The organism is Nocardioides pini (assembly GCF_026712185.1).
GTDB classification, from domain to species: domain Bacteria; phylum Actinomycetota; class Actinomycetes; order Propionibacteriales; family Nocardioidaceae; genus Nocardioides; species Nocardioides pini.
Genome location: NZ_JAPPUX010000002.1, coordinates 115,344 through 575,545, shown reverse-complemented (window position 1 = coordinate 575,545; position 460,202 = coordinate 115,344). Strand labels below are relative to the sequence as shown.

The following is a 460,202-nucleotide window of genomic DNA, read 5'->3' as shown; positions in this document are numbered from 1 at the left end:
GCCGCTCACGACGACACCCGTCGCGCCACGTGGTACGTGGTGACCACGCTGACCGCGTTGAGGGTGCGGACGACGTACTCGCCCAGCATAGACAGCAGCATGATGACGAACCCGTTCATCACCGCCAGCAGCACCGCGATCGTCGTCCAGCCGGGCACGGTCGAGTCCACGAACAGCGACCGGACGAGGTAGAAGAGGCCGAGCAGGAAGCTGCCTCCGGCGACCGCGAACCCCACGCCCGCGGCCAGCCGCAGCGGGAACACCGAGTAGCTGAACAAGATGGCGAGCACGAGGGAGGCGATGCGGCGCAGGCCGTAGTTGCTGGTGCCGACCGGCCGCGGGTCGTGGCGCACCAGGACGTCGGCGGGGTTGCTCGAGAACATCAGCGCCTGGCCCGTGATGTAGGGGTGGGCGGTGCGGGAGCCGCAGATCCGCTCCACCACGTCGCGGCGCAGGATGCGGAAGTTGGACACCGCCAACCCGGGCGGCTGGTCGAAGACCCGCCGGTTGACCAGGCTGATCGCCTTGCTGCCGAGCCGCCGGTAGCCCCGCGCCTGCTTGCGCTCGAAGCGGCCGAACACGACGTCGTGGCCCTCCATCGCCTTGTCGATCAGCAGCAGCGCCTGGTCGGGCGGGTTCTGCAGGTCGTCGTCGAGGGTGATGACGTAGTCACCGGTCGTCTCCCGCATGCCGGCGACGTTGGCGTGGTGCTGGCCGTAGTTGCGCAGGAGGTCGAGGGCGACGACGTGGGGTGAGGTGCGCGCGCGCTCGGCGATGACGTCCCAGCTGCCGTCGCGGCTGCCGTCGTTGACCAGGACCACCTGGTAGCGCAGCCCGGCGGACTCGAAGACCTCGACGACGCGGTCGATCGTCGCCCCCACCACGTCCTGGCTGTTGTAGACGGGGATCACCACGGAGTAGGAGCTGGCTGACCGGTCGGGGGCGGACGGCACGGGAGCGCTTCGGTCGTCGCCCACCATGCCTCCCATCGTCGTCCGGTCGTCGCCGCTGGGCGGCTCGTGTCGAGCATATGGCCCATCGACCTACCGGGGGGAAGGCCCGTCCTGTCGTCCCACCCGCACGGGCGACCGGCCCGGGTGCGCCCGCTCACCGGAAGTCGCGGGACGAGGCCCGCGCCTGCAGCACGGCGCCGGCTCCCGGCACCACGACGTCGATGCCCTCGACGCGGTCGGCCACGAGGTTGGTGACGCCCTCGTTGCGCTCGAGACGTCCGCGCACGACGACCGCCACCTTGTTGCGGGCTGCCTGCCGGTGGGCCTTCATCACTCCGATGGAGCACACGACGTTGAGCATCCCGGTCTCGTCCTCGAGGTTGAGGAAGGTGACGCCCATGGCCGTGCCCGGTCGCTGGCGGTGCGTGACGAGCCCGCCGACGTGGACGCGCCGGCCTGGCTCGGCGTCGGCCAGCTCCGCGACGGAGCGGACGCCGGCCCGGCGCAGCTCGTCGCGCAGGTGCTCGACCGGGTGGCGCTCGGGCGAGACCCCCGTGGCCCACAGGTCGGCGAGGGTGAGCTCCGGCTCGCTCATCCCGGGCAGGGTCGGCGCGGCGGGCGCCGGGGTGATGCCCGGCAGGTGCTCGGACCCCTCGGCGAAGCCGGCCGCCCACAGCGCGGACCGCCGGTCGAGCCCCCACGCGTCGAACGCCCCGGCGGTGGCCAGCGCCTCCAGCTGGGCGGACGTCAGGTCGGCGCGCCGCGACAGGTCGGTGATGCCGGTGAACGGGGCCTCGTCGCGGGCGGCGACGATCCGGCGCGCGACCTCGAGGCCGATGCCACGCACCGAGTCCAGCCCGAGGCGTACGGCGAGCGCTCCGTCGCGGCGGTGGGCGGGCACCGGGTCGGGGGTGCCCGGCACCCACTCGACGCGCTCGAACCGGGGACGGCAGCACTCGTCGAGCCCGGTGGCGGTGACGGCACCGGTCCCGACCGGCTCGAGGTCGGCCTGGGCCGCGGACAGCGTCACGTCGGGACGGCGTACGTCGACGTCGTGGCGGCGGGCGTCGTGGACCAGCGACTGCGGGGAGTAGAACCCCATCGGCTGGTTGCGCAGCAGCCCGGCGAGGAAGGCCGCCGGGTAGTGCAGCTTGAACCACGAGGACGCGTAGACGAGGAGCGCGAAGGACAGGGCGTGCGACTCGGCGAAGCCGAAGTTGGCGAACGACAGGATCTTGACGTAGATCGAGTCGGCGAGGTCGCCGGTGATGCCGCGGCGTTGCATGCCGGCGTAGAGCTTCTGCTTGACCGACTCGATGCGCTCGACGCCCCGCTTGGATCCCATCGCGCGGCGCAGCAGGTCGGCGTCGTCGCGGCTGCAGTCACCGAGGGTGACCGCCATGGCCATGAGCTGCTCCTGGAACAGTGGCACCCCCTTGGTGCGCTCGAGCACCGGCACCAGCTCCGGGTGGTCGTAGGTCACCGGCTCCTGGCCCGTCGCGCGCCGGACGTAGGGGTGCACGGCGCCACCCTGGATCGGACCGGGCCGGATCAGGGCGATCTCGATGGCCAGGTCGTAGAACTCGCGGGGGCGCAGGCGGGGCAGCGTGCCGATCTGGGCGCGGCTCTCCACCTGGAAGACCCCGATCGAGTCGGCGCGACACAGCATGTCGTAGACCGCCGGCTCCTCCTTGGGCAACGTCGCGAGGTCCCACTCCTCGCCGAGGTGCTCGGCGACGAGCCGCATCATGTGGTCGAGCGCGCCCAGCATCCCCAGGCCGAGCAGGTCGAACTTGACCAGCCCCATCGACTCGCAGCCGTCCTTGTCCCACTGCAGGACGGTGCGCCGGTCCATCCGCGCCCGCTCGATCGGGCAGACCTCCCCGATGGGTCGCTCGGTCAGCACCATCCCGCCCGAGTGGATGCCGAGGTGGCGCGGGGCTCCCATCAGCTCCTCGGCCAGCGCGACCACCGACGGCGGAACGTCGTGGGCGGCGGGGTCGCCCATGTCGCCGGCCACCACCGACTTCCAGCCGTCGATCTGCTTGGACCAGGCGTCCTGCTGGCCGGGGGAGAAGCCGAGCGCCTTGGCGGCGTCGCGCACCGCCATCCGCGGCCGGTAGGCGATGACGTTGGCAACCTGTGCGGCGTTGCGGCGTCCGTAGGTGTCGTAGACCCACTGGATGACCTCCTCGCGCCGGTCGGAGTCGAAGTCGACGTCGATGTCGGGCTCCTCGTCGCGGTGGGCCGAGATGAACCGCTCGAACGGCAGCTTGTAGAAGACCGCGTCGACGGCGGTGATGCCGAGGGCGTAGCAGACCGCCGAGCTGGCGGCGGAGCCCCGTCCCTGGCACAGGATCCGGCGCTCGCGGGCGAAGGCGACGATGTCGTGGACGATGACGAAGTAGCCCGCGAAGTCCTTCTCGGCGATGACCCGCAGCTCGTGCTCGAGCCGCTCGCGAGCCTCGCGCTCGTGGGGGACGCCGGCGTAGCGCTCCTCGAACCCGCGCTCCACGAGCACCCGCAGCCACGAGTCGGCGGTGTGGCCGTCGGGGATCTGGCGCTTGGGCAGCGCGGGGGAGGCCTTGCGCAGGTCGAAGGCCAGGTCGTCGGCGAGGGTGACGCTGCGCGCCACGGCGTGCGGGTAGGACGACAGGGCTGCCGCCGTCTCCGCGCCGCTGCGCAGGTGGGCCGACCCCGACAGGTCGAGCCAGCCGTCGAGCTCGCCCAGGCTGCGGCGCGCGCGCACGGCCGCCATGGCCGAGGCGAGCCGGTGGCGCTGCGGGGTGGCGTGGTGGACGTTGCCGGCGGCGACCACGTCGAGCCCGTGGACCGCGGCGAGCCCGGCGAGCGCGGCGTTGGTGACGTCGGCGCCCGGACGCGGGGAGAGCTCGACGATCACGTGCTCCAGCCCGAACAGCGACGTCAGCCGGTCGAGCGCCTCGGCCGCCGCCGACTCGCCGCCCGTCGCGAGCGCCTGGCGCACCGCGCCCTTGCGGCAGCCGGTGAGCACGGCCCAGTGGCCGCGTCCGTGCTCGGCCAGCTCGTCGAGGTCGTAGACGGGTCGGCCCTTCTCGTCACCGCGCAGGTGGGCATCGGTCATCGCGGCCGCCAGCCGGTGGTAGCCCTCGACGCCCCGCGCCAGCACGAGCAGGTGGCTGCCCTCCGGGTCGGGGACACCGTTCTGCGGCCCGGAGAGGCCGAGCGAGAGCTCGGCGCCGAAGACGGTGGGCAGCCCGTAGGCGGCCGCCGCCTCGGCGAGCATCGGTGCGCCGTAGAAGCCGTCGTGGTCGGTCACCGCGAGGGCGTGCAGCCCCAGCCGGACGGCCTCCTCGACGAGCTCCGCCGGGGACGACGCGCCGTCGAGGAAGCTGAAGTGGCTGTGGCAGTGCAGCTCGGCGTAGGGCGTGACCGCGGCGGGGCGCTCGATCTCCCGGGCCTCGGTCGAGGCGCGCTTGCGCCGCGACACGGGAGCGTCGTCGGCGCCGGGCAGGCCGCTCAGCCGGCGCTCGAGCTCCTTCCACCGCATGGCGGGGTTGTTCCAGCCCATCAGTCGTAGCCCGCTTCCAGGGACCAGCCTTCGGCCGCCCGCAGGAGCAGCCAGGCGCGGCCGTCGGCGCCGACGACCTGGAACCGCGCGGAGGGTCCCGAGCCGCCCGACCACCAGCCCTCGTCGGTCGGCCACGGCCCCGCCCACGCGGTCACCGGCTGCCAGGGCGTGCCCTCGGCCCGGCCGGCGACCCGGAAGTGCCGCGGCTCGCCGCTCACCACGCCGCGGTCGGTGACGCGCACCTCCCGACCGGCGCCGTCGACCACCTCGGCGGCGCGGGGAGGGGCGAAGACCCGCACCGGCGCCGGCCCGGGCACACGACCCGGCCACGGCCGGTCCACCGGGCGCAGGTCGACCGCGCGCTCCCCCCACGGCACCAGCGCCTGCCGGGCCGCCGGGCTGCGGCCGCCCTGCAGGACCGGTCGGCGCACGGCGTCGAAGCCGACCATGCCCTGGACCCGGGCGACGCCGCGCTCGACGAGGTCGTCGGAGGCCGAGCCCCAGAGCGCCTCCCCGTGCGCCGCCGCGGGCTCCACCAGCTCGGGCACGAAGCGGACCCGGTCGATGGGCGCCTCCACGACGCCCACCTGCTTGCGGGCGCGCAGCGAGCCGCCGGCACCGCTCGTGGACCCGGCAGACTGGAGCTGCCAGTGGACGCGGTCGACGAGGTCACGGGCGGTGAAGTGCCGCGGGTGCAGCCAGGTGCGCGAGGAGCACACCACCCCGTCGGACTCGGCCTCGACCCGCACGCCGGTGGCGACGAGCTGGTGGTGGGCGAGCTGCGTGACGAACCGCTCGGCGGTGGTGCGGACGCTGAAGGTGATCGCTTCGACGGAGTCGAGAGGCGGCTCGAAGGGAACCGCGGCGTCGAGCTCGGGCGGCGGGGTGCGGGCGGCGAACAGCGTGGGGTCCTCGCCCCGGGCCCGCCTGCGCACCGTGGCGCCGTAGGCCCCCAGCCGGTGCTCGACGGCGTCGCCCGGCAGGTCGGCCAGGTCACCCAGGGTGCGGAGGCCGAGCCGCTGCAGGAGCCCCACGAGCTCGCGTCCGCGGGCGCCGTCGTCCTGCAGCACGTGGACGGGCAGGCCGCGCAGGAACGACGGGGACCCACCGGGAGGGACCACGGTCCACGACTGCACGTCCGCGACCCGTGCGGCCTGCTCGGCGGTGAACAGGTCGTCGGCGATGCCGACCCGCACGTCCCACACGCCGGTCTCGACCAGCGCCTGGCAGGCGGTCGCCGCCGCCGCGGTCTCGCTGCCGTACCAGCTGCCGGGCGCCCGCACGGCGAGCAGCCCGGGACGCAGGGCGGCGACGCCCGGGCGCAGGTCCTCGACCACCGCGAGGACCGGCTCGAAGGCGCGCACGTCGCGATCGGGGTTGGCCGGCAGGAGCAGCAGCTCGGGGCACCGGGCCTGCGCGTCGCGGCGACGCTGCCCGCGGCGCACGCCCTCCGCGCGGGCGGGGCCGTTGCAGACCTCCACGACGTTGGCGGCGAGCACGGCGGCGGGGGCGCGGAGCGACCGGTCGGCCTCCTCGAGGGCGGCGACCACCGACCAGTCGGGGCACCACACGACCATCACCCTCATCGACGGACCCCCCTCATGCCCGACGGATTTCGCGGACCTGTCGGTCGGTGAGGGGATCGACCAGGGGGGCGACGGGGCGCACGCCGGGCCACGACAGGTCGGCGCGCTGCGGCGGCCGAGCACCCCGATGCACCGCGACCCGCGCCCGTCGCTCCTCGAGCTGCCCGGCACCCGACGTGGGGCCGGTCCACCCGGACTCCTCGACGCTCAGCCGGGCGGACACGCGCGGCCACCGGCCGTGGACGACGAGCACGGCGGAGCGGGTGCGCAGCCGCGAGTCGAGGATCCCCGCGGTGCGCTCGTCGACCGTGGCCGGCGGGCGCAGCACCACCACGCGCAGCACGTCGACGAGCGCCGCGGTCACCTCGAGCCAGTGCTCGCCCGGGTCGGGCACCAGCACGGTGCGCGACAGCTCGATGCCGACCTCCGCCGCGGCCTCGGCGCCGAAGTCGGTGCACCCCGCGAAGCCGACCCACTCCCCGGCCTGCGAGGCGCCGGCGGCGAGGGCCAGCGCCAGCGACGCCGAGTCGACGGCGTACGTCGAGCCCGCGTGCAGCGGGACCAGGTCGGCCAGGCCGGGCAGGGTCGCGACCGGCTCCCCGGCGGGCCTGCGCTCCATGGCCGCGACCCGCTCGCGCAGCTGCTCGACCACGGACCGGCCGGGGTCGAGCGTGGCGACGGAGCGAGCGGAGGACATGGTTCCATGATCGAACACGTGTTCGAACCAGTCAAGCGGAAGCCGACTCCGCTCCGCCCTGCGGGTGGGCCATCAGACCACGTCCGCGACGTGGTGGCGAGACGCGGTCCGATGCGCGGCCCGGAACGGCCCATGTCTGCTTATGCTGGCCGGACGTGTTCGACGGAAGGGTGGGGTTCGTGTCGAAGCTCTCGAGGCTCGTGGGGGGCCTGTGCCTGGTCCTGGTGGTGTCGCTGGGGCTGGTGACTCCCGGGCAGGCCAGCGGTGTCGCGTCGTCCGGCGCGCCGGCCGCTGCCAAGCCCAAGCCCAGCACGTGGGAGGCGTTCAGCGGTCCCTACTTCAACGACCCCCACCTCGCCAAGGGGCACTTCCAGATCGAGCGGCGGGTGATCAAGACGATCGACAACGCCCCCAAGGGCTCGTCGATCCGGATCGCGATCTACTCCTTCGACCGCCTGCCGGTCGCGCACGCCCTGGTGGCGGCCCACCGGCGCGGCGTGCAGGTGCAGATGCTCCTCAACGACCACTGGGAGACGCCCGCCATGAAGGTGGTGCGCGCGGAGATCGGCAAGAACCGCAACAAGGGCAGCTTCATCTACAAGTGCAAGCAGAGCTGCCGGGGCGCGGCCAACGAGTTCAACAACCTGCACTCGAAGTTCTACCTGTTCAGCCAGGCCGGCAAGTCCGAGGACGTCATCGCGGTGGGGTCGGCCAACATGACCCGCAACGCGGCGATCCACCAGTGGAACGACCTCTACTTCACCGACGGTGACCACGAGCTCTTCCGGCAGTTCGTGTCGCTCTTCAAGGACATGAGCAAGGACTACGACACACGACAGGAGCCCCTGGTCTTCTGCGGCATCCCGACCAACGGCTCCACGTGCGACGACTCGGTCGACAAGCACACGGCCGTCGCCTTCCCCCGCGTCGCGCGGCCGAAGGACGACCTGGTGGTCCAGATGCTCAACCGCATCCAGTGCCTGACGCCCGACCCCGTCACGGGCAAGGTCAAGCGCACCCGCCTGGCGCTGTCGATGCACACGATGCGCGGCAACCGGGGCAACTACCTCGCAGAGGCGATCCGCCAGAAGTGGGTCCAGGGGTGCGACGTGAGGGTCACCTTCGGCCTCATCGGCTACCACACCAAGGGCATCATCGCCGCCCCGACCAAGCGCGGCCGGATCCCGCTCCGCTCGACGGGGATGGACTACAACCTCGACGACAACTTCGACCTCAACAACGACGGCATCGACGACCTGATCCTCGACTACTACAGCCACCAGAAGTACTTCATCATCCAGGGCACCTACAACGGGGTACCCGACACCAACATGGTGATCACGGGCTCGGTGAACTGGTCGAGCCTCAGCACCGCCAACGACGAGGTCTGGTTCACCGTCCGTGGTGCCGTGGTCGCCAAGAAGTACCTCCGGAACTTCGACTACCAGTGGAACAACACCCGCAACACCCGCAACGCGTACACGACGACCTACGCCAACTTCCGGGTCCGCCGCACGGTGCGGCAGCCAGACGGCACCATGCGCACCGTGTGGCGGACGGTGCGCCGGCCGGTCACCACCGTGGAGCGGGACCACTACCTGAAGGGTCCCTACTGGGAGGCCGACTGACCGGCGACCGGCGACGGCGACGGGGGTCGGGTGCATCCTGATCCCATGGCTGACCACGCGGCGGCTCGGACCACACGCAGCATGACGGTCCCGCTCGTGGCGTTCGTGGCGGGCGCCGTGGTGGCGGTCCTGCTCGGCGTGCTCGGGCGGGTGCACGACCCGACCCTCAGCGGGACGACCGACCTCGGCTTCCGCACCGTGATCGAGATGAAGGTCGTGCTCGCGACGGTCATCGGCGCGCTGGTCGTGCTGCAGCTGCTGAGCGCGCTCTGGCTCTACGGCCACCTCGGCCGACGGCCGCCGTCCTGGCTCGGCACGGCGCACCGCGTGTCGGGCGGCCTCGCGCTGCTGCTGACGGTGTTCGTCGGCTACAGCTGCCTGTGGGCGCTCGGCCTGGAGGTGGGGACCCTGCCGCACGGCGAGCCGGTGCCGCTGCGGGCCGTCGTCCACGGCGTGCTGGGGTGCGCGGTGTTCGGTGCCGTGGTGGTGAAGATCGTGGCCGTGCGTGCCCGCCGCGCCCCCGGCTGGTTCCTGCCGGTGGCGGGCGGGCTCCTCTTCACCCTGCTGCTCGTCGTGGTGCTGACGTCGGCGGCCTGGTACGTCGCCGCGCGCGGTTGGCCGGGCCCAGCCGGCTACTGACCCCTGCGGGCGGGGAACACGAGTCGTGCGACCACGCCGGCGTGGTCGGAGGGCCACAGGCCGGAGGCCGTCATGTCGGCCGGGTCGTCGCCCACGATCTGCGCGCGCGCCGCCTTCACGTCCGGGCTGTGCAGGACGAGGTCGATGCGAGAGGTCAGCGGGTTGTCGGGGTCGGTCAGCGTGGCGCCGAGGCAGCACGTGAAGCCGGGGTCGCCCGGGTGGTTGCGCGGCCAGGCGTCGGCGCCCACGCCGGCGAGGAGCCGCGTGTACGCCGGGGCGTCGGGGGCGCGCGAGTTGTAGTCGCCGACGTAGACCATCGGCAGGCTGCCGAGCTGCGCCGCGAGGGCAGCCTGGTCGGCGAGGAGCTCACCGACCTGCGCGACGCGCACCTGCTCGCCGTCGATGCCGGGGATCCCGAAGGCCTCCAGGTGGGAGTTCACGAAGCGGAACGTCGCCTTGCCCACCGTCAGGTCGGCCGAGCCCCAGCCCCGGGCGACCGGCAGCTGGACCCCGCCGATCGGGAAGCTGATGACGGTGTCGTACGTGCCGGTGCGCGCGTTGGTCGCGGCCACGTCGTCGCGCACGATGATCACGTCGCGGTCGGCGAGGCTCACGGCGCGCGTCGGGAAGGTGGCGGTCGGGCTGGCGAGGTAGGGGATCGGTGGCGAGGCGAAGTTGTGCGACGTCGCGCCCGCGACCTCGCGGTAGTCGGCTCCCCGCTCGGCGAGCGCGTCGAGCAGCAGGTCGAGGAAGTCGTAGGCGACGGTGGGGTTGCTGGTCGTGCCGTTGACCGGGTTGTACGCGTACGTCGTCCAGGTCGTGACCTCCTGCAGGCCGACGGCGTCCGGGTCGGCCGCGACGATCTCGTCGGCGATCGCCCCCATCCGCTCCTCCGGCCGGGTCGCCTGCACGGCGGCCCACGTCTGGGTGGCCGCGCCGACGATCGCGGTGCTGTTGCCGCTGGCGAGGGCAACCAGGATCGGCGTGAGCTCGGCGCCGAGGTAGAGGTTGCGCGTCATCACCGTGGCGGTGCGGGCAGGCGTGCCGGGGCCGGCGCCCGGTGGGCTCGCCTGCGCGCTCGCGCCGGGCACGAGTGCGGTGCCCAGTGCGAGGACCGAGGCGAGGAGGCCGACGAGGACGCGGTGGCGCGGGGCTCTGGTCATCCTCGGACCGTCGCACCCCGCCTGCGGTGCGGCAACCCCCAAATCGGGGCAAACGCAGCCGGCGCCTGGCTCACGGGTCGACGCGCTCGAACACGGCCGCGAGCCCCTGCCCGCCGCCGATGCACATCGTCTCGAGGCCGTAGCGCGACCCACGGCGCTGCATCTCGTGGGCGAGGGTGGCCAGGATGCGGGCGCCCGTGGCGCCGACCGGGTGGCCGAGGGAGATGCCGGAGCCGTTGGGGTTGAGGCGCTCGTCGCCCGGGTCGACCTTCCACTCGCGCAGGCACGCGAGCACCTGGGCGGCGAAGGCCTCGTTGAGCTCGATCAGGTCCATCTCGTCGAGGGTCAGCCCCGCGCGGTCCAGTGCGGCCGCGGTCGCGGGGACGGGGCCGATGCCCATCACCTCGGGGCCGACACCGGCCACGGCCCACGACCTGAGCGCGAGCAGCGGACGCAGGCCGCGACGCTCCGCCTCGTCGCGGGTGGTGACGACGCACATCGCCGCACCGTCGTTCTGGCCGCTGGCGTTGCCCGCGGTGACGGTGGAGGCGGGGTCGAGCCCCTCGCGCACGGGGCGCAGCGCGGCGAGCTGCTCGAGGGTGGTGTCGGGCCGCGGGTGCTCGTCGCGGTCCACGACCACGTCGGGCCTGCCGCGGCGACCGGGGACGGTGACGGGCACGAGCTCGTCGGCGAAGCGACCCGCCTCGTGGGCGGCGCCGGCCCGCTGCTGGGAGCGGAGGGCGAGCTCGTCCTGCTCCTCGCGCGAGATGTCGTACTGCCGGCGCAGGTTCTCCGCGGTCTCGAGCATGCCACCGGGGACGGGGTGGTCCTTGCCGCCGGCGGTCTCCCGCGCCCGGACCAGTCGGTCCATCAGCTCGACGCTGCCGCTGCGCACCCCCGTGCGCAGGCCGAGGGCGTAGTGCTCGACGTTGGACATCGACTCGGCCCCGCCGGCGACGATGAGCGTCCCCCCGCCACTGGCGACCTGCGATGCGGCGTAGAGCACCGCCTGGAGACCGGAGCCGCACCGGCGGTCGAGCTGGAGCCCGGGCACGCCGGTGCCGAGGCCGGCGTCGAGGGCCGCGATCCGACCGATGGCCGGGTTCTCGCCGCTCGGGTAGCAGTTGCCCAGGACGACGTCGTCCACGTCGCCCTCCTGCAGGCCCGTCCGTCGGACGAGCTCGGCCAGGGTGGTCGAGGCCAGGTCGACCGCCGACAGGGACGCGAACACGCCCCCCTGGCGACCCACCGGGGTGCGCACCGGCTCACAGATGACGATCTCGGGCATGGATCGAACCTAGTCGTGACGCTGGCCTCCGCGTGAGGGGGCCCGCGGCCCAGAGCGACGCTCCGCTGCGGATCACGCCACGGGCGAGGTTGGCAGATATCGCTACGATAGTCGTATCGTAACTCGAAGGGCCGGGATCCGGCCCGGGAAGAGGTGGCACATGGGTGTCGAAGTGGTCGTGTTCCTCGTCGCGGCGTCGGTCGCCGGCGGCCTGTCGATGGGGGCCGTCACCTGGATCTACTTCCTCGACAAGTGGCGCACGGACCCGGAGAAGCCGGCCGTCACCCCGTCACGCTCGGTCTTCGCGGAGCCCGGGGAGCGTCGGGTCGACGAGGCGGCGTGATGGGCATGCACCCGATGCTCGTCCTGCTCGCGTTCGTCCTCGCGGCACTGCTGACGTACGTCCTCGTGCTCGGGCTGCTCACCGCGCTGTCGATCCCGGTGCGCGAGGAGGAGGCGGAGCCGGTGACTGACCCGGTGTCGGACCCGGCCGCGCGGGGGGATCATGTCCGCGGCTGAGACGGGGACGCCCCGGCCGGGGCGACCCCGCGCGACATCGGTGGACGAGCGCCTGCACGCCACCGTCCTGGCGCTGCTGCGCGAGGGCGGCCCCGGCGCGGTCACCATGGACCGGGTCGCGGCCACCTCTGGTGTCGCGAAGACCTCGATCTACCGCCGGCACCGCGACCGCGGACAGCTGCTGACGGCCGTCCTGTCGACGGCCATCGGCCTGCCGGACGTGCCGGAGGAGGGCGACGTCCGCGACAAGATCCGCTTCGCGCTCGAGCAGGCGTGGCACCAGATGGGTGACGTCCTGGGGCCGGGCGGGCTCGCCGCGATCGTGGGCAACGGCGACCCGGAGTTCACCGGGCTGTTCCGGGCGGCACTGCAGCCCTACGTCGACCTGCTCGTCGAGCGGATCCGTGCCGACGTCGAGGCCGGGCTCCTGCGAGAAGGCCTCGACGCCGACGGCGTGGTGAGCCTCATGGTCGGCGCCTACCTCGGCGAGCTGGTCCGCCACGGGGAGGTCGCGCCGGAGTGGATGGACCGGGCGCTCGAGCTCCTGTGGGTGCTGATGGCGCCCGGCTGAGCGGAGCCCCGCCGACTGTCGGGGCCGTGCGCGAGACTGCGGAGCATGGCCGACCTCGGGTACGACCCCCGCTTCCTTGACACCGACCTCGCACCGCCGCAGGCGCCCGGGTCCGCACCGGGCGAGGACCCCGCGCTCGCGGCGCCGCTCGACTACGTGCACTTCACGCTGCGGATGCACCCCGAGCGACGGCTGGCGTGGTGGGTGGCGTGGAACGTCGACGGTCTGCGCCTGTTCCCCAGCGACAGCATCAGCCGCTCCGGGGAGCGCTTCCGGCTCGACCCCCGCCTCCCGGACGACGCTCAGACCGGTGAGGAGGTCTACGCCGACAACGACCTCGACCGCGGCCACGTCGCGCGCCGCTCCGACCTGCTCTGGGGCACCATCGACGAGGCGAGGCGGGCCAGCTCGGCGTCGTTCTTCTTCACCAACATCACCCCGCAGCACCAGGACTTCAACCAGTCCGGCCGGGGCGGGGTGTGGGGGCTGCTGGAGAACGCCGTGCTCGCGCTCGAGGGCCTCGACGACCGGCGCCTGAGCCTGTTCGCCGGCCCCGTCCTCTCCGCGGACGACCCGCCCTACCGGGGCGTGCAGCTCCCGGTCGAGCACTGGAAGGTCGTCGTCTACCGGCTCGACGGCCGGCTGCGGGCCAAGGCGTTCGTGCTGACGCAGGACCTCGACGGCCTGGAGGGAGCGGTGCCCGACTTCCTGGACGACTTCGACACCTGGCTCGTGCCGCTCGACCTCCTCGAGGAGCGCACCGGCCTGACGTTCCCGAGCCTGCGCGACGCCGTCGAGCCCGAGGAGCTGCGGCCCGCCGGTCCCGTCCTCGTCACCGACGCCGAGCAGGTCGACTGGTAGCGCCGCCCGCGCGCCGTACGTCCCGGTCTCGCCCTTGCCTCCCGGGGCGCGTCGGGCCACAGTGGGCTGACAGTTCTCGGAGCGTCGCACGAGTGGGCGGGAGCCGTCACGGTGAGCAGAGAGTCCGGCGGTGGTGCCGGCCAGGCAGGCGCCCCGGTCGCGACCCGGCCGGAGGAGATCCGCAACGTGGTGGTCGTGGGCGCGGCGGGTGCGGGGAAGACCACGCTCGTCGAGCGGCTCCTGGTCGCCGCCGGCGTGCTGAACAGGGCCGGCAGCACCGAGGACGGCACGACGGTGTGCGACTTCGAGGAGGTCGAGCACCGTCATCGACGCTCCGTCGGGCTCGCCCTCGCGCCCCTGGTGCACGACGGCGTGAAGGTCAACCTGCTGGACGCCCCCGGGTACGTCGACTTCGTGGGCGAGGTGCGAGCGGGCCTGCGTGCGGCGGACTGCGCGCTGTTCGTCGTCGCCGCCAACGAGGGCGTCGACGACGCGACCCGGGCGCTCTGGCGCGAGTGCGCCGACGTGGCGATGCCGCGCGCGGTGGTCGTCACGAAGCTCGACCACGCGCGTGCCGACGTCGACGGCGTGGTGGCCCAGGCGCGGGAGGCCTTCGGTGAGCGGGTGCTGCCGGTCCACCTGCACGAGGGGGGGCGTCTCGTCGGCCTCATCACCGGCGACCACGGGCACGACGCGCAGCGAGCGGCGCTCGTCGAGGGCATCATCGAGGAGTCCGAGGACGAGACGTTGATGGAGCGCTACGTCGGCGGCGAGCAGATCGACACCGGCCTCCTGCTGCGCGACCTCGAGCTCGCGGTCGCGCGGGGCTCGTTGCACCCCGTCGTCCCGGTCGACTCCACCACCGGCGTCGGTGCCACCGAGCTCCTCGACCTGGTGGTGGCGGCGTTCCCCTCACCGCTCGAGCACCCGATGCCGCGCACGTGGACGCCGTCGGGCGGACCGGGCCCGGAGATCGCGTGCGACCCGTCCGGGCCCCTGGTCGCGGAGGTCGTCAAGACGACCACCGACCCGTACCTCGGGCGGGTGAGCATGGTCCGCGTCTTCTCGGGGACGGTGCTGCCGGACGCGACCGTGCACGTGTCGGGCCACCGCTCGGCCTGGTCATCGGATCCCGGCGGGGCCACCAGCCACCCGGACCACGACGAGGACGAACGCATCGGCTCCCTCTCCGTGCCGCTCGGCAAGGCGCAGCGCACCGCCCATGCCGTGGTCGCGGGTGACATCTGCGCCATCGGCCGGCTCAGCCGGGCCGAGACCAGTGACACCTTGGCCGATGTCGACACGCCGCTCGTGCTGGAGCCCTGGCGGGTGCCGGAGCCGCAGCTGCCGGTGGCGATCGAGGTCCGGACGAAGAGCGACGAGGACAAGCTCGGCACGAGCCTGCAGCGGCTCGCCGCCGAGGACCCCACCCTGCGCGTCGAGCAGAACGACGAGACCCACCAGGTCGTGCTGTGGACGATGGGGGAGGCCCACGCTGAGGTCCTGCTCGACCGCCTCGCCAGCCGCTACGGCGTGGACGTCGACGAGGTCGAGCTCCGGGTGCCGCTGCGGGAGACGTTCGTCGGTCCGGCCACCGGCCTCGGCCGGCACGTCAAGCAGAGCGGTGGTCACGGGCAGTACGCCGTGTGCAGCATCGAGGTCGAGCCGCTCCCGCAGGGCGGCGGGTTCGAGTTCGTCGACCGCGTCGTGGGAGGCGCGGTGCCCCGGCAGTTCATCCCCTCGGTCGAGAAGGGAGTCCGGTCGCAGATGGCGCGCGGGGTCGTGAACGGCTGTCCGATGGTCGACATCAGGGTGACCCTCACCGACGGCAAGGCCCACAGCGTCGACTCCTCCGACATGGCGTTCCAGACCGCCGGCGGGATCGCGCTGCGCGATGCGGCCACGCGCGCGGGGACGTGCCTCCTCGAGCCGGTCGACGAGATCGAGGTGCTCGTCGGCGACGCCCTCGTCGGCACCATCATGGGTGACCTCTCCGCGCGCCGCGGCAAGGTGCTGGGCAGCGAGCCGGCCAGTGAGCCGGGCCTGGTCGTCATCCGCGCGCACGTCCCGCAGCTCGAGCTGCGCCGGTACGCCACCGAGCTGCGCTCCCTCGCCCACGGGTCGGCGTCGTTCACCCGGGCGTTCGCCCACTACGACCGCGCGCCGGAGCAGGTGAGCGCCCAGCTGGCGCTGCGGTGAGTCACGGCGACCTCGACGTCGTCGGGGCCTGACGCACGGGCCCGCTCCACGGGCCGTCGGTGCCCTTTGCGATGCTTGCGCACCGACACAGGTGGGGACGAAGCGGGGAGGCCGGGCGGTGAGCGAGATCGCAGGCGAGCTCGCGCGCGTGAAGAGCGCGTTCGCGCAGCCGACGTTGACCCTGCTCCACCAGCGGCAGGCCCCGGTGGTGATCACGATCTTCCGCACGGCGTTCGGTCGCACCAACAACCCCATCCCGACGGCCCGGCTGCACACCCAGGTCGAGGAGCACCTCGCGCAGATGAGGCTGGCTGGGGAGCAGGACGTCCCCACCGGCACCGGCCGGGAGGTGTGCCAGCGCTGGATGCGGGGCCAGTGGCTCGTGCGGTCGCTCGACGAGGCGGGGCACGAGGTCTACGCCCTGACGTCGCACGCGCAGCAGGCGCTCGAGCTGGTGAAGAACCTCGCCCGTGACCGTGCCACGCTCAGCGAGCACCGCGTCGCCACCATCCTGGGCACGGTCCGCCGCTTCAACTCCGAGGCCAACCCCGACCGCACGGCCCGCGTGACCATCCTCAACGAGGAGATCGCCCGGCTGCGGGCCGAGCGGGACCGCCTCGTCGACGGCGGCGAGCTGGAGGGCGCGACCGAGGACTACATGCTCGAGGGGTTCACCGAGCTGCTGTCGCTGATCTCGGCGCTCCCGAGCGACTTCGCCCGGGTCGAGGAGCGGTTCGCGACCATCCGGACCGAGATCCTCTCCGCGTTCCGGGCGGAGGACCGCCCGGCCGGTGAGGTGATCGACGACTACCTGGCCCGCGCCGACGCGCTGATGACGGCGACCCATGAGGGGCGGGCCTTCGAGGGTGCGTTCGCGCTGCTGCGCGACGACGCCCTCGTGACCCAGCTGCGCGAGGACCTGACCGACCTGCTCGAGCACCCGCTCTCCGACCGGATCCTCAGCGACGCCGACCGTGCGGAGCTGCGCGGCACGGTGCGGCTGGTGCGCGACGGCCTCGACCGGGTGCTCGCCCAGCGGTCGCGCGTGACCGCGACGCTCAAGGAGTACATCGTCTCCCACGACGGCGCCCGCGACCGTGAGCTCGAGCAGACGCTGCGGCAGGTGGAGGCGGAGCTGATGACGTGGATGGCCACCACCGGCCCGCGCGCGACCCACGACGTCGCGCTGCTCCCGGCCCGCACGAGCATCGACCACCTGCGCGAGCGCTTCCACGACCCGGCCGACGACGTGCTGCCCGACCGCATCAGCGCCCCCGACCCCGACCTCGCGCCGCCGGTCTCGCTCGCCGACCTCGTGATGCAGGGCGGGCCCAAGCTGGCGACCCTGCGCGAGCGCCTCGACGCCGTGACGACCTCCCTGCTCCCGGTCGCGTCCCTCGGGGCCCTCTTCGACGGGCTGGAGCCGTCACTGCGGCGGCCGGTCGAGATCTTCGGGCTGCTGCACCTCGCCGCCGACCGCGAGTGGCGCGCCGAGGAGTCGGTCGAGCACTACGACGCCGTCCGCCCCGACGGCAGCCGGCGGACCTTCACCGTCCCCCGCACGCCCCTGCCCGACCCGGACCTCACCGACAACCACCCGACGGAGACCCGCGCATGAGCGTCGACACGCACCCCGACACCGACGCGAGGGCCGGGGTCGACGACCTCGACCTCCAGCTCGCCGACGACGAGCTGCTCGACGAGGGATCCGTCTCGCTGTTCGAGGGCGACGAGGGCGGTCTCGAGTACGCCCAGCGCCGCGCCCTCGTGACGCTGCTCAAGCAGCGCTTCATCAGCGCGCGCACGCACCCGCGCGACTGGAGCGTGCTCGTCGAGCACGAGCGGCTCATCCGGTCCCGGCTCAACGACCTGTTCCTCGACCTCCAGGTCGACCGCGCCCGCGAGGTCGCGTGGAAGCGCCAGGCGACCTCCGAGACGGGGAGCCGCTTCCCGACGATGCTCTACGACGCCGCGTGGTCGCGCGAGGAGACGCTCGTGCTGGTCCACCTGCGCGACCGGCTGCGCGCCGGCCTCGCGAGCGGCGACGCACGCGTCTTCGTCGACCGCGAGGACGTCGTCGGCTACGTCGCGAGCTTCCGGCCCGCGCACGCCACCGACGTCGCGGGAGACGAGAAGCGGGCGCGCAACGCGATCACGAGCATCGTCAAGGCCGGGCTGCTGATCGGCACCGGGTCGGAGGAGCGCTTCGAGATCAGCGAGGCCGTCGAGCCGTTGATCCCGCTGGAGCTGCTGCAGGAGCTGCTCGAGGCGCTGGTGGCCGCCAACGACAGCGAGGGCACGCCCGACGCCGACGAGCCGGCCGACCTGTTCGATGACACCGACGACGCCGACGCCGAAGTCGACGCCGACGCCGACTCGGCCGCGGTCACCCGCGGCCCCGCAGAGGAGCAGTGAGCATGTCGATCGACGAGATCGAGCAGACGCCGGCCGACGGGCTCTTCGAGCGCAGCGACGTCGCCACTCCCGCCGACGACACGATGCAGTGGCGGGCGGCGCTGCTCCAGCTGGTCAACTGGGGCGGCTTCGGCGGCCACACCGTCGTGCCCCTGCGTGGCGACGCGACGATGATCTCCGGCGCCTCGGGCGTCGGCAAGAGCACCGTCCTCGACGCCTACACGGCGCTGATGATGCCGTCGGACACCAAGTTCAACGGGGCCTCGAACGACGCCGTCGCGGGCCGCGCCCGGGGCGCCGGGCAGCGCAACCTGCTGTCCTACCTGCGCGGCGCGGTCGACGTGGTCGACGACCCTCGCACCGGCCGGCCGGTCGAGAAGCTGCTCCGCGGCAAGGGCTCCGACACCTGGGGCGCGATCGCGATGACGTTCGTCAACGACCAGGGTGGCCGGTTCACGGTGCTGCGCACCTACTACGTCCCGCGGCGCGCGACCCGGTCGGGCGACGTGCAGATGCAGCTGGCGACCCAGGACGGCGCACTGCCGCTCGACGCGCTCGAGGTCGCGGTGCCCGAGCGGTTCCACGCCACCACGCTGAAGAAGCTCTTCCCGGGCATCCGGGTGCACCGGACGTACGCCGAGCTCGCCGCCGTCCTGCACGCGCGGCTCGGCATCGGCGCCAACGGCGACGGCGCGAAGGCGCTGCGGCTGCTCGCCCGCATCCAGGCGGGCAACCAGGTGCGCAGCGTCGACGAGCTCTACAAGGACATGGTCCTCGAGCGGCCCTCGACCTTCGCCGCCGCCGACCGCGCGATCGACCACTTCGACGACCTCGACACCGCCCACTCGGCCATGCGCACGGAGGAGCAGAAGCTCGAGCTCCTGTCACCGATCACCGACCTCCACGACCGCAAGGTGGCGGCCACCCGACGGCTCGCGGAGCTCGACTCCTACGGCGTGACGCTCGACGGCGACACCCCGCTGCGGATGTGGCTGCTGCGCACGCACCTCGGGCTCATCGAGTCCGCCGTCGTCCGCAACCGCGCCGACCGTGCCGCGGCCGCCGACGAGCTCGGCACGACGACGTCCGCCGAGCGGACCTACCTCGCCGACCTCGAGGCCGCCAAGGAGTCCCACCGCGCGGCCGGCGGGTCGACGCTCCAGTCGCTCGCGCTGTCGCTGGAGCAGGAGCAGGTCGTCCGCGACGACCGGCTCCGACGCCGGGAGGTCCTGCAGGAGCGGCTGCTCCCGCTCATCGACGTCACCGACGCCCAGGCGCCCGACGTCGAGGCCGCGCTGCTGTCGAGCGAGTCGTTCGCCGTGCTCCAGATGCACGCCCAGCAGTGGCTGTCCGGCTTCCAGCGCGAGCAGGAGCGGATCAGGCGCGAGCGTGACGCGGTGCTGCGTGAGCAGTTCCCGCTCAGCCAGCGCCAGGCCGAGCTGCGCCGCGAGCGGGCGTCCCTGGAGAGCCGGGCCGGCCGGGTGCCGGCCCGGATGGACGAGCTGCGGGCGGAGGTCGCGCGGGCGAGCGGCCTCGCCGTCGACGAGCTGCCCTTCGTGGCCGAGCTGGTCGACGTCGCGCCCGACGAGGCACGGTGGCGCACGGCGATCGAGACGGTGCTCGGCGCCAGCGCCCGGATGATGCTCGTGCCGCTCGACCGCCTGGAGCGCTTCTCCTCCGCCATCGACGGGCTGCGCCTGCGCGGCCGCCTGACGTTCGAGGGGGTCGAGCTCGACCTGCCCGACCTCGGCCCGGCCGACCCCGAGCGGGTCGCCGGCAAGCTCGTGTTCAAGGACTCGCCGTTCTCGGGCTGGGTGCAGGCCCACGTCGGGGAGACGGCCCGCAACGCGTGGTGCGTCGAGTCCGCCGACGACCTCACGGGCGCCGGCTTCCGGGTCACCCTCGCCGGCCAGACGCGCAACGGCCGGCGCGGTGCCCACGGGCGCAGCGACACCCGCAACATCATCGGCTTCTCCAACGCCGACGCGATTGCGGAGGTCGACGCCGAGCTCGCCGAGCTCGAGGAGCGGCTCGACGACGTGGGCGCCGAGGTGGCCCGGCTCGACCAGCGGTCACGGGTGCTGGAGCAGCAGCGCACGTCCTACGACGTCGTGGCCGCCGCGCGGTTCGACGACGTCGACGTCGACGGCAGCGACGCACGCATCGCCGACCTGGAGCGCCGGCGGACGGACATCCTCGCCGCCGACGACGGCCTCCAGGCGCTGGAGCTGCAGATCCGCGACCTCACCGCGCGGCTGGAGGAGACGCGACGGGCCCGCTACGCCGTCGAGCAGCGGCAGCGCGAGCTCAACGCCGCCCACGGCGAGCTCGTGGACGCCGAGGACGTCGTCAAGGACCGGCTCCAGGCGATGGAGGATGCCGGCGAGGTCGTGCTCAGCCCCGAGCAGGAGGCTGCCCTCACGGTCGACTTCGCGGCGGCGGCGTCGCCCGCCGATCCCGGCGACCTCGACCGCTTCGCCGAGTCGTCCCAGCGGCTGGCCGAGCGTCTCCGCACCGCGGTCGGGGACGCCGAGGTCGAGCTCCGCAGGGTCGACGACGACCTCGCCCAGGTGTTCCGGGTCTACAAGCTCCAGTGGGACTCGCCCAACCTCGGCGCGACGGCTGACTCCTACCCCGACTACGCCCGCATCCTCGACGACATCCGCGGGGAGGGGCTCGCCGCTCGGCGGGCGGAGTGGCGACGCCGGCTCACCGAGTGGAGCGGCCAGGACCTGGTGCCCCTCGTCGGCGCGATGGCCGCGTCCGTGGAGGAGATCGAGGACCGGCTCGAGCCGATCAACGCGATCCTGCGGCGCCTCGAGTTCGGGGCGTCGGGCGACCGTCTCCGGATCCGCCTGCGCCGGCTGGCGCCCGCCCACGTGCAGGCGTTCATGAAGGACCTGCGCCTGCTGTCCTCGGGCTCGGCGACCGAGCTCGACGAGGAGGCCCTCGAGAAGCGCTTCGCCGAGCTCAGCAGGTTCATGCAGCAGCTGCGCCGGCCGAGCCAGGTCGGCGACGCGACGACCTCGCTCACCGACCGCGAGCGCCTGCTCGACGTACGCCGCCACGTGGAGATCAGCGCGGAGCGCTACGACCACACCACCGGCGAGCTGCGCGCGACCTACCGGACGCTGGGGGAGAAGAGTGGCGGCGAGAGCCAGGAGCTGGTGGCCTTCATCGTCGGCTCCGCCCTCCGCTTCCGGCTGGGCGACGAGATGCGGTCACGGCCGCGGTTCGCCCCGGTCTTCCTCGACGAGGGCTTCGTGAAGGCCGACTCCGAGTTCGCCGGCCGTGCCGTCCAGGCCTGGCGCGGCCTGGGCTTCCAGCTGATCGTCGGGGTGCCGCTCGACAAGGTCACCGGTCTCGAGCCCCACATGGACGAGCTGCTGGCCATCACCAAGAACAGCGCCACCCACGAGTCGTGGATCACGCCCATCACCGGTGCCGGGGGCCGACCGGCTGCTGGGTGAGGTTCGCGGGCCCGCGGGCGGGACGCAGCGCGTCCGCCGTCAGGCCGCCGACAGGGGCTCGGAGAGGTCGCTGCGCAGCCGGCCGAGGATGCGGGTGAGGGTCCGCGAGACCTGCGCCTGGGTCAGGCCGACGAGCTGGGCGATCTCCTGCTGGGTGCGCTCGTCCTCGAAGCGCCACCGGAGGATCAGCTGCTCGCGCTCGGTGAGGCGTCCGAGCGCCTTGTCGAGCACGAGCCTGGCCTCGAGGGAGGCGAGCTCGCGGTCCTCATGGCCCAGCACGTCGGCGATCGTGCCGCGCTCCTGCTCCTCGCCCTTGCTGTCCAGCGACGCCGGCCGGAAGCAGCCGTCGGCCGCGAGCGCCTCGACGACCTCGTCGAGGTCGACGCCGAGGTGCGCGGCGATCTGGGACGGGCGCGGCGAGGCCCCCAGCCGCGCCTCGAGCTCGTGCTGGACGTCCCTGATCCGCACCTGCATCTGCTGCACCCGGCGCGGGACCCGGATCATCCAGCCGGAGTCGCGGAAGTGGCGGCGCAGCTCGCCCCGCACGGTGGGCACGGCGTACGACATGAAGTCGTGGCCGGCGGAGGCGTCGAAGCGGCGGGCCGCCTTGACGAGTCCGATGAGCGCGACCTGCTCGAGGTCGTCGGTGTCGATGCCGCGGTTGCGGTAGCGCGCGGCCATCGATCGTGCCGCAGCGACGTTGACCTCGATCAGCTCGTCCACCAGCTCCTGGCGCCGCGACTCCGTCACCCCGTCGCGCAGCTCCTCGACGATGGCGCTCGTGCGGCGGGCGCGCTCCTCGCGCTCACGATGGGTCCGTGCGGTGCTCAGGTGCGGGAGCTGAGGGGACTGCGGGTGCGTCGCGAGGCTGGTCACGAGCCTCTCCTTCCGGCCATGGGGGGTCACTGGTCGCGGCCCGTGTCCGAGCCTGACCAGATCCTCGCCGTGCGGGAGGCGCGGCCGACAGCCGAAATGCGAAAGGTTGGACAAACCGTGGACAGAAGGCTGGACAGGCCGGGTCCGGAGGTCGGGGACCGGCCGCTAGGGTCGGGCCATGGCACGCAGCGTGTACGTGGCCGGCGTCGAGGGGTTCACCGGCAAGTCCGCTGTCGCGCTCGGGGTGCTCGAGCAGCTGTCGCGGCGGGTGGCGCGGGTCGCGGTGTTCCGCCCGGTCGTCCGCGCGGAGGCGTCGACCGGCGAGGTCCACGACTACGTCCTCGACCTGCTCGTCTCGCACGACGCCGTCACGTTGTCGTACGACGAGTGCGCCGGCGTCAGCTATGACGACGTGCATGCCGACCCGGACGGGGCGATGGACCGCATCGTCGCGCGCTACCACCAGGTCGCCGAGCACAGTGACGCCGTGGTGATCGTCGGCAGCGACTACACCGACGTCGGGGCGCCGGCGGAGTTCGCGTTCAACGCCCGGGTGGCGGCCAACCTCGGCGCCCCGGTGCTGCTGGTGCTCAACGGCCGGGAGAGGGGCGTCGACCAGCTCGGTGCGGCCGCGGCCATGGCGCAGGCCGAGCTCGCGGCCAACCACGCCACGCTCTTCGCCGTCATCGCCAACCGCGTCGACCCCGAGGCCCTCGACCGGACGGCGACCGCGCTGCGCCGCGACGGCGTGCCCGCCTTCGCCCTGCCGGAGCAGCCGCTGCTGAGCGCGCCGTCGGTGGGCGACCTGATGGCGGCCTGCGACGGCCGCCTCGTGCGGGGCGACGAGACCCAGCTCGCGCGCGAGGTCCCCGGGCTGGTGGTCGCCGCGATGACGCTGCCCAACGTGCTCGACCGGCTCTTCGACGGTGCGCTCGTCGTCACGCCGGGCGACCGCCCCGAGGTGGTCCTCGGGGTCCTGACCGCCCACCAGTCGGCCAGCTTCCCGCAGATCTCCGGCATCGTGCTGAACGGCGGGCTCGAGCTGCCCGAGCAGGTGGACCGGCTGCTCGACGGGCTCGAGGTGGCCCTGCCGATCATCGCCACCGACCTCGGCACCCACGCCACCTCGACGGCGCTCACCAACCGCCGCGGCCGCCTCGACAAGGACTCGCCCCGCAAGATCGCGACGGCCCTCACGCTCTTCGCCGAGCACGTCGACGGCGACGAGCTGATGAGCGGCCTCGAGGTGGCACGCACCTCGGTCGTGACTCCCTTGATGTTCGAGCACCGGGTCCTCGACGACGCGATCGCCGACCGCCGGCACATCGTGCTGCCGGAGGGGGAGGAGGAGCGCATCCTGCGCGCCGCCGACGTCCTGCTCCGGCGCAACGTCGCGGACCTGACGCTGCTCGGCGACCCGATGATCGTGCGCGCGAAGGCGGCGCACCTCGGCATCGATGTGTCCGCTGCCCGCGTGCTCAGCCCCTACGACGAGGAGCTCCGCGAGCGGTTCGCGCAGGAGTACCACCGACGGCGCGCGCACAAGGGCGTCGACCTCGAGTCGGCCCGCGACATCGTGGTCGACGTGTCCTACTTCGGCACGATGATGGTCGAGCTCGGCCTCGCCGACGGGATGGTGTCGGGGTCGGTGCACACCACCGCCCACACCATCCGCCCGGCGCTCGAGGTCATCCGCACGGTGGCGGAGGTGTCCGTGGTGTCGTCGGTCTTCTTCATGTGCCTCAAGGACCAGGTCCTGGTCTACGGCGACTGCGCGGTCAACCCCGACCCCACCGCCACCCAGCTCGCCGACATCGCGATCGCGTCCGCCCGCACGGCCGCGGCGTTCGGGGTCGAGCCGCGCGTGGCGATGCTGTCGTACTCCACCGGCACCTCCGGCAGCGGCACCGACGTCGAGAAGGTGACCCAGGCGACCGCGATGGTCCGCGAGCGCGCGCCGGACCTGCTCGTCGAGGGACCGATCCAGTACGACGCCGCGATCGACGTGGCGGTGGCGCGGACCAAGCTCCCCGACTCCGTCGTCGCCGGGCGGGCGACGGTCTTCGTCTTCCCCGACCTGAACACGGGCAACAACACCTACAAGGCCGTCCAGCGGTCCGCCGGCGCGCTCGCCGTCGGTCCTGTCCTGCAGGGTCTCCGCAAGCCGGTCAACGACCTCTCCCGCGGCGCGCTGGTCCGCGACATCGTCAACACGGTGGCGATCACCGCGATCCAGGCGCAGGAGCAGTCGTGACGGAGCGGGTGCTGGTCCTCAACGCCGGCTCGTCGTCGCTGAAGTACCGCCTGCTCGACGGCAGCACCGGGGCCGCCGAGGCCTCCGGCACCGTCGAGCGGATCGGCGAGGAGAGCGGCACGCTGACGCACTCGGTCGGCGGCGAGGACCACACCGAGGAACGGCACGTCGCGGACTTCGAGGACGCGCTGCGCTCCGCGCTCGACGCCTTCGACCGGCACGGACCGGCGATCGACCAGGGCGGGCTGGCGGCCGTGGGGCACCGCGTCGTGCACGGCGGCGACCTGTTCGCGGCGCCGGTGGTCGTCGACGACCGGCTGCTGACCACCGTCGAGGACCTCGTCCCCCTCGCCCCGCTGCACAACCCGGCCAACCTTGAGGGCCTCCGGGTCGCACGACGGCTGTTCCCCGACGTGCCGCAGGTCGCGGTCTTCGACACCGCTTTCCACCAGACGATGCCCGAGCACGCCTACACCTACGCGGTGCCCCTGGCGTGGCGCGAGGAGCACCGGATCCGCCGCTACGGCTTCCACGGCACGTCGTACGCCTTCGTGTCCCGCCGCGCCGCCGAGCTCCTCGGCCGCCCGCTCGACGACACGAACATGGTCGTGCTGCACCTCGGCAACGGGGCGTCCGCCGCCGCGGTCCTGGGCGGGCGCTCGGTCGACACCTCGATGGGGCTCACCCCGCTCGAAGGACTCGTGATGGGCACCCGCTCCGGTGACCTCGACCCGGCCATCCACGGCCACCTGCACCGCGAGCTCGGCTGGTCGCTGGACGACATCGACCGGGCGCTCTACCGCGAGTCCGGGCTGCTCGGCCTCGCCGGCGCCAACGACTTCCGCGAGGTGTCGCAGCGACGCGCGGCCGGCGACGCGGCGGCGACGCTCGCCTTCGACGTCTACGCCTACCGCGTCCGCAAGTACGTCGGCGCCTACTACGCCGCGCTCGGCGAGCTGCACGCCGTCGTCCTCACCGGCGGCGTCGGACAGCACAGCGCCGAGCTCCGCGCGGCCGCGCTCGGTGGCCTGTTCCGGCTCGGGATCGAGCTGGACGCCTCCCGCAACGAGGCGCCCTCCCACGACGCGCGGGTGGTCTCGGCCGACGGGTCGGAGGTCGCGGTCCTCGTCGTCCCCACCGACGAGGAGTGGGAGATCGCACGCCAGGCGCTCGAGGTCGTGCGGGGTGCTCGCTAGATCGACATGCCCATCGCGGCAGGGGCCCGGATGCTCGGTGAGAATGGCACGACGGCGTCCGACGGATTCGGTCACGATCGAGTGGATCAACCGCTTGAGTTCGCCCTCTCCTCACTGTCGGTGGTCCCGGGTACAATCGAACACATGATCGAGACGCTGACGGGACCGGAAGCAGGTGGGGTCGAGGACCTCACCGCCTCCGACCTGCTGCGTGCGATCGGCTCCCGTCGCGTGGAGGAGCAGCGGGCGGCGGCCGACCAGCTGGTGCTCGCTGCCCGGTGGGCGGACTTGCACCCGCCGGAGTCGATCCACTCCGCGGCGGCCTTCAGCGTGCCCGGCTGCGAGCACGAGGAGCCCATCGCGGGTGAGGGTGCGCCGTTGGTGGCGGAGTTCTGCCTGGCCGAGCTCGGCGGGGTCCTCGGGACCTCGACGACGGCGGCGAAGAAGCTCGTCGGCCATGCCCTGGAGCTGCGCCACCGCCTCCCGCGGTTGTGGGCGCTGGTCCTGGCCGGGCGGGTGCCGGCGTGGCGGGCCCGCCTGGTGGCCGAGAGGACCATCCACGCGACGCCCGCCCTGACCCGGGATGCGGCGGGGTTCGTGGACGCGCAGGTCGCCGCCGTGGCCGGGAGGGTCGGGGCGGCGCAGCTGGACCGGCTCGTGGCCGAGGCGATCAAGCGGTTCGACCTCGCCGAGGCGGATCCGGCCGCGGATCCGGAGGACGGCTACCTGTCGGTCGACCCGCGGCACGTGACGATCCATGACGAGGACGTGCACTTCGCCGGGACGATGCGGCTGGAGGCCGAGCTCGACATCGCCGACGCCGTCGACCTCGACCGGGCTCTGGCCCGCGGCGCTGCCATGTTGAAGGCGCTCGGCTCCGATGCGCCGTTGGGGGCTCGCCGCTCTGCGGCGTTGGGTGATCTGGCTAGGACGCAGACCGCCCTCGACCTCCACGCGAGCGGTCAGGGCAGCGCCCGCGCCGCTGACGGGCTTCCCGTCGCCCGCGAGGTCGTCCTCCATGCCCACTTCGACGCCGGCTTCGCCGGCGAGGCGGCGGTGTTCGGGCCGACGGGGCGGATGGAGGAGCGTCAGCGGCTGGTCCTGCTGGAGCAGGTCAGGGACTGGTGTGCCGACTCCCGCACGAAGGTCACCATCAAGCCGGTCGTCGACCTCAATGCCCAGCTGCACACCGACGCCTACGAGGTCCCCGACCGGATCCGCGAGCAGGTCGTTCTCCGGGACCGCACCTGTGTCTTCCCGTGGTGCACCCGCCCCGCCCGTGGCTGCGACGTCGACCACGTGATCGAGCACGACCACGACGCGCAATCAGAGGGACGGCCACAACCCGGACCCACCGCGACGTGGAACCTCGCCTGCCTGTGCCGGTTCCACCACCGGCTGAAGACCCACACCTCTTGGACCTACCGGATGACCGAGCCAGGCTGCTTCGAGTGGACCAGCCCCTACGGCCACCGCTACCGACGCGACCGGACCGGCAGCTGCTCGATCGATCCTGCCGAGCCGCCCGACCCGACTGCGATCCCGCGACCTCGCCGACCGTGACCCCGCCCCACGCCCCGCCACCTACCAGGTAGCGGGGCCACAGGCACGTCCGTCGACGTCCGGAGCCCTAGCCCAACTGGGTGTGTCCCTCTTGTCTGGGATCGACCGCATCGTCACCGTGCGGGGCGTGTCATACCCACGTGGCCGGGCAGATGCCCAGTGGGAGTTCCTGAAGCCAGTGTTCGACGCGCCCGGCAGCGAGCATGCCGATGACCTGCGGACGGTGGTGGACGGGATGTTGTACATCGCGCGGGCCGGCTGTCAGTGGCGCTACGTGGTTCCCCAGACGTGACACGCGGCCCGCCGCACCCGAAGACTGGTCGGTCTTCTCCTGGGTGCCGCGAGCCGCGTGGCTCGTCGAGACGCAACGGTCAGCCGTTGACGGCGTTCTTGAACGCTGCGGCCGGCTTGAAGGCGGGCGCCTTGCTGGCCGCGATCTCCATCGTCTCGCCGGTCTGCGGGTTGCGACCGGTGCGAGCCGAACGCTCCCGGGACTCGAACGTGCCGAAGCCCGGGACGGTGACCTTGTCACCGCCGGCGACGGCGTTCGTGATGGAGGTGATGACGGCCTCGAGGGCCTTGTCGGCCTGGGCGTTGCTCAGCTCGGCGTGCGAGGCGATGGCGTCGCGCAGTTCAGTCTTGTTCACGTAGAGCTCCTGCTCATCGGGTTACGGACAGCCGCCATTCAACATCCCCCCTCCGCCTCGGTGCGCAGTGCCCCAGCCCCAAGGGGTGAGGGGAGATCGCGCGCCCTGGCTCTCGCACCAGCACCGAGGGCGACAGATACCGTGGGACGAAGGAGACGGGATGAGTTCCAAGCTGTCACGTGCGCTGGGCCTGGACCAGGTCCGACCGACCGCTGCGGAGGTCGACTCACCGATGCCTGGGGACGCGCTCATCAGCCGCCCCGACGCCGTCATGGACCGCGCGTTCACCCTCCGCGCGTCGCCGGAGGACGTGTGGCCGTGGTTGGTGCAGCTGGGCAAGGGTCGCGCCGGCTGGTACATGACGCACCGCGTCGAGCGCGTGGTGCCCAGGTCACGACGTGCGTCGCGAATCGTCGACCAGCGGTGGCAGCACCTCGTCGTGGGCTCGGTGATCCCCGACTACGGCGGCAGGGACGAGACCTTCACCGTGGCTGAGATCGATCCGCCACACACCCTCGTCCACACCTCCCGTCGAGGCCGGACCGACGTGACGTGGGCGATCGCGGTCGCGCCGCTGGACCCGGGGTCCGCGCGCGTCCGCCTGCGACTCCGGATGGGACCCGTCAGGAGGAAGTGGCTGGTCGCGGTCGCTGGTGAGGCGATCGACCTCGTCACGATCTCGTGGCTGGCCGGAGGCCTCCGCGAGAGGGTGGGGCCCGGGTGATCCGGGGTCATTCGTCAGTCGCCTCGGTCCAGCGTGGCCGGATCCGTGTTGGCGCCGCAGACGACGACCGCGACGCGCTCGTCCTCCTCTGGCACGTACCGGCCCGAGAGCAACGCGGCGTACGCCGTGGCCGCCCCCGTCTCGGACGGCACGCGGTACTCGCTCCACAGGCTCGACCTGGCACGAACGATCTCGTCGTCCGTGACGAGACGGCGACGATGATGGTGTCGATGGACGGTTCGTCCTCCAGGATCTCCTCGGCGAGGGTGCCCGCTCCAGCCGCGACCTCGAGTGGTCGTAGGCATGGGCGAAGGCTGCGCCGGTCTCCTCCCCGAAAGTGACCGCTGCTCGGTGGGCCTCGGCGTACTCGCTGCCGGCGTACCTCACCTCCGCGCCATAGGCCCGGATGCGTTGGACCTTGACCTCGGGAGCCGTCTGCGGCACGAAGACGGTGGCCCGGATGCCCAGCTCCCGTGCCGCGAACGCCTGAGCGAGACCCGCGTTGCCGCCTGAGGCCACGACGATGCCGGCGTCACCGATCTCGCGGGACTCCAGTCCCGCCAGCTGGCGGTTGAACGCACCTCGGGTCTTGAACACCCCACAGTGCTGGAGGAACTCGCACTTGAGCCACACGGCGCCGCGACCGGAGGGGCGCAACAGGGGCGTCCGTCGCACTCGCCCGCTGATCCGCGCCTCTGCGGCCTGGACGTCTTCTCGGCTGAGCATCACACCCCGATCATCGCGGGTACCCGGGGTGTCGGACGTCCGTGGTGTGATCCGCGGATGGTGAGGGTCGTGGTCGGTGCGCTGGTCCGCGAGGACCGGGTGCTCCTCGGTCACCGGAGTGCGCGCAAGCGAGCCTTCCCGGGCGTGTGGGACCTCCCCGGCGGAGTCGTCGAGGACGGTGAGTCGGAGAGGCAGGCGCTGGCCCGGGAGCTGCGCGAGGAGCTCGGGGTGCGGATCGCGAGCGGGGCGACGTCGCATCTCTGCCGAGTCGTCGTCCGGCCCGCCGGCGAGCCGGTGGAGCTGAGCGCGTGGCTCGTGACCGGCTGGCAAGGGACGCCGGCCAACCTCGCTCCCGACGAGCACGACGAGATCGAGTGGTTCGACCTCGTGGCCCTGCCTCCGCTCGCGAACGGGCTCGTCCGCCGGAGCCTCCTCCGCGCGGTCAGGGACGACCGGGCCGACGACTAGGGTCGCAGCCGGCGCGGGATGCCGGTGTCGAGCTCGGGCGGCTCGGCGATGCGCACCTTGACGTCGACGCAGAAGAGGCCGTGTGCGTTGACGACCACCGGCTCGAGGGTGAGGTCGGAGACGTGGGGCACGTCGACGGCGAGCCGGCCCACCGACGCCACCAGCGCCTCGAGCGGGGCGAGATCGACCTCCTCGAGGCCGTGGTCGCCCACCAGCTGGGGCCACAGGCGCAGGGCCCGCACGGCGCGGGCGGCGTCGGCAGCGCCGACGGGCGGGAGCAGCAGCACCTCGTCGGCCCAGCTGTCGACGGGACCGGCGGCGCCGCCCGCGACGCGGACGAGCGGGCCGAGCTGCGGGTCGCGCACGAGGCCGACGGATGCGAGGTGGCCGAGGACCAGCGGCTGCACGAGGACGTCGACACGGTCGCGGCCGAGCTCGTCGGCGAAGCGTCGGACGGCGTCGGCGACGTCGCCGACGGTGCGCAGGTCGATCCTCACCAGGCCGCGGTCGGACTTGTGCAGGACCGTCGGGTCGGCGACCTTCACGGCCACGGGGTAGCCGATGTCCGCCGCGACCGCCTGTGCCTCGTCCGGTCCGGGCGCGATCCGGCCGACGAGGTGGATGCCGTAGGGGGCCAGCAGCTCGGCCTGCGCGGAGGGTGCCAGCCACTCCGGCTCGCCGCGCCTGGCGGCGAGGCGCGACCGCGCCCAGGTGCGGGCGTGCACGCCGCGGGTGCCGAGCTCGACCTCGGGCTGGTCCGCCGGGACGCGTCGCCACGCGGCGTAGCGCATCGCCCTGCCCAGCGCCCCGATCGCCGCGTCCGTGGTGCGGTAGACCGTGACACCCGGGAGCCCGCGGGCCGCGTCGAAGGCGGCGCCGGGGGTGACCAGGAGCAGGGGCACGCCGGCCCCTGCCGGCCGCGCCCGGGCGACGGCGTCGAAGAGCGCATCGCGGTCCGCCAGCCGGTTGGCGACGAGCACGACCAGGACGGCGTCGGCCTCGCCGGCGTCGAGCACGGCGCGCAGGGCCGCGGTGAGCGCCTCGGGCGTCACGTCGGCTCCGAGGTCGACCGGGTTGCGGACGTCGACCGCGCCCGGGACGGCCGCGCGCAGGGCGGCGTCCAGGTCGTACGACGTCGGCGCGACGACCATGCCCTGGCCGTCGGCCCGATCGGTCGTGAGGGCGCCCACGCCACCGGTGTTGGAGACGATGCACACCCGGAGACCGGAGGGCAGCGGCTGCTGCACCAGCAGCAGCGCGGTCTCGGTCAGCTCCGCACCGGTCCGGCAGGCGATCACGCCCGACTGGTCGAGCAGCGCGTCGACACCGACCCCGACGGTCGAGGAGGCCGACGGGTCCTGTCGCGCCCGCGCGCGGCCGCCCACCACCGCGAGCAGCGGCTTCTGCTCGGCGAAGCGTCGCGCGGTGCGGGCGAACTTGAGCGCGTTGCCGAACGACTCGAGGTAGAGCGCGCCGGCCGCGACCGACTCGTCGTCCATCCACGCCGCGAGGAGGTCGTTGCTCGACACGTCGACCTTGTCGCCGAGCGACACGAACGCCTGCACGCCGAGCCCGACGTCGCGGGCGAGGTCGAGCAGCGCGAATCCCATGCCGCCGGACTGGGACGCGACGGCGAGGCCGCCCACCTCGGGCACGTCATGGAGGAGCGTCGCGTTGAGACCGATGCCGTTCGCCAGCACGCCCTGTGAGTTCGGGCCGACCAGGCGGAGGCTGTGGGCGCGCGCCAGGCCGAGCAGCTCCTGGCGACGCTCGTCGCTGCCGTTGCCCGAGAAGCCCGACGAGATGACCACCGCCGCGCCCGCTCCGTTCTCGGCGGCGTCCCGCAGCACGTCGGCGACGCCGTCGGCCGGGACCGCGACCACGACCAGGTCGACCGGCCCGTCGAGGTCGGTCAGGCGGCGCACCGTCGGCAGGTCGTCGATGACGTCCGCCTCGGGGTGCACCACGTGCAGGTCGCCGGCGTAGGTGGAGCTCCGGATCGCCTCGAGCACCCCGTGCCCGAAGCCCCCCGCGGATCGTCGTACGCCGACCACGGCGACGCTCGTCGGGTGCAGCAACGGCCGGAGGGAACGGGCGGCGGCGCGCCAGTCGCGGCGGTCGGCCGCCTCGACCGCCTCGCGCGAGGCGTCGGTGCGCAGCTCGACCTCCACCTCCCCGGCGACGGTCCGGCGGGTGGCACCGAACCCCGCCGCGCGGAACACGCCGAGCATCCCGTAGTTGTCGCCGAGGACCTCCGCCTCGAAGCGGCTGACCCCGTGGCGCCGGCCGAGGGCGGCGAGGTGCTCCAGCAGCAGGCTGCCCAGGCCCCGTCCCCGGTCCTCGTCGGCGACGAGGAAAGCGACCTCCGCGGCGTCGGGGGAGAGCAGCTCGGCGGTCGCCAGGCCGGCGACACGCCCCTGGACCAGGGCCACCAGAGCCGCCGACGCGGTGTTGCCGGGAGCGAAGAGGTGGTCGACGTAGCGCCGACCGGCCTCACGGCTGGGGGAGAAGAAGCGCAGTCGGAGCGTGTCCGTCGACACCGACTCGTGCAGCTGGAGCACGGCGTCGTGGTCGTCCTCGCGCAGCGACCTGATGACCGCGATGGTCCCGTCGGCGAGCAGCACGTCGGCAGGCTCCGCGCTCCACTCCCGGGGGACGAGGGTCGGAGCCGCCTGGTCGGTCACGCCCCCAACGTGCCAGAGCGGGCCGCGACCTGCCAGCGCCCCGCGACGCGACGTGTGGTCTGCACCGGTCCCCGCGATCGGCCTCGTCGAGGTGATACTCGAAGGACACGACCGACCGTTCGGTGTCGCAGGCAGTGGAGGAGATCGTCATGGCAGTCGAGCCCAGCATGAGCAAGCGCCTCGCGGCCGAGTTCCTCGGCACCTTCGTCCTCGTCTTCGGCGGGTGCGGGACGGCCGTGCTGGCGACGACCAACAAGGAGGTCGGCGTCGGTTGGCTCGGTGTCTCCCTGGCCTTCGGCCTGACCGTCCTGACGATGGCCTACGCGGTCGGCCACATCTCGGGAGGCCACTTCAACCCCGCCGTCACCCTCGGCGCAGCGGCCGGCGGTCGGATCGCGTGGAGGGAGACGCCTGCCTACCTCGCCACCCAGGTGGTCGCCGGGATCGCGGCCGGCGCGGTCCTGCTCGTCGTGGCCAACGGGCTGGACGGCTTCTCCGCGCAGGAGAGCGGCTTCGCGTCGAACGGCTACGGGGATCGCTCACCCATGGGCTACAACCTCCTCGCGTGCCTGGTCATCGAGGTCCTGCTGACCGCGGTCTTCCTGTGGGTGATCCTCGGAGCCACCGACAGCCGGGCGCCCAAGGGCCTGGCGCCGCTGGCCATCGGCCTGGCGTTGACCCTGATCCACCTGATCAGCATCCCCGTGACCAACACGTCGGTGAACCCGGCGCGGTCCATCGGTGTCGGCCTCTTCGCCGGCGGTGACGCGATCGCCCAGCTCTGGCTGTTCATCCTCGCCCCCGTCGTCGGTGGCCTCATCGCCGGCTTCTCCTACGCGACGCTCCTCGGCGACGAGGCGGCCGTCAGCCTCCCCGAGGCCATGGAGGCCTGACCGGCCCCCTCGCCCGCTCGGTACGCCGAGCGAGATCGTCGGACCACCCAATGGCTGGCGCGCCGCGCTCACCACAGGGCCGTAGAACGGGCCGACGAAGTAGAACCACGTGAAGCCGATGCTGTTGGCGAAGCCGTGGGCCAGGATCGGCGCGGGGCCTGCGGCAGGGGCGAAGGTCCTCCGGGTGATCGGTCTTCGCTGCCTCACCCAAAGGAGGCACGACCACGCAGGAACCCCTGACGTCCCGTGAGCCTGCGACTAGCGTGGAGGTACCGGCCGCGCGAGGGGCGCGTGGGCGGGTCCGAGCGCGGGAGGATCCAGTGCTGACGCTGCTCGCGACCCTGATGGCCGGCGCCGGGCTGGTGCTGGCCGCGCTGGCGGCGTACGTCGCCTGGCGTCGCGGCACGGCGATGGGCTGGAGCCTGGCGGTGCTGCTGGTCGCCGTGGCGTGGTGGGGGACGGCGTACGCCGTGGAGCTCTCCGTCGACGACGTGGCGACCAAGAGGCTGTGGGGTGACCTCAAGTACGTCGGCATCGTCACGCTCGCGCCCGCCTGGCTGGTCTTCGCGCTCCAGTACACCGGCCGCGGCCGGCTGGTCACCCGGCGGCTGGTGGCCCTGCTGGCCGTCCCGGCCGTGGCTGCGTTGCTGGTGCTGGCGGTGCCGGCCACGCACGACCTGGTGCGCTCCTACTCGGACCCGGCCGGCACCCACGACCTGCCGGTCGTCGAGTCGGGCCCCGCGTTCTGGGCGATCTTCGCCTACAACAACGTGCTGCTCGTCGGCGCGACGGTGCTGTTCGTCGCCAGCATGGTGCGGCTGGCGCGGACCTACCGGCGGATGGCCCTGGTATTGCTCGCCTCGGCGTTGCTGCCCTGGGCGGCCAACATCCTGCACAACCTCGAGGTCGGCTGGTTCGCGCTCATCGACCTGACGCCGTTCGCGTTCATCGTGACCGGAGGGCTGCTGGTGTGGGGCCTGTTCGAGGAGCGCCTGGTGGACCTCGCCCCGCTGGCCCGCAGCGCGGTCGTCGAGAGCATGGCCGACGCCGTCTTCGTCCTCGACGCGTTCGAGCGGGTGGTCGACGTCAACCCGGCGGCCGTGGCGCTCGCGGGCAGGACCCGCGGCGAGCTCGTCGGGAGGCGGGTGAGCGACCTGATGGCCACCTCGGAGATCGTGGAGGTCGGTCCGGGCGGGCTCGTGCTGGCCGACGAGGCGGGTGGCAACCCCAGGACCTTCGACGTCAGCCAGCAGCCCCTCACCGACGTCGCGGGTCGCCCGGCGGGGGAGCTCGTCGTGCTGCGCGAGGTGACCGAGCGGGTCCGCGACCAGCAGCGCCTCCAACAGGTCCTCGACGACCGATCCCGCGTCGCCGCGACCCTGCAGGCCAGCATGGTGCCGACGCGGTTGCCGGACGTGCCGGGGTGCGACCTGGCCAGCCGCTACGTCCCCGCCGGTGACGGACGCGAGATCGGTGGCGACTTCATCGACGTGTTCGCCCTGGACGGGGACACGTGGGCGTTCGTGCTCGGCGACGTCAGCGGCAAGGGCGCGGAGGCGGCTGCCGTCAGCGTCGCCACCCGCTACACGTTGCGCGCGCTCGCCGACCCGGCGCTGTCGCCCGCGGCGACGTTGCACGAGGTCAACACGGTCCTGCAGGCGCAGACCGAGTCCGAGCGGCACTGCACGCTCGTGCACGGGCACCTGCGACCGCCTCGCGCGACCGACGCCTCGCCGGCCCCGCTGCGCATCACGCTGACGCTCGCCGGCCACCACTGGCCGCTGGTCCTCCGGACCGACGGCGAGGTGGAGGAGGTCGGCACGCTCGGCACCGCGCTCGCGCTCTTCGACGACCCGGAGCTGCACGACGCCGCGGTCGAGCTGGCGCCCGGCGAGGTGCTGTGCGTGTTCACCGACGGGCTGGTCGAGGCGCGCCTGGGCCGGGACCAGTTCGGTTCCGAGGGGGTCGCCGAGGTGATGCGCAAGCACCGCGACCTGTCCGCCGACGAGCTGGCGGGGGAGGTGCTCGCCGCCGTCCGCGCCTTCCACGGCGGCGAGGAGCTGGCCGACGACCTGGCGATGCTCGTCGTGAAGTTCGACGGCGAGCGCCTACCCGCTGGGCGGGAGCAGGACTGACACGACGCTGCCACCGTCGTCCCCGTCGTCGACCCAGATCCGGCCGCCGTGCCGCTCGACGATGCGTCGGCAGGTCGCCAGGCCGATCCCGCTGCCCGGGTGGTCCGTGGCCTCGCGGTGGAAGATCTCGAAGACCCGCTCCCGAGACGCCGAGGGGATGCCGATGCCGTTGTCGCGGAAGCGCAGCGTCCAGGCCTGGGTGGAGTCGTCCTGCTCCGCGCTGACGTGCACGTGCGGTGTCACGTCCGGCGCGACGTACTTGAGGCCGTTCCCGATCACGTTGGCGACGACCTGTCGGAGCAGGACGGCCTCGACGTGCAGCGACGGCAGCCGGTCGCGGGTGACGCGTGGACGTCCGCCGGCAGCGACGGCGAGCTCCTCCGCGACCTCGTCGACCAGGGTGTCGAGGTCCACCCACTGGCGCCGCAGCGCCGCATGCTCGGCGCGGGAGTAGCCGAGGAGGCCCTCGATGAGGGCGTTCAACCGCCTCGCCGAGCGGGAGATGGCAGCCGCGCCGCGGAGGGCACCCCCGTGGCCGTGCGACTCCACCATCAGGTCGGCGTGCATCAGGATCGCCATCAGCGGTGACTTCAGGTCGTGTGCCACGGCGGCGGTGAAACGGTCGAGCTCGGCGTTCGCCGCGGCGAGCTCCTCGTTGGTCCGTCGCAGCTCGTCGTTGAGCCGGACCAGCTGCTGCGCGGCCGCGAGGCGCTCGGTGATGTCGACCAGCTGGTGGATGGCGTGCATCGGCGTGCCGTCGATGTCGCGCACGACACTGGCGCTGAACGACACCCACACCGGCCGACCGTCGGGCCTGACGAAGCGCTTCTCGTACTGCAGCTTGTCGACGTCGCCCCGCAGGAGCCCGGGCACCCGATCGGCGTCCAGCGGCGCATCGTCGCGGTGGGTGATCGCGCCGAGCGACAGGGACCGCAGCTCGTCGTACGACCGGCCGAGCATCTCCACGGCGGCGGGATTCACCGACATCACCTGACCGAACCCGTCCCCGTCCACCTCGGTCAGGAGCATGCCGACGGGCGCGTTCTCGAACGCGGTGCGTGACCGGTTCTCGCTCAGCTCGAGCGCCCCGCGGGCGGCTTCCCGGTCCGTCACGTCCCGGATGAACGCATGGAAGCGCCGCCCTCCCTGCCACTCGAGCTCACCCACGCTGAGCTCCACCAGGATGCGGCGGCCGTCCCGGCACAGGGCCTCGACCTGCACGGGGTCTGCTCCCAGGCGTGGACGCGCACCGGCCGCGCGGCGCCGGAGTCCTGCGTGGTGCGCGGCGCGGTACTGCTCAGGTACGACGAGGTCGGTGAGCAGCTGCCCCGCTGCCTCCTCCACGGGCCACCCGAAGAGCCGCTCCGCAGCCCGGTTCCACCACTCCACCCGGTCCTCGTGGTCGAGGACGACGAACGCGTCGGGGGACGTCTGCATGGCCCCGACCAGCAGCCGGTCGTGAGGGGCGGCGGGGTCGCCGGTCATCGGCTCAGTATGTGAGTCCGAGGCCGATCGTGCGGGTGTTCACACCCCTGGGGGTGGTGTGCGGTTCACCCTCGCCGGGGGAATCGCCCCACCCTCCGGCGGACGACGATCGTCGTACTCTGCCCACACCGAAGGGACCACCCATGGCAACGCTCACCGTCTGGAAGTTCGACACCCCTGATGGCGCCGACAAGGCGACGGACATCCTCAAGGACATGGCGGCCCAGCGGCTGCTCACGATCCACGATGCCGCCACCGTCCGGTGGGAGGAGGGGAAGAAGAAGCCGCAGACGCGGCAGCTCAACAACCTCGCCGGTGCCGGGGCGCTCGGCGGCGCGTTCTGGGGGATGCTGTTCGGACTGATCTTCTTCGTCCCCCTCCTCGGTGCTGCGATCGGCGCGGCGTCCGGCGCGCTGGCAGGTTCGCTCTCCGACGTCGGCATCGATGACAAGTTCATCAACCGGCTCCGCGACGAGGTCACCCCCGGCACGTCCGCCTTGTTCATCATGACCTCGGACGTCGTGGTGGACCGGGTGCACCAGGGGTTCGCCGACGCGAAGCCGGAGCTGATCTACACCAACCTGAGCGACGAGCAGGAGCGCGCCATCCGTGAGGTCTTCGAGGAGGCCTGAGCACCACCACCTGGTGCCACGCCGTCGGGTCCGGTGCTCGTGCCGGCCCTGACGGTGTGGTGCTACGGTACCCCGCTCGGGGCCACGGCCGGGTCGGTGCGGCTGCGCCGCCTCGAGGACGCTCGTGCCCTCGAGGTGATCGACGCCATCGTGGTCTCCTGGGCGCCCGGCGCCCACCGCCCTCGCGTCACCCGGCTGTGGCCGCCCGCGGAGGTGAGCCCGCGGGAGCCGTCGGTCCTCGTTGCGCTGCTCCGTACGGCGCTGCGCGCCTCGCACGACGGTAAGGCCCTTCCCCCGGACGTCGCCGACCGGCTCTCTGCGACCGGTCTGGACCCGGTCATCCTCGAAGAGGTCACCGCACACCTCGCCCCGCGCACGTCCGCGCTGATGGTGCTGTCCGGGGCCGCAGACCTGTCCGTCGTCGTCCCGGCCGTCAGGCAGCGGATCGTCAGTGGCGAGGTCACGCTCCTGCGGGCAGACCTTCCCGCCGACGGGCCGGAGCGGCTCCGCACGGCGGTCGGCCTCGAACCACGCCGGCCGATCGACTAGCCGCGGAACGCCTCAGACCGAGCTGCGGCGCTTGTCGTACCAACCCCACGCGAGGGTGAGCAGCAGGGCCCCGACGAACGAGCCGATCAGCCCGCTGGGTCGCAGCTCCAGCCCGTCGCCCGCGAGCAGGCTCACCAGCAGGCCACCCACGAACGAGCCGATCAGACCGGTCACGATGGCGAGGGTCCAGTTCACGTCGCGCATCGAGTGACCGAGCACCATCTGCGCCAGGGCACCGGCGATCATGCCGAACAGGATGATGGCAAGGATCAACATGCAGGAAGCGTAGTGCCTCGCGAGGGCCTACGGCGCGATCTCGGTCGTGTAGTGCACCGTCCGGTCCCGGCCGGTCGTCTTCGCGCGGTAGAGCGCCGTGTCGGCGCGCTGGACCATCTCGTCCAGGCTCAGGGCCGGGTCGAGCTCGGCGACACCGAAGCTGACGGTCGGCAGGGGCAGGTCCGGCTCGGAGCGGCGGGCCAGCCCCGTGCTGATCGCGCGCGCGACCTCGTCGGCGCGGGCCGCGTCGGCGCCGGGCAGCAGGATGACGAACTCCTCCCCGCCGTAGCGGGCAACCAGGTCGGCCGAGCGCACAGCCGATCGGCAGCAGTCCGCGAACGCCACGAGGGCACGGTCGCCGGCCTGGTGCCCGTACTGGTCGTTCAGCTGCTTGAAGTGGTCGAGGTCCGCCATGACGAGCGACCCGCCGGCGGCGTCCCCGAGGGCCCGCTCCCGGGCTGCCTCCGCCAGCTGGAAGAAGGCCGTCCTGTTGAGCAGGCCGGTGAGGCCGTCGCGGGCGGCGGTGTCGCGAAGCGCCTCCTTCTGCTGCTCCTCGCTCAGCGTCGACATGCTGAACGACACCGTGGCGAGCAGCACCGTCGTGGCGAGTGTCGTGACCTGCTCGCCGAAGAAGGTCGTGAACAGCGGCCGGTCGGGCCCGACGGCCAGGAACGCGACCCACCGGCCGAGGTAGAAGGCGGCCACCGTGCAGCACGCCAGCAGCAGCGCCCACACGGTCCTGCGGTAGGCGTACGCGTCGGGGTGGGCGTCGGCGTTCGCGCCGCGCACCAGGACCCCCAGCTCCATGCCCGCCAGGCCCAGCTGGATCCACATCGCGGCGAGGAAGAACTCGCCGCCCGACCAGGCGTCGTCCGCCGGGTCGCCCAGCAACGACATGACCCCGACGACGAGCGGGGCGAACGCCAGCAGCCAGCGCGGCAGGGCGTGTCGGTCCCGTCGCAGCGAGCGGCTACCGGCCCACACGCAGCCGGCGCCGAGCGTGATCAGGGCGTTGCCGAGGGGGTTGGCCCAGGCCTGGTGGGTGGTGCCGGCCAGCAGGTAGGCGGAGGCCCCGACGAGGAACAGCGCGAGGGACGCGCACCACCACGCGGCGTACGCGGACCGCCCCGTGCGGTAGGTGATCACGTAGAACAGGACCACCAACGTGAGCGCGACCAGCGCGAAGGACACGCGGAGGCTGGCGGTGTCGAGCGTCATGGCCGTCCCTCCGAGTCGGGTACGACGAAATAGTGGCAGGTCCGGCCGCGATCGGCACCCCGAGCCCGTCAGACCGGAGCCGGCTGGTCCTCCCGGGGTCGCAGCGCCACCACGGCACCCAGGATCAGCAGGCCTCCGACGATCGCGGGCCACGGCAGCCGCTCACCGAGCAGGAGCGTCGCGAGCACGGCCGCAGTCAGCGGCTCGACGAGGGTGGCGACGGTCGCGGCCGATCCCGACGTGGTCCGCAGGCCCGCGTAGAGCAGGCCGTACGACAGCGCCATCGTCGCCAGCCCGAGGTAGACGAGGAGCACCAGCGAGGACGGCGCGGTCGACACGACCGGGTGTCCGGCGGCGGCCGCTGCCGCGAGGAAGGGCGCCAGCGCGACCGCTCCGACGACGGTCGCGCAGGTGGTGAGCGCGATGGGGTCGACGCGCTGGGCCAGGGTGTGGCCGAGGACGGTGGTGGCGGCGTAGGTCACCCCGGAGGCGACGGCCAGCACGAGCCCCAGCGTCGGGTCGCTCCCGGGCGCCTCCGAGCCGTGGCCGGCCGTGGCGCTGATCAGCACCAGTCCCGTGAGCGCGGCCACCAGCACGGCGACCTCCCGTCGCGCCGGACGGGTGCGGGCGCGCACGTGCTCCCACGCGGCAGCCAGGACCGGGGCCAGTCCCAGCGAGACCACCGTCGCGACGCTCACCCCGACCAGCAGGACCGCGAGGAAGTAGAGCGCCTGGTAGGCCGCCGTGCCGCACCCCACCGCGACGACCAGGGCCGGGTGGGCGCGAGCCGTGCCGGTGGCCGCGCGCCAGCGTCCGGTCACCGCCGCGAACGCGATCAGCGCCGCTGCGGCCAGGGCCATGCGCCATGCGCTCACGGTGAGGGCGCCGAGTCCGTCGCGCTCATGGAGGACGGACACGACCAGGCCGCCCGTGCCCCACAGCACGCCGGCCGCGCAGACCTGCAGCAACCCGATGCCGGCGCCGCTTCGCGTCCGGCGTGCGCCTCCCGTCACGGCGGCAACCTACCTGCCGGGAGCCCCCCGGTCCCGGGACCGGGACACTCTCACCGGGTGGGTGGCGTGCCCGACTCGGAGCAGTGGTCAGTCAGCAGGATCCGGTGCTCGATCGCTGGCGTCGGCGCCGGAGGACGAGACCGAGGTGGTGGGCTGGAGCCGGACGAGGTCCTTGCCGCCCGCCAGGAAGCGGCCGATCCTGCCGTCGTCGGTGACGAGGACCTGCCCGAGCACGGCGGTGGCCAGGAGGATCCACGCGATGACGTAGAGCCACGCCAGATAGGTGAACGCCACGCCGATCGACCCGTAGCGGGTCGCGCTCGACTCGAGCGCGCGGGCCAGCCAGATCTCGGTGACCGGGCGCACCAGGAGCATGACGACGCCGAAGAGAGCGGCACCGGTCGCCAGCGCTCGCGCGCTGACCACGCCCTTCAGCAGCACCCACGGCGTGAAGCCTGCGACGAGGACGAGCAGCGCGAGCGCGACGACCTCGGCCCAGAGGTGGGGCGGCGGGATCCCGTCGGCGATCGTCTGCGAGCGCCGGAGAGCCACCAGCGACAGAGCGATGCCCAGCACGACCGCGACCCAGCGCCACGCCTCCTTCGGGGAGCTCGTCGGTTTCGGTAGCGACCACACCTTGGCGAAGGCGCGGGCGAGGGCGCGCGACAGGCTCGTCGCCGAGACCAGGACGATGACCGCGCCGACGACGCCGAACGCCGTCGAGCTGGACTCCTTCAACGCGAGGTCGACCTGCGACTCGGCCTCGGGCGGCATCGCGAGCGTGTCGGTGAACAGGCGCCCGGTGTTCCCCGACCACGAGGCGAGGAGGATCAGGATGGGGAAGATCGACGTGAAGAGCTGGGCCGCGACGGTCATCGCCCGGTCGAAGATCTCGATGCGTTGCAGGTTCCACGCCGTGCGGGTGACGACACGTCCGGGCCAGGACTCGAGGAGGTGCACCGCGGTCTGCTGCAGGGGCATCGGCAGCGCGTCGAGGGCACGTTGCAGGCGGATCTCCTGCTCCGGGCTGGGGGACGGATGCACGAGGGATTCTCTCACGTCGGGCGGCCGAGGTGCGGCCGCCGCACGGCGTCGTACGCCGCCGGCGCGGAGCCCCGTCGACGCCGGAGCCGGACCCGGTGCGGACGGCTCGCTGGGCATCTGGCATCGGCAGCGTCGTCCACCGCCGCTCCCTGGGTGGGTCCGGCCACTCCAGCGCACCTGCACGGGGCACAAGGTCCCGCCTCACGAGGTGCGAGCGACCCCGGGGGACCCGGTCGCACGCCTCTGTGGCACGGCCACCGGACGCGCCACGGTGGAGCTACGAGCCGGTGGCAGGCACCCCGCCCCGGCGCCCGGACCGGACAGGGCAGCACCGATGAGGACCTATCGCTTCGCATGGGCCGCGACCACAGGGATCGTGGTGGCGTCCTGCCTGGTCTACGACGTCGCCGCCGGTGGGTCGACGCGCATCGCGGCGCTCGTGCTGGTGTCGGCCTTCTTCGGGGGCGCCCTCGGGTTCGTGCTCACCGATGACCGTCCCGATCGCTGGCTGTGGGTGCGGCGAGCCCTCATCTGGGCCAGTCTCGGGGCGGTGGCTGCGGACGCACTCGTCGCGACCCTGCGCGGTGTCGGGGTGCTCGTGGGATCCCTGCTGCTGGTGACCTCGCCCGTCGTCGTGCAGCTGGCCAAGACCCAGTTCCTCGCCTGGTCGACCAGGCGGACCACCGGCCCCCCGGAGGCGCACGCCACCCGTGACCTGCTCCGCTTCTGGGACTGGACCACCGCGGAGGTGCAGCGCAGCACCACCTCGGTCGGGCGACGGCTGGTGCTGGTCGAGCAGCGCAGCGCCCTGCTGGACGAGCTCGAGCGCAGGGATCCCGGCCACTTCCGCCACTGGGTGGCCACGGCCGTGCCGGACCGCCCCGGGGACGCACGCACACGGAGGCGGTGAGCGGCAGTGGAGGCATGGGTGGTGGGTGGGCGGCCGGGCACCCTCGGCCGACTGGAGCACGTCGACCTGCCGGAGCCAGAGCCCGGAGCCGACGAGCTGCTGGTGCGGGTCCGGTCGTGCGGGGTGTGCCGCACGGACCTCCACCTGGCCGACCGGGAGCTCGAGCCACGCGCCCCACGACGGGTGCCGGGACACGAGATCGTCGGGGAGGTCGTCGACATGGGGCCACGCGTGCACGGGTGGCGGGCGGGCGACCGGGCCGGGGTTGCCTGGCTGCGGTCCACCTGCGGGACGTGTCGCTGGTGCCGCTCCGACCGGGAGAACCTGTGCCGGTCCTCGCTCTACACGGGCTGGGACGCCGACGGCGGCTTCGCGGAGTACGCCGTCGTGCCGGCCGCCTTCGCCTACGCGCTGCCCGACGACCTCGCCGACGAGGTCGCCGGGCCCCTGTTGTGCTCCGGCATCATCGGGTATCGCGCGCTGCGCAGGTCCGGCGTGCGGGCCGGCGACCACCTCGGCCTGTACGGCTTCGGTGCCAGCGCGCACCTGACCGCCCAGGTGGCGCTCGCGTGGGGCGTGCACGTCCACGCGGTCAGCCGTGAGAGCGAGGCCCGAGCACTGGCGCTCGAGCTCGGCGCGGACTGGGCGGGGGACGTCGGTGACGAGCCACCCGTCCCGCTCGACGGTGCCATCCTCTTCGCACCGGTGGGCGAGATGGTGCCTCCTGCGCTGCGCGCCCTCGACCAGGGAGCGACCCTGGCGATCGCGTGCATCCACCTGACCGACATCCCGTCCCTGGACTACCAGGCCGACCTCTTCCGCGAGCGGAGCCTGACGAGCGTCACCGCGAACACCCGGCAGGACGGGCGCGAGCTGCTGGCCTTGGCCGGCACGCTCGGCATCAGGCCGCGCGTGACGACGTACGGACTGGATCGGACGGACCAGGCCCTGGACGACCTGGCGTCGGGGCGGGTCACCGGTGCCGCGGTGGTGCGCGTGTCCTGAGGCCGACGGCCGGTCCCGGGCCGGACGGCGGACACGTCGGGCAGTCCGCGCGCACGCTGTCAGAGGTCCTGGTCGGGTGCCGACGTTCGTCCCTACCCACGCCGGTCGGGGTTCGCGAGGATCTAGGTGTGGCCATTACGTGCCGCGCACACCCCCTGGGAGGTGAGTCGTGGTGACAGGCTCTCGCCGCAGCCGCAGCGACCCGGTCGCGACCCATGAGTGGGTGGTCGTGCTCGACGTGTGCGCCAAGCTGGTGCTCCTCCTGGCTGTGTCGCGGGTGGCTCTGGACCCCGGGTGGGGAAACCTCGAGGGGAAGGCTCCCGGGACCCGTGCCATCACCTACCCGATGCTGGCGTTCCTGGTGCCACTGGTCTACGCGGTGCGACGACCCGCGGCCCCCTACCCCTGGTTGGCGGACCTGTTCATCACATTGCCGGCGTTCTCCGACCTGCTCGGCAACCGGATCGACCTGTACGACCGGGTCACCTGGTTCGACGACGCCATGCACGTCGTCAGCACCTGCCTGCTCGGCGCAGCCACGGTCATCCTCGCCGGATCAGCACACGCGACGTTCCCGCGGAGGTTGACCATCTCAGTCGCGGCCGGCATGACCTTCGCGCTCGCGTGGGAGGTCTGGGAGTACTGCGCCTTCGTGACCCGGTCCGGAGAGGTCGGGACGGCGTACGCCGACACCGTCGGCGACCTCGCCCTGGGCTGGCTCGGGGCTGCGACCGCGGCCGTGTTGTTCGAGCTTGCGAACGCCCCTCGATCGAGGAAGGTGCCGCCTTCGCCGCCGCGGCCGGCCAGCGCGCACCGGTCAGGTGCCCCCATCGGGTCGGACGGCTGATGGGTACGGCACACGACGTCGCAGGCCACGTCGTGGTGGGTGTCGACGGGTCCGAGACCAGTGTGCGCGCGGTGGACTGGGCGGCCGACCAGGCCCGACTCGAGAAGCGACCGTTGACGCTGCTGCATGCGGCCACCCTGGGCACGCTGGCCGGACTCGACGTCGACACGAGGACGATCTCGGCCGCCATGCAGGCGGACGGGCGAGCCGTGCTGCACCGTGCCCACGAGCGTGCCGCGGAGCACGGGGTGGGATCGGTCCACTCCGACCTGGTGCTCGACGATCCCCGGACCGTGCTCCTCGACGCCTCCCGGCATGCCCACCTGCTGGTGGTGGGATCCCGAGGCCGTGGCCCCGTGTCGAGCCTGTTGCTGGGATCGGTCAGCGTCGCACTCACCCAGCACGCCCGCTGCCCGGTCGTGGTGTGTCGTCCCGGCGCCCCTCCGGAGTCGGGGCGCGGAGTCCTCGTCGCGACCGACGGGTTGCGGCACTCCGAGCCGGCAGTGGAATGGGGCGCCCGGCTGGCCGAGTCGCGCGGGTGGCCGCTCGTCCTGGTCCGGACCGTCTTCGACGGACGTCCGCCCAGCCGCGTCCCTCCTGACAGCGGCGAGCACGACGAGGCGTGGACACACCTGCGGGCGGTCGAACGGCAGGTGTGCCACCTGCACCCGTCCCTCGACCTGTCGCTCCGCGTGGAGCGGGGTCTGTCGGACGAAGCCATCATCCGCGCCGCCACGGGGATGGACGTCGTCGTCCTCGGCCCCCACGCCAGACGGTCCATCGCCGGCATCCTCGACCTGGACGTGACCAAGAGCCTCGTCGAGCGTGCGCCCTGCCTCGTCGCGGTCGTCCCGCCCCGGGACTGACGGGAGCGCCCCGGCGCGGTCCTGGAGGACCGTGCGCCTGGCGGCGCTGCGGGCGGGTCGTGCGCGCAGGCGAAGGGCCCTCGCAAGTATGAGTCGCAAGGGCCCTTCTGTGATCGGTGGAGGTGGCGCTCCCGATCGGCGGCTCCTGCTCTCTGGTCCCGGCGTCCTCGTCACCCAGACGCCGCGAAGGGCGCACCCTTCGTGTGGACCATCTCCTCCGAGCCGTCACGATCCCCCTCGCGGGGTCTCGTGACATCAGTTCTACGCCTGACCCGGGCGGGCGGACAGAGACCTTCGGCCCTGATCCCTCGGGACCCGCGCCCAGGGGTTCCTGGGGCTGGGCCGCGGCGGTGGCGCGCCCCGCCGCAGACGTGAGTCCGTCGAGAGGACGGAGATCAGGCGGGTGACGCTTCAGTGATGACCGGCGTCCCGCCCCTCGGGTCGTTCACGGCGACATCGGCGATGGCCGCGTCCAGGAGGTCATGCGCCAGACCGGCAAGGGCGCGACACGCCGCCAGCTCGTCGCCGATCTCCGGCACGTCCCGATCAGCCGGGTGGCGTCGGGCAACGGCGGAGTGGCGCACGTCGGGACCGGCGTCCGTGTGGAGCACCGCGTCCGCGCGTGTGAGCGCCTCCTCCTCGAACAGGTTGATCGTCACGTGCCACGTCCTGGTGTGCATGGTGTTCCCTCCTGGTGACGTGAGGACTCCGACACCGGTCCTCTCCTCACATGGTGGGCGACCCGACCGCGCTCCGACGCGGTCGGACGACCCGGGGCAACAGGGCCTTTGGGCCCAAGGTCCTGCAGGTGCGAGCACCTTCGGCCCTGCTCGTCACGCTCGAGGCAGGCGAGGCTGGACTGAACACCTCGCGAAGGGACATGACATGGACACGCAGCGAGACAGCGCCGTCGTGGTCGGCGTGGCGGACTCGGTCTTCAAGGGACCGGCCCTGCGATGGGCCGCCGAGCAGGCGCGGCTGGAGGGACGCACGCTCATCCTCGCCAACGCCTCCGGGCCGGTGTCCGGGGCGCGGCGTGAGTACGGCGTCGGCTCTGCCTCGAGCTCGGCAGTCCAGCTGCGCGAACACGGCGACCAGCTGCTCTCGCGGGCTCGTGCGGAGGTCGAGAAGGTCGCCCCGGACGTACCCGTCACCACGGTGTTCGACATCGTCGATCCCGGCACGCTCCTCAACCAGCTCTCGTCCACCGCCCACCTGCTCGTCCTCGGCTCGCGAGGGCGCGGTCCTGTCCGCTCCCACCTCCTGGGCTCGGTGGGGCTCTCCGTCGTGCGCCATGCACGATGCCCGGTGGTCGTCCTTCGTCCGGGCGATCATCCCGGCCGCGTCCATTCCGGCGTTGTCGTGGCGACGGAAGCCACCGAGGACTCGAGACCGGTCCTGGCCTTCGCCTTCCACCTGGCCAGCCTGCGCGGACTGCCGCTGAAGGTCGTCCACTTCGCCTACGACGTGCGGTCCGCGCTGGTCGGCGCGCCGATGACACGAGGTGCGGGGGTCGACATGGAGGAGCGCGCCCGCAGCCTCTCCGAGTCCCTCGCCGGCTACCGCGAGGACCATCCCGACGTGAACCTCGTCGTCGAGGTCCACCAGGGACAGCTGCCCGAGCGCGACCTGCTGCGGGTCGCCGGCCTGGCGGACATCATCGTCGTGGGGACGCACCAGCGCGGCGTCGTGAAGCGCATCCTCGGCGGATCGGTCTCGGAGTCGGTGCTCGACCACGCCTGCGGGGCGGTCGCGGTCGTGCCCACGGTCGTCGACGGCACGAACAGGTGACACGGAGTCGGTGTAGGTGTCGCTGGCCCGCGGACCCAAATGCAGGGGGGGTCGCGGTCGAACCTCCGCCCGTGCTCGCGGCGCGTCGAACGACCAGAAGTCCAGCCAGCGCCCGGCTGCAGTGCTCGCAGTGAGCCGGGCTGGGGACTTGTGGTCGTCCGACACGCCGGAGGCCCCGGCCCCCACGAAGGGGACCGGGGCCTCGGCGCACGACGTCGAGCTCAGATGTCGTAGTACACCCAGAGCCATCGTGCGTCGCCTACTCGGTTCTCAGTGGTGCTGACCAACCGGGGGAGTGGTCCCACCCCGGTCGGTGGCGACGGCTGCGGGCTCGCGGCCGGGTCAAGGGACGCGACCTAGGATGAACCTGTCCGCCCGGACCGAGGAGACGAGGACAGCGCGTGTTGGACCGCACGGTACTTCGGGACCGGATCAAGGACCTGATCATCGAGCGCATCCTCGACGGAACCTATGGTCCTGGTGACCGGATCCGCGAGATGGCCCTGGCGACCGAGCTGGGGACCAGTCAGGCTCCGATCCGGGAAGCCATGCGAGACCTCGAGGCCATGCGGTTCATCGAATCGGTCCCGTACAAGGGCGCCCGGGTTCGCATGGTCACCACCGCCGAGCTCGCCGAGACCTACCCGGTGCGGGCGACGCTGGAGGAACTGGCCGGCACCATGGCCGCCACGCATGTCGACCCAGACCTTCTCGCCGGCCTGCAGGCCGAGCTCGACGCGATGCGGCGATGCGCCCAGGCCGGGGAGCTGCACGAGCAGCTGGCGCACGACGCCCGCTTCCACGAGCTGATCGTCGAGGCTGCCCACAACAGCGTGCTGCTCGACGCCTGGCGGGGGCTCCGCATCGAGGCGCGCACCTTGGTAACGGTCATCAAGTCTGACGCCGACCTGGTGTCCATCGCCGAGACCCACCAGGTCATCCTGGACGCCGTGCGCGCCGGGGACCCCGCGGCCCTCGGGCGGGAACTGCGCGGGCACATCGAGATGTTCGCCGCGCGCCTGTTCGCCCACGCGGAGACCGGCGCGGGCTCCGAGTCGTGACGCGCCCAGCCGGCGCGAGGTGCCGGCTAGACGGGGGTTGAGCTGACCGCGGTGTCGGAGGGCGCGTCGACCGCTGAGGCGTTGCTTGGCAGGTCGAGCGCGGTGCGCATCCGACCCGCGACCTGCTCGAGCGTCCCGACCCCGTCGACGCTCCGCAGGATGCCGCGCGCTCGGTAGAGGGCAAGCAGGGGAGCGGTCTGTGCGTCGAACACGTCCAGCCGCCGCTCCACCACGGCCGGGTCGTCGTCACTGCGCCCCGAGGCCGCCGCACGCGAGGTCAGGCGCGTCACCAGCTCAGTGCGCGCGACGTCGAGCCACAGCACGTGGTCGACCTGCTGGCCTCGATGGGAAAGCATCGCGTCCAGCCAGGCGACCTGGTCGGGGGTGCGCGGGTAGCCGTCCAGGATGAATCCGGGCTGTGCGTCGGCTCGAGCGAGGCGCTCGGCAACGAGGGCGTTGGTCAGCTCGTCCGGAACGTACTCGCCGCGGTCCATGTAGGCCTGGGCCTGCTTCCCCAGCGGGGTCTGGCCCGCAACGTTCTCCCGGAAGATGTCGCCGGTCGAGATGTGCGGCGCGCGGAGATCGGCGGCGAACCGGCTTGCCTGCGTGCCCTTCCCGGCTCCGGGTGGGCCCATCAACAGCAGCTTCATCGGGTGCTCCTTCGTGGATGCGGCTTGCGCCTCGTGCGCCGACCTGGACGTGTTCGGCTCTTCTGCATCACCCCTTGACGGGTGACGGCCATCGCTCTAGATTATCGATAATCGCTTAGGAAGTGGCCGCGGTCACACCAACAGGAGGAACCGAGATGACCGAGACAGTGGCGACGTTCTTCGGGGACGACGAGTTCCCGGTGTCGTGGGAAGACGGGCAGAAGGAGCTGCTGTGGGTCCACGACGACCTGCACATCCCCAATCCGGTCTCGCCCATGTACGCCGACATCGGCGGCTGGTGGCTCAAGTGCGACTACATGTTCCGCCGCTTCGGCACGCCCTTCGCCTCGGACTGGATCTCGAAGATCGTCAACGGCTACGTGTACACCGCCGCCATCCCGGCCCAGCCGGGGCTGTCGGCCGAGACGACCGAGTACGGCGCCCGCTACGTCCCCCGGGTTCCCGACAACGAGGAGTACGCGTCCGAGATCGGCGGCTACCTGGGCTGGACCCTGCCGTACTACGCCGAGAACTTCCTGCACTGGTGGCGTGACCGCCTCGTCCCGGAGATGACCCGCAACTTCGAGCGGTTCGACACCTACGACTACGACGCCGCGAGCCTCGTCGAGCTCGCCATCCTCCTCGAGGACGCGATCGACATGCACGACCGGCACTGGCAGATCCACTGGGTGCTCAACTTCGCCCAGTTCTCCTCGACCACGAACCTCAACACGATCATCGCCGAGGTCAAGGGCGAGGGCGATCACAGCGACCTCACCGGCCGGCTCCAGAGCTCACTGCAGAACCGCAACTGGGACTCCATCGAGGAGCTGTGGAAGATCAAGGAGCACGTGAAGAGCGACAGCGGCCCGGTGGCCCAGGCCTTCCAGAAGGCCACCGCCCCCGAGATCCGTCAGGCGCTGGAGTCCAGCGCCGAGGGCCAGGCGTTCCTCGCCAAGGAGATCGAGTCCTACCAGGCCGTGTTCGGGTTCAAGTCGATGTACGCCCACGAGTTCTCCTTCAAGACCTGGCGTGAGGACCCCGCGCCCGTCCTGGAGGCCATCCGCGGCTACCTCGAGGCCGACTACGACTACCCGGCCGAGATCGCGAACGTCGAGAAGGACCTCGAGGCTGCGAAGGCCGAGGCGCTCGAGGGCGTCGAGGGCGAGGACCTCGAGCGGCTGAAGGGGGCCCTCGACCTGAGCCTGCGGATGAACCCGCTCACCCCCGACCACCACTTCTACATCGACCAGGGCACCAACGCCCGGGTCCGTCTCGTCCTCATCGCGATCGGCAAGAAGCTCGTCGCGGACGGCAGGCTCGAGGACCCCGAGGACGTCATGTACCTGCGGTACAACGAGCTGCGCACGCTCATGGCGGGGAGCAACGGCTTCGACGCCGAGGAGCTCGTCGGCGACCGGCGTGACCAGCGCGAGGATGCCTACGAGCTGCGGCCGCGTGACTGGGTCGGCACCGCCACTGAGGAGAACCTCGCGTTCCCGTACCTGGCGCTGTGGGCCTTCCCGGACAAGGTGTACCGCAAGCCGTCGGAGGTCGAGGGCGAGATCCAGGGCCTGGGTGCGTCCAAGGGCGTCATCGAGGGCACCGCTCGCGTGGTCCTCAACCCCGAGCAGTTCAGCGAGGTCGAGCGTGACGAGATCATCATCTGCCGCATGACCAGCCCCTCGTGGGTGGTGCTGTTCACCAAGATCGGCGGTCTCGTCACCGACGCCGGCGGCATGGCCTCCCACCCCGCCGTGGTCTCCCGCGAGTTCGGCATCCCGGCCGTGGTCGGCACGTCGGACGCGACCCGCAATATCAAGACCGGTGACAGGATCCGAGTCAACGGCACCACAGGTCTGGTGCAGGTGCTCTCGTGACCTTGCAGCGCAGCGTCATGCGTGAGCAGATCAAGGAGCTCGTCATCCAACGCATCCTCGAGGGCACCTACAAGCCCGGCGACCGTGTCGTCGAGCTCCAGCTGGTGCAGGAGCTCGGAGTCAGCCAGGCGCCCGTGCGCGAGGCGCTGCGTGACCTCGAGGCCATGCGGCTCATCGAGACCGAGCCCTACCGAGGCGCCCGTGTCCGCGAGGTCACCCCCGAGGAGCTGACCGAGAGCTACCCGGTCCGCGCCGCCCTGGAGGAGCTGGCCGGCCAGCTCGCCTCGACTCTCGCGACCGAGGAGACGTTCACCCTCCTGGAGGCCGAGATGCAGAACATGCACGACGCCGCGGAAGCCAACGACCAGCACGGCCTGCTCGTCCACGACGCCCGCTTCCACGAGGTCATCGTGGAGGCGGCCGGCAACTCGGTCCTGCTGGATTCCTGGGGCGGGCTGCGCATCGAGGCGTTCACCCTGGTGAGCGTCATCAAGTCCCAGCTCGACCTCGGCGCCATCGCTCAGACACACCAACCCATCGTCGACGCGCTCCGACAGCGCGACGCAGACCTGACCGGCAAGGTCATGCGCGACCACATCGAGCACTTCGGCAGCACCCTGTTTGGAGGAACCACCCATGTCTGACACCCCCCTCGTCCTCGACTTCACCGACGAGCGCTGCACCGACGTCGAGCTCGCCGGCGGCAAGGGCGCCAGCCTCGCCTCCATGACCCAGAATGGGCTCCCGGTACCTCCCGGATTCGTGGTGACGTCCCCGGCCTTCGCCGAGGCGGTCGACGGCGCCAAGCTGCTGTCGTACCTCAAGGCGCAGGACCTCGAGGGCGCCCGCCAGGTCGTCCGCGACACCGAGCCTCCGGCAGACCTCATCAAGGCTGCCTACGACAAGCTCCCGCAAGGCGTGTCCGTGGCGGTTCGATCGTCGGCCTGTGCCGAGGACAGCAGCGACGCCTCCTACGCCGGGCAGCAGGAGACCTACCTGTTCGTCGAGACCTTCGACGACGTCATGGACAAGGTCGTGGAGTGCTGGCTGTCGTTCTTCTCCGAGCGCGCCCTGTTCTACCGCGAGCACAAGGGCGACCTCGACGACATCCAGATGGCTGTGGTCGTGCAGCAGATGGTCGACGCCGACAAGGCCGGCGTCATGTTCACCGTCGACCCGGTCAACAACCGCAAGGACCGCATCGTCGTCGAGGCCGCCCGCGGCGTCGGGGAGCACGTCGTCTCAGGCGAGGTGACCCCCGACTACTACACCCTGGACCGCAAGGGCACGCTCAAGAAGTCCCGCGTCGTCGACGAGCAGGTGCTCTCGGAGTCCGAGCTGGCCGACCTCGTGAAGATGGGACTGCACCTGGCGGACCTCAACGGCTGCCCCCAGGACATCGAGTGGGCCTACGACTCGACCGGGCTGTACATGCTCCAGTCGCGGCCCGTCACCACGATGTGACTGAGCACGGGCCGGACACACCCATGGTCCGACGCCCGCGCCCGACCGCAGTTGAACCATCCACCTCGACACCGGAACGGAGACGAGACCTCCATGACGTGGCACCTGCCCACCAGCGTCGACGACGTCGTGCGAACACGCGCGGAACGTCCCGAGGCCCCGATCGTGGCCGGCGGCACGTTCCTGGGAATCCTGGTGCGCCAAGGGCTCGTCGAGGCGGACGAGTGGATCTCGCTCCAGCGTGTCACCGAGCTCACCCGGATGCACTCCGCCGGTGATCTCTCCGTCGGAGCGATGGTCACGCACCGACGCCTCGAGCTGGACGACACCGTCCGCACCATCTGGCCCGGTGTCGCCGCCGCCTTCAAGGCAGTGGCCAGCCCGCGGGTGCGCAACCGGGCCACCATGGGTGGCGTCCTCGCTGACGCCGACTACGCCTCCGACCCGCCGTCGATGCTCGTGGCGTCCAACGCCGTCGCGGAGATCGCCTCGGTCCGCGGCACCCGCCGCGTCCCCGTGGAGGACCTGATCATCGGCCACTACTCCACCAGCATGGAGGAGGACGAGCTCATCACGCGTGTCGTCGTGCCGCGCCCCACCGGTGCCGCGGTCTACCGCAAGCTCCGCACGCGTTCGCAGGAAGACCGTCCGGCCTCGTCGGTGGCGGCGGTCGTGCACGGCGAGACGGTCCGTGTCGTCGTCGGCGCCGTCAGCGACCGCCCGTACCACTTCGCCGACGTCTGCTCGCAATGGCGCCCGGGCGACCTGGACTCCGCCCGAGAGATCGGCGAGGAGTACGCCTCGCGGATCGACTACATCGACGACAACCGCGGATCCGCGGCCTACCGGCGCCACGTCGTCGGCGTCGAGGTCCGTCGCGCCCTGATGGCGGTGGCCCGATGACCCAGCGCGCTGACCAGACCCGACCCGGCGACGGGCCCGCGCGGGCCTACGACGGCCCGGGCGCGAGCTCCGCGGTGCGCGGCATCAACCCGCGGATCACCGCCCAGATCTCCTACTCCATCGACTCCACCATCCCGGGGGAGTGGCACCTGCGCATCATCCGCTCGGCCATCCCCGCGGGACGGGTGACCGGTTTCCAGACCGCGCTCCTCGATGACGACGTCATCTTCCTGACCGCCGACGACGTCAGCGACCTGAACACCTTCGGCTGCCAGATCGCCGATCAGGTCGTCCTGACCCGCGAGCCGAAGTTCGTCGGCGACGCGATCGCCGCGGTGGTCGCCCCCACCGCTCGCGACGCCCGGGTGGCGGCCTCGCTCGTCGAGGTCGACTACGAGGCGGTCCCGTCCGTGTTCGGCGAGATGGACGCCATCGCCCCGGGCGCCCAGCTCGTGCACGCCAAGCACTACACCTCCGAGTCGGACTCGGCCTACTTCGACATGCGGCCCCAGGACGGCACGAACGTCTGCCACCGGTTCCGCATCCGTACGCCAGCCCTGCAGGGCCGCGACGAGCCGGAGGTCGTCCCACACCTGGACGACCCCGACGACGCCTTGGCAGACGCCTTCGCCGACGCGGACGTCATCGTCGACGAGGTCTTCCACACCCCGGCCGCGGCACACGTGCCCATGGAGCCGCACGCCACGAACGCCCAGTGGGTCGACGGACGCCTCGAGGTCACCACCGGCACGCAGACGCCGTTCAACATGCGCCAGGACCTGGCCCACATCTTCGGCCTGGCTGCCGAGGACGTCCGCGTCGTCGTGCCGTTCATGGGCGGTGCGTTCGGCGCCAAGACCTTCATCCGGACCGAGGCCATCACCGCACTGGCTGCCCGGAAGGCAGGGCGGCCGGTCCGGTGCGTCCTCGACCGCGACGAGGTCTTCAACGAGGTCACCCGGCATCCCTCCACCGTCCGCATCAAGCTGGGCGCCAAGCGGGACGGGACCTTCGTCGCCAAGCGCATCTGGGCCTACGTCAACACGGGTGCGTACGCCGACTGCGGGCCCGGCGTCGCGCAGAAGATGGGCTATGCCGGCGTCGGCCCCTACCGCTTCGACCACGTCGCGGTCGACTCCTACTGCATCTACACCAACCTGCCGCCCGGTGGCGCGTTCCGCGGCTACGGAGCCATGCAGTCCATCTGGGCCGCCGAGCGTGTCGTGGACATGATGGCCGACAAGCTCGGCATCGACGCGGTCGAGCTCCGTCGCCAGAACCTTCTCCACGAGGGCGACACGTTCTGCACCGGCGAGGTCATGCACGACGCCCGCTTCGAGGAGCTCCTCGACGATGCCGCCGCCGCTGTCGGCTGGGAGAAGGACGGCGACCGCCGCGGCAAGGGAGTCGTGGTGATCCTCAAGGGAATGCAGACCCCCAGCAAGGCCGAGGCACGCATCGAGCTCCTGCCCGACGGGCGGTACGAGGTCCAGGCCGCGACCGCGGACATCGGCCAAGGGGCGGGGGAGATGCTCACCCGACTCGCGGCCGAGTACCTCAAGGTCGAGGTGGACCAGGTCGTCGTGTGCGCGCCCGACACCGACCGGGTGCCCTACGACACCCGGACCACTTCCAGCCGGTCGACCCACATGATGAGCCGAGCCCTCGCGGACGCGGCCCGCGACCTCCAGGTCCACGGCACGATCGGTCACGGGTACGTCTCCAACGACGGGGGCCTCGACCCGGACACCGGGCAGGGCATCGCGTCCTCGCACTGGCACCAGGGGTCGGCTTCGGCTGAGCTCGAGGTGGACGACGAGACGGGCATCATCAGCCTCTCCACGCTGTACGCCTGCTCGTACGCCGGCAAGGTCATCAACAAGCACGGCGCCGAGCTGCAGAACGAGGGCTCGATGATCCTCGGCCTGGGCACCGCGCTTTTCGAGGAGCTGCAGTACACCGAGGGTCAGATGACGAACCCGAACCTGTCGGACTACAACATCGCCTCCGCCCTCGACGTCGCCTCCATCCGGCACCGCGTCATGGAAGTACCCGGCGGCGAGGTCCACGGACTGGGGGAGACCGCCGTTCCGCCGGTCCCACCCGCCATCGGCAACGCCGTCGCGACCTTCGGCTACGACGTCCGGGACCTGCCGATGACACCCGAGCGTGTCCTTGCCGCACGCCTCGGCGACACATTCCAGAGCCCGACAGGGGAGGACCCGCAGTGAACCTCACACTCAACGTGAACGGCCGGGCCGTGGACGTCGACGCCGAACCCCACGACATGCTCGTCGACGTCCTGCGCGACCAGGTCGGCCTCACCGGCCCCCGCGTCACGTGCGGTGTCGGCCTGTGCGGCACGTGCACCGTCCTCCTGGATGGCGAGCCCGTCTCCGGCTGCATCCTGATGGCGCCTCTCGCGCAGGGCAAGGAGATCACGACCATCGAGGGCCTTCCCGAGGACGACGAGGTCGTCGCCAGCTTCGACCGCAACCACGCCTTCCAGTGCGGCTACTGCATCCCCGGCATGGTCCTCACCGCCCGCGACATGATCGACAAGGGCCACGCCTGCTCGCGCGAGGAGATCCGCGAGGGCCTCGGCGGCAACCTGTGCCGCTGCGGCTGCTACCTGAAGATCATCGAGGCCGTCGAGGAGGCAGCCCAGTGAAGTTCGTGACCTACGAGTCCCCCGACCACTCCGCGCCCCGTGTGGGTTACCTCGACGATGGCGACGTCGTCGACGCCGACTTCGACGGCGACATGGTCGCGTTCATCGAGGCCGGCGGCCGGATCGGCTCTGCCACCCGGCACGTCCCCGACGCACGCCTGCTCGCACCGCTGCGGCCACGCACCATCCGAGACTTCCTCGCCTTCGAGGGCCACCTCCTCAACGCCTTCGCCGGCCTCGGCAAGGACATCCCCGACGAGTGGTACCAGGTCCCCGCGCACTACAAGGGCCTGCCCGACACCGTCATCGGCCCCGAGGTCGAGATCCCGTGGCCGGCCTACACCCAGAAGCTGGACCACGAGCTCGAGCTCGCCGCCGTCATCGGGACCGCTGGCAAGGACATCGCGGAAGTCGACGCGCTGGACCACGTGTTCGGCTACACCATCTGGAACGACATGTCCGCCCGCGACGTGCAGGTGCGCGAGCTCCCCGTCGGCATGGGCCCGAGCAAGGCAAAGGACTGGGACGGCTCCAACATCCTCGGCCCCTGCCTGGTCACCGCAGACGAGATCGACCCCCACGACGTCGACCTCGAGGTCCGCATCAACGGCGAACGCTGGGGCGGCACCAACACCAAGGACATGCACCACACCTTCGAGTCGATGATCGCCTACACCTCCCAGGGCCTGACCCTGCGGCCCGGTGAGGTCCTCGGCTCCGGCACCGCCACCGGCGGCTCCGGCCTCGAGCTCGATCGCTGGCTGCAGCCCGGCGACCGCATCGAGATGGAGGCCTCCGGCATCGGCGTCCTCCGCAACACCGTCGGCACCCCGGCGGCCTGACCGCCCGCCGCACCCGATGTCACCGCACGTCCAACCACACAACCCACGGAAGAGAGACACACCATGGCATTCGTTGTCGCCGCCACCTGGCTGGCCAAGGAAGGCGAGGAGAAGCGCGTCGAGGAGACCATCGTCAAGATGACCCCGCTCTCGCGTGCGGAGGAGGGGAACCTCTTCTACCAGGCGCAGGTCAACCCCGAGGACCCGCGCACGTTCTTCCTCTACGAGCAGTACGTCGACGAGGCCGCCTACGAGGCACACAAGGCCACACCGCACTTCCAGGAGAACGTCTTCGGCTACATCATCGAGTACCTCGAGGAGCGCTCGGTCAAGACGTACACCACGATCGACGTCTGACATGCAGATCCTGTTCCTGCGTCACGGGGAGGTCGCCTCGCACCGAGGTGACGTCCCCGTGACGGAGGCCGGGCTCCTCCACGCCGAGCAGTCCGGCAAAGCCATCGCCGCGTCGTTCGCCGACCCGGTGACCGTGTTGTACGGCGGCACCCGCCGCACCCGCGAGACAGCCGAGGCCATCATCCGCGGGATGGACGCACCCGAACGCGTGGACGGACCGATCGACTCGTTCGCCCTGCGCAACCCCGACATGTACGCAGCCGGCACCCGCGTCAACATGGTCAGCTCACCGGAGTCGCTCGCCGAGCAGGTGCCCGGCATGACGGCCACGCAGGCCGCAGCCAACGCGTGGTGGGACACCTTCTTCCACGCCCCTGACCGCATCGGCTGGTGGTTGGGACAGGACGATCCACCCGGCGAGACTCGCGACGACGTGTCAGCGCGGCTCCAACGATTCGCCCGCACGTTTGCTGATCCCGGCCCGTACAGCGGCCGGCTGATCGTCTGCATCACCCACTCGCCGCTCCTGCGCTCCCTCGCCATCGGTGCCGGCCTGCCCGACCCGGGCGAGCTCGCCTACGTGACCGGCTCGCGGGTGATCGTCGACGGCGGGCGCGTCGACGTCGAGACCTTCGCACCACTGACCTGACCACCCGATAGCCGAGAAGAGCCACCCACATGGAACTCGTCCACGACTTCTCCGTCCCGGTCCCGGCCGACCGCGCCTTCGACCTGCTGGTCGACGTCGAGAAGATCGCGCCCTGCCTCCCGGGCGCAGCCGTCACGTCGGTCGACGGGGACACCTTCGAAGGCGGCATGAAGATCAAGCTCGGTCCGATCTCCATGACCTTCAAGGGCGATGGCGAGCTCGTCGAGAAGGATGCCACCGCCCGACGCGCGGTCATCCAGGCGCAGGGTCGCGACGCGAAGGGGAACGGCGGGGCCCAGGCCACCGTCACCGCGACCCTCGCCGAGCGCGACGGCGCCACCGACGTCCATGTCGTCACCGACCTCAACGTCACCGGGAAGGCCGCGCAGTTCGGCGGCGGCGTCATGAAGGACGTCAGCAACCGCATGCTGGCCCAGTTCGCCGACAACCTCTCGCAGCTCATCCAGTCCGGCGCCGCCAGCTCCACCACGCCCACGGCTGCATCGTCGACGTCGAGTTCGACGGCCCCGGCGTTCACTCCGTCCGGCGGCGACGGGCTCGACGCCATGGGCCTCCTCTTCGGGTCCGAAGCCGTCAAGTCGATCGCCAGACCACTCGTCATCGGCGCCACCGGACTGGTCGTCGGCTACCTCTACGGCAAGAGCCAAACCCTGGAAAGGATCGTGCGCAGTGTTCTCTGAGCAGACCCGCGAGCAGATCGTCACCATCAACCCTGCGACCGACACCGAGCTGGCACGCTACGACGCGATGTCCGCAACGGACATCGAAGCCGTCCTCGTCCAGGTCACCGCAGCCCAGAAGACCTGGGCGGACACCCCCATCGAGGAGCGCGCCGCCATCATGCGCCGCACCGCCGAGGTGCTGCGTGAACGCTCAGCCGAGCTGGGTGCACTCGCGACCGCCGAGATGGGCAAGCCCATCACCGAGGCGATCGCCGAGGTCGAGAAGTGCGCCTGGGTGTGCGAGTACTACGCCGAGGAGTCCCCGAAGGCCCTCGCCGACCAGGACGTCCAGGCCACCGGCTCCCGCAGCTGGGTGCGCTACGAGCCCCTCGGGACGATCCTGGCGGTGATGCCCTGGAACTACCCTTACTGGCAAGTGTTCCGCTTCGTCGCCCCGACCCTCATGGCGGGCAACGCCGGCATCCTCAAGCACTCCCCGAACGTCACGGGCGTCGCCCTGGCCATCGAGGACATCCTCCGCGACGCGGGACTGCCGGACGGGGTCTTCCGCACCCTGGTCGTCGCCGAGTCCGATGTGCCCGAAACGGTCGACCGGCTCATCGGTGACGACCGCATCGCCGCCGTCACGCTCACCGGGAGCAACAAGGCCGGCGCCCACGTGGCCGCCAGCGCCGGACGGGCGGCGAAGAAGAGCGTGCTGGAGCTCGGCGGGTCCGACCCCTTCGTCGTCCTCGCCGACGCCGACCTCGACGTCGTGATCCCCAAGGCAGTCGCCGGACGGTTCCTCAACACCGGCCAGTCGTGTCTCTGCGCCAAGCGCTTCATCGTCCACGAGTCGATCGCGGACGAGTTCGGCCGACGTTTCGCCGACGCCGTCGACGAGCTCGTCATCGGCGCACCGCGCGACGACGCCACGAAGATCGGACCGCTCGCCCGCGCCGACCTCGCCGCCAACCTCGACGACCAGGTGGCCAGATCGGTCGAGGCCGGCGCCAAGGTCCTCACCGGCGGGCACCAGCTCATCGAGCGCGGCCCCGCCTGGTACGCCCCCACCGTCCTGGTCGACGTCACCCCGGACATGGCAGTCATGGCCGAGGAGACCTTCGGACCCGCCGCCGCGGTCATCGCGTTCAGCACCGACGACGAAGCCGTGGAGCTGGCCAACGCCACCCCGTACGGCCTGGGCGCCAGCGTCTGGTCCGCCGACACCGAGCACGCCCTGGCCGTCGGGTCCCGCATCGACTCCGGCGCGCTGTTCATCAACGCCGTCACCGCATCCGACCCCCGCCTGCCGTTCGGCGGGGTCAAGCAGAGCGGCTACGGCCGCGAGCTCGGCGAGGCCGGTGCCCGCGAGTTCACCAACATCCGCACAGTCCTCATCGGCTGAGCCACCTGGATCTGAAGGAGCTGACAAGCATGCAGAAGGTCACCAGCAACGTCTGGACCGACACCACCCTCCGCGGCTGCAACCCGAGCATGGTGCTCACCGACGACGGGGTCGTCGTCGTCGACACCCCGCAGCTGCCCACCAAGGCCGTCGCGATGCGCGACGAGGCCGAGGGCCACGGGCCGATCAGGTACGTCATCAACACCGAGCACCACGTCGACCACATCTTCGGCAACTACTACTTCCGCGGGGCTGGCGACATCGTCCACCACCAGGGAGTGGCCGACAACTTCATGGAGGTCACCCCCTCCCTGGACTCGTTCGACTACGCGTACGAGGCCGTCCCCACCGACGACCCGGACGGGAAGGCGATCTTCCCTGACCGCGACACCTACTTCGCCGACCCCGGACGCGCCACCATCACCTTCACCGGTGACCTCACGCTCACGGTCGGCGACCACACCTTCGAGCTGCTGCACACCCCCGGGCACACCCCTGGCCAGATCGCCGTGCACGTCCCGCAGGAGCGTGTCGTGTTCACCGGCGACACCATCTTCTCCGAGTGCCAGACCTGGCTCATGGGGTCCAACGTCACCGAGTGGCTCGCCGCTCTGGACCGCATCGGCAAGCTCGACGTCGACTGGGTCGTCCCCGGCCACGGCGAGGTCGTCACGCCGCAGTACCTCGCCCGCCAGCGCACCAACCTGCTCGATTGGGTCACCGCAGTCACCGACGCCGTGGCCAAGGGCTGGACGCGCGAGGAGACGGTGGAGCGGGTGAACTTCGCCGAGCGCTACCCCGTCGACGTCGGGCAGGGCTACATGATGAAGCACATCCAAACCCTCAACGCCGGCTCCCTGTGGGACAAGATCACCCAAGCGCGACCAGCCTGACCCGGCACACGATCCGCCTACCTGCCTGAACCACCTGCCGGAACGACCTGCTCGCGGTCGCGTCGTCGGGCATGGTCCCGGGGCCCGCCGTCCGGGGACATGCGCCCTGACGTCGCGCTCGTCCGATGCAGAGCAGTCCACCGCCGTCGACACGCGGTCCAGCAGCCCCGGATCAGCCGCAGACAGCGCAGCACGAAGCAGCACGTACTCCTGCGCTCGCGGTGAGCTGCGCTGGGGTCGCGGACGAACGAAGAAAGGCCCCTGACGCTGGAAGACGTTGGAAGGTGTCTTCGCAGGTCAGGGGCCGTTTCCAGGCACCTAGCCGGTGGGCATCGCCCATGCGTGACTAGATGTCGTAGTAGAGCTCGAACTCATGCGGGTGCGGGCGCAGCTGGACCGGGGCGATCTCCTGGGTGCGCTTGAAGTGGATCCACGTCTCGATCAGGTCGTCGGTGAAGACACCGCCGGCCGTGAGGTAGTCGTGGTCCGCCTCGAGGGCGTCGAGCACGGCGCCGAGGCTGGTGGGCACCTGCGCGATGTCGGCCATCTCGTCCGGCGGCAGCTCGTAGATGTCCTTGTCGATCGGAGCAGCGGGCTCCGTCTTGTTCTGGACGCCGTCGAGGCCGGCGAGCATGAGGGCGGAGAAGGCGAGGTACGGGTTCGCCGACGGGTCGGGGAAGCGGGTCTCGACGCGCTTGGCCTTGGGGTTGGCGCCCGTGATCGGGATGCGGACCGAGGCCGAGCGGTTGCGCGAGGAGTAGACCAGCGAGATCGGCGCCTCGAAGCCGGGCACGAGGCGGTGGAAGGAGTTCACCGTCGGGTTGGTGAACGCCAGCAGCGACGGGGCGTGCTCGAGGATGCCGCCGATGTACCAGCGGGCGACGTCGGACAGGCCGGCGTAGCCGGTCTCGTCGAAGAACAGCGGCTCGCCGTCCTTCCACAGCGACTGGTGCACGTGCATGCCCGAGCCGTTGTCGCCGAAGATGGGCTTCGGCATGAAGGTGACCGACTTGCCGGCCTCCCACGCGGTGTTCTTGATGAGGTACTTGAACTTCATCACGTCGTCCGCGGCCTTGAGCAGCGTGTCGAACTTGTAGTTGATCTCCGCCTGGCCGGCGGTGCCGACCTCGTGGTGGGCCCGCTCGACCTCGAGGCCGCACGCCTCGAGGTTCTTGACCATGTCGGCGCGCAGGTCGCTGTAGTGGTCGTACGGCTCGACGGGGAAGTAGCCGCCCTTGAGGCGGGTCTTGTAGCCCTTGTTCTGGCCGTCGTCCTTGCCCGAGTTCCACCAGCCCTCGACGGAGTCGATGTGGTAGTAGCCCTCGTTGACGCCCGTGCTGTAGCGGACGTTGTCGAAGATGTAGAACTCCGCCTCGGGCGCGAAGAACGCGGTGTCCGCGATGCCGGTCGAATCGAGGTACGCCAGCGCCTTGCGGGCGATGTTGCGCGGGTCGCGGCTGTAGGCCTCGCCGGTGATCGGGTCGTGGATGAAGAAGTTGACGTTGAGGGTCTTGCTGCGGCGGAACGGGTCGACGTACGCGGTGGTCGGGTCCGGGAAGAGCGACATGTCCGACTCGTTGATCGCCTGGAAGCCGCGGATCGACGAGCCGTCGAAGCCGAGGCCGTCGTCGAAGACGCTCTGGTCGAACGCCCCCGCCGGGACGGTGAAGTGCTGCATCACACCGGGCAGGTCGCAGAAGCGGACGTCGACCATCTCGATGCCCTCGTCCTTGATGAACTTGAGCAGCTCATCCGAGTTGTTGAACATTCGGTTCCTCCTTGACGGCGGTGTGTGCGCACGTCGAGTTTGCAGCGTTCGGGAGCGGAGCCTCGTTGCACCGTGCCGCCACGCTAGGTGGGAGCAGTTTCCAGACCGTATCCCGTTTGTTTCGCCCGTGTTACGGGTGACCGGTCGGTGGGCCGCTCCCGCACGCCTCCTAGGGTGGCCGCGTGACCAGCGCTGTAACACCGGAGCTCGCGTCGGCCTCGTGGGGACGGCGCATCCTCGCGCTCTTCGTCGACTGGGTGGCCTGCCTCGCGGTCGTCGAGGGCCTGGTGGCGGTCGGCGTGCTCGGCGGGAACCCCAACGGCCTCGGCACGATGGCGCTCTTCGTCCTCGAGTCGGCCCTGTTCACCGCCGTGGCCGGCGGGTCGTTCGGCAAGCTCGCCACCCGGCTGCGGGTCGTCCGCAACGACGGGTCCGGCCGCCCGGTCTCGCTGCTGCGTGCGCTCGGTCGCTCCGTGCTCGTCGCGCTGCTCGTGCCGCCGCTGCTGACCTTCGACGGTCGCGGCCTCCACGACGTCGCGGCCGGCACGCGGACCGTCGCGGTCTAGGGAGACTCCAGGCTCAGCGGCCGCGCTGCTGCGAGCGCATGCCCTTCATGGAGGTCGGCATCGGCCCCTTGGGCAGCGGCAGCTTGCCGCGCTGGGCGTCGAGGGCCTTGAGCCGCTGGAGGATGTCGGTCATCTCCGCGGGCTTCACGTTGCGGCCGAGCTTCTGGACGTGCTTCACCAGCTTGGGAAGCGGGACCTCGCCCTCGCCGCGACCGCAGACGACCTCGTGGATCGGGACGCCGTAGGCCACGCGCTCGTGCTTCTTGTGCTCCGTCGCGAGCAGCTGCTTGACCCGGCTCGGGCTCGAGCCCTCGCCGACCAGGACGATGCCGGGAGGGCCGACCACGCGGTGGACGACGTCCTGCTGCTTGGTGAAGCCGACGACGGGGTCCACCTTCCAGCCGCGGCGCAGCATCTGCAGGGCACCTGCTCCGGCGGCCGGCTGGCCCTCCATCTGGGTGTACGCCGCCCGCTGGGCGCGGCGACCGAAGACGAGGAGCGCGCACAGCGCGCCGATCAGCAGCGCACCGACCACCGAGATGATCCAGCCGAGCAGGCCGTCACCGGGGAGCACCCACATGAGCGCGAAGCCCAGGGCGGCGCCCAGCACGAAGACGCCCGTCACGATCAGGCCGATGCGCGGGTCGCTCCGCTTGGCCATCTGGTAGGTCTGCATGATCTGCCCGCGGCGCGAGCTGGGCGTGGTGGCGGGGGTCGACATCGATGTGGCCTTGTCCGGTCAGGTGGTCAACAGGTGGTGCGGGGTCAGGTGGGGTGGTGCGGGGTCACGCGGTCGCGGCGGCCCGAGCGTCCATCGCCTGACCGTACAGCCGGCCGGCGCGGTAGGACGAGCGGACCAGCGGGCCGGAGAGCGCTCCGGCGAAGCCGATCTCGTCGGCCTCGGCCTTGAGCTCGACGAACTCCTCCGGCTTGACCCACCGCTCCACGGGGTGGTGGCGCGGGGAGGGGCGGAGGTACTGGGTGATGGTGATCAGCTCGCAGCCGGCCTCGTGGAGGTCGCGCAGCGCCTGGCTGACCTCGTCACGGGTCTCGCCCATGCCGAGGATCAGGTTCGACTTGGTCACCAGGCCGAAGTCGCGGGCCTGGGTGATGACGTCGAGCGAGCGGTCGTAGCGGAACGCGGGGCGGATCCGCTTGAAGATCCGGGGGACCGTCTCCACGTTGTGGGCGAGCACCTCGGGCCGGGACTCGAAGACCTCCTGGAGGAGGTCGGGCTTGCCGTTGAAGTCGGGGATGAGGTTCTCCACGCCGGTGTTCGGGTTGAGCTCGTGGATCGCGCGGACCGTCTCGGCGTAGAGCCACGCGCCGCCGTCGGGCAGGTCGTCGCGGGCAACGCCCGTGATGGTGGCGTACTTGAGCTGCATCTTCTGCACCGACTCGGCGACGCGGCGCGGCTCGTCGCGGTCGAGCGGCTTCGGCTTGCCGGTGTCGATCTGGCAGAAGTCGCACCGGCGCGTGCACTGGTCGCCGCCGATGAGGAAGGTCGCCTCGCGGTCCTCCCAGCACTCGAAGATGTTGGGGCAGCCCGCCTCCTGGCAGACCGTGTGGAGCCCCTCGGACTTCACCAGGTTCTGCAGGGAGGTGTACTCCGGGCCCATCTTGGCCCGGGTCTTGATCCACTCCGGCTTGCGTTCGATCGGGGTCTCCGCGTTGCGGATCTCCAGTCGGAGGAGCTTGCGTCCTTCGGGTGCGGGAGCAGTCGTCACGCCCGCCACTCTACGACGGTGCGCCGAGCGTCCCCAATCAGCCTCCGCCCTGCTCAGGCCGGGGCGTCGACGTAGTCCGGCTGCGTGCTGTCGAGGCGCTCGTGGGCGCTCGTGAGGCGTCCGGATCCTCGCTCGACGGAGCCGACCGCCTGTGCGAGGCCGAAGGCGGGCATGTTGCCGTAGAGGGACTCGATGCGGTCCTTGGGCACGACGTAGGTCTCGTGGAAGATGCCCACGTCCCCGGTCGCGGCCGCGTCCTTGTTGAAGGCGCGCCATGCCGGCGCATGCGACATCGAGGCGTCGCGCGCGAAGGCACCGAGCTCCGCGGCGCTGCGCCAGTACTGGACGGTGAGGAAGACCCGGCCGGCCCAGAAGCTGTGCACCCCGAGGAGGCCGCGGTCGGACTGAGCGAGCTCGCGGAGCATCCGGGGCATGGCGACGAACGCCGGCCACCAGCTGCGGACCTTGCGCAGCCGGTTGATGCGCATGCCGATGATGAAGACGACGACGTCGTCGGCCTGCGGGTCGGCGACGTACTGCCCGTCGCGCACGCCGGACGGCGTACGACCGCGGGCGGAGGCGTAGGCGCGGGGGACACGCCGGGTGGTCGGGTCGGCCATGGTTCCCTCCTTGGATAGTTATACTGTCGTCTACGACAGTGACACTATCTACGCGACGACGTCAAGGGGTGGCCGTGCGGATCTCCGAGCTCTCGGAGCAGACCGGGGTACCGGTGCCGACGATCAAGTACTACCTGCGCGAGGGGCTGCTCCCCGAGGGGGACAAGCGCACGCCGCGCCTGACGGACTACGACGAGCAGCACGTACGTCGCCTCGGGTTGCTGCGGATCCTGCGCGACGTGGGTGGCGTACCGGTCGAGGGCCTCAAGCGCCTCGTCGCGGCGACGGAGACTCGGGGCACCGTGCACGACCTCTTCGCCGTCGCCGCCGACGCGCTCGCCCCGACGCCGCCACCGTCCGGGCCGGGACGGGAGCAGGCGCGGGCGGTCGCCGACGCGATCATCGCCCAGGCCGGCTGGGACCGCGTGCGCGGCGACTCGGTCGACCGCGACAACCTGGCGGCGACGCTGGAGCTGAGGGCCGGCTTCGACACCCACCCGCGCGGCCCGGCCGAGATCGCGCCCTACGTCGCGCTGGCCGACCAGCTGGCGCGGCACGAGATCGCCAACCTCGACGACCGCAAGGACCGCGTCGGGCTGCTCGAGGAGATGATCGTGGGACAGGTCGTCTTCGCGACCGTGCTCACCACCCTGCGACGGCTCGCCGAGGAGCACCACTCGCACGAGCGGTTCGGGGAGGACCGGCGGGACTGACCGGCTGACCGGCAGCCGGTCCCCGTGCGTTGACCGCGGCCGTCGGCGGGTGGACCCTGAGGACGTGGGCACGTCACGGCGTCGCCTGGCGGCGACGGGCAACAGGATCGGTGTCTTCCTGCACCGGGCGGCAGGCGGCCGTCTCGACGCCGTCGGCGACACGACGGTGCTGATGATCACCTCTCCCGGACGCCGCACCGGCCTGCCCCGGTCGACGATGGTGCGCTACCTCGAGCACGACGGCGGCTACCTCGTGTGGGGCACCGGCAGCGGCTCGCCCCGGGATCCCGACTGGTTCCGCAACCTGCGCCACACTCCGCGTGCGCAGGTCGAGATCGGGCGGGAGGCGCAGGACGTCGAGGCGGTCGAGCTCCACGGCGCCGAGCGCGACCGGGTGTGGCGTGACGTGGTGCTGGCGCGCGCGCCGGGCGTGGCGCGCTACGAGGCCGAGGCCGGACGCGTGATCCCGGTCGCCGTGCTCACGCCGGTGCGCCCGGCCTGACCAGCTCGATGCGGGGGCCGCGGCCCGGCTCGGGACGCGCGTCGTAGTCGGGGGTGGCGTCGTAGGGCCGCCAGGAGAGGTACGTCGCGAGGTGCCGGCGCACGCTCGGCAGCACGTCGTCGACCGTGACGTCCCGGCCGAGCTCCTCCGACAGCGAGGTGACCCCGGCGTCGGCGATGCCGCACGGGACGAAGCGGTCGTACCAGCCAAGGTCCACGTCGCAGTTGAGCGCGAAGCCGTGCATCGTGACGCCGCGGCTCACCCGGATCCCGATCGCCGCGATCTTGCGCTCGGGGCCGCGCTCGTCCTCGCGCAGCCACACGCCGCTGCGGCCCGGGATGCGGGCGGTGGTGACGCCGAGGTCCGTGCAGACCGCGATCAGCGCCTCCTCGACCCGGCGCACGTAGTCGACGACCTTGACGTGGTCGGGCAGCCCGACGATGGGGTAGCCGACCAGCTGACCGGGACCGTGGAAGGTGATCTTGCCGCCGCGGTCGACGTCGATCACTGCCGCGCCGCCCGGGTCGAGCGGCCGCTCGTGCGGGTCGGTGCGCTTGCCGGCGGTGAAGACCGGCGGGTGCTCGAGCAGCAGGACGGTGTCGGGGCGCGAGCCGGCGACGACCTCCTCGTGCACCTGTCGCTGGAGGTCCCAGGCGGCCAGGTAGTCGACGGCGTCGTCGCCGAGGCCGGCGACCTCGAAGTCGAGGGGGTGCGTGACGATCTGGTCCGACGACATGCCCCGAGCGTACGCCGCCGGGGTGGTCTCCCCGCTTGGTGGCCGGGGTTGCGTCATACGGATCGGCACCCATGGGTGCGGGTTCGCATGACGCAGGGGTGGGGGCGGGGCGAGTGCCTGTGGATGACGCCTGCAGCCGGCCGGGAGATCGGCGAGGGTGGCCAGGTGGACCCGCGCCGACTCCTCCCCGTGCTGACCGCGGCCGCCTGCGCGCTGGTGGTCGCGGTGCTCGTGGTCGTCGTGGCGCGGCCCGACCCGCCGCCGCGCCCGGCGAGCCCGTCGGAGCCCGTCCCCGCGGGGCAGCCCGCCCGGCCGGGACCGGCTGCCGTGCTGGCGGCCTGGGACGAGCGCCGGTCCGCCGCGTGGGCCGACGGTGACGCGGGAGCGCTCGAGCGGCTGTACGTCGACGGGTCCGGGGCCGGCGCGGCCGACGTCCGCCTGCTGCGCGACTACCGCCGACGCGGGCTCCGGGTCGAGGGGATGACCACGCAGGTGCTGGCGCTGCGCGTCACGCACCGGTCGACCGACCGGCTGGAGGTGGTGCTCACCGACCGCGTCGTCGGCGCGCAGGCCGTCGGGTCCGGCGCTCCGGTCGCGCTGCCGGTCGGGCGGCCGTCCACGCGACGCGTGGTGCTGGTGCGCGAGGGCGGGACGTGGGTGGTGGCCGAGGTGCGCGGTCAGGACAGCGCGGCGGCCAGCACCTCGCGCACGTCCTCGTCCTCGAAGTCGTAGCCCGCGCGCTCGAGCGCGGCGGGCCGGGCGTTGACCGAGCCCAGCACCTCGGGTGCCAGGTCGCCGGCAGCCACCCTCATCAGCGGGGCGGGGACGGCGAGGAAGGCCTTGCGGTGCAGCGCGGCCGCCAGGGTCCTGGTGAACTCGGCGTTGGTCGGCGTCTGGGGGCAGCAGAGGTTGAAGGCGCCGAAGACGTCGCGCGACTCGATCAGGTAGCTCACCGCGCCGACCCAGTCGCGCAGCGAGATCATCGGCATGAACTGCTCGCCCGACCCGAGCCGGGCGCCGCCGCCCACCTGGAACAGCAGGCGCAGCTGCTTCAGCGGCGGCGAGGTGCGGTCCATGACGGGGGCGGTGCGCAGCTCGCACACGCGCGCGCCGGCCTTGCGAGCCGGATCGGCCGCCGCGGACCACTCGTGGGAGACCCTCGTGAGGAACGCGCTGCCCGTGCTGGGGGTGTCCTCGGTGACCGGCGACGCGCCGTGGTCGCCGTACCAGGCGATGCCGTTGCCCGCGACGAAGGCCGCGGGCCGGTCGGACGCGGCGACGGTCTCGGCGAGCAGCCGGGTGGTCGACACCCGCGACTCCAGCACCTCCTCGGCCCACTTCCTCGAGTGCGGGTTGCCGGCGATGGGGGCCCCCGCGAGGTTGACCACCGCGTCGGCCGACTCGATCACCCCGGCGTCGATGCGGCCGGCGGCCGGATCCCACCGGGACTCGTGCGCCGAGCCGGGCTCGCGCCTGACGAGGGCCGTCACGTCGTGGCCGTGCGTCCTCAGGTGGTCGGACAGGTGGGTCCCGAGGAAGCCCGAGGCACCAGCGATGACGACGCGCATGTCTCCACCCAACCATGCGCCCCAAGTCGCCGCGGGTGGTTCAGCCGGCCAGGTGGGCCCACCGCGACGAGAGCTCGTGCCACGGTCCGTCGTCGACCACGCGTCCGGAGTCGAGCACCACGACGCGGTCGGCCTGCGCGAGCGCGGCCGCCTTGCTGGTGGCGCCGATGACGGCGGTCCCGCGGGCGCGCAGCGCCTGCCACAGCTCGATCTCGGTGGCGGCGTCGAGGGCCGACGACACGTCGTCGGCCAGCAGCACGTCGGCGTCGGTCGCCAGCGCCCGGGCCAGCGCGAGGCGCTGCACCTGCCCGCCGGAGAGGCGTACGCCGCGGTGGCCGACGAGGGCGTCGGGGCCGCCTGCCTCCGAGACGTCCCGCCCCATGCGGGCCGCCTCGAGCGCCGGCACCACCGACCGGTCGGCGTGGTCGAGCGCGACGTTGCCGGTGAACGTGCCGGACAGCACCCGCGGCACCTGCGCGACGTGGGCGACCCGGCCGGGACGCAGCGTGGTCTGCGGGTCGTCGACGACCTGGTCGTTCCAGCGGATCTCGCCGGTGCTGCCGACCAGGCCCGCGAGCGCGCTGAGCAGGCTCGACTTCCCCGAGCCGACCTGGCCGAGCAGCAGGACGAGCTCACCGGCCCGCACGTCGAGGTCGACGTCCTCGACGCCGACGGTGCCGTCGTCGTGCACCGCCGCGAGGTCACGGACCGTGAGGGTGCGCAGCGGGTCGCGGTGGGGCGCGGGCGGCTCGGGCCCGGTGCCGCGGACGAGGTCGACGCCCGGGGGCAGGTCCATCAGGTCACCGCCGCCGGCGAGCTCGCTGGTGGCCTGCATCCAGGCGCGCGTGCCGGGCGCCTCGGTCACGACCGTGCCGGCGACCCGGCCGAACCAGTCGAACCCGCTGACGGCGTTGGCGACGAGGAGCGCGGTCGCGAGCTCCCACTGGCCGGTGAGCAGCCCGCCCCACGCTGCGACGACGCCGCACTGGACCATGACGACCGGCACACCCTCGAGCAGGGCCTGCACGCGGTGCTCCCGCACGGCCGCGTCCACCCGACCGCCGTCGACGTCGCGCAGGTGCTGGTGGACCTGCGGCGTCGCCGCGGCCAGCTTGACCGTGCGGACCGACTCCAGCGCCGAGACGAGCGACTGCCCGAACCTCGCGCGCGCGGTCGACGCGGCCGCCGCCGACCGACCCGCGACGCGGCGGCCCAGGGTCGAGGCGAGGGCGGAGGCGACCATGACGGCCAGCAGGACCGCGCCGGCCACCCACGTGCGGGCGATGAGCGCCGTCACCACCGCGATGACCAGGCCGTTGACGAAGTCGACCCAGCGGTCGGTGTAGCGCGCGAGACGGTCGGCGTCCATCGTGCGGGCGACGACCTCGCCGGGTGGGGTGCGCAGCAGCCGGCGCTGGGACGTCTGCCCGTGGAGCACCGCTGCGCGCACGCGGAGGCGTACCTCCACCCACCAGTGGGGATAGGTGCGGAACGCCTGGGCCAGGAGGAGCGGACCGGCGAGCAGGGACGCGACCAGGGCGACGACGAGGAGCCCGGGGCGCTCACCGGCCTGCAGGTCGGTGACGATGTGGCCCCACACCCAGCCGGTGACCGCGCCGAAGGCCCCGGTCAGCGAGGCGACGAGGAACAGGAACGCGCCGAGCAGGCCCCACTGCGGCTGCATGCTGATGGTGTGGAGCACCTGCCGGGCCAGGGTCGGCGTCGGTGCGAGCTCGGGCGGCGCCGGGGGAGTGGTGCTGCGGCGCACGGACCCGATGGTCGCGTCGTCGTGGTGGTGCTCCTCGACGACCGCCTCGTGGGCGGCCGCGTCGAGGAGGTCGCGGAACCGGCCCTCCTCCGAGGCGAGGCGGGCGCGCGGGCCCTGCTGGACGACCCGCCCGGACTCGAGGACGGCGACCTGCTCGGCGCGCTCGGTCGTGGAGAGGCGGTGGGCGACCAGGATGCCGGTGCGACCCGAGATGAGCCGGTCGGCGGCGCGCACGACGCGCGCCTCGGTGACGGGGTCCATGCGGGCCGTGGCCTCGTCGAGGACCACGACGCTGACGTCGCGCACGAGGAGGCGGGCGAAGGCGACGAGCTGCTCCTCGCCGGCCGACAGGCTCGTGCCGCCGGGGCCGAGGACGGTGTCGAGGCCGCCGGGCAGCCCGGCGACCCACTCGGTCAGGCCGAGCTCGGCCACCGCCGCCTCGACGACCGCGCGCGGGACGTCGTCGAAGAGCGTGATGTTGTCGGCGAGGGTGCCGGCCAGGACCTCGGTGCGCTGGGTGACCACGCCGACTGCGGAGCGCAGCTGCTGCAGGTCGAGGTCGAGCACGTCGACCCCGCCGAGGAACACCATGCCGCGCGGTGGCTCGACGGCCCGCGAGAGCAGCGAGGCGAGGGTCGACTTGCCCGACCCGGTGCGACCGACGAGCGCGCACGTGTGCCCCGCGCTGAGCAGCAGGTCGACGTCGCGGAGCGCGAAGGTGCCGGTGCCGTAGCTGAACTCGAGGTGGCGGAACTCCACGTCGAGCGGACCGTCGGGCACGGGCAGGCCACCGGTCGGCTCGGCCGGCGAGGCCAGCATGCCGCGCAGGCGCAGCACCGCGCCGAAGCCCTCCTGGAGGTCGGGCAGGTGGCGCGCGAGCATGTCGACGCCCCCGACGAACATCGTCGTGACGAGGAACAGCGTGACCAGGCGTGCCGTCGACAGGCCCCCGGAGAGGGTCAGCGCGACGCCGACCACGCCGACGGCGGCCAGCGCGCCGTGCAGCAGCCCGCCGCTGCGGCGGGTGACGCGCACCTCGACCGCCAGGACCGCGTCGAGGGTGCGGTGGACGACCGACGCGAGGTGGGCGTTGCGGCCCAGCACGTGGGCCTGGCCCAGGGAGGTGCGCAGGTCGTCACGCGCGGCGACCCCCTCCTCGGTGGAGGCGGCGTGATCGGTCCAGGCTGCCTCCTCGACGACCTTGCGCTCCGCGATCTGGGGGAGCAGGTGGCGGATCGACAGGTAGGTGACGACCGCGGTCAGCGGGAAGAGGAAGGCCGCCGGCCACCAGGTGAGGGACGCGACGACCCACAGCGGACCGGACGCCAGGAACGTGCGCGCGGCCTGCCACACGCCCCAGCGCATCAGCTGGCCGACCTCCCACGTGTCGTCGTCGATGCGGTCGAGGACCTCGCCGACGGCCTGCTCGGACAGCTCGGACAGCGGCTGCGCCATCGCCGCGTCGAGCAGGTCGGAGCGCAGCTGCCCCTCGGCGCGGTCGCAGATGGTCGCCCAGATCGTCTTGGCGACCGTGTCGATCACCGCACCGCCGACGACGCACAGCGCCAGGAGGGTCAGCAGCGTGGTGGTCGGGCCGTCGGCGAGGCGTCCGGCGACCATCGAGCCCAGGGACGCCGCGACGGCGCCGAACAGCGACATCGAGAAGCAGACGTAGGTCAGCGGACGACGGACGCGGTGCCAGTCGACAGGCACCCGACCCGGCGGCAGCCCGGCCGTCGCGGACGTGGTCGCCGGTGCCGGATGGGTCTGCGTCTCGGTCACCGTCACAAGCACCGGACGTTACGTGGCGGCACCGACATCCCGCCCCCGATTTTCGTGTGACCCGCGCCGCTGTAACGCCGGGTTGCTGCGACTACCCACCCCCGAGCACCACAGTGGGTACCCGCGGTAACCCGGCGTTACCGCCCAAGGAGCGGAGCGGGACGCACGGGGTGGTGGACGTACGACGCCCCGCTCAGCCGGCGGCCTACGACGCGCCTGGCCGGTGAGCCGGCCACATTCCGTCGCCCGCGGATGTGGCTGACGCACCGCTCAGCAGGCCGCGTACGCGGCGGGGCACCCGGGCCGACGATCGTGGAACATCCGAGTCACTGGGTGACTCGGATCCTCCACGTTGTCGGCGGAGGTCACCGAATACCCGGTGACCACTGCGCGAGGTACGACGACCACCGCGCGCGGTACGACGACGCCCCGCCCACCGAGGTGGACGGGGCGTCGATCAGCCCACGCTGCCTTCTGCCCAGCTCCGGGCGAGGGGGATCAGACCTCGAACTGACCGGCCTCGAGGCGCTTCTTGACCTCCTGGAGGAAGCGGCCCGCGTCGGCGCCGTCGACCAGGCGGTGGTCGTAGGTCAGGGAGAGGTGGACCATGTGGCGCACCGCGATCGTCTCGCCCAGGTTCGGGTCGTCGATCACGACGGGACGCTTCACCACGGCACCGGGGCCGAGGATGGCGACCTGCGGCTTGTTGATGATCGGGGTGTCGAAGAGCGCCCCGAAGCTGCCGAGGTTGGTGATGGTGAACGTGCCACCGGACAGCTCGTCCGGGGTGATCTTGTTGGTGCGGGTGCGCTCGGCCACGTCGGCGATCTTCTTCGCCAGCCCGGCGATCGAGAGGTCACCGGCCTCCTTGACGACCGGCGTGAGCAGACCCTTCTCGGTGTCCACCGCGAACGCGATGTTCTCGCGGTCGAAGTAGGTCACCTCGCCCTTGTCGGTGTCGATCGCCGCGTTGAGCTTGGGGTGCAGCTTGAGCGCGTCGATCGCCGCCTTGGCGAAGAAGGGCAGGTAGGTCAGCTTCACGCCCTCGCGGGCCAGGAAGTCGGCCTTCGACGCCTCGCGGAGGCGGGCGATGGCGGTGACGTCGACCTCCATGACCTGCGTCAGCTGGGCGGCCTCCTGCAGCGACTCGACCATGCGCGAGGCGATGACCTTGCGCAGGCGCGAGAGCGGCTCGGTGGTGCCGCGCAGCGGCGACGGCGACGCGGACGACGGCGCGGCAGCGGCCGGGGGAGCACCGGCGGCCGCAGGAGCGGCGGCGGGGGCAGCCGGGGCAGCAGCGGCCTGCTGGGCAGCGGCCGCGGCGTCGAGCACGTCCTGCTTGCGGATGCGGCCACCGACGCCGGTGCCCTGCACCGACCCCAGGTCGACGCCGTGCTGGTCGGCCATCTTGCGCACGAGCGGAGTGACGTACGCCGACTGGTCGCGGCCACCCTCGGAGGAGGCGGCCTGACCACCGGACGGCGCCTGGGCGGCGGCGTCGGTGCGCTGCGGCTCCGGCTCGCCCTGGGGCGCGGGGGCGTAGGGCGCCTCGCCCTTGGCCTCGGGCTCGGCCTGCTGCGGCTGCTCGGACTGCTGAGCGGCGGGGGAGTCCTGCTTCTCGGCCTCGGGGGTCTCGTCGCCGGCCGGCAGCTCGCCCTTCTCCTCGGCGATCTGCTGCTCCTGCTCGGCCTTCTTCTCGGCGTTCGCCTCGTCCTTGGGCTGGGCCTCGGACGACTGGGGCTCCGACGAGCCGCCGGAGCCGGCGTCACCGGACCCGATGATCGCGAGCTCGGCGCCGACCTCGACCGTCTCGTCCTCCTCGGCCTTGATCTCGAGCAGGGTGCCGGCGACGGGCGAGGGGATCTCGGTGTCGACCTTGTCGGTGGAGACCTCGAGCAGCGGCTCGTCGACGGCGACCTCGTCACCGACCTGCTTGAGCCAGCGGGTGACGGTGCCCTCGGTGACGGACTCGCCCAGTGCGGGCAGCGTGACCGGCGTACCGCCGCCGCCACCACCGGAGGACGAGCCTCCGGACGAGTCGCCGGACGCCGCCTGCTCGGCGGCGGGCTCGGACTGGGCCGGGGCGTCGTCCTTCTCGGACTCCGGGGTCTCGTCGCCTGCGGGGAGCTCGCCGGTCTCCTCGGCGACCTGCTCCTCCTGCTCGGCCTTCTTCTCCGACTCGCCCTCGTCCTGGGGCTGCGCCTCGGGCTCGGCGGTGTCGGAGGCGTCGCCCGCGGACTCGCCCTCCTCGCCGACCACCGCGAGGACCGCGCCCACCTCGACGGTGTCGTCCTCGTTGGCCTTGATCTCGAGCAGGGTGCCGGCGACCGGCGAGGGGATCTCGGTGTCGACCTTGTCGGTGGAGACCTCCAGCAACGGCTCGTCGACGGCGACCGTGTCACCGACCTGCTTCAGCCAGCGGGTGACGGTGCCCTCGGTGACGGACTCGCCGAGTGCGGGGAGGGTGACTTCGGAGGCCATGTGGTTCCTTCGCTCGCGTGGGTTGGGGAGATGGTGTGGATGATCAGGAGTGGGCGTGGAGCGGCTTGCCGGCCAGCGCGAGGTGCGCCTCGCCGAGGGCCTCGTTCTGGGTCGGGTGGGCGTGCACGAGCGGCGCGACGTCGTCGGCGTGTGCCTCCCAGTTGTAGATGAGCTGGGCCTCGCCGATGAGCTCGCCGACGCGATCGCCCACCATGTGGACGCCGAGGACCGGGCCGTCGACCAGGCCGACCAGCTTGACGAACCCCTGCGTCTGCAGGATCTGGCTCTTGCCGTTGCCGCCGAGGTCGTACGTCACCGTGGTGACCGCGTCGCCGTGGAGCTCGCGGGCCTTCGCCTCGTCGAGCCCGACCGACGCGATCTCCGGGTGGGAGTAGGTCACGCGGGGGATGCCGGACTCGTCGACGGGACGCGGGTCGAGCCCGGCGATGTCCTCGGCGACGAAGATGCCCTGCTGGAATCCGCGGTGCGCGAGCTGCAGGCCCGGCACGATGTCGCCGACGGCGTAGACGCCCTCGACGTTGGTGCGGCAGCGCTCGTCGGCGAGCACGAAGCCGCGCTCCATCGCGATGCCCTGCTCCTCGTAGCCGAGGCCGTCGGTCGACGGACCGCGCCCGACCGCGACGAGCAGCACCTCGGCCTCGATGACGTCGCCGCCCTCGACAGTGACGGCGACGCCGGTGTCGGTCGCCTTCACGCTCTGGAACGGGGTGCCGGTGAGGAAGCTGATCTTGCGCTTGCGGAAGGCGCGCTCGAGCGCCTTGGACGAGGCCTCGTCCTCGGCCGCCACGAGCCGCGGGAGGGCCTCGACGATGGTCACGTCGGCGCCGAAGGACTTCCAGACGCTGGCGAACTCGCAGCCGATCACGCCGCCGCCGAGCACGATGGCGGACGCCGGGACCCGGTCGAGGCGCAGCGCGTGCTCGGAGGTGATGACCTTCTCGCCGTCGACCTCGAGCCCGGGCAGCGACCTGCTGTAGGAGCCGGACGCCAGCACGACGGCCTTGCCGGTGTAGGCGGTGCCGTCGACGGTCACCTCGCGCGGACCGGTCAGCGTGCCGGATCCCTGAATCACCGTGATGCCGCGCGACTTGATGAGGCCGGTGAGGCCCTTGAACAGCCGGTCGACGACCTTGTCCTTGTAGGCGTTGACGCCGGCCATGTCGATGCCGTCGAGGGTCGCGGTCACGCCGAACTGCGCGGCCTCGCGGGCCGAGTCGGCGACCTCCGCGGCGTGGAGGAGGGCCTTGGTCGGGATGCAGCCCACGTGCAGGCAGGTGCCGCCGAGGTTGCCCTTCTCGACCAGCCCGACGCTCAGCCCCAGCTGGGCCGCTCGCAGGGCACAGGCGTAGCCGCCAGAACCAGCCCCGAGGACGAGGACGTCGAACTCACCGTCCGCCACTGATTTTCCTCCACACGCTCGACTCGCACCGACCATCTCGGGCGCGTCCATCTTTGCACTCTTCGCGAGGCTGTCCACACCGGGTCTGCCGCGCCGAACCGGCGATCCGCGCGCACGATGAGGAACGTCTGGGCAGAATGTGCGCCATGGGCATGTTCGACCGAATCCGCCGCAAGGGGCGCACCCGGGCTCCGGCGCGGGACGCCACCCGCACCGGCTCGACGCGCGTGCGCGCCTCCGACGGGGAGGACGTCCGGCACCTCGAGAGCTTCGTCGCCACCCGGCAGGGGGTGGAGGGGTTCGTCGAGCCGCGCACGGCCGTCAGCGACGTGACCCTGCTGCTCGTCGCGCACGACGGCGAGTGGACCCGACGTCGTGTGCCGAGCGTGAAGTGGGCGCACGACTTCGCCAACCGCCACCGCGTGCCGTCGTACGACGCCGCGGTGGTCGGCGTGCCGCAGCGGATGCGCGACTACAACCGGCGCAAGAAGGCCGGGGGCCTCTAGCCGAGGCGCCCCGGGGTCCGACCCGGGTCAGTCCCCGGTGGGGCCCTCGGCGAGCGAGCGCGCGATCTCGACCAGCGTGGTGACGCCGAAGCCGGTCGCACCTGCCGGCACGTGGCCGTAGGCGCCGCCGGTGTTGATCTCCTTGCCGGCGATGTCGAGGTGCGCCCAGGGCAGGCCGCCGGTGAACTCGCGCAGGAACGCCGAGGCGTACAGGCCGCCGCCCCAGCGCACCCAGTCGTGCTGCAGCAGGTCGGCGACCTTGGAGGCGCTGATGCGCTCCTTCATCTCCTCCGGGATCGGCATCGGCCAGTGCTGCTCGCCGGCGGCCCGGCCCGCGGCCAGGACGACCTCGACCTCGGCGTCCGTGCCCATGACGGCGCCGACCTTGTCGCCGAGCGCGAGCTGCATGTGCCCGGTGAGGGTGGCGATGTCGACCAGCAGGTCGGGCGCCTCCTCCACCGCGAGGGACAGCGCGTCGCCCAGCAGCATGCGGCCCTCGGCGTCGGTGTTCGCGATCTCGACCGTCGACCCGTTGCGCATGGTGATGACGTCACCCGGGCGGGTGGCGGTCCCCGACACCATGTTCTCGGCCATCGGGGCGAACGCGGTGACCTTCACCGGCAGGCCCAGCCGTGCGATCGCCAGGGTGGCGGCGACGACGCTGGCCGCACCGGCCATGTCGCCCTTCATGTGGACCATGCTCGAGGACGGCTTGATCGTGAGGCCGCCGGAGTCGAAGGTGACGCCCTTGCCGACCAGCGCGAGGTGCGCGACCGCGTCGCGCGGCGCCCAGGTGAGCCTCACCAGGCGGGACGGCGCGTCGGAGGAGTCGCCGACGCTGAGGATGCCCCCGCAGCCCATCTCGGCCAGCTGCTCGTGGTCGAACACCTCGAGCCCCACCTCGGGCGCCCCGCGGCCCTTGGTGACCTCCTTGTGCGCGGCGGTGACGAGCTCGGCCAGCAGCGGGGGAGTGCAGTCGCGGGGCGGGGTGTTGACCCAGTCGCGGGTCAGCGCGACGGCGTCGGCGAGGACCTCCGCGCGCTCGAGCGCGGCGACGGCGTCGGCACGGCGGGCGATGCCGGTGAGAACGACGACGTCGTTGGGCTCGGTGGTCTCGGACTTCGCGGACTTGTAGGTCGTGAACGTGTAGCCGCCGAGGCGGTGTCCCTCCACCACCGCGGCCACCAGCTCGGGGGTCTCGCTCGGCAGGGCCAGGGCGACCGAGGCCGCGTTGGGCACGTTGCGGGCGGCGACGCCGGCAGCACGGCGTACGGCGATCGGGTCGGCCGGGTCCTCGCCGAGACCGACGAACACCAGGAGCGGGGCGTTGACCTCGTCGCGCGACGGCGTCCGGACCGCCTCGCCGGCCCTGCCGGTCACGCCCATGGTGGAGAGGAACGGGCGCAGCCGGCGGCCGTACGCCGTGCTGACGTCCGCGGCGGCGTCGCACAGGCGTGGCCCCTTGGGGCCGGCGACCACTCCCACGACGACGGCGTCGGCTCGGGTCTTGGCGGGGCTGGCGTTGCGCAGCGCGTAGGTGGTCACCCGCGGCATGTTAGGCGAGGTCGGGCGCGCTTCCCGCTGCGGTAGGTTCGCGCCATGGCAGGATCGCTCAAGCAGTCGCCCCTCCACGACCGTCACGAGGCCCTCGGCGCGAAGTTCGCCGAGTTCGGCGGGTGGTCGATGCCGCTGGAGTACCCGACCGGCGTCGTGAAGGAGCACACGGCGGTCCGCGAGTCGGTCGGCATCTTCGACGTGAGCCACCTCGGCAAGGCGATGGTCTCCGGTCCGGGGGCTGCCGACTTCGTCAACGCGACCCTGTCCAACGACCTCGCGAAGATCGAGCCCGGCAAGGCCCAGTACACCCTCTGCCTCGACGAGTCCGGCGGCATCGTCGACGACCTCATCGCCTACTGGCACGACCTCGAGCACGTGCTGCTGATCCCCAACGCCGCCAACACCGCCGAGGTCGTCGCACGGCTCGCCGCCGCCGCGCCGCCGGAGGTGAAGGTCCGCAGCCACCACGAGGACTACGCGGTCCTGGCCGTGCAGGGCACCCGCTCCGACGAGGTGCTCGAGAGGATCGGGATGCCGACCGGCCACGACTACATGTCCTTCGTCGAGGCCGAGCTGGGCGACACCGGCGTCGGGGTGGTGGTCTGCCGCACCGGCTACACCGGTGAGCGCGGCTACGAGCTGGTCGTCGCCAACTCCGTCGCCGGCCGCCTCTGGGACGAGCTGATGGCCGCCGGCGAGGAGTGGGGCATCACCGCGTGCGGCCTCGGCGCGCGCGACACGCTGCGCACCGAGATGGGCTACCCCCTCCACGGCCAGGACATCAGCCTCGCCACCAACCCGGTCGAGGCCGGGCTGTCCTGGGCGGTCGGGTGGAGGAAGAACACCTTCTGGGGCCGGGACGCGGTGGTGAAGGTCAAGGAGGACGGGCCCAAGCGGCGCCTGCGCGGCCTCGTCGCCGTCGGTCGCGGCATCCCGCGCCCCGGCATGGGCGTCACCCTGACGCAGGACCTGCCGCTGGCCGACATCACGTCCGGCACGTTCTCCCCGACGCTGAAGAAGGGCATCGGGCTCGCCCTGATCCCGACGACGGTCGCCGAGGACGCCCAGGTCGGCGTCGACATCCGCGGCCGCCGCGAGATCTTCCAGCTCGTCAAGCCGCCCTTCGTCGACCCGTCCGTGAGGGAGTCCTGATGCTGCCCGGCCAGCCGCCGACGTTCCGCCAGCCCTCGGCCGCCGAGCGGCCGTGGTGGTGGCGCCTCGAGGACGCGTCCGGTGACGCCGTCGAGGTCGCCGGCCACTCCGACCAGCGCTTCGCCACCCAGGGCGACGCGGAGTCGTGGGTGGGCGAGATCTGGGCCGACCTGGCCGAGCAGGGCGTCGCCGCCGTGACGCTGTTCGAGCACGACCGCCAGGTCTACGGACCGATGTCGCTCAGCGCCTGACCCCATCCGCGCGCGCCGCTGGTCCGAATCCTCGCCATGACCGACGGGTCCGACTTCGCGACGTACGTCGACGCGCGCTGGCCCGACCTCGTCGGCGGGCTGGAGGACGAGGGAGTCCCGGGCGACCGCGCGCGGCTCGCCGTCGCCGAGGCCCTGCTGGCCGCACGCCGGTCGTGGCAGCGCCGGGTGCGTGACGAGCAGGTCGACGTGACGCTCTGGGCGGAGGTGCGCGAGGCGGCGGGGCTGCCCGTGCGCCCGGGCGAGCCGGTGCCCCACGCCCTCCGACCCCGCGACCCGCGCGACGGCCCGGAGGAGTGGCTCGAGCGCGCGGGCCGCGTGCGCGCCGCGCGTCGACGTCGTACCGCGCGCCGCGCCGTCGCCGGGCTCGCCGTCGTGGCCCTGCTCGGGGTGGCGTGGGCGTGGTGGGCGGCGCAGCCGGAGGCGCCGGCGGTGCGTGAGGAGGCCAACCGCGTCCCGGTCGCGTGGTACGCCGAGGACGAGCTGCACCTCCAGGACGTGGTGGTCGAGCTCCCTGACGTCGAGGTCTTCGTCGCCGACCTCGCCGACCGAGCGTCGCGCGGCGCAGTGGTCGCCCGGCTCCGCTCGGGCGAGGTGGTGCGGGTGGACGCGGAGGGCGGGGTCGAGCCGGTCGACGAGGCGCCCGACGCCCTCGACGCCGCCCCCGTGCCGCCGCCGGTCCGCGGCCTGGGTCCCTACGACGTGCTGGTGGAGAGCGTGCCCCTCGCGGGCGGGGGATGGGCCCACCTCGTGGACTCCGCGCGCCGCGCCGGCGCGGACGACGGGCTGCGGCAGTCGGAGACCGGGCGCCGCGCCGTCGTGGTGTGCCCGACCGAGTGGACCTGCGAGGCCCCGGTGACGGTCCTCGCCGGCGGCACGGTGCGGCTGCGCTGAGGCGTGGGCGGCGGCTCCGGCCGCTAGCGTCGCGCCCGTGGCTGAGGCACTCTGGAGAGGCGTGGCACAGGCCTACGCGCGCAGCTTCGCCGGCCTGTGCGCCGGCGCGGTCCCGATCCTGCTGGCGGACCTGCCGCGGGGCGCGCGCCTGCTCGACGTCGGGTGCGGCACCGGCGAGCTCGTGCGGGCGGCCCGCACGGCCGGCCACGACGCCGTCGGTGTCGAGCCGGACCCCGAGATGGCCGCGCTTGCCTCCAGCGCCCTGGGCACAGACGTGGTCGTGGGCGGCCTGCCCGACCTGCCCCTCGCCGACGACGGCTTCGAGGCTGTCGTCGCGGCCTTCGTCCTCAACCACGTGGACGACCCCCGCGCGGGCGCCCGCGAGCTCGGGCGGGTGGCCGCGCCCGGCGCCACGGTGCGCGCGACCATCTGGGGCGCCACCCCGCCCCCGCAGGCGGTGATGTGGAGCGAGCTCCTCGACGCCGCCGGCGCCACCCGCCCGCCGTCACCGCGGCTGCCGGCCGAGCGCGACTTCGCGCGCTCGCCGCACGGGCTCGCCGGCATCCTCGGCGAGGCCGGGCTGGCGGTCACCCACGCGGGCACGCAGGCCTGGCAGTGGCGCATCGCCCCCGACGACCTGTGGGCGGGACTGACCTCGGTCGGCAACTTCGGCGCCCTGTGGCGCGAGCAGCCCGACGACGTGCGGGCCCGCCTGCGGGCGGCGTACGACGCCGTGGACGCGCCCTGGCGCGACGGCCCCGACCTGGTCTTCGACGTCGAGTGCGTCGTGGCCGAGGCGCGGGTCCCGAGGTCGTAGAGTCGTCCCGTGCGCGCCTACCTCGACCTCCTCCAGCGGATCCTCGACGAGGGGGTGGAGAAGACCGACCGCACCGGCACCGGGACGCTGAGCGTCTTCGGCCACCAGATGCGCTTCGACCTCTCCGAGGGGTTCCCCCTCGTGACCACCAAGAAGGTGCACACCCGCTCGGTGTTCGGCGAGCTGCTGTGGTTCCTGCGCGGCGACACCAACGTGAAGTGGCTGCAGGACCGCGGCATCACGATCTGGGACGAGTGGGCCGACGACAACGGCGACCTCGGCCCGGTCTACGGCTACCAGTGGCGGTCGTGGCCCACCCCCGACGGCCGGCACGTCGACCAGATCAGCCGCCTGGTCGAGGGGATCCGCACGAACCCCGACTCGCGACGCCACATCGTCTCGGCGTGGAACGTCGCCGACGTCGACGACATGGCGCTGCCGCCGTGCCACACGCTGTTCCAGTTCTACGTCGCTCCCCAGGACGACGGACCTGGCCGGCTCTCCTGCCAGCTCTACCAGCGCTCGGCCGACACCTTCCTCGGCGTCCCGTTCAACATCGCGTCCTACGCGCTGCTGACGCACATGGTCGCCCAGGTGACCGGCCTCGAGGTGGGCGACTTCGTGCACACGATGGGAGACGCCCACCTCTACCTCAACCACGTCGAGCAGGCTCGGATCCAGCTCGCGCGCGAGCCGCGCCCGCTGCCGCGCCTGGTGCTCGACCCCGGCGTCACCGAGATCGACGGCTTCGACCTCGAGCACATCACCGTCGAGGGCTACGACCCCCACCCGGGCATCAAGGCACCGATCGCGGTCTAGCCGGCTAGCGGCGCTCGATCGCCTGGCTGACAGCCTTCGCGACGTCGGCCACCAGGCGTGTGTGCCACCGCTCGTGGGCGGCGAGGTCGGCCACCACGGCGTGGCAGTCGGGGCAGGTCGTGCTGTCGTCGGCACTCATGTGAGCCTCCAGGGTCTCCGGGGTCCGGTTCCTCTCCTCCACCGTGACAGGCGTCGGGCGAGGACAACAGGGCCCATGGACCGTCCCTCAGTAGGGTCGGTCCCGTGCTCCGTCCCGACCAGCGCGTCGTCCTCGTCGCCGCCCATGCCCGCAACCGCGTGATCGGCAACGGGCCCGACATCCCGTGGCGCCTCCCGGGCGAGCAGGCCCAGTTCAAGGAGCTGACGTGGGGCCACACGCTCCTCATGGGGCGCACGACCTTCGAGTCGATCGGCCGCCCGCTGCCCGGGCGCACGACGATCGTCCTGACCCGTCACGCCGGCTGGAGCCACGACGGCGTGCTCGTCGCGCACACGGTCGAGGAGGCGCTCGAGCTGGCCGGCTCGCAGCCCGGCGACCTCATGGTCGCGGGAGGTGGCGAGGTGTACGCCGCCCTGCTGCCGCACGCCACGCACCAGGTGCTGACCGAGGTCGACCTCGAGCCCGAGGGCGACGTGCACTACCCGCAGTTCCCCGCGGGGGAGTGGGTCGAGACCCGGCGTGAGGCCTTCGACGGCTACGAGCGGGTGTGGCTCGAGCGGATGGACCCGGCCGCGTGAACCTCGCCGTCGACCCGTCCTCGGGCGTGCCCCCCTTCGAGCAGGTGCGCGACGGCATCCGGGCGCAGGTCGACGCCGGCGACCTCGACGCCGGCTTCCGGCTGCCGCCCGTGCGTGCCCTCGCCGACGAGCTCGGTCTCGCGCCCGGCACCGTGGCCCGTGCCTACAAGGAGCTCGAGGCCCTCGGCGTCGTCGAGACCCGCGGCCGGGCCGGCACCTTCGTCGCCGGGTCGGGCGTCCAGCGGTCGCTGCGCGCGGCCGCGTCGTCGTACGTCGCCTCGGTGCGCCCCCTCGGCGTGTCCGACAGCGAGGTCCTCGACGCCGTCCGCCGCGCGCTGGGGTCGTGACGCGGGCGCAGCGTGACAGCCCTTGACCCGTGACGCGGGTCATCCCGGACCGGCGGGAATGAACCCGCCCCGGTCGCCGTTGGGGAGGACAGCTGGCTCCGCATTCATGCCCCCGGGCCTCACCCTTCGCCGCTACGAGCGGCCCTTCGCCGAGAGGCGGCTGACGGACCAGCGAGCAGCACCACGCAGCCACCCGCCGGGTAAGCCCCGGTCAGGGTGGCTGCGTGCTGTCCGCGGCCACCTGAGATCCTCGGCCCATGGAGGTCGACCGTGACAGGCACATCGTCGTCGCGGCCGTCGCGCTCGTGCGCGACGGGCACGTGCTGACCGTGCGCAAGCGGGGCACCGAGCGGTTCATGCTGGTCGGCGGCAAGCTCGAGCCGGGTGAGTCGGCGCGGGACGCGGCGCTCCGGGAGACCTACGAGGAGGTCGGCCTCGAGATCGAGTCGGCGACCCTGCTCGGGGAGTTCCTCTCCGAGGCCGCCAACGAGCCCGGGCACTCGCTGCACTCGACCGTGTTCTGGGTGGAGTCCGACGCCGACCCGGTCGCGTCCGCCGAGATCGCGGAGGTCCGGTGGACGCCGCTGCACGACCACCCCGACGACCTCGCGCCGATGCTCGAGCACCACGTGCTGCCCGTCATCCGGGCGACGGCCCGCGGGGCCTGAGGTCAGCGGGGCTCGAACAGCCGGAGCTCCTCGCCCCACCCCTCGACCATGTCGGTCGTGCGGGTGTGGCCGCGGGACGTGTCGTACGACGAGCAGGCCGCGCGCACCCGGGCGAAGGTCTCGCGGATCGCGCTGACATCACCCTCGAGCGTGCGCCGGACGAGCCCCAGGAGGTCGTCGGCCGGCCAGCCGTCGAGCGGGTGGTTGCGGAGCTCCCAGGCGAGGTACTTGTTGTAGGGGCGCACCCGGCCCGCCATCGTGAAGACCACGTCGAGCAGCCACGGGACCGACTCGGCCGCGTCGAGCCGCGTCTCCAGCCCACGGCCGTCGCGGTCGTTCTTGAGCGTGCGGTAGGCGAAGTTGAGCCACCCGTCGAGCCGGTCGTGCTCGATCAGGATGCCGTCGGCCTCGTCGGGCCCCACCGTGGCCTGGCGGCGGACGGCACCGGCGAGCTCTCCGCCCGTGCGGTCGAGCAGCACCGGGGCCCACGCGTAGGTCCAGCGGTACCACCAGTGCTCGGTCCCGAACGGCGGGACCGTGAGCAGCTCGCTCCAGGAGTCGACCGCCTCGTCGACGTCGGGGGAGTGGGTCGACTCCCGCCCTGCCGCGGCCTCGTCCGACAGCACGACGACCACGTCGAGGTCGGAGCGCTCGGTGGCGAACCCTCGACCCGCGGACCCGCTCAGCACGAGCCCGAGGAGGTCGTCACCGTGGTCGGCGACGTTGCGCTCGGCCAGCCGCACCAGCCTCGCCCGCTGGTCGCTCGTGAGCCAGTCGGGCAGGTCCAGGTCGGGCACTACGTCTCCTTGGGAGGCAGGCTGCGGGCGTGTCCCACGCCGCGGTCGACCCAGAGCTGGAGCTGCTCGTCGTCGACGAGCGCCTCCGGGGCGACGAGCAGCCACCCTGTCATGGGCCGGCCGCGCATCTCCATCGGATTCACGCTCTCGCCGTCGACCCACGCCTCGGCGTCGGCCGGGTCGGCCCGCACCATCAGCGAGCCCTGGCTGCCCGCCGCGACCGCCATGTGGCCGTCGACCATGAAGCCGAGCCCGCCGAACATCTTCCTCGACGTCACGCCCGGCTCCCGCTCGAGCAGGTCGTGGATCCGCTGCGCCAGCTCCTCGTCGTACGCCATGCGGCGACCGTAGACCAGCCCTCCGACACCGGCCCGCGGCTCGGCGACGACGGTGCGAGGGACGAGGGGCGATAACCTTCGACCATGAGCGAGCGGAGCGAAGCGAGTACGAGCATCGACGTCCCGTTCGGCCGCCTCCTCACCGCGATGGCCACCGCGTTCCACGAGGACGGCAGCGTCGACCTCGAGAGCACCGCGCGGATCGCGGTGCACCTCGTCGAGCACGGCAACGACGGGGTCGTCGTCAGCGGGACGACAGGGGAGAGCCCCACCACCTCGGTGGCCGAGGACGGCGAGATCCTCCGCGCCGTGCAGGACGCGGTCGGCGACCGCGCGAGCGTCATCGCGGGAGTCGGCACCAACGCCACCGCCCACTCGGTCGAGCTGGCCCGCCAGGCGGAGAAGATCGGCGTCGACGGCGTGCTGCTCGTCAGTCCCTACTACAACAAGCCCGGCCAGGTCGGCCTGCGCCACCACTTCGCCTCGGTGGCCGAGGCGACCGACCTCCCCGTCATGCTCTACGACGTCCCCGGCCGCACGGCGAGCCTCATCGAGCTCGAGACCTACGAGGCGATGCGTGGCTACGACCACGTCACGTCGGTCAAGGATGCCTCCGGCCTGCTGCCGCGCACGGCCCAGCTCGTCGACATGGGCTACGCCGTCTACTCCGGCGACGACGTCGCCACCCTGGGCTACCTCGCCTACGGCGGCGTCGGGCTCGTCTCGGTCGCGGCGCACGCCGCGGGCGACCAGCTGGCGTCGATGATCGACGCCTGGGTCCGCGGCGACCACGCCGAGGCCCTGCGCATCCACACGACGCTCCTCCCGGCCTTCGACGCCGTGATGGGCGTCCCCAACTACGGAGCCACCACCGCCAAGGCAGCCCTCGAGCTGCTCGGGGTGCTCGACAACCGCCGCGTGCGCGGACCGCTCGTCGCGCTCGACGACCACGAGGTCGCCGCGCTCCGCACGGGCCTGGCTGCCGCCGGCCTCATCTGAACCACTGACACCGAACCCGAGGAATACCTTGAGCCATCCCCACCCCGACCTGAGCGTGCCCGCCCCCCTCCCGGCCGGAGGCCTCCGGGTCATCCCGCTCGGTGGGCTGGGCGAGGTGGGTCGCAACATGACCGCGTTCGAGTACGACGGCCGGCTGCTGCTCGTCGACTGCGGCGTGCTGTTCCCCGAGGACCACCACCCCGGCGTGGACCTGATCCTCCCCGACTTCGAGCCCATCCGGGACCGCCTCGACGCCGTCGAGGCGCTGGTGCTGACCCACGGCCACGAGGACCACATCGGCGCCACGCCCTACCTCCTGCGCGAGCGCGGCGACATCCCGCTCGTCGGGTCCAAGCTGACCCTGGCGCTGCTGGGCTCCAAGCTCCGCGAGCACCGCCTCAAGGAGACGGTCCACTACGAGGTGGCCGAGGGCCAGACGATCACCTTCGGGCCGTTCGTGCTCGAGTTCGTCGCGGTCAACCACTCGATCCCCGACGCGCTCGCGGTCGTGATCCGCACCGGTGCGGGCGTCGTGCTGCACACCGGCGACTTCAAGATGGACCAGCTCCCGCTCGACGGTCGGATCACCGACCTCAACGAGTTCGCCCGCCTCGGCGACGAGGGCGTCGACCTGTTCCTCACCGACTCCACCAACGCCGAGGTCCCCGGCTTCACCACCTCGGAGAAGGACATCTCGCCCGTCCTCGAGGGGGTCTTCGCCAAGAGCGACCAGCGCATCATCGTGGCCTGCTTCGCCTCCCACGTGCACCGCGTCCAGCAGGTGCTCGACGTCGCGGTGGCCCACGGCCGCAAGGTCGGCTACGTCGGCCGCTCGATGGTGCGCAACATGGCCATCGCGCAGGAGCTGGGCTACCTCACCGTCCCCCCCGGCGTGATGGTCGAGGCCAAGGAGCTCGCCGACCTGCCGCCCCACAAGCAGGTGCTGATCTCGACCGGCTCGCAGGGCGAGCCGATGTCGGCGCTGAGCCGGATCGCCCAGCGCAGCCACAACTTCGTGCACCTCGAGGAGGGCGACACCGTCGTCCTCGCCAGCTCGCTGATCCCGGGCAACGAGAACGCCGTCTACCGGGTGATCAACGGCCTGGCCCGCCTCGGCGCCAATGTCGTCCACAAGGGCAACGCGCTCGTCCACGTGTCCGGCCACGCCAGCGCCGGCGAGCTGCTCTACTGCTACAACATCGTCAAGCCCCGCAACGTGATGCCGGTGCACGGCGAGGTCCGCCACATGCGGGCCAACGCCGACCTCGCCCGCGCGACCGGTGTGCAGAACGTCGTGCTCGCCGAGGACGGCGTGGTGGTCGACCTGGTCGACGGCGTCGCCAAGGTGACCGGCAAGGTCGAGGTCGGCTACGTCTTCGTCGACGGCACCACCATCGGCGACGTGTCGGAGGCGTCGATGAAGGACCGCCGGATCCTCGGCGAGGAGGGCTTCCTCTCGGTCATCGTGGTCGTCGACTCCGTGACCGGCAAGGTCGTCTCCGGGCCGGAGATCCACGCGCGTGGCTTCGCCGAGGACGAGTCGACGTTCGCCGAGATCCGCCAGCCGATCATCGACGCGATCGACGCCGCCGTCGCCGACGGCACCAACGACAGCTACCAGCTGCAGCAGACGGTCCGCCGGGTGGTGGGCCGCTGGGTCAACCGCGCCCACCGCCGCCGTCCGATGATCATTCCTGTGGTGATCGAGGCCTGACGGCCCTAGCATCGACGCGGGACGGCGGGACCAGCAGGAGTGGGGCCGTCGGGCCTGGGTGGGGAGGTGGACATGCCGCGCAGCCAGGGCGCGCTGAGCCGGTTGGCGGAGCTGATGCGACGCGTCAACTCCTCCACCGACACCGAGGTGATCCTGGAGGAGATCGCCCACGGCGTCGTGGACGTGCTGGGCTACGGCGTCGCCGCGATCGCCCGGCTCGAGGGCGACGTCCTGGTCATGACCAACGTCGCCGGCCCGCCCGAGGTGGTCGCGCAGATCCTCCACCGCCGCACCCCGGCCGAGCAGATCCTCGACGAGTTCCGCGAGGCCGACAAGTGGGGCATCCTCCGCTTCGTCCCCGCCGGGCGGATGTCGGCGGCACGGCTGCAGGCCGCCTGGGTCCCCGAGTTCCAGCCCACGGGTGACCCGGACGCCTGGCACCCCGAGCACGCCCTCTACGCGCCGCTCTACTCAGCCGCCGGCGAGCTCCTCGGCAACATGGCGGTCGACCTGCCCGCCGACGGCAGGGTGCCCGACGAGGCCGACCGCGAGCTGCTCGAGATGTTCGCGGTGCAGGCGGGCGTGGCGCTGTCGAACGCCCGCGAGCGCGAGCGGCTCACTGACCGCGTGCGCCTCGACCGGATGCTCACCACGGTCGCCGGCGCCGCGACCGCGCAGAACCTCTCCCAGACGCTCGGTGCGGCCGTGGTGGCCGTCGCCGAGTCGCTCGGCACCGTGCAGACGGTGGTGCGGACCTTCCCGACCGACGCGCAGGGCAGCCAGCTCGGCGTCGGGACGCCGTACGCGTTCACCTCCGAGCACGAGGTGCCCGAGATCCGTGAGGACCTCACCCGCCTCGAGGAGCTCCCCGTGCTGATCGAGCTGGGTGTCGACGACCCGTCCTCGCCGCAGCTGCCCCGCAGCGCCGCCCGGATGCAGGAGCTGATGCGCGGGATGCGTGTGGACCGCGCGCTGGTCTCGCCGCTGGTCTCCCAGGACGACCTGGTGGGCTACCTCGTGCTGGGGTTCGCCCGCCACGCCAGGTCCGTGACGGCCAACGAGGCCGATGCGGTCCTCGAGGTGAGCCGGCTGCTCGCCCAGACCGTGCGGGCTTCGCGCGTCCTGGAGACCGAGCAGCGCCTCGTGCAGGAGCTGCGCGAGCTCGCCCGCTACCGCAGCGAGCTGATCGCGACCATCTCCCACGAGCTCAAGACCCCGCTCACCGCGATCCTCGGCCACGCCGAGCTCATCGCCGACCGCTATCCCGACCTCTCCTCGATCGACGCGATCATCCGCAACGCCGGCCGGCTCAACAACCTCGTCGCCAACCTGTTGCACTACTCGCGGATCCAGGGCAGGCGCGAGACCGTGCGGCGGGCCGTGGACATGGTCGAGCTGTGCGAGGCCAGCGTCGACCTGCTCAGCATCCGGGCGAAGCAGGCAGGTGTCCGGCTCCACTTCGACCGGCCGGAGGTCACGCCCGTGGTGGTCTTCGGCGACCCCGAGGAGCTGGCCCGCGTGATCGACAACATGGTCGACAACGCCGTGAAGTACACCCCCGAGGACGGGTCGGTCTCCGTGGCGATGACCGTCGGTGGCGACGAGGTGAGCGTCGAGGTCAGCGACACCGGCATCGGGATCTCGACGGCCGACCAGCAGCACGTGTTCTCCGCGTTCCACCGCTCCACCAACCCGAACGCCCTCTCCGTGCCCGGCACCGGACTCGGGCTGCCGATCGCGCAGCGGATCGCCGAGTCCCACGGCGGGACGCTGTCGGTGTCGTCCGAGCTGGGTCAGGGGAGCACGTTCAGGTTCACGCTTCCGCTGCGCTCGCCGCGAGAGCAGGCCGACTGACCGAGGGGTCGGTCCCCGCCTCGAGGTGCACGACCCGGTCCATCGCGTCGAGCCCGACCGTCCCGTGGGTGATCCACAGGATCGACCGGCCGACCCGGGCCGCCGAGTCGAGCATCTCGTCGGCGACGGCCCTCGCGGTGGGCCCGTCGAGATGGGCCGTGGGCTCGTCGAGCACCAGCACGGGCGGGTCGGCCAGCAGCGATCGGGCCAGCGCCAGGCGGGCACGCTCGCCGCCGGACACCTCGCGGCGGCCGGCCCCGACGTGGGTGTGGATGCCGGCGGGCAGGGCGTCCACCCACGGGCCCAGGCACGCGCGGTCCAGCGCCGCGCGGACCGCGTCGTCGTCAGCATCCGGCCGGGCGAGCCGGACGTTCTCGGCGACCGTCGAGGCGAACACGTGCGGGTCGTCGTCGACGAGCCCGACCGTGCGGCGTACGTCGTCGAGCGCGAGCCGCCGCAGGTCCGTCCCGCCGAGCAGGACCTCCCCGCTGACCGGGTCGACGAAGCGCACGAGGGTGGCGGCGAGGGTGGACTTCCCGGACCCGGACGGACCGGTGACGCCGAGGTGCTCGCCCGGGCGCAGGACGAGGTGGTCGATCGCCAGCACCGGCCGGTCGGTCCAGCCCAGCTCGGCGTCGTGCACGACCACGCCGTGCCCGTCCGGCAGCGGCAGGGGAGAGGCGGGGTCGCTCACCGCCGGGGGCGTGACGACGAGCCGGTCGAGGCGCTCACGGGCGGCACGGGCGCGCACCGACAGGGCGCCGGCGTCGGCCAGCCCGCCGATGGCGTCGACCAGGGCGAGCGGCACCAGCAGCAGCAGGGCCAGCAGGGCGGGGGAGGTGGCGGCAGGGTCGACCAGCGCGGCCATGGCGACGACGCCCAGTCCCGCCGCGACACTGGTCAGGGCGGCACCCGCCGCGACGGCGCGGGCGGATCGTCGTACGGCCCGCGCGAGCGCTGCCGACTCCTCGTCGACGGCGTCGAGCGCCCGGTCCGTCGCGCCCCACTGCTCGAGCTCGCGCAGGCCGTGCGCGAGCTCCTCGACCCGGGTCCCGAGCCGCGCGCGGTGGGTGACGACGAGCGGCTCGGCGGCGGCGGTGCCCCGACGGGCGAGCAGGAAGGAGAGTGCCCCGGCACCGGCGACCACGAGCACGACGGCGCCTGCGACCGGGACGACGAGGGCGGTGAGCAGCGCGGCGCCGAGGCCGACGAGCGCCGCGGTGACGAGTGGCTGGCGCACGCGCAGGCGGTCGTCGAGGAGGGCGTCGACGTCGTCGACGACACCGGTGAGCAGGTCGCCGCGACGCGGGCCGAGACGGCCGGGGACCAGCGGGACGAGGTCGGCGAACACCCTCGCCCGGCGCTCGGCCAGCTCGCGGAGGACGACGTCGTGGCTCAGCACCCGCTCGGCGTGCCGCAGCACCGGCCGGGCGAGACCGAAGAGGCGGACCCCGACGATGGCCACCATGAGGTAGAGCACGGGCGGCTGCTCGCTGGCCCGGGTGATGAGCCATCCCGCGGTCGCGGTGAGCGCGACGCCGGACGCCGTGGACAGGGCGCCGAGGAGGGTCGCGGTCCGCATGCCCCACCGGGGGTCCGGCCCGTCGTCCTCGGCCGGGACGACCGCGGCGGCGGCCGGACGGTCGGGGCGTACGACGGCCGCGACGGCCGGCGTGGTGTCCTCCGCCGTCGCACGGGCGGCGGGCACCAGCTCCACCACGCGGTCGGCGGCCGCCAGGACGGCCGGCCGGTGGGCCACGACGACCACCAGGCTGCGCCGCGCGAGCAGGGCCAGGGTGTCGAGGAGGACCTGCTCGGTCTCCTCGTCGAGGTGGGCGCTCGGCTCGTCGAGCAGGACCACCGGACGGCCGGCGAGCACGACGCGCGCCAGCGCGACGCGGGCCCGCTGGCCCGCGGACAACCCGGCACCGTCCTCCCGGAGCGGCGTGTCGGCGCCGTGGGGGAGGGCCCGTACGACGTCGTCCAGACCCACGCTGCGCAGGGCCTCCCAGACCTCGTCGTCGCCGGCCGAGGGACGTCCGAGCCGGACGTTGGCGGCGACGGTGTCGGCCAGCAGCCACGGCCGCTGGGGTGCCCACCCGACCAGGCTGCGCCACCAGGCGGGGTCGAGGTCGCCCAGCGGGGTGCCGCCGAGCAGCACGTCGCCGCCCACGGGCGGCAGCTCCCCGCGCAGCGTGGCCAGCAGCGTCGACTTGCCGCAGCCGGAGGGCCCCGCGACGGCCACCAGGCCGCGGTCGGGCAGCTCGAGGTCGACGGGGCGGGTCAGGGCGGCGCAGGGGGCGTGGCCGATCTCCAGCCCGCGCAGCGTGAGGCCGCTCGCCGTGGGTAGCGCGGTGCCGTGCTCGACGGACCCCGCCCGGGCCAGGAGGTCGTCGGCGTCGGCCAGGGCGGCGGTGCCCTCGGCTGCGGCGTGGAACTCCGCGCCCACGCGGCGCAGCGGCCAGTACGCCTCGGGAGCCAGCAGCAGCACCGTCAGCGCGACCTCGAAGCCGATGCTGCCCGACGCGAGGCGCAGGCCGACCGTCACTGCCACGAGCGCGACGGACAGCGTCGCGACGAGCTCCAGCACCGACGAGGAGGCGAAGGCCACCTTGAGGGTCTCGACGGTCGCACGGCGGTAGCGGTGCGTGACGGACCGGATGGTGTCGACCTGTGCCTCGGCGCGTCGGTGCGCGACCAGGGTGGGCAGCCCGCGCACGACGTCGAGGAAGTGTCCCGACAGGGCCTCGAGCGCGCGCCACTGCGTGCGGGCACGGTCGCGGGTGGTGAGCCCGACGAGGACGGCGAAGACGGGCACGAGCGGCAGCGTCAGGGCGACGACGAGCCCGGAGAGCGGGTCCAGCCACGTGATCGCGGCGAGCGCGACGAGAGGCAGCACGGCGGCCGGGACGAGCGCGGGGACGTAGCGGGTGACGTAGGGCTCGACCCCGGCGACGCCGCGGGTCGCCAGCACGACCAGCCGGGCGGGCGACACGTCGTCGCTGCGGCGTGCGGCCTCGAGGAGCCGCTGCCGCAGCGCGCCGGAGACCTGACCGGCCGCACGTGCCGCCGCCCGCTGGCCGACGTGGGCCGCCGCGGTCCGCAGCAGCACCAGTCCGGCGAACGCCCACGCGGGGCCCGCCCAGCCGCCGTCCGGCGGGGTGACCGCCGCCACCACGAGCGCCCCCAGGGCGAAGGCCTGCGCCACCGTCGCCAGGCCACCGACGACCCCGCCGGTGACGACGAGGGCCAGGGCGCCGCGCGCGGGACGGAGGTGCGGCCAGACCGCCGGGTCGAGCGGCCTCACCTGGCGTCCGCGAGGACCGGCGTCGGGATGTGGTGCACCGCGATCCGCTTGCGGAAGACCCAGTAGGTCCACGCCTGGTAGCCGAGGACGATCGGGGTGAAGACGACCGCGACCCACGTCATCACCTTCAGGGTGTACGCCGTCGCTGCCGCGTTGGTGGTGGTCAGTGAGAAGGCCGGGTCGGTCGTCGACGGCATCACGTCGGGGAACAGCGCCACGAACAGGCCGATGACGGCGAGGCCGATCGTCACGAACGTGCCGACGAACGCCCAGCCCTCCCGGCCGCGCGTCGCCGCGAGCAGGCCGCCGACCAGCGACAGCGCAGCGACGACGAAGACGAGCGCCGACGCGGCGGTGCCGGTCTTCGCCTGCGTCCACGCCAGGAACACCACGGCCAGCAGGGCGGCCACGGCGCCGATCCGCACCGCGAGGTCGCGGGCGCGGTGGCGGATGTCGCCGTCGGTCTTGAGCGCGACGAACATCGCGCCGTGGGTGGCGAAGAGGGTCAGCGTGACCAGGCCGCCGAGGAGGCCGTAGGGGTTGAGCAGCGTGAGGAGGGTGCCGGTGAACTCCTTGTCGGCGTCGATCGGCACGCCGGCGACGATGTTGGCGAAGGCGACGCCCCACAGCAGCGCCGGCACGAACGAGCCCCAGATGATCGCGAGGTCCCACCGTCCCTTCCAGGTGTCGTCCTCGCGCTTGTGGCGGTACTCGAACGAGAGCCCGCGCACGATGAGGGCCACGAGGATCAGCAGCAGCGGCAGGTAGAACCCGCTGAAGAGGGTGGCGTACCACTCGGGGAAGGCGGCGAACGTGGCACCGCCCGCCACGAGCACCCACACCTCGTTGCCGTCCCACACCGGGCCGATGGTGTTGATCATGACGCGCCGCTCGGTCTCGTTGCGGCTCAGCACCGGCAGCAGCATGCCGACGCCGAAGTCGAAGCCCTCGAGGCAGAAGTAGCCGACCCACAGCACGGCGATCAGGGCGAACCAGACGGTGGTCAGTTCCATGGTGTCTCTCTGGTCTCTCTCGTGGTCAGGGAAGCGCGGGTCAGTAGGCGAAGGTGAGCGGGGCGTCCTCGTCGTCGGAGCCGCCGACCTTGACGCGGGGCGGTTCCTGGTAGGGCTCGGCGCCCTTGTTGATGTAGGTGACGAGGAGCTTGACCTCGATCACCGCGAGCAGGGCGTAGAGCGAGGTCAGCACGACCAGCGACGTCGCGGCCTCGAAGACCGAGACGCCGGGCGAGACCCCGGACTCGGTGGTCATCAGGCCGAACACGACCCACGGCTGCCGGCCCATCTCGGTGAAGATCCAGCCCCACGACGACGCCAGGGTCGTGGCGATCGGCAGGCTGAGGCCGAGGACGCCGAGCCAGCGCACCCCGGGCGTGCGTCCCTTGCGCGTCAGCCACAGGATGAGGGCCGCACCGGCCGCGGCGAAGAAGCCGAGTCCCATCATGAAGCGGAACGACCAGTAGGTCACCGGGATCACCGGGGTGTAGTCGCCCGCGGTGTAGGCCTTCGACGTCGGGTCGGAGCCGTACGTCTCGGCGTACTCCTCCCGCAGGGGGTTGATGCCCTCGACGGTTCCGTCGAAGGAGCCGGTGCCGAGGAACGACAGCAGGCAGGGGACGGTGACGGCGAACTTCTCCTCCTTCCCGTCGGGTGTGCCGATGGTGAAGACGGAGAACGGCGCGCAGCCGTCGCTGGACTCGTAGAGGCCCTCGGCCGCCGCCATCTTCATCGGCTGGACCTCGGTCATCACCTTGCCCTGCAGGTCGCCGGTGACGGCGACGCCGATCCCGGCGAGCAGCGTGATGACCGCGCCGATGCGGATGGCTCGGTGGTACATCGGCCGGTCGGCCTCGTGCTTCTTGCGCATGTAGAGGTAGGCCGCGACCCCGAGCACGAACGTGCCCGCCGTCATGTAGGCCGCGAAGATCACGTGCGGGAACGTCACGACCTGGACCTTGTTGAACATCACCGCCCAGAAGTCGGTCAGCTCGGCGCGACCGGACTCCGGGTTGTAGCGGTAGCCGACCGGGTGCTGCATCCACGAGTTGGCGGCCAGGATGAACCACGACGACGCGAGCGTGCCGAGGTGGACGAGCCACATGCAGGCGGCGTGCACCCCGCGGGGCAGCTTGTCCCAGCCGAAGATCCAGAGGCCGAGGAAGGTGGACTCGAGGAAGAAGGCCAGGAGTCCTTCCACGGCCAGCGGGGCGCCGAAGACGTCACCGACGAAGCGCGAGTAGTCGGACCAGTTCATCCCGAACTGGAACTCCTGCACGATCCCGGTGACGACGCCGATGGCGAAGTTGATGAGGAAGAGCTTGCCGAAGAACTTCGTCAGCCGGAGGTAGTCCTCCTTGCCGGTGCGCACCCACGCCGTCTCGAGGCCGGCGATGACCGCCGTCAACCCGATCGTCAGCGGCACGAACAGGAAGTGGTAGACGGTGATGATCCCGAACTGCCACCGGGCGATGTCGAGGACGTCCATGGGACCCTTTCGGCGAAGGAATTACTACACAGCGTAGTAGATACTACTCCGTGTCGTAGTTCCGTGGTCAGGGCCTCTAGACTCCAGTTCCATGAGTCCAAGGTCCCGGATGGGAGAGCTCGAGCAGGCCGTCCTCGAGGCGCTGTGGGACCTCGAGGGCAGCGACCCCGAGCGTCCGGGCGCCAGTGGGCGCGCCGTGCACGAGAGGCTCCACGGGCACGATGGCCGCGACCTGGCCTACACGACCGTGATGACCGTGCTCGACCGCCTGGCCCGCAAGGACGTCGTCGTCCGCGAGCGCGACGGGCGCGCGTTCCGCTACGCGCCACGGCTCACCCGGGCCGCGATGACCGCCGAGCTCATGCACGAGGCGCTCGAGGGCACCCGGGACGATCGCGAGCAGGCCCTGGTGTCGTTCGTGGGGGAGGCCAGCGAGGAGGACCTCGCGGCCCTGCGACGCGCCCTCGCCGACCTGTCCTGACCGACGGCACCGCCGCGATGCCGACCCCCGCAGTGCTCGGCGTGCTCGCCGTGCTGCTGGCCGGTCCGCTGCCATGGGTGCTCTCGCGCTGGACCGGCCTGCGTCGCACGCCGGCCGCCGCGATGGTGCTGTGGCAGAGCACGGCGCTGGCCTCCGTGCTCGCCGCCCTCGGCGCCGGGCTGTCGCTGGTGACCGCCCGCCTCTGGGAGGACCCGGCCGGCACTGGCGACGTCGTCGTGGCCGGCCTCGCGGCCGCGGTCACCGTGGTGGTGCTGGCCCGCCTCCTGGTGAGCGGGCACCGCACCGGCACCTCGCTGCGTCGGATGCGGCGCCTGCACCGCGAGCGGGTCGACCTCGTCGCCGAGGTGGACGGAGGCGTCTCGGTCCTCGATCACGACGTGCCGGTGGCCTACTGCGTGCCCGGCATGAGCGGCTCCCGCATCGTCGTCTCCCGCTCGACGCTGACCCGCCTGGCGCCGGCGGAGCTGAGCGCCGTGCTGGAGCACGAGCGCTCCCACCTGCGCGCCCGCCACGACCTGGTCCTGGAGGCGTTCGCGGTCCTGCACCTGGCGTTCCCGCGCTGGGTCGCCAGCGCCTCCGCGCGCCGCGAGGTCGAGGTGCTCGTCGAGGTGCTCGCCGACCGGGCGGCGAGCCGGACGAGCGGTCGCCGCGCGCTCCTGGCCGCCCTGGTCGCCCTGGCCGGGTCGCCGGCCCCCGCGGGGTCGCTGGGGTCGGCCGGGTCGTCCCTCGCGGCCCGGGTCGAGGTGCTGCGCGACACCCGTCCCCACCCCTGGCAGTCGGCCGCCGTGTCCGTGCTCGCGGCGGCCATCCTCGCGCTGCCCACCCTCCTCGTGGTGCGGCCCTGGCTCGCGGGTCTCGTCTGACGCGTGCACGGGCGAGCGGAGGGCCCCGGCGGATCGCTCCGCCGGGGCCCTCGCCCGTTGCTGGTGGTGCTCGTCAGCAGGTGGTCAGGTCAGCGACGCACGACCTTGAACGTCACCTTGTCCCTGCTTCCCTCGACCGTGTCCGAACCCCGGTAGCGGGCGACGAGCTTGTGCTTGCCCACCTTCAGGTTCTTGGTGACCTTGAGGACCACCCGGCCGTCGTCGAGGCGCTTGGACCCCATCGACGTGCCGTCGATGCGGACCACGACCCGGCCGGTCGGCGTCGTACCTGCGGCCGCGACCTTCACCACGACCTTGAAGTCCTGCTTGAAGCGGGGCTTGGCGGGCTTGACCTTCGCCGTCGTCGTCGAGGTGGCGACGCCCTTGCCGACCACCGTCGCGGTGAACGCCGCGGTGGAGGTCGCCAGTGAGTCGCTGCCGGTGTAGGTGGCGGTCAGCTTGTTGGCGCCCACGGGGAGGTCGGCGGGCAGCGGGACCGAGGCCCTGCCGCCGGTGAGGGCGGCCGAGCCCAGCTGCTTGCCGGAGGCGTCGGTCACCGTGACGGTGCCCTCGGGGGAGCCGCCGACCGATCCGACACGCTCCACCGCCACCTCGGCGGTCGAGGCGGTGCCGAACGTGGACGGCTCGGGTCGGTGCACCGCCGTGGTCCGGGTGACCAGCTTGCAGTCGACGATCTGCACGTTGTCGACGTACCAGCCCTCGTTGCCGCCGCAGCCGTCGCGACCGATGTCGAAGCGGAGCTGCACCGTGTCACCCGGCTTCGCACCCGCCGCGGCGATGTCGACCTGCGACTCGCCCCAGCTGCCCTTGGTCTGCCCACCGTCGGTGCCCGTGAAGCCGGGCTGGCCGGCGAGTGGGTTGGTGTTGGTGGCCGGGCCGGCGAGGGTGGTCGGCTTGTTGTAGAGGTAGGCCGCCGCCGGGATGGCGGTGAACGCGCCCCCGTTGACGCTCATCTTCACGTTGCCGCCGTCGTAGCCGACCTCGGTGGCCACGTAGTGCTCGAAGGTGAGCTTCGCGGAGCGCAGGCTGTCGGGCAGCTGCACGACCGGACCCGTGATGGAGTCGCGGCTCGAGAAGTCACCCTGCGGCGCCGTGTTGCCGACGCACCTGCCCTCGTCCGGAGCCGGGCCGAACGCCACCTTGCTCGGGTGGGCCGCACCGGTCCCGGCCGGAGCCGATTCCACCGGGCGCCACGCCTCGTGGATGCCGCCTGCGTAGACGACCTCGCTGCTCGCGCTCCAGCCGGTCAGGCCGTCCTCGAAGTCCTCGCTCCACAGGACGTCCTCGGTGAAGCCCTCGCCACACGTGGCGGGGGCGTCCTTGGCGAGCAGCGCCTTGAAGTTGCACTTCACCGGCTCGGTGCGCATCTCCGTCGCGGCCGTCGCGGCCGCGACCGAGGCACAGTCGCCCGCAACGATCGGCGTCGCCGGCTGCGGCGTGGCGCCGGGTGCGGTCGTCAGCTTGTTGATCGGCTGGCCGACCAGGTCGGCGCAGGACTGCTCGAACGCGTTGGCCGCGTCGGTGAAGTTGGACTGCGGCGTCAGGTAGGCCGTCTGGGCGCGCCACCAGATGGCGGCGGCCTTGTCGAGACCGAGGCCGGTCACGGTCTGGCCGTTGACGGTGCCGCCGTCGACGACGAGTGCGTAGGCGTGGTTGGGCACGCCCGAGTTGCTGTGCACGCCGCCTGCGTCGGCGCCGGTCGGGTCGCACTTGTACTCGGCGTCGGTCACCTTGCCCGGGTCTCCGTAGCAGGTGGGGTTCCACATGTCGCGGATGGCGCCCCCGAAGGCGGTCGACTTCTCACCCATCAGCCAGCGGGTGGTGTCGGGGCGTGCCGCGACGTCGTCGGCGGTGACCGACACCTTGACCGGCACGGTGGCGCTCTTGAACTTCGCGCCGTCGGCCTGCGAGACCATCACGCCGTAGAGCGCGGGGTCGCCGGTGAACCCGGCCGGGATGTCGGAGTTGTTGTTGCCGATCACGATGCCGGTCGCGCCGGCGGTCTTGGCGTTGGCCACCTTGTCGGCGAAGCCGCAGGTGCCGCGGTCGACGTAGGCCCACTTGCCCGAGACCGCTGCGGCGTTGGTGAACGCCGAGCACCCGTCGGTGGTCGTCGGGCCGGCGGTGTTGGCGGCGTCGAGCGCGACGACCACGTCGGCCGTCACCGGAGTCGTCGTGAAGGGCTTGGCCCCGGTCGCGGCCACGGCGAGGCACGGCCCCGCGATGCTGGCCGGCGCCGTGATCCGCATGTCGACGGCCGGGGGAGCGGTCTTGTCGCAGTCGCCGACCGCGCGCTTGGTGGTGAAGTTCTCGCTCTCGTCCTCGCGCCCGTTGATCAGGTCGAGCGTCTCGCCCCACACGTCGGAGTAGGACTCGTTGAGGGCGCCGGACTGGTACTGGTAGATCAGGCCGGAGGTGTACTCGGTGTAGGCGTGGCCCCACTCGTGCGAGACGACGTCGTCGGACGTGACGCCGTTGCAGTAGTTGGTCGTGGTGCCGTTCCAGTTGGCGTTGGGGCAGCTGATGCGCGGGTCGTTGTTGACCGTCTTCATCGTGGCGCCGGCGCCGTCGTAGGAGTCGCGACCGAACGTGTTCTTGTAGAGCCAGTAGGACTCGCCGGCCGAGTTGACCAGGTTGCGCTGGTCGGCGTTGAGCGCGCCGGGGAACGCGTCACCCTCCTTCCACACGCGCGTCAGCACCGGTGCGGTGCGCGTGCCGGTGGCCTCGTAGAGCTCGCGGTCGAGGGCGTCGTGCACCATCGACCAGCGGTTGAGCGCCTTGCCGGTCCGCGCGTCGATGAACACGGCGTCGCGGATGTTGTCGTCGTTGGTGACCTCGACCTGATAGGCGAGCACCGCCGTGCCGGCCTCGCCGCGGGTCGCGCCCATGCGGTAGACGACCAGCTCGCTGGTCCTCGGCTCGATGCCGGTCAGGTCGGCGGCCTCCCCGTCGTGGGCGGGCGGGTCCTCGCGGACCAGGCCGACCGCGCGCTCGCCCGCGTCGCTCGCGCTGATGCGCGGCTCGACGGACAACGACAGGTCGGGGGCGGCGTAGCCGTTGACCGAGGTCAGGTCGCCCTCGCGGTCGACTTGCACGCGCAGCATGGAGCCGAAGACGTCGACGCCCTTGTAGGTCTGCGTGTAGGTGGCGGTCCAGCCGGCCGCGGACTCCGCGACGTCGCTTCGCACGAGCTCGGCCGGGCGCGCGCCGAAGTTGGCGGCGTACTGGTCGAGGTAGGCGTCGGCCTTGTCCTCGGCCGCGCCGAGGGAGTCGCCCTCGACGGACGGGAGCAGGTCTCCGTCGCCCTGGACGCGGATGAAGCCGACCTTCGCGGTCGCCTCCTCCCGTGAGACGGCGACGTCGCCGCTGGCCCGGTCGGCCATGGCTGCGACGCCGTTGGGGTCGGCCTGTGCGGCCGGTGCTGCCTGCACGCCGATCGTCGGGAGCGCGGCAAGGCCAGCCCCCACGACGGCGAGTGCAAGTCCTCTGTTGAGGAGCTTCACTCTGATTCCTCCGATTTCCGAGATCGCACCCGGAACCAGACGTCGCCCGAGTGACCCGACTCACCTTAAGTAGGACGTCCGACAATGGGAAGGGAGGGTGGGCGGATGACCCCCTCGGGGGTGCGACGGCACGACACGCACTCGTGTGGTCCGTGTGACGGGTGTGACGTGGCCGTAGGGTCGGACCATGGCGACCCGTACGTCTTCCCCGCCGGGGTCGCGGAGCTCGAGCACGTCTGGATCCAAGCGCACCACCAAGGGTTCGAGCACCCGATCACGGAGTACCAGCAAGCGTCCCGCCCCTCGCTCCTCGGCGAAGGGCCGGAGCGGCTCGAGCGCGCGCCCGGCACCTCGTGCCGTCAGGAGCGGGCCGGGTCCGGTCTCGCGGGCCTTCGGCCTGCTCGGGCGCGGCGTCGCAGCCGTGTGGCTCGGCATCGCCCACGCGGTGGGCGCCGTGGCGCGGTCGATCGGGCAGTCCGCCCGCGACCTCGACCCCGAGCACCGCCGCGACGGCGTCGGGCTGTTCCTCTTCGGCCTGGCGATGGTCGTCGCCGCCGCCGTGTGGTGGCAGCTGCCCGGTGGCGTCATGGACTTCGCGCGCTCGGTGACCTCCGGCGCGGTCGGCAAGGTCGGCTGGTTCGTCCCGCTGTTCCTGGTCTACGCCGGCTGGCGCACGCTGCGGGACCCGGAGCGCAACGGGCCCGCCGGCCGGCAGGTCATCGGCTGGGCGGCCTTCACGCTCGGCCTGCTGGGGATCGTGCACATCGCCAACGGCAACCCGCAGCCGGTGCTGGGCGACGCCACCAACCTGCAGGAGGCCGGCGGCGCGGTCGGCTACGTCACCTCGAGCCTGCTGCTCGACCTCATGCAGACGACGTACGTCGTGGTGCCGCTGCTCGTCCTGCTCGCGGTCTTCGGCATCCTCATCATCACCGCCACGCCCGTCTACCAGATCCCGGTCAGGCTTGCCGCGCTCCGCGACAAGGCGCTGGGCCGCACCCCGGTCGACGAGGCCGAGGCGGACGAGCCGACCAAGCCGGTGCGGCCACGCCGCCGCTCGATGCTCGACGACGACATCGACCCCGAGATGGGCGACCCGGCCTACGACAGCCCGGTCCTCTCCGACCGTGAGCTCAAGAAGCGTCGGCGCAAGAAGGAGGTCGAGCCCCAGGAGGACTACGGGATCGACCTGTTCGCCGACCCGCTCGCCCCGGGCGAGGCCTCGGCCGACGCCCCCACCGAGGTCACGCCGGCCGTGGCCGGCGCGGCGGTCAAGGACGACACCGGTCCGGTCGAGCCGCCGCCGCACACCCCGCTGCCCGCCCGGGTGGAGCAGCTGGCGCTGTCGGGCGACATCACCTACTCCCTCCCCGACAACTCCGCGCTGAAGCCCGGGTCGCCGCACAAGGCGCGCTCGAAGGCCAGCGACGCGGTCGTCGAGCGGCTGATGCAGGTGATGGACGAGTTCGGCATCGACGCGACCGTCACCGGCTACACCCGCGGCCCGACCGTCACCCGCTACGAGGTCGAGCTCGGCCCCGCGGTCAAGGTCGAGAAGGTCACCGCGCTGTCGAAGAACATCGCCTACGCGGTCGCGTCCGCCGACGTCCGGATCCTCAGCCCGATCCCGGGCAAGTCGGCGATCGGCATCGAGATCCCGAACACCGACAAGGAGATCGTCTCCCTCGGTGACGTGCTCCGGTCCGGCACGGCCCGCTCCGACCACCACCCGATGGTCGCCGGGCTCGGCAAGGACGTCGAGGGCGGCTTCGTCGTGGCCAACATGGCGAAGATGCCGCACCTCCTCGTCGCCGGTGCGACCGGCTCCGGAAAGTCGAGCTTCATCAACTCGCTGATCACCTCGATCCTCATGCGGGCCACGCCCGACGAGGTGCGGATGATCATGGTCGACCCCAAGCGGGTGGAGCTCAACGCCTACGAGGGCGTGCCGCACCTGATCACCCCGATCATCACCAACCCCAAGAAGGCCGCCGAGGCGCTGGCGTGGGTCGTGCGCGAGATGGACATGCGCTACGACGACCTCGCCAACTTCGGCTTCCGTCACATCGACGACTTCAACAAGGCGGTGCGGGCCGGCAAGGTCGAGGTGCCCCCGGGCAGCGAGCGCACGCTGACGCCGTACCCCTACCTCCTCGTCATCGTCGACGAGCTGGCCGACCTGATGATGGTCTCGCCGCGCGACGTCGAGGACTCCGTCGTCCGCATCACCCAGCTCGCCCGCGCGGCCGGCATCCACCTGGTGCTCGCCACGCAGCGGCCCTCCGTCGACGTCGTGACCGGGCTGATCAAGGCCAACGTGCCGTCCCGGCTCGCCTTCGCGACGAGCTCGCTGGGCGACAGCCGCGTGATCCTCGACCAGCCGGGTGCCGAGAAGCTGGTCGGCCAGGGTGACGGCCTCTTCCTGCCGATGGGGGCGTCCAAGCCGGTGCGCGTCCAGGGCTCGTGGGTCACGGAGGCGGAGATCCACCAGGTCGTCAAGCACTGCAAGGACCAGCTGGAGCCGACCTACGTCGAGGACGTGACGGCGCCGAAGGAGTCCAAGCGGGAGCTCGACGACGACATCGGGGACGACATGGAGCTCGTGGTGCAGGCCATCGAGCTGATCGTCTCCACGCAGTTCGGCTCGACCTCGATGCTCCAGCGCAAGCTGCGCGTCGGCTTCGCCAAGGCGGGCCGGCTGATGGACATCCTCGAGAGCCGCGGGGTCGTCGGCCCCAGCGAGGGCTCGAAGGCCCGCGACGTCCTGGTCAAGCCGGACGAGCTCGATTCCGTGATCGCCACGTTGGAGGGGGGAGCCTGATGGGCGCCAGGTCGATGCAAGCAGCAGTCCACGACGACGACACCAGCTGGACCGAGACGGGGGAGCACGAGTCGCTCACCGTGGCTCCCGACGCGGTGGAGGTACGCCGCAGCGCGGCCGTCGCCGCCGGTGTCGGTCTGACCGCCTCCGCGGTCGCCATCGCCTATCTGGCTCGCGCCACCCGGACCGGGTCCGTGCTCGACTGGGCGTTCGTGGTCGCGATGGGCCTGCTGGGTGCCTACTGGCTCGTCGGGCTCGTCGACGCCCGCACGCCGCTCCTCGTGGCCGACGCCCAGGGCATCCGGATCCGGCTCGGCCGCACCTGGCGCGGTCTGCCGTGGACGGCGGTGCACCACGTCGAGCACACGCCGCGGAAGGGGCTGCTGCGCGACGGCCGCCTGGTCGTCGTGCCGCACAACCTCGAGCTGATCGAGGCCGAGCTCACCGGCACCGGCAAGCGCCACACCAGCATCTCCCGGCTGCTGCACGGCGCACCGTTCGCCGTGCCGCTCGGGCTGTCCACCCGCGTCATCGGCGCGGACGGCGACCTGACCGAGGCCCTCGGTCGCGTCGCCCGCGACGCCAGCCAGATCGTCGTCCTCGAGCCGGCGGGCGCCGAGTTCGAGGACGACGCACCGGTCGAGGCTCCCGGCTCCGTGGACGCGGCGGCCACGGAGCCCGAGCCCGAGCCGGAGGTCGAGGTCGAGGCCGCCGAGCCGGTCGTCGTCGCCAGCCCGACGCCGGCCGCGCTGCGCGAGACCGGCGCTGCCCGGCGGTCGGAGGTGCGGCGCGAGGTCGTCGTCGACGAGGACGAGCCGGAGGGTCGCGAGCTGCGCCGCCCGGGTCGCGTCAGCCTCGTGGAGGAGACCCAGTCGTGGGGCGACCGCGTCCGTGCGATCGCGCGGCCGGGGGAGCCGGTCGAGCCCCTGGTGCTCGACGACTTCGAGGTCGAGCCCGCCGAGGACCCGGTCATCGGCCCGGAGCTGGCCGCGGCCCGCACCCGGCTGGGCCTGAGCGTCGACCAGCTCGCCGACCGAACCCGCATCCGCCCGCACGTCATCGAGGCCGTCGAGGTCGACGACTTCGAGCCCTGCGGCGGTGACTTCTACGCCCGCGGCCACCTGCGCACGCTCGCCCGCGTGCTCGGCATCGACGTCGCGCCGCTGCTCGCGTCGTACGACGAGCGCTACGCCCGCGCGCCCATCAACCCGCGTCGCGTCTTCGAGGCCGAGCTGGCCACCGGCGCCCACGGCTCGATCCGCGGCACCCGCGGCGGTCCCAACTGGTCGGTGCTCGTCGCGGTCGTGATGGCGCTCGTGCTCGCGTGGTCGATCGCCCGGCTGGTCATGGACACCCCGCCCGAGCTGCGCGGGGCCACGCCGGTCCTCAACGGCTCCGGCGGACCGCAGGGTGCGGGCAACGCGCCGCCGGCCGAGCCCGTCGCGGTCGTCGTCAGTGCCGCGTCGGGTGGCGCCCAGGTCGTGGTCCGCGACGGCGCGGGGGAGCAGGTCTTCAAGGGCAACCTGGCCGTGGGCCAGACGCGCGAGCTGAAGGCATCACCGCCGGTGCGCGTGATGTCCTCCGACGGCGCCGTCACCGTCTCGCTCGCCGGCGGCAAGGCCCGCCCGGTCGGCGAGCCCGGCGTGGCCGGTCAGGGCACCTTCGTCGCCGACTGAGCAAGCCAAGTGACGTGGTGACGTGGTGGCGTCCGTGACGGCAGGTCCGGCGGCGGTGGTCGACGAGCTCGTCGGATCCGGGCGCGACCCCGGCTGCGCGGTCGCGGTCGTGCGCGACGGCCTCGTCGAGGTCGACCACGCGGCGGGGACGCTCGACGGCCGTCGCGCCTGGACGTCCGACACCCTCGTGTTGACCTACTCGGTCGCGAAGCCGTTCGCGGCGTTGGCGGTGCTCGACGCGGTGTCCGAGGGTGCGGTGGCGCTGGACGACGCGGTCGCGTCGGTGTGGCCGGAGTACGGGGCCGCGGGCAAGGCCGGCACGACAGTACGGCACCTGCTCTCGCACCGGGCGGGCCTGCCGTCCTTCGGTGACGAGGCGGCCACGGTCGCGTACGACGACCGCGACGCCCTGGTCGAGCTGCTGGCGGCGGCCACGCCCGTGCACGAGCCCGGGGCCGCCGTCGCGGAGCATGCCCTGACCTACGGCCACCTCCTCGACGAGGTGGTGCGCCGCGCCACCGGCGAGGACCTCGCCGGACGCTTCGCCCGGATCGCCTCGGCGGGCGGCTGGGACCTCCACCTGCGGGTCCCGGAGCACGACCTCGACCGGGTGGCAACCGTCGAGGAGGTCGTCCCGACGTGGCGCGCCGACTACGAGCGCGACCCGCGGTGGGGACCCGCCATGGGACGTCCTCCGGGGCTGCTCGACCCCGCGGTGCTCAACTCCGCACGCTTCCGGCGGACCTCGTTCCCCGCCGTCGCGCTCCACGCCTCCGCGGTCGCCCTCGCCCGCTTCTACGACGACGTCCGTCGCCCGGACGGGCTCGTCGCCCAGCGACTCGGCCAGGAGACGTGGCGTGCCTTCCTCGAGCCCGCGGCCTCGGGTCACGACCTCGTGCTGGACCGCGACGTGGTGTGGACCCTGGGCTTCCAGCGCGAGGAGGAGGACTCGCGCCTCGAGATCGGCATGGGCGGGGCGGGCGGCTGCTCGGCCTGGACCGAGCCGGCCGCCGGCTACGGCGCGGCGTTCGTCAGCCGCGGCCTGGGCCGGCACGACCGGGGCTCCGAGGTGTGGCAGGCCGTGCGCGACGCGTACGGCCCGCCGGCACGACCGGGACCCGCGTGAGAGCCTCCTCACCGCCCCGGCGGTGCGGGTCGAGGCGCCTCGACCCGGCATACTCACGGGTGCGATGACCACAACCGAGTCCGAGACCCCTGCCGCCGCCACCGCAGCCCCCCTCCAGGTCGCTGTCGTGACCCTCGGCTGCGCCCGCAACGAGGTCGACTCCGAGGAGCTGGCCGGACGGCTCGAGGCCGGTGGCTTCGTGCTGGTCGACGACGCGGAGGACGCCGACACCGTCGTGGTCAACACCTGCGGCTTCGTCGAGGCTGCCAAGAAGGACTCGGTCGACACGCTGCTCGACGCCGCCGACCTCAAGGCGTCCGCCGGCCACGGCGGCCGCGCCCAGGCCGTCGTCGCGGTCGGCTGCCTGGCCGAGAGGTACGGCAAGGACCTCGCCGAGTCGCTGCCGGAGGCCGACGCGGTCCTCGGCTTCGACGACTACCCCGACATCGCCGCCCGGCTGCGCGCGATCGTGGCGGGGGAGACGCACCACCCGCACACGCCCTCCGACCGCCGGCGCCTGCTGCCGATCTCGCCGGTCGAGCGCGACGCCTCCGCCATCTCGGTGCCCGGGCACCAGGACCAGCCGGACGGCGGGGACGTCACGGAGATCGGTGCCGGTGCCCCCGCGACGGGCCCGCGCGCCGTACGCCGTCGCCTCGACGCGGGCCCGATGGCTCCGCTCAAGCTGGCCAGCGGCTGTGACCGGCGCTGCTCGTTCTGCGCCATCCCGAGCTTCCGCGGCTCGTTCGTGAGCCGTCGTCCCAGCGACGTCCTGCAGGAGGGCCAGTGGCTGGCCACGCAGGGCGTCAAGGAGCTCTTCCTCGTCAGCGAGAACTCGACGTCCTACGGCAAGGACCTCGGGGACCTCCGGCTGCTGGAGACGCTGCTGCCCGAGCTCAGCGGCATCGACGGCATCGAGCGGGTGCGCGTGTCCTACCTGCAGCCCGCCGAGACCCGGCCGGGCCTGATCGAGGCGATCGCCTCGACCCCCGGGGTCGTGCCCTACTTCGACCTGTCCTTCCAGCACGCCAGCGCCTCGGTGCTGCGGCGGATGCGGCGGTTCGGCGACCCCGACAGCTTCCTCGGCCTGCTCGAGCAGGTCCGTTCGCTCGCCCCGCTGGCCGGCGTACGGTCCAACGTCATCGTCGGCTTCCCCGGCGAGACCGAGGACGACCTCCAGACCCTGTGCGACTTCCTGGTCGCGGCTCGCATGGACGTCACCGGCGTCTTCGGATACTCCGATGAGGACGGCACCGAGGCCGCGGGCTTCGCCGACGACGTCAAGCTCGACGACGACGAGATCCGCGCCCGCACCGAGCACGTCAGCACCCTGGTCGAGGAGCTCAACGCGCAGCGCGCGGAGGAGCGCATCGGCGAACGTGTGGTCGTGCTGGTCGAGTCCGTCGACGACGACGTGGTCGAGGGCCGCGCGGCCCACCAGGGGCCGGAGGTCGACGGCACGACGACGCTGACCGGTGCCGGTCGCGCGACGGTCGGCGACCTGGTGGAGGCGACCGTCCTCGGAACTGACGGGGTGGACCTGATCGCACGCACGGACGGAGCCCCGGCATGACCAACGACCCCGCGGGCACCGAGCAGCAGGCGGTGTCCAACTTCAACATCGCCAACGTGCTCACCACGCTGCGCATCGTCATGGTGCCGTTCTTCGGCTGGGCGCTGCTCTACGACGGGGGCAACGACCCGACCTGGCGCTGGGTCGCCTTCGCGATCTTCGCCGTCGCGATGATCACCGACAAGATCGACGGCGACCTCGCACGCAAGCACAACCTGATCACCGACTTCGGCAAGATCGCCGACCCCATCGCCGACAAGGCGATCACCGGCATGGCCTTCATCGGGCTCTCGATCGTCGGCGACATCTGGTGGTGGGTCACGATCATCGTGCTCCTGCGCGAGTGGAGCGTGACCCTCCTGCGGCTGTCGATCCTCAAGGACGTCGTCGTCGCCGCCGCGCAGAGCGGCAAGATCAAGACCGTCCTGCAGGCCGTGGCCCTGGGCCTCCTGATCTGGCCGCTTCCCCACGGCGACGCGCACGGTGGCGCCTTCGACTTCTGGCCGGGGATGCTCGGTGAGGCGCTGTTCTACCTCGCGCAGGTGACGCTCGCCGCTGCCGTCGCGATGACGATGTGGTCGGGCTACGAGTTCTTCCGCGACGTCCGGCGGCAAAGGGCAAAGCGCGTCTGACTCGGTGACGTGCGGGCAGCAGCGGACCGACATCAAGTCGTTACCGAGCATTCGCAAAATCCATACTTTCCTGGGGTCCCGCTGTCGGAGGTGTGAGGTTAGGGTGAGCCGGCTCACCCACCCTCTCGAAAGGTCCTCCTTTGTCAGCATCACGATTGGGGCGCCGGTTCTCGCTGGCGACCGCCGTGACGGGACTTCTTGCTGCGCCGCTCGCCGTGGTCACCACGGCTGTTCCCGCGCAGGCAGCTCCCGTCGACATCCAGATCCTCGCCACCAACGACTTCCACGGTCGTCTCCTCCCCAACACCTCCAACGGTGCTCAGGAGGCGGGCGCGGCCCAGTTCGCAGGCGCGGTCAAGCAGCTGGAGTCGGACTACCCGAACAGCACTGTGTTCACCGCGGCTGGCGACCTGATCGGGGCCTCCACGTTCGAGTCCTTCATCCAGCGTGACAAGCCGACTCTCGACGCCCTGAACATCGCCGGCCTCGACGTCTCGGCAGCTGGCAACCACGAGTTCGACGCGGGCTACGACGACCTCGTCAACCGGGTGATGAAGTCCTACGATGCGACCACCAACCCCGAGGGTGGCGCGAAGTGGCAGTACATCGCGGCCAACGTGAAGGAGGCGGGTGATCACAGCGCCTATGCGCTTCCGGACGTCACTCCCAACACCCCGGACCCGTCGGACGTCTCCGATGGCGGCACGTGGATGACGACGATGAACGGCGTCAACGTCGGCTTCGTGGGCGCGGTGACCGAGGACCTCCCCGCGCTCGTGAGCCCGTCGGGCATTGCCGACATCTACGTCGATGACATCGTCGACACGGTCAACCAGGGCGCCGCGGACCTCAAGGCCGACGGCGCCGACATCGTGGTCATGCTGATCCACGAGGGCGCGAGCTCGGAGAACATCGCCGCGTTGAGCGACGGTTCCGCCTTCGCCCAGATCGTGGCCGGGGTGGACCCCACCGTCAGCGCGATCATCTCAGGGCACACCCACCTGGCCTACAACCACGCCGACCCCAACGCCGACACCGCCGGCCGTCCGGTCGTCTCGGCCGGCCAGTACGGCACGAACCTCAACAAGCTGGTCTTCACGGTCGACCCGGACACCGACAGCGTCGCCCTGAAGAGCAAGGACATCGTCCGGGCGAACACCGTCTCCATCACGGCACCAGCCGCCACTGCTGCGCGCGACGCCGCTGCCGCTGTGGTCCAGGACGCCGTGACCAAGGCCGACGTGCTTGGTGCACGCGAGCTGGGGCAAGTGGCCATGCCCTTCAACCGCGCGAAGCTGTCCAACGGCAACGAGAACCGTGGCGGCGAGTCGACGCTCGGCAACCTGGTCGCTGAGGTCCAGCGCTGGGCTACCGGCCCCGAGTCCTCGGGGACCGCGCAGATCGCCTTCATGAACCCCGGCGGCCTGCGCACCGACATGCTCGGCAACAACGCCGCCGGCTACCCGGCCGTGCTGACCTACAAGCAGGCGGCCGTTGTCCAGCCGTTCGCCAACACCCTCGTCACGATGGACATGACCGGCGCCCAGATCAAGACGCTGCTCGAGCAGCAGTGGCAGCGTGACGGCTCCGGCAACGTTCCCTCTCGCCCGTTCCTGCGTCTCGGCACCTCGGAAGGCTTCGAGTTCACCTACGACGCCACGCGCGCCGAGGGGAGCCGGATCACCGGCATGTGGCTCAACGGCACGGCGATCGCTCCGGCGACCGTCTACTCCGTCACCGCGAACTCGTTCCTCGCATCCGGTGGAGACAACTTCCGCGCCTTCAACCTCGCGACCAACAAGCGCGACTCCGGTCGTGTGGACCTCCAGGCCATGGTCGACTACATGGCCGCGAAGACCCCGGTCGAAGGAGACACCACCCAGCACGCCGTCGGCCTGAGCTTCCCCCCGGAGGCCCCGTCGGTCTACCACCCGGGTGAGCACGTCCGTTTCTCCGTGAGCTCGTGGGCCTTCACCGGTGCCGGCGACCCGCAGGACAAGACGGTCACGGTCGAGGTCGACGGCACCGACATCGGGAGCCTCCCGGTGGACAACACGCTGGGCACCGCGGTGTTCGACGACTACGGCAAGATCACGGGCGACGTCGAGATCCCGGTCGGCACGCCGCCGGGAGCCCACGTCATCACTCTGGTCGGCGACACCACTGGCACCAGCCTCGAAGTCCCGGTGCAGACCGACCGGGCGCCGATCAAGTCCGACGCGACCGTGACCGCCCTCGCCACGCCTTCGACCGTCAAGGCGCCGACGGGCACCTCGGTCCTCGACGTCACCGTTGCGACTCCGGGCCACAAGGCCACCGGACTCGTCGCGGCCCTGCTGGGCGGCGAGGTGATCGGCGGGGCGGAGCTGGTCGACGGCAAGGCTGCGCTCAAGATCGGGCCGTTCGCGACGGCCGGCGAGAAGCTGATCGAGGTCAAGTACTACGGCGACCAGGCGACGAAGGCGGCGTCCGGCCAGGTGAGCGTCACCGTGGAGCCCGCGCCGGTCGTCGAGAAGGCCACGCCGACGTTGACGGCAACGGTCACGCCCAGCACGGTGCAGGTCAAGAAGGACGGTGCCACCGTGTCGCTGACGGTCACGAAGCCGTCTGGCACGGCGACCGGAGCGGTCATCGCCCTGGTCGGCGGCAAGGTCGTGGGCGCCGGGGAGCTCGCGGGCGGCAAGGCGGACATCGCCCTGCAGCCCTTCGAGGAGGCCGGCGCAGCCGCCGTGACGCTGAAGTACTTCGGTGACGAGACCACCAAGGCCGCGGAGGCCACGGTGACCGTCGAGGTCACCAAGGCGAGCCCCCGAGCAGCGGTGCGAGCACCGAAGCGCGTCGAGCGCGGTGAGCGTGCCGTGTTCCGCCTCACGCTGAAGTCGGCCGATAACACGCCCTCCGGCAAGGTCACGGTCAAGGTCGCGGGCAAGAAGGTGACGAAGAAGCTGAAGGCTGGCAAGGCCACCTTCCGCATCAAGATGACCAAGCTCGGCAAGAACAAGGTCGTCATCTCCTACAGCGGGGACGACACCACTGCCGCAACCAAGAAGGTCGTGCGCGTCCGCGTGACGCGCTGACCGCACGACACCCGACGGGAGGGGATCCGGACTCGACCGGATCCCCTCTCCGTTCCTTCGCACTCCTCAGGAGAATCCATGCAGACCTCCGCGTTCGTACGACGCGCAGCCGGCGGCATCAGCCTCGGCCTCCTCACGGCAGGGCTCTCCGTCCTGTCGTCATCCCCGGCGTCGGCCGCCCTCGCGAACCACCTCGTCGTCAACGAGGCCTACGGTGGCGGAGGCAACTCCGGGGCTACCTGGACCAACGACTTCATCGAGCTGTACAACCCGACCGACGCGCCGATCAGCCTCACGGGCCTGTCGGTCCAGTACCGCTCGTCGGGCGGCACGGGTACCGGCTTCACGAACCTGAGCGGCACGGTCGCGGCGAAGAGCCACTTCCTCGTGCAGCAGGCGGCAGGCTCGGGTGGTACGACTGCCCTGCCGACGCCGGACGCCATCGGCACGCTCGCGATGAGTGGCACCGCGGGGACGGTCGCCCTTGTGACCGGCACCGAAACCGTCACCCCGACCGCGGGCAACACGATCGACCTGGTCGGCTGGGGCGGCGCTACCCTCCGCGAGGGCACAGCGGCGCCGGCCACCACCAACTCGACGTCTGTGGCGCGCAAGGTCGAAGGCGACGACACCAATGACAACTCCGTCGACTTCGCCGCGGGAGTGCCGAGCCCGACCAACTCCGCCGGGCAGACGCAGCCTCCCGCAACCGGGGGCAACGACCCGGTCGAGGTGACGATCGCCGAGGTCCAGGGCACGGGCGCGGAGAGCCCGCTCATCGGTGACGCGGTCGTCACCGAGGGCGTCGTCACCGCCGCGTTCCCGACCGGCGGGTACAACGGCTTCTACATCCAGACCGGTGGCGAGGACACGACGCCCGGTGCTTCGGACGGCGTCTTCGTCTACGAGCCGAACTTCGCCAGCACCATCGCGGTGGGCGACTCGGTCGAGGTCGAGGGCGTGGTGGAGGAGTTCAGCACTCTCACGGAGATCGACGCGACCAAGGTCACCGAGCTCGCCCAGCCCCTGCCCGCCGTCGTGCCGAACACAGTCCTGCCCGGCACCGACTGCGCGCTCCCGGGCGGCGAGTGCCTCACCGGTGCTGCTCTCGACGCGGCCCGCGAGGAGTTCGAGGGCGAGGCTTTCCAGCCGACCGCGCCGATGACGGTCACCGACTCCTACGATTTCGGTGTCACCTCGTCGAGCTACTTCGGCGAGATCGGGATCGCGGCAGCGTCGATCATCCCGCTGGTCACGCCCACCGAGGTGATCGACGCGCAGGACACGGCCGCGATCGCTGCCCGCACGGCCTACAACGCCGCTCATCTGGTGATCCTCGATGACGGGTCGTCGGCCACCTACTGGAACACCAGCAACACCGCGGGTGCGCAGGACCAGCCGGTGCCTTGGCTGACGGCCGACCACACGGTCCGCGTCGGTGCCGGCGTCACGTTCCACCAGCCGGTCGTCCTCGACTATCGCTTTGGGTGGAAGCTGCAGCCGCAGCGCCAGGTCGTGGGCAAGCCGACCGGTCTGGTCACCTTCGAGCAGGACCGTCCCGCAGCGCCGGCAGAGGTGGGAGGCGACCTCGAGCTCGCCACGTTCAACGTCCTGAACTACTTCACCACCTTCGGGGGCGACGTCGTCGGCTGCACCGCGTTCGTCGATCGTGACGACAACCCGATCGCCACCCGCAGCTGCAGCTCGCCCAACGGGCCGCGCGGTGCGTGGAACCAGGTCAACTTCGAGCGCCAGGAGGCCAAGATCGTGAACGCGATCAACACGATGGACGCCGACATCGTGTCCCTCGAGGAGCTCGAGAACTCCAGGTCGGTCGACGGTGCCAGCCGCGACGAGGCACTCGCGGCCCTGGTGGCGGCGCTCAACGCGGACGCGGGCACCCAGCGCTGGGCGTTCGTGCCGTCCCCCTCCGTCGTCCCGGCGAGTGAGGACGTGATCCGTACCGGATTCATCTACGACCCGCGCACGGTCAGCCCTGTCGGCGAGAGCGAGATCCACGACGTGAGCGCGTTCGACAACGCCCGCGACCCGCTGGGCCAGGTGTTCAAGCCCAAGGGTGCGAACCCGGACCAGGCCTTCGCCGTCATCGTCAACCACTTCAAGTCCAAGGGCTCGGGCGTCGACGACGGCACCGGGCAGGGCAACGCCAACCCCGACCGCGTCGCGCAGGCCACCGCCCTGACTCAGTTCGCGAGCACCTTCGCGACGGCACGCGGCACCGACAAGGTCTTCCTCACGGGCGACTTCAACGCCTATTCGATGGAGGACCCGGTCCAGGTGATCGAGGCTGCGGGCTTCACGTCGCTGGAGTCCACGGACGACCCCGCCGAGGAGAGCTACAGCTTCTCCGGCACCTCCGGCTCTCTCGACCACGTGTTCGCCAACGCCGCAGCCAAGGCAATGGTGACCGGGGTCGACCTGTGGGAGATCAACGCCAACGAGTCGGTCTTCTACCAGTACAGCCGCTACAACTACGTCGGCACGAACCTCTACACACCCGAGGTGTATGCCAGCTCCGACCACAACCCCGAGGTCGTTGGCATCAAGGTGCCGGTGAAGCCTGAGCCGCCGGCGACGGTCGAGGTCGCGGCGAAGGTCACTCCCCAGGTCGTCGTCGTGGACCGCACCGAGGCCACTGTGCACGCCACGGTGACCCGCGGGTCGGCGGCGCCGGCCTCCGGGACGGTCGAGGTGCGCGAGGGCGGCACTGTACTGGCGTCCGGTCCCGTCTCCGGCGGCGTGGCCAACGTCAAGCTGCCGGTCTTCGCGACCATCGGCGACCACGTGCTGACCGTCCGCTACCTCGACGGCACTGCCGCGCTCGCGGAGCAGACGGTGACCGTGACGGTCCTGCGTGCGGCCTCCGACATCCGTGTCTTGCGGGCCACGGCTGTCCAGGGCAAGAAGGCTGTGCTGAAGGTCGCTGTCGAGGACTCCGACCTCGGCGCGGCCACCGGGAAGGTGCGCGTGAAGGTGCACGGCACCTGGCGCAGCGTCCGGCTCGAGGATGGCCGGGCCAAGGTGAGGTTGCCGGCATTCGCGAAGCCCGGCACGAAGCGTGTCGTGGTCTCCTACACGGGCTCCTCGAGCGTCGAGGGCGACCGCCAGGTCGTGAAGGTGCGCGTCAAGCGCCGCTGACGCGCAGACAGTTCGACGGCCCGGACTCCACGTGGAGTCCGGGCCCTCGTCCTGCTCAGCGCAGGGCTAGGGCCGCTTGCACGAGCGCGAGGTGGCTGAACGCCTGCGGGAAGTTGCCCGCCATCCGCTCGTGCGTGACGTCGTACTCCTCGGACAGCAGGCCGACGTCGTTGGCCAGGCCGCACAGCCGGTCCATCAGCTCGGTGGCCTGCTCACGGCGACCGGCCGTCGCGAGGGCGGACACCAGCCAGAACGAGCAGGCCAGGAACGGGTGCTCGTCGCCGGCGATCCCGTCGACGCCCGTCTCGGTGCGGTAGCGCAGCAGCAGCCCGCCGACGTCGAGGTCGGCGATCACGGCGTCGATCGTCCCGAGCACGCGCGGGTCGTCGCCCGGCAGGAAGCCGACCAGCGGGATGGTGAGCAGCGAGGCGTCGACGGCGGTCGTGTCGTAGTGCTGCGTGAAGGTGCCCCGCTCGTGGTCGAAGCCCTTGTCCAGGATCTCCTCGCGCACCTGGTCACGGAGCTCGCGCCAGCGGTCGACCGTCCCGTCGAGCCCGTGGCGCTCGACGGCCTTCACCGCGCGGTCGAAGGCCACCCAGACCATCACGCGCGAGTGGGTGAAGTGCCGCTGGGGTCCACGGATCTCCCACAGCCCGTTGTCCGGCTCGTCCCAGTGGTCGGCGAGCTCGTCGACGAGGGCCCGCTGCAGGGCCCAGGAGTTGGGCGTGTCCGCCAGACCGGACTCGCGGGCGAGCTCGAGCGCGATCATCACCTCGCCCAGCACGTCGTTCTGGCGCTGGCACACCGCGCCGTTGCCGATCCGCACCGGCCTGCTGTCCGCGTAGCCGGGCAGGTGGGGCACCTCTCGCTCGGGCAGCTGGCGGCCGCCGTCGACGGCGTACATGATCTGCAGGTCGGCCGGGTCGCCGGCCACGGCCCGCAACAGCCAGCTGCGCCAGTGCAGCGCCTCCTGCGCGTAGCCGGCGCTGAGCAGCGACTCGAGGGTCAGGGCCGCATCCCGCAACCAGCAGAAGCGGTAGTCCCAGTTGCGCTCGCCGCCGAAGTCCTCCGGCAGCGACGTGGTGGGCGCGGCGACGATGCCGCCGGTCTCGGCGTGCGTCATCAGCAGGAGCGTGAGCAGGCTGCGGCGCACCAGGTCGGCGTGCGGCACGTCGTCGGGACATCGTGCGGACCACTCGCGCTGACGCATGGTCGTGGCGTCGATCCGCTCGTCGAAACCCAGCGGGCGGGGGATGTCGCGCCACGAACGCACCCAGGTCGTGGAGAAGGTGGCCTCGTCACCGGCGCTCATCTCGAACTCGTCGCTGTGGTGGCCGTGGTGGCCGTGGGGCAGGTGCGGCCCGCGCAGCACGAGCTTGTCCGGGCCGGCCACCGCCACCACGACCTCGTCGCCGTGGGCCTGCTCCCGGCTCACCCACGGCCGCACGTGGCCGTAGTCGGTGCGGACCACCCAGTCGTGCCGGATCCGCACGGTGCCCCGCGTGCAGGTCAGGCGGCGTACGACGTCCGCGCGGTCGTCCCCGACCGGCATCACGTCCAGGAGCACCACCTCGCCGTCGGCGAGGGTGAAGGTGGTCTCGAGGCAGGCGGTCCCGTCGAGGTACTGCCGCGACGTCGCGACCACCTCGTCGGCCGGGGCCAGCAGCCAGCGGCCGTTCTCCTCCGTGCCGAGCAGCGCGGCGAAGCAGGCGGGGGAGTCGAAGCGTGGCAGGCACAACCAGTCGATCGACCCGTCCTTGCCGACCAGGGCGGCGGTGCCGCGGTCGCCGATCAGTGCGTAGTCCTCGATGGGGAGAGCCATGCGGCTAGTGTCGCCGACATGTGGTCAGCCGAGCCGGACGCCTCGGTGGCGGCGCGCGTCCTCGAGCTCCTGGCCGGTCGCGGCGAGACACTCGCGACGGCCGAGTCGCTGACGGGAGGCCTGTTGTCGGCCCGGCTCACCGACGTGCCCGGTGCTTCGCGCAGCTTCGTCGGCGGCGTGGTGTCGTACGCCACCCGCGTGAAGGGGTCGGCGCTCGGCGTGCCGCCCGCGGTGGTGCAGGAGCACGGCGTGGTCTCCGAGGAGTGCGCGCTTGCCATGGCGAGCGGTGTTCGCGACCGCCTCGAGGCGTCCTGGGGCGTGGCGACGACCGGGGTCGCCGGACCGGACCTGCAGGACGGCCTGCCGGTGGGGACGGTGTGGGTGGCGGTCGCCCTCCCGCACGGTGGCGCCGAGGCACGACGGCTGTCGCTGAGCGGGGGCCGCGCCGCGATCCGGGCGGCGGCGTGCGAGGCGGCGTTGGCCCTGCTGGCCGATCTGGTGCCGGATTCCCGACGGGAAGAATGAGCACTCAGGTAGCGTTGGGCCACACGACCCCACCTCTCGATCCATCCTCGACCAAGGAGTCGCGCATGATCCTCTTCCGACGACTGCTCGGTGACGTCCTGCGCGGTGCGCGGATGCAGCGGGGAATGACCCTGCGGGAGCTGTCGGCGGAGGCTCGGGTCAGCCTGGGCTACATCTCCGAGATCGAGCGCGGGCAGAAGGAGGCCTCGTCCGAGCTCCTGGCGTCGTTGTGCCAGGCGATGGACCTCCCGCTCTCCGACGTGCTGCGTGACGTGGCCGACGCCGTGTCGATCGAGGAGGCCGCCGTGGGCCTGGTCGTGAGCACCCCGATCGGCGCTGCCCGACCGGCCGGCGACGTCGTCGCCTCGGCCGCCTGAGCCGCCTGACCCTCCCGACGGTCGTGCGGTCGGTGCTCAGCGCTGGGGCTGGCAGCTGGGACACCAGTAGGCCGCGCGCTCGCGCCCGGGCTCACCGAGCATGGTGACCGCGATCGGCGTGCGGCACCGACGGCACGGCGACTTGTCGCGGCGGTAGACCCACATCCGCTCTCGCTCGCGGAGGTCACCGGTGGTGGTCTGGATCGCGCGCTCCTTGTTGACCTCGAGCATCTGCCTGCCGCGCCGCACGAGCCGGGGGAGCTGGTCGACGGTGGCGACGGCGCTGGCCGGGTGGACGCCCATGGTGAAGCACAGCTCGGTCATGTACATGTTGCCGATGCCGGCGAGGTTGCGCTGGTCGAGCAGCGCCTGCCCGATGGGCCGGTCGGGCTCGCTGCGCAGGTTGGCGAGCGCCCTCTCCTCGTCCCAGTCGGGCCCGAGGAGGTCGGGCCCGAGGTGGGCGACGAGGTCGGCCTCCTGCTCCCGCGGCACGAGCTCGACGATGCCGAGCTGGAAGCCGACGGCCTTGCGCCCCGCGATGCCGAGCACGAGCCGTACCTGGGTGTCGGGACGACGCCACCGCTCGCCGTCGGGGTAGACGTGCCAGGACCCCTCCATCTTGAGGTGCGTGTGGATGGTCCAGGCGCGCTCGTGGTCGACCCGGGTGAGGAGGTGCTTGCCGCGGGACAGCGTGCGGATGACGGTGCCCTCGCGGAGGTCGACGGTGGCGAAGGCGGGCACGCGGAAGTCGGTGAGGGTGAGGCGGTGGCCCGTGAGGGCGCGGTCCAGCTTGGCGGCCGCGCGGTAGACGGTGTCTCCCTCAGGCACGCAGCCTCAACCCCTTGGGCGTCGCCAGGAAGCCGGCCGCCGTGAGGGCGAGGCGGATGGGCGTGTCGCCGCCGCTGCCGATCAGCGCCTGGCCGTCGGCCTTCTCGACGGTGAGCCGCCCGAGCGCCCCGCGGCGGGCCGCGTCGGCGAGCGCCGCCATCGCCGGCGTCAGCACGTCGAGGTCGTCGCTCCAGGTGAGGAGCGTGCGTCCACCGCGCTCGACGTAGACGGTGAGTGCGCCGTCGACCAGGACCACCAGTGCGCCCGCCTTGCGGCCCGGCCGGTGGCCGGTGCGCTCGGGATCGCCGGCGTCGGGCCAGGGGAGCGCGGCGCCGAAGACGTTGGCGGGGTCGGTGGCGGCGAGCGCGACGACCGAGGGCTTCGTGCCGGGCTTGGCGCTGTCGGGCTCGGCGAAGGTGCGCAGCCGGTCGATCGCCCCGGCGCTGCCGAACTGGGCGGCCCCGACGCCCTCGATGAAGTAGCCGCGCCGGCAGCGGCCGGTGTCCTCGAAGGCGCTGAGCACCTTGTAGACCCCGGCGAAACCGCCCGCGACCCGCTCGCTCACCACGGCGCCGCGGGTGACGACGCCGTGGCGCTCGAGCAGGTGCTCGGCGCGGGCGTGGGCCCGGCGCGTGGGGTCGTCGTCGCGGTCGGGCAGGAGTGCCCACCGGCCGGCCGTCTCCGGCGGGCCGGTGCGCACGGGCATGCGCCCGCCGGTCGTGCGCCCGAGCCGCGGCGGCGTGCGGCGGGTGCGGTGGGAGGGGGTGCCGCTGCGGACCAGGGCTCGCAACGGCGCGAGGGTGTCGTTGGTGACCAGGCCCTTCCAGACCAGCTCCCACAGCGCGCTGCTGAGCTCGGCGTCGGACGTCGGCCCCACGCGGTCCGCGAGCTGGCGGAAGAACCACGCACCGCCGGGGTCGAGCGCGTCGAGCACGGCGCGCTGGAGGCCGTCGGGCTCGTCGCCCTCGACCTCGGGCAGGGTCAGGTGGGCCTGGTCGGCGAGGTGCAGGCTGACCCACCCGTCGCTGCCGGGGAGCGGCGCGTGGCCGGTCCAGATGACCTCGCCGGAGGCCGTGAGCTCGTCGAGCATCGACGGCTCGTAGTCGCGGACGCGAGCGGCGAGCACCAGCGGCTCGAGGGCGCTCGCGGGCACGGGGCACCCGGCGAGCTGGTCGATGGCGGCGACCACGCCGTCGACGCCGCGCAGGGAGCCACCGACGCGCTGCCAGGCGGGGAGGAACCGGGCGACCGCATCGTGGCTGACGGGCTCGATCTCCTGCCGCAGGCGGGCGAGCGAGCGCCGTCGCAGCTTGCGCAGCACCTCGGCGTCGCACCACTCGGTGCCGGAGCCGGACGGGCGGAACTCCCCGTCGAGCACCCGGCCGCGGTGCGCGAGCCGCTGCAGGGTCTGTCGGGCGACGGCCTCGCCGAGGCCCAGCCGGGACGCCACCTCGGCGGTCGTGAACGGGCCGTGGCTGCGCGCGTAGCGGGAGACGAGGTCACCGAGGGGGTCCTCGGGCAGCTGGAGGAACGCGTCGGGGGTGCCGACGGGGACGGGTACGCCGAGGCCGTCGCGCAACCGGCCGATGTCCTCGATCGCCGCCCACCGGTCGTCGCCGGCCATCCGCACCGGGGCGACCCGGCGGTCGAGGGTGGCCAGCCACGCCTCGACGTCGGCGCCCTCGACCGAGCGATCCCGGATCTCCTGCACGGTGAGCGGGCCCACCAGGCGGAGCAGGTCGGCGACGGCCTCGGCGTCACGAGCGCGACGGTCCGGCGCGAGCCACTGCAGCTCGGCCTCGACCTCGGTGAGCACCTCGGGGTCGAGCAGCTCGCGCAGCTCGGCCCGGCCGAGCAGCTCGGCCAACAGGCCCTGGTCGAGAGACAGCGCCGCGGCGCGCCGCTCGGCGATCGGGGAGTCGCCCTCGTAGACGAACTGGGCGACGTAGCCGAACAGCAGGCTGCGGGCGAACGGGCTGGGCTGCGTGGTGGCGACGTCGACGACGGTGACCTCGCGGCGCTGCACACGACCGAGCAGCGTGACCAGCGCCGGCAGGTCGTACACGTCCTGCAGGCACTCGCGGACGGCCTCGAGCACGATGGGGAAGGCGGGGTACTGGGACGCGACCTCGAGGAGCTGCGCGCTGCGCTGGCGCTGCTGCCACAGCGGGCTGCGACGTCCCGGGTCGCGGCGGGGGAGCAGCAGGGCGCGCGCCGCGCACTCGCGGAAGCGGCTGGCGAACAGCGCGGACCCGCCCACCTCCTGGGTGACGAGCTGTTCGATCTCGTCAGCCTCGAAGACGATGACCTCGCCCGTCGGTGGCTCGGCGTCGGTGTCGGGGATGCGGATGACGATGCCGTCGTCGGACGCGACGGCCTGCCCGTCGACGTCGAAGCGCTCCCGCAGGCGGGCGTTGATCGCCAGTGCCCACGGCGCGTGCACGGGGGTGCCGTAGGGGGAGTGGACCACCAGGCGCCAGTCGCCCAGCTCGTCGCGGAACCGCTCGACCACGATCTGGGTGTCGTTGGGGACGACCTGGGTGGCCTCGCGCTGCTCGCCGAGGTAGGTGACCAGGTTGGTCGCGGCGTTGATGTCGAGGCCGCGCTCGCGGACGCTGTCGATGGCCTTGGCGGCGGGCTTGGCGGCGAGCTCGCGGGTGAACGCACCGACGGCCGCCCCGAGCTCGGCGGGGCGCCCGAGGGCGTCGCCCTTCCAGAACGGCAGGCGACCGGGGATGCCCGGCGCGGGGGTCACCAACACCCGATCGTGGGTGATGTCCTCGATCCGCCAGCTGGTGGCGCCGAGGGCGAAGATGTCGCCGACGCGGGACTCGTAGACCATCTCCTCGTCGAGCTCGCCCACGCGGCTCGCCTTCTCGCCGACGAGGAAGACCCCGAAGAGGCCGCGGTCGGGGATGGTGCCGCCGCTGGTGACGGCGAGCCGCTGGGCGCCGGGCCGGCCGCTGAGTCGGCCGGTGACGCGGTCCCAGACGATGCGGGGGCGCAGCTCGGCGAACTCGTCGCTCGGGTAGCGGCCACTGAGCAGGTCGAGGGTCGCGTCGAAGGCGGAACGGGGCAGCTGGGTGTAGGAGGCGGCCCGGGTGACGAGTGAGAACAGCTCGTCGACCTGCCACTCCTCCATGGCGAGCGCTGCCACGACCTGCTGGGCCAGGACGTCGAGGGGGTTGGCCGGGACCGCCATCTTCTCGATGGCACCCGAGCGCATCCGCTCGACCGACACGGCCGTCTGCGCGAGGTCGCCGCGGTGCTTGGGGAACAGCACCCCGCGGCTCACCTCTCCCACCTGGTGGCCGGCCCGGCCGACGCGCTGGAGCGCGCTCGCGACGCTGGGCGGGGACTCGATCTGGATGACCAGGTCGACCGAGCCCATGTCGATGCCGAGCTCGAGGCTGCTGGTCGCCACGACGCAGGGGAGGCGACCCCGCTTGAGGTCGTCCTCGATGACGGCCCGCTGCTCCTTGGAGACCGACCCGTGGTGCGCCTTGGCGATGACTGCCTCGGCCCCGCTGCTCTGTCCCGACTGGGCCATCACCTGGGCGGGCGGACCGCCGGGCGTCTCCGCGTCGCCGGCCTGGGCGGCCGCCCGCTCGGTCGCGATCTCGTTGAGCCGGGCGGTGAGCCGCTCGGCGAGGCGCCGGGAGTTGGCGAAGACGATGGTCGAGCGGTGCTGCTCGACGAGGTCGACGACGTGCTCCTCGACGTGGGGCCAGATGCTCGTCGCGCGGCCGGGGTCGCCGGAGTCCTCGTCGTACTGCTCCGGCATGGTCATGTCCTCGACGGGCACGACCACGCGCAGGTCCCACTCCTTGGTGCTGGGCGGGGCGACGACCTCGACGGGCTGGGTGCCACCGAGGAAGCGGGCGACCTCCTCGAGGGGGCGGACGGTCGCGCTGAGCCCGATGCGCTGGGCCGGTCGATCGAGCAGGTGGTCGAGGCGCTCGAGGCTGATGCCGAGGTGGGCGCCGCGCTTCGTGCCGGCGACCGCGTGGACCTCGTCGATGATGACGGTGTCGACGCCCCGGAGGGTCTCGCGCGCCTGGCTGGTCAGCATGAGGAACAGCGACTCGGGCGTCGTGATGAGGATGTCGGGAGGTGTGGTGCCGAGCCTGCGTCGCTCGGCGGGGCTCGTGTCTCCCGAGCGCAGCCCGACGGTGACGTCGGGGACCGTCGTCTCGAGCCGCTCGGCGGTGTTGCGGATGCCGGTGAGCGGGGCCCGCAGGTTGCGCTCCACGTCGACGCCGAGTGCCTTGAGCGGGGAGATGTAGAGCACGCGCGTGCGCGTCGACTTGTCGTCGGGCCTCTCGGTGCTCAGGAGCCGGTCGATGGCGTGGAGGAAGGCGCTGAGCGTCTTGCCGCTGCCGGTGGGGGCGACGACGAGGGCGTTGCGGCCGGCGGCGATGGCGTCCCAAGCGCCCTCCTGAGCCGGGGTGGGATGGGCGAAGGACGCCTCGAACCACGCGCGCGTGGGCGCGCTGAAGCGGTCGAGGGCGGTCATGCCCCGCAGTCTTGCACCGAGGTCCGACAACGGCCCCGCCCCGAGGGCTGGGTGCTTCGTCCGTCGCGACACGTGGTTGCCACGAGATCTTCCCGTGGGGTCGGTCGCTGCCACCAAATCGGGCATGTTCGAGCGGGATGCACGAAATCGGCCACCCGCGCGTGCATCCTGATGAGATGACAGCGGTGATGCTCGACGAGACGGCCACGGTGATCCGTGAGCTGAGTCGCGCCGCCGAGGCCTTCGCGGAGCGCGCGCAGGAGCAGGAGGCCTGCCGGGACCGCGCCCGTCCCGGCACTGCCGTGCAGCACCGACACGCCCACTCCGCCACGCTCTGGCGGGCGGCCGAGTCGAGCCTGCGTGTGCGCATCAGCGAGCTCGCGGCCGCCTCGGGCGCGTGAGCGGCCGCTGACGCGGCGGCTCCCCCGCCGGCGACACTTCCTCAACTTGGGAGACGCCCCGCGCGACGTCGCGCGCGTACCGTCACGGACAGGGTGCCGCGCCCGGGACACGGAGGGTCGAGCCATGGGTTCTCGCGCCAGGATCAGCCGGATGATCGCCGCGGCGGGTCTCGTCGCCACCGTCCTGGCTCCGTCGGGCGCAGGCGCTGCTCCCGCGGAGCACGGCGAGCGCGCGCCGGGCGGCCCACGGTTCACCGCGGGCGCGGACGGCGTCGGCGACCCCTACTTCCCCCACGCGGGCAACGGTGGCTACGACGTCTCCCACTACGACCTCGACATCGACTACGAGCCGCCGGCAGCGACGGTCCCGCCGACGCCCCTCGCCCAGGTCCGCGGCCACCTCGACGGTGTGGCGACGATCGACCTCGTCGCGCGCCAGGACCTCGACCGGTTCAATCTCGACCTCCGCGGCATGTCGGTGTCGTCCCTCACGGTCAACGGCAAGCGCGCCACGGGCATCGAGCCGCCCGCGGACGGGGCGGAGGTCGAGGGGGCGGCGTACTGGCAGGTGCAGAACGATGCGGACCGACGCTGGGAGCTCACGGTGCAGCCGCGGCCCAAGCTCAAGGCCGGTCAGTCCGCCCGGGTGGTCGTCACCTACGGCGGCGACACCACGCGCCCGACCGACGTCGAGGGTGCCCTCTACGGCTGGGTCACCACGCGCGACGGGGCCATGGTCGTCAGCGAGCCCGAGGGGTCCATGACCTGGTACCCCGTCAACGACCACCCGACGGACAAGGCGACCTACAGCTTCGAGATCACGGTGCCGGCGGGCAAGACCGCCGTGGCCAACGGCCTGCCGGCCGGGGACCCGGTGACGGCTGGTGGGCGGACCACCTGGTCGTGGGAGGCCCCCGACGAGCAGGCCAGCTACCTCACCACCGCCTCGGTCGGCGACTTCGTCCAGCGTCCGGTCGCGACGTCCACGAGCGGGGTGCCGATCCTCGACTTCGTCGACAGCAAGATCGCCGGCAACGCGCTGGCCACGACGAACGCCAGCCTGGCGCTGCAGCCGCGCATGATCGACTTCTTCGAGTCCCGGTTCGGCGCCTACCCGTTCACCTCCTTCGGCTCCATCGTCGACAACGACAGCGTGGGCTACGCGCTGGAGACGCAGACCCGACCGGTGTACTCCGGCTCCGCCGGGCAGGGCACGGTCGCGCACGAGCTGGCGCACCAGTGGCTCGGCAACGCGGTGAGCCCCCACGCGTGGCGTCACATCTGGCTCAACGAGGGCTGGGCGACCTACGCGGCGTGGTTGTGGGCCGAGGAGAACGGCGGCACCACGGCCCAGCGGGCCTTCGACAACTGGTACGCGCCGGCCCGCACGCCGGCGTACTGGGCCCTGCCGATCGACGACCCGGGGCCGCTCGGGCTCTTCGCGTCCCAGGTCTACAACCGGGGGGCCGCGACGCTCCACGCGCTGCGCGCCAAGGTGGGTGACGAGGTGTTCTTCGCTGCGACGCGCGAGTGGCTGCGGAGGTACGACGACTCGACCGGGACCACCGACGACTTCATCGCCGTCTTCGAGGAGGCGTCGGGCCAGGACCTCACCGCGTTCTTCGACATCTGGCTGTCCGCCCCGGAGAAGCCCACCGGCTGGTAGCGAGCTCGCTCAGTCGGCCTCGACCGGACGGATCTCCACCACCGGGTGGGCGCGGGTCAGCACCTGCGCCGCCTCGACGAGGGCGTCGTGGTCGTCGCACGTGACGAGGTAGAAGCCCGACATCTGCTCGGCGGTCTCGGCGTACGGGCCGTCGGTGATCAGAGGCCCCTCCGGGCCGCTGCGCAGCGTCCGCGTCTCGCTGCTGGGGCGCAGCGCCGCACCCCCGGTGATGGCACCTCCGTGCGTGCGCAGCAGCCGGGCGAACTCGGCGTCGGCGTCGTAGGTGGCCTGGTGGTCGGCGTCGGTGCCGCGCTGCCACGCGGCCTCATCGTCGGCGGGGAACAGGAGGACGTACTCGCTCATGGGTTCTTCCTCTCGGGTGTCGTCACCACCATGACGGACGCCACGAGCACGGATCGACAGCCCCCGATCTCGGCAACGGCCGCCGTCCGGCAGGTCTCACCCGTTCGGGTCCGGCGCCGGCTCGCCGGCCCCGTGCGCCAGCGCGATGCGCGCGACCTCGGCGTACGTCGTCGCGCCAGCGGCGAACGAGGTGCGGACCAGGGTGACGTGGGCGGGCGACCAGTGCGCGCCGTCGTGGGGGACCTCCGTCCCGGCGATGCCCGTGAGGCCGACGAGCCCGCCGTCGACGTCGGAGCCCTCCGGTGCCCCGATCGAGCCGAGGGCGAGCTCGCTGCGGAAGCCGCGCCGGTCGAGGAAGAACCGCTGCTGGCGCGCGACCTCGTTGACGTTGCGGTGGATGTCGCGCAGCGCGTCGACGTCGCCGTCGAGGTCGGCCGTGACCACGTGGGGCTCGGCCTCGGTCACCCGGAGCCGGCCGACGTGGAGCACGGGCGCAGGCCAGGTGCCGGCCGCCGAGCCCAGGGCGTCGGCGAGCGTGCCGGCGTCGCTGCCCGTGACGTTGCCGAACGTGGCCAGCCGCACGAACACGGCCTCGGGTGTGGTGGGGCGCAGGGTCGGTGCCGCGACGGGGGGCGCGGCGTCCCGCCGCCCCCGGAGGCGGCCCAGGAGCCCGCGACGCGGCTCGTCGGTGGCGGCCTCCGGGGTCGAGCACAACCGGTGCGCCGCCTCCAGGACGTCGCGGACGACCTCCGGTGGCGGGACGACCACGGCGAGCAGCTGCATCGTTGGCCTCCTTCGGCGGCGAGGACGGGCTCACCCTAGTCAGCCGGGCGCGACCGCGGTCGGGGAGGAGACGCCCGGACAGCCGGTTTGCATGCGCGCCGGGTACGAGCAATGGTGAGGGGGACACATTCTCCCCACGGAAGGAGAGCCAGTGCTTGCTCTCACCGAGAACGTGACCGACATCGTCAAGCAGCTCGCCGACGAGGTGCCTGAGATCTCCGCGCTCCGCATCGCCACGGAGGCCGACGGACAGTCCCTGTCCGTGAGCCCCGCCGGCCACGCCGAGGCCGATGACCAGGTCATCGAGCAGGACGGCGCGACCGTCTACGTCGACGGACCCGCCTCGGAGCTCCTCGCCGACAAGGTGCTGGACGGCGGCGTGGACGAGGACGGCAACATCCAGTTCGCGCTGGGCCAGCAGGCCTGAGCCGACACCGACTGGCGGAGTCCTGGGCCCATGGGGGTCCAGGACTCCGCTGCGTCTCGAGGGCGTCTCGCGGCCGCGGTCGCGGTCCGCTCTCGAGACCCGTTCCTTGGGCCGGGTGACAGCATCGGGGAGGTGACCGACCGCGACCTGCAGCTCCCCGACCAGACCCTGACGCTGACGAACGGGACGAGCATCCCGCTGCTCGGCTTCGGCACGTGGCAGATCACCGGCGACGACGCCGTGCGGGCGACCGCCGCCGCGTTGGAGGCCGGCTACCGGCATCTCGACACCGCGACGGTGTACGGCAACGAGGCCGAGGTGGGTCGAGCGCTCGCCGAGAGCGGCGTCGCGCGCGAGGACGTCTTCGTGACGACCAAGTGCCCGCCCGGCCGCGCCGGCCGCGAGCTCGACACGCTGCGCGAGAGCCTCGACCTGCTGGGCACGGACCACGTCGACCTCTGGCTGATCCACTGGTCGGGAAGGGGGTCGACGAACGTCGACATGTGGCGCGCGTTCGTGGAGGCCCGCGAGCAGGGGCTCGCCCGCGAGATCGGCGTGAGCAACTTCGACGCCGCGCTCATCGACGAGGTCACCGACGCGACCGGCGTACGGCCGGCGATCGACCAGGTCGAGTGGAGCCCGCTCCTCTTCGACGCGGCCACGCTGCGGGAGCACCGCGAGCGTGGCGTCGCGGTCGAGGGATACAGCGCCCTGCGCGGCGGCACGCTCGACCACCCCGAGATCGTCGCGATCGCCGGGCGGCTCGACCGCACGCCCGCGCAGGTCATCATCCGCTGGCACCTCCAGCACGAGGTCGTCGTGATCCCGAAGTCGGTGCATCCCGAGCGCATCCGGTCCAACGCCGACGTCGGAGGCTTCGTCCTGGGGGACGAGGACATGGCCGCGCTCGACGCCCTGGGTGGCCGCTGAGCCAGTTCGGTCATCACGCGACCGATCAGGACGTCAGGGGCACCCTTCTGGAGGACTTGCAGCGGGCCCAGCCCAGGCTGGGTCCGCGTCTGCTCCTCAGCCGCCGACCCGCTGCCAGTGGTCGAAGTGGACCTTGGCCATCAGCGCCCAGTCGCCGCCTTCGTGGCTGTTCACGCCAGTGAACTCGAGAGAGCCGTCTGGCAGGACGTCAAAGGTCGTCTCGACGTTCTGTCCCGGCTCGTGGCCCCAGTACCAGACCATGTTGTCCCCCCTGACCGTGAAGTCTCCCAAGCTCCTGTCCTGGGTCCCCTTGTTCGGGCCCTTTGTGTAGACCTGGTCGAGGGTCCACGTGCCGTCCTCGAGGTGTGCGGTGTACTTCCCGACCCCGTTCTCGAGCACCTCAGGGTCGTCGACCCCAGCGTTTCGGGCAGCCGCCGCGGTGACGATGAACGTGTAGTCGCCATTGAGGGCGGCTGCAGCCTCGGCGTCGGTCGAGTTGCCGCAGGTGGTCAGCGACTCCTCGGGCTTGATGTCGGCCACCGCGCGGGTGATCTGCTCGACGATCGGTCCCTGCACCTCGTCGGCCGCCATGGCGTCGCGCACAGGTTGTGTCGCCTTGTACATGGCCCGGTACTGCGTCGAGCTGGCCGCCTGGATCTTGCCGCCTTCGTCGCAGAAGGTGCGGGCCGCCTCGTCATCGGTCGGCATGGTGTCCAGCACCCAGTCGCGGGTGTCGTCGGCAGCCTGCCCCAGCGCCCTGCGTTGCCCCTCGGTGAGACGTTCCTCGGCTTCTGCGTTGGCGACCAGCACGTTGATCTTCGGGAAGAAGACCACGTTGGCGGTCGCTGTCCCGGCGGGCGCAGCGCTGTACTGCGACTCCGCCCCACGCTGGGTGGCGGGGTCCGGTGAGCCGGCGGTGGTCATGGCGTCCAGCGCGCGGAACATGTCCCTGGTGGCCCGGGAGTACGGCGCGCGGATCAGCCCGCCCGCGTAGTCGCGCGGCTCGTTGAGCGGCGAGGCGAAGCCGAACGGGTGACGCAACCCCTCCGGCCACATGTCCAGACCCACGACACCTACCTCGGGAAGGCCGGCTAGCAGGTCATCCTGCATCGGATCGGTGACCACCTCTGCCACGGCTTCGTCGCTGGTGATCAGGAGGGGAGCTTGAAGGGGAGAGAGTGTGCGAACGCCGACGCTGTCCCAGGCCCGGGAAGCCACTACAGCAAGGTCCAAGTCACCGGCAATGACCTTCCGAGCCATCGCGGTCTCGAACCTTGTTGTGGAGCCTGCGGCCTGGTAGAGCGGCGTGATGGTGATCGTGCCGTCGGTCAGCTCCTCCACCCGCTTGGCGAACCAGCGGATCTGGTCCGCGGACGGCGCATCCTCGGCGTCCCCGGTGCCGAGCTGGAGCTCGACCGGCTGAGGTGCTGCCTTCACGGCCGGGGTCGCTCGGCCCTCGGAGGAGGGGTTGCTCTGCGGGTCCGTCGACGAGCCGTCGGGATCCGTCGAGCAAGCGGTCAGGGTGGCGGCCACCGCTACGAGGAGGCCGAGCTTGCGGTGCCAGGTTGCGTCCATGTGGCGAAAGTAGGAGTCGGGCAGCGGATGTCGAATCGGAACGACGACCCGTCATCACGTGCGAAATTTCCCTAGTCGGAAAGGTCGCCGATCTTGCGCCAGGGTTGACCGAAGAACGCCTCGGTCGGCTCCTGCAGCTCGGGGATGTTGTCGCGCAGGTCCCGGAAGCGCAGCGATCCGTCCTCACCGATCTCGACCTTGCCGGTGATGACCTCGTCAGGACCCCAGAAGAAGGTGACCGACCGGTCTTCGTAGGTGTAGAGACCCTCCTGCTCGCTGTCGGACAGGTAGTGGTCGGCCTCGACGACGTGGTGCCACGAGCCGTTTTCCAGGGTCCAGGTGATGCGACCGGTGCTCTCCCGGATGACGTCAGGGTCGGTCGCTCCGGCCTCGGCCATGTCCTGGCGGGTCACCCGGGTGACGTAGATCCCGTCGAGCGCCTTGGTGTCGTCATCGGCGGGAGCAGCGGAGCCGGACTCGTCGACGGGGCAGCCGCTGAGCGACTCCGGCTCGGGGACCGCAGCCACGACCGCCTCGACCTCGTCGATGAGGCGCGCGGTCTCGGGGTCCTGCTCCAGATCGCCCCGGATCTGCTGACCCACCCCCTTGAAGGCCGCAAGGTCAGCCGGACTCGCGGCGACGATCTCGCCGCCTCGCGCACAGAAGTCGCGCGCCCACTCCTCGTCATCGGGGAAGCTTTGCAACTGCTCTCTCCGGGTTGCCGAAGCCGCATCCAGGAGGATCTGCCACTGAGCGGGTTGCAGACGCGAGCGCAGGTCGCCGTTGGCGACGAGGCTCTCTACCTTCGGAAACATCACCGCGTTCCCGGTCGCGAGGATCACGGTTCCCGCACCGTCGAATCCTGACTCAAGTCCTCGCTGGTTGAGCGGCGATCGCTCGGTCTGCACCACGTGTGCGCCCATCGCTTCCAGGTATGCGGTGACCGTCCTCGAGGTCGGGCTGCGGATCTTCTGGTCCGCCAGGTCCGCGGGGCGGAGCAGCGGTTCCTCGTAACCGAAGAGCCTCCGCATGTCGCCCGGCCAGAGGTCGAGGCCTACCACTCCCGCGGCCGGGAGGTCCGCCATGAGCTCGTCCCGCAGGTCGGACCGAAGGACGGCGCGCATGGCGGCGTCGCTCGAGATCAGGAACGGCGTGTTCAACGCCCGCAGACTGTTGACGCCCAGTACGTCCCATGCCCGGCTGGGGACCAATCCGAGGTCGTAGGTGCCGTCCGCGACCGACTCGCCGACCACTTGGTCCCAATCCTCGACGCCCTCGGGCGTCAGGTCCCAGACCGGGTCGATGCGGATGGTCCCGGACGAAAGACGATGCACCTCGTTGATGAAGTACTGAACAGCCGGGCCACTAGGGTCCTCGGGCTCGTCGGGGGTGACGACGGTCAGTACCAGGCTCGGGCCATCGACAGACTCCGCGCAGCCGACCAGCAACGGCGTCGCGGTCAGCAGGCAGCCGAGCAGGGTCATGGTCGTCCGGCGCCACTCTGGCATGACCTCGACCGTAGGTTGTTCCGCCGACCTTGTCGTCCGAAATGCACGCAGGTTGCCTTCAGAGTCTTCCCGAGGCGGCATCGGTGTCGCTGCGCCATGATGGGGAGGTGACCATCACGGACACGCGCCTGCGCGTGGTGGGTCCGCTGACCCTCGCGGCCGCCGCGCTGGTCGCCAACCTGCTCGCGATGAGCCTGCTACGGGCCGCGGCTCCGTACCTCGAGCTGCGCGACCTGCTGTCGATGCCGGTCACGGGACTCGCGTACGGTGCCGCCGCCGGATTCCTGGCCTCGGGTGTCCGGCCCACCAAGGTCTGGGCATTGCTGACGGTGTCTCTCGGCCTGGCTGCCCCCGCGCTGTCGCTGGGCCTGGCCCAGGACTCCTGGTCCTGGGTGGCTCTGGGTTCTCTCGGGTCGTTCGTGGTGCCCGCCGTCGGCTGGATCTGCCTGTCGACCCTGCGCGGCGCCGAGCCAGGAGCCGAGGAGCGCCGGCTGATTCTGGCCGCGGCTACCGTCACGTCGTTGATTGCGGTCATCCGCACGGCCACGCTCGATCCGGCCGCGTTCGGTTGGTGTCAGTGCGTGGACAATCCTCTCGCGGTCACCGGAGACGCGGACATCTATCTCGCGATCGAGCCCTGGCTCACGGTCGGACACCTGGCGGCTGTCGCCATGGTGCTCCTCGCGGTCGCGGTCGGTGCGTGGCATCGACCGGGTCGTCGCGCGGTCCACGAGTACGTCCTCGTGACAGGATCGGCGGTGGCGATCGGGGGTTGGGTGTTCGCCGACGGAGCGCTTCTCGCCGGGGCGCCGACGCTCACCGCGGACCCGGTCGTTGCGGCGGGGCTGGTCGCCGTGCTCGGTGTGCACGTGACTGGCTCGGTGCGCCGCCGGCCGAGCCGGGCGCACGTGGCGGACCTCCTTCTCGCGGCACGGGAGCGCAGCACCCCCGGTCGGCTGCGGGAACTGGTGGCCCGCGCGGTTGGGGACCCGTCGGCGACGGTCTACTGGTGGGACCCGAGCACCCAGACGTATGTCGACCACCTCGGTCGCGAGTCCGACGCGGACGTGGCGAACGCTCTCGAGTCGCACGTCCTCGAGGTCGAGTCGGAGCAGCGACCCATCGCGCGAGTAGTGACCGAACGCGTCTTGGTGCGCGACGCCGGCATCCTCCAACCGGTCGCCGAGGCCCTGCGTTTGTCGCGCGAGAACGAACGGCTTCAAGCCGAGCTCGCAGAGAGCCTGCTGCAGGTGCGCGAGTCGCGGTCGCGGATCGTGCGGGCCTCGGACGATGCTCGACGCCGAATAGAGCGCGATCTCCACGACGGCGCCCAGCAGCTCCTGATCTCTACGGGCGCCAAGCTCAACCTTGCGACCACCCGGGTCGATGCCACACGGGATCCAGAGCTGGCGGAGACGCTCGCGGACGCGTCCGACGAGCTGGGCCGCGCCCTGGAGGAGCTGAGAGCGCTCGCCCGCGGCATCACGCCGACGGCGCTCGTTCATGGTTCGCTGCCAGATGCGCTCGAGGACCTGGCCCTGCGCTGCCCTGTGCCGTCCCGACTCCATGTCGAGGGTGGAGGGAAGGTGAACCCTGAGGTGGCTGCGACCGCCTACTTCGTCGTGGCTGAGTGTCTTGTCAACGTCGCGAAGCACGCGCAGGCGTCGTCGGCGTGGGTGCGCGTGGTGCTGGGAGACCCCCTACGCGTTGCCGTGCGCGACGACGGGGCAGGTGGCGCTGACTTCAAGCGCGGCTCGGGGCTCCGGGGGCTGATCGACCGGGTCGCCGCGCAGGGCGGCAGCCTTGACGTCGTCACTTCGACGGGTGGCACGACGGTGAGCGCCACTTTTCCGAACGGGTCGACGTGACTGCCGACCACCCCCGCGTTCTCCTCGCCGATGACGCCGTGCTGGTGCGCGAGGGCGTCGCCCAGCTGCTCCGGGTCGGCGGCTGCGAGGTCCTCGCGACCTTCGATGACTCTGATGGTGTGTCCGCAGCCCTGGCGTCCTACGACCCGGTCGACGTGCTCGTGCTCGACATTCGGATGCCACCGACGCACACCGACGAAGGGCTCGCCCTCCTGGAGGGGCTGCGGGCCGCCGGCGTGACCGCAGGTGTGCTTCTGCTGTCCATGTATGCCAGTCCGACCCTCGCGCTTCGGGCGCTGTCTGCCGGCGGCGCGACCGGGTACCTGTTGAAGGACCGGATCCGCGACGGAGGAACGCTGGTGGACGCCGTCCGCACGATTGCACGTGGCGGCACCGTCGTTGACCCGGAGGTTGTGGCTTTGCTGCTCCAGGCGTCCGCGAGCACGTCGCGCCTCGATGAGTTGAGTACGCGCGAGAAGGAGGTGCTCAGCCTCATGGCCGAGGGACGTTCGAACACGGGCATCGCCAAGCACCTGCACCTGGCAGTGAAAACCGTCGACAGTCACGTTGACCACCTGATGACGAAGATGGGTCTGGAGTCCAGCGCGGACGAGCATCGACGGGTGCTTGCCGTGCTTGAGCTACTCCGAGCCCGCGAAACCTAGGGGAGAGAGGGTTCCACCGAAAGGTGGTGGAAGCGCTGGCAGGTAGATCCGTCTCCCAGCCGACCACGACCTGCAGTTCGCCATCGCGGCATCGGCGCACGTCCGCAAGCGCCTATGCGGGGTCGTCCGCACACCCGGGCCGCCGCCGGAGCTCAGCGCGAAGGCTCCGCGTCAGCTGCCACGACCCGATGACCAGGAAGGCAGCGGCCACGATCTTTGCAGCGGGGTCGAAAGTCCCACGAGACGGCGCCGAGCACGTATGCCAGGAAGAGCAGCGCCAGCCCGGTCACGATGGAGTACCAGCCATCGCTCAGCAGCCCCGCGTCATGAGACACGAGGCGGCGGCACCCAGGGACGGGTCGGGTCCGGCGCTGCTCCATGAGCCCGAGTCCCGACGGCCTCACCGTCCGAGCGCCTTGTTCTCCTCCGCCCGCCGGCGCAGCACGCGCCGCTCGCCCTCGTTGCGGGTGAGGGCGGCCGCCTCGTCGAACGACGACGCGGCGGCGGCGTGACGTCCGGCCCGCTCGAGGAGGTCGCCCCGCACGCTGGGCAGCAACGGGGAGGCGCCGAGCCCGGACGGGAACACGGCGTCGAGCACCGCGAGCCCCGCTGCCGCACCGTGCGCGCGACCGTGGGCCACCGCCCGGTTCACCTCGACGACGGGGCCGGGCGCGGCCTGCGCCAGGACGTCGTACAACGAGGCGATGCGACCCCAGTCCGTGTCCTCGGCGCGGGACGCGGCAGCGTGCTCGGCGGCGATGGAGGCCTGGAGGAAGTAGCGCCCGACGGGCCTGCCGCCTGCGGCGAGACGGGAGGCGGCGCCGAGGGCCGCGAGGCCGCGCCGGATCGACAGCTCGTCCCACAGGGTGCGGTCCTGGGCCTCGAGCAGCACGGGGGTGCCGTCGGGGGAGAGGCGGGCCGCGGTCCGCGATCCCTGCAGCTCCAGCAGCGCCTGCAGGCCGAGCACCTCGGGTTCGTCGGGGGCCAGGTCGGCGAGCATGCGGGCCAGCCGGGTCGCCTCGGCCGCCAGGTCGGGACGCATCCAGTCATCGCCCGCGGTGGCGGCGTAGCCCTCGTTGAAGATCAGGTAGACGACGGCCATCACGTCGTCGAGCCGCGCGGTCCGCTCCTCACCCGTCGGCAGCTCGAGCTCGGCCCGCGCGGTGGCGAGCGTCCTCTTCGCCCGCGAGATGCGTTGGGCCATCGTGGACTCGCTGGTGAGGAACCCGCGGGCGATCTCGGCCGTGGTGAGGCCGCCGACCAGCCGGAGCGTGAGCGCGGCACGCGACTCCGGGCTCAGGGCGGGGTGGCAGGAGAGGAAGACCAGCCGCAGGACGTCGTCCTCGATGTGGTCGACCTGGTCGTCGAGGTCGGGCACCCGTGCCTCCTCCCCGCCCTCGGCGTGCTCGAGCTCGGCGACCTTGCGTCGCAGCGTGTCGGCGCGCCGGAAGTGGTCGACGCCGCGGCGCTTGGCGGTCGTCATCAGCCAGGCCGCCGGGTTGTCGGGGACGCCCGACACCGGCCACTGCTCCAGCGCGGCGACGAGCGCGTCCTGCGCGAGGTCCTCGGCCAGGTCGACGTCGCGCGTCATCCGGGCCAGGGCGCCGACGAGGCGGGCCGACTCGGCCCGCCACGTGGCGATCACGACCCCTGACGGGTCGTCGTACGTCCCTGCCGGCACGCCGCCAGCGTAGTGAGGCGGCGTGCGGTCGGCGTCAGTCGCCGGGAGCCTCGGGTCCGTCGGACACCTGGCGCAGCGTCGCGACGACGGTGACGTCGGGCCAGTGCTTGGCGTGCAGCTCGGCGAAGAGCTGCTGGTCGGCCACGGCCTCCTCGAGGCTGTCGTACTGCATCAGCGACCAGCCGCCGACCACCTCCTTGCCCTCGGCGTAGGGCCCGTCGACGCGGGTGACCTGGCCCGTGCGGACGACGAAGTTGACGGCGTCCTCGGTGCCGTAGAGGCCGCCCCCGTCGAGGAACGAGCCGTTGGCGGCACGCTCGCCGATGAAGACGTCCATCGCGTCGAACAGCGACTGCGGCGGCATCCCGATGCCCTCTTCCATCCTGACGAATCCCATGAAACGCGGCATTGTGATCGCTCCTCCTGTGGTGCGGTGGGTGTGTTCTCGCACGTACGTCGAACGGGTGCGGCGCGGCTCGACATCGGTGTCGCACATTTCTGGCGTCATGTCCGAGGTCATCCAACTCCTGGCCACGCCGCGCTTGCCACCCCCGCGCACCATGGACCCATGAAGTCCCTCGCCCCGGCGCTCGCCGGCCTGCTGGCCGTGCTGGCCACCGCCTGCTCCGGGGACACCGCGGCCTCGGGGTCCCTCGGTCCCGCGACGAAGGAGGGGGACGACGGCTGGCCGTTCGCCGTCGAGGAGCTCGACCGCCTCGACGAGCCGTGGGCCATGGCGTTCCTCCCCGGCACCGGCGACCTGCTGATCACCGAGCGCAGCGGCACGCTCCACCTGCGCGACGCGGGGACCGGCGACCGGGTGGAGGTCGCGGGCGTGCCCGAGGTGGTGGACGCCGGGCAGGGTGGACTCGGTGACGTCCTGCCGGCGCCGTCGTACGAGCAGGACGGGCTGGTCTACCTGAGCTGGGTCGAGGCGGGCGAGGGCGGCACGGGAGCCGTCGTGGGTCGCGCGGTGCTCGAGACCGGCGGGGAGGAACCGCGGCTCGACGACCTCGAGGTGATCTGGCGCCAGACGCCGAAGGTCGCCGGTGACGGCCACTTCAGCCACCGCCTCGCCTTCTCGCCCGACGGCGAGCATCTCTTCGTCACCTCGGGCGACCGCCAGCTCGGCGACCCCGCCCAGGACACCACCAACACGCTCGGCACGATCGTGCGGCTCACCCCCGACGGCGCGCCCGCTCCCGGCAACCCGCTCGCCGACCGCGGCGGGGTCAGCGCCGAGATCTGGAGCTGGGGCCACCGCAACCCGCTCGGCCTCGAGCACGCGCCCGACGGCACGTTGTGGTCCTCGGAGATGGGCCCCCAGGGCGGCGACGAGCTCAACGTGATCGAGGCCGGGTCGAACTACGGCTGGCCCGAGGTCTCCGACGGGAGCGACTACGACGACAGCGACATCCCCGACCACGCCGACGGTGACGGTTTCGCCGCCCCCGCGATGTCGTGGAACCCGAGCATCTCGCCGGGCAGCCTGATGGTCTACGGCGGCGACCTCTTCGGCGACTGGCAGGGCGACGCGTTCCTCGGGGCGCTGTCGGGGGAGGCGCTGGTCCGCGTGGACCTCGAGGGCCGGACCGCGGGCGAGGCGGAGGTCTTTGACATGGGTGCGCGGATCCGCGCCGTCGAGGAGGGCCCCGACGGCGCGATCTGGGTGCTCGAGGACGAGGGTGCCGGACGGCTGCTGCGGCTGACGCCGGCCGGGTGAGCGCGTTGCGGGGTGGGACCGACGCTAGGGTCGGTGCCACCAGATCTTCGGGGGGAGACGGGCATGGACGCCGTGCAGGTTCTGCTGCTGGCCATCATGATGCCGATCGCGGCGGCATCGCTCCTGCAGTACGTCATGACGCGGCTGGGTGGGACGGACGGGGTGGGTCCGAACGGGCTCGTCGGGATCAGGACGAGGGCGACGCTCGCCTCAGACGGGGCGTGGCGCGCAGGGCACGAGGCGGCGCAGCCCTGGCTGCTCGCTGCTGCTGTCCTCGGCGCCGCGCTCGGGGTGCCGCTCGTGGTCTGGCGCATCGTGGCGGGCCCTGACCTCCCGCTCGGCTCCACCGTCGCGTGTGCCGTCGCGACCGCGGCCGTCCTGACGTGCTTCGCCACCGGCATCGCTCGTGCCCAGCACGCGGCGCGCCGGTGGTCCTGAACCCCGGGTGCGGGGTCAGGACCTCCGTGGTCGTCGGGCGTCGCCCGGGAGGCCGAACTCCGTACGCACGCCGGGGCTCCAGGCGATGTGGTCGGGTGGTCGCGAGGCGAGGTCGCTTAACCCGACCGACCTCATCAGCTCGTCCTCGAGGTCGATGACCTCCGCGTCGTGCACAGGCCACGGCTCGTGCCGGTTGGGCACGTGGAGGGTGCGGCCCCACCAGTGGGTGTGCAGCCCCCACCGCGCGCTGACGAAGTGGTCGAGCTCCGTGGGCTCGCGCGCCGCGCCCACGCGTACGACGACGTGGCTCGACGCACGCGGTCCGGGAGCACGCAGGCGCGCGTCGTAGGTGTGGACGTCTCCGTCGCGGCGGTGACGCATCCGTGCCCACCGGTAGGGCAGGCCCAGGGCGGCGCGCGCTCCCGCCACCACGGCCGCCCGGTCGGTGTCCAGGCTCAGGAAGACGATGCCGCGCCGGCCGGTCGCGTCGACGGAGTAGAGGCGCACGTTGGTCTCGAGGAACGTCCCGAGCCACGGCACCGCGGGTCCGCGCCCGAAGCCGGCACCGACCATGCGGAACGGGATCAGGCCGACGTAGGTCCGGCCGTCGAGCACGTCGGGCCGCACCCCGGGCGGCATGAGGCCCGCCACCTCGTCCGGGTCGACCGCCCAGTGCAGGAACGTCAGGTCGCACCAGCGCTGGCTCACCACGACGGTGCGCGTCATCGCCGGCGCGTCCGGCGACACGGGCTCCACGGCGGGGGCGTCCACGGCGCCAGCCTAGGCATCCGGGCCATGCGTGCCGGCTGTCCACAGATCGCCGCACCGCGGTTTCCGTGCGTTGCGGCCCGGGCACCCGAACGCCAGGCGCACCACGGCGCCGAGGCGGCAGGAGACGCACCATGTATGGAGACACCGCGGCCATCCGGCGGCTGGCCCGTAAGATGAGCGAGCAGGGTGACGACATCCGGCTCGACGCCGACCGGCTGGTCAGCGCGTCGCGGCTGGTGCTGTGGGACGGCAGGGCCGCACAGGCGATGCGCGAGCGGATGGCGGAGCGAGCCCTTGCCCTGCGCCGGACCGCCGATCGGCACGACGACGCCGCGCGGGCGCTGCGACGCCACGCCGACGAGGTCGACCGGCTCACGGACCTGATCCGGGAGGTCGCGCACCGGGTGCGCGGTCTGGTCGAGGGCGCGCGGGCGCGTCTGGCCGACCTCGCCGGCCGGGTGGCGGACCTCGCCGGGGCGGCCGCTCCCGACCCCCTCGACCAGGCGCTGGCGGAGTTCCGGCCGCCACCCGACGGGCACCGGGACTGGCTCGACGTGCGGGTCCCGGGCGGTGTGCGGTGAGCACGGTCGTGCTCGGAGCCGGCGGCAGCGAGGCCCGGCGGCACACCGCGCCCCCGCGCCGCGACGTGCTCTCCCGGGCGGCGCTGGACCGGCTGGCCGCGCTCACCGGCACGCCGTCCCTGGCCACGCGGCTGCTCGACGGCTGTGCTGCGGACGACGGACTGGGGGAGCGGCTCGGCGCCGCGTCGGACGGTGGACCGGGCGCGGCCGGGAGCGACGCCGCCGACGAGGCCGCCAAGGAGGCACTCGCGTCGGCGGGCCTGCTCGGTTCCGGCATCCTCACCGAGCAGGGACGGGCCGTGCTCGACGTGTGGCACGCCCCGACCCTCGCGGTGGAGCTCGAGATGCTCGTCGCCCTGCCCAGCGGCACGGTCCGGGTGCGCAGCAGGCACCACAGCCGGGGTCGCTGGGTGGTCTGCCTGTCCACCGCGGACGGTGAGGTCTTCGAGCTCAGCCGGCTCGCGGTCGACTCCTGGTGGCTCGAGCTCGCCCGTGCCGCCCACGTCGACACCCGCACGTGGCGTCCCGCTCGCGACACCGCGGGGGCGGTCCCGGACGTCGTCCCGGGCATCATCGAGACGCCGTGGGAGCTCCTGCTTGCGACCGGCGAGACGGTCCGGCGCCGCCGCCACGACCTGCTCGACCAGCTGGTGTCCGACCACGCGGGGACGACCCTCGCCGGCGGTGCCCCCGACGCGGTCCGGGTCGCCGACGACCGCGACGTACGCCGCTGGCTCGAGCGGCTCGAGACCACGTCGCGCGGGCGCCTGCACGCCGCCGTCATGGGGCGCAGCGGGCGCGGACGCCCCGGCGCGGGCGTCGTGGAGTGGGTGCTGCTCCCTGACGGGTGGCGGTCGCTGCGGCCGTTCACCCGCGACGGCTGGACGATGGTGCGCATCGAGCGGAGGGAGGCGGCCGACCTGCCCCGAGAGCTGTCGCTGCTCGCCGCGGAGGTGACCTCGTGAGCGGCGAGGTCCTGCCGCCGATCGAGTCGGTGTCGGGCGGCTCCTACGGCGTCCGGGCCGGCTACGCGCAGATGCTCGCCCTCGCCTCGCGCTACGAGCGGCAGGCCGGCGACCTGGCCGAGATGGCGACGACGGGTGGGCGCGTCATGGCGGACGGCGACCTGCTCGCGTCGTCCGTCCTCTCCCCGCTGTCCTTCGCCGAGGCCGAGGTGCAGGTCCTCGACGCCACCACCGGCGCCGACGGGCTGACCGTGCGGGCGGTCGGGATCGAGGCCGACGCGGTCGGCGTCCGTGCCGTGGTCGCCGCGTTCGTCGCGAGCGACGCGTTCGCACAGCACCTCGGAGAGGCGATCGACACGACCCTGGGGCGGCTGGCGGGGCAGGCGCTGCCGCGCGCCCTCCCGGTGCTGCTCGCGGCCGGAGGGATCACCTACGTCTGGTGGTCGACGCTGTCGCCGCGCGAGCAGGCTGAGGTCGGCGCGCAGCTCACCGACGACCTCGGTCGGCTCGTGCACGACCACCCGGACCTGGCGCAGCACCTCGTCAACAGCGGCGGCGGCCTGCTCGACGGCCTGACAGGCGGGCTGGTCACCGGCAGCGCCGTGCTCACCGGGGCCGGCGACGGGCCCGTCCACGGCGCCACCACCAACGACGCCGCCCGGCTGATGGCCGTGCTGCTCGGCGACGACACGGACGTGACCGTCACCGAGGTTCCGGGGGTCGAGGGTGGGGCGGGCGTGGCGCAGCCCGACAGCCTGCGCAGCCTGGTCGAGCAGCTGTCAATGACCAACGACCTCGACGAGGGTCGCGGCCGGGCCGACCTGCACGGCGCGATCCAGGTGCAGCGCGTCGGCGAGGAGCCGGACGACCGCTACATCGTCTACCTCCCGGGCACCGACGACATGGGTCCGCTGCCGGGCCCGGGAGGCCTGGTCCGCGACATGGAGACCAACCTCCAGCTCATCGGCGGGATGGACAACGCCTACGGTCGCGGCGTGCAGCAGGCGATGCTCGACGCCGGTCTCGAGGGCAAGCAGGTCATGCTCGTCGGTCACTCGCAGGGCGGCATGGTCTCGGCGGCGCTCGCCGCCGACGCCGAGTTCGCCCGCCACTTCACCGTCCAGCACGTCGTGACCGCCGGGGCGCCGACCGCTCAGGTCGAGGCGCTCCCCGCGGGGACGTCCGCCCTCCACCTCGAGAACCGCGGGGACGCCGTGCCGCTGCTCGACGGGGAGGACAACCCCGACCAGCCGCGGCGCACGACCGTCCTCTTCGACGAGGGCACGCACGACGTCGTGGACAACCACTCCCTCGACCACTACGTCAGCGGGGCGGCCGCTGCGGACGCCTCGACCGACGGGTCGATCCGCGACCAGGTCGAGCAGATGCGGGCGGACGGCTTCCTGGGCAGCGGGTCGGGACCGGTGCAGACCTTCGTCCTCGCCCGAAGTGCGAGCAGATGATCTAGGGTCGACGCCTGTGACAGAAGCCATGATCTCGGCACGGGGACTGCGCAAGGCGTTCGGGGACTTCGAGGCCGTCAAGGGCATCGACGTCGAGGTGCGCCGCGGCGAGGCCTTCGGCTTCCTCGGGCCCAACGGCGCCGGCAAGTCGAGCACGATGCGGATGATCGCGTCGGTCAGCCCGGTGAGCTCGGGTGAGCTGCGGATCCTCGGCATGGACCCCGCCACCGACGGTCCCGCGATCCGGGGCCGGCTCGGCGTGTGCCCGCAGGAGGACACGCTCGACAACGAGCTCAACGTGTTCGACAACCTCTACATCTACGGCCGCTACTTCGGCATCGACCGCGCCACCTGCCGCGAGCGCGCCCAGGAGCTGCTCGAATTCGCGCAGATCACGGACAAGGCGAAGGCCAAGGTCGAGGACCTCTCCGGCGGCATGAAGCGCCGCCTGACGATCGCCCGCAGCCTGATCAACAACCCCGACCTGCTGCTCCTCGACGAGCCGACGACCGGCCTGGACCCGCAGGCCCGACACGTCCTGTGGGACCAGCTGTTCCGGCTCAAGCAGGCCGGGGTGACGCTCGTGATCACGACCCACTACATGGACGAGGCCGAGCAGCTCTGCGACCGCCTCGTGGTGATGGACAAGGGCCTCATCGCGGCCGAGGGGTCGCCGCGGCAGCTGATCGACGCCCACTCCACCCGTGAGGTCGCCGAGCTCCGCTTCGGTGTCGGCGAGCACGAGGCGCTGGCGGAGAAGATCGAGGACCTCGGCGAGCGGATCGAGGTCCTGCCCGACCGGCTCCTCGTCTACAGCGACCACGGCGAGGACGTCGTCACGGCCGTGCTCGACCGCGGCCTGCACCCCATCGCCACCCTCGTGCGGCGGTCCACGCTCGAGGACGTCTTCCTGCGTCTCACCGGCCGGAGCCTGGCGGACTGATGGCATCAGACATGGCATCCGACACGGGATCCGACACGGCATCCGGCACGAAGCCCCCGACGACCTCGGCCCGCCCGGTGCGCCCCACCGGCTCGCTCTCGGCGTGGGAGGGCATGGCCCGGCAGTACGACTACTGGCTCACGGTCCTCAAGCGCACGTGGCGCGGGGGAGTGGTGAGCAGCTTCCTGACCCCGCTGCTCTACGTCGTGGCGATGGGCGTCCTGCTCGGCGGGTTCATCGAGGGCGACCCCGACCGGCTCGAGGGCGCGTCGTCCTACCTCGCCTTCGTGGTCCCCGGCCTCGTCGCCTCGCACGCCATGACGATCGCGGTCAGCGAGTCGACGTACCCCGTCATGGGGTCCATCAAGTGGCACAAGACGTTCTTCGCGCAGCTGGCGACGCCGCTGGCCGTGCGCGACCTGGTCAACGCCTACGTCGCGTTCGTGATGTTCCGGGTGGCCTCGGCGTGCGCGGTGTTCATGCTGGTGATCGCGCCGTTCGGCGTCTTCGCGACGTGGTGGGGGCCGATCCTGGCGTGGCTCTCGCAGGTGCTCGTCGGCTTCGCGTTCACCACGCTGGTCTTCTCCTACAGCGCGCGGCTGAAGTCGGAGGAGGGGTTCGGCCTGCTGTTCCGGCTCGGCGTCATCCCGCTGACGCTCTTCTCCGGTGCCTTCTTCCCGATCAGCAACCTGGGGCCGGTGCTGGAGTGGGTCGCCCGGCTGACCCCGTTGTGGCACGGCGTCTCGCTGTCCCGGATGTTCTGCGTCGACCGGATCGACTGGGCGCTCGCCGCGCTGAACGTGACCGTGCTCGTCACCCTCACCGTCGTCGGCTGGTTCCTCGCCGTGCGCAACCTCGACCGCCGGCTGGAGGTCTGACATGGCGCTCGTCGAGGGGATCCCGGCCCCGCTGACGCCGGCCGCGGCCACCAAGGTGCTGGTGCTGCGCAACTACGTCGTCTACAAGGACGCCTGGAAGCTCTTCATCACCGGCTTCCTGGAGCCGGTCTTCTACCTGTTCTCGATCGGCATCGGGGTGGGCCAGCTGATCGACACCTTCGAGTTCCACGGCGAGGCGATCCCGTACGCCGAGTTCGTCGCCCCGGCCATGCTCGCGACGTCCGCGTTCAACGGGGCGCTGCTCGACTCGACCTACAACGTCTTCTTCAAGATGAAGTACGAGAAGCTCTACGACCAGATGCTCGCCACGCCCCTGTCGACCGGTGACATCGCGCGCGGCGAGATCACCTGGGGCCTCATGCGGGGCTCGGTCTACTCCGCGGCCTTCCTCGTCGTGATGGCGCTGATGGGCCTGACGCACTCGTGGTGGGCCGTGCTGGCCCTGCCGGCCGCGATCCTCATCGCCTTCGCCTTCTCCGCGGTCTGCATGGCCGTGACGACGTGGATGACGAGCTGGCAGGACTTCGACAAGATCACGCTCGCGCAGATGCCGCTGTTCCTCTTCTCGGCCACCTTCTTCCCGGTCGAGGCGTTCGGCGACGGCGTGCTGCGCTGGGTCGTCGAGGCCACCCCGCTCTACCGCGGCGTCGTGCTGTGCCGCGAGCTCACCACCGGCGTGATCACGTGGGAGTCTGCGATCTCCGTGGTCTACCTCGTCGTGATGGGCATCCTCGGCCTGCTCGTCGTACGCCGCCGGCTCGACAAGCTGCTGCTGACCTGAGCGGGCTCGCGGGCTAGGTTCGGGAGCATGGCGAGCAGCACGGACTCCTGGACCAAGGGCGAGTCGACCCCGGCACTGCTGGAGGAGACCATCGGCGACAACCTCGCGCGCACCGCCGCGTCGTACGCCGACCGCGAGGCGCTCATCGAGTGTGCGAGCGGCAGGCGCTGGACCTGGGCGGAGCTGCAGGCCGACGTCGACGCCGTGGCGCGCGGGCTGGTCGGTGCCGGCATCGGGAAGGGCGACCGCGTCGGCATCTGGGGGCCCAACAGCGCCGAGTGGACGCTGGTCCAGTTCGCCACGGCGAAGGTCGGCGCGATCCTGGTCAACGTCAACCCGGCCTACCGCACGCACGAGTTCTCCTACGTCGCGAACCAGTCGGGAATGCGGCTGCTGGTCGCGGCGACGTCGTTCCGCACGAGCGACTACCGCTCGATGGTCGACGAGACGGCCGCGGAGAACCGGGCGCTGGAGCGCGTGGTCTACCTCGACGACCAGGAGAGCTGGGGCGGCCTGCTGGCCGACGGCGAGGGCGTGTCCGCCGACGACCTGGCCGCCCGGGCCGCGACCCTCGCGCCGGGCGACCCGATCAACATCCAGTACACGTCCGGCACCACCGGCTTCCCCAAGGGCGCGACCCTGAGCCACCGCAACATCCTCAACAACGGCTACCTCGTCGGCGAGGTGTGCCGCTACACCGAGGCGGACCGCGTCTGCATCCCCGTGCCCTTCTACCACTGCTTCGGCATGGTCATGGGCAACCTCGCCTGCTCCACCCACGGGGCCGCGATGGTGATCCCGGCGCCCGGCTTCGACCCGGCGCTGACGTTGAAGGCGGTCTCGGACGAGAGGTGCACCTCGCTCTACGGCGTCCCGACGATGTTCATCGCCGAGTGGGCGTTGCCCGACCTCGACGGCTACGACCTGTCCTCGGTGCGCACCGGGATCATGGCGGGCTCGCCGTGCCCGGAGGAGATGATGAAGAAGCTCATCGCGGCCGGCATCGACGAGATGACGATCTGCTACGGCATGACCGAGACGTCGCCGGTGTCGACGCAGACCCGCACCGACGACTCGCTCGAGCGCAAGGTGGGCACCGTCGGCCGGGTCTGCCCCCACCTGGAGGTCAGGATCGTCGACCCGGTCACCGGCGAGACGGTCCCGCGCGGCGAGGCGGGGGAGTTCTGCACCCGCGGCTACTCGGTGATGCTCGGCTACTGGGACGACGAGGAGAAGACCCGCGAGGCGATCGACGGCGAGGGGTGGATGCACACCGGCGACCTCGGCGTGATGGACGACGACGGCTACGTCAGGATCACCGGGCGGATCAAGGACATGGTCATCCGCGGCGGCGAGAACATCTACCCGCGTGAGATCGAGGAGTTCCTCTACACCCACCCCGACATCGAGGACGTCCAGGTGGTCGGCGTCCCGGACGAGAAGTACGGCGAGGAGCTCTGCGCGTGGCTGCGGATGCGCCCGGGCAGCGAGCCGCTCGACGCCGACGCGGTGCGCGCCTTCGCGACCGGCAGGCTCGCCCACTACAAGATCCCGCGCTACGTGATGGTCGTCGAGGAGTTCCCGATGACCGTCACGGGCAAGGTCCGCAAGGTCGAGATGCGCGAGGTGTCGACGGCCCGTCTCGGACTGGCCTGAGCTGGCCCGCTCACCCGAAGACGTCGCGGTAGACCTCGTCGAGGGCCGCCGCGTCGAGGCGGGTCACGACGCGGACCGGCCCGTCGCCCGTACGCCGGAGCCGGCCGCGGTCGCCGGTCGTGTCGACAGCCCAGGTGCCCGACTCGGTGGTCGCGGCCGAGCCGTCCACGAAGGTGCCCGCGGTGGCGAGGTCCCAGTACTTCGGGGACTCGAACCCGGGGACGCGCCCGAGCCCGCCGACGACCGGGCCGGCGAGGCCGTCCGGGGCACCGACCGGCACCGGGTCGTCGGGGACCACGGTCACCGGCACGGGGCCGGCCAGCACCTCCGCGAACGGCACCGGGTCGGCCCCGGCGTTCCACTCGCCCACGCCGTCGGCGTGCGACTCGCTGTCGACGGTGCCGGCCATGGTGGTGACGCCGCCCAGCCGGGCGTACGCCGCCGGGTGCTCCCGCAGGACGGCGGCCACCTCGGTCAGGGGTGCCAGGGCGACGACCTGCAGCCCGGGGTGGCGCCGCGCCAGCCGGGCGATGAGCTCGGCCGAGGGCGTGCGCACCGGGGTGAGGTCACCACCGTCACCGCCGCCACCGGCACCATCGTCGCGCCGGAGCCCGCTGTTCATCAGGGCGCCGGCGCCCCACTCGGGCGGGAACATCACGCCGTCCTCGCCGCGGGGCGTGGCTCCGCACGCGACGGGCGGCGGCGCCGTCTCGAGCGCTCGGAAGAAGTCGCCGAGCAGGTCGGTGCCCCGACAGTCCAGCTCGCCGGTCTGCGGCACGGTCACGGCGAGCACGCGCACGTCGGGGTGGCGCAGCAGCAGGGCGAGTGCCGCGAGGTCGTCGGGCGCGAGGTCGGTGTCGACGACGACCGGGACGGCGTCGGGGCTCTTGTCGGCGGCCGGCGCCATCGGGCCGCGGGCGAACACCTCGCCGTCGACGTCGGAGGCCGCGGGGCTGCAGGCGGCCAGGACCGCCACGGCCAGGGGCACGAGGAGCAGGCGCCGCCTCACGGGATCACCACCTGCTGGCCGACGACTCCGGCCACGGCGAGGACCACGCCGGCGGCGAGCAGGACCCGTCGGCCCGGCCGTGGCCAGGCCACGGCGAGCAGCAGCGCCGCGATCCCGAGCAGCCACACGTCGTGCCACCACGCGAGGGCCGCGGACACCCACTGCCGCTCCCACCCGCCGCCGGTGGTGTGGGGCGACCCGACGAGCAGCCAGTCGGACGGGAGGCTGAGAGGGTCGGTCGCGGGTGTGCCGGCCGGGAGGTGGACGGGCTGCACCTGGATCACCGAGAACGGCGTCACGGACGGCATGCCGAAGAGCCAGTAGACGCTGACGACGAACCACAGCACGAAGAGCGCGGGCACCAGCGCCACGAGCCGCGACGTCCGCCGTCCGAGGGCGGCCCCGAGCGCGACGGCCACGAGGGCGAGGACGACGAGCTGGGAGAGCTCGGCGGTGGTGTGGAACGCCTCGGTCGTGCGACCGGGCTCCATGCCGAGCCACAGCCCGCCGAGGTCCCGCTCGCGCCACGCGACCAGGACGGCGTACGCCACCGTCATCGCGACGAGGGGCAGGGCTGCCAGCAGCCGGGCGAGCGTCCGGCGCACCTCGGGGACGGGTGCGGCCGGGGCGACGTCGTGGCGAGCCCGGTGGAAGGGCACGGCCACGGCGACCGAGATGCCGAACAGCAGGGGCGTGACGGCGGGCACGATGCTCTCGTAGGACGAGCCCGGCCACTCGCCCGGCTCGGGCCGGACGGTCCACAGCGCCCAGACGGAGAGGGCCAGGCAGGCCCAGGGCACCGGGTTGCGCAGCATCCGGCGCGCCTCGGTGACGACCAGCGCGCGGGTCACCGTCGCGGGCGCCGACCCGGCGGACACGGGCCTGGCGGTCGTCGTGCTCATCGCCGCCGCCCCGCGATGCAGAGAAGGGTCGCGGCCGCGAGCACCCACCACGGCTCCGTCAGCCACCACCCGAGGACGTCCGAGACGGTTCCACCCGGCAGGAACTGGTGGAGGGCGAACAGCACCACCGGGGTGGATGCCCCCAGCACCACGGCCCGTCGCTGCGGCGCCCACACGGCGACGGCCACGCCGCACGCCATCACGGCGAGCAGCGGACCGGGCCCGGACAGCCGCGCGGTCGTCAGCGAGTCGAGCAGGAACCACACCGCGAGGACCGGCAGCCCGAGCAGGGCGAGGCGCAGGCCCCGACGCTGCATGAGCGACACCGGCACAGCCGAGAGCAGTCCGGCGGCCGGGTCGTGGAGGCCGGAGACGACGGTCGCCGCGAGGCCGGCTGCGGCGATGGCGAGGACGACGTCCGCAGGCCGGCCGGCGGACCGGGCGAGCACGGTCGCAGCGACGAGCACACCCGCGAGGCAGACCGCGGGCGCCCAGCGGATGGCTCGCGCGGTGGGCAGGGCGGCCTGGACCAGCGCGGTGTTCATCGCGTCAGCCTCGTCACGAGCAGGTAGCCGTCGTCGACGGTGGGGACGGCCGGCGAGGCGCCGTCCGGCAGGGTGCCCACGTGGCGGCGCGTGCCGGGGCCGGTCAGCCACGATCGGAGCGCCGTGGGCTCCTCGACGTCGGACTCCCAGACCCGGCCCTCGGCCTCGCCCGCCAGCTCGGTGGGTGTCCCCGACCAGCAGATCCGGCCGCGGTCCATGACGAGGACCTGCTGGCACAGGGCCGCGACCTCGGCGGTGTTGTGCGTCGACAGCACGACGCAGCCGCGGTGCGAGGTCTCGGCGAGGACGGAGCGCAGCGCGATGCGCTGCTCCGGGTCGAGTCCGGTGGCAGGCTCGTCGAGGACGAGGAGCTCCGGGGCGCCGATGAGCGCGGACGCCAGCGCGACGCGCTGCTGCATGCCGCCCGACAGCGCGCGGATCCGCTTGTGCATGACGTCGGTGAGGCCGACGGCCTCGAGCACCGCCACCGCCTCGTGCCGACGCCGGGCCGCGTCGGTCTGCTCCTTGAGGATGGCGACGTAGTCGACCATCTCGAGCGGGGTGAACCCGCCGTAGAGCCGGGGCGACTGCGGGAGGTAGCCGAGCCTGCGTCGCACCTCGGTGCGGGCGCCCGGGTGGGCCGGGTCGAGGCCGAGCAGCGAGAGGGTCCCGCGGTCGGGGGCGAGCACGGTCGCCAGGATGCGCAGCAGCGTCGTCTTGCCGGCGCCGTTGGGCCCGAGGACCCCCACGATGCCTCGTCCGAGGGTCAGGCCCACGTGGTCGACGGCGCGCTGGGAGCCGAACGCCTTGGTGATGCCGGCCGCGCTGATCAGCGTGCCGGTGGGCGCCTGGGTGGCGGCGTCGGTGCGGGTGGTGCTCATGCGGTCCTCCGGTAGGCGACGGTGTCGCGGCGAGCGACGGTGAGGGCGATCGCGGCGAGCGCGACCACCAGGGCGGTGAGCTGGGCGGGAGCCGAGGCGACCAGGTGGCTCACGACGTCGGCGGGCACCCTGCGCGAGGCGGCGGGCCAGGACACGGCCACCGCCCACAGCGAGCCCAGGGTCGCGGCGACGACCGAGGGGTCCAGCCGGGTCGTGCCGGACAGGGCCACCAGCGCGGCCAGCGCGGCACCGGGCAGCAGCCAGCCGAGGGCGATCGCGGTGGGCAGCCCGAGCAGCAGGGCCACTCCGACGCCGACGGGCACGGCAGGCAGGGCCACCAGGACGGCCCGGGCGGCCACGACGCGGAGGCCGGCGGTCGGGGTGGCGAGCGCGAGCTCTCCGGCCGGCTCGGCGTGACGACCGTAGGCGAGCGCCACCGCGGCGAGCGGGGCGACCGGCGCCAGCGCCATGAACACGGGCAGCCGGACGTCGAGCACGGACACGACGACCGGCAGGGTGAGCAGCAGCAGGATCGAGGTGAGCCAGGCGGCACGCAGCCCGGGCGTGGCGAGGCCGAGGCGCAGCAGCGGGTTGGAGCGCGGCCGGTCGATCCGGTCGGCCAGCGCGTCCCAGCGGCGTACGACGTCGCTGCCGGGGGTGGCCGGCGCGAGCGCGGCCATCCGGCGCCGGCACTCGTCGCAGCGGAGCAGGTGTGCCTCGAGCGAGGCGGCGGGGACGGGCGCAGCGGAGCCGTCGGCCCACGCGCGCAGCGCCTCCTCGTCGGCGTGCCAGGTCTGCGTCACAGCAGGGCCTCCCTCAGCTCGGTGCGAGCGCGGCTCATCCGGCTCTTGACGGTGCCGCTCGGGATGCCGAGCAGCGCGGCGGCCTCGCGCGTGGTGAGGCCGTCGAGGACGGTCGCCTGGACGACCGCCTGGAGGTCGGGGGAGAGGCGCGCGAACGCGACGCCCACGTCGCTGTGCTCGACGCGCGCCAGCACCTCCTCCTCCGCGGACGTCGCCGGGCTGCTGCGCAGGTTGCGCAGGCGCTCGAGGACGTTGGCGCGGGGGCGGAGCTGGTGCAGCAGCGACCGGACGGCGATGCCCCACAGCCACGCCGCCACGTCCCCCTCGCCGCGCCACCCCTGCGGCTTGCGCCAGACGGCGAGGAACGTGTCCTGCACGGCCGTGTCGACCAGCGCGCGGTCGGCGCACCGCCGGGACAGGCGGGTGGCCAGCCACGGCTCGTGGCGCGCGAAGAGCTCGTGCAGCGCGCCGCGGTCGGACGCCCCCACGGCGTCGACCAGCTGCGCGTCGCTCCAGGCGGCGTACCCCTGCTCGGGGCTCCAGCCGTCGTGCACCTCTCCCATCACGTCTCCTTGTGGCAGCGACGCCCATGATCGGTTCGCAGGAGTCGTCACGTCTCGCACTGGTCCAGACCGGGCGTGAACCGAACACCCGGTCCGGAGCCACTCCTTCGTGGCGGGCCGTCCCGGTCCGCCGCCGTGCACCTCTCGTGCACGCCGACCCGAGGAGGACCCAGATGTACCGGAAGAGAGCAGGACTGGCGGCGGCGAGCGTGCTGGTCGCGGTGCCGGCAGCAGCCATGGCGGGGGGCGTCGCGGTGGACCACGGCCACGGGCCGACGGTCGTGCACGACACGGCGTACGACCAGATCAGGACGCAGGTGCACGCCTGGTCGTCCGAGGGGACGACCCGCGTCCGCCTCATGGTCACGGGGCTGCCGCCCGGCCGGACGTTCGGCGCCCACGTGCACACCGGGACCTGTGGGTCCGACCCGCTGGCCTCCGGCGGCCACTACCAGCACTCCACCGACCCGAGCGTGCCGCTCGCGCAGCGCGAGGTCTGGCTCGACGTCACCGCGGACGACGAGGGTCGGGGAGTGGCCACGACGACGGTGCCGTGGGCCTTCGCGCCCGGCAGTGCGGGATCGGTCGTCATCCACGCCCTGCCGACCAACGCAGTCACGGGCGCGGCGGGCGCACGCCTGGCCTGCACCACCGTGGAGCTCGGGGGCTGACCTCCTGACCGGGCGGCGTCAGCCCAGCACCTTCTGCCACCAGGCGACGTCGATCCACCGGCCCTGCTTGCGGCCCACCTCACGCATCACGCCGACCTCCTCGAAGCCGCAGGAGCGGTGCAGGGCCAGGCTGCCGGGGTTGGGCAGGGCCACGGCAGCGACGACCAGGTGGACCCCGTCGTCGGCGAGGCGTGCCAGCAGGTCGTCGTACAGGGCGCGGCCGGCGCCGCGTCCCTGCTGCCCGGGAGCGACGTAGACGGTCGTCTCGCGGGTGTGGGCGTAGGCCGGCTTCGGCCGGAACGGCGACGACATGGCGTAGCCGCAGACCACGCCGCCGTCGTCGGCGACGAGGAAGTGGTCGCCGACGTCGCGCAGCTTGGCCTCCCACACGTCCATCGGGCGCGGGTCGAGGTCGAAGGTGGCGTGACCCTCGCGGGCCTCCCGACCGTAGATCTCGGCGACGGCGGGCAGGTCGGCGGGAAGTGCGCGACGGATGTCCATTCCAGACATTGTCACCGCCGGCGGGACTGGTTGGATGACGGCCATGAGCATCACGCCCGACACGAAGGACTGGACCTGGGTGCTCGAGCGGCCGTGCCCGGAGTGCGGCTTCGACGCCTCCGCCCACGACGTGTCGGACCTGCCCGACCTCCTCGTCACGACGGCGTCCGCGTGGGCGCGGGTGCTGGGCGGGGGTGACGTCGCCGTCCGCCCGCGCCCCGGGGTCTGGTCGGCGCTCGAGTACGGCTGCCACGTCCGCGACGTGCACCTGCTGTTCGCCGAGCGCGTGCGCCTGATGCTCGCCGAGGACGACCCCACCTTCGCCAACTGGGACCAGGACGCCACCGCCGTCGAGGGCGCCTACGGCAGCCAGGACCCCGCGACGGTGGCGGCCGAGCTGGTCGAGGCCGCCCGCGCGGTGGCCGCGCTCTACGCCTCCGTGACCGGCGCCGGCCGTGACCGCCGGGGCCGGAGGTCCAACGGTGACGAGTTCACCGTGGAGAGCCTCGGCCGCTACCACCTGCACGACGTCGTCCACCACCTCCACGACGTGGCGGCGCCGAGGTGACCAGCGAGACGGTCCGGTCCTACGACCGCGACGCAGCGGCGTACGCCGCCCGCACCGCGACCGTGCCCGACCCGGTGCGCGCCGACCTGGAGGACCTCGCCGCCCGGATCGGACCGGGCGCTCGCGTGATCGAGATCGGATCCGGGGGCGGCCGTGACGCGCTGCTGATGGAGCAGCTCGGGCTCGCCGTGCGACGCACCGACGTCACGCCCGCCTTCGTCGAGCTGCTGCGCGAGCAGGGCCACGCGTGCGACCGGCTCGACCCCCTGGTGGACGACCTGACCTCACCCGACGGGCCGTACGACGCCGTGTGGGCCAACGCGTCGCTGCTGCACGTCGCACGCGCCGACCTGCGAACGGTGCTGGGCCGCCTGGCCGAGGTGACCCGGCCCGGTGGGCTCCTCCGCATGTCCCTCAAGGAGGGGGACGGCGAGGGCTGGTCCACCCACGGGACGATCAGCGGACCGCGGCACTTCACCTACTGGCGGGCGCCGGCCGTCGAGGTGGTCGTGCGCGCCTCGGGCTGGGGCGACGTCGTGGTCCGGCAGGGCCTCGGGGGCGACCGGGGGGAGACCTGGCTCGAGCTGTCGGCGGTCCGTGATGGGGTGTCGCCATGAGGCACACCGAGTTCTGGGCACGGCTCGACGAGGTCCTGGGACGGGCCTACTCCCGCACCTGGGCTGAGCTCACCGTCGTGCGCGACCTCGACGGCCGCACCACCCGGGAGGCGCTCGACGCAGGCATGCCCCCCAAGCAGGTGTGGGCCGCCGTGCGCCGCCAGCTCGAGCTGCCGGACACCGAGCGGTGACCACCCGGCTCGCCGCCGGCCTGACCGTCGCGGACGTCCAGCGTCGTACGGTCCGCACCCTCGTCGTGTCCCAAGCCGTCGGCGCCGTCGGCGTCACCATCGGCGTCGCGACGGCCTCCCTGCTCGCGCGCGACATCTCCGGCAGCGAGACGATGGCCGGTCTCGCGCAGACCTTCCAGGTCCTCGGCACCGCCGCGGCCGCCTACGGGCTCGCGCGCGTCATGCGCCGCCGCGGGCGACGCGTCGGCCTCGTCGCGGGCTACCTGATCGGCGCGACGGGTGCGGTCCTGGCGGTCGTCTCCGGCGTCGTCGACTCGATGGCGGTCCTGCTGCTCGGGGCGCTCATGCTGGGCGCCACGACGGCCGTCAACAACGGGTCGCGCTACGCCGCCACCGACCTCGCGACCCAGGAGCACCGCGCCCGGGCCCTGTCGCTCGTCGTGTGGGCCACCACGATCGGCGCCGTCGCCGGCCCCAACCTCACCGGGGTGGGCGCGGACGTCGCCCGCTCGTTGGGCGTGCCCGAGCTGACCGGCGGCTTCGCCATCGGCGCGGTCGTCCTCCTCGTCGCCGCCGGGTGGGTGTGGTGGCGGCTGCGCCCGGACCCGCTGCTGCTCGCCCAGGAGACGGCCGGCGCCGTGCCGAGCGCCGGGCCCGAGCCCCGCGGACGGTCGTGGGGCCGGTTCGTCGCCGTGGTGCGCGACGTGCCGGCCATCGGGGCCGCGGTCGTGGCGATGGCCTGCGCCCACGCCGCGATGGTGACCGTCATGATCATGACCCCGCTCCACATGGAGCACGGCGGCGCGCACCTGGAGATCATCGGGTTCGTCATCTCGATCCACGTGCTCGGCATGTTCGCCTTCTCCCCGCTCGTCGGCTGGGCCGCCGACCGGGTCGGCCGGTCTGCTGTCCTGGTCACCGGGGGAGTGGTCCTGCTGGTGTCCCTGGCGCTGTGCGGCCTCTCGCCCCAGGGCACCTCGTGGCAGATCTTCGCGGGGCTCTTCCTCCTCGGCCTGGGCTGGTCGTGCGCCACGGTGGCCGCGTCCACCGTCATCGCCGACCGCACGCCCATCGACGCCCGCACCGACGTCCAGGGCACCTCCGACATGGCCATGTCGCTCACCGCGGCCGGCGGTGGAGCCCTCGCCGGGGTCATCGTCGGCGCGTTCGGGTACCCCGCACTCGCGACGTTCGCAGCACTGCTGGCCGCTGCCGTCGTGGTCGCCGGCACCGTGACCCGCCGGCACTCCTGAGGCGCCCGCGTCGTGCCGTCCGACGGCGGAGAAGCTCGTGTCCGACACGCCGCGCCGGAGCGCGCGTCGAACACCTGTTCGGGCTACTGTTCATGCACAGGTACGACGAGGGGCGAGGTTGTCCACAGCGTTCGACCGTCCTGATCAGGGACTGTCGGTGGCTCGCCCTAGCGTCGCAGACGTACCTCACACGACACGACGACTAGACGGGACACAGCAATGGCTGGAGCAGACCGCGAGAAGGCCCTCGACGCCGCGCTCGCACAGGTGGAGAAGCAGTTCGGCAAGGGCTCGGTCATGCGACTGGGCGACGAGACGCGGGCGCCGCTCGAGGTGATCCCGACGGGGTCGATCGCCCTCGACGTGGCCCTGGGCCTGGGTGGCCTGCCGCGCGGTCGTGTCGTGGAGATCTACGGCCCGGAGTCCTCCGGAAAGACGACGGTCGCCCTCCACGCGGTGGCCAACGCCCAGGCGGCCGGCGGCATCGTCGCCTTCATCGACGCCGAGCACGCGCTCGACCCCGACTACGCCAAGGCCCTCGGTGTCGACACCGACGCGCTGCTGGTCTCCCAGCCCGACTCGGGCGAGCAGGCGCTCGAGATCGCCGACATGCTGATCCGCTCCGGCGCCCTGTCGCTGATCGTCATCGACTCGGTGGCCGCGCTCGTGCCCCGCGCCGAGATCGAGGGCGAGATGGGCGACAGCCACGTCGGCCTGCAGGCCCGCCTGATGAGCCAGGCGCTGCGCAAGATGACCGGTGCCCTCAACAACTCCGGCACGACCGCGATCTTCATCAACCAGCTGCGCGAGAAGATCGGCGTGATGTTCGGCTCGCCGGAGACCACGACCGGTGGTCGCGCCCTGAAGTTCTACTCCTCGGTGCGCCTCGACGTGCGTCGCATCGAGACGCTCAAGGACGGCACCGACATGGTCGGCAACCGCACCCGCGTCAAGGTCGTGAAGAACAAGGTGGCTCCGCCGTTCAAGCAGGCCGAGTTCGACATCATGTACGGCAAGGGCATCAGCCGCGAGGGCGGTCTCATCGACGTGGGCGTCGAGGCGGGCCTGATCCGCAAGGCCGGCGCCTGGTACACCTACGAGGGCGACCAGCTCGGCCAGGGCAAGGAGAACTCGCGCAACTTCCTGCGCGACAACCCCGACCTCGCCAACGAGATCGAGAAGCTCATCCTCGAGAAGCTCGGTGTGACTCCTGCCGTCGACAAGCCCGGCGACGACCTGAGCGACGAGCCCATCGGGGTCAACGACTTCTGAGCGAGCAACCCGCGATGAGCGACGAGACCCGTCCCGCGCCCGACTGGGTCGGCGACGTCGCGCTCGGAGTCGAGGCGTGGGTGGGGAGCACCCCACCCACGCCCACCGAGCAGCGTCCGCCCCGTCCGGGCGGTGGAGGTGACGCTGGTCGTCGCGACGGGCGCGCGGGTGGGAGGAAGGGCAAGGCCGGCAAGGGCGGCCGGAGCCGGACCCGCACCTGGGAGGAGCGCGAGGCGGCCAGGCTCGCGCGGGAGGAGGCTGCGGCCGCCGAGCTCGAGGCCGATCCCGAGGCCGTCGCCCGCAAGATCCTGCTCGACACGCTCACCGGGCAGGCACGCTCGCGCAAGGAGCTCGCCGACAAGCTGGCGAAGCGGGGCGTGCCCGACGACCTCGCCGGCCAGCTCCTGGACCGGTTCACCGAGGTCGGCCTGATCGACGACGCCGCCTACGCCCGCCAGTGGGTCGAGAGCCGCCACCGCAGCCGCGGGCTGGCGCCGCGCGCGCTGGCCCAGGAGCTGCGCCGCAAGGGCATCGACGACGAGGTCTCGAAGACCGCGCTGGAGCAGATCGACGACGCCGACCAGCGGGCCGCGGCCCGGGCGCTCGTCGACAAGAAGCTGCGCTCGATGCGCGGTCTCGACCACCAGGTCGCCACCCGCCGACTGGCCGGGCTCCTCGCCCGCAAGGGCTACGCCGCCGGGCTCGCGTTCTCGGTGGTCCGCGAGGCGCTCGGTGAGGCGGACGACGACGAGGGGCACCCCGACTTCTGAGGCCAGGCCGGCCCCGCCGCGGTGCCGTCCGCTGGCCCTTTCCCTCGGTCGGGTCGGCCGGCGTGCTGCGTCATACGAATCCGCACCTATGGGGTCGGGTTCGCATGACGCTCGGGTCGGTCCGCGGGGTCCGGGGGGTGAGGTCGGGTCGCCCTTCCGACGCGCGTCGACCTCTGGTGGGATGGTCCCCGTGAGCAGCGAGCGCGAGGTCCTCACGTACGACCTCTTCGGCACGGCCACCCGCGAGCTGGCGCAGGAGGTGGCCGACTCGGGCTTCCGTCCCGACATGATCCTGGCGATCGCGCGCGGCGGACTGGCCCTCGGCATGGGGCTGGGCTACGCTCTGGCGGTCAAGAACATCTCGGTGGTCAACGTCGAGTTCTACACCGGCGTCGACCAGCGCCTCGACGTCCCGATCATGCTGCCGCCCACGCCCGCGGCGATCGACCTGTCCGGCCTCAAGGTGCTCGTCGCCGACGACGTCGCCGACACCGGTCGCACCCTCGAGCTCGTGCACGCCTTCTGCGAGGGTCACGTCGCCGAGGCCCGCACAGTCGTGATCTACGACAAGCCCCAGTCGGTCATCCGGCCCGACTACTCCTGGCGCACGACCGAGCGCTGGATCGACTTCCCGTGGTCGGTGCTGCCGCCGGTGGTCGACCCGAACGCCCTCGGGCACTGATCAGAGCCGGCCTGCGCGTCGACCCGACGGCGTACGTCCCGCGCCGGCGGCGGTGGGCCATGATGACCCCATGAGCCCAGCCATCCGCGACGCGCTCCGCCTTCCCACGGGCCCCGTCGACCTCACGGCCATCGAGACCGACGCGGCGCCCGGCTTCGACGGCGGCAAGTCCGACGGCCAAGCGGCCCTCGCCGAGATGGGTGCCGAGCTCGCCGACCTGCAGGAGCGGCTCTGGGCCGAGCGGACCGTCGGGTCCGAGCGCCGCGTGCTGCTCGTGCTGCAGGGCATGGACACCAGCGGCAAGGGCGGCGTGCTCCGCCACACGATCGGCCTCGTCGACCCGCAGGGCGTCCGCATCACCAGCTTCAAGGCGCCCACCGAGGAGGAGAAGCAGCACGACTTCCTCTGGCGCATCGAGAAGGCCCTTCCCGGCGCCGGCTACATCGGGGTCTTCGACCGCTCGCACTACGAGGACGTCCTGATCGCCCGGGTCCGCAACTTCGCCGACGCCGACGAGCTCCAGCGTCGCTACGGCGCGATCAACGACTTCGAGGCCCGGCTCGCCGACGAGGGGTTCTCCGTCGTCAAGTGCATGCTCCACATCAGCGCCGACGAGCAGAAGGCGCGACTCGCCGAGCGGCTGGCCAACCCCGAGAAGCACTGGAAGTACAACCCCGGCGACCTCGACGAGCGTGCGCTGTGGCCGGCCTACCGCGATGCGTACGAGATCGCGCTCGAGCACACCAACACCGAGGTGGCGCCGTGGCACGTGGTCCCGTCCGACAAGAAGTGGTTCCGAAACCTCGCCGTCGGCGACCTCCTGCTCGAGACGCTGCGCGGCCTTGACCTGGAGTGGCCGCCCGCCGACTTCGACGTGGCCGCCGAGACCGAGCGCCTGGCCGAGGAGACGCCGGTCCAGTGACCTCCTCCGGCCTCCCCAGCGTCACTGTCACCCGCTACGTCACGCCCCTCCGCGAGGGCGGGAGCCTGCCCGGGGTGGTGGAGGGCGACGACCTCGGCACCTACGTCTGCAAGTTCCGCGGCGCCGGTCAGGGCGCCAAGGTCCTCGTCGCAGAGGTGATCGTGAGTGCCCTCGCCACCCGTCTCGGCCTCCGCACCCCGCGCCTCGTCGTCCTCGACCTCGACCCGGAGCTCGCCCGCTACGAGGCCGACGAGGAGGTGCAGGACCTGCTCAACGCCAGCGTGGGCCCCAACCTCGGCATCGACTTCCTCCCCGGCTCGTTCGGCGTCGACGGTCAGGTCACCGCGGCCGACGACGAGGGCGCCCGCGTGCTGTGGCTCGACGCCTTCACCGCCAACGTCGACCGCTCGTGGCGCAACCCCAACCTGCTGCTCTGGCACGGCGACCTGTGGGTCATCGACCACGGCGCGTCGCTCTACTTCCACCACGGCTGGCGATCCGGCGTCACCGACCCGGCGAAGTTCGCTGCGCAACCGTGGGACGTGGCCGGCCACGTCTTCGAGGAGTGCGCCGGGCGGGCGCGCGAGCTCGACGAGGAGATCGCGGCACCTCTCGACCGTGACGTGTTCGTCGAGGTGCTGGCCGAGGTCCCCGACGTCTGGCTCGAGCCGGTGCCCGGGGCGGAGTCGCCGGACGAGCTGCGCACGGCGTACGTCGACTTCCTCGTCGCGCGCCTCGGCACCCGCCAGTGGCTCCCGGGGGCGATGCGATGACCGTCACCAGGCTGGCCTACCAGTACGTCGTCCTCCGGTGCGTGCCGCGCCCGGAGCGTGAGGAGTTCGTCAACGTCGGTGTCGTGCTGCACTGCCAGGCCACCGACTTCCTCGACGTCTCGTGGTCGGTCGACGCCGACCGCCTCCGCGCGCTCCACCCCAGCATCGACGTCGACCAGGTGTGCGACGCCCTCACGTTCACCGACTGGGTGTGCCGCGGCGACGAGCGCGGCGGCGAGGCGGCACGGCAGTCGCTCGGCCAGCGGTTCGGCTTCCTCAAGGCGCCCCGCAGCACCGTGCTCCAGCCCGGACCCGTGCACGGCGGGCTCACCGGCGACCCGGCGCGCCAGCTCGAGCACCTGCGCGAGCGACTGGTGGGCTGACGCCGGTGACCTACGTCGGTGCCGTCCGTGCCGCCCTCGCGGGGGCCGGCGACCCCCGACGAGCCGCGCAGCAGCAGGCCTACATGAAGTCCGCGCTGCCCTACGTGGGACTCGGCTCGCCGGCGCTCAAGGCGTTGCTGCGCCCCCTGCTGGTCGAGCACCGCTTCGTCGACCGGGCCCAGTGGGAGGCAGCGGTGCTCGAGCTGTGGGAGGACGCCGAGCACCGCGAGGAGTGGTACGCCGCGATCGCGCTCCTGCGGCACCAGGCCCACCGGGCCTGGCTCGACCCCGACCTGCTCCCGCTCCTCGAGCAGCTCGTCCGCACCGGCGCCTGGTGGGACGTCGTCGACGAGATCGCCGCCCACCCCGTCGGCCAGGTCCTCCTCGACCACCGCGCGGACGCGACACCGGTCATCGAGCGGTGGTCGGTGGACGACGACACCCTGTGGGTCCGACGTACGGCGATGCTCGCGCAGCTGCGCCACGGCGAGCACACCGACACCGACCTGCTGGCGCGGGTGCTGGTCGCCAACCTGGACGACACGGCGTACGGCCGCGAGTTCTTCGTGCGCAAGGCGCTCGGCTGGGCGCTGCGGCAGCACGCACGCACCGACCCGGACTGGGTCCGCTCCTTCGTCGCGACGTACGACGACCGGCTCAGCGGGCTCTCCCGACGCGAGGCGCTCAAGCACCTCGCGTCGTGAGGAGTCAGACCGGGACGAGCTCGACGGCGCCCACCGCGTAGCGGGCGAGGATCGCGCGGGCGACTGCAGGGTGGGCTCCGAGCGGGTCGGAGACCGCCACGGCACCGGCCTCGACGGCCAGCTCGGTCGCGCGGTCGGGCAGCCGGCCGGGCGCGAGGAAGAACGACGCGACGGCGATGTGGCGCTTGCCCTCCGCGCGGAAGGCGCGCACCGCCTCGCCGGCGGCCGGGGGAGCGGCCGAGGCGAAGGCCGCGGTGACCGGCAACCGGTGCCGCGCGCCCCACGTGCGGGCGATGCGCGCGACGGCCTGGTTGGCGAGCGGATCGGAGGAACCGGCAGCGGCGAGCACCAGCGCGTCGAGCTCGCGGACCCGGGCGGCCTTGAGCGCCTCGCGGAGGCGGACGTCGAGCACCTCGAGGAAGGCGGCCTCCATGCCGAGGATCCGGCTGGCCTGGATGCGGACGCCCTCGTGGCGGGCCATGGCCGCCGCGATGGCCTCCGGCACGTCGACCTTCGCGTGGTAGGCCTCGGTGAGCAGGAGCGGGACGACGACGATCTCGTCGTGGCCGGCCTTGACCAGACGGTCCACGACCGTGTCGAAGCTCGGCTTGGAGAGGTCGAGGAAGGCCGTCTCGACCTTGAGGTCGGGGCGCATCGCCTTGACCTCGGCGACGAGCGCCTTGATCGTCGCGGCCGAACGCGGGTCCCGGCTTCCGTGGGCCAGGGCAACCAGAGCAGGAGCAGCCATCAGGGGTGCCTCCGATCGTGTGTGGTGCGGTGGTGCTGCAGGTGGGCGTGCTGCGGGACGACGGCGTTGTCGCCCCGGTGGAGAACGTCGTGGGGTGACCTCATGCGTGGATCCCGCACTCGGTCTTGGAGGTGCCGGCCCAGCGCCCGCTGCGCGGGTCGTCACCGGGGGCGACGCGGCGCGTGCAGGGCCAGCAGCCGATGCTGGGGTAGCCGTCGTGGACGAGCGGGTTCACGAGCACGCCGTTGTCGAGGACGTACTGCTCGACCTGCTCGTCGCTCCACCGGGCCAGCGGCGAGACCTTGACCTTGCCCTTGCGGGCGTCCCAGCCGACGACCGGGGCGATCACGCGGTTGTGGGTCTCGGCGCGGCGCAGGCCGGTGGCCCAGGCGTCGTAGTCCGCGAGGGTGTCGGCGAGCGGCTTGACCTTGCGCAGCGCGCAGCAGAGGTCGGGGTCGGTCTTGTAGAGGTCCTTGCCGTACTGCGCGTCCTGCTCGGCGACGGTGAGCGAGGTGCTGACCGTGCGCAGGTTGACCGGCAGGGTGGCCTCGACCGCGTCGCGGGTGCCGATGGTCTCGACGAAGTGGTAGCCGGTGTCGAGGAACACCACGTCGATGCCCGGGGCGACCGTGGAGGCGAGGTGCGCGAGCACCGCGTCGCCCATCGAGGAGGTGATCGCGAACCGGTCGCCGAACGTGGCGACGGCCCACTCGATGATCACCTCGGCCGGGGCGAGCTCGAGCTCGGCACCCACGTGGGAGACGAGCTCGCGGAGCTCCTCCGGCGTCCGTCCCTCGGTGTGGGTGCCCTTGAAGTCGCGGGCGGCCCGCGTGGAGAGGCTCATGAGGTGCTCCCGTCCGTGCCGGGGTGGGGGATCATCCCGGTCATCTGCACGGTGAAGCTGCGCAGGCACGAGCGGCACTCCCAGGCACCCGCACCCTCACGGGGGAACAGGTTCTCGTCCCCGCAGTAGGGGCAGTGGAAGGGCTGTGCTCGTTCAGACATGGGATCGCTCGCTCATCAGGCCGACACCGGCTCCCCGCGCAGCAGGACCTCGTCGGCACGGGCCACCCAGGCGGCAAACCGCTCGCCGTCGGTCCGGTCCTGGAGGTACGCGCTGACGACGGCCGTGACGTAGTCGTCGAGGCCGGCGCTGGTGACCTTGTGGGCGCGGAGCTTGCGACCCATCGCGGGGTTCAGCCCGAGCGCGCCACCGAGGTGCACCTGGAAGCCCTCGACCTGCCGGCCGTCGGCGTCCATGACGAGCTGGCCCTTGAGGCCGATGTCGGCGACCTGGGTGCGGGCGCAGGCGTTGGGGCAGCCGTTGACGTTGACCGAGATGTCGGTGTCGAGGTCGGGGAAGCGCTTCTCGAGCTCGGTCACGAGCCGGCGCGCACGCTCCTTGGTGTCGACGATCGCGAGCTTGCAGAACTCGATGCCGGTGCAGGCCATCGTCGAGCGGCGCCAGTTGCTGGGTCGGGCGGTGAGGCCGATCTTCTCGAGGTCGTCGGCGAACGCCTCGGTGTCCTCGGCGGCGACGCCGATCACGACGAGCTTCTGGTACGCCGTCAGCCGGGCGCCGCGGGCGCCGTAGCGCTCGACGAGGTCGCCGAGCGCGCTGAGCGTGGTGCCGTCGATGCGTCCCACGACGGGGGCGGCGCCGACGTAGAACCGGCCGTCCTTCTGCTCGTGGATGCCGATGTGGTCGCCCTGGGCGATCGGCGCCTCGGGGGAGGGGTTGTCGACGAGGGAGCGGTGGAGGTACTCGTTCTCCAGGACCTCGCGGAACTTGTCCTTGCCCCAGTCTGCGAGCAGGAACTTCAGGCGGGCCTTGGAGCGGAGGCGCCGGTAGCCGTAGTCGCGGAAGATCCCGGCGACGCCCTCCCAGGCGTCGGCGACCTCGTCGAGCGGGATCCAGACCCCGAGCTTGTGGGCGAGCATCGGGTTCGTGGACAGGCCGCCACCGACCCAGAGGTCGAAGCCCGGGCCGTGCTCGGGGTGGACGGTGCCGACGAAGGCCACGTCGTTGACCTCGGGCGCGACGTCGTGGCTCGGGTGGCCGGTCAGCGCGGTCTTGAACTTGCGCGGCAGGTTGGAGAAGGCCGGGTTGTCCAGCGCCCGGCGCTTGATCTCGGCGAGCGCCTCGGAGCCGTCGATGATCTCGTCCTTGGCGATGCCCGCGACGGGGGAGCCGAGGAAGGGGCGCGGGCTGTCGCCGCACGCCTCGAGCGTGCTGAGGCCGACCGACTCGAGCCGCTCCCAGATCGCGGGGACGCTCTCGATCTCGATCCAGTGGTACTGGATGTTGTTGCGGTCGGTGATGTCGGCGGTGTTGCGGCCATAGGTCGTCGACACCTCGCCCAGCGCCCGCAGGGCTGCTGCGTCCAGGATCGCGCCGTCGGTGCGCACGCGCATCATGAAGAAGCGGTCGTCGAGCTCCTCCTCCTCGAGCTGGGCGGTCTTGCCGCCGTCGAAGCCGGGAGCGCGCTGCGTGTAGAGGCCCATCCACCGGAAGCGGCCGCGCAGGTCGGCCGGGTCGATCGAGTCGAACCCGCGGCGCGAGTAGGTGTAGAGGATGCGGTCCCGCACGTTGAGCGGGTCGTCGTCCTTCTTGGACTGCTCGTTCTTGTTGAGCGGCTCGGTGTAGCCGAGCGCCCACTGACCCTCGGCGCGCTTCGGGCGCGGGATCTCGGTGTGCTGGGCGGCCTGGGGCGTGAACCGGAGGTCAGGCATGGTCAGGAAAGTCCTGTTCGCTGAGGAGTGCCGCGCGCGACGGTGAGCGCGGAAGGGGATGCAGGGGCGGCGTCAGCGATGCCAACAGGTCGCGCTGCCCACGCGCATGAGGTCGACGTGACGTCGGACCACAAGGTGTGCGTGGGTGGAAGCGGTGACCATGTCAAGAAGTCTCAGGGGTTGGACACGTGTTCCACAAGGCGAAATCTCGTCATGTGGGATGGCCTGCCACGATGTGAGACGCCTGGAATCCGGCTCCGCTGGGAGACCCCGGAGAGTGCGGCCCAGGTCACACCGTGGTTACGCGCGAGTACGCCGTTCGCAGGACCCGATCCCCAGCCACGTGTGGCGGTTGCCCCACCAGCACCAGCCCAGCTTGGGCGCGTTCCTGCGCTCGCGGCCGTCCCGTCCGGTGCCGTTGCTGATCCACAGCGCCGGCGTGCGGGCGTCGTACGTCCCGTCGGCCCGCCGCAGCCGTGAGCCGGGCGTCATGAAGCAGGCGTTGCGCTCCAGGACGCCGGGGTGCTGCAGCACCCAGTGCAGTCCCTCGGCCAGGGTCAGCGGTGAGCGGCCGGCGGCCAGGACCTCGGGCACCGACTCCTGGGGCGTCCGGTTGGCGAAGTCGTCGCCGCGGTCCGGCCCCACGACGACGTACGGCGCCGCCGGCACGTCCACGGTGGGGGCGAAGTGGTCCACGTCGGTCATGTCCTCGACGACGAAGCCGGGCTTGTCGCCCAGGGTGAGCAGCGGAGCGAGCGCCGAGGCGGGCGCGGAGGTCACCAGCAGGGAGTGCGCGGCGGGGGCGGAGGCGGCGGCGTCGTGCAGGAGATCGGCGGGGATCCCGGCGAGGTCGTGGACGCCGAGACGGACGAGCCGCTCGGCCTGGTCGGCGAGGGAAGGGAGGGCCACGAGTCATCAACGGACCGGGTCGCGCGGGCGTTCCCGCCGGGTGGTGTCCAGCGGCTACGGCCCCGACGGCGTCGGCGCCCGGCGGCCTCTAGGCTGTGGCCCATGACGGACTCCCTGATCAGCAGTGCGTACTCGCAGGCCCTCGAGGTCATCGCCTCGGTCGAACCCCGCATCGCGGAGGCCACCCGCCAGGAGCTCGCGGACCAGCGGGCCTCGCTCAAGCTGATCGCGTCGGAGAACTACGCGTCGCCGGCCGTCCTGATGACCATGGGCACGTGGTTCAGCGACAAGTACGCCGAGGGCACCGTCGGGCACCGCTTCTACGCCGGTTGCCAGAACGTCGACACCGTCGAGTCGCTCGCCGCCGAGCACGCGCGCGAGCTCTTCGGGGCGCCTTACGCCTACGTCCAGCCGCATTCCGGCATCGACGCCAATCTCGTGGCGTTCTGGTCGATCCTCGCCAACAAGGTCGAGTCGCCCTATCTCGAGAAGATGCAGGCGAGGAACGTCAACGAGCTCTCCGAGGCCGACTGGGAGGAGCTGCGCCACGAGTTCGGCAACCAGCGCCTGCTCGGCATGTCGCTCGACGCCGGCGGCCACCTCACCCACGGCTTCCGCCCCAACATCAGCGGCAAGATGTTCCACCAGCAGCAGTACGGCACCGACCCCGGGACCGGGCTGCTCGACTACGACGCCGTCGCCGCCAAGGCGCGGGAGTTCAAGCCGCTCGTCCTCGTCGCCGGCTACTCCGCCTACCCGCGCCGGGTGAACTTCGCCAAGATGCGCGAGATCGCCGACGAGGTCGGTGCCGTGCTGATGGTCGACATGGCCCACTTCGCCGGTCTCGTCGCGGGCAAGGTCTTCACCGGCGAGGAGAACCCCGTTCCCTACGCCCACATCACCACGACCACCACCCACAAGTCGCTGCGCGGCCCGCGCGGCGGCATGGTGCTGGCGCAGGAGGAGTTCGCGGCCGACGTCGACCGCGGCTGCCCGATGGTGCTGGGCGGCCCGCTGTCGCACGTGATGGCGGCCAAGGCCGTCGCGTTCGCCGAGGCACGGACCACCGAGTTCCAGGACTACGCCCAGCGGATCGCCGACAACGCGAAGTCGCTGGCCGAGGGCTTCCTGACCCGCGGTGCAACCCTGGTCACCGGCGGCACCGACAACCACCTAGTCCTGCTCGACGTGTCGTCCTTCGGCCTCACCGGCCGCCAGGCCGAGTCGGCGCTGCTCGACGCCGGCGTCGTCACCAACCGCAACTCCGTCCCGGCCGACCCCAACGGCGCCTGGTACACCTCCGGCATCCGGCTCGGCACGCCCGCGCTCACCACCCGCGGCTTCGGCCACGACGAGTTCGACACCGTGGCCGAGCTGATCGTCGACGTGCTGGCCAACACCGAGGCCGGCACCACCAAGGCCGGCGCCCCCAGCAAGGCGTCGTACGTCCTGGGCGACGGAGTCGCCGACCGGGTCACCAAGCGCTCGTCCGAGATGCTCGACCGGCACCCGCTCTACCCCGGACTCGTCCTCAGCTGACCGGCTCGCTCCCCGGCCGGGTCGCCGGGAAGCGCACGTGGACGGGGTCGAGGTCGACCTGCCAGGCGCGCCACCCGAGGTAGACCCCTCCTGGTCGATCCACGGTAGACCCGGCGCCGCCCGCCGGGCATCCCCGATCCGTCGTAGGCGCGCGGACCTCGGGCCGTCGATCGGACCGACCGTTCGCGCTCGTCGGCCGTCACGCGGGGAGGACGCGCGCCGACGCCCGTTGGGTCCGTTCGACGGTCGCCCGCAGCACCGCGCGGACGAAGTCCGGGTCGTGCATCACGTCCTCCCACGAGAAGCGCAGCACGGTCCAGCCGTTGGCGACCAGGAGGTCGTAGCGCCGTGCATCCCGGCGCAGCGCCGTCCGGTCTCCGTGCCACTCGAAGGAGTCCGCCTCGATCACGATCCGCAGGTGCCGATCGACCAGGTCTGCCCGGACGCGCAGGCCGAGCTCGCCGGTGATGCGCACCTGCGGAACGACCTCGAGCCCCGGGACGTCGATCGCGATGGCACGGAGCACCGACTCGAAGGGGTTGTCCGACCGGCCGTCGGCGTGCGCGGCGACACGTCTCAGGCGGGCGGAGCCGGGCCCTCGCGCAGCCTCGGCCGTCGCCCGGAGGTGGGCGACGGGGAAGCCGTCCCGCAGCGCCGAGTCGGCGATGGCCAGCGCCTCGTCGAACGGCAGCCGTCGACCGCACATCGCGAGCGTGGTCAGCGCGTTGGTGGCCAGCCCCTCGACCTGGGTGTCGTGCAGGTCCGTCCAGGTCACCGCAATGCGGGTCCGCACGGCGGCGTCGATGCGCCGGTCCTTGGGCACGGCGATCTGGGGCACGGCGGGCACCACCTTGACCTTCCAGCCGTGGGCGAGAGCCGCCGAGACGAGGCACACGTGGCCCGTGACCGTCAGGGCGAGCTCTGTGCCCTCGTGGACACCGGGGACGGCGTACCGGCCCCGATTGACCCTGACGAGCTCTCCCGCGGTCAGTGCCGACTCCAGCGCGCGTCGCGACGTCAGGCGCACGAGCATGTCGCGCGTCGCCACACCGCCGAGCACCGGCATCAGGTCCGCGATCTCCATCGGTCCAGCGTGGCGCAGCCCCGGGGCGGCAGGGCGGTCCTCCACAGGGCCGTCGTACGGACCGAACGCGTGGGCACGGACGCACCCACGCGGGCCGGACGGGACCGGACGGTGGTTCGGTCCGATCGACCGTCAGACGAGCGAGCGGTAGAGGTCGAGGGTGCGGGTGGCGATCGAGCCCCAGCTGAAGGACGCCTCGGCGCGGCGGCGCCCGGCGACGCCGTAGGCGCGGGCGCGGTCGGGGTCGGAGACGGCGTCGGTCAGGGCGGCGGCGAGGTCGGCGACGTAGCGCTCGGGGTCGAGCGGGGTGCCGGTGCCGTCGGTGGCCTGCTCGATCGGGACCAGCCAGCCCGTCTCGCCGTCGACGACGACCTCGGGGATGCCACCGGTGGCGGTCGCGACGACGGCGGTCTCGCAGGCCATCGCCTCGAGATTGACGATGCCGAGCGGCTCGTAGATCGACGGGCAGGCGAAGACGGTGGCGGCGGTCAGCAGCGCGACGACGTCGCGTCGGGGGAGCATCTCGGCGATCCACACGACACCGGAGCGCGTCGCGGCGAGGTCCTCCACCAGGCCGCGGACCTCGGCCTCGATCTCGGGGGTGTCCGGGGCGCCCGCGCACAGCACGAGCTGGACGTCGCGCGGCAGCGCGGCAGCGGCCCGGAGGAACAGCGGCAGGCCCTTCTGCCGGGTGATCCGGCCGACGAAGATGACGCTCGGCCGGTCGGGGTCGACGCCGAGCTCGCGCACCCGGTCGGGGTCGGCCACCGGCGCCCACTCGGTCGTGTCGATGCCGTTGTGCACCACGTGGACGCGCGCGGGGTCGACCGAGGGATAGCTGCGGAGCACGTCGTCGCGCATCGCGGCGCTGACGGCGACGATGCCGGCGGCGCCCTCGTACGCCGTCCGCTCCGCCCAGCTCGACAGGGCGTAGCCGCCGCCGAGCTGCTCGGCCTTCCACGGCCGCATCGGCTCGAGCGAGTGGGCGCTGACGACGTGGGGGATGCCGTGCATCAGCCCGGCGAGGTGGCCGGCCATGTTGGCGTACCAGGTGTGCGAGTGGACCAGGTCCGCACCGTCGCAGTCGTCGACCATCGCGAGGTCGACGCCCAGCGTGCGGATCGCGGGGTTGGCCCCGACCAGCGACTCCGGCTCGGCGTACGCCGTCGTGCCGGGCTCGGAGCGCGGCGCCCCGAAGCAGCGCACCCGCGCGTCGACGTCGGGCAGCACCCGGAGCGCGCGCACCAGCTCGGCGACGTGCACGCCCGCGCCGCCGTAGACCTCCGGTGGGTACTCCTTGCTGAGGACGTCGATGCGCATGAGCCGAACCTAGCCGCAAACACTGGCCCCGAGGGAGGTCGACCGCGCCCCCGCGGACGGCTAGTTTCATGGCATGTCAGTCACGCCGAGTCGCAAGAAGGTCCTCGCCGTCGTCCTGGCAGGGGGTGAGGGAAAACGCCTGATGCCCCTCACGGCAGACCGGGCCAAGCCCGCGGTGCCCTTCGGCGGGATCTACCGCCTGATCGACTTCGCCCTGTCCAACGTCGTCAATTCCGGCTACCTCAAGGTCGTCGTGCTGACCCAGTACAAGTCGCACAGCCTGGACCGCCACGTCACCACGACCTGGCGCATGTCCCAGCTGCTCGGCAACTACGTCACCCCGGTGCCCGCCCAGCAGCGCGTCGGCAAGCGGTGGTACCTCGGCAGCGCCGACGCGATCTACCAGTCGCTCAACCTGCTCACGGACGAGCAGCCCGACATCGTCGTGGTCGTGGGCGCCGACCACGTCTACCGGATGGACTTCGCGCAGATGGTCGCCGACCACGTCGAGTCCGGAGCGGGCTGCACGGTCGCCGCCATCCGCCAGCCGATCGACCTCGCCGACCAGTTCGGGGTGATCGACGTCGACCCCGGCAGTCCCCAGCGGATCCGGGCGTTCCTGGAGAAGCCCACCGACCCGGTGGGCCTGCCCGACTCGCCCGAGGAGGTCCTGGCGAGCATGGGCAACTACGTGTTCGACGCCGACGCCCTGCGCGACGCGGTGACCCGCGACGCGCAGCGCGAGCAGTCGAAGCACGACATGGGCGGCGACATCGTGCCGTGGTTCGTCGACAAGTCGGAGTCCGCGGTATACGACTACAAGGACAACGAGGTGCCCGGCGCGACGGACCGTGACCGCGGCTACTGGCGCGACGTCGGGACGATGCGCTCCTACTACGCCTCGCAGATGGACCTCGTCTCGCCGCTGCCGGTCTTCAACCTCTACAACACCGCGTGGCCGATCTACACCAGCTACGGCCCGCACCCGCCCGCCAAGCTGGTCGAGGGCGCCAGCGGCGCGACCGGGTCGACGTTCAACTCGATCCTCTCCCCGGGCGTGGTCGTGAGCGGCGGCACGGTCAACCAGTCGGTGCTCTCGCCGGCGGTCTGGGTCAAGGACGGTGCCGAGGTGTCCGACTCGGTGCTGATGGACGGCGTCCGGATCGGCGAGGGTGCGGTCGTGCGCAACGCGATCCTCGACAAGGGCGTCGTCGTGCCGCCCGGCGTGCAGATCGGGGTCGACCAGGACGCCGACCGGGCGCGCGGCTTCGTCGTCGACGAGGGCCTGACCGTCCTCGCCAAGCAGCAGCCGGTGCCGGAGGGCTAGGCGCTCGGGAGAGCGTCGCGCTGGGCGAGGAGGAACGCCGTCTCCACCTCGTTGCGGCACGCCGCGATGGCCTGGTCGTACGCCGCGCGCGCGGCGTCGACGTCCCCCGCGCGGGACAGCAGCTCGGCCCGCACCGCCGCGGGCCGGTGGCTCTCGGGGACCTCGAGCCCCTCGAGCGCGTCGAGGCCGGCGGCCGGACCGTGCTGCTCGGCGACCGCGACGGCCCGCGCCAGGCGGGCCGACGGGGTGGGCGCCACCTGCAGCAGCACGTCGTAGAGCCCCACGACCCGGTCCCAGCGCGTCTCCTCGGCCGAGGGCGCGGTGGCGTGCTCGGCGGCGATCCGCGCCTGCAGGACGTACGACGCCGCCAGCGGGGTCAGCGGTCCGGCGAGCCGGGGCCGGGCGAGCAGCCGCGTCGCCTCGGCGACCTCGTCGTGGTGCCACCGGGTGCGGTCCTGGTCCGCGAGGAGCACCAGCCGGCCGTCGCAGATGCGGGCGTCGCGCCGGGAGTGCTGCAGCAGCATCAGTGCGAGGAGGGCCACGAGCGCCGGCTCGTCCGGGCACAGGCCCAGCACGACGCGCACGAGCCGGATGGCCTCGCCGGACTGGTCGGCGCGCAGCAGGTCCGGGCCGGTGCCGGGGGAGTAGCCGGCGGTGAAGGTGAGGTAGGCGGTCTGCGCGACGGTCTCGAGGCGATCGGGCAGCGCGCCGGCGTCGGGCACGGCGAACGGGATGCCGGCCCCGACGATGCGCTTCTTGGCGCGCGTGATCCGCGCCGCCATCGTGGGCTCGGGCACGAGGAACAGCCGGGCGATGTCGGCCGTCGGGACGCCGAGGACCAGCCGCAGGCTGAGCGCGCTCGCCGCCTCGGGGGCCAGCGCCGGGTGGGCGCACATGAGCACGAGGCGCAGCACGTCGTCCTCGACCAGGTGGCCGGCGTCGGCCATGGTGCGTGCTCCTTCCTGGTGGTGCTCGGCGTCGACGAGCAGGAGCGGCTGCTTGCGGCGGGCCACGTCCTCCGTGCGGAGCCGGTCGAGCACCCGGCGGCGGGCCGCGGTCATCAGCCAGGCGGCCGGGTTGGTGGGGACGCCGTCGGTGGGCCAGGTGCGGCTGGCCGCCTCGACGGCGTCGCCCAGCGCGTCCTCGACGAGGTCGAGGCGGCGGAACTGCTTGAGGAGCAGGGCCACCAGGCGGCCCCACTCCGCGCGCACGACGTCGGTCAGCGCGTCCTCGGCGTCGGTCATGCGCGCCGTCAGCCCATGTCCACCGCTGGCGAGACCTGGATGTCGTACGCGGGCAGCACCCGCAGCAGCTCCAGGAGCCCGTCGAGGTCCGGGGCCTGGACCAGGTAGAACCCGCCCATCCCCTCCACCGCCTCGGCGTAGGGCCCGTCGGTGACCTGCACCCGGCCGTCACGCGTGCGGACGGTGGTCGCGGCCTCGGGGCCGGCGAGTGCCTCGCCCGCGAGGATCTCGACGCCGTCGCGGGCGGCACAGGCCGCGTCGAACTCGCCGAACTTCGCCATGGTGGCGGCCTGCTCCTCGGGCGTCTGCTCGGTCCAGACCTTCTCGGCACCGTCGTCCATCAGCAGCACGAGGTACCTCATGACGGCCGGTCCGCGGGGTCGACGTTGGGCCGCACCTCGATGCCGTCGCCGGTCGCGGCGATGATCTGGCAGCACTCCAGGAGGCCGTCGTAGTCGTCGGTCGCGATCTGGTAGTAGCCGCCGACGCTCTCCACCGACTCGGCGTAGGGGCCGTCGACGACGGCCCCGCCGCCCTTCGGGATGGATCGCGCGTCGGCCGTGCTCGTCAGCTCGCCCCCGCCCACGATCGTGTGCCCGCCCTCGGCCAGGGCCTGGTTGAAGCGGGCGTACTGGGCGTAGCCCTCCTTGCGCTCCGACAGGGACATGGACGTCCACCACCGGTCGGTGTCGCCGATGATCAGCACGGTGTACTCAGCCATCTCGTTCCTCCTTCACTCCGCCAGCTTGCGCAGCTCGATGTGCTCCCCGCGCGAGGCGAACCGCTCGCAGGCGGCCCGCAGGTCCGCCTCGTCCTGCGAGTCCACGAGGTAGAAGCCGACCACCTGCTCGGCGGTCTCGCTGAACGGTCCGTCGGTCACCAGCGCGCCGCCCGCACCGTCCGGGCGCATCGACGTCGCCTGCGCCGAGGGCTCGAGCGGGCTCACGGTGACCAGGGTGTGCCCCTCGGTCGCCAGGTCGTGCTGGAATTGCTGGTGGGAGCGGTGTCCCTTCTCGTGCTCCTCGGGCGGCAGGTCGGCCCACTCGGCCTCGGGGGCGGGCAGCAGGATCAGGTAGCGGCTCATCGCCGGTGGCTCCTTCAGGTCGCGGGCCGCTGGGGTGCGGCCTCACCACTGTGACGGACCGGCACACCCCGGATCGACACCCGACACGGCACTTTCTCCGGCCGTCCGGCGTCGTCCACGGAACGGCGTCGTGCCGGGGGTCTTGCCCAACCCACCGCGCGACCCGACAAGATGGGCCCATGGCCACCCACGAGAGAGCCGGACAGCCCGCCCGCACCGAGGACCTGGTGGACGTCTCCCACCTGGTGACGGCCTACTTCGACCTCGAGCCGGATCCCGACGACGTCTCCCAGCAGGTGGCCTTCGGCACGAGCGGGCACCGAGGCACGTCGCTCACCACGTCCTTCAACGAGGTGCACATCGCCGCCACCACGCAGGCGATCTGCGACTACCGCCGCGAGCAAGGCTACGACGGCCCGCTCTTCGTCGGCCGCGACACCCATGCGCTGTCCGAGCCCGCCTGGGCCACGGCGCTCGAGGTGCTGGTGGCCAACGACGTCACGGTGCTGGTCGACGACCGCGACGGCTTCACCCCGACCCCCGCGGTCAGCCACGCGATCCTCCGCGCCAACCAGGGGCGGACGACCGGCGCCGGGCTCGCCGACGGCATTGTGGTCACCCCCTCGCACAACCCGCCCCAGGACGGCGGCTTCAAGTACAACCCGCCGCACGGCGGTCCGGCCGACTCCGACGCCACCAGCGTGATCGCGGCCCGCGCCAACGAGCTGATCCGCGGCAACATCGCGGGCGTGCGGCGGGTCTCCTTCGCCAAGGCCCGCGCCGCGGTCGGGTCCTACGACTTCCTCGGCACCTACGTCGACGACCTGCCGTCGGTGCTCGACCTCGACGCGGTCCGCGATGCTGGGGTGCGCATCGGCGCCGACCCCCTGGGCGGCGCCAGCGTCGCCTACTGGGGCGAGATCGCCGAGCGGCACCGGCTCGACCTGTCGGTCGTCAACCCGCTCGTCGACCCGACGTGGCGGTTCATGACGCTCGACTGGGACGGCAAGATCCGCATGGACTGCTCCTCGCCCTACGCCATGGCGTCGCTGGTGGGACGCAAGGACGAGTACGCCATCGCGACCGGCAACGACGCCGACGCCGACCGCCACGGCATCGTCACCCCGGACGCCGGGCTGATGAATCCCAACCACTTCCTCGCCGTCGCGATCGCCCACCTGTTCGGCGGCGCGCGGCCGGGATGGTCCGCGGACACGCGCATCGGCAAGACGCTGGTCTCGAGCTCGATGATCGACCGCGTCGCCGCGTCGATCGGCAAGCCGCTGGTCGAGGTGCCGGTCGGCTTCAAGTGGTTCGTGCCCGGCCTGATGGACGGGTCCTTCGGCTTCGGCGGCGAGGAGTCGGCCGGGGCGTCCTTCCTGCGGCACGACGGCTCCACCTGGACGACCGACAAGGACGGCATCCTGCTCGCGCTGCTCGCCAGCGAGATCCTCGGCGCGACCGGGCGCACGCCGAGCCAGCACTACGCCGCGCTGGTCGAGCAGCACGGCGACCCGGCGTACGCCCGCATCGACGCCCCGGCCGACCGCGAGCAGAAGGCGAAGCTCGCCGCGCTGTCGCCCGACGACGTGTCGGCGACGACGCTGGCGGGGGAGGAGATCACCGGCAAGCTCACCGAGGCGCCCGGCAACGGTGCCAGGATCGGCGGGCTCAAGGTGACGACGGAGTCGGCGTGGTTCGCCGCGCGCCCCAGCGGCACCGAGGACGTCTACAAGATCTACGCGGAGTCGTTCCGCGGGCCCGACCACCTGGCCCAGGTGCAGGACGAGGCGCGGGAGGTCGTCAGCGCGGCGCTGCGCTGAGGCCGGGCAACACCTCGTGGGGCTGCTCGCCCCGGGAGGGCCGCGGCACCGTCACCGGGCCCGCCTCGATCGGCCCGCGCTCGGTCCCCCCGTGCGATCGGACGGTGCCGTCGGGGTGCTCCATCTGGGCGCGGCGGAACCTCACGGCCGTGACCGCGTCGAGCCGGACCAGGGCCTGCCCGTCGCCGTCGTCGAGCACCGCACCCATGCCGTCGCAGCCGATCACCCGTCCCTGCAGCCAGCTCCCCGTCACCAGGACGCTGACCTCGGCACCGGAGTCCTCCGCGCGCCGCAGCAGCGTCCCCACGCTGAGCATGGTGCTGGAGATCTTCGTCATCCTCCACCTCCCCCCAGGCATCACCCACACGGTGTGGGTGCGGCGAACCTAGGGGCGTCCGCGGTCGTCGTACGACGACTGGGACGAGGGTGGGACGAGGGTGGGACAGGACTTCGACGAACCTACGAGGAGCCTGCGGGACAGAGCACCGACTGGTGTGGACCAGTCAGCCGCCGACCGGACCGGCCTCGATCGGGTCGCGCCGGCGGCGTCCGTGGGGTCGCGCCGCCTCCTCGCCGCCCACCTCGGAGCCGGGGTCGTCGATGTCGGAGCGCGAGAAGCTCACCGCGACGATCGCGTCGAGGCGGACGAGCACCTGCTGGGTGTTGCCGTCGTCGAGCACCACCCCGAGACCGTCGGCGCCGACGATGCGGCCGTCGAGCCACGTCCCCTGCACCAGCAGGCGCACCGGGGCGCCGGCGTCCTGCGCGTGCCGCAGGAGCGTGCCGACCGTGAACAACGTGCTGCCCTTGCCCGACATCCGGGACTCCTCTCGACCGCGCCCACGCTACGGCGTCGGAGCCGCGGAGGGGACGCAGGGGTCAGGACTGCCCTGACAGGGCGCTCGGAGCGCCCTCAGAGGTGGGGCGTCGCCCGGTCCACGACCTCGCGCAGCGACCCGCTGTCCAGCATCCCGAACGTGCCGCCGTACGTCGTCCCGAACCGGCTGCCACAGAACGCGTCGGCGACCTCGGCGGGGGCGAACCGCACGAGCAGCGACCCCTGGAGGCAGGCCGCCATCGGGCCGGCCAACCGGCGGGCTCCCGCCTCCAGCCCGGCACCCTCGCCGAGGAGGGCGAGCGTGTCGTCGACGGCCCGGTCGAGCCGGCTGTCGGCCCCGCGGGCCGCGCCGACCTCGGTGATCCACGCCTGCAGCACCTCCGGCTCGCGGCCGAGCGCCCGCAGCACGTCGAGGGCGTTGACGTTGCCCGACCCCTCCCAGATCGAGTTGAGGGGCGACTCCCGGAACATCAGCGGGAGGCCCGAGTCCTCGACGTAGCCGTTGCCGCCGAGGCACTCCAGCGCCTCGGCGACCATCGCCGGGGTGCGCTTGCACACCCAGAATTTCGCCAGCGGGAGCGCGATGCGGCGCAGCGCCACCTCGTGGGCGTCGCCGGGCCGGTCGACGGCGGCCGCCAGCCGCATCGCCAGGGCCGTGGCGGCCTCTGACTCCACCGCCAGGTCGGCGACGACGTTCTGCATCAGCGGCTTGTCGACGAGGAGCCCGCCGAACGCCGAGCGGTGGGCGACGTGCCACGACGCCTCCGCCAGCGCGTGGCGCATCAGCGCCGCCGACCCGAGCACGCAGTCGAGGCGGGTGGCCGCGACCATCTCGATGATCGTCCGGACGCCGCGGCCCTCGTCGCCGAGCCGCTGGGCGAGCGTGCCGGTGAGCTCGAGCTCGCTGGACGCGTTGGACCGATTGCCGAGCTTGTCCTTGAGCCGCACGACGTCGATGCGGTTGCGCGTGCCGTCCTCGAGCACGCGGGGGACGACGAAGCAGGTCATCCCGCCGTCCGCCTGCGCGAGCACGAGGAAGACGTCGTTCATCGGAGCGGACGTGAACCACTTGTGGCCGTCGAGGCGGTACCAGCCGCCGTCCGTCGTCGGTGTCGCGCGCGTCTGGTTGGCGCGCACGTCGGAGCCGCCCTGCTTCTCCGTCATGCCCATCCCGGCCAGCGCCCCGGTCTTGGTCGAGCGGCTGCGGACGCCAGGGTCGTAGGACCGCGCCGCCAGCAGCGGCACCCACTCCTCGGCGATCGCCTCGTCGGCCCGCAGCGCCGGCACCGCGGCGTACGTCATCGAGATGGGGCACCCGTGCCCGGGCTCGGTCTGCGACCACGCGAAGAAGCCGGCAGCGCGGCGCAGGTGGGCGTGCGGGTCGCCCGCCGCCTGCTGCTCCCACGGCGCGGCCTGCAGCCCGTGACCGACCGCGCGCTCCATGAGCCAGTGCCACGACGGGTGGAACTCGACCTCGTCGACGCGGTTGCCCCAGCGGTCGTACGACGCCAGCTCGGGGTGGTGGCGGTTGGCGAGCATCCCGTGCTCGCGCGCCTCCGCGGTGCCGGCGTCGGCGCCCAGCGGGGTGAGCTCCTCGACGAGCGCCGCCGACCCGTGGCGGGCCAGCGCCTCGGCGAGGGCGAGGTCGGAGGTGACGACGTTGTGCCCGACGAGGGCGGGCGCCTGGTTGGTCGCGGTGCGGACGTCGGAGCCGGGGGTGCTCATGCCGCCACCGTAGAGGCCCCCGGGCCAGCGGGTGACGAGGACCACGTCACCGGCCGAACCGCCGCGCGGGTCCGGTCCTTCCGGGCACCCGGTCGATAGCGTGGTCGGCATGGTCGAGGCGCGCGAGGACACCCCCGCCCCGCGCCGGGCAGAGGTCCTGCTGCGGCGGTGGCGCGAGCACCTCTGGCGCATCGTCGTCACGACCGTCGGCTCGTGCCTGCGGCACCGGGTGACCGGGCTCGCCGCCGAGGCGGCGTTCTTCGCGGTGCTGTCCGTCCCGCCGCTGATCTTCGCCCTGGCCGGTGCGGTGGGCTTCGTGAGCGAGCGGTTCACCGCGACCCAGGTGGAGGACGTGAGCAACGCCGTCCTCGAGGTCTCCCGCCAGGCGCTGACCGACCGCGCGGTCGACCGGATCATCGCGCCGACGCTGCAGGAGGTGCTGGACGGCGGGCGCTACGACGTCATCTCCATCGGCTTCGTCCTCGCCCTGTGGTCGGGCTCCCGGGCGCTCAACGTCTTCGTCGACACCATCACGATCATGCACGGCCTGGGCGGCCACCGGGGGATCGTGGCGACCCGGGCCCTGTCGTTCGTGCTCTACGTGCTGGCGATGGTGACCGGCGCGGTGAGCATCCCGCTGGTGGTCGCCGGGCCGACGCTCGTCGACCGGGTACTGCCGGAGCGGCTGGACTTCGTCAACAGCCTCTACTGGCCGGTCGTGCTCGTGCTGTGCATCTGCTTCCTGGCCACGCTCTACCACGTGTCGGTGCCGGTGCGGACCGCCTGGAGCTTCAACCTGCCCGGCGCGGTGTTCGCCCTCTTCTGCTGGATCGCCGGGTCCTACACGCTGCGCTGGGTGCTCACCGTGACCGCGGCGGAGTCGCGCTCGATCTACGGACCGCTCGCCGCGCCGATCGCCGTGCTGCTGTGGCTCTACCTGCTCGCGCTGGCCGTGCTCATCGGAGCCGCGGTCAACGCCGCCTTCGACACGGTGTTCCCGCAGAAGAGCACGACGCGGGCCCGGCTGGAGCTGGTGCAGCGGCTGCGGGAGCGGATCAGCGTGCGAGACTCCGACCGTGCGTGACGACAACGTCCACCCCAGCGTGGGGCGGGTCTCCCTGCCCGACCAGACCCGGTCGCCGTGGTGGGAGCTCAGCAGGCGCCTGCTCGCCGCCCTGGCGATCCTGGTCGGCACGGTGCTCCTGGTCTACTTCGACAGGTTCGGCTACATCGACGGCAACGACCCCACCGGTGAGGTCAGCTTCACCGACTCGATCTACTACACGACCGTCACGCTCAGCACGACCGGCTACGGCGACATCGCCCCCGTCACCGACCAGGCCCGCCTGGTCAACGCGTTCGTCATCACGCCGGCCCGTATCGCCTTCCTCGTCCTGCTGATCGGCACCACCCTCGAGGTGCTCGCCTCGCAGGGACGAGAGATGTTCCGGGTCTCCCGGTGGAGGAAGAGGAAGATGGACCAGCACGTCGTCGTGGTCGGCTACGGCACCAAGGGCCGCAGCGCGATCGAGACCCTGCTCAACAACGGCTACGAGCGCAGCTCCATCGTCGTGGTCGACCCCGACGCCATGGCGATGGAGGAGGCCAACCGCGACCAGCTCGTGGGCATCGCCGGCGACGCCACCCGCCGCGGGGTGCTGCGCCAGGCGGGAGTCGAGAAGGCGACCCACGTCATCATCACGACGGACCGCGACGACTCCAACGTCCTCGTGACCCTGACCGTGCGCCAGGTCAACCCCGACGCGTGGATCGTCGCCTCCGTCCGCGAGCACGAGAACGTGCCGCTGATGCGCCAGTCCGGCGCGAACTCGGTGATCACGTCCTCCGACGCGGTCGGCCGGCTGCTCGGGCTGTCGTCGATGTCGCCCATGCTCGGGTCGGTGATGGAGGACCTGATGACCTACGGCGAGGGGCTCGAGGTCGCCGAGCGCGAGCTCCTGGTCGCCGAGGTCGGCAAGCAGCCCCAGCGGCTGCCCGACCAGGTCATCGCCGTGGTGCGCGACGAGAAGGTCTACCGCTACTTCGACCCCGTGGTCTCCCTGCTCGCCCGCGGCGACAAGCTCATCGTCATCAGGCCGGCGAAGGAGCTGCCGTGGGCGCCGCGACCCGGCACCCACGGCGAGGAGCTGGCCGACGAGGACGACCAGGCGTGACCCTGTGATCGCCTCGCACCGCCACCGCTTCGTCTTCGTCAAGACCCGCAAGACCGCCGGCACCAGCCTGGAGATCGCGCTGTCGCGCCACTGCGGGCCGGCCGACATCGTCACCCGGATCAGTCCCGAGGACGAGGAGCTGCGCGCCGCCGCCGGGGGAGTGGGTCCCCAGAACGACGACACCGAGCCCAGCTCGTACGCCCACATGGGTGCCCGCCGCGTCATCGAGGTCATCGGGCGCGAGACCTGGGACGACTACTTCACGTTCGCGGTCGAGCGGAACCCCTTCGACGTGGTCGCCTCGTCCTACCGCTACAGCGCCCGCAAGCCCACCTTCACCAAGACCTTCGCCGAGTTCGTGCGCACCCCGAAGCGGATGGAGCGCCTCGCCCTCAACGAGCGCCTCTACCGGCTCGACGGCCGCGTCGTCGTCGACCGGGTGTACCGCTACGAGGAGCTGCCGAAGGCGGTCGCGGACGTCTCCGCGCGGCTCGGCATCGCGCTCGACCTGCCCCACGCGAAGCAGGGGAGCGGTCCGCACTACCGCGAGCTCTACGGCCCCGGCGACGCCGAGATCGTGGCGGAGCGCTTCCAGAAGACCATCCAGGAGTTCGGCTACGAGTTCTAGCCCCTTTGCTGTCCCGGTCAGGACGGCCGGTGGCCGAGGCGCCCGGAGATCCGGGCCGCCGCGTCCCGGAGCAGCGGCAGCAGCTCGTCCATCCGGTCGGCGGGCAGCCGCTCGGACGGGGCGGTGATCGAGAGCACCGCGGCCAGCGCCCCGTCGGCACCGTGCACCGCCGCCGACATGGTGTGCACGCCCTCGATGGTCTCCTCGAACGCCCGCGCGTGGCCCGTCCGCCGCACCTCCTCGACCTGGCGGCGCAGCTCGTCCGGCGCGGGAGGGTTCACCGGCGCGATGTCGGTGTGCTCGCGGTCGTCGAGGACGCGCACGATCTCCTCGTCGGGGCGCGCGGCGAGCAGCAGGCGGGCCGGGGCGCCGAACCACAGCGGCAGGGGGCGGCCCACGTGGAAGCGTGCGCTGAGGCGGCGCTCGGGCTCGACCTGCTCGACGTGGACCAGCCGGTCGCCGTGCCCCACGGACAGGCCCACGGTCTCGCCCACCTCTGCGGCGAGGTCGGTCATCGGGCCGATCGCCGCGGCGTGCAGGCTGAGCCCGCGCTGGTACGCCGATCCCAGCGCGAGGGTGCGCGGACCGAGGCCGAAGCGCCGGGTCGCCGGGTCCCGCACCGCGAGGTCGACGGCCTCCAGCTCCACCAGGATCCGCTGGACGGCCGACTTGGACAGCCCGGTGCGCTCGGCGATCGTGCGCACGCTCGGCGGGGCGGTCTCGGCGGCGAGCAGGTCGAGGACGGCGACCGCGCGACGCAGCGACCCGCGCTCCTCCCCACGACTCGCCGGGACGGGTGACAGGTCCACGCAGGCACTCCTCGGTCGGTGACAGGGGATGGCAGGCACTCCTTGACACCTGCCCTCAGGCGCGCAAACACTGTCCGCGGTGTCCCACTGAGGGGAGCACTGTCCCACGGATCGGGACACAACGCAAGGAGATGACATGTCGCAGCCGGACACGACGGCCCCTGCCGGACCGGACTCCGCACGGGACGAGGCCGAGATCCGCCGGGTGGCCGGCGCGAGCCTGCTGGGCTCGGTGGTCGAGTGGTACGACTTCTTCCTCTACGGGACGATGGCCGCGCTGGTCTTCAACAGCCAGTTCTTCCCGACCTTCGACCCGCTGGTCGGCACCATGATCTCCTTCGCGACCTTCGCCGCCGGCTTCGTCACGCGCCCGCTCGGCGGCTTCATCTTCGGCCACTTCGGCGACCGCATCGGGCGCAAGCGGATGCTCGTGCTGACCATGCTCATCATGGGCCTGTCGACCTTCGCGATGGGCCTGCTGCCCACCTACGCCTCGATCGGCGTCGCGGCGCCCATGCTGCTGCTCGCCCTGCGGATGCTGCAGGGCATCGGGCTCGGTGGCGAGTGGGGCGGCGCCGTCCTGCTGTGCGTCGAGCACGCGCCGGACGACCGTCGCGGCTGGTTCTCGTCCTGGCCCCAGCTCGGCGTGCCGATCGGCCTGCTGAGCTCGACCCTCGCGGTGACCGCGGTGACGCGGCTGCCCGAGGAGGCGTTCGAGTCGTGGGGCTGGCGCGTGCCGTTCCTCGTCTCGATCGTGCTGGTCGTCGTCGGGCTGGTGGTCCGGCTCAGGATCGACGAGCCGCCGGCGTTCAAGGAGATCGAGGAGGCCGACGCCACGGCCTCGCTCCCGCTCGTCGAGGTGTTCCGCAACCACCCCAAGGTCACCCTGCTGGCGATGGGGGCGCGGGTCAGCGAGAGCGTCACGTTCAACATCTACAACGCCTTCCTCGTCACCTACACCGTGACCGTGCTCGGCCTCGCCGCCTCGGTGGTGCTCGATGCCCTGCTGGTCGCCTCCGTCGTGGGCTTCGTCGCGATCCTGGTCTCGGGCCGTCTCTCCGACCGCTTCGGCCGCCGTCCCGTCTTCGCCAGCGGCGCGGGGCTGGCCCTGGTGAGCGCCGTGCCGATCTTCGCGCTGGTCAACACCGAGAACGCCGTGCTGATCACCCTCGGCGTCGTCGTCGGGTGGGGCCTGGCCGCCTGCATCATGTTCGGACCCGAGGGCGCGATGTTCGCCGAGGTGTTCCCCACCCGCGTGCGCTACTCCGGGATGAGCGCGGTCTACCAGATCGGCGTCATCCCGACCGGCGCCGTCGCGCCGCTCATCGGCACCTCGCTGGTCAGCGCGTGGAGCGGCTCGGTGTGGCCGGTGGCGGTCTACGTGATGGCGATGGCCGCGATCTCGCTCGTGTCGGTGTTCTTCCTGCCCGAGACCCACCGCCGCGACCTGCGTGACGCGACGGCGTACGACACCACGCGCGAGCAGGCCCTCACCGGGTCGGGAGCGCGGCGATGAGCGCGCCCGACGGCCGCCCCGACGTCCTCCTGATCCTGGCCGACGACATGGGCTTCTCCGACATCGCCTCCTACGGCGGGGAGATCCGCACGCCGTCGCTCGACCGCCTGGCCGCGGGCGGCGTCCGGATGACGCAGTTCTACAACACCGCCCGCTGCAGCCCGTCGCGTGCGTCGCTCATGACCGGGCTGCACCCGCACCAGGTGGGGATCGGCATCCTCAACTTCGACGACGCCCCCGACGGCTACCCGGGCGACCTCAGCGAGGAGTGCGCCACGGTGGCCGAGGTGTGCCGCGAGGCCGGCTACGCCACCTACCTCTCGGGCAAGTGGCACCTCGCCGTCGACATGGACGAGCCCAACCCGGCGTGGCCCACGCGTCGCGGCTTCGACCGCTTCTTCGGCACGCTCGAGGGGGCGGGGTCGTTCTACCGCCCGCGCACCCTCGTGCGGCAGGAGACCAACATCGAGCACGAGGCGGAGCAGGCCGGCTGGTTCTACACCGACGCCATCTCCGACACCGCGGTGGAGTTCCTCGCCGAGCACGAGGAGGAGCGCGGCGACGACCCCTTCTTCCTCTTCCTCTCCTACACCGCGCCGCACTGGCCCCTCCACGCGCACGAGGAGGACATCGCGTCCTACGCCGGCCGCTTCGACGCGGGCTGGGACCAGCTCCGCGAGGAGCGGCTCGAGCGCCTCGTCAAGGAGGGGATCATCGACCCGACGTGGCCGCTCACGCCTCGCGACGACCGCGTCCCGGCGTGGGAGGAGGTCGTCGACCGCGAGTGGGAGGCCTCCCGCATGGCGACGTACGCCGCCCAGGTCGACCGGATGGACCAGGGCATCGGGCGGGTCCTCGACCAGCTCGAGGCCACCGGCCGCCTCGACAACACGCTCGTGGTGTTCCTCTCCGACAACGGCGGGTGCGCCGAGGAGATGCCGCCGGGGGAGGGGGCCCGCGAGTTCGTGACGGCCTTCGTGCCGTTGCAGGAGACGACGCGCGAGGGCGACCCGGTGGTGCCGGGCAACGACCCGTCGCTGCGCCCCGGCCCCGAGTCGACGTACATGTCCTACGGCCGGTCGTGGGCGAACCTCTCCAACACACCGTTCCGGGAGTACAAGCACTGGGTGCACGAGGGTGGGATCTCGACCCCGTTCATCGCGCACTGGCCGGCCGGGCTGCCGACCGACGGCTCGCTGTGCCGCGTCCCCAGCCAGCTCGTCGACGTGCTGCCCACCATCGCCGACGCGGCGCGCGCCGGCTACCCGACGCAGCGCAACGGCCGCGACGTGCCGCCGGTGGAGGGCGTGAGCCTGCTGTCCGCCCTGCGCGGCGCCCGGGAGGAGGGTGAGCGCGAGCTCTTCTGGGAGCACGAGGGGAACTGCGCCGTACGCCGTGGCCGCTGGAAGCTGGTCCGCACGCACCGTGGCCCGTGGGAGCTCTACGACATCGAGGCCGACCGCACGGAGCTCGACGACCTGGCGTCGGTGCACCCGGACCTCGTGGTGACCCTGGCTGACGCCTGGCAGGCCTGGGCGGACCGCTGCGGGGTCATCCCGCGCGAGACGGTCCTCGCGCTCTACGCGGCCCGCGGGCACGGCCTCCCGGAGGAGTAGCGCCGACGCCGTGAGGGCAGCGGGCGACCACCACGGGGGTGTGGTCGCCCGTTCGCGTCTGTCCGAGGACGGCCCTGCCGGCGCCGCGTCACAGCACGGGCCGGCAGGGCCTCGACCGAGGCCCCACGCACTCGATCTGTCCGGCAGGTGCGCGTCAGGGGATCCTTGATACATCGGCCCACCCCTACGGCGGTGACGGCACGCAGGCGGACGAGACCGCGGTCACACCCCGAGCCTGCCGGAGAGAATTACACGTTTGATCTTTGTCCATCGGCGTGGCGGCCTTGACTTTTGACTCATACGATCGCTTCTCGTGCACCAGCAGTCACATTCGCCACACTCGTCACAGGAGCGACTCGCGCCCCCGTCAGCCCTCCGACAGGTCGTACGACGTGCGACCCGCACGGCGACGCTGCTCACCGGGCTGCTCGCCCTCGTCCTGCTGGTGGTGCCCACCACGGCCGGTCGCATCAGTCTCGCGTCCTCGACCTACCTGTGCACCGGTTACCAGGGCTGCGCGGCCGCCGGCTACGGCGACGGCGGCTACCGGCAGGCCTCCTCGACGATGTACTGGCGGATGTACGCGGGGCACAACTGCACCAACTACGTGGCGTACCGGCTCATCCAGTCGGGCATGCCGGACGTCCGGCCGTGGGAGGGCAGCGGCAACGCCTCGAACTGGGGCGTGGCGATGGCCTCGATCACCGACCAGGTCCCCACTGTCGGCTCGATCGCCTGGTACAAGCCCCACGTGACGCCGGCGGGCTCGGCCGGCCACGTCGCCTACGTGGAGCAGGTCGTCTCCGAGACGGAGATCATCGTCTCCGAGGACTACTGGGGTGGCGACTTCTACTGGCGCCGCATCACCAAGACCGGCGGCGGCTGGCCGAGCGGGTTCATCCACTTCAACGACCGCGTGGTGCAGCCGACGTCGCCCCCCACCATCGCCGGTTCGCCCATGGTCGGCGCACCACTCGAGGTCGCGGCCGGCGCGTGGTCCCCGGCGCCCACCAGCATCACGTACCGCTGGCTCGCGGACGGCGCGGAGATCCCTGGCGCCACCGGCCCGAGCTACGTGCCCACGCCCGACGTGAAGGGCAAGGCCCTGACCGCCGAGGTGACGGCCCAGCTGAGCGGCTACACCCCGGGTGAGGCCGCGCTCGCCACCGCCCCCGTGGCGCCCGGCACCTTCCAGAAGACCCAGCTGCCGACGATCCAGGGCACCCCCGAGGTCGGCACCACGCTCTCGCTGACCCCGACGGGGTGGGCCCCGCAACCCGCGAAGGCCAAGACCCAGTGGTACGCCGACGGCGCCCCGCTGCCCGGCGCGACCGGCTCGACGCTGACCCTCACCCGGGACGAGATCGGGAAGAAGATCAGCGCACGCGTCACGGCGAGCTCGAAGGGCTACAAGAAGTCGAGGTCGACCGCGCCGGAGACCGCACCCGTCCTCGCCAAGCCGGTCACGCTCACCCGCGCGTCGCGGGTCAAGGGCGCCACGCAGGTCGGCAGCCGTCTCGTGGTGCGACCCGGCAGCGCCAAGCCGAGTGACGCCTCGCCCACCTACCGCTGGCTGCGCGACGGTCGACGCATCGCCAAGGCGACGCGCCCCACCTACACGGTCCGTCGCGGGGACATGGGCCACGCCCTGTCCGTCGAGGTCACGTGGAACCGGCGCAACTTCAGCGCCACGACGGAGACCCTTGCCGTCCCTGCGGTCACGACCGTCCCGACGGTGCGGGTCCGGCCCGAGGCCACGCGTCGACGGGTCGTCGTCGACGTCCGCGTCAAGGCCGTCGGAGCCCCGAAGCCGGCCGGGGCGATCTCCGTCAGCGTCGGAGGGCGCACGGTCGAGGGCCAGGTCGTCGACGGCCGGGCGCGCCTCGTGGTCCGGGACGTCCGGCCGGGCACGAAGCCCGTGGTCGTGCGCTATGCCGGCACCGACGTCGTCCAGGCCGCCGTGTCCCGCACGGAGGTGACGGTGCCGCGCGGGAAGTGACCGTGGCGGCTGACGCCAGGTCGCGGGCCCCGCGCGGGGCGCTGCGCGCGGGTCCTCCGGGGCTCGGCGCGGGCGCATCGCCGCGGGCGGTGCGGGTACGGGGGCCTCCCGCACCCCATCTCGAGGAGCCCGCATGAGCCCAAAGAAGTCCGCAGCCACGAAGCCCGCCGGCGCGGCGAAGAAGGCCGCTGGCAAGGCGGTGAGGGCCGCGGAGGCCGTCGCCGACGCCGTGTCGCTCACGGACAAGCCCGTCCCGGGCGCTCCCGGCAGCGAGCCGCCGACGCTGGAGGAGCCGACCGCCCCGCGTGAGGTGCCGCCGCCGAAGCCGGACCAGCAGCAGCCCACGCCCATGTCGCCCACCGGCGCGCCGAGCGCCGACCCGTCCGCCGCGAACGCCCAGCAGGGCGCCTACCTGACCACCGCGACCGGCGTCCGCATCGGCGACAGCGACCACTCGCTCAAGGCAGGACCGCGCGGTCCGACCCTGCTGTCGGACCACCACCTGCGCGAGAAGATCATGCACTTCGACCACGAGCGCATCCCCGAGCGCGTGGTCCACGCGCGCGGAGCCGGCGCCCACGGCGTGTTCGTCGCGAACGGCGCCGCGTCGGAGGTGAGCCGTGCGGCCGTCTTCGGCAAGGGCGTCGAGACCCCGGTCTTCGTGCGCTTCTCGACCGTGCTGGGCTCGCGCGGCTCCGCCGACACGGTCCGCGACACCCGCGGCTTCGCCACGAAGTTCTACACGACCGAGGGCAACTGGGACCTCGTCGGCAACAACATCCCGGTCTTCTTCATCCAGGACGGGATCAAGTTCCCCGACGTCGTCCACGCGGCCAAGCCGCACCCGGACCGCGAGATCCCGCAGGCCCAGAGCGCCCACGACACCTTCTGGGACTTCGTCTCCCTTCACACCGAAGCCCAGCACCACACCCTGTGGAACATGTCCGACCGGGGCATCCCGCGCAGCTACCGCACGATGGAGGGGTTCGGGGTCCACACGTTCCGGCTGGTCGACGCCGACGGCGGCACGACGCTGGTCAAGTTCCACTGGAAGCCCAGGCTGGGCGTCCACTCGCTCGTGTGGGAGGAGGCGCAGCTGCTCGGCGGCCTGGACCCGGACTTCCACCGCCGTGACCTCTACGACGCGATCGAGTCCGGTGCCTTTCCCGAGTGGGACCTGGGCATCCAGACCTTCCCGGACACGCCTGACCAGATGTTCGAGGGCATCGACCTGCTCGACTCGACCAAGCTGGTCCCCGAGGAGCTCGCGCCCGTCCAGGTGATCGGCACGCTCACGCTCAACGGGAACCCGACCAACTTCTTCGCCGAGAGCGAGCAGGTCGCCTTCCACACCGGGCACCTCGTCCCCGGCATCGACGGGACCGACGACCCCCTGCTGATGGCCCGCAACTTCTCCTACCTCGACACCCAGCTGACACGGCTGGCCGGGCCGAACTTCAACCAGATCCCGATCAACCGCCCGCACGCCCCGGTCAACGACAACCACCGCGACGGCTACCACCAGCAGGCCGTCCACGGGGGCGTCGCGCCGTACGGGCCGAGCTCGCTCGACGGCGGCTGCCCGTTCGTCGCGGGAGCCGACGAGGGCGCGTTCGTCGACGTGCCGGTCACCGTGCCGGAGGCGTCGAAGGTGCGCGAGAACCCCGCGACGTACGACGACCACTTCAGCCAGGCACGCCTGTTCTGGACGAGCATGACCCCGGTCGAGCAGGAGCACATCGTCGCGGCCTACGGCTTCGAGCTGGGCAAGTGCTACGAGCAGGCGATCAAGGAACGTCAGCTGCTGGCGCTCGCCAACATCGACGACGAGCTGTGCGCCCGGGTGGCACAGGGCCTCGGTCTCCCCGCCCCGGAGCGGACGGTGCACTACGACGAGCCCGACCCGAGCCCGGCCCTGTCGCAGGTGGGAGAGACCTGGCCCACAGACGGGCGGACGGTCGGCATCGTGGTCGATCCCGACGGCGACCTCGAGTCGGTCGCCCGGCTGCGGGAGACCCTGCTGGAGGCCGGCCTGCTGCCCCTCCTCGTCGGCCCGCACGGCGGCGACCTGGGCGACGGCCTGGTGGCGCAGCGGACCTTCGCCACCGCCCGCTCCGTGGAGTACGACGCCGTGGTCGTCGCCGGCGCCGCACCGCCCGCACCGGACGCCGTACCCGCGCGCGACACCGAGGCGGGCGCGGCCACCGACCCCCGGGTCGAGCTCCTGGTCGAGGAGTGCTTCCGCCACAGCAAGGCGGTGGCGGCCGTCGGGGACGGACGGGCGGTCCTCGACGCGCTCGGCGTCGGCGGGGCCGGGGTGACGACGGGGGACACGGGCGCGGACGTCGCGGACGACCTGCTGACCCTGCTGTCGGCGCACCGCGTCTGGGAGCGCTTCGGCACCACTGTGTGACCCGAGATGCACGAGAGGCCGGACCTGGTGGGAGCCGGCCTCTCGTCGTGCCGGAGCTGGTGGCACCGACGTGTATCTGTGACCTCGCCCGGCGGAGGTTGGGCACGGCGATGCGGTCCAGCTCGAGATCTTGACCTAGCATCGGCGGCACAAGATCGGGGGATCTGCGTGATGAAGTTCATGACGGCCGCCGTGGCCGCTCTCGTCGCGTCGCCGCTCCTGCCTGCTCTACCCGCGCACGCTACACCGGCGCCTTCTCGTGTCCTCATCGTCGGTGATTCGGTCACCCAGGGCCGCGACGGCGACTACTCGTGGCGCTACTTCGCTTGGCAGCGGCTCGCCGCCGGGAGCGTTGATTTCGTCGGACCGCGGCGCGGCACCTACCTCGACGCCGACGCGTGGGGCGGCTCCTACGCCGACCCGAACTTCGACCAGGATCACGCCGCACGCTGGGGGCAAGCGATGTGGCAACCACTCGACTTCCCCGATGACCGGTCGCCGGCCATCGGCGACCTTGTCGCGGCTCACGACCCTGACGTGATCGTCGAGGCGCTCGGCATCAATGACATCGCGTGGGCGCAGATGAGCGCTCAGCGGATGTCGGATCAATTGCGTCGATTCGTTGCCCAGGCCCGCGCGGTGAAGCCGGATGTCGACGTGGTGCTGGGTGGGGTGCCGCAGGAGTGGATCGGTGACGCGGGGGCCTACAACGATGTGCTCCCGGGGCTCGCCGCCGAGTTGTCGACGGACGAGTCTCGGGTCGTCGCGGCCTCGGTGCCGGTCTTCGTCGAGGGCGTCGACACGTGGGACTTCGCTCACCCGTCCCGGCCAGGCGAGGAGAAGCTGGGCGCGTCGTACGCCGACGCGATCGCTTCGCTGATTGCTGCTCCTGTTCCGACGCCAATTCCCACGCTTGGGCCGACCACTGGTCCCGCGCCCGTCCCTGCTCCGACACAACCTGCGCCCGCCCCAACTCCGCCGGACGCCACGCCGAGCACGCCAGCCGCGATGCCGGTTGCTGGCGCGCCTCGCAAGGTGCGAGCGGTTCGGACCGCACCGAGGCGGATCGTGGTGACCTGGCGGGCAGGCACGCAGGTCGAGCACTACGTCATCAGGTGTGGCCGGGTGGCGAAGACGTCGACGGGTCGGCGTGCCGTGCTGCGCGCGAGGGCGGCGACGTGCTCGGTGCGGTCGGTGAACGCTGCCGGGGTGTCTGTGTGGGTGAAAGTACGCGTCAGGAGCTGACCCCGCTGCGCGTTGGGTGAGACGCGCTGGCTGGCGGAGCAGCCGCGCTCGATCTCGGCAGCCCCATGCCGGGGGACGCTCGGCCTCACGAGGTCGTCGTGGGTGACCCGAGATGCACGAGAGGCCGGCTTCCGATGGAAGCCGGCCTCTCGTCGTGCTGGTGGGCGATACTGGGTTTGAACCAGTGACCTCTTCCGTGTCAAGGAAGCGCGCTACCGCTGCGCCAATCGCCCAAGTCTTGAGTTGTCACTGCGAGGTGGGTACGGGATTTGAACCCGTGTAGACGGATTTGCAGTCCGTTGCCTCGCCTCTCGGCCAACCCACCGTGGAGGTTCCGGAAATGAACGGGGGAGACCTTCCGAGCGGACAACGAGACTCGAACTCGCGACCTCAACCTTGGCAAGGTTGCGCTCTACCAACTGAGCTATGTCCGCCTGCATCCCTGGCCGTTTCACCGGCCCTGAGTGCGAGTGGAACAGTAGCCCATGGCCGACGCGGCGCCAAAATCGCCCCCCTGACCAGGGTGTCCCACCCGTCCCACTGGCCCCCGCCCGGCGCCCTGGAGGGCGCCCTAGAGTTGGCGCCATGCGCGCGTGGATCGACGGTGACCTCCTGGCCGACCCGACCCGGGGGGCCGTCGCGGTCACCGACCACGGCTTCACCGTGGGGGACGGGGTCTTCGAGGCGGTGAAGACGCTGGACGGCGTGCCCTTCGCGCTCACGCGGCACCTCGCCCGGCTCGAGCGGAGCGCCGCCGGCCTCGGGCTGCCGGCTCCCGACCTCGACGACGTACGACGTGGGGTCGCGGCCGTGCTCGACGGTGCGCACGACGACCCGATCGGGCGGCTGCGGGTCACCTGGACGGCCGGACCGCACCCGATGGGGTCCGGGCGCGGTGGGGGACCGGCGACGCTCGTCGTGGCATACAGCGCGATCGAGCACGCGGCCCCGGAGACGGCGGTCGTCACCGTCCCGTGGACGCGCAACGAGAACGGCGCCACCGCCGGGCTCAAGACCACGTCGTACGCCGAGAACGTGGTCGCGCTGGCGCACGCCAAGGAGCGCGGGGGGACGGAGGCGGTCTTCGCCAACACGGCCGGCAACCTCTGCGAGGGCACCGGCTCCAACGTGTTCTACGTCCTCGACGGCGAGCTGCGCACCCCGAGCCTGGCCTCGGGCTGCCTGGCCGGCATCACCCGCGAGCTGGTGCTCGAGTGGTGCGGCGCCGTCGAGGTCGACGAGCCGCTGGCGGACGTCCGGGACGGCGCGAGCGAGGCGTTCCTGGTCTCCACGACCCGCGACGTCCAGGCCGTCGCGCGGTGGGACGACCGCGTCCTGCCCGCACCCGGACCCGTCACCCGGCGCTGTGCCGAGACGTGGGCCGCCCGCGAGGCTGAGACGATGGACCCGTGAGTCTCACCCCACGACCTTCTTCTCCTCCGCTGCGCTCCCCCGAACAACGCCGCGGGGGCCCCGAGTGAATCCCACCCCCTCGCCGCTCGAACCCGACCTCGCGGCCCGGTTGCATCGCACGGCCGAGGGCCTCGTGCCCGTCGTCGTGCAGCAGCAAGGATCCGGCGAGGTCCTCATGCTCGCCTGGGTCGACGACGAGGCGCTGGCCCGCACCATCGACACCGGGCGGGCGACGTACTGGTCGCGCTCGCGCCGTGAGTACTGGGTCAAGGGCGACACGTCCGGCCACGTGCAGTGGGTCAAGGAGGTCCGCCTCGACTGCGACGGCGACACGCTCCTGTTCGTGGTCGACCAGGTGGGCGCCGCGTGCCACACCGGTGACCACACGTGCTTCGACGCCGACCTGGTGCACCGGGTCGATGGCTGAGCCCGCGACGGACGCCGAGGTGCGACCCGCGAGGGCGCGACGCACCTTCGGCCCCGTCGTCGCCCTGGGCCTCGCGTCCGCCGGGCTGGGGGCGTGGGCCGGCACCAAGCCGTGGGTCGACGGGGCGGGAGCCGACGCGGTCACCGACGGGCCCTCGGCCGCCGGCGCCGCCACGTCGTGGGCCGAGGTGGCCTCCTCGCCCCTGGCCACGGCCCTGGCCTTCGTCGTCATGGCCTGCTGGGGCGTCCTGCTGGTCACCCGCGGGCGGTTCCGCCGGGGCGTCGCGGCGCTCTCGGTGCTGGCCGGCCTCGGCTACGCCGCCACCGTGGCCTGGGCGCCGTTCACCCTCCCCGACCACCTCGTCGAGCAGGTGCGCCGGCGCACGGGCGCCACGCTCGACGACACGTCGCTGACCGGCTGGTTCTGGCTGGCGGCCGTCGCGGCGCTCCTGGTGGTCGCCTCGACCGTCCTGGCCCTCCGGCTGGTCCGCACGTGGCCCGAGATGGGCTCGAGGTACGACGCCCCGACCGGTGCACGTTCCAGCGGCGACGCCGACGCGGCGGCGGGCCCGGCCGGGCGCCCCACGGAGAACATCGACATCTGGAAGGCCCTCGACGAGGGCCACGACCCGACCGCCTAGACTCGTCGCGCACACCGCTCGACCCGAGTTCGACCGACGAAGGAGCTCCGACGATGGCTGCTGGCCACGGCAACACCCCCGCTGCTTGGACCGCTGTGGCGATCGCGATGCTCGGCTTCGTCGTGGGCAGCGTGGCCCTGCTGCAGGTCCCGACCCAGATGACGCTGCTCTGGATCGGCATCATCATCGCCGTCGTCGCGTTCCCGCTGTTCCTCGTGCTGTCCAAGCTCGGCTTCAACTCCTCCGAGCACTGAGCGGCGCGGCCCGCCGCGGGGCAGGTCCGTCCACTGGGCACCGCCCCCGGACGGACTGGGCCCGGGTGAGAGGCTGAGGGCATGCCAGCGACCGGTTCCGTCCTCGACGACATCGTCGCGGGGGCCCGCGAGGACCTCGCCCGCCGCGAGTCGTCCCTCCCGCTCGGCGAGCTCCGCGCGCGCCTCGCCGACGCCCCGCCGCCGCGTGACCCCATGCCGCACTTCCGTGCGAGCGGGTCGAGCGTGATCTCGGAGGTCAAGCGGCGCAGCCCCAGCAAGGGCGCCCTCGCCGACATCCCCGACCCGGCGTCCCTGGCGCGGGCCTACGCCCGCGGTGGCGCCGCGGCGATCTCCGTGCTGACCGAGGAGCGACGCTTCGGCGGCAGCCTCGACGACCTGCGCACCGTGCGGGCTGCCGTGGAGACGCCGATCCTGCGCAAGGACTTCATCGTCGAGGGCTACCAGCTCGTCGAGGCCCGCGCGGCGGGCGCCGACCTGGCGCTGCTGATCGTGGCCGCGCTCGACGACGACACCCTCCGTCGGCTCCACGACGAGGCGGTGGCCCTGGGCCTGACCGTCCTGGTCGAGGTGCACGACGAGGCGGAGGCCGAGCGTGCGCTGGCGCTCGACGCCGAGCTGATCGGCGTCAACAGCCGCAACCTCAAGACCCTCGAGGTGGATCCCGACGTGTTCGGGCGCCTCGCCCCCCAGATGCAGGGCCAGGCGGTCCTCGTCGCCGAGAGCGGCATCACCGGTGTCGCCGACGTCCAGCGCTTCGTCTCCGAGGGAGCAGGCGTGGTGCTGGTCGGCGAGGCACTGGTCAAGGATGGCGACCCGGAGGCCGCCGTACGAGCGATGACAGGAGTGACGGCACCGTGAGCGTGCAGTCGAGCGTGACGAGTGGGACCGGCAGGTACGACGCCGACGAGCGCGGCTACTTCGGTGACACGTGGGGCGGGCGCTTCATGCCCGAGGCCCTCGTGGCCGCGCTCGACGAGCTGACCGAGGCCTGGCAGGACGCGATGGCCGACGCTGCGTTCGTCGCCGACTTCGAGCGGGTGCTGCGCGAGTACGCCGGCACGCCGAGCCGGCTCTACCACGCCGAGCGGCTCTCCGAGCTCGTCGGTGCCCGTGTGCTGCTCAAGCGCGAGGACCTCAACCACACCGGCGCCCACAAGATCCGCAACGTGCTCGGCCAGGCCCTGCTCACCAAGCGGATGGGCAAGTCACGCGTCATCGCCGAGACCGGGGCGGGGCAGCACGGTGTCGCCAGCGCCACCGCGGCCGCGTGGTTCGACCTCGACTGCACCGTCTACATGGGCGCGGTCGACACCCGCCGCCAGGCGCTCAACGTCGCCCGCATGCAGCTCCTCGGCGCGAAGGTCGTCCCGGTCGAGTCCGGCAGCGCGACGCTGAAGGACGCGATCAACGAGGCGCTGCGCGACTGGGTTGCCAGCGTCGACCACACCGCCTACCTCTTCGGCACCGCCGCCGGGCCGCACCCGTTCCCGAGCATGGTGCGCGACTTCTGCCGCGGCATCGGCGACGAGGCCCGCGCCCAGTGCCTCGAGCAGTACGGCGTCCTCCCGGACGCCGTCGCGGCGTGCGTGGGCGGTGGCTCCAACGCCATCGGCCTGTTCACCGCGTTCCTCGAGGACGAGGGCGTGGAGATCCACGGCTTCGAGCCCGGCGGGGACGGCGTCGAGACGGGTCGCCACGCGGCGACCATCCACGCCGGCGAGGCCGGCGTGCTGCACGGTGCCCGCACCTACGTGCTCCAGGACGAGGACGGCCAGACCATCGAGTCGCACTCGATCTCCGCCGGCCTCGACTACCCCGGGGTCGGTCCGCAGCACTCGTGGCTGGCCGCGGCCGGTCGGGCGACGTACACCCCCGTCACGGACGCGCAGGCGATGGACGCGATGGCGCTGCTCAGCCGCACCGAGGGGATCATCCCCGCCATCGAGTCGGCCCACGCGGTCGCCGGCGCCCTCGACGTGGCCAAGCGGCTCGGCGAGGAGAAGGGTCCCGACGCGACGGTGATCATCAACCTCAGCGGTCGGGGCGACAAGGACATGGGCACGGCCATCGAGTGGTTCGGCCTCGGCGACGCCGACAGCGGCCCGGACGCCGACCTCGAGCAGGTGGAGGCCGACGTCGCGTCCGAGGTGGACACGGAGGCGCAGCAGTGACCTCGACCAGCACCGCGTTCGCACGGGCGAGGTCCGAGGGCCGTGCCGCCCTCATCGGCTACCTCCCCGCGGGCTACCCCTCCGTCGAGGGCTCCATCCGGGCCATGCGCACGATGGTCGAGGCCGGCTGCGACGCGATCGAGATCGGGCTTCCCTACAGCGACCCGGTCATGGACGGGCCGACGATCCAGGCGGCGGCACAGGCCGCGCTCGACGGCGGCGTCCGCACCGCCGACGTGATGCGCGTCGTCGAGGGGGTCGCCGAGACGGGCGTGCCCACCCTCGTGATGACCTACTGGAACCCCGTCGAGCGCTACGGGGTCGAGCGGTTCGCCACCGACCTCGCCGGAGCCGGCGGTGCCGGCCTGATCACCCCGGACATCACCCCCGACCACGGCTCGGCGTGGATCGCCGCGGCCGACGAGCACGACCTCGACAAGGTGTTCCTCGTCGCGCCGAGCTCGACCGACGCGCGCATCGCCATGACCGCCCGCGAGAGCCGCGGCTTCGTCTACGCCGCCGCCGTCATGGGCGTCACCGGCGCGCGTGAGGCGACGTCCGACCTCGCCGGTCCGCTGGTGGGACGGGTCCGCGCCGCGGGCGACGTGCCGGTGGCGGTGGGCATCGGGGTCAGCAACGGTGACCAGGCGGCCGAGGTGGCCGCGTTCGCCGACGGCGTGATCGTCGGATCGGCCTTCGTCCGCTGCCTGCTCGACCACGAGGGCGACGAGGCCGCGGGCCTCGAGGCGCTGCGCAGCCTGACCGCCGACCTCGCGGAGGGCGTACGACGTGCGGGCTAGGGCACTCGCCGCCGTCCCGCTGCTCGCACTCCTGGCGGCCTGCGGCGGGGGAGCGGAGTCCGCCGAGCCCACCGGCACCGTCCTCGACCCGCCGTTCGAGGTGTCGTCCACCCCGCTCGTGGACACCGACGGAGCCGCCTTCAGCCTGGCCGACGACACCGACAAGGACCTCACCCTCGTCTTCTTCGGCTACACCAGCTGCCCGGACATCTGCGGCCAGGTGATGGCGACCCTCGCCGGGACCCTCACGCGGTTCGACGAGGAGCAGAAGGAGCGGCTCGACGTCGTCTTCGTGACGACCGACCCGGCGCGCGACGACGAGGCGGTGACCGAGGACTACGTCAGCGCGTTCGACCCGAGCATCATCGGCCTCACCGGCGAGCTCGACGACATCGTGGAGGTCGGCGAGAGCCTCGCCGTCGGGATCGACAAGGGCGACAAGCTGCCCAGTGGGGGCTACGACGTCACCCACGGCACCCGCGTCTACGCGATCGACAGCGACGACCAGGCGCCGATGATGTGGGACCACGACGTGTCACAGGCCCAGCTGGCCCGCGACGTGACGATGTTGCTCGACGAAGGATGATGCTCCCCATGCTGACCGTGCCGGCCGTCGTCGGATCGCCCCTCGTGACCCTGATGTCCATCCCGAGCCCCGCCGACGGCGTGTGGAACCTCGGCCCCCTTCCCATCCGCGGCTACGCGCTGAGCATCATCCTCGGCATCGTGCTCGCCATCTGGATCGGCGAGCGGCGCTGGGTCGCCCGCGGCGGCACCGCCGGCGAGGTCAGCGACCTGGCGATCTGGGCGGTGCCCTTCGGGCTGGTCGGCGGTCGGCTCTACCACGTCATCACCGACTGGCAGCTCTACTTCGGCGAGGGCCGCAACCCGGTCACCGCGCTCTACGTCTGGCGCGGCGGCCTCGGGGTGTGGGGGGCGATCGCCCTCGGCGCCGTCGGGTTGTGCATCGGCGCCCGGCTGAAGGGGATCAAGCTGCTGCCCCTGGTCGACGCGCTCGCCCCCGGCGTCCTCGTGGCGCAGGCGGTCGGGCGCTGGGGCAACTGGTTCAACCAGGAGCTCTACGGCCGCCCGACCGACCTCCCGTGGGGCCTGGAGATCGACGTCGCCCACCGGCCGTCGCAGTACCTCGACCAGGCGACGTACCACCCGGCGTTCCTCTACGAGTGCCTGTGGAACCTCGCCGCCTTCGCGCTCATCATCTGGCTCGACCGCCGCTTCCGCCTCGGCCACGGCCAGGTGGCGGCGCTCTACGTGATGCTCTACACGCTCGGTCGCGGCTGGATCGAGAACCTCCGCATCGACGACGTGCAGATGGACGACGTCATGGGGCTGCGGCTCAACGTGTGGACCTCCATCGTGCTGTTCGTCCTCGCGGCCGCCTGGTTCATCTGGTCGGCCGTCCGACACCCCGGCCGTGAGGACGTGGTCCGCACCCGGGAGCCCGATGGCTCGCCCGCCGGGAGCGAGCACTCCACCGGTCCCACGGCCTGACACACGGGGCGCCGGCGGCTCCCGCCGGTGATAGGTTCCGTCTTGCTCGGGCCAACGTCGTCCCCAGCGGTAACTTCCACCCCCTCGCCCGTCGTGGACCCAGCGAGACCAGGTCCGCGACGCGCGGAGACGACGACGGGAGAATGCCTCCATGCACGCATTCCCGCCGAGCCAGGGTCTCTACGACCCTCGCCACGAGAAGGACGCCTGCGGTGTCGCCATGGTGGCGACCCTGACCGGTGAGGCCAGCCACGACATCGTGGCCAAGGCGCTCACCGCCCTGCGCAACCTCGACCACCGCGGCGCCGCGGGCGCCGAGGTGAACTCCGGCGACGGCGCCGGGATCCTCATGCAGGTGCCGGACGCCTTCCTCCGCGAGGTGGTGGACTTCGAGCTGCCGCCCGCGAGGGCGTACGCAGTCGGCACCGCGTTCCTGCCCGGTGACGCCGAGGCGGTGGCCAAGACCCGCCAGCGCATCGAGGAGATCGCCGACGAGGAGGGCCTCACGGTCCTGGGGTGGCGCGAGCTGCCGGTCGACGACAGCACGCTCGGCGCGACCGCGCGCAGCGTGATGCCGAGCTTCGCTCAGGTGTTCGTGGCGGGCCGGGGTGCCCGGGTGAGCGGCATGGCGCTGGAGCGGCTGGCCTTCTGCCTGCGCAAGCGTGCCGAGTCCGAGACCGACGTGTACTTCCCCTCGCTGTCCTCGCGCACGCTGGCCTACAAGGGCATGCTCACCACCGACCAGCTCGACCGGGTCTTCCCCGACCTGACCGACGAGCGCGTCGCCTCCGCGATGGCGGTCGTGCACTCCCGCTTCTCCACCAACACCTTCCCGAGCTGGCCGCTGGCCCACCCGTTCCGGTTCATCGCCCACAACGGCGAGATCAACACCGTGATGGGCAACCGCAACTGGATGCGCGCCCGCGAGGCGCTCCTCGAGAGCGACCTGATCCCCGGCGACCTCGAGCGGCTCTTCCCGATCTGCACGCCCGGCGCGTCCGACTCCGCGTCGTTCGACGAGGTCCTCGAGCTGCTGCACCTGGCCGGTCGCTCGCTGCCGCACGCGGTGCTGATGATGATCCCGGAGGCCTGGGAGAACCACCGCGAGATGGATGCCAAGCGTCGCGCGTTCTACGAGTTCCACTCGATGCTGATGGAGCCGTGGGACGGGCCGGCGTGCGTGGTCTTCACCGACGGCACCCAGATCGGCGCCGTGCTCGACCGGAACGGGCTTCGCCCCTCGCGCTACTGGGTCACCGACGACGGGCTCGTCGTGCTCGCCTCCGAGGTCGGCGTGCTCGACCTCGACCCCGCCACGGTCGTCCGCAAGGGCCGCCTGCAGCCGGGCCGGATGTTCCTCGTCGACACCGAGGAGCACCGGATCATCGAGGACGAGGAGGTCAAGAGCCAGCTCGCGGCGGAGCAGCCGTACGACGAGTGGCTGCACGCCGGGCTGGTCCACCTCGACGACATCGACGACCTCGAGCACATCGTGCACACGCACGCCTCGGTCACCCGCCGCCAGCAGGTCTTCGGCTACACCGAGGAGGAGCTGCGGGTCCTGCTGACCCCCATGGCGAACACCGGGGGAGAGGCGCTCGGCTCGATGGGCACGGACACGCCGATCGCCGCGCTGAGCGAGAAGCCGCGGATGCTGTTCGACTACTTCTCCCAGCTGTTCGCCCAGGTCACCAACCCGCCGCTCGACGCGATCCGCGAGGAGCTCGTCACCTCGCTCAGCGGGTCCATCGGTCCCGAGGCCAACCTGCTCGAGCCCACCCCCGCGTCGTGCCGCCAGGTCGTGCTGCCCTTCCCGGTGTTCTCCAACGACGACCTGGCCAAGATCCGCCACATCAACCGCAACGGCGACATGCCGGGCTTCCAGGTGCACATCGTCCGTGGCCTGTACGACGTCGAGGGCGGGGGAGCGGCCCTCGAGGCCCGCCTCGACGAGCTGTGCGCCGAGGTGTCGGCGGCCATCGCCGACGGGGCGCGCATCATCGTGCTCTCCGACCGGCACTCGACCGCCGAGCTCGCGCCCATCCCGTCGCTGCTGCTCACCGGCGCGGTCCACCACCACCTGGTCCGGGAGAAGACCCGCACCCGGGTCGGCCTGCTGGTCGAGGCCGGCGACGTCCGCGAGGTCCACCACGTGGCCCTGCTGGTCGGCTACGGCGCGGCGGCGGTCAACCCCTACCTCGCCATGGAGTCGGTGGAGGACCTCGCCCGCGAGGCCTACTACGTCAAGGTCGACCCCGAGAAGGCCGTCGCCAACCTGATCAAGGCGCTCGGCAAGGGCGTGCTCAAGGTGATGTCGAAGATGGGCGTCTCGACGGTCGCGTCCTACACCGGCGCGAAGATCTTCGAGTCGGTCGGCCTGTCGCAGGCCGTCATCGACCGCTACTTCACCGGCACGGCCTCCAAGCTCGGTGGCATCGAGCTCGACACGATCGCCGAGGAGGTGGCGCGCCGGCACGCGACGGCGTACCCCCGCAAGGGCATCGCCCCCGCGCACCGCGAGCTGACGATCGGTGGCGAGTACCAGTGGCGCCGCGAGGGCGAGCCGCACCTCTTCGACCCCGAGACGGTCTTCCGGCTCCAGCACTCCACCCGCACCGGCAGCTATGACATCTTCAAGCAGTACACCGACCGGGTGAACCAGCAGTCCGAGCGGCTGATGACGCTGCGCGGGCTCTTCACCTTCAAGGACGGCGTCCGCGAGCCCGTCGACATCGACGAGGTCGAGCCCGTCTCGGAGATCGTCAAGCGCTTCTCCACCGGCGCGATGTCCTACGGCTCGATCAGCCAGGAGGCGCACGAGACCCTCGCGATCGCGATGAACCGGCTGGGCGGCAAGTCCAACACCGGCGAGGGCGGCGAGGACCCGGACCGGCTCTACGACCCCGAGCGCCGCTCGTCGATCAAGCAGGTCGCGTCGGGCCGCTTCGGCGTCACGTCGGAGTACCTCACGAACGCCGACGACATCCAGATCAAGATGGCCCAGGGGGCCAAGCCCGGCGAGGGCGGGCAGCTGCCCGGCCACAAGGTGTACCCGTGGGTGGCCAAGACCCGGCACTCGACGCCAGGGGTGGGCCTCATCAGCCCGCCGCCGCACCACGACATCTACTCGATCGAGGACCTGGCCCAGCTGATCCACGACCTCAAGAACGCCAACCCGTCGGCGCGCATCCACGTGAAGCTCGTCTCCGAGGTCGGCATCGGCACCGTCGCGGCCGGCGTGTCCAAGGCGCACGCCGACGTCGTGCTGGTGTCCGGGCACGACGGTGGCACCGGCGCGTCGCCGCTCACGTCGCTCAAGCACGCCGGCGGTCCGTGGGAGCTCGGCCTCGCCGAGACCCAGCAGACGCTGCTGCTCAACGGGCTGCGCGACCGGATCGTGGTGCAGGCCGACGGCCAGCTCAAGACCGGGCGCGACGTCGTCATCGCCGCGCTGCTCGGCGCGGAGGAGTACGGCTTCGCGACCGCGCCCCTCGTGGTGAGCGGCTGCATCATGATGCGCGTCTGCCACCTCGACACCTGCCCGGTCGGCGTCGCCACCCAGAACCCGGTGCTGCGCGAGCGCTTCAGCGGCAAGGCCGACTACGTCGTGAACTTCTTCGAGTTCATCGCCCAGGAGGTCCGTGAGCTGCTCGCCGAGCTCGGCTTCCGCAGCCTCGCCGAGGCGGTCGGCCAGGTGGGCACGCTCGACGTGGCCGGTGCCGTCGACCATTGGAAGGCCTCGGGCCTGGACCTCACGCCGATCCTCCACCAGGCCTCGGCCCACGGTGAGTTCGGCCAGTTCGAGGACCAGGACCTGCGCAACACCAAGACGCAGGACCACGGCCTGGCCAAGGCGCTCGACAACGAGCTGATCGCGATCGCCGCCCCGGCGCTCGAGAGCGGCGAGCCCGTGCGCGCCCAGGTCGCGATCCGCAACGTCAACCGCACCGTCGGCACGATGCTCGGCCACGAGGTCACCAAGCGCTACCGCGGCGACGGCCTCCCGGACGGCACCATCGACATCACCCTCACCGGCTCGGCCGGCCAGTCCTTCGGTGCGTTCGTGCCGCGCGGCATCACGCTCCGTCTGGAGGGCGACGCCAACGACTACGTCGGCAAGGGCCTCTCCGGCGGCCGGCTGGTCGTCCGGCCCGACCGCGCCGCCACGTTCGACGCGGCCGAGCAGATCATCGCCGGCAACACGATCGGCTACGGCGCCACGGCCGGCCAGATCTTCCTGAGCGGTCGGGTGGGCGAGCGGTTCTGCGTGCGCAACTCGGGCGCCACGGCCGTCGTCGAGGGAGTCGGCGACCACGGGTGCGAGTACATGACCGGCGGCGTCGTCGTCGTCCTCGGCCCCACCGGGCGCAACTTCGCGGCCGGCATGTCGGGTGGCTACGCCTTCGTGCTGGACCTCGACGAGCAGCGGGTCAACCCCGAGCTGGTCGAGCTCGCCCCGGTGACCGGCAAGGCCGCCGACGAGCTCAAGGCCCTGGTCGAGCAGCACGCCGAGGAGACCGGCTCCGCGGTCGCCACCGCGCTGCTGGCCGACTGGGACGCCTCGCTCGCCCGCTTCACCGAGGTGATGCCGAGCGACTACAAGCGCGTGCTCGAGGCGCGCGAGGAGGCGCTGGAGGACGGCCTCAGCGAGGACGAGGCCGCCGCCCGGATCATGGAGGTGCTCCATGGCTGAGCGGACCGCACCCCGCACCCACCCGACGACCCCCCACCGTCCTGCGAAGAAGGTGAACCAGCATGGCTGACCCGAAGGGCTTCCTGAAGCACGGCCGCGAGGTCGCCTCCCGTCGCGAGGTCGCTGAGCGCGTCCAGGACTGGGACGAGGTCTACCCGGACGGCATCGGCCGCGCGCTGCTGCCGATCATCAACACCCAGGCCGGTCGCTGCATGGACTGCGGCATCCCGTTCTGCCACCAGGGGTGCCCGTTGGGCAACATCATCCCCGAGTGGAACGACCTGGTCTGGCGCGACGACTGGGACGGCGCGATGGACCGGCTCCACGCGACCAACAACTTCCCGGAGTTCACCGGTCGCCTGTGCCCGGCCCCCTGCGAGACCGCCTGCGTGCTGGGCATCAACCAGGACCCGGTGACCATCAAGAACGTCGAGGTCTCGATCATCGACCGCGCCTGGGGCTCGGGCTACGTCCGGCCGCAGCCGCCGGAGTGGCTCTCCGGCAAGACCGTGGCCGTCATCGGTTCCGGGCCCGCCGGCCTCGCCGCCGCCCAGCAGCTCACGCGCGCCGGCCACACCGTCGCGGTCTACGAGCGGGCCGACAAGATCGGCGGCCTCCTGCGCTATGGCATCCCCGAGTTCAAGATGGAGAAGAAGCACCTCGACCGCCGCCTCGACCAGATGCGGCGCGAAGGCACCGTCTTCCGTGCCGGGGTCGACGTCGGCGGCGACCTGACGGGCGACAAGCTGCTCGACCGGTACGACGCCGTGGTGCTCGCCATGGGCGCGACGGCCGCCCGCGACCTGCCCGTGCCCGGCCGCGAGCTCGGCGGGATCCACCAGGCCATGGAGTTCCTGCCGCAGGCCAACCGCGCCGCGCTCGGCGAGGCCCCGACCGCGGACGGGTCGGAGCAGGTCGTGGCGACCGGCAAGGACGTCGTCATCATCGGCGGCGGCGACACCGGCGCGGACTGCCTCGGTACGTCGATCCGGCAGGGTGCCCGCTCGATCACGCAGCTGGAGATCATGCCGCGGCCCGGCGAGGACCGTCCCGACGGCCAGCCGTGGCCGACGTATCCCATGACCTTCCGGGTGTCCTCGGCCCACGAGGAGGGCGGCGACCGGCTCTACGCCGTGTCGACGCAGGAGTTCGTGGGCGACGCCGACGGCCACGTGTCCGCCCTGCGGCTCGTGGAGGTCGATGCGTCGTTCCAGCCCGTCGAGGGCACCGAGCGCGAGATCCCGGCCCAGCTGGTGCTGCTCGCGATGGGCTTCACCGGTCCCGAGCGCACCCGGCCCGAGGGGCCCGGCCTCATCGACCAGCTCGGTGTCGACCTCGACGAGCGCGGCAACGTCAGGCGCGACGCGTCGTACGCCGCCTCCGTCCCCGGCGTCTACGTCGCCGGCGACGTGGGGCGCGGGCAGTCGCTGATCGTCTGGGCGATCGCCGAGGGCCGCAGCGCGGCCGCGGCCGTCGACGCCTACCTGACCGGCTCGACCACGCTCCCGGCGCCCATCAAGCCGCACGAGCGCCCGCTCGTCGTCTGACCCTCGCGTCGTCCGATCCGCTGTAACGCCGGGTTGAGGCGTGTACCCACCCGGATATATCCGGGTGGGTACACCCACCAACCCGGCGTTACAGCGAGTCCACCTGCCGGGGCGCCCTTGCTTGGAACGATCCAATCTCCGATAAGGTGAGGACCGTGCGTAGAGCAAAGATCGTCTGCACCCTCGGCCCCGCGGTGAACACCCCCGAGGGGATCCGGTCCCTCGTCGAGGCCGGCATGGACGTCGCGCGGCTCAACATGAGCCACGGCGCCTACGCCGACCACGAGGCGGTCTACCGCCTGGTGCGGCGGGCCTCCGACGACTCCGGCCACGCGATCGGCATCTTCGCCGACCTGCAGGGGCCGAAGATCCGCCTCGAGACGTTCGCCGACGGTCCGGTCAAGCTCAAGCGTGGTGCCACCTTCACCATCACCACCCGCGACGTCGAAGGCACCGCCGAGATCTGCGGCACCACCTACAAGGGCCTTCCCGGCGACGTGAAGGCGGGCGACCCGCTGCTCATCGACGACGGCAAGGTGCGGCTCAAGGTCATCTCGGTCGACGACACCGACGTGGTCACCGAGGTCGTCGTGCCCGGCAAGGTGTCCAACAACAAGGGCATCAACCTGCCCGGCGTCGCCGTCTCGGTGCCCGCCCTGTCCGACAAGGACACCGAGGACCTGCGCTGGGCGCTCCACCTCGGCGTCGACTTCATCGCCCTCAGCTTCGTGCGCAGCGCGGCCGATGCCGAGGACGTGCGCGTCGTCATGCGCGAGGAGGGGATCACCGTCCCCGTCATCGCCAAGATCGAGAAGCCGCAGGCCATCGACAACATCGACGAGATCGTCGACGCGTTCGACGGCATCATGGTCGCGCGCGGCGACCTGGGCGTGGAGTGCCCGCTCGAGGACGTGCCGATCCACCAGAAGCTGATCATCGACAAGGCCCGGCGCAACGCCAAGCCGGTGATCGTCGCCACCCAGATGCTGGAGTCGATGATCACCTCGCCCGCGCCGACGCGCGCCGAGGCCAGCGACGTCGCCAACGCGGTGCTCGACGGCGCCGACGCGGTCATGCTGTCCGGCGAGACGAGCGTGGGGGAGTACCCCACGGTCGCCGTGGAGACGATGGCCCGGATCGTCCAGTCCACCGAGGAGCACGGCCTCGGCCACATGGCAGAGGTGGCGTGGGAGCCGCACACCCGCGGCGGCATCATCGCCAAGGCGGCCGCCGAGGTCGCCGAGCGTGTCCAGGCGAAGTACGTCGTCGCCTTCACCACGAGCGGTGACTCGGCCAAGCGGCTCTCCCGCTACCGCGGCCCGATCCCCGTCCTCGCCTTCACCCCCGAGGCCCGCACCCGCTCGCAGCTCGCGCTGACCTGGGGGGTCGAGACGTTCCAGGCGGGACAGGTCGAGCACACCGACGAGATGGTGCGACAGGTCGACGAGGCGCTGCTCGCCATCGGGCGGGTCGAGGAGGGCGACCTCGTCGTCATCATCGCCGGCAGCCCGCCCGGCATCCCGGGCTCCACCAACGCCCTGCGCATCCACCGCATGGGCGACGCGATCAACGAGATCACCCCCGCCTACCGCCGCGACCGCTGACCACCGGGTCAGCTCTTCGGGCCGACCAGGGCGTCGAGCGACGCGACCGCGTCCCGTCTCGAGACCGACACGGTCCACGGACCGGATCGCCGCCACGGGACTCCGGCGAGGTCCAGGGCCCAGCAGCACAGGAGCAGGATGTCCTCGGACCGGTTGCTGAACTGCCAGCGCGCGTAGTCGTAGCGTCGCTTCTCGCCCGCGACGACCCGCGTGGCCCAGTTGTTGACGCGCGCCCCGTCGGAGTGGAACAGGCCGCGGAGGAAGGGGCCGGGGAAGGCCCGTGCGACCTCCTCCCGCCAGTCCGCGAGGACGATGTCCCGCTCGTGCTTCCGTCCCGGCCCGTGCTGGGGGAACAGGCAGGGCCAGTGCTTCCAGTTGCTCTGGACCACGGTGGTGCCCGGCGCGCTGATGGCGAACACGCCACCAGGGCTGAGCGACCTCATGAGCGCCGACACGTCGCGGACGACGCCGGGGAGCGCGGCGTCGCACGAGACCCGAAGGGTGGTGTGGGTGCCGTGACGGGAGACGCAGCCGTCGCCGAGGTAGAAGCCGAGCAGGGCCGAGTAGTCACCGCTCGGCCACGGCACCGCGGAGCAACACACCACGCAGCCCGGATCGATCCGAGGTGTGGTGGCGAGCCACGACCGGATCGTCGATCGGGCAATCCCCGTCTCCCGGCTCGCCTCGCTGAGTGTCGCACCACGAGCGAGCAGGTCCATCACGCGGGCGCGTTCCGGGAGTCCGTGCACGGTCGAGATCCTGGTGCCGTGCACCGACAGCGACGGCGCGACGCGGTGCCCCGGGTGAGATTCGAACTCACACTGAATGCTGTTTGAGAGCATCGCCTCTGCCGTTGGGCTACCGGGGCGGAATCGGCTTCGGAACCCTATCCGAACTAGCCTTGCCGTCGTGACGCAGCCCGTTGACAGCAGCACCCCCGCAGACGGCGTACGCCGGGTCGTGATCGCCGAGGACGAGGCGCTCATCCGCATGGACCTCGCCGAGATGCTCGGCGAGGAGGGGTACGACGTCGTGGGCCAGGCCGGCGACGGCCAGCGGGCCATCGAGCTCGCGCGCGAGCTGCGCCCCGACCTCGTCATCCTCGACGTCAAGATGCCCGTGCTCGACGGGATCGCAGCTGCCGAGACGATCGCGGGGGAGCGGATCGCGCCGGTCGTCATCCTCACCGCGTTCTCCCAGCGCGACCTGGTCGTGCGGGCGCGCGACGCCGGGGCGATGGCGTACCTCGTCAAGCCGTTCCAGCGCGGCGACCTGGTGCCCGCGATCGAGATGGCGGTCAGCCGCTACGCCGAGATCGCCGTCCTGGAGCGCGAGGTCTCCGACCTCCAGGAGTCCCTGGCGACGCGGAAGTCCGTCGACCGCGCCAAGAGCGTGCTGCAGGAGAAGCTGGGCCTCAGCGAGCCCGACGCCTTCCGCTGGATCCAGAAGACCGCGATGGACCTCCGCCTGTCGATGAGGCAGGTCGCCGACGGCGTCGTGGAGCACGGCGTGGCCGGGCTGGCCGGTGGCGACGCCGGCCCCGCAGCCCGGTCCTGAGCCAGCGCTCGTCAAGGTCTCCTCAAGGCGGGAACCGCATCCCGTGTTTCGGGTGCGTTTCCGGTACAGACCGGTTGGTCACGAAACGGCAACGGCAGGCAACTCACGAGGCTCAATCGTGTCCCGCGCCACATCCCGGGTGTTAGGTTCCCGCCACGAGGCTGCCGAGGTGGACAGCCCAGAGACGTACGGAGGATCCATGATCCGCTCATCCAAGACGTGGCAGGCTGTCGCGTTCACGGCCGTGGCCGGCCTGGCGCTCAGCGCCTGCGGCACGACCGACACCGGCGGTGGCAGCGACGGCGGCGGTGGCGACGACTGCACCTTCAAGATCGGTGCCATGGGCGCGCTGTCGGGTGCCAACGCCAGCATCGTCATCCCGTCCGTCGACGGCGCCGAGCTGGCGCTCGACCAGTGGGACAACGACGAGTGCGACGTGACCCTCGAGCGCTTCGACACCGAGGGCGACCCCGCCAAGGCCACGCCGGTCGCGACCCAGATCGCCGGTGACGAGTCCTTCATCGGTGTCATCGGTGGCGCGTTCTCGGGTGAGACCCGCGCGACCAAGAGCATCTACCAGGACGGCGGCGTCCCGATGATCAGCCAGTCGGCGACCGCCACCGACCTGACGCAGGAGGACCCGGTCGAGGTGTTCCACCGCCTCGTGCCGTACGACGACTACCAGGGCGCGGCGATCGCCAAGTACCTCACCGACGAGGTCGGCGCCAGCAAGGTGTTCGTCGTCGACAACTCCGAGGCCTACGGCGAGCCGCTGGCCGACCGTGTCGAGGAGACCCTCGGCGACGCGATGGTCCAGCGCGACAAGACGCAGGTCGGCCAGACCGACTTCGCCCCGACGATCTCCAAGATGGAGTCGGCCAAGCCGGACGCCATCTTCTACGGCGGCTACATCGCCGAGGCGGCGCCGCTGCTCAAGCAGATCCGTGACGCCGGCATCGACGTGCCGTTCGTCGGCGGTGACGGCCTCTACGGTGCCGACTTCGGCAAGGCCGTGGGCGACGCCGGCGAGGGCGCGGTCGTGATGTGCCCCTGCGCCCCGATCGAGGCGGACAGCACCTTCGCCGCCGACTTCGAGGAGGCCTACGGCGGCGCGCCCGGCGCCTACGCAGCCGAGGGCTACGACGCGATGAGCGTCTTCCTGGCCGCGCTGGACGACGGTGCCCGCACCCGCGAGGACGTCCTGGCGTTCGTCAACGACTACCAGGGTGAGGGCCTCAGCAAGGACATCGCCTTCGACGACAACGGTGACGTCCCGGCCGAGCAGGTCTCATACTGGGCCTACAAGAACGAGGGCGGCACGCTGACGCCCGAGGTCGAGGTCAAGCCCGAGAGCTGATCGAGGCACCAGCATGACACCGCGGGGGCGGCCGGGACTCGGCCGCCCCCGCTCCATGGCCCGGACCGGGCCGCACTACTGGGAAGGGCCCTGAGTGGACTTCGACGCCCTGATCAACGGGTTGGACCGTCACACGCTGGACGGCATCACCCGCGGATCCATCTACGCGCTCGTCGCGCTCGGCTACACCATGGTGTACGGCGTGATGAAGCTGATCAACTTCGCCCACTCCGAGGTGTTCATGGTGGGCACCTGGACCGTGCTCGGCACCTACACCGTCCTCGGCGCGACCGCCGGGATGGGGGTGGGGATGGTCATCGCGGCGACGCTGCTGGCGCTCCTCGCCGCGATGCTCGCCTCCGCCGGGACGGCGCTCGCCGTCGAACGCATCGCCTACCGGCCCCTGCGCAAGAAGGGCGCTCCGCCCCTCATCTTCCTCATCACCGGCATCGGCTGCTCGCTCGTCCTGGTCGAGACCTTCGGCCAGGTGCTCCGGGCGTTCTTCGGACCGCCGTTCGGCCGCGTGACGGTCAACATCCCGTCGGTGATCGAGACGAAGGTCGTCTTCACGATCCCGGGCATCGACCTGCCCGTCACCAACACCCGGCTGCTGATCATCATCGGCGCCATCGTCATGATGATCGCGCTGGACACGTTCGTGAACAAGAGCCGCCTCGGCCGCGGAGTCCGCGCCGTCGCGCAGGACCCCGACACCGCCTCCCTGATGGGCGTCAACCAGGAGCGCGTCATCATGCTCGTCTTCGTGCTCGGTGGCGCGATGGCCGGCGTCGCGGCCCTGCTGTTCACCATCCAGTACGACATCACGAAGTTCGACATCGGCTTCATCATCGGCATCAAGGCGTTCACCGCCGCGGTCCTGGGCGGCATCGGCAACCTGCGCGGTGCGCTGGTCGGCGGCCTGCTGCTCGGCGTGGTCGAGGTGTACGCATCGCAGATCTGGGACTCCAGCTGGACCGACGTCACCGCGTTCATCGTCCTCGTCCTGGTCCTGATGTTCCGGCCCACCGGACTGCTCGGTGAGTCCCTCGGAAAGGCACGCGCATGAGCCAGATCCTCGACTCCTACCGCGGGCTCCAGCTCGGCAACCGCTGGGACCGGGCTCCCAAGTGGTTCCGCACCGTCGCGCTGCTGCTGGTCGTCGCCTTTGCGTTCTACCTGCCCTTCCTCAACATCCTGCCGTTCGCCTACATCCGCACCGACCTGAACCCCACGGGCTCCGACTGGGCGAGCGTGCTGTTCCTCATCGTCGTCTACATGATCGCGGCCGTCGGGCTCAACGTCGTGATCGGGTTCGCCGGACTGCTCGACCTGGGCTACGTCGGCTTCTACGCCCTCGGCGCCTACTCGGTGGCCCTCTTCGGGTCGCCGTCCTCGCCCGTCGTGCAGGCACTGCAGTCGCGGTTCGACCTGTCCGAGGAGTGGGCCGTCCCCTTCGTGATGTGCATCCCCATCGCCATCGCGATGTCGCTGACCGCGGGCGTGATCCTCGGTGCCCCGACGCTGCGGCTGCGAGGGGACTACCTCGCGATCGTCACCCTCGGGTTCGGCGAGATCATCCGCATCACCGCGCGCAACCTCGACAACGTCACCGGCGGTGCCGCGGGCATCACGCAGGTCCCCGTGCCTCCCGGGCCGGAGATCGACGGACGCTCGTTCTTCAACACCATCGACGCCGAGCGCTGGTACTGGCTGGCCCTCGTCATCCTCATCCTCATCGTCTGGCTGGCCAGTCGCCTCGAGCACAGCCGCGTCGGTCGTGCCTGGCTCGCCATCCGGGAGGACGAGGACGCCGCCGCAGTGATGGGCGTCGCGGGCTTCAAGTTCAAGCTGTGGGCCTTCGCCATCGGCGCGTCCGTCGGCGGTCTGGCCGGGCTGCTGTTCGGCAGCAAGCAGCAGTACGTCGAGCCCAACGCGTTCATGCTCAACCTGTCGTTCCTCTTCGTGGCCATGGTGGTCATCGGTGGCTCGGGCAACATCGTCGGCGTCCTCGTCGGTGCGTTCCTGCTCACCTACCTCCCCGAGCGGTTCCGTGAGCTCCAGGAGTGGCGCCCGTTCGCCTTCGGCCTGGCGCTCGTGCTGGTGATGGTCCTCCGGCCCCAGGGCCTGGTGCCGAGCAGACGGCGAGCCGCAGAGATCGAAGACCGACGACACGAGGCCGAGGAGGCTGCCGCAGATGCCTGAGCACGAGATCGTGGGCGCCGAGGAGCTCAAGGACACCTCCGACCACGACAAGATCGCGATCGAGACCTCGGGTGCCGTGGGTGAGGTCCTCCTCGAGGTCGACCACGTCACCCTCCGCTTCGGCGGCGTGGTGGCGCTCAACGACGTCAACTTCGACATCCGCCGCGGCGAGATCCTCGGCCTGATCGGGCCCAACGGCGCCGGCAAGACCACCTGCTTCAACGCGATGACCGGTGTCTACACGCCGACCGAGGGCACGATCCGGTTCAAGGACCAGGAGATCGCGGGCACCAAGCCGCACAGGATCAACCACCTCGGCATCGCCCGTACGTTCCAGAACATCCGGCTCTTCCCGGAGATGTCGGCGCTGGAGAACGTCATGGTCGGGTGCGACGCCCGACACAAGACGAGCGTGCTCGGTGTGCTGTTCCGGGCCTACCGGGTCCGTCCCTCGGAGGGGGAGCTGCCGAAGAGCGGCATCCGTCGCTCGTTCGCCAAGGTGTTCGGCATCAGCCGGCACACCCTGGAGGAGCGGGCGGGTCGCCGCCGCTCCATGGAGCTGCTGCGCTTCGTGGGAATCGCCGACCGGGCGCACGAGGTGGCCCGCAACCTTCCCTACGGCTACCAGCGCCGCCTCGAGATCGCCCGAGCCCTGGCCACCGAGCCCGAGCTCATCTGCCTGGACGAGCCGGCCGCCGGCTTCAACCCTGCGGAGAAGGAGGACCTCATGGGCCTCATCCGCCGCATCCGCGACCTGGGTCACACGGTCCTGGTCATCGAGCACGACATGAAGCTGGTCCTCGGCGTGACCGACCGGATCGTCGTCCTCGAGTTCGGCCAGAAGATCGCCGAGGGCACCCCGGAAGAGGTCGCCCGCAACCCGAAGGTCATCGCCGCCTACCTGGGAGAGCCCGACGATGCTGCTTGAGATGAAGGACGCCGTTCTCAACTACGGCAAGATCCAGGCCCTCCACGGGATCACCGTGGAGGTCAACGAGGGTGAGGTCGTCTCCCTCATCGGGGCCAACGGCGCCGGCAAGACCTCGACCATGCGCGCGCTCTCGGGCGTGCGCGGGCTGTCGGCAGGCTCGGTCGTCTTCAACGGCGAGGACGTGACGAAGATGCGGGCCGACCAGCGGCTGCGCAAGGGGCTGGTGCTGTGCCCCGAGGGCCGGGGGATCTTCCCCGGGATGACGGTCACCGAGAACCTCAACATGGGCGCCTACACCCGCAAGGACAAGGCAGCCGTCGACGAGGACTACGACCGGGTCTTCGGCCTGTTCCCGCGGATGGAGGAGCGGAAGAAGCAGGTCGCCGGCACGCTCTCGGGCGGTGAGCAGCAGATGCTCGCGATCGGCCGCGCCCTGATGTCGCGCCCCAAGCTGCTGATGCTCGACGAGCCCTCGATGGGCCTCGCCCCCATGCTGATCCAGCAGATCTTCGACATCATCACCGAGATCTCGCAGCAGGGCACGACGATCCTGGTGGTGGAGCAGAACGCCAAGCAGGCGCTCTCGCGCAGCGACCGGGCCTACGTGCTGGAGACGGGCAACATCGTGAAGACCGGCACGGGTGCCGAGCTCCTCGACGACCCCTCGGTGCGCGAGGCCTACCTCGGCGTAGCCTGATCCCGGCAACGGGGATAGGGTTCGTCCCGGCGTGGTGCCGCGAGAGGGCGGCAGGGGGCCACGGTCGGAGCACGAGGAAGTGGTGTGTCGATGAGTCGGACGCCGGTGACCGTACGCGTGGCGGAGGCCACGGACGTCCCCGCCCTGCGCGAGCTGTGGAGCGACATCCTGCGCCGTGGCGCGCTCGACGAGCAGCTCGCCGACGTGGCCGGGATCGTGACCACGGCCGAGGCCCGCGAGGACCAGTGCGTGGTGGTGGCCGAGGTCGACGGGGAGGTCGCCGGTGCGGTCTACCTCGAGGCGACGACGTTCACGCCGATCAACCTCGAGCGGGCCGTCCTCGCGGTCTCGCCCCACGTGTTCACCCGGTTCCGGCGCAAGGGCGTGGGCAGCGCGCTGATGGAGGCGGCCTGCCGGTTCGCCGAGCAGCACGGCATCACCCACGTCCAGACGGCGGCGGCCGCAGAGGCGCGCGACGCCAACCGGTTCATGGCGCGGCTGTCGTTCACGCCTCAGGCGACGCTGCGCGCCGCCACCACGAGCGCCGTGCGCGCCCGGCTGCCGCAGTCGCGGCAGGCCACCCAGGCGGCCACCAGCCGCCAGCGGATCGACCGGGTCCTCGCGGCCCGCCGGATCCGCCGCGAACGCGTCCCCGGCTGAGCCCGGGGGACGTCGCCCACGGCCGGCGCGTCGTGCGTCAGGCCTTCGGTGCGTCCAGCAGCGCGCACGTGATGCGGGAGGTGCACACCCGCCGGTCCTGCTCGTCGGTGATCACGACGTCGTACGACGTCGAGGACCGGCCGAGGTGGATGGCGGTCGCGACGCCGGTGACCACGCCGGACGTCGCCGCGCGGTGGTGGGTGGCGTTGATGTCGACCCCGACCGCGATCTTCGCCGGGTAGGCGTGGATGGCGGAGCCAATGGATCCGAGGGTCTCGGCGAGCACGACCGACGCTCCGCCGTGGAGCAGCCCGAACGGCTGGGTGTTGCCCTCGACCGGCATCGTCGCGACCACGCGCTCCGCGGAGACCTCGACGAGCTGCACGCCCATCTTGTCGTTGAGGCGGCCGTTGCCGTCGGGCAGGAACGCCAGGAGGTCCTCCACGCTGAGGTCGGCCAGGGACGCAGGTGTCTCGCTCATGCGGTCATTCTGCTGTCGGTGGCGGCCGATAGAGTCGGCGGGTGCCTGAGACGAGCGAGTCGACCCGCCCCCGCCTCCTCCTGCTGGACGGCCACTCCCTGGCCTACCGTGCGTTCTTCGCGCTCCCGGTGGAGAACTTCGCGACCGCCTCCGGCCAGCACACGAACGCCGTCTACGGCTTCACCTCGATGCTGGTCAACGTGCTGCGCGACGAGCAGCCCACCCACGTCGCCGTCGCCTTCGACAAGTCGCGCCAGACGTTCCGCCTCGAGCAGTACAGCGACTACAAGGCCAAGCGCAACAAGACCCCCGACGAGTTCGGCAGCCAGCTGCCCCTGATCCGCCGGGTCATCGAGGCGCTGCACATCCAGCACCTCTCGATGGAGGGCTACGAGGCCGACGACATCATCGCCACGCTCGCCACCCAGGCGCTGGCCGAGGGCATGCAGGTCCTGATCATGACCGGTGACCGCGACTCGATCCAGCTCGTCACGGACGACTCGACCGTGCTCTACACGATGCGCGGCGTCAGCGAGCTGGCGCGGCTCACCCCCGCGGCGGTGGAGGAGAAGTACGGCGTCCCGCCCCACCGCTACCCCGAGCTCGCCGCGATCGTGGGGGAGACCTCCGACAACCTGCCGGGCGTCCCGGGGGTCGGTCAGGGCTACGCCGCGAAGTGGATCAACCAGTTTGACGGACTCGACAACGTCATCGCCCGCGCCGACGAGATCACCGGCAAGAAGGGGGAGGCGCTGCGCGCCCACCTCGGCGACGTCATCCGCAACCGTCAGCTCAACGCCCTGGTGCGCGACCTGACGCTGCCGGTGCGCCCGGACGGCCTCGCCCGGCAGCCGTGGGACCGCACCGCCGGCCTCGAGCTCCTCGACGAGCTCGAGTTCCGCGGCGAGCTGCGCACCCGGCTGCTCGACACGATCGACCCCGACCCCACCGACGTCGCGGAGGCGGAGGCCGGCTTCGAGCTCGACGGTCGTCGCCTGGGCGCGGGCGAGGCCGCCTCGTGGCTCGCGGAGCACGCGCCCGCGGGCACGCGGGTCGGGGTGGCGGTGCAGGGCAGCTGGCGCGCCGGCACCGGTGAGGTCCTCTCCGTCGCCGTGGCCACCCGCGAGGGGCAGGCGGCCTGGATCGACGTGGCGGAGATCGGCGCCGACGACGACGCGGCGGTGGCGGCGTGGCTCGCCGACCCGGACCGCCCGAAGGCGATCCACGACGCCAAGGGCCCCCGGTTGGCGCTGGCCGCCCGCGGCTGGGACCTCGCCGGCCTCGAGGTCGACACCGCCCTGGCGGCCTACCTCGTCCAGCCCGACCAGCGCTCCTACGACCTCGCCGACCTGACCCTGCGCTACCTCAAGCGCGAGCTCCGGCAGGACACCGTCGACGCCGACCAGCTCAGCTTCGACGCGATGGACGACACGACGGCCAGCGACACCGCGATGCTGACCGCCCGGGCCGTCCTCGACCTCGCCGACGCGCTCGACGACGCGGTCGAGGAGCACGGCGGGACCAGGCTGCTCCGTGAGGTCGAGCTCCCGCTCATCGGCACCCTCGCCCGCATGGAGCAGGTCGGCATCGCGGTCGACACCGACTACCTCGAGGGCCTCGAGTCGGAGTTCAGCGACCAGGTGCGCGCCGCGGCCACCGACGCCTACGACGTCATCGGCAAGGAGATCAACCTCGGCTCGCCGAAGCAGCTCCAGGTGGTGCTGTTCGACGAGCTCGACATGCCGAAGACCAAGCGCACCAAGACCGGCTACACCACCGACGCCGACGCGCTGCAGCAGCTCTTCGAGAAGACCGAGCACCCGTTCCTGCAGCACCTGCTGCGCCACCGCGACGTGATCCGGCTGCGCCAGACCGTCGAGGGCCTGCTCAAGACCGTCGCCTCCGACGGCCGCATCCACACGACCTACAACCAGATCATCGCGGCCACGGGCCGCCTCTCCAGCACCGACCCGAACCTGCAGAACATCCCGATCCGCACCGAGGCGGGTCGCCGCATCCGCGAGGGGTTCGTCGTCGGTGAGGCCGGCGAGTCCCTGATGACGGCCGACTACAGCCAGATCGAGATGCGGATCATGGCCCACCTGTCCGAGGACGCGCTTCTGATCGAGGCGTTCCGCTCCGGGCAGGACTTCCACTCCATCACCGCCGCCCGCGTCTTCGGCGTCGCTGCCGAGGACGTCAGCGTCGAGCAGCGCGCGAAGATCAAGGCGATGAACTACGGCCTCGCCTACGGCCTGTCCGCCTTCGGCCTCTCCCAGCAGCTGCGCATCTCGACCTCGGAGGCCAAGGGCCTCATGGACGAGTACTTCGAGACCTTCGGAGGCGTCCGCGACTACCTCGGCGGGATCGTCGACGAGGCGCGTCGCTCGGGCTTCACCGAGACCATCCTGGGGCGGCGCCGCTACCTCCCCGACCTGACGAGTGACAACCGCCAGCGTCGCGAGACGGCTGAGCGGATGGCCCTCAACGCGCCCATCCAGGGCTCGGCAGCCGACCTGATCAAGGTGGCGATGCTGGGCGTCGAGAGCGCCCTCGCCGAGCACGGCCTGCGCTCGCGGATGCTGCTGCAGGTGCACGACGAGCTGGTGCTCGAGGTGGCCTCGGGGGAGCACGACGCGCTCGCCGAGATTGTCCGCGCCGAGATGGGCGGGGCGGCCGACCTGACCGTCCCCCTCGACGTCTCCATCGGCACCGGACGCAGCTGGCACGACGCGGCTCACTGAGCGGTCGAGCGCTCCCTGAGCTTGACGAAGCTGATAGGCACCAGCGCCGCGAGGAGGACCATGTCGACGGTGAGCACGACGGCGAGGAGCTGGCCGACGGTGGAGACGATGGTCGCGGCCAGCACGACGACGACTCCGAGCGCCGCCCACAACAGCGCCATCGACACCCTGTCCTGGCGGGCCAGCACCGAGTAGACGAGCAGCTGCAGGAGCGCCATGCAGGTGCCCAGCAGCGCGAAGACCCACAGCAATCCGCTCACCTCGTCGTACTGCTGTCCGCCGGCGAACACCAGCACGAGGTCGGGGAACAGGGCCGTGGCGAGCACGCACGCCCCACCCAGCGCGCCGACGAGCAGCATGCTGGTGGCGAGGGCGCGCCCTGCGTTGCGGCTCGTCGACATCGACGGGAACGCGACGACGACCACGAACTGGGGGAGGAACATCACGGCGCGGGAGACGATCAGGCCGGCGGCGTAGAGGCCCGAGTCGTGCGAGTCGAGCACCGAGCGCCCGACGAGCATGTCGACGTTGGTGAGGGCGAAGTAGGCGAACAGTGCCTGCGAGTTGAGGACGGCCTCCTTCACCATTAGGAGCAGCCCGTGACGCTCGTGGGTGTCGCTGTACTCGCGGCCCTGCCTTAGCACGGCGAGGCCGTAGAGGAGCGGGACATAGAAGCCCAGGGCGACGCCGAGGAAGGCCATGAACTCCGTGGGCCGCCAGAGGATGAGCGCGAGACCGATGACGAGCCGCGGCACGCCCGAGAGCACGTACATCGTCGCGAGCTCGCGCCAGCGCCGCTCGCCCTGCAGGACCCCCATCTGCGCGCCCGTCATCGTCAACGGCACGGCCGCGACGGCGACCAGCATGGCCGTCGGCATGCTGTCGAGGTCGAGCAGGTGGTCGATCAGCGGGGACGCGAGAAGCAGCACACCGCCCAGCAGCAGCGACGCCCTGGCGGTCACCCGCAGGATCCCGCGCTCGATCTGGCCGGTGTGGGTGGGGTCGGCGCTGATACGGCGCGCAGCCGTCGCCTGCAATCCCAGCATGACCACGCCGACGATCATCAGGAGGTTCATCAGCGCGAAGTAGGCGCCGTAGGGGACGGGACCGATGATCCGTGCCGCGGCCATGGTGAACGCGTAGGTGGCGACGTTCATGAGCATCATCGCGACGGCGATCTGCCCGCTGCCGGTCAGCAGGCCACGGGACCCGCCGCGGGAGCCGGCGACCTCGTGCGACCGGCCGCGCGCTCGTGTGGACATGCGGCACACCCTAAGGTGTCGCACCGTGGAACCACGGGTCGAGGGGGCGATGCCTCGCGCGCGGGTGCTGCTGTGGCCAACGGCCTGGGCAGCCGTGCTCGCGGTGCTGCTGCTCGGCGGCGCGCTGGGGCCCGGCTACGTCCTCAGCTACGACATGGTGTGGGTCCCCGACCTGGCCCTCACGCGCGACGTCCTCGGCCTCGGGTCAGCGCTGCCGCGCGCCGTGCCCTCCGACGCGGTGGTCGCCGCCCTCGACGAGGTGCTCGGCGGCGCGGTGCTCCAGAAGGTCGTCCTGGCCGGCACGCTGATGGCAGCTGGCACAGGCTTCGCCGCGCTCGTACGTCACCGCACGACCACTGCCCAGCTGGTGGCGGTCAGCGTGGGCATGTGGAATCCGTTCGTCGTGGAGCGCCTGCTGCTCGGCCACTGGCCGCTGCTGATCGGGTACGCCGTCATGCCGTGGCTGGTCGTCGCCCTGCACGACATCGAGACCGGGCGCGCCCGCCTGCCTGCTCGCGTGCCCCTGCTCGTCGTGCTGGGCAGCCTGAGCGCCAGCGCGGGCCTGGCAACGGCGCTGGTCGCGTTCGCCGTCACGGGACGGCGGCTGGGGCGCAGGGGCTCGGCTCTGCTGGCGGCGTGTGTGGTCGGGGCCAACGCGCCGTGGATCGTGGCCGGGCTCGTCAGCCCCGCGACGTCGGCGTCCGACCCCCTCGGTGCCGTCGTCTTCGCCACGTCGGACGAAGGGCTGATGGCGGGACCGGTCGCGGCCCTGTCCGTCGGCGGGGTGTGGAACGCCGAGGTGGTGCCGGGATCGCGGTTGGGTCTCGCAGGTCTGGCGTTCACGCTCCTCCTCGTCTGCGCGGCCGTCACAGGTGCGGTCCTCGTCGCCCGCGGCGAGCGCGAGCCACGCCTGCGGGGGCTGTTCACGTGCTGGTGCGTCGGCTGGGGGCTGGCGGTGGTCAGCTGGGCGGCGCCGGGGGCCATCGGCTGGCTGGGTGACAACGTCCCGGCCGGGGGGCTCTTCCGCGACGGCTCTCGCCTGCTGGGGCTCACGGTCCCCCTGGTCGTCGTGCTGGTCGCTGTGGCGGTCGACGGACTCGTCCGGCTGCCCGAGCGGGGTGCGGTCGTCGTCGTCGGGGGAGTGCTGGCGCTGCTTCCCGTGTCACTGATGCCGGACGCGGCATGGGGTGCGGGGGGCAGACTGGACGCGGTCCACTATCCCGCGGCCTACGACGACGCGAGGTCCGCCGTGGCCGGGGCACCGCCGGGCGACGCCGTGTCCCTGCCGTTCGTGTCCTACCGTGCCCCGGCCTGGAACGGTGGCCGTCGGGTGCTCGATCCGCTGCCGCGCTACCTGGACCGCCCGACGGTCGTCAACGACGAGCTCGTCGTCTCGGGACGCGCCCTGGCCGGGGAGGACCCGGCGTCGGCCGCCGTCGCTCGCGCCCTGCGGGAGCCGACACCCGCGGAGCGCTCGGCCGCGCTCCGCCGAGTCGGGGTGTCCGTCGTCGTGGCGGAGCAGATCGAGGGCTATCAGGTGCCCGTCGTGGAGGGTCGGCGCGTGCTGGCCGGCGGCCTGTCGGTCACCACGCTCGGCGCCGCGCCGGCGCGCACGGTGTCCGGAGGCCGCTGGGCTGCGGTGCTCCTGGCGTGGGGGGCGTGGCTGTCCGTGCTCCTGGTCTCCTTGGCCTCGCGCGTCAGGCGCGGACGGGCGACGGTGACTCGCCAGTAGGTCTCACGTCGCAAATTGCTCCGTGACGCCGTGCGACTGGTACGGTGACCGTCACCACTTGGGAAGGACATCCGCATCATGGGTTCTGTCGTTGCACCGATCGTGAGCATCGTTGCCGGCGCCATTCTCGGCGTCTCGACGATCATGGGCGTCGTGTCGTCCCAGACCGCGCCGCCCGACAACTCACCGGGCAACGCCGAGCTTCCCACGCTGGAGTACGGCACCACCACCGAGTGACGTCGGGAGCGACCTCGACGTCGTCCAGGCCCTTGCCGGCCCTGCTGAGGGCGGTTCGCCCCAAGCAGTGGGTCAAGAACCTCCTCGTTCTCGCCGTCCCGCTCGCCTCGGGCAAGATCGGGGATCCCGGCGTCCTGGCGGGTACGTTGCTCGCCGGTGTCGCGTTCTGCCTCCTCTCGTCGGCCGTCTACCTCGTCAACGACAGCATCGACGTCGAGGCTGATCGGCTGCACCCCCGCAAACGCCTGAGGCCGATCGCTGCGGGCGAGGTCTCCATGTCGACGGCTCGCGTCGTGGCCGCGGTCCTGGCGCTGCTCGGCCTCGCGCTCGCTGCCCTCGGCGGAGTTCAGCTCTTCGCCGTGCTCGTCGGCTACATCGTCCTCCAGCTCGGCTACTCGCTGGGCCTCAAGCACGAGCCGGTCCTCGACATCCTGTTGGTGACGAGTGGCTTCGTCCTCCGGGCGGTCGCCGGGGGTGCGGCCTCGGACATCTACGTCTCCCAGTGGTTCCTGCTCGTCGCGGGCTTCGGGTCACTGTTCATCGTGTCCGGGAAGCGCTACTCCGAGCTGCACACGCTCGGGCCCGACTCCGGGACGCGACAGGCACTGGTGCGCTACTCGGCGACCTACCTGCGCTTCGTGTGGGGCGTCGCTGCGGGCGCGACGCTGCTGGCCTTCTCGCTCTGGGCCTTCGAGAACCCCTCCGAGGGGACCCTGCCGTGGGCGACCGTCTCGATCGCGCCCTTCGTCGCTGGCGTGCTTCGCTACGCCGTCGACATCGACGCAGGCACGGCTGCTGAGCCCGAGGACATCATCTGGGCCGACCGGGTCCTGCAGGCGATCGGCGCCGTGTGGTTGCTGGTCGTGCTGCTCGGCGTCCTCGACGTCTGAGCGGTGTCACGACCCGGTCCACTGGCTCAGAGCGGGTCCTGCCCGGCAAGGTGGTGGCGCTCCAGCACCTCGGAGACGACCGTGCCGAACGAGTGCTGCGCGCGGTCCCAGGTGAAGCGGTGGCTCATCTCGCGAGCGCCGACCGACAACGTCTCGCGCAGCTCGTCGTCGGCCAGGACGCGGCGCAGCGACGCCGTGAAGTCGGCCGTGTCGTGGGCCAGGAGCCCGGAGACGCCGTGGGTGATCGACTCTCGGGTGCCCCCGGCCGCGGCGTACGCCACGGTGGGCGTGCCGTGCATCCCGGCCTCGCCCACCACGAGCCCCCATCCCTCCTTGAGGGACGGCAGGGCCATGACCCAGGCGGATGCGTAGATCTCGTTCCTGCGGTCCTCGCTCACGTGCCCCTCGAAGACGATGGCGCCGCTGTCGCGGTCGAGCCCGCGGCGAGCCAGCGCCCGATCGGCGTGGTCCCTGAGCTCGTGCTCCCACCAGCCGGAGCCTGCGACCGTCAGGGTGAGGTCGGGCCACGTCTCCTGCAGCTCCGCCCACGAGTCGATCGCGTGCTCGACCTGCTTGTGGGGCACAAGGCGGCCGACGACGCACAGGGAGGGGTGGGCGGTCCTCGGCACGGCCAGGTCCGGCGCGACGTCGGTCCCGTTGTGGACGACCGCGAGGTAGTCGGGGACCACGCCCTGCTCGACCAGCTCGTCGCGCGTCGCGGTGGAGACGGCGACGTACTGGCAGCCGCGGTAGAGGCGCGGGGCGACGCGGCGCTCGATGAACCACCCGATCCTACCCACCATCCCCGGGTAGACGACCGGCCACTGCTCGCGGTGCACGTGGTGGACCAGCACGATCACCGGGGCGCGCGTCCCGAGCCTGGTGAAGAAGGGCAGGCCGTTCTGGACGTCGACCACCGCGTCGACCCTGCCGAAGCGCCGCGTCACCAGGAGGAGCAGGCCGCGGGCGTAGATACCCATCTTCGAGCCGCGCCGCACGAAACGGATCCCGTCGCGCACCTCGTCGCGCGGAGCGAGACCGTGCTCTGCGCAGTAGATCGTCACCCGAGCCCCCTGGGCGACCAGCCCGGCAGCGACGCGTTCGAGGTAGAGCTCCGCGCCGCCACCCTCCGGATTGGTGGTGTCGCGCCAGCTGAAGCACACGACGTGCCGGCCCGTCAGGTCGGGATCAGGAAGCATGCGGGCGACGTTATCGTCTGTCCGCCCGGCTATGTGACTGTCGGGTAAGGTCTGCGCGTGCCACCGTCGGGAGTCTCGTCCAGAGCCTGGGCGCCGACCCTTCGCCGGTCCGTGCGCCTGCTTCTGGAGTTCCGCCACGAGCAGACGGATCCGGGGCGCTTCTACGGTGTACTGGCCGACGACTCCGTCCGGATGCTGGCCAGCTACACGCCGCTGGACGGGACCACCCTGCTCGACGTCGGTGGGGGACCAGGGTACTTCGCCGACGCGTTCGCGAGGGCCGGCGCGACGTACTTCTCGATCGACGTGGACTCCGACCTCGCCGACGAGTCCGGCCGTAGCCGGCGGGTCGTCGGCACCGGTGCGCAGCTCCCGTTCCGGGACGAGGCGTTCGACGTCGTCTACTCGTCCAACGTCCTCGAGCACGTGTCGGAGCCCTGGACCGTTGCCGAGGAGATGTTGCGGGTGCTCCGCCCAGGAGGCATGGCGTTCATCAGCTACACGGTCTGGTTCGGACCGTGGGGAGGTCATGAGACCGCTCCCTGGCACTTTCTCGGCGGTCACCGCGCCCGCCGTCGATACCGGCGCAAGTTCGGCACCGAGCCGAAGAACCGGTTCGGCGAGACCTTGTTCGCCGTGACGGTCCGGGACGGCATGCGCTGGGCTGACGGTCAGCACCCGATGGAGGTGGTCGACCTGACTGCGCGGTACAACCCGCGGTGGGCGCACTTCCTGCTTCGGGTCCCGATCCTGAGGGAGGTGCTGACGTGGAACCTGGCGATCGTGATCAGGAAGCGCTGAGGTTCCGACTTCGGGTGTTCGCCGGCTCGATCGCGCTGCTCGCGCTGGCGTTCTCGCAGGCGCCGGGCTTCCTGTCCTTCGACACCAAGTTCGACCTGGTGGTGGACCCCTGGCACTACATGCAGCGAGGTCTGCACCTGTGGGACTCGAACGGGGCGATCGGGCAGCTGCAGAACCAGGCGTACGGCTACCTCTGGCCGATGGGGCCGTTCTTCGGGGTCGGGCAGGCCGCCGGGCTGCCGGAGTGGGCGGTGCAGCGGCTCTTCATGGCCTTGGTGCTGGTCGTGGGCTTCACGGGGGTGGCGTACGTTGCCCGGGCACTGGGAGTGCGCTCCCACCTAGGGTGCCTGCTGGCCGGCTTCGCCTACGCGATGTCGCCGCGCATGCTGACGACGGTCGGGACGATCTCGATCGAGTCGTGGCCGGGTGCGCTGGCGCCTTGGGTGCTCCTGCCGCTGGTGGTCGGTGCCACGCGGGGGTCGCCGAGACGGGCGGCTGCCCTGTCGGCACTCGCCGTGGCGATGATCGGTGGCGTCAACGCCACCGCGAGCTTCGCTGCCATCCCGGTCGCGGCCATCTGGCTGCTGACGAGGAGCCGAGGCGTACGCAAGCGCAGGCTCATGCTCTGGTGGCCCGTCTTCACGGCGCTGGGGACCCTCTGGTGGCTGGCCCCGCTGTTCCTGCTCGGCACCTACAGCCCCCCGTTCCTCGACTTCATCGAGTCCGCGAGCCTCACGACCACGCCCACCACCCTCTTCGACTCGCTGCGCGGCACGTCGCACTGGCTTCCCTACCTCGACACCCGCTGGCGCGCTGGCAACGACCTGGTGACGGACGGCTACCTCGTGCTGAACAGCGGCATGGTCCTCATGCTGGGCCTGCTCGGGCTGATGCACCGGCGCAACCCGCACCGCTTGTTCCTGGTGCTGACCCTCGCCGTCGGGCTGCTCATGGTGGGGATGGGTCACCTGGGCGAGGTGCAGGGCTGGTTCGCTCCCCAGCTCCACTCCGCGCTGGACGGGGTGCTGGCCGCGGCGCGCAACGTCCACAAGTTCGACCCGGTCATCCGGCTGCCCCTGGTGCTCGGGATCGCCCTGCTGCTCGACGCGCTGGCGTCGCAGCGCTCGACCAGCCCAGCCGTCGCCGTGCCGCCCGGCGGGCGCGCGGCAGGGGTGCCGGCCCGCGCAGCCGCGGGAGACTCACCCGCGGCCTACCGATCGGTGGCGGGGCTGACGGTCGTCGCGATCATCGGCGGGGCCCTGCCAGGCATCCTGGGGCGGATGGCTCCCTCGGACCTCGTCGCCGAGGTGCCGGGCTACTGGATCGAGGCGGGTGCCTGGCTCGACGCCCGGGACGAGGAAGGCGCCGCGCTGATGTCCCCCGGCATCGGCGTCGCCCAGTTCGTGTGGGGCTCCACCAACGACGAACCGCTCGAGTTCCTCGTCGAGGAGGGCCGCTTCGGTGTGCGGTCCAACATCCCCTTCGTGCCACCGGGCAACATCCGAGCCCTCGACGCGATCGAGGAACGGTTGACGCAGGGCCGCCCCTCCCGCGGACTCGCCCCGTTCCTCGCGCGGGCGGGCGTCGAGTACCTCGTCGTGCGCAACGACGTCATCAAGGCGCCCGACATCCCCGACACGGTCCTGCTCCACCAGGCGCTCGACGGCTCGCCGGGACTGCGTCGCACCAAGGGGTTCGGTCCCAACCTCGGCTCACCGGCCCACTTCGAGGAGGACGGCGACCGCAACGTCATCAACGGCGGCTGGCAGACCGACTACCAGGCGATCGAGATCTACGAGGTGGTGGACGGTGGTCCTGGCGCCGTGGCGGCCGACGAGCTGCCGCTCGTCGTCGGAGGACCCGAGTCGCTGCTGGACCTGGCCGACGCGGGGGTCCTCGACGAGCAACCGACGGTCCTCGCGTCCGACGCCGATCCCGAGGTCGCCCCCGACGGGCCGCTCGTCCTGACCGACGGCTACCGCGACCGCGAACGCTTCTTCGGCCAGCTGCACGACGGCTACTCGGCGACGACACTCCCGGACGAGCCGCGGCACAGCGACCACCCGACGAAGGACTTCTACCTCAACGCCGACGACGACCGGTGGCGCACCCGATCGGAGCTGGTGGGCGCCCGCTCGCTGGTCGCATCGAGCTCGATGGGCGATGCCAACGGTGCGGGAGGTGCGCGACCGGCGGAGTCCGCCTACGCCGCCATCGACGGTGACGAGTCGACCCAGTGGGCCTCGAACCCCACTGCAGCGGAGCGACCGACCTGGACCCTCACCCTCGAGGAGCCGCGGCCCGTGACGAGCGTACGGCTCGTCGGCGGCGTCAGCGCAGCCTCCTTCCAGACGGTGCGCGTGGTGACCGACAACGGCGCCACGGACCCCGTCGACCTGGGGCCCGCGGAGTCGGCGATCGTCGAGGTCCCCGAGGGGCCGACCTCGTGGATCCGGGTGGAGACGGTGGGTCAGGCCGATGACGTACCTGCTGCGATCGCGGAGGTCGAGGTGCCGGGCGTCTCCGTCGACAAGCTGTTGCGGATGCCGTCGACGCCCGCGGTCTGGGGCACGCCCGACGTGATCCTGATGACCGCCGCCCGGGACGGCCGCAGCGGCTGCGTCGAGGTCGACGGTGACGTGCGGTGCCTCCCGGGACGCGACGTCGGGGGAGAGGAGGACACCGGCTTCAGCCGGGCGCTCGAGCTGTCGGGGTCGGCGGTCTACGAGCCCGAGGTGTGGGTACGTCCCCGGCCTGGCTCAGCTGTGGAGGAAGCGCTCCTGGAGGACCTGCCGGTCAGCGTCACGTCGTCGAGCCAAGCAGTTCCCGACGTGCGCGCGTCGGCCCTCGCCGCACTGGACGGACGTCCCGGCACCGCGTGGATGGCGTCCACCGGCGACTTCCGTCCGACCCTGCGCACCCGCTGGGTCGGCCGCGCGCCGGTCAGCGGCGTGTCGGTGAGCCTGGACCCCGACACCGCGGGTCGGATGCCGACGAGGCTCCTGCTGACCTACCGCGGCGGATCCCGGGAGGTCGACCTCGACGAGCAAGGACGCGCGGAGTTCCCCCCGGTGCGGACCGACTTCCTCGACGTCGAGGTGCTGCAGACCGACTTCACCAGCAGCGTCGGCTTCGACCAGCTGGTGACGCCGCTCGCCGCTGCGATCGGCGAGCTGCGCATCGAGGGAGCGCCCTTCGAGACCCTGGCCCCGCCCCAGGCCTCGCGTGACCTCCCCTGTGGGAGCGGTCCGGACGTGACGATCAACGGACAGGTGTTCCGGACGGCCGTCACCACCTCCTCCTCCCGCATCTTCGACGGGGAAGAGGTGCAGGCGAGGTTGTGCGGCTCGGGCGTCGTCCGACTCGCTGCGGGTGACAACCGTGTCGACGTCGAGAGCAGCGACGTATTCAGCGCGACCCGCCTCGTCCTGCGCGACTCTGCCTTCGCGCCCGGCACCTCCACGCCCGTGCGCTGGTCCGACCACGACGCCGACTCCCGTACGGCGGTGGCCCCCGACGGCTCGGCCGTCCTCGCGTTCCGCGAGAACGGCAACCGCGGCTGGACCGCGGACCGCGACGGCGTCGGGCTGACTCCCGTGCGCGTCGACGGCTGGCAGCAGGGCTGGTTGCTCGACGAGGGTGGCACCGGAGCGGTGGTCGAGACGTACGCGCCCGAGACCGCTTACCGGTGGGGACTCGCGATCGGGCTGGGCACGGGCTTGCTCCTGCTGGCACTCGTGCTGTTCTGGTGGCGTCGCCCGCCCGGGGACGACCCGCCGGCGGTGGGCGCTGCGAGCATCCACCCGTGGACCTGGTCCGTGGGGGCGTTCGCCGTGACCGGTCTGCTCGCCGGCTGGGCGGGAGTCGCGGTGCTCGTGGCGACATGGGTGGCGTGGAGGCTGCTCTCCGCCCGTCGACTCGCAGACGTGCGTGACGTGGCCCTGGCGAGCATGGTGGTCATCGCGTCGTTCTTCTACCTCGTCCGGCCGTGGGGCCAGGACTGGGCGGGAGCGAGCGCGTGGCCTCAGCTCCTGAGCGTGGTCACGCTCGGGGGGCTCTTTCTCGCCGTGGGCGAGCCGACGTTGCGCAGGCGCATCACGGGGACCTCCACGAACCGGTAGAGCAGCTCGGCCAGCGGGAGCGTGATCACCAGCGTGAGCGCGAGGACCGGAAGCAGGTCGTTGCCCTCGAACATCGTGTAGGGGGTCGCCCAGTAGACGAAGTGCAGCACGATCAGGTGGAGACAGAAGACTCCGTAGGAGATGTGCCCCAGTCGACGTGGCAACCGCTTCGACATGACGCGCGCGTAGCCGGAGGCCGGGTCGGGGAAGACCCCGGTGAGGACCAGCAGCCCACCGATGACGGCGTAGAGGACCTGACGGGTCAGCGCCTCTGCCGGGGTCGGGGTGTCGAAGAGCATCGGGCCGCTGATCGGCGTGGCGGCGACGACGAGCAGGCTCAGCGCCAGCGCCCAGCACACGCCCGGCTGGCGGGCCAGCGCGACGAGCCAGCCGAGGCCTGGCGCGCCGCCGGGCCGGGTGGTCAGCACGTGGGCCCATGCCAGCGCGATGCCGGCGGTGAACCACATGAGGTAGCCGGGTAGCCACTGTGCGGCCAGCGCGGCACCCGCGTCCCGCACCGGCTCGAGCAGGAACAACGTCCAGACGACGTTGAGGACGACCAGGCCCGATGCCAGCAACGCGACCCGACGGGTCGTGGGGCGCCGTCCACGGCTCGTCCCGGCCAGCAGCAGGAGAAGGGGGAGCACCACGTAGAACGACACTTCCGTCGCCAAGCTCCACATCTGGGTCTGGCCGGGGCGCAAGGTGTCGCTGAAGTAGATGTCGGTCATGGTCAGGACCTTGAGCCAGTCGGCGGGGCCCGCTCCTGCGTTGGCGCCGACGAACAGCATGGCCGGCACCACGCCGATCACGTAGGGCGGGTAGATCCGCAGGAACCGCTTCCAGTAGTAGCGCCGGGTGCTGTCGTGGGGACGACCGCGCACCGCCCCCGCCAGCACCTGGTGGGTGAGCAGGAACCCGGACAGCACGAAGAAGATGGCAACGCCGACGTCGAGGCGGGGAAGCATCCTGCCGACCATGCCGTAGCGGAGGTAGTCGCCGGTCCAGAAGGTCACGTGTGTCAGCACGACCGCCAGGGCTCCCACGGCGCGGAGCGGGTCGAGCACCGGGAACACCGGGGTCGCGCCCCGGCTTGGGTCGTGGAGCAGGTGGTCGACCTGCTGTGCGGAGTCGGTGTCGTGGATGCTCATGTCAGGGGAGCTCCCGAGACGAGGCGGCCCACCTCGACCTTGTCGACGCAGACCGTGATCGACGGGTCGATACCCAGGAGGAGGACGGAGTCGAAGGCCGCACCGACCCGGACGTAGAGCTGGTTGAGCCCGGGACGGAGCGCCGTGTCGACCGACTCGCCCTCACTCCCGACGATCACCGTCATCGGGCTCGCCTCCTCCGCGAGGTAGTTGACGCGCAGCCACCAGTCCCCCTCGATCACCGGTCCGTCGAGGGGAAGCCGTGAGGACCCGTTGTCGATCTGCCATCCGCAGTCCGCGACGCCGCCGGGCAGGGTGGTGCGCTCGACGTGGAGGTCGGCCGCGTCCAGGCCACCGTCGCCGTCGACGACGGCCAGCTCGTGCCCGGCCTCGAGGAAGCGCGACTCCGGCGACAGCATCGAGACCAGGCGGGGCAGGCGGTCCTCCGACCAGATGATCGGGGCGACGACGTCGGGCGGGAGACCGGTGTCCGCCAGCGCGACTGGTCCGGTCTCGTCCAGGGCCGCGCTCAGGGTCCGGACGTAGTCGCGGGGTGCGACGAACTCGTGCCAGATGCGGGCGTACCCGATCGACGACCACACGCCGGACACCGAGACGACGAGTGCCAGTGCCAGGGGGATGACCACCGGCAGTCGGGGGGTGAACATCGGGGCCTCGCGCGGCTCGCTCGAGCCGGGCGCGCCGGCGAGGGGGAGGTACGCGAGTCCGAGGGCCAGTGCGGTCATCGCGGCGGCGTCGGTCAGGTAGCGGTACTCCGCGCCAGCGATCGGGCCCACGTAGGGGGCGCGGCTCGACCACAGGAGGACGAGCAGCAGGACCAGGTACCCCGCGAGCAGGGCCCAGGCCCGCAGCGTACGACGACGGACGAGGAAGGCGTGGCCCACGACGGCGGCCACCACCACCCAGGACAGGTGCGCCAGCCACACCGGAGGGTCGGCGAAGGCAGCGGGAGCCTGAGGGGACATCCAGGCCCACGGCCCGCCGAGGATCCCGGTGGTGAACGCGGTGCCGATCATGCTGCTGGCCAGCGGCCCGAGCAGGCCCCAGTCGCGGTCCATCGTCTCCAGCGGGACGTAGGCCGCGTAGTAGGCGATGGTGCCCACGCCGATCACCGCCGCCACTGCGCCGGCCCACCAGAGCCGACGGAGCATCGACCTCAGCCGGTGCACCGGACCGCCCGTCTCGAACCAGCCGTAGGAGATGGCCGCGAGGACGGGTGGGATGGCGAGTCCGCGGATGTCCGCCGCGAGCGCGAGGGCCACGCTCGCGAGGACCAGCGCAAGCCACGTGCGTCGTCCGGTGCGCTCGAACATCACCCAGCAGGTGATCGCGCACATCAGGCCGATCTGTTGGCCGAGCTGGTTGAGGGCCGCGGCCCACCACACGGTTGCGGGCATGGAGATGGGGGAGAAGAGGAACACCGCCAGCGGGGCGACGATGCCCCAACGCATGCCGAACAGCGTGCGCAGCATCCAGAGGCACGCGAGCGCGACCGCGGCCTGGAAGGCGATGGTGACGGCGGCCGTCGCCGGCCAGTTGAAGAGGCCGCCCGCGACGGACAGGTCGATGAGCAGTCGTCCCAACGGCATCAGGTGCCCGCTGTGCGGGGTCATCAGGTAGTCGAGGTCTAGGGGCCTCTCGAGGCTGACACGCAGGAGCTCGAAGTCGTCCTCCTGGAACCACGCCCCGAGCACCGCCCAGGCACGGAACGCCGTGTGGGCCAGCACGAGGGCGATGCACGTGCCGAGGAGCAGCGGGTCGGCTCGGCGCCCGCTGCCGGCGCCCAGCGGATCCTCCGCGCCACCGGCAGCAGGCGGACTCACCCGATCCGGCACGGCCCCCGCCGTGACCGCGCGACGGAGGGGCTCGCGCTGCGTCGTCACGGCTGCACTATCCCATAGGAGGGCGCTGCGAGCCGGGTCCCGGAATGCTCTGGAGGAGCTCTGCAACTGCGGTCGCGATATGACAGACACCTTGTCTACTTGCTGGTAGCCTTCGGCGACCCCGTCGTTCCTGGGAGGGATATCCGTCGTGCGCAAGATCATTGGCTGGGTGCTGCTGGCACTCGGGACCTTCTTGGTCGTCATCGGCCTCATGGCCGCCTTCTGGGCTCCCGGGCAGGTCAAGCGGACGCCGCTCGACACCGACAGCGTCACCAAGCTGTCGGGCAACGCCGACAAGCTGAACCCCGGCACGGGCGAGGTCGAGAACATCGACATCCAGGCGACCAGCATCACCAAGGCGGACACGGAGTACTCCGACGACGACGTGATCGTCTTCGAGAACACCCTCTGCCTGGTGATCGACGACGGCAGCGGGACCGTTCCCGACTGCGTGCCGGCGGACGACCCCCAGAAGCGACTGGTCACCGCGTCGACGGACGTGTTCGCCACCGACCGTCGCGATGCCACCGCAGTCAACGAGGCCGCCTACGTCCCGCCGAGCGCCGAGGAGAAGGAGGGCCTGGTCAACAAGTGGCCCTTCGACGCGGAGAAGAAGACCTACTTGTACTGGGACGGACTCCTGGGTGAGGCGGTGGACGCCGAGTACGACGGCACGGAGACCATCGACGGTCTCGAGACCTACCGCTACCACGTCGTGGTCGACGAGCAGCCGGCCGAGGTCATCACCGACGTGGACGGCATCTACTCACAGGACAAGTACATCTGGATCGACCCCGTCACCGGCTCGATCGTCAACCAGACCCAGCACGAGGTCCGCGAGCTCACCGACGGCTCGACGCTGCTCGACATGGAGCTGGCCTTCACCGACGACCAGGTCGCGAAGAACGTCGAGGACGCGAAGGACAACGGCAGCTCCCTGACCCTGCTGACCAAGACGGTGCCCCTCGTGGGCATCATCGGCGGCGTCATCTGCCTGTTGGTCGGCGCGTTCCTCCTGTTCGCGGGTCGTGGTCGCGACTCCCAGGCCGCCTGAGAGTCCTCCGACGAGCGACACAGGTCCGTACCGGGATGACTGACAACCCGACCGTTCACCCCAGCGACGTCCAGTGGTACGCCGACGCGTTCGACCGCGTGGCCGGCAACGTCGAGTCGGCGGTGCTCGGCAAGCGGCACGTGGTCCGTCTCGCCCTGACCTGCCTGGTGTCCGGCGGGCACCTCCTCCTCGAGGACCTGCCCGGCACCGGCAAGACGATGCTTGCGCGGGCGCTCGCGAAGTCGCTGGACTGCTCGTTCGCGCGCATCCAGTTCACGCCGGACCTGCTGCCGTCGGACGTCACCGGGGTCACCGTCTACGACCAGGCCCGCGCCGAGTTCTCGTTCCACCGTGGTCCGATCTTCCACAGCCTCGTGCTGGCCGACGAGATCAACCGCGCCTCGCCCAAGACGCAGTCGGCGCTCCTGGAGGTCATGGAGGAGGGCCACGTCACGGTCGACGGCGTGACCCACGACGTCGGACGACCCTTCATGGTGATCGCCACGCAGAACCCCATCGAGCAGGCAGGCACCTACCAGCTGCCGGAGGCGCAGCTCGACCGCTTCCTGATGCGTACGAGCCTCGGGCACCCCGACGCCGAGTCCACCGAGCTGCTGCTGGCGGAGTCCCGGGTGCGCGACCGTGCGGCCGGGTTGCTGCCGGTCGTCAAGGGTCCTGAGATCGAGCAGATGGGCCAGCTCGCCGACATGGTCCATGTCGACCGCGCGGTGATCGGCTACGTACGACGCCTCGCCGAGGCGTCGCGCGAGGTCCCCGACGTGCGCATCGGTCTGTCGACCCGTGGGTGCCTGGCCTGGATCCGCGCCGCGAAGGCCTGGGCGGTGGCGGAGGGTCGTGGCCACGTCGTGCCCGAGGACGTCGCGACGCTCGCCCACCCCGTGCTGGACCACCGGCTGCTGATGGCCTCGGGGGCGGCCTTCGGCGGCACGACGTCCGCCGAGGTCGTCGACAGCCTGCTCGAGCAGGTGCCGGTTCCTCGCGATCGCGCGTGAACGCCCGAGGAAGACGCTTGCTCGGCCCCTTGGGCATGCTCACCCCCCTGGGACGAGGACTCGTCGCCACCGGGTTGCTGGCAGCGGTGCTCGGGTCGTGGCTGCACTGGCAGGAGTTCACCCAGCTCGCCGTGCTGATGGTCGGGTTGCTGTCGGTCGGGCTGCTCTGGCAGCTGCTCCCGGGCGCACCGGCCTGTCGTCTCACGCTGCGCCGGCAGCGCATCGAGGTCGGCGCGCCGGCCCCTGTCGTGTCCCTCGAGGTGCAGGCCGGTGCGGCACCGATGTTGTTCCCGAAGGTGCTCGTGCCGGCTGGTCCGGAGACCGTGGTCCTCCGGCTGCCGTCACTCGGCCCCTTCGTCCGGCACGTCGATCGGGCCGTGTCCCTGCCCGACCTTCCGCGTGGCGTCCACGTCGTCGGGCCGGTGACGTACGAGAAGACGGATCCGGTCGGGGTGGTCTCACGCAGGTCGGAGTCGGGCGAGCCGGTCACCCTGTTCGTCTCGCCTGCCGTCATCGACCTCGCCGTGTTCGCAGGTGGGCTGACCAACGACCTGGACGGCGCCACCAGCCAGCAGCTGTCGATGAGCGACCTGGCGTTCCACGCACTGCGCGAGTACGTTCCCGGAGACGACCTGCGGCACGTGCACTGGCGGTCGTCGGCCAAGGCCGGCGAGCTGTTGGTGCGGCAGTTCCACGAGTCCCGGCGCGGACACGTCACCGTCCTCCTCGACGACGCACGCTCGTCCTACCCGCGACCTGCCGACTTCGAGCTCGCCGTGTCGACGGCGACCTCGATCGCGCTGCGCGCGGTGCGCGACGACTTCGACACCTACCTGCGCTGCGGCCCCCACCTCGCGCACAGCCGCGAGACCCTCGCGATGAGCGACGCCGCGTGCCGGTTCGGCCTCGCCGAGCGTGACGGTGACTACCTGGCCCACGCGGCCGACGCGGCGGACGTCGTGGGAGGCACGGGGTTGGTGGTCCAGGTGACCGGTGCGGGGCGCGAGCTGGTGCAGCTCGAGTCCGTCGCCGACCGGTTCGGCCGCGGCGGCGAGTGGCTCGTCGTCCGCGCCGACAGCGCACATGAGGCCCAGGTGCGCGACCACGGAACCTTGCGGGAGCTGTCCGTGCCCGATCTCACGGCGCTGCGCGACCTGATGGCGCGGGGCATGCGATGAGCCGAGCACGCGGGGCGACCGTCGACGTCGCCGTGATCCTCGTGGCGATGCTCGCCGTGCTGTCCATCCTGGACGACACCTTCGCCGACCGGCGCTACCTGGTCAGTGGCATGGTGCCTGTGGCAGTCCTCCTGGTCCTGGCACTCGTCGCGAGCCGGGTGCGCGAGGGCGGGTGGTGGTACACCTTGGCCGCCGTCGTGCTGTTCTCCCCCCTCGGCGCGCTGGTGGCGTTGCGCGAACCGGGCCCCTACCTGCTGCCGACGTTCGCCACCATGAGCAGGCTGCACGCCGACGCGGTGAACGCACCCACGACGCTGGTCAGCACGGTGCCGCCAGTGGACCCGACAGGCGTGGTGGCGCTCGTCCCGTTCCTCATCGGGTTCTTCGCCACGCTTCCCGCAGCGTGGCTGGCGCTGGGGACGACGCGGGCGCTGGCACCGGTCGTGCCCCTCGTGGTCGCGCTGGCCGCGACCATCCCACTCGGGGTCCTGGTGCCGACCCTCCTGGTGCCGCGAGGTGTCTTCATCGGGATCCTGCTGGTCGCCTGGAGCGCCGTCCGGGCTCGACGTCGGGAGGGCGCCGCCCCCGGCAGGGTCCATGCGTCGCTGGCGGCCCCGCTGACGACGGTCGTGACGGTGGCGCTCGTCTCCGGCATCGTGGCGCTGCTCGTCCCCGACACCGACCAGTCCGACCGCGTGCTGCTCCGCGGCCGCGAGGAGAGCCCCCTCGCCTCCGGAGCGGCGTCATCAGTGCTGCCACCCGAGCCCGAGGGCGCCGACGTCCTGTTCAGGGCGAGGGGCGTGCCCGACGGGCTGCGGCTGCGCTTCGCGACGCTCGACCTCTACACCCCCGAAGGCTGGGTGCCTGCCGAGGAGTCGCCCGGTTCGGAGGGGTACGGCACCTTCAAGCGCATCGGCAGCGACGTCGCGCCGCTGCACCCGGGCCGTACGGTCGTGGTGCGGGTCAGGATGAGGCCGGGCTACGACAGCGACTGGCTTCCGATGCTGGGAGAGCTCACGAGCATCGACCTCGACTGGAACCCCGGACGTACCGATGTCGCCGACGTCCGCTACAACCAGGCGACCGCCAGCGCCGTGGTCCTCGGTGGCGTGGACGCTCGCGACGCCTACAGCTTCGAGTCGGTGGTGCCGGTCGGCGGCTTCACGAGGAGGGACGCCACCCGCGAGCCCTCCGAGGACCAGACGCAGCCGGCCGGTGCCTTCCTGGACGACTACCTCCGACCCTTCGCCCGTGACGAGCTGCTGCCGCTCGAGAGGGTCCTGCTGCTCGCGCGCTACCTGAGGACCAACGGCCTGGTGCGCTATGAGGTCGACGTCGCCCAGACCCCCGACGACCTCGGCCGCCAGATGCTCGGGTCCCGCCGGGTCACCGGCACCCCGTTCCAGTACAGCGCCCTGATGGCGCTGGGCGCGTCCCGGCTGGGCGTTCCGGCGCGCGTGGTGACCGGAGCCGACGTGGGGCGCCGCGGGGTGGTCGACCACGGCGACGTCCTGACCTGGGTCGAGCTGCAGTTCGCCGACGGCACGTGGCGGCCGCTCGATCCCGAGCGCTTCCTGGGCTCGCCGGTCGACCAGGGTGCGTCGCCGACGTCGTCGGATCCGGGCGACTTCGTCAACGACCAGCTCGCCCAGGCGTCCAAGGGCGAGGACGACGAGATCCGCCCTCCGAGCGGTTCGACGAACGCGGACGGGTCCCCGGTCTCGGGGCGTCCCGCCTGGCAGCTGGCCCTCGCTTGCGTGGTCGTGCTGGTGGCGGCGGCCCTCGTGGCCTTGTTGCTCGTCCCCCTGGTCAAGCTGCTGCGCCGGGCGCGCCGGCGACGTACGTCCTCGTGGTCGCGGCTCTACGTGAACGGCTGGCAGGAGGTGCTCGACGCGGCCCGCGACCGCGGCACGCCCGTTGCCGAGGGTTGGAGCCGGGTGGCTCAGGCACGCGCCATCGGCAGCGGGCTCGACCTCGCCCGTCGGGCGGACGCTGCGGTCTTCGCGCCGGGTCCTCCCGACGACCGGTCGGATGACTTCTGGAACGCCTGCCAGGACCTCCGCCGGCGGCTCGTCGCAGCGGTGCCGGCCAGGCGGCGCTGGTGGGCACACCTCAACCCGGCATCGTTGGTCGCCGGCATGGCGCGGCGCCGTCGGGGCGACGGGTCAACGGGTCCCGAGGTGCGCCGCGAAGATCGCGGTGCCGGGCGTCAGCAGCCCGCGAGTGCGTGACCAGCCGCCCCAGACCCGGTCGTGCTGCTCGGGCCACTCGGGCTCGACGAGGTCCACGAGCCTGAAGTCCGCGGCCGCCAGGAGGCGGACCCAGTCGCCCACCGTGCGGTGGTGCTCGACGTAGGAGACCACGCCGCTCTCGTCGTCGACCTCCACGTAGGGGGTGCGGTCCCAGTAGGACTGAGTCGCGGTGAGGCCGGCCTCGCCCGGGTCGTCGGGGAACATCCAGCGCGTCGGGTGCGTGACGGAGAACGCGAAGCGACCCCCCGGGCGCAGCACGCGCGCGACCTCGCCCACCGCGACGTCGATGTCGCTCACGAACTGCAGGGCCCCGAAGGAGCAGAAGACGACGTCGAAGCTCCGGGCCCTGAAGGGGAGGGCGGTCGCGGTGCCCCGGACGGACGGCACGGCCACGCCCGTCTCCTCGTCGAGGCGCAACGAGTGCTGGAGCTGCCGGTGGGAGAGGTCCAGGCCGAACCCGCGCCCGCCGCGGGTGCGCACCCAGCGCGAGCACTGGCCGGCGCCGCTGCCCACCTCGAGGACGTCGAGACCGGCCACGTCGCCGAGGACGCCGAGCTCGTCCTCGGTGTGGCCCTCGGGCCCCCAGACGAAGCCGGCGTCACCGAGGAATGCTCCGTGGGTGGCCTGGTACTCGTCGGCGTAGCGGTCCCAGTCGGGACCGTTGGCACTGCGGGACTCGTGCTCGGAGACGGGGCGCCGCTCGACCCGCACGGACTGCGGCAGGTGATCCTCCACGCCGGGAGCGTAGTCCGCGGGGTGACATCGACGGCTCCCCGTGCCAGCATCACGCCCGATGAGCGACCTCGAACCGGTGCTGCGGCCGCTGGACGGCGGCCACTCGGGCCGCACGTTCGTCGGCGAGGTCGGCGGGGAGCGTGCCGTCGTCCGCCTCTACCCGCCCGACGACCCCCGCGGTGCCACGGCACCCGAGGTCGACCAGGCGGTGCTGCGGCTCGTGCGCGGGCTCCTGCCCGTCCCCGACGTCCTGGAGGTGCGGCGCTCCGACGCAGCGACCGGCCGGCCGGGCCTGTTGGTGACGTCGTGGCTGCCGGGGGAGCGCGGCGACCTCGTGGTGGCGCGGTTGTCCGCGACCGGGGACACCGACGGCCTCATCCGACTGGGGGCGAGCACCGGGGCGGTCGCCGCCGCCCTGGCGGGGATGCCGATGCTGCGCCCGGGACCCTTCGTGGACGCGGAGCTGACGGTGGGCGACTTCCCCGACGGCGGCCTCGACGTCTGGGTCGCCTCGCGCCTGGCGCGGTGGCCCGAGCCCGAGCTCACCGCGCTGGGGGAGGTCGCCCGGCGCGCGCAGGACCTGCTCGACACCGAGCGGCGGACCTGCCTGGTCCACAGCGACCTCAACCCGAAGAACCTGCTCGTCGACCCCATCACCCTCGAGGTCACGGGCGTCCTGGACTGGGAGTTCGCCCACGCGGGGCACCCGTGGACCGACCTGGGCAACCTGCTGAGGTTCGAGCGGGAGCCGGCCTACGTGGCGGGCGTCCTCGGGGCCTGGACGACGCGGCACGGGGGTGCGCTCGACACGTTGCTCGACGGGGCGCGAGCCGCTGACCTCTGGGCACTCGTCGACCTCGCCGCCCGGGCCGGTGACAACCCCGTCGCCGATCGCGCGGCGGGGCTGCTCCGGTCCGTCGCGCGGACCGGTGAGCTGCACGCCGGGCCGCCCGCGTCGTAGCGGCCCCTCGGGGTCGGTCCGAGCGTGGGCCGAGCGTGGGCCGAGCGTGGGCCGAGCGTGGCAGCCCGGTTGGACGCGAGGCGGCGCGCGCGCGTACGCTTGGGTGTTGCGCCAGTCGTCTGCCCGGCTTCCATACCGAGCGAACCCGGGCTCGCCGTGTCACCGCGTGTGATCAGTCACCGTCGGGGGCCAGTGAAACAGGCAGCTGCACGCGTCCGCACGACTCCATCCATCCAAGGAAATTCCTTCCATATGACGAGCACGCTCTCCACTCTTCCGGACTACGACGCCCCCCAGGTGGCCGTCAACGACATCGGGTCCGAAGAGGACTTCCTCGCCGCCATCGACGAGACCATCAAGTACTTCAACGACGGTGACATCGTCGACGGCACCATCGTCAAGGTGGACCGCGACGAGGTCCTGCTCGACATCGGCTACAAGACCGAGGGCGTCATCCCCTCGCGTGAGCTGTCGATCAAGCACGACGTCGACCCCAACGAGGTCGTCACCGTCGGCGACAAGGTCGAGGCCCTGGTCCTCCAGAAGGAGGACAAGGAAGGTCGCCTGATCCTGTCCAAGAAGCGTGCTCAGTACGAGCGTGCCTGGGGCACCATCGAGCAGGTCAAGGAGGAGGACGGCGTCGTCGAGGGCACCGTCATCGAGGTCGTCAAGGGCGGCCTCATCCTCGACATCGGCCTCCGCGGCTTCCTCCCCGCCTCGCTGGTGGAGATGCGCCGCGTGCGCGACCTGCAGCCCTACGTCGGCCAGACGCTCGAGGCGAAGATCATCGAGCTCGACAAGAACCGCAACAACGTGGTCCTGTCGCGCCGCGCCTGGCTCGAGCAGACCCAGTCCGAGGTCCGCCACGGCTTCCTGACCCAGCTCCAGAAGGGCCAGATCCGCAAGGGCGTCGTGTCCTCGATCGTCAACTTCGGTGCGTTCGTGGACCTCGGCGGCGTCGACGGCCTCGTCCACGTCTCCGAGCTGTCCTGGAAGCACATCGACCACCCGTCCGAGGTCGTCGCCGTCGGCGACGAGGTCACCGTCGAGGTCCTCGACGTGGACATGGACCGCGAGCGTGTCTCCCTGTCGCTGAAGGCGACGCAGGAGGACCCGTGGCAGCACTTCGCCCGCACCCACCAGATCGGCCAGATCGTGCCGGGCAAGGTCACCAAGCTGGTGCCCTTCGGCTCGTTCGTCCGCGTCGAGGAGGGCATCGAGGGCCTGGTGCACATCTCCGAGCTCGCCGAGCGTCACGTCGAGATCCCCGAGCAGGTCGTCCAGGTCAACGACGACGTCATGGTCAAGATCATCGACATCGACCTCGAGCGTCGCCGGATCTCGCTGTCGCTCAAGCAGGCCAACGAGACCGCGGCCGCCGCCGACGTGGAGGAGTTCGACCCGACGCTCTACGGCATGACCGCCACCTACGACGAGCAGGGCAACTACGTCTACCCCGAGGGCTTCGACCCCGAGACGGGCGAGTGGCTCGAGGGCTTCGACGAGCAGCGTGCGATCTGGGAGGACCAGTACGCCAAGGCGCACGCCCGCTGGGAGGCGCACGTCAAGCAGCAGGAGGAGGCCAAGCAGGCCGAGGTCGAGGCCGGCGAGGCCACGTCCTACTCCTCCGGTGGCGACGAGGCGGCCGAGACCGGTGGCGACACCGGCGGCTCGCTGGCTTCCGACGAGGCGCTGCAGGCGCTCCGCGAGAAGCTGACCGGCGGCTCGAACTGATCCGCTGATCGCCACGTAGCATCCAGCAGCACCACGATGGCCCGCCGGGGAGACCCGGCGGGCCGTCGTCGTCCTCCCGCGGCGCGCACCGTCAGGTCCGGTCCGCTACAAAGGGGCCCATGACCGGACACGGCACGTCGGCACTGGTCCTCGGCGGCGGGGGCATCACGGGCATCGCGTGGGAGCTCGGGGTCCTCACCGGCCTCGCACGGGCAGGCGTCGACCTGACCGGGGCCGACATCGTCGTCGGCACCTCGGCCGGGTCGGTCGTCGGCGCTCAGGTGACCAACGGCGTACCGCTCGAGGAGCTCTATGCCGCCCAGCTCGAGCCCGCCGACGCCGAGCTCGGCGGCCGGCTGTCACGCATCGCCGCGCTCAAGCTCGTGCCGCCGTACGTGCTGCCCGGGAGCGGTCGCGACAAGCTCGCCCGGGTCGGCCGGGTCGCGCATGCTGCGCACGCGCCCGGCAGCGTCGACCGCGAGGGCGTCATCCGCGCCCGGCTCCCGGTGCACCACTGGCCCGACCGTGACCTGCGCATCACCGCCGTCGACGCCACCAGCGGCGAGTTCACCGTCTTCGGGCCCGACTCCGGCGTCGACCTGGTCGCGGCGGTCGCGGCCAGCTGTGCGGTGCCCACGGTGTGGCCTCCCGTCGAGATCGACGGCCGCACCTTCATGGACGGCGGGATGCGGTCCACGGCCAACGTCGACGTGGCCGAGGGCGCCGAGCGGGTCGTCGTCCTCGCGCCGCTCCCGCGCTCGGTGAGCAAGAAGGTGTCCATCCGCGCGCAGCTCGAGCGGGTCGCCCCGCGCGCGTGGTCGGTCGTCACGCCGGACACCGACGCGCTGGCCGCGTTCGGTCGCAACCTCCTCGACCCGGCGAAGCGCGCGGTCGCGGCCGAGGCCGGCCTGCGCCAGTCCCGCGACCTGGTCGACCAGGTCGGGCCCGTCTGGGCTGCCTGAGGTCCGTCCTCGCCCGCGCCCGCCGGGGACACCGGCGGGCGCAGGCGCGGACGGACCGGCCATCAGCGGCGCACGGTGAGCCACCAGCGGACGACACGCTTGTTGCCTGCCTCGTCACGGACGACGAGCACCACGCGGTGCCGCCCGGGCGCGAGCGTCCTCGACGTCGCGACCAGCAGGCCCTTGCGGGTCACCCGCACCGAGGCCGCCTTCCGGCCGCCGAAAAGCACCTTCACGTCGCGCGCCCGGAGGTTGTCGTACCGGTCCTGGAGGCGGGCGCGCACCGTGGGCGTCCGGTCCTTGGTCGCCTGGCGACCCAGGACCTTGACCGTGGGCTTGCCCCGGTCGACCGTCCAGGTCCGGGCCGCCGGGCTGGCGTCGGTGCTGCCCGCCTTGTCGGTGGCCCGCACCCGCAGCTCGTGCTCGCCCTGCCCGAGCCTGGTGAACGTAGCCGGGGAGCCGCACGCGGCCCACGCCCCGCCGTCCAGGCTGCACTCGAAGGTGCTGCCGGGCTCGGAGGAGGTGAAGGTGAACGTCGCTGCCGGACCTCGTCCCTGGCCCTGGGGGCCGTCGGTGATGGTGGTCTCGGGGGCGGTGGTGTCACCCGGAGCCGGCTTGGCCTTGACCGTGACGGTCACCGTGCCCTCCCCGGCGGCGACCTCGTCGCTGCCGGCGTACGACGCGGTGAGCTCGACCGTCCCCGGCTCGGTGAACGGGCCGGCCGTGAAGGTGGCGGTGCCCCCCTCGAGCGCGGCGGGTCCGTAGGACTTCCCGCCACCGCTCAGGGTGACCTGCCCGCTCGGCGTGGTGCCGTCGGCCGTGACCTCGACCGCCACCTTGGTGGTGTCGCCCACGGTGACCTCGGCGGGCGTGGCCCTGGCGGTGACCGTCGACGCGACCGGGTCGGTCGGGTCGGTCGGGTCGTCGCCGCCGACCACGACCTGCACGGTGTCGGTGACCTCGTCGGTGCCGCCCTCCCTGCTCACCGTGACCGTGGCCTCGTAGGTGCCGGGCTCGGTGTAGGTGTGGGTCGGGTCGGCTCCCTCGGCCTGCTCGCCGTCACCGAAGTCCCAGGCGTAGGTGAGCCCGTCGGTGCTCGGGTCGAGGTCGACGCACCCGATCCGCTTGGCCGGGTTGTCCGGGTCGTGGATCACAAGGGCCACCGCCTTGGAGCCGGCGCGCTGGTCGCTGGTGACGACCACCTCGCCGCTGGCGCCGTCCGCCTTGCTGGTGAACGGCAGCCAGATCTCGTTGGCCTCGGAGAACGGCTGGTCGGTGTCGAAGCGGAAGTGCGCCCCGCCGTTGCCGTTGGCGCACGACTGCTCGTGGACGTGGACCATGTGCGCGGCGTTCGGCTTGAGGCCGGTGACGTCGAGCGTGGTCACGGTCGTGTCGCGCGAGCGGACCATCGACGCGGTGCCCGTGAGGTCCGGGTAGGTGGCCGTGCCGTCGGCGAAGGCGCTGAGCTCGCCCTCGGTCGTGACCACCGTGGAGAAGTCCACCTCCAGCGGAGCGTCACCGGTGTCCGGGGTGGCCGTCGCGTCGATCTCGGGCAGCGCGTCCACGCTGATCTCGACGCTGTCGCTGCCCTTGTTGCCGTCGGGATCGGTCACGGTCAGGGTCGCTGTGTAGCTGCCCGAGGCCGTGTAGACGTGGTTCAGCGGGGGCTTCGGACCCGTGTACGTCGTCCCGTCCCCGAAGTCCCACGCGTAGGTCAGCGGGCCTCCCTGGTCGTCGATCGCACTGATGTCGAACGCGACCGGCAGGGGAGCGGATCCACTGGTGGGCGTCGCCTCGATGGAGACCCGCGGCGCCTCGCCGGTGACGGCGATCTCGAACTCGTCCTCGTAGGTCCCGCCCTTGCCGTCGCTGACGGTCAGGGTCGCGGTGTACCGGCCGGGCTCGGCGTACGTCACGTGGGCGTGCGACGAGGTCGACACGTCCGAGGGCCCGTCGCCCTGGCCGAAGTCCCACAGGTAGGTGAGCGTGTCACCGTCGGGGTCGCTGGCGCGGGCCTCGAAGTGGACGTAGAGCGGCGCTGCGCCCACGCGCGGGTCGACGAGCGGGTTCGCGGTCGGCGGCTGGTTGTCCGCACCGGGCTCCTCCACCACCACGGTGCCGCGCATGGTGGCGCCGTGGATGCTGCACCAGTACTCGTAGGTGCCGGGCTCGGTGAAGGTGTAGCGCACCGGTGCGCCACCGGGGTCGCGGTACTCCTGCAGGGGCGGGTCCCAGGCGGTGCCGGTGCTGAGGGACGTCAGGTCGTGGCCCATGGTGGCCTCGTCGAACTGCCACTCGACGGTGTCACCGACCTCGATGGTGACGGTCGAGGTGCCGTTGTCCTCGGAGACCCACTGGTTGTCGGTCGCCGAGTCGACGGCGTCGACGACCCAGGTGCGTCCCTCGGCGGGCTCCTCCACCACGACCTCGACCGTGTCCTCGCCGGTCTGGCCCTCGGGGTCGGTGACCGTCACCGTCGCCGTGTAGGTGCCGGGCTCTGTGTAGGTCCAGCTCGCGTCGGCGGTGTCGGCGGTGTCGTCCTGGGTGCCGCCCACGCCGAAGTCCCAGGCGTAGGTGAGCGCGCCACCCTCGGGGTCCGTGCCCTCGGCGCTGAACTCGACGTCGAGCGGCGAGGTGCCGGTGGTGGGCTCGGCCGCGGCGGTCACCGTCGGGGCCTCGCCCTGCTCCACGCCCGACCAGCGGAAGAAGTCGAAGTCCGCGACCGGGTTGCCCCCGGCCCCGCCCTTCAGCGCCATCACGCCCACCCGCGGGTTGGTGATCCCGGCCAGGGTGCGCGGGTCACCGACCTCGGTGAACTGCTCGCCGTCGGTCGAGTACCACCCGCGCAGCTGGGAGCCGTCGGAGGTGAACCGCAGCCAGAAGGTGGTGGGGAAGTCGCCGGGCAGGAACGGCCCGTCGAAGCTGCCGCCGCCGGTGTTCCAGTCACCGCTGAACTCGAAGTCGTTGTTGCTCGGGCTCGACGACTTGAGGAACTCGATCCACTCGTTGTCGTTGCCCTTGTCGACGAAGGTGAGCTTCGCGAAGCCGGAGCCACCGCTGCCGGCGACCACGAGCCCGGCCTGCTGGCCGGCCTCGGTCGGGTCCCAGGTGACCTTGGTCGTCGCCGTCCAGGCGCCGTCGGGAGCGTCCTGGGTGATGATGTTGGCGGTGTCGTTGTACTCACCGGGCCGCGCCGTCAGGTGCAGGGCGCCGTCGGAGACGTCGTACGCCGTCTCGTCGGGGCGGCGCACCGTCCAGTGGCAGTTGTCGAGCAGCTCGGCGTCGTCGAACTCGTCGGAGCGCTCGGGCTGCTCGCACGGGGGTGCGGGCTCCTCGCCCCGGACCCCGGAGACCCCGAAGACGTGCAGCTTGGGGTCGGCCGGCAGCGTCAGGGTGTCGGGCTGCTTGCCGGCGTCCAGCGGGATCCGCTGGGTGAAGATCATGACCCGCGGCGACGTGTTGCCGCCGCCGTTGTGGCGGTAGGGCATGTCGATCGCGATCTCCTCGCCGAACTTCGGCGTCACGGCCCAGTCGGTGAACCGCAGGGGGACCTGGACGGTGGTGCCGTCGTTGTAGGCCAGCGTCGCCTCCTTCTGCACGTCGCCGTTGTGGGCCGTCGCGAGGATGCTCAGCTCGTCGTAGGTGCCGGTCGGCAGCGTGATGACCTGGCCGTCGGACTCGACGTTGTTGAGCTGGCCGTCGGCCGGGCTGCCGAAGTCGTAGTCCACGCCGTTTAGGCGCACCGGGCCACCGTTCTGCTGGACGGCCTGGGGGAGGAGCTCGGCGGCGAAGGTCCAGCCGCCACCGTCGAAGTTGCCGTCACCGGGGTTGGCGTCGGTGGAGATGCCGTCGTTGTTGAACAGCTCCGACAGGTCGGCCACCGGGCGGCACTCGCCGTCGGCGAGCACCTCGATGCGCACCGTGCTGGTGCCGGTGTTGCCGTCGGGGTCGGTCGCGGTGACCGTCGCGGTGTACTCGCCTGCCTCGGTGTAGGTCCAGGTCGGCGACCTCTCGGTGGAGGTGTCGTCGTCGGTGCCGTCGACGCCGAAGTCCCACGTCCAGGTCACGGACTGGTCCTGCGGGTCGGTCGCCGAGGCGTCGAAGTCGACGTCCAGCGGCAGCACGCCGCAGCGCGGGGTGGCGGTCGCGGTGGCGACCGGGTCGACGAGGACGGTGATCTCCTCGGTCGTGCGCGTCAGGCCGCGGTTGCCGTCGGCGTCGACGGGCGTGACCTCGGCGGTGAAGGTGCCCCCGTCGGCGTAGGTGTGCGAGACCTCCGCGCCACCGGTCACCGGGGCGGAGCCGTCGCCGAAGTCCCACTCGTAGGTGATCGCGTCGTCCTGGCGGTCGATGCCCTCGGCGGTGAAGTCCACCGTGAGCGGCGCGCCGCCACGGACCGGGTCGGCCGTGAGCTTGTTGACGAACGGCTCCTCGACCTCGAGCTCCTTGACCTGGATGTTGCGGAAGCTCACCTCGTCGGCGTCGCCGTGGTTCTGCAGCCCGATGTAGCCGCCGGTGCCGCGGGAGCCGTCCGAGGTGTACTCGTTCACGACCTTGCCGTTGAGCGTCATCGTGTAGGTCTGGCCGCTCACCCGGATCTCGTAGTCGTTCCACTCGCCGATCGGCTTGGCGTTGCGGTCGTCCTCACGGTCGAAGTTGTAGACCGATCCGGTCTTCTGCGGCTCGTCGTTGGGCTGGCCCTCCTTGATCTGGATCTCGTGGCCGTTGTCGACCGCGACCCACGGGTCGTTGCCCGGGTCCGGGAAGCGGGTGAACACCCCGGAGTTGTCGCCCTCGTCGGACAGCTTGAACTGCAGCCTGACCACGTAGTCGTCGAAGGTGCGCTCGGAGTACCAGAAGAGGCCGAGCCCGCCGGAGCTGGTGAGGGCACAGTTCTCGACCGTGAAGCCGCCCGGCCCGGCCTGCTTCCACGCGGACACGTCGGTGCCGTCGAAGAGCAGCTCGAAACCCTCGTCGGGGGTCGGCGCGGTAGCGCAGGGCTGCCGGACGGTCACCTCGACGGCCTGGCTGGTGGACTTGCCGGTCGAGTCCTCGACCGTGACGGTCGCGGTGTAGGTGCCGGGCTCGGGGTAGGTCCACGAGGCGGTCGCCGTGTCGGCGGTGTCGTCGTCGGTGCCCTCGACGCCGAAGTCCCACGCATAGGTGATGTCGTCACCGTCCGGGTCCTCGGCCTCCACGGCGAAGTCCACCTCGAGGGGCGCGAGCCCGTCGGCGGGGGTCGCGGTGGCCGAGGTGATCACCGGGGAGGTGTTGCCGGCGACGCCCTTGCCGTCGACGGAGAACTCGTCGAAGTTCATCTCCCCGTTGCCGGAGTAGACGAAGTAGAGCGGACGTCCCCCCGCGTCGGCGTCGCGGGCGGTGATCGCGGCGGTGACCGTCTTGTAGAAGTACTGGCCCTGCGTGCCACCGTCGAGCGCCACCGTCGCGACGACCGGACCGTCGGCGGCACCCGCGCGCACCTGGATCGTGGCGCCGGCCTGCGGACCGCCGGAGTAGCGGATCGAGACGTCCGTCATGTTGGCCAGGCTCATCGGGTCGAACATCACCCAGTCGCCGTTGCCCATGCCGGTGATCAGGCCGCCGCCACCGGGGCGCGTGCCGGACTTGTCGTCGTAGCCGGTGTAGCCCACGCCCTGGCGGTTGGTCGCGTGCTCGGCCTGGCGCAGCTTGGGCTGGAGGATGACGGTGTCGCTGCCCTGCAGGGGAGCGTTGGCGCCGTCGTTGGCCCCGCCGTCGCGGTAGGTGGCGATGAGGACGCCGTACGTGTTGGCGTCCGGGCCGTGGTCGGCCGAGGCCGCGGTGCGGATCGTGCCCTCGCAGCCGTTGACCGACAGGTTCGGGTGGACGTGGATGTCGTGGCCGAGGCCTTCCTGGACGACGACCTCGCTGCAGTCGACGGTCTCCTCGGCGTCCTGAACGTCGACGACGAACGGGATGTCGTCGCCGGAGGCGTAGAAGCCGCCGTCGACCGGGAGCTCGATCTGCACCGTCGGGGCGGTGTTGCCGACGTTGACCACGACCTGCGAGGTCGCGGACTTGCCGGTCGAGTCGGTCACGGTCAGCACCACCGTGTAGTCGCCGGCGGAGTCGTAGGTGTACGACGGGTCGGCGTCGGTGGAGTCGGTCTGGCCGTCCCCGTCGAGGTCCCACGCGTAGGTGACGTCGTCACCGTCCGGGTCGCTCGTGCCGTCGCTGCTGAACTGGACGGCCAGCGGGGCCGGGCCCTCGGTGACGTCGGCGCTTGCGCGGGCCACTGGCGCCGAGCCGTTGATCGCGTAGTCGATGCGGACGAGCTTGGTCTGCGGGGAGCCGGAGAAGAAGCCGGTGCCGTACTCGAGGACGTACATCGAGCCGTCGGGACCGAACTCGAGGTCGCCGGGCGCCACGAAGCCGCCCATGAAGTCGTTGACGGAGGCGACGTTGCCCTCGGCGTCCATCCGCACCTCCTTGATCCAGCCGCGGCTCATCTCCGACATGAAGTAGGAGCCCTCGTAGTGCGCCGGGAAGGCGGTGTCCTTGGCCGCGGTGTTCTGCGACTGCCGGTAGACCTGACCGCCGGTCGGGGTCGAGCCCTGGACGGCGGGGTACTTGTAGGGGGCGACGTCGGAGTAGGGGATCCACGCGTCGGTCATCGGCGGCAGGGTCTGCAGCCCGGAGCTGTTGGGGGAGTCGTTGACGTCCGCCATCTCCTGGGGGTCGTTGCAGGGGAAGCGCTTGGGGGAGCCATCGGGGTTGGTGCGGTAGCGGTTGGCCACGAAGTCCCAGTCGACGTAGGCGCCGCCGAAGTCCATCTTGGTGAGGTCGTCGCCGACCTCGCCGCCGCAGTAGGGCCAGCCGCCGTTCATCGCGACCTCGGTGCGGTTGAACTCCTCAAAGTGGCGCGGTCCGCGGTTGGGGCTGTTCACGCGCGAGTCGGGGCCGACCTCGCCCCAGTAGAGGGCGTCGGTGTCGGCGTCGACGCCGAGCCGGTACGGGTTGCGCAGGCCCATCACGTAGATCTCGGGGCGCGTCTTGTCGGCCGGCGCGTCGGGGTAGAGGGCAGACGGGTACGCGTCGCCCTCGCCGAAGAGGTTGCCCTCGGGGATGTCGTAGGAGATGCCGTCGCCGGCCTTCGGGTCGACGTCGCCCGCGTCGTCGTCGCGGGGGATGACGCGCAGGATCTTGCCGCGCAGGTCGTTGGTGTTGGCCGAGGACTTCTGCGCGTCGTAGTCGGAGCGGCCCGGTCGCTCGTCGTGCGGGGAGTAGCCGTCGTTGTCGGACGAGGAGGTGTTGTCACCCGTCGCGAGGTGCAGGACGCCGCCGTCGCCGAACTGCACGGAGCCGGCGGAGTGGCAGCAGACGTTGCGCTGGGTGCCGACCTCGAGGATGACCTTCTCCGAGGCCTTGTCGATGGACGTCTCCCCGTCGCCGTCGGTCTCGACGGTGAGGCGGGACAGCCGGTTGGCGTTGTGGGAGGCCGGGAGCGGCGCGTAGTAGACGTAGACCCAGCCGTTGTCGGCGAAGTCGGGGTCGAGCGTGATGCCGAGCCCGCCGTCCTCGAGGCCGCTCCAGACCCCGAGGCTGGGGTTGTTCATGATGATCTCGATGCTGCCGTCGGCGGGGTCGTACATCGAGATGTCACCGGCGCGGGTGATGAAGAAGACCCGGCCGTCAGGGGCGACCGTCAGCTCCATGACCTCGCCGAGGCCCGTGCCCTGGCCGAGGACGACCTTCTGGAACTTCGACAGGTCCGGCGGGTCGTCGGCCGCGGCCACGTTCGCCCCGGCGTCCGCGTCTCCCTTCGCGGCGGGCGCCTTCTCCGAACCGGGGCTCGGGCTGGCGCCGGGGGTGGCCCTGTCCGGCAAGGGATCGGGCGTGGCCGCAGCCACCGGGGCGGTCAGCCCCAGGGCGAGGGCCAGGCCGGTCACCAGGGCGAGCAGCGAGACGAGGAGCTGACGAGACCGCACAGGCATGATGCGCCTTCCACAACCGAGTTTGAGGAGAGCCACCGGCGCAGGACGGCCGTGTGACCCGCATCACGCTAGGCGGGACTTTTGTGTCAGGTCAAGCAAAAGTTGATTTGCGCTCGTCCGAACCGTCTTGCTGCGCCGTCAAGCGCCACATGACAGACTCGGCGTAGTGTGGAGCATCGCGGGACGTGGGCAGCGCACGGCACTGTCGATGGTCGTCGTGGTGATCGCCAGCATCCTGGCGTCGCCCCCTCACGCGTCGTCATCGAGTCCGATCGACCGCGCAGCGGGTCGTGTCGCGCTCGGCATCTCGCCCTCCCAACCGGTGCGTGGGCAGGACTTCGAGGTCAAGGCGCGGCTCGGGCAGCGCATCGCCCGCCCGGTGGAGCTGCAGGAGCGTGCGAGGGGCCAGTGGAGGACCGCGGCACGGGGGCGGACGAACCGGCGGGGCGTCGCGCGCATCGTGTGGTCGACCACCCGTCCCTCGGTACGAGTCCGGGTGCACGCCCGGCAGGTGCGTCGCGGCGGCACGCTCCATCGCGCTGTGGTGACCCGCTCGAGGACGGTGGTCACCGTCCCCGCGCCGACCACACCTCCACCTCCCGCACCGACACCGGTGCCGACGTCGACACCGGAGCCCACGTGGGCACCGGAACCTGCGCCGACCCAGGCGCCGTCGCCGTCGCCGTCGCCCACCGTCGGCGCGCAGACGGTGAGCTTCGAGGCTCGCAGGGATGCGACCGGCCGCGTCGATCTCGCGCTGTTCACGTCGGCCAGCACGCCGGGACGCAGGGGGCGTCTCGAGGCCGGTGGCGGTTCCAGCTGGCGTACGGTGGCCGAGCTGACGCTCGCCGCTGGCAGGACCCTGACGTTCGACGACGTGGTCGCGGCCGCCAGTGTGCGCGGGGTGGGTCTGCGGGTCCGGCTCGACGGTTACGACGGGCTCGCCGACTACGTCACCGCCGTGCAGGAGCCCCCCGCTGTCTCCATCGACGTCACCACCGACGCCGAGACCCACTCAGTGGTCGCAGAGACCACCGGACCGGTGGAGGAGGTGCGCTTCTTCGTCGACGGCGAGCGTGTCGCAGTCGACCGCACCGCACCGTGGCGGGCCGAGGTGCCCGTCACGAGCGGTCGTCACGACCTGGCTGCCCGTGCTTACGCCCCGGTCGAGAGCGTGCTGTCGCGCGCGGTCGACGTGGTGACTCCGGTCGCGTCGGTCGAGTCCGACACCGGCATGACCGCGGGCTTCCGTCTCGAGACCGTCCAGAGCGGGTTCGACCTCCCCACGTCGGCCGCGGTCGTCGGGGACGACCTGGTCCTGGTCGCGGAGAAGTCCGGTCTGGTCAAGGCGATGGCCCGCACGAGCGGCGACGCCGAGTGGGGCGTTCCGCGCGTCGTGCTGGACCTGCGCGACCTGGTCCACGACGAGGCCGACGCCGGGCTCGCCGGCATCGTCGCCGACCCCGACTTCGGCGTCAACGGACACCTGTACGTCTCCTATGTGCTCGACGAGGGTGAGGAGGGGGCGATCGGCCGGTCGCAACAGGTGGTCCGGTACACGTGGGACGGGGACCGGTTCGCTCCGGGAAGTCGTCATGTCGTGCTGGGATCGGTGACCGGCGCCGCGTGTCATGGACCCACCAGTGTCCGGACGCCCGACTGCATGCCGATCTGGGGCTCCGCGCACACCGTCGGCGACATGGCTTTCGACCACTCCGGCAACCTGCTCGTCGGCGTCGGCGACAGTGCCATGGTCTTCGCCGCGCTGAAGGACCGGCGGGAAGCAGCCCACGTGCAGGACCCGGAGGTCCTGACCGGGAAGGTGCTGCGCGTCGACCCGGTGACGGGCAAGGGGGTGCCGGGGAACCCGATGTACGCCGGCGACGGCTCGTCGAACGCGTCCCGCGTGCTCGCGATGGGGTTCCGCAACCCGTTCCGCTTCGTCGTCGACGGCGACCACCTCATCGTCGGCGACGTGGGGGAAGGGGCGTTCGAGGAGATCGACGTCGTGCACCTCGACCAGGCGACCGGCCGCCCGGCGAACTACGGCTGGCCATGCCTCGAGGGCGACCGTGCGACCGACCTCGGCGACGTCGACGACCCGGCGAGCCAGTGGCACCTGTGCGCCCGGGTGCGTGCCGACGGTGACGCGAAGGTGCCGGCCTACGCCTATCCGCACACGTCCGGCGGGGGCTCCGTCACCGCTGGTGTCCCGCTGCGCGGCTCGCGCTACCCGGCGTCGTTCGACGACGTCTTTCTGTACGGCGACTACGCGCAGAACCACCTGCGCACCCTGACGCTGCCCCACGGAGGCACGGCCCAGCCCGGTCCGCCGGTCGCCGACTCGACCGCCGCAGGCGGGCCGGTCGACATCTTCGAGGGCCCGGACGGCTGGGTGTGGCAGGTGTCGATCTACTCCGGCTCGCTCCAGCGACTGACGTGGTCGAGCGGCACCCCGGGCGCGGCCTGCGAGGTGGGTGAGTTCCGGAGGAGCTTCCACGACCTGGATGGACCCGGCTCGACGTTCGACGAGGAGCATCCACCCGGTCCATACGCGTGGCTGCAGCCGTACGCCGACACCCACCTGCCGTCCGAGGTCCTCGCGCCCGTCACGTGCACCCCCACGATCGACCTGCCGCCGACGTCGGGCGCACCCTGGGCGACGGCGGAGCAGCCGGACGATCGGTCCCATCCCGGGGACCGCTTCGGCGTGTCGTGGCGCGGGAGGGTGCGGCTCACGGGCGGGACCTACCGGTTCTCCGTCCGAGGCAGCGAGTGGATGCGACTGCGGGTCGACGACCGGGTGCTGCACGACTTCTACTCCAACGACTTCTGGGGCAGCGCTCGCCAGCACGACGTGGTGCTGCCGGAGGGTCTCCACGTGATCAGCGTCGAGTACATCCACGGCGACGAGGACCTCGCCTACGCGCGTGCCACCTGGGACCGCATCGGCGGTCCGCCGACGGTGAGGCTCGATGTCTCCGACACCTGGGTCGCCGCCGACGGCACGGTCCGATGGGACCTGGAGGTGAGCGACCCGGACGGCGACGACGTGTCGGACCTCCTGGGGCGCTCGCGCGTGGTGGCGGAGTTCCTCCACTACGAGGGGGAGGCGCACCACGTGCACCCCTACCGCCAGGTCGAGGGGCTGGCCTCCGGGACCTTGACGGTCGACGACGCGCATGCCAGCGGGCGCGGCGTCATCAGGCTGTGGGCAGAAGCAGCCGACGTCAGCGGCGCGACCGGTCGTTCGGCTCCCGTCTACGTCTGCTTCGAGAGCGGAGACGTTGGTCCGTGCGCCGACTGAGGCCGGGCCGGGCCCACGATCAGGTGCGCGGCGCGAGGTGCCGGCGCTCCTCGATGGGGCCGAGGTCATCGAGCGGGTGGGCGGACGAGGCGGGGCCGGCGAACCGGTCGTGGCGGGCGTAGCTGACCAGCAGTGCGACGACGGCGGCCAGGGCGATAAGGGCGATGATCGTGTTCATGGCAGCAATCATTCGCCCAGTTCGTTCCTGCCACCAGTGGCAGGAATGCCAGTAGTAGTTGATTTCCTGCCACGCTCGTGGCACGCTGCTGGGATGCAGAAGGTCGCCGTGGTCGTGCAGGAGCAGCCCGAGCCGTTCGGTCTCGGTGCGTTGTGCGAGGTGTGGGCCGAGCCCTACCACCCCGAGGACGACAACCCCGTCTTCGACTTCAAGGTCGTCACCCCCCGTCCGGGACGGCTGCGCACGCGCGCGGGCTTCGACCTGCACGTCGAGCACGGGCTGGACGAGGCGGCCGACGCCGACCTGATCTGCCTGGCGCCCAAGAGCGACCACCGGGGCAGCTCGCCGGAGGTCTCCGAGCTGCTGCGGTCCGCCCACGAGCGGGGCGCCATGCTCTTCGCCCACTGCTCGGCCACCTTCATGCTCGGCGAGGCCGGCCTGCTCGACGGGCGACGCTGCACGACCCACTGGAGGTACGCCGCCGAGCTGGCGTCGCGCTTCCCCGAGGCGGTGGTCGACCCCGACGTGCTCTACGTCCAGGACGGGTCGATCGTGACCGGTGCGGGGTCCGCCGCCGCGATCGACGCGGCCCTGCACGTGATGCGCCAGCAGTTCGGCGCCAAGGTCGCCGCGGCCACCGCGCGGCGGATGGTCGTGCCGCCGCACCGAGACGGTGGCCAGGCCCAGTACATCGCCCGCCCGGTGCCGGTCTGCGAGTCCGAGGCGCTGGCGCCGCTGCTGGCCTGGATCAGCTCCCACCTCGCCGAGGACCTCGACGTCGAGACGCTCGCCCGGCAGATGCACATGTCGGCGCGCACCTTCGCGCGCCGCTTCAAGGAGGAGACCGGCACGACGCCCTACAGCTGGATCCTCGGCGAGCGGGTGCGCGCGGCCCAGGAGCTCCTCGAGCAGACCGACCACTCGATCGACTGGGTCGCCTCCGAGGTCGGCTTCGGCAACGCCGCAACCCTGCGCAACCACTTCGGTCGCGCCCGAGGCGTCAGCCCCCAGGAGTACCGCCGGACCTTCCGGCTGACCGCCTGAGGTCGACGCGGGCCCCGCGCCGGCAGGCGTCGTACCACGGGCAGAACGGCGACCGCGGCGCGGTCGAGGCACCTCTAGGCTGGGACCGTGAACGCGACTGCGCTGGCCGACCTGTCCGCCGACGACCTCGCCGCGCTGCTCGACGAGCAGCGGGCTGCCTACGAGCAGCTGAAGTCCCAGGGACTCAGGCTCGACCTCACGCGGGGCAAGCCGTCGGCCCAGCAGCTCGACCTGGCCGACGACCTGCTGCGCCTCCCGACGTCGACCAAGGACGCCAGCGGTGTCGACGTCCGCAACTACGGAGGGCTCGAGGGCCTGCGCGAGCTGCGGGAGATGTTCGCCGAGCTGCTCTGGGTCGAGCCCGACCAGGTGGTCGCCGGCGGCAACTCCAGCCTGTCCATGATGCGCGACTGCCTCGTCTGGATGATGCTCTTCGGCGCCGTCGACTCCGAGCGGCCGTGGAGCCGCGAGGAGAAGGTCCGCTTCGTGTGCCCGGTCCCGGGCTACGACCGCCACTTCACCCTCCTCGAGAGCCTCGGCATCGAGATGGTCACGGTCTCGATGAACGACGACGGCCCCGACGTCGACGCGGTCGCGGCCCTGGTCGCCGACGACCCGAGCGTCAAGGGCATGTGGATCGTGCCGACGTACGCCAACCCGACGGGCGCGATCTGCAGCCAGGACGTCGCCGCCCGGCTGGCCGCGATGCCGACCGCGGCACCCGACTTCAAGATCTTCTGGGACAACGCCTACGCGCTGCACCACCTCACCGAGGAGGAGGCCAAGAGCGCCGACATCCTCACCCTGGCCTCGGCCGCCGGGCACCCGGACCGGCCGATCATGTTCGCCTCGACCTCGAAGATCAGCTACGCCGGCGCGGGTGTCGCCTTCCTCGCGGCCTCGAGCGGCAACGTCGGCTGGTACCTCGGGCACCTCGGCAACGGCTCGATCGGCCCCGACAAGGTCAACCACCTGCGCCACGCCGAGTTCTTCGGCTCGCCGCAGGGCGTGCGCGACCACATGGCCAAGCACCGCGAGATCATCGCGCCCAAGTTCGCCGAGGTCGACCGCGTGCTGACCGAGCGGCTCGGTGGTCGCGGCGTCGCGACGTGGAACACCCCGACCGGCGGCTACTTCGTGAACCTCGACGTCGTGCCCGGCACGGCCAGCCGGGTCGTGGCCCTCGCCAAGGAGGCGGGCATCGCGCTGACCCCGGCCGGGTCGTCGTTCCCCTACAAGCAGGACCCGGACGACACCAACATCCGCCTCGCGCCGACGATGCCGCCCCTCGCGGAGGTGACGGCGGCGATGGAGGGCGTGGCGACCTGCGTGCTCCTCGCCGCCGCCGAGAAGGCGGCCGCCGCCTGACGGCGGGTCACGCGGCCGCGCGCTCCACGCCGAGCCCGCCCCGCACCAGGTCGGCGTAGCGGCCCCCGAGGAGGAGCAGCTCCTCGTGGGTGCCCAGCTCGACGACGCGTCCGGCGTGGAGCACGGCGATCTGGTCGGCGTCGCGGACGGTGGACAGCCGGTGCGCGATCGTGATCGTCGTACGGCTGCGCGTCACCTCGTCGAGCGTGGCGAGGATGGCCCGCTCGGTCTCGTTGTCGAGCGCGCTGGTCGCCTCGTCCAGGACGAGCACGGCCGGGTCGCGCAGCAGGGTGCGGGCGATCGCCAGCCGCTGCTGCTCGCCCCCGGAGAACCGGTGTCCGCGCGAGCCCACGACGGTGTCGTAGCCCTCGGGCAGCGCGGCGACGACGTCGTGGATGCGTGCGGTGCGGCAGGCCTGCTCGATCTCCGCGTCGCTCGCCTCCGGTCGCGCGTGACGCAGGTTGTCGCGCACGCTCGCGTGCATCAGGTACGTCTCCTGGGTGACGACGCCGACGGCGTCGGCGAGGTCGGTGGCGGCCAGGTCGCGCACGTCCACCCCGTCGACGAGGACCCGTCCGGCGGTCACGTCGTGCAGCCGCGGCACGAGCGAGGCGAGCGTCGACTTGCCGCTGCCGGTCTCGCCGACCAGCGCGAGCGTGCTGCCGGCGGGGACCACGAGGTCGACGTCGGCCAGGACGGGCCGGTCGCTGTCGTACGAGAAGCCGACGCCCTCGAGCCGCACCTCGCCCCGCACGCGGTCACGGTCGAGCCGGACCGGTTCCGCGGGCTCGGTGAGGTCGACCGCGAGGTCGGCGTACTCGAAGATGCGGCTGAACAGGGCCAGCGACGCGGTGAGGTCCACGCCGACGTTGAGCAGCCCCATCAGCGGCCGGAACAGGGTCCCCTGCAGGGCGATGAAGGCGACCAGCGTGCCGATCGTCATCCCGCCCGACGTGGCCGGGAAGCCGGCGGCGAGGTAGATCGCGGCGGGGACGGCGGCGAAGACGACGTTCATCGTCGCCATCCGCCACCGCCCGGCGAGGCGGGAGCGGATCTCGAGACCGACGAGGTCGGAGGACGTCTCCTCGAACCTCGCGGTCAGGCGGGGCGACGCGCCGAGCGTCTTGCTGAGCAGCACACCGCTGACCGAGAGCCCCTCCTCGATCTGGACGTGCAGGTCGGCGAGCCGGCGCTGCCGCTCGCCCGTGATGCGGTGCCGCATGCGGGCGACCTGGCGGGTGAGCAGGACCGCCGGCGGCAGCACCACCAGCGAGATCAGCGCCAGGCGCCAGCTGAGGGCGACCATGGCCACGGCGGTGCCGACCACCACGGTGACGTTGGCGGCGATCGAGGTCGCGGTCTGGGTCACGACGCCCTGCATGCTGCCGATGTCGTTGACCAGGCGCGACTGCACCTCGCCGCCGCGGGTGCGCGTGAAGAAGTCGAGGGACTGGCGCTGCAGGTGGGCGAACAGGTCGCTGCGCAGGCGGTGCATGACGCGCTGGCCCACTGCGGTGGACAGCCAGGTCTGCACGACGCCGATGACGGCGGTGGCGACCGCGACGCCGAGCATGGCGCCGACCAGGAGCAGCAGCAGGCCGACGTCCTGGCGGGGGAGCGCCTCGTCGATGACGTGCCGGACGAGGAACGGCTGGGCGAGCCCGACGAGGGAGCTCAGCACGATGAGGGCCACGACCACGGCCAGCGTGGCGCGGTGCGGGGTGAAGAGCCGGGCGATGCGTCGCAGCGACACGGGGGAGTCGGCGAGCTGCCGAAGGTCGGCGGGGTCGGGCCGGCCGCCGCGACGGCGGCCGGCGGTGTCAGCGTGGGGGCGGGTGTCGGCGTGGTCAGCCATCCGACCAGCTCCTTCCGGGGTGTCGAGGTGGTGAGGTAACCTCACTATGAGGGCACAACCGAAGCTGGGACGGAGGTATTCCCGTGACGCGCGACGAGGAGCTCGACCCGGCGACGGGCGACCTGGTGATGGCGCTGGCCCGGCGGGTGCGGCGGGCGCACGTGGAGGCGCTCGCCGACTGGGACGTGACCCCGGGACAGGCGCGCGCGCTGCGGGTGCTGGCCGGGGCCGACGCGATGCGGCCCTCGGACCTCGCCGAGGCGCTGCGCATCGCACCCCGGTCGGCGACGGAGGTCGTCGACGCGCTCGAGGAGCGGGGCTGGGTCCGTCGCGAGCCCGACCCGACCGACCGCCGCGCTACCCGCCTGGTCCCCACCGAGGACGGCCGGCGCCTGGTGGTCCGGATCGACGACGTACGCCGCGAGGCGTCGCAACGGGTCCTCGACGTGCTCACGCCCACCCAGCGTCGTACGCTCCACGAGATCCTGGCCGTCGTCGTGGGGGAGGACCTGTGACCGTTCGTGTCGGCCTGACCGGCGGCATCGCCTCGGGCAAGAGCACGGTGTCGGCGATCCTCGCCGACCTCGGGGCCGTCGTGATCGACGCGGACCGGATCGCTCGTGAGGTCGTGGAACGGGGGACGCCCGGTCTCGCGGCGGTGGTCGAGGAGTTCGGGCCGGACCTCCTCACGCCCGACGGCGACCTCGACCGCGCCGCGATGGGCGCCCTCGTCTTCGCGGACCCGGACGCGCGCAGGCGGCTCGAGGCGATCGTCCACCCGCTCGTCCACCGGCGCAGCGCCGAGCTCGAGGCGGCGGCGCCCGAGCACGCCGTCGTCGTGCACGACATCCCGCTGCTGGCCGAGGTCGGGAGGGCCGGGTCGTTCGACGCGGTCGTGGTGGTCGACGCGCCCACCGAGCTCCAGGTGCAGCGGATGGTCGAGGACCGGGGCTGGACCCGGGCCGACGCCGAGTCCCGCATCGGTGCGCAGGCGAGCCGTGAGGAGCGGCTCGCGATCGCCACCCACGTCATCGACAACACCGGGTCCCTGGCCGACCTCCGCCGGCAGGTCGAGGCGATCCACGCCGAGCTCGCGCGGCGGGCCTGACGTTTCCGGGTCGCAGGGGTCGGGCGGGTAACCTCCCGGGCGTGCTCTCGATCCGACCCCGCCTGGCCGTGATCGCGACGGGCGTCCTGCTCGTCAGCGGGTGTGCCGGACTCGGGCAGACCCCCGACGACGCCGAGCCCGCCACGAGGGCGCCGTCATCCTCCGCGTCGCCGACGGGGACCACCGACCCCGCGTCGCCCGACGCCGAGGCGACCGAGGACCCGGATGCCCCGACCACGTGGGGACCGACGGCCGGCGAGCTCGCGCAGGCGCAGGAGCTGGTCGCCACCTGGAGCTCCGAGCAGCTCGCCGGGGGCGTCATCGTCGGGCGCTTCCACGGCACCGACCCGCAGGAGCCGGCCCGCATGGTGCGCGACCTGCACCTGGCCGGCGTCTCCGTCACCGGGGCCAACGTGCTCGACCACGACCAGGTGCTGGCCATGACGTCGGCGATCGCCCGCGCCGCCCGGGCGGACGGGCGCGACCACCCGCCGGTCATCGGGGTCGACCAGGAGGGCGGCTACGTCTCGCACCTGCGCGGCATCGCCACCGACTTCCCGCACTTCCAGTCGGCGGGGCTCGCGATCGCGGCGGACGCCCGCCTCGGCCGTCGGGTGACCCGCGCGGCGGCCCTCGCGACGGGCCTCGAGCTGCGCGACCTCGGCTTCACCTGGGTCTTCGCGCCGGTCGCCGACGTCACCATCGGCGCCGCCGACCCGACCATCGGCGCGCGGTCGCCGTCCCAGGACCCCCGGCTGGCGTCCCAGGCGGTGGGTGCCGCGATCAAGGGCTACGACGACGCGGGCGTCGTGTCGACCGTCAAGCACTTCCCGGGCCACGGCGGCGCGACCAGCGACAGCCACGACACGCTGCCCGTGCTCGACTCGACGCTCGCCGAGCTCGAGGCCCACGACCTGCCGCCCTTCGAGTCCGCCATCCGTCAGCACGCGCCCGCGGTGATGCTGAGCCACCTCGACCTGACCGAGGTCGCGCCGGGCGTTCCCGCCAGCATGGCGCCCGAGGTCTACGACCTGCTGCGCGACGACCTCGGGTTCGAGGGTGTGACCATCACCGACTCGCTCGGCATGGGCGCCGTCGGCGGTCGACCGACCCCGGCGCTGCAGGCCCTGCAGGCCGGCGCCGACCTGCTGCTCATGCCGGTCGACACCGCGACCACGCACCAGATCGTCACCGACGCGATCGACTCCGGCCTGGTCTCGCGGGCGCGGGTCGAGGAGGCCGCCGCCCGCGTGGTGGCCGTCCAGCTGTGGCAGGCGCGGGTGGCACGCGAACGGCCCGTCCCCGCCGACGTGGTCGAGCGGGCACGGGCCGCGAGCGCGGACCTGGAGTCCGCGGCGTACTAGTGCGTCAGGCAGCGAGGTCCGGGTCGCCCGCGCGGCGCAGCTTCTGCAGCGCCTCCCGCTCGAGCTGGCGGACCCGCTCGGCGGAGATGCCGTGGCGGGCACCGATGTCGGCGAGCTTGTGCTGGCGACCGTCCGCGAGGCCGTAGCGGGCGCGGACGATGTCGGCGGAGCGCTCGTCCAGGATCCCGACGAGGTCGTCGAGCCGCTGGCGGGCCTCGGCGTCGAGGAAGTTGAGGTCCGGCCCGGGGGCGGTCTCCTGCGCCATCAGGTCACCGAGCGAGGTGTCGCCGTCCTCGTCGACGGGCGTGTCGAGCGAGACGTGGTCGCGGCCCCAGCTCATCAGGTCGAGGACGCGGTCCACGTCCATGCCGAGCTCGGTGGCGATCTCCTGGGGCTCCGGGTCGCGGCCGAGCTGGCGCTCGAGCGTGCGCCGGGCGCTGCCGACCTGGTTGAGCTCCTCGACCACGTGCACGGGCAGCCGCACGACGCGGGCCTGCTGCGCGATGCCGCGCGTGATGGCCTGCCGCACCCACCAGGTGGCGTAGGTCGAGAACTTGTAGCCCTTGGTGTAGTCGAACTTCTCGACCGCGCGGATCAGGCCGGTGTTGCCCTCCTGGATCAGGTCGAGCATCGGCATCTGCGAGCGGCCGTACTTGCGGGCGATGGAGACGACCAGGCGCAGGTTCGCCTCGATGAACCGGTCGACCGCGAGCCGGCCCTGCTCGGCGAGCCACTCGAGCTCGGCCTCGTTGGCGCTCATCGGGGCACCGCCCTTGCGGCGGCCGACGCGACCGGTGTCGAGGAGGTGCTGGGCCAGCAGGCCGGCCTCGATGGTCTTGGACAGCTCCACCTCGGTCTCGGCGTCGAGGAGCGGGGTGCGAGCGATCTCGTCGAGGTAGAGCCCGACGCTGTCGCGGCCCTCGATCTCGCGAGTGGTGCTGGTGGTGCGCTTTGCCTGTGCGGTGCTCATCTCGTCCTCCTGCTCTCGTGCGATCACCCCGGTGTCGCACATCTGTTCCAACGCCTGTCTCCGCCGCGAGATTCCCGCCCCGGATGTGGTGCCTTCACCTGCCTTGACGAGCCAGTACCCACCGGAGTTGCAACATCGACCAACTCTCAGGGACTTCTCAGGGGGTTCCCCGGGGACACTGGCCCCATGCACACCGCCGACGGCCCCGCACGGGTCGACCTGAACGCCGACCTGGGCGAGGAGGTGACCGACGACGAGGGCCTGCTCGCCGTCGTCACGAGCGCCAACGTGGCCTGCGGCTTCCACGCCGGGACGCCGGCGACGATGCGGGCCGTCTGCGCCGGTGCCGTCCGCCGCGGGGTGACGCTCGGCGCGCAGGTGTCGTACGCCGACCGCGCCGGGTTCGGCCGGGTCGAGCTCGACGTCGCGGAGGACGCGCTGCGCGAGCAGGTGGCCGAGCAGGTCGGCGTCCTGTCGGCCATCGCCGCCGCCGAGGGGGCCGAGGTCGCCTACCTGAAGCCGCACGGTGCGCTCTACCACCGGGTGGCGCGCGACGAGGAGCAGGCGAGGGCCGTGCTCGACGGCTCGGGCTCGCTGCCGGTGATGGGGATGCCCGGCTCGGTGCTGCTGTCCCTGGCCGAGGACCGCGGTCGGGGCTCGCGGCTGGAGGGCTTCCCCGACCGTGGTTACGGCGCCGACGGGCGGCTGATTCCGCGCGACCAGCCGGGGGCCCTGGTGACGGACCCCGACCGGGTGGCGGCGCGGGCCGTCGAGCTGGCCGCCGTCGTCGACTCGGTGTGCGTCCACGGCGACTCCCCGGGCGCCGTGCGGACGGCTGCTGCCGTACGACGCGCGCTCGAGGCGGCCGGCCTGGTGGTGGCCACCTGCTGGTCGTCCACAGCCTGACCTCCCGGCTGTGGAGGGTGACCACTTCGCTGTGGAGCATCGGACGACTTCTGTGGGGAACCCTGTGGTACCACGGGTTTGTGCGCCAGAACCCTTGCACCCTGCGGTGCCGGCGACGTAGAACTCTCCTACCGACACCGCTCCGGCGGGGTCGGGGATCGGATCGGACGAACAGCTCCAGACGGCGACTTGCTCGCCGCGCAGGCCCGGTGGCGGGGACTGTGGGGGCCGGGAGACCGGTTCGATGGATCGGACGTCACCTTCCCGATCACATCGAGGGGCTCCTGATGCTCATACCATCGGGAGCCCCTCACCTGTGTGCGCCCACGAGGCTGTCAAACCTCCCGGCCGACGGCAACTCCGCGCCCGGACACGCCCGGTGGACAATGACCGACGTGGAGGTCGTCGACGTCGGGACCCGGGCCTGCCTCGTCGAGGTCGACGACGCGGTCGCGGCGGCCTCCCTCGCTGCCTGGGTCCGCGGGGCCGGTCTGGCGGTCGAGGAGGTCGTGCCGGCGGCCCGGACCGTCCTGCTCGACGGCGTGGACCCCGCCGCCGTGCGTGCGCTGCTCCCAGGCTGGAGTGCCGAGCGCGCGGCCGTGCCGGGACCGCTCGTGTCCGTCGCCGTCCGCTACTCCGGACCCGACCTCGAGCGGGTCGCCGGGCACTGGGGGTGCACGGTGGAGGAGGTCGTGGAGCTCCACACGTCGCTGGAGTTCACGTCCACGTTCTGCGGGTTCGCTCCCGGCTTCGCCTACCTCGCCGGCCTGCCCGCCGACCGGGCTGTGCCTCGCCTCGAGACGCCCCGGGCGCGGGTGGCGCCGGGGTCCGTCGCGCTCGCCGACACCTGGTGCGGCGTCTACCCGACCGCCTCGCCCGGAGGGTGGCTGCTGCTCGGCACCACCGACGCCGACCTGTGGGACGTCGGCCGCGCCGAGCCGGCGCTCCTGGCGCCGGGCACCCGGGTGCGGTTCGAGGCGCGCCGGTGAGCGGCGCCTGTCCTGCCTCCGCCTCCCGGGCGGTCGTCGAGGTCGTCGACCCGGGCCCGTTGTCCACGCTCCAGGACCGCGGCCGGCGCGGCTGGGCCCACCTGGGTGTGCCCCGGGCGGGGGCGCTGGATCGGGGCGCTGCCGCCCTGGCCAGGCGGCTCGTCGGCGGTGGGCCGGACGACGCCGTCGTGGAGACGACCGTGGGCGGGGTGGTGCTGCGGCCGCACCGCGCCGTGACGCTGGCGGTGACAGGCGCGGTGTGCGCCGTCCGGGTGGGCCGGCGCGCCGTCGCCCACGGCGCGCCGGTGACGGTGCCGGCGGGGGCGCTGGTGATGGTGGGCCCGGCCTCGACCGGAGTGCGGTCCTACGTCGCCTTCGCCGGCGGGATCGCTGCCACGCCGGTGCTGGGGTCGCGCTCGACCGACACGCTCGCGTGGGTCGGTCCGCCGCGGCTCGCACCGGGCGACCTGCTCCCGCTGGGTCCGTCCGGTCCGCTGCCGGAGCCGCCGCCGGCGGCCGTCGGACGACCCCGCGAACCGGTGCTGCGCCTGCGACGAGGGCCCCGCGCCGACTGGCTCGACCGGACGGGGTGGTCGCGGCTCGACGGGGCGTCGTACGCCGTCGCCGCCGACAGCGACCGCATCGGGCTGCGGCTCACCGGGCCGCGCCTGGAGCGGCGCAGCGGCGAGCTCGCGAGCGAGGGGATCGTGCTCGGGGCCGTCCAGCTGCCTCCGTCGGGGCAGCCCGTGGTGTTCCTGGCCGACCACCCGACCACGGGTGGTTACCCGGTCGTGGCGGTGGTCGAGGACGACGACCTCGACGCCTGCGCGCAGCTGCGGCCCGGCGACGAGGTGGTGCTGCGCGTGGTGTGACGGTGCGGCCTCAGTCCTCGGCCGGCGGCTCGAGCCGGTGCAGCGCAGGGTCGTCGGCGCGGAAGCTGCGCACCGGCCCCGGCGGCGTGTCGGCCGTCTCGAAGCGCACGGTCACCACTCCGGCGCCGGAGCCCCACACCCAGCCCGCGCCCATCTCGTCGTGCACCACGTCGGCCCCGGGCGGCCAGGTGCGCCGCGGCGGCTCGGGGATCACCACCTCGTCCTCCTCGTCCTCTCCTGACTCGCCGAAGAGGTCCTCCTGCACCCAGTCGGCGAGACCGGAGACGCCGACGCCCAGGAGACGCACGCCGCCGGTCGTGTCGAGGTCGGCGAGCAGGGCGCGCGCGATGCGGGCGATGGTCGCGCCGTCGTCCGTCGGGCTCGTGAGCGTGCTCGACCGGCTGAGGGTGGTGAAGTCGTGGAGGCGCACCTTGATGGTGACCGTCCGGCCGGAGGAGCCGTTCTTGCGCATGCGGGCGCCCACCTCGCGCGCCTGCCGGGTCAGGAGCCCCTCCATGAGCCGGCGGTCGGTGAGGTCGCTGTCGTAGGTGCCCTCGACGCTGATCGACTTGGCCTCGCGCTCGGCCACCACCGGGCGCGAGTCCTGCGCCCGGGCGAGCTGCCACAGCCCGTGGCCCTGTGCCTGTCCGAGCAGCCGGACGAGCTCGTCCTCGCTGACGGCCTCGAGCTCGGCGACGGTGTGGATGCCGGCGCGACGCAGCCGCTCGGCGGTGGCCGGGCCCACGCCCGGGATGACCTTGACCCTCATCGGCCGCAGCAGGTCGAGCTCGGTGCCGGGCGGGACGACGGTCATGCCGTCCGGCTTGTCGAGCTCGCTGGCGACCTTGGCGAGGAACTTCGAGGACGCGATGCCGACGGTCGCGGTCAGCCCTCCCGTGACCTCCTGGACGCGCCGGCGGAGCTCGGCGCCCGCCTCGGTCACGGTCGCCACCTCGAGGTCGGGGAGGCCGGCCGCTGCGAGGTCGACGAAGGCCTCGTCGAGCGAGAGCGGCTCGACGAGGGGCGACAGCTCCCGCAGGACCTGCATCACCCGGCGGCTGGTGTCGCGGTAGGCGTGGAAGCGCCCGCTGAGGAACGCCGCGTGCGGGCAGCGGGCCCGGGCCTCGCGGGTCGACATCGCCGACCCGACGCCGTACTTCCTCGCCTCGTAGGACGCGGTGGACACGACGCCACGGCCCCCGGTGCCCCCGACGATGACCGGCTTGCCACGCAGCGACGGCTTGTCGCGCTGCTCGACGGCGGCGAAGAAGGCGTCCAGGTCGAGGTGCAGGATCGACGCGGTGCTGCGCATCAGCCGGTGGGGCCGGAGGAGGCGGAGGAGGACGGCGTCGTCACGGCACCATCCTCCCGCACCATGCGCGAGCAGCGGTGCACCCCCGGGGGTCGGCTCGCGGGCCACGAAGCGTCCACAGCCACCTCGGATCGGTGCTCGTCCACAGGCCGCGCGGCCGGGGGGCGTCGAGGGTCGGTGCTGCCGGGAAGCGTCACCGACATGGAACCCCACGACCTCGTCCCCGTCCCTCCGTCCTCCCCGGGCCCGACCACGATGCGGGTCCGCACACCCGGCGACATCGCCGCCTTCGTGCCGCTCGCCATGGGCTTCGTGCCGCACCGGTCCGTCGTCGTCGTGAGCGTCGGCGCCTCCGGCGGCGGCATGCACGCCCGCGTCGACCTGCCCCACGACCCCGACGACGTCGACGACGTGGTCGAGGCGCTGCTCCGGCCTGCCCGGCGCAACGGCGTGCGTGACGTGGTCGTCGTGGTCTACGACGACGACACGACGGTCGCCGACGAGGCGGCCTGGTCGGTCCACGAGGAGTTCACGGCCGCGGGCATCGGGGTGCGCGAGGTGCTGCGCGTCCACGACGACCACTGGTACGCCGTGCTGCCGGGCGCGCCGCTCGCGGCCTACCGCGGCGTCCCCTTCACGCGCGCCGATCACCCGTTCACCGCCCAGGCGGTCTTCGAGGGCCGGGTCACCCACGCCAGCCGGGAGGCGCTCAGGGAGACCGTCGCGCCCGATGCGGACGCCGTGGCGCGCAGCCTGCCCCACCTCGTCGACGCGACGCCGCTCCCGGTCGGCGGGCTCACCACGTTGGCCCGTCGCCACGTCCGGGCCGGCACGACCTTCTCCGCCGGCGAGCTGGCGTCCGTCTCCGTCAGCGTCCGCGTGGCGGAGCGGCGCGACGAGGCGTGGGCGTGGCTCGACCGGGGCGACGCCCGGCGGGCCGTCGAGCTCTGGTCCGACGCCGTGCGCCGGCTGCCCGCCTCCCACGTCGCCGGCCCCGCCGCCGTCCTGGCGTTCGCGGCCTGGCTCGCCGGTGACGGCGCCCTGTCCTGGTGTGCCGTCGAGCGGTGCCGGGAGAGCGAGCCCGGCCACTCGCTGGCGGGCCTCGTCGCGCAGCTGCTCGAGTCGGCGACCCCGCCGGACACGTGGACGAGCCTGCGGCCGGTGGTGAGCGGCGACCCGGCCGCGTGAGACCGCCCCTGTGGACGGTTCCCGCCTCGGGGGCCCGTGACTAGGGTGCGGTCATGGGTGAAGAGGTCGACCAGCAGGAGTTCAGCCGAGCCGACCGCACGCGCCACCGCGAGAAGGTGCGCCGCAACCTCGACGTGTTCGCGCGGATGCTGCGCGAGGCGGCCTTCGACACCGACGACCCGATGACCGGTCTCGAGATGGAGCTCAACCTGATCGACGACGCCGGCGACCCGGCCCTGAAGAACGCCGAGGTCCTCGAGGCCATCGCCGACCCGGACTTCCAGACCGAGCTCGGCCAGTTCAACATCGAGATCAACGTGGCGCCCGCCAGGCTCCGCGAGGGGGGCCTCTCGACGTTCGAGGAGAGCCTGCGCCGCTCGCTCAACGACGCCGAGGAGAAGGGGTCGCAGGTCGGCGCCCACCAGGTGATGATCGGGATCCTGCCGACGCTGGCCGAGGGGCACATGACCGTCTCCTCCCTCAGTGCCAACCCGCGCTACAAGCTGCTGTCCGAGCAGATCCTCGCCGCGCGCGGGGAGGACATCACCATCAGCATCTCCGGCCGGGAGCGCCTCACCACGACGTCGGACTCGATCGTCCCGGAGGCCGCCTGCACCAGCACGCAGTTCCACGTGCAGACCTCGCCCGACCAGTTCGCCGCCCACTGGAACGCGGCCCAGGCCATCGCCGGCGTGCAGCTCGCGGTGTCGGCCAACTCGCCCTACCTGCTCGGCAAGGAGCTGTGGCGCGAGACCCGCATCCCGCTGTTCGAGCAGGCGACCGACACCCGCAGCGAGGAGCTCAAGGCCCAGGGCGTCCGGCCGCGCGTGTGGTTCGGCGAGCGGTGGATCACCTCGGTGTTCGACCTCTTCGAGGAGAACGTCCGCTACTTCCCGGCCCTGCTGCCCGTGACCGACGAGGAGGACCCGCTCGAGGTGCTCGAGTCGGGCGGCACCCCGGCGCTCCACGAGCTCAAGCTCCACAACGGCACGATCTACCGCTGGAACCGTCCGGTCTACGACATCTCGCAGGGCAGGCCGCACCTGCGCGTGGAGAACCGCCTGCTCGCCGCGGGCCCGACCATCGCCGACACCATCGCCAACGCCGCGCTCTGGTTCGGCCTCGTCCGCTACCTCGTCGAGAGCGAGCGGCCGCTGTGGTCGCAGATGTCGTTCTCCGCTGCCGAGGAGAACTTCCACGTCGCCGCCCAGATGGGCGTCGACGCCCAGGTCTACTGGCCCGGCCTCGGCCAGGTCCGCGCCACGGAGCTGGTGCTGAGGCGCCTCCTCCCCATGGCACGTGCCGGGCTCGACTCGTGGGGCGTCCCGTCGGAGGAGAGCGACCGCTACCTGGGCATCATCGAGCAGCGCTGCCAGACCGAGGCCAGCGGCGCCGGGTGGTTCGTCGACCGGGTGCACCAGCGCGGGGGAGTGGACCGCTACGACGCCCTCCGCGCGACCCTCCTCGACTACCGCGAGCGCATGCACAGCAACGAGCCCGTCCACACCTGGGACTGAGGCCGCCCAGTGGCCGTGGGGCCGGGCTGGGTCGGGCGGATCAGGGACGCTCACGGGCGGCGGCCGGACGGGGGCGCAACCGGCGCCACTCGCGTCGCACGTCGCTGACCGGGTCGAACCACCCGCGACGGGTCACCACGACCAGTCCGACCGGCATCCCGAGCGCCTGGGCGGCCCAGGCCGCGGGGCCGACCCAGCGCAGGTCGTCGTCGTGCGGCGTCAGCTCGCCCGGCCGGGTCAGCCACAGGGCCGGGCGCGGGTCGAGCGCCGCGGCGGCACGCAGGAGGGCGAGGACGACGTCGGCCCGCAGACCCGCGTCGGGGAGCGGCGGGTCCTCGACGTGACGGGCCGACCGACCGGGAACCCCCGCGTGCAGCGTCACGGGGAAGCGCCGGCGGGACTCCTCCTCGACCAGCGCGAGGGTGGCCGCGTGGAGGACGGTGTGCGTGTGCCGGTCGACGGGCGCCTGCAGCGCGGGCTGGGGCGCCGGACGGGGCGCGAGCGGTCGGACCACCCGTCCAGCGTGCCGCAGCCGCGGGCGTCCCGACCCACCCCTCCACAGGCTGCCGTAGCCCGGTCGTTTCCGTTACGGTGCCAGCAGGCCCGCGGCGAGGCGTCGTGGCCCCGAGAGGAGACACCATGGGCACCGTCGTCGTCGGATACGTCCCCAAGCCGGAGGGTGAGGCGGCCCTTGCGGCCGGCATCAACGAGGCCAAGCTGCGCGGCAGCAAGCTGGTCGTGGTGAACTCCCACCGGGGTGGGCAGGACTACGACGGACCGGCCGCCCGCGCCGCCGACGACGACATGGACGCCATCAGGAAGCGCCTCGACGACGCCGGCGTCGAGCACGACGTACGCCAGCTCGTCCGCGGCTTCGAGCCGGCCGAGGACCTGATCAGCATCGCGGAGGCCAACGGCGCCGAGCTGCTCGTCATCGGGCTGCGTCGTCGCTCGCCCGTCGGCAAGCTCATCCTCGGCAGCAACGCCCAGCGCGTGCTCCTCGACGCCCCCTGCCCGGTGCTGGCGGTCAAGGCGCAGTAGTCGGGCAGGATGGCCCCATGGGCTTCCAGATCACGGGCGACCCCGCCGCCGACAAGGTTCTCGACGACTCCGCGTTCGCGCTTCTCGTGGGGATGATGCTCGACCAGCAGTACCCCATGGAGCACGCCTTCCGCGGGCCGGCGAAGGTCCTGGACCGCTTCGGCACGGTCGAGCCCGACGCGATCGCGGCGGCGGACCCCGACGAGTTCGCGGCGATGGCCGCCACCCCGCCGGCCATCCACCGGTTCCCCGGCTCGATGGCGGCCCGCCTGCAGGAGCTGGCGCGCATCGTCGAGGAGACCTACGGCGGGGACGCCAGCCGTCTGTGGACGGAGGCGGCCGACGGCAAGGACCTGCTCAAGCGGGTGATGGCGCTGCCCGGCTTCGGCAAGCAGAAGGCGCAGATCTTCGTCGCGCTGCTCGCCAAGCAGCTCGACGTGCGCCCCGAGGGCTGGGAGGCCGTGGTGGGGGACTACGCCCTCGACGGCCACCGGTCGGTCGCCGACGTGGTCGACGCCGAGTCGCTGCAGAAGGTGCGCGACTTCAAGAAGGCGAAGAAGGCCAAGAAGGCTGCCTCGAGCGCCGCGGACTGACCGCCCGCGCCGAGCCCGCGCACGGCGGTGTGACACGCGCGGTCCGCGGGCGGATGTCGGACCGTCGGGAGGGCCGTGGCAGAATGACGATGCGGCTCTTGACGTCACCGGGCCTCGCCGCGCCCCGAAGTTGTTCGACGAGAGGTGTTCGTGTCTTCACACGCACGCAAGTTGCTTCCCGCAGAGGTGCTGACGCACCCCTCCATCGCTGCCCTGGTCGCCGGTGCTGCTCCCGCCGGCACCGTGTCCCCCGAGGACGTACGGCGCGCCAGTGACGAGGCCGGGGTCGAGCCCCGGCACCTGAAGGCCCTGCTGGTGCACCTCAGCGGCCTCGGCATCTCGGTCCAGATCGATGCCGCGGGCATGCGTGCGGTCGCCGCCACCAGCAAGCGGACCGCGACGTCGTCCGCCGCCAAGAAGGCCCCGGCGAAGAAGGCCCCCGCCACGAAGGCGAGTGCCGCCGGCGATGCGAAGCCCGCCGCCAAGGCCGCGGCGCCCGCGAAGAAGACGGCTGCCAAGAAGGCCGCGACGGCCGCTGCGCCCGCGGGTGACGAGGTCGTCGACCTCGGGACCGTCGAGGCGCCCGCCATCGGCCCCGACGGCAAGAAGGTCCTCCCGGACATCCCCGACGCCGAGTTCGAGAAGGACGTCGCCGCGGACCCGACGATCAAGGAGGACGAGAAGCAGGCCTTCACCGTCTCCGCGGCCGACGAGACCGACGAGCCCGAGCAGCAGGTCATGGTGGCCGGCGCCACCGCCGACCCGGTCAAGGACTACCTCAAGCAGATCGGCAAGGTCCCGCTCCTCAACGCCGAGATGGAGGTCGAGCTCGCCAAGCGGATCGAGGCCGGCCTGTTCTCGGAGGAGAAGCTCGCCAAGGGCGGGCGGATCAGCCCGAAGATGCTCGAGGAGTACGAGTGGATCGCCGAGGACGGCCGCCGGGCGAAGAACCACCTGCTCGAGGCCAACCTGCGACTCGTGGTCTCGCTGGCCAAGCGCTACACCGGTCGCGGCATGCTCTTCCTCGACCTCATCCAGGAGGGCAACCTCGGCCTCATCCGTGCGGTCGAGAAGTTCGACTACACCAAGGGCTACAAGTTCTCGACCTACGCGACGTGGTGGATCCGCCAGGCGATCACCCGCGCCATGGCCGACCAGGCGCGCACCATCCGCATCCCGGTCCACATGGTCGAGGTCATCAACAAGCTCGCGCGTGTCCAGCGCCAGATGCTCCAGGACCTGGGCCGCGAGCCCACGCCTGAGGAGCTGGCCAAGGAGCTCGACATGACCCCGGAGAAGGTCATCGAGGTCCAGAAGTACGGCCGCGAGCCGATCTCGCTGCACACGCCCCTCGGCGAGGACGGCGACTCCGAGTTCGGTGACCTCATCGAGGACTCCGAGGCGATCGTGCCGGCCGACGCGGTGTCGTTCACGCTGCTGCAGGAGCAGCTGCACGCGGTGCTCGACACCCTGTCCGAGCGTGAGGCCGGCGTGGTCTCGATGCGCTTCGGCCTCACCGACGGCCAGCCCAAGACCCTCGACGAGATCGGCAAGGTCTACGGCGTGACCCGCGAGCGGATCCGCCAGATCGAGTCGAAGACGATGTCGAAGCTGCGCCACCCGAGCCGGTCGCAGGTCCTGCGCGACTACCTCGACTGAGAGTCCCGCACACGCACACCACGAGCAGTGTCGCCCTCCGGGGCGGCGCTGCTCGTCATTTCGGGGGTGGGGAACCGTCGGCACCTGGCCGGCGACGTCCCGGGGGCGGATGGTTCCCCCGCCTCGCCCCGCGCCGTGGTCGCCCGTGGTCGCACGTGAGCCGGACTGGCAGGGTGGAGGCGTGACGACGGGGCGCGGGAGGCGACGGGGAGCGGCCGCGTCGGCCGCGGTGGCGCTGCTGGTCCTGGGCGGGTGCTCGACGGAGCGGCCGGAGCGCGACGCGTCGGTCGCACCACCTCGGGAGTCGGTCGAGGATCCGGCCGACGGGCGAGAGGAGCCCGCCGAGCCGTCCCCGACGGTGGAGACGTCGCCCGAGCGCGTCGAGCCGCTCTCCGCCGGCGACGTCGACCCCGCGACCGCGGCCCGCGCCGTCCGCCACCTGGCGGGCAGGATCGGCCCGCGTGAGGCGACCGGTGCGGCGTACGACCGTGCCGCCGGCTGGGTGGCCGGTGAGCTGACCCGGCTCGGGTACGACGTCACGCACCAGCGCGTCGACGTACCGGCCGGGGAGTCGTGGGGCGTGCCCGTGCCGGCCGGTCGCTCGGCGAACGTCGTCGCCACCCCGGCCGGGTTCGACCCGGCCGAGCCCCACCTCGTGGTGGGCGCGCACCTCGACACGGTCCCGCAGGCGCCGGGCGCGGAGGACAACGCCTCGGGGGTCGGCGTGATGCTCGCCGTGGCCGAGGCGGCCGCGGACCGCGCCACCCGGCTGCCGACGGTGTTCGTCGCCTTCGGGGCCGAGGAACCGCGCGGCCCCGGCGACGACGACCACCACTACGGGTCGCGGCGCTACGTCGCCGCGATGGGGCCCGCCGAGCGCCGGGCGGTGCGGGCCATGGTGTCGCTGGACCGGGTCGGCGTGGGCGCCCGGGTGCCGGTCGGCTCGGCCGGCGACTCCGACGCCGTGCAGCGGGCACTGCTGGCGGCGGCCCGGCGGGCCGGCGTCGCCACGGTCGCCGAGGGCGGTCAGCGCAGCAGCGACCACTGGTCCTTCGTCCGGGCCGGCCTGCCGGGTGCACGCCTCGGCTCGACGCCGTACGCCGGGTACCACTCCGCGGGCGACGTGCCCGCGGTCGTGTCCGCCGCCCAGCTCGAGCGGGTCGGGCGCACGGTCGCGGCCTGGCTGGCCCCGCGCTGAGGGGCCTTCAGCCCAGTCCGGCGCACCCGCGCAGGGCCCGGCGGCGCTCCCGCGAGGCGGCTGCCGCGACCCCGGAGTCGGGTGCGGCGAGCCCGTCCGCGCCGATGGTCGCGGGCCACCAGCGCGAGGCGGTGACGCGCGCCCGCCCCGCCGGCGCCCGCGGCGGCTGGACCGTGAGGGTGAGGACCCCGGTGGGACCGGGGGAGTACCACGCGAAGTTGCCCAGTCCGTAGGCGACGTAGCCCGGTCCGAGCCGACCGTCGCCCTGCAGCTCGTGGGCGTGGCTGCCGACCACGACGTCCGCGCCCGCCCCGACCAGGCGACGCGCGAGCGAGCGCTGCTCGGCGGACGGACAGCGCTCACCCTGCACACCCCAGTGCAGGTAGGCGACGACCACGTCCGCCGACTCGTCCGCGCGCCGCACCTCGCGCAGCAGGCGCCGCGGATCGATGGCGTCGGCGATGCCGGGGCGGTCCGGCCCCGCCGCCCACCCGCCGGTGGGGTCGGCCGTCGGGTCCTGGTCGGCGACCGACGCGGCGATCACCGCCACGCGCGTCCCGTCGACGTCGGTGACGGCCGGCGTGAAGGCCTCGTCCCGGTCGGCGCCGATGCCGACGACAGCCAGCGCGGGCCGGGCGCCGGCGGCGGCTCGGAGCGTGGAGGGGAGCCGCTCGCGGCCGAAGTCGAGGGCGTGGTTGTTGGCCATGCTCGCGACGTCGATGCCCGCGGAGGCCAGCGCGTCGAGGGCGGTGGCCGGGGCGGAGAACGTGTAGCGCTTGCCCGGCTCGGGGCGCCCGCCGGAGCCGACGGACGTCTCGAGGTTGACGATCGCCACGTCGGCGGCCGCCAGCGCCGGGGTGGCCGGCGCCAGCGCGGTGGCCGGGCGGCGGAGCCGCGACGCCAGCGGTCCCTCGAAGTGGACGTCTCCCGCGAGGGCGATGCTCACCGGGGCCGGACGCGGCTCACGGGCGGTGTGCCCGGGGGTGGTCGGGAGCGGCGTGGCGGCCGTCGCGGTCAGCGCGTCGCGGGGTGGTCCGTCCGAGGCCGGCCCGGCGGACGGGGTGCACCCCGCGACCGCGCCGCCTGCGACCAGGGCGAGGACCGCACCGCAGCGGCGTACGCCCCCGCCGACGGCCCCGGTCATGCCGACATCGTGCCACCGGGCACCCGACGCACCACCCGAAGTGGGTGACGCAGGGGCGGTGGACGGTGACAGACTCGCGACATGAGAACTCGGATCTCGCTCCTCGCCGTCCCCGCCGCCGCGCTCACCGCCCTCCTGGCGGCGCCCGCGCACGCGGAGTTCTACAGCATCGACGACCCGGCCGACGCCAAGGGGTCGCTCACCGACATCTACGCGCTCGACGCCAACCACGGCAAGGAGAACGTGCTCGTCAAGGTGCGGTTCGCCGAGCTGATGCGCTCGAGCGCGGCCGGGGTGTCGGTCTTCTTCGACACCGACCGCGGTGAGAAGGGGCCGGAGTACGTCCTGAGCAGCGGCCTCGGCGACGGGACCGACTACGTCCTGACCGTGGCCGACGGGTGGCGCGGCAGCGACGACCGGGTCCGCTGCGACTACTCGGCCCGGCCCAAGTGGGGCCAGGAGGTCTTCCGCGCCGTCGTCAGTCGCGACTGCCTCGACCGCGCGACGTCAGTCCGGGTCTCGGTGAAGATGGTCGACCAGGCCGACGGGTCGACCCCGGTCGTCGACTGGGCGCCCAAGCGGCACCGGTGGACCCTGCCCATCGCCTCGGGGCTCAGCGCCTGAGGCCCGCGCGTCGTCCTCAGGCCGCCGCGACCAGTCCCACCGCGAGCCCGCAGAGCGCCAGCCCCACCGCCTGGGGCGGATGGACGCGCTCGCGCAGGACGAGCGCCGCCAGGCCGATGGTGACGGCCGGGTAGAGCGACGTCACGACGGACGCGATCGTCAGCAGCCCCGTCTGGGTGGCGAGGAGGAAGGCCGCGGCCGCCGCGGTGGACAGCACCCCCGCGACGGCACCCCACGCCTGCGAGGGGTGGTCGGGGACCCAGCGCGCACCGAGCAGGGCTGCGGTGAGCGCGACAGCGACGGCGCCCACCCCCTGGGCGACCGCCAGCGGCGCGAACCCGGCCGCCTCGGGGACCTGGCCCATCGCGACGAACAGCAGCCCGAAGCCGACGCCGGCCAGGACGCCGTCGGGGATCCCTGCCGCGAGGTCTCCTGAGCCGCCGGGCTCGCGGCTCACCAGCCAGATGCCCGGGACCGCGGCTGCGATGCCCGCCCACACCACCAGCTCGGGACGTTCGCCCGCGGCGACGCCGACGCACACCGGCAGGAGCGCGGCACCCACGGCCGAGATCGGCGCGACGACGCCCATCCGTCCGGCCGCCAGGCCGCGGTAGAGGAAGGCGCCGCCCACCCCGCTGCCGACGCCGGCGAGCGCGCCCCACCAGAGGTCCGCGCGGGCGGGTGAGCCCTCGGTCAGCAGGGCGAGGCCGACCGCGCCCGCGAAGGCCACGGCGCTGCCGACGAAGGCGACGGGCCACGCCGACGTACGACGCGCGGCGAGGCCCCCGACGAAGTCCGAGAGCCCGTAGGCGACGGCTGCCGCGAGCGCGAGCAGGACGGCCACGCCGGCGTCCTCAGGTCGCCACGACGGCGGCGACCCACGCGCCCGCAGCGAGGAGGGCCGCCACCAGCTCGATGAGGATCGACGCGCCCACGGCGCGCAGCGCCCCCTTCGTGGACGGCCAGGCGAGCGCACCGCCCACCCGCGCCCGCTCGGCGACGTAGACGCCGAGGACGAACCCGATGAACATGCCGATGACCGGGACCACGAAGAACCCGATGAAGCCGAGCAGCGCCCCCACGAGCAACGTGCGGTTGGGCACCCCGGCCGTCTTGAGCTGCCGGCCCGGCAGGAGGTACTTGACCACCGAGCCGACGACGAGCAGCAGCGCGCAGACGGCGAACACGGCCCACCCGGTCGTCGTACCGACCTCCAGGGCCCACACCAGGATCGCGGCCAGGACCAGGATCGTCCCGGGCAGGACGGGGACGATGATCCCCGCGATGCCCACGGCGATGGCGACGGCGACGATCAGCTCGGTGGCGCTCACGGGCGACAGCCTTCCAGACGGGTAGCGGGACGGGCGGGGACGGCCAGGACGGGGCCGGGACGCAGAACGACCCCGGAGAGCGTGTCCGGGGCCGTTCTGGAAGTCGGTGGGTCGGTCGGTGTCGCTCAGGCCTCGCTGCCCGCGGCGGGGGTGTCCAGCTTGTGGGTCTCGTCGTGGACGGTCGCGGCGACCTCGCGGAGCTTCTCGCCGTGCTCGCGGGCGTGGTGAGCGCAGAACAGCAGCTCGCCGCCGGTCTGGAGCTCCACTCGGAGGTAGGCCTGGGCGCCGCAGCGGTCGCAGCGGTCACCGGCCGTGAGGACGGCTTGGGTGGGTGCGGTGGCAGTGGTCACGTCAGCCTCATTTCTGTTCATCGGTGTCTGGCCCAACGTAGCCAGTGGGGCAAAGATTCCCTGCGGTGCATCAGGTTCGAGAACTCGTCAAGTCAATCACGTCACACTCCCCGCCGCGGGCGTTGTCCTCAAGCGTGGACGGACCGTTGCCGAAGTGATACCTCTCCGGTTCCCCACGCTAGACCTGTCCATGCGCGGCCCGGGACAGGCGTGCCTCCGTCGGCGCCCGGCGTGTCGCAGGTAGGTTCTTCCCTTGTGGCAGCACCATCCGACAACACCTACAACGCCGCGCACCTCCTCGTCCTCGAGGGGCTCGACGCGGTCCGCAAGCGTCCGGGCATGTACATCGGATCGACCGACACGCGCGGCCTGATGCACTGCCTGTGGGAGATCATCGACAACGGCGTGGACGAGGCCCTCGCGGGCGTCGCGCACCGCGTCGAGGTGACGCTGCACGACGACGGCTCGGTCGAGGTGTACGACGACGGCCGCGGCATCCCGACCGACAAGGAGCCCAAGACCGGCCTGTCGGGCGTCGAGGTCGTCGCCACCAAGCTCCACGCCGGCGGCAAGTTCGGCGGCGGGTCCTACGTCGCCACCGGCGGCCTCCACGGCGTCGGCCTGTCCGTCGTCAACGCCCTGTCCGCCCGCATGGACATCGACGTCGACCGGTCGCCCTCGCAGCAGGGGCTGTCCTTCCAGCGCGGCTTGCCGGGCGTGTTCGACGGCGACGGCCCGGGTGCGGCGTTCACCCCGCAGTCCGGCCTGACCCGCAAGGGCAAGCGGGTGGCGAAGGGGAGGACCGGCACCCGGATCCGGTTCTGGCCCGACCGGCAGATCTTCACCAAGGACGCCCGCTTCGAGATGGACGGCCTCATCGGCCGCGCGCGGCAGACGTCGTACATCGTCCCGGGCCTCGAGCTCGTCATCCGCGACCGGCGCACCTCGGAGATGGTCGAGGAGAAGTTCCGCCACGACGGCGGCATCGCGGAGTTCGTGGAGTTCCTCTCCCACGGCGAGCCGGTGACCGACATCCTCCGCCTGCAGGGCACCGACACGTTCACCGAGACGGTGCCGCTGCTCGACGACAAGGGACACATGACGCCGCAGGAGGTCGAGCGCGAGCTCGCCGTCGACGTCGCGGTGCGGTGGGACACGGCGTACGACACCGAGGTGCGCTCGTTCGTCAACGTGATCGCGACGCCCAAGGGCGGCACCCACGTCAGTGGCTTCGAGGCCGCGCTGACCAAGACGTTCAACGACTCGATGCGCGCCGCCAAGGTGCTGAAGGCCGCCGACACCGACGTCATCAAGGACGACGTGCTCGAGGGCCTGACGGCCGTGGTGACGGTGCGGCTGGCGGAGCCGCAGTTCGAGGGCCAGACCAAGGAGATCCTCGGCACCCCGGCCGCCCGGAGCGTCGTGCGCAAGGTCGTGGCGGGCGAGCTCAAGTCGTTCCTCACCTCCACCAAGCGGGCCGAGAAGGCCCAGGCCAAGCTGCTGATGGAGAAGGTCGCGGGCGCGTCGAAGACCCGGCTCGCGGCGCGCCAGCACAAGGAGAACCAGCGGCGGAAGAACGCGCTGGAGTCCTCGGCGCTGCCGGCCAAGCTGTTCGACTGCCGCAGCACCGACACCGAGCGCACCGAGCTGTTCATCGTCGAGGGCGACTCGGCCATGGGCACCGCGAAGGCGGCGCGGAGCAGCGAGTTCCAGGCGCTGCTGCCGATCCGCGGCAAGATCCTGAACGTGCAGAAGGCCACCGTCGGCGACATGCTCAAGAACACCGAGTGCGCCTCGATCATCCAGGTCGTCGGCGCCGGCTCGGGGCGCACCTTCGACCTCGAGGCGGCGCGCTACGGCCGCATCATCCTCATGGCCGACGCCGACTCCGACGGCGCGCACATCCGCTGCCTGCTCGCGACCCTGTTCTTCAAGTACATGCCCGACCTCGTGCGCGACGGCCGCCTCTTCTCGGCCGTGCCGCCGCTGCACCGCATCGAGCTGTCCAACCCCAAGAAGGGGATGGACAAGTACATCTACACCTATTCCGACGACGAGCTGCAGCGCAAGCTCGCCGAGCTCAAGAAGAAGAACGTGCGCTGGAAGGACCCGGTCCAGCGCTACAAGGGCCTCGGCGAGATGGACGCCGACCAGCTGGCCGAGACCACGATGGACCCGCGCCACCGCACGCTCCGCAAGCTCACGATCGACGACGTCGACGAGGCGAGCAAGGTCTTCGACCTGCTCATGGGCTCCGACGTGGCCCCGCGCAAGGAGTTCATCGTGCAGGGGGCCTATGAGGTCGACGTCGAGACGCTGGACGCGTGAGCGGATAGCGTGCCGCGGATGGACATCGGGTTCGCCGAGCTGCTGCTCGTCATGGTCCCCGTCTGGGGATTCGCCGCCTTCGTCGGCTACTGGGTGATCAGGCTGGCCGTGCGGCACGGCACGCTCGACGCGTACCGGATCGACCGGACTGCGCAGCGCACCGCGTCGGTCGCGCCCGGTGGGGTGTCGGAGACGATCCGCCAGCAGAGGGCGAGGTACGGACTCCCGGAGTCCGAGTAGCGCCTCAGACGTGCTGGGTCAGCAGGCCGGAGTCGACGTCGTAGAGGAAGCCGCCGACCTGGGCGCGGTCCCCGATGAGGGGGTGGGTGCGCACCTTGGCGACGTCCTGCCGCAGCTGGTCGAGCTGGTCGGTGACGACGCCGAACGACGCCCAGCTGGCGTCGACGCCTGCGGACTCGCCGACCTTGGCCCGCAGCTCCTCCTCCGACGACGAGGCCATGGCGCAGCGGGTGTGGGGGACCACGAGGATGCGCTGGACGTTGAGCAGGTGCACGCCCAGCACGAGGGCCTCGAGCGCCTGGGGGGTCACCCGCGCGCCCGGGTTGCGGAAGATCTTGGCGTCGCCGTGCTTGAGCCCCAGCATCCTCAGGGGGTCGATGCGCGAGTCCATGCACGTGACCAGCGCGATGCCGGCATGGGCCTTGCCGTCGAACCCGCCGAGGTCGAAGGTGTCCGCGAACGCGCGGTTGGCCTGCAGGAGGTCGTCGAAGTCGCTCACGTCCCGCAGGTTAGCGCCCCTCAGGCGCCCCCGGTGAAGACGTCCCGCGCGGCCAGCCGGGTGGGGCGCACCTGGCGGAACAGCACGAGCGCGAGGACCGCCGCCACCACAGCGCACCCGGCGGCACCCCAGAACACCGCGTGCTCCTGGGCGATGCCCGCGACCCGCAGCAGGTCGGAGAACTCCTTGCACCGGCTCTTGCCGTCGCAGACCTCCTGCACGGGCGGCACGGCGAGCTGCTCGGAGTAGTAGCGGCGCAGCCCGATCGTGGTCAGCGCGGAGATGCCGACCAGCATCCCGACCATCCTCGCCACGACGATGAAGGCGCTCGCCACCCCGTGGACGTCGTCGTCGGTGGACGCGAGCAGCGCGGCGTTGACCGGCGCGAGCGCCAGCCCGAAGCCGAGGCCCCCGGTGACGAGCGCGAGGTTGGCGATGGGCTCCTCGATCGTCGTGAGCCCCCAGCGGGTCATCAGCACGAAGCCGGCCGCGGCGAGCACCATGCCGATCGCGGTGACGAGGCCGGGGGAGAGGAAGCGGATGAGGTAGCCGCCCACCACCGCGCCCACCGGCAGCGCCAGCAGGAACCGGACCAGCACGAGTGCCGCGGGCAGCTGGTCGTCCGGGTAGACGGTGGTGCGCGCGAAGAGCGGGATGTCGATGAGGGCGGCGATCAGCGCGGCGCCCACGAAGAAGCTGACCAGCAGCGCGCCCCACGCCGGCGTACGGCGGAGTGCGCCGCGGGGCACGAGCGGGTTCGCGGCGCGGCGTACGTGCCACGCGAAGGCCGCGGCAGCGACAAGGGCGCCGAGGAGGTACCACCGGCCCTGCGGCGAGAACACCTCGACCTTCGGGTCGGCGGTCGCGAACGCGAGGATCACTCCGCCGAGGGCGGCCGCGAGCAGCAGGGCGCCGACCAGGTCGGCGTCGACGAGCACGCGGGTCCATTCGCGCAGGTCGAGGAGGGGCCGGGGCGCGAACCAGCACCAGACCAGCAGCAGGACGAGCGCGACCACCGTCGCCGCCCCGATCGGGGTCAGCCAGCGGCCGTCGCCGGAGAACGGGACGAAGAGCCGGCCCCAGGTGAGGTCGCGCATCAGTGGGGCCGGGCGCAGGAAGACCACGGCCGCGCAGGCGAGGGTGAGGAGCAGCAGGAGGAGCCCGACGAGGTCGGGCAGGCGTCGGGCGCCCGGCGGGCCCTCGTGGGGCGCGATCGCCCGGATGGCGGCGGCGAGCACGAGGCCGACGGCGAGGTTGATGGCGAAGATCAGGCGCCAGTCGGCGACGGCGAGGACCGCCGCGCCGAAGAGCGGGCCGAGGACCGAGCCGATCTCCTGCACCGCCGAGACCACGCCCAGCGGGACGCCCCGGCGCTCGACGGGGTAGAGGTCGGCGACCAGCGCGAGCGTGGCGGGGACCAGGCCCCCGCCGCCGACGCCCTGGAGGAAGCGGCCGGCGACGATGCTCGGCATGTCGTAGGCCACCGTGGTGATGAGGGAGCCCAGCGCGAACAGCACGAGTGCCATCACCAGCACCGGCACCCGGCCGCGCAGGTCGGCGATCCGGCCGATCAGCGGGAGCATCGCGACGTAGCCGAGGAGGAAGCCGCTGACGATCGGTGCTGCTCGCTGCAGCTGGTCGATCGGCACGCCGACGCCGGTCATCATGTCGGGCAGCGCGAGCACGACGACGTAGGTGTCGGCCGCCGCGAACGCCACGGCGACGGCCGCCATGGCGAGGAGCGCCCGCGAGGTGCGCGGGACCACCGTGCCGCCCGCGGTGGTGCTCACGGTGCGGTGATGTCCTTCTCGGTGCCGTAGTCGGCAAACTCGACGGTGTAGGTCATCGGCTCCGCGCGGGGGTAGAAGACCCCGGTGAGCGTGGCCTTGCGCAGCTCGCCGTCGTCGGCCACCTGCCACTCGACGTCGAAGGAGTCGCCCGAGGACGACGGGATGATCGCCTTCATGGCGGTGCCCGGCACCGTGCCGGAGTAGGTGGTGAGGATCTCCGTGTTGTCGGCGCCGCCGCGCACGCTCTCACCCGCCTCCGGCGACTCGGTCTGCTCGAGCAGGCCGGCGAAGCCGTCTTGGCCGACGAGGTTCGAGGGGTCGGGAGCGCCGTACTCCTTCGGGTTGACCTTGTTCCAGCCCGGCGTGAAGGGCAGCTGTGCGTAGACGGTGTCGTCGACGGCGACGACGGGCACGTCGACGGTCTGGCCGGCGAACACCACGGTGATCGTGCCGTCGAAGGCGGGCGCCTGGGTGACCGTGCCGGCCGCCTTGGTGATGCCGGACACGCCGTCGGGCAGCGACGGGGTGGACAGGGTGAGGTCGACGCCGCTGGTCCCGCTCAGGGTCGTGGCCGCCTCGGCGAGGACCTCCTCGGGCGTCGGGCCCTCGTCGCCACCACCTCCGCTGCCGCCGTCGTCGCCGGAGCAGGCGGAGAGGACGGGGAGGGCGAGGACGAGGGCGGCGACCGTGACGGTGAGCCGTCCGGACGTGCGGGCGCGAGCGAGCATGCCGTCAGCCTTCCACAGGGGCGGCTGCGTCACCGGTGTCCCCGGCCGGCCGGGCGACTCGCGTCGCGACCTGGGCCGCGACGGGCGACGCCACCGCCGCGATGGGCTGCGCTGCGGGCACGCCCGAGCCGTCGCGCCGGCCGTTGGCCTCGGGGAGGTCGACGGGTGCGCCGCTCGAGGCGGCCGCGCGGGCCGGACCGGGGCCCGCCCAGGCGGCGACCAGGGTGTCCTCTCCCTTGAGGAAGCGGTGGCTGCGCACGCCTCCGGTGGCGCGGCCCTTGCCGGGGTACTCGGTGAACGGCGTCACCTTCACCGCGCCCGCCTCCGTGCCGGGCAGGGCCGTGGACGACCCGGACGCCGTGACGACGACCGCGTCGGCCGGGTCGAAGGCGCCGAAGAACGCGACCTGCTGGCCTGCGCCGAGCTTGATGCCCGCCATGCCGCCCCCGGAACGCCCCTGCGGGCGCACCCCGGACGCGGGGAAGTGGAGCAGCTGGGCGTCGGTGGAGATGAAGCAGAGCTCCTCCTCGCCGGTGACGAGCTCGACCGCGCCGACGACCTCGTCGCCGTCCTTCAGGCCGATGACCTCCCAGTCGTCGCGGTTCAGCACCTCCGGGTTGACCCGCTTCACCACGCCGTCGCGGGTGCCGAGCGCCAGGCCGGGACCGTCGGTGCGCAGCGAGGTGAGCGCGAGCGCCCGTTCGCCCGCCTCGAGCGCCACGAGCTCGCTGAGCGGGACGCCGCCGGCGACGTGGGGGTCGTTGGCGGTGGCGGGGAGCTCGGCGCCGATGTCGATGACCGGCACCCGGACCAGGCGGCCGCGGCTGGTCAGCAGGCCGACCTCACCGCGCTTGGAGGACAGGACCGCGGAGACCGTCACGTCGTGGTTGGCGCGGTCGCCGCCGCGTCCTGGCTCCTGGTCGTCGCGGGTGCGGGCGACGAGGCCGGTCGAGGACAGCAGGACGAAGCACGGGTCGTCGGTGACCTCGACCGCCGCTGCCGCCGTCACGGCCGGTGCGGCGCCGAGCAGGACCGTGCGACGCGGCGTGCCGTGCTCCTTGGCGACGTCGGTGAGCTCGTCGGAGACGACCTTCCGCAGCAGCTTCTCGTCGGCCAGGATCGCGTCGAGGTACTCGATCGTGCGCTCGAGCTCGCTCTTCTCCTTCTCGAGCTCGAGCTTGCTGAACTTGGTGAGGCGCCGCAGGGGCATGTCGAGGATGTAGTCGGCCTGCACCTCGGTGAGGTCGAAGACCGAGATCAGGCGCTCCTTGGCCGCCGCGGCGTTGTCGGAGCCGCGGATCACCTGGATGACCTCGTCGATGTCGAGGATCGCGACGAGCAGGCCGTCGACGAGGTGCAGCCGGTCCGCTGCCTTGGCACGGCGGAACGCGGAGCGCCGGCGTACGACGTCGAAGCGGTGGGCGAGGAAGACCTCGAGCATCTCCTTGAGGCCGAGCGTGCGCGGCTGGCCGTCGACGAGGGCGACGGCGTTGATGCCGAAGGAGTCCTCGAGCGCGGTCTGGCGGTAGAGCTGCTCGAGGATGCCCTCGGGGACGAATCCGTTCTTGATCTCGATGACCAGGCGCAGTCCGTGGTCGCGGTCGCTGAGGTCCTTGATGTCGGCGATGCCCTGCAGCTTCTTGCCGAGCACGAGCTTCTTGATCTGCTCCATGACCCGCTCGGTGCCGACGCCGTAGGGGAGCTCGGTGACCACGATGCCCTTGCGCCGGGCCGTCACCGACTCGACGCGGGCCGTCGCACGCATCTTGAACGTGCCGCGGCCGGTCTCGTAGGCGTCGCGGATGCCGTCGAGGCCCACGATCTTGCCGCCGGTGGGCAGGTCGGGACCCGGGACGAAGCGCATCAGGTCGTCGAGCGAGGCCTTGGGGTGGGTGATGAGGTGCTTGAGCGCCTGGACGACCTCGACGAGGTTGTGCGGGGCGATGTTGGTGGCCATGCCGACCGCGATGCCGGCCGAGCCGTTGACCAGCAGGTGGGGGATGGCCGCCGGCAGGACGACCGGTTCCATCTCGCGCGAGTCGTAGTTGGGCTTGAAGTCGACCGTGTCCTCGTCGATCGAGGCGGTCATCGCCACTGCGGCGGGCGCCATCCGGCACTCGGTGTAGCGCATCGCGGCGGGGGAGTCGTCGGGCGAGCCGAAGTTGCCGTGGCCGTCGACCGTGCGCAGCCGCATCGACCAGGGCTGCGCCATGCGGACCAGCGCGTCGTAGATCGCGCCGTCGCCGTGCGGGTGCAGCCGGCCCATCACCTCACCGACGACGCGCGCGCTCTTGACGTGCCCGCGGTCGGGCCGGAGGGACATGTCGTCCATCGTGTAGAGGATGCGTCGCTGCACCGGCTTCAGGCCGTCGCGGGCGTCCGGGAGCGCCCGCGAGTAGATGACGGAGTAGGCGTACTCGAGGAACGACGTCTGCATCTCGTCGCGGATGTCGGTGTCGAGGATGTGCTCCTCGAAGTCGTCCGGGAGGGGCTCCTGCTTCGTACGTCGTGCCATGGGCGCCATTCTCCCCGCTGGCGTGGTGCGGGAGGACGGGGGCACGCCGGGAACGCTCTCCTCGCTGGTCGAGTAGCCCGCGAGCGCCAGCGAGCGGGCGTATCGAGACCGACGTACAGGGAGCCGTCCGAGCACTCGAGCATGTACACGTAGCCGGTCATCGCCCGATCGTCGCGGGTTGCGGAGGCCGGTGACAGGCCCCCGACGGCATCTGTGGAAGGTCTCGATACGCCTCGCTCGTTCCTCGCTCGGCTACTCGACCACCTCGAGAGGGCAGCCGATAGATTGCTGTCGTGACCGAAGCGGACGCTGCAGCAGACGAGGTGCGCGCGACGCGCCCGCCCCGCCACTGGGAGGCCGACGTCCTGCTGCGCGACGGGCGCACGGCCCACATCCGGCCGATCCAGCCGGAGGACCGCGCGCTGCTCGTCGAGTTCTACAGCCGCGTGTCGGACCAGTCGAAGTACTACCGGTTCTTCTCGCCGATGCCCGAGCTCTCCGAGCGCGACCTCGACCGGTTCACCCAGGTCGACCACCGCGACCGGGTCGCGATGATCCTGCTCGTGGCCGGCCAGATGATCGCCGTCGGGCGCTACGACACCATCCGCCCCGGCTACGCCGAGGTCGCGTTCCTCGTCGAGGACGCCCACCAGGGGCGCGGGATCGGCCAGCTCCTGCTCGAGCACCTCGCCCAGGCGGGCCGTGAGCGGGGGATCGAGGAGTTCGTCGCCGAGGTGCTGCCCGACAACCAGGCGATGATCCACACCTTCAAGGACGCCGGCTATCAGGTGAGGAGCACCTTCGAGGACGGCGTCATGGAGCTGGTGTTCCGGATCGACCCGACCGACACCGCGCTCGGCGTGATGGAGCAGCGCGAGCACCGCGCGGAGTACGCCTCGATCGAGCGCTTCTTCTCCCCGAGGTCGGTCGCGATCATCGGCGCCAGCCGGCGGCAGGACACCATCGGGCGCGCGCTGGTGCGCCACCTCGTGCTGGGCAACTTCACCGGCCGGATCCACGTGGTCAACCCCAGCGCCGACTCGGTGTCCGGCATGCCCGCGTGGAAGTCGGTCGGCGACATCCCCGGCGACGTCGACGTCGCCATCGTCGCCGTACCGGCCGAGTCGGTGCAGGACGTCGTCCTCGACTGCGCCGCCAAGGGCGTCCACGGCCTCGTGGTGATCTCGTCGGGCTTCGCCGAGACCGGCGAGGAGGGCCGGATGCGGCAGCGGCGCCTGGTCGGGCTGTCCCGCTCCTACGGCCTGCGCCTCATCGGCCCCAACGCCCTCGGCATCATCAACACCGACCCCGACGTTCAGCTCAACGCCTCGCTCTCGTCGGTCATGCCGCCCCGCGGTCGCGCGGGCTTCTTCTGCCAGTCCGGCGCACTCGGATCCGCGATCCTCGAGAAGGTGCAGAACCGCGGGCTCGGCCTCACCACCTTCGTGAGCGCGGGCAACCGCGCCGACGTGTCGGGCAACGACCTCCTCCAGTACTGGGAGGAGGACGACGCCACCGAGGTCGTGCTGCTCTACCTCGAGTCCATCGGCAACCCGCGCAAGTTCTCCCGCATCGCGCGGCGGGTCAGCCGCCGCAAGCCCATCGTCGCCGTGCGCTCGGGCCGCAGCTCCCAGGGTGTTCCGATGGGCCACGCGGTGCGCAAGATCGGGGCGCCCGGCGAGGCCGTCGACGCGATGTTCCGGCAGGCCGGGATCATCCAGGTCGAGTCGCTGGAGGAGATGTTCGACGTCGCCCAGCTGCTCGCCCACCAGCCGCTCCCGCGCGGGCGCCGGGTCGCGATCGTCGGCAACTCCGACGCCCTCGGGCTGCTCGCCGCCGACGCGGCCAACTCCGTCGGCCTGGTCGTCAACCGGCAGGAGGCGCTCGGCTCCGACGCGACCGCGGAGGACTTCGAGGACGCCCTCGACGCCGCGATCGACGACCCCGAGGTCGACGCCGTCGTCGCGATCTTCATCCCGCCGCTCAACGTCGCCGGCGCCCGCGAGGACGTCGCCAACGTGCTCGCCGCCGTCGGCGAGCAGTCCGACAAGCCGATCGTGTCGACGTTCCTCGGCACCGAGGGCGTCCCCGAGCTGCTGCGCGTGCCCGACGTCGCCGGCTCCAGCGCCGGGCGCGGGTCCGTGCCGTCGTACCCCGAGGTCGAGGCCGCGGTCCGCGCCCTGGCACACGTCGTCGAGTACGCCGTGTGGCTGCGCGTGCCGCAGGCGGCCCCCGTCGAGCCGGGCGTCAACGACCTCGACGCGGCCCGCCACCTCGTCAACGAGGTGCTGATGCGCCACCCGGAGGGACGCGACCTCGACTTCGACGAGCAGTTCCGCCTGCTCACCGCCTACGGCATCGACCTGTGGGACACCTACGCCGTCGCCACGCTCGACGAGGCGACGACCGCCGGCGAGGCACTGGGCTGGGACGTGGTGCTCAAGGCGACGGCCGACCACCTGCGCGACCGCCCCGACCTCGCCCACGTGTGGCGCAACATCGACACGCCCGACGAGATGGCCCAGGCCTGGAAGTCGCTCACGCACCTCATCACCGACCCGGACAACGCCGGCTTCGTCGTCCAGCGCAACGCGCCCCCCGGCGTACCGGTCACCATCGCGACGATGGAGGACCCGCTCTTCGGCCCGGTCCTGTCGTTCGGCATCAGCGGCCCGCTCACCGAGCTGCTGGGCGACCGGTCGTTCCGGATCCCGCCGCTCGCCGACCACGACGCCCAGGACATGGTGCGCGAGATCAAGGCCTCGCCGCTGCTCTTCGGCTACCGCGGCAGCGAGATCGTCGACGTCGCGGAGATCGAGCGGCTCGTGCGCCAGGTGGCGCAGCTGCAGCACGACCTGCCGCAGGTGCGGACCCTCCAGCTGCCGCTCGTGCTGGCCGGTGCGGGGGGCGCGACCGTGCTCGGGGCCAACGTGCGGGTCGAGCCGGTCAAGGACCCGCGGTCCGACTGGTTCGTCCGCCGGCTCAGCACGATGCCCGGGGACACCCTGCCTGACTGAGGCCCGAACGACGCAGGCGTGACAGACTTGTGGCCATGCCCCGCTCCACCCGTGACGCGGACGTCTCCCACGACCTCCGCAAGGCGATCCACCGCACCGGCTACTACCCCGAGGTCGTCGCCGACGGCGTGTTCTCGGCCGCAGGCGGCGAGGAGGTCGTGTCCTACTTCGTCCACCACGAGACGACGTTCGACCACGAGGAGGTACGCCGACACCTGACCGCCCTGCTCCTGACGCCCACGCGGCTGGTGATCGCGCACACCGACGAGCACCCCGGCGACGACCTGCTGCCCGAGCCCTACACCTCGACGACGACCGAGGCCGTCACCCTGACGTCCATCCGGACCGTGGTCGTGACGCGCATGGTGGCCAACCCGACGAAGGGGGTGGCCCCGCCCGCCGAGGCGGTGCTCACGATCGGCTGGGGCGGCGTGGGACGGCTCGACCTCGAGCCGGCCGCGTGCTCGGACCCCAACTGCGACGCCGACCACGGCTACACCGGCACGCTGGCCGGCGACGACTACACGCTGCGGGTGTCGGCGGCCGCCGAGGGAGCGGACGCCGTGGCCGGGCTGCTGGCCTTCGCAGAGGCGCTATCGGCCCGCACCCGCGGATGACCACCGCGATGAGCACCCGGCGGTGACCATCGCCCCGGAGCCGCGCGGCTTCACGCCGCCGGCCTACGGCGACCGCTCGCTCGCCGACGTCGTGCCCTCGGTCGCACGTGCCCTCGGCGTCGAGCTGCACGGGCACCCCGCCGGGCTCGAGCTCCCGCCCGCACCGTCGTACGTCGTCTTCCTCGTCGACGGGATGGGGGCCGAGCTGCTGGCGCGATACGCGCACGCGGCGCCGTACCTCTCCTCCCTCCTCGACGGGGCCGCGACGGGCACGGCCGGCGTGCCGTCGACGACGGCCACCTCGCTCACCTCGCTCGGCACCGGGCTGGTGCCCGGCGCGCACGGGCTCGTCGGCTTCACCGCCCGGATCCCGGGCACCGACCGGCTGCTCAACCACCTCTGGTGGGACAAGGGCGTCGACCCGCTCGAGTGGCAGCCGCACCCGACCGCGTTCGGTCGGCTGGCGCACGCCGGCGTGCACGTCACCTCGGTCAACAAGCGGGACTTCGACGGGTCCGGCCTCACCGTCGCGTCCCAGCGCGGGGCGACCTACGTCGGCGCGGACCGCGTGGGCGAGCGCATCGCCGCCACCGTGGCCGCCTCGGCCGACCAGCCGTCGCTGACCTACGTCTACGACTCCGACCTCGACTGGACCGGGCACAAGTTCGGCGTCGCCTCCACCCAGTGGCTCCAGCAGCTCGCCATGGTCGACGCCGAGGCCGAGCAGCTGCGCGAGGCCCTGCCTGCGTCCACGCGGCTGCTCGTGGTCGCCGACCACGGCATGGTGGACGGCCCCCGCGACGCGCGGGTCGACGTCGACGAGGTGGACGGGATGCGCGACGGCGTCGCGCTCCTCGGTGGGGAGGCCAGGTTCCGCCACCTCTACTGCGCCGCCGGTGCCGTGCCCGACGTCGTCGCGACCTGGCGCGAGGTGCTGGGGGACCGGGCCACCGTGCTGACGCGCGAGGAGGCCGTCGGGCGCGAGTGGTTCGGCCCCGTCGCGCCGGGGGTGCTGCCGCGCCTCGGCGACGTGATGGTCGCCTGCCACGACGACACCGCGGTGGTGTCCACCCGCGACTTCGCCTACGAGGACACCCTCGTCGGGCTCCACGGCTCGCTCACGCCGGCCGAGATGCTGATCCCGATCCTGGTCGGCTGAGCCACCCCCGGGTCAGCCGAAGGGCAGCGGCTCGGGCGCCAGGCTGACGGCCTTGGCGCGCGCGGCGGTGAGCCGGCGACGGTGGTGCTGGCGGCACAGCACCTCGTAGGCGACGTCGGCGGGCGGCTCGTCGACCTGGTCGACGTCGCCGACCACGATGACCTCGCCCTCGACGACCATCGCGCCGTTCTCGGTGCGGGCGTTGTGGGTGGCGCGCTTGCCGCACCAGCACAGCGCCTCCACCTGCAGCACGTTCATCCGGTCGGCGAGCTCGACCAGCCGGGCGCTGCCGGGGAACAGGTGCGAGCGGAAGTCGGTGAGGATGCCGAACGCGAAGACGTCGATCTGCAGCTCGTCGACGACCTTGGCTAGCTGGTCGATCTGCTCGGCGGAGTAGAACTGGGCCTCGTCGCAGATGAGGTAGTCGATCCGGCCGCCGCGGGTCAGGGAGTCCACGACGTAGGCCCAGAAGTCGAAGCCGGCGTCGACCTCCAGCGCGTCGTGGGTGAGCCCCAGCCGGCTGGACAGCACCGCTTGCCCCGACCGGTCGTGCGTGGTGAAGATCCGGCCGACGCGTCCGCGGGCGGCGTGGTTGTGGTTGGTCTGGAGCGCCAGCGTCGACTTGCCGGAGTCCATCGTGCCCGTGAAGAAGTGCAGTTCAGCCATGTCCCGCGAATCCTGTCACAGCCCCCGGCCCGCACGGCGGCTACCGTGCCGCGCATGGACGAGGACTTTCGCCGCGAAGCTCCACGAGGGCCGCTGATCACCCCCGACGAGCTCGCGGCGGAGCTCGGCCGGGTCACGGTGCTGGACGTGCGCTACCTCATGGGCGGCCCGCCCGGCCGCGAGCAGCACGAGGCCGGCCACGTCCCCGGGGCGGCGTACGTCGACCTCGACGAGGACCTCGCGGACCCGCCGGGCACCGGCGGCAGGCACCCGCTCCCCGATCCGGCACGGTTCGAGGCGGCGATGCGGCGCGCCGGCGTCCACGGCGACCGGCCCGTGGTCGTGTACGACGACTGGCAGGGGCGGGCGGCCGCCCGCGCGTGGTGGCTGCTGCGGCACCACGGCCACCGCGACGTCCGGGTGCTCGACGGCGGGTGGACCGCGTGGCGGGAGGACGGGCACCCCGCCGAGGCCGGTCCGGTGGACGCCGTGCCGGGCGACTTCACCCTCTCCGACGGGCACGAGGTCGCCGTGGTCGGGCCGGACGACGTCCTGGGTGTCGACGTGCTCGTCGACGCCCGGGCACCCGAGCGGTTCCGCGGCGAGACCGAGCCGGTCGACCCGGTCGCCGGCCACATCCCGGGGGCCGTCAACGTGCCGACGACCGCCAACCTCGACGACCGCGGACGGTTCCTCCCGCCCGCGCGGCTCCGGGAGGTGTACGCCGGCGTCGGCGCCGACACGGCGGCGACGGTGGCTGCCTACTGCGGGTCGGGTGTGACGGCGGCCCACGACCTGCTGGCCATGGAGGTCGCCGGCATCCGGGCGGCGCTCTACCCGGGCAGCTGGAGCGGCTGGATCACCGACCCCGAGCGGCCCGTCGCGACCGGGTGATCACTCGGCGCGGACGGCGTCGCCGACGCCGATCCGGCCGCTGGTCTCCGGGACGAGGTGCACGGCGAAGAACAGCTTGCCGTCGACGCGCCGGTGCCGGGCCAGGGTGCGGGTGGGCTCCTCGGACGTGGTCAGCGTGACCGGGTCGAGGGTCGCCATCACGCACCGGCCGACGGGCTTGCCGACCCGGAAGGGCACGTCGCCCACGACGACCCGGGTCCAGCGGTCCTCGGCGAACGGCTCGTCGCCGTCGACGACGAGGTTGGCCCGGAAGCGCTCGACGGGGAGCGGGTCGGGTGGCTCCTCGCTGAGCTCCAGCGCCTGCTCGACCATCCAGTCGTCGAGCCGGCGCATCGACGCCAGCGACGCGATCGTCACGGGGAAGGAGTCGGGGAAGGCGGCGTGGTCGCCGGGCCGGGAGAAGCCCGGCTGGAGCGTGCGCTCCTCCGGGGCGTGGCACCAGACCAGGTGCAGGTCGTCGCGACCGAGGACCGCACGGAGCCACGCGTCGGCGTCGCGGCCGGCCGGGCGGGCACGCAGGTGCAGGGAGAACAGACGGACGTCGACCGGCGCGGTCTGGGGGACGTCGACGAGCAGGTCGGGGTGACCCGGGGCGCGGAGCCGCAGCGCGGCGGCGACGGACGGGTCGGTTGCCGGTGTGTCCGCGACGACGGTGAAGAGGCGGTGCACCTCACGGGCGGAGACAAGGCAGCGGTCGCCGTCGACGATCATCCACGTCCGGTCGTCGGCCAGCCCGCGCGGCAGCACGGTGGCGGAGGTGAGCGGGCGGATCGCGCCGGACTTCAGCGGATGGACGTTGAGCTGGACGAGGCGCAACCGTCAGTCGCCCTTGCCCCCGCCGAACATGATCTCGTCCCAGCTCGGCACCGACGCGCGTCCGCGCTTCTTGGCGGGCTTCGGCTTGGGCTCCGCGGGGGCCTCGGCGGCCGGCTCGGGCCGGGGCTCGGCCGGCTGCTCGGGCCGGTCGTCGCGCCGGTCCTGCCCGCCGCGGTCCTGCCCGCCGCGGTCCTGCCCGCCACGGTCCTCGTCGAGGTAGGCCTCCACCGGCTGCTCGGTGCCCAGGCCGGTGTCGGAGAGCTCCATCGTGGTCTCCTCCGGCGTCGCCGAGGACTCCTCGCCGGTGACCATCTCGATCGCGTCGTCGCCGAGCGGCACGTCCTCGCCGACCGCGCTCAGCCGGCGCTGCCGCGCGGCGGCCAGGTCGTCGGAGGCCGGCGTCGCGGCCGCCTCCGGGGTGGCGTCGCCGACCAGCCAGCGCGCGTCGTCGTCGTCCACGGTGACGAAGCTGCCCCGCGGGTCGTGGGAGAAGGTGGCGGTGCCGACGCGCCCGGCCACGTCGTAGAGCGCCGTCAGCGTCCACCGGCCGTCCTCGCGACGCCAGGCGTCCCACTCCACGCTGCTCGGGTCGACGTTGTGCGCCCGCAGGTGTGCGCCGACGGCCTCGCCGAGGGTGCGCGCCCCGCTCTCGGTCGCGCGGCGGCGTACGGACGCCAGCTGGGCCCGCTCGGCGACGTGCGCGCGCTCGGCCATCACGGGCGCGGCGAACGGCATGATCTTCTCCACCGACGTCCCGGCCGCGTGGGCCACCGCCTCGGGTGACTCACCGGCTCGGATGCGCATCTGGATGTCGCGGGGGCGGAGGGTTGATTCCATCGGGATCTCCAACTGGCCGTTGCTGTCGGGCGCGCCCGCGAGGGCGCGACGGAGCCGGGCGTCGACCGCCAGGGTGTGCTGCTGGCCCGACTCGTCCACCAGCAGCAGGCGCTTGCCGTCCTTGCTGCGTCCGGTGAACGTCAGCTTGGCCATGGACGGCGGACTCCTGACTGGCTGTGGTCGGGGGGTGGTCGGGCGGTGGACCCGTGTCGCTCGAGCCTACGCCAGCGGCATGCCCGAGGGCGGTTGCGCCCGCGGCGCGCCCTAGGCTTCCGGTGTGCCCGAGACGGAGTTCGCCACGACGCTGGTCGCGCTCGACCTCGTCGGCATCTTCGTGTTCGCGGTCACCGGGGCACTCGTCGCCGTCCGGAAGAACCTCGACATCTTCGCCGCGTTCGTCCTGGGTGGCGTGACCGGGCTGGGCGGCGGCTTCATCCGCGACGTGCTGATCGGCGCCACCCCGCCGGCGGCGCTGACCGACTGGCGCTACCTGCTGGTCCCCGTCGCGGCGGGCCTGCTGACCTTCGTCTTCCACCCTGCGGTGGGGCGGTTGGAGCGGGTGATCACGCTCTTCGACGCCGTCGGCCTCTCCCTGTTCTGCGTCACGGGGACGCTGAAGGCGCTGGACTACGGGCTCGACCCCGTGCCGGCGGCGCTCATGGGGATGGTCACCGCCATCGGCGGCGGGATGATGCGCGACGTCCTCGCGGGCAACGTGCCGGTCATCTTCGAGGGCAACCTCTACGCCACGCCCGCCATCGCCGGCGCGGCCGTCGCGGTGCTCCTCGACCGCACCGACCTGCCGGTCTTCGCGGTCGCCACGGCCGGGTTCTGCACGTGCCTGGTCTGGCGGCTGCTGGCGCTCGTGCGCGGCTGGAGCGCGCCCCTGCCGCGCGGTCCCGCGAACGTCTGAGCGCCGCGGGCTCGTCCTCAGTCGCCCAGGACGCGGCGGAGGTGGGCGTTCGCGAACACCCGGTCCGGGTCGAGGCGGTCGCGCAGCGCGAGGAAGTCGTCGAACCGGTCGTACGCCGGGGCGAGGTCCGCGGCGGTCCGGGTGTGCACCTTGCCCCAGTGGGGCCGGCCGCCCGCCTCGCGCAGGATCGGCTCCAGCCCACCGAAGTAGGCCGTGTGGTCGGTGTCGGCCGGCACGTGGAAGGCGAGGTAGAGGCTGTCGCGGCCGTGGGCGGTCGACAGGGCGACGTCGTCCGCGCGGGCGGTGCGCACCTCGACCGGGAACGCGATGCGCCAGTCGCTCGCCTCGATCGCCCTGCGGCACTCGCGCAGCACGTCGAGCCCGACCTCGCGCGGGACGGCGTACTCCATCTCGCGGAAGCGGACCCGTCGCGGCGTCACGAACACGCGGTGGGCGAGGTCGCTGTAGCGGCGCTCGGACTGCGCGCGCCCGGCGACCCGGTTGATCCGTGGGACCAGGGCCGGCACGCGTGAGCCGACGCGGCACAGGGCGCCGAAGGCCGCGTTGGACATGAGCTCGTCCTCCCACCACGCGGCGGCACGCGACGGAGGCTGCTGCTCGCCGGGGTCGAGGTCCGTGCGGACGTTCTGCTTGACCATGAGCCGGTCGGTGTGGGGGAACCAGTAGAGGTCGAGGTGGTGCGACTCGGCCGCCATCTCGTCGTACGACGCCAGCCCGCGGTCCCACGTCATCGGCTGCTCGTGGGCCTCGACGACGAAGAGCGGTTCGACGTGGAAGGTGAGGCTGGTGAGGATGCCCAGCGCGCCGAGGCCGACCCGGGCGAGGTCGAAGACGTCCGGGTTCTCGGTGCGGGAGGCGCGCAGCACCTCGCCGGTGCCGGTGACCAGCTCGAGGCCGGCGAGCTGCGCGGCAAGCCCGGCCGCGATGCCCCCGGTGCCGTGGGTGCCGGTCGAGGTGGCGCCCGCCAGGGTCTGCTCCGCGATGTCGCCCATGTTGTGCAGCGACAGGCCGAGCCGCTCGAGGGCGAGGTTCAGGTCCTTGAGCGGGGTGCCGGCACGGGCGGTCACCGTCATCGCGTCGCGGTCGACGGCGAGGATGCCGGAGAGCGCCTCGGGACGGAGCAGGGTGTGCTCGGGCGCGGCGATGGCGGTGAAGCTGTGCCCGGTGCCGGTCATCTTCACCGTCGTGCCGCTCTCGCGGGCACGGCGCACGACGTCCATGACCGAGTCGACCGACCCGGGGGTCTCGACGTGGCGGGGGACCGCCTCCTCGAGACCGGACCAGTTGCGCCAGAGGTGACCGTGGACCGCGGGGCTCATGTGCGCAGACTAGGACCCGGACGGGCAGCCTGCGCGGCAAGCGCTCCGAGCACGCCGCCGGCCAGCGCCACGGCGTACGCCGCCGACGCGCCGCTGTGGTCGACGACGAAGCCTGCGACGCTCGCGCCCGGCGCGACGCCCGCGACGATGCCGGTGTGCAGGATCGCCATCCCCTCGGTCAGGCGGCCGGCCGGGACGCCCTGCTCGACCATCGTCATCGCGGCGATCATCGTCGGGGCGATCGCGAGCCCACCGACGAGGAGGACCACGGCCATCACCGGGACGGACTGGACGAACATCAGCGGCGCCATCGCGAGGGCCATCGCCGCCGAGCCCCAGCGGAGCCGCACGTCGGGGCCCCTGCGCCAGGCGATCGCACCGGTCACCAGCCCGGCGACGAGGCTGCCGAGGGACCACACGGCCAGCAGCCAGCCGGCCACCCACCGCATGCCCTGCTCCTCGGCGAAGGCGACGGTGGTGACCTCGGCGGCGCCGAAGAGCGCGCCGAGGGTCAGGCAGACCAGGGCCAGGGTCAGGACGAGCCGCCACGGCATCGTCGGGCGGGCGCCGGCGGGCGCGCTGCGGCCGGCCGGCGGCTCGGTGCGCCGCTGGGCCGCGAACGCGAAGGTGCCGACGACACCGCTCACGAGGGCCGCGCTGAGGCCCGCGACGGGGTGCCAGCTGGTCGCCAGCAGGGTGACCAGCACCGGGCCGACCACGAAGACGACCTCGTCGAGGACGGCCTCGAGGGCGAAGGCGGTCTGCTTCTCACCCGGGTCGTCGAGGAGGTGGGACCAGCGGGTGCGGACGCTGGCGCCGACCTGGGGGAGCGCCGCGCCGGCGACGGCCGCGAAGACGTACGTCCACGCGCGGGGCCAGTCCTGCTCGACGGCGAGCATCATCAGCGCGAGGCCGCCGCCGAAGACCGAGATCGCCAGCGGGAGCACCCGGGCCTGCCCGTAGTGGTCGACCCAGCGGCCGTGGAGCACGGCGAAGGCCGCCTCGGCCAGCACGAACACCGCGGACACCGTCCCGGCCAGGCCGTAGGAGCCGGTGCGCTCCTCGACGAGGAGGACGATGCCCAGTCCGACCATGGAGATCGGCAGCCGGGCGACGAGGGCGGCGCTGCTGAAGGCCAACGCACCGGGCCGCGCCAAGACCCGGCGGTAGGAGTCGAGCACGAGCCGAATGGTAGGCGCCTCTACTCTGGCTGCATGAATCCTGCGGGGCACCCCGACGTGAAGCCGTACGACGCCCTCCTGGTCCTCTCCTTCGGGGGTCCCGAGAAGCCCGAGGACGTGGTGCCGTTCCTGGAGAACGTGACCCGCGGCCGCGGGATCCCGCGCGAGCGCCTCGAGCAGGTGGGGGAGCACTACTTCCTCTTCGGCGGGAAGAGTCCGATCAACGACCAGAACCGTGCCCTGATCGCGGCGCTCGAGAAGGACTTCGCCGACCACGGCATCGACCTGCCGGTCTACTTCGGCAACCGCAACTGGGACCCCTACCTCGCCGACACCCTCGCCCAGATGACCGCCGACGGGGTCCAGCGGGCCGCGGTCTTCGCCACGTCGGCGTACTCGTCGTGGTCGTCGTGCCGGCAGTACCGCGAGAACCTGTGGGACGCCGTCGAGCAGACCACGGGCGCGCCGCGCCTCGACAAGCTGCGCCAGTACTACAACCACCCCGGCTTCCTCGAGCCCGTCGTGGACGCCTGCCTCGAGGCCCTCGGCGAGCTGCCCACCAACGGTGACGCCGCCCACCTGGTGTTCGTGACCCACTCGATCCCGACCGCGATGGCCGAGACCAGCGGCGCGCCGCCGGAGGCGAAGGCACAGCCGCGTGGCGCCTACGTCAAGCAGCACCGCAGCGCCGTCGACGAGGTGGCGGACCGGGTCCGCGCGGCCACGGGGCGGGCCCACCGGCACGACCTCGTCTACTGCTCCCGCTCGGGCGCGCCCTCGACGCCGTGGCTCGAGCCCGACGTCAACGACCACCTCGAGGAGCTGGCGAGCGACGGGGTGAGCCAGGTGGTGCTGGTGCCGATCGGCTTCGTGTCCGACCACATGGAGGTCATCTACGACCTCGACACGGAGGCGACGGCCACCGCCGAGCGGCTCGGGATCCGCGCGGTGCGCGCCGCGACGTCGGGAACCGACCCCCGCTTCGTGGCGATGGTCCGCGACCTCGTGCTGGAGCGGGCCGCCGCCGAGCGGGGCGAGTCACCGGACCGCCCGGCGCTCGGCTCGCTGCCGGCCGGCCCCGACATCTGCGGGGCAGGCTGCTGCCCCAACCCGCGGGGTCCGCGTCCGGCCCTCTGCGGGGCCGACTCGTGACGCAGGACCCCTCGGTCGCGCCGGAGGTGCTGCGCGACCTGGCGCGCTCGCTCGCCCACGAGGGCGCGGGCCTGGCCCGCGAGATGCGGCGCGGCGGCATCGACGTGGCCGACACCAAGACCAGCGCCGTCGACGTCGTCACCGAGGCCGACCGGGCGGTCGAGGAGCTGCTCCGCTCGCGCATCGTCGCCCAGCGTCCCGACGACGCCATCCTGGGGGAGGAGGGCGACGACCGCCCCGGCACCTCGGGGGTGCGGTGGGTCCTCGACCCGATCGACGGGACCGTCAACTACCTCTACGGCCTGCCTGACTGCGCGGTGTCGGTCGCCGCTGAGGTCGCGGGGACTGTCGTCGCGGGCGCCGTGGTGACGATCCCGACCGGTGTCGAGTACGCCGCCGCGCTCGGCCACGGCGCGACCCGCGACGGTCTGCCCATCTCGGTCCGACCGTCTCCGCCCCTGGCCGAGCGGCTCGTGCTGACCGGCTTCGGCTACCAGCGAGAGGTCCGGGAGCACCAGGCCGGGTGTGTCGCCGCGCTGCTGCCGGAGGTCCGCGACATCCGCCGGATGGGCTCCTGTGCCCTGGACCTGTGCCACGTCGCGGACGGGAGCGGCGACGCCTACGTCGAGGCCGGCCCGCAGCCGTGGGACTGGTCTGCTGGCGGCCTGGTGCTGCGCGAGGCGGGTGGCCGCTTCGACCTGCTCGACGGCACCTTCACGGTCGGGTCGTACCCTCTGCGCAACGTGGTGGCGGGCGCCCCCGCCGACGGCTGGGACGACTTCGTCGCCGCGCTGGCCGTGGCGGGCTTCATCGCCTGACAGCTCCGGCGTCCGGGTGGGCCGGGGACGCCCGCCGAGGTGGGAATACCGAGACGTCGCCCACTGTTCAGGCGACACGTTGCGGACCGGCTCACCACGGAACCGGTTCATGGTGCACAATCTGGCGCCGACGACGCGCACAACTGGGACGTCCCGCCGCGATCCGGCGGAACGGGTCCACAGCATGGGAGAGGGAACCGATGGCCACCGACTACGACGCACCACGCAAGTCCGAGGAGGACCAGAGCGAGGAGAGCATCGAGGAGCTCAAGGCCCGACGTCACGACAAGAACTCCGGCAAGGTCGACGAGGACGAGACCGAGGCCGCCGAGTCCTTCGAGCTCCCGGGTGCCGACCTCTCGCACGAGGAGCTCGCCGTCGAGGTCATGCCTCGTCAGGACGACGAGTTCACCTGCATGAGCTGCTTCCTGGTGCATCACCGGTCGCAGCTGGCCGACGAGAAGAACCTCATCTGCCGCGACTGCATCTGAGCCCGGCACCCGACTCACCGCACACGACAGCGCCCGTCCCTCCCCGTGAGGGCGGGCGCTTCGTCGTGTGTGCCCCGCTGGGCCGGCTGGCCAGCTGTCCGGCTGGCTCTGGGTTCGGGGGATCTGCCGCCCGGTGGTCCTGGGTCAGGCCGCGTGCCGGGGAGGTCCACCGTGCCCCGGTCGACGTGCGTCGCGCAGCTCCTGGAGGTGCTCGGCCTCCGCCCTCAGCTGGCGGAGCGACGGGTGGTCGACGGGCGTCCCGTGGAGCATCCGCTCGATCCGCTTCACGTGCCGGGACGTCCGGTAGCGGACCGACGGGACGCCCAGCCGCCGGGAGCGGTTGCGGCTGGTGAAGTAGTCGATGCTCGTCATCCGCCGGAACGCCCGCGGAACCCACCACCCGGTCACTCTCAGGTCCACGTGGGCGGGGTAGCGGCTCCCGTTGCGCCGGCGGGCGCCGTCGGCGCGCATCGGCTCGACGCGCTCGCCCGACTCCTCGTCGTGGAGGGCGACCACGACCCCCGCAGCCGCAGCATCTGCTGCAGCACGCTGACCCTCGGACTGGTGCGCTCGGTCTCCCAGCGTGCCACGGCCGACTGGGACACCCCGAGCAGCTCGGCCAGCCCCCGCTGCGACACGTCGAGGATGCGTCGGACCCGCCGGACGAGTCCCCCCACGCCGCCGTCGAACGGTCCCATGTGGAGCCAGTCGAGCTCGTCGTCGGTCAGGCCCGACGTCCTGACCACCGTCGTCGTACCGCTCATGTGCCGTCCTCCTGGCCTCGCCCGTCGTCGTACGACGAGCAAACGCCCCGGGGCCGACAGCCACGACAGCCCGTCCACAGCTCGGCACTCGGGTGCGTACGGATCGGGGTTGTGGACGGTTGGTGGCCCGCGATCCCGCGGGCCGGCCGCCGCGCCCCTGCCCCCACCCGCACTGGCCAGTGAGTCGCTCAGCGACTCACGGGCCACTGGCGAGCACGGCTGGCGTCGCCACGGCCTGAGTCGGTGGGAGACTCACGGGCCAGCGGCGGGCCGGGCGTCGGCGGGGCGACAGGACGTTGAGTCGCGCCGAGACTCACTGGCCAGTGAGCGCCCACCCCCGCCGGGCGCGCTGCCGGGGTGGGCGAGTCGGGCGCGGTCCCGTGGCGGGGTGGCCGGACGCGCGGTCGAGCTCGGGACGGCAGACGTCAGGACTGGGCGGCGGGGGCCTTCGAGGCGTCCTGCCCGTCCTTCTGCAGCTGCGGGGGGAGGTGGCCCGTGGACTTCGCGTAGTAGTGCGCCGCACGGCGGCTGGCGAGCATGCGCGCCACGCCGATCATGGTGCCGCTGACGGCCGCCCAGAGGACGGCCTCGTTGATGCTGACGTCGGGGTCGGCGGGGTTCGCCGGCGGGTTCTTGCCGGTGGCCGCGCGCCACGAGGTGTTGAGGCCCTTCTTGACCAGGGCAGCCGCGCCGAGCGCCGCGACGAGGGAGAACGCCGAGTAGACCTTGCTGGAGTTGTCCGAGGAGGAAGAAGCCATGTCCGCACCCTACCCAGCCGTTCGGCTCGCCCGCCCCGCCTCCAGGGCTGAGACGAGCGCGTCCGGCCGGCGGGAGCTGACCAGCCAGTACGGCGTCGGGTCGGCGGGGTCGGCGATGTCCACCCGGACGCCGCGCTTGAGGTAGGGGCGCAGCAGGAGGTACGCCCGGGCGTCGGCGTCGACGCCTGCCTGGCGTCGTACGGCGTCCGCGTCGAGGACGGTCACCGCACCCACGAGGTCCAGCGGGATGTGCGCGCGGCCGGCCCGGAAGGTGGTGCCGTCCACCGACACCCGAGGGCGCCCGTAGCCGACGAACAGGGCGACCATCACCGCCATCGCGAGGGCCGTCAGGGACCACGCGACGGCCTCGGGGGTGGCGGCCAGGACGGCCAGCCACAGGGACGCCACGAACATCGTGCCCTGCACCCACCAGCGCAGCGGAACGGTGAGGCGTTCGGCGTAGTCCACGGCGCAGAGCCTATAGATTCACTCCTCGTGCCCGACCACGACCCGACCCCCGACGCGACCCCCGACGAGACCCGGCGTCCCGCACCCGACCTGGACGTCGCCGTCGTCCGCCTCGACCCGGACCTGCCGCTGCCGTCGTACGCGCACCCGGGCGACGCCGGGGCCGACCTCCACACCACCGTCGACGTGCACCTCGCGCCGGGTGAGCGGGCCCTCGTCCCCACCGGCATCGGCCTCGCGCTGCCGGACGGGTACGTCGCGCTCGTCCACCCGCGCTCGGGGCTCGCGGCCCGGCACGGCCTGTCGATCGTCAACACCCCGGGCACGATCGACGCGGGCTACCGCGGCGAGGTCAAGGTGCTGCTCATCAACCACGACCCGGTCGAGCCGGTCGCCCTCAGCCGCGGCGACCGGATCGCGCAGCTGGTGATCCAGCGCTTCGAGCGGGCGCGGTTCGTCGAGGTGGGGGTGCTGCCCGAGTCCGTCCGGGGCGACGGGGGCTACGGTTCTACAGGTACCGGTTCGCGTCCTTGAGCCGGACCGCGCTCGGACGAGCGCTGATCGAAGGAGTGCTGACGTGAAGTTCCGCCGCAAGGCAGACACGACCCCGGTGAACGCGGACACCCCCGCGGAGGACGCCGCGGACGCCACCGCCGGCCCGGCTGCGGGCACCGGCCCGTTCGACGTGACCGAGGTCGAGGGGGACGGCATCGACCGCGCCGACCTCGGCTCCGTGCTCGTGCCCCCCATCGCCGACCGCGAGCTGCGGCTGCAGGTCGACGAGCAGAGCGGGCAGGTCCGCGCGGTCATGCTGGCCGGCTCCGACGGCGCCTGCGAATTCCAGGCCTTCGCTGCCCCCCGCAACGGCGACCTGTGGTCCGAGGTCCGACCGCAGATCGCGGAGGACATGGCGCGGCGCGGCGGCCAGGCCACCGAGCGCGAGGGGCGCTGGGGCACCGAGCTGGTGTGCCAGATGCCGATCCGCCGCCCCGACGGCACGACCGCGACCCAGCCGTCGCGCATCATCGGCGTGAACGGCGACCGGTGGATGCTGCGCGCGTCCTTCCTCGGCCGCCCGGCCGTCGAGCCGGACTCCGCGCCCGACTGGGAGGACGCGCTCGCCCAGATCGTCGTCCGCCGCGGCGACCAGGCGATGCCGGTGGGCGAGCCGCTGCCCGTCACGCTGCCGGACGACGCCCGCCGGGTGAGGTGACCCGATGGCCGAGAAGAGCCGGCTGCGCCAGGCGCTCTCCCGCTGGGCCGACAGCTCCGAGGCCCACCAGCGCGAGCTGCGCCAGTCGCACACGAGCACCGAGGCGATCGCCATCGCCGACGCCCCCGAGCGCGAGCACGTCGTCGTGAACGGCGTCCTGCGCACCGTCACGCTCCGCCCGCGAGGCGGCGTGCCGGCCCTCGAGGCCGAGCTCGACGACGGCTCCGGGGTCATCACCGTGGTGTGGCTGGGCCGCCGTCGCATCACCGGGGTCGACCCCGGCCGGTCGGTGACCGTCGCCGGCTGCATCGGGCGCCAGGGCGGCGTACCGATCATGTTCAACCCGCGATACGAGCTGCGCCCGTGACCGACCCGACCCACCAGCCCGCGAGCCATCCGGCGAGCCAGCCCGCGAGCCCGCCCGCGGCGGCCACCCCCTCGACCGACACGGTCGAGGCCGTGGTCCGCGCCCAGCTCGCCAAGGCGCTCGGCGGCCGACGCGGGATGGCCGAGGCCGCCGTGCCCACCCTCCTGTTCACCATCACCTGGCTGACGGCCAGCGACCTCGACCTGGCGCTGACGGTGAGCATCGGCGCCGCGCTGGTGCTGCTGCTCGTGCGGCTGGTGCAGCGCTCGACCGTCCAGTTCGTCCTCAACGCGCTGTTCGGCATCGGCATCGGCTGGTACTTCGTCCACCGCTCCGCGCAGTCCGGCGGGTCGGAGCAGGAGCAGGCGCTGGCCTACTTCCTGCCGGGGCTGCTCTACAACGGCGGGTACGCCGTCGTGCTGGCGTTCACGTGCCTGATCGGATGGCCACTGGTCGGCTTCATGGTCGGCAGCATCACCGGCGACCCGACCGCGTGGCACAAGGACAAGCAGGTCGTGAGGCTCTGCAGCCGCCTCACCTGGCTGCTGGTCGCGCCGTGCGTGCTGCGTGTCGTCATCCAGGCGCCCATCTGGCTGGCTGGCAACTCCGGCTCCATGGACCCCGACGCGGCGGTCGCCGCCCTCGGGGTGCTCAAGATCGCGCTCGGCTGGCCGCTGCAGCTCGCGGCGCTCGGGTCGATGATCTGGCTGCTCTCGCGCAACCGCACGCCCGTCGAGCCCGACGCCGCGCCGGCCTGACTGGCGGCCGGGCTCAGCCCGGGTGGTGGCCGGGGGAGAGCAGGTGCTCGAGCTCGGACTCCACCTCGGCCGGCACGACGAACAGCAGCTCGTCGCCGGACTCGAGCGGCTGCTCGGCCTCGGGGGTGTAGACCTGCCCGTCGCGCAGGATCGTGACCAGGGCGCAGTTGTCCGGGAACGGCACCAGACCGGCGGGCGTGCCGACGTAGGGGGAGTCCGCCGACAGGGTCAGCTCGACCAGGTTGGCGTTGCCCTGGCGGAACGTGAACAGGCGCACGAGGTCGCCGATCGACACGGCCTCCTCCACGAGCGCGGACATGATGCGAGGGGTGGAGACGTTGACGTCGACACCCCAGGCCTCGGTGAAGAGCCACTCGTTGTTGGGGTGGTTGACCCGACCGACGGTGCGCGGGACGCCGAACTCGGTCTTCGCCAGCAGCGAGGTGACCAGGTTGGCCTTGTCGTCACCGGTCGCGGCGATGACCACGTCGCACTTGCCGAGCTGGGCCTCGGCCAGGGAGGACAGCTCGCAGGAGTCGGCGAGCAGCCACTCGGCGTTGGGCACCCGCTCGGGACGGATCGCCGACGGGCTCTTGTCGATGAGCAGGATCTGGTGACCGTTCTCGATCAGCTCGCGGGCGATGGATCGACCCACGGCTCCGGCTCCGGCGATGGCGACGCGCATGTGTCAGTTCCTTCAGTCGTCGTCCGGCCCGGACTCGAGCACGGCGTAGGCGTGGGCGGCGTTCTCCTCGCGGATGACGATGTGCAGCATGTCGCCCTCCTGCAGGACCGTCTCGCGCGTGGGCAGCATGCCCTCGCCGAGCCGGTCGATCCAGGCGATCCGGCTGCGCGACTGCATCTGGAACTCCACGGTCCGGTTGCCGATCCAGGACTCCGGGACGGGGATGTGGTCGACGCGGATCGTGCCTGACGGGTCGCGGAAGTCGGGCTCGGCGCCGGCCGGCAGGATGCGACGCAGGATCTGGTCGGCGGTCCACTTCACCGTCGCCACCGTGGTGATGCCGAGGCGCTGGTAGACCTCGGCGCGACCGGGGTCGTAGATGCGGGCCACGACCTGCTGGAGGCCGAAGGTCTCCCGGGCCACCCGCGCCGCGATGATGTTGGAGTTGTCACCGCTCGAGACCGCGGCGAAGGCATCGGCGCGGCGGATCCCGGCCTTCTCCAGCACCTGCTGGTCGAAGCCGTAGCCCGTGACCTTGTCGCCGTTGAACTCCGGGCCGAGGCGCCGGAACGCATCGGGCTCGCTGTCGATGACGGACACGGTGTGGTTGCGGTCCTCGAGGCTACGGGCAAGCGTCGAACCGACGCGGCCACAACCCATGATCACGACGTGCACGCCCGAACCGTATCCCAGCGGGGATCCCGGCCGCTGCGGGTCTAGGCTCGCGCCCGTGAGTGTCAGTGACGTGTCCAAGCGGATCCTGCTGGGCCGCAAGCTCCGCAGCAGCCAGCTGGGGGAGACACTCCTCCCGAAGCGGATCGCGCTGCCGGTGTTCGCCAGCGACGCGCTGTCCTCGGTGGCGTACGCCCCGGACGAGATCTTCATCATGCTGGCAGTGGCGGGCGCCTCGACCTACGTCTGGTCCTGGAAGATCGGCATCGCCGTCGCTGTCGTGATGCTCACCGTGGTGGCCAGCTACCGCCAGACCGTGCACGCCTACCCCTCGGGTGGCGGCGACTACGAGGTCGCGACCGTCAACCTCGGCCGCAACGCCGGCGTGACGGTGGCGAGCGCCCTGCTCGTCGACTACGTGCTCACCGTGGCGGTGTCGATCTCGTCGGCCGCGCAGTACGCCGCCGGGGCGATCAACGGGCTGATCGGCCACGAGGCGACCGTCGCGGTCGTCGCGGTCGTCCTGCTGACGGCGATGAACCTGCGCGGGGTGCGGGAGTCCGGCTCGTTCTTCGCCGTGCCGACCTACCTCTTCATGGTCGCGATCCTCGGCATGTGCGCCTACGGGCTGATGCGTCTGCTCGCGGGCGACCTGCCCGAGGCGGAGAGCGCCCACCTCACCATCGTTCCCCAGCCCGGGTGGGGGGAGCCGCTCACCCAGATCGGCCTGATGTTCCTGCTGGCGCGGGCGTTCTCCTCCGGGTGTGCGGCGCTCACCGGCGTCGAGGCGATCAGCAACGGCGTGCCCGCCTTCCGCAAGCCCAAGAGCCGCAACGCGGCGTCCACGCTGCTGCTGCTCGGCCTGATCGCGATCTCGATGATGATGAGCGTCATCGTGCTGGCGAACCAGATGGCCATCAAGTACGTCGACCCGCACGAGCTCGACCGGTTGCGGACGGCGACCGGCGATGCGCTTCCCGAGGGCTACGAGCAGCACCCGGTGATCGCGCAGATCGCGGCCGGGGTGTTCGACCAGTTCCCGCCCGGCTTCTACTTCGTGCTCACCGTCACGGGCATCATCCTCGTGCTGGCGGCCAACACGGCGTTCAACGGCTTCCCGGTCCTCGGCTCGATCCTCGCCCAGGACGGCCTGGCGCCCCGCTCGCTCGGCTCGCGCGGCGACCGGCTCGCCTACAGCAACGGCATCGTGTTCCTGGCGGCCATGTCGATCCTGCTGATCTGGATCTTCGACGCCGAGACGACCAAGCTCATCCAGCTCTACATCGTCGGCGTCTTCGTCTCCTTCAACCTCAGCCAGCTCGGCATGATCCGCCACTGGACCCGCCACCTGCGCACGGAGCAGGACCCGGCCGTACGCCGGCGGATGATGCGCTCGCGGGCCATCAACACCTTCGGCCTCGGGATGACCGCGGTCGTCCTGGCGATCGTGCTGATGACCAAGTTCCTCGCCGGCGCGTGGATCACGATCCTGGCGATGGGCTTCTTCTTCCTCCTCATGCAGGCCATCGGACGCCACTACGCGCGCGTCGAGCTCGAGCTCGCGGCGGACGAGCAGGACAAGGTGATGCCGACCCGGGTCCACGCGATCGTGCTGGCGTCCAAGCTCCACAAGCCGACCCTCCGGGCCCTGGCGTTCGCCCGGGCGACCCGACCCAACGTCCTCGAGGCGATCTACGTCAGCATCGACGCCGGGGCGACGAGCCGGCTGCTGGAGGAGTGGGACGAGCGGCACCTCGACATCCCGCTCAAGGTGCTCCACTCGCCCTACCGCGAGGTCGTGCGCCCGATCGTGGAGTACACCCAGGAGATCCGCCGCGCCAGCCCGCGCGGCGTCGTCGCGGTCTACATCCCCGAGTACGTCGTCGGGCGCTGGTGGGAGCAGCTGCTCCACAACCAGACGGCGCTCCGGCTCAAGGGACGCCTGCTCTTCACCCCCGGTGTCATGGTCATCTCGGTGCCCTACCAGCTGCGGTCCTCGCAGATGGCCGAGGAGCGCCGCCGCGACGAGGTGCGGGTGCACGCGGGCGACCTGCGCCGTGGCCGCGTCGCCTCGCGCACCGACCGGCAGGTCGACGACAGGTGAGCCGCCACAACCGTCCCCGCCGGGCCCGCGGCCGGTCGCGGGTCGGGGAGCGCCACGAGGTCGAGGTCGGGCCCGTCGCCCACGGTGGGCACTGCGTCGCACGGCTCCCGGAGCCCGACGCCCGCGTCGTGTTCGTGCGCCACGCCCTGCCGGGGGAGCGGGTGGTCGTCGAGATCACCGAGGGCACCGACGGCGACCGGTTCTGGCGTGGTGACGCCGTCCGGGTCGACGCACCGTCCACCGACCGCGTCGAGGCGCCGTGCCCCTACGCCGGGCCGGGGCGGTGCGGCGGCTGCGACTTCCAGCACGTCGCGCTGCCCGCGCAGCGCGACCTCAAGACCGCCGTCGTGCGCGAGCAGCTGGTCCGCCTCGGCCGCCTCGACGCCGGGTCCGACCTCGTCACCGGGCTGCAGGTCGAGGCCGTGCCCCTCGCGGGGCGCGACGACGACGGGCTGCGGTGGCGCACCCGCCAGCGGTACGCCGTCCTGCCGGACGGCCGGCCGGCCATGCGGGCGCACCGCTCCCACGAGCTCGTCGCGGTCGACGACTGCCTGATCGCCGCCGAGGGCGCGCGCCCCGACGACGCCGCCGGCCAGCCGCCGGTCGAGGAGGGCGCCCCGCGCCCGTCACGGGACCCGGTCACCCACGACGTCGTCGTCGGCGACACGTCGTTCCCCTTCTCCGTCGCCGCCGACGGCTTCTGGCAGGTGCACCCCGAGGCGCCGCGCGTCCTGGTCGGGACGGTGCTCGACCTGCTCGACCCCAGGCCCGGCGAGCGCGCGCTCGACCTCTACGCCGGCGTGGGCCTCTTCGCACGCTTCGTCGGCGAGCGGACCGGGGCGCGGGTCGTGGCCGTCGAGGCCGACCGCTCGGCCTGCCAGCACGCCCGCGGGAACCTGTCCGCCCTGAAGGGCGCGGTCGTCGAGTGCGGTCCGACCGACCGGGTGCTGCGCTCGGGCCTCGACGAGCCCTTCGACCTCGTCGTCCTCGACCCGCCCCGGGAGGGCGCCAGGCGCGCCGTCGTGGAGCAGGTGGTCGACCGCCGCCCCCGTGCGGTGGCGTACGTCGCCTGCGACCCCGCCGCGCTCGGCCGGGACGTCGCGATCTTCGCCGAGCACGACTACGAGCTCACCGCGGTCCGCGCCTTCGACCTGTTCCCGATGACGCACCACGTCGAGTGCGTCGCGCTGCTGGAGCCCCGCCGCCGCTGAGTGCTTGCCACGCCCCGGACGCGGCGGGAGGCTGGCCCCATGGCCACGTACGACGTCAACCCGGCCGCCGTCGCCCACGCGCGCCGGCTGATCGACGCGCGGCAGTACGTCCTCGACAGCGACTGGGGCGAGGTGCAGCCGCGGGCGGACGCGGAGAACGCCTACCTCGAGCGCCACTCGTGGGACGACTACGGCGAGTGGCACCTCGGCCTCACCCAGGGGGCGAACGACGGGACGAAGGCGCGCTACGCGTTCGTCTACGGCGACCTCAGGCGGGTGCACCGGTCCGGTCTCATCGCGTGCGTCTACCGGGCGTCGGAGTGGCGGCACAAGGCCGTGGAGCTGGCCGCCCACGACCTGCTCCAACGCCTCGACCAGATGGCCGGGATCGACTGACGGCCGTCAGCGTCGGGCCGCCACCAGGTCCGACAGCGCGACGAGGGCCGCGTCGCACCCGGTCGCGTCGACCACGTCCCAGCCGTGCCGGCGGGCGAGGTCGAGCAGCTGGAGCCGCCCCTCGAGCACCAGGTCGTCGCCGCCGCGCTCCTCGATGATCCGCGCGACCACGTCCGTGACCGGGGTGCGTGTGCGGCCGTGGAGCCGGGGGAGGAGCACGTCCGGCGCGACGTCGAGCACCACGCCGACGTACGTCGCCCCTGCCGCCGCCGCGGCGGCCTCGAAGCGCTCGACCTGGGCGGGCGTGACGATGAGCTGGGGCAGCACCACGTCGCGGCCGGTGCCGAGGTAGGCGGTGAGCATGGCGAGCGCCGTGGCCCGCACCGCCTCGCCGGTCCCGACGAAGTCCTCCTCCCAGCCCGAGACCCAGGAGCGCAGCTCGTCGATGTCGCACACCAGCGTGCCCGGGTGGCGGGCGGCGTGCGCGCGGGCGAGCGTCGACTTGCCGACGCCCGAGGGACCGTTGAGGTGCAGGAGCATGGGCACCGCCGGAGCCTAGGGCCCGCAGGGGTGGGGACGCACCGACACGCGGCGACGTACGGTTGGTCCACCCCCTCGACATCGTGTATCTTGACGTCGAGACAAGTTGACGCCGGAACTAGGGTCGCCTGACTTCCCGCGCCTCCGGGTGCGACGGCAAGATGGAAGCGAACCCGCGAACTCCCGAGGAGATGTGGCTGATGGCCAGTCAGGACAGCTTCGGTGCCAAGGGCACCCTGGACGTGGACGGACAGTCCTACGAGATCTACCGACTCGACGCGGTCGAGGGTGAGGGGCTCGACGTCCAGAGCCTTCCCTTCTCGCTGAAGGTGCTGCTGGAGAACCTGCTCCGCACCGAGGACGGCGCAGACATCACCGCCGACCACATCAAGGCGATCGCCGGCTGGGACGCCAGCGCCACGCCCGACCAGGAGATCCAGTTCACGCCCGCCCGCGTGATCATGCAGGACTTCACCGGCGTCCCCTGCGTCGTCGACCTCGCCACCATGCGCGAGGCGATGGCCGAGCTCGGCGGCGACGCCACCAAGATCAACCCGCTCGCGCCCGCCGAGATGGTCATCGACCACTCGGTCATCGCCGACGTCTTCGGCTCCGCCGACGCCTTCGAGCGCAACGTCGAGATCGAGTACGAGCGCAACCGCGAGCGCTACCAGTTCCTGCGCTGGGGCCAGGGTGCCTTCGACGACTTCAAGGTCGTCCCCCCGGGCACCGGCATCGTCCACCAGGTCAACATCGAGCACCTCGCCCGCGTGGTCATGGTCCGCGACGGCGTGGCCTACCCCGACACCTGCGTCGGCACCGACTCCCACACCACGATGGTCAACGGCATCGGCGTGGTCGGCTGGGGCGTCGGTGGCATCGAGGCCGAGGCCGCGATGCTCGGCCAGCCGGTCTCGATGCTGATCCCGCGCGTGGTGGGCTTCAAGCTGTCCGGCGAGCTGCCCGAGGGCTCCACCGCCACCGACCTCGTGCTGACGATCACCGAGATGCTGCGTGAGCACGGCGTGGTCGGCAAGTTCGTCGAGTTCTACGGCGAGGGCGTCTCCGCGCTGCCCCTGGCCAACCGCGCCACCATCGGCAACATGAGCCCCGAGTTCGGCTCGACCATCGCCGTCTTCCCGATCGACGACCAGACCGTCGACTACCTGCGCATGACCGGCCGCTCGGAGGAGCAGCTCGCCCTCGTCGAGGCGTACGCCAAGGAGCAGGGCCTCTGGCACGACCCGAGCGCCGAGCCCCGCTACAGCGAGCGGCTCGAGCTCGACGTCTCCACCGTCGTGCCGTCGCTGGCCGGCCCGAAGCGTCCGCAGGACCGTGTCGAGGTCTCCGTGGCGAAGGACTCGTTCCGCGCCGCGCTGGTCGACTACGTCGACGAGGGTGACACCGACCCCGACGACGCCGCCGAGGCGACCGGCTACGACGAGGCCGTCGAGGAGTCCTTCCCCGCCTCCGACTCGCCGAGCCACGAGGGCGGCAACGGCAAGCCCGTGCACGCCGACGCCCCGCACGGCGCCGGTCGCGCGAGCAAGCCGACGACCGTGTCGCTCGACGGCCAGGAGGTCGAGATCGACCACGGCGCCGTCGTGATCGCCGCGATCACCTCGTGCACCAACACCTCCAACCCGAGCGTCATGATCGGCGCCGCACTGCTGGCCAAGAACGCCGTCGAGAAGGGCCTGACCCGCAAGCCGTGGGTCAAGACCTCCCTCGCGCCGGGCTCCAAGGTCGTCTCCGACTACTACGACCGCGCCGGTCTCACGCCCTACCTCGACAAGCTCGGCTTCAACCTCGTCGGCTACGGGTGCACCACCTGCATCGGCAACTCCGGCCCGCTCATCCCCGAGGTGTCGGCCGCCGTCAACGAGGCCGACCTCGCGGTCGTCTCGGTGCTGTCGGGCAACCGCAACTTCGAGGGCCGGATCAACCCCGACGTGAAGATGAACTACCTCGCGTCCCCGCCGCTGGTCGTGGCCTACGCCCTCGCCGGGTCGATGGACGTCGACCTCTTCGGCGACCCGCTGGGGCAGGACACCGACGGCAACGACGTCTACCTCAAGGACATCTGGCCGAGCCCGCGGGAGGTCGAGGAGACGATCGCCCAGGCGATCACCTCCGACATGTTCGGCTCCTCCTACGCCGACGTCTTCAAGGGCGACGAGCGCTGGCAGTCGCTCCCCACCCCGGAGGGCAACACCTTCGCGTGGGACGCCGAGTCCACCTACGTCCGCCGTCCTCCGTACTTCGACGGCATGCCGCAGGAGCCGGAGCCGGTCTCCGACATCGTCGGCGCCCGCGTCCTGCTCAAGCTCGGCGACTCGGTCACGACCGACCACATCAGCCCGGCCGGCGCCATCAAGAAGGACAGCCCCGCCGGGACGTACCTCGCCGAGCACGGCGTCGAGCAGCGTGACTTCAACTCCTACGGCTCGCGCCGAGGCAACCACGAGGTCATGATCCGCGGCACCTTCGCCAACATCCGCCTGCGCAACCAGATCGCGCCCGGCACCGAGGGCGGCGTGACGAAGGACTTCACCAAGGACGGAGAGGTCACCAGCGTCTACGAGGCCAGCCAGAGCTACCAGGAGGCCGGCATCCCGCTCGTCGTCCTGGCCGGCAAGGAGTACGGCTCCGGCTCCTCGCGCGACTGGGCCGCCAAGGGCACCGCGCTGCTGGGCGTGAAGGCCGTCATCGCCGAGTCCTACGAGCGGATCCACCGCTCCAACCTGATCGGCATGGGCGTCATCCCGCTGCAGTTCCCCGAGGGCAAGACCGCGGACGACCTGGGCCTCACCGGTGCCGAGGTCATCTCGATCAGCGGCATCACCGAGCTCAACGACGGCACGACGCCGAAGACCGTCACGGTCAAGGTCGAGCCCGCGCCCGGCACCGACCAGGCGCACGGCGAGGCCAGCGAGTTCGAGGCCACCGTCCGCATCGACACCCCGGGCGAGGCCAACTACTACCGCAACGGCGGGATCATGCAGTACGTCCTGCGCAACCTGCTGCGCGGCTGACCTCGGCAGCCGGCACGAACCACGACGCGGCCGCGTCCAGGGCGACCTGGGCGCGGCCGCTGCCGTCCGTGCGCGCAGCGTTGTGCTGACTGGCTAGCCTGACGCGGTGAGCGACGCCGACACCCCGCCCGGTCCTGCGCGGCAGGGGGATCCCGGGCCCGTCGTCGACGGTCCGCCCGAGGCGTCGTACGACCTGCCGGAGGCGGCGTACGCACCCGTCGAGGAGCAGCGGCCTCGGCGCAGCCTGCCGCTGGTGCTGGCGGCCGTCGCGTCGGCCCTCGTGCTCGGCGCAGCGTTGGTCGCGCCGCTCGTCGACCGCGCCATCAGGGGCGACGAACGGGCCCAGCGGGCGCTCGACCTGACCCTCGTCGAGACCTGGGAGATCACCGACCGCGCGCACACCATGGACGACGTCACCTATCCCCAGGACCCGCCGGCCGGCGGTGCGCACGCGCCGGTCTGGCTGGCGTGCGGGGTCTACGACGAGCCGGTCCGCGACGAGAACGCCGTCCACGACCTCGAGCACGGCACCGTGTGGATCACCCACGACCCGGACCTGTCCGACGCCGACCGGGCTGTCCTCGCCGACCAGCTGCCCGACAACGGCATCATGTCGCCGCGCGAGGACCTGCCCTCGCCCGTCGTGGTCACCGTCTGGGGCGCGCAGCTGCGGCTCGACGGCGCCGACGACCGGCGGCTCGGTCTCTTCCTCGAGGAGTACGGCGACGGCCACACCGCCCCGGAGTTCGGGGTCAGCTGCCGGGGCGGCACGCCGTCACCGCACGGCTCGCTTCCGGAGCAGGGCACCGACGCCTGATCGGCCCCTTCTCGTGCGCCCGGTCCGTCCCGGAAACCCACAACGTGGAAGATCCGAGCCACCAGGTGACCCGGATCTTCCACGTTGTGCGCGCGATCCCCGGATATCCGGGGATCGCGCCGCCGAGGGCCGTCAGCGCGCCAGGAAGTCCAGGCCGGGACACGCCGGCCGCCGCGTGCCCTAGCGTGGCGGCATGATCGTCGCCTTCTCCCTGTCACCGATGTCCAGCGACCCGACCGGCTCGGTCACCGACGCGGTCGCGGCCGCCGTCCGGGTGGTCCGCGAGTCCGGGCTCCCGCACGAGACGAACGCGATGTTCACCAACATCGAGGGGGAGTGGGACGAGGTGATGGGCGTGGTCAAGCGGGCCGTCGACGCGGTCTCGGCGGTGTCGCCCCGGGTCGGGCTGGTGCTCAAGGCCGACATCCGCCCCGGCTACGACGGCCAGCTGACCGCGAAGGTCGAGCGCATCGAGGAGGCGCTGCGCGATGCACAGTGAGACCCGCACCTACCGCACCGGCAGCGAGGAGGTCGTCCTCGACCTCACGCAGGACGCCGTCGAGTTCGTGGCCGACCGGGGCGACGGGCTGCTCCAGGTGTTCGTGCCGCACGCGACCGCCGGCATCGCGGTCATCGAGACCGGCGCCGGGTCCGACGACGACCTGCTGGCGTCGCTGCGAGACCTGCTCCCGCTGGACGACCGGTGGCGCCACCGGCACGGCTCGCCGGGCCACGGGCGCTCGCACGTGATGCCCGCGATCGTGCCGCCGCACTGCACGGTGCCCGTGCTGGGCGGGCGTCTCGCGCTCGGCACCTGGCAGAGCATCTGCCTGGTCGACCTCAACGTCGACAACGACGAGCGCCAGGTGCGCTGGTCCTTCCTGGAGGGTTGACCGTGGACGTCGTGATCCGCGAGGCCGGTGACGTCGACACCCCGGCGGTGGAGGCGCTGGTCGAGGCCGCCTTCGGTGACCAGGGTGCGTCGGTCAACGACGTGATGGCGCGCCTGCGCGGCGTCGAGGACATGGCGGTCGAGCTCGTCGCTGAGTCGGACGGCGAGGTCGTCGGCTGCGTCGCCCTCTCGCGCGCCTGGCTCGACGCCCGGGAGCGTCTGGTCGACGTCCTGGTGCTGAGTCCGCTCGCGGTATCGCCCGGCCGTCAGCGGCAGGGGATCGGCGGTCGCCTGCTCGCGGAGGTGCCCCGGGTGGCCGAGGGGCTGGGGTCGCCCCTGGTCTTCCTCGAGGGCGCGCCCGACTACTACGGCCGCCACGGCTGGAGCGCCGCGTCGGACCACGGTCTCGAGCGCCCGTCCCTCCGCATCCCCGATCCCGCCTGCCAGGTGCTCCTGCTGGGTGGGCACGAGCAGTGGATGACCGGTCGCCTGGTCTACCCCGACGTCTGGTGGCGCCTCGACCTCGTCGGCCTGCGCGATCCCGATCTCGCCGAGATCGAGGAGGCACTGCGCTCGACGTGAGCGGATCGAACAGGCGTTCGATACACTCGAGGCGTGTTCCCCGCACCCCAGCCCCGCCGGCGGCCGACCCCGCCGCCGGGGCACGCCGGCGTCGCACCACCGGGCTGGCCGCGGCAGGTGCGACCCCCCGACGCACCCGACTGGGAGGTCACGGCGGCCAGCTGGCTCCTCGACCTCTGCCCGCCCGACTACCGCCGCTTCCCCGGGCTGCGGCGGCACGTGGTGGTCCTGGCCCGCTTCGCGGTGCTGCACGTCGAGGCCCAGCAGCTGGCCACGCGCCGCGGCCTGAGCGAGATCCGCGGCGACCTCAAGGACGTGGCCGACGAGGCGGTCGTCCTCGCGGCCGTCCAGACCTTCCAGCTCGAGGACGCCCGGCTGCTCGGCGTACGCCGCGAGGTGGGCCTGGTCGAGGACGCGCTGCGCGGGCGTCGCTACCGGGTGCGGATGTGAGGTCTGGCTAGGGTCGCCGGATGCATCGATCCGCGCCCGACGCCACCCACGGCGATCGCGACCCCGGCACCGACCCGCGGCGCTTCGCCGGCGTCATCCTCGTCGACCCTCGCGGGTGGATCCTGCTGCAGGAGCGCGACGAGTTCCCGCGCATCGACCCGGAGAAGTGGGGGCTCGCCGGCGGCCACGTCGATCCCGGCGAGGACTTCGAGCCCGCGGCGCACCGCGAGCTCGAGGAGGAGACCGGCGTGCGCCTGGCGTCCGGCGGCCTGCAGCTCTTCCGGGAGTTCGTGGTCGACCACCGCGAGGCCTACGGGTCCTGGGACGTCATGCAGGTCTTCGTGGCCGCCACCGACCTGACCGACGCCGACATCGACTGCCGCGAGGGGCGGCAGATCGTCTTCGTCGACCCGGCGCTCGCGCGTGGCCTCGACCTCAGCGCGGCGGCCGCCGAGATCGTGCCGGCCTTCCTCGACAGTGACCTCTACGCCAGCATGGCGCCATGAGCGACCGCGCGCTGACCGTGCACCCCGTCCCGTCGATGGGCGCGGAGGACGTGCTCGTCACCCCCGACGGCACCGTCTGGACCGGCACCGAGGACGGGGCGATCTGGGCGCTCGACCCGGCCAGCGGCAGCACGCGGCGCGTCGCCGACACCGGCGGTCGCCCGCTGGGCATCGAGCTGCTGCCGGACGGCGACCTGGTCGTCTGCGACGCGCGCCGTGGCCTGCTGCGGGTGTCTCCCGGCACGGGCGCCGTCGAGGTGCTCGTCGGCGAGGTCGGCGGCGAGCCGATGAGGTTCTGCAACAACGCCGCGGTCGCCGCCGACGGCACCGTGTGGTTCAGCGACTCCTCGCTGCACCACGGCGTCGACCGCTGGAAGGACGACTTCGTCCGGCACACCCGCACGGGCCGGCTCCTGCGCCGCGACCCCGACGGTTCCGTCGAGGTGGTGCTCTCCCGGCTGGCGTTCGCCAACGGGGTCGCCCTCGCGGCCGACGAGTCGTACGTCGCCGTGGCCGAGTGCCGCGGTCGCACCGTCGTACGCCTCTGGCTGACCGGCCCGCGCGCGGGGGAGCGCGACCACCTCGTGACGGACCTCCCGGGCTACCCCGACAACATCAGCCGGGGCAGCGACGGGCTGATCTGGGTGACGATCGCGAGCCCGGTGGACGGCCTCGTCGAGCGGCTCGGCACGGCGCCGATGCTCCTGCGCAAGGCGGTCACGCGGATCCCCGAGGCGCTGCAGCCCAAGCCCGCGCAGACGATCCGGGTGCAGGCCTACGACGACGACGGGCGGCTCGTGCACGACCTCGACCTGCCACGCCCCGACCGCGGTCCCGGCTACCACATGGTCACCGGTGTCCGTGAGCACGACGGCCGGGTCTGGCTGGGCAGCCTGCACGAGCCGGCGGTGGCGGTCGTCGACCGCCCATGAAATAGACTCTCGCCCCATGGCTCTCCTCGACTCGATCGCATCCCCGCGCGACCTCCGCGGGCTGTCCGCGGAGCAGCTCGACGAGCTCGCCGCCGAGATCCGCGACGTGATGATCCGCACCGTCGCGACGAACTCGGGACACCTCGGCCCCAACCTCGGCGTCGTGGAGCTGACGCTGGCCATCCACCGGGTCTTCGACTCCCCGCGCGACCGGGTCGTCTTCGACACCGGTCACCAGTCCTATGTCCACAAGCTCGTCACCGGCCGCCACGCCGACTTCGCCACCCTGCGCAAGGAGGGTGGCATCAGCGGCTACCCGAGCCAGGCCGAGTCCGAGCACGACATCGTCGAGAACTCGCACGCCTCCACCGCCCTGTCCTACGCCGACGGGCTGGCCAAGGCCTACGCCATCCGGGGCGAGGACCGGCACGTCGTCGCGGTGATCGGCGACGGCGCCCTCACCGGCGGCATGGCGTGGGAGGCCCTCAACAACATCGCGATCGCGAAGAGGAGCCGCCTGGTCATCGTCGTCAACGACAACGAGCGGTCCTACACCCCGACCATCGGTGGGCTCGCCACGGCGCTCACCTCGCTGCGCACCAACCCGCGCTACGAGCAGGTCCTCGACCTGGTCAAGAAGCGGCTCAACGCGGTGCCCGGTGTCGGGCACGCCGCCTATGACGCCCTCCACGCGGTCAAGAAGGGCATGAAGGACGCCCTCGCCCCGCAGGGGCTGTTCGAGGACCTCGGCCTCAAGTACGTCGGCCCGGTGGACGGCCACGACCGCGCCGCGATGGAGCAGGCGCTGGCCAACGCCAAGCGCTTCGACGGCCCCGTCATCGTCCACGCGCTCACGCGCAAGGGCCAGGGCTACGACCCCGCCCTGCGGCACGAGGCCGACCAGTTCCACGCGCCCGGGCCGTTCGACGTCCAGACCGGCGCGGAGAAGCCCAAGGGCAAGATCTGGACCGACCACTTCTCCGAGGCCATCGTGGGCCTCGGCGCCCGCCGCGAGGACGTCGTCGCCATCACGGCGGCGATGATGCACCCCGTCGGCCTCGACGTGTTCGCCGAGAAGTACCCCGAGCGCACCTTCGACGTCGGCATCGCCGAGCAGCACGCCGTCACCTCGGCCGCGGGGCTCGCGATGGGCGGCCTCCACCCCGTCTTCGCGGTCTACGCGACCTTCCTCAACCGCGCCTTCGACCAGGTCCTGATGGACGTCGCGCTGCACAAGTGTGGCGTCACCTTCGTGCTGGACCGCTCCGGCGTCACCGGTGACGACGGCGCGAGCCACAACGGCATGTGGGACATGTCGATCCTCCAGGTCGTCCCCGGCCTGCGGCTGGCCGCGCCCCGTGACGTCACGCGGCTGCACGAGCTGCTCGACGAGGCCGTCCAGGTCGACGACGCGCCGACCGTGGTCCGCTTCCCCAAGGGACCCCCGCCCGAGGACGTGCCGGCCATCGACCGCGTCGGCGGCGCCGACGTGCTCGTCCGCTCCGGTGACCGCGACGTGCTGGTCGTCGCGGTCGGGTCGATGGCGACCACGGCGGTCGAGGTCGCGTCGCGGCTGACGGACCAGGGCATCGGCGTCACCGTCGTGGACCCGCGCTGGGTCAAGCCGGTCGACCCCGCCCTGATCGACCTCGCCCGCGAGCACCGGCTCGTGGTCAGCGTCGAGGACAACGGGCGCGTCGGCGGCTGCGGGGCGACCCTCCTGCAGGCGCTCAACGACGCGGGCGTGCGGACGCCGTTCCGGCTGCACGGCATCCCGCAGGAGTTCCTCGACCACGCCAAGCGCGACGTGATCCTGGCGCGCATCGGTCTCGACGCGCAGACGCTCGCGCGGTCGATCGTCGAGGACGTCACCGCCCTCGACCGCGGGCTCACCGTGGTCGAGGTCGACCACACCGCCTGACCGTCGGTGGGACGCGTCGCGACATGACTCGACGGTAGGGACTCGGCGGTCCTAGGTTGCTGGGATGAGTCTCTTCCGGACCAAGTCAGTCGAGCAGTCGATCGCCGAGACCGAGGAGCCCGAGCACCGCCTCAAGAAGAACCTGGGTGCGCTCGACCTCACGATCTTCGGCGTCGGCGTCATCATCGGTGCCGGCATCTTCGTCTACACCGGCCTGGTCGCCGCGACCAACGCCGGGCCGGCGATCTCGGTGTCGTTCCTCATCGCCGGGCTGGCCTGCGCGCTCGCGGCCCTCTGCTACGCCGAGTTCGCCTCGACCGTGCCGGTCGCCGGCAGCGCCTACACGTTCTCGTACGCCACCTTCGGCGAGCTGATCGCCTGGATCATCGGCTGGGACCTGGTGCTGGAGTTCACGGTCGGCGCCTCGGCGCTGGCCGTCGGCTTCTCCGGCTACCTCCAGTCCCTGCTGGACGGAACACCGCTGGAGATCCCGGCGTCGTTGGCCTCCGCCAGCGACGGCGTGGTCAACCTCCCGGCGATCGTGATCACCCTGGTGTGCGCCGCGGTCCTGATCGGCGGCATCAAGCTCTCCAGCCGGGTCAACCAGATCGTCGTGGCGATCAAGCTGAGCGTCGTCGCCCTGGTGATCATCGTGGGTGTCGCGCACGTCAAGACGGCCAACTACACCCCCTTCATCCCGCCGAGCGAGCCCTCCTCCGGCGCGGACGCCTCCGTCTGGAAGACGCCGCTGATCACTTCCATCTTCGGTCTCGAGCCGGCGGTCTTCGGGATCGCCGGGGTGATCGCCGGCGCCGCGATCGTGTTCTTCGCGTTCATCGGCTTCGACGTCGTGGCGACCACCGCCGAGGAGACCAAGAACCCCCAGCGCAACGTCCCGATCGGGGTGCTGGGCTCGCTCGCCATCGTGACGGTCCTCTACGTCGCGGTCTCCCTCGTGATCACCGGCATGCAGTCCTACCGCGACATCGACCCCGACGACGCGGCACCCCTGGCGACGGCGTTCGAGAACATCGGGTTGCACTGGATCTCGGACCTGATCGCGATCGGGGCCACCATCGGGCTGACCGTCGTCGTGCTGATCCTGATGATGGGGCAGACGCGGGTCGCGTTCGCGATGGCCCGCGACGGGCTCCTGCCCGTCGGCCTGGCGAAGGTCCACCCGACGTTCGGGACGCCCTACCGCATCACCGCGTTCACCGCGATCATGGTCTCGCTGCTGTCCGGCTTCGTGCCGTTCGAGACCCTGGGCGACCTGGTCAGCATCGGCACGCTGTTCGCCTTCATGCTCGTCAGCGTGGGCGTGCTGGTCCTGCGCAGGACGCGCCCGGACCTGCACCGCGCCTTCCGCGTGCCGGGGATCTACGTCGTCGCCACCGCGTCGGTGCTGCTGTGCGGCTACCTGATGCTCAACCTCATCGCCGAGACCTGGTTCCGCTTCCTGGTCTGGATGGCCATCGGGCTGGTCGTATACTTCGCCTACGGCCGCTCCCACAGCCGGCTCGGCCGGGGCGAGATGGCGGGCACCCGGACGGCCGACGCCACCTCGGACCCCCACGCCTGAGCGCCGCGCCCGGCGTACGCCACCGAGCGGTGCGTGAGCCACGTCCTGGAGCCCGAGAACGTGGCTCACTCACCGCCCATCGGCGTGTCGGCGCGTGACACGCCGAGGGGCGGTGCCCCAGCCACGTCCCGGAGACCCGGAAGGTGGCTGGCGCACCGCCCCGTGGCGAGCGCAGACGATCAGTGGAACCGCTTGCCGGTCGCCTTCTCGGAGATGCCCGCGACGTCGAGCAGGAAGGTCAGCCCGCCGTTCCAGAACGAGAACCCGGCGCCGGTGATCATCGCCAGGTCGATGTCCTGCGGCGCGGCGACGACACCCTCGTCGAGCATCAGTCGCGCCTCCTCGGCCAGGCCGGACAGCGTCCGCTCCCGCACCTCCTCGGGCGTCAGCACGACCGGGTGCTCGGGCTTCTCGAGCAGCTCCTCGACCTCGGGGTCGAGGCGGCCGTCGGGGCCGTAGTAGGCACCCTTCTTCGCCGCGACGATCCGCTCGAGGGCGGGGGAGACGTAGAAGCGGTCGGGGAACGCACCCTTCAGCGTCTCGTTGTTGTGCAGCGCGATCGCCGGTCCGACGAGCGAGAGCAGCACGAACGGAGGCATCGGCGCGATGCCCGCGAAGGCGCTGTCGGCGACGCCGACGGAGGTGCCCTCGTCGACGATGCGGCCGACCTCGCTCATGAAGCGGCCGAGCAGCCGGTTGACGATGAACGACGGGCTGTCCTTGACCAGGATCGTCGTCTTCTTCAGCGACTTGCCGGTCGCGAACGCCGTGGCCAGCGTGGCGTCGTCGGTGGCCTCGCCCTTCACGATCTCCAGCAGCGGCATCACCGCGACCGGGTTGAAGAAGTGGAAGCCCACGACCCGCTCGGGGTGCTCGAGGTCGGCGGCCATCTCGGTGATCGACAGCGAGGAGGTGTTGGTCGCCAGGACGCACTCGGCGCTCACGACCTTCTCCACGTCGGCGAAGACGGTCTTCTTGACCGCCATCTCCTCGAAGACCGCCTCGATGACGAAGTCGGCGTCGCCGAAGGCGACCTGCTTGTCGGTCTCGCACGACACCAGGGCCTTGTGGCGGTTGGCCTTGTCCTGGTTGATCCGGCCCTTGGCGAGCAGCTTGTCGATCTCGGCGTGGACGTAGGCGACGCCCTTGTCGGCGCGCTCCTGGTCGAGGTCGGTCAGCACGACCGGCACCTCGAGGCGTCGGACGAACAGCAGCGCGAGCTGGCTGGCCATCAGGCCGGCACCCACGATGCCCACCTTGGTCACCGGACGGGCGAGGGACTTGTCGGGTGCGCCGGCGGGTCGCTTGGCCCGCTTCTGCACGAGGTCGAAGGAGTAGAGCGAGGCGAGCAGCTCGGCGGTCTGCGACATCGCCTCGAGGGCGTCGTCCTCCGCCGCGAAGCCGGTGTCGCGGTCGCTGTCGCGTGCAGCGGCGATGAGCTCGACGGCCTTCGCGGCAGCGGGGGAGCCGCCACCGGTCTTGGCTGCGACGATGCCCTTCGCCCGCTCGATCGCCGCGTCCCACGCCTCGCCGCGGTCGACCTCGGGGCGCTCGACGGTGGTCTCGCCGCGCAGCACCGAGGCGGCCCAGAGCAGCGACTGCTCGAGGAAGTCGGCGCCGTTGAACACCGCGTCGGCCAGCCCGAAGTCGTACGCCGCCTGCCCGCCGAGCGTCTTGCCCTGGTTGAGCGGGTTCTCGATGATCAGCGTCACCGCCTTGTCGGCACCGACGAGGTTGGGCACCAGCCAGGCGCCGCCCCAGCCGGGGACGAGACCGAGCATGACCTCGGGCAGGCCGAGGGCCGGCGCGGAGTCCATGACGGTGCGGTAGGTGCAGTGCAGCGCCACCTCGAGGCCGCCGCCGAGCGCGAGGCCGTTGATGAACCCGAACGACGGCTTGCCGCCGTCCTGCAGCTTGCGGAAGACCGCGTGCCCGAGCTCGGCCACGGTGCGTACGGCGTCGGGGCCGCCGCCCTGGATGGCGGTCAGGTCGGCGCCGGCGGCCAGGATGAACGGCTTGCCGGTGACCGCGACCGCGTCGATGGTGTCGTCGGCCAGGGCCGCGTCGATCGCGGTGTTCAGCGCCAGCAGCGAGGCGGGGCCGAAGGTGTTGGGCTTGGTGTGGTCCTCGCCGTTGTCGAGGGTGATCAGGCCGATGGTCGCGCCCGGGAGGGCGACGGTCCGCAGGTGCGCCTGGGTGACGCGCTCGGCGTCGGAGACGATCGCCTGTGCGCGCTCGAAGATGGTGCTCACTTGGTGTCTCCCGTCGAGTCGGTGCGGCCGGTCCAGTGCGGGTTCTCCCAGATGACGGTGCCGCCCATGCCGATGCCGATGCACATGGTGGTGAGGCCGTAGCGGACCTCGGGGCGCTCCTCGAACTGGCGCGCCAGCTGGTTCATCAGGCGCACGCCGGACGAGGCCAGCGGGTGGCCCATCGCGATCGCGCCGCCGTAGGGGTTGACCCGCGGGTCGTCGTCGGCGATGCCGTAGTGCTCGAGGAAGGCGAGCACCTGCACGGCGAAGGCCTCGTTGACCTCGAAGGCGTCGATGTCGTCGATGGTGAGGCCGGCGAGCCGGAGGGCCTTCTCGGTGGCCGGGATGGGGCCGGCGCCCATCACCTCGGGCTCGACCCCGACGAAGGCGTAGGTGACCAGGCGCATCTTGACCGGCAGGCCGAGCTCGCGTGCGGTCTCCTCGTCGGCGAGCAGCGCGGCGGTGGCGCCGTCGTTGATGCCTGCGGCGTTGCCGGCGGTCACGTTGCCGTGCGAGCGGAACGGCGTCTTGAGCCCGGCCAGCGACTCCAGCGTGGTCTCGGGGCGCATCGGCTCGTCGTGGGTGGCCAGGCCCCAGCCGGCCTCGGCCGAGCGGGTGGCGACCGGCACGAGGTCGGGCTGGATCTTGCCTGCGTCGTAGGCGGCCTTCGTCTTCTGCTGGCTGCGGACGGCGTACGCGTCGACGCGCTGCTTGGTGATCGTGGGGTAGCGGTCGTGGAGGTTCTCCGCGGTCTTGCCCATGACGAGCGCGTCGGGGTTGACGATGCGCTCGGACAGGATGCGCGGGTTCGGGTCGACGCCCTCGCCCATCGGGTGGCGGCCCATGTGCTCGACGCCACCGGCGATGGCGACGTCGTACGCCCCGAAGGCGATGCCGGACGCGGTGTTGGTCACCGCGGTCATCGCGCCGGCGCACATGCGGTCGATCGAGTAGCCGGGCACGCTCTGCGGGAGGCCCGCGAGCAGGGCGGCGGTGCGGCCGATCGTGAGGCCCTGGTCGCCGATCTGGGTGGTGGCGGCGATGGCCACCTCGTCGACCCGCTCGGGCGGGAGGGACGGGTTGCGGCGGAGCAGCTCGCGGATGCTCTTGATGACGAGGTCGTCGGCGCGCGTCTCGGCGTACTGGCCCTTGGCCTTGCCGAACGGGGTGCGCACGCCGTCGACGAAGACGACCTCACGCTGTGGTCGGGACACTGGCTACTCCCAGGCTACGAGGGGGACAGGGTGCGCCCACGTTACCCCTGAGTAACAATGCCTGCCCACCAGGGCGGGTGTGTGTCGGATCACGGACCGCGAGTCACTAGGCTGGCGGCATGGCCGACCGACTCGTGCACATCGTCGACGACGCCGAGGTGCTCGCCGACGCCGGTGACCTCACCCTCGTCGTCGTCCTGACCGGGTTCCTCGACGCGGGCAAGTCCGCGGAGCTGGCCGCGCGGCACCTCTCCGACCTCTCGGACGGCAAGGTGGTGGCCACCTTCGACGTCGACGCGCTCCACGACTACCGCGCCCGCAGGCCTCCGGTCACCTTCGTGCGGGACCACTACATCGACTACGAGGCACCCCGGCTGGTCGTCCGCGCGCTGCGCGACACCGGCGGTACGCCGTTCCTGCTGCTCGCCGGCCCCGAGCCCGACATCAAGTGGGAGGCCTTCGCCCGCGCCGTCCGCGAGGTCGTCGAGCGCTTCGGCGTGGACCGGGTCGTCAGCCTGGGCGCCGTGCCGATGGCCGTGCCCCACACCCGGCCGATCGCCATCACCCCCCACGCCAACCGCCCGGACCTCGTCCCCGGCGAGAGCCCCTGGCAGGGCGAGCTGCGCGTCCCGGCCAGCGCGCAGGCGCTGCTGGAGATCCGGCTGGGGGAGTGGGGCATCGACGCCCTGGGCTTCGTCGCCCACATCCCGCACTACCTGGCCCAGATGGAGTACCCCCAGGCCGCGCTCGTGCTGCTCGAGCACCTCGAGATCGGGGGTCACCTCACCATCGACCTCGGCGAGCTCCGGGAGGCCGCCGAGATCACCGAGAACGAGGTGGACCGCTACCTGTCGACCCACGACGAGGTCGGCGACGTCGTCCGCGGGCTCGAGCAGCAGTACGACTCCTTCCGCGAGGCCGAGGCGGCCGGCACGTCGTTGCTGGCCGGCGACGGTCCGCTCCCGACGGGCGAGGAGATCGGCCGCGACTTCGAGGCGTTCCTCGCCGACCTCGACGACCGGTCCAAGGACGACGGCGACGACGCCGGCGGCTGGGACGGCCGCTGATGGCGGGGAGCGCCGACGAGCTGGCGAACCTGCTGGACCTCGAGCGGCTGGAGGTCGACCTCTACCGCGGCGCCCAGGCGCGCACCGAGCGCCAGCGGGTCTTCGGCGGGCAGGTGGCCGCGCAGGCGGTCGTCGCCGCGACCCGCAGCGTCGAGAGCCAGTTCGTGCTGCACTCGCTGCACTCCTACTTCCTGCGCCCGGGTGACACGACCGTGCCCATCGTCTACGACGTCGAACGCATCCGCGACGGACGCTCGTTCGTGACCCGGCGCGTGTCGGCGCGCCAGCACGGCCGGCCGATCTACTACATGACCGCCAACTTCCAGATCCCCGAGCCCGGGCTCGAGCACCAGGACCGGATGCCGGAGGTGCCCGGCCCCGAGCAGGGGATGCCGCTGGTCGAGCTCGCCCGCTCGCGCGGCCCCGAGGCCGCCGAGCACTGGGAGCGGGAGTGGGCGGCGCTCGACATCCGGCACGTCGGGATCACCGGTCAGGGACTGCCGGAGGACCCCGAGCACTCTGCTCGAGCCCGGCTCTGGATCAAGGTCGACGGCGACCTCGCCGCCGACCCCACGGTCCAGCAGGCGGCGTTCACGTACGCCAGCGACCTGACCCTGCTGGGCGCCGCGCTGGTGCCGCACGGCATCCACATCGCCTCCCCGCGCCTCCAGCCCGCCTCGCTCGACCACACGATCTGGTTCCACCGGCCGTTCCGCGCCGACGAGTGGTGGCTCTACGACCAGTTCTCGCCGTTCGCCGGCGGCGCCCGCGGGCTCGCCCTGGCCCGGGTGTTCTCGCAGTCGGGCGAGCTCGTCGCGACCGTCGCCCAGGAGGGTCTGATCCGCCTCCGCGACGACCGCTCGTAGCCTCCGGTCCGCGCTGCCTCAGGCCGGTGTCGTACGACCGAGCAGGTGCGGCGAGCCGTCCTTCGGGTTGGTCATCGCGAAGCTCCAGCCGGCGTCACCCTGCTGCGCGGCGTAGCGGACGGTCCCCGGCAGCAGGACCGGCTTCTTGAAGGCCACCTCGACGGTGACGGCGTCCGGGAGCCGGTTCTCGATCGCGGCGACCGAGCGCGCGAGCGTCCACATGCCGTGGGCGATCTGGCGCGGGAAGCCCAGCGCCTTCGCGGTCAGCGGGTGGAGGTGGATCGGGTTCGCGTCGCCGGACACCGCGGCGTAGGTGCGCCCGAGGTCGGCGGGCAGGCGCCACTCGACGCCGCCCGTGGGCGGGTCCGGCACCTCCAGGCCGGGCGCCTGGTCGCCGGCGACCGAGCGACCGCGGCGCAGGTAGGTCGACGTGGACTCCCACGCCGTCTCGCCGGCGGCGGACACCGTGGTGGTGAAGTCGAGCAGGACGCCCCTGGCGTGCGGACGCGGCGGGGCGACCGAGGTGGTGACGTCGAGCGTCTCACCGATCCCGACGGCACGGTGCGCCGTGATCACGTTCTCGACGTGGACCATCCCGATCGCGGCGTAAGGGAACGCAGGATCGCTCATCACCGCCATGTGGAGCGGGAACGCCAGCAGGTGCGGGAACGGCACGGGCACGACGTCGCGCCGCGGGAAGCCGCACACGGCGGCGTACGCCTCGACGCGGGCGCGCTCGACGACCACGCCCTCGCGGGTGAAGGCCAGACCGCGGAAGTCGCCCGCCGAGCCCTTCCGGATCCCCGGCAGCCGGTTGACGCCCGGCACCGCCGGCAGCGCGGCCCGGAGCAGCGTCGTCAGTCCGCCGGGCTCGCCCCGGAGCGTCCTCGGTGCCGTCATCAGGCGCCCAGCATCATCTGGCCGCACACACGGACGACGTTGCCGTTGACTGCGCCCGACCCGGGGCTGGCGAACCACGCGACCGCCTCGGCGACGTCGACGGGCAGGCCGCCCTGCGCCATCGCGTTGAGTCGCTGGCCGACCTCGCGGGTCGCGAACGGCACGGCCGCGGTCATCTTCGTGATGATGAAACCGGGCGCGACGGCGTTGACGGTGATCCCGTCGGCGAGCTCGTCGCGCAGGCTGTCGACGAGGCCGATGACGCCGGCCTTGGAGGTCGCGTAGTTGGTCTGGCCGACGTTGCCGGCGATGCCGGACGTCGAGGAGACGCCGATGACCCGACCGCCGGAGTTGAGCACCCCGGCGTTGAGCAGCTCGCGGGTGATCAGCTCGGGCGCGGTGAGGTTGACGGCGATGACGCTGCTCCAGCGGTCGTCGGTCATGTTGGCGAGCCTCTTGTCGCGGGTGATGCCGGCGTTGTGGACCACGACGTCGACGCCGCCGTGGTGCTCGCGCAGGTGGTGGGCGATGCGCTGCGGGGCGTCCTTGGCGGTGATGTCGAGCACAAGGTGGTCGCCGTCGAGCTCGGCCATCAGCGTCTGCAGCTCGCTGGCCGCCTGCGGCACGTCGAGGCCGACCACGCTGGCGCCGTCGCGGTGCAGGACCCGGGCGATCTCCTCGCCGATCCCGCGGCTGGCGCCGGTCACGAGGGCGACCTTGCCGGCCAGGGGGCGGGTCCAGTCGGCGACCTCGTCGGTGGTCACGGCGCCGTGGGCTCCGATGCGGACGACCTGGCCCGAGACGTAGGCCGACTTGGGGGAGAGGAGGAAGGCGAGGGTGGAGGCGATGGCGCCGTCGGCGGCAGGTGCGACGTACACGAGCTGGACGGTGCCGCCGCGGCCGATCTCCTTGCCGAGGGATCGCGTGAAGCCCTCGAGCGCGCGCTGGGCGACCCGCTCGGACCCGGTGCGCTGCTCCGGCGGCGTGCCGATGACGACCACGCGCGGGCAGGACTCGAGCCGGCGCAGGAGCGGGGTGAAGAACTGCTGCAGGGCGACGAGTCCGGCCGTGTCGGTGATGCCGGTGGCGTCGAGGACAAGGGCCTTGGCGCGCGCACCCTCCTCCAGCGTGGTGGCCGAGGGGACGCCGAGCCCGTCCAGGGTCGTCGGGAGGGTCTCGGCCAGGCGGCCGTCACCACCGAGCACCACGAGCCCGTCCACCAGCGGCGAGCCGTCGGACCAGCGCTCGAGGCGCACGGGGCTGGGCAGGCCGAGGTTCTTGACCAGCAGCTTGCCGATCGGGGTGGACACGAAGCCCTGGTAGCGGTCGCTCATGGTCGCGGTGTTCCCTCTTCGTCGATGGGGACGGGACGGTCTGGTCGATGTGTAACGCGTGCTGTAACTCCGAGTCCACTTTTCGTGACGTGGCCCTCAGGCCGTTGGCCGGGGGCGACTCTCCCGCAAGGATAGGAACATGCAGCCCACCACCCGTCCCGTCGCCGTCGTCGGCGGCAACCGCATCCCCTTCGCCCGGTCCAACACCGTCTACGCCGGCGTCTCCAACCAGGAGATGCTGACCGCCGCGATCGACGGGCTCGTCGACCGTTTCGACCTCCGGGGTGAGCGGCTCGGCGAGGTCGTGGCCGGTGCGGTGCTCAAGCACTCGCGCGACTTCAACCTGACCCGCGAGTGCGTGCTGGGCTCGCGGCTCGCGCCCGAGACCCCGGCGACCGACATCCAGCAGGCCTGCGGCACCGGACTGCAGGCGGCGATCCAGGTGGCGAACAAGATCGCGCTCGGCGTCGTCGACGCCGGCGTCGCGGGTGGCACGGACACCACGTCCGACGCGCCCGTCGCGATCAGCGACAAGCTCCGCAGGAAGCTGATGAAGGTCAACTCCGCCAAGGACACCGCCTCCCGGCTCAAGGCGCTCGGCGCCATCCGTCCTGGCGACATCGGCCTCGACATCCCGCAGAACGGCGAGCCGCGCACCAGGCTCTCGATGGGCGAGCACGCGGCGCTGACCGCGCTGGAGTGGCGGATCACCCGCGAGGCGCAGGACGAGCTGGCCGCTCGCTCGCACCACAACCTCGGCCGCTCCTACGAGGAGGGCTTCCACGACGACCTGGTCACGCCGTTCCGCGGCGTCGAGCGGGACAACAACCTGCGCCCCGACTCGACGATCGAGAAGCTCGCCACCCTGAAGCCGGTCTTCGGCAAGGGCTCGGCCGCGACCATGACGGCCGGCAACAGCACGCCGCTGTCCGACGGCGCGTCCGCGGTGCTGCTGTCGAGCGACGAGTGGGCGCAGGAGCGGGGCCTGCCCGTGCTGGCACACCTCGTCGACGCCGAGACCGCGGCGGTCGACTACGTCAACGGCCACGAGGGCCTGCTGATGGCGCCGGCGTACGCCGTCCCGCGGATGCTGGAGCGCAACGGACTGACGCTGCAGGACTTCGACTACTACGAGATCCACGAGGCCTTCGCCTCGCAGGTGCTGTCCACGCTCGCGGCCTGGGAGGACCCGGTGTTCTGCAAGGAGCGCCTCGGCCTCGACGCCCCGCTCGGGTCGATCGACCGCGACAGGCTCAACGTCAACGGGTCGTCGCTCGCGGCCGCCCACCCGTTCGCCGCGACCGGTGGCCGGATCATCCCCGTCGCCGCCAAGCTGCTCGCCCAGAAGGGCTCGGGTCGCGCGTTGATCTCGATCTGCGCCGCCGGCGGCCAGGGCGTCGTCGCGATCCTGGAGCGCTGAGCGGGCACGTCCTCGCGCTGGCTCTGGTCAAAGGCTCTGGTCAGGTGCGGGTCAGCCGGAACCACTCGCCGGTCCGGCTGTCCGATGCCCGGGCCGGTGCGCCCGCGTCGGTCGAGCCCACACCCGAGACGGCGGTCACGGTCCAACCGCGGTAGGCCCGCTCGATGTCGTGGCGGACGACCTGCTTCGGTCGTACGGGAAAGGCCCGGGGCCCGCCCGTGCGCATCAGGATGGTGGCGTCCGGCGCCGCGAGCTCGGTGACCCCACCCGCCACGAGCGTGCGACCCGCGTCGTCGAGGCTCTGGAAGCAGCCGACGTCGAGGACGAGGTCGAAGTTGCTGCCGACACCGGAGTGCACGAGGTGCCGCACGTCGCCGATGACGAAGCGGGCGTCGTCCAGCCCGTTGCGGCGCACGGCGACGTCGACGGCCTGACGCACGTTGTCGACGCCCATGGCGTCCCAGCCGCGATCCACCAGCAGCTTGGTGTTCGCGCCGCGGCCGCAGCCCAGGTCGATCGCGTGCCACACGCGGTCGGGCCGGATCGCCTCCTCGTGGGCGAGGAGGTGCTCGAGGGTGGGCCGGTCCTGTCGGCTCGCCTTCTCCCACGGGATGATCCCGGCGCGGTATGCGGTGGCGTAGCCGATGCTCATGTGGAGTTCCTGACCTGCGTGAGCGGAAAGTACCGCTCGCTTCGAGCGTACTCCTGCTCCGGCTCCGGACCCGGCCGGCTGCTAGGGTCGCCTGCGATCGACATCCTTTAACGAGCCGTCCCGTGAGGCGGAGAAGGAGGTCCGGCGCGCAGATGCCTGCCCCCGACGACACCGTCCCTGACACCGAGAGGACGGAGCGCACCGTCCTCGACGCCCGTGACATCTCCCGGGCGCTGACCCGGATCTCCCACGAGCTGCTCGAGCGCAACAAGGGCGCCACCGACCTGGTGCTGCTCGGCCTCCACACCCGTGGGGTGCCCCTCGCGAGGCGCATCGCCGAGAGGATCGCCGCCGTCGAGGGCACGCCCGTCGCCGTCGGCGAGCTCGACGTCACGATGTACCGCGACGACCTGCGCTCGCAGCCGACCCGGCGCGCCCACAAGACCTCGCTGCCGCCCGGCGGGATCGACGAGAAGGTCGTCGTCCTCGTCGACGACGTGCTCTTCTCCGGGCGCACCATCCGCGCCGCCCTCGACGCGCTTGCCGACCTCGGCCGGCCGGGTGCCGTACGACTGGCGGTGCTCGTCGACCGTGGGCACCGCGAGCTGCCCATCCGCGCCGACCACGTCGGCAAGAACCTGCCCAGCGCCCTCGCCGAGCGCGTCAGCGTGAGGCTCGCCGAGGTCGACGGCACCGACGAGGTGACGATCTCGTGAAGCACCTGCTCTCCATCGACGACCTCTCGACCGACGAGATCCTCCAGCTCTTCGAGACCGCGGCCGACATGCACGACGTGCAGAGCCGCGAGGTCAAGAAGCTGCCGGCGCTGCGCGGCCGGACGGTGGTCAACATGTTCTTCGAGGACTCCACCCGCACCCGGTCGTCGTTCGAGATCGCCGGCAAGTGGCTCTCGGCCGACGTCATCAACGTCAGCGCGAAGGGGTCGAGCACGTCCAAGGGCGAGAGCCTGCGCGACACCGTACTCACCGTCTGCGCGATGGGCGTCGACGGCCTCGTCATCCGCCACCCGGCCAGCGGCGCCGCCGTCCAGGTCAGCGAGTGGGTCGACGCGGCGGTCGTCAACGCCGGCGACGGGATGCACGAGCACCCGACCCAGGCGCTGCTCGACGCCTACACCCTTCAGCGCCACCTCGGCTCGCTGGAGGGGCGCCACGTCGCGATCATCGGCGACCTGACCCACAGCCGGGTGTTCCGGTCCAACGTCCAGTGCCTGACCCGGCTCGGTGCCCGGGTGACCGTGGTCGCGCCGCCCACCCTGATGCCGAGCGGGATCGGCGCCTGGTCGGCGTCGGCCGGCTTCGAGACGTCGTACGACATCGACGCCGTCCTGCCGGATGCCGACGCCGTGATGATGCTGCGCGTGCAGCGCGAGCGGATGTCGGGAGCGTTCTTCCCGAGCCCGCGCGAGTACACCGTCGGCTACGGCCTGACCCGCAGCCGTCTCGGACTGCTCAAGCCGGACGTCCCGATCTGCCACCCGGGTCCGATGAACCGCGGCCTCGAGATCGCCGCCGACGCCGCCGACGCCGCCCAGTCGGTCGTGCTGGAGCAGGTCTCCAGCGGCCTGGCGATCCGGATGGCCGTGCTCTACCACCTGCTGGCCGGGGACACCCGGGGAGGAATTGCCTGATGTCGCTGGTGATCAAGGGAGCCTCGCTGCTCGGCGAGCAGACCCGGGACCTGTACGTCGACGACGCGGGCGTCCTCGTCGACGAGGCGCCGTCCGGTGCGGAGACGATCGACGCCGAGGGCCTCGTCGCCCTGCCCGGGCTCGTCGACCTGCACACCCACCTGCGCGAGCCCGGCCGCGAGGACGCCGAGACCATCCTCACCGGCTCCCAGGCCGCCGCGCTCGGCGGCTACACCGCAGTCCTGGCGATGGCCAACACCTCGCCCGTCACCGACACCGCCGAGGCCGCCACCCGTGTCTGGGAGCTCGGGCGCGAGGCGGGGCTGGTGCACGTGCAGCCGGTCGGCGCCGTGACGCGCGGGCTGGCCGGCGAGGAGCTCGCCGAGCTCGGGCTGATGCACCGGTCGCGCGCTGCCGTGAAGGTCTTCTCCGACGACGGGAAGTGCGTCCACGACGCGCGGGTGATGCGTCGCGCGCTGGAGTACGTCAAGGCGTTCGGGGGCGTCGTCTCCCAGCACTCGCAGGACCCGGCGCTCGCCGGCCCGGCCGCCTGCTGCCACGAGGGCGAGCTCTCCGGCCGGCTCGGGCTGCCCGGCTGGCCGGGCATCGCCGAGGAGGTCATCGTGGCCCGCGACGTGATGCTCGCCCGGCACACCGGCTCGCGGGTCCACGTCGCCCACGTCTCCACCGCCGGCTCCGTCGAGGTGCTGCGCTGGGCCAAGGCGCAGGGCATCGACGTGACCGCCGAGGTGACCCCGCACCACCTGCTGCTCACGACCGACCTGCTCACCGGCTACGACCCGACCTACAAGGTCAACCCGCCGCTGCGTCCGCAGGAGGACGTCGACGCGCTCCGCGAGGCGCTCGCCGACGGGACGATCGACGCGGTCGCGACCGACCACGCGCCGCACGCCCGTCACGACAAGGAGCACGCGTTCGTCGACGCGGCCTTCGGCATGCTCGGCATCGAGACCGCGCTCGGCGTGGTCCGCACGGCGCTGCCCGACCTGTCGTGGGCCGACGTCGCGCGCGTGATGTCGACGACGCCGGCCCGGATCGCGGGCCTGGCCGACCAGGGGCAGCCGCTCGAGCCGGGCTCGCCGGCCCACGTCGTGCTGGTCGACCCCGACGCCGCGGTCACCGTCGACCGCGACGCCTCGGCATCGCTCTCGCGCAACAACCCGTGGCACGGGCGGAGCCTGGCCTCGCGGGTCGTGCACACGGTGTACGGCGGCCGGGTGACGGTGCGCGACGGCGCGCTCGCCTGAGCCGGCGTACCCCCGCACTGGCCAGTGAGTCGGCCAGAGACTCACCGTGCATCCCGGGCGTGTCGCGTGCTCGTCGCCGCCGCGCCACTGGCCAGTGAGTCGCCCAGAGACTCACTGGCCAGGGCGGGCGTGGTGGCGGCAGGATCAGCGGTGACGCCGGGGGCGCAGGTCGAGGACGTTGCCCTCGCCACGGTCGCGCAGCGTCGTACGACCGCGCGCGACCGTGACGGCGTTGCGGTCCCCGGTGAGCACCAGCCGGTCGGCGCGCCGCAGGTCGACGTCGTTGTCCGAACCGGTGATCCGCGTGCGGTAGGCCTTGCGGGCCGTGAGGGCGTCGGCGCCGCGGAGCCGTGCGACGTTGACGACGTCGGCCGTGAGGGTCGAGGAGGTGCTCGACAGCTCGGCCGACTCGACGAGGCCGGAGACGGTCACCGTGGTGCCGGCACCCGTGACCGTCAGGGACCGCACGGACGGGGTGGTGAGGCTGTTGCCCGCCCCGGTCACCTCCACGTCGAGGAGCGGCTTCGCGCTCACCGCATTGCCCGTGCCCTCGAGGACGAGGCGGGTGGCGGCCGGCATCGTGACGGTCGCGTGGTCCGCGCTGACCCGGACCACGCCGCAGGTGCCGCGCAGGTCGTAGCTCACGTCGTCCCACGCCAGTACCGTCTCGGCGCCGGTCTCGCACTGGACGGGCAGCGCGAGACCAGCGGCCTGCGCCGGGACCACGACGGCGGCCGGTGCGAGCGAGGCGGCGAGGACGAGGCCGAGGACGGGCAGGGAACGGCGGCGAGAAGTCACCTACCGACAGTACGCAGAGCGGGACGGCCAAGGGCGGTGGGCTCGGTCACACCCCGGCAGCGCGCCCCGTGGCGGGGTCGCGGTCGGTCAGACAGTAGACCTGGCCGGCGGGAGCGGTGAGCACGGTCCAGAACGCGTTCACCGACACGACCTCCGCGCCGAGCCTCCGGTGACGCGCGGTGTCGGCTTCCCGGTCGGCGGTGGCGAGGTCGGGGTGCGCCCGGACCGGCCCGTCGGTCTCGTCGAGCCGCTGCAGCAGGATCCGCAGCCGTCCGTCCTCGACCATCCGGGCGAACTGGGGGAGGCTGCCCACCTCCGGGACGCGACCCGTCAGGTCGGACCAGAACTCCACCTCCGACTCCCAGTGCGCGGCCGGGATGTCGAGGCACACCTGGTCGAGGACGGTCGCCCCGTTGCGCACCAGGCTCGGCCCGCCGTCGAGCAGCGTGTGGCAGAACAGCAGGCCGCCGGGTGAGCGCATGACCTCGACGTCGTGGTACGTCCACGCGGGCGTCGCACCGAGGTCACGGGCGAGCGCGACCGCCGCGGGACGGTCCGCCGAGTCGAGGTCGAGGTGCACACCGGCCGGTCCGTCGACCGCCTGCATCTTCAGGTACGCCGACCCGGCCGGCGGCAGCAGCGTGAGGAACTGGCCGTCCTCGCCGCGTCGCTCGGACGGCGTCCATCCGGTCACCGCGGACCAGAACGTGACGGCGTCCTCGTAGGCGTCAGCGGGCGTGTCGAGGAACACCTGGATCCACTCGGGTCGAGCGCTCATGACGCGATCTTCACACGCCGTAGGGTCGGGTGATGGCCACCGACCCCGAGAGCGCCGCCAGCCCCGCCGGCCACCCTGCCGCGCACGCCCACCCGGCCGACTTCCCGCCGGCGGTCCCGCAGCTGCTGCACACCGTCCTCGACGCCCGCGACGTGCGCGCGGAGGCGGAGTTCTGGCGGATGCTGCTGGGGCTGACGTACCGCCCCGGCGACGAGGCCCCGGACGAGGGCGACGTCGACGACAAGGACTGGCTCGTCCTCACCCACCCGGACGGCCGGCGGGCCCTGGCGGTGCAGGAGGTCGAGGAGCTGACCACGAGCCGCTGGCCCGAGCCGGGCCACCCGTCCGTGTCGCACCTCGACACCACGGTCCCGTCGCGGTCCGCGCTGGACGCGGTGCACGACCTGGTCCTCGAGCTGGGCGGCGAGCTGCGCTTCGACCGGACCGACGACCCCGAGGAGCCGCTGCGGGCCTACGCGAGCCCGGAGGGGCACATCTTCTGCGTGTTCGTCGCCTAGCGGCGAGCGGCACCTAGGCCAGCCCGAGCCCGCGCGCCTCCTCCCAGAGGTCGTCGCGGACCTGGGGGTGGGCGGCGTGCTCGATCAGGTTGTGCGCCTGCTCACGCTCGTTGCGCCCCCACATCCAGGCGATGCCCTGCTCGGTGACGACCGCGCCGTGCTGGAATGACGTCACCGGCTCGTCGACCAGAGGCACGATCGTCGAGACGTCAGCGCGTGGGTGCCAGCTGCGCAGGGCCATGAAGGCCCGACCACCCGGTGAGTGGCTCGCCCCCACGGTGAAGTCGGTCTGGCCGCCGAAGCCGCTGTAGATCCGGGCGCCGATCCGCGACGCGTTGGCCTGGTCGAACAGGTCGACCTGCAACGCGGTGTTGATCGACGTCATCGCCGGCTGCTGCGCGATCGCGGCGGGGGAGTTGGTGGTCTCGGTGCGCAGCATCCGCACCCGCGGGTTGTCGTCGACCCACTCGTAGAGCTCCTGGCTGCCGAACACGAACGACGTGCGCACCGGGGTGCCGCGATCGAGGGCGCCGGCCCGCTCGAGCACCAGCACCCCGTCGCTGAACATCTCGGTCCACACCTTGAGCCCGCGACGCTCGAGCACACCGCCGATGGTGGCGTCGGGCACCTCCCCGATGCCGGCCTGGAGGGTCGCGCCGTCACCGATCTCGGCGGCCACGCGGGCGCCGATCAGCCGCGCGTCGTCGCTCGGCGGGCGGGCGACGTGGGTGGTCAGCGGGGCGTCCACCTCCACCCCGAAGTCGAGCGCGTCGAGCGGCAGCACCGCGTCGCCGAACGTCCACGGCATCCGCGGGTTGAGCTGGGCGACCACGAGCGCACCGCGCTCCCGGGCTGCCTCGATGGCGGCGGGCAGCACGTTGACCTCCAGCCCGAGCGACACCTCCCCGTCGCGCGGGGTCGTCGTGTGCACCACGACGACGTCCGGGGCCAGCGGCCCGTTGAAGAGCCGCGGCACCATCGAGAGCCGGCAGGGGACGTACGCCAGCCGGGGGTGGCGGCGGAAGCCGGGACCGACGAACGTCGTCTCCGGGACGACCCCGTCGTGCATGGGCAGGTCGTGCTGCGCGTTGAGCGCGTGGAGGCGCGCCGAGGGCAGCTCGGCCAGCAGCGGGCCGAGCAGCGTCACGGGGGAGGCGAAGTTGCCGCTGGTCACCACCCGCGGCCGGTCGAGGGAGCTGCAGTGCTCGCGCACCGCACGGACGGCTCGCTCGACCTCGACGACGCGCATGCGATCACCCATGCGCCCAGCGTGGCATCCGGCGGCCGTTAATCGGTGGGCCTTCCGGCCCGGACCACGTAGGCTGATGGTCATCATGTGGATCCAGGACTGACCCGACTCGCGTCCGCGGCGGCGCACCAGTGCGCCCGATGCCCGGCGAGTCCTCCTGAACCAGCCGAAGGGCTCCGCATGTCTGCCTCCTCCTCGTCCGCCGCGCTCCGGGGCACCACCACGCCGTCCGGCCTCGCGCCCCTCGTCGTCTCGGGGCTCTCCGTGTCCTACCCCGACCGCACCGTGCTGTCCGGCGTCGACCTGCTCGCCCAGCCGGGTCGCCGCATCGGCCTCGTGGGCGAGAACGGCGCCGGCAAGTCGACCCTGCTGCGGGCAGTGGCCGGACGGTTGCCGGCCCGGGCCCGGGTCGCGGGCTCCGTGACCGTCCCCGACGACCTGGTGCTGCTCGGCCAGGAGCCGCCGTTCCGCGACACCGCCACGGTCGCCGAGGTCCTCGCCATGACCCTCGCGCCGCTGCGCACGGCCGTCGCCGACGTCGAGCGGCTCGCCGCCCTGGTCGGCACCCCCGACGGTGACGCAGCGTACGAGCGGGCGCTCGAGGCGGCCGTCGCGCACGACGCCTGGGACGCCGACCGGCGCGCCGAGGTCGCAGCGGCGCGGCTCGGGCTCGCCGACATCGGGACCGAGCGGGTCGTCGGCACCCTCTCGGGCGGCCAGCGCACCCGGCTCGCCCTCGCGACGATCATGACCACGCGACCGTCCTGCCTGCTGCTCGACGAGCCCACCAACCACCTCGACGACGACGCGATCGACGTGCTGACCGGCTTCCTGCGGGAGCTGCCCGGCGTCGTCGTGCTGGCCAGCCACGACCGGGTCCTGCTCGACGACGTGTGCACCGACCTGGTCGACCTCGACGCCGGCGAGCTGGGCACGGACGGCAACGGTGGCCGCCGCTTCGGTGGCGGGTGGTCGGCGTACGAGGCCGCTCGCGCCGACGCCCGTCGGCGCTGGGAGGAGACCTTCGCCGCGCAGCAGGAGGAGATCGCCCGGCTGCGCGAGGCCACCCGCATCGGGACGTCGGCGATCGCGCACGACCGGGGCCCGACCGACGGCGACAAGTACATCTACTCCTTCAAGGGCGGCCGCGTGGACCAGACGCTCGCCCGCAGGAAGAAGGACGCCCAGCGCCGGCTCGAGGTCGCCGAGCGCGAGCAGGTGCGCAAGCCACCGGCCCCGCTCGCCTTCCGCGGCGACCTGACCGCACCGGCGACCGGGCGGCTCGTGCAGGTCCGCGACCTCGAGGTCGAGGGACGGCTGCGCCTCGAGCGCCTCGACCTCGCCGCGGGGGAGCACCTGCTGCTGACGGGCCCCAACGGGTCGGGCAAGTCCACGCTCCTCGGCACCCTGTCCGGCCGCCTGGCGCCCACCGGCGGCACGGTCGCCGTCTCGGCGCGCACGGTCCGCGAGCTCACCCAGGACCCGGAGGTGACCGATCCGGGTCGCTCCGCGCTGGCGACGTACGACGACGCCGTCCGGCACCTGCCCGGCGCCCCGGCGCTGCGGGAGCTGGGGCTGCTGCACCCGCGCGACCACCGCACGCCCGTCGGCAGCCTGTCGGTCGGGCAGCGCCGGCGGCTGGGCCTGGCGGTCGCGATCGCGGGCGCCCCCGACCTCCTGCTGCTCGACGAGCCCACCAACCACGTCTCGCTCGCGCTCGCGGGGGAGCTGGAGGAGGCGCTCGCGTCCGCGGCGGGAGGCGTCGTCCTCGCCTCCCACGACCGCTGGCTGCGGCGACGCTGGGACGGCCCGGAGCTGGCGCTGACGCCGTGGTGAGGCGGTGCCGCGGTCCTGTCTCGACAGGCCGACACGATGCCGTCCGGGAGCGGTGGCGCTGGTAGGGTCGGCGGCGGCTCGAACATCCTTTAACGATCCGTCCCGTGAGGCGGAGAAGGAGGTACGGCATGGCTCCGCCTGCCAGAAATCTGACCGCAGCGCTCTTGGTCCTCGAGGACGGGCGCACCTTTCGCGGTGAGTCGTTCGGAGCCGAGGGCGAGACCTTCGGCGAAGCGGTCTTCTCCACCGGCATGTCCGGCTACCAGGAGACCCTGACCGACCCCAGCTACCACCGCCAGGTCGTCGTGATGACGGCCCCGCACGTCGGCAACACCGGCATGAACGACGAGGACCCCGAGTCCTCCCGGATCTGGGTCGCCGGATACGTCGTGCGCGACCCCGCGCGCGTGCCATCGAACTGGCGCAGCGTGCGCAGCCTCGACGACGACCTGCGCGACCAGGGCGTCGTCGGCATCAGCGGTGTCGACACCCGCGCGCTGACCCGCCACCTGCGCGAGCGCGGTGCGATGCGGGTCGGGATCTCGACCACGGAGACCGACCCCCGGCGCCTGCTCGACCGGGTGCGGGAGTCGGGCGAGATGGCCGGCGCCAACCTCAGCGAGGCGGTCTCCACGCAGGAGGCCTACGTCGTTCCCGCACAGGGTGAGAAGCGCTTCACCGTCGCCGCCGTGGACCTCGGCATCAAGTCCAACACCCCGCGGATGATGAGCGAGCGCGGCATCGAGGTGCACGTGCTCCCGGCCACGTCGACCATCGAGGACGTGCAGGCCCTGAGCCCCGACGGGCTGTTCTTCTCCAACGGCCCGGGCGACCCCGCGGCCACCACCGGCCAGGTGCGGCTGCTGCAGGACGCCCTGCGCGCCGGCATCCCCTACTTCGGGATCTGCTTCGGCAACCAGCTCTTCGGCCGCGCGCTCGGCTTCGGCACCTACAAGCTGAAGTACGGCCACCGGGGCATCAACCAGCCGGTGATGGACCGCACCACCGGCAAGGTCGAGGTCACCGCCCACAACCACGGGTTCGCGGTCGACGCCCCGCTCGAGGGCTCGACCACCACCGAGTTCGGCGAGGCGTCGGTCAGCCACGTGTGCCTCAACGACGACGTCGTCGAGGGCCTCGAGCTCCGCGACGCCGACGGCCGGCTCACGAGCTTCTCCGTCCAGTACCACCCCGAGGCGGCCGCCGGCCCCCACGACGCGGCGTACCTCTTCGACCGCTTCACCGCGCTGATGGAAGGGAAGGCCTGAGATGCCGAAGCGCACCGACATCGAGAGCGTCCTGGTCATCGGCTCCGGGCCGATCATCATCGGCCAGGCCTGCGAGTTCGACTACTCCGGCACCCAGGCGTGCCGGGTGCTGCGACAGGAGGGCCTGCGGGTCGTCCTGGTCAACTCCAACCCGGCCACGATCATGACCGACCCGGAGTTCGCCGACGCGACCTACGTCGAGCCGATCACGCCCGAGTTCGTCGAGAAGGTCATCGCCAAGGAGCGTCCCGACGCGCTGCTCGCCACCCTGGGCGGGCAGACCGCGCTGAACTGCGCGATGGCCCTCGACAAGGCCGGCGTCCTCGAGAAGTACGGCGTCGAGCTGATCGGCGCGTCCATCGAGGCGATCGAGCGCGGCGAGAACCGCCAGCAGTTCAAGAAGATCGTCGAGCAGCTCGGCGGCGAGTCCGCCCGCAGCGTCATCTGCCACTCGGTGGACGACCTGCTCGCCGCGGCCGACGACCTCGGCTACCCGATGGTGGTCCGCCCGTCCTTCACGATGGGCGGCACCGGGTCCGGCATGGCCTACGACGAGACCGACCTGCGGCGCATCGGCGGGGCGGGCCTCGACGCCAGCCCGACCACCGAGGTGCTCCTCGAGGAGTCGATCCTCGGCTGGAAGGAGTACGAGCTCGAGGTGATGCGCGACCGCGCCGACAACAGCGTGATCGTCTGCTCCATCGAGAACCTCGACCCGATGGGCGTCCACACCGGCGACTCGATCACGGTCGCACCCGCGATGACGCTGACCGACCGCGAGTACCAGAAGATGCGCGACCTCGCGATCGGCATCATCCGCGCCGTCGGCGTCGACACCGGTGGCTGCAACATCCAGTACGCCGTCAACCCGGCCGACGGGCGTCTCATCGTCATCGAGATGAACCCGCGCGTCTCGCGGTCCTCCGCCCTGGCGTCGAAGGCGACCGGCTTCCCGATCGCCAAGATCGCGGCGAAGGTCGCGATCGGCTACACCCTCGACGAGATCCAGAACGACATCACCGAGGAGACGCCCGCCTCCTTCGAGCCGACCCTCGACTACGTCGTGGTCAAGGTGCCGCGGTTCGCCTTCGAGAAGTTCCCCGAGGCCGACCCGACGCTGACCACCCACATGAAGTCCGTCGGTGAGGCGATGGCCATCGGCCGCAACTTCACCGAGGCGCTGCAGAAGTCGCTGCGCTCGCTGGAGAGCAAGCACGCGCCGTTCGACTGGCACAAGGAGTACGTCGAGCTCGACAAGGCGTCGCTGCTCGAGGAGATCAAGGTCCCGCACGACGGCCGGCTCAAGAAGGTCATGGACGCCATCCGGGCCGGCGCGACGCCGGAGGAGATCTTCGACGCGACCGCCATCGACCCGTGGTTCGTCGACCAGCTCGCGCTGATCAACGAGGTCGCCGTGCAGCTCATCGAGGCCACCGAGCTGACGCCCGACCTGCTCCGCCTCGCCAAGCGGCACGGCTTCTCCGACGAGCAGGTCGGGAAGATCCGCGGCCTGTCCGCCGACGTGGTGCGCGGCGTGCGGCACGCGCTGGGCATCCGGCCGGTCTTCAAGACCGTCGACACCTGTGCGGCCGAGTTTGCCGCGCGCACGCCGTACCACTACTCGTCCTACGACGAGGAGACCGAGGTGCAGCCCCGCGCCGAGGGCAAGGAGGCCGTGATCATCCTCGGCTCCGGGCCCAACCGCATCGGCCAGGGCATCGAGTTCGACTACAGCTGCGTCCACGCCTCGCTCGCGCTGGCCGAGGCCGGCTACGAGACGATCATGGTGAACTGCAACCCGGAGACGGTGAGCACCGACTACGACACCTCCGACCGGCTGTACTTCGAGCCGCTGACGCTGGAGGACGTCCTCGAGATCGTCCACGCCGAGCAGCAGGCCGGCCCGGTGGCCGGAGTCGTGTGCCAGCTCGGCGGGCAGACGCCGCTCGGCCTCGCGCAGGGCCTCGCCGACGCGGGGGTGCCGATCGTGGGCACCACCCCGGAGGCGATCCACCTCGCCGAGGAGCGTGGCGCCTTCGGTCGCGTCCTCGCCGACGCGGGCCTGCCCGCTCCCAAGCACGGCACCGCGACGTCGTACCCCCAGGCGCAGCGGATCGCCCACGAGATCGGCTACCCGGTCCTCGTGCGGCCGTCCTACGTCCTCGGCGGGCGCGGGATGGAGATCGTCTACGACGACGCCGCCCTCGAGCAGTACCTCGAGCGCTACGTCGCCAACGGGCTGATCAACGAGCGGCAGCCCGTGCTGGTCGACCGCTTCCTCGACGACGCGGTCGAGATCGACGTCGACGCGATCTTCGACGGCGAGGAGCTCTTCCTCGGCGGTGTCATGGAGCACATCGAGGAGGCCGGCATCCACTCCGGCGACTCGTCGTGCGCGCTGCCGCCGATCACCCTGGGGCGGGAGGAGATCGACCGGATCCGCAGCTCGACCGAGGCCATCGCCCGCGGGCTCGGGGTGCGCGGGCTGCTGAACATCCAGTTCGCGCTCGCTTCCGATGTGCTCTACGTCCTCGAGGCCAACCCGCGCGCGTCGCGGACGGTGCCGTTCGTCTCCAAGGCCACCGCCACGCCGCTGGCGAAGGCCGCGGCCCGGGTGATGCTGGGGGAGACGATCGCCGACCTGCGCGCCGCCGGCGTCCTGCCCGCGGAGGGCGACGGCGGGCACCTGCCCGACGGCTCGCCGATCGCGGTCAAGGAGGCGGTCATGCCGTTCGACCGCTTCAAGACCTCCGACGGCCGAACCGTCGACGCGCTGCTCGGACCCGAGATGCGCTCGACCGGTGAGGTGATGGGCTTCGACGCCTTCTTCGGCACGGCCTTCGCCAAGGCGCAGGCAGCGGCCTACGGCTCGCTGCCGCTGTCGGGCAAGGTCTTCGTGTCGGTCGCGAACCGGGACAAGCGGCACATGATCTTCCCGGTCAAGCAGATCGCCGACATGGGCTTCGAGATCCTCGCGACCGCGGGCACGGCCGAGGTGCTGCGCCGCAACGGCGTGCAGGCCACGGTGGTGCGCAAGCAGTCCGAGGGCGAGGGCCCGGGCGGCGAGCGGACCATCGTCGGGCTGATCCGCGACCGCGAGGTCGACCTCGTGATCAACACGCCTCACGGCGCCACGAGCGGCGGCTCGCCGCGCGCGGACGGCTACGACATCCGCACGGCGGCGGTCCTCACCGACATCCCGTGCATCACCACCATCCAGGGCCTCGGGGCCGCGGTGCAGGGACTGGAGGCGATGCGCCGAGGCGACATCGGCGTCCGCTCGCTGCAGGACTGGGCCGCACTCGCGCGCTCCGGCGGGGACGCCTGACGGTGCGGCCCTACGACGTCCTCTTCGAGCAGGCACTGACCCGGGTCGACGCGGAGCGGATCCACCACGCGGCGTTCCGGGCGATCCGGACGGCGGCGCCGCTCACGTCGCGGGCCGTCCGGGTGCCGGCGGCGCCGGTGCGGGCGCTCGGCCTGACCTTCCCCCACCCGCTCGGCCTCGCCGCCGGCTTCGACAAGAACGCCGTCGGCATCGACGGGCTCGCCGCGCTCGGCTTCGGGCACGTCGAGGTCGGGACGGTCACCGGCGAGGCCCAGCCCGGCAACCCGCGGCCGCGGCTGTTCCGGCTCACCGACGACCGGGCGATCGTCAACCGGATGGGCTTCAACAACAACGGCGCCGAGGTCGTCGCCCGTCGGCTCGCGGCCTGGCGTGCCGGCGGCGGGTCGACCGTCCTCGGGGTGAACATCGGCAAGACCAAGGTCGTGCCCGAGGACGAGGCCGCCCGCGACTACGAGAAGTCGGCCGGGCTGCTCGCCCCCTACGCCGACTACCTCGTCGTCAACGTCTCCTCGCCCAACACGCCCGGGCTGCGGGACCTGCAGGCCGTGGAGAAGCTGGAGCCGATCCTGGCGGCCGTCCGCCGCCGTGCCGACGAGGTGCGGTTCGACGACCGGGTGCCGCTGCTGGTGAAGATCGCGCCCGACCTCGGCGACGACGACGTGCTCGCCGTGGCCGACCTCGCGCTCGCCACCGGGCTCGACGGCATCATCGCCACCAACACGACGGTCAGTCGCGACGGCCTGGCCACGCCGGCGTCCCGGGTCGAGGAGGTCGGGGCCGGCGGGCTGAGCGGACGCCCGCTCACCCAGCGGTCGGAGGACGTCGTACGCCTGCTGCGCGACCGCGTCGGGCCCGACCTCACCCTCGTCGGCGTCGGTGGCATCACGACCGTCGACGACGCCCGGCGACGGCTCGCGGCCGGTGCCGACCTGCTGCAGGGCTACACCGCGTTCGTCTACGAGGGCCCGCTGTGGCCCCGGCGCATCGTGCGGGGTCTCGCCACGGATGGCTGACGAGCGGGGACCGGTCGACGGCAGCCACCCCAGCGTGCACGTCGACGGCGAGGTGGTCGCCACCAAGCGCGTGGGCGGCTACCGCCATCTCACCCTCACCGCGCCGGGCGTGCCCGAGCGCTTCCGCGCCGGCAACTTCGTCGCCGTCAGCGTGGCCGGGCACGTGGCCCGGCGAGCCCTGTGGGTGCACCGGGTGCGGGCGTCCAGCGCGTTCGGGCCCACGCTCGACGTCGTGGTCGAGGCGCGGGGGAGCGGCACCACCTGGCTCGCCGCCCAGCCCGTCGGCGCGCGGATCGCGATCACGGGTCCGCTCGGCCGGCCGTTCGCGCTGCCCAAGGTCGCCGTCTCGTGCCTGCTCGTCGGGGAGGGCTACGCCGCGGCCCCGCTCTTCCCCCTCGCCGAGCGCCTGCGCGAGCGCGGGTGCGCGGTCTCGCTGGTCGTCTCCGCGCCCGACGAGGCGCACCTGCTGTCCGCGCTGGAGGCGAGGCGCTCGGCCCGGTCCGTCACCGTCCTCACCGCCGACGGCTCCGTCGGTCAGCGCGGCACCGTCGCCGACCACGTCGCGGGCCTCGTCGAGCGCAGCGACGCCGACGTCGTCTACGCGGCAGGCCCCCACGCGGTGCTCCGCAGCGTGGCAGCGGCAGCCGAGCGCGCCGGTGCCTGGAGCCAGGTCGCGGTCGAGACCCCGACCCCGTGCGGCACCGGCCTCTGCCACGGGTGTCCCCTCCCCGTGGTCGGCGAGGACGGGGTGGAGCGGGTCGTGCGGGCCTGCGCCGAGGGCCCCGTCGTGCGCGGCGACCGGATCCGGTGGGACGCGCTCCCGGACGCGCTGGGGCAGGTGCTGTGAGCGCGCAGCTGCCGGGCCCCGTGATGGTCGCCGCCGGGTGCGGGGGCACCGGCCGCGAGCTCGAGCCGTACGCCGGACCCGACGGGCTGGCCGGCCTCGACCTCGTCACCCGCTCGATCACCCTCGACGCCCGTGCCGGCGGTCCCGGCCCGCGGGTCGTCGAGGTGCCCGGCGGCCTCGTCAACGCCGTCGGCCTGCCCAACCCCGGGCTCGAGCACTTCCTCGCCACCGAGCTGCCCTGGCTGGTGCGCGCCGGCGCGCGGGTCTTCGTGTCGATCGCCGGCTCGACGATGGGGGAGTACGCCGACCTCGCGCGCCGGCTCAGCCGTGCCCCCGGCGTCGCGGGGCTCGAGGTCAACGTCGGCGCCCCCGACGAGGTGGGCGCCGCGTTGTTCGAGGTCCGCGAGCCCTACCACTCGGCCAGCGTGATCGCGGCCGTGCGCCGCGAGTTCCCCACCGACCGGCCCGTCCTGGCCAAGCTGCGTCCCGACGTCTCCCGCATCGTCGAGGGCGCGCGCTCGTGCCACGAGGCCGGCGCGAGCGCCGTCGTCGTCGGCAACGCCGTGCCCGCCGCCTTCCCCGACGGGCGGGCCGGCGGCCTCAGCGGCCCCGCCATCGCCCCGATCGCGCTGCGTTGCGTCGCCGAGGTCCACCGTGCCCTGCCCGCGGTCCCGACCATCGGGTGCGGCGGCGTGCACGACCTGAGGTCGGCCGGCGCCTACCTCGACGCCGGTGCGAGCGCCGTCCAGGTCGGCACCGCGCTGCTCCACGACCCGACCACGGTGGCCCGCCTGCGGGCCGCCCTCGCACTCCGAGCCCTCCAGGAGGACGCATGACCCCCTTCGGCACCCGCCTCGCCCACGCGATCGAGGAGCGCGGGCGCTTCTGCGTCGGCATCGACCCGCACGCGGCGCTGCTGCACGAGTGGGGCCTCGACGACGACGTGGCGTCGCTCGAGCGGTTCGCGCTCACGGTGGTCGAGGCGGTCGCACCGGTGGTCGGCGTCGTGAAGCCGCAGAGCGCGTTCTACGAGCGCTTCGGCAGTCGCGGCGTCGCCGTCCTCGAGCGGGTGGTGGCGGAGTCCCGCGCCGCCGGTGCGCTGGTGCTGATGGACGCCAAGCGCGGCGACATCGGCTCGACCAGCCAGGCCTACGCCGACGCGTACCTCGACCCCACGTCGCCGCTCGGCTCCGACGCCGTCACCGCCAGCCCCTACCTCGGCTTCGGCTCGCTCGACCCGATGCTCGAGGCGTGCCGGCGCCACGGCGGCGGCCTGTTCGTCCTGGCCCTCACCTCCAACAAGGAGGGTCCCGAGGTGCAGCACGCCCGCACCGGCGACGGCACGGTCGCCGGGACGATCCTCGCCCACCTGCGGGCCGCCAACGCGGGGGCCGAGCCGGTCGGGTCGTTCGGCGCGGTCGTCGGCGCCACGATCGGCGACACCGACGAGGACCTCGACGTGAACGGTCCGCTCCTCGTCCCGGGCTTCGGCGCGCAGGGCGGCACGGTCGACGACGTGGCGCGCATCTTCGGCTCGGCGGCCCGGTGGGCGCTGCCCAGCTCCTCGCGCGAGGTGCTGCGGGCCGGCCCCGACGTGGGTGCCCTCCGCGACGCCGCCCGGCGCGGCAACGACGCCGTGCGAGGCTTGGGGGCGTGAAGCTCCCCGGTCCGGCGGTCCTCCTGGCCTGCGTGTCCTGCCTGGCCTGCCTGGCGGTGACCGGCTGCTCGAGCGACCCGCAGGCCAACTACTGCGAGGTGGTCGAGGACCACCAGGCCGACCTCACCGACGTGGCTGCCTCCGACGACGCCGGCGCGGTGTTCGACGCCCTCGACGACTACGAGGCACTCGCCGCCGAGGCGCCGCGCGACATCGCCGACGAGTGGTCGGCCGTCGTGGAGCCGCTCCGCCGGCTCGAGGAGTCGCTCGACGCGCACGACGTCGACCCGTCGACGTACCGGGCCGACGAGCCGCCCGCCGGGCTCGACGCCGACGCGCGGGAGGACATCGAGGCGGCCGCCCGAGCCGTCGGTGCGCAGCGCACCGTCGACGCGATGGCCGCCGTCGAGCAGCACGCCCTCGACGTGTGCGGGACCCCGCTGTCGCGCTGACGTCGCGGCCGCTCGAGCGATCCCCGGCCGGCCGGGGATCCCTGAACTTGTCAGGCCGTGCACGGGCCGACAGGCTCAGGGAGAGCCTGACAAGTCGCGCACGTCACGTCGCGCGGTCCCCGGCGCAGGGCCAATTGCAGGCGCCGCGCGGACGTGACTAGATTGGCCCGCACCATCTCGGACCGTGCCGGACCCACCAGAAGGATCGCTTTCGTGGCCTTGCCCCCTCTGACGCCCGAGCAGCGCCAGGCAGCCCTCGACAAGGCTGCAGCCTCCCGCCGCGAGCGGGCCGAGGTGAAGAACCGCCTCAAGAACTCCGGCGGCTCGATCGTCGACGTGCTCCACGAGGGCCAGACCAACGAGGTCATCGGCAAGATGCGCGTCGTCGAGCTCCTCCAGTCGGTGCCCGGCCTCGGTCGGGTGCGTGCCCGCCAGGTGATGGAGCGGCTCGGCATCGCCGAGAGCCGCCGCGTCCGTGGGCTGGGCGTCAAGCAGGTCGCCGCGCTCGAGCGTGAGTTCGGCCCCGACGCCTCGTGACCGACACCCCCGACACCCCGGCGGAGGCGCCCGCCGGCGCCCCGTCCGGCAACACCCCCACCCGCTCCCGGCTGATCGTCCTCGCCGGCCCCACCGCCGTCGGCAAGGGCACGGTGGCCGCCGCGGTGCGCGAGACGCACCCCGAGGTCTGGATCTCGGTGTCCGCCACCACCCGCGCGCCCCGCCCGGGCGAGGAGAACGGCGTGCACTACTGGTTCGTCTCCGACGACGAGTTCGACGCGATGATCGAGAAGGGCGACCTGCTCGAGTGGGCCGTGGTCCACAAGGCCGCCCGCTACGGCACCCCGCGCGGGCCGGTCGACCTCGCCCTCGCGTCCGGGCACCCCGCGATGCTGGAGATCGACCTGCAGGGCGCCCGTCAGGTGCGCGAGACGATGCCCGAGGCGCTGTTCGTGTTCCTCAAGCCGCCGTCGTGGGAGGAGCTCGTACGCCGCCTCGTCGGCCGCGGCACCGAGACCGAGGCCGAGCGCGAGCGCCGCCTCGAGACCGCGCGGGCGGAGCTGGCGGCCGAGAGCGAATTCGACGTGACCATCGTCAACCACGAAGTTCACGCCGCTGCCGAGGAGTTGGTAGCCTTGATGGTTGGACCTGCTCCATCCACATCTGACTAGCGAGGCACCCACACCGTGGCTTCTCCCACCATCGCCGCCGAGGGCGTCACCAACCCCTCGATCGACGACCTGCTCACCAAGACCGACAGCAAGTACAAGCTGGTGCTCTACAGCGCCCAGCGTGCCCGCCAGATCAACGCCTACTACTCCCAGCTCGGCGAGGGCCTGCTGGAGTACGTCGGCCCGCTCGTCGACACCCACGTCCAGGAGAAGCCGCTGTCGATCGCGCTCCGCGAGATCAACGACGACCTGCTGACCTGCGAGGACATCGACCCCGCCGCCGAGGCCGCCGCCGCCGAGGCTGCCGCTGCCGGCGACGCCACGGAGTGACGCGAGCCTCTCGATGACCGTGAAGGTCGTCCTGGGGGTCTCCGGCGGCATCGCGGCCTACAAGGCCTGCGAGCTGCTCCGCCGGTTCACCGAGTCGGGGCACGACGTCACCGTCGTGCCCACGGCATCGGCCCTGCAGTTCGTCGGCGCCCCGACCTGGTCGGCCCTGTCGGGCAAGCCGGTCGCCACCGACGTCTGGACCGACGTCCACGCCGTGCCCCACGTCCACATCGGCCAGCAGGCCGACGTGGTCGTGGTCGCACCGGCGACCGCCGACCTGCTCGCCCGCGCGGCCCACGGCCTCGCCGACGACCTCCTCACCAACACGCTCCTCACCGCGCGCTGCCCGGTGGTGTTCGCTCCCGCGATGCACACCGAGATGTGGGAGCACCCGGCGACGCAGGCCAACGTCGCCACCCTCCGCGAGCGCGGTGCCGTCGTCATCGAGCCCGCCGTCGGCCGGCTCACCGGCGCCGACACCGGCAAGGGCCGCCTGCCCGAGCCGGGTGAGATCTATGAGCTCGTCCGCGGTCTCCTCGACCGCGGCGCCGACGCCACCCAGGACCTCTCCGGCCGCAAGGTGGTCGTCTCCGCCGGCGGCACCCGCGAGTACCTCGACCCGGTCCGGTTCCTCGGCAACCGGTCCTCCGGGCTCCAGGGCTACGCCCTCGCCCGGGCCGCCGCCTCGCGCGGCGCCCACGTCACGCTCGTCAGCGCCAACGTGACACTGCCCGACCCGGCCGGCGTCCACGTCGTACGCGTCGAGACGACCGATCAGCTCCGCGACGCGGTCGTCGCCGCGACCGCCACGGCTGACGCGGTGGTGATGGCCGCCGCTCCTGCCGACTTCCGCCCGACCGCGGTGAGCGAGGCCAAGATCAAGAAGGCCGACGACGGGTCCGCGCCGGCGATCGAGCTGGCCCAGAACCCCGACATCCTCGCGGAGATCTCCCACGACCGCGCCCGCGAGGGTGCCGTCATCGTGGGCTTCGCTGCCGAGACCGGCGACGCCACCGGCTCCGTGCTCGACCTCGGCCGCGCCAAGCTGGCCCGCAAGGGCTGCGACCTCCTCGTCGTGAACGACGTCAGCGGGGGAGCCGTGTTCGGCAGCACCGACAACGAGGCGGTCGTCCTGGCCGCCGACGGCGCCGCCGTAGAGGTCCCGCGCGGCTCCAAGACCGCGCTCGCCCACGTCATCTGGGACGAGGTCGCCCGGCGATTCGCCGGCTGAGACATACGTCCCGGATGCTGGGCAGCGGGTACCTTGTGACCGAACCGTTCGACAGAAGAAGCGAGTGACGACGTGGCTGGACGCCTCTTTACCTCCGAGTCCGTGACCGAGGGTCACCCGGACAAGATCGCCGACCGCATCAGCGACTCGGTCCTCGACTACCTCATGGCCGAGGACCCCGACAAGGCCAACCTGCGCGTGGCCGTCGAGACGCTGCTGACGACCGGTCTGGTCGTCGTCGCCGGCGAGGTCCGCACCCAGGCCTACGCGCCGGTCGCCGACATCGTCCGCAAGGCGATCCTCGACATCGGCTACGACTCCTCCGACAAGGGCTTCGACGGTCACACGTGCGGCGTCCAGGTCGCGATCGGCGCCCAGTCCACCGACATCGCCGCCGGCGTCGACGCCGGCCACGAGTCGCGGGTCGGCTCGTCGGAGGACGAGCTCGACAAGCGCGGTGCCGGCGACCAGGGACTGATGTTCGGCTACGCCTGCGACGACACCCCGCAGCTGATGCCGCTCCCGATCACCATCGCGCAGCGGCTCGCCCAGCGCCTCACCGAGGTCCGCAAGGACGGCACGCTCGGCTACCTACGCCCCGACGGCAAGACCCAGGTCACGATCGAGTACGACGAGAACGACCGGCCCCTGCGCATCGACACCGTCGTGCTCTCGACCCAGCACGACCCCGACATCGAGCACGCCACGCTCGAGGCCGACATCAAGCAGCAGGTCATCGACCACGTGCTCGCCGACGTCGACCTGCCCTCCGACGGCTACCGGATGCTGGTCAACCCGACCGGCACCTTCGTCATCGGCGGCCCGATGGGCGACGCCGGCCTCACCGGCCGCAAGATCATCGTCGACACCTACGGCGGCATGGCCCGCCACGGCGGCGGCGCGTTCTCCGGCAAGGACCCGTCCAAGGTGGACCGCTCCGCCGCCTACGCGATGCGCTGGGTCGCCAAGAACGTCGTGGCCGCCGGCCTGGCCCGCCGCTGCGAGGCGCAGGTCGCCTACGCCATCGGCAAGGCCGCGCCCGTCGGCGTGTTCATCGAGACCTTCGGCACCGGCGTGGTCCCGGACGAGAAGATCCAGGACGCCGTCCTCGAGGTCTTCGACCTCCGCCCCGCCGCGATCATCCGCGACCTCGACCTGCTCCGCCCGATCTACGCGCAGACCTCGGCCTACGGCCACTTCGGTCGCGAGCTCCCCGAGTTCACCTGGGAGAACACCGACCGCGCCGACAAGCTGAAGGCCGCCGCCGGCATCTGACCGGCAGGTCCGCAGCCAGGGCTGTCGGGGCCCGCTGACAGAATCGGCCGCATGACGTCCCACGAAGCCCCGGAAGCCGAGATGCTTCCGGGGCTTCGTGCTGCCGTGGATGACGCCAAGGCCAAGGCGGCCGCCACCCGACGGCGGAAGGCTGCCGCCTGGCGGCCGGCCGACACCGACCCGGTCGCGCGCGTCCTGGTCGACATCGCGCTGGCCCACCTCGACCGCCCCTTCGACTACGCCGTGCCGACGGCGATGGCGGAGACCGCGGTCCCCGGCGCCCGGGTCAAGGTGCGCTTCGCCGGCCAGGACGTCGACGGCTACGTCGTCGAGCGCACCAGCCACACCGACCACACCGGCAAGCTCCAGCCGCTGCGCCGGGTGGTGAGCCCGGAGCCGGTGCTGGCGCCGGACATCGCCGAGCTGAGCGAGACCCTCGCCCGGAGGTACGCCGGCGCGCGGTCCGACGTGCTCCGCCTCGCCGTGCCGCCCCGCCACGCCGCCACCGAGAAGGTCGCGTCGCCACCCGCGCCCGACGCGCCCGCGGTCGCAGGGCCGACGACGTGGTCGGAGGTCGCGCACGCCGACGCGTTCCTGCGCCACCTCGCCTCCGGTGGGTCGCCCCGCGCGGTGTGGGCGGCTGCCCCGGGGGATGACTGGCCCGCGATGGTCGCCGAGGCGGTCGCGACGACGTACGCCGCCGGGCGGGGCGCGCTCGTCTGCGTCCCGGACCGGCGTGATGTCGCCCGGGTCGATGCCGCGCTGGCCGAACGGCTGGGGGAGGGGCACCACGTCTGCCTGACCGCCGACGGCGGCCCGGCCGCGCGCTACCGCGACTTCCTGGCCGTGTCCCGCGGAGCCCGGCGGATCGTCGTCGGCACGCGCTCCGCCGTCTTCGCACCCGTGCGCGACCTCGGCCTGCTGGTGCTGTGGGACGACGGCGACGACCTCCACGCGGAGCCGCGGGCGCCCTACCCCCACACCCGCGAGGTGCTCCTCGTCCGCGCCGAGCAGCAGGGCACGGCGGCGCTCCTCGGCGGCGTGGCCCGCACCCCGGAGGCGCAGCAGCTGGTCGCCAGCGGGTGGGCGCACGAGCTGGCGGTCCCACGTGACGTGCTCCGGCGCCGGGCCCGCGTCGAGGTCGTGCCGGCCGAGGACCGCTCCGTCGGCACCCGCGTCCCGCGCACGGCCTACGACGCCATCCGGCACGGCCTCGCGACCGGTCCCGTGCTCGTGCAGACGCCCCGCGCCGGCTACGCCGCGTCCCTGGCCTGCGACACCTGCCGCGCGCCGGCCCGCTGCGCCGTCTGCACCGGTCCGCTGGTCGTCGACGGACCGGCGGTCCCGCCGCGCTGCCGCTGGTGCGGCCACGTCGAGGCGGTCTGGGCGTGCCCCACGTGCGGCGGCCACGGTCTTCGCGCGCCCGTCCGGGGTGAGGCCCGCACCGCGGAGGAGCTGGGCCGGATGTTCCCCGGCACCACCGTCCGCAGCTCCAGCGGCGACCGGGTGGTCGACCGGGTCGGTGGCTCGGCCGACCTCGTCGTCGCCACCGTCGGTGCCGAGCCCGTCGCCGACGAGGGGTACGCCGCCGTGGTCGTCCTCGACACGTGGCTGAGCCTGGCCCGGGACGACCTGCGGGCCGCCGAGGAGGCGCTGCGTCGCTGGCTCAACGCGGCGGCGCTGGTCCGGGCCGGCGGCCACGTCGTCGCGGTCGGCGACCCCGCCCACCCCGCGCTCCAGGCGCTCGTGCGGTGGGACCCGGCCGGCTTCGCCCGCCGGGAAGCCCAGGAGCGCTCACAGGCGCACCTCCCGCCGGCCGCCCGGCTGGCCACCGTCACCGGCGACCTCGGCGCGCTCGACGACGTCCTCCACCTGCTCGACCTCCCGGCCGGCGCCGAGGTCCTCGGCCCGGTGCCCGCCGACGACGAGCACCGCGTCCTGCTGCGCGTTCCCCGTTCCAGCGGCGAGGCGCTCTCCCGGTCGCTCGGCGACCTCCAGCGGGTGCGCTCGGCCCGCAAGCTCGACCCCGTGCGGATCCAGGTCGACCCCCTGACGATCTGAGGGGCCGCCCGGCCGCCCTCACGTCCCCGCTGGTGCCTCCCTAGACTTGGCCACTGCCCGATCGCACCCGTCCCACCCCGTCCAGCCCCGTCCAGCCCGACCCAGCCGAGCGAAGGAGATCCGTGGCCGTCCAGCCCATCCGTCTCTTCGGTGACCCCGTGCTGCGCCAGCGCGCGGTCGAGGTCGACGACTTCGACCGCGAGGTCCGCCAGCTCGTCACCGACCTGACCGACACGATGCTCGCCGCTCCCGGCGCAGGCCTCGCCGCGCCGCAGATCGGCGTGGGCCTGCGGGTGTTCACCTGGAACGTCCACGGCGAGGTCGGCCACCTGGTCAACCCCTCGCTCGAGCTCTCCGACGAGACGCAGGACGGCGCGGAGGGCTGCCTCTCCCTCCCCGAGCTCACCTACGACTGCCTGCGCGCGCTCTCGGTCGTGGCCACCGGCTTCGACATGTACGGCGAGCCGCAGCGGATCGAGGCGTCGGAGCTGCTCGCCCGCGCGATGCAGCACGAGACCGACCACCTCGACGGCATCCTCTTCATCGACAAGCTCGACACCGCCGCGCGCAAGGCGGCGATGAAGGAGATCCGCGAGTCCGAGTGGTTCGGCCTCGAGCGGCCGACGGTCAGGTTCAGCCCCCACCCGACGAACGGATTCGCCCGATGAAGGTCCCCAGCTGATGCGCGTCGTCTTCGCCGGCACGCCCGAGGTCGCGCTGCCCGCCCTCGACGCGATCGCCGCCAGCCGGCACGAGCTCGTCGGCGTCGTCACCCGCCCCGACGCCCCGAGCGGGCGCGGTCGCAAGCTGGTCGCCAGCCCGGTCGCCCAGCGCGCGGAGGAGCTCGGCGTACCCGTCCTCAAGCCCGAGCACCCCCGTGACCCGGACTTCCAGCAGGCGCTCGCCGACCTGCGCCCCGACGCCTGCCCGGTCGTGGCTTACGGCGCCCTGCTGCCCCAGTCAGCGCTCGACCTCGTGCCGCACGGCTGGATCAACCTGCACTTCTCCGTGCTCCCGTCGTGGCGCGGCGCGGCCCCGGTGCAGCACTCGCTCTGGGCCGGCGACGAGGTCACCGGTGCGACGACCTTCCGGATCGTCAAGGCCCTCGACGCCGGGCCGGTCTTCGGGGTGATGACCGAGCGCGTGCGGCCCACCGACACCGCCGGTGACCTCCTCGCCCGCCTCGCCGAGGGAGGAGCGGGCCTGCTGGTGCAGACCCTCGACGGGATCGAGGACGGCACCCTCGAGGCGCGCGAGCAGCAGGAGGACGGCGTCTCGTTCGCTCCGAAGATCCTCGTGGAGGACGCGCGCATCGACTGGAACCACCCCGCGGTCGCCATCGACCGGCAGGTCCGGGCCTGCGAGCCCGCCCCCGGCGCGTGGAGCACCTTCGAGGGCGAGCGCATCAAGATCGGGCCGGTGCGCGCGGTCGAGCGTGAGCCGCTGGACCCGGGCGTCCTGGAGGTCACCAAGAACGCCGTCTACGTCGGCACCGCCACCGCTCCCGTCGAGCTCGGGCAGGTCAAGGCGTTCGGCAAGAAGCAGATGGCCGCCGCCGACTGGGCCCGCGGCGTGCGACTGGAGTCGGGCGTCCGCCTCGGCGGGCAGGACGCCACCTCGTGAGCCGGCCCGCTCGACCCGAGGACGTCGACGAGATCTGCGGCAGCCTGCCGGAGACCGAGCTCGGCATCTCGTGGGGCGACCGGCCCACCTGGAAGGTGCCCCGCGGCGACAAGGGCAAGGGGTTCGTCCTCTACCGCGCGCCGCACAGGACGGCCGTCGACCCCGCGACGGGGGAGATGTACGACGACCTGGTCGTCATCACGACGCCGACCGAGGTGGAGAAGGACGCCCTGGTCGCGGACGAGTCGATGCCGTTCTTCACCATCGACCACTTCAGGGGCTACTCAGCCGTGCTCGTGCAGCTGTCGCGGCTCGGGGAGATCGGCCGCGACGAGCTCGAGGAGATCATCACCGACGCCTGGGCGACCAAGGCGCCGAAGCGGCTCGTGCGGGAGCACCTCGGTGGGTGACCGCCGCCGCCCGGTCGACAAGGCGCGCCGCGCGGCACTCGACGTGCTCACGGCGGTGCGCACGGACGACGCGTACGCCAACCTCGTCCTGCCGCAGGTCCTGCGCAAGCACGGGCTCACCGGACGTGACGCCGCGCTGGCCACCGAGCTGTCGTCCGGGGCGATCCGGATGCACGGGTTGTACGACGCCGTGATCGACGCCAGCCTCACCAAGCCGCGGCTCCAGCCGGAGGTGCGCGACGTGCTGCGGCTCGGGACGCACCAGCTGCTGTCGATGCGCGTCCCGGACCACGCGGCCATCTCGACCAGCGTCGACCTCGTCCGGGCGACCGTCGGACAGGGGCCCGCCGGCCTGGTCAACGCCGTCCTCCGCTCGATCAGTCGGCGCGACCTCGCCGGCTGGGTCGAGGAGGTCGCCCCCGACCGCGTGGAGGACCCGCACGGCCACCTGGCCGTCGCCCGGTCCCACCCTCGCTGGGTCGTCGAGGAGCTGGCGCAGGCGCTGACCGGCACGCTGGGCGACGACGACGAGCTCGACGCGCTGCTGGAGGCCGACAACGCACCGCCGCGGGTCACGCTCGTCGCCCGACCCGGCCAGGCGAGCGTCGAGGAACTCGAGGAGGCCGGTGGCACCCGCACCGGCCGGTCGCCGTACGCCGTGACGCTCGCCGGTGGCGACCCGTCCGGGGTGCCGGCCGTCGCCGAGGGACGCGCCGGGGTCCAGGACGAGGGCTCGCAGGTCGTCGCGCTCGCGCTGGCCGACGCCCCGGTGGAGGGCCGCGACGAGCGGTGGCTCGACCTGTGCGCCGGACCGGGCGGCAAGGCGGCACTCCTCGCGGCGCTCGCCGCCCAGCGCGGCGCCGTGCTCGTCGCCAACGAGCGGCAGCCGCACCGCGCCGCCCTGGTGGCGTCCGCTCTCCGCCGGGCACCGGAGGGTTCCGCGCACGTGCTCGCCGGCGACGGCATGCGGCCGGCCTGGGTCCCCGGCACCTTCGACCGGGTGCTCGTGGACGCGCCGTGCTCCGGGCTCGGCGCGCTGCGGCGACGGCCCGAGTCGCGCTGGCGGCGCACGCCCCAGGACGTCGAAGAGCTCGTCGGGATCCAGCAGGTGCTCCTCGACTCCGCGCTCGAGTCGGTGCGACCCGGCGGTGTGGTGGTCTACGCAACGTGCTCGCCGGTGGTGGCCGAGACGAGCGACGTCGTGCGCGCCGTGCTCGACCGCCGCGACGACACGGACGAGGTCGACCGCTTCCAGCTGTGGCCCCACCGCGACGGCACCGACGCGATGTTCGCGGCCACCCTGCGCCGACGGGCGTGACCCGAGCCCGGACCGCGCTCGCTCAGTCGTCCTGCAGGTGGCGCAGGTAGGCCAACGGCTCGGCGAGGTAGCGCCGCCAGTGGTCGACGACCTCCAGGTCCTCCCACGCCGACTCGCGCAGGCCCCACGGCCCGGCCTCGAGGATCCGGGCACCGGGCATCGCCGCGAGCACGGGGGAGTGGGTGGCGCACAGGACCTGCCCGCCGCGGGGCACGATCCGCTGCAGCGCCGCGACGAGCCCCAGGGTCGAGGAGAACGACAGCGCCGCCTCGGGCTCGTCGAGGCAGAAGAAGCCCGGACCCGTGAACCGCGACTCGAGCACCGCGAGGAACGACTCGCCGTGGCTCATCTCGTGGAACGCGACATCGGCGTCGCCGCTCGTCCTCGGGTGCTCCTCGACGTAGGAGTACCACCCGTGCATCGTCTCGGCGCGCAGGAAGAACCCCCACCTGCTCGCACCGGCGCCCCGGACCAGCCGGAGGGCGTCGGCGAGGGGCGACTCCGTGGCCCTGGTGGAGTGACGGCTGTGCGTGCTGCCGCCCTCGGGCGACAGACCGAACGCGATCGCCACGGCCTCCACCAGGGTGGACTTGCCGGACCCGTTCTCCCCGACGAGGAACGTGACGCCCGGAGAGAGGTCGAGGCCATCGCGCAGCACCTGGGCGACCGCCGGGACGGAGGCGGGGTAGCGGCGCTGCGCCAGCTCGTGGTCGGCGCGTGCCTCGACACGACGGACGGGATGACGAGCGACGTCGGGACCTCGCAGCGGCATGGCGCCCAACCTAGCCGCGGCGTACGACAGGGACCGACGTCGCGGATCCCGGCCCGCGACTCGCAGGTGTGCCGCTGATCGGCCACCAATTGGGGTGACTTCCGCGCACGGGCGGTTCACATCCTTTGCTTTGACCGACATGATGGGAGTCAGCTCGGCACACCGGAGGGGTGTGCCGTGTCACGGGGAGCAGGAATCCATGCACGTGCGCAGCATCATGACGGCCCTGGCCGCCACGACCTTGACCCTGGCCGTGGGGACGAGCCTGGTGAGCAGCCCCGCCCACGCGGCGGGAGGCACGCGCACGCTGTCCGGACCCACCACCGGTGACTCCGACGTCTACCTCACCTACGTCGGCTGCGCCGACCTGCTCGGCAACGCCGCCGCGCCCGCCTCGCGCATCAACCTCGGCCCCTACGCCGCTCCGCTCGGACGGCGGTCGCTGGGCCTGGTCCCGACCGGCGCCGGAAGTGCGGCGGGCCCCTACGCCTCGTTCGACTCCCTCGCCGGGCTCGACTCGTCGGTCGCCGTCGCGGCCACGGGCGGCAGCTCGGGCGTCTCGTGGGTCATGACCGTCAGCCGGCAGAGTCCCGCCGGCACCGCGTGGCGCGGCCGCGCAGCCGTGTCGGTCCCGTCCGGGTCCTGGACCACCGTGTCCTCCGCCGCGCTCACCTACGACTGGACGCTCGTCGACCTCGCCTCCGGCACGGTCGTCGACCAGCTCGGCTCCGCCACCACGGCCCAGTTCGCCGCCGACCACGGCGACGGACCGGGCTTCGCCGTCACCGGCTTCGGGTGCGACGGAAAGGCGTTCAACCTCGACGCCGTGCGGGCCTCGGGGTCGACCTTCGACTTCGAGGGTGTGTCGCTGTCCACGAGCATCGCGGCAGGTCGGCAGCAGGTGAAGCCCGACGAGCAGGTCGAGCTCACCGGACGGGTCACCGACGGGTCGGGACGCGTGACCGGCGACCCGCTCGTGCTCGAGTCCCGCGCCCCCGGCGGCCAGTGGGCCCCGGTCGGCAAGCCCGTCCTCGCCGCGCGCGACGGCCTCTCGCGCGTCGCCGTGCCCGTCGCGGAGACCACCGAGTTCCGCTGGCACCGTCCCGAGAGCCAGTACGCCGACGAGGGCTGGTCCGACGTCGTCACCGTGACCGTCGACGAGCCGCAGGAGCCCCAGCCCGGCGACCAGCAGCCCCAGCAGCAGGAGGGCCAGCAGCAGGAGGGCCAGCAGCAGCAAGGCCAGCAACAGGGCGGCCAGCAGCAGCCCTCGGAGACCTCGGCGCCGTAGCAGCCCGGCCACACCCTCGCTCCCGGCTAGGCTCCTCGGCATGGCGTCGCCGTTCATCGAGGTCGAGGTCGACCACCGCGTCGTCAAGGTCACGAACCCCGACCGGGTCTACTTCCCGCCCTCCGACGCGTCGCCGGGCGGTGCGACCAAGCTCGACCTCGTCGAGTACTACCTGGCTGTCGGTGACGGGATCGTCAACGCGCTCCTCGAGCGTCCGTGCATGCTGCACCGGTTCCCGAAGGGCCTGGCCGGCGACAAGGTGCACCAGAAGCGGCTGCCGGCCGGTGCGCCCGAGTGGGTGGAGACGGTCCAGCTGTTCTTCCCGCGCTGGAAGCGCACCGCCGACGAGCTCTGCGTGACCGAGCTCGCGAGCGTCATCTGGGCGGTCCAGATGTCGACGGTCGAGTTCCACCCGTGGAACAGCCGGCGCGGCGACACCGAGAAGCCCGACGAGTGGCGCATCGACCTCGACCCCGGGCCCGCGTGCGACTGGGCCACCGTGCAGCGGGTCGCCCACGTCGCCCACGAGGTGCTCGACGAGCTCGGTGCGGTCGGGTTCCCCAAGACCAGCGGCGGGTCGGGGATGCACGTCTACGTGCGGATCCCGCCGGACCACGGCTTCCAGGACGTACGACGCGGCGCGCTGGCGTTCGCGCGGGAGGTCGAGCGGCGGTCCGGCGGAGACGTCACGACCGCCTGGTGGCGCAAGGACCGCGACCCCTCCCAGTTGTTCGTCGACTACAACCAGAACGCGCGCGACCACACGATCGCCGCCGCCTACTCGGTCCGCGGGGTGCCGGAGGCCCGCGTGTCGGCGCCGATCCGCTGGAACGAGGTCGACGACTGCGTGCCCGACGACTTCACGATCTACACGATGCCCGACCGGTTCGCCGCGATCGGCGACCTCCACGCCACGATCGACGACCACCCATTCGACATCGCCCCCCTGCTCGAGTGGGCGGCGCGCGACGAGGCGGAGGGTGTCGAGGCACCGCCGGAGCCCGAGGAGGCCTAGTCGTCCGACGGGGTCCGGACGCGGTCGTCGAGCAGCGCGAGGGCACCGGCGGCGACGACACCGTCGCGGCAGAGCGTCGGCGCCGCGAGGTGGAAGACCTCGCGGTCCATCCAGTCCACTTCCTCGACCCCCGGCTGCAGCGCCAGCGCGGCATCCAGCTCGACCTCCGCGTCGTCGTCGTAGTGGCTGCGGGCCTCGTCGCCGACCCAGAGCGTCCACGTGAACAGCACGTCCGAGTCGGGAAGGCGCTGGTGGATGTCGTGGGTCGGGTCAGCTGCGAGCGCGCCCCACTCGACGAGGTCGGTGACGGTCTGCGGCGCCAAGCCCTCGTCCGCGACGTAGGCCGCGAGAGGGACGGACGCCTTGAGGAGCTCGTCGTCGAGGTGCCGCACACAGGAGCAGTGCCCAGGCTCCGGAGGTTGCCAGGCGGTCGCCGGTGCCGTTTGCGGGCGGCGGGAGAAGAGACCCATGCGCGCATCATCGTCCGGACGGCGGGCGCGTGTCCCCGAGACCGGCACAGCCCGCGCACAGGTCGTCCTCATCCTCCTCTCACCTGGCCGACCTAACGTCGACCCATGAAGCACGACAGCTCCGCCCGACCGCGCACGGGTCGCGTCGCGGTGGTCGTCAACACGGCCGCCCGCCGGGGCGCCCGTGCCCTCCCGCTTGTGGAGGCGACGGTCCGCGGCGTCTCGGACGACGTGACGGTGCACCCGGTGCACGGCGGCCTCGAGCTCCTCGAGGCGCTCGCGGTGGCCGTCGAGTCCGAGCCCGACCTGCTGGTGGTCGGTGGCGGGGACGGCACCGTCGGTTGCGCGGCCGCGATGGTCGCCCGCACGGGCACCGCGCTCGGCGTGCTGCCCCTGGGGACCGCGAACGACTTCGCCCGCACGCTCGGCATCCCCGGCGACCTCGCGGCTGCAGTCGACACGCTCGTCCACGGACGTGTGGTGGACGTCGACCTCGGGCGCGTGGACGGGCGCGCCTACCTCAACGTCGCCTCGGTCGGCCTCTCCGTCGCCGTGACCCAGCGGCTGACCCCGGCGCTCAAGCAGCGGCTCGGCCGCTTCGCCTACCCGGCCGCCACGCTGGCGGCGTACCGGTCCCACCGGCCGTTCGCGGCCCGCCTCGAGCTCGACGACGGCACCGCCCTCGAGCTGACCGACCTGATGCAGGTCGCTGTCGGCAACGGCCGGCACTACGGCGGTGGTCTCACGGTCGCGCCGCGTGCCTCGATCGACGACCACCTCCTCGACGTGTACGCCGTGGAGCAGGGTCGGCTGCGCGACCACGTCTCGGTGGCACGTCTGCTCCGCACCGGCCACCTCGTCGAGCACGACCGGGTGCACCACGTCACCACCCGGCGCCTGCGCCTGGTCACCGACGAGCCGCTCCCGGTCAACCTCGACGGCGAGATCGCGGCGACCACCACCGCGACCTTCGAGGTCGACCGCAACGCGCTCCACGTCGTCGTACCGGCCGGGAGCCGTGCCGCCCGCCTGGACGGCCCCGGGAGTCACTAGGCTCGGCCCGTGGGCATCCAGATCACGCCGAGCATCCTCAACGCCGACCTGTCGCGCCTCGCCGACGAGGTGGCCCGGATCCCCAGCGCCGACTGGGTGCACGTGGACGTGATGGACAACCACTTCGTCCCCAACCTGACGCTGGGCCTGCCCGTGATCGAGGCCCTCAGCACGCACGCCTCGCAGCCCCTCGACGCCCACCTGATGATCGAGGACGCCGACCGGTGGGCGCCGGCCTACGCCGAGGCGGGGTGCGGGTCGGTGACCTTCCACGCCGAGGCGGCCAAGGCCCCGGTGCGGCTGGCCCGCGAGATCCGCTCCCAGGGCGCCCGCGCGTCGATGGCGCTCAAGCCCGCGACGCCGATCGAGCCCTACGAGGCGCTGCTGCCGGAGCTCGACATGGTGCTGATCATGACCGTCGAGCCAGGCTTCGGCGGCCAGAAGTTCCTCGACCTGTGCCTGCCCAAGATCCGCACCGCCCGCGAGCTGATGCGCAAGCACGGCGTCGAGACGTGGCTGCAGGTCGACGGTGGCGTCTCGCTCGAGACGATCGAGCGGTGCGCCGAGGCCGGGGCGGACGTCTTCGTCGCCGGGTCGGCCGTCTACTCCGCCGACGACCCCGACGCGATGGTGGCCGAGCTCCGGGCGAGGGCCGAGGCAGCGATCTCGTCGTGAGTCGCCCGGCGACGATCGACGACATCCACGCGACCGCGCGTGCGATGCCCCACGTGAGCGTCGTACGCCCGGAGAAGAACCCCGTCTACCAGGTGGGCAGCAAGTCGTTCGTGTTCTTCAGGACACCGCGGCCCGACGCGGTCGACCCGGAGACCGGTGAGCGCTACGACGACGTCGTGGTCATCTGGGTCGCGTCCGAGGGCGACAAGCAGGCGCTGCTCCAGGACGAGCGACTGCCCTTCTTCACCACCGCGCACTTCGACGGCCACCCCTCGGTGCTGCTGCGCACCTCCCGGGTGGGCGAGGTCGAGCGCGACGAGCTGGTCGAGATCATCGAGGAGGCGTGGCTGGCACAGGCCTCCGAGCGCCGCCGGCGGGCGTGGCTGGCCTCGCGTCGCCTGGACGAGTGACGACGCCGGGATAGGGGCGGGTCGTAGGTTGGAGCCATGACCGAGTCCGTGTGGGACTACCCGCGACCGCCGCGGGTCGAGCCGAGCACCGAGCACGTCGTCGTCACCCATGGCGGTGTCGTCGTCGCCGACACCACCGCCAGCCTGCGGGTGCTGGAGACCAGTCACCCGCCCACCTACTACCTGCCGGTCGGCGACTTCGCCGGCGGCCTGCTGCGCCCGGGGCAGGGAAACTCGTGGTGCGAGTGGAAGGGCCAGGCCACCTACTACGACCTGGTGGTCGGTGACGCGGTGCTCCCCGCCGTGGCCTGGACCTACCTGACACCGTCGAAGGGCTTCGAGGCGCTGCTCGACCACGTGGCGCTCTATCCCGGTCAGGTCGACAGCTGCACGGTCGACGGCGAGGTCGTCCAGCCGCAGCCCGGCAGCTTCTACGGCGGCTGGATCACGTCGCGGGTCACCGGCCCCTTCAAGGGCGGGCCGGGCTCGTCGGGCTGGTAGGCGTCGGCCCGGAGCGCGCTCAGTGCAGCCCGCGGTCGTTGACCTGCTGGCTCTGGAGGCGCGGCGCCTGACGCTCGTGGTCCTCGAAGCGACGCTGGTCGGCCACGAGCATCTCGCCCTCGAGCTGGTCGGCGCGCGTCTGGACCCGCTCGAGGCGGGCGTTCCAGGTGTCGACGTCGCGGGCGACGTCGTCGAGCCTCGCCGCGGGCACCACGATCGCATCGCCTTCGCTCCGCAGGCCCGGCTCGGCCGACGCCAGCCCCTCGGCCTCGTAGGCCGTCAGCGGCCGGGTCAACCTGATCCGCACCGGGTAGGTCTCCTGGTCCACGTCGGCCGGGTCCACTGCGAGCTCGACGATCCCGAGTGCCGGGCGGTGCCTGCGTGTCGCCATGTGCGTCGTCCCCTCACCGGGGCCGGGGTGGCCCCGCTCCTCCGAGTCGAGCACCACGCGTACGGAGCGTCCATGGGGTCCGCACCCCATGCTCCCGAGAGCTGTCAGCCGGCGAAGAGGGTCAGCCGCTGGCGGATGATCTTGCGGCGCAGGACCACGCGCCGCTTGCCGTCGTTGCCGATGCGGAGCCGGTCGAGCTCCCACCCGCCGTGCTCGGCGCGCTCGACCAGCACGCGGGTGACGACATTGCGCGAGAAGTCCTTGGGCAGCACGAGCGTCTCGAACTCCCACTCCACCCCGCGCGCCGGTGGGCGGCGCTGGATCCTGGCCATCGTCTCTCCCGTCTCTCGGTCGTTCCCGGAAGGGTGCCCTCAGTCGGCCGACACGTCGTCGAGGGCGTCCACGATCTCCGGCGGCAGGGCCAGCTCCTCGATGCCGAGGGCGCCCTTGAGCTGCGCGGCTGTGCGGGCCCCGACGATCGGGGCAGTGACGCCGGGCCGGTCCCGTGCCCACACGAGCGACACCTCCAGCGGCGACCAGCCGAGGCCGTCGGCCGCGCGGGCGACGCCCTCCACGATCCCGCGGCCCCGGTCGTCGAGGTAGGCGCCGACGAAGCGGGCGAAGTGCTCGGTGGCGGCGCGTGAGTCCGACGGCGTGCCCGTGCGGTACTTGCCGGTCAGCACGCCCCGGCCGAGGGGCGACCAGGGGAGCACGCCGAGGCCGAGTGCCCGCGCCGCCGGGACGACCTCGTGCTCGACGTGGCGGTTGAGCAGCGAGTACTCGACCTGGGTGGACGCCAGCGGCACCCGACCGGGCACGGCGCGCTGCCACGTCGCCGCCTGCGCGGTCTGCCAGCCGGTGTAGTTGGAGATGCCGACGTAGGAGGCGCGGCCCGAGGTGACCGCGAGGTCGAGCGCGCTGAGCGTCTCCTCGACCGGCGTGTCGTCGGTCCACACGTGGACCTGCCAGAGGTCGACGTGGTCGACCCCGAGCCGCTTCAGCGAGGCGTCGAGCGTGGTCAGCAGGCTGCCCCGGGAGGTGTCGGTCACGCGTTCGCCCGTACGCCGGTGGATGCCCGCCTTGGTGGCGAGGACGACCTCGTCGCGGGCGACGACGTCGCCGATGAGCGTGCCGATCAGCTCCTCGCTCGCGCCGTCGCCGTAGCCGGCGGCGGTGTCGACCAGGGTGCCACCGGCCTCGGCGAAGGCGATCAGCTGGTCGCGCGCCTCGTGCTCGTCGGTGTCGCGGCCCCAGGTCATGGTGCCGAGGCCGAGGCGGGAGACCTTGAGCCCGGTCGCGCCGAGGGAACGCTGCTGCATGGAGGTGAGGGTAGCCACGGGTCGTGCGCGGACCACACGGGACGCGCCCGTAGGCTCACGCCCTGTGACCGATCTCCTCAAGGCCGTGGTCCTCGGTGTCATCCAGGGTCTGACCGAGTTCCTCCCGATCTCCAGCAGCGCTCACCTGCGGATCTTCCCGGAGCTGTTCGGCTGGGGGGACCCCGGCGCCGCGTTCACGGCCGTCATCCAGATCGGCACCGAGCTCGCCGTGCTGATCTACTTCCGCAAGGACATCTGGCGCATCGGCAGCGCGTGGGTGCGGTCGTTGTTCAAGGCGGAGTACCGCGGCACGTTCGACGCGCGGATGGGCTGGTTCATCATCATCGGCTCGCTGCCGATCGTGGTGCTCGGGGTGCTGCTGAAGGACGTCATCGAGCGCGACTTCCGCAACCTGTGGATCACCGGCTGCACGCTCATCGTGATGGGCATCGTCCTCGGCATCGCCGACCGCATCGGTCGCACCGACCGCCCGCTGGGCAAGCTCACCCTGCGGGACGCGGTGCTGATGGGCGCCGCGCAGGCGCTCGCCCTGGTCCCGGGCGTCTCGCGCTCGGGCGCCACGATCTCCATGGGCCGCTTCCTCGGCTTCGAGCGCGAGGCGGCGACCCGCTTCGCCTTCCTCCTCGCGATCCCCGCGGTGGTCGGCGCCGGCCTCTTCGAGCTCAAGGAGATCCCGCACGGCCACAACGACTTCGGCTGGGGACCGACCATCACCGCCACGGTCGTCTCGTTCGTCGTCGGCTACGCCGCCATCGCGTGGTTGCTGCGCTACGTCAGCACGAAGTCCTACACGCCGTTCGTGATCTACCGCATCGCGCTCGGTGCGGGCACGCTCATCCTGCTCGGAACCGGCGTGCTGACCGCCTGAACGTGTCGACCAGCAGCACCAGCGCGACCAGCTGCGTGACGGCCACGACGGCCACGAGCGCCGGCACTGACCGCTCGTAGAGCCACCCGGCGGTGACCCCGCCGACGATCGCGAAGAGTCCCTGGATGCCCGCGAAGACGCCGTACGCCGTCGCGCGGCGCGGCGCGTCGACGAGGTCCGCCACCACCGCCTTGACCGTCGAGTCCTGCACGCCCTGCGCGACGCCCCACGCGGCGACGCCGCCCAGGACGGCGACGAGGGCCGGGCCGAGGGCAAGGGCCGGGACCAGCGCCACCAGCACGGGCACGAGGAGCAGGACCCGCGGCCCGGTGTGGTCGTAGACGGAGCCCACGGCGAGCGCCGCGACCGCCTCGACGGCCATCGCAGCGGCGTACACGACCGGGACGCCCGCGACCGGCAGCAGCCCGTCGACGGTGAGGTGGTAGCCGATGATGCCGAAGGTGACCAGGGCGCCCGTCGTGAGGGACGCGGCGACGGCGTAGCGGAAGAAATCGGCCGACAGGCCGGACCCGACGGCCTCCGCCCACCAGCCGCGGGACGGGACGGGCGCCTCGAGGGCGGCGGGCGCGGGGGAGACGTCGTACACGCTCGGGTCCGGGACGCGGCGGCGGAGGGTGAGCAGCAGGACCATGGCGACCGCGCCGGGGACGGCGAGCACGGCCATGCCCCACCAGAGCGAGGCGACGGCGACGACGGCCGCCACCACCAGGGGTCCCGCGAAGGCACCCACCTGGTCGAGCGCCTTGTGCACCCCGAACCCGCGGCCGCGGCCCACGGCGGACGCCACGTGGGCCAGCAGCGCCGACTTCGACGGCGACCGGACCGCCTTGCCGAGGCGCTCGAGCAGGATCATGGTGGAGGCGAAGGCCAGTCCGGCGGCACCCAGCCTCGGTGCGATCGCGATGAGCGGCACGCAAACGGCGGTGAGGCCGTAGCCGACGATCGTCAGCGACCAGTAGCGCCCGGTGCGGTCGGCGATCGGGCCGAACGCCAGCCGCGCCACCAGCGCGACCGCCTCCCCGGCGCCGGTCACCAGGCCGACGACCACCGCCGACGCGCCGAGGGCGGCGAGGACGGGGCCGTAGACGGAGCGGGCGCCCTCGTAGACCATGTCGGCGGCCAGGCTGACGAAGCCGAACCACCAGACCACCCGCCAGGCCGTGGGGGCGATCGGGGCCGAGCGGGTCACAGCCACCCGGACTTCTTGAACCAGGCGAAGAGGCCGGCCGCGATGCCGGCCATCAGCAGCAGCGCGTAGGCGTAGCCGAAGCGCCACTGCAGCTCGGGCATGTGGTCGAAGTTCATCCCGTAGATCCCGGCCACCAGCGTCGGGACCACGACGAGGGCGGCGCCGGCGGAGATCTTGCGCATGTCCTCGTTCTGCTGGACCGAGATCCGGGCGAGGTGGGCGTCGAACGCCGTGGACAGCAGCACGTCGAGGCTGTCGATCACCTCGGAGACGCGCTGGAGGTGGTCGGCGACGTCGCGGAAGTAGGTGGCCGTCTCGACGGTGATCCGCTCGTCGACGCCCATCGCGAACTTCCGCATGGGCTCGCGCAGCGGCATGACGGCCCGGCGCACCTCGGCGATCTCGCGCTTGAGGACGTAGATCCGGTTGGAGTCGTCGGTGCGGGCCTCGGAGAAGACCGACTCCTCCACCTCGTCGACATCGATCTCGAGCTCCTGGCCGACCCTCTCGTACTCGTCGACGACGCGGTCGCAGATGGCGTAGAGGACGGCCATCGGTCCGTGCTCGAGCACCTGGGCGCGGTGCTCGAGGTCGCGTCGCGCCGCAGCGAGGTCGATGCCCTGGCCGTGCCGGACGGTCACCACGAAGTCCTGGCCGACGAACAGGTTGATCTCGCCGGTCTCGACCGCGTCGTCCTCGTCGACGTACCAGAGCGTCTTGAGCACGAGGAACAGCGTGTCGCCGTAGCGCTCGAGCTTGGGGCGCTGGTGGGAGTCGCCGGCGTCCTCGACGGCCAGCGGGTGCAGGGCGAAGGTGCGCGCGATCAGCTCGAGCTCGTCGGGGCTGGGGTCGTGGATCCCGACCCACTGGAAGTCGCCGGGGTCGCACGGCACCCGGGCCCAGCCGAGGCTCTGGTCATCGCCTCCACCGAGCTGGACGCGCTTGCCCTGGTGGTAGAGAGCGTTGTCGACGATCACAGGGCCGAGGCTAGCCCCACTAACCTCTGGAGAATGCCCACCGTCATCCTCGTGCGACACGGCCGCTCGTCCGCCAACGCCACCGGAGTCCTGGCCGGCCGGCTGCCCGGCGTCCACCTCGACGACGCGGGCATCAGGCAGGCGGTCGCGGTGGGGGAGCGGCTGGCGGGCGTACGCCTCGCGGCGGCCGTGACCAGCCCGTTGGAGCGTTGCCGCGAGACGTGCCGCGAGATCACCACACGGCAGGCCGCGTCGCTGCGCGCCGGCAGCGACAAGCAGCTCTCGGAGTGCGACTACGGCGAGTGGCAGGGGCGACCGCTCAAGGAGCTCGCCAAGGAGAAGCTCTGGAAGACGGTGCAGGCGCAGCCGTCGGCGGCCACCTTCCCCGGAGGCGAGTCGATGCGCGCCATGCAGGCCCGTGCGGTGGCGGCCGTACGACGCCACGACGCGCGGGTGGCGGCCGAGCACGGGGACGACGCGGTCTGGCTCGCGGTCAGCCACGGCGACGTCATCAAGTCGATCCTCGCCGACGCGCTCGGCACGCACCTCGACCTGTTCCAGCGCATCCACGTCGACCCGGCGTCGGTGTCGATCGTGCGCTACACCGAGTCGCGTCCCTTCGTGATCGGGACCAACACCCACGCCGGCGACCTCGCCTGGCTGACCCCGCCGAAGAAGGCCCGCCGCACGTCCCGCACCCGGCGCACCGACGCCGAGGTGGGTGGAGGCGCGGGCCCCCAGACAGGCACGCCCTAGGGTGAGTGACATGCCAGTCGTGCACCGCTTCGACCCACCCGAGCGCTTCGTCGCCGGCACCGTTGGCGAGCCCGGCCAGCGCACGTTCTTCCTGCAGGCGCGCGAGGGTGCGCGGCTGGTCAGCGTCTCCCTCGAGAAGCAGCAGGTGCAGGCCCTGGCCGAGCGGATCGACGAGCTCCTCGACGAGCTGATGCGCGCCGCGGGCGACGACGTGCTGATCCCGGCGATCGCGCCCCGCGACCTCACCGACACCCAGCCCCTCGAGCAGCCGATCGAGGAGGAGTTCCGCGCCGGCACCATGACCCTGTCGTGGGACGGCGCCGCCGAGCGCGTGGTGATCGAGGTGTTCCCCTTCACCGAGGCCGCCGTCGTGTCCCCCGAGCAGCTGCAGGAGGACCTCGAGGACCTGCTGGAGCCCGAGCCGGAGGAGATCTTCCTCGTCCGGATCACCGCCGCCGCGGCGCGGTCGTTCGTCGAGCGCTCGCTGTCGGTCATCGGCGCGGGTCGCCCCGACTGCCCCTTCTGCGGCGAGCCGATCGACCCGGACGGGCACCTCTGCGTGCGTGCCAACGGCTTCCGGCGCCGTGATCCCTGACAGCACGCTCCCGGCCGGCTTCCCGACGGGGGAGCTGACCCTGCACGGCCGCGTGCTGCCGGCGTCCAACGCCACCTTCGTCGGCGAGCTCGGCGGCGTCCGGGTGGTCTACAAGCCGATCGCGGGGGAGCGTCCGCTGTGGGATTTCCCCGACGGCACCCTCGCGGCCCGCGAGGTGGGGGCGTACGCCGTCTCCGAGGCCCTCGGCTGGGACATCGTGCCGCCGACGGTCCTCGGCGACGGGCCGCACGGGCCGGGCATGGTGCAGCTGTGGCGTGACGAGGTCGAGGACGCGGCCCCCGTCGACATCGTCGGCGAGGGGGAGGTCCCCCCGGGCTACCGCCACGTGTTCGACGGGCTCGACGCCCACGACCAGGCGGTGTCGCTGGTCCACGAGGACAGCGCGCCCCTGCGGCGGATGGCCCTGTTCGACGTCGTGGTCAACAACGCCGACCGCAAGGGCGGGCACGTGCTGCCGATGCCCGACGGCCACCGCCACGGCGTCGACCACGGTCTGACCTTCCACGTCGAGCACAAGCTCCGCACCGTGCTGTGGGGCTTCGTCGGCGATGCGTTCAGCGTCGAGGAGACCATCGGCCTGCGCGGTCTGTCGGCGGCGCTCGACGGCGAGCTCGGCGCCGTGCTCTCCGAGCTGCTCACCGGCGACGAGGTCGAGACCACGAGGCGCCGGGTCGCCCGACTGCTGGCGCAGGGGACGTTCCCCGGCCCCCGCTCGTCGTCGTACCCCGTCATCCCCTGGCCGCCCTTCTGAACGGCGCACCGAGGCGTCGTCGCCTCCCGGGCGGCGGATAGGCTGCGCCGCATGCGTGCCTGGTCGTCGCCCGACGTTCCCTCACTGCCCGTGACGGGCCCCGTCGTGCGGGTGCACGACACCGCGAGCGACGCCCTCGTCGAGACCCGGCCCGAGGGCCCGGCGCGGATGTACGTCTGCGGGATCACGCCCTATGACGCCACCCACATGGGCCACGCCGCCACCTACGTCGGCCTCGACCTGCTCCACCGCGCCTGGCGCAACGCCGGCCACGAGGTGACCTACGTCCAGAACGTGACCGACGTCGACGACCCGCTGCTGGAGCGCGCCGCCAAGGTCGGCGTCGACTGGGCCGAGCTCGCCCAGCGCGAGACGCAGCTCTTCCGGGACGACATGGAGGCGCTGCGCGTGCTGCCGCCCGCGCACTACACCGGGGCGGTCGAGTCGATCCCTCAGGTGATCGAGCTGATCCAGCGGCTCGACGAGGTCGGCGCCGTCTACCGCGTCGAGGACGACCTCTACTTCTCGGTGACCGCCGACGACGCGTTCGGCGAGGTCTCCGGCTGGGACCGCGACCGGATGCTCGAGGTCTTCCCCGAGCGTGGCGGCGACCCGGACCGCGAGGGCAAGAAGGACCCCCTCGACTGCCTGCTGTGGCGTGCCGAGCGACCGGGCGAGCCGTCGTGGGACAGCCCGTGGGGCCCCGGCAGGCCGGGCTGGCACGTCGAGTGCTCCGCGATCGCGCTCGACCACCTCGGGGCGACGTTCGACGTCCAGGGCGGGGGCAGCGACCTCGTCTTCCCGCACCACGAGATGTCGGCCGGTCACGCCCAGGTCGCCCATCCGGGCGAGCGGTTCGCGCGGGCCTACGCCCACGCCGGGATGGTCGCCTACGACGGCGAGAAGATGTCGAAGTCGAAGGGCAACCTCGTCTTCGTCTCCGCGCTGCGGATGAGCGAGGTGGACCCGATGGCGATCCGCCTGGTGCTGCTGCGCCACCACTACCGCAGCGACTGGGAGTGGACCGACGACCAGCTCTGGGACGCCGTCGACACCCTCGCCGCCTGGCGCCGCGCCCTCGCGCTCGGCTCGGGTGCCCCGGCGCTGCCCGTCGTCGAGCGCGTGCTCGCCGCGCTGGCCGACGACCTCGACGCGCCGACGGCCGTCGCCGCCGTCCAGGAGTGGGTGGAGGCGACCCTCGGCACCACGGGCCTCGCCGACACCTCCGACCCCGAGGCCGCGGCGACGATCCACCGGCTCCTCGACGCCGCCCTCGGCCTCTCCCTCTGACGTACCACCCCGTGGCTGGGGCACCGCCACGCGGCGTGTCGGCGTACGACGCGCGGGCGGGCGGTCGCTGAGCCACCTGACGTACGCCCAGGATGTGGCTGGGCCACCGCCACGCGGCGTGTCGGCGTACGACGCGCGGGCGGGCGGTGGCTGAGCGACATTTCGCGGTCGGGGAGTGTGGGTGGGGCACCGCACCGCGGCGTGTCGGCGTACGACGCGCGGGCGGGCGGTGGCTGAGCCACCTGACGTACGCCCAGGATGTGGCTGGGCCACCGCCGCGCGGCGTGTCGGCGTACGACGCGCGGGCGGGCGGTGCGTGAGCCACCTGACGTACGCCCAGGATGTGGGTGGGGCACCGCCACGCGGCGTGTCGGCGTACGACGCGCGGGGGAGCGGTGGCTGAGCGACAATTCGCGGCCGGGGAGTGTGGGTGGGGCACCGCCGCGCGGCGTGTCGGCGTACGACGCGCGGGCGGGCGGTGCGTGAGCCACCTGACGTACGCCCAGGATATGGGTGGGGCACCGCCGCGCCGCGTGTCGGCGTCAGTCGGTGTCGCGGCGCTTGAGGTAGCGCTCGAACTCGCGGGCGATGGCCTCGCCGGAGGCCTCGGGGAGGTCGGCGGTGTCACGGGTCTCCTCGAGCGCGCGGACGTAGTCGGCGACGTCCTCGTCCTCGGCGGCGAGCTCGTCCACGCCGCGCTCCCAGGCCTTGGCGTCGTCGGCGAGGTCGCCGATGGGCATGGGGGCCTGGAGCAGCTCCTCGAGCTGGCCGAGCAGCGCGAGCGTGGCCTTCGGGCACGGCGGCTGGGCGACGTAGTGGGGGACCGCGGCCCAGTAGGAGACGGCCGGGATGTCGAGCTGGGTGCACGCGTCGTTGAAGACGCCGACGATGCCGGTCGGCCCCTCGTAGGTCGACTGCTCGAGGACGAGGCGGTCGACGAGCTCGGGCTCGCTCGCCGTGCCGGTGACCGGGATGGGACGGGTGTGCGGGGTGTCCGCGAGCAGCGCGCCCATGGTCACCACGAGCTCGGCGCCGAGGTCGTCGCAGGCGGCGAGGAGCTCGGCGCAGAACTGGCGCCACTTCATGTTGGGCTCGATCCCGCGCAGCAGGATGACGTCGCGGTCGAGCTCGGCAGGTCGCGCGACCGCGATGCGGGTGGTAGGCCAGGTCAGGCGTCGGTAGCCGTTGGCGTCGGTCCCGATGATCGGGCGGTTGACCTGGAAGTCGTAGAACTCCTCCGGGTCGATCGCTCCGATCACCTCGGCCTTCCACTGCTCGATGAGGTGGTCCACCAGCCCCGAGGCCGCGTCGGCAGCGTCGTTCCACCCCTCGAAGGCGGCGATCACCACGGGGGACACCAGGTCCTGCACGTCGTCGAACTCGATCACCTGCCCAGCCTAGGGCGCGACGCCCAGCGTTCCGTCGTGATTTCGCCGCTCGACGCGCCGGGTGCCACCATGTGGGAATCCTGTCCGCGTGTCGGACGATGTTCCTAGGCTGGCCCTACCGCCGCCCGGAAGGAGCCACCACCCGTGGAGCCGCAGCACCGCCCTGACGCCACCGCCGCCCTGACGGCCATCCTGAGCGAGCGGATCATGGTGCTGGACGGCGCGATGGGCACGGCGATCCAGCGCGACCGGCCCGACGAGGCCGGCTACCGCGGCGAGCGCTTCGCCGACCACCCGAGCGACCTGGTCGGCAACAACGACCTGCTCACCGTGACGCAGCCGCAGATCATCCGCACGATCCACGAGGAGTACCTCCGGGCCGGCGCGGACATCATCGAGACCAACACGTTCAACGCCAACGCGATCTCGCTGTCCGACTACGGCCTCGAGGACCTCGCCTACGAGCTCAACTTCGAGTCCGCCCGCCTCGCCCGCGCCGCCGCCGACGAGGTGGCGACCGACGACCGGCCCCGCTGGGTGGCCGGCGCTCTCGGCCCCACGACCCGGACGGCGTCCATCTCGCCCGACGTCAACGACCCGGGTGCGCGCAACGTGTCGTTCGACCAGCTCGCCGACGCCTACCTCGTGGCCGCCCGCGGCCTCGTCGACGGGGGCGCCGACCTGCTGATGATCGAGACGATCTTCGACACCCTCAACGCCAAGGCGGCCATCTTCGCCGTCGAGACGCTCTTCGAGGAGCAGGAGCGGCGCTGGCCGGTCATCATCTCCGGCACGATCACTGACGCGTCCGGGCGCACCCTGTCCGGCCAGGTCACCGAGGCGTTCTGGGACTCGGTGCGCCACGCCCGCCCCCTGGCCGTCGGCCTCAACTGCGCCCTGGGTGCACGCGACATGCGCCCCTACGTCGCCGAGCTCTCCCGCCTGGCCGACTCGTTCGTCAGCGTCTACCCCAACGCCGGGCTGCCCAACGCCTTCGGGGAGTACGACGAGACGCCCGACCAGACGGCCGCCGTGCTCGCGGAGTTCGCCGACGCCGGCTTCCTCAACCTCGTCGGCGGGTGCTGCGGCACGACGCCCGACCACATCGCCGCGATCGCCGGCGCGGTCGAGGGCAAGGAGCGTCGCGAGCCGGTCACGATCGAGCCGGTGATGCGGCTGTCCGGCCTGGAGCCGCTGACGATCACCGAGGACAGTCTCTTCGTCAACGTCGGCGAGCGCACCAACATCACCGGTTCCGCGCGCTTCCGCAAGCTCATCAAGGACGGCGACTACGACGCCGCGCTGGCCGTGGCCGCGCAGCAGGTCGAGGCCGGCGCGCAGGTCATCGACGTCAACATGGACGAGGGGATGATCGACGGGGTCGCGGCCATGGACCGCTTCCTGAAGCTGATCGCCGCCGAGCCCGACATCAGCCGGGTGCCGGTGATGGTCGACTCCTCCAAGTGGGAGGTCATCGAGGCCGGCCTCAAGTGCGTCCAGGGCAAGCCGATCGTGAACTCGATCTCCATGAAGGAGGGCGAGGAGCCGTTCCGCGAGCACGCCCGGCTGTGCCGCAAGTACGGCGCCGCTGTCGTCGTGATGGCGTTCGACGAGGACGGCCAGGCCGACAACCTCGAGCGTCGCAAGGCCATCTGCGAGCGGGCCTACCGCATCCTCGTCGACGAGGTGGGGTTCCCGCCCGAGGACATCATCTTCGACCCCAACGTCTTCGCCGTCGCCACCGGCATCGAGGAGCACGCCACCTACGGCGAGGACTTCATCGAGGCGACCCGCTGGATCAAGCAGAACCTCCCCGGGGCGAAGGTCAGCGGCGGCATCTCCAACGTCTCGTTCTCCTTCCGCGGCAACAACCCCGTCCGTGAGGCGATCCACGCCGTCTTCCTCTTCCACGCCATCCGCGCGGGACTCGACATGGGCATCGTCAACGCCGGCGCCCTCGTCGTCTACGACGAGGTCGACGCTGAGCTGCGCGAGCGCATCGAGGACGTCGTCCTCAACCGTCGGGCCGACGCCGCCGAGCGGCTCCTCGAGATCGCCGAGCGCTACAACGTCGCCGCCGACGCCGTCGAGGAGGCGGAGCACGAGTGGCGCTCGCTCCCGCTGCGCGAGCGCATCACCCACGCCCTGGTCAAGGGCATCGACGCCCACGTCGAGGACGACACCGAGGCGCTCCGCGCCGAGATCGCGACGGCCGGTGGCCGGCCCATCGAGGTCATCGAGGGTCCGCTCATGGACGGCATGAACGTCGTCGGTGACCTCTTCGGTGCGGGCAAGATGTTCCTCCCGCAGGTCGTCAAGAGCGCCCGCGTGATGAAGAAGGCCGTGGCCTACCTGATCCCCTTCATCGAGGAGGAGAAGGCCAAGGACCCCGCCCTCGCGGCCCAGAAGGACACCAACGGCACGATCGTCATGGCGACCGTCAAGGGCGACGTCCACGACATCGGCAAGAACATCGTCGGCGTCGTCCTGCAGTGCAACAACTACGAGGTCATCGACCTCGGCGTGATGGTCCCGGCCCAGAAGATCCTCGACGCGGCGCAGGAGCACGACGCCCACATCATCGGCCTGTCCGGGCTGATCACCCCGTCCCTCGACGAGATGGTCAACTTCGCCTCGGAGATGCAGCGCCTCGGCCTCGACATCCCGCTGCTCATCGGCGGCGCCACCACCTCACGCGCCCACACGGCCGTGAAGATCGACCAGAAGTACGACGGCCCCGTGGTGTGGGTCAAGGACGCGTCCCGGTCGGTCCCGACCGCCGCCGCCCTCCTCAGCCCCACGGGCCGCGAGAAGCTCATGAGCGACGTGCAGGCCGACTTCGACTCCCTGCGCACCCGCCACTCGGCCAAGAACGACCGCCCGATGGTGACGCTGGAGCAGGCGCGCGCCAACGCCACCCCCGTCGACTGGTCGGACTACCACCCGCCCAAGCCCCACATGCTGCTGCGGCAGGACCACGCGATCTCACCGTTCACCGGCGTCAAGGCCGGCCAGCACGTGCGGGTGATCCGCGACCAGGACCTGTCGACGCTGCGGCGCTACATCGACTGGCAGCCGTTCTTCAACGCGTGGGAGATGAAGGGGGCCTTCCCCGACATCCTCAACAACCCCGGCTCCGGCCCCGCCGCCCGCAAGCTCTACGACGACGCGCAGGCGATGCTCGACCGGATGATCGAGGAGAGGTGGATCCGCGCCCACGGCGTGGTCGGCTTCTTCCCGGCCAGCTCGGTGGGCGACGACGTGGAGCTCTACCTCGACGACGACCGCAGCGAGGTGCACGCCACCCTCCGCCACCTCCGGCAGCAGGGCCAGCACCGCGACGGGGTGCCCAACCGCTCGCTGGCCGACTACGTCGCCCCGAAGGAGACCGGCCTGCGTGACCACGTGGGCGGGTTCGCGGTGACCGCCGGCGACGGGCTCGCGGACCGCGTGGCGGCCTTCCGCGAGGACCTCGACGACTACAACGCCATCCTGCTCGAGTCCCTCGGCGACCGGCTCGCCGAGGCGTTCGCCGAGCACCTCCACGAGCGGGTGCGCAAGGAGCTGTGGGGCTACGCGCCCGACGAGCAGCTCGACAACGTCGGCCTCATCAAGGAGCAGTACGACGGCATCCGGCCGGCGCCGGGCTACCCGGCGTGCCCCGAGCACACCGAGAAGCAGACGCTCTGGGAGCTCCTCGACGTCGAGGAGCACACCGGGATCAAGCTCACCGAGTCGATGGCGATGTGGCCCGGTGCGTCGGTGAGCGGCTTCTACTACTCCCACCCCCAGGCGCAGTACTTCGTGGTGGGCCGGCTGGCCCGCGACCAGGTCGCCGACTACGCCGAGCGCAAGGGCTGGACGCTCGCCGAGGCGGAGCGGTGGCTCTCGCCCAACCTGGGCTACGACCCCGAGGACTGACCGGACCGCTCAGAGGACCACGGCCGTCAGCATCACGAGCGGCAGCGAGACCACCGACGCGACCGACGTCACCAGCGTCAGCGTCTTGAGCGTGCCCTTGGTCGACAGCCCGAGCAGCGACTTGAACATCCAGAAGAAGTTGCTGTTGACCTGCAGGGCGAACATCGCGCCCGAGGCGATGGCGAGCCCGATGGCGATGGGGGAGATGGTCAAGGAGTCGAGGATCGGGGCGATGATGCCGGCCGCGGTGATCGCTGCCACCGACACCGAGCCGATGGCGAGGTGCAGGACCGCGGCGATGAACCACGCCAGCAGGATGCTGAGCACGACCGGGGCGCCCTCGTCGGCCTGGAACAGGTCGCCGAGCACGCTGTCGAGCCCGGTCGCCTCGATGACGGCGCCGAGCGAGCCGCCGACACCCGTGATCAGCAGGATCTCCCCGGTCGTGTGGAACCCGTCCTCCATCGCCTCGCTGGTGTGCTCGCGGCCAGACGAGGTCCGCGAGAGGAAGTAGGCGCCGAGCAGGCCGATGAAGAGCGCGATGTTGGCGTCGCCCAGGAAGGCGATGAAGGCGTTCGACCACCCGCCGAGCTCGGCGAACGCACCGAACGCGATCAGCAGGAGCGGCACCAGGATCGGCAGCATCAGCACGGCGAGCGGGAGCTGGCGCACGCCCTGCCGCTCCTTGGCGGCGCTCGCCTCCGACTCGCTGCGGGCGAGGGCCTCCTCCGAGGAGTCCGTCTCGCCCGTCAGGTAGGCGCGGTCCGCGGCCTCCTGCTCGGCCATCGCCTCGTCGACCTCCTCGTCGGTCTCCGGGTTCCAGAAGCCGCCGGCCGAGAACAGCAGGCGCATCAGCAGCGTGGAGACGAGGGCCGTGACGAGGCCGATCAGGACGCCGTAGACCAGCCAGTCACCGAGGCGGATGTCGAGCAGCCCGGCGATCGAGATCGCGGCGAGGCCGGGGATGACGAACACGTAGCCGGCGAAGATGCCGCAGCCCAGCGCGGACGCCAGCACGGGGAGGCCGACCTTGCCGATGAACGGCGACGCGGAGCGCGCCACCGGCGCAGCGAGGACCACCTGCACGTCCACGTAGATCGACGGCATCACCACGGCCAGCATCGACGTGAGGGCGTACGGCAGCCGTCCCGAGCCGACCCGTTGGACCAGGAGTGCGACCAGGCGGCGGAACGCGCCGGTCGAGTGCAGCAGCGAGCCGATGAGCACGCCGAATCCGATGAGCAGGCCGACCTCCGCCATGATCCCGCCGAAGCCGGTGGTGATCGCCTCGACGGTGCCGGCGAAGCCGACGCCGCCGGCCAGGCCGAGGTAGAGGGACCCGAGGATCAGTGAGATCACCGGGTCGATGCGGGCCTTGATGATCAGTCCGATGACCAGGACGATCGCGATCGTGGTGTGCAGGGCGACCATGGCTCTCCAGAGAAGTCGACGTGCCCGAGAGGGTCCCGAGTGGCCCCTTGTCTACCGGTGCCGGGCGATGCTTGACCACCCGGTGCCGGGTGGTGGGCCCCGTCGGCTCGTGCCGCCGATGGTCGATAGGGTCGGGCCCGTGACGTCACACCGGACCCTGGTCGACGAGGTCGCCCGCGACCGCACGACCGCCCCTGCCGCGGTGCTCTGGGACATGGACGGCACGCTCGTCGACACGGAGCCCTACTGGATCGCCACCGAGTACGCGATGGCGGAGAAGTACGGCGGCACCTGGTCGGACGAGCACGCGTTGAACCTGGTGGGCAACGCCCTCCTCGAGTCCGGCGACTACATCCGGGTCCACATGGGCATCGACCGCACCCCCCAGCAGATCGTCGACGAGCTGCTCGACGGGGTCGTGGCGCGGGTCGAGGTCGAGGTGCCGTGGCGTCCCGGGGCCCGCGAGCTCCTCACCGACCTCCACCGCAACGGCGTGCCCTGCGCCCTGGTCACCATGTCGTGGCAGCGGTTCGTCGACCCGATCCTCGCCCGGCTCCCCGACGACGCCTTCGCGACCGTGGTGACCGGTGACCGCGTCGAGTTCGGCAAGCCGCACCCCGAGCCCTACCTCACCGCGGCCGCGGAGCTCGGTCACGACCCGGCCGCGTGCGTCGCCATCGAGGACTCGAACACCGGGGCGAGGTCGGCCGTCGCCGCCGGGTGCACCGTCCTGTGCGTGCCCCACCACGTGCCGGTCCTGGCGGGGGAGGGGCGCGTGTTCGTCGACACCCTCGAGGGCCTCGACACCGCCGGCCTCGCCGCGCTCGTCGACGCCTACGCCGCCGGCTCGACGACGCCGAGGACCTGAGCCGCGCGAGGGGTCAGTCGGTCGACTCGTCCGTCGACGCGTCCGTCGCCCCCGCCGGCGCGGGCTCGGGCAACGGAGGGATCGTGCCGCCCTTGGTGGGGCAGAACTGGTGGAAGGAGCACCAGTCGCACAGCCGCGAGGGGCTCGGTCGCCAGTCGCCCGTCTCCTGGGCCAGGCGGATCGCCCGCCACACCGCCTCCACCTTGCGCTCGGTGGCGCGCAGGTCGTCCTCGTCGGGCTCGTAGCGGAGGATCTCGCCGTTGCCGAGGTAGACCAGCTGGAGCACCGACGGCACGACGCCGCGCAGCCGCCAGAGGACCAGCGCGTAGAACCTCATCTGGAAGAGCGCCCTGGCCTCGTAGCCCTCGCTGGGAGCCTTGCCGGTCTTGTAGTCCACCACCCTGATCCGGCCGTCCGGCGCCACGTCGACCCGGTCGACGAACCCGCGGAGCAGGAGCTTGGAGTCCAGGAGCGTCTCGACGTAGAGCTCGCGCTCGGCCGGCTCGAGGCGGCGCGGGTCCTCGAGGTCGAAGTAGCGGTCCAGCACGGTGCCGCAGGAGGCGAGCCACGCCGCGAGGTCGGGCCCCTCGCCCCCGAACATCTCGGCCAGGCCGGGGTCGGCCTCCAGCAGCAGCTCCCAGGTGGGCGTCAGCATGTCGCCGGCGCGCTCCGGCGTGCGCTCCGCCGCCGGCGCGTCGAAGAGGTCCTCGAGCACCTTGTGCACCACGGTCCCGCGGACGGCGTCGGGCGACGGCGGCTCGGGCAGCCGGTCGATGGTGCGGAAGCGGTACAGCAGGGGGCAGGCCAGGAAGTCGCCCGCCCGGCTGGGCGAGATCGCTCCCAGCACGTCGACTCCGTCCACGGGCGTGGAGATCCGATCGGCCGGCGAGTCGGCCGCATCGGGGGTGGCGGTCGGTGGGTGGGGGATCGACATGACGCCGCCACCCTAGGCGCGGCCACCGACAGCGGCCGGTGTGGGCGGTGTTCGTTAGTGTTCAGACGTGCCCGACCCCACCGATCCAGCGCCTGCAGACGGCGACCAGCGGCGCCCCCCGCGCCCGCCCGGCACGCTGCGCATCGGCTCGATCGTCGGGATCGACGTGCTGATCACCACCTCGTGGTTCGTGGTCGCGCTGCTCATCGCGCTGGCGTTCGGGCCCCGCATCGAGGAGGCCCAGCCCGGGCTGGGGTTCTGGAAGTACGTCGCCGGCTTCGCGTTCGCGGTCGTGCTCTACCTCTCCGTCCTGCTCCACGAGGCGTCGCACGCCATCGTCGCCAAGCGCCTGGGTTACGGCGTCAACTCGATCACGCTGCACTTCCTCGGCGGCATGACGGAGGTCGACGGGCAGTCGCGGCGCCCGCGCCACGAGTTCTGGATCGCCGTCGTGGGGCCGCTCACCTCGATCGCCGTCGGCGCCGTGGCCGCACTCGCCGCGTCCGCGATGTCCGAGGGGCTGCTCCGCGAGGCGATGGTGCTCCTCGCCGGTGCCAACCTGCTCATCGGCGTCCTCAACCTCGTGCCCGGGCTGCCGCTCGACGGTGGGCGGGTGCTCAAGGCGCTCGTGTGGGGTGCCTCCGGCAACCAGCACCGCGGCAGCATCGTGGCCGGCTGGGGTGGCCGGATCACGGCCCTGGCCCTGCTGGCCTGGCCGCTCGTGCAGGAGCAGGTCATCGGCGAGCCGCCGACCATCCTCGACCTCGTCCTCGTGTTCATCCTCGGCCTGTTCCTCTGGACCGGCGCGACGGCGGCGATGGCCCACGCCCGGCTCCGGCAGCGCCTCCCGGCCCTCGTCGCGCGCCCGCTCGCCCGTCGTACGCTCACCGTCCCCGAGGACGTGCCCCTCGCCGAGGCGGTGCGCCGGGCCCAGGAGGCCGAGGCGGGCAGCATCGTGACCGTCGCGGCCGACGGGACTCCCGTGGGCATCGTCAGCGAGGCGGCGGTGACGGCGATGCCGGCCGAACGGCGCCCCTGGGTGCCGGTCTCGGCGGTCGCCCGCACGATGGAGGAGGGGCTCACGCTGCCGGCCAGCGTCGCGGGGGAGGACCTCATCCTCGCGATCAGCCGTCGCCCCGCGGAGGAGTACCTCCTCGTCGAGGCCGACGGCCGCATCTACGGCGTGCTGTCCACGGCCGACGTCGACCGGGCCTTCCGTGACAACGCTCGCCGCTGAGGGAAATCGGCGCCCGCGCCACTAGGGTTCGCGCCATGTCCGAGCCCTCTCCTGACGTCCCCGCCGAGGCCTGGTCCGGCGTCCACCGCGGCCCCCTGCGCGAGGGCGAGTGGGTGCGGCTGACCGACCAGAAGGGTCGCAAGCACAACTTCGAGCTGGTCGCCGGCAAGCGGTTCTTCTCCAACAAGGGCCACCTCGACCACGACGAGATGATCGGCCGCGACGAGGGTTTCACCGTCACCTCGTCGGCCGGCGGGCAGTACCTCGTGTTCCGCCCGCTCCTCAACGAGTTCGTCGTCTCCATGCCCCGCGGTGCCGCGGTGGTCTACCCGAAGGACGCCGCCCAGATCGTCGCCCTTGCGGACATCTACCCGGGCGCCCGCGTCGTCGAGGCGGGCGCCGGGTCCGGCGCGCTGACCTGCTCGCTGCTGCGCGCCGTGGGCCCGTGGGGCCGGGTGACGTCCTTCGAGCTCCGCGAGGAGTTCGCCGAGGTCGCACGCCGCAACGTCCACCAGTTCTTCTCGGCCCCCGAGGGGCAGACCCACCCGGCGTGGGACCTGCGCCTCGGCGACCTCAAGGACGGCCTCCCCGGGCTCGGCACGCAGGTCGACCGGGTCATCCTCGACATGCTCGACCCGTGGAACTGCGTCGACGTGGTCGCCGACGCACTGGTCCCGGGCGGCATCGTGTGCGCCTACGTCGCCACGACGACGCAGCTGTCACGCGTCGTGGAGACCCTGCGCGCCCACGGCGGGTTCACCGAGCCGCAGCCCTGGGAGTCCCTGGTGCGCGACTGGCACGTGGAGGGCCTCGCCGTGCGGCCCGGCCACAAGATGATCGGGCACACCGCGTTCCTCGTCACCGCCCGCCGGATGGCGCCGGGGGAGAAGCCGCCACGCAAGACGCGTCGTCCCGCGCCCGGCGCGTACGGCCCCGACTACACCGGCCCGCGCCCGGCCGACGTCCCTCCCCTCGAGGCGACCGACGGGCACCCCGACGCGGACCTGTGAGCCGCGAGGTCCCGTCCCCGATCGGATGACGGCGGCCGCGTGACGGTGGCGGCGTACGACATCGGTTCCGGCCCCGCGGTTGTCGCGTGCCGCCACCCTGGCCGGCGTCGGGATCGGGGAGCGTTGCCCAAAGGTGATCAACACGGCGAGATATTCGCTTCCGTCCCGTGGATCCATGGGTAGTGTCACTGAGCAGGAGGTGCGAGATGTCTGAGCCGACCCGAGAGCAACTTGCCACTCAGGTGCGCTACCTGGAGGCCGAGGTCACCGACCTGCGCCGCCGCCTGGAGGACCTGCCCGGTCAGTCCCGCGGCCTGGAGACCCGGCTGGCCGACGCCCAGCGCTCCCTGGCCGCCGTCTCGAGCCAGAACGAGCGGCTCGCCCAGACGCTGCGCGACGCGCGCGACCAGATCACCACGCTCAAGGAGGAGGTCGACCGCCTGGCGCAGCCGCCGGCGGGCTTCGGCACCTTCCTCGGGCGCAACGAGGACGACTCCGTCGACGTGTTCACCGGCGGGCGCAAGCTGCGGGTGAGCGTGAGCCCCGCCGTCGAGCTCGACGGCCTCGTGCGCGGCCAGGAGGTCATGCTCAACGAGGCCCTCAACGTCGTCGCCGCCCTTGACTTCGAGCAGGTCGGCGAGGTCGTCATGCTCAAGGAGATCCTCGCCGACGGCGAGCGTGCCCTCGTGATCGCCAACGCCGACGAGGAGCGCGTGGTCCGCCTCGCCGAGCCGCTGTGCGCCGAGGACGTCACCATCCGGGCCGGCGACTCCCTGCTGCTCGACACCCGCGCCGGCTACGTCTACGAGGTCGTCCCGAAGTCCGAGGTCGAGGAGCTCGTCCTGGAGGAGGTGCCCGACATCGACTACACCCAGATCGGCGGCCTCACCACCCAGATCGACGCGATCCGCGACGCCGTCGAGCTGCCCTACCTCCACCCCGAGCTGTTCAAGGACCACGAGCTGAAGCCGCCGAAGGGCGTGCTGCTCTACGGCCCGCCCGGCTGCGGCAAGACGCTCATCGCCAAGGCCGTCGCCAACTCGCTGGCCAAGAAGGTCGCCGAGCGCACCGGGGCGTCGGGGAAGTCCTACTTCCTCAACATCAAGGGCCCCGAGCTGTTGAACAAGTACGTCGGCGAGACCGAGCGCCACATCCGCCTGGTGTTCCAGCGGGCGCGCGAGAAGGCCTCGCTCGGCACCCCGGTCATCGTCTTCTTCGACGAGATGGACTCGCTCTTCCGCACCCGCGGCTCGGGGGTGTCCTCCGACGTGGAGAACACGATCGTGCCCCAGCTGCTCAGCGAGATCGACGGCGTCGAGGCCCTCGAGAACGTCCTGGTGATCGGCGCCTCCAACCGCGAGGACATGATCGACCCCGCGATCCTGCGCCCCGGGCGACTCGACGTGAAGATCAAGATCGAACGCCCCGACGCGGAGTCGGCGCGCGACATCTTCTCGAAGTACCTCACGCCGACGCTGCCGCTGCACGCCGAGGACCTCGCCGAGTTCGGGCAGGACCGCACCGCTACCGTCAACGCGATGATCCGCGCGACGGTCGAGCGGATGTACACCGAGTCCGAGGAGAACCGGTTCCTCGAGGTCACCTACGCCAACGGCGACAAGGAGGTCCTCTACTTCAAGGACTTCAACTCGGGCGCGATGATCCAGAACATCGTCGACCGGGCGAAGAAGATGGCCATCAAGGACTTCCTCGAGAGCGACCTCAACCCCGCCCAGCGTGGTCTCCGGGTCCAGCACATGCTCCAGGCGTGCGTGGACGAGTTCAAGGAGAACGAGGACCTGCCCAACACGACCAACCCCGACGACTGGGCGCGGATCTCGGGCAAGAAGGGCGAGCGCATCGTCTTCATCCGCACGCTCATCACGGGCAAGCAGGGCACGGAGCCGGGCCGGTCGATCGACACGGTCGCCAACACCGGCCAGTACCTCTGAGCCCGGGCTGGGTCGCGCGCATGAGCCAGCAGGACGACCTCGGCCACGGCGACATCGAGGCCGCCCTCGCCGCCCGCCGCGAGCTCGGTGCCCGCTACGACGCCGAGCTCGTGGACGGCTTCGCCGACCGCATCGAGCGTGCGGTGGAGCGTCGGGCGGCCGAGCGCGGCGAGCTGCAGCAGCGTCGTACGGCCGGGACCGAGGGCGGCCGGATCCGCCAGTTCGTCCTCGGCGTGATCTCCGTCGGCGTCGGTGTCCCCATCACGATCGTGCCGATGGTCGCCACCGACAACGGGCTGCCGGCCGTGGTCGTGGCCTGGCTGGGCATCGCGGCGGTCAACGCCGCCCACGCCTCGACGATCAACGGGCCGCAGCGCCGCGACTGACCCGTCGGCGACACCCCTCGCGACACCCGTGGCGACACCCCTCCGGAGGAGTTGCCCCGCCCGCCGCGGGCACTAGGTTGGCGGGATGCGAACCATTCTGATCATCGTCGTCATCGTCGTCATCGTGCTGTTCCTCGTCGGGTTCCTCCGCCGCGGACGCTGAGCGTCCGCCTCACCCGACCTCACCCGGCCACGAGCCGGTAGACGTACGTCCACGGCCGGGCGATGGCCGGGCCCGGCAGGTACGCCTGCTCCCGCTGCTCGACCTCCCAACCGGAGGCCTCCAGCAGCCCGACCAGGTCGCGCGTGAGGTGGCAGCCGCCCGCGGTGGCCCGTTGCAGGGGCTCCATGCGGCGCTGCCAGCGGCGCACGGACTCGTCGGGCGCCAGGCCGTGCTCGAGGACGTGCAGGCGCCCTCCCTGCCGCACCACCCGCCGGGCCTCCCGCAGGGCGAGCAGGGGGTCGGGCACGGTGCACAGGCTGAAGGTCACGAGTGCGCCGTCGTGCGAGTCGTCGGGCAGGTCGAGCCGCTGTCCGTCGAGCCCGGCACGGTCGACCGTGACGTCGCTGCTCGCCCGCCGGGGCCCGGAGAGCTCCCAGGCGATGTCGGACGGCTCGATCGCGGTGACCGACGTGACCTCCGCGGGGTACCAGCGGACGTTGAGCCCGCTGCCGAACCCGATCTCCAGCACCCGGCCCGTCAGGCCGGTGCACGCGGCGCTGCGCAGCCCGTCCAGCTCGGGGGCGCTGAGCCTGCGGTCGGTCAGGCGTGGCAGCACGCGCTCGTCCCACACCCGTAGGCTCATCGCATGAGCGTACGCCGCGTGATGGGCACGGAGGTCGAGTACGGCATCTCCGTGCAGGGGCAGCCGTCGGCCAACCCGATGGTCGCGTCCTCGCAGATCGTCAACGCCTACGCCAGCTCCACCGTCAAGGCACGGCGGGCACGCTGGGACTTCGAGGAGGAGTCGCCGCTGCGCGACGCCCGCGGCTTCGACATGGCCCGCCAGGTGGCCGACCCCACCCAGCTCACCGACGAGGACCTCGGCCTCGCCAACGTCATCCTCACCAACGGCGCCCGGCTCTACGTCGACCACGCGCACCCCGAGTACTCCTCCCCGGAGGTGACGACCCCGCTCGACGTCGTCCGCTGGGAGAAGGCGGGGGAGCAGGTGATGCTCGACGCGTCGCGGATGGCGGCGCTGGTGCCGGGCAGCACGCCGATCGTGCTCTACAAGAACAACACCGACAACAAGGGCGCGTCCTACGGCGCCCACGAGAACTACCTGATGCGGCGCTCGACGCCGTTCGCCGAGATCGTGCGCCACCTGACGCCGTTCTTCGTCTCGCGCCAGGTGGTCACCGGCGCGGGCCGGGTCGGCATCGGGCAGGACGGGCGGGACACGACGCCGGAGCGCGGCTTCCAAATCAGCCAGCGCGCCGACTACTTCGAGGTCGAGGTCGGCCTCGAGACGACCCTCAAGCGGCCGATCATCAACACCCGCGACGAGCCGCACGCCGACCCGGCCGTCTACCGCCGCCTGCACGTCATCCTCGGCGACGCCAACCTCGCCGAGGTCTCGATCTACCTCAAGTCCGGCACGACCTCGCTCGTGCTCGCGATGATCGAGGACGGCTTCATCGACCGCGACCTCAGCGTCGAGGGGGCGGTCAAGGCGCTGCGAGACGTCTCCCACGACCCCACGCTGCGCCACCTCGTCACGCTGCGCGACGGGCGCCGGCTCACCGCCGTGCAGCTGCAGCTCGAGTACCTCGACCTCGCCCGCAAGTACGTCGAGGACCGCTACGGCGCCGACGCCGACGAGCAGACCGTGGACGTCCTCGCCCGCTGGGAGTCGGTGCTGACCCGCCTCGAGCGTGACCCGATGGAGTGCGCCGCCGAGCTGGACTGGGTCGCCAAGCTCAAGCTGCTCACGCAGTACCGCGACCGCGACGACCTCGACTGGGACGACGCCAAGCTGCACCTCATCGACCTGCAGTACGCCGACGTACGACCCGACAAGGGGCTCCACCACCGCCTCGCCGCGGCCGGGCGCATCGAGCGGCTGCTCGACGACGCGACGATCGAGGCGGCCATGCACGACCCGCCGGTCGACACGCGCGCCTACTTCCGGGGCCGGTGCCTCGACAAGTACGCCGACTCGGTGGCCGCCGCGTCCTGGGACTCGGTGATCTTCGACCTGCCCGGCCGCGAGTCCCTGCAGCGGGTCCCCACCATCGACCCGCTCCGCGGCACGCGCGCCCACGTCGGCGAGCTCATCGACCGCAGCGACACCGCCCAGGCGCTCGTCGCGGCCATCACCCGCTGAAACCAGCGAGACATGCCGTCCGCCCACGGTGAACCTCCTTGTGGCGTCGGCGGGAGTGGATAGGGTCGACACATGGCCCAGGAGCAGAAGCAGCCGCGCAAGTCCTCGCAGGAGGAGACGGCGACCGAGGAGGTCGTGGAGTCCGACGTCGCCGAGCGCAAGGAGATGATCGACGAGGACGTCGACGCGATCCTCGACGAGATCGACGAGGTCCTCGAGACCAACGCCGAGGACTTCGTGAAGTCGTTCATCCAGAAGGGCGGTCAGTGAGCCGCATGACCACCCCATCGAAGTCCTCGCTTCGCTGCGGTCACGACGGGGCCCCCGGATGAGCGACTCCCGCCTGCCCGCGTCCTTCATGGCGCCCGGCACGTCGAGCTTCGCCGACTTCCTCGGCGCCGAGGCGCCCGACCTGCTCCCGTCGCGCCGCGCCGTCCCGACCGGGGACGCCGGCCAGCTGGCACCCCACGGCACCACGATCGTCGCCGCCACCTTCGCCGGCGGCGTCGTCATGGCCGGCGACCGCCGCGCCACGATGGGCAACATCATCGCCCAGCGCGACATCGAGAAGGTCTTCCCGGCCGACGAGTTCTCGGTGGTGGGCATCGCCGGCACCGCCGGCCTCGCTGTGGAGATGGTGCGCCTGTTCCAGACCGAGCTCGAGCACTACGAGAAGATCGAGGGCACGACGCTGTCGATGGACGGCAAGTCCAACCGGCTCGCCGCCCTGATCCGCTCCAACCTCGGCCTGGCGATGCAGGGCCTCGCCGTCGTGCCGCTCTTCGCCGGCTACGACCTCACCGCCGACCAGGGCCGCATCTTCAGCTACGACGTGACGGGCGGTCGCTACGAGGAGACCGCCTTCCACTCGGTGGGCTCGGGCTCGCTGTTCGCCCGCGGCTCGCTCAAGAAGCTCTACCGCGAGGACCTCGACGCCGAGGGCGCCGTGACCGCGGTCGTCCAGGCGCTCTACGACGCGGCCGACGACGACTCGGCCACGGGCGGTCCCGACCTGACCCGCCGGATCTTCCCGGTGGTCCACGTGATCACCCCCGACGGTGGGCGCCGCCTCCCCGACGACGAGGTCGCGACCATCGCCGACCGGATGATCGCCGCCCGGATGCAGCGTCCCGACGGCCCGGCCGCTGCCCTCACCTGATCTGACGTAGGAGTCACAGCCCCATGAGCATGCCGTTCTACGTCTCGCCCGAGCAGCTGATGAAGGACCGGGCCGACTTCGCCCGCAAGGGCATCGCCCGCGGTCGCTCCGTCATCGCCGTGCAGTACGCCGACGGCGTCCTGTTCGTCTCGGAGAACCCGTCCCAGGCGCTGCACAAGGTCAGCGAGATCTACGACCGCATCGCCTTCGCGGCGGTCGGGCGCTACAACGAGTTCGAGAACCTCCGCATCGCCGGCGTACGCCTCGCCGACATGCGCGGCTACGCCTACGACCGGCGCGACGTCACCGGCCGCGGCCTCGCGAACGCCTACGCCCAGACGCTGGGCACGATCTTCTCCTCGGGTGGCGAGAAGCCCTACGAGGTCGAGATCTTCGTCGCCGAGATCGGCGACGCGGCCGAGGACGACCAGCTCTACCGGCTCACCTACGACGGGCAGGTGGCCGACGAGCACGGCTACGCCGTGATGGGCGGGGCCGCCGACGTCGTCGCGGGCCACCTGGCGCAGCACTACGTCGCCGGGGCGTCCCTGGAGGACACCCTCCGCGTGGCGGTCGCCGCGCTCGGGCACAGCGAGTCCGAGGACCGCGTGATCCCGGCGGGCGACCTCGAGGTCGCCGCGCTCGACCGCACCCGCACCCAGCCCCGGAAGTTCCTGCGGCTGCGCGCGGCACGCCTCGCCGAGATCCTCGGCGGACGCGGCGCCGAGGAGGCCGACGAGACGGCGCCGGAGGACGCCGTCGCGGGGTCCGGTCCGCGGCAGTCCGGGCAGGACGACCCGGCCGACCCCACCGACCAGGTCTCGGGCGCGACGCCGCCCCTCGAGGACCCGGTCACCGGCGAGCCGCCCGTGGCACCTCCTGTTGCACCTCCCGTGGCACCTCCGGTCGCGCCGCCCCCGCCGGCTCCCGAGCCCGACCAGCCCGGCACGCCTCCGCCGCCGACGGAGCCCGGTCAGGTCTGAGCGCCGGGCGCGGTGGCCCGCCGAGCGGTCTCGGTCAGGAGAGCGTGAGGCCCGGCCACTCGGTCGTCGGCACGGTCGGGATCCCGCTCAGGCGTCGCCGGTAGCGCACCGACGTGCCGAACTCGTCGAGTGCCGTCCACAGGCGCTGGTGGGCGGCCCACGGGAGCGGGCCGGACGGTCGGACGTTGCCGTCCGGGCCGAACTCGTGCCAGGCGTCGCCGAAGCCGATCCAGGCGGGCGTCCAGTCGGCGGCGTGGTCCCAGGCGCCGCGCCGCTGCTCGACCATGCGGCGGCGGAGCTGGAACTCCATCCGCGGGCCGTCCAGCACGACGGGTGCCGTCCGCACCGGCCACATCCACAGGTCGTCGGTCATGACCCGCAGCTCGAGGTCCGCGACCGCGCCCGGTTCGACCAGCACGGTCGCGACGAGGTGGCGAGGTCCCATGCAGGAAACGCTCGCCCGGGTGGCGGGCGTCCGTCAAGCACCCGTCGAGGTGGGGGACGGTGAGTCCGCGGCGCGACGACGGCTGTCGGAGACGCTCATCACCAGGGAGGCACCCGCCGCGACCACGCCCATCCATGCGCGCGGGCGTCGTACGCCCCTCGCCGCCAGCTTCCGCTCCACCCACACGTCCGCCGCCTCACCGCCGCGACTCGCGCCCAGGACGAGGGCGGCGAACGCGAGGGTGGTGACGGCCGTCGGCAACGGGGCGAGCGGCGCCCGCGGCTCGTCCTCCCGCGAGACGTCTGGTCGCGCGTCGGGTCGGCGCAGCAGGTACGCCATCCCACCGCCGGCCAGGACGCCCGTCCCGCCGTGCAGCGCCCACCGGGCGGGTCGCCGCCACCGCTGGACGGGCAGGTAGGTCGTGACCAGGCCGGTGGCGACGGCGGTCGCGAGATGCACGGGCCAGGAGTCGAGCCGCGGGTCGACGGAGGAGCGGGGAGTCGGGGCGGAAGACGGCTCGTCCATGTCCGCAACCTAGGCAGCCGGGGCAAGTTTCGGCACGGAGTGGCGCGCCGCACGTGGTCCGCGGTCCTAGGGTGGGGGCATGGACCGGCGGATCTTCGGCATCGAGAACGAGTACGGCGTCACGTGCACGTTCAAGGGGCAGCGACGGCTGAGCCCCGACGAGGTCGCCCGCTACCTCTTCCGCAAGGTCGTCAGCTGGGGGCGCTCGTCCAACGTGTTCCTGCGCAACGGCGCACGGCTCTACCTCGACGTCGGCAGCCACCCGGAGTACGCCACGCCGGAGTGCGACGACATCGTCGACCTCGTCACGCACGACAAGGCGGGGGAGCGGATCCTCGAGGGCCTGCTCCTCGACGCGGAGGCGCGCCTGCACGAGGAGGGCATCGCCGGCGACATCTACCTGTTCAAGAACAACACCGACTCCGCCGGCAACTCCTACGGCTGCCACGAGAACTACCTCGTCGGCCGTGCGGGGGAGTTCAGCCGGCTCGCCGACATCCTGATCCCGTTCCTGGTGACCCGGCAGATCGTGGTCGGGGCCGGCAAGGTGGTCATGACGCCGCGCGGGGCGTCGTACAGCGTGAGCCAGCGCGCCGAGCACATCTGGGAGGGCGTCAGCAGCGCCACCACGCGCAGCCGGCCCATCATCAACACCCGCGACGAGCCGCACGCCGACGCGGAGCGGTTCCGCCGCCTCCACGTCATCGTCGGCGACTCCAACATGAGCGAGACCACCACCCTGCTCAAGGTGGCGTCCTGCGACCTGGTGCTCCGGATGATCGAGGAGGGCGTGGTGATGCGCGACCTCACGATGGAGAACCCGATCCGCGCGATCCGCGAGATCAGCCACGACCCGACCGGTCGCCGCAAGGTCCGGCTGGCCAACGGCCGCGAGGCCAGCGCGCTGGAGATCCAGGGCGAGTACCTCGCCAAGGCTCGCGACTTCGTCGACCGCCGACAGATCTCCACCCCGACCATCGAGCGCGCCCTCGACCTGTGGGAACGCGGCCTCAAGGCGGTCGAGTCCGACGACCTCGGCCTGGTCGACCGTGAGATCGACTGGGTCATCAAGCTCAAGCTCATCGAGCGCTACCGCGCCAAGCACGGCCTGTCGCTCGGTGATGCCCGCATCGCCCAGCTCGACCTCGCCTACCACGACATCCACCGCGGGCGGGGGCTCTACTACCTGCTCGAGAAGCGCGGCGCCGTCGCCCGCGTCAGCAGCGACCTCAAGATCTTCGAGGCCAAGAGCGTGCCTCCGCAGAACACCCGCGCGCGGCTGCGGGGCGAGTTCATCCGGCGCGCCCAGGAGCGCCGCCGCGACTTCACCGTCGACTGGGTGCACCTCAAGCTGAACGACCAGGCCCAGCGCACGGTGCTGTGCAAGGACCCCTTCAAGGCGTACGACGAGCGGGTGCAGCGCCTCATCGACGGCATGTGACCTGCCCGCGACCGGCATGCGCCGAGGTCGTGGCTCCACAGCGGCGGTGTCGCGGCGGTGGGCGTGGGGTGTGCTGGATAGGGTGTCCGGGCAACGCCGACCGATCGAACAGGTGAACTCGTGTCTCGTGTACGTTCCGCTGCCCTCAGCGGTGTCCTCTCCCTCAGCATGCTCGGACTGGCCGCCTGCGGCTCCGGGTCCAGCGACCCCGAGGAGGGGGGCGAGTCCCTCAGCTCGGTGACCATCGAGGGCGAGCAGGGCTCGGAGCCCAAGGTGAGCTTCGACGGCCGCCTCGACGGCTCGAAGGAGGAGACCGAGGTCCTCGTCGAGGGCGACGGCGAGGAGGTCGCCGACGGTGACACCGTCAAGGCCAACTGGTGGATCGGCAACGGCTTCACCGAGGAGGAGGCGCAGACCACCTGGACCAAGGACGGCGCGCCCCAGTCGGTGGAGATGTCCGAGGACGTCCTGCCGTTCCTGCGCGAGGCCGTCATCGGCAACCAGGTCGGCGACCGCGTCGTGCTGCTCACCAGCGCCGAGGACGCCTTCGGCGAGGGCGGCCGCCCCGACATCGGCATCGGCAACAAGGACGCCGTGCTGGCGATCGTCGACATCATGGGCCGTTCCGAGACCGTGCCGCCGCTCGACGGCCCGCAGGGCGAGGAGAAGAAGCCCGCCGGCTGGGCGCCGGAGCTCATCGAGAAGGACGGCGTGGTCACCGGCTTCGACTTCAGCACCGCCCACAAGCCCTCCGGCAAGCTGATCGCCACCACCCTCGTGAAGGGCGACGGCCCCAAGGTGAAGTCCGGCCAGACCCTCACCGTGAACTACCTCGGCCAGGTCTACGACGCCGACAAGCCCTTCGACGAGTCCTACAGCGGTGAGCCCGCCGAGTTCCCGATCGGCGTCGGCCAGGTCATCTCGGGCTGGGACGAGCGGCTCGTCGGACGCACCGTCGGCTCCCGCGTGATCCTCGAGATCCCGCCGGCCGACGGCTACGGCGAGCAGGGCAACGAGCAGGCCGGGATCAAGGGCACCGACACCCTGTTCTTCGTCGTCGACATCCTCGGCGCCTCCTGACCCGACCAGCAGGCACAGCGGAGCGAGCAGGAGGGACAGGGGACAGCCATGGTGCAGCCACGAGCAGAGCGGCTGATGAACCTGCACATCCTGCTGCTCGGCGCGAAGCGGTTCATCGGCAAGGACGCGATCCGCGAGGCGTGCTACCCCGAGCACGCCCGCGGGCCGGCCGGCGACGAGGCGTTCGAGCGCGCCTTCGAGCGTGACAAGGACGCCCTGCGCCAGATCGGTGCCGTGATCGAGGTCGGGAGCGCCGACGCGTTCTTCGACGACGAGATCGGCTACCGCATCCCGACCGAGCAGACCTCGCTCCCCGAGATCCGGTTCGAGTCCGACGAGGCGGCCGTGCTGGGCCTGGCCGCCCAGGTCTGGCAGCAGGCCACCCTCGCAAAGGCGACGGGCCGGGCGCTGGCCAAGCTCAAGGGCCAGGGCGTCGAGATCGACCCCTCCCGCCTCGAGGTCGTCGCCCCCGCCATCACCGCCGACGAGCCGGCCTTCGAGCCGCTGTGGGACGCGATCGGCAAGCGGCGCCAGGTCAGCTTCCCCTACCAGCGGGCCGACGAGACCACACCGACCACCCGTCGGGTCCAGCCCTGGGGCCTCGCGCGCTCGTCGGGGCGGTGGTACGTCGTCGGCTTCGACGTCGACCGCGGTGCCGAGCGCGTCTTCCGGCTCTCCCGGATCGTCGGCCCGGTCCGCGCGACCGGCAGGTCCGGGGCGTACGACGTCCCGCCCGGCACCGACGTGCGCGAGGTCGCCCGGCGGCTGTCGCCGTCGTACCCCTCCGTCCGGGCGCAGGTCCGGGTCCGGCAGGGCACCGGCGTCGGGCTGCGCCGGCGCGCCGAGTCGGTGACCCCGATCGACGGGCGGCCCGGCTGGGACACGGTCGTCGTCGAGGGACCGGTGCAGGAGCTCTCCGACGAGGTGCTCACCTACGGCTCCGACGTGGTCGTGGAGGCGCCGCAGTCGCTGCGCGACGACGTGGTCGCCCGGCTCCGCGCCGTGGCCGGAGCCGACCCCGGGAGCGGGAACGGGAAGGCGTCATGACCCAGCCGGCCGACACCGCACCCGACCAGGTCGCGCGCCTGCTCGCCCTGGTGCCCTACCTGCTCGCCCGCGGGGAGGTGCGCCTCGAGGACGCCGCCGCCCACTTCGGCACCGACGCCGACCAGATCGAGCGCGACCTGCGGCTGCTGTTCATGACCGGGGTGTCGCCCGGGCTGCCCGGCGACCTCATCGAGGTCGACCTCGAGGCCCTCGAGGGCGACCGCATCATCCGCGTCGACAACGCCGACTACCTCGCCCGGCCGGTGCGCTTCTCGCCCGCGGAGGCCACCTCGCTCGTGGTGGCGCTGCGCACGATGGTCGACGCCGCGCCCGCGGAGGCCCGCGAGGTCATCGAGCGCACCCTGGCCAAGCTCGAGGACGCGGCCGGCCAGGACGACGAGGGGCTGCTGCGCCTGCACGTGACGCCGACCCCGCTGGAGAGCAGCGCCGTCGTGCCGGTGCTCGAGTCGGCGCTGTCCCACGGCCACCAGGTCGAGATCACCTACCACGTGCCGTCCCGCGACCAGGAGTCGCGCCGGGTGGTCGACCCTCGTGGGCTCGCCCGCGTGGAGGACCTGCTCTACCTCGACGCCTGGTGCCACACCGCCGGCGGCGACCGGGCGTTCCGGGTGGACCGCATCGTGGCCGCCACCGAGCTCGAGACCCCCGTCGCCGACCCGGGGGCGCGGGCGCGCGACCTCACCGGCGGCTGGTTCACCGACGCCGAGACCACCACCGTCACGCTGCGCCTGGCCCCGCCCGCGCGATGGGTCGTCGAGTACTACCCCGTCACCGACCGGCGACCCGGCCCCGACGGCACGATCGACGTCGACCTCGAGGTGGCGAGCGAGGAGTGGGTGAAGTCCCTGCTCCTGCGTCTGGCGCCCCACGCCGTGCTGCTCGCGCCCGCGGCGTACGCCGAGGCCTTCACGACCGCGGCACGGGCGGCGCTCCGTCTCTACGAGGACGACGGCGTAGACTCCGAGTGACCCCCCGAACGTGATCCACCACACCACCAAGTGACGGAGTGACCCACATGATCGACCCGATGATCGGCATGCCGCAGGGCCTGGAATGGCTCGTGATCCTGGCGATCGTGGTGCTGGTGTTCGGTGCCGCCAAGCTCCCGGACCTGGCTCGCAGCTCGGGGCAGGCGCTGCGCATCTTCAAGACCGAGACCAAGGGCCTCCGCGACGAGGACGACGCCGAGAAGACCCCGGAGCAGCGCGAGCTCGAGGCCCGCAACCAGGCCGCCGACCCGACCCCGGGTGGCGAGGTGCGCAACGAGACCTCCGGTGAGGTGCTGCGCGAGCGGCGCGACGACACCACCGCCTGATCGCTGGAGTCCCTGAGCGCGTGAGGATCGCTGGTCTCGCCGGCCTGTTCAAGGGGCCGCCGCAGGACGCCGTGGGCCCGGACGGCCGGATGGCGCTCGCCGACCATTTCCGGGAGTTCCGGGCGCGGCTGCTGCGCTGCCTGCTGGTGTTCTCCCTCGCGCTCGCGGTGGCCGTCTTCTTCCGGCACGCCATCTACGACGCGGTCTACGGGCCCTATCAGGACGCCCAGAAGACGCTCGCCGAGGGCACGTCCATCGCCACCACCAGCGGCGCCGGCGCGGGCCTGCTGCTGTGGCTGACGCTGTGTGGCTTCGCCGCCGCGGTCGTCACCGCGCCCTACTGGCTCTACCAGATCTGGGCGTTCGTGCTGCCCGGGCTCTACGCCCAGGAGCGCAAGATGAGCCGGGTCTTCGTGGCGGTCGCCGGCCCGCTCTTCCTGATCGGCATCGTCCTGGGCTACGTGACGCTGCCGGTGGCGCTCGAGGTGCTGATCGGGTTCAACCCCGAGGGCGTCACCAACCTCATCGACTTCAACGACTACCTGCAGTTCTTCACCCGCACGCTCTTCGTGTTCGGCCTGGCGTTCAACATCCCGGTCTTCGTCGTGCTGCTCAACTTCGCCGGCGTGGTGAAGGGGTCCGCCCTCAAGGCCTACCGGCCGTGGATCGTCATCGGCACCTTCATCTTCGCCGCCGTCGCGACGCCGTCGGCCGACCCGTTCACGATGACGCTGATGGCGGTCCCGATGGTGCTGCTGTTCTTCGCCTCGGAGGCGATCGCGCGGTTCAACGACAGGCGTCGGGCCCGCAACGCCCCCAACGCCGGCCTCTCGCCCGACGAGCTGTCCTCCATCTGAGGCCCCTGACCGGCTCTGACAGGGTGGGACCCATGCAGGCCACCATCACGGACATCGACCCGTTCGACCTGCCGGAGTGGCTCGGCACCGGCGACGTGGTCTGGCGCGCCGACGAGGGGCTGCAGACCGGGCACCTCGTCCGGGGGCGGCTGACCGCGGATCCTGCCGGCCGTCAGGACGGTCAGGACGGCCAGGACTCCGGGTCGTCGCAGGAGATCGTGTGCGACCTGCTGGCGGTCGACGAGGCCTACCCGGCGCCGGTCGTGGACGACGCGACCCGGTTGCGGGTGCACCAGGCGTGGCGCCACGGCCAGGTCGTGATCGGCGAGCACGGCTCGCGCCTGGTCCTCGCCGTCCCGGGCACCCGCTTCGGCCCCGAGCTGGTGCTGGACGCCCTCGGCCGGCTGGCCCGCGCCGTGGGGGCGCGTGCCGAGCGGTACGCCGCCCTGCTGCGGCTGGGCTGACCCGCCGCGCGCCGCGTGCGGGCGCGTCCGGGAAGTCGCGTCGGCCGGTCGGTGCCGGGGGATAGGGTCGCGCCATGCACGACCCGGCTGCGCCCGACCGCCCTGAGCGGGGGCGGGAGATCGCCCTGCTGACCAACCCGACGTCGGGTCGCGGGAAGGGCGCGCGCCACCGTGACGCAGCGGTGGCGCGGCTGCGGGAGAGCGGCTTCGTCGTCCGCAACCTGCAGGGTCGCGACGCCGACGAGGCGGCCGACCTGGCCCGCGCCTGCGTCGCCGACGGCGTCGAGGCCCTCGTGGTGTGCGGCGGGGACGGGCTCGTGCACCTCGGGGTGCAGGCCGTGGCCGGCACCGGCGTACCCCTCGGCCTGATCCCCAGCGGCACGGGCAACGACTTCGCGCGCTACCTCGGGCTCCCGCGCGCCGACCCCGTCGCGGCGGCCGACCGCGTCATCGCCTCGCGACGCCGCACCATCGACCTGGCCCGCAGCGGCGACCGGTGGTTCGTGACCGTCCTCGCCGCCGGCTTCGACGCGATCGTCAACGAGCGGGCCAACGCGATGACCTGGCCGCGCGGGCAGATGCGCTACAACCTCGCCACCCTCGCCGAGCTCCGCACCTTCCGCCCGATCCCCTACGTGCTGGAGCTCGACGGGGAGACGATGGAGCACGAGGCGATGCTCGTCGCCGTGGGCAACGGGCCGTCGTTCGGCGGCGGCTTGCGGATCACCGAGGGCGCCCTCCTCGACGACGGGCTGCTCGACGTCGTCGTCATCACGCGGATGAGCAAGCCCAAGCTGGTGCGTTCCTACCCGCGCCTGTTCACCGGGCGGATCGACGGCATCGCGGAGTACGTCCACCGACGCGTCCGCAGCGTCACCGTCGCAGCGCCCGGCATCGTGTCGTACGCCGACGGCGAGCGCTTCGGCCCGCTGCCCCTGACCATCGAGTGCGTCCCGGGTGCGCTCGACGTGATTGCATGAGGACGTCATGAGCGAGCACGAGGACCAGCCCACGCCCGCCGAGCGCTACGCGGCGTTCCAGCGCGAGAAGCCCTACCCGATGCTGAAGGACTTCGAGGGCCTCTACGGCTTCGAACTCGACGACTTCCAGCTGCGGGCGTGCCGGGAGATCGAGGACGGCCGCGGCGTGCTCGTCGCGGCCCCCACCGGGTCCGGCAAGACGGTCGTGGGCGAGTTCGCCATCCACCTGGCCCTCCAGACCGGGCGCAAGGCGTTCTACACGACGCCGATCAAGGCGCTGTCGAACCAGAAGTACCACGACCTGGTCAAGCGCTACGGCGCCGACAAGGTGGGCCTGCTGACCGGCGACAACGTGATCAACGGCGAGGCGCCCGTGGTCGTGATGACCACCGAGGTGCTGCGCAACATGCTCTACGCCGGGTCGCGCACGCTGCTCGGGCTCGGGTTCGTGGTGATGGACGAGGTCCACTACCTCGCCGACCGGATGCGCGGGGCCGTGTGGGAGGAGGTCATCATCCACCTCCCGGAGTCGGTGACGCTCGTGTCCCTCTCGGCCACGGTCTCCAACGCCGAGGAGTTCGGCGAGTGGCTGGCCACCGTCCGCGGCGAGACCACGACGATCCTGGAGGAGAAGCGGCCGGTGCCGCTCTTCCAGCACGTCATGGTCGGCCGGCGGCTGCTCGACCTGTTCGCCTCCTCCGACGTCGACGCCAGCGCCGGCTTCGTGAAGGAGGGCGCGCCGGTCAACGACGAGCTGACCCGCATCGCCCGCGACGACTGGGCGAGCTCGCGGCTGATGCGCGACCGCCGGTCGCCGCGCAAGGGCAAGCCCGGGTCGTCGAAGAACCCGCGCGCCGTGGGCAACGGCCGCCGCGTGTGGATCCCGAGCCGGGTCGAGGTCGTCGAGCGGCTCGACCGCGAGGGCCTGCTCCCGGCGATCGTGTTCATCTTCAGCCGGGCCGGGTGCGACGCCGCCGTGACCCAGCTCGTCCAGGCCAACACCCGGCTGACCACCGCCGCGGAGCGGGACGAGATCTTCGCCCGGGTCGAGGAGGCGTCCCGCACCCTGCCCGAGGAGGACCTCCACGTCCTCGGCTACCACGAGTTCCTCGACGGGCTGACCCGCGGCGTCGCCGCCCACCACGCCGGGCTGCTCCCGGCGTTCAAGCAGGTGGTGGAGGAGCTGTTCCAGGAGGGGCTGGTCAAGGTCGTCTTCGCCACCGAGACGCTGGCCCTCGGCATCAACATGCCCGCCCGCACGGTGGTGATCGAGAAGCTGTCGAAGTGGAACGGCGAGACCCACGCCGACCTCACGCCGGGGGAGTACACCCAGCTCACCGGGCGCGCGGGACGGCGTGGCCTCGACATCGAGGGCCACGGCGTCGTGCTCTACCAGCCCGGGATGAACCCCCGCGAGGTCGCCGGCCTCGCGTCGACCCGGACGTACCCGCTCCGCTCCTCCTTCCGGCCGTCCTACAACATGGCGGTCAACCTCGTGCACCAGTTCGGCCGCGCGACGTCACGCGAGCTGCTCGAGCAGTCCTTCGCCCAGTTCCAGGCGGACAAGGCCGTGGTCGGGCTCGCCCGGCAGGTCCACAAGGCGGAGGAGGCCCTCGAGGGCTACCGCGAGGCCGCGACGTGCCACGTCGGCGACTTCATGGAGTACGCCGACCTGCGCCGGCAGATCTCCGACCTCGAGAAGGGTGCCGCGCGGGAGCGTCGCCTGGACCGTCGCGAGGAGGCGCTGCGCTCGCTCGGCAGGCTGCGCCCCGGCGACGTCATCCACGTTCCGGCCGGGAAGTTCAGCGGCCTCGCGGTCGTGATCGATCCAGGTCACTCCGGCGACGAGCCCCGCCCCTACGTCCTCACCGCCGACCGCCAGGCCCGCCGGCTCGCTCCGATGGACTTCCCGACGCCGGTCGAGGCCATCGGCCGGCTGCGGATCCCCAAGTCGTTCAACGGGCGAAACCCCGCGATGCGGCGCGACCTCGCGACCGCGCTCCGGGCCAAGGCGCACGGGCTCGACGGCCCGAGGGAGCGGCGGGCGAAGCAGCGCGACGCCTTCAGCGACACCCCGGCCGACCGGGAGATCGCCCGCCTGCGGGCCGAGCTCAAGGCGCACCCGTGCCACCAGTGCCCCGAGCGCGAGGACCACGCCCGGTGGGCGGAGCGCTACTTCAAGCTCCAGCGCGACACCGAGACCCTCAAGCGCCGGGTGGACAACCGCACCAACACGGTCGCCCGCACCTTCGACCGCGTCTGCGACGTCCTGACCGCCCTCGGCTACCTCGAGGGCGACACGGTCACCGAGAAGGGCTCGCACCTGCGGCGGATCTACACCGACATGGACCTCGTCGCGGCCGAGGCGATCCGGGCCGGGCTGTTCGACGGGCTCGCCCCCTCCGAGCTGGCGGCCGTGCTGTCGGCGCTGGTGTTCGAGGCGCGGCGCGCCGACGACGCCTCCTCGCCGAAGATGCCGGGCGGGCAGGTGCGACCCGTGCTCGCCGAGCTCGTCCGCCTCTGGGGGCAGCTCGACGCGCTCGAGCGCGACCACCGCCTCGACTTCCTCCGCGAGCCCGACATCGGCTTCGCCTGGGCCGCGTGGCGGTGGGCGGAGGGCGACGACCTCGACGACGTGCTCATGGTGACCGGCCTCTCCGCGGGCGACTTCGTGCGCTGGATGAAGCAGCTCCTCGACCTGTGCGGCCAGGTCGCCGACGCGGCGGGCGAGCGCGAGCTGCGCGAGACGGCCAGGGCGACCGCCCGGCTGCTCAAGCGCGGGGTCATCGCCTACAGCGTGCTGGCCGACTGAGCGTCGGTCGTCTGTGGTTGGCTTCGGCCATGGCCACCGGTGACCGCCTCCTTCTGCTCGACACCGCCTCGCTCTACTTCCGGGCGTTCTTCGGCGTGCCCGACTCGATGAAGGCTTCCGACGGCACTCCGGTCAACGCCGTGCGTGGGCTGATGGACTTCATCAGCCGCCTCGTGGGGGAGTACGACCCCACCCACCTGGCGTGCTGCTGGGACGACGACTGGCGTCCGCAGTGGCGGGTCGACCTGCTGCCGTCCTACAAGGCCCACCGCGTGGTCCGTGAGGTGCCGGGACCCAGGCCCGACGTCGAGGACGTGCCCGACCCGCTGGAGGCGCAGATCCCGATCATCCAGTCGGTGCTGGAGGCCTACGGCATCCCGGTCGTGGGCCACCCCGAGATGGAGGCCGACGACGTCATCGGCACCCTCGCCACCGATGCCGGCATGGCGGTCGACATCGTGACCGGCGACCGCGACCTCTTCCAGCTCGTCGACGACGAGGCCGAGGTGCGGGTGCTCTACGTCGCCCGCGGCGTCAGCCGGCACGAGCGGGTGGACAACGCGTGGGTGCGCGGCAAGTACGGCGTCGACGCCCGCCAGTACGCCGACCTCGCGACGCTCCGCGGTGATGCGTCCGACGGCCTCCCGGGCGTCTCCGGCGTCGGCGACAAGACCGCGGCGACGCTGCTCAACCGGTTCGGCACCATCGACGCCATCATCGCCGCGGCCGGCGACCCGGACTCCGACATGGGCCCCGGACCGCGCGGCAAGATCAAGGCCGCCGCCGACTACCTCGCCGTGGCGCCGCGCGTGGTCGCCGTACGCCGTGACCTCGACCTCGGAGGGCACGACCTGACCCGTCCGCGCACGCCCGCGGACCACGACGCCGTCGTCGCTCTCGACGAGCAGTGGGGGCTCGGCTCGTCTGCCGTGCGCCTGGTGGAGGCACTGTCCGGCTCGCACTAGTGTGTCGCGCGTGAGCTCACCAGAGGTCGAGTCCAAGGACCGGCAGATCCTCGCGCTGCTGGCCGCCGACGGGCGCATGTCCTTCACCGACCTGGGCAAGGCGACCGACCTGTCGACGTCCGCGGTGCACCAACGGGTCAAGCGGCTCGAGCAGCGCGGCCTGATCACGGGTTACGGAGCGACCGTCGACCACGACCAGCTCGGCCGGCCGCTGACCGCCTTCATCTCGATCACGCCGATCGACCCGTCCCAGCCCGACGACTACCCCGACCGGCTCCGGGGCATCTCCGAGATCGAGTCGTGCTGGTCGGTGGCGGGCGAGGAGTCCTACATCCTCAAGATCCGCGTCGCGACGCCGCTCGCGCTCGAGGAGCTGCTCGCTCGGATCCGGGGGGCCGCGAGCGTCTCCACCCGCACCACGATCGTGCTGTCGACGCCCTTCGAGAACCGTCCCGTCGACTGACCTCGCGATGAACGACCGTCGCACCCTGCTGCTCGACGCGGCGCTCGAGCTGGTGGGGACCCAGGGGATGCGCGGGCTCACCCACCGCGCCGTCGACGCGGCGGCGGGCCTGCCGCCGGGGTCGACGTCGAACCACTTCCGGACCCGCGAGGCGCTGCTCCTCGGCATCGTCGAGCGCTTCATCGTCCGCGAGCGGGCCATGGCCACGGGCCCGCGCGACGAGGTCGACCCCACGCCGGAGGGGGTCGCCGCGGCGCTGGGCCGCTTCGTCGACCGCGCCCTCGGCCCCGACCGCATGGTGACGCTGGCCCGCTACGCCATCCTCGTCGAGACCGCGCAGCACCCCGAGCTGCGCGAGGGCATGGCCGCAGGCGCCGACCGGGTCGACACGTGGACCCTCGACCTCATCACCCGCGCGGGGTCCCGGTCCCCGGACCGCGACCTCGGGCTCCTCGCCAACTACGTCACGGGGCTCGTGCTCCACGAGCTGGCGCTGCCCTCGCCCGACCTCGACGCCGCCGCCCGGATCCGCCGCGTCATCGACACCCTGGGCTGGACCGGCAGGGCGACCTCTTGACCGGTCGTCACTACAGGTGTAGTGATGAGGGATGGCAGATCGGCGCACCCAGCTCCTCGATGCGGCCGTCGAGGTCGTCGCCGACCAGGGGCTCGGCAGGCTGACCCACGCTGCCGTCGACGCCATGGCCCGGGTGCCGACGGGCTCGACGGTGGAGCAGTTCCCGACGGCGCGGGCGCTCCTCGAGGGCGTGACGGAGCGGTGCATCGAGCGTGAGCTGGAGATGGCCGCCGGGCCCGACCCCACGATCGAGCCATCACCCGCGGGGATCGCCGCCATGTTCGGCCGCTTCGTGGGCCGCGCGCTGGGAGCGGACCGTGCCTCACGCTCGCCCGCTACGAGCTCCAGGCCGGGGCCGCCCGGACCCCGTCGCTGCGGGCGTTCTACGCCGTCGGGGCCGACGCGGTCGACACGTGGGCCGTGGACCTCGTCACGCGCGCCGGCTCCCACCACCCCCAGCGCGACGTCGGCATCATGGCGAACTACGTGACCGGTCTGGTCTTCCACGAGCTCGCGCTGCCCTCGCCGGACCTCGACGCGGCGGGCCGGATCCGCGGCGTCATCGACGCACTCGGCTGGGAGGCACGATGAACGGCACGTCCACGCTGCAGGACATGACCCGCGCACAGCGCGACGGGTTCGTCGAGACCCTGAAGGGACTCACGCCCGAGCAGTGGCAGGCACCGTCGCTGTGTTCGGAGTGGCGGGTGGTCGACGTCGCCGCCCACCTCGCCTGGGCCCCGGTGCTCGGCCCGGGCGCCGGCATGGCCGCGATGGTGCGGCACGGCTTCTCGATGAACCGGATGATCGCCCGCTCGGCCGTGGAGTGGTCCGAACGCGGACACGACGCGATCCTCGCCCAGCTCCGGGACAACGCCCGGACCGGTGCGACGCCGATCGGCATGCCCCCGGTCGCCGGGCTGGCCGACGCGGTCGTGCACGGTCTCGACGTACGCCGTCCGCTCGGGCTTCCGGCCCACGTGCCGGTCTCGGCGCTGGCGCCGCTCGCGGACTTCGTCCTCGACACCCCCTGGCCGCTGAACACCGTGGTCGGCGGCAGCGCCCGACGCCGGGTCGCCGGCGTACGCCTCGTGGCGACCGACACCGACTGGACCCACGGCTCCGGCCCCGAGGTCCTCGCCCCGGCCGAGGCCCTCCTGCTCCTCCTCCACGGCCGCCCCCTCGCCCCCGACGACCTCACCGGCCCCGGCGCCCCGACCCTCCTCGCCCGCCTCTGACCTCCCGCAGCGATCCCCGGTCCTTGCGCCCGAGCGTGACGGACTCCCCGCTCGAGCGGGGAGTCCGTCACGTGGAGGGGCGTACAACCCACATCAGGTGTCGGACCTGGCCAACAAGAACGACGATCAGCGGGCGCTTGCCCGACTCTTGAGCGCCTCGCGGATCCGGCGGGCGAGCACGGCCGGGCGCTGCAGGTCGGCCCAGGTGACGCGGATGCAGATCCAGCCCTTCCGCACGCAGATCTGCTCCTCCCGCCGCTTCTCCCGCATGAGGTAATCGCCGAGAGACTCGCCGGGTCGGCGGTGCTGCTCGTACTTGATCCGGCCGTCGAACTCGAGGAAGACACCGAGCTCGGCCCACAGGAAGTCGACGATCCCCAGCAGGTTCCCGCGCTCGTCGTACACCGTGACCTGCGGCTCGGGTCGGGGGACCCGCTGCTCGAAGAACAGGTGCCACGTCCGAGCTTCTGCGACGTTGGTGAGGCGGGCGTCGGCGCGAGCCAGGACGAGCCTCGTGCTGAGACTCCCGGGCCAGCGGCGCGCAGCGGCCGCCGCGTCGTGCAGCTCGGCGACCGACGCGAGCTCCCGGTGCAGCACTCCGCACGCCGCGACCAGTCCGGCCTCGGTGCCATGCACGGTGGCCACCTCGATGGCTGCGCGCGCCGGGTGGGTGGCCGGGACGCTGTCGCGTGTCGCCCACCAGCGCTTGCCGAGCGTCGCGTGGTGGTGCACGACGCCGGCCTCGCGTCGACCGGCCCGCCCGTCGGTGCGTGTCAGGTGCGTCTCATCCAGTCCGACGCCCCACAGCGGGACCCCGTGCTCGGCGAGGCTGTTCTCGTGAGACAGCACCGCGGACTCGTGGGCGGTGCGGAGCACGGCTCGCGCACGCGCACGCATCATCCCGACCTCATCGAGCTCCTTGACGAGATCTGTCGGTGCGTACGCCCCGTAGCGGAGCTTGGTGAGCACTCCGGCCTTCACGTGGGCGCGGATGTCGCGATCGGTGAATCCTTCTGCCAACAGCTCGCGCCGGAGCATGACGTCGGTGAGGGACAGCTGGAACTCGGCCATGCGCTACTGGTGCCCGGGACCACCCGCCCCCGAAACGGTGCCCGACGCGGCTGTGGAGAACTCCGGACTGGTTGGGGTAGTCCGTCACCTGGAGGCCGTTGTGCACCCCTTGAAGTGGCGGACTCCCCGCTCGAGCGGGGAGTCCGAACTCAGCGGACAGATGCCAGCAGCTGTCGGCCAGCGGCAGACGGCGCCGGGCGACCTACCAGGCCTGGAGGGCGGCGGTACGGCGGGAGGCCTCGGCCATCTCGGCGGCCTTGAGGGAGGCCTCGTCGAGGCGCCCGTGCTCCTCCCACCACTGCTGGCCGGACTCGGGGAGGGTGTGGATCGGGTCGTAGTACTCGTAGTAGCGCGAGAGGGCCTCGGCGTCGTCGGACTCGATCGAGGTGCGGTAGTTCTTCGTCCAGTAGGAGATGCCGTGCTCGGTGTCGTAGTCGGCGTTCTGGTGGACCCAGCGCTTGCCGACGAACGGCACGTCGCACACGATGCGCGGCGTCGCGAAGCCCGGCAGGTAGCCCATGATGTGGTGCTGCAGGCGCTGCGCGTCGGCGAGCGAGACCCGCCAGTGCTCCGAGAACGGGATCATGTCGCACATGTAGAAGTAGTAGGGCATGATCTGCGCGCCGTCGAGGAGGCGGAAGCACAGGTCGAGCAGCGCGTGCGGGTCGGCGTTGACGCCGTCGAGCAGCACGCCCTGGTTGCGTACGTCGCGCAGGCCGGCGTCGAGCATCGCGCGCGAGGCCTCGGCGACGATCGGCGTCACGGAGTTCGCGTGGTTGGCGTGGGTGTGCATCGCCAGCGAGACGCCGCGCGAGCGGGCGACCGAGGCGACGCGGGCGACGCCCTCGACCACGTCAGGCTGCAGCCAGTGCTGCGGGAGGCCGATGAGCGCCTTGGTGGCGAGCCGGATGTCGCGGATGTTCTCGACCTCGAGCACCGACATGAGGAACGCCTCGAGCCGGGGCCACGGCATGTTGGCGACGTCGCCGCCGGAGACCACCACGTCGCGCACGGACGGCGTGCGACGCAGGTAGTCGAGCATGTCGCCGAGCCGGTCGTTGGGCTTGCCGGCGAACTTGAGCTTGTCGATGACCGGGGTCGAGTTGCCGACCAGGTCCATGCGCGTGCAGTGGCCGCAGTACTGCGGGCACGTCGGCAGCAGCTCGGCGAGCACCTTGGTGGGGTAGCGGTGGGTGAGGCCCTCGGTGGCCCACATGTCGTGCTCGTGCAGCGAGTCGCGCGCCGCGTGCGGGTGGGAGGGCCAGTCGGTGCGGCGGTCGCTGAACACCGGGACCATGTAGTGGCGCACCGGGTCGGCGTAGAACGCCTCGGTCATCGACCCGGCGCCGGCCGGCTCGAACGTCGGCACCATCGTGTTCATCATCTGCGGCGGCACGAGCATCGACATCGTGGCCCGCTCGGCCTGGTCGCGCTCGAGGTCGGCGTAGAAGCGCTCGTCGAGCAGGTCGCCCATCAGCTCACGGAGCTGCTTGACGTTCTTGACGCAGTGGGCCCGCTGCCACTGCACGGAGGCCCAGTCCGCGGCGCTCACGTCGGCCCAGCCCGGGAACCGGGTCCAGTCGGGCTCGACGAGCTCGACCCGCTGGTAGGGGTAGGGCTGGCCGGTGGCGAGTGCCCCCTCCAGCGAGGTGGCGGTCTCGATGCTCATGGGTTCTCCTCGCGGGTGGCCCCGGACCGCTTCCGCGGCGGGGGTCAGGTCTGACGGCGCGCCGGTTGTGTGTGCGGCGACACATCTGGGAGAGTACGTGGAGAACATGCGGCGAGTCCAATGCCACGCCGCAAGATTTGCGGTTGTACGCGCCGAACCTAGAAGGATGCCCTGCATGAACCCCTCCTCGGACATCCAGGCGGACGTCCGCACCAGTGACCCGACCGGCCTGCACCGGGTCCTCGACGACGCGGCCGTGCTGCCGCAGGCCGCCCGCCGTCTCGACACCCGCGCCGAGCTGTGGCCCGACGAGGTGCGCATCCGCGTCGAGCGGCTCAACCTCGACGCAGCGTCGTTCCGCCAGCTCGAGCGCAAGCACACGAAGTACGGCGAGAGGCACGGCGACGCCGTCCGCGCCGAGGTGCTCGACATCGTCGCCACCCGCGGCAAGATGCAGAACCCCGAGACCGGCTCCGGCGGCATGCTCGTCGGCACCGTCGAGGAGGTCGGCCCCGAGTCGCCGCTCGGCCTCACGGTGGGCGACCGCGTCGCGACGCTCGTGAGCCTCACGCTCACCCCGCTCGTCATCGAGGACGGCCTGGCCCGCTGGGGCGGCGACAGCGAGCAGGTGCCGTGCGACGGCTACGCGGTGCTCTTCGGCCGCTCCATCGCCGCGGTCATCCCCGACGACCTCGACCCGGCGCTCTCGCTCAGCGTGATGGACGTCTGCGGCGCCCCGGCGCTCACCGCCCGCGTCGTGGAGGAGTACGCCGCCCGCAGGCAGGCGCCGGTCGTCGCCGTCGTCGGGGGAGCGGGCAAGTCCGGCTCCCTCAGCCTTGCCGCGGCACGGCAGGCCGGCGCGGCCCGCACCATCGGCGTCGTACCGCACCAGGACGAGCACGACCTGCTGACCGGGGCCGGCCTCGCCGACGTCGTCGCCGTCGCCGACGCCCGCGACCCGATCGCGCTGCGGGACGCCGTGACCGCGGCCGGCGGCCCGGCCGACGTCACCGTGGTGTGCGTCGACGTCCCCGGCTGCGAGGGCGGCGCCATCCTCGCCACCGCCGAGCGGGGCACCGTCATCTTCTTCTCCATGGCCACCAGCTTCAGCGCGGCCGCCCTGGGGGCCGAGGGCCTGGCCGCCGACGTGCGGATGCTCGTCGGCAACGGCTACGTCCCGGGCCACGCCGCCTACGCGATGGAGCTGCTGCGCGGCGACGCCGGCGTCCGCGGACTCTTCGAGCGGAGGCTCTGACATGGCCCGAACGACGAGTGCGCTCGGCATCGACCGCGCGGACGTGCGCCGCGCGCGCACGCTCGCCCGCCAGGTCGGCAAGCCGATCGTCGACCTCGCCCAGCGCCACACCACGGTCAGCGTGGAGCGCGCCACCCTGCGCCTGGCCGGCCTCGGCGGGGCCGACCCGGACGGCACGCCCTGGGTCAACCGCCTCGCCGACGTGGTCCGCGCCGACGTGGGCCTCGAGCACGGCGTCAGCCTCCCGGTGTGGGACGCGCTGCTCCGCGGCGAGGGCGACGACCTGCTGACCCTCGCGCAGAAGGCAGCCGCCGGCTCGGTCACCTTCCGGGTGCCCGAGGGCAGGGACGCGAAGCGGGCCGGCGCCGCCGCGCGCAAGGCCGTCGGCGCCGGCATCAAGCAGATCGACCGCCAGCGGGTCGCGCGCGAGCGGATGATCGCCAAGGTCGGCGACGCGCCGAGCAAGCCGTGGATCTACCTGATCGTCGCCACCGGCGACATCCACGAGGACATCCCACAGGCCCAGGCCGCGGCCCGCGAGGGCGCCGACGTCATCGCCGTGATCCGCTCCACCGGCCAGTCGCTGCTCGACTTCGTGCCGGAGGGCGCGACCCGCGAGGGCTTCGCCGGCACCTATGCCACGCAGGAGAACTTCCGCCTCATGCGGGCCGCCCTCGACGAGACGTCGAAGGAGCTCGGCCGCTACGTCCGCCTCACCAACTACGCGTCCGGCCTGTGCATGCCGGAGATCGCGGCCCTGGCCGGCCTCGAGCGGCTCGACATGATGCTCAACGACTCGATGTACGGCATCCTCTTCCGCGACATCAACCCGATCCGCACCTTCGTCGACCAGCGCTTCAGCCGGCAGGTCCACGCCCGCGCGGGGATCATCATCAACACCGGCGAGGACAACTACCTCACCACCGCCGACGCGATCGAGGCCGCCCACACGGTCACGACGAGCCAGCTGCTCAACGAGTACTTCGCCAAGGAGGCCGGGCTCGAGGACTGGCAGCTCGGCCTGGGCCACGCCTTCGAGATCGACCCCGAGGTCCCGGACTCCTTCCGCCTCGAGCTGGCCCACGCGATGCTCGCCCGCGAGCTCTTCCCGGACGCGCCGCTGAAGTGGATGCCGCCGACGCGCCACATGACCGGTGACATCTTCAAGGGCTACCTCCTCGACGGGTTCTTCAACCTCGTCGGCGCCATGACCGGCCAGGGCATCCTGCTCGTCGGCATGATGACCGAGGCGGTCGTGACGCCGTGGATCTCCGACCGCGACCTGGCCCTGCAGAACGTCCGCTACGTGATGAACGCCGCCGGCAACCTACGTGAGGACTTCCACCCCTCGCCCGACGGGTTCATCGCCTCCCGCGCCCGCGAGGTGCTGGGCGAGGCCATCGACCTGCTCGAGGAGATCAGGGCCGACCGCAGCGTGCCGGGCGAGCCCCCGCTGCTCTCCGCCATCGCCGACGGCACCTTCGGCCTGATGAAGCGACCGGCCGACAAGGGCAAGGGCCTCGACGGCGTCGCCGAGAAGGCGAGCGGCTACTACAACCCGGCGACCGAGATCCTGGAGGAGAAGTGAGCCTCATTCGTCCCTATGGCGACACCACCGGAGACGGCATGGTGCAGCTCTCCTTCACCCTGCCCATCGAGCACTCCAAGGTCGCCGAGGGCGCCGCGGTGCAGCTCGCGAACAAGATGGGCATGGACCCGGCGCTGGTGGTGCACGCCAAGCCGATGGGGGAGGGCTTCACCTTCTTCGTCGTCTACGGCCGCGTCAACCACCTCGTCGACCCGAGCACGGTCGAGGTCGTCGAGCGCGACTACCCGCTGCTGACGCCGAAGGAGGCCAACGCCGCGATCAAGCGGTCCCTGCGCCGCCGCCTGGTGGTCGTGGGCGGCTGCATCGGCACCGACGCGCACACCGTCGGCATCGACGCGATCCTCAACATCAAGGGCTTCGCGGGGGAGAAGGGCCTGGAGTACTACCGCGAGCTCAAGGTGGTGAACCTCGGTGCGCAGGTGTCGGTCCCGCAGCTCGTCGAGGCCGCCCGCGAGGAGAAGGCCGACGCGGTGCTCGTCTCGCAGGTGGTCACCCAGCGCGACGCCCACCTGCTCAACACCCGCGAGATGTCCGCGGCCTTCCGCGAGGCCTACCCGGCAGCCAAGCGTCCGCTGCTCGTGGTCGGCGGCCCGCGCTTCGACGAGACGATGGCCGGCGAGCTGGGCGTCGACCGCGTCTTCAGCAGGGGTACGACGCCGGGCGAGGTCGCGTCGTTCATCGTCCACCGCCTCGCCGGCCCGAGGACCACCCAGGAGAAGGCCTCATGAGCACCCCGATGACCGACCGCGTCGGCACCGTCGTCACCCACCGTCGCTACGTGCCCTACTCCCACGCCCACTACGCCGGGAACCTGGTCGACGGCGCCTACAGCCTCGGGCTGTTCGGCGACGTGGCCACCGAGATGTGCATCGTGCTCGACGGTGACGAGGGCCTCTTCGCGTCCTACTCCGACGTCCAGTTCCGGGCCCCGGTCCGCGCCGGCGACGTCCTCGAGATCACCGCGACGCTGGTGCGGGAGGGGACGCGCAGCCGGGTCATGGACTTCGCCGTGCACGTCGTCGGGAGGGGTGCTCCGACCGACGACGCGCCCGGTCGCGCCGAGGTCCTCGACCCGCCGGTGGTCGCCACGACCGCCACGGGCACGGTCGTCGTACCCCCCGCGCCGCGAGGCTGATACCCGCAGGACCGGCGTGTCATGCGTCGACACGCCGACGGTCCGGCATTTGTCGGTGAAGTTTCACCGTGGCACCGGTTCGTTGACCTGCGACAACGCGCGTCGTCGCAGGTCAGGGACGTGTTGACACCTCCGCGTGGGGGAGAGAGGGTTCCGTGGTCCGCCTGTGCAGCTCGCGGGTGGCGCCTTCGACAGAGCGGAGCCGAGCGTGGGGCACGTCCAGCCAGCGGTGCCCACCGTTCGTCGACGAGTCGACGGCGCCCCGCGGGGGCTGGATGCGGGAGGGACCCCGGGGCCGTAGACAACTTCGCGCGCTCGTCAGCCAGACGGGTGCGCGTTGGTCCGAAGCCCCCCGGTTCCTCCCGCACCGCTGCAGGCGCTCGACGCCGCCCGGCCGTCGGCTACGGTCTGTGCGTGCTGGTCCGCTGCCTCCTCGCGTTCGTCGGCGGGCTCGTGCTGGCGGCGGCGTTCGAGCCGATCGGCTACTCGTGGCTGATGCCGCCGGCGATCGCGGTGCTCGTGCTCTGCATCCGCGGGCTCGGGCCGCGCCGGGCGTGGCTGCCGAGCCTGGTCTTCGGCGTGGCCTTCGTCTACGCCGTGATGGTCTGGATGCGCTCGGTCGGCACGGACGCGTGGATCGCGATGTGCGCGATGGAGGCGGCCTTCTTCGTGCCGCTCGGCATCGGCATCTCGTGGAGCATGCGCGTGCGCGCCTGGCCGGTCCTCGCCGCGCTGTGGTGGGTCGGGATCGAGACGTGGCGCAGCGGGTTCCCCTTCAGCGGGATGCCCTTCGGCCGGCTGGTCTACGCCACGGCCGGCACCCCGTGGGCCGACGCGCTGCCGTGGATCGGGATGACGGGCGTCAGCTTCCTGGTCGCCCTGACCGGCACCACGCTCGCCTGGGCGCTGCTGCAGGTGCGCTCGCCGTCACGCGCGGCCTACGTCGCCGTTGGCGCGCTCGCCGTCGTGACGCTGGCGCCCGCGCTCGTGCCCTACCCGCTCGAGCGCACCGGCACGGCCACGGTCGCCGCCGTGCAGGGCGACGTTCCCGGCACGGGCCTCAACGTGCCGGCCGTCCACCGGGAGGTGACGGCCAACCACGTGCGGCTGACCGAGGACCTCGCCGACGCCGTCGCCGCGGGGGACGAGCCGCGACCGGACTTCGTGGTCTGGCCGGAGAACTCCACCGCGGTCGACCCGTTCCTCGACACCGAGGTCCACGCCGGCATCGTCGCGGCCTCGGACGCGATCGACGTGCCGATCATCGTGGGCGGCACCAACAGCAACCCGCTCGACGACACCCAGGTGCTCAACCAGGGGATCGTCTACCAGCCGGGCCTCGGCAGCGGCGACCGCTACACCAAGCGGCACCCGGTGCCGTACGGCGAGTACATCCCGTTCCGCGGCAGCAGCTGGATGCCGTCGACCTACGGCCGGCTCACCGAGGTGCCCCGCGACATGGTCCGCGGCACCAGCCTGGAGCCGATCCGGGTCGGCGACCTGCGCGTGGCCGACGCGATCTGCTTCGACGTGGCGTACGACGAGGGCATCGGCGGGCAGGTGGCCCGCGGTGCCGAGCTGGTGACCGTCCAGACGAGCAACGCGATGTTCAGCCGCACCGGCCAGCTGGCACAGCAGTTCGAGATCAGCCGCCTGCGGGCCCAGGAGACCGGGCGCTGGGTGGTGGTGGCCGCGATCAACGGCATCTCCGGCGTCGTGCGCCCCGACGGCTCGGTGGTCGCCTCTGTCCCCGCACGCGGGCAGGAGGTGCTCGTGGAGGAGGTCGGGCTCAGCACGACCCGCACCGTCGCCGTCCGCCTCGGCGTGTGGCCCGGACGACTCGTCATGCTCTTCCTCGTCCTGCACACGGCGACGGTCCTCATCACCTATCGTCGTCGCCGGCAGCGCGACCGCGCCGACCACCAGCTGCAGCGCGTGACGGCGCCGCAGTCCCCGGAACCCCTGGAGCGAGGTACGCCCGCGTGAGTGTCGACGGCCTCGGTCGCTGCGTGATGGTCATCCCGACCTACAACGAGTCGGAGAATCTCGAGTGGATCGTCGGGCGCCTGCGCGCGGCGCAGCCCGGCGTCGACGTCCTGGTCGTCGACGACAACAGCCCCGATGGCACCGGCGAGATCGCCGATCGGCTCGCCGCCGCGGACCCGGCCGTCCGCGTCGTGCACCGCATCGAGAAGGCGGGGCTGGGCGCGGCCTACCTCCACGGCTTCGAGGTCGCGCTCGGCGCGGGCTACGACGTCGTCGGCGAGATGGACGCCGACGGCTCGCACCAGCCCGAGCAGCTCCACCTGCTGCTCGACGCCCTCCGCACGGCCGACCTCGTCATCGGCTCGCGCTACGTCCCGGGCGGCTCGGTCGTCAACTGGCCGGTCCAGCGCCTGCTGCTGTCCCGGGGCGGCAACCTCTACGTCCGGCTGCTCCTCGGGATCCGCGTCAAGGACGCGACCGCCGGCTTCCGGCTGTTCCGTCGTACGACGCTGGAGGCGATCGACCTTGCGTCGGTGAGGTCTACTGGATACGTGTTCCAGACCGACCTCGCCTACCGCACCGTCAGCCGCGGCCTCCGCCTGACGGAGGTGCCGATCGAGTTCATCGAGCGCGAGCGCGGCGACTCCAAGATGAGCGGACAGGTCGCGAGCGAGTCGTTGCGCATGATCACCCGGTGGGGGCTCTCCGAGCGCCGCCAGCAGCTGCGACGGAGCCGGGGCCGGGCATGACCGCCCCCACCCCGCCCCCAGCGCCGCGGCGACGGCGCCGCTGGGTGCGCCCGGCGCTCGCGGTGGCCTTCGTCGTCGTGCCGCTGGTCGAGATCTGGGTCATCCTGCAGGTCGGCCAGCTCGTCGGGCCGTGGTGGACCATCGTCCTGCTGGTCCTCGACAGCATGCTCGGCGCCTGGCTGATCAAGCGTGAGGGCGGTCGCGCCTGGGTGGCCCTGCGCGAGGCGCTCCAGCGTGGCCGGATGCCCGCCCGCGAGATCGCCGACGGCGCCTTGATCCTCATCGGCGGCACGCTGATGCTCAGCCCCGGCTTCGTCCTCGACATCGCCGGGATCCTGCTCATCCTGCCCTTCACCAGGCCGGTGGCGCGCCGGCTGCTGACCACCGTCGTCGAGCGCCGCCTCGTGGTGGCTCCGGCGTTCGGCACGCCGTTCGGGCGTCAGGGGTCCGGGCCGGGGTTCGGCTCGGGCTTCGGTCCCGGTTTCGGGCCCGGAAATGACGAGAGCCCCGGACCGGGGCCCGGGGGGCCCGTGGTCCGGGGCGACGTCGTCGAATGACGCTCGACCCGAGGGGTCGAGGCGTCAGCTGACGCGCTTCTTCTTGTTGGCGCGGTGCAGGTGCGCAGGGCCGATCTCGCCGCCGCGCAGCAGCTCGAGGCGCTCCTTGAGGATGTCCTCGAGCTCCTTCTCCGAACGACGCTCCAGGAGCATGTCCCAGTGCGTGCGTGCGGGCTTCTCGACCTTCTCCTCCGGGAGGATGCCGGCCGTGCTCAGCGCCTCGGCGCCGCAGCGCGGGCACTCCCACACCGCCGGGATGTCGGCCTCGACCGACATCGTGACCTCGAAGTCATGTCCCTGCTTGCACCGGTAACCGACCTGCTGGCGAGCTGCGAACTCGATGCCGCGCTCATCCTCGAAACTCTGGCCGCCGAGCCGTGCGCCACGTAGTGTGCGCTCCGCCACCGTGCCCACCTCCATTGGGTTGCTGACACCCGATGTGTTGTGACCGGGTTCTCCAGGTGCAACGAGCCAGATCGTGGATCGTGACGCCGCTCGTGACGACGCGGCTCGGTTGCGCCCGGAACTTCTACGATCTTCAACGGTAGCGGGGACGTCACAATTCCGCGGATTCGTGGTGTCGTCAGCCACGCTCAGGCGAGACGAACTTCACCCCATGGGGTGGACCCCGCCCCGCGAGGGTGCAGGTGGTCGGAGAACCGGTCGGGCTCAGATCACCGCGGGCACGTCGTTGCCGGCCTCGCGGATGCCCCGCTCGGTGTCGACGCGGGTGAGCAGCAGCCCACCGATGACGAAGAAGGCGATCAGGGCGAACAGCGCGGGCCGGTAGGAGTCGGTGATCGCCAGCACGATGCCGAAGGTGGCCGTGCCGAACCACGACGTCCCGCGGTCCATCGCGTGGTAGAAGCTGAAGTACTCGGCCTCCTTGCCGCGGGGGATCAGCAGGGAGAAGTAGGACCGGGCCAGCGCCTGCGTGCCGCCGAGCACGATGCCGATGGCGACACCCATCACCAGGAACAGCGCGACGTTGCCGGCCGGCAGGAAGAGCCCGGCCGTGACGATGAGGCACCAGATCGCCAGCCCCATGAGGATGGTCCGCTTGGCACCCATCCGGCCGGCGAGCCGGCCGAAGAGCAGCGCACCACCGAAGGCCACGAACTGCACCATCAAGATGGTGGCGATGAGGATGGTCTGGCCGTGGCCGAGCTCCTCGGAGCCGTAGACCGACGCGGACGCGATGACGGTCTGGATGCCGTCGTTGAAGAAGAGGTAGGCCACCAGGAACGTCAGCGCCATCGGGTACTGGCGCATGTCGCGCAGGGTGGCGGCGAGCTGGCCGAAGCTGCGGCGGACCGCGTTGCCCTCGACCTGCTCGACCGCGGCCGGCGGGTGGTCGTTGAGCCGCAAGTAGGGGATGAAGGTGAAACCGGCCCACCACACGGCGGCCGAGAGCATGCACAGGCGGGCGGCGAGGGCCTCGTCGAGCCCGAGGGCCTCGTGCCCGAGGTAGACGGCGAGGTTGAGCACCAGCAGGAGCCCGCCGCCGAGGTAGCCGAACGCCCAGCCGCGGGACGAGACCCGGTCGCGGTCGTCCTCGTCGGAGATGAGCGGCAGGATCGAGTCGTTGACCACGCCGGCCGCGCCGAAGAACAGGTTGCCCAGCACGATGCCGACGGCGGCGAGCTGCCAGTCGTCGCCGGTGGCGAAGAAGATCAGCGCCGCGAAGAACGACCCGGTCCAGGCGAGGGTCGCCAGCAGCCGCTTCTTGTTCGCCACGCGGTCGGCGTACGCCCCGAGCGGCGGCAGGATGAGCGCCGACAGGATGGTGGAGACGGTGATCAGCCAGAAGAACAGCGAGTCCGGCGGGAGCGAGAGCCCGGCCGCCTCGAAGCGGCCGTCCTCGCCGCCGACGGCGTTCTCGGCCAGGTTGATGAAGTAGGGGCCGAAGAAGACGGTGCCGATGGTCGTCGTGTAGGCGCTGTTGGCCCAGTCGTACCAGTACCAGGCCTTCTGCTCGCGGACCTGCTCGAGCGGCTTCAGGTTGGCGATGCCGCCCTCCACGTCGGTCATGCGTCCCTCTCCATGGGTTCCCCTGCCGTCACCGGTCGGGGCCGTTCCACTGCCCGCGGGCGCGGAGCACGTCCCTGAGTATGTCCGTGCGATCCGTCATGATGCCGTCGACACCACGGTCCAGGAGGGCGTTCATCTCAATTGGGTCGTCGATGGTCCAGACGTGCACCTGCACGCCGGCCGCGTGCGCGCGGCGCACGAGCCCGCGCGAGACCACGAGCAGGCGACCGCGGCGGTGGGGCACCTGCAGCGCCACCGGCCGCCCGCGGGTGAGCCACCGGGCGAGCCGGCCGCTGGGTGATAGCACGAACGCGACGACCTCGAGGGGGTGGGCCGAGGTGGCCACCCGCCCCCCGGTGCGCCCGCGGAACGCGTTCATCCGGCGGCCGGAGAACGAGCCGACCAGCACCCGGTCCCACGCCCCGCGCTCCTCGATGAAGCGGGCGAGCGACTCGACCGCGCCGTCCGACTTGAGGTCGACGTTGAAGCGCGCCTGCGGGAACGCGTCGACGAGGTCGGCCAGGGTCGGCACCCGCTCGCGACCGCCGATCAGCGCCTGCTGCACCTCGGCGTACGTCGACTCCGCGATGCTGCCGGTGCGGTCGGTCACCCGGTCCAGGACGGTGTCGTGGAACGCCAGCAGCACCCCGTCGCTCGTGACGTGGACGTCGGTCTCGAGGTAGGTGTAGCCCAGCTCCACCGCGTGCGCGAACGCGGCGAGCGTGTTCTCCAGCCCCTCGATGTCGGGGTGGTAGGCGCCGCCCCGGTGGGCGAAGGCCAGCGGCCGCGGCGCGTCGAGGTAGGCCGGTCCGGTCGGGTGCGGTGGTTCCACGCGAGAAGTATGGGGGGCAGCGGTACCGTCGAGGGATGGAGAGCATGACGTGTCCCCGGTGCGGTGTCGAGATGGATCAGCGGACCCACGGCGAGGCGACGGTCAGCTCGTGCCCGGAGGGGCACGGGGTGTTCCTCGCGCGCGCCGACCTGGGCATGCTGGTGGAGGCGGAGAACGACTGGCACCGCAACGCCGGCCAGCACACCGCACCCCTGCCCCGGATCACCCCCGACATGACCGCCCCGCCCACCCCGGGCAAGGTCTCGCGCGCCTGGGTGGAAACGCTCTTCAACTAGGCTCGCTCCGCTCGCTCTGTCCGCGGCGCTCGTAACCCGCTCGTTCGTCGTCGCGCCTGCGGGCTCCCCCGCTGCGCTCCTCCGGCCTTGAGCGCTCCTCCTGCACTCGCGGGCGCGCCACGGACCTCCCGAGGATCAGCTGTCGCCGTCCCGCGTCGCGACGGCGCCTGCAGGAGGAGGGCTGCAGCCGGGGGAGCGGAGCGGAGGAGGGTGCGGCAACGACGACGAAGGCGCCGTCTTCCAGCGCCGCGGACACGAGCGAGCGGAGCGAGCTCAAATGTCTCTGAACGTCTCGATGTTGGCGCCGAGCTCGTTCAGCCGCTCGGCGAGGTCCTCGTAGCCGCGGTGGATGACGTACGTCGAGCGCAGCACGCTGCGGCCCTTCGAGGCGAGCATCGCGATCAGGAGGACGACGGCGGGGCGGAGGGCGGGCGGGCACACGATCTCGGCGCCGGAGAAGTGCGTCGGACCCTCCACGAGCACCCGGTGGGGGTCGAGGAGCTTGACCTGGGCGCCGAGCTTGTTGAGCTCGGTGAGGTAGATCGCGCGGTTCTCGTAGACCCAGTCATGGAGCAGGGTCTGACCCTCGGCGACCGCGGCGATGACCGCGAAGAACGGCAGGTTGTCGATGTTGAGGCCCGGGAACGGCATCGGGTGGATCTTGTCCAGCGGGGCGCGGAGCTCGGAGGGACGCGTGGTGATGTCGACGAGGCGGGTCTCGCCGTTCAGGGCGGCGTACTCGGCGGAGCGGTCGTAGCGGAAGCCCATCTCCTCCAGCGTGGCGAGCTCGATCTCGAGGAACTCGATCGGCACCCGGCGGATGGTGATGGACGACTTGGTCACGATGGCGGCCGCGAGCAGCGACATCGCCTCGATCGGGTCCTCGGCGGGCGCGTAGTCGACGTCGACGTCGATCGTCGAGCGGCCGGTGACCTTGAGGGTCGTGGTGCCGATGCCCTCGACGGTGACGCCGAGCTTCTGCAGGTAGAAGCAGAGGTCCTGGACCATGTAGTTGGACGAGGCGTTGCGGATCACGGTGGTGCCGGGGTGCAGGGCGGCGGCCATCAGCGCGTTCTCGGTGACGGTGTCGCCGCGCTCGGTCAGCACGATGGGACGCTCGGGCTCGAGCGCCCGGTTGACGCGAGCGTGGTAGGCCCCGTCGGTGGCCTTCACCTCGAGCCCGAAGGGGCGCAGAGCGGCCATGTGCGGCTCGACGGTGCGGGTGCCGAGGTTGCAGCCACCGGCGTAGGGGAGCTCGAACTCCTCGGTCCGGTGGAGCAGGGGACCGAGGAACATGATCACCGAGCGGGTGCGGCGGGCGGCACCCTCGTCGATCTGCGAGAGGTCGAGGTGGGCCGGCGGGACGATCTCGAGGTCGTTGTCCTCGTTGAGCCAGCGGGTGGCCACGCCGAGGGAGTTGAGCACCTCGAGGAGGCGGTTGACCTCCTCGATGCGTGCGACCTTGCGCAGCGTCGTACGGCCCTTGTTGAGCAGCGACGCGCACAGCAGCGCGACGCCGGCGTTCTTGGAGGTCTTGACGTCGATCGAGCCGGACAGCGTCGTCGGGCCGTCGACGCGCAGGTGCGTGGGTCCGGCGCCGAGGGCGACGATCTCGGAGTCGAGTGCCGCGCCGATGCGCGCGAGCATCTCGAGGGAGAGGTTCTGGTGGCCCTTCTCGATGCGGTTGATGGCGCTCTGGCTCGTGCCGAGCAGCTCGGCCAGCTGGTGCTGGGTGAGCCCGCGGTGCTTGCGGGCGTCGCGGATGAGGTTGCCGATGCGACCCTTGTAGTCAGCCATGCCGACCACGGTATCTCAGATATGAGATAAGGCCAGATCGGCGCACCGGGTGCTGCGTCACAGGGTCGGTCACCGCTCGCAGCGGCGCACGACCTCGGCGTCGCACTGGTCGCGGCGCCCCCGGCCGCCGTCGGCACGGTCACGGCCGGCACCGCCGACCAGCCGGTCGGCCGCGGCCGCGGTGCCCACCATCACGTCGTTGCCGCGGCCCCCGAGGCTCACCTGCTGCCGGCGGGCGCGGTCGGGGGCGGCCAGGCCGGCCGTGCCGAGGAGGCGGAGCCGGTCAGCGCCTCCCTGACCCTGGACCACCACGTCGTCGCCGCTGACGGCCACCCGGTCGCGTCCGGGGCCGGCCCACACCCGGGCCGACCAGCTGTCGTCGACCAGGACGTCGTCCCGTCCGCCCCGGGCGCGGATGGTCACGTCGTGGCCGCTGGCGACGAGGCGCTCGGCCCGACCGGTGCCCACGAGGACCGTGGCGGCGCCGGGTGCGTCGCTGCCGTCCAGCACCACGTCGCGGAACCCCCGGAACGTGCCCGAGCGTCCGTCACAGGTCGCCGTGCGGGCCAGGCGCACGGCGAGCACGCTGTGGCACACCGACGAGATCGACGCCTCGTCGCGCCCGGGCCCGCCGTCGGCCGAGCGGGGGATGAAGGCGTTGTTCCACGACTGCACGCCGAGGCTGTCATCGCCCCCGCCGAGGCTGACGTCGCCGACGAGCACGTCCGCGAAGGTGACCGCCTCGCCGGCGTCGGTGCCGACGAAACCGACCGCGGGACCCGCGACCACGAGCCGTCGTGGGCTGCCGACCACGAAGGTACGCACCTCCCCCGACCACGTGAGCGCGGTCGCTCCCGCCGCGGTGACCGTGCGCGCCCGGTTGTCCACGACGACCTCGCCCGAGACCGGCGCGCCCAGCCGGAGGGGCGAGCGCACCTCGAGGAGCGGGTCGGAGGCGAGGGAGAAGTCGAGGAGCGCCTGCGGCCCCATGGGGCCGCTCACGACCGCCCGGCCACCCCGGGCGCCGAAGGTGATGCGGTCGGCGTTCGGGGCGTCGGCCGGCGCCGCGGTGTGCACGGTGGCCGCATCCGTCACGACGTCGGACTGCCGACCGACCAGCGCGGGGTCGGCGACGTCGGCGACGTCGAAGTCGCCCCCGAAGCCGTCCGCGAACACCTCCTCACCGACCCCGGCGCCCTGGAAGCTGTCGCTGCCCGGGCCGAGGACCACGGTGGTGTAGATGCCGGTGGTCCCGGCCGGGGTCAGGTTGACGACCCTGTCGTCGCCGGTCCCGGTGTCGAGGAACCCGTAGGGAGGTCGGGAGTCGCGGTCGTTGATGTCGGCCCTGCCCGCCGCCAGGCAGACGGTGTCGTTGCCGCCCTTGGCGTCGAAGGTGTTCCACTGGCCCGGCTCCATGGAGACGACGTCGTCACCCTCCGTGCCCTGCGTGACCGTGGTCGTCGCGACGATCGTCACCGGCTTCCCGTCGCACGTCGTGGGCGCCGATGCCGCGCCGGCCGGCGCCGCCACGAGCCAGGTGGAGGGGACGGCGACCAGCGCGGAGAGGGCTGCAGTGGCGCGGACTGAGGCAGGGTGAGGCATGGCTGCTCCCGGACGTGTGGGGTGACGTTGTGGGTTGAGGACGCCCCTGGGGAGGCAAAGGTTGCCAGACCGCGTGGCAGGATCGCCGCATGCGTGCAACGACCATCCATGCCCCCGGCGACATCCGCTTCGAGGACGTTCCCGACCCCCGGATCGAGGAGCCCACCGACGCCATCGTGAAGGTGGTCGCGGGCTGCATCTGCGGCTCCGACCTGTGGCCCTATCGCGGCGAGAACGACGTCACCGCGGGGTCCACCATCGGCCACGAGTGCGTCGGGGTCGTGGAGGAGGTCGGCTCGGACGTCTCGACCACCAAGGTCGGCGACTTCGTGATCGTGCCGTTCTGCCACTGCGACAACACCTGCGCGCACTGCCGCGCGGGCATGCAGTCGGCGTGCGTGAACCTGGGCATCACCCAGAGCGGCCAGGGGGAGTACGCCCGGGTGACGCAGGCCGACGGCAGCCTCGTCGCGACCGACGGGATGCCCGACGACGACCTCGTTCCGTCCCTGCTCGCCCTGACCGACGTCATGGCCACCGGCTGGCACGCCGCCGTCGCCGCGGGCGTGCAGCCGGGCCACACCGTGGTCGTGGTCGGTGACGGCGCGGTGGGCCTCAGCGGCGTCCTGGCGGCCGCCCAGATGGGCGCCGAGCGGGTGGTCGCGATGTCGCGGCACGAGCCGCGCCAGGAGATCGCCCGTGCCTTCGGCGCGACCCACGTGGTCGCGGAGCGCGGCGCGGAGGGCGAGGAGCGGATCGCCGACCTGACCGACGGCGTCGGTGCGGACGCCGTGCTCGAGTGCGTCGGCACCGACGGGGCGATGAAGACGGCCTTCACGGTCGCCCGACCGGGTTCGACCGTCGGCTTCGTCGGCGTGCCCCACGGCGTCGAGCTGCCGGTGCGGCGCATGTTCCAGAAGAACGTGGGGCTGGCCGGCGGCATGGCTCCCGTGCGCCGCTACCTGCCCGACCTGCTCGACCGCGTGCTGTCCGGCGCGATCGACCCGGGGAGGGTCTTCGACCTGACGCTGCCGATGGCCGAGTCGGCCGAGGGCTACCGGGCGATGGACGAGCGCCGCGCGATCAAGGTGCTCCTGCGCCCATGACAGCGTCCGAGGACCGGCTGCTCCTGGGCCCGCTGCTCCGCTACGTCGACGAGACCTCGGCCGCCGTCTGGGTCGAGACCGACGGCCCGGCCACGGTCACCGTCACCCGGGGCGCGGCCACCGCGAGCGCCCCGACGTTCGTCGTCCACGACCACCACTACGCGCTCGTCGAGCTCGACGCCCTCGAGCCCGGCACCACCGAGGCCTACACCGTGGCGCTCGACGGGGACCGCGCCTGGCCGCCGACCGGCTCGCCCTTCCCGGACCCCGTCATCGCCACCCTCGAGGCCGGGCGCCCGCTCCACCTGGCGTTCGGCTCCTGCCGCACGTCGGTCTCGCACGACGAGAAGGGCAACAGGACCCACGGCGTCGACGCCCTGCGCGCCTGGGCGCTGCGCGTCGCGGGCCAGGTCGAGCCGGCCGACGCCTCCGACGCCGACCTCGACCCGGACCGGCTGCCCGACCTGGTGCTCTTCCTGGGCGACCAGGTCTACGCCGACGAGACCACCGACGCGATGCGGGAGTTCATCGAGTCCCGGCGCGACATCGAGCAGGCGCCGTGGACCGAGCTCAAGGACTACGAGGAGTACGCCCACCTCTACAAGCTGGCCTGGTCCGACCCGGCCAACCGGTGGCTGCTCTCGACCGTGCCCAGCGCGATGATCTTCGACGACCACGACATCCGCGACGACTGGAACACCTCGATGGACTGGCGCCGCGAGATGGAGGCCACGTCGTGGTGGCACGGCCGGATCGTCGCCGGACTGGCGTCCTACTGGGTCTACCAGCACCTCGGCAACCTGTCGCCCGTCGAGCGCGAGAAGGACGAGGTGTACGCCTTGGTGCGCGCGCACCGCGGCGACGCGGAGCAGGACCTCGGTCCGTTCCTCGACGAGTTCGCGGACCGCGTCGACCAGCACCCGCAGACCTACCGCTGGAGCTACACCCGCGACTTCGACACGCAGGCACGCCTCGTGGTCGTCGACTCGCGCGCGGCCCGCAAGCTCGATCCGGACGACCGGGCGATGCTCGACGACGACGAGGCGGCCTGGCTCGACGAGCAGCTGCGCGGCGACGTCGACCACCTGCTGATCGGGACGTCGCTGCCGTTCCTGCTCGCCCGGGGCCTGCACCACCTCGAGGCCTTCAGCGAGGCGCTCGCCCAGGGGGCATGGGGCGAGCGGGGTGGCCGGGTGGGGGAGCGGCTTCGCCAGCTGGTCGACCTCGAGCACTGGGGCGCCTTCCAGAGCAGCTTCCAGGAGGTCGCCCGGCAGGTGATGGAGGTCGCCGCCGGTGAGCGCGGCCGGGCGCCGTCCACCGTCACGTTCCTCTCCGGCGACGTCCACCACAGCTACGTCAGCGAGGCTCGTCCGCGCCGCGGTGGCCGGGCGCTGCGCTCGACGGTGCTGCAGGCTGTCTGCTCGCCGATCCGCAACCCGCTCTCCCGCAACATGCGGTTCGCGACCGCGGTGCTCTCCTACGGCGTCGCCGGACCGATGGGCCGACTGGCGTCGAGGTCCGCGCACGTGCCCGACGCGCCCCTCACGTGGACCTACGCCGAGGGACCGTGGTTCGACAACAACCTGGCGTTCCTGCGGCTCGCCGGACCGAGCCTGCGCATGTGGTGGGTCACCGGCGAGGTCCTCGACGACCACGACCGTCCGCGGCTGGCGAAGGTCGAGTCCTACGCCCTCGACGAGGACGGCAATCCGCCGCCGCGAGAGGGGTTCGCGTCGAAGGTGGGCCGCCGGGTCCGTCGCCGTGCGAAGGACGACTCGGTGCGCGAGCGCTGACCGACGGGTCGGGGCGGGCGGGTCAGGCGTTGCTGAGCACGCGGTCGCGACCGTGGGTGCAGCTGCACGTGTCCGAGCACGGGAGGTAGGTGTGACGACCGTGGCCGCACTCGCTGCACGGCAGGTCGTGAGAGAGGTGGACCGAGCTGGTCTCGACGGTGTCCCACATGCCGTCCACGGTCGCACCGGACGGCGTCACGCGGGCCCGAACCGGCCCGGATTGCCCGATCTGGTGCAGGAATGGCCCGTTCGGGCCATGCGGGCCTGGTCACGACACACCGGGCCGCGGTCCTAGGATCGCGCCATGGGCGCCCCTCCGAGCCTCGAGCTGTCGCCACGACAGGCCCGGCGCATCGCCGTACGCGCCCAGCTGCTCGCCGCGCCACGACCACGCGACGTGCTCGAGGTGGTGCGGCACCTCGGCTTCCTGCAGGTCGACCTCACGCGCGTGGTGGCGCAGCACGCCGACCTCGCGCTGTGGACCCGCCTCGGGAGCGCCTATCGGCCCGACGACCTCGAGGAGCTCGTCGGCGACGGCGCGATCGTCGAGCTGCGGGCGATGCTGCTGCCCAGCGAGGACGTCGCGCTCCACCGCGCCGACATGGACGCCTGGCCGGGGGAGCCGCCGCTGAAGGAGTGGCAGGAGGACCTCGCCGACTGGGTGGCCGCCAACGACGGGTGCCGGCGCGACATCCTGGCGCTGCTGCGCTCCGAGGGCCCGACCGCCGCGCGTGACCTGCCGGACACCTGCGAGGTCCCGTGGCGCTCGACGGGGTGGACCAACGACAAGAACGTCATGAAGCTCCTCGAGTGCATGGAGGCGCGGGGCGAGGTCGCCGTCGCCTCCCGCGAGGGCCGCGAACGGCGGTGGGACCTCGCCGAGCGCGTCCACCCCGGCGACCCCGCGGTTCCGGCCGAGGAGGCGCACCGGATCCTCGCGGCCCGACGGCTCCGGGCGCTCGGCATCGCCCGGCCCCGGGCCCTCGAGGCGTGGGACGAGCGGTACGACGTCCGCGGCACCGGCGCGGCCGCCCGCATCGACGGCGTGCGCGGGCTGTGGCGGGTGGACCCCGCCCGGGTCGACGACCTCGACGACTTCGCGGGCCGCACGGCGATCCTCTCGCCGCTCGACCGGCTGGTCTTCGACCGCAAGCGGATGGAGGACCTGTTCGCCTTCGACTACCAGCTGGAGATGTACAAGCCCGCGGCGTCGCGCCAGTGGGGCTACTGGGCGATGCCGGTGCTCGACGGCGACGAGCTCGTCGGCAAGGTCGACGCCACTGCCGACCGGGAGGCCGGCGTGCTGATCGTCGACGCGGTGCACGAGGACGGCGACTGGTCGGTGGCCCGGCGCCGCCGGGTCCACGCCGAGCTCGACGCGCTGGGGGAGTGGCTCGGCCTCGAGGTCGCGCGGTCCTGAGCGCGCGCCCGCTGCTCAGTCCTGCTGGGCCGTGGACGTGTCGACGCAGATGACGCCCCGGTTGCCGTCCTGGTCGGCGATCACCGTCAGCCCGCTCGCGCTGCCGTCGTCGACGACGGTGCCACCTGCCGCGACGGCGGCGGCGACCCGCTGCTCGAGCGCCTCGGGTGCGACGTAGACCTCGACGTGCCACCGCTGGGTCGCAGGCTGCTCCTCGGCAGCGTCGTCGAACCACAGGTTGGGCACCCGGGCGGTGGCATCCCGCACCTCGTCGCTGGGTGACCCGCGGCCCTGGGATGCCGCGTCGCCCGTCAGGACCGCGGCCCACACCGGGGCGACGGCCGACGGGTCGGACGCGTCGAGCCCCAGCTCGACCTCGCTCACCGCGGTCGGGTCCGCACGGAGCGCGTGGTCGGCGGCGATGCCGGTGATCCGGCGCGCGAGGTCGACGTCCTGCTGGGTGACCCACTCGACGACGTGCTCGGTGCCCTCGTCGTCTCGGTAGATCGCATCGGCGGTGACCAGCTCGAGGTCGACGTACGACGAGCCGATCGTCACGCGTGGGTGGTGCCCCGACGCGTCACCCGCCTCTCCGACGGCGGCGACGAAGCGCGCACCGGCGGCGAAGCCGTCCGTCAGGTAGCGCGCGTGCAGCCCCTGGGCCAGCTTGCGCCACTCGGTCAGTCCGGCCTCGGCGATCTGGGCGCCCCGCAGCATGTCCATGCTCCGCGACCCTAGTCGTCCAGCGGCAGCCCGAGTGCCGATGCGAGCCGCCGCGGGTCGGAGACGGCGAGCGTGGCACCGGGGTGGGTGATGGCGCCGGTCGGGTCGATCGCCGGGACGGGCTCGTGGAAGGTCAGGCAGAGGGCACGGTCGCCGTTGGTCGTGAACGAGACGCCGCGGTCGGTCAGCGACAGGTGCGGCGGACCCGCGGTGCGGTGCCACGCGAAACCCCCGGTGACCTCGGCGGACGCGACGTTGGCCCGGGGTGTCGCGAGCCGCCAGGGACCGTAGCGGACGAACAACCACTCCGGACCCACCTCCACCGTCGTCGTGGCGGGGGAGATGCCGAAGGCACGGGCGGGCCCGAGGTAGGTGGGCGCGAACGCGAAGTCGAAGGACTCCACCGCCTCGGGGGCACCCTCCCCACCGGGGTCGCGCACGAGTCCGCGCAGCGCCGCACCGGCAGGCAGCCGGTAGGGCTGGAGCACGGCCGCGGCGGCGGGAGCAGGCACGCGCAGCAACGCCCGGCTGCCGCCACCGGGTGCGGGGATCACGTGGTGGTCCATCGACACCGCGGCCGGACCGCGGCCGGCACGCCAGGTCCACGACCGCAGGGCGGGGTCGACCCCGGTGACCTCGAAGTCGACCACCACGCCGGCGGGACCGTGCACCCGTCCGGTGGTGCCGACCCCCAGGACGTCGTCCGACGACTCGACGTCACGGATCAGTGGTGCCCACGACGACCAGGTCGCGGGCGTGGTGAAGCGCCGCCACGCCTCGTCGGCGGTGGCGGGACCGTGGGCGTCGACGAGCACGGGAGGCTCAGAGCCGGACGGTGTCGTTGTCGCCGAGGTCCGGCTTCTCGTCGCTGACGAGCCCCTTGGCCATCTGCACGGCGACGGCGACCTTCCCCGGGGACTCCCAGAACTCGGCGGTGGCCCCGTCGATGCGCAGCAGCACGTTGTCCGGGTCGTCGGGACCGCCGGACATGAACGCGCCGGCCGAGGCGTCCCAGAGCTCGCGCAGCTTGGCGCGGTCGTCGCTCACGTGGGCGGTGCCGGTGAGCGAGACCCAGCCGGCCTTGCTGGAGTAGGAGACGTTGACCCGCGGGTCGGCCTCGATCGCCCGCACCTTCTCGCTGCTGCGCTCGGTGAGGAACCAGGTGGTGCCCGGGTCCTCGAAGTCCTGGGTGCCCATCGGCGTCGAGACCAGGTGCCCGTCGAGCGACACGTAGGTCAGCACGGCGATGTCGGTCTCCACCATGATCTCGGCAACGGTCGCGGTCCGGTCGTCGTGGGTGCTCATGCACCGACACTGGCACGCCGGGCAAGCCCTCCACCCCACCCGAGCGGCGGGGGCCGTCACACCACGGGCGCGCGGCGCGTCGTACTGGCAGGATTGCCCGCCAACGGGAGGGGCGCGGGTCCGGCTCGGCCGGCCCGCGACACGACAGGCCAGACCACAGGGGAGACGCGCACGATGACCACCACACACCCGGCCGACGACCACGCGCTCATCCGTGTCGAGGGGGCGCGGGAGAACAACCTCAAGAACGTCAGCGTCGAGCTGCCCAAGCGCCGCCTGACCGTGTTCACCGGGGTGTCCGGGTCCGGCAAGAGCTCGCTGGTCTTCGCCACCATCGCGGCGGAGTCGCAGCGGATGATCAACGAGACCTACAGCGCGTTCGTGCAGGGCTTCATGCCCACGCTGGCCCGGCCCGACGTCGACCACCTCGAGGGCCTGACGACGGCGATCATCGTCGACCAGGAGCGGATGGGCGCCAACCCGCGCTCGACGGTCGGCACCGCGACCGACGCCAACGCGATGCTGCGGATCCTCTTCAGCCGGCTCGGCGACCCCTACGTCGGGCCTCCGACGGCGTACTCCTTCAACGTCCCGACCCGCAAGGCGAGCGGGATGATGACGACCGAGAAGGGCGGTCGCACCGAGCGCAGGATCGCCAAGCAGGAGGTCTACCTCGGCGGCATGTGCCCGCGCTGCGAGGGCATGGGCAAGGTCAACGACATCGACCGGACCGCGCTCTACGACGAGGAGAAGTCGCTGTCCGAGGGCGCGCTGACGGTGCCGGGCTATTCGATGGACGGGTGGTACGGGCGGTTGTTCGAGGGCATGGGCCTGCCGATGGACAAGCCGATCAAGTCGTTCACCAAGAAGCAGCTCGAGACGATGCTGTGGTCCGAGCCGACGAAGATCAAGGTCGAGGGCGTCAACCTCACCTTCACCGGGATGATCCCGCAGATCCAGAAGTCGATGCTGTCGAAGGACCCCGAGGCGATGCAGCCGCACATCCGTCGCTTCGTGGAGCGTGCCGTCACCTTCCAGACGTGTCCCGACTGCGAGGGCACCCGCCTCACGCCCGAGGCGCGGAAGTCGAGGATCAACGACAAGTCGATCGCCGACCTGTGCGAGATGCAGATCAGTGACCTGGCCGACTGGGTGCGGGACCTCGACGAGCCGTCCGTCGCACCGCTGCTGAAGGGCCTGCAGCACCTGCTCGACTCGTTCTCCGAGATCGGCCTCGGCTACCTCTCCCTCGACCGCCCCGCCGGCACGCTGTCCGGTGGCGAGGCCCAGCGCACCAAGATGATCCGCCACCTCGGCTCCTCGCTCACCGACGTCACCTACGTCTTCGACGAGCCCACGATCGGGCTGCACCCGCACGACATCGAGCGGATGAACAACCTGCTGCGACAGCTGCGCGACAAGGGCAACACGGTGCTCGTGGTGGAGCACAAGCCCGAGACGATCGGCATCGCCGACCACGTGGTCGACATCGGCCCAGCGGCGGGCGCCGCGGGCGGTGAGATCTGCTTCGAGGGCGACGTCGACGGCCTGCGCCGGAGCGACACCATCACCGGCAGGCACCTCGACGACCGCGCCAGGCTGAAGGACTCGGTGCGCGCCGCGTCCGGGACGATGGAGGTGCGCGGCGCGAGCACGCACAACCTGCGCGACGTGGACGTCGACGTGCCGCTGGGCGTGCTGACGGTCGTCACCGGGGTGGCCGGGTCGGGGAAGAGCTCGCTGATCCACGGCTCGCTCGCCGGCCGCGACCAGGTGATCGTCATCGACCAGGGCGCGATCAAGGGGTCGCGCCGCAGCAACCCCGCGACGTACACCGGCCTGCTCGAGCCGATCCGCAAGGCCTTCGCGAAGGCCAACGGCGTCAAGCCCGCGCTCTTCAGCTCCAACTCCGAGGGGGCGTGCCCGACCTGCAACGGCGCCGGCGTGATCTTCACCGAGCTCGGTCCGATGGCCACCGTCGAGTCGCCGTGCGAGGAGTGCGAGGGCCGCCGCTTCAAGGCGGAGGTGCTCGAGCACACCCTCGGCGGCAAGGACATCGCGGAGGTGCACGAGATGTCGGTCGTCGACGCGCTGGCGCACTTCAGCGACGGCGAGGCGAAGATCCCCGCCGCCGTGAAGATCCTCGACCGGCTCGTCGACGTCGGCCTGGGCTACCTCTCGCTCGGCCAGCCGCTGACCACGCTGTCGGGCGGCGAGCGGCAGCGCCTCAAGCTCGCGACGCAGATGGGGGAGAAGGGTGACGTCTACATCCTCGACGAGCCCACCACCGGCCTGCACCTCGCCGACGTGCAGAACCTCCTCGGCCTGCTGGACCGTCTCGTCGACGCCGGCAAGTCCGTCATCGTCATCGAGCACCACCAGGCCGTGATGGCCCACGCCGACTGGATCATCGACCTCGGTCCGGGTGCGGGTCACGACGGCGGCACGGTCGTCTTCGAGGGCCCGCCGGCCGACATGGTGGCGGCGGAGCAGCCCACGCTGACCGGCAAGCACCTCGCGGCCTACGTCGGCGCCTGATGCTGCTCCTGCACGGGCTCGGCGCCACGGGCGCGGTGTGGCGCGGCGTGCTCGACCACGCACGCATGCCGTCGGCGGCGCCGGACCTGCCCGGGCACGGGACGGCGGCGTGGGCCGCGCCGTACTCCTTCGCCCGGCACGCCGAGGCGGTGCTGCCGCTGCTCGACGACCTCGACGACCCGGTCCCGGTGGTCGGCCACTCGATGGGCGGCGTGGTGGCCCTCGTCCTCGCCGCGCTGGCGCCCGACCGGGTGACGCGCGTGGTCGGCCTCGGCATCAAGGTCGCTTGGCCGCCCGAGGACGCCGCCCGGGCGCTCGCGGTGGCCGAGCGGCCCGTGGCGACGTACGACACCCGCGAGGCGGCCGTCGACCGGTTCCTGCGGGTCTCCGGGCTCGCCGGGCTCGTGCCCGCCGACGACCCGCTGGTCGACGGCGCCGTCGTCGACCGCGAGGCGGCGGGGGAGGGGAGTGGCTGGCGGCTCGCGCAGGACCCCCGCACCTTCGGTGTCGGCGTTCCCGACATGGCGGGACTGCTGTCGGCGGTGGCGTGCCCGGTGGTGCTGGCCCGCGGCGAGCACGACCCGATGGTCAGCCACGAGGAGCTCGCCGGGCTCGTGCCCGACCCGGTGACGCTGCCCGGGCTCGGCCACAACGCGCACGTCGAGGACCCGGCGGCGGTGCTCGGCCTGGTGCGCTAGGCCTGGCAGACCGCGCACCAGAACAGGCGGCGGGCGGCGATCAGCGTGTCCTGGACGGGCGCGCCGCAGATCCGGCAGGGCAGCCCGGCCCGGCCGTACACGTAGTGGGCGTCCACGCGGCGCGGCCGGCCGGCCGGGCGCTCGCGGTCGGCGGGGAGCGTCGTCACGATGCGTCCCGCGCGCACGCCGGCACGCAGCAGCTGCACGAGGTCGTCCCACACGGCGTGCAGCACGGCCGCGTCGTGCAGGCGACCCGGTCGCAACGGGTCGAGACGCTGACGGAACAGCACCTCGGCGCGGTAGACGTTGCCGACACCGGCCACGACCGACTGGTCCATCAGCAGGGTGGCGATGGGGGCCCGGCTGCGCAGCACGCGGGCCACGAACCCCTCCGCGTCGGGCCGGCGCCGCAGCGGGTCGGGGCCGAGACGGGCCAGGACGCTCCTGCGCTCGGCGTCCGTGAGGACCTCGCACGCGGTCGGCCCGCGCAGCTCGAGCCAGTGACCGCCGCCCACCAGCCGCAGCCGCAGGGCTCCCCGGGCCGCCGGCGCCGGGAGCGTGCCGTCACGGAACTTGCCGTAGAGGCCGAGGTGCACGTGCAGCCACAGGTCGTCGTAGCGGTGGAAGAGGTGCTTGCCCCACGCGTCGGTGGCACCGAGCACCCGCCCGTCGAGGAGGCGGGCACCGTCCTCGAAGCGGCCCTGCGGGCTGTCGGCGGACACGTGGTGCCCGACCAGCAGACGGGCGTGGCGGCGGGCGAGGCGGTGGATGGTGTGTCCCTCTGGCACGTGCCGATCGTTGCCGACGGCACCAGAGGGCCGTCACACCCCTCGGGTGCGAGACTCGTGCCATGACCCGCACCGACCTCCGGACCGTCGTCGCCGAGCGTCCCGTCGTCCTCGACGGCGGCCTCGCCACGTTGCTCGAGGAGCACGGCCACGACCTGTCGAGCTCCCTGTGGTCGGCACGGCTGCTGCGCGACGACCCGGCCGCGGTCGAGCGCGCTCATCGCGAGTTCTTCGCCGCCGGGGCCGAGGTGGCGACCACCGCGTCCTACCAGGTGTCCTTCGAGGGCTTCGGCGCCGAGGGCGCGGACCGCGCCGAGGTGGAGCGCCTGCTGCGCACGAGCGTCGAGCTGGCCGCCGCCGCGCGGGACGAGGCAGCGCCCGACGGGTGGGTGGCGGCCTCGGTCGGGCCGTACGGCGCCGTGCTCGCCGACGGCTCGGAGTACCGCGGCGACTACGACCTCGACGTGGCCGGGCTGCGGGCCTTCCACCGGCCGCGGCTCGACGTGCTCTCCTCGACCGTGGGTGAGCACGCCGACGTGCTCGCGGTCGAGACCATCCCGTGCCTCGCCGAGGTCGAGGCCGTCCTCGCAGAGCTCGACGGCAGCGGGGTGCCGGCGTGGCTCTCCCTGTCCACCGCCGGTGGCCTCACCCGCCTCGGCGAGCCCATCGGTGAGGCGTTCGCGATGGCGGCCGACGTCGCCGAGGTCGTGGCCGTGGGGGTCAACTGCACCTCGCCGTCCGACGCCGGGGCAGCCGTGCCCGTCGCCGGCGCCCACGGCCCGGCGGTCGTCTACCCCAACTCGGGTCAGGGCTGGAACGCCGCCACGCGCTCGTGGGAGGGCCGGTCGGCCTTCGACCCCGCCGACGTCCGGGCGTGGGTCGACGCCGGTGCGCGGCTGGTCGGCGGCTGCTGCCGCGTCGGCACCGCCGACATCACCGCCCTGCGCGCCACACTTGCCCGGTGACCCCGCCGGACGTGCGGCGCGACCTCACGACCTGAGCACCACCAGCCGCTGGGTGGCGCGGGTCATCGCGACGTACCGGTCCACCGCACCCGCCACGCCGTCGCCGAACCCGTCGGGGTCGACGAGCACGACGAGGTCGAACTCGAGGCCCTTGACCAGCTCGGGTGCCAGCGAGCGGACGCGGGGCGTGTCGACCCACGTGGGGTCGCCGACCACCACCGCCGTTCCCTCGGCGTGCTGCGCCAGCCAGTCGCCGACGATCGCGTCGCGCTGGGCGGCCGGCGCGTGGAGCACGGGGATCCCGCTCTCGCGGACCGAGGTGGGCACGTTCGCCTCGGGGAGCGCCGCGCGGATCACGGGCTCCGCCTCGGCCATCACCTCGGCCGGCGTGCGGTAGTTGACGGTCAGGGGGGCCACCGTGACGTCCATGAGCCCGAGGCGCGCCAGCCGGTCGGTCCACGACTCGGCGAAGCCGTGGCGTGCCTGGGCGCGGTCGCCGACCACGGTCATGCTGCGCGAGGGACAGCGGCGCAGCAGCATCGCCCACTCGGCGTCGGTGAGCTCCTGTGCCTCGTCGACGACCACGTGGGCGAACGGTCCCGCCAGCCGGTCGACGTCGGAGGCCGGGAGCGCCGCGTCGTCGACGAGAGCGGTCTGCAGGTCGTCGTGGACGAGCATCGACACCAGGCCGTCGCCGAGCTCGTCGGCGCCCGTCTCGCGTGCCGTCGTGCGCAGGTCGTCGATGACCTCACCCATCCGCGCGCGCTCGCGGGCCTCGGCCGCCTGCGTACGCCGCCGCCGGCGCGACGCCTCGGGGTCACCGAGCCGCAGCCGGGCGGCGTCGAGCAGCGGCAGGTCGGCGTACGTCCATGCCGCGGGGTCGTCGCGACGCAGGGCGCGCACCTCGTCGGGCGCGAGCCACGGAGCGCAGTGGCGCAGGTAGGCCGGCACCGTCCAGAGGTCGCCCACCAGGTCGGTGTGCTCGATCAGCGGCCAGGCCCGGTCGAAGGTGTCGCGCAGGCCGGCGTGGCGCTCGAGGACGCGGCGGAGCTCGTCGGGGGAGAGGTCCTCCACGACGTCGCCGGCCTTGTCGACCAGGATCGTGAGGACCTCGTCCCAGACGTCGTCGCGGGCGAGGTTGTGGGGCGTGCCGGGGTCGGGGGAGTCGAAGGCCTCCGCCCACTCGGACGCGGTGATCCGCACGTCACCCCAGGCGGTCTCGACGAGGTACGACGCGGCGGGCGGCTCCTCGTAGAGCGCGACCGCCGGCTCGATCGCCTCGACCATCCGCAGGTCGGCCTTGAGGGCTGCGACGCGGTCGTCCGGCTCGGGGCAGGTCGCGACCTCGGGCACCAGGTCGCGGACGGTGCACGTCTGCACCCCCTCCTCGCCCAGGCTCGGCAGCACGTCGCCGACGTAGGCGAGGTAGGGCTGGTGCGGTCCCACGAAGAGCACCCCGCCGCGCCGGTGCCCCAGCCGCGGGTCGGCGTAGAGCAGGTAGGCGGTGCGGTGGAGCGCGACGACCGTCTTGCCGGTGCCCGGACCGCCGTCGACGACCAGCGCCCCGCGTGACCCGGCGCGGACGATGGCGTCCTGGTCGGCCTGGATGGTGCCGAGCACGTCACGCATCCGGGGCGTGCGGCTCCCGCCGAGGGTGGCGATGAACGCCGACTGGTCGTCGAGGGCCGCCGTGTGTGCCAGGCCCTCCTCGGTGAACGCCTCGTCCCAGTAGTCGACGATCCGGCCCGCCGCCCAGCGGTAGCGGCGCCGGCTCACCAGGCCCTGCGGGTGCGCGTGGGTGGCGGCGAAGAACGGCTCCGCGGCGGGCGAGCGCCAGTCGACGAGCAGCCGGCGACCGTCCGGGTCGGCGAGGCCGAACCGGCCGACGTAGGTCGTGGTGTCCTCCTCGTCGCGAGGCTCGGCGCTGACGATGCGACCGAGGCAGAGGTCGAGGTCGTAGCGGCGCAGGGCGCGCAGCCGGGTCGACAGCCGATGCACCTCCTGGTCGCGCTCGAGGGCCGCCGTGCCGTGTCGGACCGGGGTGCGCCGGACCTCCGCGAGGCGCTCCTCGAGGTCGGCGACCGCGCGCTCGAGCCCGGTGGCGATCCGGGTGAAGTGCTCGCGGTCGCGGTCGATCAGCGCGGGGTCGAGCTTGGCGGCGAGGGTGTGCGGGAGGGCGAAGGGGGCGGTGTCCTGGAGGCTGTCCTGCTGCGTCACGCCGTGCAGTGTGGAGGCTGACCGGGGCCTTGCGGCAAGCCCCCGGATGGCCTATACGTTGAGAGTGGAGGCAGTCCAGGCCGTCAGCTCGGTCCCGATCCTGGAGGCCATGGGCATCCGCGTCGTCGAGCTCCGCCAGGGTCACGCCGCGGCCGAGCTGCCGCCGGAGCCGAACGTCAACCACTTCGGCGTCACCTACGCCGGCTCGCTGTTCAGCGTGGCGGAGATGCTGGGCGGGCTGCTGAGCCTGACCACCTTCGACCTCGAGGGCGAGCTCGCCGGGTTCGTGCCGCTCGTCAAGGAGTCCACGATCCGGTTCCGTCGGCCCGCGCTGGGCGTCGTACGCGCCTCGGCGTCGCTGCCGGACGACGAGGTCGCGCGGGTGCGCACCGACGCGCTGGCGTCGGGCAAGGGGGAGTTCGTGCTGGAGGCGACCCTCACCGACGCCGGCGGCGAGGTCGTGGCGACCACGGTCGGGACGTACCAGCTCCGTCGTCTCGGATGACGAGGGTCCTCCCCGTGCCTGCGCCGCCGAGGTTCGTCCTGCACGACCACCGACAACCCAGCCCGCACTTCGACCTGCGGCTCGAGGAGGACGGCGTGCTGCGCAGCTGGGCCGTCCCGAAGGGGCTGCCGGCCGACGGCCGGCACGACCGGCTGGCCATCGCGGTGGACGACCACGACCTCGACCACGTGGACTACGAGGACGAGCACAAGTCCGTCGCGGACACCGGGACGTGGGAGGAGCACTCCCGCGACGAGCGGCGCCTGGTGTTCACGCTGCACGGTCGCGACCGCGCGCGGCGCTTCGCGCTGATCCACACCGGGGGCTCGCAGAGGCTCCTCCACCTGACCAAGGAGCAGCCGTCGTCAACGGAGGTCGACAACGCGCGTTATGTCAACGACAGTTGACGCATGAGGACTGCCATCGACGCAGACGAGCCGTACGAGGAGAGCCCGCTCGAGGAGCTCATGCGGATCGCCCGTGCCAAGCACGACCTGGCGGCCGCGGAGGCCGTCGCCGTACGACGCGCGCGCATCCACGGCTTCTCCTGGGCCGAGATCGGGACGATGCTCGGCGTCTCCAGGCAGGCGATGCACAAGAAGTACGGCAAGTTCGCCTGAGGCGCTCATGGTGCGACAGCGGGGAGCGTCAGCCTGCTCAGAACAGGCCGAGGTTCCCCGATGAGTGCGGGACGCGACGCAAGCACCCCTCTCGCCCGCCCTGCAATATCGCCGATAACTGACATTATGTCAGACAATGAGGGTCGAGGGATGACACCGGTGTGATCCCACGTGTCGCGCTTTGCAGGACGACGTCCCGTGGCAGCTACTCCCATCGGACGGAGCCGAGCCAGGTTTGCATGGGTCCTTGGATCCTTGCGCGGTCCTTGGGTGCGTACTCCACCCAGAAGACGACCAGTCCCTGCCCGGTGCGTACGGCTGTGACGTCCATCGGCTTGTCCTCCAGCAGCTTGTAGCAAGCTCCGGCCCGCACGCAGAACAGGTCGGACGCCGCCGTCCCGGGCTTCTGGGTGAGGGTGAAGGTCTGCGCCGGGCGGCCGCCCACCTCGCTCGTGGCGACGTTGGACACCGTGAGCTCGTCCCGGGTCTGACGGATGTGAGCGGCCAGGTCGGCGGGCAGGTCGGATGTCGGGACGTCGGTGAACGTGCCGATGAGGAAGGCTGCGGCGGCGGCGGTGGTGCCCTTGATGGAGTAACCGCGCGTCCCGTTCTCCGTCGACGGGTCCGAGAAGCCCTTCGGGACGACGAACCTCATCGGGAACGTGATGCCCTCGAACCCCCGCACGGTCTCGCCCGGGGTCTGAGGTGCTTCTGACACTTCGGGCTCGGCCGAGGAAGGCGACGGTGACGCAACCGGGGGCGCGGGGTCCACCGGCGGCGTGCCACCTTGCCCGGAGCCGAACCACACCGCGGCCGCGACAGCCGCGGCCAACGAGGCGGCGGCGATGCCGGCCCCACTCCTGCCCCTTCGAGGACCCCGGTCGCCTCGGTTGAGTCGGTCGTGGAGCTTGGTGAGCTCGGTGACGGTGTCTGTCTGGCTCATTGCTTCCTCCGCGTGTTGGTGGAGGGCAGCGGACAGTCGTTGCTCGACAGCCGAGTCGGTCATGACTGCTCCTCCCATTCCTGAGCAAGGGCGGCCAGGCCACGACTCGCATGTTGTTTGACCGAGCCTCGGGAGATCCCCAAGGTCTCAGCGATCTCGAGCTCGGACTGCTCGAGGTAGTAGCGCATGACCAGCACCTGTCGCTGGCGCATCGGCAACGACGTGACCGAACCCCACATGCGGGCGGCCTCCTCGTGCGCCACCACGCCCTGTTCTGCGGACTGGAGCTCCTCGGAACGAGGAACCAGGCGCAAGCTTGCCCGCTTCCCCCGGAGCCCGCGACGTAGGACGTCCCGGCTGCCATTGACGACTGCACGGTTCAGGTAGGTCACGGCGGCGTTCTGGTCCCGAAGGGCTCGCCAGTGACGGTGAAGCGCGGCGAACGCATCCTGCACCACGTCCTCCGCGACCTGGCGGTCGTCGACGAGCAGCGCCGCGAGCCCCACGAGTCGGCGGTGGTGGACGACGAACAACTCGGAGACAACCGCGGACGCGTCCTTTTCGACGGTGCGCGATGGCACCACCACCCCGGGCCCCGGCCCCTCGATCTCGTCCCTCGCCACGTGCATATCGGATCAGACGATCGAGGCGTAGAACGGTTGACACCTCCGCGCCACGAGCTCGAATGGGCTAGACCAGCACTCGACACTCGGTCGACGCGCGGCCGCCGCCGCCGCGGACAGGCCCGAGATGGGGTCCATCCCCCATCTTTGCCCCGCAGGCGCTCGAGCGGTCGGATGGCGCGTTCTGCCCCGGTACGGTTGAGGAAACTCCACCGAGGACGAGGGACCACCGCCTGTGCTGTTGCTGATCGCCGCTCTGCTCGCGGCGGCGGTCGTGTCTCCGTGGCTGGTGCTCCGGGCCGGCAGGCGCGCGTTCGTGGGCATCGCCCTGGTGCCGCTGGCCGGCACGCTCTGGGTGGCTGCCCAGGGTGCCGCCGTCCAGGACGGCGAGACGCTCGTCGAGGTGCACCCGTGGGTGGGCAGCATCGGCCTCGAGCTGGCCTTCGCCATGGGGACCCTCCAGTGGCTGATGGCGCTGATCGTGCTCGGGATCGGCGCGCTCGTGCTCGGCTACTGCGCGTGGTACTTCGACGACGACGAGCCGGGCGTGCCGCGCTTCGCCGGCGTGCTTGTCGCCTTCGTGGCCTCGATGCTCGGCCTGGTCCTGGCCGACGACCTGCTGCTGCTCTACGTCTTCTGGGAGCTGACGACGGTCTTCTCCTTCCTCCTCATCGGCCACGACTCGGAGCGGCGCGCCAGCCGGCGTGCGGCCATCCAGGCGCTCGTCGTGACCACCTTCGGTGGCCTGGTCCTACTTGTCGGGGCGATCGTCGTGGGCCGCGCCGCCGGGACCTTCCGGATCACCGAGATCCTCGCCGACCCGCCCGTCGGCGTGGCCGTGACCGTCGGGGTCCACCTCCTGCTGGTGGGCGCCATCAGCAAGTCGGCCCTGCTCCCCTTCCACTTCTGGCTCCCGTCGGCCATGGCGGCGCCGACCCCCGTCAGCGCCTACCTCCACGCGGCGTCGATGGTGAAGGCCGGCGTCTACCTGGTCGCGCTCCTCGCTCCCGCGTTCGCCGCGGTCACCGGGTGGCGCACCGTCCTTCTGACGCTCGGCCTCGCGACGATGGTCCTGGGCGGCGTACGAGCGCTCCGGCAGCACGACCTCAAGCTGCTGCTCGCCTACGGCACCGTCAGCCAGCTCGGCTTCCTCGTGCTCGTCCTCGGCACCGGCACCCGCAGCGCGATGCTCGCGGGGCTCGCCCTCCTGCTCGCGCACGCGCTGTTCAAGGCGACGCTCTTCCTCGTGGTCGGCGTGATCGACCACAGCACCGGCACGCGCGACCTCCGTGAGCTGACCGGCCTCGCCCGCCGGCTCCCCGTCCTCGCCGTGTCCGCGACCCTCGCCGCCGCCTCGATGGCGGGCCTCCCCCCGCTGCTCGGCTTCGTCGCCAAGGAGAGCGTCCTCGTCGCGCTCGTCGACGTCGCCCACACGGGTGACGGCACCGGGATCGGTACGACGAACGCGTGGCTGCTGCTCGCCGGCGTGGTCCTCGGCTCGATCATCACCGTCGCCTACTCGGCCCGCTTCGTGTGGGGCGCCTTCGGCACCCGGGAGGTGGCGACCCCGGTGTCGGTCCACTCCCCCTCGGCCGGGTTCGTCGCGGCGCCCGTGATCCTGGCGGCGCTCTCGCTGGTGCTCGGCTTCCTCGGCTCCCCGCTCACGACGCTCCTGGCCCCCGAGGCTGACGCGTTCCCGCCAGGCGCCCACGAGCCCGAGCTGTCCCTGTGGCACGGCGTCGGCCTCCCCCTGGTGCTCACCCTCGTGACCCTCGCCGTGGGCGCCGCGCTGTTCGTCGCCCGTGAGCCCGTCGCGCGGGCGCAGGCCGCCCTCGCCCACGACTGGAGCCTCGAGCGCGCCTACCGCGGCGGCATGCGGCTGCTGGACCGCACGGCAGTCGAGGTCACCGGTGTGGTGCAGCGCGGGTCCGCGGCGGCGTACCTCGCCATCATCCTCGTCGTGCTGGTGCTGCTCCCCGGCTCGACCCTGATCGGCAACGTCGACGGGCTGCAGGTGGCGGCGTGGGACAACCCCGCGCAGGCGGTCATCGGGGTGGTCGTCGTCGCCGCGGCGGTCATGACGGCGCGCTCGCGGCGCCGGATCCGGGCGGTCCTGCTCGTCGGCGTCACCGGCTACGGCACGGCCCTGCTGTTCGTCCTGCAGGGCGCGCCCGACCTCGCGCTCACCCAGGCGCTGGTCGAGACCCTGACCGTGGTCGTCTTCGTGCTGGCCCTGCGCCGGCTCCCCGAGTACTTCACCGACCGCCCGCTGAGCCGCCAGCGCTACCTGCGGGTCGTGCTCGGCGTCGCGGTCGCCGTCGTCACCGCCGGCTTCCTTCTCGTGGCGGGCGCGGCGCGCACCGCCGACCCCGTGTCCCTCTCGCTGCCCGAGCAGGCGCTCGAGTTCGGCGGCGGCGGCAACATCGTCAACGTCATCCTCGTCGACACCCGCGCGTGGGACACCCTCGGTGAGCTCGCCGTCCTGGTGGCCGCGGCGACCGGGGTCGCCAGCCTCGTGTACGTCAACGCGCGCGGGGCCGACATCCGCCGCGTCCACGACATCCCCTACCCGGCCGGCGTCGAGAAGGTCGCGACGGCCCCGGGCCGCCGCGCCTGGCTGCCCGGCTCCCGGACCCTGCCGCCGGACAAGCGCTCGATCATCTTCGAGGTGATCGTGCGGCTGCTGTTCCACACGCTGGTCGTCATCTCGATCTACCTCCTGCTCGTCGGCCACAACGAGCCCGGCGGCGGCTTCGCGGCGGGCATGACGACCGGGCTGGCGCTCGTCGTGCGCTACCTCGCGGGAGGCCGCTACGAGCTCGACGAGGCGGCACCGGTGGACGCCGGACGACTGATCGGGGGCGGCCTCGCCGTGGCGGCGCTGGCCGCCCTGCTCCCGATGGCCTTCGGCGGGGTGGTGCTGCAGTCGGCGGTGATCGACCTGCACCTGCCGCTGCTGGGCGACCTGCACCTGGTCTCGTCGGTCCTCTTCGACGTCGGGGTCTACCTGGTCGTCGTGGGGCTCGTGCTCGACCTGCTGCGCGCCCTCGGCTCCCACATCGACCGCGACATCCAGCGCGCGATGCGCGCGGCCCAGTCCGAGGCGGAGGCCGCATGACCGTCAACCTGACCCTCGTCCTCGTCGCCGCCGCCCTCCTCGGCTGCGGCGTGTACCTCGTCCTCGAGCGCAGCCTGTCGCGCGTGCTGGTCGGCATCGTCATGATCGGCAACGGCGTCAGCCTGTCCTTCATGGTCGCCGGCGGCCCCGCGGGACGCGCACCGATCGTGTCGAAGGGCGGCGACACGGGCGGCCTCACCGACCCGCTCCCCCAGGCCATGGTGCTCACCGCCATCGTGATCACGCTCGCGACCACGGCGTTCGTCCTGGCCATGGCCTACCGCAGCTGGCAGCTCAACGGCCACGACGACGTCCAGGACGACATCGAGGACGACACCATCCGCAGGCTCGCCCTGCGCGACGTCACGTCGGAGGCCTACTCCGCCACGACGTCCGACTACCCCGGTGACGACTCCAGCGGCGACCCCGGGCAGGGCCCCGACGACGATCCGCTGGTCGCCGACGCCGCCGAGACGGAGGGCCGGTCCAGGTGAACTCCCTCGTCCCCCTCCCGGTCCTGCTGCCGATCCTCGGCGCGGGTGCGTCGCTGGCGCTTCTCCACCACCCGCGCATCCAGCGCTGGCTCAGCCTCGCCGTGCTCGCCTCGGTCGTCGTCGTGGCCGCCGTGCTGCTGGTGCAGGCGGACCGGCACGGCCCGCAGACCGTCTGGATCGGCGCGTGGCCCGAGACGCTCGGCATCGTGCTGGTGGCCGACCGGCTCGCCGCCCTCATGCTGCTGGTCAGCGCGATCGTGACGCTGGCGGTCCTGGCGTACTCCGTGGGGCAGGGCATGACCGAGGACGAGGAGGGGGCACCGATCTCGGTCTACCACCCGACGTTCCTCGTGCTGGTGGCCGGCGTCGCCAACGCGTTCCTCGCCGGCGACCTGTTCAACCTGTTCGTCAGCTTCGAGATGCTGCTGTTCGCCAGCTACGTCCTGCTGACCCTCGGCGGCACGGCGGCCCGCGTGCGCGCCGGCACCATCTACGTGCTGGTCAACCTGCTGTCCTCGACGCTCTTCCTCATCAGCCTGGCGGTGACGTACGCCGCCACCGGCACGCTCACGCTGGCCCACCTCGCGCAGCGGCTCGCGGAGCTGCCCGACCACGTGTCACTGATGATCCAGCTGCTGCTGCTGACGACGTTCGCCATCAAGGCGGCCGTCTTCCCGCTCTCGCTGTGGCTCCCGGACAGCTACCCCACCGCGCCCGCACCCGTGACGGCCGTGTTCGCGGGGCTGCTCACCAAGGTCGGCGTCTACGCGATCCTCCGCGTGCAGACCCTGCTGTTCCCCGGCAGCCCGCTCACCGACCTGCTGCTGTGGGCCGCCCTGCTCACCATGCTCATCGGCATCCTCGGCGCCGTCGCGCAGTCCGACATCAAGCGCATGCTGTCCTTCACCCTCGTCAGCCACATCGGCTACCTCATCCTCGGCATCGCGCTCGACAGCCGCACCGGCACGGCCGGCACCACGTTCTACGTCGTCCACCACATCACGATCCAGACGGCGCTCTTCCTCGTCCTCGGCCTGGTCGAGCGCCGCGCGGGCAGCACCGCGCTGATGCGCATCGGCGGGCTGGCCCGCATCGCCCCGGTGCTGGCCGTGCTCTTCTTCGTGCCGGCGATGAACCTCGCGGGCATCCCGCCGTTCTCCGGCTTCATCGGCAAGGTGGGGCTCTTCCAGGCCGCCCAGCTCGACGGCAGCCCGCTCGCCTGGACCCTGGTGGCCGCCGGCGCGGCGACCAGCCTCCTCACCCTGTACGCCGTCGCCAAGACGTGGGCGGTCGCGTTCTGGCGCAGCCCGCGGGAGGCCCACGAGGCGCTCGAGGCGATCGGCGACTCCGTCGGCGAGGCCGCGGTCGAGCCGGTGCCCGGTCACGACACCCGCCCGGTCCACCAGCACCGCGGCCACGTCCACACCGCCGCGGGCACCGTGTCGCGGCGCGACATCGAGGAGGCGCGCCGCCTCGGCGACGACAACGAGCCCGACCGCGACTTCTACGCCCTCATCCAGGCCGGCGAGGACAACCGCCACTCGCCCCTCGGGATGCTCCTCCCGGCGGGCGCACTCGTCGCGGCCAGCGTGCTGCTGTCGGTGATCGCCGGACCGCTCTACGCGCTCGGCGACCGGGCGGCGGTCGACCTGCACGAACGCACGCCCTACCTCTCCTCCGTCCTCACCGAGGAGCACCCGTGAGCCCGGTCATGCGCACCCGCCGCGACGGGTCCACCCGTCCGGCCCGGCACCGGGCCGTCCAGCCGATCCCGGTCCTCTGGCTGCTGCTGGTCTGGCTCGCCCTGTGGGGCGCCGTGACGCCCCTGCTCGTCCTCGGCGGCGTCCTGGTGGCCGTGCTGGTCTGCCTCGCCTTCCCCCTGCCCCCGATCGACCTCGGGTCGTCGGTGCGCCCCCTCCCCCTGCTCGGCGTGGTGGCCCGCTTCCACCTCGACGTCGTGCGCGCCAGCATCGAGGTGGCCGGCGTCGTCCTGCGTCGCCGACCGGTGCGCAACGCCGTCGTCGCGGTCGACCTGGAGACCACGTCCGACTTCCTGATGACCCTGGTCGCGTCGATGCTCTCGCTGATCCCCGGGTCGGTGGTGGTGGAGGCGCGCCGGTCCACCCACACGCTCTACCTCCACGTCATCGACGTGCCCGACGCGGAGGCCGCCGAGGAGTTCCGGCGGATGGCCCTCGCCCTCGAGCAGCGCCTGCTCCGTGCGCTGCCGCCCCGACCGACCGACCGGGAGCGCCCATGACACTCGTGCTCGTCCTCGGAGCGGTGCTGCTCACCGTGGCCGCCGCACTCCTCCTCGTGCGTCTCACCATCGGCCCGACGATCCTCGACCGGAGCGTCGCGCTCGACGTGCTGGTCGCGGTCACCGTGTGCGGGACGGGGCTCTACGTCGCCCACTCGGGGGTGACCTTCCCCCTCCCGATGCTCGTCGTGCTCGCCGGCTGCGGCATGGTGGGCGCGGTCAGCGTCGCCCGCTACGCCAGCCGCAGCGACGACCTCGAGGCCGGCGACCGCGACGACCCGGGGATCGGGGGCACGTGGTGAGCTGGACCCAGCTGGCCGACCTCGCCGCGGCGGTGTGCATCCTCCTCGGCGCGCTGCTCGCGCTCATCGCCGCGATCGGCGTCGTACGCCTGCCCGACCTCCTCACCCGCATGCACGCAGCCACCAAGCCGCAGGTCCTGGGCACGGTGCTGGTGATGACCGGGGTGGCGCTGCGCCTGCGCGACCCGGGCGTCGTCGGCATGCTCGCGCTCATCGTGCTGCTGCAGATGGCCACCAGCGTGGTCTCCAGCCACATGGTCGGACGGGCCTCGTTCCGCGCGGGACAGGTCCGCCACGACCTCCTCGTGGTCGACGAGCTCAGCGACGGCCCGTCGCACGAGGAGCCGCGCGGCGCCCCCTGACGCCGGGCGCGTCCTGACCGCCGGGACGGACGCCCCGGGCTCGTTACGCTGACGGTCGTGGAGCTGCTGACCCTCGCCGTCGCCGCCCTGATGGCGATCGTCGTGGCGGCCGTGCTGTCCCGGCGCACCGGGATCGCCACGCCCCTGGTCCTGCTGGTCCTCGGCATCGCCTTCAGCCTCGTCCCCGGCACGCCCGACTTCGCGCTGCATCCCGACTGGATCCTGCTCGGGGCCCTGCCGCCGCTGCTGTACGCCACCGCGGTCCAGGTGCCCGTCATCGACCTGCGCCGCAGCATCGGCATGATCACGTGGCTCTCGGTCACGCTGGTCGTCGCCTCGGCGCTCGCCGTCGGTGCCGTGGTGCACCTCGTCGTTCCCGACGTCTCCTTCGCGGCCGGCGTGGCGCTGGGGGCCGTCGTCGGCCCCACGGACGCGGTCGCAGCGACCGCCATCGGCAAGCGCTTGGGGCTCCCCCACCGGTTGATGACCGTGCTGGAGGGCGAGAGCCTGTTCAACGACGCCTCCGCGCTGGTCGTGCTGCGGACGGCGCTGCTCGCCATCACGGCGGGATTCAGCCTGGGCGACGCGGTCCTCGACTTCGTGCGAGCGGTCGCGCTCGCCGTCCTCATCGGCTACGTCGTGGGCCGCGCGACCGTCTGGCTGCGGAGCAAGCTGGACGACCCCGTCCTCATGACGGCGGTCAGCTTCATCGTGCCGTTCCTCGCCTTCCTGCCGACCGAGGAGGCCGAGGCGTCCGGCGTCGTGGCCGTGGTCGTGGCGGGCCTGGTCACCGGACACCACGGCGTCCGCACCTTCAGCGCCCGCGAGCGCCTCACCGAGCGCACCAACTGGCTGACCATCCAGTTCCTGGTCGAGAACGGTGTCTTCCTGCTGATGGGTCTGCAGCTGGAGTCGCTCCTGCGCGACCTGGACGCGTCGTCGAGCAGCCTGCCGGAGGTGCTGGGGATCGCCGCCCTGGTCCTCGCGCTGCTGCTCGTCCTGCGGATCGTCTTCGTCGGCGTGCAGGTGCTCCGCGAACGTCGACGCCGACCACGCCTCGACGCCCTGCGCGAGCGGCTCGCGCTCATCAGCCACCGCGTCGACACGGTGGCCGAGGAGGGCGGACCGCGCGTGGACGGCCCGCGTGGCCAGCACCGCATGTCGCGGTTCCGGCGACGGGTCGAGCGCGGCAGGGCCGACGTCGCCTACCAGGAGAGCGAGCCGATCACCGCGCGCGGCGGGGCGGTCCTGTCGTGGGCGGGGATGCGCGGGGTGGTCACGCTCGCCGCCGCCCTCACCATCGGCCCGGAGGTCGACGAGCGGACCCTGCTGATCACGGTCGCGTTCGTCGTGGCCGTCGTCTCGCTCCTCCTCTACGGCGGCACGCTGCCGTGGGTGATCCGCACGCTCGGCGTCTCCGGCGTCGACCCCGACCGCCAGCGTGCCGAGGTGGCCGAGCTCGTGAACGACATCACCGCCACCGCGGCAGCGGCCATGGGGCCGACGGACCGGATCGTCATCGACGGCACCCCGATCGATCCGGAGGTCGCCACCGAGACGCTGGCCTGGCTCGAGCGGGTCCGGGACGCCCGCACCGACCGGGACCCGGAGGCCGTCACCCTCGCCGCGCAGCGGATGCTCCTGCACCGCCGGCTGATCGCGCTCATGCGCGACGCGCTGCACGAGGAGCGCGCCATCGGCGCCTACAGCACGACCGCGCTCGCCCGCGCGTCCGCACTCGTCGACGCCCAGGAGCTGCGGCTGGAACGCTGAGGCGACCGCTTGCCGGGCGTCCTAGGTTGGTGGCCATGGCCCGCATCCCGACGTACGACCTCAACGACGGCACCACGATCCCCGCGATCGGCTTCGGCACCTACCCCCTGCGCGGGGACGACGGCACCGAGGCGATCCGGACCGCCATCGAGGCCGGCTACCGGCTCGTCGACACCGCGGTGAACTACGAGAACGAGAGGGAGGTCGGCGAGGCCATCCGCCGCTCCGGGGTCCCGCGCGACGAGCTCGTCGTCGCCAGCAAGATCCCGGGGCGCCACCACGCGTACGACGACGCGATCGCGTCGGTGCGCGAGTCGCTCGACCGCCTCAGGCTCGAGCGGACGGACCTCCACCTCATCCACTGGCCCAACCCGAGCCAGGGCAGGTTCGTCGAGGCGTGGCGGGCGCTGGTGCAGCTGCAGAAGGACGGCCTCGTGCGCTCCATCGGCGTCTCCAACTTCACCGAGGAGCACCTCGAGCGCATCATCGACGACACCGGCGTGACGCCGGCGGTGAACCAGGTCGAGCTGCACCCCCGCTTCCCGCAGGACCACATGCGCGCGGTCCACGCACGCCTCGGCATCCGCACCGAGGCCTGGAGCCCGATGGGCAAGCGGCGTGCACCCCTGGAGGAGGACGCCGTCCGGGCGGCCGCCGACGCGCACGGCGTCTCCCCCGGACAGGTCATCCTGCGCTGGCACGTCCAGCTGGGCTCGCTCCCGATCCCGAAGTCGGCCGACCCCGCCCGCCAGGCCCAGAACCTCGACGTCTTCGGGTTCGAGCTCACCGACGACGAGATGGCCGCCGTCTCCGGGCTCGCCGAGGACGACGGGCGCCTCTTCGGTGGCGACCCGGACACCCACGAGGAGATGTGACGACCCGCTGGCTACCATCACCGGCATGCTGAAGCGACTCGCCACCGTGGCCGCCTGCCTGTCCGTCCTCGCGCTGTCCGCGTGCGGCAACGAAGCGGACGGGAACGACACCGCGTCGGACCCAGCGGCGTCCGAGTCCTCCAGCGAGTCCACCGAGCAGTCGTCGGAGTCGCCCGAGGCCTCCGGCGCGACGGCCACCTGTGACTACCCCGAGGACGGCCAGGAGCCGGCCCGGGACGTCGAGCGCCCCGACACCGAGGCTCCGTCCGAGGGCACCGTCCCCGCGACGATCACCACCAACTTCGGCGACATCGGCCTGACCCTCGACGCGGCGACGACGCCGTGCACGGTGAACTCGTTCGTCTCGCTCGCCGAGCAGGGGTTCTACGACGACACCCCGTGCCCGCGGATCGGCGACATGGAGGGCTTCGGCATCCTGCAGTGCGGCGACCCGACCGGCACCGGCTCCGGTGGAGCCGGTTACTCCTTCGCCGACGAGCTGAGCGGTGACGAGACCTACCCGGCCGGAACGCTCGCCATGGCCAACGCCGGCCCCGACACCAACGGCTCGCAGTTCTTCCTGGTCTTCCGCGACTCCCAGTTCCCGCCCGACTACACCGTCTTCGGCACGATCGACGAGGCCGGCCTGAAGACCATCGACGCGATTGCGGCCGAGGGCAACGACGGAGCCCACCCGGCCGGCGGCGGCGCCCCCAACAAGGACGTCACCATCGAGAAGGTCACCATCGGCTGACTCCTCGCTCGGGTAGTCCAGTGAGGACTGGCTGTTGCCGAACCGTCCGGACGCCCCGTTCGCCACTGGACTACCCCGCGGTGCGCCCCTCGACCGCGACCAGGCGCAGGCAATCAGGACACCGGGTCGTAGACCACGTCCTCGCCGAGCTGCACGGTCCGCGAGACCGTGCACAGCCGGTCGCGCGACATCTCGATGGCCGACTGGACGCGCTCGCGGGCGGCGTCGCCGTCCGGTCCCTCCGGGAAGGCGACGTCGAACGAGACCCTGATGCCGGTCAGGTGGTTGCCTGCCGCGTCCCGCACCTTGTGGCCCTCGGCGTGGACGTCGAACGTCGTGCTCGAGGTGCGCTTGTGCGTGATGGCCTCGACGTCGAGGGCGGTGCAGCCGGCGATCGCGGTGAGGAGCAGCTCGATCGGCGTGAAGTCGGGGTCCGCTCCCCCGGTGCCGAAGAAGGTCTCGCCACCGCGGGCGTTGGTCGCCTTGAACCTGGCCGGGCCGATGCGGGTGAGCTCGACGCTGCGCAGGGTGTCGTCCGTCATGACGAACACCCTGCCAGAGCGTGCTCGGGCAGGGTGTCCGGTCCCCGACGGTGGGGTCCGCGGACGACCTCGCAGAGGGGGTCAGCGGGTGACGCGTCGCGCGGCGCGTCGGGCGCGGCGCTCCTCACGGAGGGCGATCTCCACGTCCCGCAGGAGAGCGTGGTCCTCGGTGGAGCGCGCTCGTGAGTCGACGAGGCGGAGAGCCAGGTGCAGCTGCGGGTTCATGGGAGATCTGTCCTTCCGAGGGCGTCCGGCCCTCATGTGACGAGCAGTGGGTGTAAGAACTAACCGCTCCGTTGCGGCTCTTACATCCTAGGGAGCGGCAGGGTCGGGGCGGGCATCCTCGACGGGGTGATCTCGACCACCAGCCCCGCGCCGGTGCGGGCGTGCCCGGGCTAGGGTCGGAGGGGTGACGACCCAGCGAGCGCGACGCCCCGGACCCTCCGTCCGCACGCGCGTGGTGGAGCACACCGACGCCGCCGAGGTGGCCCGTGAGGACCGGCTCATCACCGAGGAACCGCTCGAGATCCGCGTCCGCGCGGGAGCGTCCGGCCCCCGTCGCGCGTGGGTGACGATGCGGACGCCCGGACACGACTTCGAGCTCGCCGCCGGCTGGCTCGTCAACGAGGGCCTCGCAACGGCCTCGTCCATCAGCCGGGTGGCCTACTGCACCGACGCCGAACTCGACCCCGAGCAGGAGTTCAACGTCGTCACGGTGGACGTCGGGGGCGTGACCGCGCTCCCCCACCGGCACGAGACCACCTCCTCCGGCTCGTCGGCCTGCGGCGTGTGCGGCAAGGACAGCGTGCTCGAGGCGCTCACCACCAGGACGTCACGACCCTGGGCCGGCCCGCGCCCCGACGCGTCCGTCGTACGTCGCCTGCCGGAGGCGCTCCGCGAGCGACAGACCCTGTTCGCCCGCACCGGCGGCGTGCACGCGGCGGGTCTCGCCGACGCGCTCGGGACGCTCTCCGTCGTGCGCGAGGACGTCGGTCGCCACAACGCCGTCGACAAGGTCGTCGGGTCCAGGGTGCTCGCCGGCGAGCCGGCCGCCGCGGCGTGCCTGGTGCTGAGCGGGCGGGTGGGCTTCGAGCTCGTGCAGAAGGCGGCGGCCGCCGGCATCGGGTCGATCGTGGCGGTCGGCGCGCCGACCAGCCTGTCGGCCCGGCTGGCCGCCGAGGCGGGCATCGACCTGTGGGGCTTCACGTCCGCGGGGCGCACGGTGCGCTACTGACGCGTCCCCGGGCGGCGTGGTGGGCCGACCCTGTCGGTGCCGCGATCTAACGTCGTCCCGTGCGCATCCTCCACACCTCCGACTGGCACCTGGGGAGGTCCTTCCACCGCGAGGACCTGCTCGGCCACCAGGGTGCGTTCGTGGACCACCTCCTCGAGGTCGTCGAGCACGAGGAGGTCGACGTCCTGGTCGTGGCCGGTGACGTCTACGACCGGGCGCTCCCCCACGTCGACGCCGTGGCGCTCGCCGACGAGGCCTTCGCGCGCCTCGCCGCCTCCCGCGCCCAGGTCGTGGTCAGCAGCGGCAACCACGACAGCGCGCGACGCCTGGGCTTCGGCTCGCGGCTGATGGACGCGGCCGGCGTCTTCGTCCGCACCGACGCGTCCTCGGTCGGCACCCCCGTCGTGCTCCCCGACCGCCACGGCGACGTGGCGATCCACGCGATCCCCTACCTCGACCCCTCGGCGCTGCACGAGCCCTGGGCGCTGGGCCGCCGCAGCCACGAGGCAGCGCTCGCGGAGGCGATGCGGCGGGTCCGAGCCGACCTCGCCGCGCGCGGCCCGTCCGCCCGCAGCGTCGTGCTCGCCCACGCCTTCGTCGCCGGCGCGACCCCGTCGGAGTCCGAGCGCGACATCAGCGTCGGCGGGGTGTCGCGGGTCGCGACCAGCCTGTTCGACGGGATCGACTACACCGCCCTCGGCCACCTGCACGGGCCCCACGTGCTCGACGAGCGCCTGCGCTACTCCGGGTCCCCGTTGGCCTACTCCTTCTCCGAGGCCGAGCAGGTGAAGGGGTCGTGGCTGGTCGACCTCGACGCCGCCGGGTTCGCGTCGGCGACCTGGGTCGAGGCCCCGGTCCCGCGCCGGCTGGCCCGGATCTCCGGCGCGCTCGAGGAGCTGCTCGCAGACCCGGCCCTCACCTGCCACGAGGACGACTGGGTCCAGGTCACGCTGACCGACGCCCGCCGTCCGCTGCGCGCGATGGAGCTGCTGCGTCGGCGCTTCCCCCACACGCTCGTCCTGCAGTTCCCGACCCCCACCGTGGACGCCCTCACGCCCCCGCGGCCCGTGCCCGGCACGAGCGACCACGACATCGCGCTCGACTTCGTGCGCCACGTCCGCGGGTCCGACGCGACGCCCGGTGAGGCGACCCTGCTCCGCGAGGCCATCGACGCCTGCTGCCACGACCCCGACCTCGACGTCCTCGTCGACGCGTCCGTCGGACCCGGCGCCGGTCCCGGCCGGGCGGGCGGTGCGCCGTGAGGCTCCACCACCTCCAGGTCGTCGGCTTCGGCCCCTTCGCCGACCCGGTGTCGGTCGACTTCGACGCCCTGTCCGACGCCGGGCTCTTCCTGCTCAGCGGACCGACCGGGGCCGGCAAGTCCAGCGTGCTCGACGCCGTCTGCTTCGCGCTCTACGGCGACGTCCCCGGCGACCGGGCGGCCGCCAAGCGGCTGCGCTCCGACCACGCCGCCGACGACGTCGCACCACGGGTGGTGCTGGAGGCGACCCTGTCCGGTCGACGGTTCCGCATCGACCGCTCGCCCGCGTGGACCAGGCCCAAGAAGCGCGGCACGGGGACCACCACCGAGCAGGCTCGCGTCGTGATCTCCGAGCGCCGGCCCACCGACGACGGCCAGCACCTGTGGCACCCGCTGAGCACCCGTCTCGACGAGACCGGGCACCTCGTCACCCGGCTCGTCGGCATGACTCTCCCGCAGTTCTGCCAGGTGGCGATGCTCCCGCAAGGCCGCTTCCAGGCCTTCCTGCGGGCGCGGTCGGAGGAGCGCCACGCGCTGCTCCAGCAGGTCTTCCAGACCGGCCGCTTCGACCGCACCGAGCGGTGGCTGCGTGACCGCCGCGTCGCGTTGAGGCGCGCTTCCGAGCAGCACCGCAGCACGGTCGCCGACCTGGTGAGCCGGGTCAGCGAGGTGGCAGGAGACGGCGCGCCCGACGACTGGACGTCCGAGCCCACGTGCCTCGCGGGCTGGGTCTCCGGACTGGCCGCGACCGCGGCAGTGGCCTCACAGGAGCAGTCGGGGCACGCCGAGGAGGCCGCCGCCGCAGAGGCAGCGGCCGCCGCCGCCAGCGCCGCCGGCGCCGAGCTCGCCGGCCTCCAGGCCGCCCACGCCGACGCACGTCGTGACCGGGCAGCCCTGGAGGCCGCGAGCACGGAGCACGCCGACCGGGGCCGGCGCGCCGCGCTGGCCCAGCGTGCCGCAGCGGTGCGTCCGCTGCACGACCTCGCGCTCGAGTCGCGCTCCGCTGCCGACGACCTCGAGCGGAGGCACGCCGCGTCGGTCGCGTCCCTGGCCGAGGTGCTCGGGCTGGCGACCCTCGACGACCCGCAGGTCCTCGACCAGCACCGCGCTGCCACCCGTGCCCTCGACGACCTGGCCCGGGTGCGCCCGCTGCGACACGAGGTCGGCGACGTGGCGTCCGCGCTGGCCGACGCCGCGCAGCGACGCCAGGAGGTCGGGGCGCAGCTCGAGCACCTCGCCGCGAGGGCGGAGCAGGTGCCGCTGTCGCTGGCCGACCTCGAGCCCCGGCTCGCGTCCGCCCGCGAGGCGGTCACCGAGGCGACGTCCCTCGGGCGGGAGCTCGAGGTGCTCCGCTCGCGGGTGCGTGCCGCCAGGTCGGCCGACGCCCTCACCGCCGAGCTCGCCGTCGCCCGCCACGAGCTCGACGCGGCGACCCACACCCGCCTGCTGGCGCGCGAGGCGCTCGTGGAGATCCGCGAGCAGCGCCTCGACGGCATGGCCGCCGAGATCGCCCGCCAGCTCGCCGTCGGGGCGTGCTGCCCCGTGTGCGGCTCCGCCGACCACCCCTCCCCCGCCTCACCCGCCTCCGGCGCGCCCGACGAGGCCACCGAGCGGGAGGCCCGGCGCGAGGTCGACGACCTCGAGGTGGTCGTGGAGGCCCACGCACAACAGGTCCGCGGCCTCGAGACCCGACTGGCCGCAGCCCTCGCCGAGGCGGGTGATCCGCTCGACCGGCTCCTGGCAGCGGAGGCCGAGGTCCACACCCGCCTCGAGGGCGCCCGGGCCACGGCGGCCACGGTGGAGTCGCTCGCCGAACGGCAGCGCGTGCTGCTCGGCGAGCAGGACGACCTCACCCGTCAACGCGAGGCGCTCGCGACGACGTCGTCGGAGCTCGACACCGAGGTCGCCGTGCTCACCACCCGGCTCGAGGCGCTGCGGGAGCAGGTCCGCACCGTCCTCCCCGACGGCGCCGACCTCGACGCACTGGTCGCGCACCACCGGCGGGTCGTGGACCTGGCCGGCCGGTGCACCGACACCGCCGCTGGTCTCGCACGCGCCCGTGACACCGCCGAGAGCACCCGTCGGGCCGCCGACGCAGCCGCGTCCGAGGCCGGATTCGCGTCCTCCGACGACGCGGCGTCCGCGTGGCTCCCCGAGGGCGAGCTCGCCACCCTCCTCACCGCGATCGAGCGTCACGAGCACGAGCTGGCCCGCACCGCGGAGCTGCTCGCCGACCCGGACCTCGTCCGTGCCGGTGCCGCCGAGGCCCCCGACCTCGACCTGCTCGCCGAGACCCACCGCCTCAGCCGCGAGCGCGCGGCGACCGCCCGGCACCGCGACCTCGCACTGCGCGACCGGCTCGGCCGCCTGCGGGACCTCAGCGGTGAGGTCGGCGCCGCCCTCACCGCGTGGGAGCCGGTTCGCGCCGACCTCGACCTGGTCGGCGACCTCGCCGCGCTCGTCGAGGGCAAGCACCCCGACAACCGCCACCAGATGAGGCTGTCGGCCTACGTCCTGGCCCACCGGCTGGGCCAGGTCGTCGAGGCCGCCAACCTCCGGCTGTCCACCATGAGCGACCGCCGGTACTCCCTCGTCCACACCGGCCAGCGCGGTGCCGGTGAGACCCGAGGCGGTCTCAGCCTGCTGGTCCGCGACGACTGGACCGGCGACAGCCGCGACCCTGCGACGCTTTCGGGCGGCGAGACGTTCGTGGTCTCCCTCGCGCTGGCACTCGGGCTGGCCGATGTCATCACCCAGGAGGCGGGCGGCGCGGACCTCGACACCCTCTTCGTGGACGAGGGGTTCGGTTCCCTCGACGCGGAGACGCTCGAGGACGTGATGGACACCCTCGACACCCTCCGCGACGGCGGCCGGGTCGTCGGCGTGGTGAGCCACGTCCCCGAGCTGCAGACGCGCATCCCCGCGCAGCTGCGGGTCCACCGCGGACGCGCCGGGAGTCGCACCAGCCTGGTCCTCGCCTGACCTCCGGAAGGCATCAGCGTCATACGAACCCGACCCCACAGGTGCGGGTTCGTATGACGCGCAGGACGGTCGGAGCCCCCAGCGTCATACGAACCCGACCCCATAGGTGCGGGTTCGTATGACGCAGAGCGGGAGGGGCAGACCGACCGGCGGTGGTGGCGCGGCAGCGGACGGGACCTCCGCTAGGTTCGTGCCCATGAGTGCGCCCGGGCTCGACCCGACCTTCCACGACCTGCCGCACCGCCGGCTCGGCGAGGTGGCCCTCGCACGGGCCCAGGAGCTCGGTGCCAGCCATGCGGACTTCCGGTTCGAGCGCAACCGCTACCAGTACCTCGGCGCCCGCGACGGGGTCCTGCAGACCGCGAGCGACGCCGAGGACCTCGGCTTCGCCGTCCGGGTGGTCCACGAGGGTGCCTGGGGCTTCGCGTCCGGGGTGGTCCTGACCGACGAGGAGGCCCGCCGCGTCGCCGAGACCGCCGTGGCGGTGGCCCGGGTGGCCGCGACGATGACGACGACGCCCGTCGAGCTCGCCCCCGAGCCGGTGCACGACGACGTCACGTGGGTCTCGGGCTACGACGTGAACCCGCTCGACGTACCCACGCCCGAGAAGGCCGCGCTGCTGGTCGGCTGGACCGAGCGGCTGCGGGGCGCAGCGGCCGTCGCCCACGCCACGGCCTTCCTGCAGCAGGTGCAGGAGAACAAGTACTACGCCGACCTCAGCGGCACCCGCACCACGCAGCAGCGGGTCCGCCTGCAGCCCGGCTTCGAGGCGACCGGCGAGGACGAGCAGAGCGGCATCTTCGACTCGATGGCCTCCATCGCGCCGCCCGTGGGTCGCGGGTGGGAGTACCTCACCGGGTCCCACTGGGACTGGGACGCCGAGCTCGCCGAGGTCCCGGAGCTGCTCGCGGAGAAGCTGAAGGCCCCGTCCGTGGAGGCCGGCAGCTACGACCTGGTGGTGCACCCCTCCAACCTCTGGCTGACCATCCACGAGTCCATCGGCCACGCCACCGAGCTCGACCGGGCGCTGGGCTACGAGGCCAACTACGCCGGCACGTCGTTCGCGACCTACGACAAGCTCGGCACGCTGCAGTACGGATCACCCGTGATGAACGTGCGCGGCGACCGCACGCAGGAGCACGGCCTGGCGACGGTCGGCTACGACGACGAGGGGGTCCGCACGCAGGAGTGGGACATCGTCCGCGACGGCGTGCTGGTGGGCTACCAGCTCGACCGCTCGATGGGCCACCTCAAGCCGGAGCTGAACGACGGGAGGTCGAACGGCTGCGCCTACGCCGATTCCCCCGGCCACATCCCGATCCAGCGGATGGCCAACGTGTCCCTGATGCCCGGCACCGACGACCTCGGCACCGACGACCTGATCTCCCGCGTCGAGCGCGGCATCTACGTCGTGGGCGACAAGTCGTGGTCGATCGACATGCAGCGCTTCAACTTCCAGTTCACCGGCCAGCGGTTCTACAAGATCACCGACGGCAAGCTCGACGGGATGCTGCGCGACGTGGCCTACCAGGCCACGACCACCGACTTCTGGGGCTCCATGGAGGCCGTGGGCGGCCCCGACACGTGGGTCCTCGGCGGCGCCTTCAACTGCGGCAAGGCCCAGCCCGGGCAGGTCGCCGCGGTCAGCCACGGCTGCCCCACCGCCCTCTTCCGTGGGGTCAACATCCTCAACACCATCGACGAGGCGGGCCACTGATGACCTCCCTGCGCAGCACCCCCCAGCAGCTGGTCGAGCACGCGCTCGCGTCCTCGACCGCCGACGACTGCATCGCGATCGTCCGCGACGTCACCAGCGCCAACCTCCGCTGGGCCAACAACACGCTCACCACCAACGGCGTGATGACCGAGGTGTCGATGACCGTGGTCAGCTTCGCGTCCGTCGAGGGCGGCGTCGCCACGGGCTCGGTCTCGGGCAGCGCCTCCACCCCCGAGCAGGTCACGGCGCTTGTGCGGGCCGCGGACGCGGCCGCCCGCGCCAGCTCCCCGGCCGAGGACGCGGCCGAGCTCGTCACCGACGCCACCTCGCCCGACTGGGACACCGAGCCCGAGACGACCGACATCGGGGTGTACGACGCGTTCGCGCCGGCGCTCGGTGAGGCGTTCACCCAGGCCACCGCCGAGGACCGGCTGCTCTACGGCTTCGTCAACCACGACGTCGCCACCACCTACCTCGGGTCGACCCGCGGGCTCCGCCTGCGGCACGTGCAGCCCACCGGCCACTACGCGTGCACCGGCAAGGACACCTCGCTCACCCGCAGCGCCTGGACGGGCGGGGCGACCCGCGACTTCCGCGACGTCGACGCCGCCGCCATGGCCGCGACGGTGGCACAGCGGCTCGCCTGGGCGGAGCGGCGCATCGACCTCCCGGCCGGGCGCTACGACACCATCCTCCCGCCGTCGTCGGTCGCCGACCTGATGATCGACGCGTACTGGGGCGCGGGCGCCCGCGTGGCCCACGAGGGCGAGTCGGTCTACAGCCGCCGCGGCGGGGGCACCCGGATCGGTGACAAGGTGGCCGCTCCCGGCGTCAGCCTGTTCTCCGACCCGGCCCACCCCGGCCTGGAGTGCGCCCCGTTCGTGATCGCCGGCGCGTCCGACAACACCGACTCCGTCTTCGACAACGGGCTCGCGCTCGAGCGCACGGACTGGATCCGCGACGGCCTGCTGACCGGCCTGCTGCAGACGCGCCACTCCGCTGGGATGACCGGGCAGCCGGTCACCCCGATGATCGACAACCTGGTGCTCGAGGTGGGCGACGGGGCCGGCACGATCGAGGACATGGTGGCGGGCACGCAGCGCGGGCTGCTGCTGACCTGCCTGTGGTACATCCGCGAGGTCGACCCGCAGACGATGCTCCTCACCGGCCTGACCCGCGACGGCGTGTACGTCGTCGAGGACGGCGAGATCGTCGGGGCGGCCAACAACTTCCGCTGGAACGAGAGCCCCATCGACCTGCTCAACCGGTTCACCGGGGCCACCGACACGGTGCCCAGCTTCAGCCGGGAGTGGGGCGACGACTACTTCTCCCGCACGGCGACGCCTGCCCTCCGGATCCCCGACTTCAACATGTCGAGCGTGTCGCAGGGCGTGTGACGCGACCTCAGTCCCGGCCGCCTCCGCGGGGGTGGCCCCCGGGGATGTCGACCTCGGGATCGTAGGGCGTGCGGGTGTAGACGAACGTCGCGCACTCGAGGTGGTGGACCGACCCGTCGGGACGGCGTACGACGTCGAGGCGCTCGCCGCGGTGGTAGCCGAGCACGCCGACCAGCGACCCCTGCACCAGCTCGAACCGGTCGGTGACCACGTTGCCACGGGCCATCGCCCGCAGCTCGACCCCCTCGTTGTGCCAGCGCACGTCGTAGGCCGTGTTGCCCCAGAACCACACTCCCGGCACGCCGTCCGCCTCGGGCGGGACCACCACCGTCGGACGCCAGGGGGCAGGTCGGGCGTCCTCGGCGTCGGGGTCCCCCTCGATGAGCGAGACGGCGAGCTCGCGCGGGTCGATGCCCGTGGTCGCGTTGGCGAGCACCACCGCCCCGATGCCGCTGTCGGGGTCGACGTGGAGGGCCGCCAGGAACCCCGGCATCGAGCCGTTGTGGCCCACCAGCCGCCCACCCGGGTGCAGGCCCAGCATCAGCCCGAGGCCGTAGTCCGGCGTGACCGGCCGCTGCATCTCCTCGAGCGAGGACGCCGGCACCACGTCGGGTCGTGACCCACCGAGCACCTGCCCCCACGTGACGAGGTCGGCGAGCGTGGACCACAGCTGCCCGGCGGGTGCCATCGCCCCCGTGTCGGTGAGCGGTTCGTGCACCCGGATCCCGGTGAAGTGGTCGACGCTCCAGCCCGGCTGCGCGCCGGGCCGGGGCAGGTAGGACGTCGCCCGCATCGCGAGGGGGCCGAGCAGGCGCTCGGACACCAGGGCACGCCACGGCGACCCGAACCGGCGGGCCACGACCTCGCCGAGGAGCCCGTAGCCGAGGTTCGAGTAGTGGAACCAGGCGCCCGGGGGTGCCACGCGACCGCTGCCGTCGTTGGCCGCGGCCAGGGCCGCGAAGTCGCCGCCCCGGGTCCGCTCCCACCACGGGCCGCGTGGCTCGCTCTGCATGCCCGACGAGTGCGCGAGCGCCTCGCGGACCGTCACCTCGCCGTACCCGACGTCGCCGAGGTGCGCGGCGAGCGGGTCGTCGAGGTCGAGCAACCCCTCGTCGCGGGCCTGGACGACCAGCAGGGCCGTCATCGTCTTGGTGATCGACCCGATGCGGTACTGGCCGTCGAGCCCGGGCGCCTGCCCGGCCCCGCCGGCCCACACCGCGCCGTAGCGGTCGAAGACCGCACCGACGACGGAGGTCAGGCGCCCCTCCGCCTGCGCGACGTCGAGCAGTCGCTGCCGCTGGTCGCTCATGGACGCACCCTAGAGGGCGCCCCCGCTCAGTTCTCGGCGAAGGCCTCCGGCGGCGGGCACGCGCAGACCAGGTTGCGGTCGCCGTAGGCCTGGTCGATCCGCGCGACGGGCGGCCAGTACTTGTCGGGGTCGATGCCGCGCGGGAACACGCCCACCTCGCGCGAGTAGGGACGGTCCCAGTCACCGACGAGCGCGCGGGCCGTGTGCGGCGCGTGGCGCAGCGGCGAGTCCTCGGGGCTCCACTCCCCCGCCTCCACGCGCGCGATCTCCTCGCGGATCGCGATCATCGCGTCGCAGAAGCGGTCGATCTCCGCGAGGTCCTCGGACTCGGTCGGCTCCACCATCAGCGTGCCGGCCACGGGGAACGACATCGTGGGCGCGTGGAAGCCGTGGTCGACGAGCCGCTTGGCGACGTCGTCGACGCTCACGCCGCTGGCCTTGGTGATGCCGCGCAGGTCGAGGATGCACTCGTGGGCGACCAGGTTGCCGTGGCCGCGGTAAAGCACCGGGAAGTGGTCCCCGAGGCGGTGGGCGACGTAGTTGGCCGACAGGACCGCGACGGCGGTCGCGCGGGTCAGGCCCTGCGCGCCCATCATCCGGATGTAGGCCCACGTGATCGGCAGGATGCCGGCGGAGCCGTAGGGCGCGGCGCTGACGGGGCCGATGCCCGCGCGCTTGTCGGTGTCCGGGTGCCAGCCGTGGGAGGGCAGGTACGGCGCCAGGTGGGCGCGTACGGCGACCGGGCCGACGCCGGGGCCACCGCCACCGTGCGGGATGCAGAACGTCTTGTGCAGGTTGAGGTGGGAGACGTCGCCGCCGAACTCGCCGGGGCGGGCCCAGCCGAGCAGCGCGTTGAGGTTGGCGCCGTCGACGTAGACCTGACCACCGTGGTCGTGGACGATCTTGCAGAGGTCGGTGATGGTGTCCTCGTAGGCCCCGTGGGTGGACGGGTAGGTCACCATGATCGCGGCGAGGGTCTCGGCGTGCTGCTCGCACTTCGCGAGCAGGTCGTCGAGGTCGACGGACCCGTCGTCGGAAGCCTTCACCACGACGACCTTCATCCCGGCCATCACGGCCGACGCGGCGTTGGTGCCGTGGGCCGAGGACGGGATCAGGCACACGTTGCGTCCCAGGTCGCCGTTCGCGCGGTGGTAGCCGCGGATCGCCAGCAGGCCGGCCAGCTCACCCTGCGAGCCGGCGTTGGGCTGCACCGAGACCTTGTCGTAGCCGGTGACCTCGGCCAGCCACCGCTCGACGTCGTCGACGAGCTCGCGGTAGCCGGTGGCGTCCTGGGCCGGGGCGAAGGGGTGCAGGTCGGCGAAGCCGGGCAGGCTGATGGGCTCCATCTCGGTGGTCGCGTTGAGCTTCATCGTGCAGGACCCGAGCGGGATCATGCCGCGGTCGAGCGCGTAGTCGCGCGAGGAGAGCCGGTGCAGGTAGCGGAGCATCTGCGTCTCGCTGTGGTGGGAGTTGAAGACCTCGTGGGTCAGGAACTCCGAGGTGCGGCGCAGGCCCTCGGGCAGGCCCGAGCGCGACCCGTTGCCGGTCGGCGCGACGCCGAACGCCCGCAGCACCGCCGCGACGGTCGAGGGGCTGGTGCGCTCCGACGTCGACAGGCCGACGTGGTCGACGTCGATCGACCGCAGGTGCAGCCCGACCTGGCGGGCCGCTGCGACGACGTCACCCGCGCGGCCCGGAACGGCGACCGTGAGCGTGTCGAACCAGGTGCCGTTGACGACCTCCACTCCCCCGGCGCGCAGCGCCTCGGCGATGCGGCTGGCGTGGTCGTGGGTGCGCTGGGCGATCCGGCGCAGCCCCTCCGGGCCGTGGTAGACGGCGTACATCGACGCCACGACGGCGAGCAGCACCTGCGCGGTGCAGATGTTGGACGTCGCCTTGTCGCGGCGGATGTGCTGCTCGCGGGTCTGCAGGGCGAGGCGGTAGGCCGGACGTCCTTCGGCGTCGACCGAGACGCCCACCAACCGACCGGGCAGGTGACGCTCGAGCCCGGCCGAGACCGACATGAAGCCGGCGTGCGGGCCGCCGTAGAACAGGGGTACGCCGAAGCGCTGGGACGAGCCGACCACGACGTCGGCACCGAAGGTCCCGGGCGCCTCGAGCAGGGCGAGGGCGAGGATGTCGGCCGCCACGACCGCCAGGGCGCCTCGCTCGTGGGCGGCGTCGATGACCGGGCGCGGGTCGCGGACGGCGCCGGAGGCACCGGGGTACTGGACCAGCACGCCGCACAGGTCGCCCTCGGGCAGGCCCTCGTCGAGGTCGGCGACGAGGACCTCGATGCCCATCCCCTCGGCACGGGTGCGGACCACCTCGATGGTCTGCGGGAGGGCGTCGGCGTCAACGACGAACGGTCCGGCCGCGTTGCGCTGCGCACGGCGTACGAGCGTCATCGCCTCAGCAGCGGCGGTGCCCTCGTCGAGGAGCGAGGCGTTGGCGGTGGGCAGGCCGGTCAGGTCGGCCACGACGGTCTGGAAGTTGAGCAGTGCCTCGAGGCGGCCCTGCGAGATCTCGGGCTGGTACGGCGTGTAGGCGGTGTACCAGGAGGGATCCTCGAGGACGTTGCGGCGGATCACCGCGGGCGTGATCGTCGCGTGGTAGCCCAGCCCGATCATCGCCTCGGCCGGCCGGTTCTGCGAGGCGAGCGTGCGCAGCGCGCGAGCGGTCGCCTCCTCGTCGAGGGGGTCCGGGAGGTCGAGCGCGGCGGCGGAGCGGATGCCGTCGGGCACCGCGGCCGTCATCAGCGACTCCAGCGACTCGTGTCCGATCGCCTCGAGCATGTGGGCGACGGCGGCGTCGTCCGGACCGATGTGACGGGCGACGAACTCGCCCAGCCCGTCGGCGGTGCTGGTGGAGGTCGGGGTGAGGTCGGGCACGAAGGCTCCCTGAGGTCGCTCGCTGGACCTCCCCCTCTGTCGGTCCGGTGACCTCCAGAGTGCCAACCCAGTGCGGTCCGGGTGCCTGAGAGGTTCCGGGGAGGAATTGCCCCTTCGGCGCGCGACGTCCGCTCGCTGACCGGGCGCCACGACTCTCCCGCATGGGATGTCGGCGGCACCGAGTCTAGCCAAGGACCACGGAAATGCCCGAGGCCGCCCGGTCGACGGGCGGCCTCAGGGAGGAACGGGAGGGTCGGAGCCGGGGTCAGCCGGTCTGCCGGGCGGCGCGGCGGGCGGCGAGCTCGTCGTTCGGCGCGGGTGCCGCCTGCTCGGCCGCGGTGCGCTCCGACGGCAGCTCGGCGAGCGTGCCCTCGATCTCGCGCCAGACACCGCCGATGGCGATGCCGAAGACGCCCTGCCCGCCCTGGAGCAGGTCGATGACCTCGTCGTTGCTGGTGCACTCGTAGACCGAGGCGCCGTCGCTCATGAGGGTGACGCGGGTCAGGTCGTCGGTGCCGCGCTCACGCAGGTGGGCGGTCGCCGTCCGGATCTGCTGCAGCGAGATGCCGGCGTCGAGCAGGCGCTTGACGACCTTGAGGATCAGGATGTCGCGGAAGGAGTAGAGCCGCTGCGACCCCGAACCGGCAGCGCCTCGGACGCTCGGCTCGACCAGGCCGGTGCGGGCCCAGTAGTCGAGCTGGCGGTAGGTGATCCCGGCGGCGTTGCACGCCGTCGGACCGCGGTAGCCGGTGTCGCTGGGGAGCGGCGAGACGTCGTCGTCGAAGAGCAGGCCCTGCTCCTCGGCGAGGCCAGCCGCCTCGGCCTCGGCCTTGATGCGGGCGGCGTCGGTGCCGTGCTCGTTCTCGTTGCTAGCCACAGTGACCCTCCAGGTCAGTTCCTCCGCTGAGCGGTAACTCCTGGGGGAAGGGCCCGCCCGGCCGCCGGGGGACCGACAACCACAACGGTGGAGTTACAACAGAGACAGTTCAACGTAAGCCTGATCTGGCGGGTTGTCCATCCACGAGGCGGCGTGTCGCAACCCTCAACCTCAGGTTGAGGGTGAGGGTCTCGCGGGCCCGCATCCGCCAACGTCATGCAAAGGCGAACCCATCACCGACGGTTCGCATGACGCAGCCGCGCCCGCATCAGCCAGCGTCATGCAAACGCGAACCCATCACCGACGGGTCGCATGACGCAGCCGGGACCCCGGAGTCTCGGGAGACCCCACGACGCGCGTACGCCGGCGGGCTGGCGCGACGGGTCAGTGGGCCTCGAAGTCGTCGGGCGAGACGTGGTCGAGGAACTCGCGGAACCGCTCGACCTCGTCCTCCTGCTCGGCGGGCACCGCGAGACCGGCCTCGTCCAGCACGGCCTCCGCGCAGACGATGCGCGAGCCGGTGCGCAACGCGAGCGCGATGGAGTCCGACGGGCGGGCACCGACCTCGGCCCCGCCGTCGAAGACGAGCTGGGCGAAGAACACCCCGTCCCTCATGTCGACGATGCGGACCTCGTCGAGCCGCTGGCCGGTGGCCTCGAGGACGTCGCGCATCAGGTCGTGCGTGAGCGGTCGGGGCGGCGTGACGCCCTGCTGGGCGAACGCGATCGCCGTCGCCTCCACGGCGCCGATCCAGATGGGGAGGTAGCGCTCCCCCGTCACCTCTCGCAGCAGCACGATCGGCTGGTTCGAGGGCATCTCGACGCGGACTCCGACGACGTCCATTTCGCGCATGCGTCCACCCTACTCACGTGCCCTGATCGGACGGCAGCGCCCGGGCAGGAGGCTCAGCCGCGGTCCAGACCGACCTTCACGAGGGTCGCGTGCAGGCGCACCGACAGCGCGGCGATCTCGGACGTGGCGTCCTCGGCGCGACCCCGGGCGGCGGCGTCGCGGCCCCGGGCGAGGGGGGCGACGACCTGCTGGACGAGCCCGACCTCGCGGTCCGCGGCCGTCTTGAACGCGCGCAGGTGCCGCGGCTCGAACCCGAAGTCGGCGAGCTCCCGGGCGGTCTGGGCGACGACGAGGGCGTCGCTGTCGAAGTGTCCGGTGCCGCTGCGGGCGCTCACCAGGCCGTACTGCTCGAGCTCGACCAGCAGCTCCTCGCTGATCTCGGCGACCTTGAGCAGCTCACGTCGCGAGAGCCGCAGGTCGCTGCTGCGCCGGAACGACTCCGGGCTGGGCAGGCCGTCCGCGCTCAGGGCCACCTTGGGCACGGTCGGCACGACCGACTCGATCGCCGGCGGCTCGAGGCCGCGGTCGATGGCGTCGAGGTGGTCGCCGATCACCTTCAGCGGCAGGTAGTGGTCACGCTGCATCGTCAGGATGTAGCGCAGGCGGGTCACGTCGTCCGCCGAGAACTTGCGGTAGCCGGCGGCGGTCCGCTCGGGCTTGACGAGTCCCTGGTCCTCGAGGAAGCGGATCTTGGGGATGGTGACCCCGGGGAAGTCCGCTCGCAGCTGGTCGAGCACCTGGCCGATGTTGTAGCGGGCGCCGCGACTCGAGCCCGCGGCCGTCGAGGCACTCACGGATCAGGTGGCCGGGTGGGAGGAGAAGAACACCAGGCGGTACTTCCCGATCTGGACCTCGTCGCCGTCGTTGAGCTCGACGGAGTCGATCCGGTCACGGTTGACGTAGGTGCCGTTGAGGCTGCCCACGTCGCTGACGGTGTAGCCCGTGCCGCTGCGGCGGAACTCCGCGTGGCGGCGGGAGACCGTGACGTCGTCGAGGAAGATCTCGCTGTCGGGGTGGCGACCGGCGCCCACGACGTCGACGTCGAGGAGGAACCGGCTGCCGGCGCTCGGCCCGCGCTGCACGACGAGGAGGGCGTGGCCCTCGGGGAGGGCGTCCACCGCCGCCGCGTCGACGGGGCTGAGCTGGCGGTCCGAGGACTCGCGCTGGTCCGGGGCCCCGAAGGTGATGGTCGCAGTGCTCTCGACCGGGCTCGCGCCCGTGTCCTCCCCCGCGAGCAGCTTGGTGCCGCACTGGGCACAGAAGCGCGCATCGTCAGGGTTCTGCTTGCCACAGGCGGTGCAGAACGGCATGGATACTCCTCGACGGATCGACGCTCAACCCTCAGCCGAGGGTTGAGGTTGACGGTTTCCCCGAACCTACCAGCCCGCTGGAGGCGACGACGGGTGGTCGGGGAACACCGGGCGACAGGTGATCGGACGGACCTGGTGGGTGGTGCGGCTCAGCCGTCCAGCCCGGCCTGGTAGGCCGCGGCGTCCATCAGGCCGTCGACCTGCGAGGCATCGGCGACGGACACCTCGAACAACCAGCCGGCCTCGTACGGGTCGCTGTTGACGAGCTCCGGGGTGGAGTCGAGGGCGGCGTTCGTGGCGACGACCTCACCGGTCACGGGGGCGTAGATGTCGCTGACCGACTTGGTGGACTCCAGCTCCCCGCAGGTGTCCCCCGCCGCCACCTGGTCGCCGACCTGCGGCAGGGAGACGTACACGATGTCGCCGAGGGCGTCCTGCGCGAAGTCGGTGATCCCGACCCGGACCGAGCCGTCGGTGTCACCGGGGCTGCGGACCCACTCGTGCTCGCTGGTGTACTTGAGGTTCTCCGGATACACGCGGACTCCTTGGCGGTGGGGCGTCGGGTGGGTGGGCGGTGCTGGGGGTGCGGGGGTGTCCGGCAGGCTACTGGCCGCTGCCGGGCTCCGCATACTCAGGTCGTTCGGCCTCGCGCACGCTGGTGATGTCGACGGACTCGAGCTCCTCGATCTTGACCGTCGCCCCGTCGTAGGTCTCCAGCGTCTCGACCGGCCCGGTCGAGAAGGTGAGCGCCGTGCGCAGGACGTGGGGGTCGCCGATCACCTCGAGGGTGTACGGCGGCTCGAGGAGCTGGCCGTCGAGCTCGATGCCACCCACCGCGCTGTCGAAGGAGCTGTCCGCCCCGACGCGGATCGAGTCGTTGAACTCCATCGCCTCGGCGCCGGCCGTGCGGAGCTCCTGGACGGTGTCGAGCAGCGACCCGACGTTGACCCGGCTGGACGACTCGGTGATCGTCATCCGCAGGCCGGGGCCGGTGACGGGCACCAGGCCGGCGATGATGTTGAGCGTCTTGACCCGCTGCTCGGCCTCGTCGAGGGCCGCGGACCGCGCCCGGCTCTCGTTGGTCAGTTCGTCGCGCCGGGCCTCGAGCCGGCCGACCTCGCGTCGCGCCCGCTCGGCCGTGCCGGTCAGGCCGTCGAGCACCTCGATCAGCTCGCTCTCGCGCAGGCCGCTGTAGGTGTCGTTGGCCTTCGTGTCCTGCACCTGTACGACGAACGCGAAGCCGAGGACGGCGAGCAGAACGGCGACGACGACCTGGCGTCGCGACGGGCGGACCAGGGCGTGGCGCAGGCGCTCGCGACCGGGCTCGGGGTCCGTGCGGTGCGCGGGATGGGCCTCGTGACCGGGCTGCGGGTCGGGCGTCTCGTCGGGCATGGGATCGGGCATGGGATCGGGGCTCAGGCGTGGAAGACGTGCCTGCGGATCGCGGCGACGTTGGAGAAGATGCGGATGCCGAGCACGACGACCACGCCGGTGCTGAGCTGGGACCCGACGCCGAGCTGGTCGCCGAGGTAGACGATCGCCGCCGCGACGACGACGTTGCTGACGAAGGAGACGACGAACACCTTGTCGTCGAAGATGCCGTCGAGGTAGGCGCGGAGCGCACCGAAGACCGCGTCGAGGGCGGCCACCACGGCGATCGGCAGGTAGTTCTGCAGGCTGAGCGGCACGTCGGGGGCGAAGGCCAGCCCGGCGATGATGCCCAGGAGCAGGCCAAGTGCGGCGATCACGGCGAGCTCCCCTCCTGTGCTGGTCCGCCGTAGGGTGCGGCGTCGAGCTCGATCACATCACGAAGGACGCGTTCGGGCGCAGCCGGCAAGCGGATGTCGTCGACATTCTCGGCCTCGTACACAAATCCGAAGTTGTTGACCCGGCCGAACCACTGCTGGCCCTGGTAGGTCTCCACCAGTCGGGCCTGGAGCGTGCGGGGGTCGCCGATCGCCGCGACGACGTAGGGCGCGTTGACGGGCCGCCCGTTGACGTGGATGGCCCGGCTGGTGTTGCGGATGCCGCCGAGCGCGTTGATCCGCTGGTCGTTGATCGCGACGGCCTCGGCGCCCGCCTCGAAGAGCCCGTCCACCAGGGTGGCCAGGTCCTCGTCGAGCACCTCGCCGTCCACGTCGCCTCCCGGCCGGTTGTCGACGGTGATCCGCACACCCGGGCCGTGGACGGGCGAGAACCCACTGGTCAGCTCGGCGCGACGCACCCGGGCCTCGATGTCCTCGAGGTCGGCCTGGGTGCCCGTGCTGTTGCTGGCGACCGCGGCGTTGAAGCGGGTCAGCCGGGCGACGTCGGCCTGCAGCGCGCGGACGTCGTCGCTGCGGCTGTCGATCTGCTCGACGAGCGCGGCCCGGCTGAGCTCGTTGGCCGGGGCCTCCCGGTCGGTCTGCACGGCGACGACCGCCGCCATGACGCCGAGCGCGGCGACGGCCAGCGCGCTCGACCAGTGGGGTCGCGAGGCCTGCGGTCGCGGTTCGCCGGCGTCGGCCCGCTTCTGGGCGACGTGGGCGTAGTCCTCGTCCATCGACCGGGCCGTGATCAGCGTCAGCAGCGGGGTCGTGACGTGCTCGGGCAGCGGGCGGCCGGTCTCGGGCCCGCCCGGCGCCGTCGACTCGCCGGCCCGGGTGTCAGCCATGGTCGGTCGCCGGTGACGTACGACGGGGGGTCTCACGCACCAGCGTGCGCACCTGCCAGGCGTAGAGGACCCCGGCCCACCAGTAGAGCCCGATCCCCCACCACGCGAACGCCCACCCGAAGTTGCGCGCGAGCGTGGCGACGATGCCGTCACCCTCGCCCAGGAGCAGCAGCGGGAAGGCGTAGAGCAGGTTGAACGTGGCGGCCTTGCCGAGGAAGTGCACGGGCAGCGCGGAGAAGCCGCGGGTGCGCAGGATCGGCACCAGGCCCCAGAGGAGGAGGTCGCGCAGCGGCAGCGCGATCGCGACCCACCACGGGATGATGTCGCGCAGGTAGAGGCCGACGACGACCGCCAGGATGTAGAGACGGTCGGCGACCGGGTCGAGCACCTCCCCCAGCTTGGAGTACTGGTCGAGGCGTCGGGCGAGCCACCCGTCGAGGAAGTCGGTGAAGCCGGCGACCATCAGCACGACGAGGGCGATCGCGTCGGCCTCGGGCCCGAGCACCAGCCAGAGGAAGAGGGGGACGCCAGCGAGCCGCACCACACTGATGATGTTGGGCACGGTCCAGACGCGAGAGGCTTCCTCGGACACGATCAGACCCTATCCAGCGCTCAGTGAGCCTCGGCGCCGGACACGTCGTGGTGTGCGGCGTCGCGGATCTCGCCGACGAGCTCCTCGAGGACGTCCTCGAGCGCGACCAGCCCGATCACGCTGCCGTCGCGCTCGACGACCCGCGCCATGTGGGCGCCCTTGACCTGGAGGCTCTCGAGCGCGTCGTGGAGCAGGTCGCCGGGGTGCACCGACGCGAAGGGGCGGATCCACTTGTCCTCGATGACGCGCGAGCGCTTGTCGTCGTCGGACTCGAGGGCGTCCTTGATGTGGAGGTAGCCCAGCAGCGTGCCGTCGTCGCCGGCGACCGGGAAGCGGCTGAAGCCGGTGGCGGCGCACACGGCCTCGACGTCGGCGACCGTCGAGCCGGGTGCCACGGTGGCCAGGGTGTCGGGGGCCATGACGATCGCCGCGACCGACTTCTCGGTGAACCCGAGCGCGCCTGCGAGCCGGTCGTACTCGTCGGCCTCGATCAGGCCCTCGCCGCGCGACTCCTCGACGAGGGCGGCGACCTCCTCGCGGGTGAAGCTCGAGTGGACCTCGTCCTTGGGCTCGATGCGGAGCAAGCGGAGCACCCCGTTGGCGGCCATGTTCATCCCGGCGATCACCGGGCGCAGCACGGTGACGATCGCCATCATCGGCGGGCTGAGGACCATCGCGGCCCGGTCGGCGCCGGCGAGGGCGATGTTCTTGGGCACCATCTCGCCGAGGACGACGTGCAGGTAGACCACGATCGACATCGCGACCACGAACGACACCGGGTGCAGCAGGTTGTCGGGCAGCCTGGCGGCGTGGAGGACCGGCTCCAGCAGGTGCGCGACGGCGGGCTCACCGATGGCACCGAGCCCCAGCGAGCAGACGGTGATCCCGAGCTGGGCACCGGCCATCACGAGCGAGATGTTCTCCATGGCGCGCAGCGTGGTGCGGGCGGCGCGCGAGCCCTCCTGCGCGCGCGGCTCGATCTGGCTGCGCCGCGCGGCGAGCAGGGCGAACTCCGCGCCCACGAAGAAGGCGTTGAGGGCCAGCAGGACGACGGCGAGGCCGACGCCGAAGAGGTCACTGCTCACGATCGACCTCCCCCACCAGGACGAGGTCGAGGCGGTCGATGCGCAGGCCGTCCATCCGCTGGACGGTCAGCGTCACGAGGCGCTCGCGCACCTCGTGGGGGTTGCTGCGGTCCGGCACGGGCAGCTCGACGCGGTCCCCCGGCTCCGGGATCTTGCCGAGCTCGCGCATGACGAGGCCCGCGACGGTGTCGTAGTCGTCGTGGTCGGGCAGCTCGATGTCGGTCGCGTCCTCGACCTCGTCGGGCCGCAGGAGCCCGGAGAGCGTCCAGCTGCCGTCGCGACGCTGGCGGATGCGCGCGCCGAGCCGGTCGTGCTCGTCGGAGATGTCGCCGACGATCTCCTCGACGACGTCCTCGAGCGTCACGATGCCCGCGTGCCCGCCGTACTCGTCGAGCACGATGGCCATCTGGAAGCCGTCCTGGCGCAGGAGCGCGAGCAGCGGGTCGAGCCGGAGGCTGTCGGGCACGACGACGGGCCGCACCATGACGTGCTTGATGCGGGTGGTGGCGCGCTCGTGCACCGGCACGGCGACCGCGTGCTTGACGTGGACCGTGCCGACCACGGTGTCCTCGGCGTCGAGGACCGGGAAGCGGGAGTGGCCGGTCTGGCGCGCCAGGTCGATGACCGCGGAGACGCGGTCGCCCTCCTCCACGGTCGTGGTCCGCACGCGGGGGGTCATGATCTCGCCGGCCGTGCGGGTGCCGAACTCGACCGAGCGCTCGACGAGCTCCGCGGTGTCGGCGTCGAGGGTGCCCTGGTCGGCCGACCGCTGCACGAGCGAGGAGAGCTCCTGCGAGCTGCGGGCGGAGCGGAGCTCCTCCTGCGGCTCGATGCCGAGGCGGCGCACGATCGCGTTGGCCGACCCGTTGAGCGCCCGGATGGGCCCGCGGGTAAGGGCGGTGAAGCCCCGCATGAAGCCCTGGGTGGTGCGCGCCGTCTGGAGCGGGCGGGCGATCGCGATGTTCTTCGGGACCATCTCGCCGAAGATCATCGTCACGACGGTGCCGAGCACGAGGCCCAGCGCCAGCGCCAGCGGCGTGACCACGCCGTCGGGCACGCCGGCCGACGCCAGCGGGTCGTGGATGAGGTCGGCGATCGCCGGCTCGGCCAGGAAGCCGATGGCCAGGTTGGTCACGGTGATGCCGACCTGGGCGCCGGAGAGCTGCGTCGACAGCGAGCGGAGCGCCAGCTGGACACCGCGGGCGCCCTCGTCGCCGGCAGCCGCGGCGCGCTCGACGCTGGGCCGGTCCACGGTGACGAAGGAGAACTCCGCGGCCACGAAGAGGCCGCAGGCGGCCACGAGGGCCAGGGACACGAGCAGGAGCAGGAGGGGGGTCACGACGCGCACCAGGCGTTCAGTGCGGTCGTGCGGGGACTTTGACTCTCGTCCATGGCGGCTGCTGCGGGTTCCTTCGCTCGTGCGGTGTGGTCGTCGGCCCGGCGGTGCTGCCGGGCTTGGGCGAGACCACAGGGTAGCGGCCCGGACCGGTCTCGCCCCAGTCGTCGTGTCGCTTTGGGGAGGCGACCTCCCCCGTCCTAGTCTTGCGCCGGAACACGGGCGGACGACAAGGACCCTTCGGGTCTCGGCGAGGGGCAAGATGCGAGCGTGGGCACAGTCGATCACG

The 460,202-nt window shown here is 72.4% G+C and carries 420 protein-coding genes, 4 tRNA genes, 1 pseudogene and 1 riboswitch (2 of these 426 cut by a window edge); of the genes and pseudogenes, 270 read left to right on the top strand and 155 right to left on the bottom strand.

Features of this window, described 5'->3' with window-relative positions; genetic code table 11:
- The 5 genes from NYO98_RS08865 to NYO98_RS08845 all read right to left on the bottom strand — a co-directional run.
- Nucleotides 1–9: the start of a sulfotransferase family protein gene (locus tag NYO98_RS08865; protein ID WP_268111248.1), read on the bottom strand. 741 nt of this gene lie to the left of the window's left edge; only the first 9 of its 750 coding nucleotides appear in the window; its start codon is at nt 7–9; the stop codon falls past the left edge of the window.
- Nucleotides 6–980: a glycosyltransferase family 2 protein gene (locus tag NYO98_RS08860; protein WP_268111246.1), complete on the bottom strand. Its 975-nt coding sequence runs from the start codon at nt 978–980 to the stop codon at nt 6–8. The genes NYO98_RS08865 and NYO98_RS08860 overlap by 4 nt, the downstream gene beginning before the upstream one ends.
- 127 nt (nt 981–1,107) lie before the next feature.
- Nucleotides 1,108–4,503: an error-prone DNA polymerase gene (locus tag NYO98_RS08855; protein WP_268111244.1), complete on the bottom strand. Its 3,396-nt coding sequence runs from the start codon at nt 4,501–4,503 to the stop codon at nt 1,108–1,110.
- On the bottom strand, nt 4,503–6,089 hold the full coding sequence (locus NYO98_RS08850; RefSeq protein WP_268111242.1) for a Y-family DNA polymerase: 1,587 nt from the start codon (nt 6,087–6,089) through the stop codon (nt 4,503–4,505). The genes NYO98_RS08855 and NYO98_RS08850 overlap by 1 nt, the downstream gene beginning before the upstream one ends.
- Before the next feature lie 13 nt (nt 6,090–6,102).
- Nucleotides 6,103–6,786: a hypothetical protein gene (locus NYO98_RS08845; RefSeq protein WP_268111241.1), complete on the bottom strand. Its 684-nt coding sequence runs from the start codon at nt 6,784–6,786 to the stop codon at nt 6,103–6,105.
- A 179-nt stretch (nt 6,787–6,965) separates the two neighbouring features.
- Between NYO98_RS08845 and NYO98_RS08840 the strand changes: the two genes are divergently transcribed.
- The gene (locus NYO98_RS08840; protein ID WP_268111240.1) at nt 6,966–8,414 is read left to right on the top strand and encodes a phospholipase D-like domain-containing protein; all 1,449 of its coding nucleotides are present in this window, start codon (nt 6,966–6,968) and stop codon (nt 8,412–8,414) included.
- A 45-nt stretch (nt 8,415–8,459) separates the two neighbouring features.
- Entirely contained in the window at nt 8,460–9,053 is a 594-nt protein-coding gene (locus NYO98_RS08835; protein ID WP_268111238.1) for a DUF6529 family protein, read from the top strand.
- Here NYO98_RS08835 and NYO98_RS08830 read toward each other — a convergent pair.
- Entirely contained in the window at nt 9,047–10,216 is a 1,170-nt protein-coding gene (locus NYO98_RS08830; protein WP_268111236.1) for an endonuclease/exonuclease/phosphatase family protein, read from the bottom strand. The two genes, NYO98_RS08835 and NYO98_RS08830, sit on opposite strands and share 7 nt — an antisense overlap.
- 70 nt (nt 10,217–10,286) lie before the next feature.
- Complete coding sequence (locus tag NYO98_RS08825; RefSeq protein ID WP_268111234.1) at nt 10,287–11,504, bottom strand: acetyl-CoA C-acetyltransferase; 1,218 nt, start codon at nt 11,502–11,504, stop codon at nt 10,287–10,289.
- A gap of 160 nt (nt 11,505–11,664) precedes the next feature.
- Here NYO98_RS08825 and NYO98_RS08820 point away from each other — a divergent pair, with 160 nt between their 5' ends.
- From NYO98_RS08820 to NYO98_RS08785, 8 genes are all read left to right on the top strand, one after another.
- Nucleotides 11,665–11,847 carry a hypothetical protein gene (locus NYO98_RS08820; protein ID WP_268111232.1) on the top strand — a complete coding sequence of 61 codons (183 nt, stop codon included), beginning with the start codon at nt 11,665–11,667 and terminating at the stop codon, nt 11,845–11,847.
- On the top strand, nt 11,847–12,023 hold the full coding sequence (locus tag NYO98_RS08815; RefSeq protein WP_268111231.1) for a hypothetical protein: 177 nt from the start codon (nt 11,847–11,849) through the stop codon (nt 12,021–12,023). Before NYO98_RS08820 ends, NYO98_RS08815 begins: the two co-directional genes overlap by 1 nt.
- Nucleotides 12,024–12,063: 40 nt before the next feature.
- The gene (locus NYO98_RS08810) at nt 12,064–12,594 is read left to right on the top strand and encodes a TetR/AcrR family transcriptional regulator (protein WP_268111230.1); all 531 of its coding nucleotides are present in this window, start codon (nt 12,064–12,066) and stop codon (nt 12,592–12,594) included.
- A gap of 45 nt (nt 12,595–12,639) precedes the next feature.
- Nucleotides 12,640–13,455 carry a DNA/RNA non-specific endonuclease gene (locus NYO98_RS08805; RefSeq protein WP_268111229.1) on the top strand — a complete coding sequence of 272 codons (816 nt, stop codon included), beginning with the start codon at nt 12,640–12,642 and terminating at the stop codon, nt 13,453–13,455.
- A gap of 111 nt (nt 13,456–13,566) precedes the next feature.
- Nucleotides 13,567–15,654, top strand: coding sequence for an elongation factor G (locus NYO98_RS08800; RefSeq protein ID WP_268111228.1), 2,088 nt, complete (start codon nt 13,567–13,569; stop codon nt 15,652–15,654).
- Between the two features lie 118 nt (nt 15,655–15,772).
- Nucleotides 15,773–17,272, top strand: a complete 1,500-nt coding sequence (locus NYO98_RS08795) for a DUF3375 domain-containing protein (RefSeq protein WP_268111227.1) — start codon at nt 15,773–15,775, stop codon at nt 17,270–17,272.
- Nucleotides 17,269–18,069, top strand: coding sequence for a DUF4194 domain-containing protein (locus NYO98_RS08790; protein ID WP_268111226.1), 801 nt, complete (start codon nt 17,269–17,271; stop codon nt 18,067–18,069). Before NYO98_RS08795 ends, NYO98_RS08790 begins: the two co-directional genes overlap by 4 nt.
- A 2-nt stretch (nt 18,070–18,071) precedes the next feature.
- A complete protein-coding gene (locus NYO98_RS08785) occupies nt 18,072–21,539 on the top strand; it encodes an ATP-binding protein (RefSeq protein WP_268111225.1) in 3,468 nt (1,155 codons plus the stop codon).
- A 39-nt stretch (nt 21,540–21,578) separates the two neighbouring features.
- On the opposite strand, the gene NYO98_RS08780 is transcribed toward NYO98_RS08785, so the two are convergent.
- Complete coding sequence (locus NYO98_RS08780; protein WP_268111224.1) at nt 21,579–22,415, bottom strand: sigma-70 family RNA polymerase sigma factor; 837 nt, start codon at nt 22,413–22,415, stop codon at nt 21,579–21,581.
- 178 nt (nt 22,416–22,593) lie between these two features.
- On the opposite strand from NYO98_RS08780, the gene pta reads away from it, so the two are divergent.
- From pta to NYO98_RS21895, 4 genes are all read left to right on the top strand, one after another.
- On the top strand, nt 22,594–24,669 hold the full coding sequence (pta, locus tag NYO98_RS08775; RefSeq protein ID WP_268111223.1) for a phosphate acetyltransferase: 2,076 nt from the start codon (nt 22,594–22,596) through the stop codon (nt 24,667–24,669).
- Nucleotides 24,666–25,865 (top strand): acetate/propionate family kinase, encoded by a 1,200-nt coding sequence (locus tag NYO98_RS08770; RefSeq protein ID WP_268111221.1) that lies wholly within the window; start codon nt 24,666–24,668, stop codon nt 25,863–25,865. Before pta ends, NYO98_RS08770 begins: the two co-directional genes overlap by 4 nt.
- A gap of 144 nt (nt 25,866–26,009) precedes the next feature.
- Nucleotides 26,010–27,428: an HNH endonuclease signature motif containing protein gene (locus NYO98_RS08765; RefSeq protein WP_268111219.1), complete on the top strand. Its 1,419-nt coding sequence runs from the start codon at nt 26,010–26,012 to the stop codon at nt 27,426–27,428.
- A gap of 82 nt (nt 27,429–27,510) precedes the next feature.
- Entirely contained in the window at nt 27,511–27,720 is a 210-nt protein-coding gene (locus NYO98_RS21895) for a transposase (RefSeq protein ID WP_407673884.1), read from the top strand.
- 79 nt (nt 27,721–27,799) lie between these two features.
- On the opposite strand, the gene NYO98_RS08760 is transcribed toward NYO98_RS21895, so the two are convergent.
- Nucleotides 27,800–28,075 (bottom strand): HU family DNA-binding protein, encoded by a 276-nt coding sequence (locus tag NYO98_RS08760; protein ID WP_268111218.1) that lies wholly within the window; start codon nt 28,073–28,075, stop codon nt 27,800–27,802.
- 160 nt (nt 28,076–28,235) lie between these two features.
- Between NYO98_RS08760 and NYO98_RS08755 the strand changes: the two genes are divergently transcribed.
- Complete coding sequence (locus NYO98_RS08755) at nt 28,236–28,799, top strand: SRPBCC family protein (RefSeq protein ID WP_268111446.1); 564 nt, start codon at nt 28,236–28,238, stop codon at nt 28,797–28,799.
- A gap of 14 nt (nt 28,800–28,813) precedes the next feature.
- Here the strand turns inward: NYO98_RS08755 and NYO98_RS08750 are convergent, their stop codons facing one another.
- Together NYO98_RS08750 and NYO98_RS08745 are read right to left on the bottom strand one after the other, a co-directional pair.
- Nucleotides 28,814–28,951 carry a hypothetical protein gene (locus tag NYO98_RS08750; RefSeq protein WP_268111445.1) on the bottom strand — a complete coding sequence of 46 codons (138 nt, stop codon included), beginning with the start codon at nt 28,949–28,951 and terminating at the stop codon, nt 28,814–28,816.
- A 196-nt stretch (nt 28,952–29,147) separates the two neighbouring features.
- Nucleotides 29,148–29,525, bottom strand: a pseudogene (locus tag NYO98_RS08745) (pyridoxal-phosphate dependent enzyme); the annotation flags it as partial.
- A 57-nt stretch (nt 29,526–29,582) separates the two neighbouring features.
- Between NYO98_RS08745 and NYO98_RS08740 the strand changes: the two are divergent.
- The gene (locus NYO98_RS08740; protein WP_268111217.1) at nt 29,583–29,993 is read left to right on the top strand and encodes an NUDIX domain-containing protein; all 411 of its coding nucleotides are present in this window, start codon (nt 29,583–29,585) and stop codon (nt 29,991–29,993) included.
- Here NYO98_RS08740 and NYO98_RS08735 read toward each other — a convergent pair.
- Entirely contained in the window at nt 29,990–32,677 is a 2,688-nt protein-coding gene (locus NYO98_RS08735) for a bifunctional acetate--CoA ligase family protein/GNAT family N-acetyltransferase (protein WP_268111216.1), read from the bottom strand. The two genes, NYO98_RS08740 and NYO98_RS08735, sit on opposite strands and share 4 nt — an antisense overlap.
- A gap of 149 nt (nt 32,678–32,826) precedes the next feature.
- Between NYO98_RS08735 and aqpZ the strand changes: the two genes are divergently transcribed.
- Entirely contained in the window at nt 32,827–33,570 is a 744-nt protein-coding gene (aqpZ, locus tag NYO98_RS08730) for an aquaporin Z (protein ID WP_268111215.1), read from the top strand.
- Nucleotides 33,571–33,890: 320 nt separating this feature from the next.
- Nucleotides 33,891–35,705 carry a histidine kinase N-terminal 7TM domain-containing protein gene (locus NYO98_RS08725; protein ID WP_268111214.1) on the top strand — a complete coding sequence of 605 codons (1,815 nt, stop codon included), beginning with the start codon at nt 33,891–33,893 and terminating at the stop codon, nt 35,703–35,705.
- Here the strand turns inward: NYO98_RS08725 and NYO98_RS08720 are convergent.
- Nucleotides 35,679–37,190, bottom strand: a complete 1,512-nt coding sequence (locus NYO98_RS08720; protein ID WP_268111213.1) for a sensor histidine kinase — start codon at nt 37,188–37,190, stop codon at nt 35,679–35,681. The genes NYO98_RS08725 and NYO98_RS08720 overlap by 27 nt on opposite strands.
- 143 nt (nt 37,191–37,333) lie before the next feature.
- On the opposite strand from NYO98_RS08720, the gene NYO98_RS08715 reads away from it, so the two are divergent.
- Nucleotides 37,334–37,822 carry a DUF1269 domain-containing protein gene (locus tag NYO98_RS08715; RefSeq protein WP_268111212.1) on the top strand — a complete coding sequence of 163 codons (489 nt, stop codon included), beginning with the start codon at nt 37,334–37,336 and terminating at the stop codon, nt 37,820–37,822.
- A 39-nt stretch (nt 37,823–37,861) separates the two neighbouring features.
- Entirely contained in the window at nt 37,862–38,371 is a 510-nt protein-coding gene (locus NYO98_RS08710; protein WP_268111211.1) for a hypothetical protein, read from the top strand.
- A gap of 12 nt (nt 38,372–38,383) precedes the next feature.
- Here the strand turns inward: NYO98_RS08710 and NYO98_RS08705 are convergent, their stop codons facing one another.
- The 4 genes from NYO98_RS08705 to NYO98_RS08690 form a co-directional block, all read right to left on the bottom strand.
- A complete protein-coding gene (locus NYO98_RS08705) occupies nt 38,384–38,647 on the bottom strand; it encodes a GlsB/YeaQ/YmgE family stress response membrane protein (protein ID WP_268111210.1) in 264 nt (87 codons plus the stop codon).
- 27 nt (nt 38,648–38,674) lie between these two features.
- Nucleotides 38,675–39,865 carry a GGDEF domain-containing protein gene (locus NYO98_RS08700; RefSeq protein WP_268111208.1) on the bottom strand — a complete coding sequence of 397 codons (1,191 nt, stop codon included), beginning with the start codon at nt 39,863–39,865 and terminating at the stop codon, nt 38,675–38,677.
- A 68-nt stretch (nt 39,866–39,933) separates the two neighbouring features.
- Nucleotides 39,934–40,878: a DMT family transporter gene (locus tag NYO98_RS08695; protein ID WP_268111206.1), complete on the bottom strand. Its 945-nt coding sequence runs from the start codon at nt 40,876–40,878 to the stop codon at nt 39,934–39,936.
- An 87-nt stretch (nt 40,879–40,965) separates the two neighbouring features.
- Entirely contained in the window at nt 40,966–41,922 is a 957-nt protein-coding gene (locus NYO98_RS08690) for a YhjD/YihY/BrkB family envelope integrity protein (protein WP_268111205.1), read from the bottom strand.
- 334 nt (nt 41,923–42,256) lie between these two features.
- Between NYO98_RS08690 and NYO98_RS08685 the strand changes: the two genes are divergently transcribed.
- The 4 genes from NYO98_RS08685 (at nt 42,257) to NYO98_RS08670 (ending at nt 45,550) form a co-directional block, all read left to right on the top strand.
- Nucleotides 42,257–42,832: a hypothetical protein gene (locus NYO98_RS08685; RefSeq protein ID WP_268111204.1), complete on the top strand. Its 576-nt coding sequence runs from the start codon at nt 42,257–42,259 to the stop codon at nt 42,830–42,832.
- A 21-nt stretch (nt 42,833–42,853) separates the two neighbouring features.
- A complete protein-coding gene (locus NYO98_RS08680) occupies nt 42,854–43,837 on the top strand; it encodes a zinc-dependent alcohol dehydrogenase family protein (RefSeq protein WP_268111203.1) in 984 nt (327 codons plus the stop codon).
- Between the two features lie 169 nt (nt 43,838–44,006).
- Nucleotides 44,007–44,684, top strand: a complete 678-nt coding sequence (locus tag NYO98_RS08675; protein ID WP_268111202.1) for a hypothetical protein — start codon at nt 44,007–44,009, stop codon at nt 44,682–44,684.
- On the top strand, nt 44,684–45,550 hold the full coding sequence (locus tag NYO98_RS08670) for a universal stress protein (protein WP_268111201.1): 867 nt from the start codon (nt 44,684–44,686) through the stop codon (nt 45,548–45,550). Before NYO98_RS08675 ends, NYO98_RS08670 begins: the two co-directional genes overlap by 1 nt.
- A gap of 395 nt (nt 45,551–45,945) precedes the next feature.
- Here NYO98_RS08670 and NYO98_RS08665 read toward each other — a convergent pair whose 3' ends face one another.
- The gene (locus tag NYO98_RS08665) at nt 45,946–46,209 is read right to left on the bottom strand and encodes a dsRBD fold-containing protein (protein ID WP_268111200.1); all 264 of its coding nucleotides are present in this window, start codon (nt 46,207–46,209) and stop codon (nt 45,946–45,948) included.
- Between the two features lie 226 nt (nt 46,210–46,435).
- On the opposite strand from NYO98_RS08665, the gene NYO98_RS08660 reads away from it, so the two are divergent.
- Both NYO98_RS08660 and NYO98_RS08655 read left to right on the top strand, forming a co-directional pair.
- Nucleotides 46,436–47,341 (top strand): universal stress protein, encoded by a 906-nt coding sequence (locus tag NYO98_RS08660; protein ID WP_268111198.1) that lies wholly within the window; start codon nt 46,436–46,438, stop codon nt 47,339–47,341.
- Between the two features lie 401 nt (nt 47,342–47,742).
- A complete protein-coding gene (locus NYO98_RS08655) occupies nt 47,743–48,402 on the top strand; it encodes a GntR family transcriptional regulator (RefSeq protein ID WP_268111197.1) in 660 nt (219 codons plus the stop codon).
- Between the two features lie 26 nt (nt 48,403–48,428).
- Here the strand turns inward: NYO98_RS08655 and NYO98_RS08650 are convergent, their stop codons facing one another.
- Nucleotides 48,429–49,052, bottom strand: a complete 624-nt coding sequence (locus NYO98_RS08650; RefSeq protein WP_268111196.1) for an adenylate kinase — start codon at nt 49,050–49,052, stop codon at nt 48,429–48,431.
- Between the two features lie 155 nt (nt 49,053–49,207).
- On the opposite strand from NYO98_RS08650, the gene NYO98_RS08645 reads away from it, so the two are divergent.
- The 12 genes from NYO98_RS08645 (at nt 49,208) to NYO98_RS08590 (ending at nt 60,802) form a co-directional block, all read left to right on the top strand.
- A complete protein-coding gene (locus NYO98_RS08645) occupies nt 49,208–50,932 on the top strand; it encodes a PEP-utilizing enzyme (RefSeq protein ID WP_268111195.1) in 1,725 nt (574 codons plus the stop codon).
- Nucleotides 50,929–51,576: a GntR family transcriptional regulator gene (locus tag NYO98_RS08640; protein ID WP_268111194.1), complete on the top strand. Its 648-nt coding sequence runs from the start codon at nt 50,929–50,931 to the stop codon at nt 51,574–51,576. Before NYO98_RS08645 ends, NYO98_RS08640 begins: the two co-directional genes overlap by 4 nt.
- The gene (locus NYO98_RS08635) at nt 51,569–52,396 is read left to right on the top strand and encodes a PEP/pyruvate-binding domain-containing protein (protein WP_268111193.1); all 828 of its coding nucleotides are present in this window, start codon (nt 51,569–51,571) and stop codon (nt 52,394–52,396) included. The genes NYO98_RS08640 and NYO98_RS08635 overlap by 8 nt, the downstream gene beginning before the upstream one ends.
- Before the next feature lie 93 nt (nt 52,397–52,489).
- Nucleotides 52,490–53,299, top strand: coding sequence for an FAD binding domain-containing protein (locus tag NYO98_RS08630; RefSeq protein ID WP_268111192.1), 810 nt, complete (start codon nt 52,490–52,492; stop codon nt 53,297–53,299).
- A complete protein-coding gene (locus NYO98_RS08625) occupies nt 53,296–55,530 on the top strand; it encodes a xanthine dehydrogenase family protein molybdopterin-binding subunit (RefSeq protein WP_268111191.1) in 2,235 nt (744 codons plus the stop codon). The genes NYO98_RS08630 and NYO98_RS08625 overlap by 4 nt, the downstream gene beginning before the upstream one ends.
- Nucleotides 55,527–55,970: a (2Fe-2S)-binding protein gene (locus NYO98_RS08620; protein WP_268111190.1), complete on the top strand. Its 444-nt coding sequence runs from the start codon at nt 55,527–55,529 to the stop codon at nt 55,968–55,970. Before NYO98_RS08625 ends, NYO98_RS08620 begins: the two co-directional genes overlap by 4 nt.
- The gene (locus NYO98_RS08615) at nt 55,967–56,812 is read left to right on the top strand and encodes a fumarylacetoacetate hydrolase family protein (RefSeq protein ID WP_268111189.1); all 846 of its coding nucleotides are present in this window, start codon (nt 55,967–55,969) and stop codon (nt 56,810–56,812) included. The genes NYO98_RS08620 and NYO98_RS08615 overlap by 4 nt, the downstream gene beginning before the upstream one ends.
- Nucleotides 56,813–56,875: 63 nt before the next feature.
- Entirely contained in the window at nt 56,876–57,169 is a 294-nt protein-coding gene (locus NYO98_RS08610) for a putative quinol monooxygenase (protein ID WP_268111188.1), read from the top strand.
- Between the two features lies 1 nt (nt 57,170).
- Nucleotides 57,171–57,818: a phosphoglycerate mutase family protein gene (locus NYO98_RS08605; RefSeq protein WP_268111187.1), complete on the top strand. Its 648-nt coding sequence runs from the start codon at nt 57,171–57,173 to the stop codon at nt 57,816–57,818.
- 29 nt (nt 57,819–57,847) lie between these two features.
- Complete coding sequence (locus NYO98_RS08600; RefSeq protein ID WP_268111186.1) at nt 57,848–58,519, top strand: SRPBCC family protein; 672 nt, start codon at nt 57,848–57,850, stop codon at nt 58,517–58,519.
- On the top strand, nt 58,509–59,909 hold the full coding sequence (locus NYO98_RS08595; protein WP_268111184.1) for an NAD-dependent succinate-semialdehyde dehydrogenase: 1,401 nt from the start codon (nt 58,509–58,511) through the stop codon (nt 59,907–59,909). Before NYO98_RS08600 ends, NYO98_RS08595 begins: the two co-directional genes overlap by 11 nt.
- A 29-nt stretch (nt 59,910–59,938) precedes the next feature.
- On the top strand, nt 59,939–60,802 hold the full coding sequence (locus NYO98_RS08590) for an MBL fold metallo-hydrolase (protein ID WP_268111183.1): 864 nt from the start codon (nt 59,939–59,941) through the stop codon (nt 60,800–60,802).
- A 346-nt stretch (nt 60,803–61,148) separates the two neighbouring features.
- Here NYO98_RS08590 and glnA read toward each other — a convergent pair whose 3' ends face one another.
- Nucleotides 61,149–62,570 carry a type I glutamate--ammonia ligase gene (gene glnA / locus NYO98_RS08585; RefSeq protein WP_268111182.1) on the bottom strand — a complete coding sequence of 474 codons (1,422 nt, stop codon included), beginning with the start codon at nt 62,568–62,570 and terminating at the stop codon, nt 61,149–61,151.
- Nucleotides 62,571–62,752: 182 nt separating this feature from the next.
- Between glnA and NYO98_RS08580 the strand changes: the two genes are divergently transcribed.
- The gene (locus tag NYO98_RS08580) at nt 62,753–63,136 is read left to right on the top strand and encodes an RDD family protein (RefSeq protein ID WP_268111181.1); all 384 of its coding nucleotides are present in this window, start codon (nt 62,753–62,755) and stop codon (nt 63,134–63,136) included.
- A gap of 13 nt (nt 63,137–63,149) precedes the next feature.
- Here the strand turns inward: NYO98_RS08580 and NYO98_RS08575 are convergent, their stop codons facing one another.
- The 3 genes from NYO98_RS08575 to NYO98_RS08565 all read right to left on the bottom strand — a co-directional run bounded on the left by NYO98_RS08575 (nt 63,150) and on the right by NYO98_RS08565 (nt 65,483).
- A complete protein-coding gene (locus tag NYO98_RS08575) occupies nt 63,150–63,857 on the bottom strand; it encodes a DUF4191 domain-containing protein (protein WP_268111180.1) in 708 nt (235 codons plus the stop codon).
- 64 nt (nt 63,858–63,921) lie between these two features.
- Nucleotides 63,922–64,863, bottom strand: coding sequence for a lipoyl synthase (gene lipA, locus NYO98_RS08570; protein ID WP_268111179.1), 942 nt, complete (start codon nt 64,861–64,863; stop codon nt 63,922–63,924).
- 53 nt (nt 64,864–64,916) lie between these two features.
- Complete coding sequence (locus NYO98_RS08565) at nt 64,917–65,483, bottom strand: DUF4188 domain-containing protein (RefSeq protein ID WP_268111178.1); 567 nt, start codon at nt 65,481–65,483, stop codon at nt 64,917–64,919.
- A gap of 74 nt (nt 65,484–65,557) precedes the next feature.
- On the opposite strand from NYO98_RS08565, the gene NYO98_RS08560 reads away from it, so the two are divergent.
- Nucleotides 65,558–66,196 (top strand): MerR family transcriptional regulator, encoded by a 639-nt coding sequence (locus NYO98_RS08560; protein ID WP_268111177.1) that lies wholly within the window; start codon nt 65,558–65,560, stop codon nt 66,194–66,196.
- A 64-nt stretch (nt 66,197–66,260) separates the two neighbouring features.
- Nucleotides 66,261–66,698, top strand: a complete 438-nt coding sequence (locus NYO98_RS08555; protein WP_268111176.1) for a nitroreductase/quinone reductase family protein — start codon at nt 66,261–66,263, stop codon at nt 66,696–66,698.
- On the opposite strand, the gene lipB is transcribed toward NYO98_RS08555, so the two are convergent.
- On the bottom strand, nt 66,676–67,434 hold the full coding sequence (gene lipB, locus NYO98_RS08550; protein ID WP_268111175.1) for a lipoyl(octanoyl) transferase LipB: 759 nt from the start codon (nt 67,432–67,434) through the stop codon (nt 66,676–66,678). The genes NYO98_RS08555 and lipB overlap by 23 nt on opposite strands.
- 87 nt (nt 67,435–67,521) lie before the next feature.
- On the opposite strand from lipB, the gene NYO98_RS08545 reads away from it, so the two are divergent.
- Complete coding sequence (locus tag NYO98_RS08545) at nt 67,522–68,166, top strand: hypothetical protein (RefSeq protein ID WP_268111174.1); 645 nt, start codon at nt 67,522–67,524, stop codon at nt 68,164–68,166.
- Here NYO98_RS08545 and NYO98_RS08540 read toward each other — a convergent pair.
- The 4 genes from NYO98_RS08540 to lpdA form a co-directional block, all read right to left on the bottom strand.
- On the bottom strand, nt 68,112–69,002 hold the full coding sequence (locus NYO98_RS08540; protein ID WP_268111173.1) for a TIGR01777 family oxidoreductase: 891 nt from the start codon (nt 69,000–69,002) through the stop codon (nt 68,112–68,114). The two genes, NYO98_RS08545 and NYO98_RS08540, sit on opposite strands and share 55 nt — an antisense overlap.
- A gap of 40 nt (nt 69,003–69,042) precedes the next feature.
- Nucleotides 69,043–72,552 carry an ATP-binding cassette domain-containing protein gene (locus NYO98_RS08535; RefSeq protein ID WP_268111171.1) on the bottom strand — a complete coding sequence of 1,170 codons (3,510 nt, stop codon included), beginning with the start codon at nt 72,550–72,552 and terminating at the stop codon, nt 69,043–69,045.
- A 498-nt stretch (nt 72,553–73,050) separates the two neighbouring features.
- Nucleotides 73,051–75,033, bottom strand: coding sequence for a 2-oxoglutarate dehydrogenase, E2 component, dihydrolipoamide succinyltransferase (gene sucB, locus NYO98_RS08530; RefSeq protein WP_268111169.1), 1,983 nt, complete (start codon nt 75,031–75,033; stop codon nt 73,051–73,053).
- 43 nt (nt 75,034–75,076) lie between these two features.
- On the bottom strand, nt 75,077–76,453 hold the full coding sequence (gene lpdA / locus NYO98_RS08525; protein WP_268111168.1) for a dihydrolipoyl dehydrogenase: 1,377 nt from the start codon (nt 76,451–76,453) through the stop codon (nt 75,077–75,079).
- A gap of 146 nt (nt 76,454–76,599) precedes the next feature.
- Between lpdA and NYO98_RS08520 the strand changes: the two genes are divergently transcribed.
- Complete coding sequence (locus NYO98_RS08520) at nt 76,600–76,959, top strand: hypothetical protein (protein ID WP_268111167.1); 360 nt, start codon at nt 76,600–76,602, stop codon at nt 76,957–76,959.
- Nucleotides 76,960–76,986: 27 nt separating this feature from the next.
- Here the strand turns inward: NYO98_RS08520 and NYO98_RS08515 are convergent, their stop codons facing one another.
- Nucleotides 76,987–78,504, bottom strand: coding sequence for a leucyl aminopeptidase (locus NYO98_RS08515; RefSeq protein ID WP_407673882.1), 1,518 nt, complete (start codon nt 78,502–78,504; stop codon nt 76,987–76,989).
- Between the two features lie 54 nt (nt 78,505–78,558).
- Between NYO98_RS08515 and gcvT the strand changes: the two genes are divergently transcribed.
- Genes gcvT through NYO98_RS08490 form a run of 5 tightly spaced genes read left to right on the top strand, consistent with a single transcriptional unit; the run spans nt 78,559 to nt 82,467 of the window.
- Nucleotides 78,559–79,668, top strand: coding sequence for a glycine cleavage system aminomethyltransferase GcvT (gcvT, locus tag NYO98_RS08510; protein WP_268111164.1), 1,110 nt, complete (start codon nt 78,559–78,561; stop codon nt 79,666–79,668).
- The gene (locus NYO98_RS08505) at nt 79,668–79,919 is read left to right on the top strand and encodes a hypothetical protein (protein WP_268111163.1); all 252 of its coding nucleotides are present in this window, start codon (nt 79,668–79,670) and stop codon (nt 79,917–79,919) included. The genes gcvT and NYO98_RS08505 overlap by 1 nt, the downstream gene beginning before the upstream one ends.
- Before the next feature lie 36 nt (nt 79,920–79,955).
- Nucleotides 79,956–80,831, top strand: coding sequence for a DEAD/DEAH box helicase (locus NYO98_RS08500; protein ID WP_268111162.1), 876 nt, complete (start codon nt 79,956–79,958; stop codon nt 80,829–80,831).
- A gap of 37 nt (nt 80,832–80,868) precedes the next feature.
- Nucleotides 80,869–81,648, top strand: a complete 780-nt coding sequence (locus NYO98_RS08495) for a class I SAM-dependent methyltransferase (protein ID WP_268111161.1) — start codon at nt 80,869–80,871, stop codon at nt 81,646–81,648.
- A gap of 9 nt (nt 81,649–81,657) precedes the next feature.
- Complete coding sequence (locus NYO98_RS08490) at nt 81,658–82,467, top strand: thymidylate synthase (RefSeq protein ID WP_268111160.1); 810 nt, start codon at nt 81,658–81,660, stop codon at nt 82,465–82,467.
- A 4-nt stretch (nt 82,468–82,471) separates the two neighbouring features.
- Here NYO98_RS08490 and NYO98_RS08485 read toward each other — a convergent pair whose 3' ends face one another.
- Nucleotides 82,472–82,606, bottom strand: coding sequence for a hypothetical protein (locus NYO98_RS08485; RefSeq protein ID WP_268111158.1), 135 nt, complete (start codon nt 82,604–82,606; stop codon nt 82,472–82,474).
- Nucleotides 82,607–82,710: 104 nt separating this feature from the next.
- Between NYO98_RS08485 and NYO98_RS08480 the strand changes: the two genes are divergently transcribed.
- The 3 genes from NYO98_RS08480 to NYO98_RS08470 all read left to right on the top strand — a co-directional run bounded on the left by NYO98_RS08480 (nt 82,711) and on the right by NYO98_RS08470 (nt 84,220).
- Nucleotides 82,711–83,205, top strand: a complete 495-nt coding sequence (locus tag NYO98_RS08480; RefSeq protein WP_268111156.1) for a dihydrofolate reductase — start codon at nt 82,711–82,713, stop codon at nt 83,203–83,205.
- Nucleotides 83,202–83,552 (top strand): GntR family transcriptional regulator, encoded by a 351-nt coding sequence (locus NYO98_RS08475; RefSeq protein ID WP_268111155.1) that lies wholly within the window; start codon nt 83,202–83,204, stop codon nt 83,550–83,552. Before NYO98_RS08480 ends, NYO98_RS08475 begins: the two co-directional genes overlap by 4 nt.
- Nucleotides 83,553–83,809: 257 nt before the next feature.
- Complete coding sequence (locus NYO98_RS08470; protein ID WP_268111154.1) at nt 83,810–84,220, top strand: NUDIX hydrolase; 411 nt, start codon at nt 83,810–83,812, stop codon at nt 84,218–84,220.
- Between the two features lie 2 nt (nt 84,221–84,222).
- Here the strand turns inward: NYO98_RS08470 and NYO98_RS08465 are convergent, their stop codons facing one another.
- The gene (locus NYO98_RS08465) at nt 84,223–85,017 is read right to left on the bottom strand and encodes a nucleotidyltransferase domain-containing protein (RefSeq protein WP_268111153.1); all 795 of its coding nucleotides are present in this window, start codon (nt 85,015–85,017) and stop codon (nt 84,223–84,225) included.
- A complete protein-coding gene (locus NYO98_RS08460; RefSeq protein WP_268111152.1) occupies nt 85,017–85,355 on the bottom strand; it encodes a TfoX/Sxy family protein in 339 nt (112 codons plus the stop codon). Before NYO98_RS08460 ends, NYO98_RS08465 begins: the two co-directional genes overlap by 1 nt.
- A gap of 84 nt (nt 85,356–85,439) precedes the next feature.
- Between NYO98_RS08460 and dapA the strand changes: the two genes are divergently transcribed.
- The 3 genes from dapA to NYO98_RS08445 all read left to right on the top strand — a co-directional run bounded on the left by dapA (nt 85,440) and on the right by NYO98_RS08445 (nt 89,922).
- The gene (dapA, locus tag NYO98_RS08455) at nt 85,440–86,354 is read left to right on the top strand and encodes a 4-hydroxy-tetrahydrodipicolinate synthase (RefSeq protein WP_268111150.1); all 915 of its coding nucleotides are present in this window, start codon (nt 85,440–85,442) and stop codon (nt 86,352–86,354) included.
- Between the two features lie 28 nt (nt 86,355–86,382).
- Nucleotides 86,383–88,068, top strand: a complete 1,686-nt coding sequence (locus tag NYO98_RS08450) for a ribonuclease J (RefSeq protein WP_268111149.1) — start codon at nt 86,383–86,385, stop codon at nt 88,066–88,068.
- A gap of 72 nt (nt 88,069–88,140) precedes the next feature.
- Nucleotides 88,141–89,922 (top strand): GAF domain-containing sensor histidine kinase, encoded by a 1,782-nt coding sequence (locus tag NYO98_RS08445; protein ID WP_268111148.1) that lies wholly within the window; start codon nt 88,141–88,143, stop codon nt 89,920–89,922.
- Here NYO98_RS08445 and cydD read toward each other — a convergent pair.
- Genes cydD through NYO98_RS08430 form a run of 3 tightly spaced genes read right to left on the bottom strand, consistent with a single transcriptional unit; the run spans nt 89,882 to nt 95,731 of the window.
- The gene (gene cydD / locus NYO98_RS08440) at nt 89,882–93,229 is read right to left on the bottom strand and encodes a thiol reductant ABC exporter subunit CydD (RefSeq protein ID WP_268111147.1); all 3,348 of its coding nucleotides are present in this window, start codon (nt 93,227–93,229) and stop codon (nt 89,882–89,884) included. The two genes, NYO98_RS08445 and cydD, sit on opposite strands and share 41 nt — an antisense overlap.
- On the bottom strand, nt 93,226–94,242 hold the full coding sequence (gene cydB / locus NYO98_RS08435; protein WP_268111146.1) for a cytochrome d ubiquinol oxidase subunit II: 1,017 nt from the start codon (nt 94,240–94,242) through the stop codon (nt 93,226–93,228). Before cydB ends, cydD begins: the two co-directional genes overlap by 4 nt.
- 40 nt (nt 94,243–94,282) lie before the next feature.
- Nucleotides 94,283–95,731: a cytochrome ubiquinol oxidase subunit I gene (locus NYO98_RS08430; protein ID WP_268111145.1), complete on the bottom strand. Its 1,449-nt coding sequence runs from the start codon at nt 95,729–95,731 to the stop codon at nt 94,283–94,285.
- Between the two features lie 91 nt (nt 95,732–95,822).
- On the opposite strand from NYO98_RS08430, the gene NYO98_RS08425 reads away from it, so the two are divergent.
- Nucleotides 95,823–96,212, top strand: a complete 390-nt coding sequence (locus NYO98_RS08425; RefSeq protein ID WP_268111144.1) for a BlaI/MecI/CopY family transcriptional regulator — start codon at nt 95,823–95,825, stop codon at nt 96,210–96,212.
- Nucleotides 96,213–96,229: 17 nt separating this feature from the next.
- Nucleotides 96,230–97,096: a M56 family metallopeptidase gene (locus tag NYO98_RS08420; RefSeq protein WP_268111143.1), complete on the top strand. Its 867-nt coding sequence runs from the start codon at nt 96,230–96,232 to the stop codon at nt 97,094–97,096.
- 89 nt (nt 97,097–97,185) lie between these two features.
- On the opposite strand, the gene NYO98_RS08415 is transcribed toward NYO98_RS08420, so the two are convergent.
- A complete protein-coding gene (locus tag NYO98_RS08415) occupies nt 97,186–100,584 on the bottom strand; it encodes a M4 family metallopeptidase (protein WP_268111142.1) in 3,399 nt (1,132 codons plus the stop codon).
- Between the two features lie 223 nt (nt 100,585–100,807).
- On the opposite strand from NYO98_RS08415, the gene NYO98_RS08410 reads away from it, so the two are divergent.
- From NYO98_RS08410 to NYO98_RS08380, 7 genes are all read left to right on the top strand, one after another.
- A complete protein-coding gene (locus NYO98_RS08410; protein ID WP_268111141.1) occupies nt 100,808–103,441 on the top strand; it encodes an FtsK/SpoIIIE family DNA translocase in 2,634 nt (877 codons plus the stop codon).
- Nucleotides 103,441–105,117, top strand: coding sequence for a helix-turn-helix domain-containing protein (locus NYO98_RS08405; protein WP_268111140.1), 1,677 nt, complete (start codon nt 103,441–103,443; stop codon nt 105,115–105,117). Before NYO98_RS08410 ends, NYO98_RS08405 begins: the two co-directional genes overlap by 1 nt.
- Before the next feature lie 34 nt (nt 105,118–105,151).
- Nucleotides 105,152–106,243, top strand: coding sequence for a serine hydrolase domain-containing protein (locus tag NYO98_RS08400; RefSeq protein ID WP_268111139.1), 1,092 nt, complete (start codon nt 105,152–105,154; stop codon nt 106,241–106,243).
- 64 nt (nt 106,244–106,307) lie between these two features.
- Entirely contained in the window at nt 106,308–107,816 is a 1,509-nt protein-coding gene (gene rimO, locus NYO98_RS08395; protein ID WP_268111138.1) for a 30S ribosomal protein S12 methylthiotransferase RimO, read from the top strand.
- Complete coding sequence (pgsA, locus tag NYO98_RS08390) at nt 107,813–108,448, top strand: CDP-diacylglycerol--glycerol-3-phosphate 3-phosphatidyltransferase (protein ID WP_268111137.1); 636 nt, start codon at nt 107,813–107,815, stop codon at nt 108,446–108,448. Before rimO ends, pgsA begins: the two co-directional genes overlap by 4 nt.
- Before the next feature lie 185 nt (nt 108,449–108,633).
- A complete protein-coding gene (locus tag NYO98_RS08385; RefSeq protein WP_268111136.1) occupies nt 108,634–111,525 on the top strand; it encodes a bifunctional metallophosphatase/5'-nucleotidase in 2,892 nt (963 codons plus the stop codon).
- Nucleotides 111,526–111,603: 78 nt separating this feature from the next.
- A complete protein-coding gene (locus NYO98_RS08380; RefSeq protein ID WP_268111135.1) occupies nt 111,604–114,684 on the top strand; it encodes an ExeM/NucH family extracellular endonuclease in 3,081 nt (1,026 codons plus the stop codon).
- A gap of 55 nt (nt 114,685–114,739) precedes the next feature.
- Here NYO98_RS08380 and NYO98_RS08375 read toward each other — a convergent pair whose 3' ends face one another.
- Nucleotides 114,740–116,506, bottom strand: a complete 1,767-nt coding sequence (locus tag NYO98_RS08375; RefSeq protein ID WP_268111134.1) for a glycoside hydrolase family 15 protein — start codon at nt 116,504–116,506, stop codon at nt 114,740–114,742.
- An 18-nt stretch (nt 116,507–116,524) separates the two neighbouring features.
- Here NYO98_RS08375 and NYO98_RS08370 point away from each other — a divergent pair, with 18 nt between their 5' ends.
- Nucleotides 116,525–117,031 carry a nicotinamide-nucleotide amidohydrolase family protein gene (locus NYO98_RS08370; RefSeq protein ID WP_268111133.1) on the top strand — a complete coding sequence of 169 codons (507 nt, stop codon included), beginning with the start codon at nt 116,525–116,527 and terminating at the stop codon, nt 117,029–117,031.
- A 65-nt stretch (nt 117,032–117,096) separates the two neighbouring features.
- The gene (locus tag NYO98_RS08365; protein WP_268111132.1) at nt 117,097–117,408 is read left to right on the top strand and encodes a helix-turn-helix domain-containing protein; all 312 of its coding nucleotides are present in this window, start codon (nt 117,097–117,099) and stop codon (nt 117,406–117,408) included.
- A 36-nt stretch (nt 117,409–117,444) separates the two neighbouring features.
- Here the strand turns inward: NYO98_RS08365 and NYO98_RS08360 are convergent, their stop codons facing one another.
- A complete protein-coding gene (locus tag NYO98_RS08360) occupies nt 117,445–118,236 on the bottom strand; it encodes a DNA-formamidopyrimidine glycosylase family protein (protein ID WP_268111131.1) in 792 nt (263 codons plus the stop codon).
- Nucleotides 118,229–122,752 (bottom strand): ATP-dependent helicase, encoded by a 4,524-nt coding sequence (locus NYO98_RS08355; protein WP_268111130.1) that lies wholly within the window; start codon nt 122,750–122,752, stop codon nt 118,229–118,231. The genes NYO98_RS08360 and NYO98_RS08355 overlap by 8 nt, the downstream gene beginning before the upstream one ends.
- Nucleotides 122,753–122,928: 176 nt before the next feature.
- Between NYO98_RS08355 and NYO98_RS08350 the strand changes: the two genes are divergently transcribed.
- Nucleotides 122,929–123,153: a hypothetical protein gene (locus tag NYO98_RS08350; protein WP_268111129.1), complete on the top strand. Its 225-nt coding sequence runs from the start codon at nt 122,929–122,931 to the stop codon at nt 123,151–123,153.
- Between the two features lie 124 nt (nt 123,154–123,277).
- The gene (locus tag NYO98_RS08345) at nt 123,278–124,819 is read left to right on the top strand and encodes a M1 family metallopeptidase (protein ID WP_268111128.1); all 1,542 of its coding nucleotides are present in this window, start codon (nt 123,278–123,280) and stop codon (nt 124,817–124,819) included.
- Nucleotides 124,820–124,828: 9 nt separating this feature from the next.
- Here the strand turns inward: NYO98_RS08345 and NYO98_RS08340 are convergent, their stop codons facing one another.
- Both NYO98_RS08340 and NYO98_RS08335 read right to left on the bottom strand, forming a co-directional pair.
- A complete protein-coding gene (locus tag NYO98_RS08340; RefSeq protein ID WP_268111127.1) occupies nt 124,829–125,182 on the bottom strand; it encodes a YciI family protein in 354 nt (117 codons plus the stop codon).
- Nucleotides 125,183–125,278: 96 nt separating this feature from the next.
- Nucleotides 125,279–125,965 (bottom strand): 2'-5' RNA ligase family protein, encoded by a 687-nt coding sequence (locus tag NYO98_RS08335; protein WP_268111126.1) that lies wholly within the window; start codon nt 125,963–125,965, stop codon nt 125,279–125,281.
- Between the two features lie 151 nt (nt 125,966–126,116).
- Between NYO98_RS08335 and NYO98_RS08330 the strand changes: the two genes are divergently transcribed.
- Together NYO98_RS08330 and NYO98_RS08325 are read left to right on the top strand one after the other, a co-directional pair.
- Nucleotides 126,117–126,392, top strand: a complete 276-nt coding sequence (locus NYO98_RS08330; protein WP_268111125.1) for a Fe-S cluster assembly protein HesB — start codon at nt 126,117–126,119, stop codon at nt 126,390–126,392.
- Nucleotides 126,393–126,524: 132 nt separating this feature from the next.
- Nucleotides 126,525–127,322: an aldo/keto reductase gene (locus tag NYO98_RS08325; protein WP_268111124.1), complete on the top strand. Its 798-nt coding sequence runs from the start codon at nt 126,525–126,527 to the stop codon at nt 127,320–127,322.
- Nucleotides 127,323–127,418: 96 nt separating this feature from the next.
- On the opposite strand, the gene NYO98_RS08320 is transcribed toward NYO98_RS08325, so the two are convergent.
- Nucleotides 127,419–128,897, bottom strand: coding sequence for a TRAP transporter substrate-binding protein (locus NYO98_RS08320; RefSeq protein WP_268111123.1), 1,479 nt, complete (start codon nt 128,895–128,897; stop codon nt 127,419–127,421).
- 71 nt (nt 128,898–128,968) lie between these two features.
- On the bottom strand, nt 128,969–130,405 hold the full coding sequence (locus NYO98_RS08315) for a TRAP transporter substrate-binding protein (protein WP_268111122.1): 1,437 nt from the start codon (nt 130,403–130,405) through the stop codon (nt 128,969–128,971).
- A 107-nt stretch (nt 130,406–130,512) separates the two neighbouring features.
- On the opposite strand from NYO98_RS08315, the gene NYO98_RS08310 reads away from it, so the two are divergent.
- Both NYO98_RS08310 and NYO98_RS08305 read left to right on the top strand, forming a co-directional pair.
- Nucleotides 130,513–132,273, top strand: coding sequence for a sensor histidine kinase (locus NYO98_RS08310; protein ID WP_268111121.1), 1,761 nt, complete (start codon nt 130,513–130,515; stop codon nt 132,271–132,273).
- The gene (locus NYO98_RS08305) at nt 132,270–132,938 is read left to right on the top strand and encodes a response regulator transcription factor (RefSeq protein WP_268111120.1); all 669 of its coding nucleotides are present in this window, start codon (nt 132,270–132,272) and stop codon (nt 132,936–132,938) included. Before NYO98_RS08310 ends, NYO98_RS08305 begins: the two co-directional genes overlap by 4 nt.
- Before the next feature lie 400 nt (nt 132,939–133,338).
- Here NYO98_RS08305 and NYO98_RS08300 read toward each other — a convergent pair whose 3' ends face one another.
- The gene (locus NYO98_RS08300; protein WP_268111119.1) at nt 133,339–134,619 is read right to left on the bottom strand and encodes an RNA polymerase sigma factor; all 1,281 of its coding nucleotides are present in this window, start codon (nt 134,617–134,619) and stop codon (nt 133,339–133,341) included.
- A gap of 34 nt (nt 134,620–134,653) precedes the next feature.
- Nucleotides 134,654–135,016 carry a YciI family protein gene (locus NYO98_RS08295; RefSeq protein WP_268111118.1) on the bottom strand — a complete coding sequence of 121 codons (363 nt, stop codon included), beginning with the start codon at nt 135,014–135,016 and terminating at the stop codon, nt 134,654–134,656.
- A 171-nt stretch (nt 135,017–135,187) separates the two neighbouring features.
- Here NYO98_RS08295 and NYO98_RS08290 point away from each other — a divergent pair, with 171 nt between their 5' ends.
- Nucleotides 135,188–136,342, top strand: coding sequence for a PQQ-dependent sugar dehydrogenase (locus NYO98_RS08290; protein WP_268111117.1), 1,155 nt, complete (start codon nt 135,188–135,190; stop codon nt 136,340–136,342).
- Between the two features lie 63 nt (nt 136,343–136,405).
- Entirely contained in the window at nt 136,406–136,780 is a 375-nt protein-coding gene (locus tag NYO98_RS08285; RefSeq protein ID WP_268111116.1) for an SdpI family protein, read from the top strand.
- Between the two features lie 15 nt (nt 136,781–136,795).
- On the opposite strand, the gene NYO98_RS08280 is transcribed toward NYO98_RS08285, so the two are convergent.
- Nucleotides 136,796–137,551: a YqjF family protein gene (locus tag NYO98_RS08280; protein ID WP_268111114.1), complete on the bottom strand. Its 756-nt coding sequence runs from the start codon at nt 137,549–137,551 to the stop codon at nt 136,796–136,798.
- 131 nt (nt 137,552–137,682) lie between these two features.
- On the opposite strand from NYO98_RS08280, the gene NYO98_RS08275 reads away from it, so the two are divergent.
- The 7 genes from NYO98_RS08275 to NYO98_RS08245 are packed head-to-tail and all read left to right on the top strand — an operon-like array spanning nt 137,683 to nt 144,839.
- Complete coding sequence (locus tag NYO98_RS08275; RefSeq protein ID WP_268111113.1) at nt 137,683–138,132, top strand: hypothetical protein; 450 nt, start codon at nt 137,683–137,685, stop codon at nt 138,130–138,132.
- Nucleotides 138,129–139,097 (top strand): hypothetical protein, encoded by a 969-nt coding sequence (locus NYO98_RS08270; RefSeq protein WP_268111111.1) that lies wholly within the window; start codon nt 138,129–138,131, stop codon nt 139,095–139,097. Before NYO98_RS08275 ends, NYO98_RS08270 begins: the two co-directional genes overlap by 4 nt.
- Entirely contained in the window at nt 139,094–140,560 is a 1,467-nt protein-coding gene (locus tag NYO98_RS08265; RefSeq protein ID WP_268111109.1) for a PGAP1-like alpha/beta domain-containing protein, read from the top strand. Before NYO98_RS08270 ends, NYO98_RS08265 begins: the two co-directional genes overlap by 4 nt.
- 16 nt (nt 140,561–140,576) lie before the next feature.
- Nucleotides 140,577–141,503: an ABC transporter ATP-binding protein gene (locus NYO98_RS08260; RefSeq protein WP_456094054.1), complete on the top strand. Its 927-nt coding sequence runs from the start codon at nt 140,577–140,579 to the stop codon at nt 141,501–141,503.
- A gap of 11 nt (nt 141,504–141,514) precedes the next feature.
- Nucleotides 141,515–142,381: an ABC transporter permease gene (locus tag NYO98_RS08255; protein ID WP_268111108.1), complete on the top strand. Its 867-nt coding sequence runs from the start codon at nt 141,515–141,517 to the stop codon at nt 142,379–142,381.
- Nucleotide 142,382: 1 nt separating this feature from the next.
- Entirely contained in the window at nt 142,383–143,183 is an 801-nt protein-coding gene (locus NYO98_RS08250; RefSeq protein WP_268111107.1) for an ABC transporter permease, read from the top strand.
- Between the two features lie 27 nt (nt 143,184–143,210).
- Nucleotides 143,211–144,839 (top strand): AMP-binding protein, encoded by a 1,629-nt coding sequence (locus tag NYO98_RS08245; RefSeq protein WP_268111106.1) that lies wholly within the window; start codon nt 143,211–143,213, stop codon nt 144,837–144,839.
- Nucleotides 144,840–144,849: 10 nt separating this feature from the next.
- Here the strand turns inward: NYO98_RS08245 and NYO98_RS08240 are convergent, their stop codons facing one another.
- From NYO98_RS08240 to NYO98_RS08215, 6 genes are read right to left on the bottom strand one after another with little or no spacing between them, the layout of a single operon-like run.
- On the bottom strand, nt 144,850–145,848 hold the full coding sequence (locus tag NYO98_RS08240) for a nucleoside hydrolase (RefSeq protein WP_268111105.1): 999 nt from the start codon (nt 145,846–145,848) through the stop codon (nt 144,850–144,852).
- On the bottom strand, nt 145,845–146,750 hold the full coding sequence (locus NYO98_RS08235) for a hypothetical protein (protein ID WP_268111104.1): 906 nt from the start codon (nt 146,748–146,750) through the stop codon (nt 145,845–145,847). The genes NYO98_RS08240 and NYO98_RS08235 overlap by 4 nt, the downstream gene beginning before the upstream one ends.
- Nucleotides 146,747–147,295, bottom strand: coding sequence for a hypothetical protein (locus NYO98_RS08230; RefSeq protein WP_268111103.1), 549 nt, complete (start codon nt 147,293–147,295; stop codon nt 146,747–146,749). Before NYO98_RS08230 ends, NYO98_RS08235 begins: the two co-directional genes overlap by 4 nt.
- The gene (locus tag NYO98_RS08225) at nt 147,292–148,176 is read right to left on the bottom strand and encodes an ABC transporter ATP-binding protein (RefSeq protein WP_268111102.1); all 885 of its coding nucleotides are present in this window, start codon (nt 148,174–148,176) and stop codon (nt 147,292–147,294) included. The genes NYO98_RS08230 and NYO98_RS08225 overlap by 4 nt, the downstream gene beginning before the upstream one ends.
- The gene (locus NYO98_RS08220; RefSeq protein WP_268111101.1) at nt 148,173–148,979 is read right to left on the bottom strand and encodes a cupin domain-containing protein; all 807 of its coding nucleotides are present in this window, start codon (nt 148,977–148,979) and stop codon (nt 148,173–148,175) included. The genes NYO98_RS08225 and NYO98_RS08220 overlap by 4 nt, the downstream gene beginning before the upstream one ends.
- Nucleotides 148,976–149,542, bottom strand: a complete 567-nt coding sequence (locus tag NYO98_RS08215; RefSeq protein WP_268111100.1) for an RNA polymerase sigma factor — start codon at nt 149,540–149,542, stop codon at nt 148,976–148,978. Before NYO98_RS08215 ends, NYO98_RS08220 begins: the two co-directional genes overlap by 4 nt.
- 173 nt (nt 149,543–149,715) lie before the next feature.
- On the opposite strand from NYO98_RS08215, the gene NYO98_RS08210 reads away from it, so the two are divergent.
- Nucleotides 149,716–150,213 carry a superoxide dismutase family protein gene (locus NYO98_RS08210; RefSeq protein ID WP_268111099.1) on the top strand — a complete coding sequence of 166 codons (498 nt, stop codon included), beginning with the start codon at nt 149,716–149,718 and terminating at the stop codon, nt 150,211–150,213.
- Nucleotides 150,214–150,231: 18 nt separating this feature from the next.
- On the opposite strand, the gene NYO98_RS08205 is transcribed toward NYO98_RS08210, so the two are convergent.
- Nucleotides 150,232–150,714 carry a GNAT family N-acetyltransferase gene (locus tag NYO98_RS08205; RefSeq protein ID WP_268111098.1) on the bottom strand — a complete coding sequence of 161 codons (483 nt, stop codon included), beginning with the start codon at nt 150,712–150,714 and terminating at the stop codon, nt 150,232–150,234.
- A gap of 43 nt (nt 150,715–150,757) precedes the next feature.
- On the opposite strand from NYO98_RS08205, the gene NYO98_RS08200 reads away from it, so the two are divergent.
- From NYO98_RS08200 to NYO98_RS08150, 11 genes are all read left to right on the top strand, one after another.
- Nucleotides 150,758–151,282: a DinB family protein gene (locus NYO98_RS08200; protein ID WP_268111097.1), complete on the top strand. Its 525-nt coding sequence runs from the start codon at nt 150,758–150,760 to the stop codon at nt 151,280–151,282.
- Nucleotides 151,279–151,899, top strand: coding sequence for a class I SAM-dependent methyltransferase (locus NYO98_RS08195; RefSeq protein WP_268111095.1), 621 nt, complete (start codon nt 151,279–151,281; stop codon nt 151,897–151,899). The genes NYO98_RS08200 and NYO98_RS08195 overlap by 4 nt, the downstream gene beginning before the upstream one ends.
- Nucleotides 151,896–152,090: a DUF3046 domain-containing protein gene (locus tag NYO98_RS08190; RefSeq protein WP_268111094.1), complete on the top strand. Its 195-nt coding sequence runs from the start codon at nt 151,896–151,898 to the stop codon at nt 152,088–152,090. Before NYO98_RS08195 ends, NYO98_RS08190 begins: the two co-directional genes overlap by 4 nt.
- Nucleotides 152,087–153,343, top strand: coding sequence for an MFS transporter (locus NYO98_RS08185; protein ID WP_268111093.1), 1,257 nt, complete (start codon nt 152,087–152,089; stop codon nt 153,341–153,343). Before NYO98_RS08190 ends, NYO98_RS08185 begins: the two co-directional genes overlap by 4 nt.
- Nucleotides 153,344–153,562: 219 nt before the next feature.
- Entirely contained in the window at nt 153,563–154,615 is a 1,053-nt protein-coding gene (recA, locus tag NYO98_RS08180) for a recombinase RecA (RefSeq protein WP_268111092.1), read from the top strand.
- 14 nt (nt 154,616–154,629) lie between these two features.
- Entirely contained in the window at nt 154,630–155,385 is a 756-nt protein-coding gene (locus tag NYO98_RS08175) for a regulatory protein RecX (RefSeq protein WP_268111091.1), read from the top strand.
- 190 nt (nt 155,386–155,575) lie between these two features.
- Complete coding sequence (locus NYO98_RS08170; RefSeq protein WP_268111090.1) at nt 155,576–156,067, top strand: phosphoribosyltransferase; 492 nt, start codon at nt 155,576–155,578, stop codon at nt 156,065–156,067.
- Nucleotides 156,068–156,137: 70 nt separating this feature from the next.
- Nucleotides 156,138–156,989, top strand: a complete 852-nt coding sequence (locus tag NYO98_RS08165) for a PPK2 family polyphosphate kinase (protein ID WP_268111089.1) — start codon at nt 156,138–156,140, stop codon at nt 156,987–156,989.
- Nucleotides 156,986–157,762, top strand: coding sequence for a HipA family kinase (locus NYO98_RS08160; protein WP_268111088.1), 777 nt, complete (start codon nt 156,986–156,988; stop codon nt 157,760–157,762). The genes NYO98_RS08165 and NYO98_RS08160 overlap by 4 nt, the downstream gene beginning before the upstream one ends.
- Entirely contained in the window at nt 157,759–158,145 is a 387-nt protein-coding gene (locus tag NYO98_RS08155; RefSeq protein ID WP_268111087.1) for a DUF3037 domain-containing protein, read from the top strand. The genes NYO98_RS08160 and NYO98_RS08155 overlap by 4 nt, the downstream gene beginning before the upstream one ends.
- A 5-nt stretch (nt 158,146–158,150) precedes the next feature.
- The gene (locus NYO98_RS08150; RefSeq protein WP_268111086.1) at nt 158,151–158,849 is read left to right on the top strand and encodes a DNA alkylation repair protein; all 699 of its coding nucleotides are present in this window, start codon (nt 158,151–158,153) and stop codon (nt 158,847–158,849) included.
- A 4-nt stretch (nt 158,850–158,853) separates the two neighbouring features.
- Here the strand turns inward: NYO98_RS08150 and NYO98_RS08145 are convergent, their stop codons facing one another.
- The 5 genes from NYO98_RS08145 to NYO98_RS08125 form a co-directional block, all read right to left on the bottom strand.
- A complete protein-coding gene (locus NYO98_RS08145; RefSeq protein WP_268111085.1) occupies nt 158,854–159,597 on the bottom strand; it encodes a sirohydrochlorin chelatase in 744 nt (247 codons plus the stop codon).
- A gap of 100 nt (nt 159,598–159,697) precedes the next feature.
- Entirely contained in the window at nt 159,698–160,441 is a 744-nt protein-coding gene (locus NYO98_RS08140; protein ID WP_268111084.1) for a phosphoadenylyl-sulfate reductase, read from the bottom strand.
- Nucleotides 160,438–160,602: an eL43 family ribosomal protein gene (locus NYO98_RS08135; RefSeq protein WP_268111083.1), complete on the bottom strand. Its 165-nt coding sequence runs from the start codon at nt 160,600–160,602 to the stop codon at nt 160,438–160,440. Before NYO98_RS08135 ends, NYO98_RS08140 begins: the two co-directional genes overlap by 4 nt.
- A 15-nt stretch (nt 160,603–160,617) precedes the next feature.
- Nucleotides 160,618–162,330: a nitrite/sulfite reductase gene (locus NYO98_RS08130; protein ID WP_268111081.1), complete on the bottom strand. Its 1,713-nt coding sequence runs from the start codon at nt 162,328–162,330 to the stop codon at nt 160,618–160,620.
- Nucleotides 162,331–162,630: 300 nt separating this feature from the next.
- Nucleotides 162,631–163,239 carry a DUF5701 family protein gene (locus tag NYO98_RS08125; RefSeq protein WP_268111079.1) on the bottom strand — a complete coding sequence of 203 codons (609 nt, stop codon included), beginning with the start codon at nt 163,237–163,239 and terminating at the stop codon, nt 162,631–162,633.
- A 102-nt stretch (nt 163,240–163,341) separates the two neighbouring features.
- Between NYO98_RS08125 and NYO98_RS08120 the strand changes: the two genes are divergently transcribed.
- Nucleotides 163,342–164,778, top strand: a complete 1,437-nt coding sequence (locus NYO98_RS08120) for a glycine hydroxymethyltransferase (protein ID WP_268111078.1) — start codon at nt 163,342–163,344, stop codon at nt 164,776–164,778.
- Between the two features lie 199 nt (nt 164,779–164,977).
- On the opposite strand, the gene NYO98_RS08115 is transcribed toward NYO98_RS08120, so the two are convergent.
- Both NYO98_RS08115 and glgA read right to left on the bottom strand, forming a co-directional pair.
- A complete protein-coding gene (locus NYO98_RS08115; protein WP_268111077.1) occupies nt 164,978–165,862 on the bottom strand; it encodes a DUF559 domain-containing protein in 885 nt (294 codons plus the stop codon).
- 132 nt (nt 165,863–165,994) lie between these two features.
- Nucleotides 165,995–167,182 carry a glycogen synthase gene (gene glgA / locus NYO98_RS08110; protein ID WP_268111075.1) on the bottom strand — a complete coding sequence of 396 codons (1,188 nt, stop codon included), beginning with the start codon at nt 167,180–167,182 and terminating at the stop codon, nt 165,995–165,997.
- A 73-nt stretch (nt 167,183–167,255) separates the two neighbouring features.
- Between glgA and glgC the strand changes: the two genes are divergently transcribed.
- Complete coding sequence (glgC, locus tag NYO98_RS08105) at nt 167,256–168,509, top strand: glucose-1-phosphate adenylyltransferase (RefSeq protein WP_268111074.1); 1,254 nt, start codon at nt 167,256–167,258, stop codon at nt 168,507–168,509.
- Here glgC and NYO98_RS08100 read toward each other — a convergent pair.
- Genes NYO98_RS08100 through NYO98_RS08085 form a run of 4 tightly spaced genes read right to left on the bottom strand, consistent with a single transcriptional unit; the run spans nt 168,506 to nt 170,837 of the window.
- Nucleotides 168,506–169,753 (bottom strand): RNA polymerase sigma factor, encoded by a 1,248-nt coding sequence (locus NYO98_RS08100; protein WP_268111073.1) that lies wholly within the window; start codon nt 169,751–169,753, stop codon nt 168,506–168,508. The two genes, glgC and NYO98_RS08100, sit on opposite strands and share 4 nt — an antisense overlap.
- 8 nt (nt 169,754–169,761) lie before the next feature.
- Nucleotides 169,762–170,115, bottom strand: a complete 354-nt coding sequence (locus NYO98_RS08095) for a YciI family protein (protein ID WP_268111072.1) — start codon at nt 170,113–170,115, stop codon at nt 169,762–169,764.
- On the bottom strand, nt 170,112–170,474 hold the full coding sequence (locus NYO98_RS08090) for a YciI family protein (RefSeq protein WP_268111070.1): 363 nt from the start codon (nt 170,472–170,474) through the stop codon (nt 170,112–170,114). The genes NYO98_RS08095 and NYO98_RS08090 overlap by 4 nt, the downstream gene beginning before the upstream one ends.
- A gap of 12 nt (nt 170,475–170,486) precedes the next feature.
- Nucleotides 170,487–170,837, bottom strand: a complete 351-nt coding sequence (locus tag NYO98_RS08085; RefSeq protein WP_268111069.1) for a YciI family protein — start codon at nt 170,835–170,837, stop codon at nt 170,487–170,489.
- Between the two features lie 179 nt (nt 170,838–171,016).
- Between NYO98_RS08085 and pgm the strand changes: the two genes are divergently transcribed.
- Entirely contained in the window at nt 171,017–172,660 is a 1,644-nt protein-coding gene (pgm, locus tag NYO98_RS08080) for a phosphoglucomutase (alpha-D-glucose-1,6-bisphosphate-dependent) (protein ID WP_268111068.1), read from the top strand.
- On the opposite strand, the gene NYO98_RS08075 is transcribed toward pgm, so the two are convergent.
- The 3 genes from NYO98_RS08075 to NYO98_RS08065 form a co-directional block, all read right to left on the bottom strand.
- Nucleotides 172,641–172,997 (bottom strand): hypothetical protein, encoded by a 357-nt coding sequence (locus NYO98_RS08075; RefSeq protein WP_268111067.1) that lies wholly within the window; start codon nt 172,995–172,997, stop codon nt 172,641–172,643. The genes pgm and NYO98_RS08075 overlap by 20 nt on opposite strands.
- 166 nt (nt 172,998–173,163) lie before the next feature.
- Entirely contained in the window at nt 173,164–173,478 is a 315-nt protein-coding gene (locus tag NYO98_RS08070; protein ID WP_268111066.1) for a hypothetical protein, read from the bottom strand.
- 95 nt (nt 173,479–173,573) lie between these two features.
- Nucleotides 173,574–175,223: an acyl-CoA dehydrogenase family protein gene (locus NYO98_RS08065; protein WP_268111065.1), complete on the bottom strand. Its 1,650-nt coding sequence runs from the start codon at nt 175,221–175,223 to the stop codon at nt 173,574–173,576.
- A gap of 109 nt (nt 175,224–175,332) precedes the next feature.
- Here NYO98_RS08065 and NYO98_RS08060 point away from each other — a divergent pair, with 109 nt between their 5' ends.
- From NYO98_RS08060 to NYO98_RS08050, 3 genes are read left to right on the top strand one after another with little or no spacing between them, the layout of a single operon-like run.
- Nucleotides 175,333–176,307 carry a YihY/virulence factor BrkB family protein gene (locus NYO98_RS08060; RefSeq protein WP_268111064.1) on the top strand — a complete coding sequence of 325 codons (975 nt, stop codon included), beginning with the start codon at nt 175,333–175,335 and terminating at the stop codon, nt 176,305–176,307.
- Nucleotides 176,300–177,397, top strand: a complete 1,098-nt coding sequence (locus NYO98_RS08055; protein ID WP_268111063.1) for a potassium channel family protein — start codon at nt 176,300–176,302, stop codon at nt 177,395–177,397. Before NYO98_RS08060 ends, NYO98_RS08055 begins: the two co-directional genes overlap by 8 nt.
- A 4-nt stretch (nt 177,398–177,401) precedes the next feature.
- Nucleotides 177,402–178,025 (top strand): hypothetical protein, encoded by a 624-nt coding sequence (locus NYO98_RS08050; protein ID WP_268111062.1) that lies wholly within the window; start codon nt 177,402–177,404, stop codon nt 178,023–178,025.
- A 17-nt stretch (nt 178,026–178,042) separates the two neighbouring features.
- On the opposite strand, the gene NYO98_RS08045 is transcribed toward NYO98_RS08050, so the two are convergent.
- The gene (locus tag NYO98_RS08045) at nt 178,043–178,834 is read right to left on the bottom strand and encodes an IclR family transcriptional regulator (protein WP_268111060.1); all 792 of its coding nucleotides are present in this window, start codon (nt 178,832–178,834) and stop codon (nt 178,043–178,045) included.
- 136 nt (nt 178,835–178,970) lie between these two features.
- Between NYO98_RS08045 and NYO98_RS08040 the strand changes: the two genes are divergently transcribed.
- From NYO98_RS08040 to NYO98_RS08020, 5 genes are all read left to right on the top strand, one after another.
- Nucleotides 178,971–180,350 carry an MFS transporter gene (locus NYO98_RS08040; RefSeq protein WP_268111059.1) on the top strand — a complete coding sequence of 460 codons (1,380 nt, stop codon included), beginning with the start codon at nt 178,971–178,973 and terminating at the stop codon, nt 180,348–180,350.
- Complete coding sequence (locus NYO98_RS08035) at nt 180,347–181,966, top strand: arylsulfatase (RefSeq protein WP_268111058.1); 1,620 nt, start codon at nt 180,347–180,349, stop codon at nt 181,964–181,966. The genes NYO98_RS08040 and NYO98_RS08035 overlap by 4 nt, the downstream gene beginning before the upstream one ends.
- A 313-nt stretch (nt 181,967–182,279) precedes the next feature.
- A complete protein-coding gene (locus NYO98_RS08030) occupies nt 182,280–183,965 on the top strand; it encodes a CHAP domain-containing protein (RefSeq protein WP_268111057.1) in 1,686 nt (561 codons plus the stop codon).
- A gap of 133 nt (nt 183,966–184,098) precedes the next feature.
- Nucleotides 184,099–186,378 (top strand): catalase, encoded by a 2,280-nt coding sequence (locus NYO98_RS08025; RefSeq protein WP_326494424.1) that lies wholly within the window; start codon nt 184,099–184,101, stop codon nt 186,376–186,378.
- Nucleotides 186,379–186,549: 171 nt separating this feature from the next.
- Complete coding sequence (locus tag NYO98_RS08020) at nt 186,550–187,623, top strand: GDSL-type esterase/lipase family protein (RefSeq protein WP_268111056.1); 1,074 nt, start codon at nt 186,550–186,552, stop codon at nt 187,621–187,623.
- Between the two features lie 158 nt (nt 187,624–187,781).
- On the opposite strand, the gene NYO98_RS08015 is transcribed toward NYO98_RS08020, so the two are convergent.
- From NYO98_RS08015 to NYO98_RS08005, 3 genes are all read right to left on the bottom strand, one after another.
- Nucleotides 187,782–187,856, bottom strand: a tRNA-Val gene (locus NYO98_RS08015).
- A 21-nt stretch (nt 187,857–187,877) separates the two neighbouring features.
- A tRNA-Cys gene (locus NYO98_RS08010) sits at nt 187,878–187,948 on the bottom strand.
- A 36-nt stretch (nt 187,949–187,984) separates the two neighbouring features.
- Nucleotides 187,985–188,057, bottom strand: a tRNA-Gly gene (locus tag NYO98_RS08005).
- A 151-nt stretch (nt 188,058–188,208) separates the two neighbouring features.
- On the opposite strand from NYO98_RS08005, the gene NYO98_RS08000 reads away from it, so the two are divergent.
- The 12 genes from NYO98_RS08000 to pyk all read left to right on the top strand — a co-directional run bounded on the left by NYO98_RS08000 (nt 188,209) and on the right by pyk (nt 202,705).
- Nucleotides 188,209–189,036, top strand: a complete 828-nt coding sequence (locus NYO98_RS08000; RefSeq protein WP_268111055.1) for an aminotransferase class IV — start codon at nt 188,209–188,211, stop codon at nt 189,034–189,036.
- A 64-nt stretch (nt 189,037–189,100) separates the two neighbouring features.
- The gene (gene hisI / locus NYO98_RS07995; RefSeq protein ID WP_268111054.1) at nt 189,101–189,463 is read left to right on the top strand and encodes a phosphoribosyl-AMP cyclohydrolase; all 363 of its coding nucleotides are present in this window, start codon (nt 189,101–189,103) and stop codon (nt 189,461–189,463) included.
- Nucleotides 189,456–190,103 (top strand): Trp biosynthesis-associated membrane protein, encoded by a 648-nt coding sequence (locus NYO98_RS07990; protein WP_268111053.1) that lies wholly within the window; start codon nt 189,456–189,458, stop codon nt 190,101–190,103. The genes hisI and NYO98_RS07990 overlap by 8 nt, the downstream gene beginning before the upstream one ends.
- A gap of 53 nt (nt 190,104–190,156) precedes the next feature.
- Nucleotides 190,157–190,357: an HGxxPAAW family protein gene (locus NYO98_RS07985; protein ID WP_268111052.1), complete on the top strand. Its 201-nt coding sequence runs from the start codon at nt 190,157–190,159 to the stop codon at nt 190,355–190,357.
- Between the two features lie 81 nt (nt 190,358–190,438).
- Nucleotides 190,439–191,236: an indole-3-glycerol phosphate synthase TrpC gene (gene trpC, locus NYO98_RS07980; protein WP_268111051.1), complete on the top strand. Its 798-nt coding sequence runs from the start codon at nt 190,439–190,441 to the stop codon at nt 191,234–191,236.
- Between the two features lie 2 nt (nt 191,237–191,238).
- Nucleotides 191,239–192,549: a tryptophan synthase subunit beta gene (gene trpB / locus NYO98_RS07975; RefSeq protein ID WP_268111440.1), complete on the top strand. Its 1,311-nt coding sequence runs from the start codon at nt 191,239–191,241 to the stop codon at nt 192,547–192,549.
- A complete protein-coding gene (gene trpA / locus NYO98_RS07970; RefSeq protein ID WP_268111050.1) occupies nt 192,546–193,349 on the top strand; it encodes a tryptophan synthase subunit alpha in 804 nt (267 codons plus the stop codon). Before trpB ends, trpA begins: the two co-directional genes overlap by 4 nt.
- Entirely contained in the window at nt 193,339–193,935 is a 597-nt protein-coding gene (locus tag NYO98_RS07965) for an SCO family protein (RefSeq protein ID WP_268111049.1), read from the top strand. Before trpA ends, NYO98_RS07965 begins: the two co-directional genes overlap by 11 nt.
- Before the next feature lie 8 nt (nt 193,936–193,943).
- Nucleotides 193,944–194,861 (top strand): prolipoprotein diacylglyceryl transferase, encoded by a 918-nt coding sequence (gene lgt / locus NYO98_RS07960; protein WP_268111048.1) that lies wholly within the window; start codon nt 193,944–193,946, stop codon nt 194,859–194,861.
- A 151-nt stretch (nt 194,862–195,012) separates the two neighbouring features.
- Complete coding sequence (gene gltB / locus NYO98_RS07955) at nt 195,013–199,554, top strand: glutamate synthase large subunit (protein WP_268111047.1); 4,542 nt, start codon at nt 195,013–195,015, stop codon at nt 199,552–199,554.
- A gap of 62 nt (nt 199,555–199,616) precedes the next feature.
- Nucleotides 199,617–201,101: a glutamate synthase subunit beta gene (locus NYO98_RS07950; protein ID WP_268111046.1), complete on the top strand. Its 1,485-nt coding sequence runs from the start codon at nt 199,617–199,619 to the stop codon at nt 201,099–201,101.
- A gap of 155 nt (nt 201,102–201,256) precedes the next feature.
- Complete coding sequence (pyk, locus tag NYO98_RS07945; protein WP_268111045.1) at nt 201,257–202,705, top strand: pyruvate kinase; 1,449 nt, start codon at nt 201,257–201,259, stop codon at nt 202,703–202,705.
- An 8-nt stretch (nt 202,706–202,713) separates the two neighbouring features.
- Here the strand turns inward: pyk and NYO98_RS07940 are convergent, their stop codons facing one another.
- Both NYO98_RS07940 and NYO98_RS07935 read right to left on the bottom strand, forming a co-directional pair.
- The gene (locus NYO98_RS07940; RefSeq protein WP_268111043.1) at nt 202,714–203,454 is read right to left on the bottom strand and encodes a helix-turn-helix domain-containing protein; all 741 of its coding nucleotides are present in this window, start codon (nt 203,452–203,454) and stop codon (nt 202,714–202,716) included.
- Nucleotides 203,455–203,500: 46 nt separating this feature from the next.
- Nucleotides 203,501–203,573, bottom strand: a tRNA-Leu gene (locus NYO98_RS07935).
- 41 nt (nt 203,574–203,614) lie between these two features.
- Between NYO98_RS07935 and NYO98_RS07930 the strand changes: the two genes are divergently transcribed.
- The 7 genes from NYO98_RS07930 (at nt 203,615) to NYO98_RS07900 (ending at nt 210,109) form a co-directional block, all read left to right on the top strand.
- A complete protein-coding gene (locus NYO98_RS07930) occupies nt 203,615–204,262 on the top strand; it encodes an ANTAR domain-containing response regulator (RefSeq protein ID WP_268111042.1) in 648 nt (215 codons plus the stop codon).
- A 199-nt stretch (nt 204,263–204,461) separates the two neighbouring features.
- The gene (locus NYO98_RS07925; RefSeq protein WP_268111041.1) at nt 204,462–205,619 is read left to right on the top strand and encodes a branched-chain amino acid ABC transporter substrate-binding protein; all 1,158 of its coding nucleotides are present in this window, start codon (nt 204,462–204,464) and stop codon (nt 205,617–205,619) included.
- A gap of 94 nt (nt 205,620–205,713) precedes the next feature.
- Nucleotides 205,714–206,685 (top strand): branched-chain amino acid ABC transporter permease, encoded by a 972-nt coding sequence (locus NYO98_RS07920; RefSeq protein ID WP_268111040.1) that lies wholly within the window; start codon nt 205,714–205,716, stop codon nt 206,683–206,685.
- On the top strand, nt 206,682–207,821 hold the full coding sequence (locus tag NYO98_RS07915; RefSeq protein ID WP_268111038.1) for a branched-chain amino acid ABC transporter permease: 1,140 nt from the start codon (nt 206,682–206,684) through the stop codon (nt 207,819–207,821). The genes NYO98_RS07920 and NYO98_RS07915 overlap by 4 nt, the downstream gene beginning before the upstream one ends.
- Complete coding sequence (locus NYO98_RS07910) at nt 207,814–208,749, top strand: ABC transporter ATP-binding protein (protein WP_268111037.1); 936 nt, start codon at nt 207,814–207,816, stop codon at nt 208,747–208,749. The genes NYO98_RS07915 and NYO98_RS07910 overlap by 8 nt, the downstream gene beginning before the upstream one ends.
- Before the next feature lies 1 nt (nt 208,750).
- Entirely contained in the window at nt 208,751–209,449 is a 699-nt protein-coding gene (locus NYO98_RS07905) for an ABC transporter ATP-binding protein (protein WP_268111036.1), read from the top strand.
- Nucleotides 209,450–209,554: 105 nt separating this feature from the next.
- A complete protein-coding gene (locus NYO98_RS07900; RefSeq protein ID WP_268111035.1) occupies nt 209,555–210,109 on the top strand; it encodes a GNAT family N-acetyltransferase in 555 nt (184 codons plus the stop codon).
- A gap of 37 nt (nt 210,110–210,146) precedes the next feature.
- On the opposite strand, the gene NYO98_RS07895 is transcribed toward NYO98_RS07900, so the two are convergent.
- Nucleotides 210,147–210,590 (bottom strand): hotdog fold thioesterase, encoded by a 444-nt coding sequence (locus tag NYO98_RS07895; protein ID WP_268111034.1) that lies wholly within the window; start codon nt 210,588–210,590, stop codon nt 210,147–210,149.
- A gap of 41 nt (nt 210,591–210,631) precedes the next feature.
- Here NYO98_RS07895 and polA point away from each other — a divergent pair, with 41 nt between their 5' ends.
- Nucleotides 210,632–213,334 carry a DNA polymerase I gene (polA, locus tag NYO98_RS07890; protein ID WP_268111032.1) on the top strand — a complete coding sequence of 901 codons (2,703 nt, stop codon included), beginning with the start codon at nt 210,632–210,634 and terminating at the stop codon, nt 213,332–213,334.
- Here polA and NYO98_RS07885 read toward each other — a convergent pair.
- Nucleotides 213,328–214,596: a lipopolysaccharide biosynthesis protein gene (locus NYO98_RS07885; protein ID WP_268111031.1), complete on the bottom strand. Its 1,269-nt coding sequence runs from the start codon at nt 214,594–214,596 to the stop codon at nt 213,328–213,330. The two genes, polA and NYO98_RS07885, sit on opposite strands and share 7 nt — an antisense overlap.
- A gap of 25 nt (nt 214,597–214,621) precedes the next feature.
- On the opposite strand from NYO98_RS07885, the gene NYO98_RS07880 reads away from it, so the two are divergent.
- The 3 genes from NYO98_RS07880 to NYO98_RS07870 all read left to right on the top strand — a co-directional run bounded on the left by NYO98_RS07880 (nt 214,622) and on the right by NYO98_RS07870 (nt 217,455).
- Nucleotides 214,622–216,328 carry a hypothetical protein gene (locus NYO98_RS07880; RefSeq protein ID WP_268111029.1) on the top strand — a complete coding sequence of 569 codons (1,707 nt, stop codon included), beginning with the start codon at nt 214,622–214,624 and terminating at the stop codon, nt 216,326–216,328.
- 78 nt (nt 216,329–216,406) lie between these two features.
- Nucleotides 216,407–216,565, top strand: a complete 159-nt coding sequence (locus NYO98_RS07875; RefSeq protein ID WP_268111028.1) for a DUF2613 family protein — start codon at nt 216,407–216,409, stop codon at nt 216,563–216,565.
- Nucleotides 216,562–217,455 carry a decaprenyl-phosphate phosphoribosyltransferase gene (locus NYO98_RS07870; RefSeq protein ID WP_268111027.1) on the top strand — a complete coding sequence of 298 codons (894 nt, stop codon included), beginning with the start codon at nt 216,562–216,564 and terminating at the stop codon, nt 217,453–217,455. The genes NYO98_RS07875 and NYO98_RS07870 overlap by 4 nt, the downstream gene beginning before the upstream one ends.
- Before the next feature lie 26 nt (nt 217,456–217,481).
- Here NYO98_RS07870 and NYO98_RS07865 read toward each other — a convergent pair whose 3' ends face one another.
- Nucleotides 217,482–218,654 carry a glycosyltransferase family 4 protein gene (locus tag NYO98_RS07865; RefSeq protein WP_268111025.1) on the bottom strand — a complete coding sequence of 391 codons (1,173 nt, stop codon included), beginning with the start codon at nt 218,652–218,654 and terminating at the stop codon, nt 217,482–217,484.
- Nucleotides 218,655–218,765: 111 nt separating this feature from the next.
- On the opposite strand from NYO98_RS07865, the gene NYO98_RS07860 reads away from it, so the two are divergent.
- On the top strand, nt 218,766–219,455 hold the full coding sequence (locus NYO98_RS07860) for a class I SAM-dependent methyltransferase (RefSeq protein WP_268111024.1): 690 nt from the start codon (nt 218,766–218,768) through the stop codon (nt 219,453–219,455).
- A gap of 14 nt (nt 219,456–219,469) precedes the next feature.
- Nucleotides 219,470–223,576, top strand: coding sequence for an alpha-(1->3)-arabinofuranosyltransferase domain-containing protein (locus NYO98_RS07855; RefSeq protein WP_268111023.1), 4,107 nt, complete (start codon nt 219,470–219,472; stop codon nt 223,574–223,576).
- Here NYO98_RS07855 and NYO98_RS07850 read toward each other — a convergent pair.
- A complete protein-coding gene (locus tag NYO98_RS07850) occupies nt 223,480–224,727 on the bottom strand; it encodes an acyltransferase family protein (RefSeq protein ID WP_268111022.1) in 1,248 nt (415 codons plus the stop codon). The genes NYO98_RS07855 and NYO98_RS07850 overlap by 97 nt on opposite strands.
- The gene (locus NYO98_RS07845) at nt 224,724–226,631 is read right to left on the bottom strand and encodes a hypothetical protein (protein ID WP_268111021.1); all 1,908 of its coding nucleotides are present in this window, start codon (nt 226,629–226,631) and stop codon (nt 224,724–224,726) included. Before NYO98_RS07845 ends, NYO98_RS07850 begins: the two co-directional genes overlap by 4 nt.
- A 148-nt stretch (nt 226,632–226,779) precedes the next feature.
- Here NYO98_RS07845 and NYO98_RS07840 point away from each other — a divergent pair, with 148 nt between their 5' ends.
- Genes NYO98_RS07840 through NYO98_RS07825 form a run of 4 tightly spaced genes read left to right on the top strand, consistent with a single transcriptional unit; the run spans nt 226,780 to nt 232,107 of the window.
- Nucleotides 226,780–227,685 (top strand): DUF3068 domain-containing protein, encoded by a 906-nt coding sequence (locus NYO98_RS07840; RefSeq protein WP_268111020.1) that lies wholly within the window; start codon nt 226,780–226,782, stop codon nt 227,683–227,685.
- A gap of 35 nt (nt 227,686–227,720) precedes the next feature.
- Nucleotides 227,721–228,698 carry an AAA family ATPase gene (locus NYO98_RS07835; protein ID WP_268111019.1) on the top strand — a complete coding sequence of 326 codons (978 nt, stop codon included), beginning with the start codon at nt 227,721–227,723 and terminating at the stop codon, nt 228,696–228,698.
- 17 nt (nt 228,699–228,715) lie between these two features.
- Nucleotides 228,716–229,876: a DUF58 domain-containing protein gene (locus NYO98_RS07830; RefSeq protein WP_268111017.1), complete on the top strand. Its 1,161-nt coding sequence runs from the start codon at nt 228,716–228,718 to the stop codon at nt 229,874–229,876.
- A complete protein-coding gene (locus NYO98_RS07825; RefSeq protein ID WP_268111015.1) occupies nt 229,873–232,107 on the top strand; it encodes a DUF3488 and transglutaminase-like domain-containing protein in 2,235 nt (744 codons plus the stop codon). The genes NYO98_RS07830 and NYO98_RS07825 overlap by 4 nt, the downstream gene beginning before the upstream one ends.
- Here the strand turns inward: NYO98_RS07825 and NYO98_RS07820 are convergent.
- On the bottom strand, nt 232,042–232,863 hold the full coding sequence (locus NYO98_RS07820; RefSeq protein WP_268111014.1) for a class I SAM-dependent methyltransferase: 822 nt from the start codon (nt 232,861–232,863) through the stop codon (nt 232,042–232,044). The genes NYO98_RS07825 and NYO98_RS07820 overlap by 66 nt on opposite strands.
- A gap of 58 nt (nt 232,864–232,921) precedes the next feature.
- Between NYO98_RS07820 and NYO98_RS07815 the strand changes: the two genes are divergently transcribed.
- The 3 genes from NYO98_RS07815 to NYO98_RS07805 all read left to right on the top strand — a co-directional run bounded on the left by NYO98_RS07815 (nt 232,922) and on the right by NYO98_RS07805 (nt 236,520).
- Entirely contained in the window at nt 232,922–233,824 is a 903-nt protein-coding gene (locus tag NYO98_RS07815; protein ID WP_268111013.1) for a phosphotransferase family protein, read from the top strand.
- 252 nt (nt 233,825–234,076) lie between these two features.
- Nucleotides 234,077–235,558: a 30S ribosomal protein S1 gene (rpsA, locus tag NYO98_RS07810; RefSeq protein WP_268111012.1), complete on the top strand. Its 1,482-nt coding sequence runs from the start codon at nt 234,077–234,079 to the stop codon at nt 235,556–235,558.
- Between the two features lie 119 nt (nt 235,559–235,677).
- Entirely contained in the window at nt 235,678–236,520 is an 843-nt protein-coding gene (locus NYO98_RS07805; RefSeq protein ID WP_268111011.1) for a patatin-like phospholipase family protein, read from the top strand.
- Nucleotides 236,521–236,582: 62 nt separating this feature from the next.
- Here the strand turns inward: NYO98_RS07805 and NYO98_RS07800 are convergent, their stop codons facing one another.
- Nucleotides 236,583–244,493 carry a PKD domain-containing protein gene (locus NYO98_RS07800; protein WP_268111010.1) on the bottom strand — a complete coding sequence of 2,637 codons (7,911 nt, stop codon included), beginning with the start codon at nt 244,491–244,493 and terminating at the stop codon, nt 236,583–236,585.
- A 709-nt stretch (nt 244,494–245,202) separates the two neighbouring features.
- Here NYO98_RS07800 and NYO98_RS07795 point away from each other — a divergent pair.
- A complete protein-coding gene (locus NYO98_RS07795; protein WP_268111009.1) occupies nt 245,203–247,800 on the top strand; it encodes a PQQ-dependent sugar dehydrogenase in 2,598 nt (865 codons plus the stop codon).
- A 19-nt stretch (nt 247,801–247,819) separates the two neighbouring features.
- Here NYO98_RS07795 and NYO98_RS07790 read toward each other — a convergent pair whose 3' ends face one another.
- Entirely contained in the window at nt 247,820–247,978 is a 159-nt protein-coding gene (locus NYO98_RS07790; RefSeq protein ID WP_268111008.1) for a hypothetical protein, read from the bottom strand.
- Nucleotides 247,979–248,071: 93 nt separating this feature from the next.
- Here NYO98_RS07790 and NYO98_RS07785 point away from each other — a divergent pair, with 93 nt between their 5' ends.
- Nucleotides 248,072–249,022, top strand: a complete 951-nt coding sequence (locus tag NYO98_RS07785; RefSeq protein ID WP_268111007.1) for a GlxA family transcriptional regulator — start codon at nt 248,072–248,074, stop codon at nt 249,020–249,022.
- An 87-nt stretch (nt 249,023–249,109) separates the two neighbouring features.
- Nucleotides 249,110–250,390 (top strand): aminotransferase class I/II-fold pyridoxal phosphate-dependent enzyme, encoded by a 1,281-nt coding sequence (locus tag NYO98_RS07780; RefSeq protein ID WP_268111006.1) that lies wholly within the window; start codon nt 249,110–249,112, stop codon nt 250,388–250,390.
- Nucleotides 250,391–250,397: 7 nt separating this feature from the next.
- Here the strand turns inward: NYO98_RS07780 and NYO98_RS07775 are convergent, their stop codons facing one another.
- A complete protein-coding gene (locus NYO98_RS07775) occupies nt 250,398–252,245 on the bottom strand; it encodes an ABC transporter ATP-binding protein (RefSeq protein ID WP_326494422.1) in 1,848 nt (615 codons plus the stop codon).
- Between the two features lie 83 nt (nt 252,246–252,328).
- Here NYO98_RS07775 and NYO98_RS07770 point away from each other — a divergent pair, with 83 nt between their 5' ends.
- The 3 genes from NYO98_RS07770 to NYO98_RS07760 are packed head-to-tail and all read left to right on the top strand — an operon-like array spanning nt 252,329 to nt 254,717.
- Nucleotides 252,329–252,760 (top strand): MarR family winged helix-turn-helix transcriptional regulator, encoded by a 432-nt coding sequence (locus tag NYO98_RS07770; RefSeq protein WP_268111005.1) that lies wholly within the window; start codon nt 252,329–252,331, stop codon nt 252,758–252,760.
- A complete protein-coding gene (gene coaE, locus NYO98_RS07765) occupies nt 252,757–253,353 on the top strand; it encodes a dephospho-CoA kinase (RefSeq protein ID WP_268111004.1) in 597 nt (198 codons plus the stop codon). The genes NYO98_RS07770 and coaE overlap by 4 nt, the downstream gene beginning before the upstream one ends.
- Nucleotides 253,354–253,394: 41 nt before the next feature.
- The gene (locus tag NYO98_RS07760) at nt 253,395–254,717 is read left to right on the top strand and encodes a glycoside hydrolase family 3 protein (protein WP_268111003.1); all 1,323 of its coding nucleotides are present in this window, start codon (nt 253,395–253,397) and stop codon (nt 254,715–254,717) included.
- A gap of 4 nt (nt 254,718–254,721) precedes the next feature.
- Here the strand turns inward: NYO98_RS07760 and NYO98_RS07755 are convergent, their stop codons facing one another.
- Nucleotides 254,722–255,687, bottom strand: a complete 966-nt coding sequence (locus tag NYO98_RS07755; RefSeq protein WP_268111002.1) for a sigma-70 family RNA polymerase sigma factor — start codon at nt 255,685–255,687, stop codon at nt 254,722–254,724.
- 186 nt (nt 255,688–255,873) lie between these two features.
- Between NYO98_RS07755 and NYO98_RS07750 the strand changes: the two genes are divergently transcribed.
- From NYO98_RS07750 to NYO98_RS07740, 3 genes are all read left to right on the top strand, one after another.
- Nucleotides 255,874–256,593 carry a 5-oxoprolinase subunit PxpA gene (locus NYO98_RS07750; protein ID WP_268111001.1) on the top strand — a complete coding sequence of 240 codons (720 nt, stop codon included), beginning with the start codon at nt 255,874–255,876 and terminating at the stop codon, nt 256,591–256,593.
- A gap of 395 nt (nt 256,594–256,988) precedes the next feature.
- Nucleotides 256,989–257,582: a 5-oxoprolinase subunit B family protein gene (locus NYO98_RS07745; protein ID WP_407673875.1), complete on the top strand. Its 594-nt coding sequence runs from the start codon at nt 256,989–256,991 to the stop codon at nt 257,580–257,582.
- Nucleotides 257,579–258,454: a 5-oxoprolinase subunit C family protein gene (locus tag NYO98_RS07740; RefSeq protein WP_268110999.1), complete on the top strand. Its 876-nt coding sequence runs from the start codon at nt 257,579–257,581 to the stop codon at nt 258,452–258,454. Before NYO98_RS07745 ends, NYO98_RS07740 begins: the two co-directional genes overlap by 4 nt.
- A gap of 10 nt (nt 258,455–258,464) precedes the next feature.
- Here the strand turns inward: NYO98_RS07740 and NYO98_RS07735 are convergent, their stop codons facing one another.
- Nucleotides 258,465–259,766 (bottom strand): DNA polymerase IV, encoded by a 1,302-nt coding sequence (locus NYO98_RS07735; RefSeq protein WP_268110997.1) that lies wholly within the window; start codon nt 259,764–259,766, stop codon nt 258,465–258,467.
- A 201-nt stretch (nt 259,767–259,967) separates the two neighbouring features.
- On the opposite strand from NYO98_RS07735, the gene NYO98_RS07730 reads away from it, so the two are divergent.
- Nucleotides 259,968–260,954, top strand: coding sequence for a DUF4192 domain-containing protein (locus NYO98_RS07730; RefSeq protein WP_268110996.1), 987 nt, complete (start codon nt 259,968–259,970; stop codon nt 260,952–260,954).
- Nucleotides 260,955–261,007: 53 nt separating this feature from the next.
- Nucleotides 261,008–262,471 carry a glutamate-cysteine ligase family protein gene (locus tag NYO98_RS07725; protein ID WP_268110995.1) on the top strand — a complete coding sequence of 488 codons (1,464 nt, stop codon included), beginning with the start codon at nt 261,008–261,010 and terminating at the stop codon, nt 262,469–262,471.
- A gap of 40 nt (nt 262,472–262,511) precedes the next feature.
- Here NYO98_RS07725 and NYO98_RS07720 read toward each other — a convergent pair whose 3' ends face one another.
- Nucleotides 262,512–262,985: a hypothetical protein gene (locus NYO98_RS07720; protein ID WP_268110994.1), complete on the bottom strand. Its 474-nt coding sequence runs from the start codon at nt 262,983–262,985 to the stop codon at nt 262,512–262,514.
- Between the two features lie 125 nt (nt 262,986–263,110).
- Here NYO98_RS07720 and NYO98_RS07715 point away from each other — a divergent pair, with 125 nt between their 5' ends.
- The 4 genes from NYO98_RS07715 to NYO98_RS07700 all read left to right on the top strand — a co-directional run bounded on the left by NYO98_RS07715 (nt 263,111) and on the right by NYO98_RS07700 (nt 266,962).
- A complete protein-coding gene (locus NYO98_RS07715; protein ID WP_268110993.1) occupies nt 263,111–263,512 on the top strand; it encodes a universal stress protein in 402 nt (133 codons plus the stop codon).
- A 17-nt stretch (nt 263,513–263,529) separates the two neighbouring features.
- On the top strand, nt 263,530–264,105 hold the full coding sequence (locus NYO98_RS07710) for an HhH-GPD-type base excision DNA repair protein (protein ID WP_268110992.1): 576 nt from the start codon (nt 263,530–263,532) through the stop codon (nt 264,103–264,105).
- Between the two features lie 144 nt (nt 264,106–264,249).
- Nucleotides 264,250–265,764 carry an RNA polymerase sigma factor gene (locus tag NYO98_RS07705; protein WP_407673874.1) on the top strand — a complete coding sequence of 505 codons (1,515 nt, stop codon included), beginning with the start codon at nt 264,250–264,252 and terminating at the stop codon, nt 265,762–265,764.
- A 181-nt stretch (nt 265,765–265,945) separates the two neighbouring features.
- Complete coding sequence (locus NYO98_RS07700; RefSeq protein ID WP_268110991.1) at nt 265,946–266,962, top strand: M28 family metallopeptidase; 1,017 nt, start codon at nt 265,946–265,948, stop codon at nt 266,960–266,962.
- A gap of 7 nt (nt 266,963–266,969) precedes the next feature.
- Here the strand turns inward: NYO98_RS07700 and NYO98_RS07695 are convergent, their stop codons facing one another.
- On the bottom strand, nt 266,970–268,106 hold the full coding sequence (locus NYO98_RS07695) for a CapA family protein (protein ID WP_268110990.1): 1,137 nt from the start codon (nt 268,104–268,106) through the stop codon (nt 266,970–266,972).
- Between the two features lie 81 nt (nt 268,107–268,187).
- On the opposite strand from NYO98_RS07695, the gene NYO98_RS07690 reads away from it, so the two are divergent.
- Entirely contained in the window at nt 268,188–268,730 is a 543-nt protein-coding gene (locus NYO98_RS07690; RefSeq protein WP_268110989.1) for a hypothetical protein, read from the top strand.
- 16 nt (nt 268,731–268,746) lie between these two features.
- On the opposite strand, the gene NYO98_RS07685 is transcribed toward NYO98_RS07690, so the two are convergent.
- The 3 genes from NYO98_RS07685 to NYO98_RS07675 form a co-directional block, all read right to left on the bottom strand.
- The gene (locus NYO98_RS07685) at nt 268,747–269,574 is read right to left on the bottom strand and encodes an EamA family transporter (protein WP_268110988.1); all 828 of its coding nucleotides are present in this window, start codon (nt 269,572–269,574) and stop codon (nt 268,747–268,749) included.
- 10 nt (nt 269,575–269,584) lie between these two features.
- Nucleotides 269,585–270,061, bottom strand: coding sequence for a DUF456 domain-containing protein (locus tag NYO98_RS07680; protein WP_268110986.1), 477 nt, complete (start codon nt 270,059–270,061; stop codon nt 269,585–269,587).
- A 125-nt stretch (nt 270,062–270,186) separates the two neighbouring features.
- Entirely contained in the window at nt 270,187–270,432 is a 246-nt protein-coding gene (locus tag NYO98_RS07675) for a DUF7455 domain-containing protein (RefSeq protein ID WP_216659052.1), read from the bottom strand.
- 234 nt (nt 270,433–270,666) lie between these two features.
- Here NYO98_RS07675 and NYO98_RS07670 point away from each other — a divergent pair, with 234 nt between their 5' ends.
- Nucleotides 270,667–272,739 carry a DNA gyrase/topoisomerase IV subunit B gene (locus tag NYO98_RS07670; protein ID WP_268110984.1) on the top strand — a complete coding sequence of 691 codons (2,073 nt, stop codon included), beginning with the start codon at nt 270,667–270,669 and terminating at the stop codon, nt 272,737–272,739.
- 18 nt (nt 272,740–272,757) lie between these two features.
- On the top strand, nt 272,758–272,979 hold the full coding sequence (locus NYO98_RS07665) for a hypothetical protein (protein ID WP_268110983.1): 222 nt from the start codon (nt 272,758–272,760) through the stop codon (nt 272,977–272,979).
- Between the two features lie 4 nt (nt 272,980–272,983).
- Here NYO98_RS07665 and NYO98_RS07660 read toward each other — a convergent pair whose 3' ends face one another.
- The 4 genes from NYO98_RS07660 to NYO98_RS07645 are packed head-to-tail and all read right to left on the bottom strand — an operon-like array spanning nt 272,984 to nt 278,511.
- Entirely contained in the window at nt 272,984–273,478 is a 495-nt protein-coding gene (locus tag NYO98_RS07660; protein ID WP_268110982.1) for a beta-class carbonic anhydrase, read from the bottom strand.
- Nucleotides 273,479–273,498: 20 nt separating this feature from the next.
- On the bottom strand, nt 273,499–275,268 hold the full coding sequence (locus tag NYO98_RS07655) for an MFS transporter (RefSeq protein WP_268110980.1): 1,770 nt from the start codon (nt 275,266–275,268) through the stop codon (nt 273,499–273,501).
- On the bottom strand, nt 275,265–275,996 hold the full coding sequence (locus tag NYO98_RS07650; RefSeq protein WP_268110978.1) for an LppX_LprAFG lipoprotein: 732 nt from the start codon (nt 275,994–275,996) through the stop codon (nt 275,265–275,267). Before NYO98_RS07650 ends, NYO98_RS07655 begins: the two co-directional genes overlap by 4 nt.
- Nucleotides 275,997–276,000: 4 nt before the next feature.
- The gene (locus tag NYO98_RS07645) at nt 276,001–278,511 is read right to left on the bottom strand and encodes a DNA gyrase/topoisomerase IV subunit A (RefSeq protein ID WP_268110976.1); all 2,511 of its coding nucleotides are present in this window, start codon (nt 278,509–278,511) and stop codon (nt 276,001–276,003) included.
- A 293-nt stretch (nt 278,512–278,804) separates the two neighbouring features.
- Here NYO98_RS07645 and NYO98_RS07640 point away from each other — a divergent pair, with 293 nt between their 5' ends.
- Genes NYO98_RS07640 through NYO98_RS07630 form a run of 3 tightly spaced genes read left to right on the top strand, consistent with a single transcriptional unit; the run spans nt 278,805 to nt 283,304 of the window.
- On the top strand, nt 278,805–281,528 hold the full coding sequence (locus NYO98_RS07640; RefSeq protein WP_268110974.1) for a bifunctional acetate--CoA ligase family protein/GNAT family N-acetyltransferase: 2,724 nt from the start codon (nt 278,805–278,807) through the stop codon (nt 281,526–281,528).
- A gap of 35 nt (nt 281,529–281,563) precedes the next feature.
- Complete coding sequence (locus tag NYO98_RS07635; protein WP_268110972.1) at nt 281,564–282,145, top strand: DUF5998 family protein; 582 nt, start codon at nt 281,564–281,566, stop codon at nt 282,143–282,145.
- Between the two features lie 28 nt (nt 282,146–282,173).
- Nucleotides 282,174–283,304 carry an alkaline phosphatase family protein gene (locus tag NYO98_RS07630; protein ID WP_407673893.1) on the top strand — a complete coding sequence of 377 codons (1,131 nt, stop codon included), beginning with the start codon at nt 282,174–282,176 and terminating at the stop codon, nt 283,302–283,304.
- Between the two features lie 12 nt (nt 283,305–283,316).
- On the opposite strand, the gene NYO98_RS07625 is transcribed toward NYO98_RS07630, so the two are convergent.
- Complete coding sequence (locus tag NYO98_RS07625; RefSeq protein WP_268110970.1) at nt 283,317–283,970, bottom strand: thymidine kinase; 654 nt, start codon at nt 283,968–283,970, stop codon at nt 283,317–283,319.
- Nucleotides 283,971–284,024: 54 nt separating this feature from the next.
- Between NYO98_RS07625 and NYO98_RS07620 the strand changes: the two genes are divergently transcribed.
- On the top strand, nt 284,025–284,864 hold the full coding sequence (locus tag NYO98_RS07620) for a sulfurtransferase (RefSeq protein WP_268110969.1): 840 nt from the start codon (nt 284,025–284,027) through the stop codon (nt 284,862–284,864).
- Here NYO98_RS07620 and NYO98_RS07615 read toward each other — a convergent pair whose 3' ends face one another.
- Complete coding sequence (locus NYO98_RS07615) at nt 284,865–285,701, bottom strand: MOSC domain-containing protein (protein ID WP_268110968.1); 837 nt, start codon at nt 285,699–285,701, stop codon at nt 284,865–284,867.
- Between the two features lie 3 nt (nt 285,702–285,704).
- The gene (gene sepH, locus NYO98_RS07610) at nt 285,705–286,691 is read right to left on the bottom strand and encodes a septation protein SepH (protein ID WP_268110967.1); all 987 of its coding nucleotides are present in this window, start codon (nt 286,689–286,691) and stop codon (nt 285,705–285,707) included.
- A gap of 124 nt (nt 286,692–286,815) precedes the next feature.
- Here sepH and NYO98_RS07605 point away from each other — a divergent pair, with 124 nt between their 5' ends.
- Nucleotides 286,816–287,451 carry a trimeric intracellular cation channel family protein gene (locus tag NYO98_RS07605; RefSeq protein ID WP_268110966.1) on the top strand — a complete coding sequence of 212 codons (636 nt, stop codon included), beginning with the start codon at nt 286,816–286,818 and terminating at the stop codon, nt 287,449–287,451.
- Nucleotides 287,452–287,468: 17 nt separating this feature from the next.
- Here NYO98_RS07605 and NYO98_RS07600 read toward each other — a convergent pair whose 3' ends face one another.
- A complete protein-coding gene (locus tag NYO98_RS07600) occupies nt 287,469–288,791 on the bottom strand; it encodes a D-arabinono-1,4-lactone oxidase (RefSeq protein ID WP_268110965.1) in 1,323 nt (440 codons plus the stop codon).
- Nucleotides 288,788–289,972: an MFS transporter gene (locus NYO98_RS07595; protein ID WP_268110964.1), complete on the bottom strand. Its 1,185-nt coding sequence runs from the start codon at nt 289,970–289,972 to the stop codon at nt 288,788–288,790. Before NYO98_RS07595 ends, NYO98_RS07600 begins: the two co-directional genes overlap by 4 nt.
- A gap of 33 nt (nt 289,973–290,005) precedes the next feature.
- Between NYO98_RS07595 and NYO98_RS07590 the strand changes: the two genes are divergently transcribed.
- The 3 genes from NYO98_RS07590 to NYO98_RS07580 all read left to right on the top strand — a co-directional run bounded on the left by NYO98_RS07590 (nt 290,006) and on the right by NYO98_RS07580 (nt 292,433).
- The gene (locus tag NYO98_RS07590) at nt 290,006–291,124 is read left to right on the top strand and encodes a ferrochelatase (protein WP_268110962.1); all 1,119 of its coding nucleotides are present in this window, start codon (nt 290,006–290,008) and stop codon (nt 291,122–291,124) included.
- Entirely contained in the window at nt 291,121–291,942 is an 822-nt protein-coding gene (locus NYO98_RS07585) for an inositol monophosphatase family protein (RefSeq protein ID WP_268110960.1), read from the top strand. Before NYO98_RS07590 ends, NYO98_RS07585 begins: the two co-directional genes overlap by 4 nt.
- A 200-nt stretch (nt 291,943–292,142) precedes the next feature.
- A complete protein-coding gene (locus tag NYO98_RS07580) occupies nt 292,143–292,433 on the top strand; it encodes a DUF4193 domain-containing protein (RefSeq protein WP_268110959.1) in 291 nt (96 codons plus the stop codon).
- Nucleotides 292,434–292,577: 144 nt separating this feature from the next.
- Here NYO98_RS07580 and NYO98_RS07575 read toward each other — a convergent pair whose 3' ends face one another.
- From NYO98_RS07575 to NYO98_RS07560, 4 genes are all read right to left on the bottom strand, one after another.
- Complete coding sequence (locus NYO98_RS07575) at nt 292,578–292,805, bottom strand: hypothetical protein (RefSeq protein WP_268110958.1); 228 nt, start codon at nt 292,803–292,805, stop codon at nt 292,578–292,580.
- A gap of 38 nt (nt 292,806–292,843) precedes the next feature.
- The gene (locus NYO98_RS07570; RefSeq protein WP_268110957.1) at nt 292,844–293,197 is read right to left on the bottom strand and encodes a helix-turn-helix domain-containing protein; all 354 of its coding nucleotides are present in this window, start codon (nt 293,195–293,197) and stop codon (nt 292,844–292,846) included.
- Nucleotides 293,198–293,622: 425 nt separating this feature from the next.
- Nucleotides 293,623–293,955, bottom strand: a complete 333-nt coding sequence (locus tag NYO98_RS07565; protein WP_268110956.1) for a DUF4235 domain-containing protein — start codon at nt 293,953–293,955, stop codon at nt 293,623–293,625.
- A 9-nt stretch (nt 293,956–293,964) separates the two neighbouring features.
- Nucleotides 293,965–294,423 carry a DUF3093 domain-containing protein gene (locus NYO98_RS07560; protein ID WP_268110954.1) on the bottom strand — a complete coding sequence of 153 codons (459 nt, stop codon included), beginning with the start codon at nt 294,421–294,423 and terminating at the stop codon, nt 293,965–293,967.
- Between the two features lie 90 nt (nt 294,424–294,513).
- Between NYO98_RS07560 and dut the strand changes: the two genes are divergently transcribed.
- The 4 genes from dut to NYO98_RS07540 are packed head-to-tail and all read left to right on the top strand — an operon-like array spanning nt 294,514 to nt 296,761.
- Nucleotides 294,514–294,957 carry a dUTP diphosphatase gene (gene dut / locus NYO98_RS07555; protein ID WP_268111437.1) on the top strand — a complete coding sequence of 148 codons (444 nt, stop codon included), beginning with the start codon at nt 294,514–294,516 and terminating at the stop codon, nt 294,955–294,957.
- A gap of 43 nt (nt 294,958–295,000) precedes the next feature.
- On the top strand, nt 295,001–295,636 hold the full coding sequence (locus tag NYO98_RS07550; RefSeq protein ID WP_268110953.1) for a DUF3710 domain-containing protein: 636 nt from the start codon (nt 295,001–295,003) through the stop codon (nt 295,634–295,636).
- A gap of 4 nt (nt 295,637–295,640) precedes the next feature.
- Nucleotides 295,641–296,003, top strand: coding sequence for an OB-fold nucleic acid binding domain-containing protein (locus tag NYO98_RS07545; protein WP_268110952.1), 363 nt, complete (start codon nt 295,641–295,643; stop codon nt 296,001–296,003).
- Entirely contained in the window at nt 296,000–296,761 is a 762-nt protein-coding gene (locus tag NYO98_RS07540; protein WP_268110951.1) for a DUF3159 domain-containing protein, read from the top strand. The genes NYO98_RS07545 and NYO98_RS07540 overlap by 4 nt, the downstream gene beginning before the upstream one ends.
- Before the next feature lie 13 nt (nt 296,762–296,774).
- On the opposite strand, the gene NYO98_RS07535 is transcribed toward NYO98_RS07540, so the two are convergent.
- Together NYO98_RS07535 and NYO98_RS07530 are read right to left on the bottom strand one after the other, a co-directional pair.
- Nucleotides 296,775–297,446 (bottom strand): potassium channel family protein, encoded by a 672-nt coding sequence (locus NYO98_RS07535; RefSeq protein ID WP_191195723.1) that lies wholly within the window; start codon nt 297,444–297,446, stop codon nt 296,775–296,777.
- A 12-nt stretch (nt 297,447–297,458) separates the two neighbouring features.
- Nucleotides 297,459–298,121: a potassium channel family protein gene (locus NYO98_RS07530; RefSeq protein WP_268110950.1), complete on the bottom strand. Its 663-nt coding sequence runs from the start codon at nt 298,119–298,121 to the stop codon at nt 297,459–297,461.
- A 55-nt stretch (nt 298,122–298,176) separates the two neighbouring features.
- Between NYO98_RS07530 and NYO98_RS07525 the strand changes: the two genes are divergently transcribed.
- The 3 genes from NYO98_RS07525 to NYO98_RS07515 are packed head-to-tail and all read left to right on the top strand — an operon-like array spanning nt 298,177 to nt 301,829.
- Nucleotides 298,177–300,222, top strand: a complete 2,046-nt coding sequence (locus tag NYO98_RS07525) for an APC family permease (protein ID WP_268110949.1) — start codon at nt 298,177–298,179, stop codon at nt 300,220–300,222.
- On the top strand, nt 300,219–301,433 hold the full coding sequence (locus NYO98_RS07520; protein WP_268110948.1) for a class I SAM-dependent RNA methyltransferase: 1,215 nt from the start codon (nt 300,219–300,221) through the stop codon (nt 301,431–301,433). Before NYO98_RS07525 ends, NYO98_RS07520 begins: the two co-directional genes overlap by 4 nt.
- A gap of 39 nt (nt 301,434–301,472) precedes the next feature.
- The gene (locus tag NYO98_RS07515; RefSeq protein ID WP_268110947.1) at nt 301,473–301,829 is read left to right on the top strand and encodes a hypothetical protein; all 357 of its coding nucleotides are present in this window, start codon (nt 301,473–301,475) and stop codon (nt 301,827–301,829) included.
- A gap of 6 nt (nt 301,830–301,835) precedes the next feature.
- Here NYO98_RS07515 and NYO98_RS07510 read toward each other — a convergent pair whose 3' ends face one another.
- Nucleotides 301,836–302,369: an AAA family ATPase gene (locus tag NYO98_RS07510; protein ID WP_268111436.1), complete on the bottom strand. Its 534-nt coding sequence runs from the start codon at nt 302,367–302,369 to the stop codon at nt 301,836–301,838.
- A 200-nt stretch (nt 302,370–302,569) separates the two neighbouring features.
- Here NYO98_RS07510 and NYO98_RS07505 point away from each other — a divergent pair, with 200 nt between their 5' ends.
- The 10 genes from NYO98_RS07505 to NYO98_RS07460 all read left to right on the top strand — a co-directional run bounded on the left by NYO98_RS07505 (nt 302,570) and on the right by NYO98_RS07460 (nt 313,086).
- Nucleotides 302,570–305,404: an aconitate hydratase gene (locus NYO98_RS07505; RefSeq protein ID WP_268110946.1), complete on the top strand. Its 2,835-nt coding sequence runs from the start codon at nt 302,570–302,572 to the stop codon at nt 305,402–305,404.
- A 106-nt stretch (nt 305,405–305,510) separates the two neighbouring features.
- Nucleotides 305,511–306,221: a DUF3105 domain-containing protein gene (locus NYO98_RS07500; protein ID WP_268110945.1), complete on the top strand. Its 711-nt coding sequence runs from the start codon at nt 305,511–305,513 to the stop codon at nt 306,219–306,221.
- 193 nt (nt 306,222–306,414) lie between these two features.
- Nucleotides 306,415–306,720 carry a thiamine-binding protein gene (locus tag NYO98_RS07495; protein ID WP_268110943.1) on the top strand — a complete coding sequence of 102 codons (306 nt, stop codon included), beginning with the start codon at nt 306,415–306,417 and terminating at the stop codon, nt 306,718–306,720.
- On the top strand, nt 306,710–307,114 hold the full coding sequence (locus NYO98_RS07490; RefSeq protein WP_268110942.1) for a YjbQ family protein: 405 nt from the start codon (nt 306,710–306,712) through the stop codon (nt 307,112–307,114). The genes NYO98_RS07495 and NYO98_RS07490 overlap by 11 nt, the downstream gene beginning before the upstream one ends.
- A 2-nt stretch (nt 307,115–307,116) precedes the next feature.
- Nucleotides 307,117–307,695: a GNAT family N-acetyltransferase gene (locus NYO98_RS07485; protein WP_268110941.1), complete on the top strand. Its 579-nt coding sequence runs from the start codon at nt 307,117–307,119 to the stop codon at nt 307,693–307,695.
- A gap of 33 nt (nt 307,696–307,728) precedes the next feature.
- A complete protein-coding gene (locus NYO98_RS07480) occupies nt 307,729–308,145 on the top strand; it encodes a hypothetical protein (protein WP_268110939.1) in 417 nt (138 codons plus the stop codon).
- A gap of 20 nt (nt 308,146–308,165) precedes the next feature.
- Complete coding sequence (locus tag NYO98_RS07475) at nt 308,166–308,651, top strand: NUDIX domain-containing protein (protein ID WP_268110938.1); 486 nt, start codon at nt 308,166–308,168, stop codon at nt 308,649–308,651.
- Nucleotides 308,648–309,583: an SMP-30/gluconolactonase/LRE family protein gene (locus NYO98_RS07470; RefSeq protein ID WP_268110936.1), complete on the top strand. Its 936-nt coding sequence runs from the start codon at nt 308,648–308,650 to the stop codon at nt 309,581–309,583. Before NYO98_RS07475 ends, NYO98_RS07470 begins: the two co-directional genes overlap by 4 nt.
- A 16-nt stretch (nt 309,584–309,599) precedes the next feature.
- On the top strand, nt 309,600–311,504 hold the full coding sequence (dxs, locus tag NYO98_RS07465) for a 1-deoxy-D-xylulose-5-phosphate synthase (protein ID WP_268110935.1): 1,905 nt from the start codon (nt 309,600–309,602) through the stop codon (nt 311,502–311,504).
- A 64-nt stretch (nt 311,505–311,568) separates the two neighbouring features.
- On the top strand, nt 311,569–313,086 hold the full coding sequence (locus NYO98_RS07460; protein ID WP_268110934.1) for an amino acid permease: 1,518 nt from the start codon (nt 311,569–311,571) through the stop codon (nt 313,084–313,086).
- A 179-nt stretch (nt 313,087–313,265) separates the two neighbouring features.
- On the opposite strand, the gene NYO98_RS07455 is transcribed toward NYO98_RS07460, so the two are convergent.
- Both NYO98_RS07455 and NYO98_RS07450 read right to left on the bottom strand, forming a co-directional pair.
- The gene (locus NYO98_RS07455; RefSeq protein WP_268110933.1) at nt 313,266–315,338 is read right to left on the bottom strand and encodes a 3-hydroxyacyl-CoA dehydrogenase NAD-binding domain-containing protein; all 2,073 of its coding nucleotides are present in this window, start codon (nt 315,336–315,338) and stop codon (nt 313,266–313,268) included.
- Entirely contained in the window at nt 315,335–316,552 is a 1,218-nt protein-coding gene (locus NYO98_RS07450) for a thiolase family protein (RefSeq protein WP_268110932.1), read from the bottom strand. Before NYO98_RS07450 ends, NYO98_RS07455 begins: the two co-directional genes overlap by 4 nt.
- A gap of 119 nt (nt 316,553–316,671) precedes the next feature.
- Between NYO98_RS07450 and NYO98_RS07445 the strand changes: the two genes are divergently transcribed.
- Together NYO98_RS07445 and NYO98_RS07440 are read left to right on the top strand one after the other, a co-directional pair.
- Nucleotides 316,672–317,619 (top strand): PAC2 family protein, encoded by a 948-nt coding sequence (locus tag NYO98_RS07445; protein ID WP_268110931.1) that lies wholly within the window; start codon nt 316,672–316,674, stop codon nt 317,617–317,619.
- Complete coding sequence (locus NYO98_RS07440) at nt 317,619–318,485, top strand: acyl-CoA thioesterase (RefSeq protein ID WP_268110930.1); 867 nt, start codon at nt 317,619–317,621, stop codon at nt 318,483–318,485. The genes NYO98_RS07445 and NYO98_RS07440 overlap by 1 nt, the downstream gene beginning before the upstream one ends.
- Nucleotides 318,486–318,503: 18 nt before the next feature.
- Here the strand turns inward: NYO98_RS07440 and NYO98_RS07435 are convergent, their stop codons facing one another.
- The gene (locus NYO98_RS07435) at nt 318,504–319,385 is read right to left on the bottom strand and encodes a MaoC/PaaZ C-terminal domain-containing protein (protein WP_268110929.1); all 882 of its coding nucleotides are present in this window, start codon (nt 319,383–319,385) and stop codon (nt 318,504–318,506) included.
- Nucleotides 319,385–320,719 carry a 3-oxoacyl-ACP reductase gene (locus NYO98_RS07430; RefSeq protein ID WP_268110928.1) on the bottom strand — a complete coding sequence of 445 codons (1,335 nt, stop codon included), beginning with the start codon at nt 320,717–320,719 and terminating at the stop codon, nt 319,385–319,387. The genes NYO98_RS07435 and NYO98_RS07430 overlap by 1 nt, the downstream gene beginning before the upstream one ends.
- Before the next feature lie 139 nt (nt 320,720–320,858).
- On the opposite strand from NYO98_RS07430, the gene NYO98_RS07425 reads away from it, so the two are divergent.
- Entirely contained in the window at nt 320,859–322,139 is a 1,281-nt protein-coding gene (locus NYO98_RS07425; protein WP_268110927.1) for an acetyl-CoA C-acetyltransferase, read from the top strand.
- Between the two features lie 40 nt (nt 322,140–322,179).
- Here the strand turns inward: NYO98_RS07425 and NYO98_RS07420 are convergent, their stop codons facing one another.
- Complete coding sequence (locus NYO98_RS07420) at nt 322,180–322,791, bottom strand: class I SAM-dependent methyltransferase (protein WP_268110926.1); 612 nt, start codon at nt 322,789–322,791, stop codon at nt 322,180–322,182.
- A gap of 152 nt (nt 322,792–322,943) precedes the next feature.
- Between NYO98_RS07420 and pyrR the strand changes: the two genes are divergently transcribed.
- From pyrR to NYO98_RS07405, 3 genes are read left to right on the top strand one after another with little or no spacing between them, the layout of a single operon-like run.
- Nucleotides 322,944–323,507: a bifunctional pyr operon transcriptional regulator/uracil phosphoribosyltransferase PyrR gene (gene pyrR / locus NYO98_RS07415; RefSeq protein WP_268110925.1), complete on the top strand. Its 564-nt coding sequence runs from the start codon at nt 322,944–322,946 to the stop codon at nt 323,505–323,507.
- Nucleotides 323,504–324,442, top strand: coding sequence for an aspartate carbamoyltransferase catalytic subunit (locus NYO98_RS07410; protein WP_268110924.1), 939 nt, complete (start codon nt 323,504–323,506; stop codon nt 324,440–324,442). Before pyrR ends, NYO98_RS07410 begins: the two co-directional genes overlap by 4 nt.
- Entirely contained in the window at nt 324,442–325,710 is a 1,269-nt protein-coding gene (locus NYO98_RS07405; RefSeq protein ID WP_268110923.1) for a dihydroorotase, read from the top strand. The genes NYO98_RS07410 and NYO98_RS07405 overlap by 1 nt, the downstream gene beginning before the upstream one ends.
- Before the next feature lie 144 nt (nt 325,711–325,854).
- Here the strand turns inward: NYO98_RS07405 and NYO98_RS07400 are convergent, their stop codons facing one another.
- Nucleotides 325,855–326,508 (bottom strand): DUF3060 domain-containing protein, encoded by a 654-nt coding sequence (locus tag NYO98_RS07400; RefSeq protein WP_268110922.1) that lies wholly within the window; start codon nt 326,506–326,508, stop codon nt 325,855–325,857.
- A 46-nt stretch (nt 326,509–326,554) separates the two neighbouring features.
- A complete protein-coding gene (locus NYO98_RS07395) occupies nt 326,555–327,286 on the bottom strand; it encodes a VOC family protein (protein ID WP_268110921.1) in 732 nt (243 codons plus the stop codon).
- Nucleotides 327,287–327,318: 32 nt separating this feature from the next.
- Here NYO98_RS07395 and NYO98_RS07390 point away from each other — a divergent pair, with 32 nt between their 5' ends.
- Nucleotides 327,319–327,804 (top strand): VOC family protein, encoded by a 486-nt coding sequence (locus tag NYO98_RS07390; RefSeq protein ID WP_268110920.1) that lies wholly within the window; start codon nt 327,319–327,321, stop codon nt 327,802–327,804.
- Between the two features lie 13 nt (nt 327,805–327,817).
- Here NYO98_RS07390 and NYO98_RS07385 read toward each other — a convergent pair whose 3' ends face one another.
- Nucleotides 327,818–329,065: an acetyl-CoA hydrolase/transferase family protein gene (locus NYO98_RS07385; protein WP_268110919.1), complete on the bottom strand. Its 1,248-nt coding sequence runs from the start codon at nt 329,063–329,065 to the stop codon at nt 327,818–327,820.
- A 168-nt stretch (nt 329,066–329,233) separates the two neighbouring features.
- On the opposite strand from NYO98_RS07385, the gene NYO98_RS07380 reads away from it, so the two are divergent.
- The 18 genes from NYO98_RS07380 to NYO98_RS07295 all read left to right on the top strand — a co-directional run bounded on the left by NYO98_RS07380 (nt 329,234) and on the right by NYO98_RS07295 (nt 348,892).
- A complete protein-coding gene (locus NYO98_RS07380) occupies nt 329,234–330,889 on the top strand; it encodes an ABC-F family ATP-binding cassette domain-containing protein (protein ID WP_268110918.1) in 1,656 nt (551 codons plus the stop codon).
- Between the two features lie 128 nt (nt 330,890–331,017).
- The gene (gene carA / locus NYO98_RS07375) at nt 331,018–332,157 is read left to right on the top strand and encodes a glutamine-hydrolyzing carbamoyl-phosphate synthase small subunit (RefSeq protein ID WP_268110917.1); all 1,140 of its coding nucleotides are present in this window, start codon (nt 331,018–331,020) and stop codon (nt 332,155–332,157) included.
- A gap of 1 nt (nt 332,158) precedes the next feature.
- Complete coding sequence (gene carB, locus NYO98_RS07370; RefSeq protein ID WP_268110916.1) at nt 332,159–335,485, top strand: carbamoyl-phosphate synthase large subunit; 3,327 nt, start codon at nt 332,159–332,161, stop codon at nt 335,483–335,485.
- A gap of 2 nt (nt 335,486–335,487) precedes the next feature.
- Nucleotides 335,488–336,519, top strand: a complete 1,032-nt coding sequence (locus tag NYO98_RS07365; protein ID WP_268110915.1) for a quinone-dependent dihydroorotate dehydrogenase — start codon at nt 335,488–335,490, stop codon at nt 336,517–336,519.
- Entirely contained in the window at nt 336,512–337,366 is an 855-nt protein-coding gene (locus NYO98_RS07360) for an iron-sulfur cluster-binding protein (RefSeq protein ID WP_268110914.1), read from the top strand. Before NYO98_RS07365 ends, NYO98_RS07360 begins: the two co-directional genes overlap by 8 nt.
- Nucleotides 337,363–338,202 (top strand): nitronate monooxygenase, encoded by an 840-nt coding sequence (locus NYO98_RS07355; RefSeq protein WP_268110913.1) that lies wholly within the window; start codon nt 337,363–337,365, stop codon nt 338,200–338,202. The genes NYO98_RS07360 and NYO98_RS07355 overlap by 4 nt, the downstream gene beginning before the upstream one ends.
- Entirely contained in the window at nt 338,199–339,023 is an 825-nt protein-coding gene (pyrF, locus tag NYO98_RS07350) for an orotidine-5'-phosphate decarboxylase (protein ID WP_268110912.1), read from the top strand. The genes NYO98_RS07355 and pyrF overlap by 4 nt, the downstream gene beginning before the upstream one ends.
- Nucleotides 339,020–339,475: a hypothetical protein gene (locus NYO98_RS07345; protein WP_268110911.1), complete on the top strand. Its 456-nt coding sequence runs from the start codon at nt 339,020–339,022 to the stop codon at nt 339,473–339,475. The genes pyrF and NYO98_RS07345 overlap by 4 nt, the downstream gene beginning before the upstream one ends.
- A gap of 213 nt (nt 339,476–339,688) precedes the next feature.
- Nucleotides 339,689–340,012 carry an integration host factor, actinobacterial type gene (mihF, locus tag NYO98_RS07340; protein ID WP_135840118.1) on the top strand — a complete coding sequence of 108 codons (324 nt, stop codon included), beginning with the start codon at nt 339,689–339,691 and terminating at the stop codon, nt 340,010–340,012.
- On the top strand, nt 340,009–340,644 hold the full coding sequence (gmk, locus tag NYO98_RS07335; protein WP_456094053.1) for a guanylate kinase: 636 nt from the start codon (nt 340,009–340,011) through the stop codon (nt 340,642–340,644). Before mihF ends, gmk begins: the two co-directional genes overlap by 4 nt.
- 15 nt (nt 340,645–340,659) lie before the next feature.
- Nucleotides 340,660–340,974 carry a DNA-directed RNA polymerase subunit omega gene (rpoZ, locus tag NYO98_RS07330; protein ID WP_207085295.1) on the top strand — a complete coding sequence of 105 codons (315 nt, stop codon included), beginning with the start codon at nt 340,660–340,662 and terminating at the stop codon, nt 340,972–340,974.
- 13 nt (nt 340,975–340,987) lie between these two features.
- Nucleotides 340,988–342,205, top strand: a complete 1,218-nt coding sequence (gene coaBC / locus NYO98_RS07325; RefSeq protein ID WP_268110910.1) for a bifunctional phosphopantothenoylcysteine decarboxylase/phosphopantothenate--cysteine ligase CoaBC — start codon at nt 340,988–340,990, stop codon at nt 342,203–342,205.
- Nucleotides 342,206–342,277: 72 nt separating this feature from the next.
- On the top strand, nt 342,278–343,480 hold the full coding sequence (gene metK / locus NYO98_RS07320; RefSeq protein WP_268110909.1) for a methionine adenosyltransferase: 1,203 nt from the start codon (nt 342,278–342,280) through the stop codon (nt 343,478–343,480).
- A gap of 51 nt (nt 343,481–343,531) precedes the next feature.
- On the top strand, nt 343,532–345,541 hold the full coding sequence (locus NYO98_RS07315; protein ID WP_268110908.1) for a primosomal protein N': 2,010 nt from the start codon (nt 343,532–343,534) through the stop codon (nt 345,539–345,541).
- A 122-nt stretch (nt 345,542–345,663) separates the two neighbouring features.
- Nucleotides 345,664–346,209, top strand: coding sequence for a peptide deformylase (gene def / locus NYO98_RS07310; RefSeq protein ID WP_268110907.1), 546 nt, complete (start codon nt 345,664–345,666; stop codon nt 346,207–346,209).
- 13 nt (nt 346,210–346,222) lie between these two features.
- Entirely contained in the window at nt 346,223–347,164 is a 942-nt protein-coding gene (gene fmt / locus NYO98_RS07305) for a methionyl-tRNA formyltransferase (RefSeq protein WP_268110906.1), read from the top strand.
- The gene (locus NYO98_RS07300; RefSeq protein WP_268110904.1) at nt 347,161–347,574 is read left to right on the top strand and encodes an MmcQ/YjbR family DNA-binding protein; all 414 of its coding nucleotides are present in this window, start codon (nt 347,161–347,163) and stop codon (nt 347,572–347,574) included. Before fmt ends, NYO98_RS07300 begins: the two co-directional genes overlap by 4 nt.
- Nucleotides 347,567–348,892 (top strand): RsmB/NOP family class I SAM-dependent RNA methyltransferase, encoded by a 1,326-nt coding sequence (locus NYO98_RS07295; protein WP_268110903.1) that lies wholly within the window; start codon nt 347,567–347,569, stop codon nt 348,890–348,892. The genes NYO98_RS07300 and NYO98_RS07295 overlap by 8 nt, the downstream gene beginning before the upstream one ends.
- Nucleotides 348,893–348,914: 22 nt before the next feature.
- Here NYO98_RS07295 and NYO98_RS07290 read toward each other — a convergent pair whose 3' ends face one another.
- On the bottom strand, nt 348,915–349,664 hold the full coding sequence (locus NYO98_RS07290) for an AAA family ATPase (RefSeq protein WP_268110902.1): 750 nt from the start codon (nt 349,662–349,664) through the stop codon (nt 348,915–348,917).
- 199 nt (nt 349,665–349,863) lie between these two features.
- Here NYO98_RS07290 and NYO98_RS07285 point away from each other — a divergent pair, with 199 nt between their 5' ends.
- Both NYO98_RS07285 and ligD read left to right on the top strand, forming a co-directional pair.
- Nucleotides 349,864–350,952 (top strand): hypothetical protein, encoded by a 1,089-nt coding sequence (locus NYO98_RS07285; protein WP_268110901.1) that lies wholly within the window; start codon nt 349,864–349,866, stop codon nt 350,950–350,952.
- Between the two features lie 40 nt (nt 350,953–350,992).
- Complete coding sequence (gene ligD / locus NYO98_RS07280) at nt 350,993–351,967, top strand: non-homologous end-joining DNA ligase (RefSeq protein ID WP_268110900.1); 975 nt, start codon at nt 350,993–350,995, stop codon at nt 351,965–351,967.
- Here the strand turns inward: ligD and NYO98_RS07275 are convergent.
- Nucleotides 351,964–352,359, bottom strand: a complete 396-nt coding sequence (locus tag NYO98_RS07275; RefSeq protein ID WP_268110898.1) for a hypothetical protein — start codon at nt 352,357–352,359, stop codon at nt 351,964–351,966. The genes ligD and NYO98_RS07275 overlap by 4 nt on opposite strands.
- Before the next feature lie 183 nt (nt 352,360–352,542).
- Between NYO98_RS07275 and NYO98_RS07270 the strand changes: the two genes are divergently transcribed.
- Genes NYO98_RS07270 through NYO98_RS07255 form a run of 4 tightly spaced genes read left to right on the top strand, consistent with a single transcriptional unit; the run spans nt 352,543 to nt 355,076 of the window.
- Complete coding sequence (locus NYO98_RS07270) at nt 352,543–353,490, top strand: lipid kinase (protein WP_268110897.1); 948 nt, start codon at nt 352,543–352,545, stop codon at nt 353,488–353,490.
- Between the two features lie 9 nt (nt 353,491–353,499).
- The gene (gene rpe, locus NYO98_RS07265; protein ID WP_268110896.1) at nt 353,500–354,165 is read left to right on the top strand and encodes a ribulose-phosphate 3-epimerase; all 666 of its coding nucleotides are present in this window, start codon (nt 353,500–353,502) and stop codon (nt 354,163–354,165) included.
- Nucleotides 354,162–354,575 (top strand): MmcQ/YjbR family DNA-binding protein, encoded by a 414-nt coding sequence (locus tag NYO98_RS07260; RefSeq protein ID WP_268110895.1) that lies wholly within the window; start codon nt 354,162–354,164, stop codon nt 354,573–354,575. The genes rpe and NYO98_RS07260 overlap by 4 nt, the downstream gene beginning before the upstream one ends.
- A 36-nt stretch (nt 354,576–354,611) precedes the next feature.
- On the top strand, nt 354,612–355,076 hold the full coding sequence (locus tag NYO98_RS07255; RefSeq protein ID WP_268110894.1) for a DUF427 domain-containing protein: 465 nt from the start codon (nt 354,612–354,614) through the stop codon (nt 355,074–355,076).
- Nucleotides 355,077–355,095: 19 nt separating this feature from the next.
- On the opposite strand, the gene NYO98_RS07250 is transcribed toward NYO98_RS07255, so the two are convergent.
- The 3 genes from NYO98_RS07250 to NYO98_RS07240 form a co-directional block, all read right to left on the bottom strand.
- Nucleotides 355,096–355,467 carry a hypothetical protein gene (locus tag NYO98_RS07250; protein WP_268110893.1) on the bottom strand — a complete coding sequence of 124 codons (372 nt, stop codon included), beginning with the start codon at nt 355,465–355,467 and terminating at the stop codon, nt 355,096–355,098.
- Nucleotides 355,468–355,571: 104 nt separating this feature from the next.
- Nucleotides 355,572–355,799 (bottom strand): DUF5703 family protein, encoded by a 228-nt coding sequence (locus NYO98_RS07245; RefSeq protein ID WP_268110892.1) that lies wholly within the window; start codon nt 355,797–355,799, stop codon nt 355,572–355,574.
- A gap of 39 nt (nt 355,800–355,838) precedes the next feature.
- Nucleotides 355,839–356,786: an aldo/keto reductase gene (locus NYO98_RS07240; RefSeq protein WP_268110891.1), complete on the bottom strand. Its 948-nt coding sequence runs from the start codon at nt 356,784–356,786 to the stop codon at nt 355,839–355,841.
- Between the two features lie 64 nt (nt 356,787–356,850).
- Here NYO98_RS07240 and NYO98_RS07235 point away from each other — a divergent pair, with 64 nt between their 5' ends.
- Nucleotides 356,851–357,675 carry an undecaprenyl-diphosphate phosphatase gene (locus NYO98_RS07235; protein ID WP_268110890.1) on the top strand — a complete coding sequence of 275 codons (825 nt, stop codon included), beginning with the start codon at nt 356,851–356,853 and terminating at the stop codon, nt 357,673–357,675.
- On the opposite strand, the gene NYO98_RS07230 is transcribed toward NYO98_RS07235, so the two are convergent.
- Together NYO98_RS07230 and corA are read right to left on the bottom strand one after the other, a co-directional pair.
- On the bottom strand, nt 357,641–358,891 hold the full coding sequence (locus NYO98_RS07230; protein ID WP_268110889.1) for an MFS transporter: 1,251 nt from the start codon (nt 358,889–358,891) through the stop codon (nt 357,641–357,643). The genes NYO98_RS07235 and NYO98_RS07230 overlap by 35 nt on opposite strands.
- Nucleotides 358,882–359,862 (bottom strand): magnesium/cobalt transporter CorA, encoded by a 981-nt coding sequence (corA, locus tag NYO98_RS07225; RefSeq protein ID WP_268110888.1) that lies wholly within the window; start codon nt 359,860–359,862, stop codon nt 358,882–358,884. The genes NYO98_RS07230 and corA overlap by 10 nt, the downstream gene beginning before the upstream one ends.
- A gap of 33 nt (nt 359,863–359,895) precedes the next feature.
- Here corA and NYO98_RS07220 point away from each other — a divergent pair, with 33 nt between their 5' ends.
- From NYO98_RS07220 to mshC, 4 genes are read left to right on the top strand one after another with little or no spacing between them, the layout of a single operon-like run.
- Entirely contained in the window at nt 359,896–360,618 is a 723-nt protein-coding gene (locus NYO98_RS07220) for a histidine phosphatase family protein (protein ID WP_268110887.1), read from the top strand.
- A gap of 10 nt (nt 360,619–360,628) precedes the next feature.
- A complete protein-coding gene (locus NYO98_RS07215; protein WP_268110886.1) occupies nt 360,629–361,213 on the top strand; it encodes a DUF3090 domain-containing protein in 585 nt (194 codons plus the stop codon).
- Nucleotides 361,203–361,985, top strand: a complete 783-nt coding sequence (locus NYO98_RS07210; RefSeq protein ID WP_268110885.1) for an SCO1664 family protein — start codon at nt 361,203–361,205, stop codon at nt 361,983–361,985. The genes NYO98_RS07215 and NYO98_RS07210 overlap by 11 nt, the downstream gene beginning before the upstream one ends.
- A gap of 51 nt (nt 361,986–362,036) precedes the next feature.
- On the top strand, nt 362,037–363,275 hold the full coding sequence (gene mshC, locus NYO98_RS07205) for a cysteine--1-D-myo-inosityl 2-amino-2-deoxy-alpha-D-glucopyranoside ligase (protein WP_268110884.1): 1,239 nt from the start codon (nt 362,037–362,039) through the stop codon (nt 363,273–363,275).
- Between the two features lie 542 nt (nt 363,276–363,817).
- On the opposite strand, the gene NYO98_RS07200 is transcribed toward mshC, so the two are convergent.
- Entirely contained in the window at nt 363,818–364,663 is an 846-nt protein-coding gene (locus tag NYO98_RS07200; RefSeq protein WP_268110883.1) for a PAC2 family protein, read from the bottom strand.
- Nucleotides 364,664–364,870: 207 nt separating this feature from the next.
- Here NYO98_RS07200 and metH point away from each other — a divergent pair, with 207 nt between their 5' ends.
- Nucleotides 364,871–368,584, top strand: a complete 3,714-nt coding sequence (gene metH, locus NYO98_RS07195) for a methionine synthase (RefSeq protein ID WP_456094055.1) — start codon at nt 364,871–364,873, stop codon at nt 368,582–368,584.
- 9 nt (nt 368,585–368,593) lie between these two features.
- Here the strand turns inward: metH and NYO98_RS07190 are convergent, their stop codons facing one another.
- Nucleotides 368,594–370,015: a GntP family permease gene (locus NYO98_RS07190; RefSeq protein WP_268110881.1), complete on the bottom strand. Its 1,422-nt coding sequence runs from the start codon at nt 370,013–370,015 to the stop codon at nt 368,594–368,596.
- A gap of 139 nt (nt 370,016–370,154) precedes the next feature.
- Between NYO98_RS07190 and NYO98_RS07185 the strand changes: the two genes are divergently transcribed.
- Nucleotides 370,155–370,883 carry an HAD family hydrolase gene (locus tag NYO98_RS07185; RefSeq protein WP_268110880.1) on the top strand — a complete coding sequence of 243 codons (729 nt, stop codon included), beginning with the start codon at nt 370,155–370,157 and terminating at the stop codon, nt 370,881–370,883.
- Nucleotides 370,884–370,896: 13 nt separating this feature from the next.
- On the opposite strand, the gene NYO98_RS07180 is transcribed toward NYO98_RS07185, so the two are convergent.
- Nucleotides 370,897–371,817 (bottom strand): RecB family exonuclease, encoded by a 921-nt coding sequence (locus tag NYO98_RS07180; protein ID WP_268110878.1) that lies wholly within the window; start codon nt 371,815–371,817, stop codon nt 370,897–370,899.
- 67 nt (nt 371,818–371,884) lie between these two features.
- Here NYO98_RS07180 and NYO98_RS07175 point away from each other — a divergent pair, with 67 nt between their 5' ends.
- The 4 genes from NYO98_RS07175 to NYO98_RS07160 all read left to right on the top strand — a co-directional run bounded on the left by NYO98_RS07175 (nt 371,885) and on the right by NYO98_RS07160 (nt 376,402).
- On the top strand, nt 371,885–373,054 hold the full coding sequence (locus tag NYO98_RS07175; protein ID WP_268110877.1) for a site-2 protease family protein: 1,170 nt from the start codon (nt 371,885–371,887) through the stop codon (nt 373,052–373,054).
- A 35-nt stretch (nt 373,055–373,089) separates the two neighbouring features.
- Nucleotides 373,090–374,064: a tRNA (adenine-N1)-methyltransferase gene (locus tag NYO98_RS07170; RefSeq protein WP_268110876.1), complete on the top strand. Its 975-nt coding sequence runs from the start codon at nt 373,090–373,092 to the stop codon at nt 374,062–374,064.
- A 206-nt stretch (nt 374,065–374,270) separates the two neighbouring features.
- Nucleotides 374,271–376,016: a proteasome ATPase gene (arc, locus tag NYO98_RS07165; protein WP_268110875.1), complete on the top strand. Its 1,746-nt coding sequence runs from the start codon at nt 374,271–374,273 to the stop codon at nt 376,014–376,016.
- Nucleotides 376,017–376,036: 20 nt separating this feature from the next.
- The gene (locus tag NYO98_RS07160) at nt 376,037–376,402 is read left to right on the top strand and encodes a hypothetical protein (protein WP_268110874.1); all 366 of its coding nucleotides are present in this window, start codon (nt 376,037–376,039) and stop codon (nt 376,400–376,402) included.
- A gap of 182 nt (nt 376,403–376,584) precedes the next feature.
- Here the strand turns inward: NYO98_RS07160 and NYO98_RS07155 are convergent, their stop codons facing one another.
- Nucleotides 376,585–377,208 carry a class I SAM-dependent methyltransferase gene (locus NYO98_RS07155; protein ID WP_268110873.1) on the bottom strand — a complete coding sequence of 208 codons (624 nt, stop codon included), beginning with the start codon at nt 377,206–377,208 and terminating at the stop codon, nt 376,585–376,587.
- 3 nt (nt 377,209–377,211) lie between these two features.
- On the opposite strand from NYO98_RS07155, the gene dop reads away from it, so the two are divergent.
- From dop to prcA, 4 genes are all read left to right on the top strand, one after another.
- A complete protein-coding gene (gene dop, locus NYO98_RS07150; RefSeq protein ID WP_268110872.1) occupies nt 377,212–378,732 on the top strand; it encodes a depupylase/deamidase Dop in 1,521 nt (506 codons plus the stop codon).
- A gap of 72 nt (nt 378,733–378,804) precedes the next feature.
- Nucleotides 378,805–379,002 (top strand): ubiquitin-like protein Pup, encoded by a 198-nt coding sequence (locus NYO98_RS07145; protein WP_056907732.1) that lies wholly within the window; start codon nt 378,805–378,807, stop codon nt 379,000–379,002.
- Between the two features lie 58 nt (nt 379,003–379,060).
- Nucleotides 379,061–379,891, top strand: a complete 831-nt coding sequence (gene prcB / locus NYO98_RS07140) for a proteasome subunit beta (RefSeq protein ID WP_268110871.1) — start codon at nt 379,061–379,063, stop codon at nt 379,889–379,891.
- Between the two features lie 23 nt (nt 379,892–379,914).
- Nucleotides 379,915–380,874 carry a proteasome subunit alpha gene (gene prcA, locus NYO98_RS07135; RefSeq protein WP_268110870.1) on the top strand — a complete coding sequence of 320 codons (960 nt, stop codon included), beginning with the start codon at nt 379,915–379,917 and terminating at the stop codon, nt 380,872–380,874.
- A gap of 34 nt (nt 380,875–380,908) precedes the next feature.
- Here prcA and NYO98_RS07130 read toward each other — a convergent pair whose 3' ends face one another.
- Together NYO98_RS07130 and NYO98_RS07125 are read right to left on the bottom strand one after the other, a co-directional pair.
- Entirely contained in the window at nt 380,909–381,319 is a 411-nt protein-coding gene (locus tag NYO98_RS07130) for a hypothetical protein (protein ID WP_268110869.1), read from the bottom strand.
- A gap of 33 nt (nt 381,320–381,352) precedes the next feature.
- Nucleotides 381,353–381,844, bottom strand: a complete 492-nt coding sequence (locus NYO98_RS07125) for a hypothetical protein (protein ID WP_268110868.1) — start codon at nt 381,842–381,844, stop codon at nt 381,353–381,355.
- 79 nt (nt 381,845–381,923) lie between these two features.
- On the opposite strand from NYO98_RS07125, the gene pafA reads away from it, so the two are divergent.
- The 14 genes from pafA (at nt 381,924) to NYO98_RS07055 (ending at nt 395,104) form a co-directional block, all read left to right on the top strand.
- Entirely contained in the window at nt 381,924–383,285 is a 1,362-nt protein-coding gene (pafA, locus tag NYO98_RS07120) for a Pup--protein ligase (protein ID WP_268110867.1), read from the top strand.
- A 168-nt stretch (nt 383,286–383,453) separates the two neighbouring features.
- Nucleotides 383,454–384,365, top strand: a complete 912-nt coding sequence (locus NYO98_RS07115) for an FKBP-type peptidyl-prolyl cis-trans isomerase (protein WP_268110866.1) — start codon at nt 383,454–383,456, stop codon at nt 384,363–384,365.
- 48 nt (nt 384,366–384,413) lie between these two features.
- The gene (locus NYO98_RS07110; protein ID WP_268110865.1) at nt 384,414–385,412 is read left to right on the top strand and encodes a helix-turn-helix transcriptional regulator; all 999 of its coding nucleotides are present in this window, start codon (nt 384,414–384,416) and stop codon (nt 385,410–385,412) included.
- Complete coding sequence (locus NYO98_RS07105; RefSeq protein WP_268110864.1) at nt 385,409–386,401, top strand: helix-turn-helix transcriptional regulator; 993 nt, start codon at nt 385,409–385,411, stop codon at nt 386,399–386,401. Before NYO98_RS07110 ends, NYO98_RS07105 begins: the two co-directional genes overlap by 4 nt.
- A 47-nt stretch (nt 386,402–386,448) precedes the next feature.
- The gene (tatA, locus tag NYO98_RS07100) at nt 386,449–386,748 is read left to right on the top strand and encodes a Sec-independent protein translocase subunit TatA (protein WP_268110863.1); all 300 of its coding nucleotides are present in this window, start codon (nt 386,449–386,451) and stop codon (nt 386,746–386,748) included.
- A 20-nt stretch (nt 386,749–386,768) separates the two neighbouring features.
- On the top strand, nt 386,769–387,605 hold the full coding sequence (gene tatC / locus NYO98_RS07095) for a twin-arginine translocase subunit TatC (RefSeq protein ID WP_268110861.1): 837 nt from the start codon (nt 386,769–386,771) through the stop codon (nt 387,603–387,605).
- 32 nt (nt 387,606–387,637) lie between these two features.
- The gene (locus NYO98_RS07090) at nt 387,638–388,069 is read left to right on the top strand and encodes a hypothetical protein (RefSeq protein WP_268110860.1); all 432 of its coding nucleotides are present in this window, start codon (nt 387,638–387,640) and stop codon (nt 388,067–388,069) included.
- Nucleotides 388,070–388,143: 74 nt separating this feature from the next.
- Nucleotides 388,144–389,049, top strand: a complete 906-nt coding sequence (locus tag NYO98_RS07085) for a diacylglycerol kinase (protein ID WP_268110859.1) — start codon at nt 388,144–388,146, stop codon at nt 389,047–389,049.
- Between the two features lie 7 nt (nt 389,050–389,056).
- A complete protein-coding gene (locus NYO98_RS07080; RefSeq protein WP_268110857.1) occupies nt 389,057–391,861 on the top strand; it encodes a DEAD/DEAH box helicase in 2,805 nt (934 codons plus the stop codon).
- Nucleotides 391,862–391,890: 29 nt separating this feature from the next.
- Nucleotides 391,891–392,826 (top strand): 5'-3' exonuclease, encoded by a 936-nt coding sequence (locus tag NYO98_RS07075; protein WP_268110856.1) that lies wholly within the window; start codon nt 391,891–391,893, stop codon nt 392,824–392,826.
- A 10-nt stretch (nt 392,827–392,836) separates the two neighbouring features.
- Nucleotides 392,837–393,289, top strand: coding sequence for an Lrp/AsnC family transcriptional regulator (locus NYO98_RS07070; RefSeq protein ID WP_268110855.1), 453 nt, complete (start codon nt 392,837–392,839; stop codon nt 393,287–393,289).
- 7 nt (nt 393,290–393,296) lie between these two features.
- Nucleotides 393,297–393,866 (top strand): TetR/AcrR family transcriptional regulator, encoded by a 570-nt coding sequence (locus NYO98_RS07065; RefSeq protein ID WP_268110854.1) that lies wholly within the window; start codon nt 393,297–393,299, stop codon nt 393,864–393,866.
- Nucleotides 393,867–394,121: 255 nt separating this feature from the next.
- On the top strand, nt 394,122–394,457 hold the full coding sequence (locus NYO98_RS07060) for a hypothetical protein (RefSeq protein ID WP_268111434.1): 336 nt from the start codon (nt 394,122–394,124) through the stop codon (nt 394,455–394,457).
- A 23-nt stretch (nt 394,458–394,480) separates the two neighbouring features.
- Complete coding sequence (locus NYO98_RS07055) at nt 394,481–395,104, top strand: maleylpyruvate isomerase family mycothiol-dependent enzyme (protein WP_268110853.1); 624 nt, start codon at nt 394,481–394,483, stop codon at nt 395,102–395,104.
- A gap of 126 nt (nt 395,105–395,230) precedes the next feature.
- Here NYO98_RS07055 and NYO98_RS07050 read toward each other — a convergent pair whose 3' ends face one another.
- Together NYO98_RS07050 and NYO98_RS07045 are read right to left on the bottom strand one after the other, a co-directional pair.
- Complete coding sequence (locus tag NYO98_RS07050; protein ID WP_268110852.1) at nt 395,231–396,175, bottom strand: hypothetical protein; 945 nt, start codon at nt 396,173–396,175, stop codon at nt 395,231–395,233.
- A 202-nt stretch (nt 396,176–396,377) separates the two neighbouring features.
- Nucleotides 396,378–397,844, bottom strand: a complete 1,467-nt coding sequence (locus NYO98_RS07045; protein WP_268110851.1) for a KamA family radical SAM protein — start codon at nt 397,842–397,844, stop codon at nt 396,378–396,380.
- Nucleotides 397,845–398,019: 175 nt separating this feature from the next.
- Here NYO98_RS07045 and kdd point away from each other — a divergent pair, with 175 nt between their 5' ends.
- The 7 genes from kdd (at nt 398,020) to NYO98_RS07010 (ending at nt 405,135) form a co-directional block, all read left to right on the top strand.
- Complete coding sequence (gene kdd, locus NYO98_RS07040) at nt 398,020–399,099, top strand: L-erythro-3,5-diaminohexanoate dehydrogenase (RefSeq protein ID WP_268110850.1); 1,080 nt, start codon at nt 398,020–398,022, stop codon at nt 399,097–399,099.
- A gap of 1 nt (nt 399,100) precedes the next feature.
- Entirely contained in the window at nt 399,101–400,687 is a 1,587-nt protein-coding gene (gene kamD, locus NYO98_RS07035; protein ID WP_268110849.1) for a lysine 5,6-aminomutase subunit alpha, read from the top strand.
- The gene (gene kamE, locus NYO98_RS07030) at nt 400,684–401,436 is read left to right on the top strand and encodes a lysine 5,6-aminomutase subunit beta (RefSeq protein WP_268110848.1); all 753 of its coding nucleotides are present in this window, start codon (nt 400,684–400,686) and stop codon (nt 401,434–401,436) included. Before kamD ends, kamE begins: the two co-directional genes overlap by 4 nt.
- Complete coding sequence (gene kal / locus NYO98_RS07025; protein ID WP_326494421.1) at nt 401,433–401,843, top strand: 3-aminobutyryl-CoA ammonia lyase; 411 nt, start codon at nt 401,433–401,435, stop codon at nt 401,841–401,843. Before kamE ends, kal begins: the two co-directional genes overlap by 4 nt.
- 414 nt (nt 401,844–402,257) lie before the next feature.
- The gene (gene lnt, locus NYO98_RS07020; protein ID WP_268110847.1) at nt 402,258–403,829 is read left to right on the top strand and encodes an apolipoprotein N-acyltransferase; all 1,572 of its coding nucleotides are present in this window, start codon (nt 402,258–402,260) and stop codon (nt 403,827–403,829) included.
- 26 nt (nt 403,830–403,855) lie between these two features.
- Nucleotides 403,856–404,578 carry a polyprenol monophosphomannose synthase gene (locus NYO98_RS07015; protein ID WP_268111431.1) on the top strand — a complete coding sequence of 241 codons (723 nt, stop codon included), beginning with the start codon at nt 403,856–403,858 and terminating at the stop codon, nt 404,576–404,578.
- Nucleotides 404,575–405,135, top strand: a complete 561-nt coding sequence (locus NYO98_RS07010) for an FxsA family protein (protein ID WP_268110846.1) — start codon at nt 404,575–404,577, stop codon at nt 405,133–405,135. The genes NYO98_RS07015 and NYO98_RS07010 overlap by 4 nt, the downstream gene beginning before the upstream one ends.
- Nucleotides 405,136–405,159: 24 nt before the next feature.
- Here the strand turns inward: NYO98_RS07010 and NYO98_RS07005 are convergent, their stop codons facing one another.
- The 3 genes from NYO98_RS07005 to NYO98_RS06995 form a co-directional block, all read right to left on the bottom strand.
- Nucleotides 405,160–405,540, bottom strand: a complete 381-nt coding sequence (locus NYO98_RS07005; RefSeq protein WP_129454004.1) for an RNA polymerase-binding protein RbpA — start codon at nt 405,538–405,540, stop codon at nt 405,160–405,162.
- A gap of 264 nt (nt 405,541–405,804) precedes the next feature.
- Nucleotides 405,805–407,166, bottom strand: a complete 1,362-nt coding sequence (locus NYO98_RS07000) for an MFS transporter (protein WP_268110845.1) — start codon at nt 407,164–407,166, stop codon at nt 405,805–405,807.
- A 28-nt stretch (nt 407,167–407,194) separates the two neighbouring features.
- Complete coding sequence (locus tag NYO98_RS06995; protein WP_268110844.1) at nt 407,195–407,998, bottom strand: glycerophosphodiester phosphodiesterase; 804 nt, start codon at nt 407,996–407,998, stop codon at nt 407,195–407,197.
- A 35-nt stretch (nt 407,999–408,033) separates the two neighbouring features.
- Here NYO98_RS06995 and NYO98_RS06990 point away from each other — a divergent pair, with 35 nt between their 5' ends.
- Complete coding sequence (locus NYO98_RS06990) at nt 408,034–408,294, top strand: TFIIB-type zinc ribbon-containing protein (RefSeq protein ID WP_326494420.1); 261 nt, start codon at nt 408,034–408,036, stop codon at nt 408,292–408,294.
- Nucleotides 408,295–408,567: 273 nt separating this feature from the next.
- Here NYO98_RS06990 and NYO98_RS06985 read toward each other — a convergent pair whose 3' ends face one another.
- Nucleotides 408,568–410,091: a helix-turn-helix domain-containing protein gene (locus NYO98_RS06985; protein WP_268110842.1), complete on the bottom strand. Its 1,524-nt coding sequence runs from the start codon at nt 410,089–410,091 to the stop codon at nt 408,568–408,570.
- A gap of 69 nt (nt 410,092–410,160) precedes the next feature.
- Nucleotides 410,161–411,693: a hypothetical protein gene (locus NYO98_RS06980; protein ID WP_268110841.1), complete on the bottom strand. Its 1,533-nt coding sequence runs from the start codon at nt 411,691–411,693 to the stop codon at nt 410,161–410,163.
- 89 nt (nt 411,694–411,782) lie between these two features.
- Here NYO98_RS06980 and NYO98_RS06975 point away from each other — a divergent pair, with 89 nt between their 5' ends.
- The 3 genes from NYO98_RS06975 (at nt 411,783) to NYO98_RS06965 (ending at nt 416,012) form a co-directional block, all read left to right on the top strand.
- Nucleotides 411,783–412,799 (top strand): zinc-dependent alcohol dehydrogenase family protein, encoded by a 1,017-nt coding sequence (locus tag NYO98_RS06975; RefSeq protein ID WP_268110839.1) that lies wholly within the window; start codon nt 411,783–411,785, stop codon nt 412,797–412,799.
- Complete coding sequence (locus NYO98_RS06970) at nt 412,796–414,592, top strand: alkaline phosphatase D family protein (RefSeq protein ID WP_268110838.1); 1,797 nt, start codon at nt 412,796–412,798, stop codon at nt 414,590–414,592. Before NYO98_RS06975 ends, NYO98_RS06970 begins: the two co-directional genes overlap by 4 nt.
- Before the next feature lie 304 nt (nt 414,593–414,896).
- On the top strand, nt 414,897–416,012 hold the full coding sequence (locus NYO98_RS06965) for a DNA glycosylase AlkZ-like family protein (protein WP_268110837.1): 1,116 nt from the start codon (nt 414,897–414,899) through the stop codon (nt 416,010–416,012).
- Between the two features lie 15 nt (nt 416,013–416,027).
- Here NYO98_RS06965 and NYO98_RS06960 read toward each other — a convergent pair whose 3' ends face one another.
- From NYO98_RS06960 to NYO98_RS06950, 3 genes are read right to left on the bottom strand one after another with little or no spacing between them, the layout of a single operon-like run.
- Complete coding sequence (locus tag NYO98_RS06960; protein WP_268110836.1) at nt 416,028–416,735, bottom strand: 4a-hydroxytetrahydrobiopterin dehydratase; 708 nt, start codon at nt 416,733–416,735, stop codon at nt 416,028–416,030.
- 11 nt (nt 416,736–416,746) lie between these two features.
- On the bottom strand, nt 416,747–417,550 hold the full coding sequence (locus NYO98_RS06955) for an SRPBCC family protein (protein WP_268110835.1): 804 nt from the start codon (nt 417,548–417,550) through the stop codon (nt 416,747–416,749).
- Between the two features lie 7 nt (nt 417,551–417,557).
- Nucleotides 417,558–418,040, bottom strand: coding sequence for a pyridoxamine 5'-phosphate oxidase family protein (locus NYO98_RS06950; RefSeq protein ID WP_268110834.1), 483 nt, complete (start codon nt 418,038–418,040; stop codon nt 417,558–417,560).
- A 174-nt stretch (nt 418,041–418,214) separates the two neighbouring features.
- Between NYO98_RS06950 and NYO98_RS06945 the strand changes: the two genes are divergently transcribed.
- Entirely contained in the window at nt 418,215–420,578 is a 2,364-nt protein-coding gene (locus tag NYO98_RS06945) for an excinuclease ABC subunit UvrA (protein ID WP_268110833.1), read from the top strand.
- Nucleotides 420,578–421,276: an alpha/beta fold hydrolase gene (locus tag NYO98_RS06940; RefSeq protein WP_268110832.1), complete on the top strand. Its 699-nt coding sequence runs from the start codon at nt 420,578–420,580 to the stop codon at nt 421,274–421,276. The genes NYO98_RS06945 and NYO98_RS06940 overlap by 1 nt, the downstream gene beginning before the upstream one ends.
- On the opposite strand, the gene NYO98_RS06935 is transcribed toward NYO98_RS06940, so the two are convergent.
- Complete coding sequence (locus NYO98_RS06935; protein ID WP_268110831.1) at nt 421,273–422,064, bottom strand: Fpg/Nei family DNA glycosylase; 792 nt, start codon at nt 422,062–422,064, stop codon at nt 421,273–421,275. The genes NYO98_RS06940 and NYO98_RS06935 overlap by 4 nt on opposite strands.
- A 62-nt stretch (nt 422,065–422,126) precedes the next feature.
- Between NYO98_RS06935 and mmuM the strand changes: the two genes are divergently transcribed.
- Nucleotides 422,127–423,029 (top strand): homocysteine S-methyltransferase, encoded by a 903-nt coding sequence (gene mmuM, locus NYO98_RS06930; protein WP_268110830.1) that lies wholly within the window; start codon nt 422,127–422,129, stop codon nt 423,027–423,029.
- A gap of 24 nt (nt 423,030–423,053) precedes the next feature.
- Here the strand turns inward: mmuM and helR are convergent, their stop codons facing one another.
- A complete protein-coding gene (gene helR / locus NYO98_RS06925; RefSeq protein WP_268110829.1) occupies nt 423,054–425,246 on the bottom strand; it encodes an RNA polymerase recycling motor ATPase HelR in 2,193 nt (730 codons plus the stop codon).
- Between the two features lie 64 nt (nt 425,247–425,310).
- Between helR and NYO98_RS06920 the strand changes: the two genes are divergently transcribed.
- Genes NYO98_RS06920 through NYO98_RS06910 form a run of 3 tightly spaced genes read left to right on the top strand, consistent with a single transcriptional unit; the run spans nt 425,311 to nt 426,371 of the window.
- Nucleotides 425,311–425,751, top strand: a complete 441-nt coding sequence (locus NYO98_RS06920) for a PaaI family thioesterase (RefSeq protein WP_268110827.1) — start codon at nt 425,311–425,313, stop codon at nt 425,749–425,751.
- 14 nt (nt 425,752–425,765) lie between these two features.
- On the top strand, nt 425,766–426,158 hold the full coding sequence (locus tag NYO98_RS06915) for a DNA polymerase ligase N-terminal domain-containing protein (RefSeq protein WP_268110826.1): 393 nt from the start codon (nt 425,766–425,768) through the stop codon (nt 426,156–426,158).
- A 3-nt stretch (nt 426,159–426,161) separates the two neighbouring features.
- Nucleotides 426,162–426,371, top strand: coding sequence for a helix-turn-helix domain-containing protein (locus tag NYO98_RS06910; RefSeq protein ID WP_268110825.1), 210 nt, complete (start codon nt 426,162–426,164; stop codon nt 426,369–426,371).
- A gap of 205 nt (nt 426,372–426,576) precedes the next feature.
- On the opposite strand, the gene NYO98_RS06905 is transcribed toward NYO98_RS06910, so the two are convergent.
- Together NYO98_RS06905 and NYO98_RS06900 are read right to left on the bottom strand one after the other, a co-directional pair.
- Entirely contained in the window at nt 426,577–427,089 is a 513-nt protein-coding gene (locus tag NYO98_RS06905; protein WP_268110824.1) for a hypothetical protein, read from the bottom strand.
- A 284-nt stretch (nt 427,090–427,373) separates the two neighbouring features.
- Nucleotides 427,374–427,937, bottom strand: coding sequence for a SigE family RNA polymerase sigma factor (locus NYO98_RS06900; RefSeq protein ID WP_268110823.1), 564 nt, complete (start codon nt 427,935–427,937; stop codon nt 427,374–427,376).
- A gap of 235 nt (nt 427,938–428,172) precedes the next feature.
- Between NYO98_RS06900 and NYO98_RS06895 the strand changes: the two genes are divergently transcribed.
- The 9 genes from NYO98_RS06895 to NYO98_RS06855 are packed head-to-tail and all read left to right on the top strand — an operon-like array spanning nt 428,173 to nt 437,875.
- A complete protein-coding gene (locus tag NYO98_RS06895; protein ID WP_268110822.1) occupies nt 428,173–431,055 on the top strand; it encodes a Na+/H+ antiporter subunit A in 2,883 nt (960 codons plus the stop codon).
- Nucleotides 431,052–431,549: a Na(+)/H(+) antiporter subunit C gene (locus tag NYO98_RS06890; RefSeq protein ID WP_268110820.1), complete on the top strand. Its 498-nt coding sequence runs from the start codon at nt 431,052–431,054 to the stop codon at nt 431,547–431,549. The genes NYO98_RS06895 and NYO98_RS06890 overlap by 4 nt, the downstream gene beginning before the upstream one ends.
- On the top strand, nt 431,546–433,252 hold the full coding sequence (locus NYO98_RS06885) for a Na+/H+ antiporter subunit D (RefSeq protein WP_268110819.1): 1,707 nt from the start codon (nt 431,546–431,548) through the stop codon (nt 433,250–433,252). The genes NYO98_RS06890 and NYO98_RS06885 overlap by 4 nt, the downstream gene beginning before the upstream one ends.
- Entirely contained in the window at nt 433,249–433,809 is a 561-nt protein-coding gene (locus NYO98_RS06880) for a Na+/H+ antiporter subunit E (RefSeq protein WP_268110817.1), read from the top strand. The genes NYO98_RS06885 and NYO98_RS06880 overlap by 4 nt, the downstream gene beginning before the upstream one ends.
- The gene (locus NYO98_RS06875; protein ID WP_268110816.1) at nt 433,806–434,111 is read left to right on the top strand and encodes a monovalent cation/H+ antiporter complex subunit F; all 306 of its coding nucleotides are present in this window, start codon (nt 433,806–433,808) and stop codon (nt 434,109–434,111) included. Before NYO98_RS06880 ends, NYO98_RS06875 begins: the two co-directional genes overlap by 4 nt.
- Nucleotides 434,108–434,473 carry a monovalent cation/H(+) antiporter subunit G gene (gene mnhG / locus NYO98_RS06870; protein WP_268110815.1) on the top strand — a complete coding sequence of 122 codons (366 nt, stop codon included), beginning with the start codon at nt 434,108–434,110 and terminating at the stop codon, nt 434,471–434,473. Before NYO98_RS06875 ends, mnhG begins: the two co-directional genes overlap by 4 nt.
- 57 nt (nt 434,474–434,530) lie before the next feature.
- Entirely contained in the window at nt 434,531–436,246 is a 1,716-nt protein-coding gene (locus NYO98_RS06865; protein ID WP_268110814.1) for a cation:proton antiporter, read from the top strand.
- Between the two features lie 35 nt (nt 436,247–436,281).
- The gene (locus NYO98_RS06860; RefSeq protein WP_268110813.1) at nt 436,282–437,121 is read left to right on the top strand and encodes an aldo/keto reductase; all 840 of its coding nucleotides are present in this window, start codon (nt 436,282–436,284) and stop codon (nt 437,119–437,121) included.
- A gap of 25 nt (nt 437,122–437,146) precedes the next feature.
- Nucleotides 437,147–437,875: a peptidylprolyl isomerase gene (locus tag NYO98_RS06855; protein ID WP_268110811.1), complete on the top strand. Its 729-nt coding sequence runs from the start codon at nt 437,147–437,149 to the stop codon at nt 437,873–437,875.
- A gap of 113 nt (nt 437,876–437,988) precedes the next feature.
- Here NYO98_RS06855 and NYO98_RS06850 read toward each other — a convergent pair whose 3' ends face one another.
- Both NYO98_RS06850 and NYO98_RS06845 read right to left on the bottom strand, forming a co-directional pair.
- Nucleotides 437,989–438,417, bottom strand: a complete 429-nt coding sequence (locus NYO98_RS06850; protein WP_268110810.1) for an OsmC family protein — start codon at nt 438,415–438,417, stop codon at nt 437,989–437,991.
- An 81-nt stretch (nt 438,418–438,498) separates the two neighbouring features.
- Nucleotides 438,499–438,642 (bottom strand): hypothetical protein, encoded by a 144-nt coding sequence (locus NYO98_RS06845; RefSeq protein ID WP_268110809.1) that lies wholly within the window; start codon nt 438,640–438,642, stop codon nt 438,499–438,501.
- Nucleotides 438,643–438,826: 184 nt separating this feature from the next.
- On the opposite strand from NYO98_RS06845, the gene NYO98_RS06840 reads away from it, so the two are divergent.
- The 5 genes from NYO98_RS06840 to NYO98_RS06820 all read left to right on the top strand — a co-directional run bounded on the left by NYO98_RS06840 (nt 438,827) and on the right by NYO98_RS06820 (nt 447,008).
- Entirely contained in the window at nt 438,827–439,651 is an 825-nt protein-coding gene (locus NYO98_RS06840; RefSeq protein ID WP_268110808.1) for a formate dehydrogenase accessory sulfurtransferase FdhD, read from the top strand.
- 59 nt (nt 439,652–439,710) lie between these two features.
- Nucleotides 439,711–440,913: an exonuclease SbcCD subunit D gene (locus NYO98_RS06835; protein WP_268110807.1), complete on the top strand. Its 1,203-nt coding sequence runs from the start codon at nt 439,711–439,713 to the stop codon at nt 440,911–440,913.
- Complete coding sequence (locus NYO98_RS06830; protein WP_268110806.1) at nt 440,910–443,894, top strand: AAA family ATPase; 2,985 nt, start codon at nt 440,910–440,912, stop codon at nt 443,892–443,894. Before NYO98_RS06835 ends, NYO98_RS06830 begins: the two co-directional genes overlap by 4 nt.
- 196 nt (nt 443,895–444,090) lie before the next feature.
- On the top strand, nt 444,091–445,611 hold the full coding sequence (locus NYO98_RS06825; RefSeq protein ID WP_268110805.1) for a TldD/PmbA family protein: 1,521 nt from the start codon (nt 444,091–444,093) through the stop codon (nt 445,609–445,611).
- Complete coding sequence (locus tag NYO98_RS06820; protein ID WP_268110804.1) at nt 445,611–447,008, top strand: metallopeptidase TldD-related protein; 1,398 nt, start codon at nt 445,611–445,613, stop codon at nt 447,006–447,008. Before NYO98_RS06825 ends, NYO98_RS06820 begins: the two co-directional genes overlap by 1 nt.
- A 7-nt stretch (nt 447,009–447,015) precedes the next feature.
- On the opposite strand, the gene NYO98_RS06815 is transcribed toward NYO98_RS06820, so the two are convergent.
- The 13 genes from NYO98_RS06815 to NYO98_RS06755 all read right to left on the bottom strand — a co-directional run bounded on the left by NYO98_RS06815 (nt 447,016) and on the right by NYO98_RS06755 (nt 459,916).
- A complete protein-coding gene (locus NYO98_RS06815) occupies nt 447,016–448,317 on the bottom strand; it encodes a serine hydrolase domain-containing protein (RefSeq protein ID WP_268110803.1) in 1,302 nt (433 codons plus the stop codon).
- A 26-nt stretch (nt 448,318–448,343) separates the two neighbouring features.
- The gene (gene gcvP, locus NYO98_RS06810) at nt 448,344–451,112 is read right to left on the bottom strand and encodes an aminomethyl-transferring glycine dehydrogenase (RefSeq protein ID WP_407673892.1); all 2,769 of its coding nucleotides are present in this window, start codon (nt 451,110–451,112) and stop codon (nt 448,344–448,346) included.
- Nucleotides 451,113–451,271: 159 nt separating this feature from the next.
- Nucleotides 451,272–451,378, bottom strand: a riboswitch (glycine riboswitch).
- Between the two features lie 95 nt (nt 451,379–451,473).
- A complete protein-coding gene (locus NYO98_RS06805) occupies nt 451,474–452,085 on the bottom strand; it encodes a MerR family transcriptional regulator (protein ID WP_407673869.1) in 612 nt (203 codons plus the stop codon).
- 384 nt (nt 452,086–452,469) lie between these two features.
- A complete protein-coding gene (locus NYO98_RS06800) occupies nt 452,470–452,937 on the bottom strand; it encodes a bifunctional nuclease family protein (protein WP_268110800.1) in 468 nt (155 codons plus the stop codon).
- Between the two features lie 53 nt (nt 452,938–452,990).
- Complete coding sequence (gene ftsR, locus NYO98_RS06795; RefSeq protein WP_268110799.1) at nt 452,991–453,731, bottom strand: transcriptional regulator FtsR; 741 nt, start codon at nt 453,729–453,731, stop codon at nt 452,991–452,993.
- Between the two features lie 3 nt (nt 453,732–453,734).
- Nucleotides 453,735–454,247 (bottom strand): FHA domain-containing protein, encoded by a 513-nt coding sequence (locus tag NYO98_RS06790; protein WP_268110798.1) that lies wholly within the window; start codon nt 454,245–454,247, stop codon nt 453,735–453,737.
- 149 nt (nt 454,248–454,396) lie between these two features.
- The gene (gene gcvH, locus NYO98_RS06785; protein ID WP_268110797.1) at nt 454,397–454,783 is read right to left on the bottom strand and encodes a glycine cleavage system protein GcvH; all 387 of its coding nucleotides are present in this window, start codon (nt 454,781–454,783) and stop codon (nt 454,397–454,399) included.
- Between the two features lie 67 nt (nt 454,784–454,850).
- The gene (locus tag NYO98_RS06780) at nt 454,851–455,651 is read right to left on the bottom strand and encodes a DUF881 domain-containing protein (protein ID WP_268110796.1); all 801 of its coding nucleotides are present in this window, start codon (nt 455,649–455,651) and stop codon (nt 454,851–454,853) included.
- An 11-nt stretch (nt 455,652–455,662) separates the two neighbouring features.
- The gene (locus NYO98_RS06775) at nt 455,663–455,995 is read right to left on the bottom strand and encodes a small basic family protein (protein ID WP_254182985.1); all 333 of its coding nucleotides are present in this window, start codon (nt 455,993–455,995) and stop codon (nt 455,663–455,665) included.
- Nucleotides 455,992–456,900 carry a DUF881 domain-containing protein gene (locus tag NYO98_RS06770; protein WP_268110795.1) on the bottom strand — a complete coding sequence of 303 codons (909 nt, stop codon included), beginning with the start codon at nt 456,898–456,900 and terminating at the stop codon, nt 455,992–455,994. The genes NYO98_RS06775 and NYO98_RS06770 overlap by 4 nt, the downstream gene beginning before the upstream one ends.
- Complete coding sequence (locus NYO98_RS06765) at nt 456,893–457,492, bottom strand: CDP-alcohol phosphatidyltransferase family protein (RefSeq protein WP_407673868.1); 600 nt, start codon at nt 457,490–457,492, stop codon at nt 456,893–456,895. The genes NYO98_RS06770 and NYO98_RS06765 overlap by 8 nt, the downstream gene beginning before the upstream one ends.
- A 20-nt stretch (nt 457,493–457,512) precedes the next feature.
- Nucleotides 457,513–458,577, bottom strand: a complete 1,065-nt coding sequence (locus tag NYO98_RS06760; protein WP_268110794.1) for a hemolysin family protein — start codon at nt 458,575–458,577, stop codon at nt 457,513–457,515.
- A complete protein-coding gene (locus tag NYO98_RS06755; protein WP_268110792.1) occupies nt 458,567–459,916 on the bottom strand; it encodes a hemolysin family protein in 1,350 nt (449 codons plus the stop codon). Before NYO98_RS06755 ends, NYO98_RS06760 begins: the two co-directional genes overlap by 11 nt.
- 259 nt (nt 459,917–460,175) lie before the next feature.
- Here NYO98_RS06755 and NYO98_RS06750 point away from each other — a divergent pair, with 259 nt between their 5' ends.
- Nucleotides 460,176–460,202, top strand: the 5' end (the start) of a protein-coding gene (locus NYO98_RS06750; protein ID WP_268110791.1) for a sulfatase family protein. Its footprint extends 1,497 nt past the window's final position; the window shows 27 of its 1,524 coding nt (coding positions 1–27); the start codon lies at nt 460,176–460,178; its stop codon lies beyond the right edge, outside the window.

Coding starts and splice junctions, on each gene's coding strand:
- NYO98_RS08245 (WP_268111106.1), top strand. CDS start 143,211: ATGGCGAGCAGCACGGACTCCTGGACCAAGGGCGAGTCGACCCCGGCA.
- NYO98_RS07090 (WP_268110860.1), top strand. CDS start 387,638: ATGCAGGCCACCATCACGGACATCGACCCGTTCGACCTGCCGGAGTGG.
- NYO98_RS07675 (WP_216659052.1), bottom strand. CDS start 270,432: ATGAACAGAAATGAGGCTGACGTGACCACTGCCACCGCACCCACCCAA.
- NYO98_RS07385 (WP_268110919.1), bottom strand. CDS start 329,065: ATGGGTGATCGCATGCGCGTCGTCGAGGTCGAGCGAGCCGTCCGTGCG.
- NYO98_RS07155 (WP_268110873.1), bottom strand. CDS start 377,208: ATGAGCCTACGGGTGTGGGACGAGCGCGTGCTGCCACGCCTGACCGAC.
- NYO98_RS07950 (WP_268111046.1), top strand. CDS start 199,617: ATGGCTGACCCGAAGGGCTTCCTGAAGCACGGCCGCGAGGTCGCCTCC.
- NYO98_RS07000 (WP_268110845.1), bottom strand. CDS start 407,166: ATGACCGACGTGGAGGGCGGCATCGCCAACCTGAAGCCGCTCGAGCAG.
- NYO98_RS07750 (WP_268111001.1), top strand. CDS start 255,874: ATGCACACCGCCGACGGCCCCGCACGGGTCGACCTGAACGCCGACCTG.
- NYO98_RS07895 (WP_268111034.1), bottom strand. CDS start 210,590: ATGAGCGAGACACCTGCGTCCCTGGCCGACCTCAGCGTGGAGGACCTC.
- NYO98_RS07390 (WP_268110920.1), top strand. CDS start 327,319: ATGGCCACCGACCCCGAGAGCGCCGCCAGCCCCGCCGGCCACCCTGCC.
- arc (WP_268110875.1), top strand. CDS start 374,271: ATGTCTGAGCCGACCCGAGAGCAACTTGCCACTCAGGTGCGCTACCTG.
- NYO98_RS07505 (WP_268110946.1), top strand. CDS start 302,570: ATGGCCAGTCAGGACAGCTTCGGTGCCAAGGGCACCCTGGACGTGGAC.
- NYO98_RS06970 (WP_268110838.1), top strand. CDS start 412,796: ATGACAGCGTCCGAGGACCGGCTGCTCCTGGGCCCGCTGCTCCGCTAC.
- NYO98_RS08165 (WP_268111089.1), top strand. CDS start 156,138: ATGAGCCCAGCCATCCGCGACGCGCTCCGCCTTCCCACGGGCCCCGTC.
- gltB (WP_268111047.1), top strand. CDS start 195,013: ATGCACGCATTCCCGCCGAGCCAGGGTCTCTACGACCCTCGCCACGAG.
- NYO98_RS06860 (WP_268110813.1), top strand. CDS start 436,282: ATGGCCCGCATCCCGACGTACGACCTCAACGACGGCACCACGATCCCC.
- NYO98_RS08100 (WP_268111073.1), bottom strand. CDS start 169,753: ATGACCGACGCCGAGGACGCGCTGACCGACGTCGTGCGCGCGGAGTGG.
- NYO98_RS07115 (WP_268110866.1), top strand. CDS start 383,454: ATGCTCGGACTGGCCGCCTGCGGCTCCGGGTCCAGCGACCCCGAGGAG.
- NYO98_RS07395 (WP_268110921.1), bottom strand. CDS start 327,286: ATGAGCGCTCGACCCGAGTGGATCCAGGTGTTCCTCGACACGCCCGCT.
- NYO98_RS06780 (WP_268110796.1), bottom strand. CDS start 455,651: ATGCCCGATCCCATGCCCGACGAGACGCCCGACCCGCAGCCCGGTCAC.
- NYO98_RS06770 (WP_268110795.1), bottom strand. CDS start 456,900: ATGGCTGACACCCGGGCCGGCGAGTCGACGGCGCCGGGCGGGCCCGAG.
- NYO98_RS07510 (WP_268111436.1), bottom strand. CDS start 302,369: ATGCTCCTGCACCTCAACGGTCCCTCGGGCGTCGGCAAGTCGACGCTC.
- NYO98_RS08250 (WP_268111107.1), top strand. CDS start 142,383: ATGGCGCTCGTCGAGGGGATCCCGGCCCCGCTGACGCCGGCCGCGGCC.
- NYO98_RS07710 (WP_268110992.1), top strand. CDS start 263,530: ATGGGCTTCCAGATCACGGGCGACCCCGCCGCCGACAAGGTTCTCGAC.
- NYO98_RS07590 (WP_268110962.1), top strand. CDS start 290,006: ATGAATCCTGCGGGGCACCCCGACGTGAAGCCGTACGACGCCCTCCTG.
- glgC (WP_268111074.1), top strand. CDS start 167,256: ATGTCAGTCACGCCGAGTCGCAAGAAGGTCCTCGCCGTCGTCCTGGCA.
- NYO98_RS08605 (WP_268111187.1), top strand. CDS start 57,171: ATGCAGATCCTGTTCCTGCGTCACGGGGAGGTCGCCTCGCACCGAGGT.
- NYO98_RS07790 (WP_268111008.1), bottom strand. CDS start 247,978: ATGAACACGATCATCGCCCTTATCGCCCTGGCCGCCGTCGTCGCACTG.
- NYO98_RS08430 (WP_268111145.1), bottom strand. CDS start 95,731: ATGGACGTCCTCGACATCGCCCGGTGGCAGTTCGGGATCATCACCGTC.
- NYO98_RS07085 (WP_268110859.1), top strand. CDS start 388,144: ATGCACGACCCGGCTGCGCCCGACCGCCCTGAGCGGGGGCGGGAGATC.
- NYO98_RS08060 (WP_268111064.1), top strand. CDS start 175,333: ATGGTCGAGGCGCGCGAGGACACCCCCGCCCCGCGCCGGGCAGAGGTC.
- trpC (WP_268111051.1), top strand. CDS start 190,439: ATGCCAGCGACCGGTTCCGTCCTCGACGACATCGTCGCGGGGGCCCGC.
- NYO98_RS06985 (WP_268110842.1), bottom strand. CDS start 410,091: ATGGCTGACTACAAGGGTCGCATCGGCAACCTCATCCGCGACGCCCGC.
- NYO98_RS08235 (WP_268111104.1), bottom strand. CDS start 146,750: ATGAGCACGACGACCGCCAGGCCCGTGTCCGCCGGGTCGGCGCCCGCG.
- NYO98_RS06990 (WP_326494420.1), top strand. CDS start 408,034: ATGGAGAGCATGACGTGTCCCCGGTGCGGTGTCGAGATGGATCAGCGG.
- prcA (WP_268110870.1), top strand. CDS start 379,915: ATGAGCATGCCGTTCTACGTCTCGCCCGAGCAGCTGATGAAGGACCGG.
- NYO98_RS08860 (WP_268111246.1), bottom strand. CDS start 980: ATGGTGGGCGACGACCGAAGCGCTCCCGTGCCGTCCGCCCCCGACCGG.
- NYO98_RS07290 (WP_268110902.1), bottom strand. CDS start 349,664: ATGCCGCTGCGAGGTCCCGACGTCGCTCGTCATCCCGTCCGTCGTGTC.
- NYO98_RS06800 (WP_268110800.1), bottom strand. CDS start 452,937: ATGCGCGAAATGGACGTCGTCGGAGTCCGCGTCGAGATGCCCTCGAAC.
- NYO98_RS07905 (WP_268111036.1), top strand. CDS start 208,751: ATGAAGGACGCCGTTCTCAACTACGGCAAGATCCAGGCCCTCCACGGG.
- NYO98_RS06850 (WP_268110810.1), bottom strand. CDS start 438,417: ATGACGGACGACACCCTGCGCAGCGTCGAGCTCACCCGCATCGGCCCG.
- NYO98_RS08215 (WP_268111100.1), bottom strand. CDS start 149,542: ATGGGAGAGGTGCACGACGGCTGGAGCCCCGAGCAGGGGTACGCCGCC.
- NYO98_RS08370 (WP_268111133.1), top strand. CDS start 116,525: ATGTGGTCAGCCGAGCCGGACGCCTCGGTGGCGGCGCGCGTCCTCGAG.
- NYO98_RS07470 (WP_268110936.1), top strand. CDS start 308,648: ATGAGCGACCGCGCGCTGACCGTGCACCCCGTCCCGTCGATGGGCGCG.
- NYO98_RS07425 (WP_268110927.1), top strand. CDS start 320,859: ATGCAGCCCACCACCCGTCCCGTCGCCGTCGTCGGCGGCAACCGCATC.
- NYO98_RS08090 (WP_268111070.1), bottom strand. CDS start 170,474: ATGGCTGAGTACACCGTGCTGATCATCGGCGACACCGACCGGTGGTGG.
- NYO98_RS06845 (WP_268110809.1), bottom strand. CDS start 438,642: ATGAACCCGCAGCTGCACCTGGCTCTCCGCCTCGTCGACTCACGAGCG.
- NYO98_RS08410 (WP_268111141.1), top strand. CDS start 100,808: ATGGCGACCCGTACGTCTTCCCCGCCGGGGTCGCGGAGCTCGAGCACG.
- NYO98_RS06950 (WP_268110834.1), bottom strand. CDS start 418,040: ATGAGCACCCACGACGACCGGACCGCGACCGTTGCCGAGATCATGGTG.
- NYO98_RS08505 (WP_268111163.1), top strand. CDS start 79,668: ATGCTGCCCGGCCAGCCGCCGACGTTCCGCCAGCCCTCGGCCGCCGAG.
- NYO98_RS08350 (WP_268111129.1), top strand. CDS start 122,929: ATGACAGCGGTGATGCTCGACGAGACGGCCACGGTGATCCGTGAGCTG.
- NYO98_RS08380 (WP_268111135.1), top strand. CDS start 111,604: ATGCAGACCTCCGCGTTCGTACGACGCGCAGCCGGCGGCATCAGCCTC.
- NYO98_RS08225 (WP_268111102.1), bottom strand. CDS start 148,176: ATGAGCACCACCCGCACCGACGCCGCCACCCAGGCGCCCACCGGCACG.
- NYO98_RS07515 (WP_268110947.1), top strand. CDS start 301,473: ATGGCCACGTACGACGTCAACCCGGCCGCCGTCGCCCACGCGCGCCGG.
- rimO (WP_268111138.1), top strand. CDS start 106,308: ATGACCACAACCGAGTCCGAGACCCCTGCCGCCGCCACCGCAGCCCCC.
- NYO98_RS08135 (WP_268111083.1), bottom strand. CDS start 160,602: ATGTCTGAACGAGCACAGCCCTTCCACTGCCCCTACTGCGGGGACGAG.
- NYO98_RS08460 (WP_268111152.1), bottom strand. CDS start 85,355: ATGGCGTACGACGAGGAGCTGGCGCAGCGGATCCACGACCTGCTCGAG.
- NYO98_RS08785 (WP_268111225.1), top strand. CDS start 18,072: ATGTCGATCGACGAGATCGAGCAGACGCCGGCCGACGGGCTCTTCGAG.
- kal (WP_326494421.1), top strand. CDS start 401,433: ATGAGCACCCCGATGACCGACCGCGTCGGCACCGTCGTCACCCACCGT.
- NYO98_RS08835 (WP_268111238.1), top strand. CDS start 8,460: ATGGCTGACCACGCGGCGGCTCGGACCACACGCAGCATGACGGTCCCG.
- NYO98_RS07755 (WP_268111002.1), bottom strand. CDS start 255,687: ATGAGCACCGCACAGGCAAAGCGCACCACCAGCACCACTCGCGAGATC.
- NYO98_RS07650 (WP_268110978.1), bottom strand. CDS start 275,996: ATGCTCGCTCGCGCCCGCACGTCCGGACGGCTCACCGTCACGGTCGCC.
- NYO98_RS07535 (WP_191195723.1), bottom strand. CDS start 297,446: ATGCGCGTCGCCATCGCCGGAGCCGGAGCCGTGGGTCGATCCATCGCC.
- NYO98_RS06945 (WP_268110833.1), top strand. CDS start 418,215: ATGACCACCACACACCCGGCCGACGACCACGCGCTCATCCGTGTCGAG.
- NYO98_RS07985 (WP_268111052.1), top strand. CDS start 190,157: ATGGCTGCTGGCCACGGCAACACCCCCGCTGCTTGGACCGCTGTGGCG.
- NYO98_RS07110 (WP_268110865.1), top strand. CDS start 384,414: ATGGTGCAGCCACGAGCAGAGCGGCTGATGAACCTGCACATCCTGCTG.
- NYO98_RS08405 (WP_268111140.1), top strand. CDS start 103,441: ATGGGCGCCAGGTCGATGCAAGCAGCAGTCCACGACGACGACACCAGC.
- NYO98_RS06960 (WP_268110836.1), bottom strand. CDS start 416,735: ATGGACATGCTGCGGGGCGCCCAGATCGCCGAGGCCGGACTGACCGAG.
- NYO98_RS07285 (WP_268110901.1), top strand. CDS start 349,864: ATGCACGTGCGCAGCATCATGACGGCCCTGGCCGCCACGACCTTGACC.
- NYO98_RS07440 (WP_268110930.1), top strand. CDS start 317,619: ATGGCGGGGAGCGCCGACGAGCTGGCGAACCTGCTGGACCTCGAGCGG.
- NYO98_RS08130 (WP_268111081.1), bottom strand. CDS start 162,330: ATGCCTGACCTCCGGTTCACGCCCCAGGCCGCCCAGCACACCGAGATC.
- NYO98_RS07885 (WP_268111031.1), bottom strand. CDS start 214,596: ATGTCCACACGAGCGCGCGGCCGGTCGCACGAGGTCGCCGGCTCCCGC.
- NYO98_RS08575 (WP_268111180.1), bottom strand. CDS start 63,857: ATGTCGACCCCCGCCACCACGCCCAGCTCGCGCCGCGGGCAGATCATG.
- NYO98_RS08175 (WP_268111091.1), top strand. CDS start 154,630: ATGAGCGACGAGACCCGTCCCGCGCCCGACTGGGTCGGCGACGTCGCG.
- NYO98_RS07160 (WP_268110874.1), top strand. CDS start 376,037: ATGAGCCAGCAGGACGACCTCGGCCACGGCGACATCGAGGCCGCCCTC.
- NYO98_RS06875 (WP_268110816.1), top strand. CDS start 433,806: ATGACACTCGTGCTCGTCCTCGGAGCGGTGCTGCTCACCGTGGCCGCC.
- NYO98_RS08425 (WP_268111144.1), top strand. CDS start 95,823: ATGAGTCCAAGGTCCCGGATGGGAGAGCTCGAGCAGGCCGTCCTCGAG.
- gcvT (WP_268111164.1), top strand. CDS start 78,559: ATGGCAGGATCGCTCAAGCAGTCGCCCCTCCACGACCGTCACGAGGCC.
- NYO98_RS07215 (WP_268110886.1), top strand. CDS start 360,629: ATGCCAGTCGTGCACCGCTTCGACCCACCCGAGCGCTTCGTCGCCGGC.
- NYO98_RS07785 (WP_268111007.1), top strand. CDS start 248,072: ATGCAGAAGGTCGCCGTGGTCGTGCAGGAGCAGCCCGAGCCGTTCGGT.
- NYO98_RS08625 (WP_268111191.1), top strand. CDS start 53,296: ATGACCCAGCGCGCTGACCAGACCCGACCCGGCGACGGGCCCGCGCGG.
- NYO98_RS06940 (WP_268110832.1), top strand. CDS start 420,578: ATGCTGCTCCTGCACGGGCTCGGCGCCACGGGCGCGGTGTGGCGCGGC.
- NYO98_RS08375 (WP_268111134.1), bottom strand. CDS start 116,506: ATGGCTCTCCCCATCGAGGACTACGCACTGATCGGCGACCGCGGCACC.
- NYO98_RS07130 (WP_268110869.1), bottom strand. CDS start 381,319: ATGGGACCTCGCCACCTCGTCGCGACCGTGCTGGTCGAACCGGGCGCG.
- NYO98_RS07690 (WP_268110989.1), top strand. CDS start 268,188: ATGAGAACTCGGATCTCGCTCCTCGCCGTCCCCGCCGCCGCGCTCACC.
- NYO98_RS06965 (WP_268110837.1), top strand. CDS start 414,897: ATGGGCGCCCCTCCGAGCCTCGAGCTGTCGCCACGACAGGCCCGGCGC.
- NYO98_RS08765 (WP_268111219.1), top strand. CDS start 26,010: ATGATCGAGACGCTGACGGGACCGGAAGCAGGTGGGGTCGAGGACCTC.
- pgsA (WP_268111137.1), top strand. CDS start 107,813: ATGACCAACGACCCCGCGGGCACCGAGCAGCAGGCGGTGTCCAACTTC.
- NYO98_RS07665 (WP_268110983.1), top strand. CDS start 272,758: ATGGACATCGGGTTCGCCGAGCTGCTGCTCGTCATGGTCCCCGTCTGG.
- NYO98_RS08600 (WP_268111186.1), top strand. CDS start 57,848: ATGGAACTCGTCCACGACTTCTCCGTCCCGGTCCCGGCCGACCGCGCC.
- NYO98_RS07245 (WP_268110892.1), bottom strand. CDS start 355,799: ATGGCCAGGATCCAGCGCCGCCCACCGGCGCGCGGGGTGGAGTGGGAG.
- NYO98_RS07050 (WP_268110852.1), bottom strand. CDS start 396,175: ATGGCCGAGTTCCAGCTGTCCCTCACCGACGTCATGCTCCGGCGCGAG.
- NYO98_RS07925 (WP_268111041.1), top strand. CDS start 204,462: ATGATCCGCTCATCCAAGACGTGGCAGGCTGTCGCGTTCACGGCCGTG.
- NYO98_RS08315 (WP_268111122.1), bottom strand. CDS start 130,405: ATGCCAGAGTGGCGCCGGACGACCATGACCCTGCTCGGCTGCCTGCTG.
- NYO98_RS08815 (WP_268111231.1), top strand. CDS start 11,847: ATGGGCATGCACCCGATGCTCGTCCTGCTCGCGTTCGTCCTCGCGGCA.
- NYO98_RS07600 (WP_268110965.1), bottom strand. CDS start 288,791: ATGAGCCCCGCGGTCCACGGTCACCTCTGGCGCAACTGGTCCGGTCTC.
- NYO98_RS08200 (WP_268111097.1), top strand. CDS start 150,758: ATGAGCATCACGCCCGACACGAAGGACTGGACCTGGGTGCTCGAGCGG.
- NYO98_RS07255 (WP_268110894.1), top strand. CDS start 354,612: ATGACCGAGTCCGTGTGGGACTACCCGCGACCGCCGCGGGTCGAGCCG.
- NYO98_RS07045 (WP_268110851.1), bottom strand. CDS start 397,844: ATGAGCATCGAGACCGCCACCTCGCTGGAGGGGGCACTCGCCACCGGC.
- NYO98_RS07170 (WP_268110876.1), top strand. CDS start 373,090: ATGTCCGAGCCCTCTCCTGACGTCCCCGCCGAGGCCTGGTCCGGCGTC.
- NYO98_RS08210 (WP_268111099.1), top strand. CDS start 149,716: ATGTACCGGAAGAGAGCAGGACTGGCGGCGGCGAGCGTGCTGGTCGCG.
- NYO98_RS07125 (WP_268110868.1), bottom strand. CDS start 381,844: ATGGACGAGCCGTCTTCCGCCCCGACTCCCCGCTCCTCCGTCGACCCG.
- NYO98_RS07565 (WP_268110956.1), bottom strand. CDS start 293,955: ATGGCTTCTTCCTCCTCGGACAACTCCAGCAAGGTCTACTCGGCGTTC.
- NYO98_RS06910 (WP_268110825.1), top strand. CDS start 426,162: ATGAGGACTGCCATCGACGCAGACGAGCCGTACGAGGAGAGCCCGCTC.
- NYO98_RS07625 (WP_268110970.1), bottom strand. CDS start 283,970: ATGGCTGAACTGCACTTCTTCACGGGCACGATGGACTCCGGCAAGTCG.
- kamD (WP_268110849.1), top strand. CDS start 399,101: ATGGCCCGAACGACGAGTGCGCTCGGCATCGACCGCGCGGACGTGCGC.
- NYO98_RS08740 (WP_268111217.1), top strand. CDS start 29,583: ATGGTGAGGGTCGTGGTCGGTGCGCTGGTCCGCGAGGACCGGGTGCTC.
- NYO98_RS07420 (WP_268110926.1), bottom strand. CDS start 322,791: ATGAGCATCGGCTACGCCACCGCATACCGCGCCGGGATCATCCCGTGG.
- pgm (WP_268111068.1), top strand. CDS start 171,017: ATGGCCACCCACGAGAGAGCCGGACAGCCCGCCCGCACCGAGGACCTG.
- NYO98_RS08540 (WP_268111173.1), bottom strand. CDS start 69,002: ATGCGCGTCGTCATCGCTGGTGCCTCGGGCTTCCTCGGGACCCACCTG.
- aqpZ (WP_268111215.1), top strand. CDS start 32,827: ATGGCAGTCGAGCCCAGCATGAGCAAGCGCCTCGCGGCCGAGTTCCTC.
- dapA (WP_268111150.1), top strand. CDS start 85,440: ATGAGCGAGCGGAGCGAAGCGAGTACGAGCATCGACGTCCCGTTCGGC.
- NYO98_RS08140 (WP_268111084.1), bottom strand. CDS start 160,441: ATGAGCCTCTCCACGCGGGCCGCCCGCGACTTCAAGGGCACCCACACC.
- NYO98_RS06890 (WP_268110820.1), top strand. CDS start 431,052: ATGACCGTCAACCTGACCCTCGTCCTCGTCGCCGCCGCCCTCCTCGGC.
- NYO98_RS08635 (WP_268111193.1), top strand. CDS start 51,569: ATGTCTGACACCCCCCTCGTCCTCGACTTCACCGACGAGCGCTGCACC.
- lipB (WP_268111175.1), bottom strand. CDS start 67,434: ATGTCGTCGGACCAGATCGTCACGCACCCCCTCGACTTCGAGGTCGCC.
- glgA (WP_268111075.1), bottom strand. CDS start 167,182: ATGCGCATCGACGTCCTCAGCAAGGAGTACCCACCGGAGGTCTACGGC.
- NYO98_RS08095 (WP_268111072.1), bottom strand. CDS start 170,115: ATGAGGTACCTCGTGCTGCTGATGGACGACGGTGCCGAGAAGGTCTGG.
- NYO98_RS07380 (WP_268110918.1), top strand. CDS start 329,234: ATGTCTGCCTCCTCCTCGTCCGCCGCGCTCCGGGGCACCACCACGCCG.
- NYO98_RS08120 (WP_268111078.1), top strand. CDS start 163,342: ATGACGGACTCCCTGATCAGCAGTGCGTACTCGCAGGCCCTCGAGGTC.
- NYO98_RS07435 (WP_268110929.1), bottom strand. CDS start 319,385: ATGACGGCACCGAGGACGCTCCGGGGCGAGCCCGGCGGACTGACGACG.
- fmt (WP_268110906.1), top strand. CDS start 346,223: ATGCGCGTCGTCTTCGCCGGCACGCCCGAGGTCGCGCTGCCCGCCCTC.
- NYO98_RS08790 (WP_268111226.1), top strand. CDS start 17,269: ATGAGCGTCGACACGCACCCCGACACCGACGCGAGGGCCGGGGTCGAC.
- pyrF (WP_268110912.1), top strand. CDS start 338,199: ATGACCCCCTTCGGCACCCGCCTCGCCCACGCGATCGAGGAGCGCGGG.
- NYO98_RS07010 (WP_268110846.1), top strand. CDS start 404,575: ATGACCGCCCCCACCCCGCCCCCAGCGCCGCGGCGACGGCGCCGCTGG.
- NYO98_RS08085 (WP_268111069.1), bottom strand. CDS start 170,837: ATGAGCCGCTACCTGATCCTGCTGCCCGCCCCCGAGGCCGAGTGGGCC.
- NYO98_RS08075 (WP_268111067.1), bottom strand. CDS start 172,997: ATGACGAAGATCTCCAGCACCATGCTCAGCGTGGGGACGCTGCTGCGG.
- NYO98_RS08685 (WP_268111204.1), top strand. CDS start 42,257: ATGAGGACCTATCGCTTCGCATGGGCCGCGACCACAGGGATCGTGGTG.
- NYO98_RS07875 (WP_268111028.1), top strand. CDS start 216,407: ATGGGTTCTGTCGTTGCACCGATCGTGAGCATCGTTGCCGGCGCCATT.
- recA (WP_268111092.1), top strand. CDS start 153,563: ATGGCTGGAGCAGACCGCGAGAAGGCCCTCGACGCCGCGCTCGCACAG.
- NYO98_RS08700 (WP_268111208.1), bottom strand. CDS start 39,865: ATGACGCTCGACACCGCCAGCCTCCGCGTGTCCTTCGCGCTGGTCGCG.
- NYO98_RS08290 (WP_268111117.1), top strand. CDS start 135,188: ATGAAGTCCCTCGCCCCGGCGCTCGCCGGCCTGCTGGCCGTGCTGGCC.
- NYO98_RS08365 (WP_268111132.1), top strand. CDS start 117,097: ATGATCCTCTTCCGACGACTGCTCGGTGACGTCCTGCGCGGTGCGCGG.
- NYO98_RS08230 (WP_268111103.1), bottom strand. CDS start 147,295: ATGAACACCGCGCTGGTCCAGGCCGCCCTGCCCACCGCGCGAGCCATC.
- NYO98_RS07055 (WP_268110853.1), top strand. CDS start 394,481: ATGACCCGCGCACAGCGCGACGGGTTCGTCGAGACCCTGAAGGGACTC.
- NYO98_RS08820 (WP_268111232.1), top strand. CDS start 11,665: ATGGGTGTCGAAGTGGTCGTGTTCCTCGTCGCGGCGTCGGTCGCCGGC.
- NYO98_RS08025 (WP_326494424.1), top strand. CDS start 184,099: ATGAGCCCAAAGAAGTCCGCAGCCACGAAGCCCGCCGGCGCGGCGAAG.
- NYO98_RS08660 (WP_268111198.1), top strand. CDS start 46,436: ATGGACACGCAGCGAGACAGCGCCGTCGTGGTCGGCGTGGCGGACTCG.
- NYO98_RS08565 (WP_268111178.1), bottom strand. CDS start 65,483: ATGGCCGACCCGACCACCCGGCGTGTCCCCCGCGCCTACGCCTCCGCC.
- NYO98_RS06825 (WP_268110805.1), top strand. CDS start 444,091: ATGAGTGCGCCCGGGCTCGACCCGACCTTCCACGACCTGCCGCACCGC.
- NYO98_RS08520 (WP_268111167.1), top strand. CDS start 76,600: ATGGGCATGTTCGACCGAATCCGCCGCAAGGGGCGCACCCGGGCTCCG.
- NYO98_RS08470 (WP_268111154.1), top strand. CDS start 83,810: ATGGAGGTCGACCGTGACAGGCACATCGTCGTCGCGGCCGTCGCGCTC.
- NYO98_RS08115 (WP_268111077.1), bottom strand. CDS start 165,862: ATGGAGATCGCGGACCTGATGCCGGTGCTCGGCGGTGTGGCGACGCGC.
- NYO98_RS07490 (WP_268110942.1), top strand. CDS start 306,710: ATGCACAGTGAGACCCGCACCTACCGCACCGGCAGCGAGGAGGTCGTC.
- NYO98_RS08500 (WP_268111162.1), top strand. CDS start 79,956: ATGACCGACGGGTCCGACTTCGCGACGTACGTCGACGCGCGCTGGCCC.
- NYO98_RS07460 (WP_268110934.1), top strand. CDS start 311,569: ATGAGTCTCTTCCGGACCAAGTCAGTCGAGCAGTCGATCGCCGAGACC.
- NYO98_RS07725 (WP_268110995.1), top strand. CDS start 261,008: ATGGGTGAAGAGGTCGACCAGCAGGAGTTCAGCCGAGCCGACCGCACG.
- NYO98_RS07620 (WP_268110969.1), top strand. CDS start 284,025: ATGGACGAGGACTTTCGCCGCGAAGCTCCACGAGGGCCGCTGATCACC.
- NYO98_RS07635 (WP_268110972.1), top strand. CDS start 281,564: ATGCCCCGCTCCACCCGTGACGCGGACGTCTCCCACGACCTCCGCAAG.
- NYO98_RS08850 (WP_268111242.1), bottom strand. CDS start 6,089: ATGAGGGTGATGGTCGTGTGGTGCCCCGACTGGTCGGTGGTCGCCGCC.
- pafA (WP_268110867.1), top strand. CDS start 381,924: ATGGACCGGCGGATCTTCGGCATCGAGAACGAGTACGGCGTCACGTGC.
- NYO98_RS08720 (WP_268111213.1), bottom strand. CDS start 37,190: ATGACCGGCGACCCCGCCGCCCCTCACGACCGGCTGCTGGTCGGGGCC.
- NYO98_RS08275 (WP_268111113.1), top strand. CDS start 137,683: ATGTATGGAGACACCGCGGCCATCCGGCGGCTGGCCCGTAAGATGAGC.
- NYO98_RS07835 (WP_268111019.1), top strand. CDS start 227,721: ATGACTGACAACCCGACCGTTCACCCCAGCGACGTCCAGTGGTACGCC.
- NYO98_RS06855 (WP_268110811.1), top strand. CDS start 437,147: ATGCTGAAGCGACTCGCCACCGTGGCCGCCTGCCTGTCCGTCCTCGCG.
- NYO98_RS08755 (WP_268111446.1), top strand. CDS start 28,236: ATGAGTTCCAAGCTGTCACGTGCGCTGGGCCTGGACCAGGTCCGACCG.
- NYO98_RS08855 (WP_268111244.1), bottom strand. CDS start 4,503: ATGGGCTGGAACAACCCCGCCATGCGGTGGAAGGAGCTCGAGCGCCGG.
- NYO98_RS07730 (WP_268110996.1), top strand. CDS start 259,968: ATGGAACCCCACGACCTCGTCCCCGTCCCTCCGTCCTCCCCGGGCCCG.
- NYO98_RS08445 (WP_268111148.1), top strand. CDS start 88,141: ATGCCGCGCAGCCAGGGCGCGCTGAGCCGGTTGGCGGAGCTGATGCGA.
- NYO98_RS07250 (WP_268110893.1), bottom strand. CDS start 355,467: ATGGCGACACGCAGGCACCGCCCGGCACTCGGGATCGTCGAGCTCGCA.
- NYO98_RS08335 (WP_268111126.1), bottom strand. CDS start 125,965: ATGCAGCTGCTCGCCGTGGTCGTCCCGCCACCGGAGGTCGTCCGCGAC.
- NYO98_RS08320 (WP_268111123.1), bottom strand. CDS start 128,897: ATGGACGCAACCTGGCACCGCAAGCTCGGCCTCCTCGTAGCGGTGGCC.
- kdd (WP_268110850.1), top strand. CDS start 398,020: ATGAACCCCTCCTCGGACATCCAGGCGGACGTCCGCACCAGTGACCCG.
- NYO98_RS07715 (WP_268110993.1), top strand. CDS start 263,111: ATGGGCACCGTCGTCGTCGGATACGTCCCCAAGCCGGAGGGTGAGGCG.
- NYO98_RS07990 (WP_268111053.1), top strand. CDS start 189,456: ATGGCTGAGCCCGCGACGGACGCCGAGGTGCGACCCGCGAGGGCGCGA.
- sepH (WP_268110967.1), bottom strand. CDS start 286,691: ATGGCCAAGCTGACGTTCACCGGACGCAGCAAGGACGGCAAGCGCCTG.
- NYO98_RS07825 (WP_268111015.1), top strand. CDS start 229,873: ATGAGCCGAGCACGCGGGGCGACCGTCGACGTCGCCGTGATCCTCGTG.
- NYO98_RS07850 (WP_268111022.1), bottom strand. CDS start 224,727: ATGAGCATCCACGACACCGACTCCGCACAGCAGGTCGACCACCTGCTC.
- NYO98_RS07775 (WP_326494422.1), bottom strand. CDS start 252,245: ATGGCTGACCACGCCGACACCCGCCCCCACGCTGACACCGCCGGCCGC.
- NYO98_RS08145 (WP_268111085.1), bottom strand. CDS start 159,597: ATGGCTGCTCCTGCTCTGGTTGCCCTGGCCCACGGAAGCCGGGACCCG.
- pyrR (WP_268110925.1), top strand. CDS start 322,944: ATGCCTGCCCCCGACGACACCGTCCCTGACACCGAGAGGACGGAGCGC.
- NYO98_RS07405 (WP_268110923.1), top strand. CDS start 324,442: ATGTCGCTGGTGATCAAGGGAGCCTCGCTGCTCGGCGAGCAGACCCGG.
- NYO98_RS07475 (WP_268110938.1), top strand. CDS start 308,166: ATGCATCGATCCGCGCCCGACGCCACCCACGGCGATCGCGACCCCGGC.
- NYO98_RS07220 (WP_268110887.1), top strand. CDS start 359,896: ATGCCCACCGTCATCCTCGTGCGACACGGCCGCTCGTCCGCCAACGCC.
- metH (WP_456094055.1), top strand. CDS start 364,871: ATGGTGCTGGACGGCGCGATGGGCACGGCGATCCAGCGCGACCGGCCC.
- NYO98_RS08545 (WP_268111174.1), top strand. CDS start 67,522: ATGACGCAGGGGTGGGGGCGGGGCGAGTGCCTGTGGATGACGCCTGCA.
- NYO98_RS08590 (WP_268111183.1), top strand. CDS start 59,939: ATGCAGAAGGTCACCAGCAACGTCTGGACCGACACCACCCTCCGCGGC.
- lgt (WP_268111048.1), top strand. CDS start 193,944: ATGCTGACCGTGCCGGCCGTCGTCGGATCGCCCCTCGTGACCCTGATG.
- NYO98_RS08650 (WP_268111196.1), bottom strand. CDS start 49,052: ATGAAGCTGCTGTTGATGGGCCCACCCGGAGCCGGGAAGGGCACGCAG.
- NYO98_RS08485 (WP_268111158.1), bottom strand. CDS start 82,606: ATGAGTGCCGACGACAGCACGACCTGCCCCGACTGCCACGCCGTGGTG.
- NYO98_RS07445 (WP_268110931.1), top strand. CDS start 316,672: ATGGCCGACCGACTCGTGCACATCGTCGACGACGCCGAGGTGCTCGCC.
- NYO98_RS08205 (WP_268111098.1), bottom strand. CDS start 150,714: ATGGACATCCGTCGCGCACTTCCCGCCGACCTGCCCGCCGTCGCCGAG.
- NYO98_RS08190 (WP_268111094.1), top strand. CDS start 151,896: ATGAGGCACACCGAGTTCTGGGCACGGCTCGACGAGGTCCTGGGACGG.
- NYO98_RS07015 (WP_268111431.1), top strand. CDS start 403,856: ATGGTCATCCCGACCTACAACGAGTCGGAGAATCTCGAGTGGATCGTC.
- rpsA (WP_268111012.1), top strand. CDS start 234,077: ATGACGAGCACGCTCTCCACTCTTCCGGACTACGACGCCCCCCAGGTG.
- NYO98_RS08845 (WP_268111241.1), bottom strand. CDS start 6,786: ATGTCCTCCGCTCGCTCCGTCGCCACGCTCGACCCCGGCCGGTCCGTG.
- dop (WP_268110872.1), top strand. CDS start 377,212: ATGAGCGTACGCCGCGTGATGGGCACGGAGGTCGAGTACGGCATCTCC.
- NYO98_RS08645 (WP_268111195.1), top strand. CDS start 49,208: ATGACCGAGACAGTGGCGACGTTCTTCGGGGACGACGAGTTCCCGGTG.
- mshC (WP_268110884.1), top strand. CDS start 362,037: ATGCGTGCCTGGTCGTCGCCCGACGTTCCCTCACTGCCCGTGACGGGC.
- NYO98_RS07570 (WP_268110957.1), bottom strand. CDS start 293,197: ATGAGCGGTACGACGACGGTGGTCAGGACGTCGGGCCTGACCGACGAC.
- coaBC (WP_268110910.1), top strand. CDS start 340,988: ATGACCGTGAAGGTCGTCCTGGGGGTCTCCGGCGGCATCGCGGCCTAC.
- NYO98_RS07075 (WP_268110856.1), top strand. CDS start 391,891: ATGGCCACCGGTGACCGCCTCCTTCTGCTCGACACCGCCTCGCTCTAC.
- NYO98_RS07190 (WP_268110881.1), bottom strand. CDS start 370,015: ATGGTCGCCCTGCACACCACGATCGCGATCGTCCTGGTCATCGGACTG.
- NYO98_RS07575 (WP_268110958.1), bottom strand. CDS start 292,805: ATGACGAGCATCGACTACTTCACCAGCCGCAACCGCTCCCGGCGGCTG.
- NYO98_RS06815 (WP_268110803.1), bottom strand. CDS start 448,317: ATGAGCGACCAGCGGCAGCGACTGCTCGACGTCGCGCAGGCGGAGGGG.
- tatA (WP_268110863.1), top strand. CDS start 386,449: ATGATCGACCCGATGATCGGCATGCCGCAGGGCCTGGAATGGCTCGTG.
- NYO98_RS08000 (WP_268111055.1), top strand. CDS start 188,209: ATGCGCGCGTGGATCGACGGTGACCTCCTGGCCGACCCGACCCGGGGG.
- NYO98_RS07545 (WP_268110952.1), top strand. CDS start 295,641: ATGGCCGAGAAGAGCCGGCTGCGCCAGGCGCTCTCCCGCTGGGCCGAC.
- NYO98_RS07580 (WP_268110959.1), top strand. CDS start 292,143: ATGGCCACCGACTACGACGCACCACGCAAGTCCGAGGAGGACCAGAGC.
- NYO98_RS07360 (WP_268110914.1), top strand. CDS start 336,512: ATGGCTGACGAGCGGGGACCGGTCGACGGCAGCCACCCCAGCGTGCAC.
- NYO98_RS08255 (WP_268111108.1), top strand. CDS start 141,515: ATGGCATCCGACACGGGATCCGACACGGCATCCGGCACGAAGCCCCCG.
- gcvP (WP_407673892.1), bottom strand. CDS start 451,112: ATGCTCGAGGCGATCGGACACGAGTCGCTGGAGTCGCTGATGACGGCC.
- NYO98_RS07865 (WP_268111025.1), bottom strand. CDS start 218,654: ATGCTTCCTGATCCCGACCTGACGGGCCGGCACGTCGTGTGCTTCAGC.
- sucB (WP_268111169.1), bottom strand. CDS start 75,033: ATGGCCTCCGAAGTCACCCTCCCCGCACTCGGCGAGTCCGTCACCGAG.
- NYO98_RS06790 (WP_268110798.1), bottom strand. CDS start 454,247: ATGCCGTTCTGCACCGCCTGTGGCAAGCAGAACCCTGACGATGCGCGC.
- NYO98_RS06980 (WP_268110841.1), bottom strand. CDS start 411,693: ATGCCTCACCCTGCCTCAGTCCGCGCCACTGCAGCCCTCTCCGCGCTG.
- NYO98_RS08420 (WP_268111143.1), top strand. CDS start 96,230: ATGCCGACCCCCGCAGTGCTCGGCGTGCTCGCCGTGCTGCTGGCCGGT.
- NYO98_RS08610 (WP_268111188.1), top strand. CDS start 56,876: ATGGCATTCGTTGTCGCCGCCACCTGGCTGGCCAAGGAAGGCGAGGAG.
- NYO98_RS07815 (WP_268111013.1), top strand. CDS start 232,922: ATGAGCGACCTCGAACCGGTGCTGCGGCCGCTGGACGGCGGCCACTCG.
- glnA (WP_268111182.1), bottom strand. CDS start 62,570: ATGTTCAACAACTCGGATGAGCTGCTCAAGTTCATCAAGGACGAGGGC.
- NYO98_RS07430 (WP_268110928.1), bottom strand. CDS start 320,719: ATGAGCGACCGCTACCAGGGCTTCGTGTCCACCCCGATCGGCAAGCTG.
- NYO98_RS07065 (WP_268110854.1), top strand. CDS start 393,297: ATGAACGACCGTCGCACCCTGCTGCTCGACGCGGCGCTCGAGCTGGTG.
- NYO98_RS07645 (WP_268110976.1), bottom strand. CDS start 278,511: ATGGCACGACGTACGAAGCAGGAGCCCCTCCCGGACGACTTCGAGGAG.
- NYO98_RS08065 (WP_268111065.1), bottom strand. CDS start 175,223: ATGAGCACCCCCGGCTCCGACGTCCGCACCGCGACCAACCAGGCGCCC.
- dxs (WP_268110935.1), top strand. CDS start 309,600: ATGGCTCTCCTCGACTCGATCGCATCCCCGCGCGACCTCCGCGGGCTG.
- NYO98_RS08070 (WP_268111066.1), bottom strand. CDS start 173,478: ATGTCGGGCAAGGGCAGCACGTTGTTCACGGTCGGCACGCTCCTGCGG.
- NYO98_RS07315 (WP_268110908.1), top strand. CDS start 343,532: ATGACGTCCCACGAAGCCCCGGAAGCCGAGATGCTTCCGGGGCTTCGT.
- NYO98_RS08670 (WP_268111201.1), top strand. CDS start 44,684: ATGGGTACGGCACACGACGTCGCAGGCCACGTCGTGGTGGGTGTCGAC.
- NYO98_RS08825 (WP_268111234.1), bottom strand. CDS start 11,504: ATGCCCGAGATCGTCATCTGTGAGCCGGTGCGCACCCCGGTGGGTCGC.
- NYO98_RS06820 (WP_268110804.1), top strand. CDS start 445,611: ATGACCTCCCTGCGCAGCACCCCCCAGCAGCTGGTCGAGCACGCGCTC.
- NYO98_RS07145 (WP_056907732.1), top strand. CDS start 378,805: ATGGCCCAGGAGCAGAAGCAGCCGCGCAAGTCCTCGCAGGAGGAGACG.
- carB (WP_268110916.1), top strand. CDS start 332,159: ATGCCGAAGCGCACCGACATCGAGAGCGTCCTGGTCATCGGCTCCGGG.
- NYO98_RS08630 (WP_268111192.1), top strand. CDS start 52,490: ATGACGTGGCACCTGCCCACCAGCGTCGACGACGTCGTGCGAACACGC.
- NYO98_RS08035 (WP_268111058.1), top strand. CDS start 180,347: ATGAGCGCGCCCGACGGCCGCCCCGACGTCCTCCTGATCCTGGCCGAC.
- NYO98_RS08155 (WP_268111087.1), top strand. CDS start 157,759: ATGACCGTCACCAGGCTGGCCTACCAGTACGTCGTCCTCCGGTGCGTG.
- NYO98_RS07910 (WP_268111037.1), top strand. CDS start 207,814: ATGCCTGAGCACGAGATCGTGGGCGCCGAGGAGCTCAAGGACACCTCC.
- pta (WP_268111223.1), top strand. CDS start 22,594: ATGGCACGCAGCGTGTACGTGGCCGGCGTCGAGGGGTTCACCGGCAAG.
- NYO98_RS08705 (WP_268111210.1), bottom strand. CDS start 38,647: ATGTTGATCCTTGCCATCATCCTGTTCGGCATGATCGCCGGTGCCCTG.
- NYO98_RS07805 (WP_268111011.1), top strand. CDS start 235,678: ATGACCGGACACGGCACGTCGGCACTGGTCCTCGGCGGCGGGGGCATC.
- NYO98_RS07915 (WP_268111038.1), top strand. CDS start 206,682: ATGAGCCAGATCCTCGACTCCTACCGCGGGCTCCAGCTCGGCAACCGC.
- mmuM (WP_268110830.1), top strand. CDS start 422,127: ATGACCCGCACCGACCTCCGGACCGTCGTCGCCGAGCGTCCCGTCGTC.
- carA (WP_268110917.1), top strand. CDS start 331,018: ATGGCTCCGCCTGCCAGAAATCTGACCGCAGCGCTCTTGGTCCTCGAG.
- NYO98_RS08295 (WP_268111118.1), bottom strand. CDS start 135,016: ATGGGATTCGTCAGGATGGAAGAGGGCATCGGGATGCCGCCGCAGTCG.
- NYO98_RS07080 (WP_268110857.1), top strand. CDS start 389,057: ATGAGCGAGCACGAGGACCAGCCCACGCCCGCCGAGCGCTACGCGGCG.
- NYO98_RS08340 (WP_268111127.1), bottom strand. CDS start 125,182: ATGAGCGAGTACGTCCTCCTGTTCCCCGCCGACGATGAGGCCGCGTGG.
- NYO98_RS07240 (WP_268110891.1), bottom strand. CDS start 356,786: ATGCAGCAGCGTTCCCTCGGCGCGACCGGGCTCAAGGTCTCCCGCCTC.
- NYO98_RS07270 (WP_268110897.1), top strand. CDS start 352,543: ATGAAGCACGACAGCTCCGCCCGACCGCGCACGGGTCGCGTCGCGGTG.
- NYO98_RS08830 (WP_268111236.1), bottom strand. CDS start 10,216: ATGACCAGAGCCCCGCGCCACCGCGTCCTCGTCGGCCTCCTCGCCTCG.
- NYO98_RS07735 (WP_268110997.1), bottom strand. CDS start 259,766: ATGCGCAGCACCGCGTCGATCCTGCACCTCGACCTGGACGCCTTCTTC.
- NYO98_RS07800 (WP_268111010.1), bottom strand. CDS start 244,493: ATGCCTGTGCGGTCTCGTCAGCTCCTCGTCTCGCTGCTCGCCCTGGTG.
- NYO98_RS07105 (WP_268110864.1), top strand. CDS start 385,409: ATGACCCAGCCGGCCGACACCGCACCCGACCAGGTCGCGCGCCTGCTC.
- NYO98_RS07695 (WP_268110990.1), bottom strand. CDS start 268,106: ATGACCGGGGCCGTCGGCGGGGGCGTACGCCGCTGCGGTGCGGTCCTC.
- NYO98_RS06975 (WP_268110839.1), top strand. CDS start 411,783: ATGCGTGCAACGACCATCCATGCCCCCGGCGACATCCGCTTCGAGGAC.
- cydB (WP_268111146.1), bottom strand. CDS start 94,242: ATGGAACTGACCACCGTCTGGTTCGCCCTGATCGCCGTGCTGTGGGTC.
- NYO98_RS08805 (WP_268111229.1), top strand. CDS start 12,640: ATGGCCGACCTCGGGTACGACCCCCGCTTCCTTGACACCGACCTCGCA.
- NYO98_RS08285 (WP_268111116.1), top strand. CDS start 136,406: ATGGACGCCGTGCAGGTTCTGCTGCTGGCCATCATGATGCCGATCGCG.
- NYO98_RS07180 (WP_268110878.1), bottom strand. CDS start 371,817: ATGTCGATCCCCCACCCACCGACCGCCACCCCCGATGCGGCCGACTCG.
- NYO98_RS08040 (WP_268111059.1), top strand. CDS start 178,971: ATGTCGCAGCCGGACACGACGGCCCCTGCCGGACCGGACTCCGCACGG.
- NYO98_RS08715 (WP_268111212.1), top strand. CDS start 37,334: ATGGCAACGCTCACCGTCTGGAAGTTCGACACCCCTGATGGCGCCGAC.
- prcB (WP_268110871.1), top strand. CDS start 379,061: ATGAGCGACTCCCGCCTGCCCGCGTCCTTCATGGCGCCCGGCACGTCG.
- NYO98_RS07495 (WP_268110943.1), top strand. CDS start 306,415: ATGATCGTCGCCTTCTCCCTGTCACCGATGTCCAGCGACCCGACCGGC.
- NYO98_RS08020 (WP_268111056.1), top strand. CDS start 186,550: ATGAAGTTCATGACGGCCGCCGTGGCCGCTCTCGTCGCGTCGCCGCTC.
- NYO98_RS08345 (WP_268111128.1), top strand. CDS start 123,278: ATGGGTTCTCGCGCCAGGATCAGCCGGATGATCGCCGCGGCGGGTCTC.
- NYO98_RS08355 (WP_268111130.1), bottom strand. CDS start 122,752: ATGACCGCCCTCGACCGCTTCAGCGCGCCCACGCGCGCGTGGTTCGAG.
- ligD (WP_268110900.1), top strand. CDS start 350,993: ATGGCGTCGCCGTTCATCGAGGTCGAGGTCGACCACCGCGTCGTCAAG.